A 461,373-nucleotide genomic window follows, 5' to 3' on the forward strand; every position below is an offset into this window, starting at 1 on the left:
GCAGGCTTCCCCACTGGCGTGAAGTGGGGGCTGATGCCCAAAGACGAATCCATGAACATCCGCTACCTGCTGTGCAACGCGGACGAAATGGAGCCGAACACCTGGAAGGACCGCATGCTGATGGAGCAACAGCCCCATCTGCTGGTCGAGGGCATGCTGATCAGCGCCCGCGCCCTGAAGGCCTACCGTGGCTACATCTTCCTGCGTGGCGAATACACCACCGCAGCGAAAAACCTCAACCGCGCCATCGAGGAAGCCAAGGCCGCCGGCCTGCTGGGCAAGAACATCCTCGGCAGCGGTTTCGATTTCGAGCTGTTCGTGCACACCGGTGCCGGCCGCTACATCTGTGGTGAAGAAACCGCACTGATCAACTCGCTGGAAGGCCGCCGCGCCAACCCGCGCTCCAAGCCGCCCTTCCCTGCCGCCGTTGGCGTGTGGGGCAAGCCGACTTGCGTGAACAACGTCGAAACCCTGTGCAACGTCCCGGCCATCGTCGCCAACGGCAACGACTGGTACAAGTCGCTGGCCCGCGAAGGCAGCGAAGACCACGGCACCAAGCTGATGGGCTTCTCCGGCAAGGTGAAGAACCCGGGCCTGTGGGAACTGCCGTTCGGCGTCACCGCCCGCGAACTGTTCGAAGACTATGCCGGCGGCATGCGCGACGGCTTCAAGCTCAAGTGCTGGCAGCCAGGCGGCGCCGGTACCGGCTTCCTGCTGCCCGAGCACCTCGACGCGCAGATGTACGCCGGCGGCATCGCCAAGGTCGGCACCCGCATGGGTACCGGTCTGGCCATGGCGGTGGACGACAGCATCAACATGGTTTCGCTGCTGCGCAACATGGAAGAGTTCTTCGCCCGCGAGTCGTGCGGCTGGTGCACTCCATGCCGTGACGGCCTGCCGTGGAGCGTGAAGATGCTGCGCGCACTGGAAAAAGGCCAGGGCCGCGCCGAAGACATCGAGACGCTGCTGGGCCTGGTCAACTTCCTCGGCCCTGGCCGTACCTTCTGTGCTCACGCACCAGGTGCCGTCGAGCCGCTGGGCAGTGCCATCAAATACTTCCGGTCCGAGTTCGAGGCCGGTGTCGCTCCAGCTGCGGCTGGCGATGCCCTGCGCCCCAACCTGGCCAAGCCGATCGTGGTCGGCGCATAACAAGATGATTAAGGCGGGTGGTCCGTGCCACTCGCCAGCTTGCCGGCAGGCCCGAGAAATCGTGGCGTGTCGCAAGCTCACCGATTTCCATTAGCCACGCCCGCTCACGCGGGCCAACGAAGAACTTTGAACAATGGCCACTATCCACGTAGACGGCAAAGCGCTCGAAGTCAACGGTGCAGACAACCTGTTACAGGCCTGTCTGTCGCTCGGCCTCGACATCCCTTATTTCTGCTGGCACCCGGCGCTTGGTAGCGTTGGCGCCTGCCGGCAGTGCGCGGTCAAGCAGTACACCGACGAGAACGACACCCGCGGTCGTATCGTCATGTCCTGCATGACCCCTGCCTCCGACGGCACCTGGATCTCCATCGACGATGAAGAGTCCAAGGCGTTCCGCGCCAGCGTCGTCGAATGGCTGATGACCAACCACCCGCACGACTGCCCGGTGTGCGAGGAAGGCGGTCACTGCCACCTGCAGGACATGACGGTAATGACCGGCCACAACGAGCGCCGCTACCGTTTCACCAAGCGTACCCACCAGAACCAGGACCTCGGCCCGTTCATCGCCCATGAGATGAACCGCTGCATCGCCTGCTACCGCTGCGTGCGCTACTACAAGGACTATGCCGGTGGTACCGACCTGGGCGTTTACGGCGCCCACGACAACGTGTACTTCGGCCGCGTCGAAGACGGCGTGCTGGAAAGCGAATTCTCCGGCAACCTGACCGAGGTCTGCCCGACCGGCGTGTTCACCGACAAGACCCACTCCGAGCGCTACAACCGCAAGTGGGACATGCAGTTTGCCCCGAGCATCTGCCACGGCTGCTCCAGCGGCTGCAACATCAGCCCGGGCGAGCGCTACGGCGAACTGCGCCGGGTGGAAAACCGCTTCAACGGTTCGGTCAACCAGTACTTCCTGTGCGACCGTGGCCGCTTCGGCTATGGCTACGTCAACCGCAAGGATCGCCCACGCCAGCCACACCTGGCCGACGGCACCAAGCTGGGCCTGGACGCCGCCCTGGACAAGGCCGCCGACCTGCTGCGCGGCCGTACCATCGTCGGTATCGGCTCGCCACGCGCCAGCCTGGAAAGCAACTACGGCCTGCGTGAGCTGGTCGGTGCCGAGTACTTCTACTCGGGCATGGAAGCCGGTGAACTGGCCCGCGTACGCCTGGCCCTGAACGTGCTGAACAACAGCCCGCTGCCGGTGCCGACCCTGCGCGACATCGAAGACCACGACGCCGTGTTCGTGCTCGGTGAAGACCTGACCCAGACCGCTGCCCGCGTCGCCCTGGCCGTGCGCCAGGCCACCAAGGGCAAGGCCGAGGCCATGGCCGAAGCGATGAAGGTGCAGCCGTGGCTCGACGCCGCCGTGAAGAACATCGGCCAGCACGCGCTGTACCCGCTGTTCATCGCTTCGCTGGCTGAAACCAAGCTGGACGACGTCGCCGAAGAATGCGTGCACGCCGCCCCGGCCGACCTGGCCCGCATCGGTTTCGCCGTGGCCCACGCCATCGACCCGAGCGCCCCTGCCGTAGAAGGCCTGGACGCCGAAGCGAAAGCCCTGGCCCAGCGCATCGCCGACGCCCTGGTCGCGGCCAAGCGCCCACTGGTCGTGGCCGGTACCTCGCTGGCCGACCCGGCGCTGATCGAAGCCGCCGCCAACATCGCCAAGGCGCTGAAGCTGCGCGAGAAGAACGGCTCGCTGAGCCTGGTGGTGCCTGAAGCCAACAGCCTCGGCCTGGCCATGCTCGGTGGCGAGTCGGTCGATGCCGCGCTGGACGCGGTCATCAGCGGCAAGGCCGACGCCATCGTCGTGCTGGAAAACGACCTGTACGCCCGCGTACCGGCCGCCAAGGTCGATGCAGCCCTGGCCGCGGCCAAGGTAGTGATCGTTGCCGACCACTCGAAAACCCCGACTGTCGACCGCGCCCACCTGGTGCTGCCGGCCGCCTCGTTCGCCGAAGGCGACGGTACCCTGGTCAGCCAGGAAGGCCGTGCCCAGCGCTTCTTCCAGGTATTCGACCCGCAATACCTGGACAGCAGCATCCAGATCCACGAAGGCTGGCGCTGGATGCACGCCCTGCGTGCCACCCTGCTGAACAAGCCGGTCGACTGGACCCAGCTGGACCACGTTACCAGCGCCTGCGCCGAAGCCGCCCCGCAACTGGCCGGCATCGTCAACGCCGCGCCAAGCGCCGCGTTCCGCATCAAGGGCATGAAACTGGCCCGTGAGCCGCTGCGCTACTCCGGCCGTACCGCCATGCGCGCCAACATCAGCGTGCACGAGCCTCGTACCCCGCAAGACAAGGACACCGCGTTCGCCTTCTCCATGGAAGGCTATTCGGGTTCGGCCGAACCGCGCCAGCAGGTGCCGTTCGCCTGGTCGCCGGGCTGGAACTCGCCGCAAGCCTGGAACAAGTTCCAGGACGAGGTCGGTGGCCACCTGCGTGCCGGTGACCCGGGCGTTCGCCTGATCGAATCGCAAGGCGACCGCCTGCACTGGTTCAACGCCATTCCGGGCGCCTTCAACCCGGCCCGTGGCACCTGGACTGCCGTACCGTTCTTCCATCTGTTCGGCAGCGAAGAAAGCTCCTCGCGCGCCGCACCGGTACAAGAGCGCATCCCGGCAGCCTACGTGGCCCTGGCCAAGTCCGAAGCCGACCGCCTGGGCGTCAACGACGGTGCCCTGCTGAGCCTGAACGTTGCCGGTGTGGCCCTGCGCCTGCCGCTGCGTATCAATGAAGAGCTGGGCGCTGGCCTGGTCGCGTTGCCGAAAGGCCTGGCCGGCATTCCGCCTGCCATCTTCGGTGCATCCGTCGAAGGTCTGCAGGAGGCAGCACAATGAGCTGGTTCACCCCCGAAGTGATCGATGTGATCCTGACCGTGCTGCGGGCCATCGTGGTCCTGCTGGCGGTGGTGGTCTGCGGCGCGCTGCTCAGCTTCGTCGAGCGCCGCCTGCTGGGCTGGTGGCAGGACCGTTACGGTCCGAACCGCGTCGGCCCGTTCGGCATGTTCCAGATCGCTGCCGACATGCTGAAGATGTTCTTCAAGGAAGACTGGAACCCGCCCTTCGTCGACCGCGTGATCTTCACCCTGGCACCGGTAGTGGCCATGAGCGCCCTGCTGATCGCCTTTGTGGTCATCCCGATCACCCCGACCTGGGGCGTCGCCGACCTGAACATCGGCCTGCTGTTCTTCTTCGCCATGGCCGGCCTGTCTGTCTACGCAGTGCTGTTCGCCGGCTGGTCGTCGAACAACAAGTACGCCCTGCTGGGCAGCTTGCGTGCCTCGGCACAGACCGTGTCGTACGAAGTGTTCCTGGGCCTGGCGCTGATGGGCGTGGTGGTGCAGGTGGGTTCGTTCAACATGCGCGACATCGTTGAATACCAGGCCCAGAACCTGTGGTTCATCATTCCGCAGTTCTTCGGCTTCTGCACCTTCTTCATCGCTGGCGTCGCCGTGACTCACCGTCACCCGTTCGACCAGCCAGAAGCGGAACAGGAACTGGCCGACGGCTACCACATCGAGTATGCCGGCATGAAATGGGGCATGTTCTTCGTCGGTGAGTACATCGGCATCATCCTCATCTCGGCGCTGCTGGTAACCCTGTTCTTCGGCGGCTGGCACGGCCCGTTCGGCATCCTGCCGCAACTGTCGTTCCTGTGGTTCGCGCTGAAGACCGCGTTCTTCATCATGCTGTTCATCCTGCTGCGCGCCTCGATCCCGCGCCCACGCTATGACCAGGTGATGGACTTCAGCTGGAAGTTCTGCCTGCCGCTGACCCTGATCAATTTGCTGGTGACCGCTGCGATCGTGCTCTACAACACGCCAGCCGTCGCGGCCCAGTGAGGATTTGACCCATGTTCAAGTATATCGGCGACATCGTTAAGGGCACCGGCACCCAGCTGCGCAGCCTGGCAATGGTGTTCTCCCACGGGTTCCGCAAGCGCGACACCCTGCAGTACCCCGAAGAACCCGTGTACCTGCCGCCGCGCTACCGCGGCCGCATCGTCCTCACCCGCGACCCCGATGGCGAGGAGCGCTGCGTAGCGTGCAACCTCTGCGCGGTGGCCTGCCCGGTCGGCTGCATCTCGCTGCAGAAGGCCGAGACCGAGGACGGCCGCTGGTACCCGGAGTTCTTCCGCATCAACTTCTCGCGCTGCATCTTCTGCGGCCTGTGTGAAGAAGCGTGCCCGACCACCGCGATCCAGCTGACTCCGGATTTCGAAATGGCCGAGTTCAAGCGTCAGGACCTGGTGTACGAGAAAGAAGATCTGCTGATCTCCGGCCCCGGCAAGAACCCTGACTACAACTTCTACCGTGTTGCCGGCATGGCAATCGCTGGCAAGCCGAAGGGCTCTGCACAGAACGAAGCCGAGCCGATCAACGTGAAGAGCTTGCTCCCATAAGGACAGAAAGATGGAATTCGCTTTCTACTTCGCATCCGGGATCGCCGTGGTCTCCACCCTTCGGGTGGTGACCGGCACCAACCCCGTGCACGCCTTGCTTTACCTGATCATTTCGCTGATTTCCGTGGCCATGATCTTCTTCGCCCTGGGTGCGCCGTTCGCCGGCGCCCTGGAAGTGATCGCCTACGCCGGCGCCATCATGGTGCTGTTCGTGTTCGTGGTGATGATGCTCAACCTCGGGCCGGCTTCGGTCGCCCAGGAACGGGGCTGGCTCAAGCCCGGTATCTGGGCCGGGCCGGTGATCCTCGCCGCCCTGCTCCTGCTGGAGCTGCTGTACGTGCTGTTCGTCACCCCGAGCGGCGCCGGCATCAGCGGTACCACCGTGGGCCCGAAAGAAGTCGGCATCAGCCTGTTCGGCCCCTACCTGCTGGTGGTCGAACTGGCTTCGATGCTGCTGCTGGCCGCGGCCGTCACCGCCTTCCACCTGGGCCGCAACGAGGCGAAGGAGTAAATCATGGGTGCTATCCCTCTCGAGCATGGTCTGGCAGTCGCCGGCATCCTGTTCTGCTTAGGTCTGGTTGGCCTGATGGTCCGCCGCAACATCCTCTTCGTGCTCATGAGCCTGGAAGTCATGATGAACGCCTCTGCCCTGGCGTTCGTCGTCGCCGGTGCCCGTTGGGTCCAGCCCGACGGCCAGGTGATGTTCATTCTGGTGATCAGCCTGGCAGCCGCCGAGGCCAGTATTGGCCTGGCCATCCTGCTGCAGCTGTATCGCCGCTTCCACACTCTCGACATCGATGCTGCCAGTGAGATGCGCGGATGAACCTTCTCTTCCTGACTTTCGTCTTCCCCCTCGTCGGCTTCCTGCTGCTGTCGTTCTCGCGCGGGCGGTTCTCGGAGAACCTGTCCGCCCTGATCGGCGTCGGCTCGGTAGGCCTTTCGGCCGCCACCGCCGCCTACGTCATCTGGCAATTCAACGTCGCCCCGCCTGAAGGCGGCGCGTACAGCCAGCTGCTGTGGCAGTGGATGTCGGTGGACGGCTTCGCGCCGAACTTCACCCTGTACCTGGACGGCCTGTCGGTCACCATGCTCGGCGTGGTCACCGGTGTCGGCTTCCTGATCCACCTGTTCGCCTCCTGGTACATGCGTGGCGAAGCCGGCTACTCGCGCTTCTTCGCGTACACCAACCTGTTCATCGCCAGCATGCTGTTCCTGGTGCTGGGCGACAACCTGCTGTTCATCTACTTCGGCTGGGAAGGCGTGGGCCTGTGCTCGTACCTGTTGATCGGTTTCTACTACAGCAACCGCAACAACGGTAACGCGGCACTCAAGGCATTCATCGTCACCCGTATCGGCGACGTGTTCATGGCCATCGGCCTGTTCATCCTGTTCGTCCAGCTGGGTACCCTGAACGTGCAGGAACTGCTGGTGCTGGCCCCGCAGAAGTTCCAGGCTGGCGACACCTGGATGGTGCTGGCAACCCTGATGCTGCTGGGTGGTGCAGTCGGTAAATCGGCCCAGCTGCCACTGCAGACCTGGCTGGCCGACGCGATGGCCGGCCCTACTCCGGTCTCCGCGCTGATCCACGCGGCAACCATGGTGACCGCGGGCGTGTACCTGATCGCCCGTACCAACGGCCTGTTCCTGCTGGCGCCGGACATCCTGCACCTGGTAGGCGTGGTCGGTGGCGTGACCCTGGTACTGGCCGGCTTCGCCGCGCTGGTACAGACCGACATCAAGCGTATCCTCGCCTACTCGACCATGAGCCAGATCGGCTACATGTTCCTGGCCCTGGGCGTTGGCGCCTGGGACGCGGCTATCTTCCACCTGATGACCCACGCCTTCTTCAAGGCGCTGCTGTTCCTTGCCTCCGGTGCGGTGATCGTTGCCTGCCACCACGAGCAGGACATCTTCAAGATGGGCGGCCTGTGGAAGAAACTGCCGCTGGCCTACGCCAGCTTCGTGGTCGGTGGCGCTGCCCTGGCTGCACTGCCGATCGTGACCGTGGGCTTCTACTCCAAGGACGAGATCCTCTGGGAAGCCTTCGCCAGCGGCAACACCGGCCTGCTGTACGCCGGCCTGGTCGGTGCGTTCATGACCTCGCTGTACACCTTCCGCCTGATCTTCATCGCCTTCCACGGCGAAGCCAAGACCGAAGCCCATGCTGGCCACGGCATCAGCCACTGGCTGCCGCTGGGCGTGCTGATCGTGCTGTCGACCTTCGTCGGCGCCTGGATCACCCCGCCGCTGGCAGGCGTGCTGCCTGAAAGCGCCGGCCACGCCGGTGGCGAAGCCAAGCATGCGCTGGAGCTCACTTCGGGCGCCATCGCCATCGCCGGTATCCTGCTGTCGGCCCTGCTGTTCCTGGGCAAGCGCCGCTTCGTCAGCGCAGTCGCCAACAGCGGTATCGGTCGTGTCCTGTCGGCCTGGTGGTTCGCCGCCTGGGGCTTCGACTGGATCTACGACAAGCTGTTCGTCAAACCTTACCTGCTGATCAGCCACATCCTGCGCAAGGACCCGGTTGACCGCAGCATCGGCCTGATCCCTCGCCTGGCTCGCGGCGGCCATGTCGCCATGAGCAAGACCGAGACCGGCCAGCTGCGCTGGTACACCGCTTCGATCGCCGTTGGCGCAGTGCTGGTACTCGGCGCTGTGGTAGTGGCCGCGGTATGACCATGAACCTTGTGAACCTTGCGACCCTGCAAAAGGAAACGAACCCGTCATGATTTTGCCTTGGCTGATCCTGATCCCCTTCATCGGCGGCTTCCTGTGCTGGCTGGGTGAGCGCTTCGGCGCCACCCTGCCGCGCTGGATCGCGCTGCTGACCATGTCCCTGCTGCTCGGCATCGGCCTGTGGCTGTGGGGTAACGGCGACTACACCCTGGCCCCCGCTCCGGGCGCCGAGCCTGCCTGGGCCCTGGAATACAAAGTCCAGTGGATCCAGCGCTTCGGCATCAGCATCCACCTGGCCCTCGACGGCCTGTCGCTGCTGATGATCCTGCTCACCGGCCTGCTCGGTGTGCTGTCGGTACTGTGCTCCTGGAAAGAGATCCAGCGTCACGTCGGCTTCTTCCACCTCAACCTGATGTGGATCCTCGGCGGCGTGGTCGGTGTGTTCCTGGCCCTGGACCTGTTCCTGTTCTTCTTCTTCTGGGAAATGATGCTGGTGCCGATGTACTTCCTCATCGCGCTCTGGGGTCACAGCTCGTCGGACGGCAAGAAGACCCGGATCTACGCGGCGACCAAGTTCTTCATCTTCACCCAGGCCAGCGGCCTGATCATGCTGGTGGCGATCCTCGGCCTGGTGCTGGTCAACTACACCAACACCGGCGTGATCACCTTCAACTACAGCGACCTGCTCAAGGCCGAACTGCCAGCCGGTACCGAGTACCTGCTGATGCTGGGCTTCTTCATCGCCTTCGCGGTGAAGCTGCCGGTGGTGCCGTTCCACTCCTGGCTGCCTGACGCTCACGCCCAGGCACCGACCGCAGGCTCCGTGGACCTGGCCGGTATCTTGCTGAAGACTGCGGCCTACGGCCTGCTGCGCTTCGCCCTGCCGCTGTTCCCGAACGCCTCGGCAGAGTTCGCGCCAATCGCCATGACCCTGGGCCTGATCGGTATCTTCTACGGTGCCTTCCTGGCCTTCGCGCAAACCGACATCAAGCGCCTGGTCGCCTTCTCCAGCGTCTCGCACATGGGCTTCGTACTGATCGGTATCTACTCCGGCAGCCAGCAGGCCCTGCAAGGCGCGGTGATCCAGATGCTGGCCCACGGCCTGTCCGCTGCCGCGCTGTTCATCCTGGCCGGCCAGCTGTACGAGCGCCTGCACACCCGTGACATGCGCCAGATGGGTGGCCTGTGGCACCGCATCGCCTACCTGCCAGCCATCAGCCTGTTCTTCGCCGCCGCCTCCCTGGGCCTGCCCGGTACCGGCAACTTCGTCGGCGAGTTCCTGATCCTGATCGGCAGCTTCGCCAGCGTGCCGTGGATCACCGTGATCGCCACCACTGGCCTGGTGTTCGGTTCGGTGTACTCGCTGATCATGATCCACCGCGCCTACTTCGGCCCGGCCAAGACCGACACCGTGCTGGCCGGCATGGACGGTCGCGAGCTGATCATGGTCCTGGGTCTGGCGGTACTGCTGATCCTGCTGGGCGTGTATCCGCAGCCGTTCCTCGACACCTCTGCCGCCACCATGAGTGGTGTGCAGCAGTGGCTCGGTTCCGCTTTCACTCAACTCGCTTCGGCCCGGTAAGAGCGCTATGGAATTCACCACTCAACACTTCATCGCATTGGCGCCGATGCTGATCACCACCATCACCACGGTGGTGGTGATGCTGGCGATCGCCTGGAAGCGCAACCACTCGCAGACCTTCCTGCTGTCCACCGTGGGCCTCAACCTGGCCCTGCTGTCGATCCTGCCGGCACTGAAGGTTGCGCCGCTGGCGGTCACCCCGCTGATCACCATCGACAAGTTCGCCTGCCTGTACATGGCGATCATCCTGGTGGCGACGCTGGCCTGCGTCACCCTCGCCCACGCCTACCTCGGCGAAGGCTCCAAGGGCTTCCCGGGCAACCGTGAAGAACTGTACCTGCTGCTGCTGATGTCGGCCCTCGGTGGCCTGGTGCTGGTCAGCGCCAACCACCTGGCCGGCCTGTTCATCGGCCTGGAGCTGCTGTCGGTACCGGTCTACGGCCTGGTGGCGTATGCCTTCTTCAACAAGCGCTCGCTGGAAGCCGGCATCAAGTACATGGTGCTGTCGGCCGCTGGCTCGGCCTTCCTGCTGTTCGGCATGGCCCTGCTTTACGCCGACGCCGGCAGCCTGAGCTTCGACCAGATCGGCAAGGCCCTGGCCGCCACCAGCATGCCAAGCCTGGTGGCCCAGCTGGGCCTGGGCATGATGCTGGTCGGCCTGGCCTTCAAGCTGTCGCTGGTACCGTTCCACCTGTGGACCCCGGACGTGTACGAAGGCGCCCCGGTACCGGTCGCCGCCTTCCTGGCCACCGCCAGCAAGGTTGCGGTGTTCGCCGTGGTCGTGCGCCTGTTCATGCTCTCCCCTGCTGCCAGCAGCGGCGTGCTGAGCACCGTGCTGGCGGTGATTGCCGTGGCCTCGATCCTGATCGGTAACCTGCTGGCACTGACCCAGAGCAACCTCAAGCGCCTGCTCGGTTACTCGTCCATCGCCCACTTCGGTTACCTGGTCATCGCCCTGGTCGCCAGCAAGGGCCTGGCACTGGAAGCAATGGGCGTGTACCTGGTCACCTACGTGATCACCAGCCTGGGCGCCTTCGGCGTCATCACCCTGATGTCCTCGCCTTACGGCGGCCGTGACGCCGATGCACTGTACGAGTACCGCGGCCTGTTCTGGCGTCGTCCGTACCTGACTGCGGTACTGACCGTGATGATGCTGTCGCTGGCGGGCATCCCGCTCACCGCCGGCTTCATCGGCAAGTTCTACATCATTGCCACTGGCGTCGAGTCGCACCTGTGGTGGCTGGTCGGTGCGTTGGTGATCGGTAGCGCCATCGGTGTCTACTACTACCTGCGCGTCATGGTCACCCTGTACCTGGTCGAGCCGAACCTGCGTCGCCACGACGCCCCGCTGAAGTGGGAACAGCGCACCGGCGGCGTCATGCTGCTGGCCATCGCCATTCTCGCCTTCGTGCTGGGTGTGTACCCGCAACCGCTGCTGGAAATGGTCCAGCAAGCCGGCCTGCAACTGATCGGCTAATCGCGCCCCGGTAAAACAAGACACCCCGCTCATGCGGGGTGTTTTTTTATCTGCGCGCTTTTTATCCGTGAGCATGAAGGCTCATTTACCGGGATTGTCCTGCGCGGACCCCGGCAGCGCTGCCTTGCGTAAATCACCATTGGCCGAAGGCAGGTACACTTCCGGGTTGGGCATGCCGCTGGGCGAGAGTTCATGGGTCATTTCGAACTCGGCGCGCACCGACCAGCCACATGCCTCGTTGGTGCATTGCAAATAGGCGATCCGCAGGAAAATATGACGCCCTTCACTGGTGCGTATGCGCATCCGGCTGTGGCAATGCGGGCAAACCAGCTTGTATGTACTCACGGCAAATACCTGCAAACATTGTTCAGGCTTACCTTCTGTGAGAATAATCGTCCGGTTTTGTCAGTATTGGCTGCATATATAGGTGTATTCTTCAGTTTGATGCTTCTCATTGCAGGAACGCTCCTTAAAACGCAGGGCTGTATTCATAACGAGTAGTTTAAGCCCATGGAATATCATTAAACCAGTCATGGATATTTGTTATGAGTACCCACGTACTTGCTTCGGTGCTGGCCAGGCTGAAGCTTCTGACCGCTACGGAATCCGATGCCGAGCTGTCCAGAGCGCTTTCGATCAGCCCGCAGACATTGAGCAGCTGGAAGGTGCGCGACAGCATTCCTTATTCACTATGCATAGACATCGCCAGGCAATACGCATGCTCATTGGACTGGCTTCTGCTGGGTGAACCCGAACGACATCGCGCAGGCCTGGACGAAGACGGCTGGGAACACGACATGCTCGCGCGCCTGCGCACCTTGTCGCTTGCCGATCGCCAGGCCGTTCTCCTGCTGGTCCAGGACAAGCAACGCATCCAGCAGCTGGAACGGCAATTGAGCGCGCTGACCAGTCGCCCGCCCAATGCCGCCAGCGGCTAACCCCGGCGGCGCCAGCGCTGGATGAGTTCGCGCGGGTCCAGGGTATCCAGCCAGACCATCACCTTGAGGCTGATGGGGATCACCACCACGGCAGCCACGAACGCCGCCATGCCACGGCTCAGCAGGGGCACCAGTGACGAGACCAGCGGCTCGAACAGGTGGCCCACCCCCACGGTCACGAATACCAGCAACAGTTTCTTGCCCAGCGTCAGGCGCCTGGCCTTGTTGGTGATCAACCGGTCGCGCGCCGCGCTCACCAGCAAAGCCCCCAGCAGCGCGGCAAACAGGACATTGCCATCCACGCCCAGCAACTCCACCAACGCCGGGGCCAGGCTGTCGAAAACAGATTCTTCAGTCATGGGCAGCCCCTCTGTGTGCGGCGGGCAGGTAGGCGGTCGAGCCCAGGCTATGCATGACCGCGGCTTCGACAAAGCGGATGTAGCACACCCGCAATGCACGCCCCTGGTCATGCCCGGCCACATCCTCGAGGCGCTTGTAGCCCCGTTCTCGCAACACCGCGCGCCAGCGCGCGAATTCGCGTGCCGCGTCGATGGCCGCGCAGCGTGCGGCCACCTCCAGCGCAGCCTCACTGACAGGCCGCTGCAGGTTCAGGCGCTCACGCAGCCTGCCCAGGTCCACCCGTGGCCAGAACGGGTCATGGCAGTCGGCAAAACGCGGTAACCGAGGATCGTTGCCCATGCTTCACCCCCTCACTGCTCGGCCAGCATGCCGTAGCGAATGGCTTTGATCACCGCAGCCACCCGCGTGGGCACATCGAACTTGCGCAGGATGTTCGACACATGGAAGTTCACCGTCGATTCCTTGCATTCCAGGATCCGGCCAATCTCCCACGAGCTCTTGCCGTAGGCACACCACAACAGCACTTGCCGTTCACGTGGCGTCAGGCGAACCGGGGCGTCCGCCAGGGGGTGCTGCGAGTGTCGTGCGTTGTCAGTCATGTTTGAACTCCACGGGTGATTGAGCGAGGCATCGCTGCCGGTCTGCAATCACCTTACGAAGCGCGGGTCGCCCTGCTCCATCGCTACGGCTTGTAAAGAACTTTCGTACAAAACCGTCTGACGAAGGTTGCGCGATATTTGTCGACTTTCCTCGTGCTCCAAGCGGCATTTCGCTCGTCTCAACGCCGTTGTCCATTCGCCTTTCGCCTGGAGTCGTACAATGCGTTGCGTTTTGCCCCCACCATCCTGCCTCGGCCTGCTGGCTGCTTTCGCTGCCTCCCAGCCCGCCCTGGCGGCACCTTCGGTCGAGTTGGGCCAGGTGCTGATCACCGATGAGGAGCAGAACGACCTGACCGCCGCCAGCGAACGCCTGCACGAAGTGCCGGGCGCCAGCAACCTGGTGGACATGCAGCGTGTAGGGCAAGGCCGGGTTGCCAGCAACCAGGATGTACTTGCCTACCAGCCCGGGGTATTCGCGCAATCGGCGGGCAACGATGGCATCAAGCTGTCGATCCGCGGTTCGGGCATCAACCGCGCACCGGGGGCCCACGGTTCCGGGGTGTACACGATGTTCGACGGCCTGCCCCTGACCGGCCCGGGCGGTACGCCCTACGAACTGTTCGAACCGCTGTGGCTGAGCCGTGCCGAAGTGCTGCGCGGCGCCAACGGCTTCGACCACGGGTCCCTCGCCCTTGGCGGTGCGATCAACTACGTCACCCACACCGGCTACGACGCCGCGCCGCTGCAGGTGCGCTACGAAGTCGGCAGCCGCGGCTACCAGCACCGGCACATCAGCTCGGGGCAGGTGCTGGGCAACCTCGACTACTACGTGGCCCTGACCGATTCGGAATATGACGGCTACCAGGCGCACAGCAGCGGCAGCGCCAAGGGGGTTGCCGCCAACGTCGGCTACCGCTTCAACCCGAACCTGGAAACCCGCTTCTACCTGCGCTATCGGGAAACCGAGAACGAGTTGGCCGGGCGCCTGACCAAGGAGCAGATCAAGCACCACCCCCGCGCCGCGAACCCGGCCTACCTGGCCCGCGACGACAGCCGCCCGCAACCGGGCAGTACCTGGGTGGGCAACAAGACCACCTTCTACCTCGACGACGATGCGCGCCTGGAAGCTGGCCTGGTCTACCACGACTACCCGATGGACCTGCGCGAAGGCCCGATGCGCCTGAAGGTGGCCTATACCGATGTGAGCGGCACCTTGAACTACTTCCGCCGCGACACCCTGTTCGGCCACGAGAGCAAGACCACTGTCGGCTGGCGCACCACCAAGCACCTGCCCAACAGTGGTGCTTCACAGTTCGAACGCACGGGCGACGTGTTCGGCAAGCGTACCCGTGACTTCACCTACCAGGGCTCGGACACCGTGCTGCATGTGGGCAATGACCTGGAGCTGGTACCGAACCTGTGGCTGACCACAGGCCTGGCGATGATCTATACCCGTCGTGAAAGTGATGTCACTTACCCTGCCGAGGGTGGCAAGGTGAGCATGCACAACTGGGACTATGCGCCACGCGTGGGGCTGCGCTATGACATCAGCCCGGACCTGCAGGTGTATGGCAACTTGAGCCGCTCGGTAGAGCCACCTCACCCGTGGTCGCTGATCTGGAGCTCGCCCAAAGTAGGCGGCAAGCAGATCCAGCCGATCGAGATGCAGAACCAGACCGCCACGACCCTGGAGCTGGGCGCGCGTGGCGATTCGGCGCTTGGCCGCTGGGACCTGGCCTGGTACTACTCGCAAGTGCGCCACGAGCTGCTGGCCGTGGAAGTGGTGCCGAACTTCACCTCGGAATTCAACGCCAGCGCCACCGTGCACCAAGGCGTGGAAGCCGGCCTCGACAGTACCCTGTGGGAACGTGCCGGCACTGGCAAGCTGAGCTTGCGCCAGGCCTACACCTTCAGTGACTTCCACTACCGCGATGACGACAAGTTCGGCGACAACCGCCTGCCGGGCATCCCGATGCACTACTACCAGGCCGAGCTGCGCTATGACTGGCCGAGCGGTTTCTACGCGGGGGTGAACACGCAGATGGCGTCGAAGGTGCAGGTGGACTACGCCAACAGTTACCACGCCGATGAATATGCCCTGCTCGGCGCACGCCTGGGCTGGGATTCACCGAAGCAGGACTGGCAGACCTGGCTGGACCTGCGCAACCTGACCAACAAGCGTTATGCGGCGACGGTGACACCTGGCTACAACGATGCTGGAAAGGATGAGGCCCGTTCGACGCCAGGCGAAGGCTTTGGCGTGTATGCCGGGGTTTCCTACAGCTTCCGCTAGGCCGCCGGGGCCGCTGTGCGGCCCATCGCCGGCAAGCCAGCTCCCACACCGACCGCATCGCTCTCAATCCATGTGAATTTCCTGAAGAAGCAAATCTCCAAAGCCAACGCGGTCGGTGTGGGAGCTGGCTTGCCGGCGATGGGCTGCGGAGCAGCCCCTTTGAAAGCTGACACCGAATGAACAGGCCTCAAACCGCCCTGTTCAACTTCACCCAGGAAGCGAACTTGTCGATAAACGCCTGCAAGAACGGTCGGGTCTTGTCACTGAGCTTGCCCGCATCGTCGAACAGGCTAGCCGCGCCGCCAATGTAGGCCTCGGGCATCTGCATGCACGGCATGTCCAGAAACACCAGCGACTGGCGCACGGCATGGTTGGCACCAAAGCCACCAATGGCCCCCGGCGACACACTGACCACCGCCGCCGGCTTGCCACTCCAGGCGCTTTGCCCGTAAGGCCGCGAGCCCACATCGATGGCATTCTTCAGGCCGCCAGGTACCGAGCGGTTGTACTCCGGGGTAACGAACAGCACCGCATCACTGCGGCGGATCTCGTCGCGAAAACGCTTCCACGCTTCCGGCGGCGCTTCGGCCTCGACATCCTCGTTGTACAACGGCAAATCGCCAATCTCGACGATCTTCAGGGCAAGGCTGGACGGCGCCAGCTCCGAGAGTGCGCGGGCGATCTTGCGGTTGTAGGAGTCCTTGCGCAAGCTACCGACGACCACTGCTACCGAATACACCTGGCTCATGGCAATTTCCAACCTCTGCTGGGTAAAGGGACGTTGTAGTTATAGATGACCGTTCCTCGGCGCTTTGGTTTTTTTTCCGCGGGGCGAAAACTTCCGACGCTGTTCCACGGTCTATGCCTGCAGACATTTCCCACGTAATTCAGAGGTTTCCACCCAAATGGCAGCAGTAATGGTCGGCCAATTCCACGCCCGTGACGCCGAAGGCCGCATCTACCCCGTGCACGAGTTCCAGGAGTCGACCCTGCAAACCGACGGCAGCACGCTGGGCGCCCCCATCACCACCTATCGCCTGGCCATCGGCGACAAGGTCAACCACCTGGGTGAAAACCGCTTCGAACTGGCGCGCAGCGGCGTCGAGATCATTCGCATTCCCTGATGCAATCCACCGTGTAGCGGCCGCTTTCGTTCTGCAGGCCGTGCACGTCGGCGACGAAACCTGGGAAGCCCTGGTTGAACGCCCGGGCGAACGCCAGGTAATCGACTATCGAGCGGGTCGCCTCGGTGAACCGCTCCCCCGGCATGATCAACGGAATACCAGGCGGGTACGGCACCAGCATCACCGCCGCCACCCGCCCCAGCAGCGCCTCGATCGGCACCGCCTCCACCTCACCGCGTACCATCTGGTCATAGGCCCGGGCCGGGCTCACGGCCACCTCCGGCAAGCGCGTGAACAGCCGCTTCAATTGCTTGGCCGTGGCATTGGCGCGGTAGCAGCCATGCAACTGGTCGCACAGGTCGCGCAGGCCCATGCCCTGGTAGCGTGAAGCATCGGCAGCCACCACGCTCGGCAGGCAGTCGCTCAGGTCGGTATTGCCGTCATAGTGGCGCTTGAACTCCAGCAACTCGGTGAGCAAGGTGCTCCACTTGCCCTTGGTGATACCCATGGAGAACAGCACCAGGAAGCTGTACAGGCCGGTTTTCTCCACCACCAGCCCCCGCTCCCAGAGAAACTTGCTGACCACCGCCGCCGGGATGCCATGCTCGCCCAGCGCACCGCCCGCGCTCAGGCCTGGCATTACCAGGGTCACCTTCAGCGGGTCGAGCAGCACATAGTCGTCCGCCACTTCGCCAAAGCCATGCCACTCCGCCCCCGGCTGCAGCAGCCAGTCCTGCGCGGCCAGGCGGTGGATGCCTTCGGCGCTCGGCGGCTGCCAGATGCTGAACCACCAGTCGTCGGCGGCGATGTGCTCGCGCAGGTTGGCCAGGGCACGGCGAAAGCTCAGCGCCTCGTCGAACATTTCTTGCAGCAGCGAACGCCCGGCCGGCCCTTCCATCATGGTCGAGGCCACGTCCAGCGAAGCGAGAATGCTGTACTGCGGCGAGGTCGAGATGTGCATCATGAACGCTTCGTTGAAGCGGTCACGGTCCAGCTGGCGCCTGGCCCCGTCCTGCACATGAATCATCGAGGCCTGGCTGAACGCGGCCAACAGCTTGTGGGTGGAATGGGTGCTGAACACCAGCGGGCTGTCTGCCGCGCAGGCCGTGCCCATGGCATAGCGCCCGGTGAAGAACTCGTGGAACGCCGCATAGGCGAACCAGGCCTCGTCGAAGTGCAGCACCTCGACACTGGCGCCCAGGGTCTGCTTGATCAAGCCGGCGTGGTAGCACAGGCCGTCGTAGGTGGAGTTGGTCACCACCGCCAGCTTGATGCGCTGCCCGCGATCACGGGCGAGAGGGTTGGCCTGGATCTTCGCCTGGATCGCCTCGGGGCTGAACTCGCTGAGCGGGATCGGGCCGATGATCCCGAGTTCGTTGCGCTCGGGGCACAGATAGAGGGGGATGGCACCGGTCATGATGATCGCGTGCACCACCGACTTGTGGCAGTTGCGGTCCACCAGCACCAGGTCGTCGCGGCCGACCATGGCGTGCCAGACGATCTTGTTGGCCGTGGAGGTGCCATTGATGACGAAGAAGGTGTGATCGGCGCCAAAGTTGCGCGCGGCCCTGGCTTCGGCTTCGGCCAAGGGGCCGGTGTGATCGAGCAGCGAGCCCAGCTCCGGCACGGAAACGGACAGGTCCGAGCGCAGGGTGTTTTCCCCGAAGAACTGGTGAAAGGCCTGGCCCACCGGGCTTTTGCGATAGGCCACGCCGCCACCGTGGCCCGGGGTGTGCCAGGAATAGTTGGACTGCGCGGTGTGCTGCACCAGGGCCTTGAAGAACGGCGGCAGCAGGCCGTCGAGGTAGATATGTGCGGCACGCGCCACCTGGCGCGCAAGAAACGGTACGGTGTCTTCGAACAGGTAGAGGATGCCGCGCAGCTGGTTGAGCTCGCTCATGGCTTCGGCGGGGGCGTTTTCCAGGGTCACCTGTTCGCCCAGGGCGAAAATCGGCAGGTTGGGGGCGCGCAGGCGGGCCAGGCGGATCAGCTCGGCCATGTTCTGCAGCAGGTGGGTATTCTCGCCGACGCCCTCGGCGGCAATCAGCATGCAGGCCAGGCCATGGTGGGTGGCGGCGACCAGGCAGGCCTCGGCATGGTCGGCGGCGGCGAGGATGGCAAAGCCGTCCTGGCGCAGTTCCTCGGCGATGCCCCGCACACGCTCGCCAGCTACGCTGTCGGCCTTGATGGCGCGGTGCACGATGAGGATGGGGAACTTGAGGTCCTTGTACATCAGGTGGCTACCTCCGAAGGACATGACGTCCATTTCAGGGTAGTTGAGCCTTGTATTGCCTGTGCAGGCCTCTTCGCGGGTGAACCCGCTCCCACAGGGACCGCATTGCATTCAAGGCCAGTCGATTTCCTGTGGGAGCGGGTTCACCCGCGAAAGGGCCGGAGCAGGCGAAAAATCAGCCAGCAGGTGTCTCGGTCAGAGCCTGCCACATGGATGGCCCACCCGCCGACTTGGCAATGGCCGCCAGGCGCTCGGCATGCGCCTCCAGCTCCTCGGCACTGGCCATGATCACCCGCCCGGGCGCCCGCCCGGTAATACGGCGAATCTCGCTGCCACCAGCACCCGCCCCTTCATCCCCGGCCTCTGCACCATGCCCGGCCAGCGACAGGCTGGTCTGGCCACCGGTCATTGCCAGGTAGACGTCAGCCAGCAGTTCCGAGTCGAGCAATGCGCCGTGCAGCTCACGGCCCGAGTTGTCGATGTCGTAGCGTTTGCACAGTGCATCCAGGCTGTTGCGCTGCCCCGGGTGGCGCGAACGCGCCAGCAGCAGGGTGTCGAGGATGGTGCAATGCTGCGAAATGTCCGCGCGGTCCTGCTGGCCCAGCAAGGCAAATTCGTTGTTGATGAAGCCAACGTCGAACGCCGCGTTGTGGATGACCAGCGTGGCGCCCTGGATGAACTCGAAGAACTCCTCGGCAACATCGCCAAAGCGTGGCTTGCCGACCAGGAAGGCATCGGTGATGCCGTGGACGTTGATGGCGCCCTCGTCGCTCTCGCGGTCCGGCTGCAGGTAGACGTGGAAGTGCCGCCCGGTCAGGCGCCGGCCGATGACCTCGACACAGCCGATCTCGATGATCCGGTGGCCTTCGCTGACCGGCATACCCGTGGTTTCGGTATCGAGAATTACCAGACGTACCTGAGCAGTTGTGTCAACCATGATGCATTTCTCTCTACCAAAACCTTATAAATAATGATACCACGGGAGATTTTTCGTTTCCAAGGGGCAAAAAAATGTAAACAGAACTTGCCCTACCTTGACATACCGATCAAAATGTAAAAATGACCTTTTCAATAAAGTCCTACATTTCAAAATCGGGCGAGCGCTTCTCCCTCCTGTTTAGCGCCGACGCACCCGGCATCCCACTGTTCTATCCCTCTGCCTTCCTTTCGAGGCACCTGCGGGAGAACAACACCCACCAGACGCAGGTAGCAGCGCTGGACGCGATCCGTCGTTTGTGCGAATGGGAGCGGGATCGAGGGTTGAGCTTGGAAGACAACCTAGTTATTGGTGAATTGCTGTCTATTCATCAAATCGATGACCTGGCAAGCCATGTCAAGGTGAGCAGAAGAAGTAGGAACGGACAGTTGATAAGCGGCGCAAAGTTTAATGGTTACTGGTTCTACATTACCGCCTACTTATGCTGGCTAACCGACCAGTTGTTGCCTAAGCGGAACAACAAGGAAGTCCGCCAACTGGTGAATGACCAAGTCGAAAGCTTAAAAGCCAAAACCCTTAAGCGGATCGGTTCAAAGGCGAGAAAAAATCAGCACACATTGGAGGACAAGCTGTCCGAAAATGTCCGTGCAAAACTGCTCCACATCTTTAACGATCCATATCAAGATGTTATGCATACTGCCAATCGCGCAACACGACTGCGCAACGTTGTAATGCTACGAATCCTGTATGAAACTGGAATGAGGCGCGGTGAATTGCTCTCACTTAAAATCAAGCATTTTGTGGAAGCAAGCGGCGGAGATAGTGCATACCTTTCCATCGAAACCAATCATTCAGATGAATACGACCGCCGTGTCAATCAGCCGGTCGCCAAAACGCTCGGTCGGGATCTACCAATATCTGAGGGATTAGAAAGCCAGATCATTGAGTATCAAACCCTGTACCGTTCTGAGTTGCCCAACGTGGGACACAGCGACAATGATTTTCTTTTTTGCGTGCATCGCCGAGGAAGAACTCAAGGAAACCCGCTGAGTATTAATGGTTTTAACTCAGCATTCCAATACTTCCGTGGTTTGTTCCCTGACCTAGGAAGCGAAATCCACCCACATGCATTTCGCCATGACTGGAACTATCGATTCTCGCTTCTCGCCGACGCGGAAGGCTACACAGAGTCCGAAGAGGCCGAAGCCCGCGAAACACTAATGGGCTGGAATCCTGGCTCAGACATGGCCAAGGTATACAACTTGCGACACCGCAAAGCCAAGGCTATGGAAGTTGGCCAACAAATTGCCCGCGACACAGAGCGACCAAGCAAATGAAAAAAGCATCTACACAATTAGAACAAAAAATAGCTGATGCTGAGTCCTTGACCTACTCCTCAAAAGTAAACCCTGAGGATGTTGCCTTAGATCTTGCAGCAACTGCTCGCACAGCTTTTGATGGGCGAATTTTCTGGGAAAACGACAAGCTTGTCTATCTCGGACAGGCAGGCGTTGACTTTCATGCTGCACTCTCACTTATGACGACTGAAGCAAGATCCGAGTTCAAAAATCTCGCACTTCAGTATGCAGAAAGCAAAACCGTTTCGAACGTCACTTTTTTCGGGATGATGCATAGCCTAAGAACCTCACTTGCGCGGCACCCTAGCAGGACATTCACTTTAAAATGGGCAAGCGTCTCAATCGAGAATGAAAACTTTCGGCATTCAATAGCACAGATCCTAAAATTTCTTGAGCACATTCAAAAAAGATTCTCGCGATTAGTTGACAGCGAAGCTCTAAACTTACTTGCGCAAACCGGAAGCAGGAGATATTCGTCAAATAATGTCCAGTCAGATGACCCTGAAAAAAGCTGGCTTACTCCAGACGAGTATGATGCAGTTCTGAGAACCACTTGGGACTTTTTCGACAAAACTGGATGCACTCAATCTACGCTTATACGCTTGCTTTCTTTGCAATATGCGCGCCGCCCTACTCAGCTTCGAAGCCTAAAATTTTGCGACCTTAAATGTGGCGCCAACAAAAAACTAAAAAAACTCCAAGAGAATGAAATTCATTTCCCTGCGGCAAAAGAAAAGGATTCGGAAAGTGAATTCAGAGGAGGCAAAGCCGAGATCCACCCCATTGCGAATCACTTGTGGCACTTGCTTCAAATTCAAAAAAAATCCATTAAACAAATTTTCCAGCAAGCGCTGAATGTCAAGCTAAGCGAATCTGATTTAGATAAGCTCCCCGTTTTCACTACTGCATCACGAGTAAGAAAATCAATAGAATGGCTAACTAACAGTCTTGCATTAAATCCGATTGAGCACCTCCATCACGAGCTATTCCATGTTCGTGCAAACCCAGTACTTCGCACGATCGCCTTCACTCAAAATCTTCAACTTGATATATATAGCAAGGCAACAAAAGATCGAGTATCCGCTCCACCGCTTCCCCTGAGCGAGCGCACCCAAAAACCTATCCTCGTCTCCGCTAACCGTCTGCGACACACGCGTGCTCGTCAGTTAGCGAGACAAGGCGTACCCAAACCCATCCTGTCCTACTGGCTCGGACATAACGATCCTACAGCGATCGACTCCTATTACAGCGATCCAGCCGAAGAGGCTCGTCACCTAGATGAAAAAATGTCCAAAGGTCTCACCCCCCTGGCCATGGCATTCCAAGGCCGAATCATCGCAACCGACGCCGAGGCAACACATGCCAATGACCCGAGCAAGCGCTTGGAGTTTCCCAGTGGATACGACCTACGCTATGTAGGCCACTGTGGAAAGCTCAGCTTTTGCTCAACCACATCTATTCCGATTCCGTGCTATCGCTGCAACAAGTTCGAGCCCTTGGTGGATGCTCCCCACCAAGAGGTACTTGAAGCGCTGATTTACAGGCAGTCTCAAGAACGAGACTTGCTCAAGGTAGGCGGTATGCGCAAGCTGCTTATACCAATCGACCTCTCTGCTGACATTCGCGCTGTGGAACGCTGCATCGAGTTGTGCAAGATAAAGCGCGAACAAAAGCCTCGACAAGACCAGCAAGAACAAACATATAAAAAAGAAGATGACCAATGAGCACTCATCTCAAACTTGTTAGCTTCAACCCTAACCCCGAGCTTAGCCCCTCATCCAACCTTAAAAATTTCATCGCTTATTGTCGCAACAACCTTACCGTATTTACGCACGCGCCGGACTATAGCTGGGATGCATACTACTGGCGGGACGTGAACAAAGACAACTCTCGACTGAGGTTTACCAAGCAAGAGCACGCAAATGTTCATCCGGCGGCGGTACCGACAACTGAACAGCTCATGGATACGGAAATGCAGGATATCTGCAAAGCCTATCTTAGTTATAGACACACTATAAGCCCTCACAAAAATGCTGCACGTGAGCTACAAGCCTTTCGCGCGCTGGATAAGGCGCTTAGAAGCGATGTGAATGGCAAGGCATCGATTGCTGAGCTTACAGAAAGCCATTTCTTGGAAGCTACAAAGTCACTACAGGACATCGCTGCTCGACAGAACATCGTTCTAGCACTGCTACAGATCTTGAAATTGCTGTCGGAAAAGTTAATTGTGCCCGCAGAGGTGGTACGGTGGACAAATCCTTTTGTAAAACAGGCGTCGTATCACGCGCTACGGGGCGCTAATGCGCCGGCGGAAGTGAAAGCGGAAAAGTTGGCTGACCAGGATGCCCTACTCAGCATCGCAGACGTGTTCAGCCAATCGCTTAGCCAGCTGGATGACAGTGACATAATGGTCACCTCGCTTACTGCACTGTTGCTGTCGGCCCCCATGAGGATCGGCGAGACATTACGCTGGCGGACAGATTGCTTACGATCGGACACCGACAGCCAGGGTACCCTACAGCGGTATCTAGCCTACTACGTGCCCAAGACTCGCAGCTACACGCGCAAGGCCGTGCCAACTACGATGGCAGAGGTTGCCCAGGAGGCAGTGGATCGGCTTACAAGCATCACGGATGAGGGCCGGAGGCTGGCCCGTTACCTGGAGACGAACCCTGCCAAATTCTACCGGCATGACAACTGCCCTGATGTGCCCGACGATCAGGTGTTGACGCCTAATCAAGTCGCTCAAGCCCTTGGCTACATGCACGCAGGGGCATGCGAAGACTTCCTTCGCAAATATACAGGCACTTACACGCTTACTGGGTTTACCCTCAACTCACTCTGGCAAATCGTGCTTGCCGAACACAGCAAGCTCAACCCCCACTTCCCGTATCAAGAGAAACCCGACGGTGAACTCAAACCGCTCAAAATGAGCGAATCTCTGATGTGCTTCAGGAAGCTGCAGCTTGGAGTCCGCGTAAGTACCAGCCCCGTGCTACTTGCCCCGTTCAAAGCTGACCACTATCGCAAGCGGTTGGACGGCACTATCAAAGCCGACCGAAAGAACCAGCGACCACTGTGCTTTTTCACCAAGCACGGCTACGACCCTATCGCACTGAACCCCCACAGCCTTAGGCACTTCGTGAATGAGCTGGCAAGACAACACGGGGTCACTGTTGATGTGATTACAGAGTGGAGCTCACGCGCGTCGCAGACTCAAACCAGAACGTATTTGCACGAGACTGCAGAGCAAAAGCGAGAGCGCACGTCCTCGCTCATGGGTACCAAGCAAGAGCACGAAACACTGACTCCAGTAACCCAAGTCGAGGCTCATGCTTACGGACATGGCCCATTCCACCGCAGCCGTTACGGGATCTGCCGACGAAGCTGGGGCGCCGGGCCTTGCATCAAGTTCGCGGACTGTACCAACTGCTCTGAGCTCTTGGCGTGCAAGGGTGATAAGATTGCACTCGCTGCAGTCAAAAACGACCGTGACCACATGGTTAAGACGTGGGAAGCAGCGAAGCGCGCAGTCGATGCAGGAGAGCGTTCAGCATCGCTTTGGATGCAAAAGGCGACACCACAAATTCAGCGCCTTGCAGAGCTAATCAGCATCATGGAGAACCCTGCCATCCCAGATGGCTCGCCCATCCAGATGATCGGTACGGACTTCAGCCACGAAGCCCTTATTGTGGAAGAGAAAGCTAAGGAAGCGGGTGTTCAGCTCCTCGATAAAGAGCAACTGGCTCTGGAATACGGGGATGACCTGGTCGAACTGTTAGAGATGCTTGTGTGACATGACAGAGATTTATCGCAATGCCTAAAGTCATCACTGATCAGCAGACTCGCGACATCTGTAGGATGATCAACACGTGGGACACCCAACACAAACTGGATTGGAATACGATTTGCTTGGGCGCCCAGGAAATTCTAGGTTGGGCGACGCCGCCAACCCGACAAGCGCTCAACAAGAAGACCACTATCAAGCTGGCTTACCAGGCCAAAAAGGACGCCCTCCGAAAGGAAATCGAGAGAGTTCAGAACCTGCCGCGACCTAAGACTATCCAGGACGGCGCAGAGCGAATAGCTCGCCTAGAAAAGGAGATTGAGCGCTTGAACATGGTGAATAGCCAGTTCGCAGAACTCTTTCGAACTATCGTTCACAACGCGACGCTAGCCGGCCTGAAAAAGCACGATTTGATGAAACCGATCCAAACCATTAAGAAGTAACTAGACGCCACCAAACGAGGTTTGACGAGGCTGAAAATACTGAAAAGTGGGCCTCAGCAAAGGTCACTATCAGCTTCCAAAGCTGTGCTCCAGACAGTGGATGGTTTCAAGGACTTGCTGATACCCAGCCCGATCCCGAGCAAGCTCAAGCGCGGATCGGTCACCGAACGCCGTGCGTCGTTGAGTAAGCCAAACGGCTGCTCTCGCTTTATCTTCAAAGACCCTCTCGGCCTCCCTGCGAATTGCGTCGACGTAGTCCATGATTTCCCCTCCCTTAGGTGAGTATCTACTCCATCTGAGCAACTGCAGGTAATGCTCACGGCACCATGTTAGACCACTTGCTGTGGGTGCATGACCTCAGGGACGAAAGGGGGCAGTGGCTAAAACATCAGTCTCTCCGACGGTAGGATTGGAGCCCTGCGGGCGCCTGACAACCCAGATCTGATGGTGTCCTCGTATTTTCAAGCGGACGCGATCACCCTTAGCCTACGTTCCTTCCTTGAGGCTGTATGCTGAAAGTAACAGTCAGAGGCGTTTGCAGGAGTCAGCTATGAAAATCACCGGAAGAGTCGAAGTCGAGACCGTAACTGATGTCGTATGCGATTTATGCCGTTGTTCAACCCGCTTGGATATTGGCGGGCATCAGTTCGGCACCCTACAAGCACACTGGGGCTATGGCGCTGCCCATGACGGGGAGCGCTATGAACTGCACCTGTGTGAGGATTGCTTTTTCCAAACATTGGCTTACCTCAAGCAGGAGCGGCGCTCTCAACATCTGTTCAGCGAGGATGGCCAAGATCTCACCGGCAATCTCGGTCTGGTCGCAAAGGATGATATATCGGTGTAAGCGTCCGCCCAATTCACCTTGCGTGAGCTGGGCCGGAATCCAGTGACGGGGTAGCAGCCCGTCTTTAGTAGCCTCTTTGTCAGCATCGGCACCCTAGCGAGACTGCGCTGCTTGTTGACTGGAAGACGTTACAGCACACTAAACGGGCACCATCTCTTCTTAGCGTCGCCGCCTAGATGACACTGCCAGACGCTTACGATAGAGGTCTTTGCTTCCCGGCTGCAAAGGGTTTGCGATGCGATAGAGCTTGAGATGAAACCCTGGAGCCTCATATTTACTTCGTTGCGGCGCCACCTCCACTCGCCAGCCAAATATATCCTTCAGATCGGCATTGAGTACCTCTAGGTCTCGAACGGCCACTTCCTTCACCTCTTCATGCATAGATCCATTATCTAAATGGGGTAAAGCAATGCACAAGCGGTTTAAGTTAAAAAAATCGCACGCAACTCGCTGAAAGCGACGCAATATATCTCAATAAGCTAAAGCGTTGCCCACATCTCTTTCGTCACTCTTTCAGGGCGACCGTCATCCCATTCGAGCCTAACCAAGTGCTTCGGCTTTTTTCCAATATACACCGACGCAATTAACTCGACATTCTGATGCACGTCCAGAAACTGGAGCGGGAACTTACTTTTGATGTCGCCCTCAGAGACAACCTCGTTACCCTCGGGAAATTCTATTGTCACATGATGCGCAGGCGCCTTGCCCTTATTGAACACTTTCAACCGATATTTACTATTGCCAAGCTTCAGAAACGCCGCCCCCAGATCGGCCTGCTTTTCCAGCTCCACCCCAGCCGTCTCCTTATCCAGGAGCAGCTCATTGAGCTTTGCCTGGCTCTTAATGACCTCCTGCTGCCGGTTGTTGAACTGTACGGTTTTAAAGGTTGCGTACACGGAGAAAAGCAAGGCCAGGGTGGCGATGATGTCGCCGGAGTCGACGGTGATGTTGATCATTTCAGTTTGAAGCCCTTGCTGCCTTTGAACGCGTTTTGCAGGCGCTTACGAAGATCATCAGCTACCGCCTTGGAGACCTCCTTTTTGATCTCACCCAGGTGCGCCTGGATATTCTCCTCGTTCTCCCGGCGCAGCTCATCCCTACTGATCACGCGGTCGCATCCGACGCAAGTGACGCTGTGGCTCTCAGGAGAGTCGCTCTCGAAGGCAGTACCTGCGCAGGTTGGGCAATGGAGCGTAATTGTTCGGGAATGCTTATCCAGATTCATGCCAACACCTCTGCAAGTTTATACCGCTCAGCCTAGCCCATCCTGAGACCTTTACATTGCCCGTTACGGCCATCTTGCATCTAGTCTGCCCCCCACCTATCTGGCCGTATCTGGAAATCGGTGCACGCCGCATCAGCCCCTTCCAAAGCTTGTGTGGCGGCGACACCCTCTAGCGAGCAATTGGCAGGGCAAGTAAGCTCCCCGGATAGCTAAATGCCATATTTCACTAGGGAAGACGGGATGCTAGATACACGCCGCTCCATGCCTGCCGTGCTGGATCGCCACATCGAAAAGGAAGAGGATGATGCCTTTGGGCACCGACACTACGCGCAGGCTCTACGCAGCCTGATCGAGGATGAAGGTCATCGACCGCCATTCAGCATTGGCCTGCTAGGCGGCTGGGGTACCGGCAAGAGCTCCATCAAGGAGATGTACACCCACACCCTGGCTGATGACACTTCGATCGTGGGTGGGCGCCGCCCGCGCAGTCAGCGATTTAAGAGCATCACCTTTAACGCCTGGCGGTTCGGTGGAAAGGAACAGGACATCAAACGCGCCCTGCTGCGTCATGTGTTCCTGGAGCTAGGCGGCGACGAGAACAAACTTCATGATGACCTTTACCGCAATGTCACACACACAGAACTAGTCCCCAAGAGCGTAGGAGAGCTAACCAAGCAGCATCTACTGAGCTGGGTAGCACCGGTGCCGGCATTCCTGATCGCCATCATCAGCTACCTGCTGTTCATCGCCGCAGGACTGAAGTGGCTGCCACTCGACAACAGTGTTGTCCAAGCGCTTTTCGTTGCAGCGGTCACGGGCATTTACGCCTATCTGATCAAGGTCATGAAACCATCGGCGGTCAGTCCTACCAACACCATCACGCGCGTGCATCTCCCTAGCGCCAGTGCTGAACAGTACGAAGATATGCTGTTAAAGCAACTGCGAAAGTTCAAAGCCACAAAGAGCAATGCCGTGCCGTATGAGCGTCTGGTCATATTTGTGGACGACCTGGATCGGCTCTCGGCGGAAGAAATGGTGCTGGGCCTGGATGCAGTGCGTACGTTCATGGAAATTCCGGTCAACAAGCTGCCCGACAATCTCGGACTGGTGTTCGTGATTTCGTGCGATGAGGGCAAGGTTGCAGATGCGCTCTCACGCCGACGTGGCAACCCCGAACAACCTGGCTCCGTCTTCAACCCGACCGATGCGCGACGTTACCTCGATCGCATCTTCCAATTCAGGTTGGAAATCCCTCCTCCACCGCGAAGTGACATGCGCCAGTTTGCGCTAACCAAGCTCAAAGGCTTTCCAGAGCTGGTTAAAGAGATTGCCGAGAAAGGTGCCTCGGTTGAACAGGTGGTGGATCGGATGATTCACGTCAATGTCACCGATCCTCGAAACGCCCTGCAGATCGTGAACGCATTTACCCAGACCTGGTGGCTGGCAAGAAAACGAGAGCGGGATGCCGTTGGAAGTGAGCGGCCAGGCGGCCTGCATGAAGGAGCCGTCACTAACTACCCCGTAGCACTTGGGGCGCTGAGCGCGGCGCGCGTGAGCTTTCCCGGGTTCTACCAAGACCTTCAGGGCGACCCACAGCTGCTGCAACGGCTTACGAATTTGATGTTGAAACAAACGCCGCTGAAGAACGAGCCCCTGGAAACGCTACACGTGCTTAAACGGTACGTGACACAGCTGGAGGGAGAGCAAGAAGGGGAAGAACAAACTGTCCTCGTTGAAGGGCAACGCGACCTACGTCAGTTCCTTGCCAGCTTGGTCGGCATCCAGTGGCCAGCGTCCTTGCAAAGCTTACTGCTGCTATCAGAGGACTTTGCCACACGGCAGTATGGCCCTCATGCCTCGCGCATTTATGGCTACCTTGTTTCTGGTGATTCACACGGTTTCTTGGAAGCGCTTTCACCACGCGCTAATGAGTCGTTGAGCGATCAAGAGACTCAGCTGCTTCACGGTATGTTGAGCGAACTGCATCGCACCGAAGACACGCTAAAGTTCAACGCCATGCGTGTAGTAGCCGACATCATTGATCGCTTGCCAATTCGCACCCGTGACTTGGTGCTCGGTATGTTGAGCAACGATATCGTGACGTCCAACGAGCTGCGTGCACTGCTGGGTGTGGAGAAGATTGGGCGCATTGCCGCTGTTTCCAACCCAACGGATCAAAAGCAAATCGCCTCGGTGCTTATCGACGAGCTACTGACGTTGGACAAGATCTGCTCCATGCGCCTGGGGTCTGGCCAGATGCCCAACGTGGAAGAAACCATCACTATGGTCGAGAGCGCAGCTCAGATTGCACTCACCGTGTTTGCCACCCATGGTCTTTCTCCCATCGCGAAAGATCGGCTGATGGCGTGGTTATCCAAGCGTACGGTGAAAACCGGATCGGGCTCCATCACACTCCCATTTGCCCGCCTTCAAGCCTGGGTTGATGATTTCGAGCCATCCCTTCTGCCTGAGATTGGAACGGCGTACGTGAATCAGCTGACCACCGCGCTGCACGGCCACGAAGACCCGCATGATGATGACGATGTGATTGACGGGCTAGATATGCAGAAGACTGTCTCTCGAATCAGCGCCGTTTGGGATCGCCTGTCGAACGAAGGTGACGAAAGCCGTGAGGTATTATGGGAGCAGATCACCAATCTGACGACGATGGGAGATCCGCTGATCATTGAGTGCGTGACCCAAGCACTGGAACGGTACGTACCGTACTCAAGCGAAGAGCAACTGTTGAAGTGCCTGACCCGACTCAGTATCCGTGTCGCAGACTTCCAGAACCAGCCGATCGATTTCCAACGCGCATTCCGCTTGATTGTTGATCTTGGCGCTGAACGCAAGTCGTACCTTAACGATGAGGGCCTGGAGAGCTATGCTGATCTTGCCATCAGCCTGAGCACCTCCGAAGGTCACTCCCAGGACGCTGCAGAGGTGCTTCAGAAATTCGTTCTGGATAACCCAAGCGGGCTCGGTAGAGTTGTGAATCATTGGATCAGCGGATCCCTCAGAAGCGTACCGAGCGAGTGCCGCACTCTCGTGTTCAAGGTATTCGGAACGCTCAATGAGAATGACCAAGCCGCCTTGGTCAATCAACTGGGTACACTCGTAGCACAGATTCAGATTGATGCCCAAGACGGGAATCTCTACACCGATGCGGCCATTCATATCCCTCTGGAGGAATGGGGCGGCAAGCTGCTTCGCCCACACCTCGATGCTCTTATATCAGCAGCCCCTGGAAAAATTCCAAACTGGAACAGCTATCTGCGTCAGCTCATGCCGGGTATCGCCCATGTCCTCTTGCAAGCAACGCCGGCACTCGCGGGGCCATCGCTGCAAAAATTGTTCAGCGGTGCCAGATCGAATAAAGATGCCTTCGACAACCTGCACAAACACTTCATTGGACGTTGGCCTACAGCAGCTCAGCTCCCGAATGGCTACTCACCCCAGTCGCTGTTCAATGAGGCCAGACAGCACGCAGGTACAGCTCCAGAGGTAGTGGGGAAACACACCTTGGCTTCGATGGCCAGCATGATCGAAAGCGGCATTGTGCCTGACACACAGCGCACGCAACTGATCGAAACGGCTTGCCTCGTCTGGCAGAAGCGCCCTGGTGAGGCGGTTGATTACCTTACTTCTGGAGGACTACGCCTGGCCATCAGCCAAATGGCAGCCCTAGCCGACGCGGTTGATTTCAGCAATGAAGCGCAGGTTGGGATGCTGGAACGAGCGTGGACAGCCATTATTCCCGAGCTCCCAGTGAATGAGTATGTGGATGCGGGTAAGGCGGTACTGCTCAAAGGCCCGATGGGGAATTTGAACGATCCTGACCTAGCCTTCACGGTCTGGTGTCGTGCACTGCAGATCGAAGCATTCGACGATCTTAAGTCGTTACTGCAGAGCAATGAGATCAACGATGAACACCGTAAGCGTGTCTACGGCCACATCCTTCAGGCTGACAAGAACGAGAAGGAGACCAAAGAGTTGCCGTTGATCGCCATCCAGCTTTTCAAAATACCAGACAGTCCCCTTACCTGGGGCGCCGTCAACGATCTGCGTCACGAGATCAAAAATCGACTGCGTTCTCATGAAGAGCGCATGGCATACGCAAGGCTTTTGCTGCGCGAGCTACCCAACGCCGCGTCGGATACCGCAAAGGGATTCATGGCAGCCTGGGCCAAAACCCTTGGCACCGAAGCCCTGCTCAAGGAGCTCAAGCCTGCTCAGCTGTCGGAGGGCGATCTCAAGATCATCAACACTGCATTTGGGACGAGTCGCCCCATGGCTGGATTGGTAAAACGTTGGATCAACATGAATTGATCCTGACCTGATGGGGCTTCCGGATGTCGCGTTGGCGTGCTCGGCTGAGTCGTCAGTGTCCAGGATGCAGAATTTTTTCTGCATCGCCACCAGGAAGCGTGCTGGTAAAAATGGCACACAGCACAGGGACGTCCAACCCAGTCGAAAAACCGACCGCGCATGGATTTTGCGCGGGCTTCACAACCCTCCAAACGAGGACAAGCTCACAGTCTAGTGCTTACTTTCTCACTGACGGGGGTTGCGAAGAGGTGCCATCCTTATGCCATACTGACATCAACATTGAGCCACACGCCTTACACTAATCAGTAAAAGTGTCGCACTGATCCTCATCGCAGCGTGAGCACCCTCACTCCGCCCACATCAGATCGGCAACGTGCGGATTGAGCATCGAAACGGTGAACGGGTGTCGTTCGTCGGGGTCTCAGCAGATGAATGGACAAATGTGAGAGAAGCTGATTGACTCGTGTTGCGGTGCCTCTATAATCCGCGGAATTTTTTCAAGGCGTCCCAGTGGCGCCTTAAGCATGCCTGAATCACGCACCAAGACGTGTCCTAGGCGAAGCGCTCAGTAAGGAAGAAAGGGAGTTAGACGGAATGACGACAGATCGTCTCTTTGACAAGATCCGCAACCGTGTTGGTGAAACGCGTGATCAGCGAGAGAGTGCAGCACGTGACCGCATGAATGCGCTGAACGAGAAGCTAGAGCGTCAGCTCGCTTCTCAAGCGATGACGCCGGATGTGCTCGCGAAAGCCTGCAGCCTTTAATCCCTTTCCGTTCCACAAAAAGCAGCCCGCGCGGCTGCTTTTTTTTGCGCGATCCATAATGACTTCATACCTCGTTTCCAGCTTTCAAAAAGCTACGCTCAGCGCATTGATCCGTGAATGCACCGGTTACGACTTTGCCGACATTTTCACCAAGGATCAGATCACCTACCTGTTCAACTACCTCACTGAGCGCGGTTGCGTATCGATCCTCCTGGAGCCCGAGTACATTGATCGGGAGTTCTTAGAGGACTACTCCCGCTACTACGTGAAGCGTTTCGGCAATGACGGCTATGAGTGCGGGCGAATCCACTTCTTTAGCCACAGCATAGACCACAAGCATCTTGACCTTCTTTTGCAGGGACGTCCCGCCGACGATCTCACGCCCGAGAAGCTCCAGAAGCATTATCTGGGCTTCATGGTTGTGAAGCCCCTAAGTCGCACCTTTGTTGGTAAAACCTGCTTGCAGCTCACGGGCGACAAAGGCATCGGTGACGGCACCAAGAAGAAGATCGCCAAGAAATACGATGTGAATCTCTTTGGCATCAAGTTGCACGTTGATTCAATTGCGTTCCAGGAGCAGGACAAGGTCGTGGCTGCCTGCGCCACCACTGCAATCTGGACGGCCCTCCATGCGCTGCCGGGCAGCGATGTAAAGCACGTTCCGTCGTGCAGCGAGATCACGATGAACGCGCTCAACTTCGTGGAGGGGTCAAACAACGGCTTTCCTAACAAAGAGCTGACGAACAAACAGATTCAACGCTCTCTGGATGTCGAAGGGCTGCGCTACCATTCGAGCAACCTGCTGGAAGAATCCAGAGAATGGTTTCGTGCTTGCGTCACCTCCTACATCGACAGCGACTTACCCTTGGTGCTGGTAGGTGACGTGCACAGCCTGAAACGGTCTGAACAAGGGCGCTGGTGGAGAAAGCGCGAGGTCATAAGCCTTAACAAGGAAGGTGGACACGCGATCACTGTACTCGGCTATGACTTCCGGGTCGGTTCTAACCTGATCTATGTTCACGATGATCGGCTCGGGCCTTACGCACGTGTCGAGCTAGTCGAGCTCAAAGACTTACTTGGCAAGGACACACCTTTAGCGCACCGCGATCGCTGGGCTCTTGCCTTCCGCAAAACCGAGGACAACGGCAAAACCTGGCTTCCCGCCAACGAAATCCTCATTCCCGACGCCTGCATCGTACCGGCAGATAAAAAGGCACGACTACCATTCCAGTACGCCTACGGTACGGCTGAAGTCATTGCCGATCGAATCCGCTTCTGGCTCGATCCTTGGTTGAGGTCGTCGGCAAACCTTCTCCAATCGAACACGCTGAAATTCAACATCAAGCTATCAACGATTTCCGAGGTGAGGGAGCACGTTCGCCAACACGAAATGAAGTACCAAGGCAACGAACGGCTGATGATCGATGCGGATGAGGAAATAATTTTTACAGAAACTGATCTGGAGAGATGGCGCGAGGAGCGTATCCGCTTCCTGACCAGCCCCATGGCCAGGCTCCAGTGGGAAATCGATTTTGTGTGGGGCAATACAGAGGTCTTCAAGGTTCTCTTAGATGCAACGGACATCCCCTTGGGCAACGCCATATCCGGGGTCTATGTCAGCGATCCTCTGTACGCAGAGCTCTTCTTCGGACTGCTTCGCATGCCTGATGGCTTCGACCCTGAAGCTGACAAAGCTCATTTCTATGGATCGTTCGTCAAAGTGCTGGAGCAGCGCGACGTCGACTATGCAAGCCACCTCAATAAGACCTACGGCGCCCTCAGAGCGCCAATAAAAATTGAGGACAGCGAGGTTGATGAATCGGGCAAGGGGCGCCACAAAGGAGTTAAACACCGCTTCGATCCAAAGGGCGAAAAACTCACAGACTTGTTCCCGGAAATTGTTGCTGATCCTGTTATGCGCAATCTTATTTGGGCAATTGGTCGCGACGGCAGTCTGTTTGTGGCTGAGGACATTACAGTACCCAAGCTCGGCCACCCGAGCATGACGGGCTTGCAGGCAGCCCGAATCGCTGGAGAAATCTGGTGGACTGAAGATGAAGGCAAAGCCGTCTGGCATGTGAATCACTCGTCGGGCCGATACAGCCGTGATTACGTGACCCCAAACATCTACCTGGACAATGCCGTCAAGAAAATCGCGTCCTTCTTTGAGGATGACATTAAGTTTGTAGCCAAAGGCAACGCTCGACCACCCTTGGTAGAAGCGCGCTTTGAGGCGGAGAAGGCCAAAAAAGCACAAGGGGAGCTCGCCTAATCATCCCGTCAGGGGGGACAACCTGCCCGCCCTGACGCGCTCCTGAACCTGATCGCTAAACGATCAAGGGTGATACTCGACCAACTCATCATCGGTATCAAAATCCACCCACTTTACCTGATGGACTCGAATCGCCTCTCGATCCAGCTCCAATGCTGGCTCGTATCGCGCAGCGACCGGTTGATCCATCCACCAGCTCGCCTTCTCTTCTTGTTTTAACCCTGCAAAGATCTGTGGATGGTAGTACTCGGTATCATCAGCAGGTACCCACAGGCTGGCGTACTCGGCTTTAAATTGTGACTCGGTACGATGCACACCAGATGCCTTGTTGAAGAGAATAACGTTGTGCCCAGGCGCCTCATCGTCACGCTTGCCCAGCTGGATAGACGGGAAATAGATCCCGTCCAGATTGAGCGTCGGATGCATTGATAAGAAGTCTGCTATGGCCTGAGTGATCAGGTATCCCTGGTCTACCAGCTCAGGCATCACCGGCTTTAGCAACTGCTTCTGCAGGCTTGCGAGAAAAGCGCAGCGTTTCGCCTGCTCAACTCGCCTGGGATCAAAGTAACTGAGAGCATGATCCGGTCGTATCTCGTTCAGTGCGGCCAGATTCAGCAAGCGCAAGGGGCGAGTTACCTGGAAAGCAGCGGTTACCACATAACTTCCAACGGGTGGTCGAACCTCGGCGATGGCTGTTCTATCGTTCGTGGCGCCATAAAACACGGAAACCCCTTTGGCATTCATCCGTCCTGCAGCCCCCAACCCCGGCGGAGGTGGCCCTAGAGAACGCTCGGGATGGAGCAACGCTTCCTCGACACTGCCCTCGGAAGAAAACACTCTGGCTCGAATGAACGTGTGAAGTGGCTGACCAGGCCCGATGACGAATATCGCTGACTTGGAGTCACGTAGATGGAGCTGATCGACCGCTCCAAATACTTGCTCAAGCACGCGCGTAACAGTGGGGTTCACAAATCGGGCTTCATCTCGGAGGCTACGCTCCATCTCCCTCCACCCATAAGTCATGTCAGCGTTAGCTGACCCCCCCTCTTTGAAATAGGGATCGTCATCATCCGAGTCGGCCCAAAGTGCTTCGCCGATGTTTCCCACCAGCTCATCCGAGCAACCCAGCATTCGATGAAGCACATCCGTCCAGTGCTCTCCGATTGGATTGCGGTTGTGGATATAGACAGAAGGCGGCTGCTCGACCAGTTCGAACGAAGATCGAACGGACTCCCGACAAGCCTCGACGAGTTCCTCAAGCCTCACAGCGCCGCGCTCCTCCTGGCAATAACTGCATTCCTCGATCTCATCGAAGTCCCAGCAATCCTGGAGATAGCGTTCAGCAACACATTCTGAGCACACAAACTTCGACACAAAGCCTCCTATGGCTATAACCCTCCACAGGGCCCAGGCCTCATGATACTGGATCACGAAGGAGAAGAATGTTGTTGCGCTTTCGTCAGTCGCAGCGCCTGGACTAGGGAATGGCATATTGCTAGCCTCCAAAGGCGTCCGGCAGTCAGCTGTCGCCGGGCTTTCAGATGCTGCAGATTGTTGGTCAAACCAATCCACCACTTGACAAGGAAAGCTCTCGTGCAGAACGTCCCTTCCACTATAGTTGCCGGGCTATACCTCACCCAGCTGATGCTTCAGATTCAGCTGAACGAAGCCTCCAGTGAAATGAGCAGCGCTGAATGGGAGGAGTTCACCCGGACAATGTCAACGGGCGAGCTTAGCGAGTCTGGCCAAAAGGCATTTGACAAGGCGCTTTCAAAATCGAATCAGCTTCTGATCGAGCAATTTGGTGTGCTTCAGGCAACCCAACTCACGCGCGGCCTGTTCCAGCCAGCCATTCTTAGAGTCATCATTGAACACCTCATGCTTCATGCTGAAAGCGTAGATTGGGGCGAGGTCAGCCAAGAAATTCCTCATGCAGCTGAACGCTTCAAGGTGGAGCACCTTATCAACAAGGGCCTGAGTCGACCGTTAGGCCCGCGCCCTACACAGCACATTCGAGAACAGTTCGAACAATTCATACGGATGCTCAATTTCGCATGGCCCGATGCATTCTTCCCCAGCGATTCCGATTACCGTTACATGCAGCTCTGGTCGAAGTTTCTTCCCGATGCGCGATCTCTCTGCGAGAGCCTTTATCAAATAGGGTTGAGGCCTGTTGATGAGGAAGGCTCCCCTACAGCCGTAGCCAATTTACTCGGCACCGAGAGCGGAGAGTTCGAGGCCTTCTGCATACTTTACAGCCTAGGCCCTGAGCTCGCGGCAGAATGGGAGAAGGATCAGGTCAGCTACGGATTCGACGCTTATGACGGGGCCGTAGCGAGAGCGAAGCAATACGCTAACTCGAACGAGCGTGACTCCATTTTCGCTGGTGCACTTGCTGCAGGGTATCCCGTTCGAGACCTGACAATCGAAACTGACGAGTTTTCAGACCTGATCATTCAAATCCCAGGATTTGTGCATGACAGCGAACAGTGGCTGGTGAACAATCTGATCCAATCAATTGCTCCGCTTCTCTACCAATCACTCGCAGATGACCGATACCACAAATCGCAAAAGTGGCGCGGTTTACGGTTGAGCCCTGATTTTACGCAGACGCAGTACATGATAGAGGACTCCATCGGCGCATCTGGATGGATGCCTGCGGTTCGACTTCGTGTGCAGGCTTTCGTTAATCAAAGCAACAGGACAAGCAAGGCTACAGAGGAGCCGGATGACTACACACCCCTTGCTCGAAAGCACAGGACACCGCGCGCATCGTCTCTTCGTGTGACCTACTTGATCGACCAGCTCTGCGACATTATCGAGCATGACTTCTATGGTCACGATTTTCTGAAATGACTCCCAAGGCCGGGGTGAGCATCTGCCCATCCTGGCTCCCCAATCCCGTTCTGATTTGGAAGCGACCATGAGCACCCGAATCGCACCGTTCAGTGCACAGCATCTTGAAGCCGTCTGCCGCGTGTTGGCTGACACCGAACGCGGACTTACCGGCACACAGATCGGCTGCACCCTGCAAGACATCAACGTGCTCGATACCCACCCCACTGATACCAAGTGGAGGCGCCTGTTTAACGCACTGGCAAATAAGCAGAACCAGGTTAAGGCCGGGAATCACCTCATCCAGTTCATCAATAAAACGATGAATCCCGTGAACTACTTACGCGAGCACCAGACCTTCGACAGCAGACGTGATGAGCTCAATGTGGTGCTCGCCCTGTGCGGATTCTATGTGCGTGACGACGGGAGGGTAGCCCACGCGAATAAGGCGACCACGCTCAGCGAAGCTCGCGCTCGGGTTGGACGTCTCAAGGCCGCATTGGAAGCACGCTCAGTCCACCTGGAAGTCCTGAATTACTGTCGAGCCGAGCTACTTGATGAAAATTACTTTCATGCAGTGTTCGAGGCGACCAAAGGTGTGGCTGAGCGGATTCGCAGGCTATCAGGATTACAGGGTGACGGCGCAGATTTGGTAACCAAAGCATTTCTTGGACAGCAGCCGATACTGGTGCTCGGCCCCTTGATTACCGAGTCAGAAAAAAGTGAGCAAAAAGGGTTTGCTAATCTGCTGATTGGGCTCTTCGGCGCCGTCCGCAACCCGCTAGCGCACGCGACAAAGGTGAATTGGCCCATGACTGAGCAAGACGCCCTGGACATCTTCAGCATGGTGTCTCTAGTGCACCGAAAACTGGACGACGCGCAACGTGTCGACTATCCCGCCTGACTAGAATAATGCCTATAGGTCGATCAACCCAGCAAGCCATGAGTCAGAATATTATTTAGCTTCATCCTCCGCCCACTCACATACGACGTAGGAGCTACTTAATGTATGCACAATCAAATAGCCCTGTACTTCCTGCGACCCCAGAATTATTGACGTGAAAATTGCCGTACCATCATCAAACCGTTTTCGCTCATCTCCAAAAATTAACCCCGTAAGATAAGCTTCTCCCTCGCCGTACTGCGCAGATGCTAGATAGGCAGTCACGGCCACTTCAAACTGAACTCCCATAGCTTTGAGCACCCCACATGGAGTTGGCACTGGATTGCTTTCCTGTGGCTTATGACTCAATGATGGATCTACAAGATCGTCCACCTAATAACCCCTTTCAGTTCCGGCTCTGACGCTAAAGCACGACAACCGAGGCGTACGCACATTGACTGCGGAGCGATTGCATACGATGTTTCGCACTATCTGGCTTGGTTTAACGAGCAGACATCGCGGCCTCTTGGTGTACTGGTAGTCCAAGGCCGCCGCCGTCCGACTGATCAACGCTGGGCAAACGAAAAATCTCAGGCGCATGCGTATGCACGAAGCGCGTCGATAGCCTGAGCGCTAACAAATTTTCTCGCTCCCCGACCGGCCATGATGAAAATCTTCTGCTCGGTCTCGAAGAAACAACCGTCAGCCCGGCCGTAATGGGTGAGATAACTCTGGCCGGTGTCGTGCTTGCAAGTATCAAAGACCGTGTCCAGGACGAACAGCATTGACGAATGACTTGCTGCAGGGCCGTCCCGTCCCTGTCCTGGCTCTCCATGCATTACGTCTAAGATTATCCATCCGCGCACAATGCAAAATTTGCGGTCACCGAATTCCTCTTGGGCCGTCCGAACCAGAGCATCGTCATCGAGACCAGAGCCCAATAGCGGCTTGGCAGGGCCAAAAAGCACCTCAGCAACCAAGCCCTCATCGATTGCTGTGTTCACCACACTCACACCACTACCCACCTTCAGCCTATGTTCGAGACGTTGTCCGTCCTGTATCCGCAGCATGCTACTGCGTCACAGTGACCAACGCGGAGGTCGAACGACTCAGCTCGCCCGCGTTTCCGATTTATCCCAGTATTGAACCCAGCACTTGCAGATCCAGTGCAATGGGCCAACCTTTTGTCACTCAATTATGAGTATATGCATTTACTGGTGACAACACAAATTCGCCGTACCATTGAGTTCACGGGAATCGAGATCATGCCTCTACGCACAGCCTTTGCTGTGGCGTTGAAAATCCTGAGGGGGCGTATGCGGCTCTCCCAGTTGGATTAGGCCACCCGGTAGCGGCTGAAGCTCAAGCATTGAAGGAGCAAATCCTGGTACACATGGCGCAAGGGCTGTCACAGGCAGAAACTGCAAGGCGCCTTGAGGTGTCGCGGAAAACGGTGAGCTGACATCTGCGTACAGGTAGAAATAAAATAGCGGGGCAGTAAGGCCTGGCGTCACGTACAGACGTACGCTATAAGCCACTTCACTGGGTGACCCCTTGTAAAGACGCTATCACTAACCATGTCATAGCTCTTTACCGATTCGTTCTGTGTGCAAGCCGCGCTAAAGAGCTGGCTCTACCCTTATAAGCAGATAGAGAACCGGCCTACATCTCACTGGCAGAGCCCATGCTCCAATCGACGCAGAGCAGCCAGTACTTGCTCAACCCCTTCTGGATCAAGGGCCGTATCCAGAGCTGAACGCCCCTGAAAAACGCTCCGCTTCTGGCTCAGCCAAGCTGCCGCTTTGGCTTTGTCACCAAAGACTCTTCCTGCTTCGCTCAGTATCAATTGCAGATAGTCCACCACAAGCCCCCTGAACCACTTTTTAGCACCACCGCTCCGCCAACATGAGGGCGCAACTACGCGCCAAAGGTTTGCGGCTCAGATTAGCAAACTCGCCAACCTCTACGAGCCCGCATAACGCAGCCTGAGCCATGTCCATTCAGCACGGCGCGTAGCTTTTCTGCCACGCGCAGCTGGATCACAGTCCCTTATCGGCTGAATTCGTACTGATCCAGATGTCGACGAAGGAATTGTTCGCTCAGAACCTTCGGGAACGAGTAGGTTAATTTGATAATGAGGTAAATGAAGCCGATAGGCACAATCACACCCAGAAATCCGCCCATCAACAACGCCACAAAGCTCAAGGGCAGGAATAGCAAAGCCAGCACAAATGCCGACCAACGCATCTTCCGGATCCAGGTCGCGAATCCATTCTGCTCGTAGATCGTTTCACCGGCAGCAGTTTTGATCGCAAACAGGATCCATCCCATCCGCCCCAGCTTCACAAAGAAAAAGCTGCCATCGACGCCTGGGCGCATATGAGATTCAACGAGTTGCCCTACCCCGACCTTCTTCACCAGCTTCGTGGTACCGTCCCTTTCGGCTAAGCGCAAATAGGTGTATTCCGATCCATCCGGTTTGTCCGTCGATGGGCCGACGACCTCCAACATCCCTTTGACGACCATCACATCTGACACGCTTCCCTCCTTCAAAATCGTCGAACGTAGCCAGCGAACGCTGGGTACAAGCTGACCGGATCCGTCTCATGTCCGGCCATACCTTTTTATCCCGTGCACGAGATTCCTTTTGCCGCAGACAACCACCGCAGCTGGCCGACATACGCCGAGTCAAAATGCCAGCACCCGGTGATACGGTATTTATGAATATATTGTATGTTTCCGCGATTCGCAATGTGGCTTTATCCTCAGTTTTGAGGGCCAACCATGCGCATCGCGCCACCGCTGGCAGCCGTGCTGAGAGCACTTCGTGCGGCTCGGGGCCTGTCACAGGAGAAGCTCGCAGGCCCAGGCGATGCGAGTCACATCCACCTATTGGAAAACGACCGAGCCAGCGCCACATTGGGGATGCTAGAGGGGATCGCTGAGCGCTTGGACGTCGATCTAGTAGCGCTGTTGGCTTACGCTGCAAAGATTGGTCAGGGGATGGAACAGGAGCAGTATGTGGAACACCTTCGCTCAGAGATGGCGCAGATTGCCGCTTTGGGCATCGATGCCGAGCTCGGGGAACACTTTAAGAATGGGCAGCTCGTAACCCACAAACCTGGCCGGCCAGCGCGCCAGGCCAAGATTGATGCGGTGCTCAACGCCAAAGCGGCTGGCAAATCCAAGCGCGAAGTATCCGATGAGCTTGGTATTCCATGGTCGACGGTGAACGACATATGGAAGAAAGGCTGACTTTTATACTTCACCGACTTTAGGACACAAAAAAACGGCCAGATTGGCCGTTTTGCGTGCAGTATCAGTAAATCAGGAAACCCAAGATTCCACCTCGCCTGCTCCGTACTGGGCTTTCCATTCCTTGAGCAGTTTGTGGTTCCCCCCCTTGGTCTCAATGACCTCTCCGTTGTGGGGGTTCTTGTACTGTTTTACCTGACGGGCACGACGCGGGGCCTTCTCTACGGCTACAGGAGCAGCGGCTCGACGATTTGCCTGTGGATCCAGGATGTTGATAATGTCGCGTAGGCTGTAGCCATAGGTGCCCAGCAGGTCGCGCAGTTTGGCCTCAAACTCGATTTCTTTCTGAAGCTCACTGGAACCTTTCAAGGCCTCCAGTTCGGCCAGTTGGGCGGCCAATTTTTGCTCAAGTTGTCTAAACTCTGCCAAGCGCGACATGTGAATGCTCCTAAATGGGATGAATAACCTTTAGAGAATCCTAACGCAGTTTAAGTTAAAACCCAAATGAAAATCAGGGCCACCATTCTTCAACTTTCTTGCTACTGCTCCAGTAGCCATACTCTGTGCTAGGTAGATCCACTGTCAACTCGGTAACATTTGGGATATTCACTTTTAGTGGATCAAGCAGCTCCACTTGTTGTGCAGCCCAGCTAACCCACATCGCCAATGCCATTTGAGATGCTTCGTCAGGGGGTGATGCTTCAACCGTCGCCTGAATGAATGCACGCAGCCGCTGAGCGCGCTCCCAACCTCTCAAGTTTTTCGTCAAATTCTCACGCAGCTTGTCTAGACGTCGCTGCTGATCAATCTTTTCTCTCCTAATGCGCTCCTCTTCTGCCCATCGGCGGCGATTAGCTTCGTCAGATGACCTTTGCGCTTTCACAGAGGCAGCAATGCGAACAAAACCTGTCAGGATTTGGCCCAGCTTCGCCTCAAGCTTCCCTGTCTTGCTGTCAGTCCAAGTTTTTTGAATTAGAACCTCGGATCGTGCATCGACGATGAGGGAAAATACGCCTGTGGGTTGCCACCCAAAGCGATGAGCTCTAAAAACCGCAAAATCAGGCTCCCATCGCTGACCAGGCTTAAAGGGTTTGGGAGGTGGCGGTGGGATATCGTAGCGCTTAATCTTTTCCTGGATCGTGATCAATAGATCCTCGTCCTCCAAGCGAACAAAGGTTCCTTTATCGCTAATTCCCCATGCGTACCCCGCGGCCTCGCCCGCTTTGATCAAGCTGTCATACAGAATCGCGCAGCGGTCAGTTTCCGCCGAAGAAATGTGCGAGCTCAAGACCTGCGACTTGTCTAGTGCCATCGCACCGTTGAGCTCCTTGGCTTTCTTCGCTGCCGCCAGCCATTTTTTTACCAGCGGATGCGGATTTATTAGCTCCGTTGGCACGATAAGCGTACCGGGGTCTTTGACTGGGTTTTCAGTCTTGGGCTTGTCTGGCTTTTGGATATCCACAACGTGGAACGTAATGGGTGTAGTCGAGGCTGGCGGCTTTGGGCGCCTGGGTCTTTTGGACTCTGGCTTAGCCCAATGACCACGGGTAGGCAACGTTATCCCAGCTTTGCGGCAAGCCTTCGACAAGCCGACATCTGAAACACCAATTTCCTTGGCGACTATCAAAACTGGTCGTTCCCAGACCATCTCGAATAGCTGCAGAGGAGTGAAGCTCTTTTCGACGTACATTACTGATCCTTTGTGGCTCCAAAGAGTGGTACCACTCAGCGTAAGGCGTAAGTTCTACTCGATGTCGATTGTAGCCAGGACTGCCGTCATCCCACTAGAAACCGCCCCCCACTCTCCCAGCGCGACCTTGTCGGCATCCGCCCGTGAGCGGACAGATTTAAGCATGCTCGAACCACCAGAGCGCTTGGCCCCTTCAACCTCGCACCGGCATCCATCAGATCATGCACAAGGCGCTGCCGCTCGCACTCACTGAGCGGGGGCTTCGTGCAGCACCAGAGCTTTCCTTTGACTACAAAGTAACGACCATCTGCCATTTTTTGCCGCGTGATAGGCTAACTCGCTAGTGTCTCAGTCAAGGCGATACCGACACCCACCAAGATACCCCTGAGCGTCATCTTGAGATGTCTCAAATGCGGTTGGCAACACCTGGTGAGACCAGCAAAGGTTGAATAGGAAGGCCATCCCAATCTGCCGACCATGTACTGCCATCGCCCTCAATGGAGATCTGCTGGAAGCAGAAGGGAGGCGTCTCAGGGCAGACATCAGGGAGCGCCCCTCTTGGCAGCGGGATAACCACACCAGCTCGACAACTTCTACCCATGCGACTCAAGCTGGCAATCTGGTCTCTCTTCTACCTTGTTGTGGAAATCATGCAAACGCAGAGCGGCGGATCTATCGAAAGAGAAACGAGCCGTTTGCAGTGGGGCTGACGTGGTAATTGTCCATCGTCCTGCTCCTTCTGTTTCATGCCGATTCTATGCTTCATCTCAGAAGTGATGAGCTGCCTGATGCTTGCCATGTCTGTCCAGGGATCATCGCCGCCAAACTCATACAGACGCTTCAGGAGCTTGCTGATGTTCCACCTTGTAGCCGACTTGAGCTCTACGAGCTCATCTCGGTAAATCCGGAAAGATGCAATTGGCCGTTCACGGGGCCCTGTTGCTTTTCCGATAAATCGACATGGCAGCCAAACCATGCCAGCGTTGGTTTCCGGAAATGAGCTTGGAGCGTCACTTCTTCCTTAGAAAAACTTATGAGACCTCAATACAAGCCGCTGACGCTGGATTTATGCGCACCCCACCAACAATTGTCTAAAAAAACGCGCCAACATGCCGCACAACGCAGGATTATGACAAGACTTATCTCATAGACTGGCACCACCAAGGAGCCAAAGCATACTTAGGGAAGCAAAAAACTAAAAACAAAAAAACAATCTCATCAAAAATACTGCCTTTCAAAAATTATAAGCGGGAGTTATAGAGATGAAAAAAGCAGCATCCACATTGGGCATGATTGCCCTTTCCCTACTCGTTAGCACTACCTCAGCGCATGCAAAAAGCCTGGATGAAATTCAAAAATCTGGAAAAATTGTAATTGGCACTGACGGCACTTTTCCTCCATTCCAGTTCTTCGCTGACGGTAAGCTTTCCGGATTTGAAATTGATATTGGCAATGAAATCGCCAAGCGCTTGGGAGTAAAGGCCGATTGGAAACCCATGGCCTTCGATTCCCTGCTAGCGGGTCTAACGCAAGACCGTTGGGACATTGTAATTGCTTCCTTCACAATCACCGACGAACGTGCAAAAGCAGTACAGTTCACAACCCCGCTTTACTGCACAGGCGGCGTAGTAGTCAGCAACAAACCAAATATCAAATCCGCGCAAGATCTTGAAGGGAAAGTCGTTTCGGCGCAGACCGGATCTACTTATTTCCAAAAAGCGACTTCGCTCCCAGGCATCAAGCAAGTTAGAAACTTCGCCTCAGACAGCGATGCTCGCAATTCGATGGTAGCGGGCAGATCTGACGCGTGGATCACCGACAAATTCGTAGCAAAACTATCCATAGAAAAACAACCTGATCGCGGGATGGCTGTGGGTGATCTTCTTTTCACAGAAAAGGTTGCTTCTGCGGTTAAAAATAATAATGAATCTCTTGCCAGCGCTTACGATAAGGCGCTTGATGAAATGAAAGCTGATGGAACCTACGAAAAAATTTCCCAAAAGTGGTTCAATGAAGATATTCGCTGCCTGTAGCAAAACACGCTTAAATTAAATGTTCCTCGAAAGTTTTAGAGGTAGCGGTATGTCTTCAGAAGCAAAAGCATGTAGCACTCCTCCACGTGCTTACAAAATCAACAAGGCGCTCTTGAAAGGACTTGTAGCGATAGCTTTAACAATATTGGTGCTAATTGGCATGGAGACCATTTTAGCATTCTTCCCACACCCCATTGGCGCGAATTCCAAGGATCTAGCCAATGCCGTTTGGACAACTGTTAATCTTACAGTGGCCGCAGGAATATTTGGCACTATAGTGGGAACAGTGGCTGCACTTGGTAAAGCTTCGGCCATCACACCTGTAAGATGGGTGTTCTCCTTCTACATCTGGGTTGCCCGGGGAACACCGTTACTGCTCCAAATTCTGTTCGTGTTTTTCGCGCTTCCGGTTTTGATCCCAGGATTGGAATTCGGCGACTTCACCTCAGCCGTAGTAGCACTCGCATTCAATATCGGCGCCTATAATGCTGAAGCCATCCGTTCAGGTTTGCTCTCAGTGCCAAAGGGTCAAATTGAAGCAGCACATGCACTTGGCCTTTCAAAGCTTACTATTTTCAATAGTGTTGTGATGCCCCAAGCGTTGCGCATCTGTTTGCCACCTTTGGTGAACAATGGCGTATCGCTCCTGAAAGATTCGTCACTGGCATACGCTATTGGTGTGGTCGAGCTTTCAAACGCGGCGAGTCGTATTCAATCAGCAACGTTCGAACCAGTACCAGTACTTATTACCTCCGCAATTATCTATCTGACCTTGACCACTGGCCTCACTCAAGTGACTAACGCACTTGAGCGCTACCTCAGCGTTGATAAAAGGTAACTGACATGACGACTAATGATCTCTCCCTTATCAAAGTGTCAGATGTCAAAAAAAGCTATGGCAGCACCTGCATCCTGAAAAAAGTTAGTCTTGAGATTAAAGCGGGCGAAGTAGTTGCCATTTTGGGCGCATCCGGCTCGGGTAAATCAACCTTTTTACGTTTACTGAACCGACTGGAAAAGCACGAGGAAGGGTCAATTATCATCGATGGGGTGGAGGTCTCTGATAAATCCTCAAGCCTTGCGCAACTTCGAAGAGAGGTTGGCATGGTGTTTCAATCCTTCAATCTGTTCCCGCACATGACCGTCCTGGAAAACCTGTGCCTAGCGCCAATTAAGGTACGCGGCGTCAGCCGCAGCACAGCGGAAAAGGTAGCGCATGAATTGTTGAAAAAAGTCGGCATGGGAGACCACAGCCACAAGTACCCGCATGCCCTTTCTGGCGGCCAGCAACAGCGTGTCGCTATCGCACGAGCTCTAGCGATGGAGCCAAGGGTACTGCTGTTCGATGAACCGACATCAGCTCTCGATCCTGAAATGGTCAACGAGGTGCTGGATGTAATGAAAAGCCTTGCAGCAACGGGCATCACCATGCTCATCGTCACGCATGAGATGGGATTCGCCAGCCAGGTTGCAGATCGTGTCGTCTTCTTTGACAAGGGTGAGATAGCGGAGGATCTCCCGCCGAAAAGCTTCTTTGGAGAGAGCAGCAATCCCAGGGTGAAGGCATTTCTGGGAAGGGTACTTCAACACCAGATTTGATGAATTGGCAGTGTATCAGAACAGGCCCCACGTGGCCTGCACACATGGACTTGAGGATCATCACCTATGAATGTACTTACTCGCACTTTGCTCTCGGTAGCAGTATCCCTTGCTTTCAACCAGGCCCTTCAAGCTGCTCCTTTGCTGACCGCTGATAGCACCGGCCCAATCACGATTAAATCCATTAGCGCAAGCAATGCATGGATTGAAGTTAATAAAACCGCCTTTGAAAGCAATCTGCAAACGCTACAAAAGAAACTAGATGGCAAAAGTCAAATCTGCGCGGTAATGAAAGCTGATGCCTATGGGCATGGAATTGCGCTGCTTGTCCCTTCCGTCATCGCAATGAAAGTTCCGTGTATCGCTGTCGCCAGCAATGAGGAAGCGAAAGTAGTAAGGGAAAAAGGCTTCGACGGCAGATTGATTCGGGTACGCACTGCTACCCTACCAGAAATTGAGAATGCTCTTCAGTATGACATGGAAGAGCTTGTGAGCGGCGCAGACTTTGCACAAAAGTCCGGCGAAATTGCACTTAAGCATGGGAAAATCTTAAAAGTACATGTGGCCTTGAACTCATCTGGGATGAGCCGTAATGGGCTTGAAATGAAAACAGAGAATGGGAAGGCGCAAGCTCTAAAGCTGGTCAAGCAAGATGGGCTGCAAGTCGTCGGCATCATGACTCACTTCGCGGTTGAAGATAGGGAGGACGTACTGAAAGGGCTAGCATCTTTTAAAGATGAATCGCAATGGCTGATTGACAATGCGAAGCTGGATCGATCAAAACTGACTCTCCACGCAGCGGCGTCGTTCGCGACCCAGAACGTCCCGGAAGCTTGGCTCGACATGGTACGCCCTGGCAACTTGATTTACGGTGACCCAGTTGCGAACAGTGAAGAATTTAAACGGGTTATGTCATTCAAGTCATCGGTGGCGTCCATCAATAAATACCCTGCAGGTAACACCGTGGGCTATGATCGAACAATAACCCTCAAGCGTGATTCGATTCTAGCTAACATTCCAGTAGGGTACTCGGATGGATATCGACGTGCCTTTACAAACAAGGCTTACGTACTCATAAATGGACAACGAGTGCCCACCGTCGGCAAGGTTTCGATGAATACTCTGATGGTAGATGTTACTGACCTACAAGGCTCTGCCAAGCCAGGTGATGAGGTTGTATTGTTCGGCAAGCAAGGCTCCGCAGAAATCACTCAGGCTGAACTGGAAGACTTCAACGGCGCGTTGCTAGCAGATCTATATACGGTCTGGGGCAACTCAAATCCAAAAATCTTAACCGAAGATTGACTGTGATAAAGGGCGAGCGATCTCGCCCTTTTTAGTAGCCTTTCCCTAAATCTACCGGATGTTCAAGTTCCCCCCCCTGTTCAAGCACCTCGATATTGCGAATGATTTGTGAAACGACGACAGTCGGTTCAGAGTCAGCAGCAACATGTGGGGTGAGGAGTACATTAGGCAAGTTCCAGATTTCCGACGCCTCAGCCAACGGTTCCACCTCAAACACGTCTAGCACAGCCGCACCGATAGCGCCTTGCTTTAACGCCTGCACCATGTCCCCCTGGTTTACCGTCTCCCCTCTACCAGCATTGACGAAGCCCGGGAACCCAGCACCCCGAGCATGAGATAAGCCTTCAAAACAGCGAGCGTCGATTACCCCCACAGTCGAAGGGGTATTCGGCAGAAGGTTCACCAAGATGTCAGTGTTGCCAAGGAATTCGCTAAAGCCGGCAGCACCAACATGTACAGGATATGGAAAATCGGTTCGAGGAGTTCGTGCCCATGCAGAGACCTGAAAGCCTAGGTGCTTCAGCATCTCACCGCAAGCTCGCCCCAAAACGCCCGCCCCCAAGATTCCGACACGAACGGAACTGGCTGCCGGCTGAATGATTGGCGCCCACTGGCGTGAAGCCTGCGCCCGTAGATAGTGCGGTATCTGACGATGCAAGTGCAGCACAGCGTAGGAAACGTACTCAACCATCCGCATGGTCAAATCTGAATCAATGATTCTCGCGACCGGTACTGATGGCCGCAGGGCCAAACAAGCCAAATGATCAACACCCGCTCCCAAAGAGAAAACGGCGGCTGGAGGTATCTGTTGCGAAAAGACATCCTCTGAAGCTTTCCAGGAGCAGATCACATAGGGCTCACTTCCAACATCAACGCCATCCTGAGGCCACATGTGAACCTTGCGCCCTGAAGCCACAGTGACGAAAGCATCACGCCACGTTTCAAAATCCCAAGGCCCCACAGCAATGACGATTTTTAGCTTCATGATATTCCCTCACCACAGATAAAGTCCTATATAAAACTGCACCAGCCATCTTAAGCATTGGCGACACTTCTCACTATGCTGACAACAGATGTCCTTGCCGAGAAATCTCTTTACCGGCAATATAGGCAAGATCCATCCCTGGCATTGCATACCGACGGTTCTGACGGGCGAAAAACACACCCTTGACGCTGGCATAGTATCTTTGCGTTGTACCAGTGACAGGATCAATAACATCAACGACGGGATCACCTGGGTTTAACAGACGTCCACACTCCGCGAGGTATACGATCACGCCTGCCGCATCGGCATATAACACCTCAGTGCCGGCCAGCGGGGTAGCCTCCTGAAGAAGCTCTGGAACATGAACCTTACCCTGATTTGCAACGATGCCTTGCAATCGCAGGTAATCCATGATGTGGGCCGCATCCTGTCGGGCTTGAGTATGACTCACTTCTAACTGGCCGCGAAGTTCGATGCAAATGCTGACCGTCGGGAGAGGTAGATGAATATGGGGTAGTTGCTCCTGGAGTTTGACCCAGAAAGAAGAACAGACCTCATCGAATGGACTGTTGCCTTGCTCTACAGCATAAAGGGTAGCATGCGCCCCCATGAGCGCAGCAAGCGGCATCGCTTCATCAAGGGATAGAGGATGAACGTAGAGATGCAGAACGGACTCGCAATCGCAGTGCAAATCCAAAACGATATCTGCATCACATGCCAGCGTCAGCAGCAAGGTGCGCAAAGATTCGGTTTGCTTGCTCGATCTCATCGCTGCCAAATGGTGATGGAGTGCAGCTCTGACAAGAGCAATGTCAGTCGTGGACTTACCAGTAAATTGACCTTCCAGCTCCTTCGCAATGGTCAAGGCCAGATCGGGAAAGCGCCGATTGAAGTTTTCTCCACTCGCCAAGTCGAATCGCCCCATTTGATAAGACAGCACTGTCTGATCTAAACCAATCGGGTTAGAAACCGGCACTACAACAACTTCGCCGAGCAATTTACCGAGACTCTCTTCCGCTTCAAGCATTTGACGCAAGTAGTGGCATACCAACATCCCCGGCAGTTCGCTTGCATGTAGTCCGGCCTGGATGTAGACCTTACGCCCTTTAGCGACGCCGTAATGAAAACTATGAACGGAGCGCGAGGTGCCGATAGATCCGGCACTCAGTGCGTGTTGTTTTTCTATCATATTAAGACTCCGACAAGCGACATCCACGGATGCCGCTTGTCATTGGCAGTTAAGAAAATTGAAGCTTTTTAATCCGGCGATTATTTGCCGCCATGTAAATTATGCCGAGCCCCAACCATACTGCCCCCATCTTCAGGGAGTGAACATTAAGGCTCATCCACACATAACCGATAACTGTCAGTCCAGCGAGGGGCACAAGCCCGTCCTTGATCCGACACCCAGACGGGGTCTTGATCATGAACTGGTTCAAAACACAAAGGTGCAATACGAAGAAGGCAGACAAAGCGCCGAAATTCACGAGCGAAGTCAGTGAGTCGACATGGGACATAAACAGCACGCTGACGATCAATGACACGGCTGCCACAAACAGGGTGCTGACGTACGGTGTTTGATAAGACGGGTGCAGTTTGGACAGTGCCTTCGGCAATTGACCATCCCGGGCCATGCTTAGCAAAATTCGCGAAATAGCTGTTTGAGCAACCAAAGCGCAGGAGAAGCCCCACGATACGGCTGTAGCGACTGCACATGCCACCTTCAGCGGAGTCCCCCCTACTGCATAGGCAATCGTGTAGAACGCATTATCCTTATCTTGAGCAAGCGCACCAAAGTCAGGCCAGGCCATACCCGCGACCCAGGTTTGAAGGATGAAAAGCCCGCCCATGATGAACAGCACGATAATCGTCGCCTTACCAACATCACTTGCCTGACCGGAATTTTCTTCCGCAAGCGTACTGATGGCATCAAACCCCAAGAAGCTTAAAGCGGCGATCGAAACCGCGCTCATGATCAGACCAGGGCTGAACGTTTCCGGATTGTAAAGCGGTGCAATGCTAGGTTCTCCGAGGTAACCGCCAAACACCATGTAAAGCCCGAGCGTCACAAACCACACCAGAACTGCCATCAGACAGATCGCAAAGACATCATTCGTCTTGGCAGTGATATGAATACCGCGAACATTGACAGCCGTGTTGAAAACGATGAACGCGACCAGCCATATCCACTTCGATAGACCCGTTACAGCCTCTAGGGCTAAAGCCGAAACTATGTAGCATAGAGCTGGCAGAAGTATGTAATCCAGCAACACCAGCCAGCCGACTAGAAAGCCAACCCTCTGACCTAACGAGTGGCTAGCGTAGGCATAGATCGAGCCGGCTTTAGGGCAGGCTGAAGACATCCTCGCATAGCTGAGTGCCGTGAAAATCATGGCAATCATCCCAACTAGGTATGCCATCGTGGCCATACCTTTTGACTCACTCACGATATATCCATAAATACCCATTGGGGCAATGGGTATCATAAATATCATTCCATAGATCACCATATGGCGTACGGTCAATGTACGCTTAAGCCCAACTTCAGTCACGGATTGCATGTCTTTTCTCCTATGTTCAGAGGAACGACTTTGTGCCCTCTGAAATGGCTTTTAATTAGTAGACAGCAGAATAAGAATCTCGAATTTCGTTATCTTTTTTATTTTGCATCAGTGCAATCTCGCTACGCTTAATTGCTCGGTAACAGTCGACCAACATTTCGCCCATGCTGGACTTGATCACTTCATCACTGTCTAGCGCATCAAGGGCTTGACCAAGAGAAGATGGCAACGGATGCATCCCAAATTTCTTGTGTTGATCTTCGGGAATGGACGAAGGGTTAACTGTAACCAAATCAGGCATCTTCAATTTCTTGGTAATGCCATCGATCCCAGCTGCCAAGATCGCGCCGAGCGTAAGGTGAGGAGATGCCAGGGCATCTGCGGCACGGTACTCAATATTGGCTTGCTTCGCGGCGTCGCAACCATCCAGGTGCGTAATTGGTGCGATCCGAATCGACGCTTCCCTGTTCTGTTGACCAATACAAGCAAAGGCAGCGCTCCAACTGTCGGGCCGCAGGCGCTGATAGGACACAACGCTGGGTGCAGTCAAAGCGGTTAGAGCCGCCATGTGCTCCAAGATCCCAGCGGTGAACTGGCTTGCGATTTCAGACAACTGACCTGGGCGGTTCGGATCATAGGTCAACGGCTTGTCGTCAAGACTCCACAACGAGACGTGGACATGAACCCCATTGGTGCCTGGGTTCAGAGAAATGATTGGAGAGAACGAGACGGAGCGTCCTTGCCGGCGGCAAACCTCGCGCACGATCTCCCTTACATTTACTGCGCGATCGGCTGCCTGCAAGGCCTCCGCTGGGCTGCAGGTCACTTCAAATTGCCGAGCCGCATATTCGGGAATGCACATCTCCGGATCCACCCCACCTTCGATCAGAGCTGCAGTAATGGCACTGCACAGCACCTCCTCCGATCGAGCGGCCTCAAGGGAAAAACAAGGCGCTGGCTTTTCAACGTCCGTCAGCATGAATTCATGCTCGAATGAAGCGATCACCTTCATGCCGAGCAGCTCCAGTTTTGCCAGTTGCCGCTTCAGATACTGTCTAGGACAAGCTTCCCAAGGAGTGCCGTCCATATTAAGAAAATCGGCGTGGAAATAACGCAAAGGACTGATTGAATCGGTACCCGCCACATGAACTTCAGAGGACGAATCAGGCAGCATGATCAGGTCGCCCAAAGCCCCCCATTCGTTTTCAACAATCTGGCCAAACGGATTCAAGGCGAGGTTTGCCGGTGTCCAGCAGAGGCCCTTCTTGAGGTTTGAGTCCAAACGGTGCTCAGGGAACGTCCTAGCGCGGGTGATGCCGCAATAGTCGTGACTGATGAAATGGGCAAGATTTCTGCTTATCTTCTTGTTTTGCATCGTCTTTTCGCTCTTGAAATCGTGTTTGGTAACGGCTTTAGCTGCTTGTCCAAACACCTGAAAATGCCACTTGGTTTTGACGGTTTCCTTGCTAGCCCAAAGGGTTCGACCGCATCAGAATCGTAACGGTAATTTCACGATTTCGACACTGTAGATTCTCTGAAACTGGTGTTACATTAGCAGTGGTTTTTGGTCTTCGCAACAGGCAGAGCTCCCAGCTGCCGGATGGCTCTGGATGCATACAGGTAGGGCCGTCGTAGCATCTGCAGACTGTGACTGCTTGCCCAAAGCCGTCTCGGATTCAAAGCCCCATTTGCTCAGAAAACCGCATAGGCAAGGCGAAATCACAACAAGAGGAAGAATGATGAAACGCACTGATTCAGCTGGTTTGACTCGTAACTCACTGGTAGATCCAAAGCGTACTGCTCTGCTGATCGTCGACGTCCAGAATGCAGAGGTATCGCCGTACATCCAGGAAAATCATCCGGGCTACTACCGTCAAGTGACGGAGCAGGTGGTACCGCAAATTCGCCGGCTGATTGATGTTGCCCGCGCAGCGGGAAGCGAAGTGATCTACACCGTGATCGAAAGCCTCACCAGCGATGGGCGTGATAGATCGCTTGATCACAAGCTCTCTGGGCTGTTCGTGCCTAAGGGATCGTGGGAGGGCAAGGTTGTGGAAGCTATCGCTCCGGAAGAGGACGATATCCTGCTCCCTAAAACGTCCTCTGGGGTTTTCAACTCCACGAATCTCGATTACATATTGCGCAATCTAGGTGTCGAAGCTGTGGTGGTGGCGGGTGTTCTGACAGACCAATGCATTGACATGGCAGTGAGAGACGGCGCCGATAAGGGGTACTTTATGATCTGTGTTTCAGACGCCTGTGCCAGCTACACCAGCACACGCCATGAGCAGGCCCTTTCCGCATTTGGCGGGTATTGCCGGGTCTCGACTACAGAAGACATCATCGCGGAACTGGGTCGGTAACCTGGAGCTTTTCGCAACTGCAGCACGCCCTATCCGCTCGATGCGATAGGGCAACTCTGTGACCGCGACTAGACACATAGGCAGGCTGTCCACGTCTCTCTGCATTTGTCCCTCCCACCGCAAAGTATGCTAGCTTGCCTATGACCTTAATAACTCGCCTCAGTCCGGATACTGGTTTCAGCCTCCCCCATAGAGCAAATGATGACCTCGCCCAAGACGATCAGACAGTTAATACAAGCTAATAAATCAAGCTTCACTCCAAGTGAACGTAAGCTCGTCAAACTCTTGACCGGAGCCAAACCCATATTGGCTCTCGGCACAATCCACGAGCTGGCTAATCACGCAGAGGTTAGCGCACCTACCGTTCTTCGTTTTGCGGTCAAACTGGGATATTCGGGTTTCCCAGACTTTCAAAAAGCCTGGCTTAATGAGCTTCAACTGAAGCTCAGCTCGCCTCTTACGATGATCGACCAACCCCATGAGGATGAGGCTAACAAGTTTTCCAAAGGCTTGGGCTCAATGGTGGAGGATGCAGTTGCAGAACTGGCTGCTGGATTTGATTTGGTGAAGCTTCTTTCGGACAGCCGTCAACGCGTATATATCCGTGGAGGCCGTTTTAGCCAAACGCTGGCCGAATATCTATACGCACACTTGAAAGAAATGCGTGGAAATACCGAAATCTTGGGACGCATACCTGCACATGATTTGGACACAATAGTAGATATAGGCAAAAAAGACATCTTTATTGCATTTGATTATCGGCGCTATCAAGATGACACTGTGCGGTTAGCTCGGTTAGCAGCGGAACAAGGTGCTCAGGTGGTGTTGTTCACTGACAAATGGCTTTCGCCAATATCAGAGCTCACAAAAAACGTAGTGATCTCTGACATTTCCTCAGGATCGGCGTATGACAGCCTGGTGCCTGCGATGGCGCAACTAGAATATCTCTCAATGCTTCTATTGAAAGAGCTTGGTGAAACGGCATCAACCAGACTAAAAAGACTCGAAGCTCTTCGTTCGGCTGGTAGAGACTGAAACACAATATCAATAAGCCCAAGTCCTCCGGGAGTTGGGCTTCTTTCCATCAAATTTTAAAACCGCCGACCAGCTTCTGCAGTTCTGACACCTGTTTATCCATTTTATTACATGCAGCCAACGTCAACTGTAGGTTCTTAGCCGCATCCTCATTGAGCTGGCTCATTTCGACAATATCTGCATTAATGGTCTCTATAACCGCTGTCTGCTCTTCCGTCGCGGCAGCCACTGAATGATTCATTGCATCCATCAACTCAATTTTTGACGAAACATTAATGAGGCCCGCCCCTGCATCATGAGCAATTTCCATGCTTCTCACACTGAGATCGCGGCTTTCAGACATAACGCTCACGGCCTCTTCTGCACCATATTGCAGCTCCTCAATCATGCCTTGAATCTCTTGGGCAGACTGTTGCGTGCGATGCGCGAGACTGCGTACTTCGTCAGCAACGACGGCGAACCCCCGCCCTGCATCACCCGCCCTGGCGGCTTCAATGGCAGCATTGAGAGCCAACAAATTTGTTTGCTGTGAGATGGATTTAATAACTTCAAGGATTCCGCCGATATTTGTAGACTTTGCACTCAACGCTTGAATCGCCTCGCCAGCTGTGCGGATTCGATCTGTCAACGACCGCATCGAGTGAATTGTTTGATCAACTATCGCGCGCCCTTCTGAAGCATCCTCGGTCACTCCGGAGGCTTCTCTTGAGGCATTAGCGGCATTGCTAGCAATCTCCTGGGCTGCGGCACCTAGTTGATGCACTGCCGCTACAACACTCTTGGTTCTCGAATCTTGGGTATCTGAATTAGCGATTGACGAGTTTGAGTGCTCTACAAGCTCCCTTGACACGCTATTTAAATGAGATGCAGACTCATACACTCTACAGATTGAGTTATGAATCCTTTCCACGAACACATTGAATGCCCTCCCTAATCTTGCAATCTCATCATGACCTGTAAACACAAGCCTTCTAGTCAAGTCCCCTTCGCCATCTGAAATGTCCACCATCGCTTGTGCCATCGTACGCAAGGGGCGAATAAGGACACTGATAATACCGCCCAATACAAGTGTGACCACTATGACCATCATTAAAGCGCTGAGTAATGCCGAATGACGAAAGCTATCTAATGAAGAGTAAACGGCGTCTCTATCAACCGACAACCCTACATACCAATCCACTGAATTAAGCCCTGAAATCCTTGTGAAGCTAAGCATGCGCGAATTATCGCCATTCTTTATCTCTTTCAGATACCCATCAGTAAAACTTTGAACATCAGGATATACCTCCGTTATTTTCTTTAGAACTTTACCCGAGTCAGGATGCGCCAGAATCTCTCCCTCCCCACTCACCAAAAATGCGTAGCCCATCCCTTTCAAATCAAGAGAATTAATGATTTTGGCAACATGTTCAATATCTAGATCACCCCCAACTACACCGAGCAGTTCACCATCTTGTCGAACTGCCTTTGCAATGGTGATGGTCAGTTTCTGGGTATTGGAATCGATGTATGGCGCTGTCAGTGCGGTGGAAGCATTTGCTGTGGCCAAAGTGTACCAAGGACGCTGCCTAGGATCATAACCATCCGGCATTTGCTCATCAGGCACCTGAGTAAACCGTCCCAGTGAGGTTCCATAATAGATGTATCCAAAGTTCGACGTTAATACGTTACTTTTCAGCAAGCTGAGGACATCACCAGGCTGGGAGACGACCAACTGCGAGAGGTGATCCACCAGAAGCATACGTCCGGTCATCCAACTGTCGATATTACTAGCAGCGAGTTCTCCCACATCCTCCATGTACTTTTGTACATCTGAATATATTCGACCCTTCTGCTGATGATAGACCACGAAACCAAACGCGGCGAACGACACGATTATCACAATGCAGGCAGCAGCCAAAATCTTACTCATGAAACTTAGTCTTAGCGTCATTCTAGCCCCTAGTCGCAGTTTAAACAGACCCTTAGTTTTCCTGAGTCAATACGTTATACGCTGCAAAACAAGGGCAAAAATGAAGAAAAACATCAATATTGAACTGACTTGCGCAGATAAACTGCGAACAGCACCAAGAGTAAGCAACGAAAGCCTTCGAATGATAACGCAAGTCAAAACACGTTACAGACCATGCAATTCGTAGCTATTAAAAAGACTTACCCAATCTAGCCGACACGATATTTTCACCCAATTTCCCCAACAAAATCAGACAAAATCGCTGACGGAATAAACCTATAATTATGCTCGAACATGATGAACTCAAGTCGATAGCTAAATCAAGCTTGAACGCCAGCATGATAACTAGCACCACTTTTGAACCGATGCTCTCTTTTCACCTAAAAACCAAGGAACGATTCGAATGGCTATTACCCGATTGAATGCAAATAAGCGCCTAAGCAATACCGTAGTTCACAACGGTGTGGTGTACCTTGCTGGCCAACTCGCCAATCAACATAGCGCAGACATCAAAACTCAAACGCGAGAAACATTAGAGAATATCGATAAACTGCTGAAGGAGGTAGGAAGTGACAAAACTCGTATTATTTCGGCTACTATCTACCTGACAGATATCGACGCGCACTTTGATCCGATGAACGAGGTGTGGGAAGAGTGGGTCGCTGCCGGCCACGAGCCAGCACGGGCATGCGTCCAGGCGGCGATGTTCAAGCCTAGCCTGCTGGTTGAGATGTCGATTATTGCTGCAGTTGAGTGAATTGAGCTAAGCAGCTGAGCAATTGATATGGGGCGGTATGAACAGACTCGTACCGCCCTAGTGGTGCTTCACTGACTTTCCTCAATAGGAATAGTGAATCCAGCCTTAACCCTATCCATAACCACCATAGTTTTAAAACTTTTGATATCGCAATTCTCATAGAAAAAACGACGCGTGAAGTTTTCGTAATCCTCCATATTCTTACAGGTTACGACAATTACGAAATCGGCATCCCCGGTTACGTAAAATCCGCTCATGACTTCTGGCGTATTTCGTATGGCTTGCTTGAACTTGTCGATGATATCTGTTCGCTCTCGCTCAAGTGTAACCAATACTAACATCGTCACATGACGCCCAACAGCTTTTGGGGAGACGATAGAAACGTCTCCCTCAATCACTCCCTCAGCTCTCAGCCTCTTCAATCTACGTTGACAAGCGGTCGGCGATAGACCAGCTAGCTCGCCAATCTCATCCGATGTTAGTCGATTGTTAACTTGAACAGCACTTAAAATTCTTACGTCAATCCTGTCAAGTTCAATCACGAAATACACTCCTAGCCGGTTGATCAGATACAGCGCTTTAGACGCACCATATCCATTGACAACCTATATAAACCCACTAAAAGTAGCTGTCAACCATGAATTTTGGCGCATTGAGGCGCACGCTACTACACGGCTGATTTTTTAGATCGCGCGTTGAAAAATGAAGTATTGAAAAAGGAAGCACGATATGAACACCAGTCGTGCGAAAAACCGGTGCGCGAGGCACCGTCGAGGAAGGGGATACCAGAAGTTCATCAACAAAAAACGCGCATTGAGGAGGGTGACCAGACCTAACTCAATGCGCAAACACCCAACGAATAGAATTGGAACTCAAATAGGATTACTAGTTTGTACCCGCATCAAGTCCATAGTCTGCGTCATGGAACTTTGGTTTAGCATCAGAAGCCTTCCGATACTTGACGAAGTATGCAATGGACAGCCATCCAAACCAAAGCGGCATGAAATAAAGTGCCGAAAGAGTATCGGGCTCCAATGCCAACAAGGCCATCACGAACACAAAAAATAGCAATGAGACATAGCTGAGCGGAATGCCGAATGGCATTTTGAATGTAGAGATCCTATGCAGATCTGGTCTTTGCTTTCGGTAGACCAGATAAGCAATTAGCACCAATGACCAGATGAAGATGAGCAAGACAGAAGCGATTGTGCTTACTATAGTGAATACCGTCATCACGCTTGGAATGAAGATCAACATCGCGGTGCCGCCAGAGATACAGAGGCACGAGAACAGCAAGCTTGAGCCAGGCACTCGCCTGCGTGTTACTGCTTTGAAAGCGCTTGGTGCCTGGTCTGCATCAGCCAAACCGTAGAGCGTCCTGCTGGTACAGAATATACCGCTATTAGCCGCAGAAATAGCTGAAGTGGTTACTACAAGGTTGATCAGTCCCGCAGCGACAGGCAAACCAGTCAGCAGGAAAAGTTGGACGAATGGGCTCTTATCCGCACTAACAGCATACCATGACGATACGCTTATGATGCAGATCAAAGAAAGCACGTAGAAAATCATTACCCGAATTGGCACTGCATTGATTGCCTTGGGCAGTGTTTTATGTGGATCTTTAGCTTCGGCCGCTGTTGCCCCAATCATTTCAATACCTGCAAATGAAAAAATTGCGATCTGGAAGCCTGCAAAGAAGCCACTCACACCAAACGGCAAGAATGCATTTCGATCCACTAAATGATTGAATGATGCAGTCACTCCGGTCGGCGACACGAACGATATCGATATCAAGACCAAACCAACAATGATCAAACTTATAACTGCAATCACCTTCACCAGGGAGAACCAAAATTCTAGCTCTCCAAACATCCTCACCGTTAGGAAGTTCAGGGTAAGCAACAGCCCTAGGATTATCAGTGCAGGGCCCCAGGCCGGTAAGTCTGGGAACCAGTACTGAAAATACCCACCAATGACAACTGAATCAGCAGTCGCGGCGACAACCCAAGTCAACCAATATGACCACCCTATGAAAAACCCTGCCCAGGGCCCTAAATAGTCTGAACAAAAATCTGCAAACGTTTTATATTCGAGGTTTGAGAGAAGCAACTCCCCCATAGCCCTCATCACAAAAAAAAGTACGATCCCGATCAGCATGTAGGTAAAAATGATAGAGGTACCGGAGACGCTAATCGTCTTACCAGCCCCCATGAACAGCCCAGATCCGATTGCGCCGCCTAACGCAATGAATTGAATGTGACGATTCGAGAGGCCTCGATTCAGTCCTTTCTCTTCTACTGAGGCAGACTCCTTCTGCACTCCGTTTTTGGCAACATCAACCATTGTTACACCTATCAACAATTTTAAGTCTTATAAATTTTGTGCTAAAACAGTTGAATCTTCAGCATTTGAAGTACGACCTACTGCACCAAGCAAGCCCGAATTAGCAGCCGCTAGAAAAAAAGGCCGGTGAGGAACCGGCCCTATTTTTTTCCTGCTCAAATCATCAACGCAGAGCACCTTCTGCGGTAAGCTCGTTGATAACTTTGTTAACTGCTTGTTGAGCAATATCAACAATCTTGTCGATATCGTTGTTGGTAGCGACCAGAGGAGGAGCAAAGCCCAGAATCTCACCGTGAGGCATTGCCCGGGCAATCAGATTGAGATCGCGTGCAGCCTTGGAAACACGTGCGCCAACCTTCAAAGCAGGGTCAAGACGGGTTTTGGTGGCGGGATCGGCCACGAATTCCAGGGCGGCCATCAGACCTACGCCACGCACTTCACCAACGATAGGCAAACCTTCGAATACTTCTTTCAAGCTCTTCTGGAAGTAAGCGCCCACACGTGCCGCGTTGCCAGGAATATCCTCACCTTCGACGATGTCCAGAACGGCGTTTGCGGCAGCGACACCAATTGGGTGGCCGGAGTAGGTGTAGCCGTGGGAGAAGGCACCTACCTTATCAGCCCCCTCTTCCATCACCTTGTAGACCTTCTCACCAACGATAGAGGCAGATAGCGGTGCGTAAGCCGAAGTCAGACCTTTGGCAACAGTGATCAAGTCTGGCTCGATCCCATATTTTTCGCAGCCGAACATGGCGCCGGTACGGCCAAAGCCGGTGATTACTTCATCTGCAATCAGCAGGATGTCGTACTTTTTGAGGATCGGCTGAATCGCAGCCCAGTAGCCAGCTGGAGGAGGTGTGATACCACCGGTACCTAGTACAGGTTCGGCGATAAAGGCGCCAATGGTGTCCGGGCCTTCGCGCAGAATTAGCTCTTCGAGTTCCGCTGCACGACGCGCAGAGAATTGTTCTTCGCTCTCACCTGGCTCAGCGCCCCAGTAGTAATGCGGCGCGCCAGTGCGCAGGATGCCGCTCACCGGGAGATCCATGTAATCGTGGTAGAAGCTCATGCCGGTCATCGAGCCCGATACAACCGAGCAGCCATGATAACCGCGCTCGCGGGTGATTATCTTTTTCTTCTTCGGCAAACCACGCAGGTTATTGTAGTACCAGACCAGCTTGGCTTGAGTTTCGTTAGCATCCGAACCCGAGAGACCGTAGAACACTTTGCTCATCTTGCCTGGAGCCATTTTTACCAGGCGGTCGGACAGACGTGCCAACTCGTCAGTGGTGTGCGCTGCATAGCTGTGGTAGTAAGCGAGCTTGTGAGCTTGACGGGAAATGGCATCAGCCACTTCGGTGCGACCGTAACCCACGTTCATGCAGTACAGGCCTGCGAAACCGTCGACGTACTCACGGCCAGTGGAGTCAGTGATGCACAGGCCTTTGCCAGTCTCGACGATCGTAGGGTCACCCAATTTTCCTGAAGCAAAGTCTTTCAGGTTGGTGAAAGGGTGAAGTACAGAATTGCGATCCTGAGCAGAGATCAGATCATGTTCTTGTTTGTTCATTTTAGACTCCTATGAGTTACAGGCCGCCGAAGCAGACATATTTAATTTCCATGTACTCCGACAGCCCGTGCTTGGAACCTTCACGCCCCAGGCCGGACTGCTTCCAACCACCAAATGGAATAGGAGCACCGGTAAACTTTGGCGTGTTCAGTGCCACCATGCCGTATTCCAGTTTGTCGGAAAGACGCAGCGCTTTACGCAGATCATTGGTGTAGACATAGGCTGCGAGGCCGTATTCAGTCTTGTTGGCACGCTGGATGACTTCTTCTTCCGTATCGAATGGAAGGATCGCTGCGACTGGGCCAAAAGTTTCTTCGTACGCGATGGCCATTTCATCAGTGACATCCGCGAGCACAGTCGGAACAACATAGTTACCTTGGATCACATTGCTGCCAACTATTAGGCGAGCACCTTTTTCCAGGGCATTGGTAATGTGGTCATGGCATTTTTTGGCAACCGAAGGACGCGTCATAGGGCCAATATCTACGCCGGCTTCAAAGCCATGACCCATGCGCAGTTGAGCTGTTGCCGCGCCGAACGCCTTAACAAATTCTTCGTACTTAGCGCGCTGCACGTAAATGCGGTTGGCACCCAAGCAATCTTGACCAGAAGTGGCAAATTTCGCGCCAATGCATCCTTTGACAGCTTCTTCGATAGCAGCATCTTCGAATACGATGAAGGGCGCATGGCCGCCGAGCTCCAACGACACCTTCTTAACAGTGTCCCCGGATTGCTTAAGCAAGATTTTCCCAACTTCAGTCGAACCCGTGAAGCTGAAAGCACGCACCGCAGGATTCTGCAGCAGGCGCGCCGAGTGTGTAATTGGGTCTCCAAGAACGACCTGGAAAACACCCGCCGGCATGCCGGCTTCCTCAGCGAGCTTGGCCAAAGCCAGCGCAGACAGCGGCGTCTCAGGTGCGGGTTTAACAATCATCGTGCAACCCGCAGCCAAAGCCGCCGCTGCCTTACGAGTGATCATTGCACTTGGAAAGTTCCAAGGCGTGATAGCACACGTTACGCCAATAGGCTGAAGCTTGGTCAGCAGTTGGCTATTAGGTAGGTGGCTAGGAATGGTTTCGCCGTAGCATCGCTCGCCTTCAGCTGCAAACCAGTCGATGAAGTTAGCGCCATATGCAATTTCACCGACCGACTCAGCAAGAGGCTTGCCCTGTTCAGCAGTCATAATCACTGCGAGATCTTGAGCGTGCTCGCGAGTCAGTGCTGCCCATTTTCGTAGGATTGCTCCCCGCTGAACTGGTAGCAGATCGCGCCATGCAGGGAATGCGGTACTGGCAGCTTCAACGGCACGATCAACCCAGATGACATCGCAGTGGCTAACCTCTGCAATTTTTTCATCAGAACCCGGGTCAGTGACATCCAATCGATTGGCATCATCGATCCACTCCCCATTGATATAGGCACGTGTTTCCAGGAGGTCTGGTCGTTTGAGCTGGCTCAAAGCATTCTTGGCAAGGTTTTTCATAGCTACCACTTCAGAGGTGTTGTTCTGTGTAGATAGCTTAAGCACGTGCCGCGCTCGAAATAGTACTTATTCACGCAGTTGGCGCAGTAAACATGCTTTTTTTGGGTGAAGTGCGCATTATTCCTGCGCAAACATTGAAAACCGCGTTCTAGAGCGGTTGAGCAACGCATCGTTCGATAGAACCCGGGGTGAGCAAGGCAGCCCCTCCATCACATCTAAGCTGCCCGCCTGGTTATTCCCCCTATCAGCTGGTCAGCGAGTCGACGGTGAGTTCGTTCGCTGGAGGCTGACCTTTTCTTGGGGTCATGATGCAAATAGAAAAGCCCGCTGTAAAAGCGGGCTTGGCAATGCGCAGAGGTCTTTGAAAATGATTACTGGGTGTCCTGTCTTCTCGGCCAGTCCAGTGGGATAAGGGCATCGCCCGAAATCTTGTTCCAGCGCTTACGAGTGGCTGCCACATACCTTGAATCATCACCGAAGTACGCATGCTCAATCAGCAACACCTGCAGTCCCTCTTGCGCAGCTGTTGTATTAAACAAGAAATCCAGGTGTTTACGCATGGCCGAGACTTCCTCGTTTTCACCGATGTCCGACTCGTCATCGCCACGTTGGGGATAGTAGGGTCTGCTGATCTGGTCGAAAGCCAGGAACCCTGGAACGGGCGCGTTCACCTTCGCCAGATACTTCTGAAGCGCGAATGACAAGGCGATGTGGATGGCCAGGTAGTTTTCATCCGAGCCCGCATCTGGGAGCCTCAAAACCGCACCGGAATTCTGCTCGATGATCGCGATATCTGGAGGCTTGGCGGAAAACTCCAGCTCGGCACCGATACAAGGTTGGACAGTGGGCAAATCCGCGAACGCTTCAGAGAGATACTGGGAAATCTTGCGCTCCGCGCGCGAAAGCAGGATCTGCTTGGCGTCACTGTCGACAAGGGCTTCCAAGCCCTGGATCTGCTCACGCAGCACGTCCAGGTCGGGGCCCGGCAGCGGCGTCGTAGGGTTCATTTCCAGGAACTGATGAACCTTGCCCAACAGCAACGTGCGGTGTTGAGCGGCGGTCTCGAACTGCTTGGCTTCCTCACTTTGCCGAACCCACGTCTTGATACGCTCATCGACACCGTTGAGCGTCAGATTCAGACGAGAAAGCACCAGCTGCAGGGAGTCCTCATGCTCGACGAAACGTGGTCGCACATTCTCAACGGCCACGGTTTCTGAACGAATGATGTTCATGGAGCGGTGGATGGCCTCGGCGATCTCGATGCCACGTTCGCTAGGCGTATCACACAGCGGGCAGGCAGTTGCCGCAGGCTGAAGGTGCTCGGCGATCTTCAGCTTCTCGTACTGCCGACGCACGGAACCTTCGAACGCAGTAATGTCCTGCAAGGTCTTGCGGGTCGCGCGAGACTTTCGGCGCACATTCTCGATGTCGGTGAGAAGGCTGCGGCGCTGCGCATAAAGATTTGCAAGCTCACTTTCTTCAGGGTTCTTACCGGCGCCTGGTTTGGTTTGCTTAACGACAGTCAAGATCTCCTGGAGATCAGCATCAGATGCAGCGTCTGATGGCATATCGCACAAGCCAATACGGTGAGCGTCCATCAACAGACGCATGGCGAACTTCTTGTATTCGCTGCCCGCCGCCTGACGGGTTTTGAGCTTGCGCTCTTCTCCCTCAAGCTTCTTGCGAAGGTCACGCAGACGCCGCTCTTGCAACACAGTGTCTTCATTCACCACGCCCAAGAAGTACGGCATGGTTTCGATGATGGCCGGCGCTTCATCAGCCTGGTCAAGCCCATGAAGCAGCGCTGTTTCGTTGTAGATCACGTCCTTGGGAACAAACATGTAAGCCGTGGCGTGACGCAGAGTCGGGCGCCATTTGCGCGCCGTGGTGTCTTCCGGAGTTTCTTGTACTGCGCTGATGCCGAATGCGCGCTCAATATAGGCTTTACCCGCAAGCAAGGTAGTGGCGCCTTGAAACTCCTCCACAGACCTCGGGATCGGAAGATCGCGCCCGTTGCTCACGAACATACGGGTACTTGTACCTTGACCCACAGGTGGAACGACGCGCCCCGTGATCATCTGCGCCTCACCCATCACCCATTTAACCCCCACCGCCAGGCTGTGCCTTCTGACATGTGCGGCCAGCTCACACTGGCGCGACCCGAGGCAATAATCGATGGCCTTGATCAGGGTTGACTTACCGGTACCGGACGCACCGGTTATGATGTTCACCTCTCCTAGCTTCAGGTCGAGGATGCGAACCCTTCCGCCTTCGCCGATAAAGAAGATGTCAGAAATATTCCAGCGGCTCATAGCTCCAGGCCCATCATGTCGAATGCCGTCCTTGTGGATCCTGCCAACGCTAGCCAGCAGCCCAAGCGATCAATGTTCTTAAAAATTATCTGAGTCTCTTCGCTGAACTGCTTCGCGAACTGCTTTGGCAAAGGAGATCCGCCGGCAACCAAACGACCTTCTGTGTTGATCGTCAGCAGTCGGCTGAAGCAGGCAAAGCGGATTGCCTCGGTGACAATGTCCAACGAGCCATTCACACGATCGGCCAAGCGGATCTGAATGGCGGGGCTTCGCCGTAGCCATTCCAGCAGGCCGGTTCGCCGGTCTGTGCGATCGAACGACGATGCGAGGTCTCCCGACAGCGCCAGTGGCAGAGCGGCGTAGCAGAGCGAGATGTCCGGATTGACATCGTTACGGCTTCGGTAGGCCTCAACGAAGGTGGCCAGAAGCGCAGCGCAGTAGCCAGGATTCGTTTCGGCATAGATATCATGTGCGATCACCATGCCTTATTTCCCCAAACGCTTGCGGTAATCAGCGTGCCAACCTACCAGCAGATCGATCGCAAGCACCTGGTAGGTGCCACGGACGTAGTAGTGCCCATTCCAGCTTCGAGAAATCGGCTCGACTTGAATCGGGGCTTCCTTGTGCGACCAGCGCAACAGTTCCAGGCCCTTCGCTTCGATCTCACCTTCATCGAGCCCCTCGCAATCTTCAGCCATTTCCGAATGTCGATCTGACCATTGTTCGGTCAGTTTGGAGTCGTAGCCCGCGATCTTCGAACGCATGCTGGGGTTATCTACGATCCATTTCGCGCGTTGCATCTTTGCCCGCCACTCCTCCCGCACAGCTTTCTGCACATCAGAAGGCTTACCGCCAACCAGCTCAATCTGGCGATACAGCATGCCGTCCGCTTGATAATCCTCCGGATGGGCCACCGAGTCGAAATCGGCAATCAGTTCCTCGTCCTCCAGTTGCGCGATGATCGAGGAAATGCAGTGCTCCATCTCACTGCGTTGAATGACACGCTCACGTTTGCCGCACAGGGTATAAACGACTTGCTGATCCCACCATGCCAGCAGGTGCTCGGCGACCTGGGCACGTTGCGCCTTGGGAATGATGTGAAGTCGCTTTGCAACCTCAATCGGGATTTGCCCGATGGTGACGCTTTCCTGTTGAATGCGGACGCGCTTTAGCAGGCTCAGGCGGGCAGTAGCAGTCATCTTGAGGAATGCTTCGCAACCCGCAGCGCGGGCTGCATGCGGCAGTTTATCGCCAGCCGCTTTTGCAGCGGCGCGTTCCTCGACCACTCGGGTCGCTTCTTCACTCATCGCCTTGAGTAGCGCTTGTCGACTTTTGTCTGGATCGCACAGCGCAATCAAAGGCGAGTCGCTCGGCACTTTTCCCACCGCTACGAGATGGAAGGTGGTGTCGGCAAGCGATACCAACGGTAAGGCGTCGATCCAAACGCGCACCGTTTTCCAAAGCGCTACACAGGCAAGCGTGACAGGCGGCGGGCTGGCCTGAACAGAGTGCTTCAGCTGATAAAGCAGCTTGCCGCCATTCGCAGTGATCTCAACATCGTCGAGTCGTTCAATGGCCACAGCGGCATCATCAGCGAACTGAGAAATCAGCGTGAGCAAGGCAAACTGGCTCTGGTAATAAAATCCCAACGCGGAAGCCGTCGCTTCATGAACCGCGTTCGAGTCCGTGCTTTCCATCCCTTACAGCGCCTCCCACTACACCATGTGATCCATTTCGGCGCGCAAAATGATACCAGAATGCCACTACTGAATGTGAGGCTAAGCAAGCACGCAGCAGACGCTCGATAGAAATAGAGCGCCGCGACAGCTCAGAGGTTGCCCAGAGAATGGTCGGGGGTCGTCCAAATACCGCTGCAGCGGCCGATCAAGAGGCCTGCACTCACCACGATGCAGCTGATAGGCTTGGCAATTCTGTAGCCGGAGATAGCCATGCTGGTTGAGCTAGACCTGAATCAAAACGACCGCGATGCCTTGCTCCGACACTGCCAAACCTTCATCCCCGCTAGCGGTGACCCAAGAGAAGACCGTCGGCTTCGGGATGCACTGGAAACACTGGCAGCAGCGCTGGAGGAAGCCGACACCCGAGAAAGCACGATCTAGTGGAAGGTGTGCAGCATCTGGTTCAAGGCCGTCAGCTGATAGTCGCTAGTCCGCTTGAATTTGACCTCAGCATCCAGCCGCAGGCGCTCGATCTCATCAGCAGGCCGACCGTCGCTTTGTGCCGTGTGATAAGCCCGTAGCGCTTCGATGGCACACTGCATCAGCGGCTCACCTTCCTCCATGATCTGCTGCATCGTTTTCTTCATGTTCATCTCCAGACGCAGTTTCTGGCCACCTCGGCCCCTTCAGATGCCAATTTCAAATGCCAAATGCGCCTCCATCAGTGCCTCAGAGGCAAGTGAGGATTCCACCAGGTGTCGCAACAGATATCGCCCCAAATGCCCCCTGAACGCCATCCTGACTTCGACGTAGCCAGGCGCAACAGCAGCTACCTGTGGACGCTGTCCGCCGTGTCTATCGCGTGACAGAAAACGCAAAACCTTCGGGCCAATCAAGTTTTCATGCAGCCGCGTCGAAGGAGAATAGCCGGGGCTTCGACGGTACGCGCCGACCGCCTTCTCAAGCAATTCTTCGAGCGTCTGCTGCCCTAGCGCTGCCTGCGCTGAACGCCAGATTTCCTGCTCCAAAAGCAGATCCAAAAATGCCCTCCCAAGGCTTGATCGAAGTATCTATTTTGCATGGCTAGGCCGGTCATTTTTTTTGAATGGGGGCATAGTTATTTGAAGCCAAAAGAAAAGCAGCGACCTAAAGGTCGAAAGGCACGACGCTCCCAAGCCACCCTGCCGGGCGGCTGAGCTATTTTTACCTACCCGAGAAGAGCAAAGCAGGATCAAAAAGACCCCATAAAATTGGGAAAAATGCGCTGGATCGGTCAACGCTGCTTTTTCTTGGTCTCAAATATCTAACTCCATTTTTTTTGAAAAAATGACAGAGCAAGGGGCAACACGTTGTCGCATTTATAAAATAATTGTCTCATTTTGATAATTGGCGCACGACATAAACGCCAGCAAACGGCAGTTTTGACCCCGTACTTTCTCACGTTGCCATTTTGGCCGTGTTTCCAGTTGGCCGTCGTCATCCAAGAATTTCTAGCATTACCCCAGCAGTCTCTGGAGGGGTTCGTGACAGCTCAAAAATCACTCTCGTCGGTTCTAAGACCTCAAGCTAACCATGCTGCCCGATCTCGTGCGATCGCACTTACCGCATTCACCTCGGTCATCGGCACGGTCTCGGTGCATGAGCGGGGGCTTCCTTGGCTTTGGTTTTTTTGGGCTTGTACTTGCAGCGGGGGAAACCCGAGCACGATGTGAAATCCCCAAACTTGCCCGTTCGCTGAATCAGAACACCATGCTTGCAGACCGGGCATCGCTCCTCTCGAATCGGTTCTCCCTCAATGTCAGTGATGGCGACGACACCGTCAGTGACGAGCTCCGTAAGGAAGGGTGAATTGCGGGCGGTCACGGTGTACATGATCACCGAGCGTCTTGCGCGAGTGAGCGCAACGTAGAACAACCGCCGCTCCTCGGCATGCAGGTATCCATCACCCTCGGGCATCACCAATCCAAAGACCGGATCGTCACCCTTCAGGCTTGGGAAACCCCGAACCATCATGCCCGGCAGAATCACGTAATCAGCCTGGTCACCCTTCGAGGTGTGGATGGTTTTGAAACGAATCTCCAGGCGGTCGCCGTAGCGCTGCCGCCACCCTGCTGGCACGAAGAACTCATCGATCTTGTAACGCCCGAGGATGAATACTGATACTAGGCGTCCATCTGGAGAGGGAATGGAGTCGTTTGAGAGTCCTTGGTAGAGGTTATCCAGGTACTGACGAATAGCGTCCTTGATCTCGTCTTTGCCTGCCACTTGGAACGCTTGGAACGCAGAGCCAATCGGCGGGGTGACAGAAATAACAGTTTTGCGGAGCTGGACAGGATTCTTGGTCACGAACCGGCTGGAAGCGTCGCAGATAGCTTGTGGGCAGCGATAAGTGTTCTCAAGGTGAAATACCTGGCCATGACCGTACCAATCGATGAAACCTGTCATCACGGACACATCGGCACCGGCAAAACGGTTGATCGATTGCCAATCATCACCAACCGCAAACAGATGGCAGTGTGGTTTCTGTACCAGGGCCCTGCATAGACGCGCTCGTGCGCGAGAAGCATCTTGGTATTCGTCGGCCATCACTAGCTTGTACGGGGACGGATAGCCGCGCTCCAGATGCTCGGCAGCCAAGTTGATCATGTCCTCGAAATCGATTCCTCGATCAGCCTCTAAGGCTTTGTCCCAACCATCGATGACGGGCACGGCTAGCTCCAAGAACATCTTGTAGCGGTACTTGAAGACACGCATGGGCAGCGCGTCGTAGCGCTCATAGAGCTTTTCAGCGGTGAGGCTGTTGCTCTTGTAGTGCGAAATGAACGAGCGAAGCACCTTGAGCATATCAAGGTGTTCCAGGGGAACGAGACCCGACTTGGGTACCGGACGATCGGGATTTGGGTCAAACTTCACCCCCCGCGATGTCAGCTCGTGGGTCAGGTGCGCGAAGATTTCCCCGGTATTGACCTGGTGCGAGGTGGACTCAATGAGCGCAGTTCCATAGGCGGCATGGGTATCGCGCTTCCACTGCGCATCCTCCGCGTAATTCTGAAAATGCTCAGGGGCCTGACCGTCGGCATCAAAGGCGAAATGCTCGTGGTAGAGGTTGATCGCGGGGTAGTAAAAATCAGGCGAATACTGGCGGCGCTGAGCAGTGGCGGTGTCGTGCTCGTAGGGGCGCTCGTACACGTACTCAACGCCGTTGTAGAAAAGCCAGTTAGCAATCAGCCGCTCCTGCTGACTCGCAACGTGATCACCGTTCAAGGTGATCAGTTTTGCGTCGCCCTCCCGGTCGAATGCCTCGGCGATGTCTCGGAGCACTGCATGGGAGTGATCTCGACCGAACACCAGCCGGAACATGTCCCACTTGGTGCGATATTCCTCGGATCCATCCTTCAAACCATCGACGATTTCGCCGAGCTTTTCCAAGCCGAGATCTGTCTTTGTGGCCCATTTCGGCACGCTGGGCTTCTTGCCAGTCGCGCCGCCAATGATGTCCAGACCCAATGAGTGAAACGTCATTGCCTGGATGGTGATGCCTGGCATCTGCAGGCGCTCCAGGGACTGCGCTGCTCTGACCTGCAGCTCCTCTGCTGCGTCCTTGTTGAAGGCAAGCATGATGATTTCAGGAGGGGCAACTATCCCCCGGTGAACGGCATAAATCGCCTTAGCCACCATCGTTGACGTCTTGCCCGAACCTGCCGAGGCGATGAGCTGAACTCGATTATCGAAGCAGACCGCCGCCTGGGCTTGCTCATGATTCAGCGGGCGGGTCTCAACGTTGCTCAGCAGGTCTTCGCAGACCTCCAGTTCGCGCGCGAGGTGCGCTTCGTTGCGGGCCTTCCACTGCTCTAGCCAGTCTTGTGACCACTGGCTCAGCCGGGCCTGCACGCGTGGCTTGTTGTCACCCATGGCGGTCTGGATGACTGACGAATCGAACAGCGCTTTGAGTTTCGCGGGATCTATACCCAGTGCAGCTCTCTTCGTAAGGAGCTCACGCTGCATGTCGTGCGTGAACCACCGATGCTGCGCATCTGCGGCTGCTCCCACCTGATCGACCTCTTTCAGCCAGTTGATGATCTGCGCGTAGAGTTCCCGGAACTGGTGCCTGCTGGAGGCAGCGTGTAGCTGCTCATCCAGCGCGGTGCGCGCGGCATGCGAGAGACCAACCAACTTCAATTCATAGCCTACCCACAGTTTCACGTTCGTCCAGAGCAGACGGCGATCAAATTTGAGCGTGGAGAAGACTTCTGGAAGGACGGTATGGGCTTGGCCATCGACTGAGACAACCAACTGGTCTTTGTCGAACTTCAGTTGCCAGGGTCGGGCTTTCCCGAAGAGCCGGGCCCATAGGGAGGGATGCCATTCCATTATCGTTTTCCAGCCGAGGTGCAAAAGGCAGGGAGTCTAGCAAAGTCTCCCGAGCTGAAGCCGATCCCCCGCATCTTCCCTCAATGCGCTCAATCCCCCTCGGCGCCCCATCCTTAGCGCCGCCACCCCAGAAGGAAGGCAACGTTGCCTCCGAGCCGAATTTTCTACCATCGCCCGCGCCTACCGACATTCGAGGAACTTGAGCTTGGTTCGCAGTTCGGATTGTGTCGACTCACTACCCAGCCCACGCTGGGAGTCACATCTCACTAGCCTTTCATCGTTGGCCGGCCAACTAAACTCCGGATCATCGTCGATTGCGACCCAACGCGTGACCCCTGAGCGAGTTACAGCCCCGCAAATCTGCTCGTAGCGACTAAACAGGTCATACCCTTCTCTGGCGGTTTCCCGCATCCGCGAATGCCAGGTCGCTGATACTGTTCGAACCTGCAATTCTGCCGGCAACGCGGCCCGCGCCCTCCGATACCCAAGCATACGAACCCACGAAGTGGACAAGCAGATCTTAACCTCTGGAATGTTTCGCAAAATATCGTGGAGAATTCCCGCATGCATCATCAGCTCTCCAGGGGCCCTCAGTTCAATTCCTTGCTTGGTTCGAAAGGTCGCGTCAGGATGCAAAACACCATCGAAATCAAGAAATAAAACGACATCATCTGGCCTAATCACATGCGGTCTCACTGAGAGGGTCATGACGCACTCCAATCGTCCTTGGCCATCGACCAGCCGCAGTACAGGAAGCTGGAGTCAGGAATTTGAACACTGCTGCCTCAGAAGAAAGAGACGCTGCCTCTAGACTGGACTCACTCTCATCACCTGCGCCCACCAACACATACGTGGTATTCCGCGTTTCAAAAAAAACTCCCTCCGTGAAGCTACGACACATGCTGCTACGCACCCAGTGGCCCGGCTGAGAATGTCCTCGACTGTCTTCGACGACACTGAAAGCAAACAAGACAAGCGGAAGGCAACCTGCTGCTTCAACTCTTGCCTGTTGTTCGTCATTCAGCTTCAGACGCAACACCATCCAATCTTTGACCAAGCAGTATGGTTTTAATGGAAATCGTGCCTTCGCCAGGCCTCTTGCCTCGTCGCTGCTGAATGTCAGCCCACGCCCCAAGTCGTGGATCAGCCGAGCCGCTGCTGCTCGCGCTTCCCGGTAACCAGGACGATCGATGACCTCCAGCGGATCCACAGACACGCGTCCATGCTCACACCTCAGTGTTTTTAGCGCTCTCAACGACTCTGTAATGGGGTCACGCTCGCTCGGCTTGCTTGGAATACGCCACATCCTGATCGACCTCAGGCTCATAGCTCGATAGTGAAGTCGTGGACGAAGCCGGTGTGTTCAGACGGATAGCCCCTCGGATTGGAGATCACTCGACAGTCGCCAATATGCGTATCAACGAACTGATGCGTGTGACCAAGAACCCACGCGTCTGCCCGATCAACCAGGTAATGCCATTGGTTGGTATATGCAGCCAACAGATGCCCATCATGCTTGTCTCCAGCCACCTCCGGCACTGGGCAATGGTGCGTGATCACCACTGTATTACCCTCATAGAGCACAGCGAGCTCGCGCGCGAGGAAGTCGCGTGCCTTGTGGTTACGATTCACAACGTCGCTCGGGCGCAGTCGGCGATACTCTTCACCCGTGCGAATGGCCTGGTAGTCCGTCATCCATTCGCTGCAGATGCGCATCGCCGCAGGCCTATCTCCCGTAGACGTGAAGTCTGTCCAACCCGTGGTTAACAAAAATCGTACTCCGTCTAGAACGTAGCAAGCGTTATTCAAAACATGCACATGAGGAGATGCGGCTTCCTGCATTTGCTTGAACGTCGCATCCATGTGGCCTTGGTAATACTCATGGTTGCCAGCGACATATAAAACAGGACACTCGAAGGCATAGCAGGCCCAGATCACCCCCCGAGCACGAGTGGAGATGTCGCCGGCCAGGATCACCAAATCAGGCCTCACATCAGGCGGCTCGAAATCCGCAAACTCCAAGTGCAGATCCGAGTAAATCAATAACTTCACGTTTTGACTCCAAATGGGTGGAGGCAGCTTTGCCTGGGATTGCTAGCGGCAAAATCGCCCTTTGTCCGAGCCCGGCCAGACAGCTTCGATTTATGCCTAAATTGATTGAGGGCTTCGATACCCATGGCCTAGCCGGCTTGGGCCAAACCGGCCTGAACGCCAATACTTAATGACTATATGCATTTGCCTCTGACATGGCAAATTCGACATATCGTTCCGTTTACTGGAACGTCTCTATGTCCCTACGTACAGCCTTCGCGTCAGCACTGAAATTTCTTCGTATGCGCCGGCAGCTTTCGCAACGCGAGCTCGCAGGGCAACGCGATCAGGCGTACGTGAGCAAATTGGAAGCCGCTGCTAACGCGGTGACCTTGGAAGTCAGCGATGAGCTGGCCCGCGAGCTGAAGCTTCATCCTCTATCCCTTCTGGCGCTGACCTATGCCTCCCAAGAGGGCAAAAGCGCGCGGGAAATCCTGAACTTCCTGCATGAGGATCTAGCAGCTGCCGACCTACTGGACGAGCAGGTTCCTCAGGAACCCATGGCCGTTCCGCATCCGGTCAAAGCGAAAGCGGCAGCGCTCAAGGAAGATATTGTGCGGCTGATGGGAGAAGGCCTTTCACAAGCGGAGGCGGCCAGGCGGCTTGGGGTATCGCGCGAGACGGTGAGTAAGCACCTAAGGAAATAGGTGCCGAAACCACCGTCCAAGGTGTACCTCGCTTCACCCCTGATGCAGCGCTGGAATGAGATGAGCGCGGGGTCGCAGATTGACGACTAGCAATCGTGCGAAGCCATTTTGGGAGCTTTGCTAGCGCTTGACTGCGGGAGCTAGAGCTTCGCCTTGCCGGTCATGCCGTCGACGTAGATCAGACCTCGCGTTTGAGCAGCCTTGATTTTGCAGTCCAGCATCTGCGTGAACGTCAGCCACTCCTCCAAGACCAGTATGAGATCAGCTCCGTCGATGAACACAGTCTTGATTGCCTTTCCAGCAATCAGTGAGTTCACAACGTGCTCGCTAAAGCCGTGGATTGAGATGAACAGGCCTCGACCGTACATCTTCCCCTCAACCTTGCCCGCAAACTGGTAGACTGATTCATTGGCGGCTGCCTTATCCTGCCACTTCGCCTCGATGAGGTAGTGCTCCCCGTCGTATTTGACCGCTCCGTCGATCTGCTCACCCCTTTCTCGAAATGCTTCCGTCACTTCCAGCGATGAGACGCGAGCGAGCTCATGAAGAATGCGTTCCAACGCGTACCCTCGCTTGCTTCCTGTCTCCTCGCCTTGGAGCAGCGAAAGGAACTGTTTTTTGAGGTCAGGCAGAGTTGATTTAGCTGTCCGGATTTCTGACTCACGCCGCTCCCGCTCCCTCCGGAGCTCCTGAAGTTTATGGTCGCGGATCTCCTGCAACTGCTTGAGGTGTGTGATCGCATTCTTAGCCTGCGTGCGATCAAGCTTCTGCAAGCGATCAAAGTAGTAATCGTCGAAATGCGTCCATGTGACCAGCGTTTGCAGCATGGCCCTGAACTGACCAAGCCCTTCATCTGGCTTTTGGCTCAGGTGGCCAAACATCGCGTCAATGATCGCCGAGCGGGAAAGCGCTTTGTAGTCACCGAGCGCCTTGATGTCAGCCTTCGTGCAGCTGTTGCTTTCAAAAAAACTGACGATGTCGTCTTTTGGCCAGAGCAGGTTAAGGATGCATTGCCGCATGGCAAGCTTGATGTCGGATGGAAAACTCATGGAGCAGCCCACACACGTCCTAGGGATGTTCAGTGTAGAGGCAGACGCTGCTCCTAACTACACCTCTTTACTACCCACACGCTAGGTGCTGCTCGTCCCGAGCCAGTGTGGAATCTATCCGAAGCATTGAACCAGCTTGAGACCAAAGCACTGGCATTCTCATGAATTGTTAGGTAAAGAAGAAGCTGAAGATCCTCCGCTCATGGCTAAGCAACGCCTCATAAACGCTGTTGCTAATCTACTCGACAAAAAGTTTACTGATTGAAAAATCCTGGCCAGGTTTAAATTGAATCTTTCCGCTGTACTCAGAGGCACTTACTCTGCGACCACCTTTAAATGCCAAAAATGCACAATCGATCTTGATTTTCTGCTTCGGCAAACGGCACGGCACGCCAAACAGCAACAGCACCTTTCCTGTCCGCTCAACGAACATGAAGTCGGTGGCTTTGTCGCTGGGGAAGTTCTTCATCGTCCGAAAGCTTTCGGGGTCAGTTGTAGTGAATCCTAGACTGCCTGGCATCGCCGAAACATCCAGAGCGGCAACGCCATTTAGGATGGCCTGAGCCTCTAGGATCTCTCCTACCGGACTCATGTCATCGATCTTGTCAAAGCTCCAGCGGATCGATGGCATGAAAGCCATGGAAAGCTGACGGATTGCAGAAGCGATTTTAAGGAAACGGTAGGTCTCTCGAATGTGCTCTACGTGACTCTGCGATCCACAACTGGCCTCCCAGCACTCCTGGCCATTCACCTCTACCACCAAGCGCAGCTCAGGCGAACGCATAAGCCTCTGATAGATCTTTAGCAATTTTGGAAGATATGGCAGAGCACTCACTGGCAGCCCCTCCCAGCTGCTTACATCAATTCCTAAGGTTATGGCGCTTGATCGATCTGCGCCTGTGAGACTGATGGGCACGGACAGCTTCAGGCAGCCACCCATCCCTGCGCCATCGAACGTAGCGCTCTTTGTTCCATGAACGAGCTGGCCTTGCACCTCAACCAAGACCTCAGTGATGTCCAAATCCGAATGTTTCACGACTAGCTGAACACTCGCGGGAATACTGCCGGGAGTGACCACTACTTTACCGCCTTCAGTCGCCAATAACCTTTCAAGCAGCGGTGAGCCTTCAACCCTGGCATGCTTCACATCAAATTCGAATGGTCGCCCGTGCTCGATGAGTGAAAGCAGGCCAGCCCTGTAGCCGGGGTGTCTGTCGGTTTCGAACTGCCAACGGGTATTTACCGTCTCACGTGGCATGAGCTCAAAGCTCGTTACACCATGCTGCCAGGAAGGAATGACCTCGAACCTTGAGTCTAGGGCTTCAAGAGAGCGCTTTTGAGCGTAAATAGCCTCCGACACCGAGGTCGCCAAAGATTTCTGATTCTGAGCGGCGAGAGCCTGCTGGAGCATCTCCTTCACATCATCGATGGCTGGCCGTCGCCCCTGTTCCTTTCTCGCTTTCGCCTCCGCGATGGTTTTCCACTCGCGGAGCAACTCTTTCGGAAAACTCAAAGGGTCGCCGTCGATCTTAGGGCTGCACCCACTGCATACCCAGATGCCATTATCAAAGCTGCGCCGCTCCTCTGAGGTCATATGCTCGTCGTAGCGCGGGCCTCCTGGCGCCGCTGCGCAGATGTGTGCAGCGTGGCCAATATGAAATGACTTGTCAGCACCCTTCGGCCCGTAGGTGGGAGTGCGGCAGTCCGGGTTGGAACACACTCCTGCCACACGCTCTCTGAGCACTCGCTTTACGCGCTCCGGAAAGTCGTCACGACGACTCAGTTTCTGAGATTGCAGTGGTTTATCAATGGTCAAGGAATCAACTCGGTAGGCTAGGTTGAGCGGATTCTATGGCACTAAAGCCCATAGATAAAAGATTTGGCCGGTCTGGCCTGCACCTCCTTGAGACGTTGAATCAGCGCCGCTGAAAAATCTGGGCTCACTCTTGGATGAGTCCCAAGCAGGAATAGATATCGTTGACCTTCATTCCTCCCGCAATGAACAGAATGAATACCACCGCAAACAGAAATACCTTCAGATGCCATACGACAGCGAGCCAACGCCACATCGACACGCCTTTGGGCAGATAGTACTTAACAATCGCTCTATAAGGGCCTCCCACTGAAAACAACCAGAGCACACTGATGATTAGTGCCCCTATTGCGAAAGGCTCCGGATGCTCAAACTGCAAAGATGTATAGCCTAGAGACAAAAGCAAAATCGCTGCTGTGCCATTCGCTTGAGAAAAATACTCAGCGGCAATTGCATCTTCTGGACTTGAGTGAATCACTGAACCTCCTTGAATTGTTTAATACCTATTTGACCTTTCAAAATTGACTACAGCCCTCAACAAACCGATAAGCGAGAGTTTACAGGTGCTTCAGCGCAAGCAAGCGTAGGCGTTCCCGCCGCATGTAGGTATTGAAGAAGTAAGCACTATCAAATTCCATGCGCCTTTGAACAATAACTTTCGAACCGCTTGAGGCCCTGTCAATCTCGACAATTACTAAATCAATTGAGTCCTTACCAGATGCGCCCTCACCAAGCCGATGGTTGTTGAAGTAAAAGCGCAGGTCGCTGCCTGAAACACCTTTTTTGCGATACACCGTTTGATAACCCTTAACCTCAAACCCCACTGACTTCTTATTGATTTGCTCCGCAAGGGGGCTATCCACCTTACAGCCGTACATATCTTGAGCCTCCGTCATGTAGGCAAATCCGAACGGCAGGTTGTAAAGCGTGATCGCCTTGTACTGGTAGCCCTGATTACCGCCGAAGTCTTCAAGCATCGATTCGATGATGCTGTCAATCAACGTAATGCCAGTCGCTCGCTCAATCTCCTTAACCACCAGGTGAATGTGATTGAGCAAAGCGTCACGGATTTCGTCATTGCGTTCTCTACTGGTTCGTCGCGCGTTGCTATCAAAGCGTTCCGGGTTGTGGAACGGGCACTCTTCATAAGCTGCCTGGTTGTAGTTAGCCAGGCCCGCGACCGAGTAGCCTGTATGCTTTGCATACAAAACCTCGGCGTTGGTTGTAGATACAAGGCGGTTGACCAACAGCGTAGGGTTGCGGCACGCAGGGCACAGCGCGAACGATTTCACCTCATCCCCGTTGCGAATGACGTAGGGTGCTTCTCTGCTGGTCTTTTTGTTGTAGCTCACCTGGGTCAAAGGAATTGGGAGCCCTGGATTTTCGAGTGTGCTGAATACGTTCAATGCTTTTTCCTTTCGTCTATCGTTGCCGTTGGAATGCCAATGGGCTTCATTGAGGGATGCACAATGCATCGACTAGCCGGATGTCTATGCATCTCCCCTAGCAACGCCGCTTCACAATGCTCAGCAGTCATGAAAAAACCTTCAAAATCCCTTTCTAGAGCCTTCAATCCACACAGGCCTGGCGGGAATAATGGCAATCTGCCCAGTTGGAATGCAAGAATTATTGGCGCCTGATTTTTGACTTCACTTTTTTGCTACGGGCAGCTAGGAGGCCGGAAAATCATGAGCGACACGGGGTATCGGTACTCGATCGATGACTGCAAATTCGATGAGAAGACCAAGAAGCGAATCAGCGAGTACCGCAAGTTTCGAGATGCCTGCCTGGAGCGAATCTACGGCGACAGCGGCACGTCGATCGCTAATCAGGTGCATGACTTGGCATGGCACACCGCTGTGTTCAGAACGCTCAACGAAGCGCGCCGGCTTGAGCCCGATCGCGGAGTAAACGGGCCGATGTGGGAGCTCATCGTCGCGGGCTACGCGAACATCATGACGCTCGGCATCCGCAAGCTGGTAGATCGCGATCCCCAGACAGACTCGGTCTGGAATCTCATCAAACGCGTAGAGAAACGTCCTGAGCTACTCACTCGCGAGCTGTTCATCTGCTACGACGCGCTACCATACGATTTTGAGGCCGTTCGGGATCGGTTGAAGGCTCAGGAAGAGGTGCCTTCGGGAACGATTCGGTGGTTGAGCAATTTCGGCCCAGACGCCTGGTCAACCTCCAAACGGATGCACGAGGTCTTCGACACACTATGCGGAAACCCACAGAAGCAAAAGCGTGGCGACACAATCGAGCTAGCACTCTTCGAGGCGCTAAGAGAGGCTCTGAAAAGCCCTTGCATTACGCGTGTCCAAACGCTGGCTAGCAAGTCCATAGCCCACGCTGAGCGGCTCAGCGAAAGCTCAGGTGCCATCCCCAACGTCACGTATGAAGATGTCGATGAAGCGCTGAAGATCATCATCTCCGTGACCAACTGGATCGCCACAAACGTGTTCTACGACAACGCCTTCGGCACGATCGTGGCAACCACAACCTTCGACCCCCTGGAGCACCTCGACTCGCCTTGGGTAACATCCAAGCACCTACCGAATCTCCGACAACACTGGCGGGAGATTTCGAAAACCATGGACAGCTGGGCAGATGCTGATCCGTTTGTTTCGCGCACCTGAAACCTCAGCGCAGTTTGCGCTGCGCTGAGGTGAGTCGAGGGCCTAGAACGGTATGTCTAGGTCATCTTCAGGTGTGCCAGGGGGCAGCAGGCCTGGTTGGGCAGGCGGCTGCGTGACTGGCCGGGGCTTGGTGTGTTTCGGGGGAGTTGTTGGTGGCAGTAAATTCAGATTAACGGGATTGACCGAACTCACGGCGAGAGGAAGCGGTACCACGAATCCGGGCTCCGGCATGGGTTCATTCTCACTGTCCCCCTCGGGCTCGGAGACTATCGCTGCAGGAGCTATCTGGTCGTCAGCCGCTATGGCGCTCCCCTCGTGGGCCACCACTTCTGCCTCAACTGCCTCGTCTACTGCGCCGGCAGCATCCGCCTTAAGTGGTGCAAGGTCTTCAAAATCGTCGCCCATCATCATCTTGTAGTGGGCCAAGTGATCGGATTCCCTGAAAATTTTGAAGAATATCTTCATGTAGCTGGCTGCCGTCCTTTCGCCGATAGCAAGATACAGATCGTCTGGAGAATAATGGGAACCGTCGTTGACCCAACTAATCAGGGACTGGCATTGAAGCCTTTCCTGGCCCTCAAATTTATTAAGCAAATCATAATAATCAATGCCACCCAGAATCTTGAAGTAGTTCTCTAAAATACGACGCATTGTGTTTTGCAACGTCAATGTAGGTAGTGGATCTTTTCTGAGCTCGCTCCAAAGGAGCTGGTAGGAGGTTTTGATTGGATTTTCGTCATGACGCTCCACCTTCGAGAAACGATTTGGCTTGCGAACGACCCAAAAGCTCTCGTAGGGCATGGCTTTTTCTTTTTTGCGCTGCTGATTGAAAGTGATTTCCTTATGGAAATGAACATTATGCGTAAGGACGAACACTTGCTTGATCGCGCCATTTTTCTGTACATCATTGAACAGTTGCTTGATCAAGCTACCGACAATAAACAACACATCACTATCTAAGCTGGAAACCGGGTCGTCAATCACCACGATTCGCTGAGCCGTAATACCAGTGGTGGTAATGCTCCCACGAAGAAGATGGAAGAAATAGAGGAAGGTAACAAAAGTCTTCTCACCCTCACTCAAGGTTTTATAAGCGCTCGTACCATCTGGCCTGAGCAGCTTGTAAGAGTTTTCCCCAGGTGCAACCGCCAATGAGAAACTATGAAATCCAAAATCAGTGAGCAGTTTGTTAATCTCTATAACCGTGGGCTGCACGCTGGTCAACTGGGATTCGATTGAGTCAATTTCCACATTTGCTTGCGAAATATCGCTCTTCGCCTTTTCCAGCGTTCCGGTCAAGCCTTCAATCGCTTTGTCGAGCCTACTGGAATCAGCCGCATATTCTGAAAGCGTCTTTTTAAGCTCCACCTCCAGCAGGTACTTCCAGACTTCTGATGTCAGCTTGGTCTGTTCCGAAGTGAAACTTGTGACAAGCCGATTATGCTCAACGACTTTCGCGTTGGCTGCTGAGATAAGGTCATCAATTTTCTGATGAAGCTCTGCAACGGACTCAAGGACTATCTCAGTGCTGGGCGAGGCTACCTTTGCGGCTATCCGCTCTTTATTTACCTGCAGAAGAGCGCCAAGCGCTTTAAACTCAAGACCAAGCATTTCTTTGTCTACATGTTGATATTCAACATCAAAAAATCTTTCAGCACGCAGAGAAACTTCATCAGCCCTTGAAAAATAAGCATCACGATATGCACTCAGGGCGCGTATATCCGCTTCAAAGGTTTCGTCAAAGTATTCGGTCAATTCCTTTTCGAAATCATGGGAGATGCCTTGCTGGCAAAATGGACAATGATCACCACTATGCTCAAGGTACTTGATACCTTGACGCACCCAATCGCTATTACCTAGCCGATCTATAAGCGCCGCAACGTCAACATCCCCCTTACCAATTATTTTCTTTGTGAGTACTTGATTTGTTTCAAGAGAGATGAGGAGCGACAAATCAAAAGTCGGCACAATGACAAGCGCGCTTGGAGCTTGACCATAAAGCACACTAGCTCTTGCTTTTAGATCATCCAATTCAGCAAGAGCAGACTTGTTACTAGCACTTTCTTGAAGCACTCTCGCTTTAAAGCCATCCTTGCTATTCCGGACGCCTTTAAAAGCCCCGCCGAATAACTCGTCGTGCTTCGTCTTTTGTTCCCAGCAACGCGTAACCAGTCTTGCCTCCAAAGCTCTGCGCTCTGCGTTTTTACCGCCTTCACCGTCCTCCCCATTTAGATTAACTAAAGTCCTGTCGCGGAGCTGCTCAAATCGCTTACGGTCGGCCTGAAGCTCCTCTAGCCGATCCAGGTGTTCTTTTTCAGCTTTGCCCAGCGTGAAGACACCTTTTAAATTCTTAGCTTCGCTGTAGTTATCCGCGATGAAGTCGCTGTTATAAACCATCGCCTGGATAGGAGTGGCATTCTTCCAATTCACCCTAGAGTCGGATGATATAGTCGGATCTGCAATGAGACGGCTTATGGTTGTTTTACCCGCACCGTTGGCTCCGTAAATGACGTTAACCGCTTTAAGGTCAGTGAGATGCTCAAAGGTATCAGGGCTGTAACTTGCTATTTTTTTGAGGCTTATAGACTCGATCATCTGTCTCGCGTCCATGAGAAGCAGCGATGCGTGTGCCGCTGCTTGGCTTGTGGAAAGGGTTGGCCCAATCGCGTGCGCCACATCTGGCTTCTGGCGGCCAGGTAGGGGTCGGATGCTGGCGATTGGCCTCAACAAGCGTAGGTGGTTTGGTAGGGCTTGCTGGGCGAACGGATGAGTGGGTCGGCTGGATAGCTCACCTTGGCTTGATTTGCCTTTGGGCTGGGGTGCTCGGGGAGCCAGAGAAAAATGTAAACCATGGGCCCAGGAAGGGCCCTTTGGTTTACACATTTCGCGCTGCACAGGTGGCAACGCTAGGAAGGGAACGATGGAGCGCAGATATGACGGGCGACTGGGAAGCTAGCAGCGTGGTTTACACACCTCCCTTAAAAAGGGAAGAACGTGACGAACCGTTTATCTTGCTGCTGCTCCACGCGGGGCGCTCCAACTTGCATCAGTTACAAAGGCCGGAATTGTACCCCAGCTCAGCGCTTGGCGCGCACCTCATCGACCCCACGGTTGGCCAGCTGGTCGGCGCGTTCGTTGCCGGGGTGGCCGATATGCCCGCGTACCCACTTCCAGGTCACCTTGTGACGGTTGACCTGCTCATCCAGCTGCTGCCACAGGTCGGCGTTCTTCACCGGCTCCTTGGCCGCGGTTTTCCAGCCGCGCTTCTTCCAGTTGGTCATCCATTCGTTGATGCCCTTCATCACGTACTGCGAGTCGGTGGTCAGCACCACTTCGCATTCGCGCTTCAGCGCCATCAAGCCCTGGATCGCGGCCATCAGCTCCATGCGGTTGTTGGTGGTTTCGCGTTCGCCGCCCCACAGTTCCTTCTCGACGCCCTTGTAGATCATAAGGACGCCCCAGCCGCCAGGGCCAGGGTTGCCCTTGCAGGCACCATCGGTAAACATCTCGACGCTTTCGCTCATGTACCACTCATGTTCAGTGCTTTTCAGTATCCGGGTTGGCCGCCGCGCGGTTGACCTTGGCCAGTGGCAGCGGCAGCAGCTTGCCCATCGGCTCGCGACGCTCCTGGCGCAACGGCCGCAGGCCCACCACCATCTTGCGCGCTACCAGCAGGTACACCCCGCCACCGGAGCTCTGCCAGCCGCCGGCCACCCGTTCCCAGCCCGCCAGGCGCTGCTGCCAGGCCGGTGAGGCAAGCGGCGGACGATAGCACCCGAAGCGGCGTTTCTCCAGCGCGAAGCCCAGCAGGTTGAGCCAGTCGCCCACCCGTGACGGCGAGATGCAACGGGCCTTGCGCAAGGCGCCGTGGCTGAAGAAATGGCGCATGCCCCAGCTGCTCCAGGGGTTGATCCCGACGATCAGCAGGTGCCCGCCAGGGCGCACCGCGCTGGCCGCCTCGCGCAGCAGGCCGTGGGGCGAAAGGCAGAAATCCAGGCCATGCTGCAGCACCACAACGTCGGCGGCGTGCTCGCTCAGCGGCCAGGCCTGCTCTTCGCAGACAATCTCCACCCCCGGCAGCGGGGCACCGAGGCGCACGTTGCGCTGCACCTGGGGCGCGCTGGGCGGTGGCTCGGCGCAGGGCCCGTAGTGCACGAGGTAACCCCCGAAGAAGCGCCCGAGCTCTTCTTCCAGCAGTTTTTCCTCCTCCTTGAGCATCAGTTGGCCGAGTGGGCCGTTGAACCACTCACGGGCCAGGCTGATCAGCTTGACCCAGTCCGGGTCGGCCTGGGCAAAGGCTTGGTCGGTCATTGCGCTCTCCCTCGAAGGTTCTCGCACCGCGCCATCGCGGATAAGATGCCCTCATGTGCCACGCTAGGCGAATCGGATCCGCACCATGATACAGATCGATGCTCTCCCCGCTTTCTCCGACAACTACATCTGGTTGTTACAGGATACTGCCAAACGCCGCTGCGCGGTGGTCGATCCGGGTGACGCCGGCCCAGTGGAACGCTGGCTGTCGGCCAACCCCGGCTGGGTACTGAGCGACATCCTGGTCACCCACCACCACAACGACCATGTCGGCGGCGTGGAACGGCTCAAGCAACTGACCGGCGCGCGGGTCTGCGGCCCGGCCCACGAGCGCATTCCTTGCCGTGACCTGGCGCTGGACGAAGGTGACCAGGTGACCGTGCTTGGCGTGACCTTCCAGGTGCTGGCCGTGCCCGGCCATACCCTGGGGCATATCGCCCTGTTCAGCGACCAGCCGGCAACGCCGGTGCTGTTCAGTGGCGACACGCTGTTCGCCGCCGGTTGCGGGCGCATGTTCGAAGGCACCCCCGAACAGATGCAGCCAGCCCTCGCCCGCCTGGCAGCCCTGCCAGAGCAGACCGAGGTGTACTGTGCCCACGAATACACCCTGAGTAACCTGCGTTTCGCCAAGGCGGTGGAACCCGACAACCCGCACGTTCAGCAGCGGTTCGAGGACGTTACCCGTTTGCGCGCCGAAAATCGCATCACATTGCCATCAACGATCGGTCTGGAGCGCCTGACCAACCCCTTCCTGCGCACCTCTGAAACATTAGTTAAACAAAAAGCAGACGAATGGAAGGGACATTCAAACCCCTCGCATGTCGCTGTTTTTGCTGCCTTGAGGTCTTGGAAGGACACCTTCTGATAACCTCAAGATATATCGCAAGCGATGGTCAAAGGTTGACCAGGCCCGGAGCGGTTTCTAGAATCGCCGAAATTTTTCGCCCGGAAACCTGTGTCAGCCGATGTCTTCCCGTAGCCGCAGAACCTCTCATTCCGTCGCCCTGACGCGCCTGGCCCAAATCAGTGCGCTGGCCCTGGCCGCCACTTTGGTGGGCTGCCAGAGCACCCGTCAGCTCGACGAATCCGATAGCGTTCGCGCGCACAACTACCAGGCGCGGATCAAGCACAAGCCTTCACCACTGCTGGTCAAGCCGGCCGAGCAGGCACCACAGGACGTGTGGGAACGCATGCGCCAGGGCTTTGCCCTGCAGGACAACATCGACGTCAACCCGCGCATCGAGCAGCAGCGCCTGTGGTTCGCCAGCAACCCAAGCTTCATCGAAAGCGCCGGCGAGCGTGGCAGCCTCTACCTGCACTACATCGTCGAGCGCCTCGAAGAACGTGACATGCCACTGGAACTGGCCCTGCTGCCAGCCATCGAAAGCGCCTACAACCCGATGGCCTACTCGCGCGCCCATGCCGCGGGCATGTGGCAGTTCATTCCGTCCACCGGCCGCCACTTCAACCTGCGCCAGACCAACTTCTACGATGGCCGTCGCGACGTGACCGCCTCGACCAACGCCGCGCTCGACTACCTCAGCCGCCTGCACGACATGTTCAACGGCGACTGGCTGCTGGCCCTGGCTGCCTACAACGCCGGCGAAGGCACGGTCAGCCGCGCCATCGAGCGCAACGAACGGCTCGGCCTGCCCACCGACTACTGGAACCTGCCGCTGCCGCAGGAAACCCGCGACTACGTGCCCAAGCTGCTGGCCCTGTCGCAGGTGGTACTCACGCCGGAAGCCTATGGCGTGAACCTGAACCCGATCGCCAACGAACCCTACTTCGAGGCGGTGGCCATCAACGACCGCCTCGACCTGTCGCGGGTAGCGGCCTTCGCCAACATCGACGAAGACGAGCTGATCCAGCTCAACCCGGCATTCAAGAAGCGCATGACCGTGGATGGCCCGCAGCAGCTGCTGGTACCCACCGCCAAGGCGCAGCTGCTGAGCGACAGCCTGTCCAACCTCAAGCCCGAGCAACTGGTCAGCCTGCAGCCGAACAAGGCGGTGTTCGCCCGCGCCGTGGCCGAAGCCAAGGCCCCGGTGGCGGCGCGCAGCTACCGGGTCAAGCGCGGCGACAACCTGGGCGCCATCGCCAAGGCCAACCGCGTTTCGGTCAAGGACATCAAGCGCTGGAACCGCCTCTCCGGCAACAGCGTGCGCGCTGGCCAGGTTCTGGCCCTGCGCGGTGGCAGCGCACCGAGCGCTGCTGGCAATCGGGTAGCCGCCTCCGGGCAGCGCTCCACGCAGTACAAGGTACGCAAGGGCGATTCGCTGTACCTGGTGGCCAAGCGCTTCAACGTGGAAATGAAGCACCTCAAACGCTGGAACCCGCGCAGCGGCCATGCCCTGAAGCCAGGCCAGACCCTCACCGTTTACCTCTCGCATTGATACGAAGCCCGGGGCCTTTGCGCGGCCCTGTGGGAGCGGCCTTGTGTCGCGAAAGGGGCGCGAAGCGGCCCCAGGATTTCAGCTTCGCCGCGTAAACTGCCGGGGCTGCCATGCAGCCCTTTCGCGACGCAAGGCCGCTCCCACAGGTACCGCGTCACCCGCAGCGACCGGCAACTGGCTGAACCACTCGCCCCACCTTCAAAACCTCTCTTTTTCCAACCCCACCAAGCTGTTACTGTACCCCGATCAAAGCCCAACGCCTCTGGATCGGATGCCGACTTGATACGTCCCCTCCTGCTGTCACTCAGCCTGGCCTTGAGCTTTCCCGCAGCCGCGATGGTGAGCGAAAGCCACGGATACGCGCAGTTCGGCACGCTCAAGTACCCAGCCACATTCACCCATTTCGACTGGGTCAACCCGCAAGCGCCCAAGGGCGGCACCTTGCGGGCCATGGCTTTCGGTACCTTCGACACCCTCAACCCCTACACCTTCAAGGGGTCGAGCCCGATTACCACGCCCAATTTCCAGCAATACGGCATCAGCGAGCTGAACGAGCCGCTGATGGTCGGCACCGGCCAGTACGACCCGTCCGGCGACGAGCCGACCTCCAGCTACGGCCTGATCGCCCGCTCGGTGGAGTACAGCGAGGACCGTAGCTGGGTGGTGTTCAACCTGCGCCCGGAAGCCCACTGGCATGACGGCAAGCCGATCACCTCGGCAGACGTGGCTTTCTCCTACCGCACGCTGCTCAAGGATGGCCACCCGATCTACCGCACCAACCTGCAGGAAGTGCAGCGGGTGGACATCCTCGGCCCGCTGCGCATCCGCTTCGTGTTCAAGCGCGCCGGCAACCCGCTGCTGATCCTGCGCCTGGGCGAAATGCCGGTGCTGCCCAAGCACTACTGGCAAAAGCGCGACTTCAAGGCCACCACCTTCGAGCCCCCGCTGGGCAGCGGCCCCTACCGCATCACCCAGGTCCAGCCTGGGCGCAGGCTGGTGTTCGAACGGGTGAAGAACTACTGGGGCAAGGACCTGGCGGTAAACCGTGGCAAATACAACTTCAACCGCGTGGAATACGAGTTCTACCGCGACGCCACGGTCGCCTTCGAAGCGTTCAAGGCCGGCGAGTTCGACATCTATATCGAGCACCAGGCGAAGAACTGGGCCAACGGCTACAACTTCCCGGCCGTGCGCCGGGGCGAGGTGATCAAGGCGCAGATCCCGCACCGCATCCCCACGCAAACCCAGGGCCTGTTCATGAACAGCCGCCGGGCCACCTTCAGCGACCCACGGGTACGCCAGGCGCTGGGGCTGATGCTCGACTTCGAGTGGACCAACCGCGCGCTGTTCAGCGGCGCCTACCGCCGCTCGACCAGCTACTACCCCAACAGCGAGTTCGCCGCCACCGGCCTGCCTACCGGCAAGGAATGGCTGCTGCTGGCGCCGTTCCGTGACCAGTTGCCGGCCGCCTTGTTCAGCGAACCCTACAAGGTCAGCCAGACCGATGGCCGTGGCATCAGCCGCCAGACCTTGCGCCAGGCCCTCGGCCTGCTCGCCGAGGCCGGCTGGAAGCTGAACGGCCAGCGCCTGGTCGACAGCAAGGGCCAGCAACTGCGCATGGAGCTGCTGCTGGTAAACCCCAACCTTGAACGCATCCTGCAACCGTATGTCGAAAACCTGGCCAGCATCGGCATCGATGCGCGCTTGCGTACCGTGGACCGCGCCCAGTACAAACAACGCCTGGACCAGTTCGATTTCGACATGATCCTGATGACCCTGAACCAGACGCTGAGCCCCGGCCTCGAACAGTGGCTGTACTTCCACTCCAGCCAGGCCACGACCAAGGGCAGCAAGAACTATGCTGGGGTCAAGGACCCGGTGGTCGACCATCTGCTCGACACCCTGCTCGCCGCCCGTACCCGCGATGACCAGGTCGCCGCCGCCCGCGCCCTGGACCGCGTGCTCTCATGGCAGTACTACATGATCCCCAACTGGTACCTCGACAATCATCGCCTGGCCTACCGCAACCGGTTCGCCTTCGTCACCACGCCGCCCTACACCCTTGGGCTGAACAGCTGGTGGATCAAGACTTCGGAGAAAGCCCAATGACGCCAACGCACCGACTGCGCCGGCTGGCCGGCAGCCTGTTGCTTGCCTGCCTGAGCCTTCCCGCCCTGGCCGCACCGCAACATGCGCTCACCCTGTACGACGAGCCACCCAAGTACCCCGCCGACTTCAAGCACTTCGCCTACGTCAACCCTGACGCACCCAAGGGTGGCACCTTCCGCCAGTCCAGCTTCGGCGGCTTCGACAGCCTCAACCCGTTCATCAACAAGGGCGTGCCGGCCGAGAACATCGGCAGCATCTACGACACCCTGATGCGCCAGAGCCAGGACGAGCCGTTCACCGAGTACGGCCTGGTGGCCGGCAAGATCGAAAAGGCCCCGGACAACAGCTGGGTGCGCTTCTACCTGCGCCCCGAGGCACGCTTCCACGACGGCCACCCGATGCGCGCCGACGACGTGGTGTTCACCTTCAATGCCCTGATCAAGGACGGCGCGCCGCTGTACCGCCAGTACTACGCCGACGTCGCCGAAGTGGTCGCCGAAGACCCGCTGACGGTGCTGTTCACCTTCAAGCACAAGAACAACCGCGAGCTGCCGCTGATTCTCGGCCAACTGCCGGTACTGCCCAAGCACTGGTACGAAAGCCGCGATTTCAACCGCGGCAACCTGGAAATCCCGCTGGGCAGCGGCCCGTACAAGGTCGCCGAGGTCAAGGCCGGGCGCTCGGTGCGCTACGAGCGAGTCAAGGACTACTGGGCCAAGGACCTGCCGATCAACCGTGGCTTCTACAACTTCGACGTCATGACCTTCGACTCCTACCGCGACACCACCGTCGCCCTGGAAGCACTCAAGGCCGGGGCGTTCGACTATGCGCTGGAAGTCAGCGCGAAGAACTGGGCCACCGCCTACAACGTACCCGCCGTGCGCGATGGCCGCCTGATCAAGGAAGAGTTGCCCAACGGCAACCCCACGGGCATGCAGGGCTTCATCTTCAACATCCGCCGCCCGGTGTTCCAGGACGTGCGCGTGCGCCAGGCGCTGAGCCTGCTGCTGGACTACGAGTGGACCAACAAGCAGCTGTTCAACGGCGCCTACACCCGTACCGGCAGCTACTTCGACAATTCGGAAATGGCCGCCCGCGGCCTGCCCGGCCCCAGCGAGCTGAAAATCCTCGAACCGCTGCGCGGCAAGGTCCCCGAGCAGGTATTCAGCGAAGCCTTCCGCAACCCGGTCAGTGACGGCAGCGGCATGATCCGCGAACAGCAGCGCCAGGCCTACAAGCTGCTGCAGGAAGCCGGCTGGAAAATCGTCGACGACAAGATGGTCGACGCCCAGGGCAAGCCGGTGAGCATCGAGTTCCTGCTGGCACAGACCGAGTTCGAACGCATCCTGCTGCCGTTCAAGCGCAACCTCGCCGACCTTGGCATCGACCTGAATATCCGCCGGGTCGACGTGTCCCAGTACATCACCCGCCTGCGCTCGCGCGACTACGACATGATCGTCGGTGGCTACCCGCAGTCCAACTCGCCGGGCAACGAGCAGCGCGAGTTCTGGTCCAGTGCCGCCGCCGACAACCCCGGCAGCCGCAACTTCATCGGCCTGCGCGACCCGGCCATCGACCAGCTGGTGGAACAGCTGATCAATGCCGATTCGCGGCAGAGCCTGATCGACCACTGCCGGGCCCTCGACCGCGTACTGCTGTGGGGCTACTACGTGATCCCAAACTGGCACATCAAGACCTGGCGCGTGGCCTACTGGAACCACATCGGCCACCCGGACGTCTCGCCCAAGTACGACATCGGCATCGACACCTGGTGGATCAAGCCCGGCGTAACCCCGGCCGTCAGCGAAACCACTGCGGACGAGGCCGAATAACATGCTGGCCTACATCCTGCGCCGCCTGCTGCTGATCATCCCGACCCTGTTCGGCATCCTGATCATCAACTTCATCATCGTCCAGGCCGCCCCCGGCGGCCCGGTCGAGCAGATGATCGCCAAGCTCGAAGGTTTCGAAGGCGCCACCAGCCGCATTGCCGGTGGCGGTGCCGAAGTGTCCGTGGCCGGCTCCAACTACCGTGGCGCCCAAGGCCTGGACCCGGCACTGATCGCCGAGATCGAACGCATGTACGGCTTCGACAAGTCGCCGCCCGAGCGCCTGTGGATCATGATCAAGAACTACGCCCGGCTGGACTTCGGCGACAGCTTCTTCCGCGATGCCAAGGTCATCGACCTGATCATCGAGAAGATGCCTGTGTCGATTTCGCTGGGGCTGTGGAGCACGCTGATCATGTACCTGGTGTCGATCCCGCTGGGCATTGCCAAGGCCGTGCGCCACGGCAGCCATTTCGACGTGTGGACCAGTTCGGCGATCATCGTCGGCTACGCCATCCCGGCGTTCCTGTTCGCCATCCTGCTGATCGTGCTGTTCGCCGGCGGCAGCTACTTCGACTGGTTCCCGCTGCGCGGCCTCACCTCCAACAACTTCGACGAGCTGAGCACCACCGGCAAGGTGCTGGACTACTTCTGGCACCTGGTGCTGCCGATCACCGCGCTGGTCATCGGCAACTTCGCCACCATGACTTTGCTGACCAAGAACAGCTTCCTCGACGAGATCAACAAGCAATACGTGGTCACCGCCAAGGCCAAGGGCCTGAGCCGGCCACGGGTGCTGTACAGCCATGTGTTCCGCAATGCCATGCTGCTGGTGATTGCCGGTTTCCCTTCGGCGTTCATCGGCATCTTCTTCACCGGTTCCTTGCTGATCGAGGTGATCTTCAGCCTCGACGGCCTCGGCCTGATGAGTTTCGAGGCAGCCATCAACCGCGACTACCCGGTGGTCTTCGGCACCCTGTTCATCTTCACCCTGCTGGGGTTGGTGGTGAAACTGATCGGCGACCTGACCTACACCCTGGTCGATCCACGCATCGACTTCGCCAGCCGGGAGCACTGACATGGCCTTGTCCCCCCTCAACCGCCGGCGCTTCGAGCGCTTCAAGGCCAACCGCCGTGGCTGGTGGTCGCTGTGGCTGTTCCTGATCCTGTTCGGCCTGAGCCTGGGCGCCGAGCTGATCGCCAACGACAAGCCGATTGCCGTGCGCTACGACGGCGAATGGTACTTCCCGGCGTTCAAGCGCTACCCAGAAACCACCTTTGGCGGCGAATTCCCGCTGGAAGCCAACTACAAGAGCCCGTACATCCGCGAACTGCTGGAGAAGAAAGACAGCTTCGTGCTGTGGGCACCGATCCCGTTCAGCTACCAGAGCATCAACTACGACTTGCGCGTACCCGCCCCGGCCCCACCGTCGGCGGACAACTGGCTGGGCACCGACGACCAGGGCCGCGACGTGCTGGCGCGGGTGATCTACGGCTTCCGCATTTCGGTGCTGTTCGCCCTGACGCTGACCCTGCTCAGTTCCATCGTCGGTGTGATCGCCGGCGCCTTGCAGGGCTTCTATGGCGGCTGGGTCGACCTGGCCGGGCAACGCTTCCTGGAAGTCTGGTCGGGCCTACCGGTGCTGTACCTGCTGATCATCCTCGCCAGCTTCGTGCAGCCCAACTTCTGGTGGTTGCTGGGCATCATGCTGCTGTTCTCGTGGATGAGCCTGGTGGACGTGGTGCGCGCCGAGTTCCTGCGCGGGCGCAACCTGGAATACGTGCGCGCAGCCCGCGCGTTGGGGATGCGCAACGGCGCGATCATGTACCGGCACATCCTGCCGAACGCCATGATCTCGACCATGACCTTCATGCCGTTCATTCTCACCGGCGCCATCGGCACCCTCACCGCCCTGGACTTCCTCGGCTTCGGCCTGCCGCCGGGCGCACCGTCGCTGGGCGAACTGGTGGCCCAGGGCAAGTCCAACCTGCAGGCCCCATGGCTGGGCATCAGCGCCTTCGCCGTGCTGGCGCTGATGCTGAGCCTGCTGGTGTTCATCGGCGAATCCGCCCGCGATGCCTTCGACCCGAGGAAGTGACATGAGTGAACAGAACCTGATCGAAGTGCGCGACCTGGCGGTGGAGTTCGTCACCGGTGACCAGGCCCACCGCGTTGTGAACGGCATCAGCTTCGACATCCGCAAGGGTGAGACGCTGGCACTGGTGGGCGAGAGTGGCTCGGGCAAATCGGTCACCGCGCACTCGCTTCTGCGCCTGCTGCCCTACCCCCTGGCCCGCCACCCCAGCGGCAGCATCCGCTACGAGGGCAAGGACCTGCTGCAGCAGAACGAGAAGACCATGCAGCGCATTCGCGGCAACCGCATTGCAATGATCTTCCAGGAGCCGATGACCTCGCTGAACCCGTTGCACTGCATCGAGAAGCAGATCAACGAAATCCTCCTGCTGCACAAGGGCCTGACCGGCAAGGAGGCCACGGCGCGCACCCTGGAGCTGTTGGAGATGGTCGGCATTCCCGAGCCACGCAAGCGCCTGAAGGCCCTGCCCCATGAGCTGTCGGGCGGGCAGCGCCAGCGGGTGATGATCGCCATGGCCCTGGCCAACGAGCCGGAACTGCTGATTGCGGATGAGCCGACCACGGCGCTGGACGTGACCGTGCAGTTGAAGATTCTCGAACTGCTCAAGGAACTGCAGGCGCGTCTGGGCATGGCCCTGCTGCTGATCAGCCATGACCTGAACCTGGTGCGGCGCATCGCCCACCGTGTGTGCGTGATGCAGCACGGGCAGATTGTCGAGCAGGCCGAATGCGCCAGGCTGTTCAGCGCACCGCAGCACCACTACACGCAGATGCTGATCAATGCCGAGCCCAGCGGGCTGCCGGCGCACAACCCGGTGGGCGCGCCATTGCTGGAGGTGGATGACCTCAAGGTGTGGTTCCCGATCAAGAAGGGCCTGCTGCGGCGCACGGTCGACCATGTGAAGGCGGTGGACGGGATCAACTTCAGCTTGCCGCAAGGGCAGACGCTGGGGATTGTCGGCGAGTCCGGGTCGGGCAAGTCGACTTTGGGTTTGGCGATCTTGCGGCTGATCTCCAGCCAGGGCGGCATTCGCTTTCATGGGCAGGATCTGGAAGGGCTGAACCAGAAGGCCGTGCGCCCGTTGCGCCGGGAAATGCAGGTGGTGTTCCAGGACCCGTTCGGCAGCCTGAGCCCGCGCATGTGCGTGGAGGACATTGTCGGCGAAGGGTTGCGCATCCACCGCATCGGCACGGCGCAGGAACAGGAAGCGGCGATTATTGCGGCCCTGGAGGAAGTGGGGCTGGACCCACGCACGCGGCATCGCTATCCGCATGAGTTTTCCGGTGGGCAGCGCCAGCGCATTGCCATTGCCCGGGCGTTGGTATTGAAGCCGGCGCTGATCCTGCTGGATGAACCTACGTCGGCGCTGGACCGCACGGTGCAGCGGCAGGTGGTGGAGTTGCTGCGCAATCTGCAGCAGAAATACAACCTGACCTACCTGTTCATCAGCCATGACCTGGCGGTGGTCAAGGCGTTGAGCCACCAGTTGATGGTGATCAAGCATGGGCATGTGGTGGAACAAGGGGATGCGCAGGCGATCTTCCATGCGCCGCAGCATCCGTATACCCGGCAGTTGCTGGAGGCGGCGTTCTTGGAAGTGGATGCGGCTAGTTAGCTTTTGGGGGCTGCTGCGCAGCCCATCGCCGGCAAGCCAGCTCCCACACCGACCGCGCCGGCTTCAAGCCATGCGCTATCCCTGTGGGAGCTGGCTTGCCGGCGATGGGCCGCAAAGCGGCCCGAACCCATTCCCTCGAAGACACCCTAATCCAGGCCACCGACTACGCGCTATGCGCGGCCACCGTGGTGCATCAGGCCTTGCTACTGCAGCCCAAATCGCCGGCTTCGATCCTGATGATGACCTCGATGCACGAGCTGGAGGTGCTTCGGACTTTGCTTGAGTCGGCACTGGTTCAGGTGCAGATGCCCGCTGAGCCTCGGACTTTGCACTGAGGCTTTAGTGTTGCGTTGCCTGGGCTGGCCTCTTCGCGGGTAAACCCGCTCCCACAGGATCTCCACAGGCCTTGAGGTAGATGCAGTACCTGTGGGAGCGGGTTCACCCGCGAAAGGGCCCGTCCGGGCAGTCGATAATTTTGAGGGCAAAACCTCTTTTTTAAGAACGACTTGGTCCCTGTCCTGTAAACAGGCTTTTGCCGGTGCCACAAGCGTGCCGGACAGGGACTATGTCGAATTCTTGCTCAAGCGGCTCGCAAAAGATGGCCCGGGCAACTTGCCGTCGCTGGATGTCGCGGCACAGGCATTCAAAACGCTGGGCAGCAGGCCCGAGTAGTTCATTCGTGCACTTCGGCAGTTGGTTCACTCACCTGCGTCTGGGATGGGGCCGGATGAGGTGCTGCCGGTAATCGCATCAACGCTGCGTTCGGCGGCTGCTGGTCCTGCGCAGCCCGTAAAAAAAAGCCCTGATTTCAGGCCGATATCCAGGGCGGACGGTTTCAACAGCTGCCTGGCCATGTCGGCAGCCAATCCACGGCGCGGGAAGATGTTGATCATGGCTTTATTGGAAATTATTGAATACCAATAATTATTGGCAGCGAATAATTTAATGTAACGGTGTACAGGCAGGTCGGCTCGAAAGCCATCATCAAATTTTCTGACAACAATCGTCTTCCATCATCAGCCAGATCGGGCATAAATTCTCCACCGTCAACCCCAGCAGCAACGGTAGAGCCCCATGTCCAGCCCACAACACCAGCCCGCCTCCCCTGCCCTGACCACGCTGATCCAGCGCTCCGGCCTGCCCAGCCCTGCGCTCGGCGAAGCCCAGGCACATGCCGTGCTGCAAACGCACTACGGCATTGCCGGCAACCTGACGGCACTGGGCAGCCAACAGGACCTGAACTTCCGTGTAGACGCACCACAAGGCCGTTTCGTGCTCAAGGCCTGCCACGGCAGCTACGCCCAGCTGGAACTCGAGGCCCAGCACGCGGCCCTGGCCTACCTGCGCGAACAGGGCTTGCCAGTGCCCGCCGTGCGCCCGGCCAGCGATGGCCAGATGCTGCTGGCGTTGGAAATAGACGGGCAACCGCTGCGCATGCGCCTGCTCGACTACATCGACGGCCAGCCACTGACCCGCCTCAAGCACATGGAACCACGCCTGATGGCCGAACTCGGCGGGCTCTGCGCGCGGCTGGACAAGGCCTTGGCCACTTTCGACCACCCGGGCCTGACGCGCACCCTGCAATGGGACCCGCAACATGCCCAGGCACTGATCCAGCACCTGCTGCCCGTGCTGGGCAACGCCGAGCATCGCGCCCGCATCGAGCAGGCCACCCAGCTGGCCGCCGAGCACCTGGCGCCGCTGGTCGACCAGCTGCCAAGCCAGGCCGTGCACCTGGACATCACCGACGACAACGCCGTCTGGGCCCGCGACAGCGAGCGCCAGTGGCAGTTGCAAGGGGTGATCGATTTCGGCGACCTGTTACGCACTTGGCGCATCGCCGACCTGTCGGTGACCTGCGCGGCGCTGCTGCATCACGCCGAGGGCGACCCGCTGCGCATCCTGCCGGCCGTGCGTGCCTACCAGGCGCTCAACCCTCTGAGCGAAGCCGAACTGCGGGCGCTGTGGCCACTGGTGCTCAACCGCGCCGCCGTGCTGGTGCTGAGCAGCGAGCAACAGCTCGCCGTCGACCCTGGCAACCAGTACACCCGCGACAACATCGCCCATGAATGGGAAATCTTCGACACTGCCACCGCCGTACCCTTCGCATTGATGGAAGCGGCCATCCTGCAGGCTGCGGGCCTGCAGCCTGCCACGCCGGACCTGAGCGGCTGCGCCCCCCTGCTCCCGGAACTGGATGGGCACGCAGTGACGCGCGTCGACCTGGGCGTGCTCAGCGAGCATTGCGAGGCGGGCAACTGGGAGCAACCGGGCTTCGACCAGCACCTGCTGACCACGCAACCGGCCCCGGCCTGCAGCCTGCACGGGCAGTATCGCCTGTCGCAAACCCATATCGACCGCCCCGAAGAGCCCGCCACCTGTGCCCTGGGCGTCGAGCTGCATGTACCCAACGGCAGCCTGGTGCAAGCGCCAGATGCCGGCACCTGGCAGCGCCATGGCGACGGACGTGGCTGCCTGCGCAGCGCGCATTGGGCGTTGTGGCTGCAAGGCCTGGAAGACGCGCCTGCAGATGGCCAGGCCGTGGAAAAAGGCCAGTCGCTGGGCAGCAGTTGTGGCTTCCTCAGCGTGCAGCTGTGCCTGGATAGCGGCATTCAGCCGCCGTTCTTCGCCACCCCATCCCAGGCGGCCGCCTGGCTGGCCCTGTGCCCGTCACCAGCTGCGTTGCTGGGCTTCGACTGCAATGCCGAGCCGCTGCCCGACCCACAGGCCCTGCTGGCCCGCCGCGATGCCAGCTTTGCCCGCTCGCAGAAGCACTACTACGCGCAACCGCCTCACATCGAACGCGGCTGGCGCAACTACCTGATCGACATGCAGGGCCGCTCGTACTTGGACATGCTCAACAACGTCGCGGTGCTGGGCCACGGCCACCCGCGCATGGTCGCCGAGTCGGCACGGCAGTGGTCGCTGCTGAACACCAACTCGCGCTTCCACTACGCGGCCATCACCGAGTTCTCCGAACGCCTGCTGGAGTTGGCCCCCGAAGGCTTCGACCGGGTGTTCATGGTCAACAGCGGCACCGAAGCCAACGACCTGGCGATTCGCCTGGCCTGGGCCTACAGCGGCGGGCGTGACCTGCTCAGCGTGTTGGAGGCCTACCACGGCTGGTCGGTGGCCACCGATGCCATTTCCACTTCCATCGCCGACAACCCGCAGGCCCTGGAAACCCGCCCGGACTGGGTGCACCCGGTCGAGGCGCCGAACACCTTCCGCGGCCGCTTCCGTGGCGCCGACAGCGCCACCGACTACCTGCGCGACGTCGACGCCAAGCTGGCCGATCTCGACGCCCGTGGTCGCCAGTTGGCGGGCATCATCTGCGAGCCGGTGTACGGCAATGCCGGTGGTATTTCGTTGCCGGCCGGTTACCTGCGCGAAGCCTATGCCAAGGTCCGCGCCCGCGGCGGCGTGTGCATCGCCGACGAGGTGCAGGTCGGTTATGGCCGCCTGGGCGAGTACTTCTGGGGTTTCGAGGAACAGGGCGTGGTGCCCGACATCATCACCATGGCCAAGGGCATGGGCAACGGCCAGCCACTGGGCGTAGTCATCACCCGCCGCGAGATCGCCGAAGCGCTGGAGGCCGAGGGCTACTTCTTCTCCTCGGCCGGCGGCAGCCCGGTCAGCTGCCGCATCGGCATGGCGGTGCTGGATGTGATGCAGGAAGAAGGCCTGTGGGACAACGCCCGCGACACCGGGCGCTATTTCAAGGCGCGCCTGCAGGCACTTGTGGACAAGCATCCGCTGGCCGGCGCGGCACATGGTTCGGGCTTCTACCTGGGGCTGGAACTGGTGCGCGACCGCGCAACGCTGGAACCGGCAACCGAGGAAACCATGGCCCTGTGCAACCGCCTGCGTGACCTGGGCATCTTCATGCAGCCGACCGGTGATTACCTGAACATCCTCAAGATCAAGCCGCCGATGTGCACCACCCGGGCGAGCGTGGACTACTTTGTCGACAGCATTGATCGGGTGCTCTCCGAGGACCTGTAAAGAATTGCGAAGCTGGCCGAGGAGTGTTCATACTTTTCGGCCACAACGCTTCCTCGTCATCAGGTTTACTGACAATGGCCTTTACCAGCGACTCCCTGGCAATCTTCCTCGCGGTGCTCGAGGCAGGCTCGTTCTCTGCCGCCGCGCGCAAGCTGGGGCGTGTGCCTTCGGCCGTGAGCATGGCCATCGCCCAACTGGAGGCGGAGCTGGACCTGGTGCTGTTCGACCGGGCCACGCGCAAAGCCTTGCCCACCAGCGCCGCCCTGGCCCTGGAGCCCCAGGCCAGGCAGGTCATCTGCCAGCTCAACCTGCTCGACGCCCAAGCCCTGCAACTGCACAAGGGCCTGGAAAAGCGCCTGACTATCGCCATGGCCCCCGAGCTGCAGACCGGCCGCTGGAGCCAGCCGCTGGAAACCCTCGCCCAGGAATTTCCCAGCCTGGAAATCGAAGTGCGCTCAGCCACCCAGGCCGAAGCCATCCGCCTGCTGCATGACGGCAGCGTGCAACTGGCACTGGTCTTCGAACGGCCTGGCATAGACGAGCGCGAGTCATTCCTGGAGGCCGGCAGCCAATTGCTGGTGGCCGTCGCCTCCCCCCGCCATCCAGCCGGGCAGAACAACGGCATGCCATTGCCGGAAGAGGCTTTCGCCGAACAGCGGCAAATCATCGTGGCTTCGGGCAAGGCTACCGGGTCGGACCCGCGCATGGTGCTGTCGCGGCGCATCTGGCTGACCGACAGCTACCTGGCCACGCTGGACCTGGTGCAATCGGGGCTCGGTTGGGCCTACCTGCCGCAGCCGTTGGTCGAGCCATTGATTGCTTCGGGCGCGCTGGCGGAGGTGCGCTTCGACAACATGGCCAGCCGATTGCGCTTGTGGGTGGACATCATCTGGGTCAAGTCGCGCCCGTTGGGCCTGGGCGCCCGGCGTTACCTTGACGTGATGCGCCAATGCTTTGAAACAGAATCCCCGAGGTCCTGAGCGATACGACTGCCTCGTCCGAAAGCGAAAAATCCTACAACTGGTTAGGAAGCCAATAACTACCTGCGGCATTGATTCCCCGTTAGGTTTCTGCTCGCCATCAAGAAGAAAAGGAACTTCTCATGTCGAGCCAGTCCGCGCAGGGCTACGTGCAGTCGGTCGATCACTTCGCCAACCAGCAGCGCCAACCAGAAGAGACCCTCTACCTTTTACTGGACCCATTCGCCGGCTGCCCGCCTGAGCACCCGCTGGCCATCGCTGCCCTCAGCGAAGCGCTGGGTAGTGATGCCGTAACGCGCGTCGACTGCAGCGGGCTGGTGCAGGATCCTGAGTGCTGGCCAGCTCTGGTGCGGCTCGCCAAACCCGGCGATGCGCCCACAGCCCTTGTCCCATTAAGCGCGACCTGCGCCGCTCGTGAATCAGCAGCTACCTGGCACTACGTGTGTGGCTGGCTGATCAGCGATCAACCCGCCGACCTCATCGCCCAGCACATCAGCCAGCAGTGTCAGGTGCTGCACCAACCAGAACCGCACGGTATCACCGCCTGGTTCGAACCCGTGCGGCTGGCGCTGCTGCGCGCAACCCTGAAAAACGCAGGCGAAGTCCTCGGGCCTGTTCGCAGCTGGCTACATCCCGATGGTTGTGGCAGTTGCGAGGTATTCGAGCGAGAACCCATGGCTGGCGAACTGGCCGTCCCCGAGGCCGTAAGGGCGACCCAGCACGTCGCACCACAGATCATTCAACTGCTCGGCGCCTGGCATCGCCTGAGTGCCGTGCAGCATCCCCATGCACCCTGGCACTTCGCAGGTTCCTCAGGCTTGCCGGAAAACGCCCCCACCCATGCCATGAACCTGATTCTCAAGGCGTTCAAGCAGGGCCTGCGCGACCGTGCCGATATCCAGTGCATGTGCCTGCACATGCTCATGATCCACCCACTGCTCCTTCAGCACCCGACCATCCAGCACGAAGTGGAAAAGGCAGCAGCCGGCGAGCAGCGCCTGGCGGACCGCTTCGCCAGCTACGACGACTGCACCTGGTCGCACATCGTCGCCGGCCTGCCGAACGCAAGGAGTTACTCATGAGCATCAGCAAAGCCATCCACATCGCCATGCAGGAAGAGATCCCCAACACCTACGGCACCTGTAACGCCTGCGAACGCTCCGGCCTGCCGATTCTGCTGCTGCGCGAGGCCTACGCCCCGCGCCCGGATACGGGGCGCCCCTATCGCCTGGCAGACGATAGCGAAATCATCTTCCACCCGATGCACACCGACCAGTTGCGCCTCCTGCGCCAGGGTTATGTCTACGTACTGCTCGACCAGGAAATCTGGCAGGCCTACGAGGTAGCGGCGGAAGGTACCTTGCAGCGCTTTCCGGTATCGCAGATGCCCTTCGGGCCACCCAGGTCGTTACCCAAGGTATGCGCCACCGAAGGCCACGATGTGATCGCCTCGTTCATCAACATCGATACCCTGCTCTACCGCAAGGCCTGGATCGCCTTCGCCAACGACCCTTGGCCCCGAGCGGTACTCGACCGCTATCGGCAAGGCATCGCCGACAGCGACCCGGGCACCCTCGCCCGCTTCGTCGAAGTGGACCTGCACACCGCACGCAACGACCCTGCCAGCCTCGGCATCGCCATGACCGACAGCTTCCGCTTCGGCCTGGAACAGGTGCTGGAGTTCTCTACCTTTTCTTCTGCCAGGTTTACCAGCGCTCATGGCTTTTACAGCCGCCTGGGCCGCTGGCATGAAACCCGCACGCATGTGCGCAATGTCATCCAGCAGGAACAACTGCCCAATGGCCTGCTGGCGCTGACGCTGCCCGACCCGGTCGGCATGGTCATGGAGCTCAACGCGCAACGCACTGGCTGGGTGCAAGCCCTGCAGGAATGGCGGGCGCAGCCGCAGCGGCACTTCGAGTATTTCACCTCGCAAGCACTACTGGGCATCCGCGAATTGCACGCTGCCATGGCTGCCGTGCAGGGTGCCGAGGACGCGCAGCGGGAAGCCCGGCAGGTCAAGCAATGGAACGACAGCCCGATCGCGGCCAAGGCTTATCTGCCGCCGGTGGACATCGACGCGCAGACCGAACGCAACATCGCGCGCAAGCAGCAGGACGCCCGCGAGCGGCTGGAAGAGCGTTACGACGAAAGCGCCCGCGCCGCGTTCCAGGCCGATTACGACCGCGAACTGAAAAACTGGCAGTCGATGATCGACCAGGTTGGCGATCTGTATGCGCGGCACTATGCCAAGCGGGCGTTTCAGCAGATCGGCTACTACGACTATGACGCGACCTCCCCCGTTTCGGTGGAGTACTTCATCCAGATGATGGCCGCCTGCCTGGCCGGCGGGCCTACCGAAACCCTGCCGCAGGAGGGTCAGCCACTCGGGATCACCCAGCATATCTGGCAGCAGCTGCTGGAAGACGACCGCAGCCTGCTTTACCAGGCACTGCTGGCCAAGAACCAGAAGCTGATGCAGCAGGTGGCCAGCGCGCTGTCCGGGGACGACTTCGGCAAGGTGTACGACATCATCAAGGGCATCGCCGGTACCGCCGACGGCCAGCTGTTGATGATCAAGCCGATACAGGATGCCGTTGGCCAGTTGCTGGCCGCGACCAACAGCGCCGGGAATGCACTCAGCCAGCACCTGAGTGAACGGACCAAGACCCTGATCGGCCATGTGCATCGCTCGGCGTTTGCCCTGTTTGCGGGGCAGCAGGTAACGCCGCTGCGGGTGTCGCTGACAGTGGGCGAATACATCAGCCTGCTCAATGAAGCCCTGGAGGCGCGGACCGATGCGTTTCTGCAGCAGGTAGACAAGCAGTTCCGTGACCCACTGGGCCGCAAGGTGCGGGCCATGGTGCTGAGTGGCGCGATCAATATTGCGGCAGCGGGTAACCGTAGCCAGATGATCGAGGTGATGCTCTGGACGTTGGAAAGCACAGAGAGTTTGCAGGCGCGGTTGGTGCAGTTGCGCGAGGGTGCAGCCGGTGGCGTCGGGGCGCTGGTACGCGATGTTGCGATTGGTGCGGGTAGGCTGCGTGCGCAGGTTACGGGTGGTTTGAAGATCAGTTCTACGGCCGCGCAAAACCTGGCAAGCGATGCGATGCGCAGCCTGCGGGATGCTGCAGCGAGTAGCGGAAGTGCCGGGCTGTTATTTGCCTTGGGCAGCATGTGGTTCCATCAGGACAGCCTGGGCAAGAACTATCGAGCGTTGCAAGAGACGCATCAGGACAACCCGGAGGCGCTTGCGGCGATCTGGTCTTCCTCCCTGGGTTTGTTGGGGGCGAGTGTGGAGGCAGCAGGACTGGCTGTTGCAGTCATACGCCCGAAGATACCGTGGCCCGGAACAGTGACGACAACGTCTTTGGGAACCGGTATTGCTCGATACGGCGCCGGCATTGCGGGAATAGCTGGAATGATGGATGGGGCACAGTACCTGTTCGCCAGCCTGCGTACTCATAAGCGCGGAGATTTAACGTCCGCAGATGGATACAGGACTGCGGGCATAATGGCTGGCGCTTCCGCCATTGCAGGTGTACTTGGAGCTTTCGGACCCGCCACATTATTTGGCCCAATCGGTATAGCTATCATTCTAGGACTGGCCGCCTATGCAATAGCTTCCGAGGCAAAGCAAAACGAATCCTCTTCAACAGAGCTTTGGGCTCGTCAAAGCAGATGGGGATTATCTGAAGACAACCGTCTCTGGACCGAAGCGAAGCATCTTGACACTGCAATTGGTGCTTTGAATGCGGCAGCAATTGGCGTTCAAGCCGAGATTTCCATAAGGACTCAACTCACCAATCATACGAACATGCAGACTTCCGAACCAAAAGGGATGATCATCGGCAACGAGCCTGCAATACCCGCAGAATACACACTCAATTATTACTTCCTCTTGCCTAAATACGCCGAGGGTACATCTCGCCATGAGTGGCATTTAAGCATTCATCGTACTGGCGCTCAAAGAGAAATCATTACCGTATCGGGTGATAGTACTCCGACTAACCAATTGCAGATCAGCCTACCAAAGGGGAAGGGAGTCTTTGGCCATATTGACAACCCACACCCTTTGGTGCGTTTCAACAACAAGAACAATACGTTGACCATACAGGGAGCTCTGCCTTTACTGATAGATCATCACATCAACGCCATTGAACTTAGCCTGCGTTACTGGCCAGACAAGCAGGACGAACTTGGGCATGCCCATGTAACAATAACAGAAAACTATATGCACAGCTTGGAGCCCCTGACAAAATGGCCCGACCCTTATTAAATCCTGCCTGCCCGGGCTGGAAGGAAGACCTCCCCGACCCTTACACAGTCGACTCAATAGAAAAATATATGGGCAATCAAATACCTAACCATCAGTGCATGACTTACTTAGAGATTCCGCGACAAAGCGTATCCTCACGAGGGGTGATTTCAACCTTCGCCTTCCTCTTGTGCATATTTTTCGCCTTTAGCCTTTACATGATGACACTTACGCTCGATCCCCGAAATTTTAAGTCGCTGCTGCTCTCAATATCTGAAGTCTTCCTGGTTAGCTGGCTGGTTACTATAGGCCTTCGCATGGATATTTCTCCACCTCGCGACGAACCCATCAGGTTCAACCGTGCGCGCCAGAGAATCTACGCCTACAACTTCAAACGCCAATGGTGGAACCCCTTCGACAAAGGCAAGGTCGTGCCGGTCAGTTACGACTGGTCCCAAGTCCGCGCCGAGCGCTGGTCACAAACCGGCGCCCTGCCAAACGGTGGGGTCATTTTCAAATGGGGTGTCATGTTGTCCATCGTCGCGCCGGGCACGAACAACGTCATCGACCGTTTTCACCTGAGTACGATGGGTGCCGACCAGCATGCCTGGGCCTACATCTGCACCTACATGCAGGAAGGCCCCTCAGCCCTGCCACCACCCGGGGAACCCAAGGATCACAACGACGTGCTCTGGTGTGAGTTCGCCCTGCGCCTGGCACCCCGAGTAGAGTGGCCAGCGGAAATGGATCTGGAGTCGAGAACCGCCCCATGAGATTACTGTCTTGCACTGCTTGCTCTGGCCCCATCGCCGGCATGCCAGCTCTCATAGAACTGCACATGACTCATTGAATTAGCGGGGACTCTGTGGGAGCGGCTTCAGCCGCGAACACCGGCGCAGCCGGTGCCATGCACCGCGTTGGATTCTTCGCGGCTAAAGCCGCTCCCACAGGGTACGCGGGCCGCTTGCGAATTCAGTTTTCTACGCGACAACGCAGCCCAAAGGGCTGGGCAATCTCTCTTGGACTGCACATGACTCATTGAATTAGCAGGGACCCTGTGGGAGCGGGCATGCCCGCGAACACCGGCGCAGCCGGTGCCATGCATCGCGCTGGATTCTTCGCGGGCACGCCCGCTCCCACAGGGGTTACATGGTCGGCGCCACCAACCTGTACCCCACCCCTGGCTCGGTGATGATGAACCGCGGCGCCGTGGGGTCATCGCCCAGCTTCTGCCGCAGATGCCCGACCACGATCCGCAGGTAATGGGTGTCATCCACGTGGGTAGGCCCCCAGATATCCTTGAGCAGTTGCTGCTGGGTAATCACCCGCCCCGGGTGCCCGGCCAGTTGCGCCAGCAGCGCATACTCCTTGCGGGTCAGCGCCACTTCCACGCCATCCAGGGTCACCCGGCGAAAGGCAAAGTCCACCATCAGCGGCCCAAAACTGGCCGCCACTTCCGAGCCACCGGCCTGCGGCACCTGCCGCAGCAAGGCGCGCACCCGCGCCAGAAACTCCTGGATGCCGAACGGCTTGGTCACATAGTCGTTGGCGCCACCATCCAGCGCATCGACCTTCTGCACTTCACTGGCGCGCACCGACAACACCAGCACCGGCACCGTGCTCCATTCGCGCAGGTCACGCAGTACCTGCTGGCCGTCCATGTCCGGAAGGCCCAGGTCAAGCACCACCAGGTCCGGCTTGCCCAAGGCCGCCTGGGCCAGCCCTTCCGTGCCGGTGGCGGCCTCGAGCACCTTGTAGCCTTGCGAGGCCAGGCTGATACGCAGGAACTTGCGGATCTGCGGTTCATCGTCGATGACCAGAAGGGTGGCGGACTGACTCATGGGGTTTCGCTTTCGGTTTCAGGTTGAGGAGGCAGCGGCAAGCATAAAGTGATGCTGGTGCCCTGGCCATCGATGCCTTCACCCACCAGGATCTGCCCGCCATGGGCGCCGATCATGCCCTGGCAGATCGCCAGGCCCAGGCCGGTGCCCTGCCCGCCGCGGTCGCCGCGAGCGGCGGTGTAGAACATGTCGAAGATCTTCTCGCGATCATCCACGGGAATACCGGGGCCCTGGTCGCTGACGGCAAAGCACAACAGAGCATCCTGCACTGACAACTGCAGCTCCAGCCGGCCATTGGCTGGCGAGAAGCGCGCGGCATTTTCCAGCACGTTGACCAGGGCCTGCTCAATCAACGCCGCATGCACGAACAGCAACGGCAGCTCGGCCGGCACGTCGGTGTGTACCCGCAGCGGCGCCAGCACCGCGCGCAGGCGGTTGAGCGCGCTGCCGACGATGTCGGCCGGGGCCACCCAGTCACGGGCCAGCTTGAGGCCGCCGTGGCCCAGGCGGGTCATGTCGAGCAGGTTCTGGATGTAGCGGTCGAGGCGTTCGGCCTCGTTGCGGGTACCCTCCAGCAGTTCGCGGCGGTCGGCGGTGGGGATCGCCTCGCCCAGCGCCAGCAGACTGTCGATGCTGCCGCGCATGGCGGTCAGCGGGGTGCGCAAGTCATGGGAAACGGACGCGAGCAAGGCGCTGCGCAGCTGCTCGGTTTCACCATGCAGGCGCGCGGCCTCCAGCTGTTCGGCCAGGCGCGCCCGGGCCAGGGCCTGGGCCAGTGGCTGACCAAGGGCAGTGAGCAGGCGCCGGCGCGGGTCGCTGAGCGGCTGGCCGGAACGTGGGCGCACCCCGAGCAATGCCAGGGGCTGTTCATCCACCGCCAGCGGCCACCACCACCAGCGGCCATTGGGCAGGGTGTCGCTGCCATGACCGGCGGCCTGGCCGTGCTGCCAGGCCCATTCTGCGGCGGCGCGTTCGTTATCGCTGAAGGCATGAGCTTCGCCGCTGGCCACCTGCAACTGGCCTTCGACATTGCGCTCCAGCAGGCACACCTGCATGTCCTGCCAACCGTCCAGGTGCTGGCCGGCGGCGTTGAACACCGCCTGGCGGTCGGTGGCCACGGTCAACCGGCGCGACAGGTCGAGCAACTGGCTGGTCTGCGCCTGGGTCTCGCGCAGCGCCTGCAACTGGCGGCGCTGGCGCGCAGCCAGGTTACCGGTGAGCGCGGCCATCAACAGGAAGAACACCAGGGTCAGCACGTCTTCTTCGCGCTGGATCCTGAACGACAGGTTGGGCGGGATGAACAGGAAGTCGTAGGTCAGGAACGACAGCACCGCGCAGGCCAGCGCAGGCCCCAGGCTGCTGCGCACCGCCACCAGCAACACCGCGGCCAGGAACACCAGCGAGATGTTGGGCAAGGCCAGCACACTCGACACCGCCCAGGCCAGGCCCGCGGCCATGACCGTGGCCAGCAGCGCCAGCAGGTAATGGCGCCAGACCCACACCCGCCGCACCGCCGAACGTGGCGCTTGCGGCTGCGCGTCGCGGTCCAGCACGTTGATTTCCAGGCCGTGGCTTTCGCGCAGCAGCCGCGCGGCCAAACCGGCACCGAACAGGCGCCGGCGCAGGCGGTCGCGGGACTGCCCGACCAGCACCAGGCTGGCCCTCCGTTCGGCGGCATGCTGGATCAGCGTGCGCACCACTTCACCGGCACGCAGCAGTACCACCTCCCCGCCCAGGCGTTCGGCCAGTTGCTGGGCAGCTTGCAGGCGCTGGCGCGCGGTTTCGTCGCGCAGGCGGCCGTTGTCCACGTGCACCAGGCTCCAGGGCAGGTGGCGGCGTTGCGCCACGCGGCTGGCATGGCGCACCAAACGTTCCGCCTGGTCGTCGCCATCCACGCCCACCAGCAAGCGCCCACGCAGGGCCGGGGCTTCCTGGCCGCGTTGGCGATAACCGTGGGCCAGGTCGGCATCCACCTGGGCAGCGGCGGTCTGCATGGCCAGTTCGCGCAGGGCGGTAAGGTTGGTTTGCGAGAAGAACGCATCGATGGCGGCCCGCGCCTGCTCGGGCACGTACACCTTGCCTTCGCGCAGGCGTTCGAGCAGCTCCCGGGGTGGCAGGTCGATCAGCACCAGCTCGAAGGCTTCCTGCAGTACCCAGTCCGGCAGGGTTTCGCGCACTTGCACGCCGGTAATGTCGCGGACCTTGTCGATGAGGCTTTCCAGGTGCTGGACGTTGACCGTGGTGTACACATCGATGCCGGCGGCCAACAGTTCCTGTACGTCCTGCCAGCGTTTGGCGTGGCGGCTGCCGGGCGCATTGGTGTGGGCCAGTTCGTCGACCAGCACCAGGGCCGGCGCGGCCTTGAGCAGGCCGTCGAGGTCCATTTCCTCGAGGGTGACGCCGCGGTACTGGCTGCGCAGCAGGGGCTGCTGCTGAAGGCCAGCGAGCAATACCTCGGTTTCGGCACGGCCATGGGTTTCGACCACCCCGGCCAGCACTTGCACGCCCTGGCGTTGCTGGGCGTGGGCGGCCTGGAGCATGGCGAAGGTCTTGCCGACGCCGGGGGCGGCGCCAAGGAACACCTTCAACCGCCCCCGGCCGCTTCGCGGGAGGGTAGCCAACAGCGCGTCTGCGCGGGCGGAGTCACTCATCTTTCATCCTTTGCTATTTCCAGCAAACCGCAAATCCAGGGACAAACACCGTACCTGTGGGAGCGGGTTCACCCGCGAATGCAGTAGTAGCGCCACCGACGCATTCGCGGGTAAACCCGCTCCCACAGGGTCCCTGCTAGCCCCTCAAGTCATCTATCAATGACTGAGGTTTTCCAAGGCCTGGTTCAAGGCCAGCACATTGACCACCGGCGGGCCGATCAATGGGTGGAGGGTGGCCTCTTCCAGCAAGCCTTGCAAGCGCTCCACCGGCAACTGCCGTGCCGCCGCCACCCGCGGGATCTGGTAGGCCACGGCCTCCGGCGGCAGGTGCGGGTCGAGGCCGCTGCCCGAGGTGGTGAGCAGCGCCTGGGGCACCGGCCCCTGCTGCGCCTGGTACAACGCAGCCGCATCGCCCTTGACCCGCTCGGCCAGCGCCGGGTTGCTCGGCGACAGGTTGCTGGCGCCGCTGGCTACAGTGGCGTAGGCGCCTGCCGATGGCCGCGCGTGGAACCAGCCATCGCCCTGGAAATCCTGGGCGATCAGCGCCGAACCGCGCACCTGGCCCTGGTCATCGCGCACCAGGCTGCCATTGGCCTGGCTGGGGAAAACCACCTGGGCAATACCGGTCACCGCCAGCGGATACAGCGCGCCGGTCACCAGGGTCATCAACAGGGCCAGGCTCAATGCCGGGCGTACATAAGCATTCATGGTGGCCTCCTCAGACCAGGTGCAGGGCATTGAGCAGCAGGTCGATCAGCTTGATCCCGGCAAACGGCACGACAATGCCGCCCAACCCGTAGATCAGCAGGTTGCGCCGCAGCAGGTGCGCCGCACTGGAGGCCTGCACCCGCACGCCGCGCAGCGCCAGCGGGATCAGCACGATGATGATCAGCGCGTTGAACACGATGGCCGACAGAATCGCACTCTGCGGGCTGGCCAGGTGCATCAGGTTGAGCACGCCCAGTTGCGGGTAGATGGCGGCGAACAGCGCCGGCAGGATGGCGAAGTATTTGGCCACATCGTTGGCGATGGAGAAGGTGGTCAACGCGCCGCGGGTCACCAGCAGCTCCTTGCCGACCTGCACCACATCCAGCAACTTGGTCGGGTCGCTGTCCAGGTCGACCATGTTGGCCGCCTCGCGCGCGGCCTGGGTGCCGTCGTTCATGGCCATGCCCACGTCTGCCTGGGCCAGGGCCGGGGCGTCGTTGGCGCCGTCGCCGCACATCGCCACCAGGCGGCCGTCGTTCTGCTCCTGGCGGATGCGCGCCAGCTTCTTCTCTGGCGTGGCCTCGGCCAGCACGTCATCCACGCCGGCCTCGGCAGCGATGGCAGCAGCGGTCAGCGGGTTGTCGCCGGTCACCATCACCGTGCGGATGCCCAGCTTGCGCAGTTCGGCAAAGCGCTCGCGGATGCCGGGCTTGACCACATCCTTGAGGTGGATCACGCCGAGCAGGCGCTTGTCGATGCACACCAGCAGCGGTGTACCGCCGCTCTGGGCAATGCGCTCCACTTCACGGGCCAGTGCCAGGGGCATTTCCAGGCGTTGCATGCCGACGAACGCCAGCACGGCATCGACGGCGCCCTTGCGGTAGCGGTGCTGCTGCAGGTCGATGCCCGACAGGCGCGTCTCGGCGCTGAACGCCACCGCCTCGAATTGCCCGGCGGCCGGTTCGACGAAGTCATGCAACTGGCGCAGGTACTCGACGATCGACTTGCCCTCGGCGGTGTCGTCTGCCAGCGAGGCCAGCAAGGCACCCTCCCCCAGCTCGCGGGCGGTGATGCCCGGTGCGGCATGCAGGGCGCTGCAGCGGCGGTTGCCGAAGGTGATGGTGCCGGTCTTGTCGAGCATCAGCGTATGCACATCACCGGCCGCCTCCACCGCGCGGCCGGAACGGGCGATGACGTTCAGCCGCACCAGCCGGTCCATGCCGGCGATGCCGATGGCCGACAGCAGGCCGCCGATGGTGGTGGGGATCAGCGTCACCAGCAATGCGGCGAGAAAGATCAGCGGCAGGCTGCCACCGACGAAGCGGGCGAACGGCTGCAGGGTCACCACCACGATCAGGAAGATCAGGGTCAGGCCGATCAGCAGGATGTCGAGAGCGATCTCGTTCGGGGTCTTCTGCCGCTTGGCGCCTTCGACCAGGGCAATCATGCGGTCGAGGGTCGATTCGCCCGGGTTGCTGGTGATGCGGATCAACAACCAGTCTGAGACCAGCCGGGTATTGCCGGTCACCGCCGAGCGGTCGCCGCCGGACTCGCGGATCACCGGCGCGGACTCGCCGGTAATGGCGGCCTCGTTGACCGCAGCGATACCTTCGAGCACCTCGCCGTCACCGGGGATCATTTCGCCGGCCACCACGCGCACCACATCGTCCTTGCGCAGCGCACTGGCCGCGACGGTCTCGTAGCTGCCATCGCGCTTGCGACGCTGGGCGGTCAGGCCCTGGCTGCCGGCCTTGAGGCTGTCGGCGCGGGCCTTGCCACGGCCTTCGGCAAGGGCCTCGGCGAAGTTGGCGAACAGCACGGTGAACCACAGCCACAGGGCGATCTGCACGGCAACGCCGGTGCTCACGCCGCTGCCGGGGGCAAAGCACAGGACGGTGGTCAGCACAGCAGTCAGGGCGACTACCAGCATCACCGGCGAGCGTTTGAGCTGGCGCGGGTCGAGCTTGACGAATGCTTGCACCAGCGCCGGGCGCCACAACGCGGCGAAGCGGGTCTGGTCCTTGGCACTATGCCGAGCTTGTACTTCAGGAATGGGCATGTTCATGGTCGGTCCTCAAAAACCCAGGCTCAAGTGTTCGGCGATCGGCCCAAGGGCCAGGGTCGGCAGGAAGGTCAGGCCACCGACCAGCAGGATGGTGACCAGCAGCAGGCCGGTGAACAGCGGGCCATGGGTGGGGAAGCTGTTCAGCCCTTGGGGCGCGCTTTTCTTCGCCGCCAGGCAGCCGGCCAACGCCAACACCGGCAGGATGTAGCCGAAGCGGCCGACAAGCATGGCCAGGCCAATCATCAGGTTGTGGAACACCGTATTGGCACCGAAGCCGGCAAAGGCCGAGCCGTTGTTGGCCGTGCCCGAGGTGTAGGCGTACAGCAGCTGGCTGAAGCCATGCGCGCCCGGGTTGCTGACCGCACCCGCCGGGCCCGGCAGGCTGGCGGCGATGGCGCCGAGCACCAGCACGCCGACCGGCATCACCAGCAGGGTCGCCACCAGTAACTGCACCTCGCGGGCCTGCAATTTCTTGCCCAGGTATTCCGGGGTGCGGCCGATCATCAGCCCGGCCAGGAACACCGCGATCAGCACGAACAGCAGCATGCCGTACAGCCCTGCACCAACGCCGCCAAAGATCACCTCACCGACCATCATGTTGACCATCGCCACCATGCCGGTCAGCGGGTTGAGGCTGTCGTGCATGGCATTGACCGAACCGTTGGAGGCAGAGGTGGTAGTCACTGTCCACAGCACCGAACCGGTGGTGCCGAAGCGGCTTTCCTTGCCCTCCATGGGGGCGCTTTGCTGTACCTGCCCGCTCTCGAGGGCCGGGTTGGGCTGGTACTCGGACCACAACGCCGTGCTGCCGCCGATCAGGAACAGGGCGAGCATGCAGGCGAGGATGGCGCGGCTCTGGCGCAGGTCCTTCACGTAGTGACCAAAGGTGAACACCAGCGCCACCGGAATGAGGATGATCGAAGCCACCTCGAACAGGTTGCTCCAGGCCGTAGGGTTTTCGAACGGGTGCGCCGAGTTGACCCCGAAGAAGCCACCGCCATTGGTACCCAGCTGCTTGATGGCGATCTGGCTGGCGGCCGGGCCCAGCGGGATGGTCTGCTCGGTGCCTTGCAGGGTGACCGCGTGGGCGTAGTCGGCCAAGGTTTGCGGTACGCCCTGCCATACCAGCAGCAACGCCAGCAGCAGGCACAGCGGCAGCAGGCCGTAGAGGGTGGCGCGGGTCATGTCGACCCAGAAGTTGCCCAGCGTCGTGGCGCTGCGCCGGGCGATGCCGCGGCACAGGGCGACCAGCACGGCCAGGCCGGTGGCGGCACTGACGAAGTTCTGCACGGTCAGGCCGAGCATCTGGCTCAGATAGCTGACCGACGCCTCACCACTGTAGGCCTGCCAGTTGGTGTTGGTGACGAAGCTGACCGCGGTGTTGAACGCCAGCGACCATTCCTGGCCGGGCAGATGCTGCGGGTTGAATGGCAGGTAGCCCTGCAACAGCAGCACGGCGAACAGCAGCAGGAACCCGGCCAGGTTGAAGGCCAGCAGGGCCAGGGTGTACTGCTGCCAGTTCTGTTCCTGGTCGGCGCGCACGCCCGCCAGCCGGTAGCAGGTTTGCTCGACCGGGCCCAGCAGGGGCGACAGCCAGGTGCGCTGGCCTTCCATGACCTTGAAGTAGAACCGCCCGAGCCAGGGTGCCGGCAGCAGCACGATGGCGAAAAATGCCAACAGCAAGGCGAAGTCGTAACTGTGCATGGCCGCTCCCTAGCTGCGATCGGCGCGCAGCAGCGCCACCAGCAGATAAAACGCCAATGCCACTGCCAGCAGCAGTGACAGCCCGTCGAGCATGTTCATGTGTGGTTCTCCCCGTGGTGCGGCTTGGGCCGCTTTGGGGAAATTGTCCGGCGAGGGGCGTAAAGGGGCGAGATTGGGGGGTGGGGATGGGAATAAAGAAGGTGTAAAGATCGGGGGTTGAGGTTGCCTGAACCGGCCTCTTCGCGGGTAAACCCGCTCCCACAGGGACCACACCACTCTCCCGGGCTGCGGAGATCCTTGTGGGAGCGGGTTCACCCGCGAAGAGGCCAGTACAGGTTTACTGCTGAGGCGCCTGCGGGACGGCGTTGCGGCTCCAGTCCAGCAGCAAGCTGTAGCCGACCGCCAGCAAGGTCGGCCCGATGAACAGGCCAATGAAGCCAAAGGCGATCAAACCGCCGAATACCCCCAGCAGCACAATCACCAGCGGCAGGTTGCCGCCACGGCTGATCAGGTACGGTTTGAGCACGTTGTCCACGCCACTGATGATGAAGGTGCCCCAAACCCCCAGGAACACCGCCATGCCGTATTCGCCCTTCCATACCAGCCAGCCCGTGGCCGGGATCCAGGCCAGTGGCGGGCCCATGGGGATCAGGCTGAGCATGAAGGTCACCAGCCCCAGCACGATGGCCCCGGGCACACCGGCAATCAGGAAGCCGATCAACGCCAGCACGCCCTGCGCGGCGGCCGTACCGATCACCCCGTTGACCACCCGCTGCACCGTACCGGCCACCAGCTCCAGGTAGTACTCGGCACGGTCGCCCATCAAGCGGTGCAGCAAGCGCAGGACGAACGCCGCCAAGCGCGGGCCGTCACGGTAGAAGAAGAACACGAATACCAGGCTGAGGGTCAGCTCCAGCACGCCGCTGCCGATCTGCGCGCTGCGCGCCAGCAACCAGTTGCCCACCTGCCCCAGGTGCGGCTTGACCGAGGCCAGCAAGGCCGCGCCCTGCTGGTCCAGCGATTGCCACCAGCTGACCAGGCGCTCGCCAACCAACGGGATGCCACCCAGCCACGCCGGAGCATCGGGCAGGCCGTCCACCTGCACGTCACGCACGAACGCCGTCGCATCGCGAATGTGGTCGGCCAGGTTGAACCCCAGCCACACCAGCGGCAGCGCCACGATCAGGATCCAGGCAGTGGTCAGCAGGCTGGCCGCCAGGGTTTCGCGCCCGCCCAGCGCACGCGTCAGCAAGCGCATCAACGGCCAGCTGGCAAAGGCCAGGATGGCCCCCCACAACAGCGCTGAAATGAAAGGTGCCATTACCCACAGGCCGGCACCCAGCAGCGCCAGCAGCAGAATCTGGACCAGCAAGCGGTCATTGTTAGCCATGGTGGTGCCCGTTCAACGGATCAGTTCAAGGTGCAGGCCGTCGGTAGGCGCGCTACCGACTTCGAGGCGGCCATTGCGCACCCCCGCCTTGACCAAGGCCTCGCGCCAGGCTTCAGCCTGGGCGCCACTGAGGCTGGCACGCAGGGTGCTGTCGAGGTTCAGGCTGCGGGCCAACAGGTTCGCCCAGGCGTCTTGCGGTGCGGCCAGGTCAGGGTAGTCGAGCTTGCCGGTGTCGCGCATTTCGCGCAGCACCGTGGCGGCGGTCGGCAGCAGTTCGCCCAGCGGGCTGCCGGCGACGAACTCTTCCACGTGCAGGTAGGCGCGGCGGTTGCCGCGGGTGACGCTGTACAGCGCGACCAGGGTATCGGCCTGCTCCGCCGAGCGGCGCAGCAGGATGAACGCCTGCTGCTCGTCGCCGCCGTTGAGGCGGGCATTGGCGAACACATCATTGGCCCACAGGCTGGCCTCGCCGCAATCGCGGCCCTGGCACCAGAACAGCGGGTAGCCGCCGTCGCGCTGCAGTGCTTCGCGAGCGCTGGTGAAGGCTTCGCGGGCGGTACGCTCGACCGGCAGTTCGTAGGTTACCGAGCTGACCTGGCCACGGCTTTCGACCTTGTCCTCGACCCGCAGGCGGCCGCTGATCTTGCGCAGCGGGCCCATGGGGTAGACACGCTCCTGCTCCACGGCCGGGCGCTGGTCGACCACCTTGGCGTCCACCGGTACCGGCAGGCTGCCGGCCCACAAAACGGGGCTGGCGAACACCAGGCAGGCAGCGATGGCATTACGGATGGCAACAGGCGCGCTCATTGGCGAGCCAGGCGGCGCTCAGCGCCGAGGTGAAGCTCCAGGATGTCTGGCAGTTGCATGGTTGTCTCCCTGTTCAACCCGCCAAGCCTCGACACTTGTCCGGTGCAAGTCAAGCAAAGCCAAAGAAGCGATTGAAACAGTCTGCGACAAGGGCCGCGCCCTGCTCATCGTTCAGGTGCAGGTGATGGCCACCGGGCAGCGTCACCTGCTCGAAGGATAGCTGCTCCAGCAACCCTGTGTGGCGCGCCAGCATGCCGTCGGCAGCCACCACAAGGCGCGCCGGGCAACTCACCCGGTGCACGTAGGCCATGGCCTGGGCCTCGCTCAGGCGCACTGGCGAAGGCAGGGTCAGGCGGCTGTCGCTGCGCCAGCTGTAACCGCCGGGCACCGGCATCAGGCCACGCTGGGCCAGCAGCTCGGCTGCCTCGCGGCTGACCGCGACCATGCCTTTCATGCGCGCCTGCACGCCCTGCTCCAGTGTGGTGTACACCGACTTGCGCTTGCCATCCAGGCGCAACTGGGCCTGCAGTGCCATGCCCAACCGCTCGCCGGCGTCCTGCTCGGCGCCGGTCGGCGGGATGACGCCGTCAATCAGGGCCAGATGGCTGACCCGCTCCGGCAGCGCGCCAGCCAGTTGCACGGAAATGATTGCCCCCAGCGAATGGCCCAGCAGGGCGAAACGTTGCCAACCCAGCTGCTCGGCCACCCGCAGCACGTCATGGGCGTAGTCGGCCAGGGCATAGCCGGCGCCGAGCGGCCGGTGCTCGGAGTAACCATGCCCGGCCAGGTCCAGGGCGACGATGCGCAGGCCTTTCAGCTGCGGCGCCAGGCGGGCGAAGCTGTTGGCGTTGTCCAGCCAGCCATGCAGGGCGATTACCGGCAGCCCGTCCTCGGGGCCGAACAGGTGCGCCGCCAGTTCGATATGGCCCAGGCTCAGGCGGATTTCCTCGACCTGCGCGCTCATGCCTGGCTCCAGCGGTCGAACAGGCCCTTGATCAGGCTGGCGGTGTCGGTTGGTCGCTCCAGCGGGAACATGTGCCCACCCGGCACGCTGTGGTATTCGCCCCTGGGCATGCCGCGCACAGCCAGTGTGTGGTGGCGGCGAATGACGTTGCTGCGCTCGCCGCGGACCATGGCCAGCGGCACCTGCAATTGCCGCGCGGGCGCAGGGCTGGTATGCGGGATGCTGCGGTAGATGCTGATTTCCGTGGCCGGGTCGAAGCGCAACTGCAGCCCCTGCTCCATCGCCTGCAGGCCGTGCTCTATGTAGGCATCGAGGCATTCGGGATCGAAATGGCGGAACAGTGACTTGCCGGCGAAATAGTCCCGGGCACTGTCGCGGTCATTGAAGGTTTCGCGGCGCCCCAGGGTGCGGCCAGCCGGGGTGATACGGTCAATGAAGCCGAAGCGCTTGGCGGTGCGCAGCAGCCACTGGTCGGCGCGGGTGAGCACCGGCGAGTCGAGCATCACCACGCCGCGGTAGTACTCGGGGCAGCGCAAGGCTGCGTGCAGGTGCAACACCCCGCCCAGCGAATGGCCGACGCCCCATACCGGCTGGTCCTGCCGGGCCAGGTGATGCAGCAGTTCATCGACCAGGCTCTGCCAGTTGTCGTCCACCGGAAAGCGCGGATCGTGCCCGTGCTGGGCCAGGTGCTGCACCTGGTAGTCCGGTGCCAGGGCGGCGAACAGCTTGCCGTAGGTGGCCGAGGGGAAACCGTTGGCATGGGCGAAGAAGATCTGCTGCGACATGGCGCCGGGTCCGGATGGGGGATGATGGCCCATTGTCGGTATCGCGGGGCAGTTCGGCAACGTCCGGAAAGGTCATCGGCGAGGGCTATCAGGTCAGGCTTGCGGGAGATCGCCCAGCCCTTTGGGCTGCGCTGTCGCGTAGATAACTGAGTTCGCAAGCAATCCGCAAACACTGTGGGAGCGGCTTTAGCCGCGAAGAATCCAACACGGTGCATGGCACCGGCTGCGCCGGTGTTCGCGGCTAAAGCCGCTCCCACAGATCAAGGCGGGGGCGGTACCTGTCCGCGCAGCGCCCCCCTGGGTTTCAGGCCGGCGAGTTGATCGCCCGAAGGGTCATCAACCCAGCCAGCGGCCAGTCCCCTTCCAGCTCTGCCAGGCTTGCTGTGCTCATGCTTGCCGGTTGCTGCTGGTGGCCATGCTCCAACGCCCCTACCAGGGTACCCACCAGCGGCTGGTGGCTGACCAGCAGCACATGCTCCAGGCCCAGGCGCTCGATTTTGCCGATTACCTGCTGCACATCACTGTCAGGCGTCAGCCAGGGCACGGTGCGCACCGGCTCGGCGAAGCCCAGGGTGTCATGCACCAGGGCGGCCGTTTGCTGGGCGCGTACGTAAGGGCTGGCGATGATCGCCTGCAGCGGCTGGCCCAGCAGGCGGGCGGCGCTGTGCAGCACCTGCTCGCGACCATGGGCGGTCAGCCGGCGCTCGGCATCGCTGCTGGCCCGCGGCTCCGCTTCACCGTGGCGCAGCACCCACAGCTTCACAGCTTGGGCTCCTCGTCACGCACCGGGTGCGGGGCCGGGGCCACCGCGTGCGGCGCCTCGCCTTCCGGGGCACGCGGTGCCGGCCAGTCGGCGAACGGCCAGGGCTTCTGGTCGCTGTGGAAGCTGCCGAAGCGGCCGATCTGCGCCAGGTACTGGCTCAGGCTGTCGCCGAAGTTCATCAGGCTGGCGCTGGGGGCGCCGTACACCAGGCGGTAGATCAGTTGTACCAGCACCAGGCCACCGAGCAGCAGCTCGGCCAGCTGCCAGACCACCAGGAACACCACCATCCACAGGACCCGCAGGATGATCGACTCGCGCTGGGCGCGTTCGGGCGTATCGTTCATGTGTTGCTCCTTGCTGTTGTCAGAGCCGCTGACGGCTCAGTTGAAACCGCTGATGGAAATGAAATCGACATCGGTCTTCGGCTCGGCACGCATCAGGTGCTCGATCACCTGATTCAGCGTGCGGCCTTCGAACAGGATGGCATGCAGGCCAGCCACCAGCGGCATGTACACCTGCACTTCCTGCGCCTTGGCCTTGAGCACCTTGAGGGTGTTGACGCCTTCGGCCACTTCGCCCAGACGGTTGACCGCCTGCTCCAGGCTCAGGCCCTGGCCCAGCGCGTGGCCGACCTGGTAGTTGCGGCTCTTGGGCGAGGAACAGGTGACGATCAGGTCACCGACACCGGCCAGGCCGAGGAAGGTCATGGGGTTGGCACCCTGGCTGACGGCGAAGCGGGTCATCTCGGCCAGGGCGCGGGTAATCAGCATGCTCTTGGTGTTCTCGCCCATGCCCAGGGCCACCGCCATGCCGGCGATGATGGCGTAGACGTTCTTCAGCGCCCCGCCCAGCTCGACGCCAAAGCGGTCGGCACTGGCATAGACGCGGAAGGTACGCCCATGCAGCACGGCCTGCACCTGCTGGCACAGTTTTTCGTCCTCGCTGGCAACCACCGTGGCGGTCAGCGCATGCTCGGCGATTTCACGGGCCAGGTTGGGGCCGGACAGCACGCCGATGCGCGCCTCGGGGGCGATTTCCTCGAGGATCTGGCTCATCAGCTTGAAGCTTTGCGCTTCGATGCCCTTGGTCAGGCTGACCAGGCCCTTGCCGCGCAGCAGCTCGGCATGCGGGGCCAGCACGCTGCGCAAGGCGCTCGATGGCAGGGCGACGAAAATCAGCTCGCTGGCCTGCAGGGTGGCCAGCAGGTCGCTGACCGGCTCGACGCCGTCGTGCAGGCGGATGCCCTTGAGGTAGCGCGGATTCTCGCGATTGACGCGCATGGCCTCGGCCTGTTCCGGGTCGCGCATCCATTGGCGCACCGGCACACCGTTTTCTGCCAGCAGGTTCGCCACGGCGGTGCCGAAGCTGCCGCCTCCCAGAACTGCAACAGGTTGCTGTTCAGTCATATCCAATCCGTTAAAGCCAAAAGTTAAGTGGCGACCCGGCCATTATACGGCTCGCCTGCTACAGAACCAGTGTCAGTACTGGCCTCTTCGCGGGTAAACCCGCTCCCACAGGTACAACGAAGCCTTCAGTAGCGGTGCGGTCCTTGTGGGAGCGGGTTTACCCGCGAAAGGGCCATCACGGGTAATGCAGATCACTGGCAAATACGCCACGGTCAGTTACCATGCCTGTTTCAATCCTGATACAAGGCCGCTTTGTGTTCCCTGGCACGCCCCCGTACCCGCGCCTGCTCATACTGACTGCCCTGCTCGGTGGCCCGGCCGTGGCCGATGACCTGTTCATCGACAACACGGACCTGCCGCAGGTTCTGACCGCCACGCGCCTGAAACAATCCCCCGCCGCAGTCCCGGGCAGCATGACCGTGCTCGACAGCGAGCTGATCCGCGCCAGCGGTGCCCGCGACATCCCCGAACTGCTGCGCCTGGTGCCGGGCATGATGGTGGGCTACAACGCTGGCAACCAACCCACGGTCAACTACCACGGCAGCAACGTCAACGATGCCCGGCGCATGCAGGTGCTGATCGATGGCCGTTCGGTGTACCGCGCCGGCCTGGCCACGGTGGACTGGAGCGACATCCCCCTGGCCATGGAGGATATCGAGCGCATCGAGGTGTTCCGCGGCCCCAACACGGTCAGCTACGGCGCCAATGCGCTGATGGCGGTGGTCAACATCCTTACCCGCAACCCTGCCGACAGCCATGGCACGCGGCTGAAGATGACCCGCGGCCAGGACGGCATCAACGATTTCTACGCCAGCCACGGCTTCGGCTGGGATGGCGGCGACATGCGCCTGTCGCTGTCCGGCCAGCAGGACGATGGCTTCGACGAGAACCAGTTCGGCCAGGACTACCGCGACAGCCGCCGGCTGACCCGCTTCAATATCAACGCCAGCCACAGCCTGGCACACGACCAGACCCTGGAATGGCAACTGGCGGCGAAGGAAGGCAGCAACCAACGGCCATATACCTATCAGCCGGTGTTCAAAAAATATGAGGCGGGAAACAACGCTGACGTCAATGCCAAGGACTACGCCGGCTCAGTACGCTGGACCAAGGATTTTAGCTCCGAGCACAGCCTCTATATCCAGGGTTCGGCCCAGCATTTTGACCGCCAGCAGGTCTGGCGCGCTTGCGATGCCTTGCAATCATTCAGCCCCGAACTGACTCAGATCTGGCAAATCAATCCCGATTTTGCCGAGAAAGTAGCGCGCGGAATCGCTGGAGGAACGCCACTTTCGACCAGCGACCCTGTCCTGAGTGAGCTCCTGGAAAAGGTGAAACAGCAATGGAAGGAGGGTGGAGATCAGCAGGTCTGCGGCGACGTCGACCAGAGCACCCGCGAAACCCGCTACGACCTGGAAATCCAGGACACACTGAGCCTGACCGACAGCCTGCGTCTGCTCAGCGGCATGAACTACCGCTATGATCGTGCCGACTCGCAGACCTACTTCAACGGCAGCATCGACGACCAGACCTGGCGCCTGTTCGGCCAGCTGGAGTGGCGCGCCGACGAGCACTGGATCCTGCAGGGCGGTGCCATGTTCGAGGACTCGCGCCTGTCCGGCAGCTCGCTGACCCCACGCGTGGCGGTCAACTACCTGATCACCCCGCGCCATGGCCTGCGTGCGGTGTATTCCGAGGCAGTGCGCTCGCCAGACATGTTCGAGAACAACGTCAACTGGAGCTACACGGTCAAGAACCTGACCCCAACCCCTAATGCATTCAAGCTGCAAAACGGCGAGTACTTCGTCAAGACCCGTGGCCCGGGCGACCTCGACCAGGAACGCATGCGCTCGCGCGAGCTGGGCTACAACGGCTACTTCAGCGACATCGACCTGAACATGGATGTGAAGCTGTTCTACGACGAGATCACCGGAATGATCAGCGAGCCCCTGAAGAACAACCAGTACATCGCCAGCAACGCCAACAAGGCCCGTTTCAGCGGCAGCGAGGCGCAACTGGACTGGCGCCCGACCCTGCGCGACCGCCTGCGCCTTACCTACGCCTACGTGGATGCCTGGGCCAGCAACCCCGCCGACCGCCGCCTCAGCGCGCGCAACAGCGGCTCGGCCGGGTGGATGCGCGAATGGGGCGACGGCTGGTCCAGTGCGCTGTTCTATTACGGCGACGATGCGCTCAACCAGTACCGCTACGAGCGCCTGGACCTGCGCCTTGCCAAGCGCTTCCGGGTGCATGGCAGCAACCTGGAGCTGGCGGCGCTGTGGCAACAGCGCCTGGACGATGAGCCGACCACGGCAATCCAGAACCGCTACGACAGCCGCCACCGCCTGAGCGTCAGCGCGGAGCTGGAGTTCTGATGGCCCTGCTGCTGCGCCTGTTGCTGTTGTGCCTGTGGCCGATGGGGCCGCTGTCCGCCAGCGAAATCGTGTTGGTAGGCGCGGAAGACCAGCCCGGCATTCGCAGTTTCGTCGCTGCGCTGGAAAGCCGCCGGCCGCACGATCACGTGCATTTCCAGACCACCGCCGACCTGCCACCCCCGGGCAAGCTCAAGGCTGACCAGCGCCTGATCTTGCTGGACAACGCCGCACTGGAATGGCGCCTTGGGGAAACCGCCGGCCCGCCGGCCCTGGCCATGAGGGTCAGCCGGGTACAGGCTGAACAGCGCCTGGGAAAGTCGCGGCCCGCGTTCCTCACGCTGCTGTGGAGCGACCCGCCGCTGGGCCGGCAGCTGCGCCTGGCGCGCTACCTGCTGCCGCAGGCCCAGCGCATTGGTGTGCTGTACGGCGAGCACAGCAGCTTTCTGCTCGAAGAGCTGCGCCATGCCGCCCGCGCGCTGGGCCTGGAGATCATTGCCCAGGACTGGCCCGACCCGCGCGACAGCCGCCCTCTGCAACATTTGTTGGCCAACAGTGACGTGCTGCTGGGCCTGGACGATGCCGACCTGTTCAACTCCAAGACTGCGAAGAACCTGCTGTTGAGCAGCTATGGCCGGCAGATGGCGCTGATCGGCCCGAACGCCGGGTTCGTCCGCGCCGGCGCCCTGGCCAGCACCTTCAGCGACCAGGACGATTGGCTGGCGGTACTCGACCAGTTGCTCGACCAGCCACCGGCGCGCTGGCCGCGCAGCCTGTACCCGGTACGCTTCGGCGTCAGCGGCAACCAGCAGGTGGCGCGCGCCCTGGGCCTTGAGCCGATTGATCCGAACGCCGCCGCCAAGGCCCTGGCCGAAGGAGAACCCACCCCATGAGCAAGCGCCTGAGCTGGGACATCCACACCCGCACCCAGATCATCAGCCTCGGCCCTGCCCTGCTGCTGACCTTGCTGCTGATCAGCTTCTTCACCTTCGTACGGATCCAGGACCTGCGCCAGGAACTGAACCACACCGGGCAACTGATCGCCAACCAGCTGGCGCCAGCCTCGGAATACGGGGTGATCTCGGGCAACAACGAAGTGCTCGAGGGCCTGATGCGCGCCACGCTCAGCATCCCCCACGTGCGCTTCCTCGAGGTGCAGGACAGCCGCAACCACATCCTGGTATATGTGGAGCAGTCCGACGAAAGCGCCAACCGCGCGCAGCGCGTCGAAGTGTTCCAGGCACCCATCCGCCTGCAGCAGATCCGCCTGGACAGCGACTTCCTGCAACAGGGCAAGGCCACCACCCCGGCCATCGGCGACGATTACCTGGGCCGGGTCATCGTCGGCATGTCCGATGATGCCTTCAGCCAGCGCCAGCAGGAAATCGTGATCAAGGCCGGTATCCTCGCGCTGTTCGCCCTGCTGTTCACCTTCCTGCTGGCGCGCCGCCTGGCCCTGAGCCTGGCCAAGCCGATCAGCGACATGGGGCATGCGGTCAAGGCCATCCAGCAAGGCGAGTACCACACCCTGTTGCCGGTGGTCGATGACAGCGAACTGGGCCACCTGGCGCGCCACATCAACAACCTGGCCCACGCCCTGGAGCAGGCCAGCAATGAACAGAAGCAGGCCATTGCCGAGCTGATCCAGGCCCGCGAGGAGGCCGAACAGGCCAACCGCGCCAAATCGGACTTCCTGGCGATGATGAGCCACGAGCTGCGCACGCCGATGAATGGCGTGCTGGGCATGCTGCAGTTGCTGGAAACCACCCAGCTGAACAGCGAACAGGCCGAGTACACCGCGGTGGCCAGCGAATCCACCGGGCACCTGCTCAAGGTCATCAACGACATCCTCGACTTCTCGCGCATCGAACGCGCCGCGCTGCAACTGGAACACATCGACTTCAACCTGGGCGAGCTGATCACCAGCAGCGTCCAGTCGTTCCAGCACAGCGCCCAGCAGCGCGGCCTTGCCCTGCACCTGCAACTGCCGGCGGGTATCGAGCAGCTGCAGGTGAACGGCGACCCCACGCGCATCCGCCAGATCCTGCTGAACCTGGTCGGCAATGCGCTGAAATTCACCGAACGCGGCCAGGTACAGGTCGAGGCGCGCTGGCAGGTGCTCGACCGCCAGCTGATCTGGCTGACCTGCAGCGTGCGCGACACCGGTATCGGCATCGACAACGAGCGCCTGGAAATGATGTTCGTCGCCTTCCAGCAGGCCGACAGCTCGATTTCCCGCCGCTATGGCGGCACCGGGCTGGGGCTGTCGATCGCCCGCACCCTGGCCGAACGAATGGGCGGCAAGCTGCGCGGCGAAAGCCGTGAAGGCCTGGGCTCGACCTTTACCCTGGAGATGCCGCTGGCCCTGGCCAGCCCTGCCCCGGTCTCGCTGACGCTGCCAAGCGCTGCACCGCCGGCGGTGGCCGACAATGATCAGGTGCTGCTGGTAGAGGACAATCCGGTCAACCAAAGTGTCATCGAGGCCATGCTGCGTAGCCTGGGGCTGGCGGTATGCACGGCCGAAGACGGCCTGGAGGCGGTCGAACGGGTCAGCCGGCAGCGTTTTGCCGCCGTGCTGATGGACTGCCGCCTGCCGCACCTGGACGGCTATGAAGCCACCCGGCGTATCCGCCAGCTGCCCAACGGCGCCAGGCTACCGATCATCGCCCTGACCGCCAACGCCTTGCAGGGCGACCGCGAGCGTTGCATGGCAGCCGGCATGGACGACTACCTGAGCAAACCCTTGCGCCGCACCGAACTGCAGCGTGTGCTGCAGCGCTGGCTACCCGGTCAGACAACCGCGACTGGCGATAAATGCTAAAGTGCGGCAGTCTTAAACACTGGACAGGACCTTCATCGGACCTGAAAATAGACGTTTCAGTGCACACCTGTACTTCTTTCACCGGGTGCACTGTGACTTTCACCACAACGCAATAGTCTACCTGTAGGCTGCCGTCTCGGACGCGATGCGTATCGGGCCGGCCGGGAAGATTCATCCCCTGCCGCAGGGGGTTATTGAGGAGCTCGCATGACCAAACAACACGCCTTTACTCGGGAAGACCTGCTGCGCTGCAGTCGCGGTGAGCTGTTCGGCCCAGGTAATGCGCAACTGCCCGCGCCGAACATGCTGATGGTCGATCGCATCACCCATATCAGCGAAGAAGGCGGCAAGTACGGCAAAGGTGAATTGGTCGCCGAGCTGGATATCAATCCGGACCTGTGGTTCTTCGCCTGCCACTTCGAAGGCGACCCGGTAATGCCGGGCTGCCTGGGCCTCGACGCCATGTGGCAGCTGGTAGGTTTCTTCCTCGGCTGGCAGGGCCTGCCGGGCCGCGGTCGCGCCCTGGGTTCGGGCGAGGTGAAGTTCTTTGGCCAGGTACTGCCGGAAGCCAAGAAAGTCACTTACAACATTCACATCAAGCGCGTCCTGAAGGGCAAGCTGAACATGGCCATCGCCGATGGCTCGGTCAGCGTCGACGGCCGCGAGATCTACACTGCCGAAGGCCTGCGGGTCGGCGTGTTCACCTCCACTGACAATTTCTAAGGGTTATTCGCATGCGCCGCGTCGTTATCACTGGTCTGGGCATCGTATCGTGCCTGGGCAATGACAAAGCTACCGTCACCGAAAACCTGCGCAACAGCCGTCCGGGTATCCGTTACAACCCGGAATACAAGGAAATGGGGCTGCGTAGCCAGGTTTCCGGGTCCATCGACCTCAACCTCGAAGAACTGATCGACCGCAAGGTCTACCGCTTCGTCGGCCACGCTGCTGCCTACGCCTACCTGGCGATGCAGGACGCGATCAAGGACGCCGGCCTGACCGAAGAGCAGGTTTCCAACCCGCGTACCGGCCTGGTGGCTGGCTCCGGCGGCGCCTCGACCCTGAACCAGATGGAAGCGCTGGACACCCTGCGCGAGAAAGGCGTCAAGCGCGTCGGCCCGTACCGCGTTACCCGCACCATGGGCAGCACCGTTTCGGCGTGCCTGGCCACCCCGTTCAAGATCAAGGGCATCAACTACTCGATCTCGTCGGCCTGCGCCACTTCGGCACACTGCATCGGCACCGCCCTGGAGCAGATCCAGTGGGGCAAGCAGGACATCGTCTTCGCCGGTGGCGGTGAAGAAGAGCACTGGAGCCAGTCGTTCCTGTTCGATGCCATGGGCGCCCTGTCGACCAAGCGCAACGAAACCCCGGACCAGGCCTCGCGCGCCTACGACGCCGACCGTGATGGCTTTGTCATCGCTGGCGGTGGCGGCATGGTGGTGGTCGAGGAGCTGGAACACGCCCTGGCCCGTGGCGCCAAGATCTACGCGGAAATCGTCGGCTACGGCGCCACTTCCGACGGCTACGACATGGTTGCCCCGAGCGGCGAAGGTGCCATCCGCTGCATGCAGCAGGCGCTGTCGACCGTCGACACCCCGATCGACTACCTGAACACCCACGGCACCTCGACCCCGGTCGGTGACGTTGCCGAGATCAAGGGCGTTCGCGCCGTGTTCGGCGACAAGGCACCGAAGATTAGCTCGACCAAGAGCCTGTCGGGCCACTCGCTGGGCGCTGCCGGCGTACACGAGGCGATCTACTGCCTGCTGATGATGGAAAACAACTTCATCGCCGGCTCCGCCAATATCGACGAGCTGGACCCGGAGGTCGCCGACCTGCCGATCCTGCGCAAGACCGAAGAAAACGCCAAGATCGACACGGTCATGAGCAACAGCTTCGGCTTCGGCGGCACCAACGCCACCCTGGTGCTCAAGCGCTGGGAAGGCAAGTAAGACGCTGCTGCGGTAAACGAAAACGCCCCGACTGGTTCGGGGCGTTTTCATTTGTGTTGCCTGTACCGGCCCTATCGCCGGCAAGCCAGCTCCCACAGGTACTGCATAGGCTTCGGAACCTGCGCAGTACCTGTGGGAGCTGGCTTGCCGGCGATAGGGCCAGCACAGGAAAACCCTTATTTCTGCCTGGGCAGTACAGCCAGAAAATTCTCCCTGGCCACCTTGTTGGCAACTTGTTCCGGCAATGCATCCAGAAACGGCCTGAACCCATGCATCTGCTCCCCAAGGCTGCCAAACCGCCCCACCACATCCGAACCCAGCATGAACCGCTCCGGATATTTCTCGACCAGTACCAGCCACGCCTTGCGCGGCACACCCCGGTCATCCAGCAGATAAGGCTCCAGCACGCTCCACGACAAATCGACATACAGATTCGGGTAATCCTCCAGTAACCGCGTCAGCACCGGCAGCAGAAAGTCCATCTGCGTCTGGTGCCGGTGAATCTCCATGCTGCTGCCGGCGTGCGCCCAGATAAACCGCGTGTGCGGGTGATTGCGCAGCGGCTCTTCGATCTCCGCCAGGTACAGCGGGTTGCGCTCGCGCTTGGAGGTGATGTTGGAATGCAGCAGCACCGGCAGGTCGCGCTCGGCCGCCAGGTGGTAGATACGCGTCATGGCTTCGTTGTTGGCGCGCGGCGTGTCACCGCTGGTCAGTGCCGTCAGGTCATCGTGGCGGGTGAACACCTCGCCAATGCCCTGCCACAGCCCCGGATGCAGATCGAGCATGCGCTCGATATGGCTGGCGGCGTTCTTGTCCACCGGATTAAAGCCGGCCAGGAACGGATGAAAGCGCTTGCGCTGCTCGTCGGGCAGTTGCTGCAGCGCCGCGGCCACGTAGGTGTCGGTGGCGCTGTACCAGTAGGCTTCGGCGTCATCCCCCGCGTAATAGCGCGGGCGCTTGGGCTCGTCTTCGTGCCACTTCTTGGCCACCGGGACGCCGGAAATCATCGACTGCTCGATACCGGCGGCATCCATGGCCTTGATCAGCGCGGGCATGCCTTCGCTTTCCTGGAAGAAGTCGACGTAGTGCAAGTGGGCATCACTGTAGCGGTAGTCGCGCGCCTGCGCCGCTTGGCACAGCCAGGTGGATAACAGCACGCAGGCCAGCGCTCTGACGATCATGATGAAGCTTCCTTTTCCGGGTACCACACCTCTAGACCGGCCAGCCAACGAGACGGTTCAGCCGCGGCGGGCAAACCGCTATGCTTGGGGCATTTCCACCTTGCCTGGAGCCTTCCCATGAGCAGCCCCCTGGTCATCCGCCCACGCGCCGAATCGGTCGAGGGCCAGCCGATCCTGCGCCCGCTGCCGGCGGCCCAGTGCCGCAGCGTCGGCCCGTTCGTGTTTTTCGACCACATGCTCGAAACCGACTATGCCCCGGGGCATGGCATGGATATCCGCCAGCACCCGCATATCGGCCTGTCGACCCTTACCTACCTGTTCGAAGGGGCAATCCTGCACAAGGACAGCCTCGGCTCGGCGCAGCGGGTGCTGCCGGGCGATGTCAGCTGGATGACCGCAGGCAGCGGCGTGGCCCATGTCGAGCGCACGCCTGAAGATGCCCTGGCCCATGGTTCACGCCTGCACGGGTTGCAGGTATGGCTGGCGTCGCCACGCGAGCATGAACAAGGCCCGGCAAGCTACAGCCACCACCCGGCGGCAAGCCTGCCGGTCAGCGACAACCTGGGGGTGCGCATCTGCATGATTGCCGGCAGCGGGTTTTGCCTGGAATCGCCGGTGCCGGTGCTCTCCCCTACCCTTTACGCGCATGTGCGGATGCAGCCGGCGACTACCTTGCAGGTGCCGAATGAGCATGCGCAACGGGCGCTGTACGTACTGGATGGCGAATTGCTGATGAACGATGAGGAGGTGGAGCCGTGCAGCCTGGTGGTGCTGCCGGAGGGCGAAGCGGTGACTCTGTATGCGGAAGGTGAGTGCCAGCTGGTGCTGATTGGTGGCGCGCCGCTGGATGGGCCGCGGCGGATGAACTGGAACTTTGTCGCCAGTGATGTGGAACTGATCGAACAGGCCCGGGCCAAGTGGGCTGCGGGGGATTGGCCGGTGGTGCCGGGGGAAACTTCGAGGATCGAGCTGCCCAGGTAATTTTGGGGCTGCTTTGCAGCCCATCGCCGGCAAGCCAGCTCCCACAGGTACGGCGCTGTCTTCACTGTGGGAGCTGGCTTGCCGGCGATGGGCCGCACAGCGGCCCCCTGCATTGTCAGCGCTGGAACACTTCGGTCAGCAGGTTATGCATCGAGCGGAACGCCCGCTCCGAGGTACGCCGGTCATACTGCATCTTGCCCGGCACATTGGCACTCGGGTCGGTAAACGAGTGCACCGCGCCGCCATAGCTGAGCAATTGCCAGTCAACCTTGGCCGCGTTCATCTCCTCCTCGAACGCCGGCAACTGCTCCTTCGGCACCAGTGGGTCGGAAGCGCCGTGCAGCACCAGCACCGAGCCCTTGATGCGCTTGGCATCTTCCGGATTCGGCGTGTCCAGCGTGCCATGGAACGACACCGCCGCGCGCAGGTCGGCACCGGTACGGGCCAGCTCCAGTGCACAGCAGCCACCAAAGCAGAAACCAAACGTGCCGACCTTGCCCGGCTCCAGCAGCGCCTTCGACTGCCCCAACAGTTGCGCCAGGGCTTCCTGCATACGCTTGCGCAGCTCGCCACGGTCGTTCTTCAACGGCATCATCGCCGCGCCGGCCTCGTCGGCGTTGGACGGACGCACCGATTGCCCGTACAGGTCGGCAATCAGCACCACATAGCCCTTCTCGGCCACTTCCTTGGCGATGCGCTCAGCACCTTCGCCGATACCCATCCAGTTCGGCGCCATCACCAGGCCTGGCCGCCCCAGCGCGCCCGGCTCGTAGACCAGGCGGCTTTCATACGCCTTGCCGGACAGGTGATAGACCAGCGATTCGACGATTACTTTGCTCATCAAGCACTCCTTTGGCACTCGTCATCAATATGCTCGCCATGAAAAAAGCCCGCCGAAGCGGGCTTTCCTATGCATCAACTCAAGCAGACAGCTCGACCAGCAGCTTGTTCAGGCGACGAACGTAAGCCGCCGGGTCCTTCAAGCTGTCACCGGCCGCCAGGGCCGCCTGATCGAACAGGATGTGCGACAGCTCGGCGAAGCGGTCTTCGCTCTGCTCGTTGTCCAGCTTCTCGATCAGCGGGTGGGTCGGGTTGAACTCGAAGATCGGCTTGGACTCCGGCACCTTCTGCCCGCTGGCTTCGAGGATCTGGCGCATCTGCAGGCCCAAGTCCTGTTCACCGATGGCCAGGATCGCCGGCGAGTCGGTCAGGCGGTGCGACACGCGCACTTCGGCCACGCTGTCACCCAGCGCGCCCTTCAGGCGCTCGACCAGGCCTTCCTTGTCCTTGGCGACTTCTTCCTGGGCCTTCTTGTCTTCTTCCGAATCCAGCTTGCCCAGGTCCAGGTCGCCACGGGCGACGTCGACGAAAGCCTTGCCGTCGAACTCGTTGAGGTAGCTCATCAGCCACTCGTCGATACGGTCGGTCAGCAGCAGCACTTCGATGCCTTTCTTGCGGAAGACTTCCAGGTGCGGGCTGTTCTTGACCTGCGCGTACGACTCGCCGGTGAGGTAGTAGATCTTGTCCTGGCCTTCCTTGGCGCGTGCCAGGTAGTCGGCCAGGGCGACGCTCTGCTCGCCGCTGTCGTCCTGGGTGGAAGCGAAGCGCAGCAGGCCGGCGATCTTTTCCTTGTTGGCGAAGTCTTCGGCCGGGCCTTCCTTCAGCACCTGGCCGAAGTTCTTCCAGAAGCCCTTGTACTGCTCGGGCTCGTTCTTCGCCAGCTTCTCCAGCATGTCCAGCACGCGCTTGGTCAGCGCGGTCTTCATCGAGTCGATGATCGGGTCTTTCTGCAGGATTTCACGCGATACGTTCAGCGACAGGTCGTTGGAATCGACCACACCCTTGATGAAGCGCAGGTACAGCGGCAGGAACGACTCGGCCTGGTCCATGATGAACACGCGCTGCACGTACAGCTTCAGGCCGCGTGGCGCTTCGCGCTGGTACAGGTCGAACGGCGCGCGGGCCGGCACGTACAACAGCGAGTTGTATTCCAGCTTGCCTTCGACCTTGTTGTGGCTCCAGGCCAGCGGGTTTTCGAAGTCATGGCCGATGTGCTTGTAGAACTCCTGGTACTCCTCGTCCTTGATCTCGGTACGCGGACGGGTCCACAGGGCGCTGGCACGGTTGACGGTTTCCCACTCTTCGGCCGGCTGTTCTTCACCTTCGGCGGCAGCTTGCTCTTTCGGCAGCTGGATCGGCATGGCGATGTGGTCGGAGTACTTCTTGACCACGTTGCGCAGGCGCCAGCCATCAGCGAACTCCTGCTCGTCCTTCTTCAGGTGCAGGACGATGCGGGTGCCGCGCTGTGGCTTGTCGATGGTGGCGACTTCGAACTCGCCCTCGCCTTTCGACGACCAGTGCACGCCTTCGGCGGCCGGCTGGCCGGCACGGCGGCTGTACACATCGACCTTGTCGGCAACGATGAACGCGGAGTAGAAGCCCACACCGAACTGACCGATCAGGTGCGAGTCCTTCTTCTGGTCACCGGTGAGGTTCTTCATGAAGTCGGCGGTGCCGGACTTGGCGATGGTACCCAGGTGGGCGATGACGTCTTCGCGGCTCATGCCGATGCCGTTGTCCTCGAGGGTCACGGTACCGGCGTCCTTGTCGAAGCTCAGGCGAATCTTCAGGTCGGCGTCGCCTTCGAACAGCTCTGGCTTGGCCAGGGCCTCGAAACGCAGCTTGTCGGCGGCGTCGGAGGCGTTGGAGATCAATTCACGCAGGAAGATCTCCTTGTTCGAATACAAGGAATGGATCATGAGGTGCAGCAGCTGCTTTACCTCGGTCTGGAAGCCCAGCGTTTCTTTTTGAGTCTCCACACTCATGGTCTTCAAAACTCCGATCTGATGGCAGTTGACGCCTGGCGGCCAGGTTGGCCTGCGTTAGCGGCGGATGTCATGCAGATGGGGGCTGCCCGGATGATTTCAAGGGCTTTTCCGGTTCGATCTTGAAATGAGCGCGAGCCGTGGCGATCGGCGATAGCCTGTCACCCTGCCAGGCGGTGATGGCCACATTGGTCACCCGCCGGCCCTGGCGCCACAGCTGGCACTGGGCATAGGTATCGCGAAAGTGCCCGGCGCGCAGGTAATCGATGGAAAAGTCGATGATCTTCGGAATGCTCGCGCTCTCGCTGAAGATCAGCAGGTACAGCGCTGCCGACAGCTCCATGAAGCCCGCGATCACCCCGCCGTGGATGGCCGGCAGCAGCGGGTTGCCGATGTTGTCCTGGCTGGCCGGCAGGCGGAATAGCAGGTCATCGCCCTCGCGCTCGCATTCGATGCCGATCAGGCCGGCATAGGGGATCAGTGCCAGCAAAGGCCGATAGTCTCCCACTGCGTGGGCGGCGTTGAGCTGTTGGCGAACCTCGTGCGGAATCATGCCCCGCCCTCCTTCAGGCTGTTGCCGAAACGGATGCCACCCTTGATCTCCTGGCCCAGGCGCATGAACGTGCCCACCACCTGGCAGATCGGCTGAGCGGGGTCGTCCTGGTAGGCCGTGCCACGGGTGAAGATCACATCGCGGGTGACCCGGTAGCACTGGGCATGGCCGTAGATGTCCTTGCCGGCCTCTGCCGGGTGCATGTAGTCGATGCGCAGGTCCAGTGTCGGGCACACCTCGAAGCGCGGCAGCACGCACAATGTGGCCATGCCGCAGGTGGTGTCCATCAGCGTGGTCAGCGCGCCGCCATGCACGGCGCCGGTCTGCGGGTTGCCGACGATGGCCGGAGACCAGGGCAGCACCAAGGTCATACCATCGGCATTGGTTTGCGCCACACGCATTTGCAACAACTGACAATGTTTCAACGCCGAGAGAAAACGCTCGGCCATGGCCATCAAGGTTGAATCGCTCATTGGCTGTTTCCCTGCGCATTGCCGCAGCGGCATAAAATCGTTAAAAAGTCTATATAGAACGAGGCGTTATATATGTGTAATCTTCGCGGAACTTATTCCGCGTAGTTGCACTCGAAGGAACAAGTCACTTATTCCACCAAGGAGAAACACCCCCATGCGTAAACCTTTTGCTTTTGCTCTGATGCTGGCCGCTGCCATGGGCCTGGCCGCTTGCGATAAAGCGAGCGAAGACAAAGCCCAGGACGCACAGCAACACGCCGAGCAAGCCCAGGAAAAAGCGGGCGAAGCTCAGGATAAAATGAACGAGGCCGCCAAGGAAAACGCCGAAGCCGCCAAAGATCAGGCCGAAGCCGAGCAGAAGGCCGCCGAAGAAGCCGCTCCGGCTACTCCGGCTCCGGAAGCCGCGCCAGCTGCCCCAGCTGCTCCAGCCGAACCTGCCAAGCAGTAATCGGCTAAAACAAGAAAACCCGACATTGTCGGGTTTTTTTGTGCCTGAAACTTATGGATTAAACGTTTCAGGTACCAGGAGCGGTGTTTTCCTTGGCGGGTTCGATCGAAACACTTTCGGTAGGTGTGAACACCATCACATCCAACACATCCGAATGGAACTCGCGGCGGTACAGAATCAGCACTACCCCGACACTCATGACCATGAACAACCATGGGCTGATGAACCAGCTCAACATGGCCATGCCGAAGTAATAGGAACGCAGGCCCAGGTTGAACTGGTTGGCGGCAAGCGACAGCACCCGCGCCGCCCGCGAGGCGAATGCCTTGCGTTCAAGTTCATTGACCAGCCGTTCACCGATCATCGGCGCCGAACCCACCAGCACTGCAGCAAAGTTGTATTGGCGCATGCACCAGCTGAAGGTGAAAAAGGCGTAGACGAAGACCATGGCCAGGCACAGCAGCTTGATCTCCGACATGCCCTGGGACGTCTGCTGCACCAGCGGCAGGTCGGCCAGCAGCGACAGCGCCCGGTCGGAGGCCCCAAGCACGGTGAGGATACCGGCAAGGATGATCAGGGTGCTCGAGGCGAAGAACGAGGCGTTGCGCTCGAGGTTGCCGATCACGCTGGCATCGGCAATGCGGTTGTCGCGCAGCAGCATGCGGCGCATCCAGTCTTCGCGGTACAGGTGCAGCACGCTGGCCAGGCACGCGGTGTCGCGGCCCTTCCAGATGGCATAACGGGTGTAACCGCCCCAGCACAGGGCGAACCAGGCGATGGCCAACAGGTTGTTGAAGTTGCTTTGGATGAAGTTCATGCAGGGTTCCCGGGAGGGCCAGATACCTGAAGGATAGGGACCGGATTTCGACGCTGGCAAGCGGCAAAAGGCACACATCCATCCTGATATTTGCACTGCTCATCCCGGCCTCTTCGCGGGCACGCCCGCTCCCACAGGTACAGCGCCAACTTTGAGGTTTGCGTGCCCGCGAAGAGGCCGGTACAGGCAAAGAAAAAGCCCCGCATCCTCTCGGATACGGGGCTCTTGAGTTTCCACCCTTGGCGAGCACCCTTCGGCTTGTGGCCGGTGCCGCCCTCAGGCTTCGACTATCAGGCCAGCGCTTCGCGCGGCTTGCCGAGCATGCGGTCGCAGGCCACGGCGCCAACCAGGGTCACCACCGAAGGCACCAGCCAGGCCAGGCCCTGGTCGCTCAGCGGCAGGTGGGCCATGAAGTCCGGCAGCACGTGGGCAATGCCGCTGCCCTTGATCGCATCGACCATGCCGAACAGCAGCGACACCAGCATCACTGGCGCCAGGATGCGGGTTGGCGAGTTCCACAGGTCCTTCACGAAGCTGAGCCCGACCACCACGATGCACGGCGGGTAGATCGCGGTGAGCACCGGGATCGAGAACATGATCAGCTTGGTCAGCCCGAGGTTGGAGATCAGCAGCGAGAAGCCCGCCAGGATCACCACCAGTGCGCGGTACGACAGCGGCAGCATCTGGCTGAAGTACTCAGCGCAGGCACAGGTCAGGCCAACCGCGGTCACCAGGCAAGCCAGCGCGATCAGCACGGCGAGGAAGCCGCTGCCCAGCGAACCGAAGGTGTGCTGCACGTAGGCATGCAGTACCGCCGCGCCGTTGGTGGCGTCAGCCGCGATATCGTGGCTGGTTGCACCCAGGCGGAACAGGCTGATGTACACCAGGGCCAGGCCGACACCGGCGATCAGGCCGGCGATGATGGCATAGCGGGTGATCAGCTTCGGCGACTCGACACCGCGCGAGCGGATGGCGTTGACGATGACGATACCGAACACCAGGGCACCCAGGGTGTCCATGGTCAGGTAACCATCGGAGAAACCCTTGGAGAACGCTGCGGCGGCATAGGCCGGCTGCGCGTCACCAATGGTGCCGGCAGGCAGCGCGAAGGCGGCGATGCCCAGCACCGCCAGGGCGATGATCTTCAACGGCGCCAGGAAGCGGCCCACGGTGTCGAGCAGCTTGCCTGGGTACATGGACACGGCCAGTACCACGAGGAAGTACACCAGGCTGTAGATGAACAGCGCCAGCGGGCTTTCACCGGTCAGCGGCGCAACGCCCACTTCGAACGATACGGTCGCGGTGCGCGGGGTGGCGAACAACGGGCCGACCGACAGGTAGCACACGGCCGCCAGCAGGCCGCCGAAGAACTTGCCGATCGGGCTGCTCAGGGCATCCATGCCGCCGCCGACCTTGGCCAGGGCGACCACGGTGATGACCGGCAGGCCCACGGCGGTAACCAGGAAGCCCAGGGCCGCCATCCATACGTGTGGGCCAGACTGCAGACCGACGATAGGCGGGAAGATGATGTTGCCAGCGCCCACGAAAAGCGCAAACGTCATAAAGCCAAGCGCCAGGATATCCTGGCCTTTGAGAACTTTCATTTAAGGTAGTACCACACTGCTGAAATCGGGATTCGAGAGGGGATTTCCCTTTGGATGAGGGGAAATGCTGCCCGGCTTGATAGGCCAGACCCGTTTAGCGTGTCGTTCCCTTTTGGGGTACGGGCACAGAGTGAACGCGTAATGTAACTGTTTTGTCAGTCAAACGCACTGGCACAGTGCTGCTTGTCCGATGTGCGTACATGTTTGTCGTCTGTGCGACCGAGGACAGCGAGAATTATCCTCGGATTGAAACATTCGTCTGCGTGAAAATTCCTATCAAACCCATAGAAAGTTCTTCGCAGTTTGCACTGGCCCTATCGCCGGCAAGCCAGCTCCCACAGGAGACCTTCACAATCAGGGCCTGTGGTGATCTCCTGTGGGAGCTGGCTTGCCGGCGATAGGGCCAGTGCAGGAATACCCAACCCCCAGAAACGACAAAGGCCACCCGAAGGTGGCCTCTGTGCGCGTGGGGGGTGTAGCAGTATTACTTCTTGACTTCCCAGCCAGTCAGCTCGGCCAGGGCCTTGCCGATGTCAGCCAGGGAACGCACGGTCTTCACACCAGCGTCCTGCAGGGCGGCGAACTTCTCGTCCGCAGTGCCCTTGCCGCCAGAGATGATGGCGCCAGCGTGGCCCATGCGCTTGCCCGCAGGTGCGGTAACACCAGCGATGTAGGAAACGACAGGCTTGGTGACGTTGGCCTTGATGTAGGCCGCAGCTTCTTCTTCAGCCGAACCGCCGATCTCGCCGATCATGACGATCGCTTCGGTCTTCGGGTCTTCCTGGAACAGCTTCAGGATGTCGATGAAGTTGGAGCCCGGGATCGGGTCACCGCCGATGCCGACGCAGGTCGACTGGCCGAAGCCGGCGTCGGTGGTCTGCTTCACAGCTTCGTAGGTCAGGGTGCCGGAACGCGAAACGATACCGACCTTGCCTGGCAGGTGGATGTGGCCTGGCATGATGCCGATCTTGCACTCGCCCGGGGTGATGACACCTGGGCAGTTAGGGCCGATCAGGGTCACGCCCAGCTCGTCGCACTTGACCTTGGCATCCAGCATGTCCAGGGTAGGAATGCCTTCGGTGATGCACACGATCAGCTTGATGCCGCCGAAGGCAGCTTCCAGGATCGAGTCCTTGCAGAAAGGAGCCGGAACGTAGATGACCGAAGCGTCAGCGCCGGTAGCTTCCACAGCTTCTTTCACAGTGTTGAACACTGGCAGGCCCAGGTGGGTGGTGCCACCCTTGCCTGGGGTTACGCCGCCTACCATCTTGGTGCCGTAGGCGATGGCCTGTTCGGAGTGGAAAGTACCCTGCGAGCCGGTGAAGCCCTGGCAGATGACTTTGGTGTCTTTATTGATCAGGACGCTCATTACTTGCCCTCCGCAGCTTTGACAACTTGTTGAGCAGCGTCGGTCAGGCTGGTTGCCGCAATGATGTTCAAACCGCTTTCTGCCAGTACTTTAGCGCCCAGTTCGGCGTTGTTGCCTTCAAGGCGAACGACGACCGGAACTTTCACGCCGACTTCTTTCACTGCACCGATGATGCCTTCGGCAATCATGTCGCAGCGAACGATGCCGCCGAAGATGTTGACCAGAACGGCCGCGACATTGCTGTCGGACAGAATGATCTTGAACGCTTCGGTAACGCGCTCTTTGGTAGCACCACCGCCAACGTCGAGGAAGTTGGCCGGCTTGCCGCCGTGCAGGTTGACGATGTCCATGGTACCCATGGCCAGGCCGGCACCGTTGACCATGCAGCCGATGTTGCCTTCGAGGGCAACGTAGTTCAGTTCGAACTTGGCAGCGTGGGCTTCACGGGCGTCGTCCTGCGACGGGTCGTGGAAGGTTTTCAGCTTCGGCTGACGGTACATGGCGTTGGCGTCGATGTTGATCTTGGCATCGAGGCAGTGCAGGTCGCCGTCGGCCTTGATCACCAGCGGGTTCACTTCCAGCAGGGCCAGGTCGTGATCCTTGAACAGCTTGGCCAGACCAACGAAGATCTTGGCGAACTGTTGAACTTGCTTGCCTTCCAGGCCCAGCTGGAATGCCAGCTCGCGACCCTGGAACGGCTGAGCGCCGACCAGCGGGTCGATGGTGGCCTTGAGGATCTTCTCAGGCGTTTCGTGAGCGACTTTCTCGATGTCCACGCCACCTTCGGTGGAAGCCATGAACACGATACGGCGGCTCGAACGATCGACTACAGCGCCCAGATACAGCTCTTTGGCGATGTCAGTGCAGGATTCGACCAGAATCTTGGAGACGGGTTGACCGTTGGCATCGGTCTGGTAGGTAACCAGATTCTTGCCCAACCACTGTGCAGCGAACGCCTTGGCGTCTTCTTTGCTGCGAACCAGCTTGACGCCGCCCGCTTTACCGCGACCACCCGCGTGAACCTGGGCTTTTACCACCCACTCGTTCCCGCCGATCTTGTCGCAGGCTTCTGCAGCTTGCTCAGGGGTATCGACAGCGAAACCCTTGGAAACTGGCAGGCCGTATTCAGCGAACAGCTGCTTACCCTGATACTCGTGAAGATTCATGCTTTTTACCGTCTTCGTTAGGTACTGCGCTTCGGCGCTGCGCCATCACTGGCGCCGCACCACCTGTGACCGTTGACCCCGGGTTTTCCCGTGTGATCCGGTCCGGCGGACTTTCCGCGGTGAGTCATGCACGCAAGACTCACGACGGGCAGCCCGCCGTGGTTTCTTATAATTAACGCTTCTTACGGTTGGCCACGTGAATGGCGCCGCCATTCACTGCCAGCGCTGCTTCATGCAACGCTTCGGACAGGGTCGGATGGCTGAAGACCATCATGCCCAGATCCTCGGCACTGGTGCCGAATTCCATTGCGATTGCGCCCTGCTGCACCAGTTCGGCAGCCGATGGGCCAATCACGTGTACACCCAGGACGCGGTCGGTCTTGGCATCGGCGATGACCTTGACGAAACCACCGGTGTCGTTGGCAGCCATCGCACGGCCGCTGGCCGCGAACGGGAAGGTGCCCACGTTAACCTCAACGCCCTCGGCCTTCAAGGCCTGTTCGGTCTTGCCGACCCACGCGATTTCCGGGTGGGTGTAGATGACCGACGGGATCAGGTCGTAGTTCATCTGGGCCTTGTGGCCCTTGATGCGCTCGACCACCATGATGCCCTCTTCCGAGGCCTTGTGGGCCAGCATCATGCCGCGCACCACGTCACCGATGGCGTACACGCCCGGCACGCTGGTAGCGCAGTAGTCGTCGACGAAGATGTAGCCACGCTCGTCGATGGTCACGCCGCTGTCGGCAGCCAGCAGGTCGGTGGTCACCGGGCGACGGCCGACCGCGACGATCAGCTTGTCGAAGGTGATCTTCTGCTCGCCGTTGGCGTCGGTGTAGGTCACTTCGACTTCGTTGCCGTTGACTTTCGAGCCGGTGACGCGCGCGCCCAGCTTGATGTCCAGGCCTTGCTTGGTCAGGGTCTTCTGGGCTTCTTTCGACACGGCGGTGTCGGCAGCCATCAGGAAGGTGTCCAGGGCTTCCAGGACGGTGACTTCAGCACCCAGGCGAGCCCATACCGAGCCCAGCTCCAGGCCGATCACGCCAGCACCGATAACGCCCAGGCGCTTCGGCACCGCCTGGAATTCCAGGGCGCCGGTGGAGTCGACGATGACGTTCTGGTCGACCGGAGCCGGCGGAATGTCGATCGGGCGCGAGCCGGAAGCCAGGATCACGTTCTCGGCTTCGATGACTTCGGTGGTGCCGTCAGCCTTGGTGACTTCGACTTTCTTGCCGGCCAGCAGCTTGCCGTGGCCCTGGATCGAAGTAACGCCGTTGGCCTTGAACAGGGTGGCAACGCCACCGGTCAGGTTCTTGACGATGCCAGCCTTGCGGCCAACCATCGCGGCGACGTCCATCTTCACTTCACCAGTGGAGATACCGTGGACGTTGAAGCTCTCTTTGGCTTCCTTGTACTTCCAGGAGCTGTCCAGCAGCGCCTTGGAAGGAATGCAACCTACGTTCAGGCAGGTGCCGCCCAGGGCCAGCTTGCCCTCGGCGTCGGTGTACTTCTCGATACAGGCAGTCTTCAGACCAAGTTGTGCGGCCTTGATGGCAGCCACATAGCCGCCAGGACCTGCACCAATCACCACTACGTCGAATTTCTGGGTCATAAAAGATTCCTTATCAGCTACAAGCTACAAGCCGCGGACCGCGCGGCATGGCTTCCTGCGAAGCCAGGGCCGGCACGGTACGCAGCCAGAGGGTTAGATGTCCAGCAGCAGGCGAGACGGATCTTCCAGCAGGTTCTTGATGGTGACCAGGAAGGTTACCGCTTCCTTGCCGTCGATCAGGCGGTGATCGTACGACAGCGCCAGGTACATCATCGGGCGAATCACCACCTGGCCATTGATGGCCATCGGGCGCTGGATGATGTTGTGCATGCCGAGAATGGCGGCCTGCGGCGGGTTGACGATCGGGGTCGACATCATCGAACCGAAGGTACCACCGTTGGTGATGGTGAAGGTGCCGCCGGTCATCTCTTCGATGGCCAGCTTGCCGTCACGGGCCTTCTTGCCGAAGGTGGCGATGCCGTTCTCGATTTCCGCCAGGCTCATCGACTCGGCGTTACGCAGTACCGGTACCACCAGGCCACGGTCGCTGGACACGGCAACGCCGACGTCGGCGTAGCCGTGGTAGACGATGTCGTTGCCGTCGATCGAGGCGTTGACAGCCGGGAAGCGCTTCAGGGCTTCGGTGGCGGCCTTGACGAAGAACGACATGAAGCCCAGGCGTACGCCGTTGTGGGTCTTCTCGAACAGGTCCTTGTACTTCGAACGCAGGGCCATGACTTCGGTCATGTCGACTTCGTTGAAGGTGGTCAGCATGGCCATGCTCGACTGGGCTTCGACCAGACGCTCGGCGATCTTGGCGCGCAGGCGGGTCATCGGCACACGCTTCTCGGTGCGGTCGCCAGCGGCAACGACAACCGGGGCAGCAGCGGCAGCGGCGGCAGGCTTGGCAGCTGCAGCAGGCGCCGACTTCTTGTTGGCGACGGCAGCGACGACGTCTTCCTTGGTGATGCGACCACCTTTGCCGGTGCCGGCAACGGTAGCCAGGTCGATGCCGTTCTCTTCAGCCAGCTTGCGCGCGGCCGGGGCGGCAACCGGGTCTTCTTCGCCAGCGTCGGCAGCAGCGGCAGCCGGGGCAGCAGCGGCCGGGGCGGCAGCTGGTGCAGCAGCGGCAGCACCGCCCTCAACGATCGAACCCAGTACTTCGTCGGACAGGACGGTGTCGCCCTCGCCCTTGACGATGGCGCCCAGCACGCCGTCAGCGGTGGCCAGTACTTCCAGGACGACCTTGTCAGTCTCGATGTCGACGATCAGCTCGTCACGCTTGACGGCATCGCCCGGCTGCTTGTGCCAGGTGGCAACGGTGCCATCGGCAACCGATTCCGGGAAGGTTGGGGCTTTGATCTCGATAGCCATTATCTGTGTTTCCTTAAATTCGGTTTCAGGTGCGCGAAGGCATTAAACAGTGAAGGCGTCTTGCAGCAGTTTTTCCTGCTGTTCGGCGTGCTTCGATGCGTAACCACAGGCTGGCGCGGCGGAAGCGTCGCGGCCGGCGTATTCCAGGACCAGTGCCTTGTTGTGGCGGCCCAGGATACGGCGCATGTGGTGCTGGCTGCTGTACCAGGCGCCCTGGTTCATCGGCTCTTCCTGACACCAGACCGCATGCTTGAGGTTGGTGTAAGGCGCCAGGATTTCGACCAGGTCGTCCTCAGGGAACGGATACAGCTGCTCGATACGCACGATGGCGATGTCTTCGCGGCCTTCGGCACGGCGTTTTTCCAGCAGGTCGTAGTAAACCTTGCCGCCGCACAGGACCAGGCGTTCGACCTTGGCCGGATCGAGGCTGTCGATTTCCGGGATCACGGTCTGGAACGAGCCTTCTGCCAGGTCTTCCAGGGTCGAGATGGCCAGCTTGTGGCGCAGCAGCGACTTCGGCGTCAGCACGATCAGCGGCTTGCGCAGCGGACGAATGACCTGGCGACGCAGCAGGTGGTAGATCTGGGCCGGGGTGGTCGGTACGCAGACCTGGATGTTGTGCTCGGCGCACAGCTGCAGGTAACGCTCCAGGCGCGCGGAGGAGTGCTCCGGGCCCTGCCCTTCATAACCGTGTGGCAGCAGCATGGTCAGACCGCACAGACGGCCCCACTTGTGCTCGCCGCTGGTGATGAACTGGTCGATCACCACTTGCGCACCGTTGGCGAAGTCACCGAACTGGGCTTCCCAGATCACCAGCGCGTTCGGCGTGGTGGTCGAGTAGCCGTATTCGAAGGCCAGTACCGCTTCTTCCGACAGGAAGGAGTCGTACAGTTCGAACTGAGGCTGGCCCGGGAACAGGTTCTTCAGCGGTACGTAGGTGCTGGCGTCCTTCTGGTTGTGCAGCACCGCGTGACGGTGCGAGAAGGTGCCACGGCCGATGTCCTGGCCGGTCATGCGGATCGGGTGACCTTCGAACTGCAGGGTGGCGTAGGCCATGGTCTCTGCATAACCCCAGTTGATCGGCAAGCCACCGGCCTGCATCTTCTGACGGTCTTCGTAGATCTTGGCGACCTGGCGCTGGACGACGAAACCTTCCGGGATCTCCAGCAGCTTGGCCGACAGTTCCTGCAGGGTCTTGAGGTCGAAGCGGGTGTCGTGACGCGCGGTCCAGGCATGGCCCAGGTACGGACGCCAGTCGACGAACAGCTCGCGGTTCGGCTCCTTGACCAGGCTCTTCACCACGTGCAGGCCGTTGTCCAGCGCGTTGCGGTACTCGTCGATCTTGGCCTGGGCGCGCTCGGAATCGATGCGGCCGGCCTGGATCAGTGCCTCAGCGTACAGTTCACGCGTGGTGCGCTGCTTGCTGATCTGCTGGTACATCAAAGGCTGGGTGCCGTTCGGCTCGTCGGCCTCGTTGTGGCCGCGGCGGCGGTAGCAGACCAGGTCGATGACCACGTCACGCTTGAACTGCATGCGGTAGTCGATGGCCAGCTGGGTCACGAACAGCACGGCTTCCGGGTCGTCCCCGTTCACGTGCAGGATCGGCGCCTGGATCATCTTGGCAACGTCGGTGGCGTACTCGGTGGAGCGCGCGTCCAGCGGGTTGCTGATGGTGAAACCAACCTGGTTGTTGATCACGATGTGCACGGTACCGCCGGTCTTGAAACCGCGGGTCTGCGACATCTGGAAGGTTTCCATGACCACGCCCTGGCCGGCGAATGCTGCGTCGCCGTGGATCGAGATCGGCAGTACCTTGTCGCCAACGGTGTCGTTGCGGCGGTCCTGACGGGCGCGCACCGAACCCTCGACCACTGGCGAGACGATTTCCAGGTGGGACGGGTTGAACGCCATGGCCAGGTGCACTTCGCCACCCGGGGTCATCACGTTCGAGGAGAAGCCCTGGTGATACTTCACGTCACCGGAGCCCAGCTCGTTCATCTTCTTGCCTTCGAACTCGTCGAACAGCTCGCGCGGGTTCTTGCCGAAGGTGTTGACCAGAACGTTCAGGCGGCCACGGTGGGCCATGCCGATCACGACTTCCTTGGTGCCGTAGGAACCGGAACGCTGGATCATCTCGTCCAGCATCGGGATCAGGCTTTCGCCGCCCTCGAGGCCGAAACGCTTGGTGCCCGGGTACTTGGTGCCCAGGTATTTCTCAAGGCCTTCACCGGCGGTCACGCGCTCGAGCAGGTGGGCCTGCACGTCAGCGGAAAACTCCGGACGGCCGCGCACGCTTTCCAGGCGCTGCTGGAACCAGCTGCGCTGCTCGGAATCGACGATGTGGGTGAACTCGGCGCCAATGGTGCGACAATATGTCTTCTGGAGCGCCTCGAAGATCTCGCGTAGGCTCGCCTCCTCTTTGCCGATGAACAGGTCGCCGGCACGGAAGGTCGTATCAAGATCGGCATTGGTCAAGCCGTAGTGATTGATCGACAGGTCTACGGGCGCAGGACGCTGCCACAACCCCAACGGGTCGAGCTTGGCAGCCTGATGGCCGCGCATACGATAGGCCTGGATCAGTCGCAGAACTTCAACCTGCTTCTTCTCGTGTTCACTGCTCACGCTCCCGGCGGATACCGGTTGGGCGCGGCGCTGGTTCTTTGCCAGCAGTACGAAATGGTCGCGGATTGTCGAGTGCGATACATCGGTAGCGGTGCTGCCGTCGGCGGGCAACTTCTGGAAGTAGGTGCGCCACTCTTCTGGCACAGCGTTAGGGTCGTGCAGGTAGAGCTCATAAAGCTCTTCCACATATGCAGCGTTACCACCTGAAAGGTGGGCGCTTTCCCACATGCGCTGCATCACGCTTTCTTGCATGCTTGGTCACCCTCGGTTAGGGGACTGATCGGCGAGAGCCACAGCAAACCTGGAAAAGTCCGAATACAGCGACTGAACCACGCCACTTGGATCCTGCTGATTTTCCGGGTACCAGCCCGGAAAGCCCCTGCTGGTCTCATATCTTCATAGGTAATGAACGCGGGCTTTGTGAGCCCTTGTTCGGGTTTTACCTCAGTGCGGGCTCACCACCCGCACCTCGGCTTACTGCAGGTACAACACTTTGTATCAGGTGCCGCTTTGCAGCAGCATGTTACGTACGTGGCCGATTGCCTTGGTCGGGTTCAGACCTTTCGGGCAAACGTTGACGCAGTTCATGATCCCGCGGCAGCGGAATACGCTGAACGGGTCATCCAGGGACGCCAGGCGCTCCTGGGTCTTGGTGTCACGGCTGTCGGCCAGGAAGCGATAGGCTTGCAGCAGTGCGGCCGGGCCCAGGAACTTGTCCGGGTTCCACCAGAACGACGGGCAGGAAGTCGAGCAGCAAGCGCACAGGATGCACTCGTACAGGCCGTCCAGCTTGTCGCGGTCTTCCGGCGACTGCAGGCGCTCGATGGCCGGCGCAGGAGTGTCGTTCTGCAGGAACGGCTTCACCTTCTCGTACTGCTTGTAGAAGATGCTCATGTCGACGACCAGGTCGCGAATGACCGGCAGGCCCGGCAGCGGGCGCAGAACCAGCTTGTTGCCCTTCACCACCGCCGACAGCGGGGTGATGCAGGCCAGGCCGTTCTTGCCGTTCATGTTCATGCCGTCGGAACCGCAAACGCCTTCACGGCAGGAGCGACGGTACGAGAAACCTTCGTCCTTTTCCTTGATCAGCGCCAATACATCGAGAACCATCAGGTCCTTGCCGCCGGTATCGACGTCGAACGACTCCATTTTGGGCGCCGAGTCGGTGTCCGGGTTGTAACGATAAACTTCGACTTTCAACATAGCAGCCACCCTTAGTAAGTCCGGACTTTTGGTTCGAAGGCTGGAACAGTCTTCGGCGCAAAGTTGACGCCGCGCTTGGCAACGCGTTTCTCACCCGGGTAGTACAGGGTGTGGCACAGCCAGTTTTCGTCGTCACGGTCTTCGAAGTCTTCACGGGCGTGGGCGCCGCGGGACTCTTTACGGGCTTCGGCCGCGATGGCGGTAGCTTCGGCGACTTCCAGCAGGTTCTGCAGCTCCAGCGCTTCGATACGCGCGGTGTTGAAGGCCTGGGACTTGTCGTTGATCTTGACGTTGGCGATACGGTCACGCAGACCGGCCAGCTGCTCGATACCCTTCTGCATATATTCGCCAGTACGGAATACACCGAAGTAGTTCTGCATGCAGCTCTGCAGCTCGCGCTTGAGGCTGGCAACGTCTTCGCCAGCGGTACGCTCGTTGAGCTTGTTCAGGCGGTTCAGGGCAACATCGATATCGGTGTCGCTGGCGTCGCGGTATTCCACGCCGTCGGACAGCGATTTTTCCAGGTGCAGGCCAGCGGCACGACCGAATACCACCAGGTCGAGCAGCGAGTTGCCGCCCAGGCGGTTGGCACCGTGGACCGATACGCACGCCACTTCACCCACTGCGAACAGACCCGGGATGATTTGGTCCTTGCCTTCGGCGTCCATGGTGATGGCCTGGCCATGAATATTGGTGGCAACGCCGCCCATCATGTAGTGGCAGGTCGGTACGACCGGGACCGGCGCGACGACTGGGTCGACGTGAGCGAAGGTCTTGGACAGCTCGCAGATACCTGGCAGGCGGCTGTGCAGCACTTCCTCGCCCAGGTGGTCCAGCTTCAGCAGCACGTGGTCCTTGTTCGGGCCCACGCCGTTGCCGGCGATGATTTCCTTGACCATGGAACGGGCAACCACGTCGCGGCCGGCCAGGTCTTTCGCGTTCGGCGCGTAACGCTCCATGAAGCGCTCGCCGTGGGCGTTGATCAGGTAGCCACCTTCACCGCGGCAGCCTTCGGTAACCAGTACACCGGCGCCGGCGATGCCGGTCGGGTGGAACTGCCACATCTCGATGTCCTGCACCGGCACGCCTGCACGCAGCGCCATGCCGATACCGTCACCGGTGTTGATCAGGGCGTTGGTGGTGGAGGCGTAGATACGACCGGCACCGCCAGTGGCCAGAACGGTGGCCTTGGACTTGATGTACATGGTTTCGCCGGTTTCGATGCAGATTGCGATCACGCCGACGAACGCGCCGTCCTGGTTCTTCACCAGGTCAACAGCGTAGTACTCGTTGAGGAAGGTAGTGCCTGCCTTCAGGTTGCCCTGGTACAGGGTGTGCAGCAGCGCGTGACCGGTACGGTCGGAAGCAGCACAGGTACGGGCGGCCTGACCACCTTTACCGAAGTCCTTGGACTGGCCACCGAACGGACGCTGGTAGATGCGGCCGGTTTCGGTACGCGAGAACGGCAGGCCCATGTGGTCCAGCTCGAAGACCGCAGCCGGGCCTTCCTGACACATGTATTCGATAGCGTCCTGGTCACCGATGTAGTCGGAGCCTTTGACGGTATCGTACATGTGCCAGCGCCAGTCGTCGTTCGGGTCGGCCGAAGCGATGGCGCAGGTGATGCCGCCCTGGGCGGATACAGTGTGCGAACGGGTCGGGAAGACCTTGGTGACCACGGCAGTCTTGTGGCCGCCTTGAGCCAGCTGCAGCGCTGCGCGCATGCCGGCGCCGCCGCCACCGATGATGATGGCGTCGAAGGAAATGGTTGGAATGCTAGCCATGGATCAGATACCCCAGAGAATCTGCACACCCCAGACGAAGTAAGCGAACATCGCAACGCCGCATACCGCCTGGAACAGGAAACGAATCGCAGTTGCCGACTTGCCGAACGACATTGGCGTCAGGTAGTCGGTCGCAATGGTCCACATGCCGACCCAGGCGTGAGCGCCCAGGGCAACGAGGGCCAGCAGACTGAAGATCCGCATCGCGTTGTTGGAGAACAGACCATGCCACTGGGTGTAGTCGATGCCTGGGTGGGCGACCACGTAGCCGATCAGGAAGAGGAAGTAAGCCGCGAGAACGACCGCAGAAACGCGCTGCGCCATCCAGTCATAGAGGCCCGAACGCGACAGGTTCGTGACATTGGTTACCATACCCAAACTCCCACCAGAACGATCAGCACCACGGAGATGACGATCACGATTTTCGAGCCCAGCTTGCCGCCTTCCAGCGTCTCACCGATGCCCATGTCCATGATCAGGTGACGTACACCTGCCACGAGGTGATAAAGCAGGGCGGATAGCAGGCCCCAGGTCACGAATTTGGCCAGCGGGCTGGTCAGACACGCCTTCACCTCACCAAAGCCTTCCTCGGAACCCAGCGACTTGCCCAGTGCATAAAGCATGATGGCAAGGCCAAGGAACAGGATGACGCCGGAGATACGATGCAGGATGGACGTGTACGCAGTGACGGGGAGCTTGATGGTCCTTAGGTCTAGGTTTACAGGTCGTTGGCTTTTCACGGCTTTTTTCACACTGAAGAGCCCCTAGCGAATCAGGGCAAAGTTGTTGGTAAGTGTACTGGTCAGGTACCCACCACCCAGGGAACGGCGACCCCCAGCAGTTCGGGCTTGCAAGCCCCTGGCGGTCGGGTTGCGAGTATAGACAGTTAGGCTGCTTATGACAACGTGACGGGGTAGCCCAAATAGCGCATTGCCTTTAACGCACAAAAGGCGTAAATGGGCGAGAATTTCGCGAAAAATCAGGCCTCAATGCCTGTTTCAACAAGCCTTTAGGCAAATTGACATCTGAATTTATCCCTCTATAGTGGTGCGGGCCCTGCGTGGGGGGTCTGTCTGATGATTTCAAGCATTAATAGGAGGCCACATGGCTGACAAAAAAGCGCAGTTGGTCATCGAGGGCGCTGCCCCCGTCGAGCTGCCCATTTTAACCGGCACCGTTGGTCCTGATGTAATCGACGTCCGCGGGTTGGGGGCCACTGGTCACTTCACCTTCGACCCTGGTTTCATGGCGACTGCCTCGTGCGAGTCGAAGATCACCTACATTGACGGCGACAAAGGTATCCTGCTGCACCGCGGCTACCCGATCGAGCAGCTCGCCGAAAAGTCCGACTACCTCGAAACCTGCTACCTGCTGCTCAACGGTGAACTGCCGAATGCCGAGCAGAAGGCCCAGTTCGTCAGCACCGTGAAGAACCACACCATGGTTCACGAGCAGCTGAAGTCCTTCTTCAACGGCTTCCGCCGCGACGCCCACCCGATGGCGGTGATGTGCGGCGTGGTCGGCGCCCTGTCGGCGTTCTATCACGACTCCCTGGACATCAATAACCCGCAACACCGCGAAATTTCCGCGGTGCGCCTGGTCGCCAAGATGCCGACCCTGGCCGCGATGGTTTACAAGTACTCCATGGGCCAGCCGATGATGTACCCGCGCAACGACCTGTCGTACGCGGAAAACTTCCTGCACATGATGTTCAACACCCCGTGCGAGATCAAACCGATCAGCCCGGTGCTGGCCAAGGCGATGGACCGGATCTTCATCCTCCACGCCGACCACGAGCAGAACGCCTCCACCTCTACCGTTCGTCTGGCCGGTTCGTCGGGTGCCAACCCGTTCGCCTGTATCGCCGCCGGTATCGCCGCACTCTGGGGCCCGGCCCACGGCGGTGCGAACGAAGCGGTACTGACCATGCTCGATGAAATCGGCGATGTCTCGAACATCGACAAGTTCATCGCCAAGGCCAAGGACAAGAACGACCCGTTCAAGCTCATGGGCTTCGGTCACCGCGTGTACAAGAACCGCGACCCGCGCGCCACCGTGATGAAGCAGACCTGCGACGAAGTCCTGCGCGAGCTGGGCATCAAGAACGACCCGCAGCTGGAACTGGCCATGCGCCTGGAAGAGATCGCCCTGACCGATCCGTACTTCATCGAGCGCTCGCTGTACCCGAACGTCGACTTCTACTCGGGGATCATCCTCAAGGCGATCGGCATTCCGACCAGCATGTTCACCGTGATCTTTGCCCTGGCACGTACCGTGGGCTGGATCTCGCACTGGAAAGAAATGCTCTCCAGCCCGTACAAGATCGGCCGCCCGCGCCAGCTGTACACCGGCGAGCAGAAGCGCGACATCGTTGCGCTGCAGGACCGCAAGTAAGCTTCCATAGCCGAACGCAAAAAGGCTGCCCTCGGGCAGCCTTTTTTATTCATCCTGTGCCGGCCTCTTCGCGGGTAAACCCGCTCCCACAGGGACCCCACAGGCCCGAAAGTTTGCGGGATACCTGTGGGAGCGGGTTTACCCGCGAAGAGGCCGGCACAAGTGACACAATGCCTCAGTTTTTCTCAGCCCGCTCCCGCAACCCTTTCAGGGTATTGAACGGTGCATCCACCACGAACTTGTTGGCCACCATCGCCGGCACGCTACCACCCGGCTCGGTGTGCACCTGATAGGTCACTTCCGTGCTGTCACCCTTGGGCACCAGCTTCCAGAAGCCTTCCACCTTCGCCACCCGCACAAAGCCCTTCTCTTCCGGGACGTAGGTCGGCTCTTCCTTCAGGTTGCGCACCAGGCTGCCATCAGCCCCCTTGACCGTGGTCACATGCAATACCGAGTCCCGCGGCGTGACCGGCCATGGCGTATTGAACTGGGTGTAGGTCCAGCTCTGATCACCTTCGTGCTTGAGCAGCTTCTGCGACTTGCATTCGTGAATCCACGCACAAGCCCCGACCACGTCCTCCTGCAACGCCTGCACCTTGGCCAGCGGCGCCTTGATCACGGTGACGCCTTGATAGGCCTTGTACTTGGAACCAGCCACTTCACTGAGGGAGACCTTGATCCCCTCCTCGTCCTTGGCCACCTGCCAGTTTTCGGCCCAGGCCGCGGGCGACAGCAGAACACCCATGCCACACAGCAGAGCAATACGCTTGAACGATCTCATCATGTTTATCCTTGTTGTCGAAGATCCAGCCTGTCACGCCGCCGTCATCTGCTCCCACCAGCCAAGAATCCTGATGGCCTCGTCACGGTCACTGCCGCATACCTCCACATCCGCCTTGAAACCGCCACACACTGCCGGCCGCTCGGGCTTGCCGAACAGGTCGCAGAGGTTGTCGACGGTCAGGTGCAGGCAGCGCTCGCCAGCCGGCTTGCCATTGGGCATGCGCGGCATCGCAGAGGTGATGGACGGGGCAATGCAGCAGGCACCACAGCCCTCACGGCAGTTCATGGCTATTCACCAAAATCAGGACTCCCTGGAACAAAACGGGACGAACGTCCCTGGATAGTAACCGCTCAAACAGGCGTTTGAAATTGCTGGCATGATGAAATCTGCCGTGACCCGGCAGTCAGTTCGCCAGCTACTGGCGGTACTCGAAATCGATGGCCGCCCCTTCCACGTCGCGACGGCTGTCATTGCGCAGTTGCAGCTGCATTTCGTTGCTGATCAACCGGCCATTGAGCTGGAACGGGCTGTCGCTGGCCTCCGGCTTTTCAGTGAACATGGGTGGCAGCAAAGGCTTGCGTCGCTGTATCGGCGAAGGGCTGCCCACATTCGGCTCAAGGTCATCGACCATATCGGCCGGCAGGCTGAGGTCCAGCTTCGCCTTGGGTAGCGGCTTGGCAACCTCCTTGCTCACCTGCTTGCGCGCCGGCCTGGCCTTGCTGTTACCGGCTTTTTTTGCAGGCTGCTTGTGCGCTGGCCTGGCTGCGGCTTTCTGCACCGGCTTGGCTTTCTGCACGGGCGCCGCCTGCGCCTGGCCTGCCGGCTGCGCAGCCTGGGCAACACCAGCCAGGCTGCCGAGCGGTACAAGGCACAAGATCAGGGCAAAACGGCGCAAAGCATTCATGGCAAATAGACAGACTGGCAGGAAAAGTGCGTATGCTCCCTGTTCCACGGGCGCGTGGCAAGCCTACAAAAGTGCCGCTGCTGGCTCCCGGCACAATTGCTGGGCCAGCAAACCGAGCGTGATCACCGCGCGCTCGGCTTCCTTGTTCCAGGGTATACCGCAATTAAGCCGGATACAGTGGTTGAACTGCTCGGTGTTGCTGAAGATCAGCCCCGGCGCAATACTGATGCCCTGCTCCAGCGCGCGCACATGCAGCTCCTGGGTATTGACCCGCCCCGGCAGGCTCACCCACAGGATGAAACCGCCCGTCGGCCGGGTCATCTGGGTACCCTCGGGGAAGTGCTGCTGCACCGCCAGCTGGTAGGCACTGAGGTTCTTGCGGTACTCCTGGCGGATGTAACGCAGGTGCCGGTCGTAGCCGCCATTTTCCAGGTAGGCCGCCACACCCATCTGCGTCACGCTGCAGGCCGAGTGGGTGGTGAAGGTTTGCAGGCGCTGGATTTCGTCCTGATAGCGCCCGGCGATCATCCAGCCAACGCGAACGCCGGGGGACAGGGTCTTGGAAAAACTCGAGCAATAGATCACCCGGTCCAGCCGGTCGAATGCCTTTAGCGCCTTGGTCTTGCCCTGCTCGAACATCAGCTCGCCATAGATGTCATCCTCGACGATCTGGATATCGAAGTCCGACGCCAGGCGCAGCAACTGCTTCTGCCGCTCTTCCGGGACAGTGCCACCCAGCGGGTTGCTGAGGCGCGCAGTCAGAACCAGGGCCTTGATCGACCACTGGTTGGCCGCCAGCTGCAGCGCTTCGAGGCTGATACCGGTGGACGGGTCGCTGGGGATCTCGATCACCTTCAGGCCCAGCAGGTCGGCCAGTTGCAGCAGCCCGTAATAGGTGGGCGATTCGGCGGCGATCAGGTCGCCGGGACGGGTCAGCACGCGCAGAGACATCTGCAGCGCATCGACACAGCCATGGGTCACGATCACTTCACGCGGGTCGACCAGCACACCGGCATCACGCATGCGAATGGCGATCTGCCGGCGTAGTGGCTCGAAACCGGGGCTGAACATGTAGCTGAAGGCACGCGGGCTGTGGAAGCGCGTGACCTTGGCAATCTGCTGGTGCAAGGCACGGACCGGCAGGTAGTCGACGTGCGGCACCGCGGCGCCGAACGGGAACACGCCATCACGACGAGCCTCGGTCAGTACCTGCTGGATGATACTGGCGCGGGTGACCAGGCCGGGGCGCTCGACCCGGGCGATGTCCGGGGTCTGCGCGGTCAGGGCCGGGGTCTGGTGTACATAGTAGCCGGACTGCGGCCGCGCACGGATCAGCCCCTGGTCCTCGAGATTGGCATAGGCCTGCAGCACCGTGGCATGGCTGACATTGAGCTGGGCGCTCATCTTGCGCACGGAGGGTACCCGCTCGCCTGGCTGGTAGACACCACGACGGATGTCATCGGCCAGTTGCTGGGCGATACGCTGGTACAACAGCAGGTTGGTCATGGCGGCAGACTCGTTATTCTTGTACGGCTCAGTGACGGTAGAGGATACCGTAACAGTTGCAAAGTGTACTGGGACAGAATGCAACATAGTCGACAATACAATAGTGTGACAGCTATCGAAACGATTAAGCCGACAAACTGCCGGGGGTGCGCCGCCCCTGTGGGAGCGGGTTCACCCGCGAAGCAGGCGACGCGGTGGATGGCACCGGCTTTGCCGGTGTTCGCGGCTAAAGCCGCTCCCACAAGAGCAGTGCCAAACTCAAGGCATGCACAACGCCTGTAGGAGCGGCCTTGTGTCGCGAAAGGACCGCAGAGCGGTCCCCGGCATTTCAAAGACTCAGCGCGCCGGCGCCAGCTTGCCCTTGTCATCGGAGAACACGATCTCCACCCGACGGTTCTGCGCCCTGCCCCGCTCCGAGGCATTGGCCTCGATCGGGTACTGGTCGCCATAGCCCTCGACCTGCAGGCGCTTCTCGTCGATACCCAGGTCTACCAGCATGTCGGCCACGGCCTGCGCCCGATCACGGGACAGCTTCAGGTTGTCCTCCGCCGGGCCGGTGCTGTCGGTATAGCCCTCGATCCGCACCACCCGGCGCGGGTTGAGCTGGAGGAACTGCACCAGCTTGAGCACGGTACGGCTGGCCGAATTCTTCAGGTCGGCCCGGCCGGTGTCGAACAGCACGTCCCCCAGGGTCATCACCAGACCTCGGTCGGCCTGCTCCGAGGCCAGCGCGGCGATCTGCGACTCGACCCACTTGCCCTGCTGCTGAACACTGGCCAGCTTGGCCTCGCGCAGGGCCAGCTGCAGGCGCTGGCGCTCCAGGTCGAGCTTGGCCTGGCGTTCCTGGTTCAGCGCCAGCTTGGCATGCTCGCTGGCAATTTCGCTGTAGCGCTGGCTCAGGAAGGCGTAATGGCGCACGTCGGCACCGGTGCCGATGTAGCTGGACAGGCGCTCGGCACGGGCCAGCGACTCGCCTGCGCGAATCACGTCACGCGGCGCGCTGCGCAACACATTGGAATCATCCTTGACCTTCTGGAAAGCTGCAGTGGCATCATCCAGCGCTGCGCTGCTGCGCTGGCTGGCGCAACCTTGCAAACCTGCCGCCAGCGCCAGCACTGCCAGCGCGGCCAATGGCACACGACGGATCATGGCTGCACCTCCAACTGCTTGCGCAGGCGCTGGACCCGCGACTGCAGCAGTTGCAGCTGCTCTTCGCTCTTCTGGTTCAGTACCTGAGCCTCGGCCAGGCGCGCATCCAGTTCGGCCTGTTCGGCACGCATGCGCGCATCGCGGTAGTCTTCGGTGAGCATGTTGGCCTTGGCCCGGGCCAGCTTGTCTTCAGCCAGCTTGAGCGCATCGACCTGCTCGGTGGCACCGACGGCCCTGGCCTGCTCCAGTGCCTGTTCGGAAATGCGCATCTGCTCGTTAGGGGCCGGATCGTTGGCGCAGCCAGCCAGGCCGAGCACGGCCAGGGCAAGGATTAGTGGTTGGGTTCTCACGCAATCTTCCTAGTGTTTGGGGGCGTCCGACGGCACCTGCAGCTGCGCTTTCCAGCGCTCGACATTACGTTGCAGCACGGCCTCGGATGCTCCGGAGATCGGCAATTCTGTCAGTTTTTTCGCCAATTGCCCACGTAACCAGCTGTCATTGCAGGCCGAATTGTGCGACAGGGCCAGGTACAGGCCCGGCCGATCCACCGGCAGGCCGCGGGCGATCAGGTCATTGCTCATGCCCAGGCTCTGGGCCATGGCCATGCCCGAATAGCGGCCAGCGAGCACATAATCCACCTGGCCGAGCACCAGCTTCTGGAAGGCCTGGGTCAGGTTCTGTGCCGGCACCAGTTTCAGCTGCGCCTTGGCGAAAGCGGTAAAGGCCGGGGTCAGCCGCGCACGCTCGGACAAACTGCCCTGGTACTGGGCCAGGTCCGCCGGGCCCTCGAAGGCCAGTGTGGCGTCGTGGCGCGTCCACACCAGGTATTCGTTGAGCTGCAGGGGTGGATGGATGTAGTCCAGCGCAGTCAGTTGCTCCACCTGCATGGGGGTGTCGAGCAGCAGGTCCATGCGCCCGCTACGTACTTCTTCCAGCGCCTGGTCACGACGACCGGCGCTCAGCACCTCCACCTTCACGCCCAGTTCGCCAGCCACCTGGCGCAGCAGATCGACGTTGGCGCCGATCAGGTGTTTCGGGTCGTTCGGGTCCTGCCACGAATAGGGCGGCGCATCAGGGCTGCCGGTTGCCACCAGGCGTTCGCACTTGCCTGCCGCCATGGCCAGCGGCGAAACCAGCACCGCCATGCATGCCAGCACCCTGCCTGCTTTACGCAGCACCATTGCTCACTCCTTGTATTGCTCTGCCCGGCCCAATCGCCGGCAAGCCAGCTCCCACAGATACAGCACCGCCCTTGAGAACTGCGCTGTACCTGTGGGAGCCGGCTTGCCAGCGATCGGGCCGGAACTGACCACAAAAAAACCCGGCCCCCTGTACGAGGGCCGGGTTCTTTATAAGTGAAGCAGGCGGATCAGACCAGCTTTTCCAGCTCCGGAACCGCTTCGAACAGGTCAGCGACCAGGCCGTAGTCGGCTACCTGGAAGATCGGCGCTTCTTCGTCCTTGTTGATCGCCACGATCACCTTGGAGTCCTTCATGCCGGCCAGGTGCTGGATCGCGCCGGAGATACCGACGGCGATGTACAGCTGTGGCGCAACGATCTTGCCGGTCTGGCCGACCTGCATGTCGTTCGGCACGAAGCCTGCGTCGACTGCGGCGCGCGAAGCACCGACGGCAGCGCCGAGCTTGTCGGCCAGGCTGTACAGGTGCTTGAAGTTGTCACCGTTGCCCATGCCACGGCCGCCGGAAACGACGATCTTGGCAGCGGTCAGCTCTGGGCGGTCGGACTTGGCCAGCTCTTCGCCAACGAAGGCCGAGATGCCGGCGTTGTGCGCAGCGCCAACGGCTTCGATGGCAGCCGAACCACCTTCGGCGGCCACGGCGTCGAAGCCGGTGGTACGCACGGTGATGACCTTGATGGCAGCGCTCGATTGCACGGTGGCAATGGCGTTACCGGCATAGATCGGGCGCTTGAAGGTGTCGGCGGACTCGACCGAGATGATCTCGGAGATCTGGTCCACGTCCAGCAGCGCAGCAACGCGCGGCAGGATGTTCTTGCCGTTGGTGGTGGCCGGGGCCAGCACGTGGCTGTAGCCCTGGGCCAGTTCGACGATCAGCGGCGCAACGTTTTCTGGCAGGGCGTGGGCGTAGGCAGCGTTATCGGCAACCAGCACCTTGGCAACGCCAGCGATCTTGGCTGCGGACTCGGCAACGCCGCCCACGTTCTGGCCAGCGACCAGCACGTGCACATCACCACCGATCTTGGCGGCAGCGGCAACAGTGTTCAGGGTGGCCGGGGCTACGGCACCGTTTTCGTATTCAGCGACAACCAGGATAGTCATTTAGATTACCTTCGCTTCGTTCTTCAGCTTCTCGACCAGTTCGGCCACCGATTTGACCTTGATGCCAGCGCTGCGGGCAGCCGGGGCTTCAACCTTCAGGGTCTTGTTGGTGGAGGCGAGGGAAACGCCCAGCGCGTCTGGAGTAACGGTCTCCAGCGGCTTCTTCTTGGCCTTCATGATGTTCGGCAGCGACGCGTAGCGTGGCTCGTTCAGGCGCAGGTCGGTGGTGACGATGGCCGGCAGGTTCAGTGCAACGGTCTGCAGGCCGCCGTCGATTTCACGGGTGACGTTCAGCTTGTCGCCAGCCACTTCCACCTTGGAGGCGAAGGTGCCCTGGGCGAAGCCGGTCAGCGCAGCCAGCATCTGGCCGGTCTGGTTGTTGTCGCTGTCGATGGCCTGCTTGCCGAGGATGACCAGCTGAGGCTGCTCTTTGTCGACAACGGCTTTCAGCGCCTTGGCCACAGCCAGGGAATTCAGTTCGTCAGCGGCTTCGACCAGGATGGCACGGTCGGCACCCAGGGCCAGGGCGGTACGCAGTTGCTCCTGGGCAGTGGTCGGGCCGACGGAAACGACGACGATCTCGGACGCGACGCCCTTTTCCTTCAGGCGTACGGCTTCTTCCACGGCGATTTCGCAGAAGGGGTTCATGGACATCTTGACGTTAGCAAGGTCGACGCCGGAGTTGTCCGCCTTGACGCGAACCTTGACGTTGTAGTCGACCACTCGTTTGACAGCTACAAGAACCTTCATGGATTCCTCGTTACTCTCCGGTGAATAGATAGTCGCCAGGGGCAGAGCCCTGCGATGCGCGTGGGTACAAGGGCACCTCTAAAAACGTACCGGGAGGCGGTAACTTCACAGTGACCGAACAGTCTTGTCCGGACTCTTGCGACAAATACTCACGGGTCATTTTCTGTCGTGGCGTGTAAACTCCACTACAAACCGGCCCAAGGCCGCAAAACCCTGCTCCACACCTGGTCTTTAGAGGTGTACCTGCGCCCGGCTGCAAGCCTACGGCGAACGTAAAACCGCTCGTATCTTGACCGTAACACCCAATCCGGTCAATACGGCAAATCGGTCACCCTCCAGCCGCGTTCCTGTGATTTTACTGGCCTGCGGCAAATTCAAACAAACGTTTGTATTGGACCCGCCAAGTGGTGTAGATATAATGCGCGGCCAAGACAAAACGGTGTAGTCCGTCATTTGCCCAGCTACAGTTCCGCCGTTGCGTAGAACCGCTGCGAATGCCCCGCGCACCCATAAGACAAAGCAACAGCACGAGCCTTGATGAGTAGGAGAGAACCAGTGGAACGCGAATACATGGAATTCGACGTGGTCATCGTCGGCGCCGGCCCGGCGGGCCTGTCCGCCGCCTGCCGCCTGAAGCAGAAGGCCGCCGAAGCCGGTAGCGAAATCAGCGTCTGCGTGGTGGAAAAAGGCTCTGAGGTCGGCGCTCACATCCTCTCCGGCGCGGTGTTCGAACCCCGCGCCCTGAACGAGTTGTTCCCCGACTGGAAAGAGCTCGGCGCGCCGCTGAACACCGAAGTGAAGCGTGACGACATCTACGTGCTCAAGGATGCCGGCAGCTCGACCAAGGTGCCTGACCTGTTCGTGCCCAAGACCATGCACAACCAGGGCAACTACATCATCTCGCTGGGCAACCTGTGCCGCTGGCTGGCCCAGCAGGCCGAGAACCTGGGCGTGGAAGTCTACCCGGGCTTCGCCGCCCAGGAAGCGCTGTTCGATGAAAACGGCGTGGTGCGCGGCATTGTCACCGGCGACATGGGCGTCGACCGCGAAGGCAACCCGAAAGATGGCATGTACACCCCTGGCATGGAGCTGCGTGGCAAGTACACCCTGTTCGCCGAAGGCTGCCGTGGCCATATCGGCAAGCAGCTGATCAAGCGCTTCAACCTGGATAGCGAAGCCGACGTCCAGCACTACGGTATCGGCCTGAAGGAAATCTGGGAAATCGACCCGGCCAAGCACGAGCAGGGCCTGGTGGTGCACACCGCCGGCTGGCCGCTGGACGTGATGGCCAAGGACAACACCGGTGGTTCGTTCCTCTATCACCTGGAAAACAACCAGGTGGTGGTCGGCCTGATCGTCGACCTGTCCTATGCCAACCCGTACCTGTCGCCGTTCGACGAGTTCCAGCGCCTCAAGCACCACCCGGTGATGGCGCAATACCTCGAAGGCGGCAAGCGCATCAGCTACGGTGCCCGTGCCATCTGCAAGGGCGGCTTCAACTCGCTGCCGAAGATGGTCTTCAACGGCGGCGCGCTGATCGGCTGCGACCTGGGCACCCTGAACTTCGCCAAGATCAAGGGCAGCCACACCGCGATGAAGTCCGGCATGCTGGCCGCCGAAGCGGTGGCTGACGCACTGATCGCCGGCAGCGAAGGCGGTGACCAATTGAACGGTTACGTCAGCGCCTTCAAGGCCAGCTGGCTGTACGAGGAGCTGTTCGCCAGCCGCAACTTCGGCCCGGCCATGCACAAGTTCGGCCCGCTGCTGGGCGCGGCGTTCAACTATGTGGACCAGAACTGGTTCGGCGGCAAGCTGCCGTTCACCCTGCACGACACCAAGCCGGACTACGCCTGCCTGAAGCTGGCGGCCGAGTCGCAGAAGATCGACTACCCGAAACCGGACGGCAAGCTCAGCTTCGACAAGCTCAGCTCGGTATTCCTCTCCAGCACCAACCACGAAGAGGAACAACCCTGCCACCTGAAGCTGACCGACCCGAACGTGCCGATCGCCAGCAACCTGCCGCTGTACGACGAGCCGGCCCAGCGCTACTGCCCGGCGGGCGTGTACGAAGTGGTCACTCAGGAAGACGGCAGCAAGCGCTTCCAGATCAACGCGCAGAACTGCGTGCACTGCAAGACCTGCGACATCAAGGACCCGGCCCAGAACATCACCTGGGTCACCCCTGAAGGCGCTGGCGGGCCGAACTACCCGAACATGTAAGGCCCCTGCCCTGCGCTAACAAAAAGCCCCCGGTTCTCACGAGCCGGGGGCTTTTTGTTTTACCTGTACCGGCCTCATCGCCGGCAAGCCAGCTCCCACCTCGACCGCATCGACCTCGAGCCATGCGCTATCCCTGTGGGAGCGACTGCCTTGCTCAAATTCTAAAAGTTGACGCGATCCCCTGTGGGAGCTGGCTTGCCGGCGATGAGGCCAGAACAGACAACAGAAAACTATTTTTCACCACACATTACCGGCATCGGCTCCGCGGCAAACGCCAATGGCTCCCGACGCCCGAAATACAAGGCCGTCAGCAAACCCACCGTACCCATGACCAGACAAAAGCCGACACACACCCACGGGCTCCACGGCATCAGCGCAATCAGCGCCAGCGGTGTGGTGCTGGCCCAAAGCGCGTAGGCCACGTTATAGGTAAAGGAGATGCCCGACACGCGGATCTCGGCCGGGAACAACCCGACCATCACTGACGGCACCACGCCCACCACGCCGCAGGACAGGCCCGCCAGCGCATAGGCCAGCCAGGTCATGCCCCACTGCCCCACCAGGCTGGCATACAACGCGCCGATGCCCACCGGCAGCAACAGGCTGTAGAACATCAGTGCGCGCCAGGCACCTGCACGGTCGACCAGCAGCCCGGCCAGCACGCAGCCGATGTTGAGGAAGACGATGCCCACGCTGCTAAGGGCAAAGGTGTGCCCGGCACTCATGCCGAAGCGCTGCTGCATCACTGTCGGGGTAATCACCACCAGCACCACCACGGCGGAAGTCAGCACGCAGGTCAGCAGCGCCGCCGGGATCAACGCCCGGCGGTGTTCGCCCAGCACCCGCCGCAGCGGGAAGCTCACCGGCTGCTCCTGGCGCGCGCGCAGGGCAAGGAACACCGGTGTTTCGCTGAGCCAACGACGCAGCCACACGCCGATCACGCCGAATACCCCGCCGAGCAGGAACGGGTAGCGCCAGGCGTAGTCGAGGATTTCCTGCGGGGTGAACACTTGTGCCAGCAAGGTCGCGGTCAGTGCCCCCAGCAGATAGCCAAAGGTCAGGCCGGCCTGCAGGAAGCCCAGGGCATAACCGCGCCGCCCGGCTGGCGCGTGCTCGGCGACGAAAGTCCAGGCGCTCGGCACCTCGCCGCCCACCGCCGCGCCCTGCAGGATACGCAGTGCCAGCAGGATCAGCGGCGCGGCATAGCCGATATCGGCGTAGGTCGGCATCACCCCGATCAACAGGCACGGCAGAGCCATCATCAGGATGCTCAGGCTGAAGACCCGCTTGCGCCCCAGGTGGTCGGCGAAGTGCGCCATCAGGATGCCGCCCAGCGGCCGCGCCAGGTAGCCGGTGACGAAGATTCCGAAGCTTTGCAGCAGGCGCAGCCATTCGGGCATCTCGGGCGGGAAGAACAGCTGGCTGAGGGTCAGCGCAAAGAATACGAAGATGATGAAGTCGTAGATTTCCAGCGCGCCGCCCAACGCCGCCAGGCCCAGGGTCCGGTGGTCGCCGCGGCTGAACCGGGGCGGGCGAGCGGTATCGATGGCAGTCATGGCAGGGTCCGCAAATCGGCAAAGGGCAAGAGGATAGCAAATAGCTGCCCCCTTGCCCTGCCCGCTGCGGCTTTAGCGGTTGAACATGGTGTTGACGAAATTGGCCTTCGGCCGTGGCCGCACCGTGGCAGCCGGCATGGCGCCCGGCAGCGGCAGCTTGCCGACCAGCAGCGGCGTATCGATGATCGCCATGAACGCCTCCAGTGCCTCGTTGTCCGGCACCTGGGGCAGGCTCAGGCTGACGGCCTGGCGCTCGGTCTGCGGCACCAAGGGCACTTGCAACTGGGTAGAGTGATAAAGAAGGGCGTGCTGGATCTGCGTGCTGACGCGGCAGAAGCGCGCCAGGTCGACCCCGACATGGCTGGCCAGTTCGATATTGCCCAACAGCAGGTGGAAAGGCTGCAAGGCACTCAGCACCAGGCGCTGCAACTCCTCGAAGCTGTCCACTGGCGCTATCCGGTAGTAGCCCAGGCCGTTGAGCAGCCGCTCCAGTTGCAGGCGCTGGCAGGGGTGTGCGTCGGCGATGAGGATGCGCAGGGTCTTGTTGGCCATGGCGGGACCTGGGCAGTTGGGTAATGGGTAGGCTCCATGACCATACTGCGCCAGTAACGGCTGCTGCCAAGGCTACGCCTGGCAGGGGTCTTCTTTGATAGAAGTCGGGAAAACCGTGGAAATCAAGTGATCGACTGACGGAATTTTCATCTGCATTCAACCCGGCGATCAGGATTCCCACTCGCGCATGCGCACCCGGCAGTGCTTCATGGCATTGACGATGTGCTTCTCCACCAGACTGCGGGAAATACCCAGGTGCTCGGCAATCTGCTGGTGTGACAGGCCTTCGAGCTTGCGCAGCAGGAAGCAGTCGCGGCAGACCTTGCTCAGCTCATCCAGCGCGCGCTGCATCAGTGCCAGGCGCTGGTCGAGCTGCATGTCGTGGGTCGGCGCCGGGGTATGCCAGCGCTCGTCGCTGTCCAGCACCTCCAGCGGCTCGGCCTGGCGTACCTGATGCCGCCGGTGGCGGTCGACCACCAGGTTGAGCGCGGTGCGGTAAAGGAAGGCGCGCGGGTGCTCGATGCGCTCGGCGTCGGTGCGCTCCAGCACCCGCAGGTAGGCATCGTGCGCCACGTCTTCGGCGGCCTGACGATTGCCCAGGCGCGCGGAAAGGAAGCCCACCAGTTCGCGATAGTAATGTTCCACGACGTTACCTGAGATCGTCCTGCCAGCCTATGCCAGAAAGCCCTTTCAGGCAGCAACGCGGGACCGAGTGATGTCAGCGTGCGATCTTACAAATTATAATTATTCTCAGCAACAAGGGTATGTCTTGGGAGGTTTCACAGGCGCCACAACCCTGTCGCCATGCACCTGTCAGCCCCTGCCCAACATTCGCTAAATCCCCTTCTGCCGCTTTCGTCTATCTGGCACCCCCTCGGCTGGATGTCTGCATGAGACCTTTAACCAACACCCGTCGCCGGCTCCTGCTCAGCGGCCTGGGCCTGCTCGGCCTGGGCTGCCTGCTGGCCTGGAAGGCCCTGCCCTACGGCGCACAGCCGCTCAGCACGGTTGCCGTGACCCGCGCCGACATCGAAAGCAGCGTCACCGCACTGGGCACCCTGCAACCAAGGCGCTACGTGGACGTCGGTGCCCAGGCGTCGGGGCAGATCCACACCCTGCATGTGGAGGTTGGCGACACGGTACGCAAAGGCCAGCTGCTGGTCGAGATCGACCCTTCGACCCAGCAGGCCCGGCTGGATGCCGGCCGCTACTCGATCGACAACCTCAAGGCCCAGCTGGCAGAACAACGCGCACAGTTCCAACTGGCCCGACAGCAGCTCAAACGCCAACGGGACCTGGCCGCCGCCGGAGCCACCCGCGACGAGGACGTGCAAACGGCCGCCGCACAGCTGAAGGTCACCCAGGCGCGCATCGACATGTTCCAGGCGCAGATCCGCCAGGCCCAGGCCAGCCTGCGCAGCGACGAGGCCGAGCTGGGCTACACGCGCATCTACGCGCCGATGGACGGCACGGTAGTGGCGGTGGATGCCCGTGAGGGGCAAACCCTCAATGCCCAACAGCAAACCCCGTTGATCCTGCGTATCGCCAAACTCTCGCCGATGACCGTGTGGGCCCAGGTATCGGAGGCCGACATCGGTAAGGTCACCCCCGGCATGACCGCCTACTTCACCACCCTGGCCGGCGGCAAGCGCCGCTGGACCAGCACCGTGCGGCAAGTGCTGCCGATCCCGCCCAAGCCCCTGGAGCAGGCCAGCCAGGGTGGCGGCAGCCCGGCCAGCGTCAGCAATGGCAGTGCCGGCAGCCAGGTGGTGCAGTACAGCGTGCTGCTGGATGTCGACAACCCGGACGGCGCGCTGATGGCCGAGATGACCACGCAGGTGTTCTTTGTCGCAGGCAGAGCCAGCCAGGTGCTGACCGTACCTCTGGCCGCGCTGGACGACGGCGATGGCCTGCGCCTGGCGCATGTGCTGACCCGCGACGGCAAGGTGGAACAGCGCCAGGTGCGCACCGGCCTCAGCGACCGCCTGCGCGTGCAGGTGCTGGACGGCCTCAACGAAGGCGAACGCCTGGTGATCGGCGCCCCTGGCGTCAGCGGAGGTTGAATGAGCACACCCCTGATCGAGCTGGTCGACATCCGTAAATCCTACGGCGGCGTCGAAACGCCCAAGGTCGATATCCTCCATGGCATCAGCCTGCGCATCCATCCCGGCGAGTTCGTCGCCATCGTCGGCGCCTCCGGCTCCGGCAAGTCGACCTTGATGAATATCCTCGGCTGCCTCGACCGCCCCACTTCCGGCAGCTACCGCTTCGCCGGCAAGGATGTGGCCGAACTGGGCAGCGACGAACTGGCCTGGCTGCGCCGCGAGGCGTTCGGCTTCGTGTTCCAGGGCTACCACCTGATCCCCTCGGGCTCGGCCCAGGAAAACGTCGAAATGCCGGCCATCTATGCCGGCCTCGCCGCCAACGAACGCCACGCCCGTGCCAGCGCCCTGCTCGGCCGCCTGGGCCTGGCCAGCCGCACCGGCAACCGCCCGCACCAGTTGTCTGGCGGCCAGCAACAACGGGTGTCGATTGCCCGGGCGTTGATGAATGGCGGCCATATCATCCTCGCCGACGAACCCACCGGCGCCCTCGACAGCCACAGCGGCACCGAAGTGATGGCGTTGCTCGACGAGCTGGCCAGCCAGGGCCACGTGATCATCCTGATCACCCATGACCGCAACGTCGCGGCGCGGGCGCAGCGCGTGATCGAAATTCGCGACGGCCTGATCATCAGCGATTCGGCCGCCGAAAAGCCCACGGTCGACAACGGCCGCGGGCTGCAGGCCGACCAGCTGCGCCAGCGCCTGGACCGTGGCGCGACCTTGCACGGGGCGTGGAAAGGCGAATTGCTCGAAGCCCTGCAGGCGGCTTGGCGGGTGATGTGGGTCAACCGCTTCCGCACCGCCCTGACCCTGCTGGGCATCGTCATCGGCGTGGCCTCGGTGGTGGTGATGCTGGCAGTGGGCGAAGGCAGCAAGCGCCAGGTCATGGCGCAGATGGCAGCCTTCGGCTCGAACATCCTCTACCTGAACGGCAAGCCGGCGAGCCTGGGCGAGCAGGCCGGCACCATCACCCTCGACGATGTCGCTGCCATCGGCCAACTGCCGCAGGTCAAGCACGTGATGCCGGTGATCGGCGAAAAGATGATGGTGCGCCACGGCAACAACAGCCAGCGGTTCTATGTGGGTGGCAACAACACCGGGTTCCCCGAGATTTTCAACTGGCCGGCGGTGCAAGGCAGCTTCTACACCGAGGCCGATGAAGCCAACGCTGCCGCGGTGGCGGTGATCGGCCAGAAAGTGCGGGAAAAGATGCTCGACCCTGGGCGCGACCCGCTGGGGCAGTACCTGCTGATCGGCAATGTGCCGTTCCAGGTGGTCGGCATCCTGGCCGGCAAGGGCGCCAGCTCTGGCGACCAGGACAGCGACGGGCGCATCGTGGTGCCCTACTCCGCCGCAGCCATCCGCCTGTTCGGCCAGCGCGACCCGGACTACATCGCCGTTGCCGCCCTGGACTCCACGCGGGTCAACGAGGCCGAAGCGGCCATCGACAAGCTGCTGCGCCAGCGCCACAACGGCCGCCAGGACTTCGAGCTGACCAATGACGCGGCGCTGATCCAGGCCGAGGCGCGCACGCAGAACAGCCTGTCGCTGATGCTGGGGGCGATCGCCGCGATCTCGCTGCTGGTGGGCGGCATCGGCGTGATGAACATCATGTTGATGACGGTGCGCGAGCGCACCCGTGAAATCGGCATCCGCATGGCCACTGGTGCGCGCCAGCGCGACATCCTGCGGCAATTCCTCAGCGAGGCGGTGATGCTGTCGATGGTCGGCGGCCTGGCCGGCATCGTCCTGGCCCTGGCCATCGGTGGCGGCCTGATGCTGGCCGAAGTGGCGGTGGCCTTTGCCCTGCCCGCCATGCTCGGCGCCTTCGCCTGCGCCGTCGTCACCGGCATCGTGTTCGGCTTCATGCCAGCGCGCAAGGCCGCCCGCCTCGACCCGGTCAAAGCCCTTACCAGCGAATAACCCATGACTCTGCCCAGCCGCATCAGCCTGTTGACCTTATGCGTATGCCTCGCCGCCTGCAGCACGCCGCCAACACCCGCCAGCGGCATCGCCGCGCCATCCGCCTGGCAAGGCGAGGCCGCATCACCCTCGGCCCAACTGCCAACGACACAGTGGTGGCAAGCCTTCGCCAGCAGCGAGCTCGACCGCCTGGTACAGCACGCCCTGCACAATGCCCATGACCTGGCTGCCGCCACGGCGCGGGTACGCCAGGCCCAGGCCCGCGCGGTCATTGCCGGCGCGCCGCTGTTGCCGGAGTTGAAGCTGGGCCTGGACGGCAGCCGCCAACGCCTGCTGCACGGTGACGGCTATGACCAGCTGGATGTCAGCCGCAGCGAACCCACCAGCACCTCGTTCGACATGCAGCTCAGCGCCAGCTACGAAATCGACTTCTGGGGCGGCCTGCGGGCGACCCGTGACAGCGCCCTGCGCAGCCTGGATGCCAGCCGCTTCGACCGCCAGACCGTGGCGCTGACCCTGGTCAGCGCAGTAGCCGACAGTTACCTGCAGGGCCTGGCTTTGCAGGAACAGTTGCGCATTGCCCGCCTCAACCTGCGCAATGCCCAGGACGTGCTGGGCCTGGTCGAGGCACGCCAGCGCAGCGGGTCCGCCACGCGCCTGGAACTGGCCCAGCAGCGCAGCCTGGTGGCCGCGCAGCAACGCCAGCTGCCGTTACTGGAACAGAAGTGGCAAGACAGCCGGGTCACCCTGGCGACCCTGCTCGGCGACCCGGTGCAGGCGCTACCCACCAGCCAGGACGCGATCAACACCCTGCAATGGCCCGCCATTGGCAGCGGTGTGCCCAGCGAGCTGCTCACCCGCCGCCCGGACATTGCCGCGGCAGAAGCACGGCTGGCCGCTGCCAGCGCCAACGTGCAGGTCGCCCGCGCCGCCATGCTGCCCAAGCTCACCCTCGGGGCCAACCTGGGAGCTGGCGCCAATACCTTTGCCCATTTGTTCGACAGCTCCTACTACACCCTCACCAGCGGCCTGGTCGCGCCGATCTTCAACAACGGCCGGCTGCGTGCCGCGCGTGAACTGGCCGAGGCTGAACAGATGGAGTTGCTGGAGACCTACCGCAGCAGCATCCTGGCCGCTTTTGCCGATGTCGAGAAAGCGCTCAATGCGATCCAGGGCGTGGACCGCCAGCGGCAGTGGCAGGATGAAGAGGTGGTGCAGGCGCGGTTGGCGTTCGATCTAGCGCAGCAGCGTTATGGCGCGGGAGCGGAGACGCTGTTGAGCGTGCTGGAGACGCAGCGCACCTTGTATGTGGCGCAGGACCAGCAGGCACAACTGCGCCTGGCCCGGTTGCAGGGTAGCGTGGCGTTGTACAAGGCATTGGGGGGTGGCTGGGTGGTCAGCCAGTAAGGTCCGCCTGTACCGGCCCTATCGCCGGCAAGCCAGCTCCCACAGGTACAGCGCATGTCTTGAACCCGGCGCAGACCCTGTGGGAGCCGGCTTGCCGGCGATAGGGCCGGTACAGGCAGCGACTAGTTCCGCACCTTCAGGTTGCGCGCATACCACGGCCGCTGCGGTACCTTGGGCCGCAGTTTGTCGAGCAGGTCTTCATCGCTGTAGATGATGCGCAAGGCCAGTTTCATGGTCTCCGGGTCCATTTCTACACTGCGCCCGGGCCGCAAACCCGGCACCGTCGAGCAGCCATGGGTATCCGGCCCCAGCCACGGGTCGGCCACCTCCACCCAGCGCCCTGGCGCAAACCATGGCACGCCATTGACTTCCAGGCGCCGTACCTCACCCGGGTGCAGCCGCTCATGAGCGTGGAACCAGTCCTCGATGCGGTCGTCGATCCAGCCATGAAAGTGCCAGAACACCGGGTTCACATGGGATGAAAACGGGTCACCGAGAAAATCGTTCTGTTCAGCGAACCAGCGTTCGGCAAAATCATCCGGCGTGCGCGCCGTCGGCACCGGCATGCCGTTGGAGGGGTCGCGCGGCACCGATGCCCAGCGCATGTGCAGCCAGTCGTGCAGGCCCAGCTCCACTTCCGAACCGAACTGGCCCAGGGTCAAGGTGCTCAGGTACTCCGGGTCAGTGTAGCGTGACTCCCAGACCAGGAAGTTGCCATGGAAGGTATCCGGCGTCTTGATGTCGCGCACCCACTGGGTGTAATCCGCATCACCGCTGGCCAGCCAGGTGGGCGGCAGGGCATTGCCGTCATGGTTGTCGAAGTAGCGGGCGAATCCGGCCCGGTCGCGCTCCAGTTCCGGCTGCGGCAGCGGGAAGCGCGTCCATGACGGCAGGTCCTGCAAGGCACGCGCCCTGCCAAGCATGTGCCGGTGCATGAAGAAAAAGTCTTCGCCCGAGCCGTTGCGGTCCTTGTGCCGGCCCCGCGCGTCACGCTCGCGATCACGGGGCCCGGGCTGCCAGCCCAGGCCACGCAGGGCGCCCTGCTTGTCCTTGCCCAGTTTGTGCCATTTGTCCCGCGACGAGTGCCACAGCTGGTGGAACAGGCGATGCTCCGGGGCGGTCAGCCAGGCCAGCAGTTGCGGGTTCAGCGGGATACGCTCGCGCGCCTCGGGGAAGGTGCGCTTCAAGGCCAGGAACTGGTTGTCCTCCACGGGCAATGTCAGCGCGCGGTCCAGGCGTGCAATGCGCCCGTTGAGGGTCGCCGGCCCGGCGTTGCCGAACCGGCCCCAGACCTCGTCGAGCACGATATGGCATTCATAGCGGGCCTGGGCCGAAAACAGGCGCCAGCGCAGGGTACCCGGCTTGTCCGCCAACAGGTCGCCTACCACGCGGTAGCGCGGTTCCTCCTGCCCTCGCAGGCGCTCGGGGGTATCCAGGTAGCCGCGCAGGGCGCGCCCGCTGGTTGCCACATCCAGGAACAGCTCCAGTTCACCCGTGGGCAGGCCGTCCAGGCCCGCATCCTTGCCCTGCAGGGTCCAGCGCCAGATGCCGCGCAGGGTATCGCCTAACTGCTGCAGGCGGGTATCGGCCAACTCGACGACGGCCTCGCCAGGGGTTTCCGGGAACTCCTCGGCGGCACGCTGGCGCTGCACATACAGCGCCCCCAGCGCACCGGGCACCACCACACCCGTCAATGCCACACCGGCGATGAAACCGCGTCGGGAAATCGTCATTGCATACCTGTGCATTCATTGCGGCCATGGAGCACGGCCCGTCCAAGGCTAGAACGTTGCACGGCAGGCGAAATTTAGCGGCGCTCCGGCTGCATCCGGGGCTGCTGCGCAGCCCAATCGCCGGCAAGCCGGCTCCCACAGGGATTGCACATGGCTTGAGGCCAATGCGCTCGAGGTGGGAGCTGGCTTGCCGGCGATTGGGCCGCATGGCGGCCCCCGACAGGCGCTAAATTTCCCGGGTGCGAGCTCGTTCACTGCAGGTAGCGGCGGCCTCTGTGCCCATCCCTCGACGGTGAACCTACTGAGACCAAGATGACGACTCCACGCTGGAAGAAAGCCCTGTTTATCAGCCTGGCCGCGGCGGTTGCCGCTGGCGCCGGGTTTGCCGCCTGGCATTACTTCGCCACACCCGCCGGCTATTCCAGGGAGGTGACCCGCCAGGCCAACGACCTGCAGGAACGCATCATCTCGTTCGACAGCCATGTCACCCTGCCGCTGACCTTCGGCACCGAAGGCAGCGAGGCCGACAAGGATGGCAATGGCCGCTTCGACCTGGCCAAGGCCGCACGCGGGCGTTTGTCTGGCGCGGCCCTGACCATCTTCGCCTGGCCAGAGTCCTGGACCGGTGACGGTAGCCCGCACCGCCCTACCCCAGGCTTCGTCGAAGCCGCCCGCCACACCCAGGAGGTGCGCTACAACGCCATCACCGCCATGGTCCGCGATTTCCCGCAGCAGGTGGGTATTGCCTATACCCCGCAAGACATGCGGCGCCTGCACGGCGAAGGCAAGTTCGCGGTGTTCCTCAGCATGCTCAACGCCTATGCGCTGGGCGATGACATCGACCAGCTCGACCGCTGGGCCGCGCGCGGCGTGCGCATGTTCGGCTTCAGCTATGTGGGCAACAACAGTTGGGCCGACTCTTCGCGCCCGCTGCCGTTCTTCAATGACACCGCCGATGCCCTGGACGGCCTGTCGCCGCTCGGCAAGCGCGCCGTGCAGCGGCTGAACGACCTGGGCGTGATCATCGATGTGTCGCAAATGTCCAGCAAGGCGCTGGCCCAGGCCGTTGCCCTCAGCCGCGCGCCGGTGGTGGCCTCGCACTCGGCGCCACGGGCGATGGTCGACATCAGGCGCAACCTCTCCGACAAGGAGCTGCAGCTGATCAAGGACAGCGGCGGCGTGGTCCAGCTGGTGGCCTTCTCCACCTACCTCAAGCCCTTGAGCAGCAAGACCCAGGACAAACTCAACGCCCTGCGCGCCCGCTACGACCTGCCGCCACTGGCCAACCTCGACTACGCACTGATGCCAGGTGACCCGGTGATCGCCGGCTGGCCCGAGCAGAAGGTCGGCCAGTACGCCAACGCGCTGTACGGCATTCTCGAGGAGGAACCGCCGGCCACGCTCAAGGACTATGGCGACGCCATCGACTACACAGTGCGCAAGGTCGGCATCGACCATGTCGGCCTGAGTTCGGACTTCAACGAAGGCGGCGGCATCGACGGTTGGCAGAACGCCAGTGAAGCACGCAACGTCACCGCCGAACTGATCAGCCGCGGCTACTCCGAAGCGGATATCGCCAAGCTCTGGGGCGGCAACTTCCTGCGGGTGTGGGAGCAGGTGCAGCGCGCCGCGCAACCTGTCGCCACCTCATCCCCCTGACCCTTGCGAGCCAATTGATGAACGATCGTCGCACCTTTCTCAAACAGGCCGGCCTGCTTGCGGCCGCCCTGCCCCTCACAAGCCCACTGCTGCCTGACGCCCGAGCGGCGGCTGCGCAGCCTGCCACCGCCAGCGACTGGGCCGGGTTTCGCAACCTGTTCGAGCTGGACCCGGCGTACGCGCACTTTGCCAACTTCCTGATCACCTCGCACCCACGGCCCGTGCGCGAAGCCATCGAGGCGCTGCGTGCCCGCTTCGACCGCCACCCGGCCCGCATGGTCGACTGGGACAGCCAGTCGGAATGGAAGCACGAAGCCGCCGTGCGTGAATGGGCGGCCCGCTACCTCGAAGTGACGCCCCGGCAAATCGCCCTGACCGGCAGCACCACCGAAGGCCTGGGGCTGATCTATGGCGGGCTGAAGATTGCCCCGGGGCAGGAAATTCTCACCACCGTGCACGAGCATTCGGCCGCCCGCCATACCATGGGCTTTCGCAACAAGCGCGATGGCACACCGGTGCACCGGTTGCGCCTGTTCGACGACCCCGCCAAGGTCAACAGCGACCAGGTACTGGCCACCATCGCGTCGGCCATCGGGCCGAAAACACGGGTACTGGGCATGACCTGGGTGCACTCGGGCAGTGGCGTGAAACTGCCCGTGGGCGAGATCGGCGCGCTGGTGCGCGAGGTCAATCGCCAGCGTGACGAGCAGGACCAGATCATCTACGTGATCGACGGTGTGCATGGCTTCGGCGTCGAAGACATGCGCTTTGCCGATCTCAACTGCGACTACTTCATCGCCGGCACGCACAAGTGGATGTTCGGGCCGCGGGGTACCGGGATCATCTGCGCGGCGTCCACCGAACTGAAGCAGCTGAACCCGACCATTGCCACGTTTTCCGAGAACGAGGATTTTGCCACGGTGATGACGCCCGGGGGTTACCACGCGTTCGAGCACCGCTGGGCATTGGGCAAGGCGTTCGAGCTGCACCTGCAGTTGGGCAAGGCGGCGGTGCAGGCGCGGATTCATGGGCTTAATGGCTATCTCAGACAGCGGCTTGAGGCGCTGCCGGGGGTCGAGTTGGTGACACCGCGCAGCACGCAGTATTCGGCGGGGTTCACCTTCTTCCGGGTCACGGGGCAGGATGCTGACGAGGTGGCCCGGTATCTCAACAGCCAGCGCATCGTGGTCGATGCGGTTTCGCGGGATGTCGGGCCGGTGGTGCGGACGGCGCCTGGGCTGTTGAATACCGAGGCGGAGATCGAGCGATTGACGGATATTCTGAAGCGCTACCTGCGCGCTTGAGGGTTGCCTGTACCGGCCCTATCGCCGGCAAGCCGGCTCCCACAGGTACTGCACATGGCTTGAAGTCGGTGCGGTCAGGGTGGGAGCTGGCTTGCCGGCGAAAGGGGCGCAACGCGCCCCCAGCGAGCTCAAGTCAGGACTGGCCGCCGACCCACTTCAACCACTCCCCGACATCCCGGTAAATCCCCTCCACCTGCCCCACGATCCCCGACATGCGCAAGAAGTCATGGGTCAACCCCTCCACCCGGGCAAAAGTCACCGCCGTCCCACCCGCCACCAGCCAGTCACGATAGGCCATGCCCTCATCATGCAACGGGTCATACTCGGCCACGAACAGGCAAGCCGGCGCCAATGGCTCGCGCAGCGTCGACAGCAACGGCGACACCCGCCAGTCCAGGCGCTGCTCGCACTGCGGCACATAATGTTGGTAGAACCACTCCAGCGTGGGCGTCTCCAGCAGGTACCCCTCGGCATGCTCGCGATGGGACTCACGCCAGCAGGAGATATCGGTCACCGGGTAGAACAGCAACTGTGCCAGCGGCTTGAACGCCAGCGCCTCGGGCTGCTCCACCGCCGTAATGGCCAGCACCGCCGCCAGGCTGGCGCCCACGCTGTCCCCTGCCAGCACCACCCGGCGGTTGTCCAGGCCCAGCGAGGCCGCCTGCTCAGCCAGCCAGTTGGCGGCGTCCAGCACATCGTGCAGGGCTTTCGGGAACTGCTGCTCCGGCGCCAGCCGGTAGTCCGCCGCCAGCACCGCGAACTCGCCCAGGGCCGCCAGGCGACGGCACACCGAGTCATGCGAATCAAGGCTGCCGACCACATAGCCGCCGCCATGCAGGTACAGGATCACTGGCTGCAAGGCAGCACCAGCATCGCCCTGGCGGTACAGACGAGCAGCCAGGCGGGCACCGTCGCGCGCGGTAATCTGCAACTCGCTGGCCGTGACGTTGCCGGGCGGGCTCGGGTCGAGTACCTGCGAGCTGCCTTCGAACTCGGCACGGGCCTGGGCCACGTCCATCGCGTGCATGGGCAGGCTCCTGCCCGTCAGCCGGCCAAATTCGACCAGTTCCAGAAATGCCGCCAGATCAGGGTGCAGTGCCATGTGGGTTCCTTGGGTGAACAATGTGACTCGAGCCTCCCTACCGGACGTAGCAGCACGCCGAAAAATTACCCGCCCACACGGCTAAATCGTTGGTGCAGGCACTCGTTATCCCAGCACAACGAAAGACCGCCAGAGGCATACCGTGGACCTTCAGAGCATCCTCAGCAAACTGTTCGCCAACGCCCATGCCGTCGGCATCGAAGGCGTTTTCCAGTTCGTCTTCGGCCAGGACCGGGCCTTCTGGTCGGAGGTGCGCGACAGCAGCCGCACCGGTGCCGGCCGGCACAGAGCCCCGGACGTCACCATCGAGGTGGCCGAGCGTGACTTCCTCGGCATCATGGGCGGCACCGCCAACGTCGAAGAACTGTTCGCCAGCGCCCGCCTGAAGATCAGCGGCAACATGGGCCTGGCCACCCTGCTGCCGCAGATCATCAGCAACGCCCGGCGCGGCGCGCCGGCGACCAAGGTGTCGATGAACCAACGCTACCCGACACCGGCACGCCTCAGCGAACGGGTGTCGGCCGCGCAATCGGTGCAGCGCGAGGTGGCACGCATTGCCCGCGCCGACATGCCGCTGGCGCGCTTCCAGGGCGAATACCTGGCGCACGGGACGCCGGTGGTCATCAGCGATGCCCTGCAGGACTGGCCGCTGTTCACCATGGGCCGCGAAGCTTCGCTGGAGCATTTCGCCGAACTGCAGGGCATCACCCGGCACGGCGACTACGTGAAGAAGACCTTCTCCACCGACCGCGACTTCCGTTCCACTTCCATGGCCGACTTCATCGCCTCGCTGGACACCCCTGCCAAACCCGGCGAAACCCCGGCCTACATGGGCAACAACATAGTGCCGGAAAAGCTGCTGACGCTGATTCGCTACCCGCAGTACTTCGCCCGCGAGAAGTTCATTGCGCCGCGCATCTGGATCGGCCCCAAGGGCACACTGACGCCACTGCACCGCGACGACACCGACAACCTGTTCGCACAGGTATGGGGGCAGAAGTCGTTCATCCTTGCCGCGCCGCACCATCGCCCCGCCCTGGGTACTTGGTCGACCAGCCCCAAGGGCGGCCTGGACGGCTGCGACTTCAACCCCGACGCCCCGGACTACCAGCGTTTCCCGGCGGCGCGCGAGGTGCCGTTCCTGCGCGTGGTACTGCAGGCCGGTGACCTGTTGTTCCTGCCCGAAGGGTGGTTCCACCAGGTGGAGTCTGTGACCACCTCGCTGTCTGTGAACTTCTGGGTGAATTCCGGGCGCGGTTGGTAGCCGGGATTACCAGGGGGGGCGCTTTGCGCCCCTATCGCCGGCAAGCCAGCTCCCACAGGGACTGCGCCGACCGGAAGACTTGCGCTGTACCTGTGGGAGCCGGCTTGCCGGCGATAGGGACTGCGCCGACCGGAAGGCTTGCGCTGTACCTGTGGGAGCCGGCTTGCCGGCGATAGGGACTGCGCCGACCGGAAGGCTTGCGCTGTACCTGTGGGAGCTGGCTTGCCGGCGATAGGGCCGCGCAGCGGCCCCGGCAATCGATCAGACCGCCGCGATCAACGCCTCGGCAAAGCGCTGCGCGACCTCATCGATCTGCTCGCCACTGATGATCAACGGCGGCAGGAAGCGCACCACCGCCCCATGCCGCCCACCGAGTTCCAGGATCAGCCCGCGCTTGAGGCACTCGCGCTGCACCTTCGCCGCCAATTCACGGTTGGCCGCCGGATGCCCAAGCGCATCTCGCTGGCCTTGCGGGTCCACCAGCTCCACCCCAAGCATCAGGCCACGCCCGCGAATATCACCCAACTGCGGATAATCCCGCTGCAACTGCTGCAGGTGCTGGCGCAGGCGCTGGCCCATGGCCTCGGCATGCTCTGCCAGGCGATGCTCGACCAGGTAATCGATCACCGCCGAACCCGCCGCCATTGCCATCTGGTTACCACGGAAAGTGCCGGCGTGGGCGCCCGGTTTCCAGGTGTCCAGCCAGTCGCGGTACACCACCACCGCCAGCGGCAGGCTGCCGCCAATGGCCTTGGACAAGGTGACCGCGTCCGGGATGATGCCGGCATGCTCGAAGGCGAACATGCGCCCGGTGCGGGCGAAACCGCTCTGGATCTCATCGACGATCAACGCCACGCCGGCCTGCTCGGTGATACGGCGTACCCCCTTGAGCCACTCGATATCGGCCGGAATCACCCCGCCCTCGCCCTGCACCACCTCGAGGATCACCGCCGCCGGCAGCGGCACGCCGCTTTCCGGGTCGAGCAGCAGGGTTTCCAGGTAATGCAGGTTGGCCCTGACCCCGGCTTCGCCGCCCAAACCGAACGGGCAACGGTAGTCGTAGGGGTACGGCATGAACTGCACACCGTTGCCGAGCAAGGCACCCAGCGGCTGCTTCGGCCCATGGCTGCCCATCAGGCTCAGCGCACCCTGGCTCATGCCATGGTAGGCACCATGGAAAGCCAGTACGGTGCTGCGGCCGGTGGCGCTGCGCACCAGTTTCAGCGCTGCTTCCACCGCATCGGTACCGGTCGGGCCGCAGAACTGGACCTTGGCCTCACGGCGCAACGCCTCGGGCAGCACACCGAACAGGTCCTGGACGAAGCGGTCCTTGACCGGCGTGGTCAGGTCCAGGGTGTGCAACGGCAGCTCATCGGCCAGTACCCGCTGGATCGCCTCGACCACCACCGGGTGGTTGTGGCCCAGCGCCAGGGTGCCGGCGCCGGCCAGGCAGTCGATGAACTGGCGGCCTTCGACATCCTCCACATGGATGCCACGGGCGCGCTTGAGTGCCAGCGGGATGCGCCGCGGGTAGCTGCGGGCGTTGGACTCCTGTTGCTGCTGGCGTTGCAGCAAGGGTGAATCGGTGAACTCGTACAAGGCACGCGGCGCGCTGGCCGGCGGGACCTGGGCAAGGCAGGAAGCGGTGGACATGGGTGAATCCTCGCAAGCAAGCGAAAGTGCGGGTGTTCGTCGCTTGGGAAACGCTTGAGTGCGGGGAGGATTTAGCGGTTGCTGTGGGATTTTTGAAAGCAGGCCCGGCCTCTTCGCGGGTAAACCCGCTCCCACAGGATTGGCACAGATCTCAGGGTTGATGCAGTACCTGTGGGAGCGGGTTTACCCGCGAAGAGGCCGGCACAGGCAATAAAAATCAATGCCCCGAGCGCGCCGGCACTTGCAACAACACCCGCAACCCATCACTGCGGCTGTCGAACTTCAGGCTACCGGCACAACGCTGCACGATCGCCTGCACGATCGCCAGCCCCAGCCCGCATCCACCACTCTGCCCGTTACGCCAGAAGCGCTCGGTCAGGTGTTCCAGGTCCGCCTCGGCAATCCCCGGCCCATGGTCCCGCACCATGAAGCCCACCTGGCCGTCAGCCATCTGCACCTCAAGCTCCACCGCCTCGTCGCCGCCATGGCGCAAGGCGTTGTCCAGCAGGTTGCGCAGCGCCGCCACCGCCAACGGCGCAGGCATGCCCAGGTAGATCTGCGTAGCGGCTTCAGGCAAGCGCAGCACGATGCGCCGGTTGTCACCGCCGCCGGCATCCTGCACCGCCTGCCGGGCCACCTGCTCGGCGCTGCACTGCACGCCATCCTCGAACGACAGGCTGCCCTCCACCCGCGCCAGCATCAACAACTGCTCCAGCGTGCGGTGCATGCGGTCGGCGCCCTGCTCGGCATGTTCCAGCGCCTGCTCGCGCACGGCGCCATCGGTCATCCGCGCCACCTGCAGGTGGGTCTTGATCGCCGTCAGCGGGCTGCGCAGTTCATGCGCGGCATCGTCGGTCAGGCGCCGCTCACGCTCGATGGTTTGGGCAATACGCAGGAACAGCTGGTTCTGGGTTTCCAGCAACGGTAGCAGTTCGCTGGGCATACCCGCCACCTGCAGCGGCTCGACGCTGTCCGCGCGCCGGCGGCGCAGGGCATCGCGCATGCGGTTGAGCGGCTCCAGGCCCTTGCCCAGGCCGATCCACAACAACCCCAGGCTGCCAAGCAGGGCCATCAGCACCGGCGCCGAGGCTGCCAGCAGGATCGACTGGTTCAGCGCCTCGCGCTCCATGTGCCGGTCGGCGGTGGTGATACGCACATCGCCATGGTTGTAGGTGAAGGTGCGCCACAGCGCGTCGTCGATGGTCTGGTCACGGAAACCGCTGCGTTCATCGTCCATGACGCCATCGTGCTTGTGGTTGCTGGCGAGAATCTCGCCACGCAGCGAGCTGACCTGGCAGGCCATGCCGTCCGGCACGCTGAACTGGTCGGCGGAAAAGTGCGCCTCCCCGCCCTTGGCGGTCAGCGGCTGCGGCAGCTGGTCGATCAGCCCGGCGACCATGCGCGCCGAAGCCACCAGGCGCTGGTCGAGGGAGAACATCATCTGCTGGCGCAGGTCGCGCAGCATCCACGCGGCGGCCAGCGCCCAGATGATCACGAAGGCGCTGCCCAGGATCAGGCTCAGGCGTACCCGCAGGCTCATGATGCGGCCTCCTCCGGCGCCTGCGCCGGGCCCAGCCGGTAGCCCAGGCCGCGCACGGTCTCGACGATGCCGTTGCCCAGCTTGCGCCGCAGATGGTGGATATGCACGTTCAGGGCATTGCTCTCGACTTCGTCGCTGAAGCCGTACACGCAGTCTTTGAGCTGCTCGCCGGACAGCACCCGCCCGGGGTTCTGCAGCAGCGCCTGGAGCAATGCCTGTTCACGCCGGGACAGGTCGACCGGCTGGCCGGCCAAGGTTGCCTCGCAGCTGCTCGGGTCGTAGCGCAGCGGGCCGTGTTCGATCACATTCACCGCCCGCCCGGCCACCCGCCGCAGCAGGGTGTGCAGGCGAGCAGCCAGCTCGCGCAGGTCGAACGGCTTGAGCAGGTAATCGTCGGCACCGGCCTGCAGGCCATCGACCCGGTCGGTGACCGCATCACGGGCAGTGAGCACCAGCACTGGCAGCGTCTCGCCTTTCTCGCGCAGGCGGCGCAACAGCTTCAGGCCGTCTTCGTCGGGCAGGCCAAGGTCGAGGATCATCACGTCGAACTGCGCGGCCTGCAGCATCGCCCGTGCATCGGCGGCGTTGCCCACACGGTCCACGGTCAGGCCCTGGGCGGTAAGGCCGGCGCAGATGCCGGCGGCGATCAGGTCGTCGTCCTCACAGAGCAGAACGTGCATGGCGGGGCTCCCGGAATGGTGTGGCTGGCATTGCACCTTGGGCAGATTAAGGGGGGATTATGGACCTTTTGTGGGGTGGATTGGGGTGTTCGTCTTGGGTGCGATGGCCAACATCTGGGCCTAAATCAACCCCTGCGGCGTATCTACATCCAGCAACACCCCAGCATCCTCCACTTCAACCACCACGCAACAATCCCGATGCGCTTGCACCACCGACCGGGCCCCTTCATCCCCGGCAAGCTGCCCCAGCGCCGGCCAGAAGTCGCGACCGAAGACCACCGGGTGCCCCTGCTGCCCCGCATGGCGCGGCAACACGATAGTCGAGGCGGTGGCCGCCTCGGCCAACCGACGCAAGGTTACCGATTCGATCCAAGGCATATCACCCAGCAAGATCGCCACCGCCTGCGCCTGGCTGTCACCCAACGACCTGGCGCCGGCAGCCAGGCTATGCCCCATCCCTGACGCCGCATCCGGGCTGGCGATAACCCGGCAATCGGCAGGCAGGGCAAAATCCTCGCTCCACTCGCCCGCGCGCAAAACCACGCGCACATCATCGAACACCGCTTGGGCCCGCTCCACACTATGCGCCAGCAGGCTGCGACCATCAGCCAAGGTCGCCCGGCGCTTGTCTGAACCGAAACGCGTGCCGCGGCCTGCCGCCAGCACCAGCGCAACCACGCTCACAGCGCGCCCCGCTCGATGCCGTTGCGCACCCGCAGAATGTCGGCCAGCACCGCCAAAGCGATCTCGGCCGGGGTCTTGCTGCCCAGGTTGAGGCCGATCGGGGCGTGGATGCGGCCCAGTTCGACCTCGCCCAGGCCACCGACCCGCCGCAGGCGTTCGCGGCGCTTGTCGGAGGTCACCCGGGAGCCCATCACACCGATATAGAACGCCTCGGTGCGCACCGCTTCGAGCATCGCCAGGTCATCGATCTTCGGGTCGTGGGTCAGCGCCACCACGGCGGTGTCGGCATGGCAACCGCCATGGGCGATGAACTCTGACGGCAGCTCGCGACGCACTTCGATGCCATCCAGCCGCACGCCGTCGAGCACTTCGTCACGGGGCTCGCAGAGGATGACCTCGAAGCCCATGCCCTTGCCGAACTCAGCACAGAAATGCGCGACGCTGGAATACCCGGCCAACAGCAGACGCTGGGCGGCCCCCACACGCAAGCGTACACAGGCACTTTCACGCTGCACACGCGGCCCCTGGCTGTGGTCATCGGCAAGCAGGCGCCTGCCCTCGGGCAGGCTCACTTCACGCAGCACGCGGCGCTGGCCCTGCAATGCGCTTTCCAGCTCACGCAGGTGCGCTTGCACGTCACAGTCGGCCGGCAGGTTCTCCACCAGCACTTCCAGCACGCCGCCACAGGGCAGGCGGATGCTCGAACGCGAGTCGCTGCCATCGCCATAACGCACGATGGCCACTGGCTCGGGAAACTCCCCCCGGCCCACGCGCTCGAGAAAGTCGTCTTCGACGCAGCCACCGGACAGCGAACCCAGCCACTGCCCGCTGGCGTTCACCGCCAGCAGCGAGCCCGGCGCACGGGGCGCCGAGCCATAGGTGGCGAGCACCGTGCACAACCACACCCGCTGACCGCCGCACGACCACTGCAACGCCTGGCGGACCACCTGTAGATCGAGATGCTGCACCCTTTACTCCGCCTTCAGCTCGGCGAGCTGCTGTACGCTCAGGTCACCGGGCAATCCACCCCAAGCCTGGCGCAGGTAGTTGACCATATCCGCCACCTGCTGGTCATCGAGCTTGTCGGCAAAGCCCGGCATCGGCTGCATGCGCTCGAAGCCGGTGAACTGCTGCTCACGGATGCCTTCGAGGATCACCTTGACCAGGTTGCGCGAGTCGGCCTGGCGCAGCACCGTGTTGCCGCGCATGGCCACGGCGATGTGCGGCTTGCCCTCGCCGTCCACCCCATGGCAGCCCGCGCAGACATTCAGGTATTGCTGGCGGCCGCGCTTGGCGCTGTCGCTCATCTGCTCCAGCGCCACCGCCTGGATGGTCTTGGCCGGCGGTGGCTGGTCGCCCAGCAGGTAGGTGGCCATGGCCGCCAGGTCGGCATCCTCCAGGTGCTGGGTGCTGTGGTGCACCACCGGGAACATTTCGTTGAACACGCTGCCCTGGGCGCTGATGCCATGCTTGAGGAAGGTGGTCAGGTCCGGCTGGGTCCAGCCGCGCTCGGCGAGGTCCTGGGCCAGCAGGCTCGGGGCCAGGTAGCCACCCAGCAGGCCGCCGCTCAGGCGCTGGTCTTGCTGCAACGCACCGATCGGGTTGCGCGGGGTATGGCACTCGCCGCAATGGCCCATGACTTCGACCATGTACTGCCCACGCTGCCAGGCCGGGCTTTTGCCCTCGGTCGGCTGCAGTTGAACGCTTTTACCGTACAGCATGTTCCAGCCGCTCAGCCCCTGGCGCACGTTGAACGGAAAGCGCAACGCAGTCTGCGGTGCCGGGCGGTTGATTGGCGGCACGGTCATCAGGTAGGCGAGGATCGCGTCCGAATCTTCGCGCTTGATCAGGTGGTACGAGGTGTACGGCATCGCCGGGTAGAGGTTGGCGCCGTCCTTGCGCTTGCCCTCGGTTACCGCGGCGAAGAATTCGTCAGCGCTGTAGTTGCCGATGCCGTACTGCTTGTCCGGGGTGATGTTGCTGCCGTAAATGGTGCCGAACGGCGAATGGATCGGCAGGCCGCCAGCATACGGCGCGCCGCCTTCGGCGGTGTGGCAGGCCATGCAGTCGGCCGCGCGGGCCAGGTATTCACCGCGCTTGACCTGCGCCTGGTCGGCTGCCTGGGCAAGCGAGGTAAAGGCAAGGCCGAGAGCCAGCGCCAGTGCGCTACGAACAAGACCCATGCTCAACCCTCCTTGACCAGGCCGAGGTCGTTGAGCACCGTGCGGGTGGCGTCGTAGTAACGCACGTAGCCGGTGCAACGGCAGATGTGGTGGCCCAGGCTCGCCTCGATGCGGTCTTCCACCTCGCTCTTCTTCAACGGCTGGCGCTGGGCGGTTTCCACCAGCACCGTGGCGGCATTGACGAAGCCCGGCGCGCAGTAGCTGCACTGGAAGGCGAACAGGTCGACGAACTTCTGCTGGATCGGGTTCAGCGTGAGGTTGCCGGCCTCGTCCTGGCTGGCATGGCCCTCGATGGTGCGGACCTTCTTGCCCTCGAAGTAATGCGCGCCGGTAATGCAGGTGCGCACCTCCTCGCTGGTGCCGTCGGGGTTGTCGACGATCACCACGCAGGCGTGGCAGATACCCTGGCCGCAGCCCAGGCGCGAGCCGGTGAGGTTCTGGTGTTCGTGCAGGTAGTCGATCATCGCCAGGTCGTCGGGGACCTCGACCGGGCCGACCGGTTGACCGTTGAGGGTCAGTTGCAGTGGACGGTTAGCCATTGAGGGCCTCCTTGATACGGGCTGGGGTGATGGGGAGATCGCGAACGCGCTTGCCGATGGCATGCGCGACGGCATTGCCGATGGCACCGACGACCGGGATCATCACCACTTCGGCGATGCCCTTGGACGGGTCGGTCGGTGACAGCGGCGGGAGGATTTCGCTGGTCTGCTGCCACACCGCCACATCGCGCGCATGCGGCAGGCGGTAGCGGTTGAAGTTCCAGTCGCCCTCCCCGGGCCCGCCCTCGTACAACGGCATTTCTTCGGTCAAGGCATGGCCGATGCCCATGGCGATACCGCCCTCGAGCTGGCCCTTGACCAGTTCCGGCACCAGCACCCGGCCGCACTCGACCCAGCTGTGGTGGTTGAGCACCTGCACTTCGTGAGTGCCCTTGTTCACCTTGACTTCGACAATGGTCGCCACCGGGCTGTAGTAGGTGACCATGGCGTTGTTCAGCTGGGTGTCGGGGTAGGCGGCGTTCTGCCGGTCGAGCAGGTGGTAGCCGTGGCTGCTCATCTGCGCCTTCTTGGCGTTCACCGCGCCATCGCCGTACTTCACCGCCACCGCGTCGAGCGGGAAGCGTTCGCGCACGCCGTCGATGACGAAGTCGGCCTCGGCCCAGCTCCAGCGGTTGAAACCGTGCACGCTGACGCCAGTGACCAGGCCCATGTCATGGGCCTTTTGTGCCAGCTGGGCGAACGGGATCGGTGACAGGCCGTTGCCGGTCAGCTCGCCGTTGACCCATACCGCATTCTCGCGGCGCACCACCAGCGGGTTGGCCTGGCCGCCGTACGGGCCCTGGCGCCAGATGGCCATGGCCGCCGGCCACAGACCGTGGTTGAACAGCACGCGTGCCGCTTCGCGGGTGGCATGGCTGAAGTAGAAGGCCGAGTTGGTCGCCGACGACGGCGAAGCAAGCTTGCCGACCCAGCGCGGGTTGCGCAGCGCGGCGTCCTGCTCGGGCTGGCTGATCAGGTACGGGTTGCCGCTGGTGGTCAGCTGCAGCTCCGGCCATTCGGTGACCGCGGTCTTCACCTCGTCGGCCGAGCGGCCAAGGAAATCGCTGACCACCAGGGCCTGGGAGGTGGACATGCCGGTACCCAGCTCGGTGCCGATGTGGCGCAGGCTGATGCGCCCATCGCGGCTGAATTCGATGCTGGCCATGGGGGCTTCGGAGCCGGTGCCGAAGTCTTTCTGGCAGATGGCAAAGCCCACGCCATACCAGTGGTCCGGGTCCTTGGCGTCCATCTGCTGCTTGCGCGCGTCGCGGTTGCGCCACCAGTCGTGCACGGCGGCCTTGTCGAGAATCTCGTACAGGCGCAGGGCGCCGGCCGGGACCGCGCCCTGGGTGTTCTTCATGCCCGACTTCAGCGCGTTGGCGCGGCGCAGGTCGATGGCATCGACGCCCAGGCGCCCTGCGATCTCATCCACCATCATTTCGGTGGCGGCCATGGTCTGCAGGGTGCCGTAGCCGCGCATGGAGCCGGCCTCGACGCCACGGGAATGATAGGCAGTGACCGACAGGTCGTTCTGCGGCATGTAGTAGATCGACTGCGCCGCCGTGGCCCCCACCGCTGCCACCGACGGGCTGTAGTTGATACGCCCGCCGCCGTCGCAGCTCATGTCGGCGCGGAAGATCTTGAAGCTGTTGTCCTTCTTGTCCACCGCCAACTGGTAGCGGATATCGAAGGCATGGCGCTTGATGCCGCTCTGGAACTGCTCGTAGCGGTCGTTGGCCAGGCGGATCGGCACACCGGCGCCATACAGCGCGGCCACGGCGGCGTAGAAGACGAAGATGTTGTTGTCTTTCGAGCCGTAGCCCACGGTATAGCCCGGGTGCATGTTCAGCGTGTTCAGGGCGAAGCGCGACGGCTTGATCATGTGCACGCATTCCTGCGCCACTTCGAACGGGCACTGGGTTGCGACCACGAAGTGCAGCGTGCCGCTGGCCGGGTCGTACCAGCCGTTGCCGTTGTCCGGCTCCAGGGCGGCCGGCTCGATGGACGGCGTCTTGTAGCGCTCGTCGAACACCAGCCAGTCCTCGGGTGGGTTATCCAGCTGCTCGGCCATGCGCTTGGCGTAGAACAGGCCCTGCTCGGTCAGGTCGCCATGCTGGTTGGGCTGCTTCGACCACACCGGCTTGCGGTTGAGGATGGTGGGGAACAGCATGGAATTCTTCAGGCTGGAAAATTCATCGTCGTCGAACGGCGTGGCACCGCCCACGCGCACGAAGCGGAAGCTGCCGTAGGGGTCGCGCTGGTACAGCGGCGCCTGGGCGCCATAGCGGATCGCCTGGTCGTTGAACTGCAGCTTGCGCTTGGCCTGGCGGAAGCGCTCGAAGTCGTGCCAGATCAGGATCGCCACCGGGTGGCCGATGAACATCGGTACCTTGCCGGGCGGCAGCAGCGGGTCGGGCGAGTGGGCCTCGGGCCAGGCGATGCCATCCTTTTCCAGGTCGGCAGCGGTGACGATGCGGTCCGGCTGCAGGTCAGCGCCAAGCAGGCTGAGGTCATGGCCGGCATAGATACGGTCGGCCTTGGTCGCCTTGAGCAGCAGCGCATGCCCCTGCTGCGCGGGCCAGCCGGGCATGTCCTTGGCACGGATGTCGCGGGCGAACACCTTGTCGCCGCACACCTTGGACAAGGCGTCATTACGGAAACGCGCCTTGCCGTCATGGTTCATCCACTTCTGCGGCGAGGTGGTGACGCGTTCCTCCATCAGCGCGGCGAATGCCTGGCTGCCGAGCGGCGCCATGGTCACGCCGACACCAGCGATCAGGCCGCCTTGCAGGAAGGCGCGCCGGGAAATATCACGGTTGGACATGCTTGATCCTCTGGGCAGCAGGGGGACTGCCCTTTTTTTGATTCTGGTACTAGCCTGAAAAGCTGACCTGTACGTCAACTTTACAGCAATTGTGTTGGCGCAGGCAAAGTCAAGTCGACAATATGTCGCGACATGCCTGGGATCTTGGGCGGAATTTGCTCTGGGGCTGGTAGGTGGTTGTCTTAGGATCTCCCAGGCGCAGACCATCCCACGGCAAACACCTGCAAGCCCTGATGCGCCCCCCTGACCAAAAACCAGAGTTAACCTTGGGTTAATCGACCCAAGCCAGCATGACCCCTTTCAACGTACTGCCAAGGCGAAGACATGCGCGTCCTCCTGCTCTTCCTGACACTGCTGCTGGCCGGCCCGTTGCAGGCCAACCCGTTCGATGTCAAACCGGACTTCCTGCCGGTCAACCAGGCCTTCGTGCTTACCCACGACCGCCAGGCCGACGGCCAGATGCGCCTGTTCTTCCAGATCCAGCCTGGCTACTACCTGTATCAGAAACGCCTGAAGTTCGACGGCCTGCCTGCCGAACAGCACCCGCAACTGCCGGCCGCGCTCAACCATCACGATGAGTTCTTCGGCGACAGTGCGGTGTACCGCGACCAGCTCGAACTGCTGCTACCAGCCGATGCCCGGGGCCAGCTGCGCCTGGGCTGGCAGGGCTGTGCCGACGCCGGCCTGTGCTACCCGCCGCAAACCACGTTGGTCGACCTGGGTGGCAGTGTGGCGCCGGCGGCCGAACAAGCCAGTGACCAGGCCCTGGCCAGCGACCTGCAACAAGGCCACCTGGCCTGGAGCCTGCTGGCGTTCTTCGGCCTGGGCCTGTTGCTGGCCTTTACCCCCTGCTCGCTGCCGATGCTGCCGATCCTCGCCGGGCTGGTAATGGGCAATGGCGCCAGTGCCCGGCGCGGCTGGATACTGGCCGGGGTCTATGTACTGAGCATGGCCCTGGTGTATGCCGCCCTGGGCGTGGTCGCCGCGCTGCTGGGTGCCAGCCTGCAGGCCTGGCTGCAGCAACCCTGGCTGCTGGGCAGCCTGGCGGGGCTGTTCGTGCTGCTGGCCCTGCCGATGTTCGGCGCCTTCGAACTGCAACTGCCCGCCGCCGTGCGTGACCGTCTCGACCGCGCCGGGCAAGGCACCCGTGGCGGCAACCTGTATGGCGCGGCGCTGCTGGGCGCGCTGTCCGGCCTGCTGATGGGCCCGTGCATGACCGCGCCGTTGGCCGGCGCGCTGCTGTACATCGCCCAGAGCGGCGACGTGCTGCAGGGGGCGCTGGTGCTGTTCAGCCTCGGCCTGGGCATGGGCGTGCCGCTGCTGTTGCTGGTAACCCTCGGCAACCGCTTCCTGCCCCGCCCGGGCGCCTGGATGAACCGGGTCAAGGGCGTGTTTGGCTTCGTGTTCCTGGGCATGGCGCTATACACCTTGCGCAGCCTGCTGCCCGCAGCATTGCTGCTGGCCCTGAGCGGCGCCTTGCTGATCGCCCTGGCCTGGGCTGCCTGGCCGGCCCTGCAGCGGTTGCCGGCGTTGCGCGCGTTGCCGCTGCTGGGTGCCCTGTGGGGCGGCCTGCTGCTGGTGGGTGCGGCGGCCGGTGGCGACGACCTCTGGCAGCCGCTGCGCCCGTTCGCCGGTGGCGGCGCTGCGCCGGCTACCGGCCAGCACACCGAGGACGCCTTCGTCACCGTCAGCCGCCCCGAAGACCTGCAACGCGAACTGGATGCAGCCAAGGCCCGTGGCCAGTGGGTGATGCTCGACTACTATGCCGACTGGTGCGTGTCGTGCAAGGTCATGGAAAAACAGGTGTTCGCCCGCAGCGACGTGCGGGCCGGCCTGGCCGGTGTGCACCTGCTGCGCCTGGACGTGACCGCCGACACCCCGGCCAGCCAGGCCCTGCAGCAGCGCTACCAGGTACCTGGCCCGCCCAGCATCATCTGGGTCGGCCCGGAAGGCGACGAACGCCGCGCGCGGCGCATCACTGGTGAGGTGGATGCAGCCGCCTTCCTGCAACACTGGACCCAGACCAGGAGCCAAGGCTGATGCTGACCGTAACCCTCGGGCCACTGACCATGGCCCTCAACCACCTGCTGATGCTCACCGCCCTGGTGATCGCCAGCATGGTCGGCTGGTGGGTCGCCCGGCGTGGCGGCGAGAGCCCGGAATCGGCACTGTTCAACCTGTTCCTGATCGGCCTGCTGTGCGCACGCGCCGGCTTCGTGCTGGCCTATTGGCCGATGTACCAGGACGACCCCCTGCAGATCATCGATATCCGTGATGGCGGCTTCCTGTTCTGGTCTGGCCTTGCCGGCATCGTGCTCGGCGCCTTGTGGCAGGGCTGGCGCCATCCGGGCCTGCGCCGTCCGCTGGGCTGGGCGCTGTTCAGCGGCGCGCTGTTCTGGGGCCTGGCCAGCCTCGGTGGCCACCTGTACAGCAAGGGCACCGAACTGCCCGAGCTGAGCCTGCGCAAGGCCAACGGCCAATCCGTAGCGTTGCACAGCTACCGCGGCAAACCGCTGGTCATCAACATCTGGGCCACCTGGTGCCCACCCTGCCGACGCGAAATGCCGGTGCTGCAACAGGCGCAAAGCGCTTACCCGCACGTGACCTTCCTGTTCGTCAACCAGGGCGAGACCCCGGAAAACGTCAGCACCTTCCTCGCCACCACCGGCCTGAGCCTGACCCACGTGCTGTTCGACGGCACCGGTCTGCTGGCCCAGCGCGTCGGCTCCATGGCCCTGCCCACCACCCTGTTCTACGACGCCGACGGGCGCCTGGTCGGCAGCCATCTGGGCGAGCTGTCCCGGGCCAGCCTGCGCCACGCCCTGGAGCCTTTCGACCGGGCCACCGCGCCCGCCCCTGCCGCACAAGGAAACTGACATGCGACTGACTGCACTGCTGCCCCTGTCCCTGGCCCTGCTGGCTGCTCCCACCCTGCAGGCCGAAGAGTTGCCCAAGGCGATTGCGCAACTGCAAGCCAAGGGTGCCGTGATCAAAGGCAGCTTCGACGCCCCCAACGGCCTGCGCGGGTATGCCGCCGAGTACCAGAATAATGGCCTGGCGCTGTACCTCACCCCTGACGGCAAGCATGTACTGGTCGGCAGCCTGTTCGACGAACAGGGCAACGACCTCAGTGCCGAGCCACTGAAAAAGCTGGTGTATGCGCCGATGAGCAAGGAAATCTGGGCGAAGATGGAGAAAACCTCCTGGATCGCCGACGGCAAGGACGATGCACCGCGCAAGGTGTACCTGTTCAGCGACCCCAACTGCCCGTACTGCAACATGTTCTGGGAACAGGCACGACCGTGGGTGGAGTCGGGCAAGGTGCAGTTGCGCCATATCATGGTCGGCATCATCCGCGAGGACAGCCCGGGCAAGTCGGCGGCGCTGCTGGCGGCGAAAGACCCGGCCAAGGCACTGCACGAGCATGAAAAAGCGGGCAAGGCCAGCAAGTTGAAGGCACTGGAGCAGGTGCCGGAGGCGGTACAGCAAAAGCTGGCGGCGAACATGGCGCTGATGGAAGAAATGGGCTTGCAGGCGACCCCGGCGATCTTCTATCAGGATGATCAGGGCAACCTGCAGAGCCAGCAAGGCGCGCCGCGGCCGGAGTTGCTTGGGAAGATTCTCGGCAAGCGCTGATGTGAAATCGCCGGGGCTGCCTTGCAGCCCATTCGCAGCACAAGGCTGTGGCGGCCCTGTGGGAGCGGGCAAGCCCGCGAAGAACTCAACGCGGTGTTATGGCACCGGCTGCGCCGGTGTTCGCGGGCATGCCCGCTCCCACAGGTACAGCGCCAAACCTCGAGAACAACGCCGTAGCTGTAGGAGCGGTGCAGACCTCACTTGCTCTGGTCACAACCCCTCCAGCTCGTCCTTGAGCACATCGGCCCAGATACCAGCCAATGGCCAACTTTACATTTGGCAACACTAAGTTATACCACCCAAGGCGAAAAACACTTTTCCTAACCGATCATCGGGAAACAACGCCCGGCAATAAAACATATAACAATCCCACAACAACTTCAGATCCGCCCTACAAAAAACAGAAGTCTTTTTCACTCCCATGATCAGTGAACAGATCGCGATCAGACATACCCCTCAGATAGATCCCACAATACCAACTGCAATTCAAACAACTAGATTACACCCCAGCCAACACATCGCCTCCATCAAACTTGACGCACATGCAGCGTGAATATAAAACCTTACCCCCTGCATTCGCGAACACACTAAAGGCGAGAAAAATGAACAAAAAGCCATACCCCATAACGCGAACAAAACAGATCCTCATGATCACCAAGGTGTTGATCCTGGAACACCTGCGAGAACCCACTGCGTTGCTGTGGACAGCGGCGGCGCCTTGCTTGATGTTCATACTACTGAGGCAAAGCCGTTCCCTTGCAGCGCCACCAGACTCTCTCTATATATCCTCTGCTGCGTGGTTCTACGCCTACATCGCTGCAAACGTTGCCTTCTTCGGCCTCGGATTTTATCTAATCGGGCGACGAGAAAGTGGCTTTGTCCGGTCATTCATTTACCAACGCGAGGCAATTGCACTTTTCCTCACATCGCACGCCGTCAGCTACACATTGGTCAGTGTCGTATACTCCAGCTTTTTCTACTTCGCCTCCAAGCCTCTATACGGTTCCTACTCGCTATCAGAACTCCTGTACCTTACAGCCGCGTTCTATACGAGTTACCTGATATTCTCCTGCATCGGCTTGGCAATCGCAGCGATGCCCATCAAATTCAGTACAGCCGGGACGCTATTTTCGCTACTTTCATTCCTGATGTTACTTTCCGGTTATTTGGGCGCCACACAAGACGAACTGACCCACTGGTCAACGTTGATCAACCCCTTGCACCTGAGCACAAGAATAATTACCGGAGAGTTGCCACTTGCCATTAGTTTTCTGACAGCTTTTGCCATTTCAACAGCGGGGCTCTATGCAACAGGAAAGCTATTCAGAATCCATCCCGTATGGAGCCGCTATTAAAATGCACCTGCTCACCATCAAAAACCTGGACTTTTCATACAGCAGCAGCCCTCTACTACAGAACATCACGCTACAATTGAAAAAAGGAGAAGCCGTTGGCGTACTGGGCAGTAACGGAGCAGGAAAGACCACGCTTTTCGACCTGATCTGCAACATCAGAAAACCAAGCAACGGCACAATCATAAATTCATCCAGACAGCAGGCTTATCTGACTCAAGTACTGACACCACCGCCCTTGCTCAGGATGAGCGAAGTCTACCAACTGATTACACATTTAAACTCCAGATCTGCACCGGATCACTGCGAGGTGCTTTCACGCCTCTCTGAATGGTCACCTTCGCTGTCGAAACGGTATGCTGAAATCTACAAGAAGAAGGCATCTACTTGCAGCTATGGCGAAGTCCGGAGCTTTGTCACACTGACGCTACTGCTAATGGGCAGCGACCTGATCATCCTCGACGAGCCTACTGCGGGGGTAGACCCAGAGTTCAGACACCACATATGGCTAGGTATAAAAAACGCGTGCAAAAACGGGGCTAGTGTTTTGATTTCATCTCACTATACCGAGGAAATTGCCACAAACTGCCATCGTTTCTACATGCTCGCTCATCAACACCTCGAACCATTTGAGAATGCTCATGAGTTTCTCGCTCGCTACCATGCGAACTCTTATGATGAAGCATTCATCAATGCGTCGATGTCGCAGGAAAAAATCGGGGCCGCATCATGATGGCGAAGAACCATGGGAAAGATGGGCTTGCAGGTATGGCACCGGCTGCGCCGGTGTTCGCGGGCATGCCCGCTCCCACAGGTACAGCGCCAAACCTCGAGAACAACGCCGTATCTGTAGGAGCGGCCTTGTGTCGCGAAAGGGCCGCATAGCGGCCCCAGCAATTTCAACTTTTGTGCACCAATCCAGGGGCGGTGCAGGCCTCATCTGCTCAGGTCACAACCCCTCCAGCTCGGCCATCAGGTCACTGAGCCGGTCGACCTTGTCGTCATCCAGCACACTGCCCTGCAGCCCCTGCACATACACCGCCAGTTCCTCCACCGTGCTGCACTCGAACATCGCCCGCAACGGCACGTTCAACTTCAACTGCTTCTGCACCCGCGAGGCGATCTGCGTGGCCAGCAGCGAATGCCCGCCCAGCTCGAAGAAGTTGTCGTGCATCCCGACCCGCTCGGCCTTGAGCACATCGGCCCAGATACCGGCCAGTACCTCTTCCAGCTCGTTGCGCGGCGCCTGGTAGGCCTGGCTGTGCTGGCCACCGATGTCGATGGCCGGCAGGGCCTTGCGGTCGAGCTTGCCGTTGGCGTTGTGCGGCAGGCTGTCGAACCAGCCCCAGTGCAGTGGGACCATGTACTCCGGCAACTCGGCACGCAGGCGCTGCTTGAGCTGTTCCAGCAACGCAGCGTCGGCTGCAACGCCCTGATGCGCCACCAGGTAACCCACCAGGTGCTTGCCATTGACGCCCTCCTGCACGCCAACGGCAGCGTCGCGGAGCTCCGGCTGTTCGTGCAGGCGGGCTTCGATTTCACCCAGTTCGATGCGGTAGCCGCGAATCTTCACCTGATGGTCGATGCGCCCGACATACTCCAGCACCCCGTCCGGGCGCTGCCGCGCCAGGTCGCCGGTGCGGTACAGGCGTTCGCCCGGCGCACCATATGGATGGGGAATGAACGCCAGCGCCGTGCGCACCGGGTCGCCGACATAGCCACGGCCCACGCCGGTGCCGGCCACGCACAGCTCACCTGTCGCCCCCAGTGGCACCAGCGCCTGGTCCTCGCCGAACAGGTACAGGCGGTTGTTGTCGGTCGGCGTGCCGATCGGCAGGTAGCTGCCACGGGTCGAGGCGGCATCGACGCGGAAGAACGCCACGTCATCGGAGCACTCCGCCGGGCCGTAGGCGTTGACCAGGCCGATCTGCGGGTAGCGCTGCAGCCACTGCGCCGCCAGCTCCGGTGGCATGGCTTCGCCGGTCGGCAGCATCCAGCGCAGGCCATCGAGGGCCTGGTGGTCGTTGGCCAGCATGCCCTGGATCAGCGACGGCACGCTCTCCAGCACGCTGATGCCGGTGGCCTGCACATGCGCCAGCAGGCCCTGCGGGTCATGGGCGATGGCGTTCGGCACGATCTCCACCCTGGCGCCGAACAGCGGCGCGGCAAGGAACTGCCACACCGAAATGTCGAAGCTCTGCGAGGCCGTCTGGGCGATCACGTCGTGCTCGCCGAGCGCCAGGTACGGCACCTTGCTCAGCTGGTTGTTGAGCATGCCGCGCTGCTCGACCATCACCCCCTTCGGCAAGCCGGTGGAGCCTGAGGTATAGATCACATAGGCGAGGTTATCCGGCCCGCTGTGAATGCCGGGGTTGTGGCTGGCCACCGGGCTGGCCTGGATGTCTTCCCAGACCAGTAGCTGCGGCCGTGCCGCCACTGCAAGCTGGTCCAGCAACTGCCGCCCTTGCCCGGCACAGGCCGCGCTGCACACTAGCACGGGTGTACGGCTGAGCTCGATGATGCTTTGCAGGCGCGCCGCCGGCAGGCCCGGGTCCAGTGGCAGGTAGCCGGCGCCGGCCTTGAAGCTGCCGACGATCATGCCCAGCAGCGGTAGCCCACGCTCGGCCAGCAGTGCCACCGGCTGGTCCATGTTCACACCCGCCGCGATCAAGGCATGGCCCAGGCGGTTGGCCGCCAAGTTCAAGCCGGCGTAGTCGTAGGACGCGTCCAGGCAGCGGGCCACGGTACGTTGCGGATGCGCGGCCACCTGCGCCTCGAACTGCGCGATGTAGCTCTGTTCCAGCGGATAGGCACGCGCGGTACGGTTGCAGTCCTCCAGCAGGAAGCGCTGCTCTTCGGCACCCAGCAACGGCAGTGCGCTCATCTCCCCTTCAAAGCCTTGCACCAGCGCCAGCAGCAGGCGCTTGAACTCGGCCAGCAGGCGCTCGACGGTCGGGTAGTCGAAGTAGCGCTGGTCGAACGACAGATGCAGGCCAAGGTCATCGCCTGGGTAGCACACCGCTGTCAGCGGGAAGTTGGTGTGGGTACGGCCCGAGTCGGAGCTGGCATTCAGGTGCTGGGCGTGGTCGAGCACGGCAGTTTCCACCGGCGCGTTCTCGAACACGAACAGGCTGTCGAACAGCGGCTGGCCCTTGGGCAGTTCGCTGCATTCCTGGATCGCCACCAGCGGCAGGTATTCATATTCGCGCAGCTCCATGTTGCGCTCCAGCAGGCCTTGCAACCACTGGCGCACACTGCAGCGCTCACCCGCCACCGGCAATTGCACGCGCAGGGCGACGCTGTTGATGAACAGGCCGACGGTACGCTGCATCTGCGGCATGCTCACCGGGCGCCCGGCCACGGTCACGCCAAAGGCCACGTCGCGGTCGCCACTGTAGCGCGCCAGTACCAGGGCCCAGGCCGCCTGGGCGAAGGTGTTGACGGTGAGCTGGTGAGCCTGGGCCAACTCGCGCAGGCGCACGCCGTCGCTCACCGCCAGGCGCGTATAGCAGTCGCCGACGATCATGCCGCTACCGGCATGGTCGTGGCGCAGCGGGCGGTCGCTGGGGATGGGGGTGGCACGTTCGAAGCCGGCCAGGTTGGCCTGCCACCAGGCTCGCGCGTCGTCCAGGCCCTGGCGTTGCAGCCAGCCGATGTAGTCGCGGTAGCGCGGTGGCACCGGCAAGCGGGCCTGGCGCCCCTCGCCGAGGGCCTGGTAGATCTCGAAGAAATCGTTCATCAACAGCGAACGGCACCAGGCATCGATGAGGATGTGGTGGTTGCTCATCATGAACCAGTAGCGCTCGTCGGCCACACGCACCAGGCGCAGGTGGAACGGCGCCTCGCTGAGCAGGGCGAAACCGGCCTCGCGTTCCTGCTTGTGCAGAGCCTGCAGGCGCTGCTCCTGGGCGTCGTCGTCGAGGCCACGCCAGTCCTGGTAGTCCACCGGCGTGTTGCCCGGCTTGTGGATGATCTGCAGCATCGCCTCGCCGGTGTTCCAGCTGAACGATGCGCGTAGCGCTTCGTGGCGCGCCACCACCGCCTGCCACGCCTGGGCGAAGCGTTCGGGGTCGAGCGCGCTGTTGATGCGGTAGCGGTCCTGCATGTAGTAGAGGCCGGTGCCCGGCTCCAGCAGGGTGTGCAGCAGCATGCCCTCCTGCATCGGCGTCAGCGGGTAGACGTCCTCGATCTGCGCGGCCGATACCGGTAGCGCGTCGATCTGCGCCTGAGTCAGGTGCGCCAGCGGGAAGTCCGATGGCGTGAAACTGCCGTTGCCATCAGCCAGGCAATGTTCGACCAGCGCTAGCAGCTCCTGGCGATAGGCTTCGGCCAGGCTGGCGATGGTCCGCTCGTCGTAGCGTTCGGCACTGAAGGTCCAGCGCAGTTGCAGGGCGCCGCCATACACCTGGCCATCGACACTCAGCCAGTTGGGCAGCGGCGCATCAAGGTCGTGGGCCAGGCCGGCCGGGGCGTCCAGCGGCTGGAACAGGGCTGTGCTGTCGAACTGCTGGTCGAACTGGCCCAGGTAGTTGAAGGTGATGCGTGCCTGCGGCAGGGCCGCCATCTGCTCGCGCCCTGCCGTATCGGCCAGGTAGCGCAGCACGCCGTAGCCCAGCCCTTTGTGCGGCACCTGGCGCAGCTGCTCCTTGATGCGCTTGATCGAGTCTGCCCGCGCCGCATCGTCCTCGCCTGGCAGCGGGCGCAGGCTCAGCGGGTAGGCGTTGGTGAACCAGCCGACGCTGCGGGTCAGGTCCATGTCTTCAAACAGCCCGTCACGACCATGGCCCTCAAGCTGTACCAGCACTTCTTCATCGCCGCTCCAGCGGCACAGGGCACGCGCCAGCGCGGTCAGCAGCAGGTCGTTGACCTGGGTGTGATAGGCCGCCGGGGCCTGCTGCAGCAACTGCCGGGTCTGCGCCACATCCAGGCCGATGGCCAGGGTACGGGCGTGGCGGTGCAGGTTGCCGCCCTGCGGGTGATCGCATGGCAGTTCACGGCGCACACCACCCAACTGGCCTTGCCACCAGCCCAGCTCGTCGCGCAGCGAATCGCTGCCGGCATAGCTGGCCAGGCGTGCGGCCCAGTCGCCCATGGCGTGGGTCTTGGCCGGCAGCGGTTGGCCACGGTACAGCGCTTGCAGGTCCTCCAGCAGCACGCGCCACGACACGCCATCGACCACCAGGTGATGGATCGCCAGCAACAGGCGCTGGCCACCCTGCCCGTCATTAACCAGCAAGGCGCGCAACAGTGGGCCCTGTGCCAGGTCGAGGCTGCGTTGCAGGTCGGTATACAGCGGCTGGCAATCGGCGAAGTCGGCGACCGTGGCTGTCCACAGCAATTGCCCGGTGGCAGGCGAAGCATATTCAGCCTGCCAGCGGCCCTGGGCCCGGCCGAAGCGCAGGCGCAGGCTGTCGTGGTGCTGCACCAGGCCGGCCAAGGCTCGCTCCAGTACCCCCTCATCCAGCGGCTTGCGCGCCTCCAGCAGAACAGCCTGGTTCCAGTGCTGCGGCTGTGGCACTTCACTGTCGAAGAACCAGTGCTGGATCGGCGTGAGGCCGGCCTGGCCTTGGCGCTGGCCCTGTTCGATGCTGCTGGCGGCTTCGCTGCGCTGAACGATGGCGGCCAGGGTCTGGATGGTCTGATGCTGGAACAGGTCGCGCGGGGTGAACTGCAAGCCGGCCTGACGAGCCCGGCTGACTACCTGGATCGACAGGATCGAGTCGCCGCCCAGCTCGAAGAAGTTGTCCTGCACGCCGACCCGGGCAACGTTGAGCACGTCGCGCCAGATCTGCGCCAGTTGCGCTTCCACCTCGTTGCCAGGCGCCTGGTACTGCTGGCGTGCCTGTTCCAGGTCCGGCAACGGCAGCGCACGGCGGTCGAGCTTGCCGTTGCCCATCAGCGGCAGGCTGTCGAGCAGCACCAGGTGCGCCGGCACCATGTAGTCCGGCAGGTGCTGGCGGGCATCGGCTTTCACCGCGTCGCGCAGCAGGCCCTGGGCCTCGCTGTCGGCAGCGGCCTGCCCGCACACCAGGTAACCCACCAGTTGCTTGCCGCCCGGCAGGTCGAGGGCCAGCACCACAGCCTCGTCGACATCGGCATGCGCCTGCAGGCGGCTTTCGATTTCGCCCAGCTCGATACGGAAACCGCGAATCTTCACCTGCTGGTCGGCGCGGCCGACGTACTCGACCAGGCCATCGCTGCCCAGGCGCACCAGGTCACCGGTGCGATACAGGCGCCCGCCTTCGCTGCCGAACGGGTCGGCGACGAAGCGCTCGGCGCTAAGGCCCGGGCGGTCGTGGTAACCCTGGGCCAGGCCGGCACCGCCGACATACAGCTCGCCAATGCCGCCTTGCGGCAACAGGGCAAGGTCTTCGTCGAGGATGTAGGCCGTGCGGCTACCGATGACGCGGCCGATCGGTACGCTGCCCAGTTCTGCCGGCAGCGTCTGTGGTGCCAGGCAGGCCAGCGGCATGACCACGGTTTCGGTCGGCCCGTAGGCGTTGAAGAACTGCTGCGGCGCGAAGGCCTGGCGGATGCGCTGCAGGTGTTCGCCGGTCAGCGCTTCACCACCGGTAATGACCAGGCGCACTGGCAACTGTTCGCCCTGCCCGGCCAGGTACTGCGCCAACTGGCTACCGTAGCTGGGCGTGAAGCCGAGGATGCTCACCTGCTGCTCGCGCACCAGCTGGCAGATGTCTTCGGCGCCCCACTGCCCCTGGGCGCGCAGCACCACGCGGGCGCCACACAGCAGCGGCACCCACAGGCGTTCGCTGGCGGCGTCGAAATTGATCGAATAGAAGTGCAGCTCGCAGTCATCGCTGCGCATGCCGAACGCGTCGATCACCGCCTGGCAATGCATGGCGAACTCGCCGTGGCTGACTACCACGCCCTTGGGCTTGCCGGTGGAACCGGAGGTGTAGATCAGGTAGGCCTGGTGCTGCGGCAGGTTGAGGTTGTCCAGCGGCGCATCGCTGTAGGCCGACAGGCTGGCGCTGTCGTCCTCCAGGCTCCAGCGCGCCACACCCTCGGGCAGCTCACCCAGGGTTTGCAGCAACGCGCGCTGGCTGAGCAGCACGCCGATGCGGCTGTCTTCGATCATGTAGCGCAGGCGGTCGAGCGGGTATTCGGGGTCGAGCGGCACATAGGCGCCACCGGCCTTGAGGATGGCCAGCAGGCCGACGACCATTTCCAGCGAACGCTCCAGCGCCAGGCCCACACGCACCTGCGGGCCGACGCCACGCTCGCGCAGGGCGCGGGCCAGGCGGTTGGCCTGCTGGTCGAGTTCGGCATAGGTCATGTGCCGGCCGGCGAAGGTCAACGCGCCAGCGTGTGGCGTGCGCGCAGCCTGGGCGGCGAACAGGCCGTGCACGGTCTGGTCGAGAGCCAGATCCTGCTCGCCCTGCAACTGGCCCGCCAGCACATGCTGCTCGGCGCTGCTCAGCATCGGCAGCTCGCACAGGCGCTGTTGCGGGTTGTCGAGCAGGCCGGCCAGCAATTGCTGCCAGTGCTCGGCCATGCGTGCGATGCGTGGTTCGTCGAACAGATCACGGCTGTAGGTCAGGCAGCAACCCAGGCGGCCGTCGAGGTCGGTCACCTCCAGGTACAGGTCGAACTTGGTGGCGCTGGCGTCGTTGACCAGGTAGTCCACCTGCATGCCGGCAAGCTGGCGGCTTTGCTGGAAGGCCCAGCGCTGCACGTTGCACATCACCTGGAACAGCGGGTTGTAGGCGCTGCTGCGCGGTGGCTGCAGGGCTTCCACCAGCTGGTCGAACGGCAGGTCCTGGTGCGACTGGCCTTCGATGGCAACCTGGCGTACCTGCTCCAGCAACTGTGCGGCGCTCATCTGGCCGTCCAGCTCGCAACGCAGCACCTGGGTGTTGAGGAACGCGCCGATCAGCCCTTCGCTTTCCGGGCGGATGCGGTTGGCCACCGGCGCGCCAATGCGCAGGTCACGCTGGCCGCTGTAGCGGTGCAGCAAGGCGGCCAGGGTGGCAGTCATGGTCATGAACAGGGTCAGGCCACGCTGGCTGTTGAAGGCATGCACGCGGGCGACCAGCGCCGGGTCGAGCTCGAAGCGGTACAGCTCGCCACGGTGGCTCTGCACTGCCGGGCGCGGGCGGTCGGCAGGCAGCGCCAGTACCGGGTGTTCATCGCCCAGGCGGGCCTGCCAGTAGGCCAGCTGGCGGGCGCCCTCGCCGCTTTCCAGCCATTGCCGTTGCCACACGCTGTAGTCCAGGTACTGCACCGGCGGCGGCGCCAGCGGCGATTCGCGGTCATCGACGAAGGCCTCGTACAGCTCGCCCAGTTCGCGGGCGAAGATGTCCATCGCCCAGCCCTCGGTGACGATATGGTGCAGGGTCAGCACGAAGAAGTGCTCGCGCTCTTGGGCTTTGACCAGACAGGCACGCAGCAACGGACCGCGCTCCAGGTCGAACGGCTGGTGTGCCTGGTCGTCGGCCAGTTGTTGCAGGCGTTGTTGGCGGGCATCGGCGGGCAAAGCGCTGAAATCCTGCCAGTCGAGGTGCAGGCTGCTGTCTTCGGCCACGCACTGATACGGCACGCCATCGATGCTGGGGAAGGTGGTGCGCAGGGTTTCGTGGCGCACCACCAGCGCCTGCAGCGCACGCTCGAAGGCATCCACATGCAGGGTGCCACGCAAGCGCGCCATGCCGCCAACGTTGTACGCCGGGCTGCCCGGCTCCATTTGCCAGAGGAACCACATGCGCTGCTGCGAGTACGACAGCGGCACCGCCTGACGGCGGTCGACTCGGGTGATTGCGCCTTGCAGGTTGCGCTCACCGGCAGCGCGGATACGCGTGATCTCGGCACAGAAGGCGCCCAGTTCGCTGGCGTCGAACAGGGCCTTGAGCGGCAGCTCGACATCACAGGCCTGACGCGTGCGCGAGACAATTTGAGTGGCCAGCAGCGAATGGCCGCCGAGGGCGAAGAAGTCATCCTGCAGGCCAACGCGCGGCAGGTTCAGCACTTCACGCCAGATGGCAGCGACCTGCTGCTGCAACTCGGTTTGCGGCTCGATGTGCTCCCGCTGCTGCCACACCGGGGCCGGCAACGCCTTGCGGTCGACCTTGCCGCTGGGGCCCAGCGGCATCTGCGCCAGCGGGATGAGTTGTGCCGGCACCATGTAGGCCGGTAGTTGTTCAGCCAGCACCGTCAGCAATGCATCAGGCTGGGCGCTGCCACTGTAGTAGCCGACCAGTTGCGCGCCTACGGCATCCTTGTGAATCAGCACCAGCGCCTGTTCGACCCCCGCTTGCGCCAGCAGGCAGGCCTGGACTTCCTCGGGTTCGACACGGAAGCCACGCACCTTGACCTGCTGGTCGAGGCGGCCAAGGTATTCCAGCGCCTCGGTCTGCACCTGCCAGCAGGCGCGGTCGCCACTGCGGTACAGGCGCTCGCCATTGCCGTCAGCCTGGGGCACGAAGCGCTCGGCGGTGAGGCCCGGGCGGCCCAGGTAGCCACGGGCCAGGCCTGCACCGCCAAGGTACAGCTCGCCCGGCACACCGGGGGCGGTCAGTTCCAGCTCGTCGTCCAGCACACGGCACAGCACATTGCCCAGCGGGCGGCCGATCGGCGAGCGTTCGCCATCGGTGGCCTGGCAGTGCCAGTGGGTGACGTTGATGGCGGTTTCGGTCGGGCCATAGCGGTTGTGCAACTGCACCTGCGGCAGCACCTGCAGCACGCGGTCACGCAGTGCCGCGGACAGCGCTTCGCCACCGGAGAACAGCCGGCGCAGGCTGCTGCAGGCACCCGCCTGCGGCTCCTGGACGAACACCTGCAACAGCGGCGGCACGAAGTGCAGCGTGGTCACGCCATGGGCCTGCACCAGCGCGGCGATGCGCTGCGGGTCGCGGTGCTCGCCAGGGCCGGCGAGCACCAGCTTGCAACCGGTCACCAGTGGCCAGAAGCATTCCCACACCGAAACGTCGAAGCTGATCGGCGCCTTCTGCATCAGCACGTCGCTGTCGTCCAGCACATAGCTGGCCTGCATCCATTGCAGGCGCTCGGCCAGTGCCGCGTGGGTATTGCCCACGCCCTTGGGCTGGCCGGTGGAGCCGGAGGTGTAGATCACATAGGCCAGGTTGTCGCCATGCAGGTGCAGGCCGGGGGCATGGCTTGGCCAGCTGTCCAGGTGCAGCTGGTCGAGGGCGATGGCGCTGACGCCGTCCACCTGTGGCAGCTTGCCCAGCAGGTTGCTGTGGCTCAGCAACAGGCCAGCGTTGCAGTCGGCGAGCATGTAGGCCAGGCGCTCGGCCGGGTAATCGACGTCCAGCGGCACATAGGCACCACCGGCCTTGAGAATGGCCAGCAGGCCCACCAGCAGCTGCGGCGAACGCTCGACGGCGATGGCCACGCAGGTGTCGGGGCCTACACCTTTGTCACGCAGGTAGTGGGCCAGACGGTTGGCTTGCTGGTGCAACTCGGCGTAATCCAGGCTGCCACCGTCCCACACCAGGGCGGTGCGCTGCGGGGTCAGGCGTGCCTGCTCATTGAGCTGTTCGACCAGCAGGCGCTGCGGCGCCGCAGCGGGTGCCTCGCCCCAGCTCAGCAGTTGCGCGCGGCCAGGCTCGTCGAGCAGTTGCACCTCGCCCAGCGCCCGCTGCGGCTCGGCACACACCTGCTCGAGCAGGGCCAGCAGGTGCTGGGCCAGGCGCTTGACGGTGCTGGCATCGAACAATTCGGCGGCATAGTCGAAGGCCAGGCTCAGGCGGCCCTGGTGGTCTTCTTCACTGTGCAGCTGCAAGTCGAACTTGGCTTCGCGACTGTGCCACGGCAGCTCTTCGGCCAGCAGGCCCGGCAGGCGGCGCAGGGCAGACAGGTCACGTTGCTGGTGGTTGAACATGACCTGGAACAGGCCTTGCTCGCGAGCCTCGGGCAAGGCTTCGAGCAGTTGCTCGAACGGCAGGTCCTGGTTGGCCTGGGCATCCAGGGTGGCCTGGCGCACCTGGGCCAGCAACTGGTCGAACGGCAGGCGGCCATCGAGTTGCGCACGCAGCACCTGGGTGTTGATGAAGAAGCCGACCATGCCTTGGGTTTCCAGGCGCGGGCGGTTGGCGTTGGGCACGCCGACACGGATATCGGCCTGGCCACTGTAGCGGTACAACAGCGCCTGCCAGCCGGCCAGCAGTACCATGAACAGGCTGGCCTGCTGTTCGCGGGCCAGGCCCTTGAGCACTTCGGTGAGCCTGGCCGGTACCTTGAGGTTGAAACGGGCGGCGCGGTGGTCGCGCTGGCTGGTGCGCGGGTGGTCGGTGCACAGGTCGAGCACCGGCAGTTCATCCCCCAGGCGCGCCTGCCAGTACTGCAGCTGACGCTCGGCCTCGCCTGCGGCCAGCCACTGTCGCTGCCAGGTGCCGTAGTCGGCATAACCCAGGGTCAGCGGTGCCAGGTTGGCCTCGAGGCCCTGGCAATGGGCGGCGTACAGTTTGGCGAATTCGTCGAGCAGGATGTTCAGCGACCAGCCGTCGGCGACGATATGGTGCAGGGTCACCCACAGTTGATGGTGTTCATCGTCCAGGCGCGCCAGGGTCACCCGCAGCAACGGCCCCCGGGTCAGGTCGAACGGCTGGCGAGCTTCGGCTTCACGCTGGGCGACGACCTGTTCGGCGGCCTGGCCTTCGAGGTCCAGGCGGCGAAGGTCGAACGGCTGCTGCGCCTGGATGCGCTGCAGGGCCTGGCCGTTCTCTTCGGCAAACAGGGTACGCAGCGATTCATGGCGCGCCACCAGCGCCTGGAAGGCCGCTTCCAGTGCGTTTTCGTCCAGCTCACCGCGCAACTGCAGGCCGGCCGGAATGTTGTAGGCCGCCGACTGCGGGTCCAACTGCCACAGCAGCCACAGGCGGTTTTGCGCCAGCGACTGGGGCAGCGCCTGGGTGCGTTCCAGGGCAGCGATGGCGCCGACCCGGCCACCGCCTTCGGCGATGATCGCGGCCACGGCCTTGGCGTAGTCAGCCAGTATCGGCGCCTCGAACAGGGTGCGCAGGCCCAGCTCGATGCCCAATTCATCGGCCAGGCGTGCGGTGGCGTGGGTAGCGGCGATGGAGTTGCCACCCAGCAGCAGGAAGTGGTCGTCTGCCGCCACCGCCTCGACCTTGAGGATGTCGCGCCACACACCGGCGATGCGCGCCTGCAGCTCATCGCCAGCGGCATCCGTGGCAACGGGCTCGCTCACCTCAGGGAAGCGGGCGTAGCAGTCCAGGCTGCCATCGTCCATGCGCAGGCGGCAAGCCGAACGCTGCAGCTTGCCGCTGGAGGTCTTGGGCAGCGCGCCCGGGTTCAGCAGCAGGACCACGGCCGGGGCCTGGCGGCAGGCGTCGGCGATCACCTGACGCAGGGTCTTGATCAACGCCTGGGGCTTGATTGCCTTCTGCACGTTGCGGCTGATTTCCACCGCCACGCCAATGCCCTCCTCGCCTTGCTGCTCGACGGCGAACACTGCCACCCGGCCTTTGCGCAGCACATCCACTTCGCGCTCGAGGGTTTTTTCCAGGTCCTGCGGGTACAGGTTCTGCCCGCGCACGATGAGCATGTCCTTCAGTCGGCCGGTGACGAACACTTCCCCTTCGCGCATGAAGCCCAGGTCACCGGTACGCAGCCAGGTCTGGCCGTCCATCTCGACGAAGGTGCGGGCGCTGGCCTCGGGGTTGCGCCAGTAGCCCAGGGCGATGCTCGGGCCGCCGGCCCAGATCTCGCCCACCTGGTTGTCGCCCAGCACCTGCAGGCGTTGTGGTTCGACAATGCGCACGGCATGCCCGGGCTGCGGGTAGCCACAGCTCATCAGCACACTGCCCTTGCCAGGTTCCGCACGGTTGTCGGCAAAGGCTTCGGCGTCCAGCTCCAGCGCGGCGATGCCCTGGCCACGGCGGCTGCCGCTGACGAACAGGGTCGCCTCGGCCAGGCCGTAGCTGGCGAAGAAGCTCTGCGGGTCGAAGCCGCAGGCCTGGAACTTGTCGGCAAAGGCCGCCAGGCTGTCCTGGCGGATTGGCTCGGAACCGGAGTAGGCCACCCGCCAGCGGCTTAGGTCGAGCCCGGCCAGGGAGGCCTCGCTGACCCGCTCGCTGCACAGCCGGTAGGCGAAGTCGGGGCCGCCGCTGATGGTGCCGCCGTACTCGCTGATGGCCTGTAACCAGCGCAGCGGCCGGGCCAGGAAGTAGCCCGGCGACATCAGCACACAGGGCACGCCGCTGAAGATCGGCTGCAGCAGGCCGCCGATCAGGCCCATGTCGTGGTACAGCGGCAGCCAGCTGACGATCACGTCGTCGGGGTTGAGGTCGATGCCAAAGCCTTGGCGGATCAGCTGTTCGTTGGCCACCAGGTTGCCATGGCTGACCTGCACGCCCTTGGGCAGTGCGGTGGAGCCGGAGGTGTACTGCAGGAAGGCGATGTCATCACCCTTGAGCGCGGGCTCGCGCCAGTTCGCAGCCAGTGCCGGGGCCAGGCCATCCACCGCCAGCAGTTCGGGGGCGTTGGCCGCCGCCAGGGCCTCCAGGCCCCGCAGGCTGTCGTGCAGGGCCGCGACGGTGAGCAGCAGGCGCGGCTCGGCGTCGTCGATGATCGACAGCAAGCGCTGCTGGTGGTGCTGGCGCGCGGACTCCGGCGGGTAGGCCGGCACCGCAATCACGCCGGCATACAGGCAGCCGAAAAACGCCGCTACATAGTCTGGCCCGCTGGGGAACAACAGCACCGCGCGGTCGCCGAAGCTGGCCCGGGTTTGCAAGGCAGCGGCGATGGTGCGCCCACGCTGATCGAGGTCCCGGTAGCTGAGCACGGCCTGCTCGCCGGGAGCGTCGGCCAGAAAGCGCAAGGCGACTTTGTCCGGGGTCTGTGCGGCGCGTTGCGCCAGGGCCTGGACCAGCGAGAGCGGGAGTTCGAAGGCGTCCGTCATGGGGTGTTCCTGCCAGTGTCTGTTTGGGGCGGGCCGGCTGCTGCGCGAACGTGGGCGCAGCGGCATGTGGCGGCCTGAGGTGTACACAGGGGAACGGATGGGCGGGGGGAGAAATTAGCGTGTCATGGCACCGGCAAGGGCACCACGCAGGCCCTTTCGCGGGCGAGCCCGGTGCCGCAGGCTTAGAACCGAAATGCACGGTTACCAATTACATTTCGCATTTGACAATCATTATCATTCTGAATAGCTTGTCGCCCGTCGTAGGAAGCTTCCCAAATTTGGGTGCGTCCTTTCCCCTCTGTGACAAGGTGATTTCCATGGCGGAACAACTATCCACAAGTAAGTGCGATTCACCATTACTGCAGGCCTTCGTCGACAACCGCAGCATCCTGGTCAAGATCGCTGCCCGCATCACCGGCTGCCGATCGCGCGCCGAAGATGTGGTGCAGGACGCCTTTTTCCGGCTCAGCGCCGCCCCGCAGATCACATCGTCGTTCAAGGCGCAGCTGAGCTACCTGTTCCAGATCGTGCGCAACCTGGCCATCGACCACTATCGCAAGCAGGCGATGGAGTTGAAGTACTCCGGCAGCGAGGAGGAAGGCCTGAACGTAGTCGTGCAGAACGCCTCCCCCGAAGCCACCCACATCAACCTTGCCGCGCTGGATGACATTGCCGAGGCGCTGAACGAACTGCCCCAGCGCACCCGCTATGCCTTCGAGATGTACCGCCTGCATGGCGTGCCGCAGAAGGACATTGCCAAGGAGCTGGGAGTGTCGCCGACACTGGTCAACTTCATGATCCGCGATGCGCTGGTACATTGCCGCAAGACGGCCAGTCGGCAGGCCTGAACCTTCAAGGTTGCTGAGGGCACGTGTGGGAGCGGGTTTACCCGCGAACACCGGCATAGCCGGTGCCATGCACCATGTCGCATTCTTCGCGGGTAAACCCGCTCCCACAGGGCCGCACAGCGGCCCCCTGGCACTCAAGCCAATTTACACTTATCGAAGAACCGCTCCCGCCCCAGAATCATCAACGCCGCGCGCTTGTGCGGGAAGTCGAACTCCTTGTCGCAATGGAAGCACTGGTCGTGCATGTAGCCGATCATCTTGCCGTTGTCTGCACGCGGCTCGGCCACCACCCGCTGGGTGCGCGGGTCATCCAGGAACAGGTAGTGCACCAGCGCCGATAGCCAGCTGGCCACCTTGTGCGGCCCGCGGTGGCTCTCCTCCCCCACCAGCATGTGGATGCCACGGTCGTAGTCATCGGCCGGGTAGAACGGCGCAATGCGGTCTTCCTTGGCCCAATACGCCTCGAAGTAGGCAAACGGCTGGTCATCGAAGCAGCCGATCAGCGTCAGGGCATGCGGGTCGGCCTCGAGCTTGCCCAGGTATTCGCGATGCTGCGCAAGGGTGCCACCCTCCTGCCAGAACGCCTCCACCCGCGGGTTGTTCTGCCAGCGGTTGAAGCGCTCCAGGTCATGTTCGATTTCCAAGGTACGCAGCGACACCCAGCTGCCCAGGCGCGTATCGAAGCGCCGGTACACCTCGCCACGAGGCTTGGGCGCGCGGCGCGGGTGGCGCTTGCCGTTGCTGATCTGCATTTGCTGCGGGTATGCCACGCTGACCGACTCGCCCAGCCACGGCTGTGGCAGCTGCCAGAACAGCGCTCGCTCGCACAGGTATTGGCCAGGCTGCTCACCGGCCAGCAGCAGGCCACTGGTCAACGCCTGGGGCAACGCCTCGGGCAGGTACCAGGCCAGGCGCTGGCAGGCGGTGTCGCGGGCCAGCAGCCAATAACAGGCGGCCCACAAGGCCTGATAGGGGCGCTCGGGGCACAGCCGCTCCAGGTGAACATGCAGGGTGGCGCCCACCTCCAGGCGCAACTGGATCAGCGGGCGGCCTTCGAGGGACAGGCTCAGCCAGCTGTCGCCCTCCTCGGCACTGAGGCTGCGCCAGCGTGGCGCTGACAGGGGCTGCGAAGCGGCATCGAACGGCATGGGCTTGACTCACGGCAATGAAGAAAAGGCTCACTGCTGAGAACGTTGCCGCACCACGGGAATTTAGTCGTGTGGGGCCGACACCGTGATGCGGTAGGGCTCGAAGATGCGCGCCAGCTCGCCACTGTCGCGCAGGGCCCGCAGCAGCGCCGCGAACGACTGCTCGCCGATCGGCGCCCCCGGGCGCAGCAAGGCGTAGTGGTGGTAGACCTGGTCGATGCGCTGCGAGGACACCAACTGTTCCCGGCTGGCCGGGTTGCGCTCCAGGAAATCGCTGAGATAGGAACGCGTGACCAGGGCGATGTCGGCGCGGTCCGCCTGCACCATCAGCAGGTTGCTGTCGTGGGAATAGGTCAGGGTCGCTTTGTAGGCGGTGCGCAGGTAGTCCGGGTCGGAGTTGAAGCCGGCGAACGCATAGTGGTAGCCGTTGATCAGCGCCAGGCGCTTGCCGCGCAGGTCGTCGAAGTAGTGCGGGTCAAGGCCATTGGCCTTGCGGGCGACGAACACCTCGGCATCTTCCAGGCCCAGGTCCACGCTCTGGTGGGCAATCTGCTGCCAGCCCCACTCCGGGTTCTCGAAAATGGCCATGTCGGTGCGGCCTTGCTGGAGGTCACCAAAACGCCGCTGGATGGAGGTGGGCACCACGACGAAGTGGTAGCGCTGCTGCGTGCGGTTTAGCGCGTCGACCAGCTGCGGCAGCAGGCCGCTGTCGGCACCCTGCTCGGGGCGTACCGTGTACGGCGGGAAATGCGCCGCGCCAATCCTCACTTCGACGGCATCGGCAGCCCATACCGGCGCCGCCAGCCAGAACACGGCCAGCAGCATCAGGGAAGACAGGGCCTTTAGGCCGGGCGCTGGAGTCAAGACGGATGCTCATCACGGTTCATGCCTGGGTCCACCTAAGCTAGGCGTTTTCCGGGCCGGACACAACTGCCGGATAGTGGCCCTTTGTGCCAAAGCCGCAGGCAAATTGCCAGGGGATGCCGGATGCCCTGAGTTTGGCTACGCTCTAGCAGGATCTGCAAGGGAGCCTGGTATGGGCCATTGGTTGGTGATCGACCTGGAAGCCACCACCGACGATGGTGGGTGGCCGGTCACAGAGATGGAAGTCATTGAAATCGGCGCAAGCCTGGTTACCCGCGAAGGCCGCGAGGTCGACCACTTCCAGCGCTTCGTGAAGCCCCGGCGGCGGCCGCAGCTGACCCCGTTCTGCCGTGAGCTGACCCACATCAGCCAGGCCAGCGTGGACAGTGCCGCACCGTTCCGCGAGGTATGGGCAAGCTTCGAGCGCTGGCTCGGGCACCACCGCGGGCAGCTTCAGGCCTGGGTCAGCTGGGGCGACTACGACCGCCAGCAGTTGCACCAGGAGTGGCAGCAGCATGGGCTGGACAGCCTGCTGCGGACCCTGCCGCACATCAACCTCAAGCAACGCTTCGCCAAGGCCCGCCACCTGCAGCGCCCCGCGGGGCTGAACGGTGCACTGCAGCTGGCCGGCATGCACTTTTGCGGGCAGCAGCACCGGGCCCTGGAAGATGCGCGCAATACCGCGCGGCTGCTGCCGTTGAGCCTGCCGGTGGACGCTACCTGAAAGCAGATGACGGGGCCCGTGGGCTTGGGCATACTGGCCAGCCCTTTTTCATCCCCCCCTTTCAGGAGTCGCCCCATGTTCAAGGTCAACGAATACTTCGATGGTACTGTCAAGTCGATCGCCTTCGAAGGCACTGAAGGCCCGGCCACCGTCGGCGTCATGGCCCCGGGCGAGTACGAGTTCGGCACTGCCAAGCGCGAGATCATGCACGTGGTTTCCGGCGCCCTGACCGTGAAGCTGCCAGGTAGCGACAACTGGGAAACCTTCAACGCCGGTGACAAGTTCAATGTGGCCGCCGACAGCAAGTTCCAGCTGAAGGTGGCGGTGGATACTGCCTACCTGTGCGAGTACCGTGACTAAGCGGTAGCCTGTACCGGCCTCTTCGCGGGTAAACCCGCTCCCACAGGTACTGCACAAGTTTCAGACCTGTAGTGAACCTGTGGGAGCGGGTTCACCCGCGAAGAATCCAGCACTATTGCGACAGGAATGCCGCAACCTTCTCAGCCGCCGCCTGCAAGTGCTGCTCATGGCTGAACCCCGAGGCCTTCAGCGGCTTCAGGTCATGGTCCCCCGCCACCAGCCAGCTCACCTCGATCGCCGGCGATAACGCATACCCTGCCACCGCCTCGCGGTTACCCAGCGCATCCCGCTCGCCCTGCACGATCAACGTCGGCGTCTTCAATTCGGCCAGGTGCTCGACCCGTGGCTTCTCCGGCTTGCCCACCGCATAGAACGGATAGCCCAGGCACACCAGTGCATCCGCTTCCAGTTCATCGGCCAGCAGGCTGGCCATGCGCCCGCCCATGGACTTGCCACCCACCGCCAGCTTGCCCGCGACCAAAGGTCGCACCTGCCGGTAAACCTCGCGCCAGCATTCCAGCAACACCTTCTGCGGGTTCGGCGGCCGCTTGCCGCCGGCAACCCTGCGCTCGGCCATGTACGGGAACTCGAAGCGCACTACCGCTACCCCAAGCGCCGCAAGCCTTTGCGCCATTTCGTCCATGAACCCGCTGTCCATCGGCGCACCTGCGCCATGGGCCAGGATCAGGCAGCCCTTGTAGCCGTCCTTGCCCCGAACGTGCGGGGGATCGCAGCGCAAGCCTGGGACATTTCCGACCTTCGCCCATTGATCCCCGTCAATACCGGCACTTTGCCCATTAATCATGCTTGCCTCGCTGTAAAGCCTGCCAAATAACCGTGGATGGGAACCCATACATGAACACAACCAGCAGTACCGCCTATAACTACAAGGTGGTCCGCCAATTCGCCATCATGACGGTGGTGTGGGGAATCGTCGGGATGGGGCTCGGCGTCTTCATCGCCGCCCAGCTCGCCTGGCCTTCCCTCAACTTCGACCTCCCCTGGACCAGCTTCGGCCGCCTGCGCCCCCTGCATACCAATGCGGTGATCTTCGCCTTCGGCGGCTGTGCGCTGTTCGCCACCTCCTATTATTCGGTGCAACGCACCTGCCAGACCACCCTGTTCGCACCAGGCCTGGCCGCGTTCACCTTCTGGGGCTGGCAACTGGTGATCCTGCTGGCGGCCATCAGCCTGCCGCTGGGCTACACCAGTTCCAAGGAATACGCCGAACTGGAATGGCCGATCGACATCCTGATCACCATCGTCTGGGTGAGCTACGCCATCGTGTTCTTCGGCACGCTGATGAAGCGCAACACCAAGCACATCTACGTCGGTAACTGGTTCTTCGGCGGCTTCATCCTCACCGTGGCGATGCTGCACGTCGTCAACAACCTGGAACTGCCGGTCAGCCTGACCAAGTCCTACTCGGTCTATGCCGGCGCCACCGATGCCATGGTGCAGTGGTGGTACGGCCACAACGCCGTGGGCTTCTTCCTGACCGCGGGCTTCCTGGGGATGATGTACTACTACGTGCCCAAGCAGGCCGAACGCCCGGTGTATTCCTATCGCCTGTCGATCGTGCACTTCTGGGCGCTGATCACCCTGTACATCTGGGCCGGCCCGCACCACCTGCACTACACCGCCCTGCCCGACTGGGCACAGTCGCTGGGCATGGTGATGTCGCTGATCCTGCTGGCACCAAGCTGGGGCGGCATGATCAACGGCATGATGACCCTGTCCGGCGCCTGGCACAAACTGCGCAGCGACCCGATCCTGCGCTTCCTGGTGGTGTCGCTGGCGTTCTACGGCATGTCCACCTTCGAAGGCCCGATGATGGCCATCAAGACGGTCAACGCCCTGTCCCACTACACCGACTGGACCATCGGCCACGTCCACGCCGGCGCCCTTGGCTGGGTGGCGATGATCTCGATCGGCGCGCTGTACCACACCATCCCGAAAGTGTTCGGCAAGGAGCGCATGTACAGCATCGGCCTGATCAACGCGCACTTCTGGCTGGCCACCATCGGCACCGTGCTGTACATCGCCTCAATGTGGGTCAACGGCATCGCCCAGGGCCTGATGTGGCGCGCGGTCAACAGCGACGGCACGCTCACCTACTCGTTCGTGGAAACCCTGGTGGCCAGCCACCCAGGCTTCATCGTGCGCTTCGTCGGCGGTGCGATCTTCCTCAGCGGCATGTTCCTGATGGCCTGGAACACCTGGCGCACCGTGCGTTCGCCGGCGCTCGATGTCGCCCCTGCGAACGCCCAGCTGGCTTGAGGAGACCTGCCTGATGAAACATGAAGTCATCGAGAAAAACGTCGGCCTGCTGGCCCTGCTGATGGTGTTTGCCGTCAGCATCGGCGGCCTGACCCAGATCGTCCCGTTGTTCTTCCAGGACGTCACCAACAAGCCGGTGGAAGGCATGAAGCCCTACACCGCGCTGCAGCTGGAAGGCCGCGATATCTACATCCGCGAAGGCTGCGTGGGCTGCCACTCGCAGATGATCCGCCCGTTCCGCGCCGAAACCGAGCGCTATGGCCACTACTCGGTGGCTGGTGAAAGCGTGTGGGACCACCCGTTCCTGTGGGGTTCCAAGCGCACCGGGCCGGACCTGGCCCGGGTCGGTGGCCGCTACTCGGACGACTGGCACCGTGCGCACCTGTACAACCCGCGCAACGTGGTACCGGAGTCGAAGATGCCGTCGTACCCATGGCTGGTCGCCCAGCAGGTCGACAACAGCCATACCGACACCAAGATGCGCACCCTGCGCACCCTGGGCGTGCCGTACACCGACGATGACATCGCCGGGGCCCGCGACGCGGTCAAGGGCAAGACCGAGATGGACGCCCTGGTCGCCTACCTGCAGGTGCTCGGCACCGCGATCAAGAACAAGAGGTGAATGCGATGGGAATGGACATCGGCATGATCCGCGGCCTGGGCACCCTGGTGGTGATGATCGCCTTCATCGGCCTCACCCTGTGGGTATTCAACCGCCGCCGCGACCGTGATTTCGCCGAAGCGCGCCTGCTGCCCTTCGTCGACGACCGCCTGCCCTCTGCAGGACAGGCACCTGCTGCAAAAAGGAGTAACGGGCAATGACCACCTTCTGGAGTACGTACATCTGCGTACTGACCATCGGTAGCCTGATTGGCCTGACCTGGCTGCTGCTCGCCACCCGCAAGGGCCAGAGCAACAACACCACCGACCAGACCATGGGCCACAGCTTCGACGGCATCGAGGAATACGACAACCCGCTGCCCAAGTGGTGGTTCTGGCTGTTCGTCGGCACCCTGGTGTTCTCGGTGGGTTACCTGATCCTCTACCCGGGCCTGGGCAACTGGAAGGGCATCCTGCCGGGCTATGAAAATGGCTGGACCGGCGCCAACGAATGGCAGAAGGAAATGGACAAGGCCGACGCAAAATTCGGCCCGATCTTCGCCAAGTATGCTGCCATGCCCGTGGAAGAAGTGGCCAAGGACCCGCAGGCGCTGAAAATGGGCAGCCGCCTGTTCGCCTCGAACTGCTCGGTGTGCCATGGCTCGGACGCCAAGGGTGCCTATGGCTTCCCCAACCTCACCGACAAGGACTGGCGCTGGGGCGGCGAAGCGGAAACCATCAAGGCGTCGATCATGAACGGTCGCCACGGCGTGATGCCGGCCTGGGCCGAAGTGATCGGCGAGCAGGGCGTGGCGGATGTGGCCGCGTTCGTGCTCACCAACCTCGATGGCCGCAGCCTGCCGGAAGGGGTCAAGGCCGACGCCGCCAAGGGCAAGGAAATCTTCGCCGGCAACTGCGTGGCCTGCCACGGGCCTGAAGGCAAGGGCACCCCGGCCATGGGCGCGCCAGACCTGACCCACCCGCAGGCGTTCATCTACGGTTCGAGCTTTGCCCAGCTGCAGCAGACCATTCGCTATGGTCGCCAGGGTCAGATGCCGGCGCAGGCGGAGATCCAGGGCAACGACAAGGTGCACCTGCTGGCGGCATACGTGTATAGCCTGTCGCAGGATCAAGCTTCGCCAGACCTGACTGCCAAGTAACACCCATTCGCGGGCTCGCCCGCTCCCACAGGTTAACCACAGATTTCAAGCATTGTGGTGAACCTGTGGGAGCGGGCAAGCCCGCGAAGGGCTGCAAAGCAGCCCCCCTCCCCGCTCTACCCCTCCTTGCACCCCCTCCGAACAGAACTAAGCTTGTTGCCTCAGTGGGCCTCGCTCCGAAAGGAGCGAAGCAGACGCGGCGCGTAGCCTGTCGCCGTCCCGATAAAAAGCTTGACCGATCGATCAGAAAAAGGCGAAAAACGGTACACATTACAAATATTTATTTGTGTACAATCGTCCAGACCCGATCGCTGCGGGACATCAGTGAACGGGCTCGGGCACGGGTCGGCGTACCAAAGTTGCGTTGCGGTAACCCCGGTGGTTATCAATACTGGCGCCGATTTTTTCGACCAACAAGAACATCAAAACCGTGGAACCTTAGCAATGAGCACAGCAATCAGTCCGACTGCTTATAACTATAAGGTCGTCCGCCAGTTCGCCATCATGACGGTGGTCTGGGGGATCCTTGGCATGGGCCTCGGCGTCTTCATCGCCTCGCAGCTGGTATGGCCGCAACTGAACCTGGACCTGCCCTGGACCAGCTTCGGCCGCCTGCGCCCGCTGCACACCAACCTGGTGATCTTCGCCTTCGGGGGCTGTGCGCTGTTCGGCACCAGCTACTACGTGGTGCAGCGCACCTGCCAGACCCGGCTGATCTCCGACAGCATGGCCGCCTTCACCTTCTGGGGTTGGCAGGCGGTGATCGTCGGGGCGCTGATCACCCTGCCGATGGGCTACACCACCACCAAGGAATACGCCGAGCTCGAGTGGCCGCTGGCGATCCTGCTGGCCATTGTGTGGGTCACCTACGGGCTGGTGTTCTTCGGCACCATCGTCAAGCGCAAGACCAAGCACATCTATGTCGGCAACTGGTTCTACGGCGCCTTCATCGTGGTTACCGCGATGCTGCACATCGTCAACCACATCTCGCTGCCGGTAAGCCTGTTCAAATCGTACTCGGCCTACTCCGGCGCCACCGACGCGATGATCCAGTGGTGGTACGGGCACAACGCCGTGGGCTTCTTCCTCACCACCGGCTTCCTGGGGATGATGTACTACTTCGTACCCAAGCAGGCCGAACGCCCGATCTACTCGTATCGCCTGTCGATCGTGCACTTCTGGGCACTGATCACCCTGTACATCTGGGCTGGCCCGCACCACCTGCACTACACCGCCCTGCCTGACTGGGCACAGTCGCTGGGCATGGTGATGTCGATCATCCTGCTGGCGCCAAGCTGGGGCGGCATGATCAACGGCATGATGACCCTGTCCGGTGCCTGGCACAAACTGCGCACCGACCCGATCCTGCGCTTCCTGGTGGTGTCGCTGGCGTTCTACGGCATGTCCACCTTCGAAGGCCCGATGATGGCCATCAAGACCGTGAACTCGCTGTCGCACTACACCGACTGGACCATCGGCCACGTACACGCCGGCGCCCTCGGCTGGGTGGCGATGATCTCGATCGGCGCCGTGTACCACATGATCCCGCGCCTGTATGGCCGCGAGCAGATGCACAGCGTCGGCCTGATCAACGCGCACTTCTGGCTGGCTACCATCGGTACCGTGCTGTACATCGCCTCGATGTGGGTAAACGGCATCACCCAGGGCCTGATGTGGCGCGCCATCAACGATGACGGCACCCTCACCTACTCCTTCGTCGAAGCCCTGCAGGCCAGCCACCCTGGCTATATCGTCCGCGCCCTGGGCGGTGCGTTCTTCGCCACCGGCATGCTGCTGATGGCCTACAACGTGTTCCGTACCGTACGTGCCGCCAACCCGGCACAGGCTGAGGAAGCCGCCAAGATCGTCGTCGTGGGAGCGCACTGATGAAGCATGAAGCCGTCGAGAAGAACATAGGCCTGCTGGCCTTCTTCATGGTCATCGCCGTGAGCGTCGGTGGCCTGACCCAGATCGTCCCGCTGTTTTTCCAGGACGTCACCAACAAGCCCGTGGAAGGCATGAAGCCGCGCACCGCACTGGAACTTGAAGGCCGCGATATCTACATCCGCGAAGGCTGCGTGGGCTGCCACTCGCAGATGATCCGCCCGTTCCGTGCCGAAACCGAGCGCTACGGCCACTACTCGGTGGCCGGCGAGAGCGTGTGGGACCACCCGTTCCTGTGGGGCTCCAAGCGTACTGGGCCGGACCTGGCGCGGGTCGGTGGCCGCTACTCCGATGACTGGCACCGTGCGCACCTGTACAACCCGCGCAACGTGGTACCGGAATCGAAGATGCCGTCGTACCCGTGGCTGGTCGAGCACAAGCTCGACGGCAAGGACACCGCGAAGAAGATGGAAGTGCTGCGCACCCTCGGCGTGCCGTACACCGACGCCGACATCGCCGGGGCCCGCGACGCGGTCAAGGGCAAGACCGAAATGGACGCCATCGTCGCGTACCTGCAGGGTCTTGGCACCATCATCAAGAGCAAACGGTGACGCTGATGGATATCGGGATGATTCGCGGCCTGGGCACCGTCGTGGTGATGGTGGCCTTCGTGGGCCTGGCGCTGTGGGTGTTCAACCCACGGCGCAAGAAAGACTTCGACGAAGCGACCCAACTGCCCTTCGCGGATGACCCCGAAGCCAGCCGGCACGTCGAGCAAGCAAAAGCTTCTGGGAGCAAAAAACAATGACAACCTTCTGGAGTCTGTACGTTACCGTCCTGACCCTGGGCACCATCTTCTCGTTGACCTGGCTGCTGCTGTCGACCCGCAAGGGCCAGCGCGAAGAGGTCACCGACGAAACCGTCGGGCATGCCTTCGATGGCATCGAGGAGTACGACAACCCGCTGCCGAAATGGTGGTTCTGGCTGTTCGTCGGCACCATCGTCTTCGCCCTCGGCTACCTGGTGCTGTACCCGGGCCTGGGCAACTGGAAAGGCGTCCTGCCGGGCTACTCGTACCTGGATAACGACAAGCAGACCGAGTTTTCCAACGGCCAGCCGGGCTGGACCGGTGTGCACGAGTGGGAAAAGGAAATGGCCAAGGCCGATGCCCGCTTCGGGCCGATCTTCGCCAAGTTCGCCGCCATGCCCATCACCGAGGTGGCCAAGGACCCACAGGCCCTGAAGATGGGCGCGCGGCTGTTCGCTTCCAACTGCTCGGTGTGCCACGGCTCCGACGCCAAGGGTGCCTTCGGCTTCCCTAACCTCACCGACAACGACTGGCGCTGGGGCGGCGAGCCAGACACCATCAAGACCACCATCATGGGCGGTCGCCACGGCGTGATGCCGGCCTGGGCCGAGGTGATCGGTGACCAGGGCGTGGCCGATGTGGCCGCGTTCGTGGTCAGCAAGCTCGATGGCCGCACCCTGCCAGAGGGCGTGAAGGCCGATGCCGAGAACGGGCAGAAGATCTTCGCCGCCAACTGCGTGGCCTGCCACGGGCCGGAGGGCAAGGGTACGCCAGCCATGGGCGCGCCGAACCTGACCCACCCGCAGGCGTTCATCTACGGTTCGAGCTTTGCCCAGTTGCAACAGACCATCCGCTACGGTCGCCAGGGGCAGATGCCGGCCCAGGAGCAGATGCAAGGGAATGACAAGGTGCACTTGCTGGCGGCTTATGTGTACAGCCTGTCGCAGCAGGCCGAACCGGCCAAGGCCGAGTAAGGCAGGCCTGGCCTCTTCGCGGGTAAACCCGCTCCCACAGGTACTGCGCTCGCGTCAGGATCTGTGCGATCCCTGTGGGAGCGGGTTCACCCGCGAAGAGGCCGGTACTGAAAACACATTTGTTGCAGGCTCCATGATCTGGATCAATTGACACCTGCCATAACACGATTCATACCACGAACCCAACGCGACTAAAGGTCGCAGTGCAGCCCCATACTGCCATCAGCGGCGTATCATGGGCCGCAGAGCGCTAGCAGATTGCGCGAGACTGCGGCCGGCACGCACTGGCTGCGGCGTTTCTCCACTGCCGTGGGACTTGATGATGAGCAAGCAAATTCCGGTACATGACGTCACCCCGCCTGCCAACAAAGGGAAGGATTCCGTCGACCTCTACGCCTCCCGGGAAAAGATCTACACCCGTGCCTTCACCGGCCTGTTCCGGCGCCTGCGCATGGTCGGCGGGGCTGTGCTGTTCCTGCTGTACTTCGGCACCGTATGGCTGAACTGGGGTGGCCACCAGGCCGTGTGGTGGAACCTGCCCGAGCGCAAGTTCTACATCTTCGGCGCCACCATCTGGCCGCAAGACTTCATCCTGCTTTCGGGCATCCTCATCGTGGCCGCCTTCGGCCTGTTCTTCATCACCGTGTTCGCCGGCCGGGTGTGGTGCGGCTACACCTGCCCGCAAAGCGTGTGGACCTGGATTTTCATGTGGTGCGAAAAGGTCACCGAGGGCGACCGCAACCAGCGCATGAAGCTCGACAGAGCCCCCATGAGCGGCAACAAGTTCCTGCGCAAGTTCGCCAAGCACAGCCTGTGGCTGCTGATCGGCTTCGTCACCGGCATGACCTTCGTCGGCTATTTCTCGCCGATCCGTGAACTGGCCACCGAATTCTTTACCGGCCAGGCCGACGGCTGGGCCTACTTCTGGGTCGGCTTCTTCACCCTCGCCACCTACGGCAACGCCGGCTGGCTGCGCGAGCAGGTGTGCGTGTACATGTGCCCCTACGCGCGCTTCCAGAGTGTGATGTTCGACAAGGACACGCTGATCGTTTCCTACGACCCGCGCCGTGGCGAAACCCGCGGCCCGCGCAAAAAAGACCTGGACTACAAGGCCGCGGGCCTGGGCGACTGCATCGACTGCACCATGTGCGTGCAGGTCTGCCCCACCGGCATCGACATCCGTGACGGCTTGCAGATCGAGTGCATCGGCTGCGCCGCGTGCATCGACGCCTGCGACAACATCATGGACAAGATGAACTACCCCAAAGGGCTGATCAGCTACACCACCGAGCACAACCTGTCCGGGCAGAAGACCCACATGCTGCGCCCGCGCCTGATCGGCTATGCCGTGGTCCTGCTGGTGATGATGGTCGGCCTGGCCACCGCCTTCGCCACCCGTTCGCTGGTCGGTTTCGATGTGAGCAAGGACCGCGTGCTGTACCGCGAGAACGCCCAGGGCCGGATCGAGAACGTGTACAGCCTGAAAGTGATGAACAAGGACCAGCGTGACCACGTCTACGTGCTGGACGCCACCGGCCTGCCGGACCTGAAGCTTGAAGGCCAGCGCGAGATCCGCGTGGACGCTGGTGACATCGTCAGCCTGCCGGTGCAGCTGTCGATCGCACCCGAGAAACTGCCATCGACCACCAACGAAATCACCTTCATCCTCAAGAGCGCCGATGACAGCGACGCCCAGGTTGAAGCCAAGAGCCGCTTCATCGGCCCACAGATCCGCTGAGAGAGATAACCCACAATGCCTGCCACCGCCGCCAGCCCCTGGTACAAGCACCTCTGGCCCTGGATCATCATCGGCATCCTCGCCACCTCGGTGTGCCTGAGCCTGACCATGGTCAGCATCGCCGTGCACAACCCGGACAACCTGGTGAACGACAACTACTACGAGGCTGGCAAGGGCATCAACCGCTCGCTGGACCGAGAACTGCTGGCGCAGACGCTGGGCCTGAAGGCCGGCGTGCACCTGGACGAGCTGACCGGCGAAGTGGATGTGCGCCTGGCCGGCAACAGCGACCCGCAGAGCCTGGAGCTGAACCTGATTTCGCCAACCCAGCCGGAGAAAGACCGCAAGGTGCTGCTGAGCCGGGTCGAGGCTGGGCGCTATGTGGGGCAGCTGGAGGACAAGGTTGACGGGCGGCGCTTCGTTGAGCTGCTGGGTAGCGAAGGTGGCCAGGTTTGGCGCTTGTTCGAGGAAGAAAAGGTGGAGCATGGTGTGACCTTGCAGCTGGGTGATGAAGCGCTGCAAGGGGCCGAGCACCAATAAACGCACCTCCGCCGTTCCTTGTGGGAGCGGGTTTACCCGCGAATGCGTCAGACCTGAAAACATCATCGCCTGATCTGACGCATTCGCGGGTGAACCCGCTCCCACAGGTGCCGTGCCCAACCAGCCGATTTGTGTAAGGCAATGATGTGATGACCCAGCCCACCCCCTGCTACCACTGCGCCCTGCCCGTCCCCGCCGGAAGCCGCTTCAACGCCGTGGTCCTCGGCCAGCCCCGGCAGTTCTGCTGCCCCGGCTGCCAGGCGGTGGCCGAGTCGATCGTCGCCGGTGGCCTGGAGCACTACTACCAGCACCGCAGCGACAACAGCGCCAACCCCGAGGCCCTGCCCAAGCAGCTACAGGACGAACTGGCCCTCTACGACCGCAGCGACGTACAGCAAACCTTCGTTCGCCATGCTGGCGACCTGGCCGAAACCACCCTGCTGGTCGAAGGCATCAGCTGCGCCGCCTGCGGCTGGCTGATCGAAAAGCACCTGCGCAACCTGCCCGGCGTCGCCGAGGCGCGCCTGAACCTGTCCAACCACCGCCTGCTGCTGAACTGGCATGACCAGCAACTGCCGCTCTCGCGCCTGCTCGCCGAGCTGCGCCAGATCGGCTACGCCGCCCACCCCTATCAGCCCGACCAGGCCGCCGAGCAACTGGCCCGCGAGAACCGCAGCGCCCTGCGCCGCCTGGGCGTGGCCGGGCTGCTGTGGTTCCAGGCGATGATGGCAACCATGGCCACCTGGCCGGAATTCAACATCGACCTGTCGCCCGAACTGCACACCATCCTGCGCTGGGTGGCGCTGTTCCTCACCATCCCCATCGTGTTCTACAGCTGCGCACCGTTCTTCAAGGGCGCGGCACGCGACCTGCGTACCCGCCACCTGACCATGGACGTTTCGGTGTCGCTGGCCATTGGCCTGGCCTTCGGCGCCGGCATCTGGACCGCCATCACCGGCAGCGGCGAGCTGTATTTCGACACCGTGGGCATGTTCGCGCTGTTCCTGCTCACCGGCCGCTACCTGGAGCGCCGCGCCCGCGAACGCACCGCCGCGGCCACTGCGCAGCTGGTCAACCTGCTGCCGGCCTCGTGCCTGCGCCTGGACGCCGCCGGCCGCAGCGAGCGCATCCTGCTCAGCGAACTGCAGTGCGGTGACACGGTGCAGGTGCTGCCAGGCTCAGTAATCCCCGCCGACGGGCGCATCGTCGAAGGCCGCTCCACCGTCGATGAATCGTTGCTGACCGGTGAATACCTGCCGCAACCACGGCGGGTCGGCGAGCGGGTCACCGGCGGCACCCTGAACGTCGAAAGCACCCTGAACGTAGAAGTCGAAGCCCTCGGCCATGACTCGCGGTTGTCGGCCATCGTCCGCCTGCTGGAGCGCGCCCAGACCGAAAAACCACGCCTGGCCGAAATCGCCGACCGGGCCTCGCAGTGGTTCCTGCTGTTCTCGCTGCTGGCCGCTGCGGCTATCGGCCTGTGGTGGTGGCACCTGGACCCGGCCCGGGCGTTCTGGATCGTGCTGGCCATGCTGGTAGCGACCTGCCCTTGCGCGCTGTCCCTGGCCACGCCAACGGCGCTTACTGCGGCCACCGGCACCTTGCACAAGCTCGGCCTGCTGGTCACCCGCGGCCATGTGCTGGAAGGCCTGAACCAGATCGACACGGTGATTTTCGACAAGACCGGCACGCTGACCGAAGGCCGCCTGACCTTGCGCAGCATTCGCCCGCTCGGCAGCCTGCCCGCCGACCGCTGCCTGGCCCTGGCCGCAGCGCTGGAGAACCGCTCCGAACACCCCATCGCCCGTGCCTTCGGCCGCACCGCCACGCCTGCTGACGACGTGCAGACCGTGCCGGGCCTGGGCCTGGAGGGGCTGGTCGAAGGCCAGCGTCTGCGCATTGGCCAGGCCACCTTCGTCTGCGCCCTGAGCGGCGCGGAAATCCCCGGCGTGCCAGAGCCGCGCGGCCAGTGGCTGCTGCTGGGCGACCGTCAGGGCCCGCTGGCCTGGTTCGGCCTGGACGACCGCCTGCGCGACGATGCCTCTGCCCTGCTGGCGGCCTGCAAGGCCCGTGGCTGGCGCACGCTGCTGCTGTCGGGCGACAGCTCGCCGATGGTTGCCGAAGTGGCCGCACAGCTGGGCATCGACCAGGCCATCGGCGGCCTGCGCCCGGACGATAAACTGGACCGGCTGAAGGCACTGCAGGCGGCCGGGCGCAAGGTGCTGATGCTGGGTGACGGGGTCAACGACGTGCCGGTACTGGCCGCCGCCGACATCAGCATTGCCATGGGCAGCGCCACCGACCTGGCCAAGACCAGCGCCGACGCCGTGCTGCTGTCCAACCGCCTGCAGGCGCTGGTACAGGCCTTCGAGTTGGCCCGCCGCACCCGCCGCAACATCCTCGAGAACCTGCTGTGGGCGACCTTGTATAATGGCCTGATGTTACCGTTCGCCGCGCTTGGCTGGATCACCCCGGTTTGGGCAGCCATCGGCATGTCGGTCAGTTCACTGATCGTGGTACTCAACGCCCTGCGCCTGACCCGCCTGCCCCTGGCATCGGGCCTGCCAGCGAACGAAGCGCCCCTGCCCGGGAGGAAGTCGTCATGCCCGCACTCTATGTCATGATCCCCGCAGCCCTGCTGCTGGTCGGCGTGGCCGTGTACATCTTCTTCTGGGCGGTGGACAGCGGCCAGTACGACGACCTGGAAAGCCCTGCCCACAGCATCCTGTTCGACGACCAGGACCCGCGCCATCAGGCGGCGGTGAAACCTGACGACAGCAAGACCGACACCGACAAGGAAAACCCGCCCCGTGCCTGACCTGCTGCCTCTGCTGGGCTCGGCGTTGGTCCTCGGCCTGCTCGGCGGCGGCCACTGCCTGGGCATGTGCGGCGGCCTGATGGGCGCGCTGACCCTTGCCATACCACCCGAACAACGTGGCCGGCGCTTGCGCCTGCTGCTGGCGTACAACCTTGGGCGCATTCTCAGTTATGCCTGTGCCGGCCTGCTGCTGGGCCTGGCCGGCTGGGCCGTGGCCAGCAGCCCGGCGGCGCTGGCACTGCGGGTGGTGGCGGCGCTGCTGCTGATCGCCATGGGGTTGTACCTGGCCGGCTGGTGGAGCGGGCTGACCCGCATCGAGGCGCTGGGCCGGGGGCTGTGGCGGCATATCCAGCCAGTGGCGTCGCGCTTGCTGCCGGTGTCCAGCGTGCCTCGGGCGTTGTTGCTGGGGGCCTTGTGGGGGTGGTTGCCGTGCGGGTTGGTGTACAGCACCTTGCTGTGGGCGGCCAGCCAAGGCAATGCCGGGTACAGCGCGGCGCTGATGCTGGCGTTCGGCGTGGGGACCTGGCCGGTATTGCTGGCTACCGGATTAGCCGCGGAGCGGGTAAACATTTTGTTGAAAAGACGCAGTGTGCGGGTGGCTGGCGGGGTGCTGGTGATGCTGTTTGGTATCTGGACCATGCCGGGGCCGCATCAGCACTGGTTGATGGGGCATTGAGGGGGCTGCTGTGCAGCCCAATCGCCGGCAAGCCAGCTCCCACAGGTACTGCACAAGGCTTGAGGCTTGCACGGCCCCTGTGGGAGCTGGCTTGCCGGCGATTGGGCCGCACGGCGGCCCCCGCTTGCACCGCCGATTCCCCTTGATACAAATCAACACAGATTCCTACAGACGGCCATAGACTCCGGGGCACTGCTGCTCTTTCCGGGGACCGCCCTCATGCTCGACGACCTTCGTTGGGATACCGACCTGATCCGCCGTTACGACCTGGCCGGACCACGCTACACCTCTTACCCGACCGCCGTGCAACTGCACAGCGAAGTGGGCTCGTTCGACCTGCTCCACGCCCTGCGCGAAAGCCGTCGGGCCGCGCGCCCGCTGTCGCTGTACGTGCATGTGCCGTTCTGCGCCAACATCTGCTACTACTGCGCCTGCAACAAGGTCATCACCAAGGACCGCGGCCGCGCCGCGCCCTACCTGCAGCGCCTGGAGCAGGAAATCCAGCTGATCGCCTGCCACCTCGACCCTAAACAGCGTGTCGAGCAACTGCATTTCGGCGGCGGCACGCCAACTTTCCTCAGCCATGTGGAACTGCGCCAGCTGATGGCCACCCTGCGCCAGCACTTCCACCTGCTGGACGACGACTCCGGCGACTACGGCATCGAGATCGACCCGCGCGAAGCCGACTGGTCGACCATGGGCCTGCTCCGCGAACTGGGCTTCAACCGCGTCAGCCTGGGCGTGCAGGACCTCGACCCGGCCGTGCAGCGCGCGGTAAACCGCCTGCAGAGCCTGGAGCAGACCCGCACCCTGATCGAAGCCGCGCGCACCTTGCAGTTCCGCTCGATCAACCTCGACCTGATCTACGGCCTGCCCAAGCAAACCCCGGAAGGCTTTGCCCGCACCGTCGAAGAAGTGATCCGCCTGCAACCCGACCGCCTGTCGGTGTTCAACTACGCCCACCTGCCCGAGCGCTTCATGCCGCAACGGCGCATCGACAGCAATGACCTGCCCAGCGCGGCCGCCAAGCTGGAGATGCTGCACGCCACCATCGACCAGCTGACCGCAGCCGGCTACCGCTACATCGGCATGGACCACTTCGCCCTGCCCGACGACGAGCTGGCCATCGCCCAGGAAGAAGGCACCCTGCAGCGCAACTTCCAGGGTTACACCACCCATGGGCACTGTGACCTGATCGGCCTGGGCGTTTCGGCCATCAGCCAGATCGGCGACCTGTACTGCCAGAACAGCAGCGACCTCAACACCTACCAGGACAGCCTGTCCAACGCCCAGCTGGCTACCCAGCGCGGCCTGGTGTGCAACCACGACGACCGCATCCGCCGGGCAGTGATCCAGCAACTGATCTGCCATTTCGAGCTGGATTTCGAGCCGATCGAACAGGCCTTCACCATCGATTTTCGCGGCTACTTCAACGACCTCTGGCCAGAACTGCTGACCTTGCAGCGCGACGGCCTGATCCGCCTGGACGACAAAGGCATCCGCATCCTGCCGGCCGGCCGCCTGCTGGCGCGTTCGGTATGCATGGTGTTCGACGCCTACCTGGCGATGCACAACCGCCAGCGCTTCTCGCGGGTGATCTGAACCGAGTCGTTCAACCGCATGGACAAAGTTCCTTGCCAGGCACACCATGGGCACAGCGAAGGCCCCGGCGCACACCCGCCGGGGCCCGGCCAGTTCGCACCACAACAGCGCACGCTGGCCTACAACCTACGCCGTGAGTTACCCTTACGTCTTATGTGTGCTTTCCCACAAGGATCGAATGAAAATGTCCGAGCCAGTCAAACTGCGCCCACACAACCAGGCCCATTGCAAGGACTGCAGCCTGGCCCCCCTGTGCCTGCCTCTGTCGCTCAACCTGGAAGACATGGATGCACTGGATGAAATCGTCAAGCGTGGGCGGCCGTTGAAAAAAGGCGAGTTCCTGTTCCGCCAGGGCGACAATTTCGGCTCGGTCTACGCGGTACGTTCCGGCGCGCTGAAAACCTTCAGCCTCAGCGACAGCGGCGAAGAGCAGATCACCGGCTTCCATCTGCCCAGCGAGCTGGTCGGCCTGTCGGGCATGGACACCGAAGCCTACCCGGTGTCGGCACAGGCCCAGGAAACCACCTCGGTGTGCGAAATCCCGTTCGAGCGCCTCGACGAGCTGTCGGTGCAGCTGCCGCAGCTACGCCGCCAGCTGATGCGGGTAATGAGCCGGGAAATCCGCGACGACCAGCAGATGATGCTGCTGCTGTCGAAAAAGACCGCTGACGAGCGTATTGCCACCTTCCTGGTCAACCTCTCGGCGCGCTTCCGCGCCCGCGGCTATTCGGCCAACCAGTTCCGCCTGAGCATGTCGCGCAACGAAATCGGCAACTACCTGGGCCTGGCGGTGGAAACCGTGTCGCGGGTGTTCACCCGCTTCCAGCAGAATGGCCTGATCCGTGCCGAAGGCAAGGAAGTGCACATTCTCGACCCGATCCAGCTGTGCGCGCTGGCCGGTGGCGCAATGGAGGCCTGAGGCCGGCGTTTAGCGGGTATACTTGGGCATTCGTTTTCCCAGGATACCCGCAACAATGCACAGCGACGCCTTCGACCTCAAAGCCCTGATCCGCCCGGTAGTGGACTTCCCCAAACCGGGCGTGATCTTCCGCGATATCACCCCGCTGTTCCAGTCGCCGCGCGGGCTGCGCTATGTGGCCGACCAGTTCATCGAACGCTATGTCGAAGCCGAGTTCAGCCACATCGGCGCCATGGACGCGCGGGGCTTCCTGATCGGCTCGATCATCGCCCACCAACTGAACAAGCCACTGATCCTGTTCCGCAAGCAGGGCAAGCTGCCGGCTGACGTGCTGAGCGAGGGTTACCAGACCGAGTACGGCGAAGCCTTCCTGGAAGTGCATGCCGACAGCCTGTGCGAAGGGGATTCGGTGTTGATCTTCGATGACTTGATTGCTACTGGCGGTACGCTGCTGGCAGCGGCCAACCTGGTGCGCCGGACCGGTGCGCAGGTGTTCGAGGCGGCGGCGATCATCGATCTGCCGGAGCTGGACGGGTCGCGCCGGCTGCAGGCGGCCGGGGTACCGACTTTCTGCCTGACCGAGTTTTCGCTCAGCGAATACTGAGTATTCGAGGGCGCTTTGCGCCCTATCGCCGGCAAGCCAGCTCCCACAAGTACGGCGCTGCCATCAGCCCTGCGGCAACCCTGTGGGAGCTGGCTTGCCGGCGATGGGCCGCAAAGCGGCCCCAACAATTCTCGATCAGAGCGAAATCGGCCGACGCCCCGCAAACGCATGGGCCAAGGTCCCACCATCCACCAGCTCCAGCTCGCCGCCCAGCGGCACGCCATGGGCAATCCGCGACGCCACCAGGCCCTTCTCGCTCAGCAACTGGGCAATGTAATGCGCCGTCGCCTCCCCTTCCACCGTCGGGTTGGTCGCCAGGATCACCTCGGTGAAGGTGCCCTGCTCCTCGATCCGCGCCATCAGCTGCGGAATCCCGATCGCCTCAGGCCCCAGCCCGTCCAGCGGCGACAAGTGGCCCTTGAGCACGAAGTAGCGGCCACGGTAGCCGGTCTGCTCCACTGCATACACATCGGTCGGCCCTTCGACCACACACAACTGGGTATCGTCACGGCGCGTGTCGGCGCATTGCGGGCACAGCTCCTGCTCGGTCAGGGTGCGGCACTGACGGCAATGCCCAACCCCCTCCATGGCCTGGGTCAAGGCCTGGGCCAGGCGCAGGCCGCCGCTGCGGTCACGTTCGAGCAGTTGCAGGGCCATGCGCTGGGCGGTTTTCTGGCCGACACCCGGGAGAATTCGCAGGGCATCGATCAGTTGGCGGATGAGAGGGCTGAAGCTCATGGGAAAGGCCTGACAAATCAATAAGAGGCGGTTTATACCCAGCGGGGGCAGTGGCGTCAAATCAGCCATGCGACCTACGCGGTCCGCTTTTTTGTGGGAGCGGCCTTGTGTCGCGAAAGGGGCGCGAAGCGGCCCCGGGATTTCAGCCTCGCAGCGTGAATTGCCGGGGCTGCTGCGCAGCCCTTTCGCGACACAAGGCCGCTCCCACAAAAAACAGACCGCGCCTGGGTTGAAATCTCTGTAAAAAAAAACGCCGCTGTCATCAGCGGCGGTTTTCGATAACGCAAATGCCCTTAGAACGGCATCTTGAAGCCCGGCGGCAGCTGCATGCCGGCGGTCATGCTGCCCATCTTGTCCTGGCTGTTCTGCTCGACCTTGCGCACGGCGTCGTTCAGCGCGGCGGCGATCAGGTCTTCCAGCACTTCCTTGTCGTCTTCATCAGTCGACATCAGGCTTTGGTCGATGCTGACACGCTTGACGTCGTGACGACCGGTCATCACAACGCTCACCAGGCCACCACCGGACTGGCCGGTGACTTCGGCGTTGGCCAGCTCTTCCTGCATCTTCTGCATCTTTTCCTGCATCTGCTGGGCCTGCTTCATCAGGCCGGCCATGCCACCTTTCATCATGGGGGTATACCTCGATTGGGTCATGTGATGCGGCCCGGCACCGGGCCGGCCGCATGGTTATCCGTTACTGGCCCTGATTAACCAGGGCTTCTACAGGCTCAATAGTATCCTGCCGCACCTTGGCGCCGAACAACTTGATCATCTGCTGGATCAACGGATCCTGCTCGATCGAGGTGACTGCGTCCTGCTGGCGCTCGGCGCGTTTGCGCGCCGCTGCCTGGGCCGGGGTTTCCTGCTCGGGCAGGATCAGCTCGATGCGCAGGTTCAGCGTGCGCCCCAGGTGCTGGTTGAGCGCTTCGTTGAGGCGCCGCTGCTGGGTGGCGTTGAACAGCGCACCCTGGCCAGGGTCCAAGTGCAGCAGCCAGTCGTCGCCATCGGCGGCAATCAACGTACAGTTTGCCGCGATGTTGCCTGTCATCCCGGATACAGGCAACTGTGGGAATAATTCCAGCCATTGCAGGGCCAGGCCGGTGGCCGGCTTGGCGGCGGGCAGCGGTTCGGCTGCCGGCTTGGGTGCTTCTTCCTGGACGTGTTCGGCCAGTTCGTCCAGGTAGCTGAAGCCGACCGGGTCGCTTTCGCCGCCGTAATAGTCTTCGTCCAGGGGCGGTTCATCGTCGCGGTCCATGCCTACTGCGGCATAAGCGGACGGGTCGAAAGGTGGCTCGTCGTCGTGTGCCGGGGCGGCAGGAGCCGGCGTGGGTGCAGGGGGCGGAGCAGGAGCCGGCGCAGGCTCGGCCACTACCGGTGCGGGCGCTGGCGCGGGCTCTTCCCATGGCAGGTCAACCACCTCTGCCACAGGTTCTGGTGCTGGCTCAGGTTCACTGACCGGGGCAGGTTCAGCCGCCACCACAGGCTCGACAACCGGCTGTGGCGCTGGCTCGACAGGTGCGGGCGCCTGCACTTGTTGCGCGGCAACCGGTGCAACAGGCTCCACGACAGCAGCGGCCGGCGGCGCCACGGCAACCGCCGGCGCTGCCACCGGTGTTGCAGGATCAGCTGTGGCCTGGCTGATCCCCACTGGCTTTAGTACCGGCTTCGGCGCGTCGTCGGTGTCGGCCGGGCGGAACGCCAGCATGCGCAGCAGGACCATTTCGAAACCACCGCGCGGATCCGGCGCCAAGGGCAGGTCACGGCGGCCGATCAGGCCCATCTGGTAATAGAACTGCACATCCTCGGCTGGCAATGCCGAGGCCAGCGCCAGCACCCGCTCACGGTCGCCCTGGCCGTTGTCCACCGCTTCCGGCAGCGCCTGGGCAATGGCCACGCGGTGCAGCACATTGAGCATCTCGGCCAGCACGCCAGCCCAGTCCGGCCCCTGCTCGGCCAGGTTGCGCACGGCCTCGAGCAAGGCCCGGGCATCGCCTTCGAGCAGCGCCTGCAGCACCCCGTAAACCTGACCATGATCGAGGCTGCCGAGCATGGCCCGCACATCGGCGGCCAATACCTTGCCTTCGCCAAAGGCGATGGCCTGGTCGGTCAGGCTCATGGCGTCGCGCATCGAACCATCGGCCGCGCGACCCAGCAGCCACAGGGCATCCGGCTCGAACGGCACGTTCTCGGCAGCCAGAACATGGCTGAGGTGCTCGACCACCCGCTCCGGGCTCATGTTCTTCAGCGAGAACTGCAGGCAGCGCGACAGGATGGTGGCCGGCAGTTTCTGCGGGTCGGTAGTGGCGAGGATGAACTTGACGTAGGGCGGCGGCTCTTCCAGCGTCTTGAGCAAGGCGTTGAACGAGTGGGTCGAGAGCATGTGCACTTCGTCGATCAGGTAGACCTTGAAGCGCCCACGGCTCGGGGCGTACTGCACGTTATCGAGCAGTTCGCGGGTGTCCTCGACCTTGGTGCGGCTGGCGGCGTCGATCTCGATCAGGTCGACGAAACGGCCTTCGTCGATCTCCCGGCACACCGAGCAGGTGCCGCAGGGCGTGGAGGTGATGCCGGTTTCGCAGTTCAGGCACTTGGCGATGATACGGGCGATGGTGGTCTTGCCCACACCCCGGGTACCGGTGAACAGGTAGGCATGGTGCAGGCGCTGGTTGTCCAAGGCATTGATCAAGGCCTTGAGCACATGGGTCTGGCCGACCATTTCGCGGAACGAGCGCGGACGCCATTTACGTGCAAGAACCTGATAACTCATCGAAAAACCATCGTAGCCTGATCGAGCGGAAGATCGCTAATGCTAGCGGAGCGGGGGCAAAATTGCACCCTGCGCAAGTCGTCTAAGCTTTGAAACTGGCGCGCCATCCAGGGAGGATTGCCTTTGCGAAGACTGCTGGCCCTGTTGCTGCTGTGGAGCACCTACAGCCAGGCTGAACAGCCCGTGTTGCGTTTTTCTGTCGCCGAGAGCTGGAGCATGCCGCTGGTGCGCATCGAAAGCGACCAGCCGGTAGAAGGTTTGCTGTACGACCTGATGCAGGCCTTGGCCAAGGAGGTGGGCGTACGCCCCGAATACCACGTCATGGCCCGCCTGCGCCTGCAGGAGGCGATGAACAGCGGTGATATAGATGTGCGCTGCTATGTCAGCACCCAGTGGTTCAATGATCGGCCGGGGGATTTTGTCTGGAGCATCCCGCTGCTGCACCAGCGAGACCTGCTGGTAGGCCGCGCTGGCGACAGTACTCCGCTGCCCCCGGAGCAACTGCCTGCCCAGGCGATCGGCACAGTGCTTGGCTACACCTATTCGACCTTGCAACCGCTGCTCGACCAGGGCCGCCTGCACCGCGAGGACAGCCGCAGCCAGTTGCTGGTGCTGCAGAAGCTGCAAGCCGGGCGCTATCGGCATGCGGTAAGCAACCAGCTGTCGTTGCAGTGGTTCAACCAGGGTCTGCCCGCCGAGCAGCAATTGCAGGCGCTGGCGGTGCTAGAGGACCAGGACCTGGGGTGCATGGTACGCAATGACCCGGCGATACCGACCCAAGGGCTGCTGCGGGCACTGGTGCGGATGAAGCAGTCGGGGGAGATCGAGCAGATTGTGCAGCGGTATGGGGGGATGGGCAACCAAGAACCCATGTCTGTGGCTCGCCCCTGAGCCACGCATACCTGATGAAAGACAAACCCGCCCGAAGCTTGCACGCCCGCTGTGGGAGCGGGTTCACCCGCGAACACCGGCAAAGCCGGTGCCATCCATCGCGTCGCGTTCTTCGCGGGTAAACCCGCTCCCACAGGGTTAATTGATATCCCTGCTATCTCTACTTACTCCAAGGCCGACTTCACTGGCTTCTACGCTCAACTGCCAGTGCCACAGCATCCGCCTGCCCCCAGGCAATCTGCATGGCCCGCAACCCGTGCTCCAGCAACTGCCGCGTCTCCTCGTCCTGGATACGCTCCAGCGCCCGCCGGCTGTCGCTATAGGCAAACATCAGATAGTGGGTGACATTCATCAACGCGAACTCCATCGGCACGATGCCTTCGCTGATGGCGCGGGAAAGGGATTTACCTTGGGGAAGCTCGAAGACGTGGGGTGGATCGGGGACTAGTTTTTTCATGGGTTCACCATACCGGGCTGAGAACACCCTTTCGCTTCCACACGTAGGGCGACAGTTGTACGCGGGGTGGAAGACCAGGGGTATGGTGAGCCCGGCAGGCCGGAGGCCTCCCACGTACAACTGTCATGACGACAGCCACCACACCCCAGGCTTCCACACCCGATCGCTGAACCGACAGCGACCGCAAAAGCCTAGTGGGTGGTGATTCCCGGGACAATCAGACGGGAGTCGACGCAGTGCGTAGGATATTTCGACACCTCCTACAGAAAAAGCGGGAAATTGCCCTGACCGTTGTAGGAAGCATCCTGAAAGCAGATCGCATTACTGCTACCGATTGCTCGTCTTGAGGAATGTCGCTCTCACACAGCCGCAACCAAACCCGCACTCAAGAACATCCCCACGCCAAACACAGAATGCGTGGCCAGGCTCTTCAGGCAGTTGCGCGCAGGCGTCGGCGTCCTCGACGCAAAGAACCCCGCACCCATCGCCGGTTGCATGAAGCACAAAGGCGCCACGACCGTCACCACACCAACAACCAGCGCAGGCAACAATGTAGGTGCCAGCAACCAGCCCTCCCCCACGATCATGACCAGCAGCATCGCGAACAGCACGCCGATGGCGTAATGAATCCCCCATCCCAACGCCAGCTCATGCCGCACCGGTTCCGCCTTGGCAATCGCCTGGTGCCGCACACGCCCGTGCAGTAAATGCCCCGCCCAACGCCCGACCATGGCGAAGTTCAGCGTGGCGACACCCATCCGCCTCAGCAGCAGCCCCCACAAGTCCATCACCATCGTGGCACCGATACCAATTGGCAAAGCAGCGGAAAACATCGCAGTAAACGTCATTGAACAAGCCCTCGAAGATTGACGGTCATCACCATGCCGCGCAGCATAGAAGTTGAAGTCAACTTCAAGTCAAGGGCCCGAAATGGACATTGCCGACGTCGCCAAACGCACAGGCGTACCCGCCTCGACGCTGCGCTACTACGAGAAGAAAGGCCTGCTCAAGTCACTCGCCGGGCCTGGCCAGCGGCGGCAGTTCGCAGCCGATGTTGCAGACCGGCTGGCGTTGATCGCCCTGGGCCAGGCTGCGGGGTTTTCGCTGGATGAAGTGGGAGCAATGCTGGTGGACCTGCAGGTCGACCGGCAGATGCTGATCGCCAAGGCCAACGAACTGGATGCACGGATCAGGCGCTTGCAGGCGATGAGCAAGGGCTTGCGGCATGCGGCGCAGTGCCCTGAGGAAGATCATCTGGAATGCCCGAAATTCCAGCGGCTGATGAAGCTGTCGGCGGCGGGGCATGGAAAAAAACAGGGCAGTTCAACAGTTGCCTTTAAGCGGCCAGGATAAAACCACCATCTGGATGCATCAACATCTGAATAGATGTAATGGCAATACGATATCAATGCGCCACTACTCAGTGTAGAGTTACGCGCCTCCGCGCCAAGCCGTGCGCCGAGAACAGTACTTACACTCAGGAAATGTTGCATGTCCACAATTCGAAATCTGACCGCTGCCGCACTGATAGCGCTGACCACTGGTTGTGCTACCGGCCTCAATTCGGCCCAAGAGTCGGAACTTGCCAGCTATCGCGCCAGAAACCTCGCGGTTGAAGAAAAAAGCCCAGGGCTTGCTGCCGGCCTTGGCCTGCTTCCAGGTGGTGGTTCGTTCTACGGTCGCGCATATGGCTTTGGTGTGGTGAACCTGCTGTTCTGGCCGCTTTCCATTCTGTGGGACCCGGTGAGTGGGCATGACGCTGCAGAGATGATCAACTACCAAGCCAGCAAAGCCCATGTTGCAACGCTGAAAAAGCACGACATGGACGAACTCGATGCCAAGCTGGAATCCGACTCGATCGACCTCAAACGCTACACGCTCGACAAACGCAGGATCGATGAGAAGTACAACCTGTAAAGGCATCTGCCGCACAGCGCAACGCTCGGCCTGAGGTCTGTACATTCCTGACGATGCCGCGACGCGGCCTTTTCCATAGTTGAAGCCATACATGATGTATGGCTTCCGTTGACCTTGAATTCGCTGTGCTCGCCTGCGAGGCGCCCGTCACTCATCAAGATCGATGATAGGTAATATCGATATTTGCCCGTTTTCTATCAGCCAAATGAAATGGAAAATAGCGCCTGAACTCAAATCTGGAACCGTCTGATGCGCTTTCTGCCTCTTGCTGCTGCCTCCTTCACTCTCACGCTGCTGGCGGGGTGCGCATCCGCGCCTAACCAGCCGACAAAGGAGTTGCTGACCGCGAAATCTCCAGAAGCTTTTTCCGCCTGCGTCATGCAGAAGTTGCAAGAGAATCAGCAATCGCCGAACGTTACCCATACGAGCCGAAGCTATCGCGTGATCCTGAGCAGCCCTGTTGCGGCGGACAATGTGATCGAGACGTTCAAAGGGGACACGGGCGGGAAAGTCTACGTTTATCAGCGAGGGCTCTTTTCTGAAAACCTCGTTCGCGTAGCTTCTCAATGCGCTTGAGGAGAAGTCGAGTAGGGTAATGCGAGGAATCCTTGAAAATTCAAGGACCTGAAATGGAGGCGGCCCCACCAGCCACACCCCGGCACTCGATGTTCCCGCTATGGCTGCTCCCTTCCGGGCCTGACCAGGTTAACGGGTAATCAATGCGGGGGGACCGATGGGGCCACCACTACAAGGCTCGCTGAACAGCGAGTGGCGCCATTGTACCGGTCTTGGGGGCAGATACAACCTCTGGAGGAGAAAAAGTCATCATTTCTCAATGACTTGTCCGGGCCGGGGTGGCCTGGAGCTGCCAATTCGCGGGTGAACCCGCTCCTACAGGGTTAGCGCTGACAGCAAGACCAGCGCAGGACCTGTGGGAGCGGGCGTGTCGAGGCGTCGAACCGCCGCGAAGCAGGCGCCGCGGTGGATGGCACGGGCTTCGCCCGTGTTCGCGGGCATGCCCGCTCCCACAAGGACCGCGCAAGCCACAGGGGATTGCGCAGGGCGTTAGACAGCGATGCCCTGCTCGCCCAGGAAGGTGACGAAGGCATCTTCATCAAGTACCTTCACGCCCAACTCGCTGGCCTTGGCCAGCTTGGACCCTGCCCCCGGCCCCGCCACCACGCAGTGGGTCTTGCCGGAAACCGAACCCGCCACCTTGGCCCCCAGGCTTTCCAGCTTTTCCTTGGCGATATCACGGCTCATGCGTTCCAGGGTGCCGGTCAGCACCCAGGTCTGGCCGGCCAGCGGCAAGCCTTCGGCGACTTTCTTCTCGCTGCTCCAGTGCATGCCGAACGCCAGCAACTGTGCCTCGATGTCCCGGGCCAGCTTCTGGTTGGCTTCATCCTTGAAGAACTCGCGCACGGCTTCGGCCTGCTTGGCCGCCAGGGCCTGGCGCAGGTCGATGCCGTCGGCGGCGATGATCTTGTCCAGGCTGTCGAGCTTGGCCACCAGCTTCTCGGCACCGGTCGGTCCAACCGAGGCGATGTCGAGCTTGGCGATCATGCCGGCCAGGGTGGTGCTGGCGGCAAACTCGGCAGCCAGCTCGCCTTCGTCCTGCAGTTGCATGCCGCTGTCGAGCAACTGCTTGATGACCTTGCGGTTGTGCTCGTCCTCGAAGAAGTTGTGGATCTCGTACGCCACCTCCAGGCCGATGTCCGGCAGGTAAGTGAGCACTTGCGGCAGCGCTTGCTGCACGCGCGCCAGGCTGCCCAGCGAGCGGGCCAGCACCTTGGCAGTCTCCTCGCCTACGTCCGGGATGCCCAGGGCGTAGATGAAGCGCGCCAGGCCAGGGCGCTTGCTGGCTTCGATGGCATCCAGCAGCTTCTTGCTGGACACTTCGGCAAAACCTTCCAGGCCGACGATCTGGTCGAATTCCAGCTTGTACAGGTCGGCCGGCGAGCCGATCAGGCCTTCGTCCACCAGCTGCTCGACGCTCTTCTCGCCCAGGCCGTCGATGTCCATGGCGCGGCGTGACACGTAGTGGATGATCGCCTGCTTGAGCTGGGCGCCACAGGCCAGGCGACCGACGCAGCGGTACACCGCGCCCTCGCTGGTGGTTTCCTTGCCCTTGCTACGCTTGACCAGCTGGGTACGCTCGACCTGCGAGCCGCATACCGGGCATTCGCTCGGCACCTGCACCGGGCGCGCATCTTCCGGGCGGCGCTCCAGCACTACCTGCATCACCTGCGGAATCACATCACCGGCGCGGCGGATGATCACCGTGTCGCCAATGCGCAGGCCCAGGCGGGCGATTTCGTCCATGTTGTGCAGGGTGGCGTTGGACACGGTCACACCGGCGACCTTGACCGGCTTCAGGCGTGCCACGGGCGTTACCGCGCCGGTGCGGCCGACCTGGAACTCGACATCCAGCACCTCGGTCAGTTCTTCCATGGCCGGGAACTTGTGGGCGATCGCCCAGCGCGGCTCACGGGCGCGGAAGCCCAGTTCACGCTGGGCGGCCAGGCTGTTGACCTTGAACACCACGCCGTCGATTTCGTAGGGCAGGCTGTTGCGTCGCTCGCCGATGTCGCGGTAGTAGGCCAGGCATTCTTCGATGCCAGCGGCATGCTTGAGTTCGCGACTGATCGGCAGGCCCCAGGCCTTGAGCTGCTCGAGGATGCCGATGTGGCTGTCGCCGATGCTCGCGGACACCTGGCCGACGCCATAGCAGCAGAATTCCAGCGGGCGGCTGGCGGTGATTTTCGAGTCCAGCTGACGCAGGCTGCCGGCGGCGGCGTTGCGCGGGTTGGCGAAGGTCTTGCCACCGGCTTCGGCCTGGGCGGTGTTGAGCCGATCGAAACCAGCCTTGCTCATGTACACCTCGCCGCGCACCTCCAGCACCGCCGGCCACCCCTCGCCTTGCAGCTTGAGCGGGATGTTGCGCACGGTACGCACGTTGGCACTGATGTCTTCGCCAGTGGTGCCGTCGCCACGGGTGGCGCCCTGCACCAACTGGCCGTCGCGGTACAACAAGCTTACGGCCAGGCCGTCGAGCTTGGGCTCGCAGCTGTAGTCGACCGCACCGGGCTGGTCGAGGCCGTCTACCACGCGGCGGCCGAACTCACGCAAGTCTGCTTCTTCGAAGGCGTTGCCCAGGCTGAGCATGGGCACTTCGTGGCGTACCTGGCTGAACGCAGCCAGGGCTTCGCCACCCACGCGCTGGGTGGGCGAGTCGGGAGTTACCAGGTGCGGGTGTTCGGCTTCAAGCGCCTTGAGCTCGTTGAACAGGCGGTCGTATTCGGCATCGGGCACGCTTGGCTCATCGAGCACGTAGTAGCGGTAGTTGTGCTGGTCGAGCTCGGCACGCAGTTCGTGGATACGGGTTTCGGCGGTCATGGGATTTGTCTTCTCTTGCAAAGCAAAAGAGCAGCCTGGGGGTGGGTGCCGGGGGCTTAAGGTATTTATTGCCTGTGCCGGCCTCTTCGCGGGTAAACCCGCTCCCACAGGGACATCACAGCCCTTGAGGTTTGTGGTGTCCCTGTGGGAGCGGGTTTACCCGCGAAGAGGCCGGCACAGGCGATAACAACACCTGAACCGACCAGCACGCCCTCAGGCTGCTCTTTCGTCTGGATCTGTCAGCGCTTCTGGGTCAGCGCACGGCGCTCGAACTCGACGATGCGCTGGCGGTAGTGCTCGATGGTCTGGGCGGTCAGCACACTGCGCTGGTCGTCCTTGAGCTCACCGTTCAGTTCGTGCGCCAGCTTGCGCGCCGCAGCCACCATCACGTCGAAGGCCTGCTTCGGATGACGTGGGCCCGGCAGGCCGAGGAAGAAGCTCACCGCGCGGGTGCTGAAGTGGTCGATGTCGTCCAGGTCGAACACGCCGGGCTTGACGGCGTTGGCCATGGAGAACAGCACCTCGCCGTGACCGGCCATGCTCTCGTGACGGTGGAAGATGTCCATTTCGCCGAAGCGCAGGCCGCTTTCCAGAATGTTCTGCAGCAGCGCCGGCCCCTTGAAGCCACCCTCGTCGCGGGAGATGACGCTGATCACCAGCACTTCCTCGGCCGGCGGCAGCTCCTTGACGCTGCTGCTGGCAGGCGCCGCACCGTTGCTGCGGGTGTTTTCCGCGGCAAAGTCGTCATCGCTGTCGGCAAACAGGTCGGGCTCGCGTGGCTCGGCGCTCAGGTTCAGGTCGCCCTGCTGTGCATCCGCAGCAGCGGTGGCGCGCTTGCCACGCTTGGCAGCCTTGGCCGGCTTGGGCTCGCGCTCGCGATCACGCGCAGAAGCACTGAGCGACGGCAGGTCGCTTTCGTCCAGCTCAGGCTCCTTGTGGGTATCCAGCACCCGCGAAGGGCCAAGCACTTCGGCATTGCCCTCTTCGTCCGGCAGGTTGGAATAACTGCGATCCAGACGGAATTTCAACTTGCCTTTCCCGCCGCGCATGCGGCGCCAGCCGTCGAAAAGAATCCCGGCAATGACAATGATGCCGATGACGATCAGCCACTCGCGCAGACCGATTTCCATGTAATCCCGTGCCTCTATAAAAATATGCTTGAAAACAAAGGGTTCAAAGCCCTTTAACACGTGGCGCCAACTCTATGTTCTGACAGGCGTTTTACCCACGCAAAAAACGAGTGACATTAAGCTAGCACGACCAAAGACAACTTTACACCGTCTGTCGCACATGGCGGGGGCATTTCGCTACGGAATATGCCCTTATCGTCGAGCATCAGGCATCGACCATGGCCATGGCCTCCTCCACATCGACGGCAACCAGACGTGAACAGCCCGGTTCATGCATGGTCACCCCCATCAATTGATCCGCCATCTCCATGGCAATCTTGTTATGGGTGATGTAGATGAACTGCACGCTTTCACTCATTTCCTTGACCAGACGGGCGTAGCGCCCGACGTTGGCATCGTCCAGCGGCGCGTCGACTTCGTCGAGCATGCAGAACGGTGCGGGGTTCAACTTGAAGATGGCAAACACCAGCGCCAATGCGGTCAGTGCCTTCTCGCCGCCGGACAGCAGATGGATGGTGCTGTTCTTCTTGCCCGGTGGCCGCGCCATGATCGTTACCCCTGTATCGAGTAGATCTTCGCCCGTCAGTTCCAGATAAGCGCTGCCACCACCGAAAACTTTTGGGAAAAGTGCCTGTAATCCGGCATTTATCTGATCAAAGGTATCCTTGAAGCGGTTGCGGGTTTCCTTGTCGATCTTGCGAATGACGTTTTCCAGGGTCTCCAGGGCTTCGACCAGGTCGGCGTCCTGGGCGTCCAGGTAGCGCTTGCGCTCGGACTGCTGCTCGTACTCTTCGATGGCCGCCAGGTTGATCGCCCCCAGGCGCTGGATACGCGCCTCGAGCTGCTCCAGCTCCTGTTCGGTGCCCTGCTCGCTGGCCTCGGCCTCCAGGGTGGCGAGCACGCCTTGCAGGTCGTAGCCATCGGCCAGCAACTGCTCCTGCAGGGTCTTGCGCCGCACATCCAGGCCCTGGCACTCCAGGCGCAGCTGTTCCAGCTGGCCACGCAGCAACTGGGCCTGCTGCTCGGCCTGGGTACGGCGCTTTTCGGCGTCGCGCAGTTCGCGGTCGGCTTCGTCCATGTGCAGGCGGGCCTGGCGCATTTCCTCGTCGACGCTCATGCGCCGCTCCAGCAGTTCTTCCAGCTTCAGGCGCAGTTCTTCCTGCGGGGCCTCGCCCTCCTCCAGGTTCAGGCTTAGTTGCTCCTGGCGCTCGGTCAGGCGCGCGGCCTGCTGCTCAAGACGCTCCAGGGCCTGGCGGGTGGAATCATGCTGCGCGCGCAGCGAGCCCAGGCGCACAGCCAGCTGGTGAGCGTGATCCTTGTGCTGGCGGGCCTCCTGGCGCACGCGATCGAGGCTTTCGCGCAGGGTGTCGCGGCGAGCCATCAACTGCTCGCGCTGCTCGGTGTCCTGGGCCATCAGCTCCAGGGCCTCCTGCAGCAGCAGGCGGGCTTCGCCCAGCTGCTCATGTTCCAGGGCGCGCTGTTCTTCCAGTTCGGTCAGCTCTTCCTGCAGGCGCCGGCGGCGCAGCTCGACCTGCTCGGCACGTGCGCGGCCAGCCGACAGGTTGGCCTTCAGCTCGCCATGCACGCGGTTTTCTTCCTGGGTGCGACGGCGCAGTTGTTCACGCTGTTCTTCAAGGTCCAGCTGCTGCTCGCGCAGGGCCTGCAGTTGCTGTTCCAACTGTTCCAGCGCCGCTTCCTGCTCCAGTTGCTCCTGGCCCAGGCGCTCGATCTCCTGGCCGCGTGCCAGCACGCCGCCTTCGGCTTCGCCGCCACGGCGCACCCGCAGGAAGTGTCGGCCAACCCAGTAGCCATCGCGGCTGACCAGGCTCTGGCCTTCGCCGAGCGACGCGCGCTGCGCCAGCGCCTGGGCAAGGTCTGCCACGGGCTTGACCTGGCCCAGCCAGGGCGCCAGGTCGACACGGCCTTCGACCTTTTCCAGCAGGCTGCCGGGCAGCGACGAACCGGTACCGCTCGCCAGCAGCAAGCGCAACTCGCCCCGCTCCAGGCCGGCAAAATCGAGGTTACTGAAGTCGTCCACCAGCACAGCCTGCAGGTCGGCGCCGAGCACGGTTTCTACCGCAAGCTCCCAGCCTGGCTCAACCCGCAACCCTTCAGCCAGCCGCGGCTGTTGCTCCAGGCCTTGGCCCTGCAGCCAGTCCGCAGCACCTGCACCCGGCTCCAGGGCAGCCTGCTGCAAGGCTTCGAGCGAGGCCAGGCGGCCGCCCAGGCGTTGCAGGTCGCCCTGCGCCTGCTGTTGGGCCTGGGTGGCCTGCTGCAGTTGCTCACGCGCGCCTTCCAGGCGCTCGACCACCTGCTCTTCCGACAACTGCAACTCTTCCAGCACCATTTCGCTGCTGGCCAGCTGCTCGGCCAGTTCGAGCATGGCCGCATCCTGCGGGTCGCTGCCCAGCAGCTCACGCTCCTCGCCCAGCTTGCGCTGGCGCTCGGCCTGGCGTTCCAGGCTGGCCTCCAGCTGTTGCAGGCGCGCCTGCTGCACTTCGGCCTGGCGGCGCGGCTCGGCGGAACGGCTGTTGAAGCTGTCCCACTGTTCCTGCCAGCCGTGCATGCCCAGCTCGGCCTCTTCAAGGGCGGCAGTGGCTTCTTCGGCAGCGGCCAGGGTCATTTCCTGTTCGGGTTCGAGCATGGCCAGCTCTTCGCCCAAGGTAGCCAGCAGGGTACGGTCGTGGCCCAGGTGCGACTCGGTTTCCAGGCGCGTGCGCTCGGCTTCCTTGAAGTCATCCTGCAACTGGCGCAGGCGCTGCTGGCCGTGCTGGATGCTCTGCTCGACCCGGGCGATGTCACCGGCCACCGAGTAGAAGCGGCCCTGCACCTGGTTGAAGCGCTCGGACAATTCGTGATGGCCATCGCGCAGGCGCTCGATGCTGGCATCGGCATTGCGCTGCTCGGCCACCAGCGCCTCATGGGACACATCCTGGTCGCCGATCACCGCCTCGCGCTGGCGCACCCGTTCGTCCAGATCACGCCAGCGCAAGGCCGACAGGCGCGCCTTCAACTGGCGTTCCTGGGCTTTGTATTCCCGGTACTTCTCGGCTGCCTGGGCCTGGCGGTGCAGGCGCTCCAGCTGGCGTTCCAGCTCTTCGCGCAGGTCGGTCAGGCGCGCAAGGTTTTCCTGGGTGCGGCGGATGCGGCTCTCGGTTTCACGGCGGCGTTCCTTGTACTTGGAAATGCCGGCGGCTTCCTCGATGAAGTTGCGCAGCTCCTCGGGCTTGGCCTCGATCAGCTTGGAGATCATGCCCTGTTCGATGATCGAGTAGCTGCGCGGCCCCAGGCCGGTACCGAGGAAGATGTCGGTGATATCGCGCCGGCGGCACTTGGTGCCGTTGAGGTAGTAGCTGTTCTGCCCGTCGCGGGTGACCTTGCGGCGGATCGAGATCTCGGCGTAGGCGGCATATTCGCCGACCAGGGTGGTTTCGCTGTTGTCGAACACCAGCTCGATGCTGGCCTGGCTGACCGGCTTGCGGCCACTGGAGCCGTTGAAGATGACATCGGTCATCGACTCGCCGCGCAGGTTCTTCGCCGAACTCTCGCCCATCACCCAGCGCACGGCATCGATGATGTTGGACTTGCCACAACCGTTGGGGCCGACCACGGCCGCCATGTTGCTGGGGAAGTTGACCGTGGTCGGGTCGACGAACGACTTGAACCCGGCCAGGCGAATGCACTTCAGGCGCATCGGTCAGCCTCGGGCCAACGCCGCCAGCACCAGTTCGCAACTGCGCTGGCCATAGGCGGTGAGCACCTCGCGAATGCGCGGCAGGTCACGGGCGATCACGGCGTCGAGCAGGCGGGCGAACAGGTCCAGATAATCGATCATGTTGGCCTGGCGCTGGTCCAGCGACAGGTAGTAGGCACGGCTCATCGCCGGCTGCAGGTTTTCCACGGTTTCCTGCAGGAACGGGTTGTCGGCGAACGGATAGGCCGCCCGCATGACCGCGAAGCTGTCGGCGACAAAGGCCTTGATGTCCAGCTGGTCATGGGCCCGCTGCAGGCGCTGCTGGATCTCCAGGAACGGGCGCAGGTCGGCATCGGTGCGCCAATTTTGCGCAACCGCGTTACCCAGCAGGATGTAGAACTCGCCCATCAGTGCGCACAGGCTGCGCACACTGCGCTCGTCGAGCTCGGTCACATGGGCACCCCGGCGCGGCAGGATCGCCACCAGGTGACGGCGTTCGAGGATCAGCAGCGCTTCGCGCACCGAGCCGCGGCTGACGTTGAGTGCCTGGGTGACCTTCTGCTCCTGGATACGCTCGCCTGGCGCCAGCTCGCCGCGGATGATGCGTTCGGCCAGGTAATCGGCAATCTGCTCGGAGAGGCTGTCCGGGGCCTTGAACGTCATGGTTTTCCTTCAAAATCATTGAACTGGGCACAAGGAGCGGATTGTAGCGTACTTGGCCGGTAATCGCGCAGAGGGGACTGGCGGTTTATTTGACCTGCAAGGCATCCAGGCACCCGGCGCGATCTATGCTTGGGATATGGGCACTGTGTGCGGCCGGGCTTGGACATGAGCAATTTCTTGACCTTTGAGTCAGAAAAATATTGACCAGCTGGACAGCTCTTGCTTAGAGTCCGCCCAACAACAATAAAACCATTGCGAGGCCATCCCCGTGATCCAGTTTCTCGTCAACCAGGAGCTGCGTAGTGAGCATGCCCTGGACCCAAACATGACGGTGCTGCAGTACCTGCGCGAGCACCTGGGCAAACCTGGCACCAAGGAGGGCTGCGCCAGTGGTGACTGCGGCGCCTGCACCGTGGTGGTCGGCGAACTGACCCAGGACGACCAGGGCAACGACAGCCTGCGCTACCGCAGCCTCAACTCGTGCCTGACCTTCGTTTCGTCGCTGCACGGCAAGCAACTGATCAGCGTCGAAGACCTCAAGCACCAGGGCCAGCTGCACAGCGTGCAACAGGCCATGGCCGATTGCCATGGCTCGCAGTGCGGCTTCTGCACCCCCGGCTTCGTCATGTCGCTGTTCGCCCTGCAGAAGAACAGCAGCGGCCCCGACCTGCACCAGGCCCAGGAAGCCCTGGCCGGCAACCTGTGCCGCTGCACCGGCTACCGGCCGATCCTCGACGCCGCCGAGCAGAGCTGCCGCCAGCCTTGCCGCGACCAGTTCGATGCCCAGCAGGCACAGACTATCAGCCGCCTCAAGGCCATTGCGCCAACCCAGACCGGCGAGCTGAACAGCGGCGACAAGCGCTGCCTGGTACCACTGACCGTGGCCGACCTGGCCGACCTGTACAGCTCGCACCCCGAGGCGCGGCTGCTGGCCGGCGGCACCGACCTGGCCCTGGAGGTCACCCAGTTCCACAAGACCTTGCCGGTGATGATCTACGTCGGCCATGTGGCCGAGCTCAAGCGCATCGAGAAAACCGCCAGCCACCTGGAAATCGGCGCCGCCACCCCGCTCACCGACTGCTACGGCGCACTGAACGAGGAATACCCGGACTTCGGCGCCCTGCTGCACCGCTTCGCTTCGCTGCAGATCCGCAACCAGGGCACCCTGGGCGGCAATATCGGCAACGCTTCGCCAATCGGCGACTCGCCACCCCTGCTGATTGCCCTGGATGCGCAGATCGTCCTGCGCCAGGGCGAGCGCCAGCGGGTCATGCCGCTGGAAGACTACTTCATCGACTACCGCATCACTGCCCGCCAGGACAGCGAGTTCATCGAGAAGATCATCGTGCCGCGCGCCACCAGTGATTGGGCGTTCCGCGCCTATAAAGTGTCCAAGCGCCTGGACGATGACATTTCCGCCGTGTGCGGCGCCTTCAACCTGAGCATCGAGGACGGCGTGGTCAGCGGTGTGCGCATCGCCTTCGGCGGCATGGCGGCGATCCCCAAACGGGCCCGTGCCTGCGAAGCGGCGTTGCGCGGCAAGCCGTGGAACCAGGCCGCCATCGAGCGCGCCTGCCAGGCCCTGGCGGAAGACTTCACCCCGCTCAGCGACTTCCGCGCCAGCAAGGAATACCGCCTGCTGACCGCGCAGAACCTGCTGCGCAAGTACTTCATCGAACAGCAAACGCCGTACATCGAAACCCGGGTGACCGCTTATGTCTAACCATCACGTAGCCAAGAGCCAGGCCGAGATGGCCGAACTGTTCAGCCAGGACCTGACCACCGGGGTCGGCCGCAGCGTCAAGCACGACAGCGCCGACAAGCATGTGTCCGGCGAGGCGGTGTACATCGACGACCGCCTGGAATTTCCCAACCAGCTGCACGTCTATGCACGCACCGCCGACCGCGCCCACGCGCGCATCCTGCGCATCGACACCACGCCGTGCTATGCCTTCGAGGGCGTGCGCATCGCCATCACCCACGAAGACATCCCCGGCCTCAAGGACATCGGCCCGGTGGTAGCCGGCGACCCGCTGCTGGCCATCGACAAGGTCGAGTTCTTCGGCCAGCCGGTGCTCGCCGTGGCCGCCCGCGACCTCGACACCGCACGCCGTGCGGCCATGGCCGCCATCGTCGAGTATGAAGACCTGGAGCCGGTGCTGGATGTGGTCGAAGCATTGCGCAAGAAGCACTTCGTGCTCGACAGCCACACCCACCAGCGTGGCGACTCCGCTGCTGCCCTGGCCAGTGCCCCGCACCGCATCCAGGGCACCCTGCACATCGGTGGCCAGGAGCACTTCTACCTGGAAACGCAGGTTTCCTCGGTGATGCCCACCGAAGACGGCGGCATGATCGTCTACTGCTCCACGCAAAACCCCACCGAAGTGCAAAAGCTGGTCGCCGAAGTACTCGACGTGCCAATGAACAAGGTGGTGCTGGACATGCGCCGCATGGGTGGCGGTTTTGGTGGCAAGGAAACCCAGGCCGCCAGCCCGGCGTGCCTGTGCGCCGTGGTCGCGCGCCTGACCGGCCAGCCGACCAAGATGCGCCTGCCACGGGTCGAAGACATGACCATGACCGGCAAACGCCACCCGTTCTACGTCGAGTACGACGTGGGCTTCGACGACGACGGGCGCCTGCACGGCATCAACTTCGACCTGGCCGGCAACTGCGGCTACTCGCCCGACCTGTCCGGTTCGATCGTCGACCGCGCCATGTTCCACTCCGACAACGCCTACTACCTGGGCGATGCCACCGTGCACGGCCACCGCTGCAAGACCAACACCGCCTCCAACACCGCCTACCGCGGCTTCGGCGGCCCGCAGGGGATGGTCGCCATCGAGCAGGTGATGGACCACATCGCCCGCCACCTGGGCCGCGACCCGCTGGCGGTGCGCAAGGCCAACTACTACGGCAAGACCGAGCGCAACGTCACCCACTACTACCAGACCGTCGAGCACAACATGCTCGAAGAGATGACCGCCGAACTGGAAGCCAGCAGTGACTATGCCGAGCGTCGCGAGTCGATCCGCCGCTTCAACGCCAACAGCCCGATCCTGAAGAAGGGCCTGGCGCTGACCCCGGTCAAGTTCGGTATCTCGTTCACTGCCACCTTCCTCAACCAGGCCGGTGCGCTGATCCATATCTACACCGACGGCAGCATCCACCTGAACCATGGCGGCACCGAGATGGGCCAGGGCCTGAACACCAAGGTGGCACAGGTGGTGGCACAGATCTTCCAGGTCGACTTCAGCCGCATCCAGATCACCGCCACCAACACCGACAAGGTGCCCAACACCTCGCCGACCGCGGCCTCCAGTGGTGCCGACCTGAACGGCAAGGCGGCGCAGAACGCTGCCGAAATCCTCAAGAAGCGCCTGACCGAGTTCGCCGCGCGGCACTACCAGGTGACCGAGGAAGACGTCGAGTTCCGCAACGGCCATGTGCGCGTGCGCGACCAGATCGTCAGCTTCGAACAGCTGGTGCAGCAGGCCTACTTCGCCCAGGTGTCGCTGTCCAGCACCGGCTTCTACCGTACGCCGAAGATCTACTACGACCGCAGCCAGGCACGTGGCCGGCCGTTCTACTACTTCGCCTTCGGCGCCGCCTGCGTGGAGGTGGTGGTCGACACCCTGACCGGCGAATACAAGATGCTGCGCGCCGACATCCTGCACGATGTGGGTGATTCGCTGAACCCGGCCATCGACATCGGCCAGGTGGAAGGCGGCTTCATCCAGGGCATGGGCTGGCTGACCACCGAAGAACTGGTGTGGAACGCCAAGGGCAAGCTGATGACCAACGGCCCGGCCAGCTACAAGATCCCGGCAGTGGCCGACATGCCGCTGGATTTGCGGGTAAAGCTGGTGGAGAACCGCAAGAACCCGGAAGACACCGTGTTCCACTCCAAGGCCGTGGGCGAGCCGCCGTTCATGCTCGGCATCGCTGCCTGGTGCGCGATCAAGGACGCCGTGGCCAGCATCGCCGACTACCGTGTGCAGCCACAGGTGGATGCGCCGGCGACGCCGGAGCGGGTGTTGTGGGGTTGCGAGCAGATGCGCAAGGCCGTGGCTGCAGCGCAACCTGCCGAGCCGGAGCTGGAAACCGTGTCTCACTGACAATGCAGGGCCCTGTGGGAGCGGGTTTACCCGCGAATGCGATAGTGGTTTTGCCGCCGCATTCGCGGGTGAACCCGCTCCCACAGGGATCGCGACGCGACTATAGAGAGGTTGCATCATGCACCAATGGATCAACGCCCTCGCCGACCACCAGTCCCGTGGCGAAGCCTGCGTGCTGGTTACCATCATCGAGGAACGCGGCTCGACCCCGCGCAATGCCGGCTCGAAAATGGTCGTCAGCGCCAGCGGCCTGTTCGACACCATCGGCGGCGGCCACCTGGAATACAAGGCACTGCACATCGCCCGGCAGATGCTCGAAGAGCACCGCAGCACGCCGCACCTGGAGCGCTTCAGCCTCGGTGCCAGCCTTGGCCAGTGCTGCGGCGGCGTCACTGTGCTGCTGTTCGAACCCATGGCCGCGGTGCAGGCGCAGATCGCGGTGTTCGGCGCGGGCCATGTCGGCCGGGCTCTGGTACCCTTGCTCGCCGCGCTGCCCTGCCGGGTGCGCTGGATCGATTCGCGCGAGCAGGAATTCCCTGCCCTGATCCCCGACGGGGTGACCAAGGTGGTCAGCGAGGAGCCGGTCGACGAAGTGGCAGACCTGCCGCCAGGCTGCTACTGCATCGTCATGACCCACAACCACCAGCTCGACCTGGAACTGACCGCCGCCATTCTCAAGCGCAACGACTTCACCTGGTTCGGCCTGATCGGCTCGAAGACCAAACGGGTCAAGTTCGAGCACCGCCTGCGCGAGCGCGGCTACGACGATGCCGTGATGGCGCGCATGCGCTGCCCGATGGGCCTGGCCGAGGTCAAGGGCAAGCTGCCCATCGAGATCGCCGTGTCCATCGCCGGTGAAATCATCGCCACCTACAACGCCTGCTTCGGCCAGCACGACGCTGCCGCCAATGCCGGCCCCATTGCCCAGTTGCTGCCGCCTTCCCGGCGCAGCCAAGCCATTTGACGAGTGTGTTATGACCGTTACCCGCAAAGCCTACCGTGCCGCCATCCTGCACAGCATCGCCGACCCGGCCGAGGTGGGCCTGGAGGCTTCCCATGAATACTTCGAGGACGGCCTGCTGGTAGTCGACGACGGCCGCATCCGCGCCGTTGGCCACGCCGCCGAACTGTTGCCGACCCTGGACGCCGATATCCCGGTCGAGCATTACCAGGACGCGCTGATCACCCCGGGCTTTATCGACACCCACATCCACTTCCCGCAGACCGGCATGATCGGCTCCTACGGCGAACAGCTGCTCGACTGGCTGAACACCTACACCTTCCCCTGCGAAAAGCAGTTCGCCGACAAGGGCCACGCCGACCAGGTGGCGAAGATCTTCCTCAAGGAACTGCTGCGCAACGGCACCACCACCGCCCTGGTGTTCGGCAGCGTGCACCCGGAATCGGTCAATGCCCTGTTCGAGGAAGCCGAGCGCCTGGACCTGCGCCTGATCGCCGGCAAGGTGATGATGGACCGCAACGCCCCGGACTACCTGACCGACACCGCAGAGTCCGGCTATGCCGAAAGCAAGGCACTGATCGAGCGCTGGCACGGCAAGGGCCGCCTGCATTACGCAGTCACCCCGCGCTTCGCCCCGACCAGTACGCCTGAGCAGCTGACGCTGGCAGGCCAACTGCTCAAGGAGCACCCAGGCGTTTACATGCACACGCACCTGTCGGAAAACCTCAAGGAAATCGATTGGGTCAAGTCGCTGTTCCCCGAGCAGAAGGGTTACCTGGACGTATACGACCACTTCGAGCTGCTGGGCGAACGCTCGGTATTCGCCCATGGCGTGCACCTGTGCGATGACGAATGCCAGCGCCTGGCCGAAACCGGCTCGGCCGTGGCCTTCTGCCCCACCTCCAACCTGTTCCTCGGCAGCGGCCTGTTCAACCTGCCCCAGGCCGAGCGCTTCAAGGTCAATGTGGGCCTGGGCACCGACGTTGGCGCCGGCACCAGCTTCTCGCTGCTCAACACCCTCAACGAAGCGTACAAGGTGATGCAGCTGCAGGGCGCGCGCCTGCACCCGTACAAGTCGCTGTACCTGGCCACCCTCGGCGGCGCCCGCGCGCTGCGCCTGGACGACCGCATCGGCAGCCTGCGCCCGGGCAACGATGCCGACTTCGTGGTACTGGACTACAAGGCCACGCCACTGCTGGACTACCGCATCCAGCAGTCCAACAGCATCGAGGAAACCCTGTTCGTGCTCACCACCCTCGGCGACGACCGCACCGTGCGTGAAACCTACGCCGCAGGGCGTTGCGTGCACCAGCGCTAAGGTTCTGTTGCCAGGCCCCGGTACAGTGCGCCGCCGATCGCAGCACCAATCAGCGGCGCTACCCAGAACAGCCACAGCTGTTGCAGGGCCCAGCCACCGACGAACAAGGCCGGCCCCGTGCTACGCGCGGGGTTGACCGAGGTATTGGTCACCGGGATCGAGATCAGGTGGATCAGGGTCAGGGCCAGGCCGATGGCGATCGGTGCAAAACCCGCTGGCGCCCGGGCGTCGGTGGCGCCCATGATCACCACCAGGAACATCGCCGTCATCACCACTTCACTGACAAAGCCCGCCCCGAGCGTGTAGCCGCCGGGCGAGTGGTCGGCGTAGCCGTTCGAAGCCAATCCCGCAGACAGCTCGAAACCTGCCTTGCCGCTGGCAATGAGGTAGATCACACCTGCCGCCAGGATGGCGCCGATCACCTGGGCGATCACGTAGGGCAACAGCTCTTTGGCCGGGAAGCGCCCGCCCACCACCAGCCCGAACGACACGGCGGGGTTGAGGTGGCAGCCGGAGATATGGCCGATGGCGAAGGCCATGGTCAGCACGGTGAGGCCGAAAGCGAAGGCGACGCCGAGTACACCGATGCCGATGGGGGAACTGGCGGCGAGTACCGCACTGCCACAGCCGCCAAGCACCAGCCAGAAGGTGCCGAGCAGCTCGGCGCCCATGCGTTTACCGAGGGACATGCTCATGAGTCCATTCCTCAAGAAGTTGAACGCAACGAATGCGCAAGCCCAACTGCTTGATGAAGGTTTGCTCACAAGAATTTAGCAGACCTTTGATCAATGACCAGAAATGGCCGTGCTTCTTGTGGGAGCGGGTTTACCCGCGAAGAAGGCGACACGGTGAATGGCACCGGCTGCGCCGGTGTTCGCGGGTGAACCCGCTCCCACAACGGCGCACTACGTTCACTTGAGCAAACGATCAACCCTTGACCGATACCTTGGGCTTTTTCAGCAGATGCGAGAACACCGCATGCAGATCGTCCGAGGCACTCTCCTCGTCCAGGTTCAGCTTGCTGTCGATGTGGTCCATGTGGTGCATCATCAGGCTCACCGCCTGCTCGGCATCGCGCGCCTCGATGGCATCGATCAGTTGCATGTGTTCGTCATACGAGCAATGCGAGCGGTTGCCGCTTTCGTACTGGGCAATGATCAGCGAGGTCTGCGACACCAGGCTGCGCTGGAAGCTGACCAGCGGCGCATTACCCGCGGCCTCGGCCAGCTTGAGGTGGAACTCGCCGGAAAGACGAATGCCGGCACCGCGGTCACCACGGGAGAAGCTGTCGCGCTCCTCACGCACCATCTGCCGCAGCTCGTTGAGCTGCTCGAGGGTAGCGTGCTGCACGGCCAGTTCGGTGATGGCCCGTTCGACCATGCGCCGGGAGAAGAACACCTGGCGGGCCTCTTCCACCGTCGGGCTGGCCACCACCGCGCCGCGGTTCGGCCGCAACAGCACCACGCTTTCGTGGGCCAGGCGCGACAAGGCGCGGCGGATGATGGTGCGGCTGACGCCGAAGATCTCGCCCAGCGCTTCCTCGCTCAACTTGGTGCCCGGTGCCAGACGCTGCTCGAGGATCGCCTCGAAAATATGCGCGTAGACGATGTCGTCCTGGGTACCACTGCGGCCAGCCTTGCCGGTACGCGCAGGTTTCTTCAGAGGTTGCAGCTGTTCGTTCATGGGCTCTCGAGGCACGAAGGAAAGTATGGCGCCATTGTACACAGGCTGAGCCGTTTCTGCAGGTGGCCTTTTACCTATATAGCCGTTGTACGACGCATTGCGCACACAAAACATAAAACATTATTTGCATTATTTGTACACAAAAGCATAATCCACCGAGCAACTTCTTGACCCATAAGTCAACAAACCGGTCAGACGTCTGCCTTCCCTCGCGGAGCCGCCAAGTGCATTGCTCAGGCCCCTGGCTCCATAACAACAAGAAAGACTTGAGGAGTACTCGCTGTGGAAAGCCGCAAATCCGAAGCCCCTACGCTGGATCTTGCCCCACCGCTCGAAACGAGCTGGCTGGAGCGGATTTTCAAACTCAAGCAACACGGCAGCACCGTCAGAACCGAAATGATCGCCGGGGTGACCACCTTCATCACCATGGCCTACATCATCTTCGTCAACCCCAACATCATGGCCGACGCCGGTATCGACCACGGTGCCGCCTTTGTCGCCACCTGCATCGCCGCCGCGCTGGGTTGCCTGCTGATGGGCCTGTACGCCAACTGGCCGGTGGGCCTGGCGCCGGGCATGGGGCTTAACGCCTTCTTCACCTACACCGTGGTCGGCACCATGGGCTACAACTGGGAAACGGCACTGGGCGCAGTATTCGTCTCGGGTGTGCTGTTCATGTTCCTGACCTTGTCGAAAGTGCGCGAATGGTTGCTCAACAGCATCCCGGTCAGCCTGCGCCATGCCATGGGGGCCGGCGTCGGATTGTTTCTCGGGCTGATCGGCCTGAAGACGGCAGGCATCATCGTCGACAGCCCGGCCACGCTGATCAAGCTGGGCTCGCTGCATGAACCGGGGCCGCTGCTGGCTGCGGTGTGCTTCCTGCTGATCGCCATCCTCAGCTACAAGCGGGTGTTCGGTGCGATCCTGATCAGCATCATCGGTGTCACCCTGGCCGGCTGGGGCCTGGGCCTGGTGAAATTCGGCGGGGTGATGTCGATGCCGCCAAGCCTGGCACCGACCTGGATGGCCATGGATGTGGCTGGCGTGTTCAACGTCAGCATGATCAGCGTGGTGCTGGCGTTCCTGTTCGTGCACATGTTCGACACCGCCGGCACCCTGATGGGCGTGGCGCAGCGGGCCAACCTGGTGGCGCCGGACGGGCGTATCGAGAACCTGTCGAAGGCGCTGAAGGCTGACAGTGCTTCAAGTGTGTTCGGCGCCGTGGTCGGCGTGCCGCCGGTGACCAGTTATGTGGAAAGTGCTGCCGGTGTAGCCGCAGGTGGTCGTACCGGCCTGACGGCGGTGGTGGTCGGCCTGCTGTTCATCGCGGCGATGTTCTTCGCCCCGCTGGCCGGGATGATTCCAGCCTATGCCACCGCCGGTGCGCTGATCTACGTGGCAATGCTGATGATGGGCAGCATGGCGCATATCCACTGGGACGAGGCCACCGACAGCATTCCGGCGATCGTCACGGTGATCATGATGCCGCTGACTTTCTCGGTCGCCGACGGTATTGCCCTGGGCTTCATCAGCTATGTGGCGCTGAAGGCAGGTACTGGCAAATACAAGGAAATCTCCGCCAGCCTGTGGGTGCTGTGCGCGATCTTCATTGCCAAGTTCGTGTTCCTCTGAACCCTGCTGCACCAACCAAGGGCGCCTCGGCGCCCTTTCTTTATTTCTACAGCCTGTACCGGCCTCTTCGCGGGCTTGCCCGCTCCCACAGGATCACCACAGCCTTCAAACCCGGCGCCGTACCTGTGGGAGCGGGCAAGCCCGCGAAGAGGCCGGTGCAGGCGATACAAAAACAGCAGACGAAAAAAAGCCCGCCAGTGTGAGAGCGGGCCAAAGGACCTACGAAGATTCTTCTAGCGACCAACTAGCTTCCACGATAGGTCGAATAGCTGTACGGCGAGATCAGCAACGGCACGTGGTAGTGCTCCTGCTGCTCGTCGATGCCAAAGCGCAGCACGACAACATCCAGGAACGCCTGGGCCGGCAGCTGTACACCGCGAGCGCGGTAGTAGTCGCCAGCGCTGAACTGCAGCTGGTAGACGCCGGTACGGTAGTCGTCACCCTGCAGCAGCGGCGCGTCGACACGGCCATCGCTGTTGGTCAGGGCAGTGTTCACCAGCTCCAGCTGCTGGCCTTCGACACGGTACAGCTCGACCTTGATCGAGCTGCCCGGGCAGCCATGCGCGGCATCCAGTACGTGTGTGGTCAAACGTCCCATTGCTTGTCGCCTCTTGTTCAATCTGTGGGCAAAAAATACACGGCCATCATCACGCCAAAGGGCCTGAGATGTGCGGGAATGACGCCATTAAGACATTCCACCGCAAAATTGTACACAATTTTTTGAGCCCTTCTGTCGCACCCGCCGTTTCTTGCCCATAAACGACCCATCGGTCGCAAATACAGACGCCGTAAAGACGCCAACGTCATTAGCTGACCAATCAGGCAGGTTTCTTGCACTGTTTTTCCAGGTCGCTGCGAGGCGACAAAAGGGAAGAAATGCGGAAAAACAGGCTTACAAAAGATTTCAGAAGTTGTATACAATCAGCCCATCCGGTGGTGCGACATACCGACGCGGTCCGCCCACCCCCCGCACTAACGCACAAGAAGGAAGACTGCAGTGAGCGCTGACTACCCTCGCGACCTGATCGGTTACGGCAACAACCCTCCTCACCCGCAATGGCCGGGCAACGCTCGCATCGCGCTGTCTTTCGTCCTCAACTACGAGGAAGGTGGCGAACGCAACATCCTGCACGGCGACAAGGAGTCTGAAGCATTCCTCTCGGAAATGGTCGCCGCCCAGCCACTGCAGGGCGTGCGCAACATGAGCATGGAATCGCTGTACGAATACGGCAGCCGCGCCGGCGTATGGCGCCTGCTGAAGCTGTTCAAGGACAGCGGCGTGCCACTGACCATCTTCGCCGTGGCCATGGCCGCCCAGCGCCACCCCGACGTGATCCGCGCCATGGCCGAGGCCGGCCATGAAATCTGCAGCCACGGCTACCGCTGGATCGACTACCAGTACATGGACGAGGCCCAGGAGCGCGAGCACATGCTCGAAGCCATCCGCATCCTCACCGAAATCACCGGCGAGCGCCCGCTGGGCTGGTACACCGGCCGCACCGGCCCGAACACCCGTCGCCTGGTGATGGAGGAAGGTGGCTTCCTGTACGACAGCGACACCTATGACGACGACCTGCCCTACTGGGAGCCGAACAACTCTACCGGCAAGCCGCACCTGGTGATCCCCTACACCCTCGATACCAACGACATGCGCTTCACCCAGGTACAGGGCTTCAACTGCGGCGAGCAGTTCTTCCAGTACCTGAAGGACGCCTTCGATGTGCTGTACGCCGAAGGCGCCGAAGCACCGAAAATGCTGTCCATCGGCCTGCACTGCCGCCTGGTCGGCCGCCCGGCACGCCTGGCTGCACTGAAGCGCTTCGTCGATTACGCAAAAAGCCATGACCAGGTCTGGTTCGCCCGTCGCGTGGACATCGCCCGCCACTGGCACGCCACCCACCCGTACAAGAAAGAGAACGCCTGATGACCGCCTTCAACACCCTCAAGCCATCCGCCCTGGGCCGTGACGCCTTCGTCAAGGCATTCTCCGACATCTACGAGCACTCGCCGTGGGTAGCCGAAAAAGCCTATGACCTGGGCCAACTGGGCGAGCTGGACGAGATCGAGGCGCTGCACCAGCGCATGAGCGACATCCTGCTCAGCGCCAACCACGCCGACCAGCTGGCGCTGATCAACGCTCACCCGGACCTGGCCGGCAAGGCCGCCATCCAGGGCGAGCTGACCGAATCGAGCACCAACGAGCAGGCCGGCGCCGGTATTCACCAGTGCACCGCCGAAGAGTTCGCCCGTTTCACCGAGCTGAACGACGCCTACAAGGCGAAGTTCCAGTTCCCGTTCATCATGGCGGTTAAAGGCAGCAACCGGCACCAGATCCTCGCCTCCTTCGAAAAACGCATCCACAACGATGCCGATGCCGAATTCAAGGAAGCCCTGGCGCAGATCAACCTGATCGCCCTGTTCCGCCTGCTGCAGCTGTAAAGCCGCCGCAACGCTTGAGCCTTATCCAGAACAACGAACATAGAAGAGATATCCGCATGCGCACCCTGATGATCGAGCCCCTGACCAAAGAAGCCTTCGCCCCTTTCGGAGACGTGATCGAAACCGACGGCAGCGACCACTTCATGATCAACAACGGCTCGACCATGCGCTTCCACAAGCTCGCCACGGTCGAAACCGCCGAGCCTGAAGACAAGGCGATCATCAGCATCTTCCGCGCCGACGCGCTGGACATGCCGCTGACCGTGCGCATGCTGGAACGCCATCCGCTGGGCAGCCAGGCTTTCATCCCGCTGCTCGGCAACCCCTTTCTGATCGTGGTCGCGCCAGTTGGCGATGCACCTGTATCAGGTTTGGTCCGAGCCTTCCGCAGTAATGGCAGGCAGGGCGTCAATTACCATCGCGGCGTCTGGCACCACCCGGTGCTGACGATCGAAAAGCGGGATGACTTCCTGGTGGTTGATCGCAGTGGTTCCGGCAACAACTGCGACGAGCATTACTTCACCGAGGAACAGATGCTGGTCCTCAATCCCCACCAATAAGAAAAGGTCGGTCATTCAAGGGCATTGCCCGAGCGGGTGACCGGCAAGAGGTACATACTGTGGAAGCACACCTTCACGAATGGCTGAACCTGAGCATTCGCTGGGTTCACATGATCACCGGTGTCGCCTGGATCGGTGCATCGTTCTACTTCGTCTGGCTGGAGAACCACCTGAATCGAAGCAACCCGCGCGATGGGTTGTCGGGTGATCTCTGGGCAATTCACGGCGGTGGTATCTACCACCTGGAGAAATACAAGCTCGCACCCCCGAAAATGCCCGAGAACCTGCACTGGTTCAAATGGGAAGCCTACTTCACCTGGATGTCCGGTATCGCCCTGCTGTGCGTGGTGTTCTACTGGAACCCGACCCTGTACCTGCTGGCCCCTGGCAGCACCCTTAGCGGTGCCGAAGGCGTGGCCATCGGTATCGGCTCGCTGATCGCCGGCTGGTTCATCTACGACTTCCTGTGCGACTCGCCCCTGGGCAAGAAGCCAGCGCTGCTCGGTGCTGTACTGTTCGTGCTGATCATCGCCGCATGCTGGGGCTTCAGCCTGGTGTTCAGCGGCCGTGGTGCGTACCTGCACACCGGCGCGATCATCGGCACCATCATGGTCGGCAACGTGTTCCGCATCATCATGCCGGCCCAGCGCCAGCTGGTGGCTGCGATCGAGAACAACCAGACCCCAGACCCGGTACTGCCGGCCAAGGGCCTGCTGCGCTCGCGCCACAACAACTACTTCACCCTGCCGGTGCTGTTCATCATGATCAGCAACCACTTCCCGAGCACCTACGGTAGCCAGTACAACTGGCTGATCCTGGCCGGTATCGCAGTAGCCGCGGTCCTGATCCGCCACTACTTCAACACCCGCCACGACAGCAACAAGTACGCCTGGACCCTGCCGGTCGGCGCCCTGGCGATGATCTGCCTGGCCTACGTCACCGGTCCGAAACCGATGGCCGTCAGCCCTGAGCAAGCCGCGGCGAAGGTCGAGTACCAGCCACTGCCTGCGACCGCTGTAGGTGGCAAGACCGCTGCCGAGCAACGCGCCGAGGACGCCGCCAAGGCTGCCGCAGTGCCTGCCGCGCCGGCCGAAGCCCCTGCCCAGGCCACGGCCCAGGCTGGCGGCGAGAGCTTCGACAAGATCCACAATGTCATCCAGGAACGCTGCACCGTGTGCCACTCGTCCAAGCCGACCAGCCCACTGTTCAGCGCCGCCCCTGCCGGCGTGATGTTCGACACCCCGCAGCAGATCCAGGCCCAGGCCGCGCGCATCCAGGCGCAAGCGGTCGCCAGCCAGATCATGCCGCTGGGCAACATCACCCAGATGACCACCGAAGAGCGCAAGCTGGTCGGTGACTGGATCGCCAAAGGCGCCCCGGTCAACTGAAACACAATTGTCGGGATAACACCGCCCCCTGTGGGAGCGGGTTCACCCGCGAAGAGGCCGGCACTCCCGGCCTCTGTTTCAAGACATACGCAACAAGCAAGCATCGAGCGTTCAGCCTCAAGCGGGAACCTCAGGCTCTCTTAACCGGAAGCCTGCCGCCTGAGGCCGGCGCTTGGATCCGAGAATAAAAACAAAACTCGAGGTGCTGCATGTCCGAGTCACGCAAGGCGTACATCCCTGTTGCGCCGCCGCGCGAGCCCTTGCCCCTGTTCCAACTGATCCTGGTTGGCCTGCAACACGTTCTGCTGATGTACGGTGGCGCCATCGCCGTGCCATTGATCATCGGCCAGGCCGCCGGGTTGTCCCGTGAAGAAGTCGCTTTCCTGATCAACGCCGACCTGCTGGTCGCTGGCGTCGCTACCATCATCCAGTCCTTCGGTATCGGCCCGGTGGGCATCCGCATGCCGGTGATGATGGGTGCCAGTTTCGCTGCCGTCGGCAGCATGGTGGCCATGGCCGGCATGCCTGGCGTGGGCCTGCAGGGGATCTTCGGCGCGACCATCGCCGCCGGGTTCTTCGGCATGCTGATCGCGCCGTTCATGTCCAAGGTCGTACGCTTCTTCCCGCCACTGGTCACCGGCACGGTGATCACCTCGATTGGCCTGTCGCTGTTCCCGGTGGCAGTCAACTGGGCCGGTGGCGGCCAACAGGCAGATACCTTCGGCTCGCCGATCTACCTGCTGGTGGCCGGCCTGGTGCTGGCGGTAATCCTGCTGATCAACCGTTTCATGCGCGGTTTCTGGGTCAACGTGTCGGTGCTGGTGGGCATGGGCCTGGGCTACATCCTGGCCGGCTCCATCGGCATGGTCGACCTGTCGGGCCTGAACGACGCACCGTGGCTGCAAGTGGTGACCCCACTGCACTTCGGCATGCCGACCTTCAGCCTGGCACCGATCCTGTCCATGTGCCTGGTGGTGGTGATCATCTTCGTCGAGTCCACCGGCATGTTCCTGGCCCTGGGCAAGGTGACCGATCGTGAAGTTACCCCAGGGATGCTGCGCCGCGGCCTGCTGTGCGATGCCGGCGCGTCGTTCATCGCCGGCTTCTTCAACACCTTCACCCACTCCTCATTCGCCCAGAACATCGGCCTGGTGCAGATGACCGGGGTGCGCTGCCGCTATGTCACCATCGTGGCCGGTGCACTGCTGATCCTGCTCAGCCTGCTGCCCAAGGCGGCCTTCCTGATTGCCTCGATCCCGCCTGCGGTACTGGGCGGCGCGTCCATCGCCATGTTCGGCATGGTCACCGCCACCGGGATCAAGATTCTCCAGGAGGCGGACATCGGCGACCGTCGCAACCAGCTGCTGGTTGCGGTGAGCGTCGGCTTCGGGTTGATCCCCGTGGTGCGTCCGGAGTTCTTCGCCCAGATGCCCCAGTGGATGGAACCCATCACCCACAGTGGCATCGCCATGGCCACGGTCAGTGCCCTGGTGTTGAACGTGCTGTTCAACATCCTTGGTGGTGCCGACCGCGCGGTGCACAACGAAGCCTGTCACCAACATTGAGCAAGGGGGGCGGCGCACTGCCGCCCCGCCTCGAATTCGCCGTAAACGCTACACCGTCGGCCCGCCGGAATGGGCCGTCCGGGGCGCCTGTGCGCCAAAAAAACCCAACAAAAACAATAAGTCCGGGAACCACAACATGAAACGCATCACCTCGTCCCTCTTGCTGGGTAGCAGCCTGCTGGCCACCCTCCCCGCCCACGCTGGCGAATGGCTGCAGTGGCATGGCGAAAGCCTGACCTACCTGTACGGCAAGGATTTCAAGGTCAACCCACGCATCCAGCAGACAGTGACCTTCGAGCACGCCAACAAATGGAAGTACGGCGATACCTTCATGTTCGTCGACAAGGTCTTCTACAACGGCAAGCCCGACCCGGGCAAAGGCGTGACCAGCTACTACGGTGAGTTCAGCCCGCGCCTGTCGTTCGGCAAGATCTTCGACCAGAAGCTGGCGTTCGGCCCGATCAAGGATGTGCTGCTGGCCATGACCTACGAGCGTGGCGAGGGCGACAACGAGGCCTACCTGATCGGCCCCGGCTTCGACCTGGACATCCCCGGCTTCAACTACTTCACCCTCAACTTCTACCTGCGCAACACCGAAGGCAGCCGCCCCGGTGACAACGTCTGGCAGATCACCCCGGCCTTCTCGTACACCGTTCCGGTGGGCAAATCCGACATTCTGATCGACGGTTACATGGACTGGGTGGTCGACAACGACCAGACCCGCCGTGGTACCTACCACGCCAACCTGCAGTTCAACCCACAGGTCAAGTACGACCTGGGCAAAGCCCTGAACCTGGGCGCCAAGCAGCTGTACGTGGGCATCGAGTACAGCTACTGGAAGGACAAGTACGGCATCGACAGCCAAGGCAATATCGACAGTAACCAGAGCGTCACCAGTGCCCTGATCAAGGTGCACTTCTAGAAAACTGACCAAACGCACAAGTTTGTACCACACTGCTCCAGGACGGAGCACTTGAGGCAAGGCGCGCAAGCCAGTAATCTGCGCGCCCCCTCGATCAGGGCAGAAGGGATTCTGCCTGCGTTTACTGACCGCTCAGTCAATGAATTCGGGCGGTTGGCCAACGTGTTGCCAGCCTGAAAGACCCTTTTCATCCGTTCAGAACGAAGTCGAGCAGGAAGGTTTTGCCAGCCCAGGAAAGTTGGCTCAACCCTTGCCAAACAGCTGTGGCCTATCGAAAAAAGCTGACTCAAAAGACAAAAAAGCGCCAACAACGAGCGCTGACAATAGATCAATCAAGGGAGCGACACTCGCAATGCGTACCATCAACAGCCTGATCCTCGCCGGCGGCCTGCTGGCCTGTGGCACCACCTTCGGCGGCGACCTGCTGCAATGGCAGAACAACAGCCTGACCTACCTGTGGGGCAAGAACTTCAAGGTCAACCCGTCGATCCAGCAAACCGTGACCTTCGAGCACGCTGATGGCTGGAAGTACGGCGATAACTTCATCTTTGTCGACAAGATCTTCTACCAGGGCCAGAAAGATGAGGGCAACGGCCCGAACACCTACTACGGCGAAATCAGCCCGCGCCTGTCGTTCGGCAAGATCTTCGACCAGAAGCTGGCCTTCGGCCCGGTCAAGGACGTGCTGCTGGCGATGACCTACGAGTTCGGCGAAGGTGATACCGAGTCGTACCTGATCGGCCCTGGTTTCGACCTGGACATCCCTGGCTTCGACTACTTCCAGCTGAACTTCTACAACCGCACCACCGACGGCAGCCGCGCCGGCGACAACGTGTGGCAGATCACCCCGGTGTGGTCGTACACCATTCCGGTCGGTTCGTCCGATGTGCTGATCGACGGTTTCATGGACTGGGTGGTGGACAACGACGAGAACCGCCGCGGCACCTACCAGGCCAACCTGCACTTCAACCCGCAGATCAAGTATGACCTGGGCAAGGCCTTGCACCTGGGCGAGAAGCAGCTGTATGTGGGTGTGGAGTACGACTACTGGAAGAACAAGTACGGCATCAAGGATTCCGATGCCTTCACCACCGACCAGAACACCATGAGCTTCCTGCTCAAGGTTCACTTCTGATCTGAGTACAGGGGCCGCCTTGCGGCCCATTCGCGGGTAAACCCGCTCCCACAGGGTCCGCACCGGATTCATGGCAGACGCTATACATGTGGGAGCGGGTTCACCCGCGAACCGGGGCAAAGCCCCGGCCATGCAACTCAGTTGGCCGGCCGAACCGCCCGCCACAGTTTCCCCGCAATGCCCACCACCGCCAGCACCACGGCACCGGCCACAACCCCGACACCGCCGTTCAGCAGCGCCACGGTCAACGCCCCGCCACGCCCTTCACTGAACGCCTCGATGGCGTGATGCAGCGGCCCGATGCCATGCACCAGGATCCCGCCACCGACCAGGAACATGGCCGCCGTGCCGATCACCGACAGGCTCTTCATCATGTATGGCGCGGCACGCAGAATGCCGTTACCCACCGCCCTGGCCAGGCGTGAAGCCTTCTGGGTCATCCACAGCCCCAGGTCATCGAGCTTGACGATACCGCCCACCAGCCCGTACACGCCGATGGTCATGACCACCGCGATACCCGACAGCACGACGATCTGCTGGGTCAACGGCGAGTCGGCAACGATGCCCAGGGTGATGGCGATGATTTCCGCCGAAAGGATGAAGTCGGTACGTACCGCGCCCTTGATCTTGGCTTTCTCGAACGCCACCAGGTCGACATTGGCATCGGCCACCGCCTCCTTGAGCGCTTCATGCTCGGCGTCAGTCTCGGCCTTGCTGTGCAGGAACTTGTGCGCCAGCTTCTCGAAACCCTCGAAGCACAGGTAGGCGCCGCCCAGCATCAGCAACGGCGTCACCGCCCAGGGGATGAACGCACTGATCAGCAGCGCCGCCGGCACCAGGATGGCCTTGTTCACCATCGAGCCCTTGGCCACAGCCCACACCACCGGGATCTCGCGCTCGGCACGCACCCCGGTGACCTGCTGGGCATTCAGTGCCAGGTCATCGCCCAGCACGCCTGCGGTCTTTTTCGCCGCCACCTTGGTCATCACCGAGACGTCATCAAGCACCGTGGCGATGTCGTCGATCAGTACCAGTAGACTGCTTCCTGCCATGTTTGCCTGTATCCAGAAGAGTGAGTGCCCAGGATTCTAGCCCAAAGCCGCTGCCTTGAGCGCCCGTCGAGCCCGGTGCTACCATGCCCGATCCCTCTTAGAGGTGGCCAGACACGAGGAAGATCCCTGACCATGAGCACCATTCGCGAGCGCAACAAGGAACTGATCCTGCGCGCGGCCAGCGAGGAATTCGCCGACAAGGGCTTCGCCGCCACCAAGACCAGCGATATCGCGGCCAAGGCCGGCCTGCCCAAGCCGAACGTGTATTACTACTTCAAATCCAAGGACAACCTCTACCGCGAGGTCCTGGAAAGCATCATTGCGCCGATCATGCAGGCGTCGACCCCGTTCAATGCCGACGGTGACCCGAAGGAAGTGCTGAGTGCGTACATCCGCTCGAAGATCCGCATTTCCCGCGACCTGCCGCATGCGTCCAAGGTGTTCGCCAGCGAGATCATGCACGGTGCCCCGCACCTGTCGCCGAACCAGGTAGCGCAGCTGAACGAGCAGGCGCGGCATAACATCGAGTGCATCCAGCGCTGGATCGACCGCGGGCAGATCGCCCATGTGGATGCGCATCACCTGATGTTCAGCATCTGGGCAGCGACCCAGACCTATGCCGATTTCGACTGGCAGATCTCTGCGGTGACCGGCAAGGCCAAGCTGGCCGACAGCGATTATGATGCGGCGGCAGAGACCATCATCCGCATGGTGCTCAAGGGGTGTGAGCCCGAGGTGGCCTGACCCCCGGCGTTGGCTTCTTCGCGGGTGAACCCGCTCCCACAGGGCCACCACGAGCTTCAAGCCTGTGATGATCCTGTGGGAGCGGGTTCACCCGCGAATAGGCCGGAACAGAAGATAGAGAATTAGGCTGCTACACCGGCATCCGCCTTCAACCCCACCTCCTCGATCGCACTGATCGCGCACTGCTCGTCGATATCCGACGTATCCCCGCTGATCCCTACCGCGCCCAGCACCTTGCCGTCCTGATCACGCACCAGCACGCCACCCGGCGCTGGCACCACCGGTCGCTCGCCCAACCCGTTCAGCGCGGCAAAAAATGCCGGCCGCTGCTGCGCGTCCAGCGCCAGCAGGCGCGAGCCCTTGCCCAGGGCAATCGCGCCCCAGGCCTTGCCGGTGGCCACCTCCGGCCGGATCAGGCTGGCGCCATCCTCGCGTTGCAGCGCCAGCAAGTGGCCGCCGGCATCCAGCACCGCCACGGTCAGTGGCGCGGCATTGATCTTGCGGCCCGCCGCCAGCGCGGCATTCACCAGGCTGACCGCGACTTTCAGGTTCAAAGCGTTCATGGAAAGGTCCTCTTCTTGTTGTGAGAAGCCCTGAGGGCAGTTGAAAACCGATAGAACAAATAGAACACAACGGAAGATATTTTTGTATACAATATTTTGAAACGATCGTATGCGATGGCGCAAACCTCCGTTTTCACGGGCGCTCGAACGAAAGCGACGTCCGCCGACGAAAACCCGTTGACCTAAGCGGCCAGCCGTGAATACACTCTGGCACAAAGCAAGTTGTATACAATTACAAAATCGATGAGGCACAAACCATGAGCAAAATGAGAGCAATCGATGCAGCCGTTCTGGTCATGCGCCGTGAAGGTGTAGATACCGCGTTCGGCATCCCGGGGGCTGCCATCAACCCGTTGTACTCGGCCCTGAAGAAAGTCGGTGGCATCGATCACGTCCTCGCTCGTCACGTCGAAGGCGCCTCGCACATGGCCGAGGGTTACACCCGTGCCAACCCGGGCAACATCGGCGTGTGCATCGGCACCTCCGGCCCAGCCGGCACCGACATGGTCACCGGCCTGTACAGTGCCTCCGCCGACTCCATCCCGATCCTCTGCATCACCGGCCAGGCCCCACGTGCCCGCCTGCACAAGGAAGACTTCCAGGCTGTCGACATCACCAACATCGTCAAGCCGGTCACCAAGTGGGCCACCACCGTTCTGGAGCCAGGCCAGGTGCCTTATGCCTTCCAAAAGGCCTTCTATGAAATGCGCACCGGCCGCCCAGGCCCGGTACTGATCGACCTGCCGTTCGATGTGCAGATGGCCGAAATCGAATTCGACATCGACGCCTACGAACCGCTGCCAGTGCACAAGCCGTCCGCCACCCGCGTACAGGCCGAAAAAGCCCTGGCCCTGCTCAATGACGCCGAGCGCCCGCTGCTGGTAGCCGGTGGCGGCATCATCAACGCCGACGCCAGCGACAAGCTGGTCGAGTTCGCCGAACTGACCGGTGTACCGGTAATCCCGACCCTGATGGGCTGGGGCACCATCCCGGACGACCACGCACAGATGGTCGGCATGGTCGGCCTGCAGACTTCGCACCGTTATGGCAACGCCACCCTGCTGAAATCCGACCTGGTGTTCGGTATCGGTAACCGCTGGGCCAATCGCCACACCGGTTCCGTTGACGTCTACACCGAAGGCCGCAAGTTCGTGCACGTGGACATCGAGCCGACCCAGATCGGCCGCGTGTTCACCCCGGACCTGGGTATCGTTTCCGACGCTGGCAAGGCACTGGACGTGTTCCTCGAAGTGGCCCGCGAGTGGAAAGCCGCTGGCAAGCTGAAGTGCCGCAAGGCCTGGCTGGAAGACTGCCAGGAGCGCAAGGCCACCCTGCAGCGCAAGACCCACTTCGACAACGTGCCGGTCAAGCCGCAGCGCGTCTACGAAGAAATGAACCAGGTATTCGGCAAGGACACCTGCTACGTCAGCACCATCGGCCTGTCGCAGATCGCCGGCGCGCAGTTCCTGCACGTGTACAAGCCACGCCACTGGATCAACTGCGGCCAGGCCGGCCCGCTGGGCTGGACCATCCCTGCCGCCCTCGGTGTGGTCAAGGCCGATCCGAAGCGCAAGGTGGTCGCGCTGTCGGGTGACTACGACTTCCAGTTCATGATCGAAGAGCTGGCGGTGGGCGCACAGTTCAACCTGCCGTACGTGCACGTACTGGTGAACAACGCCTACCTGGGCCTGATCCGTCAGGCGCAACGTGGCTTCGACATGGATTACTGTGTACAACTGGCGTTCGAGAACATCAACTCGACCGACGCCGCCACCTACGGTGTCGACCATGTCGCCGTGGTCGAAGGCCTGGGCTGCAAGGCCATCCGTGTATTCGAGCCGGCCGAGATCGCCCCTGCCCTGCTCAAGGCACAGAAGATGGCCGAAGAGTTCCGCGTGCCGGTGGTGGTCGAAGTGATTCTCGAACGTGTGACCAACATTTCCATGGGCACCGAGATCAACGCGGTCAACGAGTTCGAAGACCTGGCCCTGGTCGGCAACGACGCGCCAACCGCCATCTCGCTGCTGGACTGATCGCCTGACGCCCCCGTGCCGGCCCCTACCTGAGGGCGCCGGGGGCCTTCATTGCAAGGAGACACAACATGCCTCGCTTCGCTGCCAACCTGTCCATGCTGTTCACCGAACAGGACTTCCTGGCCCGCTTCAAGGCTGCCGCCGATGCTGGTTTCAGCGGCGTCGAATACCTCTTCCCGTACGACTTCAGCGCTGCCGAGATCAAGCAGCAGCTGGACGCCAACGGCCTGACCCAGGTGCTGTTCAACCTGCCGGCGGGCGATTGGGCCGAGGGTGAGCGCGGTATCACCTGCCACCCTGACCGCGTCGAGGAATTCCGCGCCGGTGTCGACAAGGCCATCGAATACGCCAAGGTGCTGGGCAACACCCAGGTCAACGCCCTGGCCGGCATTCGCCCACAAGGCCCGGACTGCGCCACCGTGCGCAAGACCTTCGTGGAAAACCTGCGCTACGCCGCCGACAAGCTGAAAGCCGCCGGGATCCGCCTGGTCATGGAAATGATCAACACCCGCGACATCCCCGGCTTCTACCTGAACACCACCAAGCAGGCCCTGGAAATCCAGGCCGAGGTTGGCAGCGACAACCTGTTCCTGCAGTACGACATCTACCACATGCAGATCATGGAAGGTGACCTGGCTCGTACCATGGAAGCCAACCTGAAACTGATCAACCACATCCAGCTGGCCGACAACCCCGGCCGCAACGAGCCAGGCACCGGCGAGATCAACTACCGCTTCCTGTTCGAGCACCTGGACCGCATCGGCTACCAGGGCTGGGTGGGCGCGGAGTACAAGCCGCTAACCACCACCGAAGCGGGCCTGGGCTGGCTGAAGACCCATAACGCAATCTAAGGCTGATCGGGGTCCCGTGACACATGCCTGACCCTGTGGGAGCGGGTTCACCCGCGAATGCGATGCTGGCTTCACTGCCGCTTTCGCGGGTAAACCCGCTCCCACAGAGTTTTGTGTCCAACAAGGGGGCCTGTGCAGCCTGCTCCATCGAGATTCAACAAATACAACGAGGTAATCTCTCATGGCTAAAATCGGTTTCATCGGCACCGGCATCATGGGCAAGCCCATGGCTCAGAACCTGCAGAAAGCAGGTCACAGCATCTTCGTCTCCACCCACCACGACGCTGCCCCGGCCGACCTGATCGCCGCCGGTGCCGTGGCCCTGGCCAACCCGAAGGAAGTTGCCCAGGAAGCCGAGTTCATCATCGTCATGGTCCCCGACACCCCGCAGGTCGAGAGCGTCCTGTTCGGTGACAACGGCGTGGCCGAAGGCGTGGGCCCGAACAAGGTCGTGATCGACATGAGCTCGATCTCCCCTACCGCTACCAAAGCCTTCGCCGAGAAGATCAAGGCCACCGGCGCTGCCTACCTGGACGCACCTGTGTCCGGTGGCGAAGTCGGTGCCAAGGCCGCGACCCTGAGCATCATGGTCGGTGGCTGCCCGAAAGCCTTCGAGCGCACCCTGCCGCTGTTCGAAGCCATGGGCAAGAACATCACCCGCGTCGGTGGCAATGGCGACGGCCAGACCGCCAAGGTGGCCAACCAGATCATCGTTGCCCTGAACATCCAGGCCGTTGCCGAAGCCCTGCTGTTCGCCGCCAAGAACGGCGCCGACCCGGCCAAGGTACGTGAAGCACTGATGGGCGGCTTCGCCTCGTCGAAGATCCTCGAAGTGCACGCCGAGCGCATGATCAAGGGCACCTTCGACCCAGGCTTCCGCATCAACCTGCACCAGAAGGACCTGAACCTCGCCCTGCAGGGTGCAAAGGAACTGGGCATCAACCTGCCCAACACCTCCAATGCCCAGCAAGTGTTCAACACCTGCCAGGCCCTGGGCGGCGGCAACTGGGACCACTCGGCGCTGATCAAAGGCCTGGAGCACATGGCCAACTTCTCGATCCGCGACGACAAGTAAGTAATTGTTAGCCTTCACCGGCCTCTTCGCGGGTGAACCCGCTCCCACAGGATTTACGCCGTCTTCAGCCTCTGTGAAGTCCCTGTGGGAGCGGGTTTACCCGCGAAGAAGCCAACACCGTTGAACCTGCGACCACAGCTTCAAAGGTGGCACCGAGCAACACCCGCCCCTGGTTCGGCCTGCACGGAGGCAGTTCCAGGGGCGTTTTTGATTCTGCAGAACAACAATAATTGGGAGCCTGCCATGTCGGTCGATCCGCAAAAACTTCTCCGCGAGCTGTTCGACACAGCCATCGCCGCCGCCCACCCCCGTCAAGTCCTCGAACCTTACCTGCCCGCCGACCGCAGCGGCCGGGTCATCGTCATCGGTGCCGGCAAGGCCGCAGCCGCCATGGCCGAAGTGGTCGAGAAAAGCTGGCAGGGCGAAGTCTCCGGGCTTGTTGTCACACGGTACGGTCACGGCGCCAACTGCCAGAAGATCGAGGTGGTAGAAGCTGCTCACCCGGTCCCCGATGCCGCCGGCCTGGCCGTGGCAAAACGCGTGCTGGAACTGGTCAGCAACCTCAGTGAAGACGACCGCGTCATCTTCCTGCTGTCCGGCGGTGGCTCGGCGCTGCTGGCCCTGCCCGCCGAAGGCCTGACCCTGGCCGACAAGCAGCAGATCAACAAGGCGCTGCTGAAATCCGGCGCCACCATCGGCGAGATGAACTGCGTGCGCAAGCACCTCTCGGCGATCAAGGGCGGCCGCCTGGCCAAGGCCTGCTGGCCGGCCACGGTGTACACCTATGCCATTTCCGATGTACCGGGCGACCTCGCCACGGTGATCGCCTCCGGCCCTACCGTGGCCGACCCGAGCACCTCGGCCGATGCCCTGGCCATCCTCAAGCGCTACAACATCGAAGCGCCCAAGGCCGTTATCGACTGGCTCAACAACCCAGCCTCGGAAACCGTCAAGGCCGATGACCCGGCCCTGGCCCGCAGCCACTTCCAGCTGATCGCCAAGCCCCAGCAGTCGCTCGAAGCCGCCGCGGTCAAAGCCCGCCAGGCCGGGTTCAGCCCGCTGATCCTCGGCGACCTGGAAGGCGAATCACGCGAAGTGGCCAAGGTGCACGCCGGTATCGCCCGGCAGATCGTCCAGCACGGCCAGCCGCTGAAGGCACCCTGCGTGATCCTGTCCGGCGGCGAAACCACCGTGACCGTGCGCGGCAATGGCCGTGGCGGGCGCAACGCCGAGTTCCTTCTCAGCCTCACCGAAAGCCTGAAAGGCCTGCCGGGCGTGTACGCCCTGGCCGGTGACACCGACGGTATCGATGGCTCGGAAGAAAACGCCGGCGCCTTCATGACCCCGGCCAGCTACGCCCGTGCCGAAGCCCTGGGCCTGTCGGCCAGCGACGAGCTGGACAACAACAACGGCTACGGCTATTTCGCCGCCCTGGATGCGCTGATCGTCACCGAGCCGACCCGCACCAACGTCAACGACTTCCGCGCCATCCTGATCCTCGAGACTGCCCAATCATGACGCCTGATAAAAAAGTCAAAATCCTCGCCACCCTTGGCCCTGCGATCAAAGACATCGACGACATCCGCCAACTGGTAGAAGCCGGGGTGAACATCTTCCGCCTCAACTTCAGCCACGGCGAGCACGCCGACCACGCCCTGCGCTACCAGTGGATCCGCGAAGTCGAGCAGCAACTGAACTACCCGCTGGGTATCCTCATGGACCTGCAAGGGCCGAAGCTGCGCGTCGGCCGCTTTGCCGACGGCAAGGTGCAGTTGCAACGCGGCCAGGCCCTGCGCCTGGACCTGGACAACACCCCGGGCGACAGCCGCCGGGTCAACCTGCCGCACCCCGAGATCATCGCCGCCCTCGAGCCGGGCATGGACCTGCTGCTGGACGACGGCAAGCTGCGCCTGCGCGTCACCGCCAAGCACAGCGACGCCATCGACACCGAAGTGCTGGCCGGTGGCGAGCTGTCCGATCGCAAGGGAGTCAACGTGCCGCAAGCGGTGCTCGACCTCTCCCCGCTCACCGAAAAAGACCGCCGCGACCTGGCCTTCGGCCTGGAACTGGGCGTGGACTGGGTGGCCCTGTCGTTCGTGCAGCGCCCCGAAGACATCACCGAAGCACGCCAGCTGATCGGTGACCGTGCCTACCTGATGGCGAAGATCGAAAAGCCATCGGCAGTCGAACAGCTGCAAGCCATCGCGGAGCTTGCGGATGCGATCATGGTGGCCCGTGGCGACCTGGGCGTGGAAGTGCCGGCCGAAAGCGTGCCGCAGATCCAGAAACGCATCATCGGCACCTGCCGCCAACTGGGCAAACCGGTGGTGGTGGCCACGCAGATGCTCGAATCCATGCGTTTCTCGCCAGCGCCGACCCGCGCCGAAGTCACCGATGTGGCCAACGCCGTGGCCGAAGGTGCCGATGCGGTGATGCTGTCGGCCGAGACTGCCTCGGGTGAGTACCCGCTGGAAGCCGTGCAGATGATGAGCAAGATCATCCGCCAGGTGGAGAACGGCCCGGACTACCAGGCCCAGCTCGACGTTGGCCGGCCGAAGGCCGAAGCCACCGTGTCGGACGCCATCAGCTGCGCCATCCGCCGTATCAGCGGCATCCTGCCGGTGGCAGTGCTGGTCAACTACAGCGAGTCGGGCGCCTCGACCCTGCGCGCGGCCCGCGAGCGGCCACGGGCCCCGATCCTCAACCTGACCCCGAACCTGACCACTGCGCGCCGCCTGAGCGTAGCGTGGGGCGTGCACTCGGTGGTCAACGACCGCCTGCGCCAGGTGGACGAGGTCGTTTCCACTGCGCTGGAGATTGCCCAGGCACAAGGCATGGCCAGCCGTGGCGACACGCTGCTGATCACTGCCGGTGTGCCTTTTGGCAAGCCAGGGTCGACTAACACGCTGCGGATCGAGACCTTGATCTGACCGCATCGCCGGCAAGCCGGCTCCCACAGGGATCGCACCACTTCAAAGGCCTGTGCAATCCCTGTGGGAGCTGGCTTGCCGGCGATTGGAGGGCAAAGCCCTCCTTGTACACAGAAACACCAGACCTGCGGAAAACCCGAGGCCCAAAGAGGCCCACCGCTCCCCATCAACCTCACTGACTGCCCCGATGTACACCAAAAATTTCGTCAACCCGTGCCCCGACTGGGCCACGGCGTTACTCAACGGCTTCAGCCAGGTGCTGCTGCTGCGCACCCCCCTGTGCGGCCTGTGCTGCCTGCTGGCCATCCTGCTGACCGCCCCCGGCCTGGTCGGTGGTGCCCTGCTCGGTGCCCTGGCCGGCCTGCTCACCGCCCAGGCACGCGGCTACGACCGTGCCGACCGCCAGGCCGGGCTGTACTGCTACAACGGCGTGCTGATCGGCATCCTGATCAGCGCCGTGCTGCCCTGGTCGGTCATCCTGCCGCCACTGATCATCGCCGCTGGCGGCCTGTCCAGCATCATCACCCACCAGTGGCGCAAGCGCGGCGGCAAGCTGCTGATCGCCTACACCGCACCCTTCGTGCTGCTGGGCTGGGCCGTATTGCTGATAGCCAGCCCCTCGCCCAGCGGCTTCGTCGAAGCCGACCCGCTGTACGCGTTGGCGCGCGGCGTGGGCCAGATCTTCCTGCTCGACCAGCCGCTGGCCGGTCTGCTGATCATCATCGGCATGTTCATCGCCAACCCTTATGCCGCAATGTGGGCGGTGATCGGCTCGGCCATCGGCGGCGGCGTGGCACTGTTCGCCGACCAGGCGCAAGCCGCCTGGCTGGGCCTGTACGGCTTCAACGCCGCGCTGGCGGCACTGGCGTTCAGCAGGCAAGGTGAAAAGCCGTGGGTGACACTGCTGGCCATTGCCCTGGCCCTGCTACTGCAACCGCTGTTCAAGCTGCTACCGGTGCCCGGCCTGACCGCGCCCTTCGTCGCCGCCTGCTGGCTGATGCACCTGGGCAACCACCTGGCCCAGCCCAGGCAGCGTGACGCCAGCCGCTTGCACAGCTGAAATGCAGCCCCTAGGCTCAGCCCATCACTTTTGTGGAACGAGCCAATGAACAACCCTGCGAGCCTGCGCGAGCAGCTCTACATCATCGTCTTCCAGACCGATACCGTGGCTGGAAGACGCTTCGACAAGATCCTCCTGCTGATCATCCTGGCCAGCCTGGTTACCGTCATCCTCGACAGCATCGACGAAGTGCACCAGGGCTACGCCGGTCTGCTGGCCGGCATCGAGTGGGGCTTTACCGCGATCTTCCTGGCCGAGTACCTCACCCGCCTGTACTGCTCGCCCAAGCCGCTGCGCTATGCCTTCAGCTTTTATGGCCTGGTCGATCTGCTGGCGATCGTGCCGGGGATCATCGCGCTGTACTACAGCGACGCCCAGTACCTGCTGATCATTCGCGTGATACGGATGCTGCGGATCTTCCGTGTGCTCAAGCTCAGCCCGTACCTCAAGCAGGCCCATTACCTGATGGAGGCGCTGCGCGGCAGCAAGCAGAAGATCATCGTGTTCCTGGTGACGGTATCGACCCTGGTGACGGTGTTCGGCACCTTGATGTATGTGATCGAAGGGCCTGAGCACGGCTTTACCAGCATTCCCAAGGGCATCTACTGGGCCATCGTTACCCTGACCACGGTAGGCTTTGGCGACATCGTGCCGAAGACCCCGCTGGGGCAGGTGCTGTCGTCGCTGGTGATGATTACCGGTTATTCGATCATCGCCGTACCGACCGGGATCTTTACCGCCGAGCTGGCCAATGCCATGCGCGGGGAGCAGCTGCAGCATGATTGCCCGACCTGCAGCAAGAAGAGCCATGAGCATGGCGCAGCGTTCTGTTCGCGGTGCGGGAATGTGCTGTTTCCCAAGCAATGATGTCGCCTTTACTGGCCCTATCGCCGGCAAGCCAGCTCCCACAGTGACTGCACAATGCCCAAGACCTGTGCAGTACCTGTGGGAGCTGGCTTGCCGGCGATAGGGCCAGTACAGGCGGCAGCATAACCAAAGTAGTTTTAGTTCTTTAACCGTTACAAACCCACCCGCTATAGTCGCAGGCAAACTGCCAACACCTTCTCGATAACAAGGAAGCAACGTGAAAAAACTCTTCACCGCCTCGCTGCTCGCCGCAGGCCTTGCCCTGGGCAATTTCGCCCAGGCCGCCCCCACCCTGCTCAACGTTTCCTACGACGTGATGCGCGACTTCTACAAGGACTACAACCCGGCCTTCCAGAAGCACTGGGAAGCCGAGCACAACGAGAAGGTCAACGTGCAGATGTCCTTCGGCGGCTCGAGCAAGCAGGCGCGAGCGGTGATCGATGGCCTGCCGGCCGATGTCATCACCATGAACATGGCCACCGACATCAACGCCCTGGCCGACAACGGCAAGCTGGTGCCGGACAACTGGGTAACCCGCCTGCCGAACAACAGCGCGCCGTTCACCTCGGCCACTGTGTTCATCGTGCGCAAGGGTAACCCCAAGGCGTTGAAAGACTGGCCCGACCTGCTCAAGGATGGCGTTCAGGTGATCGTGCCAAACCCCAAGACCTCGGGTAACGGCCGCTACACCTACCTGTCGGCCTGGGGCTATGTGCTCAAGCAAGGCGGTGATGAAAACAAAGCCAAGGACTTTGTCGGCAAGCTGTTCAAGCAGGCGCCGGTATTGGACACCGGTGGCCGCGCCGCCACCACCACCTTCATGACCAACCAGATCGGCGACGTGCTGGTGACCTTCGAGAACGAAGCCGAAATGATCGCCCGCGAGTTCGGCCGCGACCAGTTCGAAGTGGTCTACCCGAGCGTGTCGGCCGAAGCCGAGCCGCCGGTCAGCGTGGTCGACAAGGTGGTGGCGAAGAAAGGCACCCAAGCCGCGGCCGAGGAATACCTGAAGTACCTGTGGTCGCCAGCCGCCCAGGAAATCGCCGCACAGAACTACCTGCGCCCGCGTGATGCGACGGTACTGGCCAAGTACACCGACCGCTTCCCGAAAGTGGACTTCCTGTCGGTGGAGAAGACCTTTGGTGACTGGCGCACCGTGCAGAAGACCCACTTCAATGATGGTGGGGTGTTTGACCAGATCTACACCAACAATCAGTAATTGATGTAAGCCTTACCGGCCTCTTCGCGGCTAAAGCCGCTCCCACAGGAACCCCACAGCCCTCAGGTTTTGCACTGTACTTGTGGGAGCGGGTTTACCCGCGAAGAGGCCAGCAAGGGCAACATCAGACCTGACGGAATACCAGGGCCTTCAAGCCCCCCGCCGGGTCCACGTCAGGAAACTCCGGCGGGTTCTCCAGCCGCTCGACGAATGCCAGCGACGGCGCCTGCTCCGCCATCCCATCGATCAGAAACTCCGGCCCGATGCCCGGGTCGTTCACGCACGCCAGCACCGTCCCGCCCTCGCTCAACAACTCCGGCAAGCGCCGCAGGATCTTCGCGTAATCCTGGGTCAGCACAAAGCTGCCGCGCTGGAAGGTCGGCGGGTCGATGATGATCAGGTCATAAGGCCCGTACTTGCGCACCTTGCCCCAGGACTTGAACAGCTCGTGCCCCAGGTACGCCACCCGCGACGCATCGTGGCCATTGAGGCGATGGTTATCGCGGCCCCGGGACAACGCCGACTTGGCCATGTCCAGGTTCACCACCTGCTCGGCGCCACCGGCAATCGCCGCCACCGAGAAACCGCAGGTGTAGGCGAACAAGTTCAGCACGCGCTTGCCCGCCGCCTGCTCGCGCACCCAGCGCCGACCATAGCGCATGTCGAGGAACAGGCCATTGTTCTGCCGCACGCCCAGGTCCAGCAGGTAGGTCAGCCCATCCTCGACCACCTCGCGCTGCTGGCACGGCTCGCCCAGCAGCCACTGGCCCGGGCTGTCGGGCAGGTACCGATGCTGGAGAAGGATGGCTTGACCAGTCCACTGCGGGCGCTCGGCGAGAGTACGCAGCATGGCCTCCAGTTCGGCCAGCTGGCCTTGCGCCGGCTCGCGGAACAGGGCGACCGACAGCACGCCTTGCAGCCAGTCGACGGTGACCTGCTCCAGGCCCGCCCAGCAGCGGCCGCGGCCGTGGAACAGGCGACGGGTTTCCTGCGGGGCAGGGTCGAGGGCGGCGAGCAGGTGTTGCTCCAGAGTCTGGATCGGCGAAGTCATCATGGGTCGCAAGCTGGTAAAAGCGGCATTCTACCTTGCGGGCCCTTTCGCGGGTAAACCCGCTCCCACAGGATCACCACAGGCCCGAACCGTGTGCAGCACCTGTGGGAGCGGGTTTACCCGCGAAAGGGCCCGCAAGACCACCTCATTCCTCTGCCACAACCCGCGCTGGCCTGAACCACCACCCCTGCTGCATCCCTGCCGCCGCCAGCAGGATCAACGCCACCCCCAGCCACTGCAACGGTGCCAGCCGGTGCCCGAACGCCACCCAGTCCACCAGAATCGCCGCAATCGGGTAGATGAACGACAGTGCCCCGGTCAGCGCCGTGGGCAGGCGCTGGATGGCGCTGTACAGCAACACATACATCAAGCCGGTGTGCACCATGCCCAAGGTCACCAGGCTGGCCAGCGCCGGCACTTCACCCGGCAACCCGCCAAGCTTGACCCACGGCGCCAGCAACAGCACACCCGTGGCCACCTGGATCAGCGCGATCAGGTGCGGTGGCGTGCCACTCAGGCGCTTGATGATCAACGCCGCGATGGCATACAGGAAGGCCGCCCCCAGCGCCAGCGCAATGCCCAGCAAATAGTCCTCACCGCCACCCTGCCCCGCGCCATGGGCACTGACGATGGCCAGCATGCCGAGGAACGCCACGCTCAGCCAGGTGACCTTGGCCAGGGTGATCTTCTCGCCCAGGAATACCGCCGCCAGCCCCACCAGCATGAACGGCTGCACGTTGTACACCGCCGTGCCGATGGCAATCGACGCCCGCGAGTAGGAGGCGAACAGCAGCACCCAGTTGCCAACGATGGCCACACCGCTGGCAATCGCCAGCAGGAACGCCGTGCGGCTGATCACGCCCGGCCGCAGGAAGCCGAACCCCGCGCAGATCGCCAGCAAGGTCACGGCACCGAACACGCAGCGCCAGAACACCACCTCGAGCACCGGCTGGCCGGACACCAGCACGAACCAACCGATGGTCCCGGAAATCAGCATGGCAGCGACCATTTCCAGCGAGCCACGACGCAATGAACTGTCCATCTCACACCTCCTGTTGAAGACGGCAACAGTATGCAAAGGTTGCTGGCCGGCCTTCCAGCGGATAACGAAGGAAGATTGGCATGTTTGCCTTTACTATCAAGGCAAATCACACGAACTACCTGCTTGAGGTGACCATGACCGATGCCATCGACCAACTGCTGATCAACGCGCTCATGGAAGACTCGCGCCGCTCGCTCAAGGCCCTGGCGCAAATCAGCGGGCTGTCGGCACCCAGCGTCAGCGAACGCCTGCGCCGCCTGGAGGAACGCGGCGTGTTGCGCGGTTACACCGTAGAGGTCGACCCGCGCGCCTTCGGCTACCAGCTGCAGGCCATCGTGCGCATCCGCCCGCTACCCGGGCAGCTGCAGGAGGTGGAACGGCAGATCGTCGCCATTCCCGAGTTTACCGAGTGCGACAAGGTTACTGGCGAGGACTGCTTCATCGCTCGGCTGCATGTGCGCTCGATGGAGCAGCTGGATACCCTGCTCGACCGCATCAATGTGCTGGCCGAGACCAACACCGCCATCATCAAGAAAAGCCCGGTGAAGCGGCGGTTGCCGCCGATGGATTGAGTTTAGCCTGTACGGGCCTCTTCGCGGGTAAACCCGCTCCCACAGGATCTCGACGGGCCTGAATGCTGTGGAGTACTTGTGGGAGCGGGTTCACCCGCGAAGAGGCCGGCACAGGAAAAAGCTGACTAATTTTTGTACACAAGAATGTCACCTTAAGTGCCGTTTTTGTGTGCACTTTCCAAAATCACGCCCCAATACGTTACACACTTCCCACAACTTATTTTGACCAAATGATCAACTAAATCATCCTCGAAAAATTTAAACCTGTTCATTTGGTCAACTTATATCCCCTTCATTTCATCAACTTATATTTCAACAAGATAGATTCGAAATGATGGCCAGCTGAAGTTTGCTTTTTCCTTGGCATGGAACTCGCTTTTGTGTGTTCGTGTTTTGTATACAAACCAAGCAAAACATAAATACACAAGAACCCGCGACGCCGACCCAACATCGGCCGCCGCGCCCCAAACCCTGAGATGCCAACGCTGCACCGACGAGATGGCGAGCCCGTGCGCATGCCCGCTCATCGCAGTCCACGTGCATCAGGAGCCCGCCGGAATGAGTACCAGCCTCGACCTTGCCCCTGAACTATCCGTCGCCAGCACCCACCCCGCTTCCCCTCTCGCCGGCAGCCAGCCGGAACTTGCCCTGAGCCCGCGCCTGCATAACCGCGACCTCGCCCCGACGCGCATCGAAGGCCGCCGCTGGGGCGGCTACAGCATCTTCGCGCTGTGGACCAACGATGTGCACAACATCGCCAACTACTCGTTCGCCATGGGCTTGTTCGCCCTCGGCCTGGGTGGCTGGCAGATCCTGCTGTCGCTGGCCATCGGCGCGGCGCTGGTGTACTTCTTCATGAACCTGTCCGGCTACATGGGGCAGAAGACCGGCGTGCCGTTCCCGGTCATCAGCCGCATCGCCTTCGGCATCCACGGCGCGCAGATCCCGGCGCTGATCCGCGCGGTCATCGCCATCGCCTGGTTCGGCATCCAGACCTACCTGGCTTCGGTGGTGCTGCGCGTGCTGCTCACCGCCGTATGGCCGCAAATGGCGGCCTATGACCATGACAGCATCCTCGGCCTGTCGAGCCTGGGCTGGGCATGCTTCGTGTCGATCTGGCTGGTGCAGCTGGTGATCCTGGCCTACGGCATGGAGATGGTGCGCCGCTACGAGGCCTTTGCCGGCCCGGTGATCCTGCTGACCGTCGCCGCCCTGGCGGTGTTCATGTACTTCAAGGCCGACGCCCGCATCGCCTGGTCGGTGGCCGAACCGCTGACCGGCTACGAGATGTGGCGCAACATCTTTGCCGGCGGCGCGCTGTGGCTGGCGATCTACGGCACCCTGGTGCTGAACTTCTGTGACTTCGCCCGCTCCTCGCCATGCCGCAAGACCATCCGCGTCGGCAACTTCTGGGGCCTGCCGGTGAACATCCTGGTGTTCGCCGTGATCACCGTGGTGCTGTGCGGCGCGCAGTTCCAGATCAACGGCCAGATCATCGACAGCCCTACCCAGATCGTCGCCGCCATCCCCAGCACAGCGTTCCTGGTACTGGGCTGCCTGGCCTTCCTGATCGTCACCGTGGCGGTGAACATCATGGCCAACTTCGTCGCCCCGGCCTTCGTCCTCAGCAACCTGGCACCGCGTCACCTGAACTTCCGCCGCGCCGGGCTGATCAGCGCCACCCTGGCAGTGCTGATCCTGCCGTGGAACCTCTACAACAGCCCGCTGGTGATCGTGTATTTCCTGTCCGGCCTGGGTGCCCTGCTCGGCCCGCTGTACGGGGTGATCATGTCCGACTACTGGTTGCTGCGCAAAGGCTGCATCAACGTGCCGCAGCTGTACAGCGAAGACCCGGCTGGCGCCTACCACTACACCAAGGGCATCAACCTGCGCGCGGTGGCCGCCTTCGTGCCGGCCGCACTGCTGGCCATCGTCCTGGCCCTGGTGCCCAACTTCCATGGCGTGGCGCCGTTCTCCTGGCTGATCGGTGCCGGCATCGCCGCCGCCCTGTACCTGCTTATCGCCCCACGCAAACGCCAATACCACGACGTCAGCGGCGAATGCATCGCCGTTGACCACAGCAGCCATTGACCAGGGAGGACTACCCATGCGCATTCTGATCGCCAACGTCAACACCACCGAAGCCATCACCGAAGCCATTGCTGAACAGGCCCGTACGGTGGCCGCACCCGGCACCGAAATCATCGGCCTCACCCCATGGTTCGGTGCCGAGTCGGTGGAAGGCAACTTCGAAAGTTACCTGGCCGCCATCGCGGTGATGGACCGGGTGCTGGCCTACGAAGGCCCTTACGACGCCGTGATCCAGGCGGGTTACGGCGAACATGGCCGCGAAGGCCTGCAGGAACTGTTGAACGTGCCGGTGGTGGACATCACCGATGCCGCCGCCAGCACGGCGATGTACCTGGGCCATGCCTACTCGGTGGTGACCACCCTGGACCGCACCGTGCCGCTGATCGAGGACCGCCTGAAGCTCTCCGGCCTGTATGACCGCTGCGCATCGGTACGCGCCAGCGGGCTGGCGGTGCTGGAGCTGGAAGCCGACCCGCAGCGCGCCGTGGAGGCGATTGTCGAGCAGGCAGAACGCGCCGTGCGCGACGACAAGGCCGAGGTGATCTGCCTGGGGTGCGGCGGCATGGCCGGGCTGGACGAGCAGATCCGCCAGCGCACCGGCGTGCCGGTGGTGGATGGTGTGAGTGCGGCGGTGACCATAGCCGAATCGCTGGTGCGCATGGGCTTGAGTACCTCCAAGGTACGTACCTATGCCACGCCACGGGCGAAGAAAGTGGTGGGTTGGCCGGTGCGGTTCGGGCGTTAGGCATCTTTCGCCTGACCTGGCCTCTTCGCGGGTAAACCCGCTCCCACAGGGACCGCATTGCTCTCAGGGCCTGTGCAGTACTTGTGGGAGCGGGTTTACCCGCGAAGAGGCCGGTCCTGCCGAAGCATCATTCTGGCCAACCGCTGTGTACTCAACTTCATCGTCACTCTGTTCAGGGCTTCCTGGCAGAGCAGTACCAGCGGATCAGGTCGGGCAGCTATGCGCACCATCATTCAGGCCCTGACGCACGTTGCGGCTGAGCAGGCTGGCCTTGCCGTCGTGCCAGGTAAGGGTCAGGACGTAGAGGGTGTCGAAGTCGTCGCCGCTCCAGTCCTCGGTGATTACCCGCTCCTCACCGAGGGCCTTGCCAGCCACGGTATTGATCAGGTCAGGGAGGTAGCCATGCGACCAGGCGGTGTACACGGTCGCGTTACGGTACTTGTCGCGCAGCAGCTCTTCGGCCAGCGCGTCGGTGTCGTTGGCGCCATAGTCGATGTTTACAGGCAGGCCCAGGCGAATGGCGCTGGGGCTGATGGTCATCAGCGGGCGAATGTAGCTGTAGCTTTCGTCCTTGCTGCCTTCCTCGACATGCCGCGAGGGGTTGGCAGCGAATACGTAGTCGGCCTTGCCAAAGCGCTCGGGCAGCACGGTAGCCAGGTCCAGCGCACGGTTGAGGCCCTGGCAGTTCAACTGGCCCAGCCCCTCGCCCGGCTTCTCGGCGTGGCGCAGAAACACAAGGGTCTGGGTGCCATCCACCGGTTGCGCCCGGCTTTCGACAGCTTCCAGCGCCAGCGGTACGGCTATGGCTGTAAGCGTCAGGCTCAGCAACCAGTGACGACGACGGCGGAAGAATGTTGGCAACTTCATCAAGACAGGCCCATGTGGCAGAAAGAATCGGGTAGACCCGCCACATCACCCCGCCAACAGCACCGCGGGGCATCCTTGTAGTGAATGCCGTCCATGGCAACGAGTGAGGGTGAGAGTGCCCTGAACCCGTTTGGTTCCTCCCTGGAGGTGGATGCCGTTCCCTAGGCAAGGCTTAGATTAGAGGATGGGTGTTGCTGAAATGTGTCCGTTCGTTACTCGTTGCTCTCGCTGATTACCGTTACGGTGGCCCGGCTGCTTCTTCCATAGAGACTGAATCGAGAATGGTTACATCAAATACCTGCTCGATAACCTGCTTCGGGCCTTGATTCAGACTCCAGGTAAAGAACACCAGAAAGCCCAGCAAGAACACGAAGAGAACCGAGCCCACGAGACTTTGTGCCACACCCGACCAAAATCCTGGTTTGGCTTGCCTGACTTCGCTGCTCGCTTTATCGGAATAGTACTGTTCAAGCTCCACAGCTTGCGCCGCGATCGAGGCATCAAGAAAGCCTTGAGCGAGTTGGCTGGCCTGATTGCGGTAGCTCTCGATCTGCGAGGGGCTGTTGCTGACATCATGGAAAGGGGCCAAGTCTTCATCCTTCGGCTCCCGGTCATGCTTTATCTTGAAAGCCTGGATAAACTCGATTTTCTGCCTCTTGTACAACGAATAGGCAATGATACCGAGTGTATCTTGCTCATTCTCTACAAGCACCGAGTATATGTGGTTGTAACAGCCATCGGCCATATGGCTCTTACCCTTTGCGCAGGCGGGAATACGCAGCCGCGAATGCTGCCTTCAGTTCCGAACGGGTTTTTCGGGAGTTGGTAACCACACTCGCCAGTTCGCGTGGTAACGAGATTTCCATTCGCGCGCCTGATGCCACCAGCAGCGCGTTCGCTTCGCGTACCACCCGAGAGGAAAAATGCGATTTCATGGATAGGCTACCCTCTTCACTCAATGAGTCTGCAAGGTTAGCCGTACCTGGGAGACGCCTCAATCAGACACTGGCCGACAGCGCGTGTAGTCCTTTTCCTCAATCATCCCGCGTCAGCACTTCCAGCAATTCGATCTCGAAGGTCAAATCCGAATTCGGCGGAATCGCCCCCACGCTGCGTTCGCCATAGCCCAGGTGCGCCGGTACCAGCAGCTTGCGCTTGCCGCCAACGCGCATGCCCATCAGGCCTTGATCCCACCCCTTGATTACCCGACCCGTGCCGATCACGCACTGGAACGGCTTGCCGCGCGACCAGGACGAATCGAACTCGCTGCCGTCGGCCAGCCAGCCGGTGTACTGGGTGGTGATCAGGGCGCCTTTGACGGCGGCTTTGCCATCCCCTTCCACAAGGTCGATGATCTGCAGTTCTTGGCTCACGAGGCACACTCCAACGCTGGAAACAAAGCCGCCCTTTTCTCAGGAATGCACCGGTTTGGCAAGTTCGCGTGGCGTCTCATGCTGGCGCATCGACCACAGCACGCCGCCAATCACCAGCACGATCGCCGCTGCTTCCAGCAGGCTCGGCCCGGTCTGCCGCCAGAGGAAGGCACCAGGCACACGAAGTACACGAGGTTGCCAATCACCGCCAGGCGCAGCAGCATCCATGCATCAGCCGCGGTCAGCTGACGCAGCTGGCGAGCCATGGGCAAGGCCAGCAGCAACGAGATCACCCCCACCATCAGGTAGCGCACGCAGCTCAACAGCATCGGGTTGAGCGCAGGCTACCTGTGCGCGGGGCGGCGGGCAAAAGATCTATATGCATGCTGGCATTCCCTGGAGGAATGGCTTACAGCTGATTAAGATACAGGCAGTAACGGCCCTATCGCCGGCAAGCCGGCTCCCACAGGTAACCCACAGGCCTGAGCATTGTGCGTTCCCTGTGGGAGCTGGCTTGCCGGCGATAGGGCCGGCTCAGCCACACCATTGCACGGAATTGCCCATGAGCCGCTACAGCCGCCACCTGGTGCACGACCGCCAGACCCTGCCCTCGCCCGCCGCCCAGGTGTTTGCCAAGTGGCTGCTGGCACAGGCCTGAATCAGCTGAGCTGCTTGAAGGCCTCTTGGCCGGTCAGCTCCTTGGTCTGATTGGCGAAGCAATACCAGGCGGGTTTCTCTTCGACGAAGATCTGCAGGTCGAAGTCCCATTCCTGGTCGCCGTCGAGCAGGCCGACCGGCACGGCATGGAAGTCATTGGCCTTCAGCCGGTAGTACAGGTGCGTGCCGCACTGGCCGCAGAAGCCGCGCTGGGCCCAATCGGAAGACTCATAGACGCTGGGCGCGCGCCCTTCGATCACCGGTGGCTTGCTGCAATGCACCACCAGCAATGGGCCGCCGGTCCATTTGCGGCACATGCTGCAGTGGCAGGCGCTGATATGGGTGTTGTCGACGGTGACCTTGAGCTTGGTGGCGCCGCACAGGCAGGTGCCGTGTTTTTCCAGGGTCATGGCTGGCTCCTTCAGCGGAAGATGGGCCAGCAAGTATAGATGCCTGTACCGGACTCATCGCCGGCAAGCCGGCTCCCACCCCGACCGCGCCGCTCTCAGGCCAGTGCAGTACCTGTGGGAGCTGGCTTGCCGGCGATGAGGCCGGCACAGGCAGCACAAGAGAGTTGCCCGAGGTCAGATGTACACCGTACCGCGCAGGTACAACGCCGCCCGCCCGCTGATGATCACCCGGCCGTTACCCGGCACTTCGCACTGCAGCTGTCCTTTGCGCGCCCCACCCTGCTCGCAGCTCAGCACGTTCCTACCCAGACGCTCTGCCCATATCGGCGCCAGCGAGGTGTGCGCCGAGCCAGTCACCGGGTCTTCGTTCACGCCGACCCGCGGGCCGAACCAGCGGGTGACGAAATCAAAGCCACGGCCTGCTGCGGTAACGGCGATACCGCGCACATCGAAAGCCGACAGGGCAACGAAATCCGGCTTCAGGGTGTCGAGCAACAGGGCGTCATCGATCACCACCACATAGTCGTCACTGCGGTACAGCGCCTGTGCCTGGCCAAGGCCCAGCGCCTGCAACAGGCCCGGCAGCATGTCCACGGCGACCGGCTGCTTGGCCGGGAAGTCCATGGCCAGCAGCCCGTCGGCGTTACGGCTGACCCGCAGCTCGCCACTGCGGGTGTTGAAACGCAGCACCTGCACCTGCTCGCCCAGCTGTTCGAACAGCACATAGGCAGAGGCCAGGGTGGCATGGCCGCACAGGTCGACTTCCACGGTCGGGGTGAACCAGCGCAGGTCGAAGGTTTCGCCGTTGCGCACGAAGTAGGCGGTTTCCGACAGGTTGTTCTCTTCGGCAATGCGCTGCAGCACGTCGTCCGGCAGCCAGCTTTGCAGCGGGATCACTGCCGCCGGGTTGCCCCCGAACGGTTCGGCGGAAAACGCATCGACCTGGAAGATTTCAAGTTGCATGCACACACTCCTTGTTGCCCGATCGCTGCCAGGCAGATGTATGAAAAGGGTTACTGGCGTACCGGGGTCAACACGGCTTCGCCGGCAAAGAACGCCTGCAGGTTGCGCAGCACCAGGGTCACCGTGTCGCGCGCCGCCTCCGGCGACTGGCCGGCCACGTGGGGGGTGAGCACGGTGTTGCCAAGGGCCTTGAGGGCATCGGGTACAGCCGGCTCGTCGTCGAACACATCCAGTGCCGCACCAGCCAGTTGGCCATGCTGCAGCGCGGCGACCAGGGCCTGGGTGTCGACCACGCTGGCACGCGCGATGTTCACCAGGTAGCCCTCGGCCCCCAGGGCCTCGAGCACGTGTGCATCGACCAGATGGCGAGTATTGGCACCGCCGGGGGTGGCCACAACCAGGATGTCGACGGCATCGGCCAGGTGCTGCGGGCTGTCGTACCAGGTGTACGGCACATCCTGGCGCGGCGTGCGGCTGTGGTAGCTGACGGGCATGGCGAAGCCCAGATGGGCGCGCCTGGCGATGGCCAGGCCCACCGCACCAAGGCCGAGAATGCCCAGGCGCTTGCCACTCACCGAGGGGCTGATCACCCGGTTCCATTCGCCCCGGCGGGTACTGGCATCGGCGCGGGGAATGTCGCGCAACAGCGCCAGCAGCAGGGCGAGGGTGTGGTCGGCGACTGCCTCGGCATTGGCCCCGGCGCCGTTGGTAACAGTGATGCCGCGCGCAGCGGCGGCGGCCAGGTCAACCTGCTCGTAGCCGGCACCGATCACGCAGATGATCTGCAGTTTGGACAGCGTGTCGATTTCGCTGGCAGTCAGGCCCAGCGGGCCGCGGGTGAGCACGGCATCGATTTCATCGGCATGGCGCTGGATGGCCTCGGCCCGCAGTTGCGGCGAAGGGGCGCGGATCAAACGGTAGCCGGCCTGCTCCAGCATGGGCAGGTAATCATCGACGGTTTCCACCAGCACCAGGACTGTCTTGTGCATGCCACCTCCTTATTCTTGAAGGGGCATTATGCGGAATCACAGCACAGTACAGTCAATCGGTAATTGCGGAAAAGCTGTACTGTATTGGTTGCCTGTCCCGACCCCTTCGCGGGTAAACCCGCTCCCACAGGGATATCACAGCACTTGAGATTTGTGACGTACCTGTGGGAGCGGGTTTACCCGCGAAGGGGCCGGGACAGGCAAACAACCCACTACTGGGCGAACGCACGCCCCAGACCACCCGGTACACCGCTGCTGTCAGTCTCCTGCCACGGCCCATCCGGGCTCAGCGACCAGCTCCAGCCGTTGTCGAAGCGGTAGTAGGTCCGCTGGCGGTAGAAGGTATTGGGCTTCTTCTCCAGCACATACACACCCAGCTTCGGGTCCCAATGGCTCGCCCCGCCAGGTGGCGGCGCGAAGCTGGCCGAGGTGCGTGGCATCGGCTTGGGCGTGGCCGCAGGCTTGCTCGGCGCGGGGGCCGGTTGCCTGTCCGGCAAGGGCTTGACCGCCGGCCCCGGCGGCGGCAGGCGCTCGATCGGTGGTTCGGGCTGCTCGTACGGCTCATGCACCGTACACGCAGACAAACCCAGGGCCAGGGTGATCAGGGTCAGGCGGACGATGCTGTGCATGGCATTGCTCTCTTACGGGTCGGGGCTGTCGATGGTCAGGTGCTGGATGGCCTGGGTGGCGCTGGGCAGTGGCGTGCCCTGGCCAATCCACTCGCCATGGGTTGGCTGGCCAGCGCGTGATACACGTGCAACGAGTTGGACTTCGGCAAAGTCCGACAGTTTCATCTGCGGCATCATGGCGTCAGCATCGGACAACTCCACCTCGATCGGCAACTGCGCCACAGTCACCCGCTTGGCCGCCAGCGGCATGGGTGGGCCATTGCTGGCGCGGGCGAAGATGAACACCGTGTCGTCCGGCTTGACCTTGTCCTTCAACGCCGCCGCCAGTTCCACGCGCACCTTCAAGCGAGCCGCCACGGGCGCCGCAGCCTGCCCCGGCGAACCACCCAGGCGCTCGGCGGCGCGGTCGATACCGCCCTGCAGCGCCGCACGCGAGGCATCACCTTCCGGCAGCTGCGCCAGCAGGCGCTTCCAGTAATCGATGGCTTCCTGGTAACGCTCGCCCTCGAAGGCAGCGATACCACGCAGGCCCAGGCTGGTCACTTCGTTGGGGTCGGCTTTCAGCGCCTCGTCAGTCAGCGCCTGCAGCTGCGGGCTCCATTTCTTGTCGGCGGCGAAGTACAGCGCCTGTGCCCACTGCCCGAGCAATTCGGGCTGGCGATCGGCCAAGGCCACGGCGCGCTCGAAGGTACGCGCGGCATCGGCAGGGCGCTGCTCGGCCATGTAGGCTCGGCCCAGGAAGTACACGGCCTCGGCCGAATCCGGCTGGGCCTGCACCACCCGTTCCAGGCGGGCAGTCATTTCTTCCATCGACTTGGGCGCCTCGGCAAACTCCTGGGTCAACTCCACCTTGTCGGCCGCGCCGAAATGCAGGTACAGCCCCAATGCCAGCAGCGGCACCAGCAGCGCCGCCAGCAACGGCAGGGCCTTGCCCAGGTGCCCCTGGCGCGGGGCCTCGGCACCTTCGGTATCCGCCAGCAGCTCACGGGCGGCCTCGTCACGGCCCTTGGCCATCTGCGCCTCGTCGAGCACGCCAGCGGCTTGCTGGGCAGCCAGTTCGGCGACGCGCTCCTGGTACAGGGCCACGTTCAGGGCGGTGCGGTCTTCTTCCTGCTGGCGGCCACGGCCACGCAGGATCGGGATCAGCAGGAAGCTGAGGGCAGCGAGCAGCAGCAGGCCCGCGCTAAGCCAGAATTCAATCATGGGTCTGTTCTTTTTCCAGCAATTTGGCGAGACGCTCGCGTTCTTCGGCGGACAACTCATTGGCGCCCTGCACGGCCGCACCGCGGCGCCGGCGCACGATCAGCGCCAGCACCACGAAACCACCGGCCAGCAAAATCCCCGGGCCGAACCACAGCAGCCAGGTACGCCCGCTGAGCGCCGGCTTGTAGCGCACGAAATCGCCATAGCGGTCGACCATGAAGTCGACGATCTGCTGGTTGCTCTTGCCCTCGCCGAGCATGCGGAAGATTTCCCGACGCAGGTCGGCGGCAATCGGCGCGTTGGAGTCGGCGATGTCCTGGTTCTGGCACTTGGGGCAGCGCAGCTCCTTGGTCAGCTGCTGGTAGCGCTCACGCTCGGCATCGTCGCGGAACTGGTAGGTGTCGATGGCCGCCTTGGCCACGCCTGCCAGGGTCAACCCCATGAAGAGCCCCAGCACGGCAGCTGCCAGCCCCCGCTTCATGGCTTGGCCTCGTCGACCAGGCCCTGGTACAGCGGCGCCAGCTGCTCACGCCAGACCGTGGCATCGACCACGCCCACGTGCTTGTAGCGGATGATGCCCTTGGCATCGATCAGGAAGGTTTCCGGCGCGCCATACACGCCCAGGTCCAGGCCCAGGCTGCCCTGCTCGTCACGAATATCCAGCTGGTACGGGTTGTGGAACTCGGCCAGCCACTTCAGGGCCGCCGCGTTGTCGTCCTTGTAGTTGACGCCGTGGATCACCACGCCCTGCTGGGCCAGCTGGTTCAGGTAGGGGTGCTCGACCTTGCACGACGGGCACCAGGTGGCCCACACGTTGACCAGTGCCGGGCGGCCCCGCAAGTCGGCCTCGGTCAGGGTACGGTCGCCCTGGGTCGAGGCCAGGGAAAACGCCGGAAACGGCTTGCCGATCATTGCCGAGGGCAGCTCGTCGGGCTTGAGGAACAGCCCTTTGTAGAGGAACACCGCCACCAGCAGGAATACCGCCAGGGGGACTACCATGATCCAACGCTTCATGCAGCTGCTCCAGACACGCCCAGGGCATCACGCACCCGGGTCTTGACCTTGACGCGATAGCGCCGGTCGAGGGCCGCCAGCAACCCGCCCAGGCCGGTCAGCAGACCGCCCAGCCAGATCCAGCGGACGTAAGGCTTGATATGCACGCGTACCGCCCAGGCACCGTTCTCCAGCGGCTCGCCGAGGGCGACGTACAGGTCGCGGGTAAAACCGGCGTCGATGCCGGCTTCGGTCATCATCGACTGCTGCACGGTGTACAGGCGTTTCTCCGGGTGCAGGGTGGTCACTTCACGGCCGTCGCGGCTGACCACCACGGTGCCCTTGTCGGAAATGAAATTCGGCCCTTCGAAGTGCCGGGCACCCTGGAACAGGAAGTGGTAACCGCCCAGTTCCACGCTCTCGCCCGGCGCCATGCGCAGGTCGCGTTCGGCGCTGTTATTGCTCGACAGCACCACGCCCAGCGCGCACACCGCCAGGCCCAGGTGCGCCAGCTGCATGCCCCAGTAGCTGCGACCCAGCCCGGGCAGGCCCTTGAGCAGGCCTTTGTGGCGGGTCTTGTCGAGGATGTCGCGCAGCCCGCCAAGCACCACCCAGGCGGCCAGGGCGAAGGCGGTCAGGGTCGGCCAGTCGAAGTCGTCGACGATAAAGCCCGCCACCGGCGCGAGGATGGCGCTGCCGAGCAGCACCGGGGTCATCATGCTGGCCAGCCATTTGCCGGGGGTGTCTTTCCAGCGCACCACCACGCCCACGCCCAGCACCACCATCAGCAGTGCCATCAGCGGCAGGAACAAGGCGTCGAAATACGGTGGGCCAACCGACAGCTTGGCCCCGGTCAGCGCATCGAGCACCAGCGGGTACAGAGTACCGAGCAGAATCATCGAGGCCGCCACTACCAGCACCAGGTTGTTGGCCAACAGCAACGTCTCGCGCGACCACAGGGCAAAGCCGACCTGGCTCTTGACCACCGGTGCGCGCAGGGCGAACAGGGTGAGCGATCCGCCGACCACGAACAGCAGGAAGATCAGGATGAAAATGCCCCGCGACGGGTCGGCGGCAAACGCGTGCACCGAGGTCAGCACACCGGAGCGCACCAGGAAGGTACCCAGCAGGCTCAGCGAGAACGCGGCAATCGCCAGCAGCACGGTCCAGCTCTTGAACACCCCGCGCTTCTCGGTCACCGCCAGCGAGTGGATCAGCGCCGTACCCACCAGCCAAGGCATGAACGAGGCGTTTTCCACCGGGTCCCAGAACCACCAGCCACCCCAGCCAAGCTCATAGTAGGCCCACCACGAGCCCAGGGTAATGCCAACCCCGAGGAAGGCCCAGGCAACGATGGTCCAGGGCCGTGACCAGCGCGCCCAGGCGGCGTCCAGGCGGCCACCGAGCAAGGCGGCGATGGCGAAGGCGAAGGCCACTGAGAACCCGACGTAGCCCATGTACAGCATCGGCGGGTGGACGATCAGGCCAAAGTCCTGCAACAGCGGGTTGAGGTCGCGGCCATCGGTCGGCACCTGCGGCAGCAGGCGCTGGAACGGGTTGGAGGTGATGATCAGGAAGCTCAGGAAGCCCACGCTGATCATGCCCATTACCGCCAGCACGCGGGCCAGCATCACCTGTGGCAACTGCCGCGAGAACACCGATACGGCAAAGGTCCAGCCGCCGAGGATCAGCGCCCACAGCAGCAGCGAACCTTCGTGGGCGCCCCACACGGCACTGAACTTGTAGTACCAGGGCAAGGCGCTGTTGGAGTTGCTGGCCACATAGGCGACCGAGAAATTGTCGGTCATGAAGGCATGGGTCAGGCAGGCGAAGGCAAAGGCCAGGAAGGCGAACTGGCCCCAGGCCGCCGGCCGCGCCAGGCTCATCCACAGGCTGTCGCCACGCCAGGCGCCCAGCAGCGGCACGCTGGCCTGCACGGCGGCAAAGCAGATGGCCAGGATCATCGCCAGCTGGCCGAGTTCGGGGATCACCAGCGCCGCGTTCATGGCTTGGCCTCCCCGCCGGTGGCGGCCTGGCCGCTTTCCTTCAGGGCCTTGGTGACCTCGGGCGGCATGTACTTCTCGTCGTGCTTGGCCAGTACTTCATCGGCCACCACCACGCCATCGGCGTTGAGCTTGCCGAGGGCGACGATGCCCTGCCCTTCGCGGAACAGGTCGGGGAGGATGCCACGGTAGGTGATCGGCACCGACTTGTTGAAGTCGGTGACCACGAAGCGCACGTCCAGCGAATCGGACGAGCGCTGTACCGAACCTTTCTCGACCATGCCGCCGGCGCGGATGCGGGTGTCCAGCGGCGCTTCGCCATTGGCGATCTGGGTCGGGGTATAGAACAGGTTGATGTTCTGCTGCAATGCGCTCAAGGCAAAGCCGACGGCAACCCCGACGCCGACCAGCAGGCCGACGATGAGCAACAGGCGTTTCTTGCGCTGCGGATTCACTGGTTGTTCTCCCGGCGCAAACGGCGCGCCTCATCTTGCAGGTAGCGACGGCGGGCCAGCACGGGCGCGGCGACATTCAGCGCCAGCACCGCCAGGCAGATGCCATAGGCCGTCCACACGTACAGGCCATGGTGGCCCATGGCGAGAAAGTCACCGAAGGTGGCGAAACTCATTGTGCGGCCCTCCGCCCCAGGCTGTTCAATACTTCATCCTTGACCCAACTGGCGCGCGCTTCGCGCTTGAGCACTTCAAGGCGCATGCGCAGCAACAGCACCGCGCCAAAGAAGCAGTAGAAACCCAGCGCCGTGCACAGCAGCGGCAACCACATTTCTGCGGGCATCGCCGGTTTTTCGGTGAGGGTGAAGGTGGCGCCCTGGTGCAGGGTGTTCCACCACTCCACCGAGTACTTGATGATCGGGATGTTCACCACGCCGACGATCGCCAGTACCGCACAGGCCTTGGCTGCACTGTCACGATTACTGATTGCCTGGCCCAGCGCAATAATGCCGAAGTACAGGAACAACAGGATGAGCATGGACGTCAGCCGGGCATCCCAGACCCACCAGCTTCCCCAGGTGGGCTTGCCCCAGATGGCCCCGGTGACCAGCGCCACGGCGGTCATCCAGGCACCGATGGGGGCGGCGCACTGCAAGGCGACGTCGGCCAGTTTCATCTTCCATACCAGCCCCACCACCCCGGCCACTGCCAACAGCACGTAGCAGGACTGCGCCAGCATCGCCGCCGGCACGTGGATGTAGATGATGCGGAAGCTGTTGCCTTGCTGGTAGTCCTGGGGGGCGAAAGCCAGGCCCCAGGTGATGCCGACCAGCAGCAGGAGCACGGCAGCGCCGGCAAGCCACGGCAGCATGCGGCCGCTGATGGCATAGAACCATTTGGGGGAGCCCAGCTTGTGGAACCACGTCCAGCTTATTTTCATCAGGGTACATCCAGGGTATTGGCCGGGCTTGAAAGCCCGGGACTCGTTATTCGCCGACGCTGATCTTCAGGCCGGCCGCTATCGCAAAGGGTGCCAGGGTCACGGCGAGGGCCGTCAGGCTGGCGAGCCAGAGCAGGTGGCCGGTTGCCGGCATATTCTGCAACGCCGCTTGCAACGCACCACTGCCCAGGATCAATACAGGGATATACAACGGCAGAATCAGCAATGCCAGCAGCAAACCGCCGCGTTTCAGACCGACTGTCAGCGCCGCGCCCACCGCGCCCAGCAGGCTCAGCACCGGCGTGCCCAGCAGCAGGGAACCGAGCAGCACCGGCAGGCAATGGCTCGGCAGCCCCAGCATCAGTGCCAGCAGCGGCGCCAACAATACCAGCGCCAGCCCGGAAAAGATCCAGTGCGCCAGCACCTTGGCCAGCACCAGCAGCGCCAATGGGTGCGGCGACAGCACCCACTGTTCCAGCGAGCCGTCCTCGAAATCGCTGCGGAACAGGCCGTCCAGCGACAACAGCACCGCCAGCAGTGCCGCCACCCAGACCAGGCCTGGCGACAAGGTTTGCAACAATTGGCTTTCCGGGCCGACTGCCAGCGGGAACAGCGCAACCACGATGGCGAAGAATACCAACGGGTTGGCCAGCTCGGCCGGGCGGCGGAACAGCAGGCGCGCTTCGCGGCGCAACAACAGGATGAATACGCTCATGCCGCCCATTGCCCCAGGTTCAGTTCACGGTAACCGGAGGGCTTGCGTTCCAGCGTGTGGTGGGTGGTCAGCACTACCGTGCCGCCCTGCTCGCAGTGGGCCGCCAGGTGCGCCTCGAGCTGCGCCACGCCCTGCTTGTCGAGGGCGGTGAAGGGTTCGTCGAGGATCCACAGCGGCGGGCTGGCCAGGTACAGCCGGGCCAGGGCCACGCGGCGCTGCTGGCCGGCAGACAGGGTGTGGCAGGGCACGTCTTCGAAACCACGCAGGCCGACGGCCGCCAGTGCTGCCCAGATCGCTTCGCGGCTGGCAGGCTGGTGCAGGGCGCACAACCAGGTGAGGTTCTCCTCGGCGGTGAGCAGGTCCTTGATGCCGGCGGCATGGCCGATCCACAACAGGATGCTGGCCAGGGCATGGCGCTGCTCGGCCAGTGGCTTGCCGCCCAACAGGATCTGCCCGGCCGTCGGCTGCATCAGGCCGGCCAGCAGGCGCAGCAGGCTGGTCTTGCCGCTGCCGTTGGGGCCGCTGATCTGCAGCATGTCGCCGGGCCGCAGCTCGAAAGCGAGGTGCTCGAACAGCAGGCGCCAGTCGCGCTCGCAGGCCAGGCCCGCGGCTTGGAGGTGAAGGGTCACGGTTTCGCCTTATCTTTGTAGGGTTCCGGAGCGGTGTCGCCTGCTTCGCGGGCACGCCCGCTCCCACAAGGTTTCACGCAAGGCTTGAAAGCTGCGCAAGACCCTGTGGGAGCGGGCATGCCCGCGAAGCAGGCGACACGGCCCTGGAGCCCTGTATCTCAAGTCGCCCCCCTCGCTGCCGTTATACTGGCAACGACGGACGGCCGGCATTATTACACGCGCCGCCGCGCTGCCAAGAGGGCGGGTTCGACAGGTTGTATACAATCATGACTGAAATCAATAGTCTCGGCGCACAAACCCTCGCGGCGAGCATGCCCGGTGTACTGTCTCCCGGCCAATAAATACATACCTCCAGATCTGTCGCCCCGGGCTCGACCATGCCAACTCCTTCACATGGCAGGTCCAAGACATGACAACTCATTTGCACCCATCAGCGGCCCAACACACGCGCAAATACCTCACCCTGATTCCTCGCCCAGATCGAGTCGCCGCCGAAAAAATAAGGCAGTGGTACAAGACTCAGGAAACCGATCTCGATCCCGACACCACATTGGCAGTTACCTTGCACTACAAGCCCAACCCCGAGGGGGGCTGGCTAGCCCAAGTGGTTGAGCAAATTCCGCTCAGTCAGGCCCTGTTGTCCAAATGGCAAGATCAATCCAATAGCGTGGAGAACATTTCACTTGCCCCCCTTCTCCGCCCCACGGCCCTAGTCGCCCTCGACCTCATAGGCCTTTTCAAGGAATGGAGCCTTACGCAGGAAAGCTGGTCTCAGGCCTTTTCCGATGGTCACGTGCATATCGTCGATCGACTCCCCCAAGGCGGCCTCTTTGGCGAAATCGAAGACCATTTGGTGTATCAAGGGCTCTTCCGGAAGACCGAGCCCATGCAATACAACCGCCAGACGCAGATCATCACCGACACGCAAGCGTTTCAAGAATTCATCTGGAATTTGAACTTTCATGACGAGTTCATCACCCAATTGAACGACTATTGGCTGCACCAATTTGACGATTTCGCCATGCTGGCACGCGTAAACTTCATCGCCGCCTGCAACAAGCAGGTCGAGGAAGGTAGCCTGAGCCAAGCGGGGTGTCAGCTGGCCTGGCGCTCGGCCGGTATCGCCAACGACGATGACTCGCAAACCGCGCATGACTACCAGGTTGAGGCACGCATGCTCAACTTCTATGGCTATGTCGCTACGGATATTCCTTGCCTCACTGATCGGGCCTCAGGCCTGACCCTGCTCTATATACCTGGCAACTCTTCGCCAGTGCATGAGTTTGCCAACCAGGGCGCAATGAAAATCTGGTTGGTAGAGCAGTGCAAGGATGCCGAAAAGTGCAAGGCGTTGATGGCGCATTTCCGTCTCGAAGACCTGCAAAGCGGGCTTAGCTACTCGGGGTTGCAAGCCACGCTCGAAGGGTTGGGCAATTACCAGGGCACGCGCTACCTGTACATTGACAATCTGATCGTGCCAGCGCGCGGCTGGTCCCCCCAATACATCAACTACAAGGTCGAGACCTACAGCCCGGTGATAGCGGGCAGCCTGTTCGACCATATCGCCTTGCGGCACAAACAGCGCAGCTACGAAGATGCACAGTTTTTGATCACCAGCAACAGCGACCTCATCAAGGCCAAATGGCGAGGTTATCTCAACCTTACGCTGACTCTGCTCGCGCCCCTGTCGCTTCTGGTGCCCGGGCTGGGATGGCTGGTTGCTGTTGGTGGCATCGCGCAGTTCGGCGTTGGGCTTGATGAAGTGATCAATGGCAGGAACCTGCAAGAGAAACTGGATGGCGTCACCAACATTGCATTCGGTGCACTGTGTGCCGCGCCGCTGCTCGGAGAGCTGAGAGCCGGCAGCCAACAACTGTTCCGGGCACAATACGACGGTTTTGTTGCCCCTCGCAGGATAAATGGCCAGATCGGCTACCCGCTCAGCCCAACCCGGCCGCCAAGACCCCACTGGGGTGGTAGAAACTTTCAGGCGTACTTCGAGCAGCCGGTGCCGGTCGAACCGCTCCCCCCTCATGCAGGCGAAACAGTAATCCGCCGGCAAACCACCCATGCGGGCATGGACACGCTGATAGATGTGCATAATCCGGAAACGGACTTTGTCTACGACCTGAATGCCGACGCGTTTGTCAAGTCAAGCGATGTGGGTGAAGCTGCACCCACCCGCTTCATCGCCGAGAACGCTAGGTTGCGCACATACCAACCGGCATTCAACGGCCCTCGCAACGTTAGCAACGCCATGCGCGAAAGCACGCTGCGCAGTCTCGGTATAGAACTCCCGCTCCCCGTCGAAGTGCCGAGGGTCACCCACGTAAATCAGCTGCCTATCCCCAAGAGAGTGATCCATCTATGGCCCAGCGGTGATCCCATCTCGCCGGCGTCGCTCGCGCATATCAGCCGCAATTCCAGGCTGCTCAACGAGAGCGGCTTTGCTCATGTTCTTTACCTGTCCAACGCAAACTATGACGCCTTCGTCATGAATAGCCGCGCCTTGGCCCGCGTCGCTCCCGACCTGCAGGTATTGCCCCTCGAACACCAAGGTTTCTACCGCGAAATGGGGTACTCCAAGCGCTATTACGATGCCGCCATGGAGGGACCGGAGCGCGGGTCCTCACACATAACCGCAGCCAATGACATATTGAAATACCATGCGCTCTATCACGAAGGCGGCTTGTACATGGATATCAACAATGACCTGCTGGCACCGTCTGATCATCCTGCGGCCGCAGGTATCGTCAATGCCCACGCACCCAGCGACTGGATCGGCAATGTGCCGTTGGAGGCATCGCCCGAGGGCCTATTGCTCGAGCAGCCGAGCTCCAACCCATTCAGAGGCGCGCATCAGCAATACAATACCAGCGTAATTGGCAGCCATCCCCGCAACCCGTCCTTGCGCAGGGTCATAGACGAAATGGAACGTCGGCTGGACACCCGCCCAGGATTCTTCAGCCAGAAACAGAACTGGCCGGCCCAAGGAGCCCGGGGCGCCAAGTACGCCACCTATGCCAAGGCGCTGAGTAACTTGACCGGTATTGAAATGTTCAATCACGTCGTTGACCGGGCCTTGCCTGCTTATCGGCAAATGAAACAGATATACAAGCTGCTCAGCTGCCCGCTGCTGGAGACACCTACGCTGCTGGGCGCGGACCTGAGGCCAGTGTCTGATGAAGAGCTGCAAGCCAGCCTCCAGTCCCTGTTCCGCGTGAATCGAGTTGTGCGAGTGAACAACGGGTTCGCCTGGAGGAACCTGAATCACTGAGACAACGCTGGACGTGTGCCGGCCTGGGGCTCATAGCTCCAGGCCAGCACGCTTTCCGGGCTCCCGCCTCAAGTCGCTGTCAGCGCTGCCGTTATACTGGCAACAACGGGCGGACTGCATGACGACACGCAGCGCCACGCTGCGAACCAGGCGAGCTCGAAAGGTTGTAGACCCTACATGAGTGAAATCAACAGTCTCGGCGCACAAACCGCGATCAGCCCCCAGGCCATCAAGGCGGGCATGACCGGCGAACTGCTGCGCCTGACGCAACCGCAGCCCGGCTTGATGGCCCCCGGCGAGACCGCGCAGGCCGAGGTCATGTCTTTGCGCCAGGTGGGCCAGGACTTCCAGCTGGTGCTGCGGCTGATGCTGGCCAACGGCACCCAGACCCAGCTGCAAGCCAGCGCCAGCCAGCCCCTGCCCCAGGGTAGCCAGGTCACGGTCAGCCAGACCGAAAGCAACCGCCTGGCGATCATGCTGCAGCAGGCCAGCGCCAGCCAGGTCGCCACCCTCACCCAGCTGGACACCAGCAAGGTGCCGGTCGGCACCCTGCTGCAGGGCAAGGTCCTGACCAACCAGGCGCTGGCCCAGGCCCCCGGCCAGCCCGCCGTCTACCGGGCGCTGGTCAGCCTGCTGAACAGTGCCCAGGCCGGCGCAACCCTGAGCGTGGACAGCCCTCGACCGCTGGCCGTCGGTAGCCTGCTCAGCGCGCTGGTGCAGGGCGACCAGTCGCTGCGTTTCGTACCGCTCAGCGGCCGCCAGGACCAGCTCAGCATTGCCCAACAGCTGCTGACCCAGCAAAACCGCCAGGCTTCGCTGCCCGGCCTGCTCAATGCCCTGCAACAGGTGACCCGCGACCCGGGCGCCGATGGCGAACTGCGAGCCAGCGCCGAACGCCTGCTGGCGGGCCTGCCGGAAGCCCGGCAACTGGGTGATGCCAAGGCAGTGGCCCAAGCCCTGAACAACAGCGGTACCTTTCTCGAAGCCAAACTGCTGGGCGGCCTCCCGGCCAGCGTCGCCACCGACCTCAAGGCGCACTTGCTGCGGCTGATCACCGTCGCGCCGGCCAGCACACCCGGGGCGCCCAACCTGGCGCCCGCCAGCCTGGCCGTAACCATGCCGGCCCTGGCCCGCAGCGCGCTGGGCATGCTCGAACGGGTCAGCCCCAAGCCGCAGCCGGGCGCATTCCCGCTGCCGTCGCGCCTGCTCAAGGCCATGGAAGACGAAGGCGACCTGCAACAACTTCTGCGCCTGGCCGCCGCTGCCGTGTCGCGCCTGCAAAGCCACGCCATGAGCAGCCTGCAACAAACCGGTACCCTGGAAAACGGCAACCTGCAGACCACCTGGCAAACCGAAGTGCCGATCCGTCACGGCCAGGAGTTCATCCCGTTGCAGGTCAAGCTGCAACGCGAGGAAACGCCACAACAGCAAGCCGACCGCCAGCAGGAATCAGCCGACCCGCTGCAAGCCCTGTGGCGTATCGAGCTGGCTTTCGACCTCTCGCCCCTTGGCCCGGTGCAGGTCCAGGCACAACTGAGCCAAGGCCGCCTGGGTGGCCAGCTTTGGGCGGAACGCGAGGCTACAGCCCGGCTGATCGACAGCCAGCTCGGCAGCTTGCGCGAACGCCTGTTGGCGCGGGGCCTGGATGTAGGTGATCTGGAATGCCATCCTGGTATCCCGCCACAAGGCCCGCGTACGCGGGTTGAACAACGCTGGGTGGATGAGAACGCATGACGCACCAACCTGCACGGCAGGCGATTGCCCTGTTCTACGACGGGCAGCAAGCCCCTACCCTCACCGCCAAGGGCGACGATGCGCTGGCCGAGGCCATCCTGGCATTGGCCCGCGAGCACGAAGTGCCGATCTACGAAAATGCCGAGCTGGTGCGCCTGCTGGCGCGCCTGGAGCTGGGGGACCAGATACCGGAGGCGCTGTACCTGACCATTGCCGAAATCATTGCCTTTGCCTGGCACCTGCGGGGCAAAGTGCCTGCGGGCTTCGATGACGAACCTGCCGCCCCAGGGCCTACCCCACCGCTGCTCGGAAGGCTGCCCGGAGGCGAAGGCGCCTGACCGCCATGGTATCCATGCAAATTGCCTTTTTGCGCCATATTGGTAACGTGCCGTTCAAGGTCAGGCGCTTGGCGATGTAAGGAATACTGTAATGCGTACCATCTGGTTCTTGCTGCTCCCGGGCACCCACATCCTTGATCTAGGCGGCCCGCTACAAATCATGGCGAGCCTCGAAGAACTCCAGCTGGCACCGGTCAACGTACGTTGCATAGCCGCCAGACAACAGGTCAGCAGTTTTCAGGGCGTGACACTGAGTGGCCTGCACCAGCTGCCTGAGCGGCTCGCACCGCAGGACTTGCTGTTCGTGGTGGGCAACAAGCTCTCTGCGACACCCGCCGAAACAGCGATATTGACCGCCACCGCCCTGTGGCTGGCGAAGGTGGTCAGGCAAACGCCGGATATAAAGCTGTGCTCCATATGCACCGGTGCGTTCCTGCTGGGCGAAGCTGGCTTGCTGGATGGCCGACAGTGCACCACGCACCATCGTTACGTCGATTTGCTTCGAATGCGCTACCCAGCAGCCAAGGTGCTGGAGAACCGCCTGTTCGTCGAGGACGATGGCGTGTTCACCTCGGCAGGCGTGTCCAGCGGAACTGACCTGGCACTGCACATCGTCAGCCTGGAATTTGGCAAGGTCGTGGCCAACCAGGTGGCGCAGGAGCTGGTCATCTACCGGCGCCGCGCTGGCGAAGATGTGCAGCTGCGCGCGGCAGACCTGGCGCGCAATCACATCCACCCGTTGGTGCATGCGGCCCAAGACTACATCGATGCACACCTGGGTACCCACTTCAGCTTCGAACAACTGGCCAGCCAGTTCAATGTCAGCTACCGGCACCTGGCGCGACTGTTCCGCGACAATACCGGTCAAACGCTGCAGAGCTACCTGCGCACCCAACGCATCGACCTGGCCCGTGAGCTTTTGCGCAGCAGCCACCTCAACGTGGAACAGATTGCCGAGCGTTGCGGCTACGGCAGCAGCCATGCCTTTCGCTTGGCATGGCGCCAGGAAATGCCGCAACCGCCCCTGCAGTTTCGCCATGCTCTCGCCCACGAGCGCGCCTAGATTTTCGACTGCTACCGCTCGCTTATCGCAGTCGGGGCGAAGCTTTCGGTGAAAAACTCCACCACGGCCTGGCGCGAAGCGTCGCGCGCCGCCGGGTCAGGTGCCGAACGCCCCACGCCGCCCTGACCACGGTGCAAGAACGGGTCCTGATACTCCTGGGCGGCCTCCAGCCCGTTGAAACCGTGCTCTGCGCCGGGGTAAACCAGCACCTGCGCACGCGCCTGGTCTTCGCTGGGCAGGTTTGAAATCAGCGACGGGCAGGCACGCGGGTCATCGTCGTACTGGTCGTTTTCGCCTACCAGCACCAGCAAGCGAGCCGGGGCCAGATGCTTGAAGGTATAACCTGGCACATGGTTGTAACCCCAGCACACGGGGTAAAACGCTGCCATCGAGATGGGGCGAATACCTGAGGCTTGCTCCAGCTCGTCGTTGATGGGCGCAGAGGCGGCGAGCATGGCCTGTACACCCCCCCAGGAAAACCCGAGCACTCCCACGCGCTGGCCGTCGACGCCAGGCTGCTTGGCCAGGTAAGCCAGGGCGCCTGCCAGGTCCGGCAGGGTATCGTGCACGCGTGGCGGCCGCCCTTGTGCACCGCCAGTGAGCCTGCGCGCGCCCCACATGTCCAACTCCAGCGTTGCGATGCCGCGGGCATTGAGGTCACCGCCATGCAAGGGACCACGCGAATCCATACCCGCCGAGCCATGCAGGATGATCACAGCCGGTACCGGGCCCGCGGCCTTGGCCGGCAACGACAACACCGCCGGAACCCGAATCGGTATCGCCTTGCCGGCGGATGGCAGTGGCTGACTATAGAAAGAGACGAGCCGTTTGCTGACTGTGGCAACGGTGCCGCTATTGGTGGCAGCGACCTCAGCCCGAGCCGTTGCGACCTGAAGGGCACAGCCCAGCACCAAGCTGATGGCCATTACTTTGAACATCTGGTTACCCCTGAACGTCATGAGCGGGTGTTGAACCGGCACCCGTTATCGAAAATTGACGGCGCCCGGCATCATCCGCACATCGCCATTACTGCCAGGCCGTCGACATGCCATTGGGTGAATGCCAATGGGTCGAGCATCGCCATGCCTGCCATCACGCAACTCGCCAATGCGAAAGCCACGGCATAGAAACGCACTTCCTTCGCGCAGGCCGTGCCATACACCGCGATCAATGCAAGGATCTGCACGCCCACGGCGAACACGCCAATGCCGAATCCTGAAGCGAGCAGTTCAGCCATTGAACACCGCGTTCCGGTTATGGCCGACCGGCGCTGCCATGGATGTTTGCAAGGACACGGCCTGGAAAGCCTGTTGCAGGTCGGCCTTGATATCGTCCACACGCTCCAGGCCGACGCACAACCTGATCAAACCATCCGAGATACCCGCCTGATGCCGCGCCTGTGCGTCCAGCCGCCCGTGTGTGGTTGTAGCTGGATGCGTGACCATGCTGCGGGTGTCGCCAATGTTGGTACAGCGCGCCACGCAACGCAGTTGGTCAATCCATTGCCAGGCTGCGGCCTGGCCCCCGACGATCTCGAAAGCCAACAGTCCGCCATGGCCGTCCTGCTGGCGGCATGCCAATGCATGCTGGGGGTGGTGCTCCAGGCCGGTGTAATGCACCGCGGTCACCAGCTCCTGATGGCTAAGCCAGCGGGCCAGCTCGAAGGCGCTCTGCTGTGCCCGCATCATCCTGACTTCGAGGGTTTCCAGGCTTTTGAGCAGCAGCCAGGCGTTGAACGGGCTGCAAGAAATGCCCAAGGTACGCAGAACACCCCGCAACACCTGCATCAGGCTTTGCGACCCCGTCACGACGCCCGCCAATGCACGCCCTTGGCCATCCATGTACTTGCCAGCGGAGTGGATGACCAAATCCGCTCCCAGTGTGTGTGGCCGCTGAAAAACCGGGGTCAGCAAGGTGTTGTCCACCACCAGCAACGCCCCTTTTTCATGTGCCAGCGAGCTTACGGCGCGGATATCACCGATTTTCAGCAGCGGATTGGAGGGCGACTCCAACACCACCAGGCGGGTCCTGCCGTCGATTGCTGACTTCCACTGCGCCAGGTCTGTCAAATCGACGAACCGGGCCTCGATCCCGAAGCGGGCCATGTAGTAGCTGAAGGCATTGACGGTAGTGCCGAACACGTCACGGCTGCAGACGATGTTGTCGCCTTGCTGGAGAAAGGCGTGACAAAGCGCGGTGAAAGCGCCCATGCCGGAAGCGAACGCCACTGCACTTTCAGCGTGTTCGAGCGCTGCCACACGGCTTTCAAACGCTTGAACGGTCGGGTTGGTGAAGCGGCTGTATACATTGCCCTGCTGTTGCCCGTTGAAGCGCTCGCAAGCCTCTTTCGCTGAAGCGAAGGTATAGGCGGACGTCATGGCCAACGGCTCGCAGAACACATCGGACAGGTCGCTGACCCGGTTAGCATGCAGTGCCCCAGTTGCATTGAAATCAGTTGCGTTGAAATCATCCAGGCCAATCACGGTCGATTGCATGGTTTTGCGCCTCCTTGTTTGCATTGAACAATGCGCAATTGATTGGTGGACTATTCAGGTTCAGCGAGTTGAGCAGCCAGGGTTTCGCTTGATGGGCGAACCGCTATCAGCCACAACGATGCCAGGGCAGCCACCGCCGTGGCCGTGGCCAGGCCGGCCAAGGTCAGCTGATAGCTTTGATGCCGGTCGAAATCCAGTGCGCCCAGCTGCGTGGCCACCAACGCGCCAAGTTGATGTACCAGGAACAGCATCCCGAACACCTTGCCTTTGATTTCGGCGCCATACAGCGCGAAGCAGAAGGCAGATGTGAGCACCACCGTTCCGAGGTAACTGGCGCCAAACAGCACAGCGAACACGTACGTTCCGAGGGGCCCGGGCGTGGTCAGCAGCACGATGACCGCAGCGGTTCGCAGCAGGTAGAACATCATCAGCAGCAGGCCCTTGTTGTAGCGGGTAGCCAACCAACCCGCGAGCAGGCCGCTGACCAGCTCCAGCACACCTAACAGGCTCAGGCCGCTGGCCTGCACCGAACTGGGCAGCGCCTCACCCTGCCAGAACGACACCAGATGAACATCGATGAACGCCATGGTGGCACCACAACTGGCGAAACTGAGGGCCAGCACGAAGAAGCGCGGGTCACGCAGCAGAAACATTACCGGATGCCTGACCTTTGCCGCCTGCGGGTCGGGCTTCAACGGCACGGTGCGGGATACCCAATACAGCGCCAGGCTCAAAGGCACCAGAAAGATCAGGCCAACCCAGGAGAACACCGACTGCCAGGGCACGCTCTGCTGCAGCATGATCCACAACGGCGACAGCACGATGAAGCCAATGGAGGTGCCGTTGGTGACGAATGCGAAAGCGAAGGCCTTGAACCGTTCAGCGACCAGGCGATCGACCAGAATACCCATGGGTACATAGGTCATCGCAGCGAGGGCAAAGGCGCCGAGCAGGCCATACAACAGGGTGAACACCAGCAGGTGCGTGCCTGCGAATGTCACGCCCAGCAGCACCACCCCGCCGCTGACACTGCCCAGGGCCACCGTGCTCAAGGGCCCAACCCTGTCGCTCAGCCACCCCACCACGGGCGATACCAGGCCAATGGTCAGGACGAACAGCGATCCTGCGGTAGCCAAGGCTGCGCGCCCCTCGCCAAAGTGGGAGGCCAGGTCGACGAAGTAGACTTGGTACAACCCCTTCAAGGCGCTGGACAGAAACATCACCACGAAGCCGACGACCAGCACCGAGACGATCAAGGTAGAGCTGAATTTCTGTTTCATGGCCAATCCTTATCGTGTGGGCATTACACCGCCTCGGCCTGCGGAGCTCGGCAATACGCCTGGTACATGTTTTCGTACATTGCGTAGAACAGCTGGCAGGTGTGGTCTACAGCCTGCAACGCCTCTTCTTGCATCTGCGCCGTGCTGCACAACTGCGAGACAAGGTCCAAGCCTTCATTGACGTGGCCCACGTCTTCCTTCTGGTGCACCGAGAAGAACAGCAAGTCTTGTTCGGCCAGGCCATAGGCACGCCCCAGCAACACATGCCGTGCATCTCCAGCGACGGTCTCGAGGTTTTGCCCTTCGCTGGCGATCATCACTGCTGCCGCACCAATGTGATAACGCGCCGGGTCACGTACCGCCTGCAGGCGGAAATCGATCAGTTCCCAGGTGGCTGGCAGCGGCTGCTCGGCATCACGCTCGGCATCGCTGATGCCGAGCGCCCTCAGGAAATTCTGCATGAGCACGACATGGTTGTCGGTGCGGGAAAGCCGGCCGGTTTCTTCTTCGAAACAATTGGTGATCAGTGCCCGCTTGTGGGCAGGCAACGGGCAATGAAAGAACAAATGCTCGACATAGGTCAGGAAGTACTTGGTGAGCTGATAGCCTTGCAACGCGACCTTGCGCAGCAGCGGCCTGTTGCCCTCAGGCGCAAGCAGTTCCTTGAATATCGGGTGGGACAGGGTCAGATGGTGGTGCAGTTTCTGCTCCAGCTGATCGCGAAAGGCTGCAGTAGATAAGGCCATTCAGGGTGTTCCTTGGGTGAGAGAGGCAGGTGCCGTTGACCGCGATGGCCACAGGCAGAGTCGACGAAGGGCAACTCAGTCCAGGTTGAGTCGCAGCGCAAGGCTTTCCACGGGCTGGGCCATGTAATGGCCGCGATGCTTCACGCCATCGACACGTGCGTAGTCGTCCAGCACGCCGTAGGTCTGGAAGCCGAAGGTTTGCCATAACCGGTGTGCACGGGTGCCTTCGCGTACATCCAGGGTCAACAGCTCGATACCTTGGGCCTGGCACAGGCGCACGACTTCGCTGAAAGCCCGTGCCACCAGGCCGGTCCCGCGATAGGCCGGGTGCACCACGCCTTTGCTCAGGTCGGCAATATGCCGGCAGTTCGGCATGCTGCTGCGCGAAACAATGACCAGGCAGGCCGGCCCCGCCATTGCCTGGCCGAGCAGGACATGGGTATTGCCGCCATGGATGCGCTCTTGCAACGAGGCCGTGAATTCGACGCTCTGCCCGGCAGACATCTCGTGCTCGTAACCCAGAACACCGCCATCGCCAACCGTGCTGTTGATCAGTTGCATGATGGCCGGCGCGGTATCGCTGTCGGCCTGACGCAACCACTGCAACTGTGGCTCGCCAGGGGCCACCTGCTTTGAAGAGAGGGTGTTCATTGCGTAAATCCCTTGTGCGTACAAGCTGGGATTTAAACGTTTAAGTGCGATGCCGGGTAAGAAGGGAACCGGACAGGAAGCGGAAGGATAGTGACATCCACGACCAAAATGCCATCAGCACCCGAGGGCCAGGGGGTGACGAGATCGGCCAGGCGCCGTACCGACATATCTACCACCGTCTTTTCGTGCCCCTGCTTCAACCTTGCCGGCTTCATCTCAGCGCAAGGTACCCCCATGCATTCGACTCGCATCAACGTGATGGGCACGCATTACGTTATAGACCACCTCGGCCATGTGCCCCGCCCCGATCGTGAAGCCAACCGCGCCATCCGCCAATGGCTCGCGCAGCAAGGCCATGACCTGGACCCAGACCAGCTCGACGTCGTTACCCTCCACTACTGCCCGGACGGTGCAGGTGGCCATCTGGCCGCGATCAGCCAGCGCACCAGCCTGCCCCAGGCACTGCTGGGCAACTGGCAGGGCGAGTCGGCCAGTGACATGTTCGGCAAGCTGCTGCAAGCACCCTGGGCCGGTGCATTACCCGCAGGCCCGCTACGGTTGGTGGAAACCCTCCCGGCACCCGGCTTCAATCACTACGGGGCCCCCTTCGAGGTATTCAACGGCCTGTTCCGGCGCACTGCCCCGCAACGCTACGACGCTTCCACCCATCTGCCGGTAAGCGCCGAAGCCTTCCAGCAGTTCATCAGCAACCTGGACTTCCAGCAGCCTTTCAAGGCGGCGCTGGATGTGTACTGGCGTGACCATCTGCACAGTCACAGGCTGGCGCTGAAGCTCAACTTCATCGCAGCCTGCAACAGACAGGTCAGCGAGGGCAGCCTCAGCGAGCCTGCACGGCAACTGGTCTGGCAAGCGGCCGGGCTGATGCCTCGGCGCAACAGGCTGCGACGCAGCACCTTGAGCATCTACGGCTATGCCGCAACCGACCTGCTGTACCTGAACGACCCCGCTACCGACCTGACAGTGCTGTATGTTCCTGGCAACAGCTCACCGTTGTTGACGTTCAGCAGCGAACGAGAATTGAAGGCCTGGGTCGGCGAACAATGCAAAGACCCGACCAAACGCCAGGCCCTGAAACAGCACTTTCGCTTGACCGATTGCCCGCAAGGCCTCGACTTCAGCGGCCTGGACACTGCCATGGAGGGGCTGGGCGCCTACCCTGAACGTCATCTGCTGCCACCCGAACACGGCTATTTCAACGACGACGGCACCTGGCCGCCGCAGACCTATGTCAATTATCGACCTACCAAGTACAACCCAAGGATCAAGGGCGACCTGTTCCAGGCGTTGGCCGAGCGCCAGCGTCAGCGCAGCTACGACGATGCCGCGTTTCTGATCACGGCTGACAGCGAAGTCATCAAGGCCAGGTGGCGTGGCTACCTGGCCACTACGCTCAACCTGCTGGCGCCACTGTGCCTGGTGGTACCCGGCCTGGGGCCGCTGCTGGCCATCGGCGGCATCGCCCAGCTTGGCCTGGGGCTCGACCAGGCAATCAACGGCAAGTCACTGCAGCAGCAGCAGGAAGGCATCGGCAACATCACCTGGGGCCTGTTCAACGCCTTGCCCCTGGCGGCAGGCGCTGCCGCAAGGGCCGAGGCATTGTTCGAATTCAAGGTCGAGGGTTTCGCACCACCGACGCGGCTGAATGAGCAGATCGGCTACCCCCTGAGCCCGCTCTCGCCACCGCGCTTCCCCGAGCCCGAGGGCGCACGCTACTTCCACATCACCGACCCGATAGAGCCACTGCCTGACTGTGACCAGGCGGTTGCCGACGCAGTCATTCGTACGCCCCAGTACGATGGTGAACCAGACACCCTGGCAGCGAACATCGATGGCTACAACGCCAGGATGATCTACGACATGGAGCGGGACGTATTCATTCGGGCCGAAGACCTGAACCAGGTCGACCCTGTCGGCTTCGTGGCGGTACCCGGCAGCCGGAACCTGCGCCCCGCGCCACAAGGGCGCGTGGTGACCCATGCGATGCGCAGTCGTACCTTGCGGGCGCTGGGCGTGGACCTGCCATTGCCGCTACAGGTGCCGGCCAGAGCGCCGGGCAGTTGGCCAATACCCAGACACATCTCCTGCCTGTGGGTCGGTGACCAGATCATCGGCCCGGAGCTGCTGGCCAACCTGGGCCAGAACGCAGCGCGGTTGCAAGGCAGCGAATACAGCATACGGTTGTTCCTTTCCAGCACTGCCCGGCAGGCCTACGCCGAAAACCTGGGCCTCCTGGCCACTCACGCCCCGGGCTTGCAGGTGCTACCGCTGGAAGAGCAGGCCTTCTTCAGGGCTTTCCGCCAAAGCAGGTACTACGCGCAGTACGACGCGGCCCTGGATGGCAACGGCGGTGTTGCCCGCAACTATGCATCGGCATGCGATGTGCTGCGCTACCCGATGTTGCACCACGAAGGTGGCTTGTACATGGATGTCGATGACACCTTGCTCGCGCCAGGCGAATACTCATTGATCATCGAGGGCCAACCGGTAGGCCCCGCCGGTGAACCCATCGATCAGGTCGACTTGAGCACGGACGCCAATGGGCTGCTGCTGGTACCGCCCATGTCCAATGAAAAGATGAGCATGAACAGCCTCTACAACTCCAGCCTTATCGGCAGCCACCCCGGCAACCCCACCCTGGAGGCCATTTCCGAAGAGATGTACGCACGCTACCAGCTCAATCGCGACTTCTACGACAGCAAGCCCAGCCTGGCTGAAGACCCGGGGAGCTTCTATGAGTATGCCAGCCGCCTGAGCTACCTCACCGGCCCTGCCCTGCTCAGCGACGTGGTCGATCGGCAACTGCCGAGCCTGCGCATCCTGCGCCAGCTCACCAATCTCTATGGGATGCCGCGCATCAATGCCTACCGGTTCGTCGATCTGCCACGCATGCGCGATTCGGTGCGTACGCTCCTGCCCCTGAACCGGTTCGCCACTGTCGGCGGCAACCATTCCTGGAGCCGAACATGACCCAGCGCCAACCTGTGGTCGGCGCAGCCGGCCAAGACTACGTCAAGGCAATGCTGGGTTCGGTGCCTCGTCCTGACCGCAGTGCCAGTGCAGCCATCCGCGAATGGGCCAGCCAGCAGCGGCTGGATGTGGAACCCGACAACACGCTTGCGGTGACCTTGCATTGCAAATTCGTTCCCAAGCGGGGCTGGCTGGCCAAGGTCGTCCAACAAATGAGCCTGACCGAAGCGCTGCTTGGCAACTGGCAGCAAAGCGGCTACTCCAAGGTTGCCGAGCAGACCGCGCAGCTACTGCTAAGAGGCGGGACGGCAACCGTCGACCTGCTAGGTGTACTGCCGGAGCTGTCCCTGCCACACGGTCGAGCGCCCTGGGCCCAGGCCTTCAGCCATGGTCAGGTGACGATCGTCGATGAATTGCCAGGAAGCGGCCTGGACCACGACATCGATGTGCACACCGAATTCCACGGCCTTTTTCGCCGAACCGCACCCATGCGCTACGACGCCAGCACTTATGTCCAGTTCGACGCCACGACTTTCCAGTCCTTCATCTGGCAACTCGACTTCCAGGGCGTATTCAAACGCCAGCTCGATGACTTCTGGGCTCATGCCGCCAGCCAGTACAGCGTCAGCGCGTGCATCGCATTCCTCGCTGCCTGCAACCGGCAGGCATTGCGGGGCAACCTCAGTGAACAGGGGCGCAGCCTGGCGTGGCGGGCGGCAGGCGTGGAACGCTGGCACCACGGCGCCAGCCTCAGTGCCAACGGGGTAGACGCCAGGCTGCTGAATATCAATGGCTACCCATCAAGCGACATCCTCTGCCTGAGCGATATGCGCAGCCACCTGACCTTGCTGTACATACCGGGCAATGCGGCGCCGTTGCATGAGTTCGCCAACCCGGGCGCCATGCGTGCGTGGCTTGCCAGGCAGTGCCGCGACGCCGACAAACGGGCGGCCCTGCTTGCCCACTTCAGGGCCTGCGATATTCCGGACAGGATCGGCCGGTCGGGGTTGCGTCGGGTACTTCAGGGCATGGGCGATTTCCCGCCCCGCCAGATCATCCTGCCTGCAACCAGCGTGTATCGCCTGGCCAGGGTTTGGAACCCGCATACCCTGATCAACTACAAGGCAGACACCTCCAGCCCACGCATCGAATACAACCTGTTCGAGGCATTGACGGTGGCACAACGTCAACGCAGCCAATCCGACGCCGACTTCCTGATCACGGGCGACAGTGAAGTGACCAAGGCCGCATGGCGCAGCTATTTCTACCTGACCATGAACCTGGCCGCACCGTTTCTGCTGGTGGTTCCCGGACTGCTACCCCTGGCTGCCGTGGCCGGGGTGGCCCAATTTACAGTGGGCCTGGACCAGGCGCTGCACGGCAAGGACTTGAACCAACAGCTCGAAGGCGCGGAGCAGGCCGTGTTCGGCCTGCTGAACGCAGCCCCGGGGCTGGCGCGTGGAGTCAAGGCAAGCAAGGCGCTGTTCGGCCAACGCCCAATTGGCTTCATCAAACCGGTGAGGCTCAATGGCCGCATAGGCTACCCGCTGAGCCCGGTCTCGCCGCCACGCTGGCCCGGGCCTGCGATGACACCCTATTTCCAGGAACTGGCAGTAGCGGGCGACGAGGTAGCCGCCAGCTGGTCCGGCGCCGATTCACACATTGCCCGCTGCGTAACGCGGCGCAGGGCATTCGGCACGGGTGACGAACTGATCGGCGATGTGGGCAATGGCCCGCACCCGCTCTACTACGACGCCCGACAGGACAGCTTCGTGCTCAAGTACCCCAACGGCACACGCGGCGCCCAGCACTATGTGGCCAGCGCCGATCCGCTGCAGCCCTCGATCAGCCGGCTGCTGCCCGATACGGACCCGTTGCGGGAAATCAGCCCGGCATCGCGCTCGCGCACGCTGCGGGCACTGGGTATCGATCTGCAGCTGCCCGTCGACCTCGATGCCTTGGGGACTGCACCAGGCATACCCGTCCCCAGGCAGGTATTTCACATCTGGCTGGGTGACAGGACGATCGCCGGTGATTACCTGGCTGCGCTCGACAACAACGTGCAGGCACTGCGCAACAGCGATTTCACGCTCAAGCTCTACCTCTCCAACGCAAACCCTCAGGCATTCGAACGCAACATGACCCTGCTGCAGCCCCGCATCGACGAGGGGTTGAAGGTTGCAGTGCTGGAGCAGCAGACCTTCTATCATCAATTCGCGGCAAGTGAATACTTCGGCCAGTACCAGGCTGCGCTGGAAGGGAATGGCGGTGTGGCGAGCAACTTCTCCTCGGCCTCCGACATCTTGCGCTACCGCGTCCTGCACAGCGAAGGGGGCATCTACCTGGATATCGACGACCATCTGCTGGTCGAGCCGGACGCAACCGGGCAGCTGCGGGCAAAGATCGACAGCGTACCGCTCACCACACCCCTCGACGGGCTGCTGTTGAGGAGCCCGGTGTGCAATGCGCAATTGGGCATGTATACCAGCTACAACACCAGCATGATTGGTAGCCGCGCTGGCAATCCGGTGCTGAACGCCATTTCCGACGAGATCCTGGCCCGCTACCTCACCCCGGAGGGCCAGGCGTTCTACGAGGCCCCCAAACCGCCGCGACAGCATGCGGCGGCATTCCAGGCCTATACCGAAAGGCTCAACACGCTGACCGGGCCTGCGGTGCTCAACCATGTGATCGACCAACGTCTACCTGAGCTGTACACCTTCAGGCAGGTGGCGGACCTGGCCAACATGCACACCCTGAACTACGACGCGCTGCTGGATGAAGCAGCACAACGGCGTGCAGAGCTGCGGCTGCTACCACTGGAAGAGGTCGCAATGGCGGGAAACGCACAGGGCTACTGACTGCCGGGCGAGCTTGCGCGGCCACTGTATAAGGGGCCGCGCAATGCTCATGGCAATCAGTTGCTGCGATGCAACTTGCTCATCAGCTCTGCCTCGGCCTGGGTCAGGCCGCAGCTTTCGGTCAGCTCGGCCACGCTGGCGCCCATCCCCACCAGCTTGGCCGCCTGGGTGAAGGTGACGTTGTGCGGGTCGCGCTGCTCCAGCTGCTGGATCTTGTCGGGCAGCGGGGCAACCGCCACGCGCAGGTCGTGCAGCGCCTCGCCCATGCGCACGGTACCGTTCTGGTAGTCGTCCAGGCGCTTGGCGAGGTCCTTGATGCGCTGGTCACGCAGGGCATCACCCTCGGCCTGTTGCGCGGCCAGCTCGCGCTGGCGCTTGCTGTAGTTGAGGAAGAACCACAGGCTCAGCGCCCAGACCAGCGCCAGGAAGATGACAGCAACCTGTAGGATCAACTCAAATGTTCTCCAGCTCGGACCACTCTTCCTCGGTCATCATCTTGTCCAGCTCGACCAGGATCAGCAGTTCGCCATTCTTGTTGCACACGCCCTGGATGAACTTGGCCGATTCTTCGTTACCCACGTTCGGCGCGGTCTCGATCTCGGACTGGCGCAGGTACACCACCTCGGCCACGCTGTCGACCAGGATACCGACCACTTGCTTGTCGGCCTCGATGATGACGATACGGGTGTTGTCGGTGACTTCGGTCGGCATCAGGCCAAAGCGCTGGCGGGTGTCGATCACGGTCACCACGTTGCCGCGCAGGTTGATGATGCCCAGCACGTAGCTTGGCGCACCCGGCACCGGGGCGATCTCGGTGTAACGCAACACTTCCTGCACCTGCATCACGTTGATGCCGTAGGACTCATTGTCCAGACGGAAGGTAACCCACTGCAGGATCGGATCTTCGGAACCTTGTGCAGACGACTTTTTCATTCCCCTACCCTCAAAATCCGCCATCGGCGGTGTATTCGGTGTCATTTCTGTTTGGCGTGCATCTGCTTGACCGCACCGCTGGCGATCAGCTCGGCCAGTGCGGCGACGTCGAGCAGTGCACACATGTGTTCAATCACCGTGCCGGCCAGCCACGGGCGCTGGCCACGCTGGCTGCGCCACTTGATCTCGGACGGGTCCAGGCGCAGCGAGCGGCTGACCTGGTGCACGGCCAGCCCCCATTCGTAGCCCTGCACGGAAATCACGTATTGCAGGCCCTGGCGAAAATCATCGCGGTAGCGGTCGGGCATCACCCAACGCGCGGTATCCAGCACCTTCAGGTTGCCGGCCTGGCATGTCAGGATGCCGAGGAACCAGTCGGGCTGGCCGAACAGCGGTGTCAGTTCCTGGCCGGCCAGGGTGTAGATCGAGCCCAGGCACACCAGCGGCACCGCCAGGGTCAGGCCGGCCACGTCGAACAGCAGGCATTCGAACGGCTCGGCGGCCCAGGCCGGGCGGCCATCGACCGTGGCCGGGGGCACGGGCACCTGCGGCGCCGGCAGGTGCACATCCACCAGCGGCACTGCCGGTTCCACGGTTTGCTCTTCGACCAGCACCGGGATGCTGGCTTCGGCCACCACTTCGCGCTCGACCACCGTCACCACCGGTGCTTCCACCGGCATCACGCGAGGCAGCACCGCCAGCCTGGGCTCGGCGAACGGCCGTGGTGCGGGGCTGACGGTCGCTTCGGCTGACGCCGGCCTGGCTTGCTGCAAGGCATCACGCGCCTGCTCTTCGCGCACCGCTTCGGCGAACTCGTCCGCCGCCGCTGGCGCCTCGAACAGGTCTTCGGCTTCGGTGGCCTCCTGCAACAGGCCGTCGAGGTATGACTGCAGGGCCATCTGTGGCCGGGTATTGGTTTGCCGGGTCTGCGTCATCAGGCCACCTGTGCTGCAGTCTTGTAGGTCAGCAGGTGCTTGAGCAGCGCCCGATAGGCAATCAGCCCGCGGCTCTTGCTGTCGAATTGCGAGGGCGTGACGCCCTTGCGGCTGGCATCGCGCAGGCGCGTATCCACCGGGATGTAGCCCTGCCATACATGCTGGTCGTAGGTGTCACGCAGCAGCTTGAGCGTGGCCAGCGAGGCCTGGGTGCGGCGGTCGAACAAGGTCGGCACGATCTGGTACGGCAGCGCCTGCTTGCGCGAGCGGTTGACCATGGCCAGGGTACCGACCATGCGCTCCAGGCCCTTGACCGCGAGGAATTCGGTCTGCACCGGGATCACCAGCTGCTGGCTGGCTGCCAGGGCATTGACCATCAGCACACCGAGCAAGGGTGGGCTGTCGATCAGGGCAAAGTCGAAATCCTGCCACAGCTGCGCCAGACTCTTGGCGATCACCAGGCCCAGGCCGTTCTGCCCCGGTGACTGGCGCTCCAGCACCGCCAGCGCGGTACTCGACGGCAACAGCGAGATGCGTTCGTCACTGGTGGGCAGCAGCAGTTGCCCGGGCAGGCCCTCGGGCACCGCGCCCTTGTGCAGGAACAGGTCGTAGCAGCTGTGCTCCAGGGCATCCGGGTTGTGCCCGAAATAGCTGGTCATCGAGCCGTGCGGGTCGAGGTCGACAACGACCACGCGCTTGCCGGCCTCGGCCAGCAGGCCGGCCAGGGCGATGGTAGTGGTGGTCTTGCCGACGCCACCTTTTTGATTGGCTACTGCCCAGACTCTCATCAAGCAAACTCTATCTATTGATTTGGCAGGGACACTGCTGGGGCAACTGTCTTGCTCAACATCGGAAAGCTGGCGCGATCAGTGTGGGAGCGGGTTTACCCGCGAACACCGGCGCAGCCGGTGCCATGCACCGTGTCACCTTCTTCGCGGGTGAACCCGCTCCCACACAGGACCGCGCTACATTCAACTACTTGGCAGCGTCGGGGAATTGACGGATCACTGCCCCGCCACCGTTGCTGGCGAAGCCGGTGCACTTTGTGTGCCAGCCCGGCGCAATGCGGCATCCGGCGTGGCATTGGCACTGCCCGAGCCCGTCAGGCTGCGGCGCACTTCGAGGTTGCGCGAAATCACCAGCACCACGCGGCGGTTGCGCGCACGGCCTTCGGCAGTGTCGTTGCTGGCCACCGGCTGGTACTCGCCATAGCCGACCGAGGCCATGCGTGCCGGGTTTACCCCTTCCATGGCCAGCAGGCGCACGATGCTCGCCGCCCGCGCCGATGACAGCTCCCAGTTGGTCGGGTACTGCGCGGTGCGGATCGGCAGGTTGTCGGTAAAGCCTTCGACGTGCACCGGGTTGGCGAACGGCTTGAGAATGCCGGCCACCTTCTCGATGATGGCAAATGCCTTGTCGCTGGGCATGGCATCGCCACTGCCGAACAGCAACGAGGAATTGAGCTCGATCTCGATCCACAGCTCATTGCCGCGCACCGTCATCTGGTCGCTATTGATCAGGTCGCCAAAGGCATCGCGCACATCATCGCTGATGGTTTTCAGCGGGTCGACACTGGTCGCCCCAAGGCCTGCATCGGTCTGCTCGCTGTCCTTCACCAACGGCTCGGCCGGGCGCACGCTCAGCGGCCGCTCTTCACCGATGGGGATCGGCTTCATGCTGCGCTCGGGGTCGTTGAACACCCCGAGCAAGGCCTGGGAAATGACCTTGTACTTGCCCTCGTTGATCGAGGAAATCGAGTACATCACCACGAAAAAGGCGAACAGCAAGGTGATGAAGTCGGCGTACGACACCAGCCAGCGTTCGTGGTTTTCGTGTTCCTCGGTATGACGACGGCGACGCATGGGTTACTCCATGAAGCCTTGCAGCTTCAGCTCGATCGAGCGCGGGTTCTCACCCTCGGCAATCGACAGCAGGCCCTCGAGCAGCATCTCGCGGTAGCGCGACTGGCGCATGACGATGGCCTTGAGCTTGTTGGCGATCGGCAGCAGCACCAGGTTGGCGCTGGCCACGCCATAGATGGTCGCGACGAAGGCCACGGCAATGCCGTTGCCCAGCTGCGACGGGTCGGCCAGGTTGCCCATCACGTGGATCAGGCCCATCACCGCACCGATGATGCCGATGGTCGGCGCGTAGCCACCCATGCTTTCGAACACCTTGGCGGCCTGGATATCACGGCTTTCCTGGGTCAGGAAGTCGACTTCGAGGATGCTGCGGATGGCCTCTGGCTCGGCTCCATCCACCAGCAGCTGCAGGCCCTTGCGCGCATACGGGTCAGGCTCGCCGTCGGCCACCCCTTCCAGGCCCAGCAGGCCTTCCTTGCGCGCGGTCAGGCTCCAGTTGACGACGCGGTCGATCCCGCCCGCCAGGTCGACCCGTGGCGGAAACAGGATCCAGCGCAGAATCTGCAAGGCACGCTTGAACGACGACAGTGGCGACTGCAGCAAGGCCGCCGCCAGGGTGCCGCCCAGCACGATCAGTGCCGCCGGGCCATTGATCAGGGCGCCGACATGGCCGCCTTCGAGGAAGTTGCCACCGACGATGGCGACAAAGGCGAGGATCAGGCCGATCAGGCTGAGCACGTCCATCAGACGCACGCCTCCACCAGGTGCTTGCCGATTTCGTCCAGGCTGTACACCGCGTCGGCCAGGTTGGCCTTGACGATGGCCATGGGCATGCCATAGATCACGCAGCTGGCTTCATCCTGGGCCCACACCGTACTGCCGCCCTGCTTGAGCAGGCGCGCACCTTCACGGCCATCGGCGCCCATGCCGGTAAGCACCACCGACAGCACCTTGTCGCCATACGACTTGGCCGCCGAGCCGAAGGTGATGTCCACGCACGGCTTGTAGTTCAGGCGCTCGTCACCGGGCAGGATCTTCACCGTGCCACGGCCGTCGATCATCATCTGCTTGCCACCCGGGGCCAGCAGGGCCAGGCCCGGGCGCAGCATGTCGCCGTCCTCGGCTTCCTTGACGCTGATGCGGCACAGCTTGTCCAGGCGCTCGGCAAAGGCCTTGGTGAACGCCGCCGGCATGTGCTGGATCAGCACGATCGGCGCCGGGAAGTTGGCTGGCAACTGGGTCAGCACCCGCTGCAGGGCGACCGGGCCGCCCGTGGAGGTGCCGATGGCCACCAGCTTGTAAGGCTTGCGCTTGGGTGCCGGTGAGTGTGCTGGCGCCGCAGCCGGGGCCGCCGCACGGGCAGGCGCAGGCGTGCGCGCCGCTGCCGGGCTGGCGAAACTGCTGGTGGGTGCATGGCTGCTGCCTGCCGGCGCAGGTGCGGCAACCGGCGCATGGCTGGCGTAGCTGCCAAAACGGCGGTTGCTGCGGGAAATGGTATGCACCTTCTCGCACAGCAGTTGCTTGACCTTGTCTGGGTTGCGCGAGATGTCCTCGAAGTTCTTCGGCAGGTAATCCACCGCACCGGCATCCAGCGCATCGAGGGTGACACGGGCGCCTTCATGGGTCAGCGACGAGAACATCAACACCGGCGTCGGGCAGCGCTGCATGATGTGCCGCACCGCGGTGATGCCGTCCATCATGGGCATTTCGTAGTCCATGGTGATGACATCGGGCTTCAGCGCCAGCGCCTGGTCGATTGCTTCCTTGCCATTGGTCGCGGTACCCACTACCTGGATCGTCGGATCCGCCGAGAGGATTTCCGAGACGCGGCGGCGGAAGAAACCGGAATCATCCACCACCAGGACCTTGACTGCCATAAACACTCCATTAGGCGGCGCAACCCGCCAGGGTGCGCCACCGAAATCAAATACGCCGCGCGGCGTAACGCTTGAGCATGCTCGGGACGTCGAGAATCAACGCGATGCGACCGTCGCCGGTGATGGTGGCCCCGGACATGCCCGGGGTGCCCTGCAGCATCTTGCCCAGCGGCTTGATTACCACTTCTTCCTGGCCAACCAGTTGATCGACGACAAAGCCGATGCGCTGGGTGCCGACCGACAGGATCACCACGTGGCCCTCGTGCTGCTCTTCGTGCACCTGGCCCTGCACCAGCCAGCGCTTGAGGTAGAACAGCGGCAGCGCCTTGTCGCGCACGATCACCACTTCCTGGCCGTCGACCACGTTGGTGCGCGACAGGTCGAGGTGGAAGATCTCGTTGACGTTGACCAGCGGGAAAGCGAACGCCTGGTTGCCCAGCATCACCATCAGGGTTGGCATGATCGCCAGGGTCAGCGGCACCTTGATGACGATCTTCGAGCCCTGGCCCTTGGCCGAGAAGATGTTGATCGAGCCGTTGAGCTGGGAGATCTTGGTCTTCACCACGTCCATGCCCACACCGCGGCCGGACACGTCGGATATCTCGGTCTTGGTCGAGAAGCCCGGGGCGAAGATCAGGTTGTAGCAGTCCGACTCGCTCAGGCGATCGGCGGCATCCTTGTCCATCAGGCCCTTTTCCACGGCCTTGGCGCGCAGGATGTTGGGGTCCATGCCCTTGCCGTCGTCAGAGATCGACAGCAGGATGTGGTCGCCTTCCTGCTCGGCGGACAGCACCACGCGGCCGGTGCGCGCCTTGCCGGAGGCTTCACGCTCTTCGGGCATTTCCACGCCATGGTCGACGGCGTTGCGCACCAGGTGCACCAACGGGTCGGCCAGGGCCTCGACCAGGTTCTTGTCGAGGTCGGTCTCTTCGCCGACCAGCTCCAGGTTGATCTCTTTCTTGAGCTGGCGGGCCAGGTCGCGCACCAGGCGCGGGAAGCGGCCGAAGACTTTCTTGATCGGCTGCATGCGGGTTTTCATCACCGCGGTCTGCAGGTCGGCGGTGACCACGTCGAGGTTGGACACAGCCTTGGACATGGCCTCGTCGCCGCTGTTCAGGCCCAGGCGCACCAGGCGGTTACGCACCAGCACCAGTTCGCCGACCATGTTCATGATCTCGTCCAGGCGCGCGGTATCGACCCGCACGGTGGTTTCCGCTTCGCTGGCGCCATGCTTCTCGGCAGCCGGCGCCGGGGCGCGGGGTGCTGCGGCAGGTTTGCTGGCAGGTTTGCTGGCAGGTGCCGGTGCCGGCGCAGCAACTGCGGCTGGCTTGGCCACGGGCTGGCTGTCGGCCTTGGCCGCGACCGGCGCTTGCACCTTGGCCGCAGCTGGGGCTTCGACGGCGGCAACGTCGCCACCGAACTTGCCCTTGCCGTGCAACTGGTCCAGCAGCGCCTCGAACTCGTGCTCGCTGATTTCGTCGCTGGCTGCGCTGGTATCGGTTGCGGCAGGCGTCTGCGCCTTGGCAGCGGGCAAGGCATCGGCCTGGAAGGTGCCCTTGCCATGCAACTGGTCCAGCAGCGATTCGAACTCGGCGTCGGTAATTTCGTCGCTGGCCGCTTCCGGCGCGCTGGCAACCGGCTGCGCGGCAACCTCGGCGCTGAATTGGCCTTTGCCGTGCAACTGGTCGAGCAGCGACTCGAACTCGGCGTCGCTGATTTCGTCACCTTCACCGCTGACGGTCTCGCCCTGCATCTGCTCGTCGGCCGCAGCTTGTGCCTTGACCGCATCGAGCGAATCGAGCAGCTGCTCGAACTCGCTGTCGGTGATGTCCTGCTCCTCGGCAGGCGCTTCGGCAACCGGTGCCGCAGCGGCAGGCACTTCAACGGCTTCGGCGCCACCCGGCTCGGCCAGGCGCGACAACGCCGCCAGCAGCTCGGGGGTGGCCGCGGTCACTTCGGTGCGCTCGCGCACCTGGCCAAACATGCTGTTGACCGTGTCCAGTGCCTCGAGCACCACATCCATCAGTTCCGCGTCGACCCGGCGCTCACCTTTGCGCAGGACGTCGAACACGTTCTCGGCGATATGGCAGCACTCCACCAGCTCGTTCAGCTGAAGGAAGCCGGCGCCCCCTTTTACAGTGTGGAAACCGCGAAAGATCGCATTGAGCAGGTCGGCATCGTCGGGCCGGCTTTCCAGCTCGACCAGTTGCTCGGACAGTTGCTCAAGAATTTCGCCGGCTTCTACCAGGAAATCCTGGAGGATTTCTTCATCGGCGCCGAAGCTCATCAAACGTGCTCCTTAAAAACCCAGGCTGGACAGCAAATCATCGACATCGTCCTGACCGGACACGACGTCTTCACGCTTATCGGCATGAATCTGCGGACCTTCACCCCGAGTCGGATGTTTTTCTCGATCTTTTTCTGCGCGCAGTTGATCGTGGTCATGCTGGATGCCCGCAAAGCGGTCGACCTGGCTGGCCATCAACACCAGTTTGAGCAGGTTGCTTTCCACCTCGGTGACCAACGTGGTGACGCGCTTGATCACCTGGCCGGTCAGGTCCTGATAGTCCTGGGCCAGCAGAATGTCGTTGAGGTGGCCGGCGACCTTGCGGTTACCTTCGGCGCTGTGCGTCAGGAAACTGTCGACGCGCTTGACCAGGTCACGGAACTCCGGCGCAGCCACTTCGCGGCGCATGAAACGCTGCCAGTCGGTGCTCAGGGCCTGGGCCTCGCTGGCCAGATCGTTGAGCACCGGGGTGCTTTCCTCGACCAGGTCCATGGTGCGGTTGGCCGCGCCCTCGGTGAGCCTGACCACGTACGACAGGCGCTCGGTGGCGTCGGTTATCTGCGACACCTCCTCGGCCTGCGGCATGGTCGGGTCGATCTGGAAACTGACGATGGCACTGTGCAGTTCGCGGGTCAGCTTGCCGACTTCCTGGTACAGGCCGCGGTCGCGGGTCTGGTTCAGCTCGTGAATCAGCTGCACCGCCTCGCCGAAACGGCCCCGCTCCAGGCTTTCGACCAGCTCCTGGGCATGCTTCTTCAGGGTCGATTCGAACTCGCCCAAAGACGTTTGTGATGAATCCATGGCGCGCCCCCCTGACGTGACTCAGCCGTTGACGCGTTCGAAGATCTTCTCGATCTTTTCTTTGAGCACCTGGGCGGTGAACGGCTTGACCACGTAGCCATTGACGCCGGCCTGGGCCGCTTCGATGATCTGGTCGCGCTTGGCTTCGGCGGTCACCATCAGCACCGGCATGGATTTCAGGCGATCGTGGGCACGCACCTTGCGCAGCAGGTCGATGCCGGACATGCCAGGCATGTTCCAGTCGGTCACCAGGAAGTCGTAGTGGCCGTTCTCCAGCATCGGCAGCGCCGTGGTGCCGTCGTCGGCTTCTTCGGTGTTGGTGAAGCCCAGGTCACGCAACAGGTTCTTGATGATCCGCCGCATCGTCGAAAAGTCGTCAACGATGAGGATTTTCATGTCTTTGTTCAAGTAGACCTCCAAGCAGTCTCAAACGCGCTCGGCCCCGAGCGCGCATTCACAATTCGGTACAACGTAGAAAACGACTGCAACGACAGCGGGCTCAACGCGCCCGCCATTCCCCCAGGCGGCTGCGCAGGCGCGCGGCACACTGGCTGTGCAACTGGCTGACCCGCGACTCGCTGACCCCCAGCACCTCACCGATTTCCTTGAGGTTCAGCTCTTCGTCGTAGTACAGCGCCAGCACCAGGCGCTCACGCTCCGGCAGGTTGGCGATGGCCTCGGTCAGGGCGGCCTGGAAGCGCTCGTCCTCCAGGCCACGCGCAGGTTCTACCTGGCCACTGGCGCCATCCTCATGCAGCCCTTCGTGCTCGCCGTCCTGCAACAGGTCGTCGAAGCTGAACAGGCGGCTGCCCAGGGTATCGTTCAAGATCCCGTAGTAATCATCGAGACTCAATTGGAGTTCGGCAGCAACTTCATGATCTTTAGCGTCACGGCCGGTTCTGGCTTCAACCGCACGCATCGCGTCGCTGACCATGCGGGTGTTGCGGTGCACCGAACGCGGTGCCCAGTCGCCCTTGCGCACTTCGTCCAGCATGGCCCCGCGAATGCGGATGCCGGCGTAGGTTTCGAAGCTGGCGCCCTTGCTGGCGTCGTACTTGTTGGCCACTTCCAGCAGGCCGATCATGCCGGCCTGGATCAGGTCCTCGACCTGCACGTTGGCCGGCAGCCGCGCCAGCAGGTGGTAGGCTATGCGCTTGACCAGCGGGGCGTAGCGCTCGATCAGCTCGTACTGCGCGTCTTTCGACGCCCGGCTGTACATCTTGAAACCGCTGGCGTTCATAGCACAGGTCCCGCGCTGGTGGGCTGCACCAGACGCTCGACAAAGAACTCCAGATGGCCGCGCGGGTTGGCCGGCAGCGGCCAGCTATCGACCTTCTGGGCAATCGCCTTGAAGGCCAGCGCGCATTTGGAGCGTGGGAAGGCTTCGTACACGGCACGCTGCTTTTGCACCGCCTTGCGCACGCACTCGTCATACGGCACGGCGCCCACGTACTGCAGGGCAACGTCGAGGAAGCGGTCGGTGACCTTGGTCAGCTTGGCGAACAGGTTGCGGCCTTCCTGCGGGCTCTGCGCCATGTTGGCCAGCACCCGGAAACGGTTCATGCCGTAGTCGCGGTTGAGCAGCTTGATCAGGGCGTAGGCATCGGTGATCGAGGTGGGTTCGTCGCATACCACCAGCAGCACTTCCTGGGCGGCACGTACGAAGCTGACCACCGAATCACCGATACCGGCCGCAGTGTCGATCACCAGCACGTCGAGGTTGTCGCCGATTTCGCTGAACGCCTGAATCAGCCCGGCATGCTGGGCCGGGGCCAGGTGCACCATGCTCTGCGTGCCCGAGGCAGCCGGCACGATGCGCACACCACCGGGGCCCTGCAACATCACGTCGCGCAGCTCGCAGCGCCCTTCGATGACATCGGCCAGGGTCCGCTTGGGGGTAAGGCCCAGCAGCACATCGACATTGGCCAGGCCCAGGTCGGCGTCGAGCAGCATGACCCTGCGGCCAAGCTCGGCCAGCGCCAGGGACAGGTTCACTGAAACGTTAGTCTTGCCGACGCCACCTTTGCCACCGGTCACGGCGATCACCTGTACGGGATGCATGCTACCCATGTCTGTTCTTTACCTTGTCTCGCTGGGACTCAGGCCACACGTAGGGCAATTCTGCGTACCCCTTGGCATAGCTACCTTGCACACATTTCATCATCAACCCGCTCGCCGTGGGTTGTGATAGAGATCAGCGAACATGTCGGCCATGGCCTCTTCGCTGGGCTCGTCCTGCTGCTGCACATTGACCGCGCGGGAGACCAACTGGTGCCCCCGTGGCAGGTGCAGGTCGTCAGGAATGCGCGGCCCGTCGGTCAGGTAGGCCACTGGCAAATCATGACTGATGGCAAGGCTCAGCACGTCGCCAAGGCTCGCCGTTTCATCGAGTTTGGTCAGGATGCAACCGGCCAGGCCGCAGCGCTTGTAGCTGTGATAGGCGGCGGTCAGCACCTGCTTCTGGCTGGTGGTGGCCAGCACCAGGTAGTTCTTCGCGGCAATGCCACGCCCGGCCAGGGTGTCCAGTTGCATGCGCAGGGCCGGGTCGCTGGCCTGCAGGCCGGCGGTATCGATCAGCACCACGCGCTTGCGCAGCAGCGGCTCCAGCGCCGCGGCCAGCGACTGACCCGGGTCGACGTAGGTCACCGGCACGTTGAGGATGCGGCCCAGGGTCTTGAGCTGCTCCTGGGCGCCGATGCGGAAGCTGTCCATGCTCACCAGCGCCAGGTTCTGCGCGCCGTACTTGAGCACGTAGCGGGCGGCCAGCTTGGCCAGGGTAGTGGTCTTGCCCATGCCGGCCGGGCCGACCATGGCGATCACCCCGCCCTCTTCGATCGGCTCGACCTCGGGGATTTCAATCATCCGCGCCAGGTGCGCCAGCAACATGCGCCAGGCCTGGCGTGGCTCGTCGATCTCGGCAGTCAGGTCCAGCAGCTCACGGGCGATCGGCCCGGACAGGCCGATGCGTTGCAGCCGGCGCCAGACGGTGGCCTGCTGCGGCTTGCTGCCCTGCAGCTGGTTCCAGGCCAGCGAGCCGAGCTGCACTTCCAGCAGCTCGCGCAGGCCCGACAGCTCGGAGCGCATGGCATCGAACAGGCGCGGGTCGACCGGCGCCGACGCAGGCGCTGCAGCAGCCTCGGGCGCATCGACGTGCGGTTCGATCAACGGCTCGGCAGCGGTCAGCGACTGCCCGGCGAACAATTGGCGGTTGTTGTCGCTGCTGTCCTGGCGGTGGCCCAGCTCGGCCTGGGCAGTGGCGATGCGCGTATGGGTCTTGCGCAGCTCTTCTTCCAGTTCGGCGTTGGGCACACGCGGGGCCAGGGCGGACAGCTTGTAGTCCAGCGCGGCCGTCAGCTCGACACCGCCGGCGATGCGACGGTTGCCGATGATGGCGGCATCGGCGCCCAGCTCATCACGGACCAGCTTCATGGCCTGACGCATATCGGCGGCGAAAAATCGCTTAACTTGCATTATCCCCTACCTCAGCCGTTAGGGCCCACGGTGGCAACGATGGTGACTTGCTTGTTGTCCGGTATTTCCTGATACGCCAGAACATGCAAATTCGGTACAGCCAGGCGACCGAAACGCGACAGCATGGCGCGGATCGGGCCGGCAACCAGGAGGATGGCCGGCTGGCCCTGCATTTCCTGGCGCTGGGCCGCCTCGATCAGCGAACGCTGCAGCTTCTCGGCCATGCTCGGCTCCAGAAGAACACCGTCTTCCTGACCTTGCCCGGCCCTTTGCAGACTATTGAGCAAAATCTGTTCCAACCTTGGCTCCAGGGTAATCACTGGCAGCTCCGACTCAACGCCGACAATGCTTTGCACGATGGCGCGACACAATCCGACGCGCACCGCCGCCACCAGCGCGGCGGTATCTTGACTCTTGCCGGCGTTGTTCGCGATCGCCTCGGCGATACTGCGAATATCGCGCACTGGCACCTGTTCCGACAACAGCGCTTGCAGCACCTTGAGCAGGCCCGACAAGGAAATGACACCCGGCACCAACTCTTCTGCAAGTTTAGGCGATGCCTTGGCCAACACCTGCAGCAATTGCTGGACCTCTTCATGGCCGATCAGCTCGTGGCAGTGCTTCTGCAGGATCTGGTTCAGGTGGGTGGCCACCACGGTGCTGGCGTCGACCACGGTGTAGCCCAGCGACTGCGCCTGGGAGCGCTGGCCGACATCGATCCACACGGCTTCAAGGCCAAACGCCGGGTCGCGCGCAGCAATGCCGTTGAGGGTGCCGAACACCTGCCCCGGGTTGATTGCCAGTTCGCGGTCCGGGTAGATCTCGGCCTCGGCCAGGATCACCCCCATCAGGGTCAGGCGATACGCGCTGGGCTGCAGGTCGAGGTTGTCGCGGATGTGCACGGTGGGCATGAGGAAGCCCAGGTCTTGCGACAGCTTCTTGCGCACGCCCTTGATCCGCGCGAGCAATTGGCCACCCTGGTTACGATCGACCAGCGGGATCAACCGGTAGCCGACCTCCAGGCCAATCATGTCGATCGGCGTGACGTCGTCCCAGCCCAGCTCCTTGGTTTCCAGCGCACGCTGTGGCGAGGGCAGCAGGTCCTGCTGGCGCTGCGCCTCCTGCAGCGCCTGCGCCTTGGCCTTCTGCTGCTTCTTCCACACCAGGTAGGCGCCACCACCGGCCAGCAGGCCGAGGCTGAGGAAGGCCACGTGCGGCATGCCCGGCACCAGGCCCATGACGATCATCAGCGCGCCGGACACCGCCAGGGCCTTGGGCGAATCGAACATCTGCCGGTTGATCAGCTTGCCCATGTCCTCGGAGCCCGAAGCACGGGTAACCATGATCGCGGCAGCGGTGGACAGCAACAGTGATGGCAATTGCGCCACCAAACCGTCACCGATGGTCAGCAAGGCGTACACCTTGCCGGCATCGCCAAAGCTCATGCCGTGCTGCAGCATGCCGATCAGCATGCCGCCGATCAGGTTGATGAACAGGATCAGCAGGCCGGCGATGGCGTCACCGCGGACGAACTTGCTGGCACCGTCCATCGAACCGTAGAACTCGGCTTCCTGCGCCACTTCGGCACGACGGTGCTTGGCCTGGGCCTGGTCGATCAGGCCGGCGTTGAGGTCGGCGTCGATGGCCATCTGCTTGCCGGGCATGGCGTCGAGGGTGAAACGCGCGCTCACTTCCGAGATACGCCCGGCGCCCTTGGTCACCACCACGAAGTTGATGATCATGAGGATGGCGAACACCACGGCACCGACCACGTAGTTACCGCCGATCACCACCTCGCCGAAGGCCTGGATAACCTTGCCGGCGGCGCCGTGGCCCTCCTGGCCATGCAGCATCACCACCCGGGTGGAAGCCACGTTCAGGGCCAGACGCAACAGCGTGGCCACCAGCAGGATCGTGGGGAATGCGGCGAAGTCGAGCGGGCGCAGGGCGTAGACGCAGACCAGCAGGACCACGATCGACAGGGCGATGTTGAAAGTGAAGAACACGTCGAGCAGGAACGGCGGTATCGGCAACATCATCATTGCCAACATCACCAGCAGCAACAGCGGCACACCCAGGTTGCCCCGGCCGAGCCCGGCCAGGTTGTTACGGGCGTTGCTGATTAACTGAGTGCGATCCACCGCGAGTCCTCTTGATGCAAAACTTTGACGCACAGGGCGCGCCTGGCGCTGGCTTTGCAAGAAGCCTTCCAACTTTGCTCGACGGGGGATTTATGTTGCCTGTTCCGGCCTCTTCGCGGGTGAACCCGCTCCCACAGGTGCGGCGTCGCCCTCGAGGAGCATGAGGTCCCTGTGGGAGCGGGCGTGCCCGCGAAAGGGCCAGACGCCCTGACACAAGGTCAACTGTCGCGGCGCAGGCGACTGGCGCTAGCTTGACAAGAAACCTTCCAACTTTGCTCGACGGGGGATTTATGTTGCCTGTTCCGGCCTCTTCGCGGGTGAACCCGCTCCCACAGGTGCGGCGTCGCTCTCGAGGAGCATGAGGTCCCTGTGGGAGCGGGCGTGCCCGCGAAAGGGCCAGACGCCCTGACACAAGGTCAACTGTCGCGGCGCAGGCGGCTGGCGCTAGCTTGACAAGAAGCCTTCCAACTTTGCTCGACGGGGGATTTATGTTGCCTGTTCCGGCCTCTTCGCGGGCACGCCCGCTCCCACAGGGACCGCACAGCCTTCAAGGCCCGCAGAGGACCTGTGGGAGCGGGTTCACCCGCGAAAGGGCCAGACGCCCTGACACAAGGTCAACTGTCGCGGCGCAGGTCCGGTGGAATCGGCAGGTCGTCCTTCAGCGGCTCTGGCCGCTTGCCTTTGCCTGCCCGGTACTGGCGGATCTGGAACACATAGGCCAGCACCTGCGCCACCGCCAGGTAAAGCCCGGCAGGGATTTCCTGCTCAAGTTCGGTGGAGTAGTAGATCGCCCGCGCCAACGCCGGCGATTCGAGGATCTGGACCTTGTGCTCCACACCGATCTCGCGAATCTTCAGGGCAATGAAATCCGTCCCCTTGGCCAGCAGCAACGGCGCCGCCCCGCCTTTCTCCGGGTCGTATTGCAAGGCCACCGCATAATGCGTCGGGTTGGTGATGATCACGTCGGCTTCGGGCACAGCCGCCATCATGCGCCGCTGCGAAGCCTCACGCTGCAGCTGGCGAATACGCTGCTTGACCTCGGGCTTGCCTTCGCTGTCCTTGTACTCGTCCTTGATTTCCTGCTTGGTCATCTTCAGCTTGTTGTGCGTCTGCCACAGCTGGAACGGCACGTCCGCCGCCGCAATCAACAGCAGCCCGGCCGACATCCACAACGCACTCCAGCCCACCACCTGCAGGCTATGTATAATCGCCTGCTCCAACGGCTCATTGGCGATGGCGAGCAGCGCCTGGCGGTCGTTGACCAGCACCACTACTGCCACGACCAGAATCACGAAAAACTTGGCGAGTGCTTTCAATAGCTCGGTCAGGGCGTTCATCGAGAACATGCGCTTGATCCCCGACAAGGGATTCATGCGGCTGAATTTCGGCTGCAACAGGCTGCCGGAAAACAGGAAACCGCCCAGGACAATCGGCGCGACGAAGGAAATCACGAACAACAGGATCAAGATCGGCTGCACCGCCCAGATGGCCATCTTGCCCGAGGCCAACAGGAAGGCACCCATGGCCCGCTCATCGACGATGAAGTCGCGGGTCAGGCTGAAGTTCATGCGCATGATCGCCAGCAGTGTCTCGGCCAGGTGGCCGCCGAACGCCAGCAGGCCACCGGCGCCGGCCAAGGTCACCGCCACCGTGTTCAGCTCCTTGGAACGCGCGATCTCGCCTTTCTCGCGGGCATCGCGCTTGCGCTTGTCGGTGGGTTCTTCTGTCTTGTCCTGACCGCTTTCGCTTTCCGCCATGCTCAGCGCGCCCTTGCCAGATCACGCAGCCATTGCAGCGCTTCGCTGGCCAATGCCTGGTAATGGGAAAGTATGTCGGCCAGGCCGACCCAGAAAATGAGCATGCCCATGACCAGGGTCAGCGGAAAACCGATGGAGAAAATGTTCAGCTGCGGCGCGGCACGCGTCATTACGCCAAAGGCAATGTTCACCACCAGCAACGCGGCGATAGCCGGCAGGATCAGCAGCAGGCCGGCACCGAACACCCAGCCCAGGCGCCCCGCCATCTCCCAGAACTGATTGACCACCAGCGCATTGCCCACCGGCAAGGTGGTGAAGCTTTCGGTCAGCACCTCGAACGCCACCAGATGGCCGTTCATCAGCAGGAACAGCACGCTCACCAGCATGGTCATGAACTGGCTGATCACCGCAACGTTGACGCCGTTGGCCGGGTCGACCATCGATGCGAAGGCCATGCCCATCTGCACCGCGACGATCTGGCCAGCGATGACGAAAGCCTGGAACAACAACTGCAGCGACAACCCGAACAACGCCCCGACGATGACCTGCTCGGCACACAGCAGCAGGCCGCGCAGGCTCAGCGGATCGAACTCGGGCAAGGGCGGCAGGGCCGGGACGATCACCACGGTGATAGCCACCGCCACGTACAGGCGCACCCGCGCCGGCAGCATGCGGGTGCCGAAGATCGGCATGGTCATCAATACTGCCGTCACCCGGAACAACGGCAGGATGAAGGTGGCGACCCAGGTGCCGATCTGCGTGTCGGTCAGCTCCAGCATCGGCGCGTCAACCGATCAGCTGCGGGATGTTGGTGTACAGACTGGTGATGTACTCCATGAACTTCTGCACCAGCCACGGCCCGGCGACGATCAGCGTGACCAGCATCACCAGCAGGCGTGGCAGGAAGCTCAGGGTCTGTTCGTTGATCTGCGTGGCGGCCTGGAACATGGCCACCACCAGGCCCACCAGCAGACTGGGCACCACCAGTATGGCGACCATCAGGGTGGTCAGCCACAAGGCATCACGGAACAGGTCGACAGCGACTTCAGGTGTCATCGGCGGCTCTCCTTGACGGCGTCAGACGCCGCCGAAACTGCTGGCCAAGGTGCCCATGATCAGCGCCCAGCCATCGACCAGCACGAACAGCATGATCTTGAACGGCAGCGAGATGATCAGCGGCGACAGCATCATCATACCCATGGCCATCAGCACGCTGGCTACCACCATGTCGATGATCAGGAACGGGATGAAGATCATGAAACCGATCTGGAACGCGGTCTTCAGCTCGGAGGTGACGAACGCCGGCACCAGGATCGTCAGCGGCACCTGGTCCGGGCCGGCGATGTCAGTACGCTTGGACAGGCGCATGAACAGGTCGAGATCGCTTTGCCGGGTTTGTGCCAGCATGAAGTCCTTGAGCGGCCCCTGGGCCTTGTCGATGGCCTGCTGGGCAGTCATCTGCTCCTTCAGGTACGGCTGCAGTGCGTCCTGGTTCACCCGGTCGAACACCGGCGCCATGATGAACATGGTCAGGAACAGCGCCATGCCGGTCAGCAGCTGGTTCGACGGCGTCTGCTGCAGGCCCAGGGCCTGACGCAGGATCGAGAACACGATGATGATGCGGGTGAAGCTGGTCATCAGAATGACGAACGCCGGGATGAAGCTGAGCGCCGTCATGATCAGCAGAATCTGCAGGCTGACCGAATACTCCTGCTGCCCGTCCGCGGTATTGGACAGGGTAATGGCCGGGATCGACAGCGGGTCGGCCCCCAGGGCCAGCGGCGCGGCCAGCAGCAGCGCCAGAGTCAACAACACACGCAGCGCGCCACTCATCACTTCTTGTCCTTAGGGTCCTTGCCCATCAGCTCCATCAGCCGCTGGGCAAACTCCGGCGTCGCCTGGCGGGCGCTTTCCGGCACTTCCACGGGTTCGGCCAGCACATGCAGGGCCTCGATGCTGCCAGGTGTATGGCCGATCAGGATCTGCTCCTTGCCCACCTGCACCAGCAGCAGGCGGTCGCGCGGGCCGATGGCCCGGCTGCCGACGATCTCGATCACCTGCCCGCCCTTCACCGCCGTGCTTTGCATGCGCCGCAGCAACCAGGCCAGGAAGAAGATCAGGCCGACCACCAGCAGCAGGCCGAAGACCATCTGCGCCAGCTGCCCACCGAGGCTGCCAGGCGCGGTTGCCGGGGTTGCCGCCGGTGTGGCCGCGGCCAGGCAAGCCTGGCTGGCGAGCAGCGCGGCGAGCGCCGCGATGGCGCGCATCATGCCCTTCACTCAGCGCAGCTTCTTGATACGTTCGCTGGGGCTGATCACGTCGGTCAGGCGGATGCCGAACTTCTCGTTGACCACCACCACCTCGCCATGGGCAATCAGCGTGCCGTTGACCAGCACGTCGAGCGGCTCGCCGGCCAGGCGGTCGAGCTCGATCACCGAGCCCTGGTTTAGCTGCAGCAGGTTGCGGATGTTGATCTCGGTACTGCCCACTTCCATGGAAATGTTCACCGGGATATCCAGGATCACGTCCAGGTTAGGGCCTTCGAGGCTGACGTTTTCGTTCGGCTTCGGCGAGCTGGCGAACTCCTCCATCGGCAGGCGGCCTGCGCCGCCGGTGCTGCTACCGGTGTCACCACCCAGCAGTGCATCGATATCGGCCTGGCCGGCTGCACCGGTTTCTTCCAGTGCCGCAGCCCATTCATCGGCCAGTGCCTGGTCCTCTGCGGAGGTGATCTCGTTTTCGTTAGCCATGGTTTCCTCGACAGGCATTCAATTCGTTATGAGCGACCGGCACGCGTCAGCGGCGTTCGATCGGGTCGATGATCTGCAGCGCCAGGTTGCCCTTGTGCGAACCCAGGCGCGCCTTGAACGACGGCACGCCGTTGGCGCGCAGCACCAGGTGCTCGGGCAGCTCCACCGGGATCACGTCACCAGGCTGCATGTGCAGGATGTCGCGCAGCTTCAGCTGGCGCCGGGCTACGGTGGCGGTCACCGGCACAGCCACGTCCAGCACGTCCTCGCGCAGGGCCTTGACCCAGCGCTCGTCCTGGTCGTCCAGGTCCGACTGGAAACCGGCGTCGAGCATTTCCCGCACCGGCTCGATCATCGAGTACGGCATGGTCACGTGCAGGTCGCCGCCACCGCCGTCCAGCTCGATGTGGAAGGTGGACACCACCACCGCCTCGCTGGGGCCGACAATGTTGGCCATGGCCGGGTTTACCTCGGAGTTCATGTACTCGAAGGTGACCGGCATGATTGCCTGCCAGGCTTCCTTGAGGTCGACGAAGCACTGGTCCAGCACCATGCGCACCACGCGCAACTCGGTGGGGGTGAACTCGCGGCCTTCGATCTTGGCGTGGCGGCCGTCGCCGCCGAAGAAGTTGTCCACCAGCTTGAACACCAGCTTGGCGTCGAGGATGAACAGCGAGGTACCGCGCAGCGGCTTGATCTTGACCAGGTTGAGGCTGGTCGGCACGTACAGCGAGTGCACGTATTCGCCGAACTTCATCACCTGCACGCCGCCCACTGCCACGTCGGCGGAGCGGCGCAGCAGGTTGAACATGCTGATACGGGTGTAACGGGCGAAACGCTCGTTGATCATTTCCAGGGTCGGCATGCGACCCCGCACGATACGGTCCTGACTGGTCAGGTCGTAGCTTTTGATGCTGCCAGGCTCGGATGCACTCTCGGTCTGCACCAGCCCGTCGTCGACGCCATGCAACAGGGCATCGATTTCATCCTGGGACAGCAGGTCCTGTACGGCCATTGCGGACTCCTACTGCAATACGAAATTGGTGAACAGCAACTGGTCGACGACCGGCTTGCCGACTTCCTTCTGCGCCACTTCCTGAACCACTGCGGTGGCCTTCTGGCGCAGCATTTCCTGCCCCACCGGGCTGCCGGCCAGGGTGTCGAAGCCTTGCCCGGAGAACATCATCACCAGGTTGTTGCGGATCACCGGCATGTGCACCTTGAGGGCGTCCAGGTCAGCCTGGCTGCGCGCTTGCAGGGTGATGCTCACCTGCATGTAGCGCTGGCGGCCGTTCTGGTTGAAGTTGACCACGAAGGCCGGGGCCAGCGCTTCGTAGATAGCCGCTGGCTTGACGTTGCTGGCTGCAGGATCGGCGGCCGGGGCCGGCTCGCTCTTGTGCATGATGAACCAGGTAGCGCCCACCGAAAGGCCGATCGCCAGCAACAGGCCCACTACCGCCAGCAGGATCAGCTTGAGTTTGCCTTTAGTGGCGGGGTCTTTGACTGCTTCGCTCTTCGCCATGCCAATAATCCGTCGTCCATCGGGGGTTCAAGGGAGGATGGCTTGGCTTGAGCAAGTGTTATGCCAGATTTCGCAGAAGGGAGATTTCAGCAGGAACGACTGTGCTGGCTTCTTCGCGGGTGAACCCGCTCCCACAGGACCTCCACAGGCTTCGAAGCCTGCACTGTACTTGTGGGAGCGGGTTTACCCGCGAAGAGGCCAGTACAGGCAATCGGGATCTACGCGTAGTAATCGACCGCACTGTCGCCAACAACCACCTGCTGCTCCACAGGCCGGGCGCTATCGACTGCCTCTGCCCCGCCCTGCTCGGCCCGGCGCGCCGCCACCCCGGACAGGTTGCTGCCCTGCGCCTGCCCCTGCTGCTGTTGTTGCTGCCCACGCGACTGGTCGGCCACGTTGACATCCGGCTGTGCCAGCCCCTGCTGGGCAAACAGCTCGCGCAGGCGGTGCACCTGGCTGTCGAGGGCGTCCCGCACGCCGGCGTGGCCGCTGATGAAGGTGACCTGGGTCGACTGGTCCGTCGCAACATTGACGCGAATGTCCAGGCGGCCCAGTTCCGCCGGTTCCAGCTGGATATCCGCTGACTTGAGGTTCTGGCTGGACAGGTACATGACCCGATTGACCAGGCCCTCGGCCCAGGCGTTCTGGTTCATCGGCAGCGGTTGGTGCAAGGGGCTGGCATTGGCCGGCACGGCATTGGCGGTCTTGGCCGTGGCGGCCTGGGTCAGGTTGGCCAGGCGGTTGGCGAAATCGTCTACGCGTGTATCGCTGCCAGCGCTCTTGGTGTCTTTCAGGCCATCTTCGAGCAAGCCAGCAAAGGCCTTGTCGCCAGGCTCGCCCGTCTCACCCTCGGCATTCTCGACCAGATTCGCCAAGGTATTGACGGCCATCTGCCCCTCTTCGCCCTGAGCCTGCGAAGGGTCCAGGGCATGCGCCGAGGTCGCTCCCTTGGCCTGGGCGCTTTGTTCCAGCGCCAGGCGCAGGGTCGGCAGGTTGGCCAAAGGGTCGGCGTCAGGGTCGAAGGCTTCCTCGGCGGCCGGCTCCTCGGGCAGCTCGGCGGTGACCTGCGCCTGCGCCGCGGCGGCCTGCAACACCGGCGCCACCGCCTCGGCCTGGGCCTGGATCAGTTGTGCGCCAGGCTGGGCGTCGGTGACCTGGCCAGCAACCAGGCTGGCATCGCGCAAGCCGGTGTCGGCTTGGGCCTGGTCGTCGGCTGGCAATTGTTTGCCGTCATCGGCAACCGCGAGTTTGTCGGCAGCGGCTTTCTTGCCGCCCTGCGCCGCCTCGGGCTTGTCCTTGGGCTTGGCCTGAGCGACCTTGTCGTCCTGCCCGGCGGCCTTGTCGCGGCCCTGCCGGGCCATCACCTGGTCGAAGCCGTCGCCCTTGTCGCCCGGCGCCTGCAGCGGCTTGTCGGCCTGTGCGGCGGCCGAACGCGAGGTGTTGGCAATGGCGTTGCCTTGCAACAATGGGTTGGGTGCGACAGGCATCGAGCGGTCTCCGCGCCAGAAACAAAAAAATCATACTGCCAGAGACAGGCAAGACTCGCGCCAAGTCGTGCTTCAACCCGCCGAAATGCGCTGCTGCTCACCTCGGTAGAAGCCCTGCACCTCGAGGAACTCTTGGTCGATGCGGTTGATCAGGTCTTCGATCCCATACAGCGGGGGCCGCCGTGCGCGCTCCTCCAGCTGCTGACACAGGTTGGCCAATGCAACCGCGCCCATGTTGCTGCTGCTGCCCTTGAAACTGTGAGCCGCGGAGCCGAGCTCTTCGGCACTTTTAGCCGCGTGCAGCTGACCCAGGCGCCGTTCGGAGTCGTCGAGAAAGGTTTGCACCAACTGCAGGTAGCCATCTTCCATGACCTCACGCAGGTCGCTGAGTACCTTGTGGTCAATATGCATGTCAGTCACTTGTTCACTCCTTGATCAAGCCAGATTATGCCCGAGCCAACCCGTGGCTCACCAGACGAACTCCACATGCGCGCAGCGCCCGCCCTCACTCCAGTGCGCGCTGCTGGCCAGCCGCCTCACCAGGTTCAGGCCTCGCCCGCTCAGCCCCTGCTCCAGCGAGGGCCGCGACAGCACCCGTTGCACATCGAACCCAGCACCACTGTCACGGACCTCGATCATCAGACGCCCGCCGTCGGCTTGCGGTTCAACCTTGAAATCGATGCGCACGTAACCGTCGGTCAGAACCCCAAGGCGCCGGGCGCGTTCCTGATAATAGTCGGCAAAGCCCTGTACATCGCGCTTGAGCTGCGAGTCCAGGCCCAGCACGCCATGCTCCAGGGCATTTGAATACAGCTCGCTGAGCACACTGTGCAGGTTGCCGGTACGCGCGCGCAGGCCATGAATCTCCTGCAACAACTGCACCAGGTACGGCACCGGGTTGAAGCGCTTCAGGCTCTGGCCACGCACCTCGAACCCCAGCGACCAGTCCAGCGGGCTGGAGCGGCCGCTATCAGAGTAGATCATCGGCGCCGGCACCCGCTCCTCGGCGCTGAACATACGAATGTCGCACAGGCTGATGTCATCGCGCGGGCGCCCGCCAAAGCGCTCCAGGGCCTGCATCACTTCGTCGAACAACCGCACCGGGTCCCGGTTGTCGGCCAGCACCCTGCGCAGGCGCTGCACACCAAACAGGCGTTCCTGGTCGTCGGCGGTGTCCAGCACGCCGTCCGACAGCAGCAGCAGGCGCTCGCCCGGCGCCAGCGGCAACACTTCGGTACTGTCATCGAAACGCTCGGCGTCCAGGATGCCCAGCGGCAGGTGTCGCGAAGTCAGCGCCGACAGCACCTGGCCATCCACTGCCAGGCGATAGCCGTCAGGCATGCCACCGTTCCACACTTCCACCGAACCGCGCTGCATGCTGAGGTTGAGCAGCAGCGCACAACAGAACATGTCCACCGGCAGGATACGTTTGAGCTTGGCATTCATCTCGCGCAGGATCTGCGCCATGCCGTAGCCCTTGGCAGTCATGCCGTAGAACACTTCGGCCAGCGGCATGGCGCCTACCGCCGCCGGCAGGCCGTGGCCGGTGAAATCGCCGAGCAGCACGCGCATGTCGCCGGACGGGGTGAACGCGGCCAGCATCAGGTCGCCATTGAACAGCGCATAGGGCGATTGCAGGTAGCGGATGTTGGGCGCGGCCAGGCAGCCGGAGTGCGCAACCTTGTCGAACACCGCCTTGGCCACCCGCTGCTCGTTGAGCAGGTGGTGGTGGTGCCGGGCAATCTGGTCGCGCTGCTCCAGCACGGTGGCCTGCAGCCGGCGCAGGCGGTCCATGGCGCGGATCTTGGCGCCGAGGATCACCGCACTGTAGGGCTTGGCCATGAAGTCGTCGCCCCCGGCCTCCAGGCAGCGCACCAGGCCTTCCTCCTCGTTCAATGACGTCAGGAAAATGATCGGCACCAGCGCTTCGCCGGCCAGCGCCTTGATCTGCCGCGCCGCCTCGAAGCCATCCATCACCGGCATCAGCGCATCCAGCAGCACCAGTTGCGGGCGCCGCTCGACGAACAGCGCCACCGCCTGCTCGCCGTTTTCCGCGGTGAATACCTGATGGCCCTGACGGCGCACGATCTGCGCCAGCAGCAGGCGGTCGGCGGCACCGTCTTCGGCGACCAGCACGGTCAACGCCTGTTCGGCCGGCATGTCGGCGCTCAACTGATATCGAAGAGTTTTTCGAAATTGGAGATGGCGAGGATCTTGCGCACATCGGAGCTGGCATGCACCACACGCACATCCGACTCATCGCCGCCCGCATGGTCACGCAGCAACAGCAGCATGCCGAGCGCGGAACTGTCGAGGTAGGTGGTGTCCTTCAGGTCGACGACCACCGAATCTGGCCGGCTGGGCTGGCGTTCGTAGGCGTCACGAAATTCCTGGTGCTTGCCGAAATCGAAGCGCCCCTTGATCTTTATCGTCAGCTTTTTCCCGTCCTGCGAAAAATCAGTCTCGACTGCCATGCTAGCGATTCCTTCGATGATGGCGGATGCAACTCCTTAAAGGTTTAGCAGGCGATGACGGGGGTGGCAAGCATGTGGGCTGCCTGTCCCGGCCTCTTCGCGGGTAAACCCGCTCCCACAGGATCTCCACGAATTCGAATCCTGCGCCGTACCTGTGGGAGCGGGTTCACCCGCGAAGAGGTCAGTACAGGCTATAGGTGATTCTGCCGCGGCAGGCGTTGTGACAGCTCGTCGAGCAAGCGCTGCTCGCGCTTGTCTTCGGCCCGCCGGGCTTCGTCCAGGTAGCGCTGCACAAGCTTGCGCAAGCCTTCCACCCGGGCATAGGCCTGCTGCCAGGTGCCGCGGGCGTTGTTGAGGTTGTTCTGGTGCCAGACCAGGCTCTGGCGCTGCTGGGTCATGGCCGTTTCCAGTTGCCCGAGGAAGCGCTGGTAATTGACCAGCCAGCTACCGTTTACCCCCTGCCCGCCACGGTTGATCCACTGCAGTTGGTAGTCCTCGCGAAACCGCTCGAGCTCGGCCAGCTTGGCCTGTGCCATGGCCACCTGCTGCTGGAACTGCCCAAGGCGCTGAGCGGCCTGGCGCTCGGCCTCTTCGGCCATGTCCACCACCGGCGCCAGGCGCGCGGCACGTCCGGGCAGTGCCATGGCCTATCAACCGCCCGCCGGGGGCGCAAAGATCGCCCCCAACTGTTCGCGGCTTTGCGCCATGCCCACGCTCTCGCGCAGACCCTGGCGCAGAAACTCCACCAGCTTCGATTGCAGGGCGATGGCCAGGTCGGTTTCCGGGTCGCCACCCGCCACGTAGGCGCCCACGCTGATCAGGTCGCGGCTCTGCGACAGGCGCGACCACAACTGCTTGAACTTTTGCGCCTGGCGCAAATGGTCGGCATCGACCACCTGGGGCATGACCCGGCTGATCGAGGCTTCGATGTCGATGGCCGGGTAATGACCTTCCTCGGCCAGCCGCCGCGACAGCACGAAGTGGCCATCGAGCACACCGCGCGCCGCGTCGGCAATCGGGTCCTGCTGGTCGTCACCCTCGGACAACACGGTATAGAACGCGGTGATCGAACCACCGCCTGGCTCGCCGTTGCCGGCCCGCTCCACCAGCTTGGGCAGCTTGGCGAACACCGATGGCGGGTAACCCCGGGTGGCCGGCGGCTCGCCGATGGCCAGGGCGATTTCACGCTGGGCCTGGGCGAAACGGGTCAGCGAATCCATCAACAACAGCACGTTCTTGCCCTTGTCGCGGAAGTACTCGGCAATACGCGTGCAGTACATGGCGGCCCGCAGGCGCATCAGCGGCGCATCGTCGGCGGGCGAAGCGACCACCACCGAGCGCTTGAGGCCTTCCTCACCAAGGATATGCTCGATGAATTCCTTGACCTCGCGGCCCCGCTCGCCGATCAGGCCGACGACAATGATCTCGGCTTCGGTGAAGCGAGTCATCATGCCCAGCAACACCGACTTGCCCACACCGGTACCGGCGAACAGGCCCAGGCGCTGGCCGCGACCGACGGTGAGCAGGCCATTGATGCTGCGAATGCCAACGTCCAGCGGCTTGCTGATGGGGTCGCGGTTCAACGGGTTGATCACCGGGCCGTCCATCGGCACCCAGTCCTCGGCCTTCATCCCGCCCTTGCCATCCAGCGCGCGGCCGGCGCCGTCGAGCACCCGGCCGAGCATGCTCATGCCCATGGGCAGGCGGCCGCTGTCATCCAGCGGCACCACCCGGGCGCCGGGGGCGATGCCGACAATGCTGCCGACCGGCATGAGGAATACCTTGGACCCGGCAAAGCCCATGACTTCGGCCTCCACCTGCACCGGGTGGTAGCTGTCGTCGTTGATTACCAGGCAGCGGCTGCCGACTGCAGCGCGCAGGCCTTCGGCTTCCAGGGTGAGGCCGACCATGCGCAGCAGGCGGCCTTCGACGATGGGTTGGGCCGGCAACTCGATGGCCTCGGCGTAACTGCCCAGGCGCTTGCCGAAACTGGTGCGCTCAAGTTGCATCCGGGCTACCCACGGCGCGCTCTGGCAGGCTGTCCAGGTCTACCGACATGTCCGGCGCTGCCGGGTGCAGCGAATGATCGTGCAACTGGTCGAACAGTTGTGCCACGGCTTTCTCGATGCGGGTTTCCATGGTCGCGTCGATGCGACTATGCGCGGTCTCGATACGGCAGCCGCCTGGCAGCAGTGCGCTGTCCTCGAGCAGCCGCCAGCTTTCCTCATGGCGCTCGCGCAGGGCCTTGGCCAGCTCGAAATCCTGCGGGTTGAGGTGGATGCGGATATTGTCCGCGCCCATGGGCAGCAGCTTGAGCGCTTCGCGCAGTACCTGGGTGATCTGGCTGGAATCGCCCCGCAGTTCGCGACCGATCACCTGGCGGGTCATGTGAGCCACCAGGTGGACCAGGGTTTTCTCGATCTGCGTGTCCTGCTCGGCGATCGGCTCCATCAGGTTGGTCATCAGCCGGTCGAGGCTCTCCAACTTGGTCTTCAGGGCCTCTTCGGCTTCCTGGCGGACCTTGAGCTGGGTGCTATGGAAGCCCTCGCGCTCACCGGTGGCGAAGCCTTCGTTGTAGGCCTCCTGGCGGATGGCCTCGAGTTCTTCCAGGGTCAGTGGCTGGACTTCTTCCAGCGGCACCTCCTCGACTTCTTCCTCGATTACCTCGGGTTCCGGCGCCGGTTCGGGCTCAGGCTCCGGTTCCGGGTCGAAGCTGGGCAGCGCCCATACATCCACGCCCTCTAGGTCGCGGGCGCGGATCAGGTCGCTGGGGTGATGTTCTTTGGTGGGCATGCTGTCATGTTCTCAAACCATGTTCAGCCGACACGGTCCCTGTGGGAGCGGGTTTACCCGCGAATGCGTCGGCAGCGACAACCTCTATCGCCAGGTCCGACGCCTTCGCGGGTAAACCCGCTCCCACAAGGGGTGGCGTCGGCCTTCAGATCGCAAATACCTTAGATCATTTCCTCGGCACCCTTGCCGCCGAGCACGATCTCGCCGGCCTCGGCCATGCGGCGGGCGATGGTGAGGATTTCCTTCTGCGCCGTTTCCACGTCGCTGACCCGCACCGGCCCCTTGGCCTCCAGATCGTCGCGCAACAGCTCCGAGGCACGCTTGGACATGTTCTTGAAGATCTTGTCCTTGACTCGCTCGTCGGCGCCCTTGAGCGACACCACCAGCACGTCGGACGAGACTTCGCGCAGCAGCGCCTGGATGCCTCGGTCGTCGACGTCGGCCAGGTTGTTGAAGACGAACATCAGGTCTTCGATCTGCTCCGACAGGTCGCTGTCGATCTCGCGGATCGCGTCCATCAGTGCACCTTCCACCGAGCTGTCGAGGAAGTTCATGATGTCGGCGGCGCGCTTGATGCCGCCCAGGGTGGTACGCGCCGCGTTGGAGTTGCCCGAGAACTGCTTCTCGAGGATCTGGTTCAGCTCCTTCAGCGCCGCCGGCTGCACGGTGTTCAGCGACGACACGCGCAGGACGATGTCCAGGCGCACCTTGTGGTCGAAGTTGCTCAGCACTTCGCCGGCCTGGTCGGGGTCGAGGTAGGCAACCACGATGGCCTGGATCTGCGGGTGCTCGTAGCGGATCACGTCGGCAACGGCGCGCGGCTCCATCCACTTCAGGCTGTCCAGGCCGCTGGTGTTGCCACCGAGCAGGATGCGGTCGACCAGGCCGTTGGCCTTGTCCTCGCCCAGGGCCTGGTTGAGCATCTTGCGGATATAGGCATCGGAGCCCACGCCCAGGCTGGTCTGGTCGCCGACGATTTCGACGAACTCGCTCATCACCTGCTCGACCTGTTCACGGTGCACATTGCCCATCTGCGCCATGGCCACACCCACCCGCTGCACTTCCTTGGGCCCCATGTGCCGCAGCACCTGGGCAGCATCGGTCTCGCCCAGCGAAAGCAGGAGGATCGCCGCCTTGTCGACGCGGCTCAGCTTGGCGGTAACGGCTCGGTTATCACTCATCGGCGTTGATCCACTCTTTCACGACCTGGGCAACGCGGCCCGGGTCTTCGGCCACCAGGCCTTTGATTGCGTTGAGCTGTGCCTCGTAACCCTCGTTCGGGCTAGGCAGCAGAATGCTTGTCGGGCCACCCAGACTGACGCGGTCGTTGGCCAGTTCGCCATCCAGACCCATCATGCCGCCCAGCTCCATGTCGCTATCCGGGGCAGCCTGCTTGCCGCCCCCTGTAATGTTGTTCAGCACCGGGCGCAGCACACCGAACACCAGCACCAGGATGAACACCACGCCCAGCACTTGCTTGACGATGTCCCAGAACCACGGCTGCTGGTAGAAGGCGATGTCGGTGATCTCTTCGCCGCGGTCGGCGGCGAACGGCACGTTGATCACCGTCACACTGTCGCCACGGCTGGCATCGAAGCCGACCGCGTCCTGCACCAGGCGAGTGAAGCGTGCCAGGTCCTCGGCGCCCCATGGCGCACGGGTGGCGTCGCCGGTGGCCGGGTCGATCTTGACCTGGTCGTCCACCACCACCGCCACCGACAGGCGGGTCATGCGCCCCTGCTGCTGGCGGGTGTGGCTGATGGAACGGTCCAGCTCGAAGTTCTTGGTGCTTTGCTGACGCTTGTCCGACGGGTACGGCGCGAGCATCGGCTGGCCGGTGGCCGGATCCATGATCTGCTGGCCGTTGGCATCCACCAGCGGCTGGCCAGGCTGGATGGCCGCGGCCGGGGTAGCGGCACCACCGGTGGTCTGCGGTGCCGAGGCCGGGCCTGGCGGCTGGTTGCTCAGCGCACCGGGCACACCTTGCGGGCCCTGGCTGCTGGCACGTTGTTCATCGACCGATTGCTCGCTGCGCAGCGCCGGCTGGTCTGGGTTGAACTGCTCGGAGGTGGACTCGACCGCACTGAAGTCCAGGTCGGCGGACACTTCGGCCTTGTAGCGGTCATTGCCCAGCACCGGCTGCAGGATGTTGTGCACCCGCTGGGTGAGCATGCTTTCCACCCGGCGGCTGTAGTCGAACTGTTTGCCTGCCTGGGTCAGGGCGGTGTCCTGGATCTGCTCGGACAGCAGGTTGCCCTTCTGGTCGACCACGGTGACCTGGGACTTGTCCAGTTCCGGCACGCTGGTAGCAACCAGGTTGACGATGGCCATCACCTGCCCGGCTTCCAGGGCACGGCCCGGGTACAGCTCGACCAGTACCGAGGCGCTGGGCTTGCGTTCGTCACGCACGAACACCGAGCTTTTCGGGATGGCCAGGTGCACGCGCGCGCCCTTGACGTTGTTCAGGCTGGACACGGTACGCGCCAGCTCGCCTTCCAGGCTGCGACGGTAACGGGTGGCTTCCATGAACTGGCTGGTGCCCAGGCCCTGCTCCTTGTCGAGCAACTCGAAGCCGACGTTGCCATCGCTTGGTGCCACGCCGGCGGCCGCCAGTTTCAGGCGCGCACGGGAGAGGTCGTCGGCCTTGACCAGCAGAGCACCGGAATTGGGCTCGACGTTGTAGGGGATGTCGGCGGCGGCCAGGGTATCCATGACCTGCTTGGTGTCCATGCCCGCCAGGCTGCCGTACAGCGGACGGTAATCGGGTTGTTGCGACCACAGCACCACGGCAAAGCCGATCGCCACGCTGGCGGCCAGGCCGACCAGAAGGCCGATCTGACGCAGCATGGGCATCTGCGCGATGTTTTCCAGAAACGCCATGCCGAACAGCGGCGGCTTGGCCGCGGGCGGGCCGCTTTTGGCAGGGGGTTGTCGACGACTGCTTCAGCCATGGTTTACGTCCGTCCTCAAACCGGCATCTGCATGATGTCCTGGTACGCCTGGACCAGCTTGTTGCGTACCTGGGTCAGGGCCTGCATCGACACGCTGGCCTTTTGCGAAGCGATCATCACGTCGGTCAGGTCGACGCCACTCTTGCCGATCTCGAAAGCGTTGGCCAGCTGGGTCGAAGCCTGCTGCGTCTCATGCACCTTGCCGATGGCCTGGCCGAGCATGTCGGCAAAGGTACTTTGCCCGGGTGCCAACTCGGGGGCAGCGGCCACCTTTGGCAGCGACATGGCGTCGGCCTGCATGGCCCGCATGTCCAGCATCAGACGATTGAATTCAACACCTTGGCTCATGACCCTTCTCTCTCCTGCGGCCGCATTTTTTTGACAGTGATGCGGCGGATAGCCAACCTAAAGCAACAAAGGTGCCAGCCTATGTATGCCAGACAATCTGGGGCCGCTTCGCGCCCCATCGCCGGCAAGCCAGCTCCCACAGGTACAGCGCGGGCCTCTGTGGGAGCTGGCTTGCCGGCGATGGGCTGCGCAGCAGCCCCTTTCGATCTTCAGCCGAACAGGCTGGCCTCGACGTCAAACCCGGCATCGCGCATCTGCGCCAGCTTGTAGCGCAGGGTACGCGGGCTTATCCCCAGGCGTTCGGCCGCCTCTTTCCGGCGGCCACGCTCGGCGCGCAGGGTGTCGATGATCATCTGGTACTCATGACGACGCATGTCATCGCCCAGCCCGCCGGGCTCGGCCACCACCTCGGATGATGGCTCTATGCCAGCCGACAATGGAATGGCGCCCGCCAGACAAAAATCCGCCGCCTCGATCACCCCGCCCTGCTGCAGGATCAGCGCCCGCTGCAGGGCGTTGTCCAGTTCGCGTACGTTGCCCGGCCAGGCATACGCCTGCAGGCAGGCTCGGGCCTGGGGCGACAGCTGCACCGGGGCGTGCTTCATCTTCGCCACGTGGCGTGCCAACAGGCGCTCGGCCAGTTGCAGGATGTCACCCGGGCGTTCGCGCAGTGGGCGCCAAGCCAGGGGGAACACCGACAGGCGGTAGTACAAGTCTTCACGGAAACGCCCGGCCGCCACTTCGCCAGCCAGGTCACGGTTGGTGGTGGCCAGCACGCGAATATCCAGGCTGATCGGCTTGCGCCCACCCACCCGCTCCACCTCGCGCTCCTGCAGCACGCGCAGCAGCTTGGCCTGCAAGGCCATTGGCATTTCCGAGATTTCGTCGAGCAGCAAGGTGCCACCTTCGGCCTGCTCGAATTTGCCGGCCTGGGCAGCGATGGCGCCGGTGAAGGCACCCTTCTCGTGGCCGAACAGGGTGGCCTCGAGCATGTTGTCGGGGATGGCAGCACAATTGATCGCCACGAAAGGCTGCGCCGCCCGCGGCGACTGCTGGTGAATGAAGCGCGCCAGCACTTCCTTGCCGGTACCGGATTCGCCGGAAATCAGCACGGTCGAGTCACTGCGCGCCACCCGCGTGGCCAGCTCCAGCAACTGTCGACTGGCCGGCTCGCAGGCCACCGGGCCTTCCTCTTCAGCCACGCGCCCGGCGGCATGCCGCTCGACCAGCCTGAGCAAGGCCTTGGGTTCGAATGGCTTGACCAGATAGTCGGCAGCCCCTTGGCGCATCGCCTCGACGGCACGCTCCACCGCGGCATGCGCGGTCATCAGCAACACGGGCAGTTGCGGTTGCTGACGGCGCAGCTGGGCCAGCAGTTGGTGCCCATCCATGCCAGGCATGTTCACATCGCTGACTACCAGGCTGAAGGCCTCCTCCAGTACCGCTTCCAGCGCTTCTTCGGCACTGCCCACCGCCTGGTAGGCGAAGCCGCCGATTTCCAGGGTATCGCCCAGCGCCTGGCGCAATACGCGGTCGTCCTCGACCAGCAGCACCTTGATCGCCATTACATGCCCTCCGCCAGTTGCCCGTCGATCAACGGCAGCTCCACCTGCACACAGGTACCACGGCCAACCTTCGAGCGCAGGCGCAGCGTACCCTGGTGCGCGCGCACCACGGCCTTGACCACGGCCAGGCCCAAGCCGGTGCCGGTAGCCTTGGTGGTCAGGAACGGTTCGCCCAGGCGGCCGAGCAGGTCGGCATCGATGCCACTGCCGGCGTCGCTTACACACAGATGCAGGCTGCGCTCGCGGCGGAACAGGTGCACCTTCAGTCGCGCCGGGCCGTCGCTGGCTTGCAGCGCATTTTCGATCAGGTTGAGCAATGCACCAACCAGGGTGTCGCGGTTGCACAGCAGCTCACCCAGGTGGCTGTCGCACTGCCAGCGCACGGCGTGCCCTTGCACATGCGCCTGGGCAGCCTGCTGCAGTGCCTGGAACAAGGCTTTTGGCGTGACTCGATCATTCAGCGGCAGCTCGCCACGGGCGAATACCAGCATGTCGCGCACCTGGTGTTCCAGCTCGTGCAGGCGCTCCTTCAGGGTGCCGGCAAAGCGCTGGCGGGTTTCCGCGCCCAGCTCTTGTTCGGGATCAGCCAGGTGGCTGGCGTAGAGCATCGCCGCCGACAGTGGCGTGCGGATCTGATGCGCCAGCGAGGCGACCATGCGCCCCAGCGAAGACAGGCGCTCGTGGCGAGCCAGCTGGTCTTGCAGGCGACGGGTTTCGGTCAGGTCGTTGAGCAACACCAACTGGCCAGGCTCGGCATCCAGCGAGCGAGTGGCAATGGACAGACGGCGGCCGTCGCGCAGCGAGACTTCGTGACCGTCATCCTTGCGCGGGGCAAAGCTGCGGGCGATCACCTGGCGCCACAGCTGGCCGACCAGCGGCTCGCCGAGCAGTTCGCAGGCGGCCGGGTTGGCTTCGCGTACCAGGCCCTGGCCATCGATCACGATCACCCCGCCGGGCAGCAGGTCCAGCAGGTTCTGCAGGCGGTTGGCCAGGCGTTCCTTTTCGCTCAGTTCATCGATGCGCTGGGCGCTGACCACCGCCAGCTCGCCCTTGAGTTCGCTGACCCGGGCTTCGAGCAGGCTGTAGGACTGGCTCAGTTGGCTGGACACCTGATTGAACAGGGCGAAGGCCTGCTCGACACCCTGGCGGCTGTCCTGCTCGATCGGGGTTTGCCCCTGCGGATCGGGGGCTAGGGATACGTGGGCGGCCTGGGGCATCTTGCTCTCTCGCGTGGCTGACCGTCATAAAAACGGTGTGTTGCCAGCGGTGTAGCAATAGCCGTGCCGGAGATAGGGATTTGGGTTGGCTGTGCCGGCCTCTTCGCGGGTGAACCCGCTCCCACAGGGATATCACCGAATTCAAGCTGTGCATCGATCCTGTGGGAGCGGGCGTGCCCGCGAAGAGGCCGGTACAGGCAACCGCCAGGCGTCAATCCTCCGCCTGTTCCTCGCCGCCCTGGCGGCTCATGCCGTACTTGCGCATCTTCTCGACCAGGGTGGTACGACGAATGCGCAAACGTTCAGCCGCGCGCGCAACGATACCGTTGGCATCGTCCAGCGCCTGCTGGATCAGGCCCTGCTCCAGGCTACCCAGGTAGTCCTTCAGGTCCAGGCCTTCAGGTGGCAGCATGGCGTGGTTGCTGAAGTTCGGCGTATGGCCGTTGATCGCCACGCGCTCTTCCAGGTCGCTGCGCAGGCTGTCGACCATCTGCTCGTCTTCGTCATCGACGTAACGGAATTTCTTCGGCAGCTCGGACACGCCAATCACCCCGTACGGGTGCATGATCGCCATGCGCTCGACCAGGTTGGCCAGCTCGCGCACGTTGCCCGGCCAGCCGTGGCGACACAGCGACATGATCGACGCGGAGTTGAAGCGGATGGACCCGCGCTTCTCGTGCTCCATGCGCGAGATCAGCTCATTCATCAGCAGCGGGATGTCTTCCACCCGCTCACGCAGCGGCGCCATCTCGATGGGGAACACGTTCAGGCGGTAGTACAAGTCTTCGCGGAACGTACCCTCCTCGATCATGGTCTCGAGGTTCTTGTGGGTCGCGGCAATGATGCGCACATCGATGCTCTGGGTCTTGTTGCTGCCCACGCGCTCGAAGGTACGCTCCTGCAGCACGCGCAACAGCTTGACCTGCATCGGCAACGGCATGTCGCCGATTTCGTCGAGGAACAGGGTACCGCCATTGGCCAGCTCGAAACGCCCGGCACGGCTGGTGATCGCCCCGGTGAAGGCGCCCTTCTCGTGGCCGAACAGTTCGCTTTCCAGCAGCTCGGCCGGGATCGCGCCGCAGTTGACCGGCACGAACGGCGCTTCGCGGCGCTTGGAATGGTAGTGCAGGTTGCGCGCGACCACTTCCTTGCCGGTGCCGGACTCACCCAGGATCAGCACGCTGGCATCGGTATCAGCCACCTGCTGCATCATCTGCCGCACGTGCTGGATGGCACGGCTGGTACCGACCAGGCTGCGGAACAGGTTGGGTTCGCGCTGGCGGCCACGCTCGCGCGCCTGGTCGTACATCTCGCGATAGACCTGGGCACGGTGCAGCGAATCCAGCAGCTGGCTGTAGCTTGGCGGCATTTCCAGGTTGGAAAGCACCCGGCGGCGAAGGTCTTCCGGGAACTCCGCAGAAGAAATTTCACCTAAAAGCAGAACCGGAAGGAACTCATCCCACCCAGCCACTGTCTTAACGAGCCCAAGCACACTGCCCGGGGCGTTTACAGTGCCGATAAGCACGCACAGCACTTCGCGACTCGAAGACAATGGCTCGACCACTTGCTGCCAGTCCTGGCTGGAGCAAGCGAGGTTTTCTTCGCCGAGGAAGTTAAGCACCACCGCCAGGTCGCGGCGGCGTGCGCTGTCGTCGTCGATCAGCAGAATCTTGGTTTCACGCCACATGCAATAGCAACTTCCCTAGTCATATCGGCGCCCGAGGGCGTGCTCGACATCATTCCGACTGAATGGTCAGTGTTCGGACGTCTGAAATTCGAAAACAGCCACTAGTAAAGTCAAAAAAAACCAGCCAGTCAAATTAATGGCGCATGGCTTTTGGCAACATTTGTGGTCAGGTGAATAGATGGTATACCTTTGCCGCGTTCTTCGCCTGACGGATTTTCGTCATTTCATCCACCAAGGATTGACGTTCGCCACTTGCAACATCGATTAGTTGACGGTATACGGCCAGCAACTGCTCAAGGCTGGCACTGACATCGGCCTCGTTGCCTTTCGCCTCGCTCACCATGTCACCGATGCGCAAGCGGCATTCCAGGTCCAGCTCACCCACCGCTTCCCAGTTGCGCTCGGCCAGCGCCGCCAGCAGCATTTCCCGAGTCTGCTCGATCCGGGCGATTACTTCGTTCATGTCATCCTCCTTTATCAGGAAGCCGACGACTGATCGCCGATTGCGTCCCAACCTTCCTTCACAGTGATCAGCAGGCGCGCGACCTCGTCGATGATGGCCGGGTCACCCTTGACGTTGGCCTCGATCAGGCGGCGGCTCATGTACATGTACAAGCTGTCCAGCTCAGCCAGGCTGTCGGCATGGTTTTCCAGGTCCAGGCCTTCACGCAGGCCGCCGATGATGTCGATGGCCTTGCCGATGAGGATGCCCCTTTGCGCGATGTCGTTGCGGGCAATGGCGCCCTTGGCCTGCGCCATGCGATCAAGGCCGCCCTGCATGAGCATCTGCACCAGGCGGTGCGGGCTGGCTTCGGACGTCTGCGCTGCGCCGTTGACTTTCTGGTACTGCCGAAGGGCCAACATCGGGTTCATGGATCTGCCTCGTTGCTGCGGTAAAAAGTTGCTTGTACCTGCTGTATCGCCTGTACGTCAAAAAACTTTAGGGGAAAAGCAAAAAGCCCGGGGCGTCTCGCGGACGCCGCCGGGCTTTTGGCATATTCAGCCGATCAGGATTTCTTGGCCTGGGCGTTGATCGCTTCGAAGATCGAGGTGATCTGGTCGGCCTGGGCTTTCATCTTGCCCAGGGCGGTGTCCAGGGCCACGTACTTCTTGGTCAGCGATTCGGTCAGCGACTCGGTGCGCCGATCAAGCGCGGCCTGCTGGTTGGCCAGTTCCGAGACCGCCTTGTCGAGGTTCGACTTGCGCGTTGCAAGGCTGCCATCGGTCTTGTTGTAAGGATCGATGGCCTTGTTCATGCGCTCGAAGATGCCGTCGGTACCGGTGAACAGCTCCTGCACTTCCGGGCCGAGCTTCTTGTCGTTCATCGCCGCGGTGAACTTGCTGCTGTTGAATTCGAGCGTGCCATCCTTCTGGGTGTTGATACCCAACTGGCTCAGCGTGGTCAGCTGGTCGCCGGCCCCCACCTCACTCAGCACCTTGCGCACATCACCCAACAGAGAGCGGGTGGTCGGGTCGTTGGTGAGCGGGCCGAGCACCAGCTTGTCATCGTCATCACGGCTGGTCGACGTCAGCGACGTGATCGCCTTCTGCAGCGTATTGTAGGCATCGACGAAGCTCTGGACCGACTTCTTCAGGCCATCGTTGTCCGCCGCAATGGTGACCGCGGTCGGCGTACCAGTGGGGACGCCGCTGGCCTTCGGGCTGACCCCGGTCAACTCCAGGGTCATGCCGCTGATGGCGCTATCGAGCGTGTTGGAGGCACTCTTGACCTTCAAGCCGTCGATGGTCAGTTCAGCGTCCTGGGCCTTGGCAGTGATGTAGCCCGCACCGGTCCCGGACATCTGCGTGGTGCCATCGATTGCCAGCTCGGCGATACCGCTCAGGGAAATGTCAGTCCCCGCACCTGTGGTGGTCGAGCTGAGTACCAGGCGCGAGCCGCCTTCCTCGTTGACGATGTTGGCGGAAATGCCGTTGGCGCTCATTTCCTTGTTGATCTGGTCGCGCACACTTTGCAGCGTCGCGCCACTGGTCACGTCCAGATTGTAGGTCTTGCCGTTCTGGCTGATGGTAAGCTGGCCAGCACTGATCGGGCTGGTGGCACCACCGCTGAACTGCTGGCTGGCCACTTTCGAGCTGGTGGCCAGCTTGTCCACCACGATGTCGTAGCTACCCGCTACCGCCGAGTTGCTCGACTTGACCTTGACCACCGACTCGTTGGCCGAGGTCGCTGCATAGGCGTTGAACGACGGGGCATCCTTGTTGTTGAGCGCCTTCATGGCGTCCTGGAATGCCGTGAGGGCACTGCGCAGCGAGCCAATACCCGAAATCATCGCAGTGTTGTTGCTGGTTTGCCGAGTGATCTGCGCCTGTTTGGCGGATGTATCGGCCTTGACCAACGCGGTCACGATCTCGGTAATGTTGAGACCAGAACCCAGGCCTGTACTGGAAGTAATCGGGCTTGCCATGCTGTAGTCCCTCTCATCAACGCGTCAACCCGCTCCTGCGGGACAGACATGCTTCACTTCATTGGTGTTCGCCGCCAACTATACCTTGGCGTCGAACAGAACACTTTTGACATCGCTCAGGCTGTGAGCGATCCGCAGGGCCTCTTCCGAGGGCAACTGGCGAATCAGTTCACCACTGTCGGTAGCGATGACTTTGACCACGATCTTGCCGGATTCTTCATCCGTGGAAAATTCCAGGTTGCGCTGCGACGCCTTCAGGAACTTTTCGATCTCCGAAACGGCATGTTTGACCTTGTCGGCATCCTGCACCGCCTTGGCGTCTTTCTTGTCGTCTTCGGGTTTTACGTTTTCCGTCGACCGGGCAACCGGTTTTTCGGCAACCTGCTCGGCCGGACGTGCGGCCGGATAAGACAGGTTCAGCTTGACGCTCATGTCCATGCCCACCACCTCGCAATGAAAAGGCGGGGAAGTGCCTTACCAGCACTTCCCCGCCAGCAACCAGGCAGATTAGCCCAGCAGCTTCAGTACTGCCGACGGCAGCTGGTTGGCCTGGGCCAGAACCGAGGTGGAAGCTTGCTGCAGGGTCTGCTGCTTGGTCAGCTGGGCAGTTTCAGCAGCGAAGTCGGTGTCCTGTACACGGCCACGAGCAGCTTCGGCGTTTTCGTTGATGTTTTGCAGGTTGTTGATGGTGCTGGTCAGACGGTTCTGCGCGGCACCCAGGTCAGCACGGTTGCTGTTGATGGTTTGCAGAGCGGCGTCGATGGCCGAAACAGCAGCGCTGAAGTTGGCTTCGGCGGTGGTGGTGTCGGAACCCTGAATGTTGATCGAGGAAGTAACGCCCAGGTCCGAAGCGGTGAACTTGGCGCTCAGGTCGATGGTGATCTGGTTGGCGGAACCGGTGTTGGAACCAACCTGGAAGGTCATGACCGAAGCCGAACCGTCCAGCAGGTTCTTGCCGTTCAGCTGGGTGCTGTTGGCGATACGGGTCAGTTCCGAAGCCATCGACTGGAATTCTTTGTCCAGAGCGACACGGTCGTTGGTGCTGTTCGAGTCGTTTCGGGACTGAACGGCCAGTTCACGCATACGCTGCAGGATGTTGGTCTGCTCTTGCATCGCGCCTTCAGCGGTCTGGGCGATGGAGATACCGTCGTTGGCGTTTTTGATAGCCATGGTCTGACCACGGATCTGCGAGGTCATGCGGGTAGCGATCTGCAGGCCGGCGGCGTCGTCTTTGGCGCTGTTGATTTTCAGGCCGGAGGACAGACGGGTCATCGAGGTGCTCAGCGCATCGGAAGCACGGTTCAGGTTTTTCTGAACGCCCAGAGAGGTGGTGTTGGTGTTAACAGTCAAAGCCATGACGAATTCCTCGTTGGATTGGGTACTACGGCTTCCGGCCTTGGCAATTCGCCGGGTGTGGCACAGAGAACCTTCGTAATGTTTATCGTCGTCAGGGCAGTTTGCTTTAGGGCGATTTCTCACTTTTTTTGCTGGCATCCGGCCATCCCAATGAAATCAAGGGTTTGACGCCAGATTACAGGCGCACTCGCTGCGCAGCAGAGAAAAGAAAACGCCGCCCTGAAGCGGCGGCGTCTTGTAACCGATGAGGGCCGGTCAATCGCATCGCTCGATGATTGCCGAACCCCAGGAAAGGCCTACGCCGAAACCGCTCAGGGCAACCCGCTGGTGCTGCGAACCCAGCACATGCTTTTCCAGCAACAACGGAATGCTCGAAGAGACGGTATTGCCGGTCTCGACCATGTCCTTGACGAACCGCTGCCTGTACTCGCCCTCTACAAAGCGCGCCGACACCGCGTCGACGATTGCCGCGCTACCTTGGTGGAGGCAATAAAGGTCGATGTCGCCGGCCTTGAGGCCGCTGGCATCGAGCAACTGCTGAAGGTGAGCAGGCACCTTGACCAGGGCAAAGTTATAGACCTGACGACCATTCATGAAGAACTTGCCGTCGGTAGTACGCAAGTGCTCGGCACCTGCACCATCACTGCCGAACAGCGATTTGCCGAGCTGCCAGGCAGCATCCTCGCCCATCCAGGTTGCAGTGGCGGCATCACCAAACAGCATGGTGGTATTGCGATCTTCGGGGTCGACAATCTTCGAGTACGGGTCTGCGGTGATCAACAGGCCGTTTTTCAGCCCTGCCGCTTCCATGAAGCCCTTCATGGCATACAGGCCGTAGACATAGCCCGAGCAGCCCAGGGAGATATCGAAAGCTGCGACCTGGGTGGTCAGCCCCAGCTTGTGCTGCACGATGGCAGCGGTATGCGGCAAGCCTTCGGCGTCGCCGTTCTGGGTCACGACGATCACGACATCGATGGACGCAGGATCAAGACCAGGATTGGCAGCAAACAGGTTTTTTGCTGCCTCCACGCAAAGATCAGAGGTTTCCTGGGAGGCTTCCTTGCGCGGCAGGAAGGTCGAACCGATCTTGCCGAAGATGAAATCCTGGTCCTTGCCGAATTTCGCGCCCTGCGCGTAATTGTCGACGCCCTCGACAGGTACGTAACTGGCGATGCTTTTGATGCCAATCATTGTGGCTTCCCGATAGATATGGCGAAAATTCGCGGGCTTTCGCGCCGGGTTCAGATACCTCGGGTGAAAAGACGACGAGACTGCCCGCAGACTCGATAGCTTAGAGATGCACGTTTCGACTGCCAAGTCACGGTTGTTCATACGATCGGCCAATCGCCCGACAAGATCAATGCCCCTCGTGCGCAACCATGACCCGGCGTGCGCTGCCAGGCACCCGCATCGCGCGGGCACCCGGCATACGACAGTGACTCAGGCCAGCCAGGCCCGGCGCCATGCCTCCAGGCGCTCCCCCTGAAGCAGCCAGTTCGCCCGGACGGCATTCTGCAAGGCATCACCCAACGCTGCCGACGCGTCGCGGTCGTCCAGATGCAGACGAATGACCCGTAGCCAGTCAGCCGTCTGGTTTTCCACCCTCGACAACGGCAAGGTATCTGCACCAGCGAAGCCGGCGACCCGGCTACAGATCACAGGATGTGCGCAAGCAGCGTGCTGGAGCACCCGCAGATCGCCTGAGCAGGCGTTGCCCAAGGTCTCGGCCATCGGCACCAGCGCCAGGTCGAGATTCAGGGCAGCGAGGCTATTGCCCAGCATTTCGCCAGTGACCTGCGGGTGGTGCTCTCGGACGAACGGCCGCAGCGCTTGCGGGCAGTCGCCCAGGACGATCCAATCGACCTCATGCGCCATCGCCGGAACCACCTCGGCCAGCAAGGCAGCATCCTTGTTGCCGATCCAGCCCAGACGCGGCCTTTGCGCCATGCGCCGCAAACCTTGCAACTGGCCCCAGGCGGCAGGTAGCGCGCTTTCAAGCAAGCGCACGTCATCGTGCTGTCCTTGCAACAGCTCCGCCAACGCCGGGGCAGCAACGACCACTCTGTCTGCCTGCATCAGCCCATGGCTCATGCGCTGCAGTAATTCATCCGCACTCAGGCCGGCGTCGAACCCCAATTCCGGGATATAACCGTCCAGCTCATACACCTTGAATGCCTGGGAGAATGCGCGCAGACGACGCAAGGTCTGCAACCCCGCATCCGCCAGCGGGCGCTGCAAGACAATACTCGAGGGCGCATAGCGCTGGATATCCACCAGGGTCAGAACCCCCATGGTTACCGAACCATCAATCAAGCCGGCGTTGCGCATCGCCATGAGGGGCTGTATTACGCGGGCCTGCCCGGCCGCCTGCTGGTCGGCAGCGAAGGCCAGCACCGTCGGAGCAATGCCTTGCAATGGCCGCCAGCACAGACCGTTGTCCTGCCGCGCATGGCTGTGGCCGGCAAGCAATGACTGGTTGGCGTTGTAGGAGGGATCGCTGACCAGTTGCGGCAACCAGCGAGCGTAAAGCGCATCCTCCTGTTCAGCACTGATCGCAGCAGCGGGAGCTGCTTCCAGCAGCAGCCTGGCGCGTGGCGTCCAGACATTCAGATAGCCGGCCTGCTGCAGGCGCAGGCACAGGTCGGCTTCAGCCCAGGGCGCCAATAACGGGTCGACGGAGAAACCACCCGATTGAAGGAAGGTTTCACGCCGCACCATCAGACAACGATCCCCCACGGCTACACCGTTACGCTCAGTCACCAGCGCCGACAGAGCCCCCTCATCGCCGAGTACATGCCCGGCGAATGCAGGACCGACGCTGCCACCCAGCCCAAGTACCAGACCTGCCTGCTGAATCACCCCATCGGCGCTCGCCAGCATGCACCCCACAGCCCCGGCCTCAGGGCGCTGTGCATGGTTTAGCAAGGCTGGCAGCCAATCACAATCACTGACCATGGCGGTAGCATCCAGCCATAGCAGAAACTCGCCCTGCGCCTCCTGCGCCGCGGCGTTGCGCATGGCCTCACGAGGCTGCCCCGGCATGAAACGCAATACCTGGACTCGTCCTGGCTCAACCTGGCTCAGCATGTCCAGCCACTGCAGCAGCACCGGATCGTCATTGCCTGGTTCTACCAACAGCACTTCATGCGGGACAACTGCCGTGTTCTGCAACAACTGTTCAAGGCAGCGCTGCAACCGTGACAGGTCGCCTTCGATGTAGATGATCACACTCACCGAGGCTGGCCGCGAATGCCCATAGTCGATCTGGTAGCAATTCGCCCCTTGCTCGATCGAACGAACCTGCGCATCAGGATAACCACGCTCCAACAGATGCTTCTGGATGACCGTGCGCTCATCGTCGCATACAGTGAGGTCCGGCAGACTGGAGATCAACAGCGGCTCGCTGATATGACCCACAACCCCCAGGCCATGGTCGACAATCAATCGCAGCTGGTAGGCCAATTCGAAGCCCCCCCCTGCAGCCGGGTCGAACCCACCCTGCTGCACGAGCGTGCGCATGTGGTACAACCAGTGCCGCGACAATGCGGCCGGGTGCGCCAGCAACATGTCCAGATTGAGGTCGGGTCGCAGACGGGCTTCAACGCTGTCATCGGCGCCTCGCACGGCCTCGTCGGCAAACACCGCACCAAACGTCACCGGGGCCTGTGCCAGGTCGAGAGCCGCCACCAGCAGGCCACTGGCGGTAAATTCCACGCCCGCATCTACCAACATGCACCAATCACAGGGGCTGCTCTCCAGCAGGCCATTGATGGCGGCCAACGGCGCTCGATCATCAGCTGGCAACCACTGCACGTTCGGGCGACGCGGCTCCACCGCACCCAGCACACAGACCTGGATGCGTTGGTACAGTACGTCGTCCAGGCTACCCAGGGTACGCGCCAGGGCTCCCGGGTCGCCGTGATCCCGCACCAACACGGCGATCGAGGGCGCATCGGGCGCCACCAGCCGGTCCTGCATCAACTGTAACTGCTGCGGCAGCGGGTAACGCTGACGCAGCCATGCCAGCATACCGCTCTGATTGCCGGCCGCCTCGCGACGGGCTGCAAACTGGGTCTTGGCGATGAACACCTCGAGGTGTTGCCAGAAGGGTGCCGTTCTTTCCACATAACGCTGCAGGGCACCTTCCAGCCCTGCGCTGGCACGCTCGAATGCGCCGGGCCGATCGAGCATGGCGAAACCCTGGCTGCCGATGAAGCTGGCCTCAAGAAACTGCTCGTCGATGCCGTGCCCTGGAATGAAGATCACCGGGCAGCCACAAAGGACCGCGATCACGCAGGTCATCGACCATTCGTGGGTATAGAGCACTTCGGCCCTACGCAGCAGCACTGCCAGCTCGGGCAATGTCAGGGCATTGGCCATGCTCAGCAGCTGGATATCGTCAGGCAACTGCGAATAGTCGATCTGCTCCAGCGGGTGGCGATTCTGGTAAAGGTACTTACCTTCCCGCAGCGTGCCCGGTGCCGGCGCGCTGAACAGTTCGACATCGATCGTCGGCAGGCACAGCAAGTCGCCATCCGGATAGCCATGCCGTGCGGCGATCAGGGCGCCGGAATAGAACAACAGGTCTCTGCCAGCGGCCTGCATGCTCTGGCCGGTAAGAAAACCCTCGAAGTTCAGCAGGAAACGCGCCACCACATCGCAGCCAAGCGGGTTGCCCACCACCACTTCCGGATAGACAGCTATCGGCACCTTGCCTTCGGCCTGATGCCGCTTCTGCGTCAGCGGGTCCAGCAATGGCGTTTTCAGGTCCGGATTGACCACCTGACCGCCACAGATATAAGCCTCGCGCCCGTTCAGGTTGAGCACGTGGCAAAGATAGTGCAGCGACGCGACGCCCGAGGAGGTTTCCCGGTAGTCGGGTGCCAGGATGTAGTACGGATGCTCCGGCTTGGCATACATCAACCTCAGGCGCGTCAGTGCCTGGTCGAGCGAATGGGCGTCAACCCCGGCAGAATTGGGCATCGCTTGGAAACTCCAGAATCAGGAAAATACAGGCAAGCCGGCCTCAGACAGCGCGAGGCTCGGCAAAGAACTGGGCGATTGCTGCGCACACTCGGGCAACCTGGCGAGCAGTCATGTCCGAGTAAAGTGGCAAGCGCACCAGACGCTGGGCAACATCACAGGTTACCGGCAGCTCTCCGATGCTGCGGGAATACCGCAGTCCGGCAGGTGAATCGTGCAGCGGTACGTAGTGGAACACTGCATGGATATCCCTTTCACGCAAGAACTGGATCAGCTCGCTGCGTTCCTGGTTGTTGCGCATCAACAGGTAGAAAATGTGCGCATTGGCTGGCCGCCCCCCTGGCGTACGGGGAAGCTGGAAAAAGCCATCGGCTTCCAGCGCCTGCAACTGATTGTAATAAGCCTCGTACAAACCACGCCGATGAGAGTTGATGCTTTCGCCCTGCTCCAGCTGTGCATAGAGGAAGGCGGCCGTCAATTCGCTGGGAAGGAACGAAGAGCCGACATCGACCCAGGTATATTTGCTGACTTCACCCCGGGCGAACGCCTTGCGGTTGGTCCCCTTCTGCCAGATGATTTCTGCACGCTCGATCAGTTTCGGGTCGTTGATCAGCAACGCCCCTCCCTCACCACTGATGACGTTCTTGGTTTCATGGAAACTCAGGCAACCGAGGTGCCCGATGGTACCAAGTGCACGGGTCTTTTCCCTGGCGAGAATCGCCTGAGCAGCGTCTTCGATAAGCATCAGGCCATGGTTGTTGCAGATACGCAGCAGCGCGTCCATGTCACAAGGCTGCCCTGCATAATGCACCGCCACGATCGCCTTGGTTTTCTCGGTGATCGCGGCTTCGACCAGACGCTCGTCAAGGTTGAGGCTGTCCGGGCGTATGTCCACGAATACCGGAACCGCACCGCGCAGCACGAAAGCATTGGCGGTAGATACGAACGTGAACGACGGCATGATGACCTCATCCCCCGGCCCGACATCGGCCAGGATCGCCGCCATCTCCAGCGCCGCGGTACAGGAATGGGTCAGCAGCGCCTTGGGGCATCCCAGGTTGTCTTCCAGCCATTGCTGACACGATTGAGTGAACTGTCCGTCGCCAGCGATGCCGCCGTTCATCACTGCCTGGGCGATATAGAACAATTCCTTGCCAACGACGAAAGGCTTGTTGAAAGGTATGACCTGTTTGCTCACGTTCGTATTCTCCAGCACGTGGTCAGGTGAAATCGCTCAGCGGCAGGTAGCCGCCAATGAGCGCATCGAGAAACTCGACCTGTATTGCCTTCTCAAGGCCGTTACGGGCAAAGAAATCCCTCGCGCGCTGGTAGTAGTGGCCCTCGAGCGCCTGGTCGGCATCGGTATGCCCCGCGTCATAGCCATGCTGGGAAAGCGCCGAACATTTGACTGCCGCGTATTTGCGGCAGCACGCTTCGACTGAATCATCAAGCATTGCGCGCCGATGTGGCCGGGTGTATTCGAAGTACGCACGCGCCTGGGGCGAGAGCTGCACCCCCAGCAACAGCGCCGCCAGGTTGTCAGCCAGCCAAGGCGCAAAGTGATAGCCATCCCGCCGCGTACCGGTCGCAATGAATGTGTTGTCATTGAGCTGGCCGATTACCGGATAGCCATCCAGGCTCACCGGTCGATAGCCGAAGTTGTATCGCACGAAGCCGCTGGCACGGTGCATCTGGTTGACCTGATTGATCGCACCATTTATCAGGGCCGCCACGGACTCGGCACGTGGGACCTGTTCATCGGCAGTGGTGATTAGGTTTGTCGCCCCTACCACGAACAGATCGTCCTGATAGGGCGCATGGTAGATACCACAGGCGCCGCCACGATTTGGCGTGCGAAGCACGTAACGACCCTGGATCCCCGGGTTCTTCAGAACAACAGTAGCGCCGACGCCGTTGATGACCCGAATGCAGTCGTCTTCGGCCCACAGCCGGGTCGCCTTGCTGCCATTGGCGAGGACCACACGCTCCGCAGCCAGCACCCGACCATCGGCCAGGCGAGCCCCGCAGGTTCGGCCACCGATCTTGTCGAGAGACTCCACCACACCCTCGACAAAGCGTACACCGCGCCTTGCCAGCGTCTGTTGCAGGGCCTGGATGACACCATCTGGGTTGACCACGCCTTCGCGGGGCAGGAAGAGGGCATTGCGACTGCGATAGGCCGAAGCTGGTGAATAGGCCGGTTCCAGGGTCGGCTCGATCCGCTCATACGGCTCGGCAAACTCTTCGAGATAATCGGCGATGGCGTCGAACGCCTGGTCCTCGAACCTGTTGGAGGCATTGTTGTTGACCAGCACGGTACCCAAACGGTAATGCTCGGCGGGTATCTCGAACTCTTCGACAAACGCCCCCCACAACCGCGCGGAAGCCTGGCTCAACTCGAACTTGAGGCGGTCTCGCGGTTTGTCCAACGCACCCGGCTCCAGCTCCGCAAACGAGTTGAGCATGGCTGCAGCAGCCATCGAGGCGCTGTAGGGCCGCGACATCGGGCCTACCACTGTAATGCGCTCGGCGGGTACCGAACGGGAAAGGCCGGCGGCGATCGCCAGGCCAACCATGCCGTTACCAATGATCAGGAACATGGCATGCCCTCTTACAGCACTTTGACGATGCACAGGGACGGGTAGGTCTGTGAGCGCTTGATCTCGTGACGAACCTTGCCCAGCACTTCAGCTACGTAGGCGTAACCCTCGCCTGGTAGGAAATCACGCTGCAACTGGAAGAACACCAGCTGCGAACCCGGCACACAGCGCGGCAGGATCTGTTCCAAGGCAAACCGGGTCGGCCCTTCCAGGTTCATGTCGAAAAAGGCCAACGCCACCAGCAGATTGCGATTCTCCTCGATGAAACGTGGCAAGGTATCCTTGATATCGCCCTCCACCACCTGATGGCCGCTGGAAACCTGTGGCAAGGCATTGATGCTCTCGTGCAATGCCAGCAGATGGCGCAGGTAATCGGCATAACCGCTGCCGGTATCGTAGCAACCGTCCTGGAAATTTTCGTTGGTCACTTTGCTGTCGCTGGCGTGCGATTTGTAGCCAGCGAAGGTATCGAATGCCGCAATGCGTCGCTGTTTGTTGAACGGCTCGAAAATGGCCCTCAGATTCTCGCAGAGCACGGCGTTCTGGCCGCGCCAGGTGCCGAAGTCGAGCACCGAGCCGGGCAGCGAGACGATCTCGCGGTACAGGTCGGAAATCGCCAGCATCCGCGCAAGGGAGGCCGAGCGGATGAACAAGCCGAGGTTGCGCTCCTTTTCGGCGTCATCGAGCGGTGCATTGGCAAAGGACTGCCAGAGTCGTTCCCGCGCCTCTAGCTGACTGTCGCTGGACTGGGTAACGGAAGTAGAGCCTTTCTTGAGCATGGATATCTCCAGGAAACAGGGAAGTCGAATGGCAGGTCACGGGGCCTTGCGCACGAGGAGGGTGAATTCGTACAAGCCATAGTCGTGCAAGAGTGCCACCTGCCTGGAGTAGGTTCTTTTGCACAGATCAAAGTAGAAGCACGGGTCACCGTAATACAGGTAGTCGCGCATGAATGGCGCGTCGGAGTAGCTGGTAAGGCAGTTGAAGGCAAAGCCTTTGGTCGAGCACGCATCCATGGTGCGAAGCACCTCGGCAATATATTCTTCCCAGACTTCCCGTGGCGTCTGCTGGGACACGTTGAAAATGCCGCTGGCTACCGCGTAATCGGCCGTCCGGGTGGGCCGGTCGGCGACCTCGAAACAGGTGAACTGGTCCTCACCATGCGTGGCGCGGGCCGACGCAATCATTTCGGGTGACAGGTCATAGCCGTGATAGTCCACTACGCCGCCGCGTTCGCGCAGCCAGTCGAGCAATGCCCCATAACCACAACCCACGTCGACCAGGCTGAAACCCCGCTGCCATTCTTCCTGCGACACCAGTTTGAGCAGCTGTTCGAAGCGCAGATGCTGGGAAGCAGTACCGTTCCAGTCAACCCCTTCCGGAGTGGCGCCATGCTCGCGAATACGCGAGGAATAGTACTGCTCCACTTCTCGCAAAATGGTCGTGCTCATGGTCGCCGCTCCAGGAAGGCAGGCGCGTCGGCGCCGGTGTTGAACAGCAGGTCGATGACACTCAGCGCGTGCTGAAATTCGCCGTACAGTTGCGGGTATTCGAGATAGCCGTCATAACTCATGTACGAAAGGCCAAGCCCGGCAGTAGCGAACGCGGCCTCGTCCAGGTAACAGCTGGCTGCCGGTCCCGACAGGTAATGCGTACCACCTACTGCTTGGCATAACTGGATCAGACGCTCATTCTTGCCGGTTGCATGGCCCAGGTTTTCGGAACGATAAAGCGGCGTTCGTATACCCAGCAGGGGGCACAGGCCGGCGATGAACAGGTGATTGATACGCGAAAGATGAGTGAGCTCGGCGGCCTGCTCAAAGAGCGCCCTGACAGGCCCTTCCATCTGCTGGAAGCACGCCGCGCGACGGTAGCTCATTTCGATGGTCTTCCAGTGGGCAGCCGCCCAGCCAGGCTCACTGATCTCAACTTCGTTGATCAATTGGTCGTAGCGCCCCTTGTTTTTCACCGGGATGCTCAGCCAATGCTCTCCGTGGGCAGTCTTGATCTTGTTGCGGTTGCGCCAGTCGCGGCGCGTGTACTGGACATCATCGAAGAGGATGAACGCATCGACGCTGCCGATGAGGTCGAAATACCCTTTCCAGGGAATGTAGTTGGACTGCAGCACAGCCACTTTCTTTTGCATTCACAACCTCGTCCACACCACGTGAAACCAGGCGCCACGCCTGTCAATTATTTGCCGCCAGGCGCAAAAAAGCCGGGCTCCTGCCCGGCTTTTGCAATTCCCGCGCCAGCTACTTGAACGGGGTCAACCAGCCCGCCTCGGCACCAGCCCACCGGCCATCGACTGCCACTTCACGGGTAAACGCGCTCGGCCACTTCGCCAGCAACCCCTGTACCGCCTCGGGGGCTGGAGAAACTGCACCATCAATCATCAGTTGCGCTTGTGGAGTCCATACCACCAGGCTGCCAGCAGCGGTGGCGGCAAGGCAAAGGTCGACATCGGCCGCCATTCCGCCTTGCAACCCGTCGCAGTGCTCGAACACGCCGGTACGTACCATCAAGCAATCCCCCGACACAGCTGGGCAACCGCGCACAACGCAAGACCAGTGATCCTGGCTAACGTGCTCCCCGGGCAGGCCGGTCCAGGGCGCATGCAACCGCGGCCCTGCAAGCAAATCGTAACCGGCATGCGCGAGACTGCCATCGGCGCCAACCAGGCGCGCGCCGACCACCCCAACCTCCGGCCGTTGTGCCTGGTTGAGCATCGCCTCGATCCAGGCCGGGGAGATCACCTGGCAACGTTCGCTCAGCAACACCAGGTATTCACCGCGCGCATGTCGTGCAGCCTGATTGAACAGGTTCTCTCCCACCTCGGTCACGATCAGACGCAGACGGCCGGCGAACGATCGAAGCGCGTCGGACAGCAGGCCATGTTGATCCTGGGTACAGGCCAGCACGATCTCGTAGCGAGGGTAGCGAGTACGCTGGAACAGACTGCTCAGGCTGCGCTCAAGCGCAGACCGGTCGCCCTCATGAACCATCAGGATGCTGACCAGCGGCGTCGAGTTGTGCCGGAAATCGATGGTCAACCCGGCAGCACCCTGATCGCTGACCTGCCCCCGATAGCCCAGTCGCTTCAGGTGGCGGTCGAGAATGTCCAGCGCTTCGGAACGCATCGGCTCCGGCGCCTGTCCTCCGATCACCAGATACTCATCCATGTGCGCCATGCCGCCGACCCCGCGCTCTTCCACAAGACGCAGCAACAGATCGTATTCGAGCGCGTGGCCAAAACGGCTATCGAAGCCACCCAGGTCAAGCACAGCCTGGCGGCGAAGCAACCAGTGACGCGACATCAGGGCCGGCTGGCTACGCAACAGGTCGAGATCGCTACCGGGGCGCATGATCCCCAGCAAACGCCCCTCTTCATCGCGTTGTATCTCGTCGGCACAAATGGCATCGCAGGCCGGAGACTCACCCAGCTCCAGCTGCAGACGCAGCAGGCCACCACCGGCAAGGATGTCTCCTGCCTGCAGCAACATCATCCATTCACTCGGCAACTGGCGCAGCGCCTGATTCAGGTGTGAAACCCAGTTACCCGGTTCCACCTGGACAAAATGCAAGGTGTCCCGCGCCGTCGTGATAGCCGGTGGTTTCCCGGCCTTGAGCACTACCAGCTTGAAATTGCGCAGACCGGTAGCCAGCAGGCTGTCGAAGGTCGCCTGCAGGGCAAGGTCATCGTCCTTCAAGTCCGCGACCACGAAACCGATTTGCGGGCCGGGCCGCTTGGCTAGTTGCGCAAGCACGCGTTGACGCACCTCAGACGCTGGCGCTGCATCCGCCAACACCTGCAACAGCCGGCCCGAGCCGGTAGTTGCCAGCCACCCGGGCACATCCTGACCCGGAATGCTGTCGAGGCGCTCAAGCCAGGCACTCAATTCGCGGACTTTTTCTGCGTGCACCTCGACCTCCAGGGTTGCCAGCAGACGCTGGCAGACATCGCGGCTGAACAAGCCCAATGCCAAGGCCTGCCAATAACGCTGCTGCAGGCTCTCTTTGGTGTCGTTGGGGTGCACCTCGAGCAGTTCACGCTGACGCACCCAGGTGCCTTCCAGTGCATGACGATGCTCCCGTCCGGTTGGCCAGCCATGGCAGAGAAATTCAAACTGCGCCAGGCGCTGGAACAGGCCCTTTTGGTAGTAAGGCATTTCCATGTACTGCCGGGGTTCGAACTGGCGGTCCGGGTCGCCGATCACACTGGTCCAGCGCGAGGTGAACAGCAACGTCGGCTCGCCTGCATCGTAGCTGCCACGCACCAAGCGGTTGAGCACGACAAAGCCCGCGTCGCCGGCGCATACACCATGGCGTTCGGCGTCCCACGCGCGCAACAGACGCACAGTCCGCACCAGTTGCTCTTCCCGGGCTGTCAGCGACAAAGTACGCGGCGCCAATTCACAGAGGACGTCGGTCTGGTCGAGCTGGATAATCGCCCCGTCGGCCAGCAACGCCAACGACAGCGCAACCCGCCAACTGGCGAAATCCAGATCCTCCGGCAAGTCGGCCAGCACCGAACGCAGCCTCTCGACCCTCACCACGGAGCGCCAGGCCGGCTGGTTCGCCAACGCATGCGACCGAATGCGCGCCGAGGCCCCCTCCCCCTCCAGCGCCGGAAAAGAGTGGCCCATCTTGTAGTAGGCCACTTGACCATTACCCGGAACGTACCCCAAGGCATAGCCTTGGGCACCGAGCGCCAGCGGATTTGCGCTCAGGCATTCAGCAGCGCTGTCCAGTGCCGGTGCCTGCACGAAGTCAGCATCCAGGGCCATATTGACCAGCGGCGTGGCAACCTGCTGCAGCGCCTGACTCAGGCGTGCGCTGCACAGAGCGCCCGGACTATGGGTCTCAAGGGCCTCCAGAGCCAGGCAGGCAATGCCCGCCTGACGGTAGTAGTGCAACGCTCGCTCACGATGAGCGGCCTGATCATGCCCCAGCAACACCACCGTAACGTCACTGCGCGATCCGCTTGCGATATCGACCATAAAGCACCTTCGAAGGTAGAGTTGGGCGCCCGCTCGCAACGAACGCGAAAAAAATTAAACCGCCAGCCAGGCATTCGCCCATTGCTGCAAATGTTGCGGCATCAATACGTAGTCCCGCAGCACCGCCTCACGCAGGGCATCACCCTGGCGGTAGCTGGCCTGGGGGTCGGCCAGGTGCATGCGGATCGCATCCAGCCATTGTTCCGAGGTGTTGTTGCGCACCCGCGTGCAAGGCAGGTAGCCGTCATAGGCCTTGGTGTCGGTGCAGATCACCGGGAAGCCGCACGCACCATACTCAAGCAGGCGCAAGTTGCTCTTGCAGTCGTTGAACAGGTTCTGTTCGAGCGGTGCCAGTGCCAGGTCAAGGTTGAGGCTGGCCAGCTTCTGCGGGTACGACGCCAAGGGCACGCCTTTGTGGAACTCCTTCACATAAGGCCGCAGGGCATCCGGGCACATACCGAAGAATACCCAGTCGACCTCGTCGGCCAGGGCCTTGATCACGTCCAGCAACAGCTCCAGATCGCCCCGGTGGCTGGTGCCCCCCGCCCAGCCCACGCGCGGCCGCGCGCTAGTCTGGCGCTCGCTGGCCAGCCCGGCCCACAGCGGGGCGGCGAGCATGTTGGGGACTACCCGGATATCGTGGTGCATGCTCGACAGTGCATCGGCCAGCGGCTGGGTCGACACCACCACCCGGTCGCACAAGGCAATACCCTGGGTGACCAGCTCGCGCATGTTGGCCGGTATGTTCCGCGCATGGGCGTTCTTTTCCGGCACCTCGATGATGTAGTCGTCGATCTCGTAGATGCGTCGGGCGTTCGACAGGCGCTTGAAGCGCGTCATTTCATCGATCGAATTGACCGTGTAGCGACACTGCAAGATCATCACGTCGGGCTTCTCGCGCTCGATCTCGATCATCTCCGGGGTACTGTAATCAAGCCGCCCCTGGATCCAGCCAGCGCGCTCCAGCTCGGTGAACGGCTGTGCCACCCGGTAGTGACCGACCGCCGAAGTGTTGATCGGCAACGCCAACACCGACGGCAGCACACGGCTGATGAACGGGTCCCAGCCACGACGCTGTCCGGCATCGAGGTGGAAGCTGGCCATCTTCAGGCTCAAGTTGCGGTTATAGGCAGGGTCGCGGGCAACCTTGGCCAACCAGCGTTCATGGAAGATGTCCTTGTCCAGCACCTTGCGCTGGCTGTCGGTCCGCACGTCGCGGGTCGAAGCGAAGCGAACGAGCACTGCATGGGGCGTCCACACCGCCAGATAGCCCTGTTCGCGGATGCGCAGGCAAAGGTCGGCGTCCTGCAGGCCGCCTTTGAGGCCCTGCACATCGAAACCGCCCAGCGCGGCGAACAGCTCGCGGCGCACCAGCAGGCAGTCCAGGCTCAGCGCGCTCCAGTTCTGCACGGCATTGAGCCGGAGCATGTAGCCGCCGCTGTCAGCCGGCATGCCAACGAACGGGCTGCTGACGCCGCCATGCAGCCCCAGGACCAGCCCGGCGCCAAAGATCTCGCCGCTTTGGGTACATAGCTTGGGCGCCACCACGCCAACCTCCGGGCGCTGGGCCTGGGCCATCAACTGCTCCAGCCAGGACCGGGCGAAGGCGGCGCAGGCGCTGTCGAGCATCAGCAGGTAGTCGCCACGGGCAGCCTCGCTGGCCTGGTTCAACTGCGCCAGCTGGCTGCCGCTGGCCACCTCGATCACCCGCAATTGGTTGCTGCCCAGCCCCCGCATGGCCTGCAGCCATTGACGCAGGTCGGCAGGCGTATCCGGCGAGGCGATCAGCAGCACCTCGAAATGGCCATACCGGGTGTGTTCGAACACGGACTCGACACAACGCATCGCCGCGCTCAGGTCGTCCCCGAGCGTAACCAGGATCGAGACCAGGGCTTGCTCCGGGTGCCGGTACGCCACCTGGCACAACGACATGCCTTCGGCACCGACAACCTCGGCATCGACGCCCAGCCGCTGCAGATGGGCCCGCACCACGCGTGGCGCCTGCTGTGCGCAGCGCGGGTCGTGCAGCCACTGGCCAAAGTCGTGCTGGCAATGCACCAGGAGTTCGTCGATGTGCTCGATGACCTGCAAGCCCTGGTGTTCCGCCAGGCGCCACAGCAGGTCGTGGGGTGCAAGGGTATCGAAGTCCGGGTCGAAGCCGCCGACCTCGCGCAGCGCCGTACAGTTGAATGCCAGTACGCGCCCTACATATGGCAGGCTGCGCATCAGGTCGAGGTTGAAGTCCGGCTTGAAGATGGGTGTTGTCGGGCGCAGCCCGTCATGGCTACCTTCGTCGACATAGATGCAGGCCCGCTCGCGAAGTGCCATGCGCTCGCCCATGATCGCCAGAGCATGGGGCACCAGGCGGTCGCCAGCGCGCAACAGCAGTATCCAGTCGGCATCGTCGGCACGCGCCAGGCGCGCCTGCAGCTGGGCCAGGCCATTACCCTGAACGAGCATGCGTTCAACCGCGACCGGGTGGCCTGCCAATTCCAGCGTCGCCGGTGCCAGCAGCCAGGTGCCGGCTGCCGAACAGGACTGCGCGGCAAGGCTGTCCAGGGTCGCGCGCAGGGCCAGTTCCTCACCCGCCTCGGCCCAGATCACCGGGACGATACGCGGCTGCCGGGGCCACTGTTCGAAGCGCTTGGGCAACGCCTTGAGCTGTGCAGCCGACAGGTCACGGCACTCCAGCCACTGGGCATACACCTCTTCAAACGACAGGCAGTCAGTGCCAACCTGCTGCGCCTGGCGGGCCTGCTGTGCCCCGTACAGGCGGTTGAGTTCGTACTCGTCCCACTGCGCACCCTGCTCGCCCTGGTACCGCTCCAGCGACAAGTAGCGCACCCAGCCACTGGCCGGTGCGGCCTCGCTTGCCCGCGCGGCCAGCATTGCCTTTATCCAGTCGGTCTCGATGGGGAAGGCCAGGGTCATGCCTGCCTGGTGGCTCAGGCGCGCAGGGTGCAGACGCTCCATGCTGAGGAAGCGTGACAGATGCCCCAGGTTGCCTCGGCGCATGAGGCAAATGTACAGCGCCATGTCCAGGCGCGCGGCAAACCCGCTGCCCTCCTGCACCAACGCCGGCAGGAACTCGGCCACCAGGTCACGGCGCATCAGTGCATGGCTGAGGCCGCCGAACAGGTTGGGGGCGTTCGTCTCCAACGCTTCGAGCAAGTCGCTACCCTTGACTACCGCATCCTCCGGGCACATCACCGCATTGAGCATGCGCGGCGGTAGCAAGGCATCGTCGGCCGCGCACAGCATGCGCTGGCAGATGGTCATGCTGACATCGGCATGCTGTTCCATGACCGCGGCCTGCAGGCCGACACATTCGGGGAACAGTCGGTCGTCGTCGCAGAGGAACTTGATCAGCGGCCCTTCAGCATGCTCCAGGCACGCCAGCAGGTTGCGGGCGAACCCAAGGGTCTGCGGATTGCGCACGTAGCGCACCGGCTTGCCGGTCTCGCCCACCACCTCGTCGACGATACGCTGGATCTCCAGGCCCCGGCTGTCATCGCAGACCAGCACCTCCAGCGCCGAGTAATCCTGGTTGAGCGCGCTGAGCAACGTGGCGCGGAAGAACTCGGGGTTGAAGGCTGGGATGGCGATGCTGACGAGGGTCTGTTGATTCACGGCGAAGACCTTGAAGAGGTGGCGTGGCCAGCACCGAATGGGCTGGCACACGCCGGATGACGCGAGAGAGGTGAAATCAGATGTAGTTGACCAACGACAAGCTGGCGACCTTGGCATAGGCCTGCAGCGACGCTTGCAGCATGTTGGTCTGCATCTGCAGGCGCAGCATCACTTCAGCCGGGTCGCTTTCGCGGATCGAGCTCTGGGTCTTGGTGTTCTCGGTGCTCAGCGCCTCGTTGGTTTCGGACTGCACATCCAGCGCCTGGCCACGGCCACCGATCGCACTGACCGACGACGACACCTGGTTGGTGGCGCTGGCGATGTTGCCAACGGCCGAATCCAGCGCGGCGAGGAAGTTCTGCCGGGCCACCGGGTCGTTGTCCACCGGGCTGGTCAGCGCGGTACGCAGCTTGCCGATGGTGTCGAGGATGTTCTGGGTCTGGTGGGTATCGACCTTGACCGCGAACGAGTCCCCGGCATTCGGTGCGCCGGACAGCTCGAAGCTGACCCCGGCCGCGGTAGCGGTGGTGCCGTTCGGCCCGCCCAGCGCACCCGATGCCACCGGGCGGCTGTCAGCAGTGACCGGCGCGGCGTACAGCTCGAAGGTGCTGCTGCCGGTGAACTTGAGCACCGCGCCACCGCCCGGGAAAGCGGCCTTGTAGGCAGCCTGATCGGTGATGGTCGCGCCCGTCACCTGCTCGGAGGAGGTATTGCCAGGGCTGCGGGTGCCGGAAACCTCATCGGCCTTGGAACTCAGGCTGAACGTATGCCCTGCGATAGCGGCATCTTCATTACCCTTGTCGCCGTCCTTGAAGGTGATGTCCAGGCGCAGATCGACACCGCGGAAGCTGATGCTGGTGTTGTCGCCATTGGGGTCGAACTTGCCGCCCTGGCTGGCCTCGAGCGTGACGTCATTGCCGTCGACGTCGGTGATCTTGTATTCGGTGCTGCTGAGGAATTCGATGCTGTACGGCTCGCCACTGCGGAAGCGATCGTTGTACAGGCTGTTGCCGGAGACCTGGCCGTTGGACAGGCTGACGCGGCCATCGTCGGTGGCCGGCGCGGTCAGGCTGGTCTGGCTACGGCTGGTGTTGAGCGCCTGTTCGAAGGCGTCGTAGCCGGTTTCATTGGCCGCCAGGCTGAGCATGTCACCCACCTGCAGGTTGAGCTTGCCCTGGTCGCCCTGGTAGCTGTAGGTGCCATCGGCATTGCGCGCGTAAGGCGGGGTATCGCCCTTGGAGCCGGAGAAGATGTACTTGCCGTTCTCGTCCTTGCTGTTCATCAACGAGAACAGCTGGTCTTCCAGCGACGCCAGTTCATCGGCGTTGGCCTTGCGGTCGGCATCGGTGAACGTACCGTTGCCAGAGCTCACCGCCAGCTCGTTGACCCGCTGCAGGATGGTGCCGATGGAGTTCAGGGTGCTTTCGGCAGTGCCCAGGGCGTTACGTACGTTGACGATGTTGCCGCTGTACTGCTTCAGCATGTTCTGCTGCTGCTCCAGTTGCAGCAGACGCGCCGCCCCCACCGGGTCATCCTTGGCCGAACGCACGCGAATGCCATCGCTTGCCTCCTGCTGGCTCTTCACCGTCTTGGCGAAGTTGCTCTGGTAGTTGGCCTGGTTGGTGTTGTAGAACTGCGAAGTAGAGATGCGTACGCTCACGATCTACGGCTCCTTAAAGACTGTTGATCAGGGTGGCGAAGGTTTCCTGGGCCGCCTTGATGATCTGCGACGACGCGGTGTAGTACTGCTGGAACTTGACCAGGTTGCCGGTCTCTTCATCGATCGACACACCCGAAAGGCCGTTACGGCTTTCCACTGCCGAGGCATGCAAGGCAGTGGTGGCATCGCTGTCCATCTGCGCTTGGCCGGCCTTGCCGCCAACGTTGGATACCAGCTTGGCGTAGGCATCGGTGAAGCTGATGCCCTTGCCGTTGGCGCCAACCTCGACCGTGGACTTGGTCTGCAGGTCGATCACCGACAAGGCGTTGCGGTTGTCTGCCGAACCTGCGCCGGTCAGCCCCACGGTATAGCTGTCGCCGTTCTTCGGCGCGCCGGAAACGCTCATCTCGAAGGTGAAATTGCCGCCCAGCGAATTGCCGCTGCCATCGACCATCGGCACCGACAGCTGCAACTTGTTCTCCTGGCCCGGCACGATGGTGCCGCTGCCGATCTCGGTACCCTTGGCGTCGTACATCTTGTAGGCCTGGGGCGAACTGGTGTCATCGCCGAACACCAGCTTGACCGGGGTCGAATACTTCAAGCCAGCCTGCAATTGCGAACGCTGGGCGGCATCGTAGATGTCCATCTCCGAGGTCAGCGTCGGCTGGGTGATGACGCCGGTACCTTTGTTGCCCGATCCGCTGGTGGCGGTCAGTGGCGAAGCCAAGGCCAAACGCTTCGGGTCGGTCAGGACAGTGTCGATGCCGGCGGCCGCATTGCGGGTCGGGGTGATCTTGAAGCTGTCGCCAGCACTCAGGCCGCCACCATTGAGTGACAGGGTGAACCCGTCGATCACCGGAGGCGGCGTGTCGGTGAGGTCGAAACTGCCCATGTCGGTGCCTTCCGGCAACTTGCGCACGCTGTAGCCAGTGGCGCTGGTGAAGGTCACCTGGTAATCGCTGGTGCTGAGCTTGCCGGTGTCCTTGATGGTCACATCGAGGTTACCGGAGCCGGCGCTGTTGCCGGTCTTGGCGACACTGCGCTGGCTGATGGCCGCGGCGCTGTTGATATCGCCGAACAGGGTGGCACCGAAGTCACCGTTCTTGTCGATGCCCTGGGCCAGCTGGCTGTTGATCGCATCGGCTACTACCAAGGCCACGCGACCGAGCTCGTTGAGCGCCGGGTCGAGGGTATCCTTGCGGTAGCGGATCAGGCCGCCGAGCTCACCACCGGTCGTGGTGCTGGTGATGTCCATCTTGGTCGAGCCGCGATTGAGGATCAGGCTCATGCGGGTCGGGTCGGTGGCGCTCGGCTGCACGCCGATGGTCTGGGTGGTGTTGCCCAGCACCAGGGCCTGGCCGTTCTTCAGGTAGATGTCGTAGTTGCCGTTCTTCTGCTCTACAACGTCGGCACCGATCAGCGCCGACAACTCGCGCACCGCGCCGTCGCGCTGGTCGAGCAGGTCGTTGGGCTGGCCATTGACGGCCGTCATCTTGGAGATCTGGCCGTTGAGGTCGGCAATCGACTTGGTCAGCGCGTTGACCTTGTCAGCGATCGACGCCATGTTGGCATTGATATCGCTGTTCTGCTGGTTCAACTGCGCCGACAGGGTGTTGAAGCGCTTGGCCAGGGACTGCGCGCTGGTCAGCAGCAGTTGGCGCGAGGCGTCCTCGGTCGGCTTGGCCGCGGCATCCTGCATGGCGCTGAAGAAGCTTTTCAGTGCAGCGGTGATACCGGTGTCGCTGCTCGACAGGGCGGTATCCAGCGGCGTGATCTGGTTCAGGTACGAGGTGGCATCGCTGCTCAGCGAGGTGGTGCTGCGCAGCTGGTTCTCGAGGAACGCGTTATAGACCCGGCGCACATCCGCCAGGGTAGTACCGCTGCCGATGAACACCTGGCCGACTTGCTGCCCGCCCTTGGTCTTCTGCACGTTCTGCTGGCGCGAGTAGCTTTCGACATCGGCGTTGGCGATGTTGTTACCGAGGGTGTACATCCCCGATTGCGCGGCGCCAAGCCCCGACATACCAATGTTGATCAGACTCGCCATGGTTCCATGCCCTTAAAGTTTCGTTGCGGTACCGAGCATTGCGTAGTGCTCGTACGACTTCATCTGTCTTGCGATCTGCGAGATCTTGCTGGCGTAATTCGGGTCGGTGGCGTACCCGGCCTTTTGCAACTCTTGCACGAACTGTTCTGGTTTATCGGCGGCCTTCACCGCATCTTGATAGCGCGAATTGTTCTGCAGCAGGCTGACCAGGTCGTGGAAGCTGTCCTGGTAGGAATCGTAGGAACGGAACGCCGCCGTCTCCTTGACGAACTGGCCATCGCGGAACTCGCTGGTGATCGCCCGCGCCTCGCCGCCTTCCCAGTTGCCGGTTGCCTTGATGCCGAACAGGTTGTGGCTGCTGCTGCCATCGGTGTTGCGCATGACCGACTTGCCCCAGCCGGTTTCCAGTGCGGCCTGCGCCACCAGATAGCGCGGGTCGATACCGATGCGCTTGGCTGCCTGCTCGGCCATCGGCAGCATGGTGGCGACGAACTCGTCGCTGTCGGCAAAGGCTTTTTTCGGTGCCAGCGGTGGCTGGGCCACGGCGCGCCCGAGGATGCGCAGGCCGTTGTCCGGCACGGCGAAGGCCTTGGCCACTTGCTGGCCGTCACGGGCCGGCACGGCTGCGGTATTGGTGCTGGCCGCCGACGGCAAGATGCCGGCCACCAGGCGGTCGGTGAGCTTGCTCGGCAGCGCCAGGCGTCGCGAATTGAGCGCGGCGACGTCGTTGCGGGTGGCGGTCGACTGCGCGGCATGCACGGGCTCGGCCACCTTGTTGCCCCACAGCGTCGGGGCATTGCCCTCGATACGCGGAAACGGGCTGGTGTTGGCCGGTGTGCCCTTGTTCTTCGACAGCTGGCGCACCAGTACGTCCTGCAGCCCGATACCGCCGCCTTCGCGGGACATGCTCACGGCCAGCTGCTGGTCGTACATGTCGCGGTACTGCTTCACCGTTTCGGTGTTCATCGGGTTGTCATCGGCCAGCACGTCGCTAGCCTTGCGCGAGGCCTTGAGCATTTCGCTGATGAACAGCGACTCGAATTCCTGGGCCACCTTGCGCACGTTGGCGTCGCTGTCGCGGTCGCCATGCTTGAGCGAGCTCAGGCGGTTGAGGTCGGTGTAGGCGCCGCTGTCGGCGCTGCCGGAAACCAGGCTTTTGCTGTTCATCCGTGCCGTCCTCAGATCACGATCAGGTCGGCCTGCAGGGCGCCGGCCTGTTTCAGGGCTTCGAGGATAGCCATCAGGTCGCTGGGCGCTGCGCCCACCTGGTTCACCGCACGGACGATTTCATCCAGCGTGGTGCCCGGGCCGAACTTGAACATCGGCTTGGCTTCCTGCTCGGCGTTCACCCGCGAGCGCGGCACCACGGCGGTCTGGCCATTGGAGAACGGCCCCGGCTGGCTGACGATCGGGTCTTCGGTAATGGTCACGGTCAGGCTGCCGTGGGTCACTGCGGCCGGCGACACCTTGACGTTCTGGCCAATGACGATGGTGCCGGTGCGCGAGTTGATGATGACCTTGGCGACTGCCTGGCCCGGGTCGATCTCGAGGTTCTCGAGGATCGACAGGTAGTCCACGCGCTGGCTCGGGTCCATCGGCGCAGTGACCCGTACCGAACCGCCGTCCACGGCCTGGGCCACGCCCGGGCCGAGCAGGTCGTTGACCTTGTCGACGATGCGCTTGGCAGTGGTGAAGTCGGGGCGGTTGAGGTTCAGGGTCAGGCTGTTGCCCTGGTTGAAGCCGCTCGGCACTGCACGCTCGACGGTAGCGCCGCCTGGGATACGACCGGCCGACGGAACGTTGACGGTGATCTTCGAACCGTCACGGCCCTCGGCATCGAAGCCGCCCACCACCAGGTTACCCTGGGCCACGGCATAGACGTTGCCATCGATACCCTTGAGCGGGGTCATCAGCAGGCTGCCGCCGCGCAGGCTCTTGGAGTTACCGATCGAGGACACGGTAATGTCCACCACCTGGCCTGGCTTGGCGAACGCCGGCAGGTCGGCATGCACCGACACTGCCGCAACGTTTTTCAACTGCACGTTGCCGGAGCCGGCCGGCACCTTGATGCCGAACTGCGACAGCATGTTGTTGAAGGTCTGCAGGGTGAACGGCGTCTGGGTGGTCTGGTCACCCGTGCCATTGAGCCCCACCACCAGGCCGTAACCGATCAGCTGGTTGGAGCGCACGCCAGAAATGCTGGCGATGTCCTTCAGGCGCTCGGCCTGGGCGCCGAAGGCACAGGACAGGAGCAGGGTTGCGGCAATCAGCTGCCTCACGTTGAACATGGTCATCCGTACTCAGAAAGGCCAAAGCGGGCTGATGAAGAAGCGGTCCAGCCACCCGGGCTGGCTGGCATCGGCGAACGAGCCGGTACCGGAATAGGTGATGCGCGCGTCGGCCACGCGAGTGGACGGCACGGTGTTGTCGGTGGCGATGTCGTCGGCGCGGATCATGCCGGCAATGCGCACCAGCTCTTCGCCGGTGTTCAGGGTCAGCCACTTCTCGCCGCGCACGGCGATGATGCCGTTGGGCAACACTTCGGCCACGGTCACGGTGATGGAACCGGTCAGGGTGTTGCCCTGAGTGGCCTTGCTGTCGCCCTTGGTGGCGCGCTCGCCGCTGTAGCCGGCCTCCAGCGACAGGTCACCGCTGCCGAACGGGTTGTTGGTGTTCGGCGTAGTGCCGAACAACGATGTCAGGCCGATGTTGGCGTTGCTGTTTTTCTGGATCTGCGAGCCGGCGTTCTTGCTGGCCGATGTGCGCTCGTTGAGGGTGATGGTGATGATGTCACCCACCCGGAACGCCTTGCGGTCGCTGTACAGGTTCTGCTCGAAGCCGGCCTGGTAGATCGAACCGTTGTTGGCCGCTGCCGGCAACGGGGTGCGCGGCAGTACCGGCGCGTAGTACGGGTCGTTGGGCTTGGGCGTCGGCGCGACGCAACCTGCCAGCAACACCGCCCCCCCCAGGGCGAAAACGGACAACAGACGATTCATGACGCTTACCTCACGGGTGCAACGGAGTGACGGGGTTAGAGCTGCCTGCTTCAGAGCTGTTGAGTAACGAACGACAGCATCTGGTCAGCGGTGGAAATGACCTTGGAGTTCATCTCGTAGGCACGCTGGGTGGTGATCATGTTCACCAGCTCTTCCACGGTGCTGACGTTGGAGTTTTCCAGGGTCTGCTGCAGGGTGGTGCCGAAACCGTTCAGGCCCGGGGTGCCGACTTGCGGCGCGCCACTGGCGGCGGTTTCGAGGAACAGGTTGTCGCCAATCGCCTGCAGGCCGGCCGGGTTGATGAAGTCGGCGGTCTGGATGTTGCCGATCACCTGCGCAGCCGGGTTGCCGGCGGTGGTGATCGACACGGTGCCGTCCTGGCCGACGGTGAAGGTCTGCGCGTCGTTCGGCACGACGATGGCAGGCTCCAGCGCGAAGCCGTTGGCGGTGACGATCTGGCCGTCGGAGTTCAGGTGGAAGGTACCGTCACGGGTGTACGAAACGGTGCCGTCCGGCTGCAATACCTGGAAGAAACCACGGCCGTTGACCGCCATGTCCAGCGGGTTTTCCGTGGTCTGCAGGCTGCCGGTCTGGAAGTTCTTCTGGGTGCCGACAATGCGCACACCAGTACCGACCTGCAGGCCGGAAGGCAGCTCGCTGTCCTGGGTGGACTGCGCGCCTGGCTGGCGTTTGATCTGGTACAGCAGGTCCTGGAACTCGGCGCGATCACGCTTGAAGCCGGTGGTCGAGACGTTGGCCAGGTTGTTGGAGATGACCGTCAGGTTGGTGTCCTGGGCGGACAGGCCGGTTTTAGCGACCCAAAGAGCCGGAAGCATGTAAGTTCTCCTCGTGCGCCTGTTTTACGGCACCCGTTCAAAAGTGATTAGCCGATTTGCAAAACACGCGCCATGGCTTCGTCGCCTTCCTTGGCCGCGTTCATCATCTTGACGTGCAGTTCGAATTGACGGGACAGCGCCAGCACCGAGGTCATTTCTTCCACGGCGTTGACATTGCTGCCTTCCAGGAAGCCCGACACCACCCGCACGTTGACGTCGGCGTCCGCCGGTTGGCCGTCGCGGGTATGGATCAGGCCATCCAGGCCCTTGGTCAGGCCTTTGGTATCCGGGTTGACCAGCTTGATGCGGTCGACTTCGGCCATCACGCGCGGGTCTTCCCCCATGGAGCGGATGCTGATGGTGCCATCGGCGCCGACTTCGACCTTTTGCTCTGGCGGAATCGCAATCGGGCCGCCGTTGCCGATCACCGGCATGCCGTTGCCGGCACGCAGCACACCGAGGGCATCGATGTTCAGGCTGCCGGTGCGTACGTAGGCTTCACTGCCATCGGGCGCCTGCACGGCGATGAAGCCCTTGCCGGTCACCGTCACATCCAGATCGCGGCCGGTTTCAACCATCGGACCTTCGCTGAAGTCGGTGGCCGGGCGCTCGGTCATGGCAAAGGCGCGCGACGGAAAGCTGTCGCCGAACACCGGCATCGAGCGGGCCTGCTCCAGGTCTCGCTGAAAACCGTTGGTGGAAATGTTCGCCAGGTTGTTGGCGTGCGCCTTCTGCGCCAGCGCATTCTGGCTGGCACCGGTCATGGCCACGTAAAGCATCTTGTCCACAGTCATCCTCCATTGCACTGGCGGTCGTTTGCCGCTCGCCGTTGCTATGCGAGCTAGAAAGCAAGTTCCGAACCAACTTTGCGAAATCATGAAAAAGCCCGTGGATACGGGCTTTCGAGGGGGCAGTCGGCATGTTGGACGCCGGTTATCCGGCGCTTGGTTGCCGATGGCGGCAAACCTGTACCGGCCTCTTCGCGGGTGAACCCGCTCCCACAGGTACAGCGCGGCACCTGGACTGCCCCCAAGAAGTTGGACACCAATCCAACCCTTGGGGGATCTATGGGTAAATACACAGAGCAGTTCAAGCTCACGGCTATCACCGCTTACCTAGAGGGCAGCCGGGGCTTTCGCAAGGTGGCACAACACTTTGGCATCGATTTCAGCCTGCTTCGGCGCTGGGTTGCTGGCTACCAAGCCGATGCCAGCCTCAGCCCTCGCTCGCATGGTCGCCGCTACACCGAGGAATTCAAGCGGCGGGTGCTCAAGTACATGCTTGAGCATCGCCTGTCCCTGCGCCAAACAGCGGCGCACTTTGACCTTGGACAGTCCTCACAGATAGGCATTTGGCTGCGGCAGCACTACAGTGGCAGTCCTGTAGCCACTCTCGCCAAACAAAGAAAATCAGCCGTGCCGAAGAAAATTAAGCCCATCAAGCCGACAGACACCAATGACGCAGAGAAATCTCGTGAGCAGTTGTTGAGCGAGCTCGAGTATCTGCGCATGGAGAATGATGTCCTAAAGGAGTTAAAGGCTCTGCGAGAGGAGAAGGAGCGAACACGGACGAAAAAGCCCTGATCGTCTGCAAATTCAGACATAAATATCCGCTGCCTGACCTCTTGCAGATGGTGGGGTTGGCACGCAGTACCTTTTATTACCAGGTCAAGTGCCAGCAAAAGCCGGACAGGCACGCCTCGCTCAAGGAATTGGTGCAGCGTGTCTATCACGAGGAGAAAGGGCTGTATGGCTACCGCCGCATTGCCCTTGCCATCAGGAATCAGGGGACCTTGGTCAACAAGAAGGTCATTGAACGGTTGATGGCTGAGCTTGGTTTGCAGTCCGTTGTACGCCCGAAGAAGTATCGATCCTATCGCGGCATTGTCGGCAAGGTGGCCATGAATTTGCTTGAGCGTAATTTCGTCGCGCAACGCCCCAACCAGAAGTGGGTGACCGATGTCACTGAGTTCAAAGTGGCCCAACAAAAGCTCTACCTGTCGCCCGTGATGGACTTGTACAACGGTGAGATCATCGCCTATGAAACAGCTTGCCGGCCTACCTATGGCTTGGTTGGGAACATGCTGGAAAAGGCGCTCGATGGGTTGGGTGAAAAGCCCAAGCTAGTGATCCACTCAGATCAGGGATGGCATTACCAGCAGCCCCAATACCGCCATAAGCTCGCAGCGCGCGGTGTGAAGCAGAGCATGTCTCGCAAGGGCAATTGTCTGGATAATGCAGCGATGGAAAGCTTCTTCGGCACACTGAAGTCAGAGTTCTTCTACCTGAAGCGCTTTGAAAGCGTCGAACAGCTGAAGGCGGGCCTGGAGGAGTACATCCATTACTACAACCATGACCGCATCAGGCTGAAACTCAATGGTCTGAGCCCTGTCAGCTACAGGACTCAGGCCACTGGCTAAAACTGTCCAACTTTTCGGGGGCAGTCCAACCTGTGGGAGCGGGTTCACCCGCGAAAAGGCCAGTACAGGTTTATTCAAGGCTCGCGGCAACCACCATTGCTGTAGGGGCCGGCGAACTTCTTCCAGCCATCCCCCGGCGGCCATTGCGAGCAGACCAGGCGCCCATCCACCTGGCTTTCCCAGCGCCACCAGGGCGCGGTACCGGCCTGGGCCTGGTACAGGCAGAAAGCAGCGACCAATGTGACAACCAGCCTTTTCATGACCCCTCCGGCAAAGACGACGAACCCCTTCATGACAAAGGGGTTCGCCCACATACACTCAGCCAGCGACCATCAGGCCATCTGGATGACGGTCTGCATGATGGTGCTTTCAGTGGAGATAGTCTTGGCGTTCGCCTGGTAGTTGCTCTGCGCCTTGATCAGCTCTACCAGCTCCTGCGTCAGGTTCACGTTCGAGCCTTCCAGCGCGTTGGACTCGACGCTGCCCAGGGTACCTGTCTTCGGCGCATCGATGCCCGGGATGCCGGACGTGTAGGTTTCGGTCCAGCGGGTACCACCAATCTGCTGCAGGCCCTGCTCGTTGGCGAAGCTGGCCAGGGCCACCTGGCCAATGGCACGGGATTGCTGGTTGCTGAAGCTGGCGAACAGCACACCGGTCGAGTCGATGCTCAGGCTCGACAGGATACCGGTCGCGTAGCCGTCCTGAGACTGCGACATCCGCGCGGTCTCGGTGTTGTAGGAGGTAGTGCTGTTCATCGCCAGGCGCATGCCATCGGCATTGCCCACCGCGCCATTGGAAATCCAGTTACCCGCAGAATCTTCCACCGCCGGCACCCAGCCAGTCATGGTGAAGGTGTTGTTGGTCACGGTGAACGACGAACCCGCCGGGTGGCCGGTATTGTCCGCAGTCATGCTCTTGACCGAGCCATCGCTGTTGAAGCTGATGGTGCCAGTCAGCGGCACGGTGGAGGATGGGGAAAACGGGTTGCGCCCATCGACCAGGGTGTACATGGTCCACTCATTGGTGCCAGTCTTGCGATAGAACTGCTCCATGGTGTGCTCGTTACCCTGGCTGTCGTACACCTTGGTCGGGAAAGACTTGGTGTAAGTCGTCTGATCGGAAGGATCGAACGGCAGGTTCGGCACCATCACGCCAGTGCCATCATCCACTTCCAACGGGATGTCGGCGGCCGAGGAATTCAGGTTGATACCCTGGTCGATCAGCGATGTTGCCTTTGGCTGCAGCGACGACGTATCGATCTGCAGATCGGTGAGCACGCCCTTCTGGATCTTGCCAGTCGAGTCGGCGGCATAGCCCTGCAGGCGCAAGCCGTCCGAGGTAACCACGAAGTTGTCCTTGCTGGCCTGGAAAGCACCCGCACGGGTGTACACGCGCGAGCCGTTATCGGACAGCACGAAGAAGCCCTGCCCCTGAATCCCCATGTCCAGCACGTTGCCGGTGGTGTTGACGTCACCCTGGGTGAACTGCTGGGAAACCGCTGCCAGGCGCACGCCGTTACCCACCTGGTTCTTGCCAACACCCAGGCGGTTGGAACCTGCATAGACATCGGCGAACTCGGCACGCGACGACTTGAAACCGTTGGTGTTGACGTTGGCGATGTTGTTGCCGGTGACATCCAGCTGCTTGTTTGCTGCGTACAGACCGCTAAGGCCGATATTGAAAGACATGAATTCGCTCCTTTTGCCGCTCTAGCGGGCCTTAGATACCGATGGTTTGCACGTCGGAGAGGGACACTTTGCCAACACCGGCGAGGTTGAGCACCATTTCGCCGGCGGCACTGAAACTGACGCTGGTCACCTTGGCTGGCAACAGCGTGTTCATCTGCACCGACTTGCCATCCACCGTGGTGGTGGCAGTGAAGGTGTAAGTACCAGGGTCGACTTTCTGGCCACTGCTGTTGGTACCGTCCCAGATGAAATCGGCGTAACCGGCTTTCTGCTCGCCCAGCTCGATGGTCTTGACGGTATTGCCGTCCTTGTCCTTGATGGTGATCTTCGCTTCGCCGATGGCCTGCGGCACGACGAACTGCGCATTGAAGCTTTCTGCGGTGTCGACCACGGCCTTGTCGTTCTGCACCACCACCGAACGCCCGACCAGCGACGACGCCTGCAGGGCCTGGGACGAGGCCATGGCGCTGGTGATGGAGTTGACCGATTCGTTCAGCGAGGTAATGCCTTCCAGGCTGCTGAACTGCGCCAACTGGGCAACGAACTCACCGTTGTCCTGTGGGTCCAGCGGGTTCTGGTGTTGCATCTGGGTGACCAGCAATTGCAGGAACGCGTCCTTGCCGAGCGAGTCGTTGCCGGTCTTGGAGGCGGTGTCCGTGGTCTTCTTGGTGCTGGTGCCTACACCCGACGCCGCGAGCACGTCGTTGAGGTTCACACCGTTGGTATCGATTGCCATGGTCTGGTTTCCTTATCACTGACCGAGGGTCAGGACCTTCTGCATCATGGCCTTGGCCGTATTCATCAACTCGGCGTTGGTCTGGAACGCGCGGCTGGCGGAGATCATGTCAGCCATCTCCTCGACCACGTTGACGTTCGGGTAGTAGACGTAGCCGTCCTTGTTCGCCGCCGGGTGGTTGGGCTCGTAACGGGCCTCCAGGTTGCTCTGGTCCTCGACGATGCCTTTTACCTGCACACCCTGCCCTGCCTCGCCCTGGTCTTCGAACAGCGACTGGCTGCCGCCGGCCTGCGCGTCCTGGAAGGTGGTGGCGAACACCGGGTGGCGGGCGCGGTAGGTCTGGTCGATGCTCGAGGACACGGTCTCGGCGTTGGCGATGTTGGAAGCAACGGTGTTCAGGCGCGTGTTCTGCGCACTCATGCCGCTACCGGCAATGTTGAAGACACTGGAAAGGGACATGGTCATTCTCCCCGCAGGGCCGAAACCAGCCCTTTGAATTTACTGTTGAGCAAGGTGAAGCTGGCCTGGAAGCCGACGGCGTTTTCGGTGTAGTTCGATTGCTCGATCTGCGCGTCCACGGTGTTCTGGTCGATCGACGGCTGCGTTGGCGTGCGGTACTTGAGGGTATCGTCGGCCATGGCCAGGCCCTCGGCCTCGATATGGCGGCTGTTGGTACGATCGAGGCTGAAACGGCCGCCACTTTGCTGCTTGTCGCTTTCGGCAGCGAGCACCGAGGCGAAGTCCATGTCGCGCGCCTTGTAGTTGGGCGTGTCGGCGTTGGCGATGTTGTTGGCCAGCACTTCGGCGCGCTGGGCGCGGAAGCCCAGGGCCTTTTCGTGAATACCAAGCGCCTTGTCGAAGCTGATGCTCATGTCGGGGAAACCTTCGGAGGTTGACCGGAATATCGTTGGGCAAGGTATAGCAAGGGCTGTGCCAACCAACAGAAAGCCCGGAAATACGGGCTTGCAGGGCAAGGTGCTGTCAGAGTGATGCCAGAAAAGCGGCAAAGGCCTTCCGCCTTGAGCGGCGAAAGCGGCAATTGCCGGGCGGCAAAAGCGGCAAAACAAAAAATTGACGTCAGCATTTCTCCTGCGCCGGCCTCTTCGCGGGTAAACCCGCTCCCACAGGGTTCTGCACAGCTTTAAAAGTCGGTGCGGTACCTGTGGGAGCGGGTTTACCCGCGAAGAGGCCGGCACAGGCAAACAAAAAGGCCGGCAACTTTCGCTGCCGGCCCTCTTGGTTACTTCGCCTGGTAGATGATCCCCGGGCTGCACTGCACCATTTGGTAATGGTCCGGCAGCCCGTTCAGCGCCTCGGAAGCCCCGAGGAACAGATACCCACCCGGCTTCAAGGTACTGTGGATACGCAACAGGATGTCCTTCTTCACCTGCGCCGAGAAATAGATCAGCACGTTACGGCAGAACACCACATCGAACTTGCCCAGGCTGGCATAGCTGTCGAGCAGGTTGAACGAGCGGAACTCGACGCGGCTGCGAATCGCCGGCTTGACCGCCCAACGCCCCGGCCCCTTGGTGTCGAAGTAGCGCTGCAGGCGCTCCTGGGACAAGCCACGGGCAATTGCCAGGCTGTCGTACTCGCCGGTCTTGCAGTTGGTCAGCATGGTGCCAGACAGGTCGGTGGCAACGATCTGCGCGCCCATCTTCAACTGGCCGAGGTTGCTGCGCTCGAATTCGTCGATGGCCATCGAGATGGAATACGGCTCCTGCCCCGACGAACAGGCCGCCGACCACATGCGCAGGCGCTGGCCGGGGTTGTTGCGGATGAACTCGGGGATGACCTTGTTCTTCAGCACCTCGAACGGGTAGGTATCGCGAAACCACAGGGTCTCGTTGGTGGTCATGGCATCGACCACCTGCTCGCGCAAGCCGCCACGCGGCTGGGCCTGGATGCGCTGCACCAGCTCGCCCAGGCTCTTGATGCCCTGTTGCTCCATCAGCTTGTTGAGACGGCTGGAGACCAGGTACTGCTTATTCTCGCCCAGCAGGATGCCACAGGCTTTCTCCAGGAAGACCCGGAACTGTTCGAAATCCAAATTACCCGTAGACACTACTGCCGCCTCTTTTAAATCACTGGTGCCGGGGGCCTGCCCCCGGCGGCTTCAATGCGTTGCCTTGATCCGGTCGACCACCCGCTGGGCCAGGTCGTCCGGCTTGAACTTGGCCAGGAAGTCATCGGCACCGACCTTCTTGACCATCGCCTGGTTGAACACCCCGGAAAGCGAAGTATGCAGGCAGATGTGCAATTTTTGCATGCGCGGATCGCTGCGGATCTCCGCCGTTAGCGTATAGCCGTCCATTTCCGGCATTTCAATGTCCGAGATCATCATCAGGAACTCTTCTTCCGGCTTCTTGCCCTCGTCCACCAACTGGCGCAGGTAGTTTAGGGCCTGACGGCCGTCATTGAGCGCCACCACCTCGACCCCCACGGTCTGCAGGCAACGGCTGACCTGCTTGCGCGCCACCGACGAATCGTCGACGGTGAGCACCCGCAGCAGCACGGCCTTGTCCTGCACCTCGGCATCGATCACCCCGGCCGACACCGACTCGGACGACGGCGCCACTTCGGCCAGCACCTTCTCCACATCGATGATCTCGACCATGCGGTTGTCCACCCGGGTAACCGCGGTCAGGTAGTGGTCGCGGCCGGTGCCCTTGGGTGGCGGATGGATTTCTTCCCAGTTCATGTTGACGATGCGCTCCACCGAGTGCACCAGGAAGCCTTGGGTCTTGGTGTTGTACTCGGTGATGATCACGAAACTGTTGCGCGTGTCTTCCTGCAGCGGCCGCAACCCGGTGGCCATCGACAGGTCGAGGATCGGGATGGTCGCCCCGCGAATATTGGCAACACCGCGCACCACCGGGTGCGCCTTGGGCAGCAGGGTCAGCGCAGGGCATTGCAGCACTTCCCTGACCTTGAATACGTTGATGCCGTAAAGCTGCTCGCCATTGAGGCGGAACAGCAGCAATTCCAGGCGATTCTGCCCCACCAGCTGCGTGCGCTGGTTGACCGAATCCATAACACCTGCCATGCCAGACTCCTTTATGTTTCAGCCTTTCGTTGCAACTCAGGTAGCGAGTCGGCACGGGCTTTGCTTTTTTGAGCGCCATGTACACGAAAACGACATTTTTCCGACGATTGACGCGCCTGCTGACTGGCTCGCTGGCCATGCTGTGCCTTCTGGTGCCCGGCGTTCGCACGGTAGCGGACGCGTTTACCTTGCCTGAACAGCTTATCGGTGTCACTCAAGGGTTTCTTGAATTCAGCGTCGAAGATTATCTGGCAACCACCCAGACCGCCGGCCGTTACGAGATCCAGGTCAACCCGCTGGACCCGCGCCTGCGCATGCCACTGTGCAGCCAGCAGCTGGACGCCTCGCTGGAAAGCCCGGCCCAGCCGCTGGGCCGCGTCACGGTAAAGGTACGCTGCGAAGGCACCGCGCCTTGGACCGTGTTCGTGCCGGCCACCGTGCGGCTGTTCCGCGAAGTGGTGGTGGTGACCCGGCCGCTCAAGCGCGACAACGTGGTGGGCGAAGGCGACGTGGCCCTGCGCGAGCGCGATGTCGGCACCCTGGGCCAAGGTTTTTTGACCGAACTGGAGCAGGCGGTGGGCATGAAGATGCTGCGCCCCACGGTGATCGACCAGGTACTCACCCCGCAACACCTGGAACAGGCCGAGGTGGTGCGCAAGGGCGACCACGTGGTGATCATCGCCCGCAGTGGCAGCCTGAGTGTGCGCATGCCCGGAGAAGCCCTGAGCAAGGGTGGCCTGAGCGAACAGATCCGGGTGCGCAACCTCAATTCCAAACGAGTGATCAAGGCCAGGGTGACCGGCCCCGGCCAGGTCGAGGTAAGTATGTAGCCAGCCCATTGATTTGCGCTGGCGGTGAGGAACCGCTTTTCCTAAACTGTGTCAGAAAACGGGTTCGCGAGCTTGCTGACAGGCGGCTATGCATTTGTGCCTAAAGTTTCTTTCGGGTTGGCCGAAAACAAGGCAAGCGTCCAAATACCCAGAGGTTTCTGATCATGGTCATCGACTTCAGTCGTTTGAATAACTCTCCGTCCGTCACGGGCGGCGTGCGCGGCAACACCGCGAACGGCAGCGCCGAAAAACCGGCAGCCAGCCAGGAAGCGGCAACCGCCACCAGCGCCAGCGGAGAAGCGGTACACCTCAGCCAAGAGGCCCAGCAGTTGCAGAAGATCAGCGACAAGCTGCGCGACGAGCCAGTGGTCAACAGTGCCCGTGTGGCCCAGTTGAAACAGGCGATCGCCGACGGCAGCTACCAGGTCGATGCCGGCCGGGTCGCCAGCAAACTGCTCGATTTCGAAGCCCAGCGCTGACCGTTCGGCGCGCTGACTTCACGGACGCTAGAAAAGCCAAGAGTTAGCCATGCACGACACCACCTTGCTGCAACTGATCGAAGATGACATCGCCCCCATGCAGGAGCTGCTGGACCTTCTGCAAAAGGAAGCGATCGCCCTGCATGGCCGCGACATGGCGCCACTGGAGAATATCCTGGCCCGCAAGCAGTCTTTGATCGTGCTGCTGGAGCAGCAAGGCCTGCGGCGCAACAACCTGCTTGCCAGCCTTGGCCTGACCCCCGATCGCGCCGGAGTGGAGGCCGTGGCGGCACAATCGCCGAACGGTGAACTGCTGCTGCAGCAACTCGATGTGATCAGCCAGTTGATGCAAGCCTGCCAGCAGCTCAACGAGACCAATGGCCGGATCATCCAGGTGCAGCAACACGTCACCAACAACCAGATCCGGATCCTCATGGGCGGCGATTCTCCGTCGCTCTACGACAGCCGCGGCAGCACCTCGCCACTGGCCAAGCCACGGGCGCTCAGCCAAGTGTGATTTTTTCTATCAAGGCACGGAACATACTGGCAAAATGCCGTTAATTGCGTGTGTCGCTTTTGCCTGGAGAACGATAAGCCGTGTTCAATGAATCCGATGCCCCGCAGCCGCCAAAGGTGCTGAACACCCCTTTGGAGATTGCGGCCAACTTGCGGCAGCTGCAGGAAAGCCACGACCCCCTGATCATCACCTTCCACGACCGCAGCCAGCGCTTCCAGAGCTACGTGGTGCACGTGGACCGTGAAAGCAACACCCTGGCGCTGGACGAGATGATCCCGCGTGACGGTGAAAAGTTCATCGAGAACGGCGAACACTTCCGCGTCGAAGGCTTCCACGATGGCGTGCGCATCGCCTGGGACTGCAACCACGAGCTGAAGATCAGCGAAGTCGACGGCCACCGCTGCTACCGCGGCGCCATGCCTCTGGAGATGACCTACCACCAGCGCCGCAATGCCTTCCGCGCCGCGCTGAAGCTGTCGCAGCTGGTCGATGTCATCCTCGATGGCGCCCACCTCAAGGGCAACGGCGCCCTGCGTGGCAAGCTGCTGGACATCTCCGCCACCGGCTGCAAGCTGCGCTTCGAAGGCAATGTCGAGGATCGCCTGCAACTGGGCCAGGTGTACGAGCGTTTCAAGGCGGGCAACCCGCTGGGCCTGGTCGACACCATGGTCGAGCTGCGCCACCTGCACTATGAAGAGCGGATCAACACCACCTTTGCCGGCGTACGCTTCCATAACCTTACCGGGCAGGCGCAGCGCAAGGTCGAGAGCTTTGTGTACCAACTGCAACGTGAAGCGCGGCGGTTCGACAAGGACGACTATTGATCGTCGGCCGAGTACAAAAACGCCACCTATCAAGGTGGCGTTTTCATTTGTGCTTCTCCTGTGCCGGCCTCTTCGCGGGCATGCCCGCTCCCACAGAACTGCAAATAACTCATTGAATTAGCAGGGACTCTGTGGGAGCGGCTTTAGCCGCGAACACCGGCGCAGCCGGTGCCATGCACCGCGTTGGATTCTTCGCGGCTAAAGCCGCTCCCACAGGGTACGCGTACTGCTTGCGGATTCAGTTCTCTACGCGACAGATCTCCCACAGGTACAACGCATGCCTTGAACGCTGCGCGGTCGCTGTGGGAGCGGGCGTGCCCGCGAAGAGGCCGGCACAGGCCTACACCGACTTGCTGACCTCACCTTCCGGCTCAGGCTCCTTGTCAGCCCCCTTCTCTTCCGCCTCGGTATCCTCCGCCGCCACCGGTGCCTGCATCACCTCCTGTACCGTCTGCTCATCCACCCGTGGGTCCAGCGCCGCCGACAGTGGCGAACCGGCAGCCGGCATGGCAACGTGGCCCAAAGGCGCATCCTGCACCTGGTGCAGCCCGGTGACCGCTTTCGGTCGAATGCGCCACACCAGCACCAGGGCAAAGAACACGAAGAAGGCATACAGCATCTGCGGGCCCAGCACCTTCATCAGCACGCCTGCCGCCAGCGGCCCGATACAGGCACCCACGCCGTAGGTCACCAGCAGCATTGCGGTCAGCGACACCCGCCGTTCGCTTTCCACATGGTCGTTGGAAAACGCCACCGCCAGCGGGTACAGGCAGAACTGCAACAGCGAAATCACGAAGCCTATGCCGAACAGCAACTCCAGCGGCACGCTGGGCAGCATCGCCAGCGGCGCCGAGGCCAGCGCCAACCCCACCGCCACGCTGCGGATCAGCACGGCCCGATCGTAGCGGTCAGACAACCAGCCCAGCGGCCACTGCACCAGCAGGCCGGCAAAGATGCAGCTACCCATGAACAGACCGACCTGCTCGGTAGTCATGCCCTGGCTGGAGGCATACAAGGGCGCCAGGCCATAGAACGAGCCGACGATCAGCCCCGAGCCCAGCACCGTGCTGAGCGACTGCGGCACGCGCTTGATGAAGAACTTCGGCTCCATCGGTGCCGGGCGCAACGGCGCCGGGTGAATGCGCCGGGTCATGGCGACCGGTACCAGGCACAGGGTGAAACACATGGCCACCAGCATCAGCAGCTCCAGGCCAAGCTGTGGGTGCACCACCAGGATCAGCTGGCCGAGCACCAGGCCCAGGTACGAGGCGATCATGTAGCCGCTGAACACCGCGCCGCGATGCTTCACGTCGGCCTGCTCGTTCAGCCAGCTCTCGATGACCATGTACTGGCACATCATCCCCAGGCCGACAATCATCCGCAGCCCGACCCAGGCCGGCAGCCAACTGGTCAGGCCATGGCCGAGCACCGCCGCACCGACGATGCCGGCGCAAGTGGCATAGGCGCGAATGTGCCCTACCCGGCCAATCAACCGGTGGCCGACCTTGCCGCCTACCGCCAGGCCAAAGTAGTTGGCCGCCATCAAGGCACCCACCCACAGGCTGTCGACATGATCAGCTGCCAGGCGCAGGGCCAGGTAGGTACTGAGCAGGCCCGAGCCGATCAACATCATCAGCGCGGCGAAATACAACGACTGAAACGGCTTCCATATATTTCGCATAGGTCCCTTGCGGCTCCCGGGTCAGGTGGCGATGGGTTGCAGCCAAGCATAAAAGCAAAATTGCTGCGGCGCAGTCCCCTGCCTGACAAATCGTGAATCAAGGGCGCGTCCAGTGTCGGTCATGTCGTGATCATGCACTGGCATCATGGGACCAAGCTGCGCTCCAAGCGTTTCCATCTCATTGTTCACCAGCCGAAGGGTTAGCTTGCCTCGTCCCATCCCGGGAGCAACTGAGACTGGAGGTTACATGATCAAAGCTGATTTCACCGCTGAACTGCATACCCATGCAGGCCGAGTGGTAGTTGCAGAATCATCCGTCGGGCAACACCCATTCACATGGCTGGATGAGGACGGCTGGTTGTGCGTCGATAATCACCGAAAGGCGCATGCGCGGGACGAGATCGTACGTATCGCGTTCGATTTCAAGTACATCACATCGGAGAAGGGACGGGACCTCTACTACATCTCGTGCAACAACCACTGGAAATTCGCAGGCGCGAGGCTTGAGCAAAATTCCAGAGGCTGGCTCGGCCTGTATGGGACAGGCGTGATAGGCAGAGTCACGGATGCCGTGGCGAACTTCAAGCCACAACTGGCAGGCCTTGGCGACTACTGGAAAATCGATACACAGGATGATTGGAACGGCGACCTGAACAGCGCCGAAAGAGTTCCGTTCTACCTGCGCGACAAACACGGCCATCGTGTGGCATCGACAAGGCCTGAAGATGCATCCACAGACCTGTCCCTCACCTTTGACAGATTTCTGAATGCAAGCGCAACGCCGGGACAGATACTCATGTTCTACCTGGAGAACATCCGGCTAGCCTGACACCCGGCATCACACCTGCGAAAGCCCCTGCCAGAAGGTGCCCTGCCTCTCGGAATCAATGAGGCGTTGCCAAGGCCAATCATCAGTCAGGCCACACCTATTCCCGCAAGGTCATGCCATTGGCCGGCAGCGGCAAGGCCGTCTTGTAGCGCACCTGCTTCAAGGCGAAACTGGAACGGATATTGGCCACCCCTGGCAACCGCGTCAGGTAATCCAGGAACCGTTCCAGCGCCTGGATGCTGGGCAGCAGTACCCGCAACAGGTAGTCCGGATCGCCCGTCATCAGGTAACACTCCATCACTTCAGGCCGTTCGGCAATTTCTTCCTCGAAACGGTGCAACGACTGCTCGACCTGTTTTTCCAGGCTCACATGGATGAACACGTTCACGTCCAGCCCCAACGCCTCGGGCGACAGCAAGGTCACCTGCTGGCGGATCACCCCCAGTTCTTCCATGGCCCGCACCCGGTTGAAGCAGGGTGTAGGGGACAGGTTCACCGAGCGGGCCAGCTCGGCGTTGGTGATGCGGGCATTTTCCTGCAGGCTGTTGAGAATGCCGATATCGGTACGATCGAGTTTGCGCATGAGACAAAATCACCGGTTTTTTGTGTTTATACGGAATGTTTATCTGCCCTGCTCGGCAAAGGCAATCAACTTGAGAGAAAAATTCTCCTGCCGGCCCACTAAGATGTAGGGGACGCTGACCTACCAGTCACAAGCCGGTACTCAGCGGCGGCCGCTTCAGAGCTCACAAAAACAAATACCCGAGCGAGCGTAAAAAGCATGAACGAGTACGCCCCCCTGCGTTTGCATGTGCCCGAGCCTACCGGCCGGCCAGGCTGCCAGACCGATTTCTCCTACCTGCGCCTGAACGATGCAGGTCAAGCCCGTAAACCCCCAGTCGATGTCGACGCTGCCGACACCGCGGACCTGTCCTACAGCCTGATCCGCGTGCTCGACGAGCAAGGCGACGCGCAAGGCCCGTGGGCCGAAGACATCGCCCCGCAAGTTCTCCGTCAGGGCATGCGCGCCATGCTCAAGACACGGATTTTCGACAGCCGCATGGTGGTCGCCCAGCGCCAGAAGAAGATGTCCTTCTACATGCAGAGCCTGGGTGAAGAAGCCATCGGCAGCGGCCAGGCCCTGGCGCTGAACCGCACCGACATGTGCTTCCCCACCTACCGCCAGCAAAGCATCCTGATGGCCCGCGACGTGTCGCTGGTCGAGATGATCTGCCAGCTGCTGTCCAACGAGCGTGACCCGCTCAAGGGCCGCCAGCTGCCGATCATGTATTCGGTACGCGACGCCGGTTTCTTCACCATCAGCGGCAACCTGGCGACCCAGTTCGTGCAGGCGGTCGGCTGGGCCATGGCCTCGGCGATCAAGGGCGATACCAAGATCGCCTCGGCGTGGATCGGCGACGGCGCAACCGCCGAGTCGGACTTCCACACCGCCCTCACCTTCGCCCACGTGTACCGGGCCCCGGTGATCCTCAACGTGGTCAACAACCAGTGGGCGATTTCCACCTTCCAGGCCATCGCCGGTGGCGAGTCGACCACCTTCGCCGGCCGTGGCGTGGGTTGCGGCATTGCCTCGCTGCGGGTTGACGGCAACGACTTCGTCGCCGTGTACGCCGCCTCGCGCTGGGCCGCCGAACGCGCCCGTCGCGGCCTGGGCCCATGCCTGATCGAGTGGGTCACCTACCGTGCCGGCCCGCACTCGACTTCGGACGACCCGTCCAAGTACCGCCCGGCCGATGACTGGAGCCACTTCCCGCTCGGCGACCCGATCGCCCGCCTGAAGCAGCACCTGATCAAGATCGGCCACTGGTCCGAGGAAGAACACCAGGCCACCACTGCCGAGCTGGAAGCCGCGGTGATCGCCGCGCAGAAGGAAGCCGAGCAGTACGGCACCCTGGCCAACGGTCACATCCCGAGTGCCGCCTCGATGTTCGAGGATGTGTACAAGGAAATGCCCGACCACCTGCGCCGTCAACGCCAGGAACTGGGGGTTTGACATGAACGACCACAACAACAGCATCAACCCGGAAACCGCCATGGCCACCACTACCATGACCATGATCCAGGCCCTGCGCTCGGCCATGGATGTCATGCTCGAGCGCGACGACAATGTGGTGATCTACGGCCAGGACGTCGGTTACTTCGGCGGCGTGTTCCGCTGCACCGAAGGCCTGCAGAACAAGTACGGCAAGTCCCGCGTGTTCGACGCGCCGATCTCCGAAAGCGGCATCGTCGGCACCGCCGTGGGCATGGGTGCCTACGGCCTGCGCCCGGTGGTGGAAATCCAGTTCGCCGACTACTTCTACCCGGCCTCCGACCAGATCGTTTCCGAGATGGCGCGCCTGCGTTATCGTTCGGCCGGCGAGTTCATCGCACCGCTGACCCTGCGCATGCCCTGCGGCGGCGGGATCTATGGCGGCCAGACCCACAGCCAGAGCCCGGAAGCGATGTTCACCCAGGTGTGCGGCCTGCGCACTGTCATGCCGTCCAACCCGTATGACGCCAAGGGCCTGCTGATCGCCTCGATCGAATGCGATGACCCGGTGATCTTCCTGGAACCCAAGCGCCTGTACAACGGCCCGTTCGACGGCCACCACGACCGCCCTGTCACGCCGTGGTCGAAGCACCCGCAAAGCGCCGTGCCCGATGGCTACTACAACGTGCCGCTGGACAAGGCGGCCATTACCCGCCCCGGCAATGACGTGACCGTGCTGACCTACGGCACCACGGTGTACGTGGCCCAGGTGGCCGCCGAAGAAACCGGCGTCGACGCCGAGGTAATCGACCTGCGCAGCCTGTGGCCGCTGGACCTGGAGACCATCGTCGAGTCGGTGAAAAAGACCGGCCGCTGCGTGGTGGTACACGAGGCCACCCGCACCTGCGGCTTCGGCGCCGAACTGGTGTCGCTGGTGCAGGAACACTGCTTCCACCACCTGGAGGCGCCGATCGAGCGCGTCACCGGCTGGGACACCCCCTACCCCCACGCACAGGAATGGGCTTACTTCCCAGGGCCTTCGCGGGTAGGTGCGGCATTGAAAAAGGTCATGGAGGTCTGAATGGGCACGCACGTCATCAAGATGCCGGACATTGGCGAAGGCATCGCGCAGGTCGAGTTGGTCGAGTGGTTCGTCAAGGTCGGCGACATGATCGCCGAAGACCAGGTAGTGGCCGACGTCATGACCGACAAGGCCACCGTGGAAATCCCTTCGCCGGTCAGCGGCAAGGTGCTGGCCCTGGGTGGGCAGCCAGGTGAAGTGATGGCGGTCGGCAGCGAGCTGATCCGCATCGAAGTGGAAGGCAGCGGCAACCATGTGGATGTGCCCACCAAGGATGCGCCAAAGCCCGAACAGGTCGAAGCCCCCGCTGCCCCGGTAGCCGCCAAGCCAGAGCCCCAGAAGGAAGCAAGACCGGCCGCGTGCCAGGCGCCCGTCAACCACGAGGCAGCCCCGATCGTGCCGCGCCAGCCAGGCGACAAGCCGCTGGCCTCGCCGGCGGTGCGCAAGCGTGCCCTGGATGCCGGTATCGAACTGCGTTACGTGCATGGCAGCGGCCCGGCCGGGCGCATCCTGCACGAAGACCTCGACGCTTTCATGAGCAAGCCGCACAGCACTGGCGGACAAGCGCCGAGCGGCTATGCCAAGCGCACCGACAGCGAGCAGGTGCCGGTGATCGGACTGCGCCGCAAGATCGCCCAGCGCATGCAGGACGCCAAGCGCCGGGTCGCGCACTTCAGCTATGTGGAAGAAATCGACGTCACCGCCCTGGAAGCCCTGCGCCAGCAACTCAACAGCAAGCACGGCGACAGCCGCGGCAAGCTGACCCTGCTGCCGTTCCTGGTGCGTGCGCTGGTCGTGGCACTGCGCGACTTCCCGCAGATCAACGCCACCTATGACGACGAGGCTCAGGTCATCACCCGCCATGGCGCGGTGCATGTGGGCATCGCCACCCAAGGTGACAACGGCCTGATGGTGCCGGTGCTGCGCCATGCCGAAGCTGGCAGCCTGTGGAGCAATGCCGGCGAGATCTCGCGCCTGGCCAACGCTGCCCGCAACAACAAGGCCAGCCGCGACGAGCTGTCCGGTTCGACCATCACCCTGACCAGCCTGGGCGCCCTGGGCGGCATCGTCAGCACGCCGGTGGTCAACACCCCGGAAGTGGCGATCGTCGGCGTCAACCGCATGGTCGAGCGGCCTGTGGTGATCGACGGCCAGATCGTCGTGCGCAAGATGATGAACCTGTCCAGCTCGTTCGACCACCGCGTGGTCGATGGCATGGACGCCGCGCTGTTCATCCAGGCCGTGCGCGGCCTGCTCGAACAACCCGCCTGCCTGTTCGTGGAGTGAGCATGCAACAGACTATCCAGACTACCCTGTTGATCATCGGCGGCGGCCCTGGCGGCTACGTGGCTGCCATCCGCGCCGGGCAACTGGGCATCCCCACCGTGCTGGTGGAAGGCCAGGCACTGGGCGGTACCTGCCTGAACATCGGCTGCATCCCGTCCAAGGCACTGATCCACGTTGCCGAGCAGTTCCACCAGACTTCGCGCTTTGCCGGCCCGTCGGAGCTGGGCATCAGCGTCGCCTCGCCACGCCTGGACATCGGCCAGAGCGTGGCCTGGAAGGACGGCATCGTCGACCGCCTGACCACCGGCGTCGCCGCCCTGCTGAAAAAGCACGGGGTCAAGGTGATCCATGGCTGGGCGAAGGTGCTCGACGGCAAGCAGGTCGAGGTCGATGGCCAGCGTATCCAGTGCGAGCACCTGTTGCTGGCCACTGGCTCCAGCAGTGTCGAACTGCCGATGCTGCCGCTGGGCGGGCCGATCATTTCCTCGACCGAAGCCCTGGCGCCGAAAACCCTGCCGCAGCACCTGGTGGTGGTGGGCGGCGGCTATATCGGCCTGGAACTGGGCATCGCCTACCGCAAGCTGGGCGCACGGGTCAGCGTGGTGGAAGCGCGCGAGCGCATCCTGCCGACCTACGACAGCGAGCTGACCGCACCGGTGGCCGAATCGCTGAAGAAGCTGGGCATCACCCTGCACCTGGGCCACAGCGTCGAGGGTTACGAAGGCGGCTGCCTGCTGGCCCGTGATGGCCAGGGTGGGCAACTGCGCCTGGAAGCTGACCAGGTGCTGGTGGCCGTGGGCCGTCGGCCGCGCACGCAAGGTTTCAACCTGGAGTGCCTGGACCTGAAGATGAACGGCGCCGCCGTCGCCATCGACGAGCGCTGCCAGACCAGCATGCGCAACGTCTGGGCCATCGGCGACGTGGCCGGTGAACCGATGCTGGCGCACCGGGCCATGGCCCAGGGCGAGATGGTCGCCGAGATCATCGCCGGCAAGGCACGCCGTTTCGAACCCAGCGCGATTGCCGCGGTGTGTTTCACCGACCCGGAAGTGGTGGTGGTCGGCAAGACCCCGGAGCAAGCCAGCCAGCAAGGACTGGACTGCATCGTCGCGCAGTTCCCGTTTGCTGCCAATGGCCGGGCCATGAGCCTGGAATCGAAAAGCGGTTTCGTGCGGGTGGTGGCGCGCCGTGACAACCACCTGATCCTGGGTTGGCAGGCGGTTGGCGTGGCGGTTTCCGAGTTGTCGACGGCGTTTGCCCAGTCGCTGGAGATGGGCGCGTGCCTGGAGGATGTGGCCGGCACCATCCATGCCCACCCGACACTGGGTGAGGCGGTACAGGAAGCGGCACTGCGCGCCTTGGGCCACGCCCTGCATATCTGACACTGAAGCGGCCGAGGCCGATTTGGCCCGCAGCGCCCCAGGCGTTGCGGGTCTTTTTTCATTGGCGAGCCTGTGCCGGCCTCTTCGCGGGTAAACCCGCTCCCACAGGGACATCACTGCCCGTGAGAGCAGTGACGCACCTGTGGGAGCGGGTTTACCCGCGAAGAGGCCGGCACAGGCTACTCGGCAATAGCGTTCTTGCCGTTCCCCTTGGCCCGGTACAGCGCCGTGTCGGCACGCGCCAGCAGTGCATGCTGGTCCTCCCCTTCCTGCCATTGCACCACGCCGTAACTCATGGTCAGCTGGCAATCGCCCACCGGCTCCACCTGCACCATCGCCTGGCGCAAGCGTGCTGCCACTTCCAGCGCCTCGCCCAGCGAGGCCTGCGGCAATACGATGACGAACTCGTCCCCGCCCCAGCGCGCCAGCAGGTCCTGCTGCCGCAGGCAGGTACGCAGGACGTCGACCACCCGCACCAGCGCCGCATCGCCACGGGCATGGCCATAGCGGTCATTGATCGGCTTGAAGTCGTCCAGGTCCATGGCTATCAGCGACAACGGCTGGCGAAAGCGCTTGGCACGCTCGCACTCCAGTTGCAGCGCCTTCTCCAGCCGATAGCGGTTAGCAATGCGGGTCAACGCGTCGCGCTCGGCCAGCTCGCGGTTTTCATCCAGCTGCCGCTGCAACTGCTGGTTCACCCAGGACAGCTCGCGGGTGCGTTCGGCCACCTGGCTTTCCAGCGACTGGTTCCTCTGCTCCAGTTGCGCCACCAGGCGCTTGTTGGCGTCGATGTTGCGGTGGGCACCGAGCATGCGCGCCACCGAGCCGTCCTCGTTATGGGCGATGATGTAGCCGCTGTCTTCGATCCACAGGTAGCTGCCATCGTGGCAACGGCAGCGGTATTCGACCAGGTAGTGCTCGTTGCGCTGGTTGATGTACGCCTCGAAATGCGCCATCACCCGCGAGTAGTCCTCCGGGTGAATCACGCTTTCCCAGGTGAGCACCGAGTTGGCCATGGAGTGACTGGGGTAGCCGAGCATGGCGTACCAGCCCGGGTTGCGATAGACGTAGCCGGTATTGGCATTCCAGTCCCAGATACCATCGCTGATCAGATGGAACAACGTATGCAACTGCTGTTCACTGAAGCCGGCGGGTACCGGCCGGGTTTCCTGACTCATGGACGCTCTCCCTGATGCCCAGCCACAAGTGGCATGCCTCTGACGGGCAAGCATATGCCTAGCGTGGCACCATCGGAATAGCCCCAACGCCCTATTTTCGCTGTGCTGACGACGGGCATGGCATTTGCCCCGCTCCCACAGACACCGTGCATGGCTTGGGGGCGCTCAAGCCAACTGCAACAGCGCCTCCTCCACTGCGGCAACCACCTGGTTGCCCTTGGCACCCGGCAGCCGCCATGCGGCAATGGTCATGCCCAGTGGCACCGCGCGGTCGATGGGGGCGACCAGTTCGCCGCTGTCGAGGTAGCGTTGCACCAGGCTTCTGCGCCCTATCAGCACCCCGGCGGCCAGCAAGGCTTGCTGCAGGGCGATCGAGTACAGGGAAAAACCCGGCCCACGGGCAACGAACCTGTGTCCGGGCATCACCGCCCCCGTCCACACCGCCCAGTCGTTCCAGCCCACGTCGGCGATGCAACGGGCGTCGGCAAGGTCCTCGGGCTTGGCGATGCTGGCGGCCAGGGCCGGCACGCACACGGGCAGGACTTCTTCCGTGGCTATCCTGCGTTGCCAGCGCTCGGGCTTTTCGGTGTAGAACAGGCACAGGTCGAACGGGCTGCGTTTCAGGTTGGGCGGCTCATCCACCGCCGTCACCGAGATCTCGATGGGTGCCAGCAACCGGGTCAGTTCCGGCAGGCGTGGCCCTATCCACAACTGCGCCAGGGCAGGCGATGTGACGATATGCACCCGCTGCGGTGCGGCCAGGCGGCGCAGTGTGCGCGCGGCGGCTTCCACCGCGTCGAACGCCTCGGTGAACTGGCCTTTCACGCTTTCGCCCAAGGGCGTCAGGCGCACGCCTTTGGCATGGCGCTCGAACAAGGCTGCGCCATATTCGCTTTCCAGGGTCTTGACCAGGGCGGCGATGGCCCCCGGGGTCACCTTCAGCTCGAGTGCGGCACGGGCAAAACCGCCCAGGCGGGCTGACGCTTCGAAGGCACGCAGGGCATTGAGCTGCAGCGAGTGCCGGGTAGGAGTATCGAGGTACACGATTAAGGCCTATTTTTTTTAGGCCTACTATTCCAGAAATCTGACGTTGAGGCCAACTGTCGCGCGCATTAACGTGGACGTACCGCCCTTGCACCGTCTGCACTCTTTCAAGGATTTCAAATGCCGTATCCAAGCGGGACCCAAGCGTTCAAGCAAGGTGCCCACAGCGCCCTGCCATTGACCTCCGGCATCGTGCCCTTCGGCCTGATCACCGGGGTCACGGCGATCGGCATGGGCCTGTCGCCAACCGATGCCATCGGCATGACCTTGCTGTTCTACTCCGGCTCGGCGCAAATGGTGGTGATGCAGTTGATGCAAAGCGCCGCCCTGCCGGTGACCATGGTAGTCACCGCGCTGGTGATCAACCTGCGCTTCCTGATGTACAGCGCCAGCCTGGCCCCGCACCTGGGCCAGCTGCCGCGCCGCCAAAAGTGGCCGATGGCGTACATGCTGTCAGATCAGTCCTTCGCCCTGTGCACGCTGAAGATGGGCTCGGGCGGGCTCGGGCAGTATGCCTACCCCTACTATGCCGGTACGGCAATCACCATGTTCTTCGGCTGGAACCTCTCGGTGCTGGCGGGCATGTACCTGGGCGCGAGCATTCCTGAAGACTGGTCGCTGGGCTTTGCCATTCCATTGTCATTCCTGGCCCTGTTGATACCCGGCATTCGCAATGCGGCCACGCTTGGCGCAGCGCTGACCGGCGGCGTGCTCGCCGTGCTGGCCGCCAACCTGCCCTACAACCTCGGCCTGCTGGCTGGCGCGCTGGGCGGCATCATCGCCGGGCTGGCCATCGAGAGCTGGCAAAAACAGCAAACCGTGGCAGACGCCAATACCGAGCAGGAAGCATCATGAGCGAAACGACCCAGTGGATAACCTTCATTCTGATCGGCCTGGGCACCTTCGCCATCCGCCTGTCGTTCATCGAGTTGCACACGGTGTTGCGCATCCCCCCACTGTTTCGCCGCGCCTTGGCGTATGTGCCGGCCAGTGTGCTGGCGGCATTGGTATTGCCGGCTGTGGTATTCCCTGACCGGCAGGCGGGGTTCGACTGGATGAACCCGCAGATACCAGCGGCGATACTGGCCGCGCTGGTGGCGTGGCGTACGCGCAGCACGATGCTGACGCTGATTGTGGGAATGGGAATGCTGTGGGCCTTGAAGCATCTGGGTATGTAGGAATACGCAGGTTCAAGGCTTCCCGATTTCGCGTCAACAACACCGGGTGAACGCGGTAAGGGAACGAAAGGAAATGGCGTCCCAGGCAGGAATTGAACCTGCAACCTTCCCCTTAGGAGGGGGATGCTCTATCCAATTGAGCTACTGAGACGCAAGTACCGGCAGCGGACGCTGCACAGCAGGACGGCCAGCATGTTAACCAGCATGCTGGCGTTTGTCATGCCTCATGCGGGCTTTTTCGCGTAATCCTTTTCTGCCAATGCTACACCTGCGGCAGCACGCCTTCATCACGCAACAGCGCGAACAATGCCGCGACCGCGGTTTCCAGGGTGGTGGAGTTGTCCAGCACATGCAGCGACGGATCGGCCAGCGCCTGCAAGCGTGCATTACGTGCCAGGCGCTGCTCGACTTCCTCTGCGCTTTCCCGGCCGCGGGCCACCAGGCGCTCGCGCAGCACCTCGTGCCGGACCTCGACCAGCACTGCCAACAGGTTCGGGTAGCGCCGGCGCGCCTCGGCCAGATAAGCCCGCGAACCATTCACCAGCACCGCCCTGCCCTCCGCCAGCCACTGGTCCACCTGTAGTGGAATGCCGTAATCCAGGCCATTGGCCCGCCAATGCATGGCGAACGCGCCTTGCGCGCGCAGTGCTTCGAACTGTTCGGCCGAGACTCCATGGGCGGCTTCGCCCTTGGCTTCGGCCGACCGGGTAATGACGCGACGGGCGATTTCCACCCCCGCGGCTGCCAATCGCTCACGAGAAGCATCGATCAGGGAATCTTTCCCGGAACCCGACGGTCCTACCAGATATATCAACCGACCTGTCCCTGATTGGCGGTCGCTTGCGTCATGTTGCATAGCCACTATGCTCTATGGAGGGAAACCGGCACATTCTAGGGGCTTTCCCAGCCTTTTGCTGCGTTTTACCAGTTTTTGACGGCAAAAGTCTGACGATTGGGTAAGCTGGAGCATGTAAAACTTTTCAAACCAGTACTCATTTCTGATAATTGGTACTGGCACAAAGCCTTTATCCGGCTCACTATTTGTCACAGAATTGACGCCAAGGAAACGGCGACCATGAGGCAAGATGAGCATCCATTTTTCACAGACGGTTGAACATTTCGTCGTCGCCACGGTCGTACTACCACCCCGTGCGGCCAATTTGAGAACCGCTTCCCCTGAACCAAAATCCGGTCAATTTATATGCGCCCAATGAAACAGGCTATTTATTCGAGCCGCACTGCTGACAAGTTCGTCGTCCGCCTGCCAGACGGGATGCGTGAGCGCATTGCCGAGGTAGCGCGCAACCATCACCGCAGCATGAACTCCGAAATCATCGCGCGCCTGGAACAGAGCCTTATCCAGGAAGGTGCGCTGGGTGACGAGTTGAGCATGCGCCTGGACAGCCCTGAACTGTCCCTGCATGAACGCGAGTTGCTGCAACGCTTCCGCCAACTGTCGCACCGCCAGCAGAACGCGCTGGTCGCCCTCATCGCTCACGATGTGGAAATGGCTACCGACGCCTCCTGAGGTTTGCAGCCGAACATGAAAAAGCCAGCGTAAGCTGGCTTTTTTGTGGGCTTACCGCCGCTGTAGGATCACTGCCTTTGTGGGAGCGGCCTTGTGTCGCGAAAGGGCCGCAGAGCGGCCCCGCGATGTCAGCGGCACTGCGCATACTTCCGGGGCTGCTTTGCAGCCCTTTCGCGACGCAAGGCCGCTCCCACAAGAACCTCATCAGCTTGTGGAAGTTAAACGGCTACAGCAGGAACAGCGTGGCCAGCCCGAGGAAGATGAAGAACCCGCCGCTGTCGGTCACCGCGGTAATCATCACGCTGGAGCCCATCGCCGGGTCGCGCCCCAGGCGCGTCAGGGTCATCGGGATCAACACTCCCATCAAGGCCGCCAACAGCAGGTTCAAGGTCATCGCCGCAGTCATCACCAGGCCCAACGACCAACTGCCATACAGCCAGAACGCCACCGCACCGATCACCCCGCCCCAGATCAGGCCGTTGAGCAGCGATACCGCCAGCTCCTTGCGCATCAGGCGGCTGGTGTTGCCCGGCGACACCTGGTCCAGCGCCATGGCGCGCACGATCATGGTGATGGTCTGGTTACCGGAGTTGCCACCAATACCCGCCACGATCGGCATCAGCGCAGCCAGCGCCACCAGCTTCTCGATCGAACCTTCGAACAGGCCGATCACACGCGACGCAACGAAAGCGGTAATCAGGTTGATGGCCAACCAGGCCCAGCGGTTGCGCAGCGAACGCCAGACCGAGGCGAAGATGTCTTCTTCCTCGCGCAAACCGGCCATGTTCAGCACTTCGCTTTCGCTTTCTTCACGAATCAGGTCGACCATTTCGTCGATGGTCAAGCGGCCGATCAGGCGTTCGTTCTTGTCCACGACCGGCGCAGATACCAGGTCATAACGCTCGAAGGCCTGCGCCGCATCATAGGCATCTTCCTCGGGGTGGAAGGAGACCGGGTCGGTCGCCATGACCTCCGCCACCTTCTTCTCCGGGTCATTGACCAGCAGGCGCTTGATCGGCAATACACCCTTGAGAATGCCGTCATAGTCGACCACGAACAGTTTGTCGGTGTGGTTCGGCAGTTCTTTCAGGCGGCGCAGATAGCGCAACACCACTTCCAGGCTGACGTCTTCGCGGATGGTGACCATCTCGAAGTCCATCAGCGCACCAACCTGCTCCTCGTCGTAGCTCAGCGCCGAACGCACGCGCTCGCGTTGCTGGGCATCGAGGGTTTCCATCAGCTCGTGAACAACGTCACGCGGCAGCTCAGGAGCCAGGTCGGCCAGCTCGTCGGCGTCCATTTCCTTGGCGGCGGCGAGCAGTTCGTGATCGTCCATGTCGGCGATCAGCGATTGCCGCACGGCGTCGGACACTTCCAGCAGGATGTCGCCATCGCGATCCGAGCGCACCAGCTGCCAGACCGTCAGGCGGTCTTCCAGGGGCAAGGCTTCGAGGATGTAGGCGATGTCGGCGGGGTGCAGGTCATCGAGCTTGCGCTGCAGCTCGACGAGGTTCTGGCGGTGGACCAGGTTTTCCACCAGGTCGTTGTGGGCGCCTTCCTGACGGTGGGTCAGGTCTTCGACCACGCGCTGGCGTTGCAGCAGTTCGACCACCTGGGCCAGGCGGTCCTGCAGGCTTTCCTGCGCTTTTTTTACTTCTACTTCAGTCATAGGCGAACTCCACTCCCAGCAGCGGAGCACGCCGGGAGAATCAATCGGTCAGATCTTTCTGTATGAATCTTGTTAGCGAGTAACTACTGGGTAAGTCCATGGTGGTTTTCCACAAGCCCCGGCGGGGCTGACGGGCGCAATCATACACTGCTAAAGCTGTCAGATCGCTTAAAATTTTGGCCAGAACAATCGTTTGCGTGATAAAGCTGGGACAACGCTCGAAGCTATCAGTGCGACGGTGGGTCTGGCGGTTAAAGCACATTTGTTGTGTGCCTGGATGTGTATGCGATACCTGATCGAATTCGGGGCTGCTTTGCAGCCCTTTCGCCGGCAAGCCAGCTCCCACAGGGACAACACAGTCCAGAGAGCAGCGCGATACCTGTGGGAGCTGGCTTGCCGGCGATGGGCCGCATGGCGGCCCCAAGCTACACCACAATCATTACAGAAGAGCGTAGATCGACATCACCAACAATTCATTGGCGCAGAAAAACAAAAAGCCCGCTCATTTGAGCGGGCTTCTTGATTTGGTGTGGCGGACTCAGGAGGATTCGAACCTCCGACCGCTCGGTTCGTAGCCGAGTACTCTATCCAGCTGAGCTATGAGTCCGTGGTGGTATTTTTTAGACCAGGTTACCACTGGTTGGTTGAAGTGCCTTTGCAAGCAGAGCCACTTCAAAAAGTGGCGGACTCAGCAGGATTCGAACCTGCGACCGCTCGGTTCGTAGCCGAGTACTCTATCCAGCTGAGCTATGAGTCCGCGATGGTAGTTTTAGACCAGATTACCACTGGTTGTTTGAAGCAGCCTTGCAAACAAAGCCACTTCAAAAGTGGCGGACTCAGGAGGATTCGAACCTCCGACCGCTCGGTTCGTAGCCGAGTACTCTATCCAGCTGAGCTATGAGTCCGTGTCTTGCCGCGCATTATAGGTCGCTGAAACATTTTTGCAAGAACTTTTTCGTTTAAAATCAACTACTTAGCGTTCTTACTGTTTACAGCGCCCTAAGCGAATAATGGCGGTGAAGGGGGGATTCGAACCCCCGATACCCTTATGAGGTATACTCCCTTAGCAGGGGAGCGCCTTCGGCCACTCGGCCACCTCACCGCAACACGAGGCGAATATTAAACAGGCTCTTCCTCGTTTGCAACCCTTTTTTTGAAAAAAACTTCAAAAAAATTAAAGGCTTGGCTCCTCGTCCTTCTCTTTCTTGATCCGCAGGTAGATTTCCTCGCGGTGCACAGCCACTTCTTTCGGGGCGCTGACGCCAATACGCACCTGGTTGCCTTTGACGCCGAGCACCGTCACGGTGATCTCGCCGTCTCCAATGATCAGGCTCTCGGCGCACCGACGAGTCAGAATCAACATAGCTTTCTCCTTACGCAAAACATTCAGGGGTAACAGTCTTGGGTGTCGCGGCCTGGTCGTGGACGACGACCAGGGCCCGGTTACTCGCCACACAGGGCAGGACAGGCCTGTGTGGCGAGCAGAAACGCGAAGGGCGCGGCAAGCCGCGCCCTTCCAGGCAGCGTATTACTCGCTCTGTCGTGCCGGAGCGTCGAGCTCGAACGCGGTGTGCAGCGCGCGTACGGCCAGCTCCAGGTACTTCTCTTCGATCACGACCGAAACCTTGATCTCGGAGGTGGAGATCATCTGGATATTGATGCTCTCCTTGGCCAGGGCTTCGAACATGCGGCTGGCAACACCGGCGTGCGAACGCATGCCGACGCCAACGATCGAGACCTTGGCGATCTTGGTGTCGCCGATCACTTCACGGGCACCGATTTCGCGGGCAGTGTTTTCCAGCACGCTCTGCGCCTTCTCGTACTCGTTGCGGTGTACGGTGAAGGTGAAGTCGGTGGTGTTATCGTGGGCAACGTTCTGCACGATCATGTCGACCTCGATGTTCGAGGCGCTGATCGGGCCGAGGATCTTGAAGGCCACGCCCGGGGTGTCCGGCACGCCGCGAATGGTCAGCTTGGCTTCATCACGGTTGAAGGCGATACCGGAAATGATCGGCTGTTCCATGGATTCCTCTTCATCAATGGTAATGAGGGTACCCGGACCCTCCTTGAAGCTGTGCAGCACGCGCAGCGGAACGTTGTACTTGCCGGCGAACTCCACCGAACGGATCTGCAGCACCTTGGAACCAAGGCTGGCCATTTCCAGCATCTCTTCGAAGGTGATCTTCTCCAGGCGCTGGGCCTGTGGCACAACGCGCGGGTCGGTGGTGTAGACGCCATCGACGTCGGTGTAGATCTGGCACTCGTCAGCCTTCAGCGCAGCCGCCAGGGCCACGCCCGTGGTGTCGGAGCCACCACGGCCCAGGGTGGTGATGCTGCCGTGCTCGTCGACGCCCTGGAAGCCCGCTACCACGACGACGCGGCCTTCCTTGAGGTCGGCACGAATCTTCTGGTCGTCGATCTGCAGGATGCGCGCCTTGTTGTGCGCGCTGTCGGTGAGAATGCGCACCTGGTTGCCGGTGTAGGACACCGCTGGCACACCACGCTTGATCAAGGCCATGGTCAGCAAGGCAATGGTGACCTGCTCACCGGTCGACACGATCACATCCAGTTCACGCGGAACCGGTTGATCGGTGATCTGCTTGGCCAGGTCGATCAGGCGATTGGTTTCACCGCTCATGGCCGACAACACAACCACCAGGTCGTCGCCCGCCTCACGGTGTTTCTTGACCTTATCGGCTACCTGCTCGATCCGCTCGATGGAACCGACAGAGGTGCCGCCAAATTTCTGTACGATCAACGCCATTTCAATGGTGCCTCAGCCCATACAGGGCCCCAAAAAACAATCCAACATGAAGAGGCCGGATGGGAGTGGCCTGTGTGGCTAATTCTTGCACCCAAATTCGGCACCAGGATTCGCCTCGCTGCGTTGCCACTCCTCGCCGTAGCCCGGCTACGACTCGTCGCGGCGCCTTGCGCGGCAAACCCTGGCACTCGAATTTGAGCGCAAGAATTAGCCGTACAGGCCACTAGACCGCCGACCCCCTCATCTCAAAGTCCCTGCTCTGCGAATGGCACGGCCAGCGCCAGGGCCTGATCCAGTGCAGCGACGTCGACGCCACCACCCTGGGCCATGTCCGGACGGCCACCGCCCTTGCCACCCACCGCCGCAGCGGCTTGTTTCATCAGATCGCCAGCCTTGAGTTGGCTGGAGAGGTCCTTGGTCACGCCGGCCACCAGCACGACCTTGCCCTCATGCTCGCTGCCCAGCAGGATCACTGCGTGGCCGAGCTTGTTCTTCAGCTGATCGACCAGCGCCAGCAGGGCCTTGCCGTCCTGCCCATCCAGGCGGGCGGCGAGCACCTTGGCGCCCTTGACCTCAACGGCCGCGTTGGAGAGATCATCCCCGGCGGCGCTGGCGGCCTTGGCCTGCAGCTGTTCCAGCTGCTTCTCCAGCTGGCGGTTGCGCTCGAGCACAGCCGACAGCTTGTCGATCAGGTTGTCGCGGTTACCCTTCACCAGCTGCGCGGCTTCCTTGACCTGCTCTTCGGCAGCGTTCAGGTAGGCCAGCGCAGCAGCGCCGGTGACCGCTTCGATACGGCGCACGCCAGAGGCCACGCCGCCTTCGCTGATGATCTTGAACAGGCTGATGTCACCGGTGCGCTTGGCGTGGATACCGCCGCACAGCTCCACCGAGAAATCGCCGCCCATGCTCAGCACACGCACGGTGTCGCCGTACTTCTCACCGAACAGCGCCATGGCACCCTTGGCCTTGGCGGTTTCGATGTCGGTCAGTTCGGTTTCCACCGCAGTGTTCTTGCGCACTTCGCGGTTGACGATGTCTTCCAGGGCCTTGATCTGCTCCGGTTTCACCGCCTCGAAGTGGCTGAAGTCGAAACGCAGGCGCTGGCTGTCGACCAGCGAGCCTTTCTGCTGCACGTGCTCGCCCAGTACCTGGCGCAGCGCTTCGTGCAGCAGGTGGGTGGCGGAGTGGTTCAGCGAGGTGGCGTGCTGCACGTCGGCATCGACCTTGGCCTGGACCGGCGAACCGATCACCAGCGCACCGCTGGCAACCACGCCGTGGTGCAGGAAGGCACCACCGGTCTTGGTGGTGTCGCGCACGTCGAAGCGCGCAGCACCAGCCTGCAGGTAGCCGGTGTCGCCCACCTGGCCACCGGATTCGGCGTAGAACGGCGTGCGGTCGAGCACGACCACGCCCTGCTCGCCTTCACCCAGCTGGTCAACGGCCTGGCCGTCCTTGTACAGGGCGATGATCTTGCCCTGGCCTTCGGTGGCCTCGTAGCCGAGGAACTCGGTGGCGCTGTCGACCTTGACCAGGCTGTTGTAGTCCATGCCGAAGGCGCTGGCGGAACGGGCGCGCTCACGCTGGGCGTCCATCTCGCGCTCGAAGCCGGCTTCGTCGATGGTCAGCTCGCGCTCGCGGGCGATGTCGGCGGTCAGGTCCATCGGGAAGCCGTAAGTGTCGTACAGCTTGAACACCACGTCGCCCGGCACCACCTCGCCCTTCAGCTGGGCCAAGTCCTGCTCGAGGATGCGCAGGCCCTGCTCCAGGGTCTTGGCGAACTGTTCTTCTTCAGCCTTGAGCACGCGTTCGATGTGCGCCTGCTGGTTGTTCAGTTCCGGGAAGGCCTCGCCCATTTCGGCGACCAGCGCGGCGACGATCTGGTAGAAGAAGCTGCCTTTGGCGCCCAGCTTGTTACCGTGGCGGCAGGCACGACGAATGATGCGGCGCAGCACGTAGCCACGGCCTTCGTTGGACGGCAGCACGCCGTCGGCGATCAGGAAGCCGCACGAACGGATGTGGTCGGCGACCACTTTCAGCGAGGCCTGGCCCTCATTGCCGCAACCGATGGCCTTGGCCGCGGCCGATAGCAGGTTCTGGAACAGGTCGATCTCGTAGTTCGAGTGCACGTGCTGCAGCACGGCGCTGACGCGCTCCAGGCCCATGCCGGTGTCCACCGACGGCGCTGGCAGCGGGTGCAGCACGCCGTCGGCGGTGCGGTTGAACTGCATGAAGACGTTGTTCCAGATCTCGATGTAGCGGTCACCGTCTTCTTCCGGCGAGCCGGGTGGGCCGCCCCAGATGTCCGGGCCGTGGTCGTAGAAGATCTCGGTGCACGGGCCGCACGGGCCAGTGTCGCCCATGGTCCAGAAGTTGTCCGAGGCGTACGGGGCGCCCTTGTTGTCGCCGATGCGCACCATGCGCTCGGCCGGCACGCCGACTTCCTTGGTCCAGATATCGTAGGCTTCGTCGTCAGTGGCGTAGACGGTGACCCAGAGCTTTTCCTTGGGCAGGTTCAGCCATTTTTCCGAAGTCAGGAAGGTCCAGGCGAAGGTGATCGCATCGCGCTTGAAATAGTCACCGAAGCTGAAGTTGCCCAGCATTTCGAAGAAGGTGTGGTGACGCGCGGTGTAACCGACGTTTTCCAGGTCGTTGTGCTTGCCGCCGGCGCGCACGCACTTCTGGCTGCTGACGGCACGCGTGTAGGCACGCTTCTCCGCACCGAGGAAGCAGTCCTTGAACTGGTTCATGCCGGCATTGGTGAACAGCAGGGTCGGGTCGTTGTTCGGGATCAGCGAACTGGAGGCGACTCGGGTATGTCCCTGCTCTTCGAAGAAGCGAAGGAAGGCTTCACGGATTTCTGCGCTTTTCATAGGTTCTTCCACGGAAACGGCGGCCGTTTGGGCTAATACGTCGAATCGACGAAACGACGGCAAAGGGCGCCATTATAGCCAGCCTGAACGGGAGATACAGTGTGTTTGTACACCAGAACAGCAATCGGCGGATGAAAAGCCGTTCATGAGCACGGCCAGGGCGGAAAAGCAGACCTGCAGGCCTGCCCGTGCGGTACATAAGCAACACCTGACCCGCGGTGTGGAACGGGATCCTGCTGGCCCACCCTCGCTGCCGGAGCACTCCATGCCTGAGCTGAACATATCCAAACTCCATTCGGACCCGCATCCGCTACCCCACGGCATCATGCAGGCCAACCCGAGACCGATCTACTACATCGATGCACGGGAACCAGTCCATGCAGAAACCGCCTTCGACAATAACGAAGACAATCCTCGGCAACAGACCGAGGTCAAGTACATCCAGGCCGACGAAAATGTGCGAATCACCCTCGAGCGCGCCTATCCATTGGGGCGGCGCTATCACCGCAGCACCCCGAACAGCGAGCTGCTGGTCTTCAACGTGGCCCCGCGTACGCTACGCGCGGATGAGCAGCAAAAGCGCGTACGTATCGCCCCTCGCGAATGCCTGCTGGAAGTGACCATCAACGATGCGGTATTCATGGTCGCCGCGCATACCGCCCAAGCCATCGCCATTCGCCTCACCGATGGCAATCACCACGTCGTCATCGCCCCGGAGGTGAAGAAGACGGTGCTGATCGACATGATAGGGAGCGGCAACAGGATCGACACCGGCGCAGGTATCGTCCACATCGACGCCCATACCGGCACGCACCAGATTGTGGTCGGTAGCGGCCCGGTACTCATCGACAAGGGCGACGCGGTTGTCAACGTCACGGGGCACCGCCTGCTTGGCCGCGAGTCCTCCAGGGTCGAGCTCTACCGCGATACCGAAAACGATGCACGACTGGCCCGGCCCGTGACGGTCGAACATCAGGCCCTGGGCAATATCGGCGTGCGAGTGACGGGTAGCGACCCGTTCAGGCAAGCGGCACAGGATGCGCTGGAGCTGCTGCGCAAACTACCCTGCGGCCAGGCGCTGCTGGCGGCCCTGGATAAAAAGGCCGGGCAGTCCGGGACGCCGATCAGCCTGATCGAAGCATCCAGACACCAATTCACGACCTATACACCCAGCGACCACGAAGAAGATGAAGACGAAGGCCACTTCATCATCGACGAAAACCAGAGTAGCTGGGGCTACAGCGGCGGCACCCTGGCATACAACCCAGGCTGGTCGACCGCTGCGCAACTGCCACTACTCGACCTTTACCGCTGCCTTTGCCAAGGCTGGAACTCGATGTCAGGCACCGTCTTTCCGGGCCAGACCGAGGTTCAAGGCAAAAGCGGCGCTTATCCGGTGGACAACCTGCTGCTGCAGAGCATCGGCTTACCCACCGATTGCAGGTTCACATTCGGCGGCAGCACCGCCCTGAACACCAACCCACCCGCCTTCACTGAAAACGGGCTACGCCAGGCGCTGCAACTGGAGCTGCGCACACAGCCGTAAGCCCAGTGTATCGGGGCCAGCTCAGCCTAGTCGCTGGCCGGAGTCAGGAACGATCAGAATCCCCGCCCTGAGGCCATTCTTGACCTTGGGGTTGGGGAAGATGATGCGCGCGCCCTCCTCCTCGACCACCCAACGCGTCTCGGCCAGGTCTTCGGCCAGCAGGTAACCCTTGCTCAGCTCGGAGAAATTCTCGATGTCCGCCGGCAGGTGCAGGTGGAAGCTGTCGCTGTGCTTGATGATCTCGCGGGACACGCTGAACAGCTGCAGGCCATCCAGAGAGCCTTCGCCCTGTGGCTCGGTGTCTTCGATGATGTGGATCAGCCTCGCTTCCAGCTTGTCCAGGTTGACCAGCTCGTTCTGACCGAACGGGCGGGCCTTGCCCAGTTCCAGGGTAAAGGCCTCGGCCTCCAGCTGCTCGTAGGTGAAGGCGCTGAAGGTGATGGAAGACTTGCTCTGCAGCAACACCGCCTCCATGCCCGCCGCCGCCAGGCGCGCCAGCTCGCGACGGGAATGCTTGCGCCCCTCTTTATAAGGGTACAAGGCGAACTGCTCGATCTTCGAGCCGCGGATGGCGGTATGCAGGTCGTAGTGCAGGCGGTTGCGCCCCGGTTTGCTGAAGAACACCCGGGCGAACTGTTCCAGCTCGGCGGCACGCAATGCCTCGAAGCCACTGGACAGCTCGTGGCGGCCGTTGAACAGGCGGTTGATGTCCTGCTCGATGAAGCGCTCGCCCTTGCGGATCGCTGCCGGGTTGCCGAACAGGAACAGCACCCGGGCCTTGGGTTTGATCTTGCCGTTGGCCACGCCATGCAGCAGCCGCTCGAGCAACTCGATCGGTGCCGTTTCGTTGCCGTGGATGCCGGCGGACAACAGCAAGTCCAGCCCGCAATCCTCGTTTTCGGCCGGGCGCACTTCGAGCGCGCCCTCCCCCAGCCAACGCAAACGCGCGCCCTTGGGTGTCACTTGGGTCTTCTCGGCCGGTTCGTGATCGGTGAGGGTCAGCTCAAGCAATTTGCCAAGGGCGAGCATAGGTACTTCCTTAGTGGTGGTGGCCGCAGTCGGGGCCATGGACGTGATCGTCGTCTTCGCCGACCTCCGCCGGTTCCATTTCCAGCTGCAGGCTGACCAGGTTGGTGGCCATCGGGCGCAGCAGCAGGTTGGCGTATTCGGTGTCGTCTTCCTCGACATCCACGCCGATCAGCAGCTGGCCACGACCATCCTGCTGAATCCACACTTCCTTGCCTTGCCAGACCACGGCAAAGCGGGTGCAGGAAGTTTCCAGCTGGGTGCCGTCTTCATCTTCCAGGATAAGGCGCAGGGCGTCGGTCATTGCAAAGTCTCTCTTCAAGGTTGGCGTTGGAACGGATACACCGAGCCCAACTTCAGGATCTGGGTCAATTCGTCCAGTGCCGTACGGCATTCCACCAGCAACTGCGGGTCGGCCAGGTCCGCCTCGCCAAGGCGATCGCGGTAATGCTTGTCGACCCACTGCAACAGGGTGTCGTACAGCGAGGCGGTCATGATAACGCCTTGGTTGACCGCTGCCAGTTCCGTTTCCTTCAACGCCACGCGCAAACGCAGGCAAGCCGGCCCACCGCCGTTCTGCATGCTCTGCTTGAGGTCGAATACCTTGACCTCTTTCACCGCGCCGCCCTGGCTGGTCAACTGGCCCAGGTAGGCCCAGACCCGCTCGTTGTTGCGGCACTCTTCCGGCACTACCAACAGCATGGAGCCGTCGTCGCGGCTGAGCAGCTGGCTGTTGAACAGGTAGGAACGCACCGCGTCCTCCACCGTCACCGCTGCCCGCGGCACGCAGATGGCCTGGAAGTTGCCACCCTTGCTGGCCAGTTTAGCTCGCAGCTGGCCAAGTACCGCGTCGGTGTCGAGGAAAGCGTCCTCGTGATAGAACAGCACCTCACCGTTGCCCACCGCAATCACATCGTTGTGGAACACGCCCTGGTCGATCACGGCCGGGTTCTGTTGAGCGTAGACCACGCCGTCATCGCTCAGGCCATGCAGCCGGGCCACAGCCTGGGAGGCTTCCAGGGTTTGCCGGGCCGGGTACTTCTGCGGCGCCGGGTAGCGGCTGTCGAAGGCGCTGCGGCCGTAGACGAAGAACTCCACGCCGGCCTCGCCATATGCACGGCAGAAGCGCGTGTGGTTGGCCGCCCCCTCGTCACCGAACTGCGCCACGGCAGGCAGTGCCTCGTGGTGGGCAAAGTGCTTGTCGTTGTTGAACATGGCACCCAGCACTCGGCTGGTGGTCGGGTGCTCGATACTGCGGTGGTACTTGCAGTTGAGGTTGGCAGCGGTGAAGTGCACGCGGCCATCGGCAGTGTCGGCACTGGGGCTGACCGTGGCGGCGTTGGCCACCCACATGCTCGAGGCCGAGCAGCTGGCCACCAGCAATGGCATGGCCTCCTTGGCGGCGCGCTGGATCACTTCGGCATCGCTGCCGCTGAAGCCCAGGCGGCGCAGTGCGGCCACGTCCGGGCGCTCCTGCGGCGCCAGCACACCCTGCTTGAAGCCCATGTCGGCCAGCGCTTTCATCTTCGCCAGGCCCTGGCGCGCGGCTTCGCGCGGGTTGGAACCCTGCTGGCTGTTGCTCTGCGAAGCCACGTTGCCGTAGGACAGGCCGCCATAGTTGTGGGTAGGCCCCACCAGGCCATCAAAATTCACTTCATAGGATTTCATCGGCTAGGCTCCGTGACCTGTTGTTATAGGGTGACGCCCGGCGTCAGGGTTGCCGGCAAGGCAAGGCTGGCGGTCTCCAGCGAAGCCACGGGGTAAGCGCAGTAGTCCGCCGCGTAATAGGCGCTGGCGCGATGGTTGCCACTGGCGCCCACGCCGCCAAACGGTGCACTGCTGGCGGCACCGGTCAGTTGCTTGTTCCAGTTGACGATGCCAGCGCGGCTGCGCAGCCAGAAGTACTGGTAACGGGCGCGGGAGTCGGACAGCAAACCGGCAGCCAGGCCGTACTGGGTGTTGTTGGCCTCATCGATGGCGGCATCGAAGTCGGCATAGCGGATCACCTGCAGCAGCGGGCCGAAGAACTCTTCGTCCGGGCGTTCGGCCACCGCGGTGACATCGACAATGCCCGGGGTCAGCAGTGCGGCATCGGCCTGTGGCTGGGTCATTTCCAGCAGCTTCACGGCGCCCTTGGCGACCAGTTCGGCCTGGGCTGCAATCAGCGCCCGCGCTGCCTGCAGCGAAATCACCGAACCCATGAACGGCGCCGGCTGCTGGTCGAACGCACCGACCGTGATGGATTTGCTCACCTCGACCAGGCGCGCGATCAGCGCATCGCCCCAGGCGCCTTGCGGCACCAGCAGACGGCGGGCGCAGGTGCAGCGCTGGCCGGCGGAAATGAACGCCGACTGGATAATGGTGTACACCGCCGCATCGAGGTCCTTGACCTCATCCACCACCAGCGGGTTGTTGCCGCCCATTTCCAGGGCCAGGATCTTGTCCGGGCGGCCGGCGAACTGCTGGTGCAACAGGTTGCCGGTGCGGCTGGAGCCGGTGAAGAACAGGCCATCGATACCCGGGTTGGCAGCCAGCGCCACACCGGTTTCGCGCGCGCCCTGCACCAGGTTGAGCACACCCGCCGGCAACCCGGCGGCAATCCAGCAATTGACGGTCAGCTCGGCGACCTTGGGCGTCAGCTCACTGGGCTTGAACACCACGCAGTTGCCCGCCAGCAGCGCCGGCACGATATGGCCGTTGGGCAGGTGGCCGGGGAAGTTGTATGGGCCGAACACCGCCACCACACCATGGGGCTTGTGCCGCAGCACGGCGGTGGCATCGGCCAGCGGGCCGCTCTTTTCGCCGGTGCGCTCGCGGTAGCTCTGCACCGAGATCGCTACCTTGTTGATCATGCTGGTGACTTCGGTCGCCGACTCCCACAGGGGCTTGCCGGTTTCCTCACCGATGCACTGGGCCATGGCTTCGGCATGCGCTTTCAGTTGCGTGGCGAACTTCTCCAGCAAATCGATACGCGCTTCCAGGCTCAATTGCGCCCAGGCCGGGAAGGCCTGACGGGCTGCCTGCACGGCGGCATCCACCTGGCTGGCGTCAGCGCCCTGCCCCTCCCAGACGACGGCTTGCGTCACCGGGTTGAGCGACTGCAGGGTTTCGCCCTGGCCAACCTGCCAATTGCCTGCGATGTAATGCGTGGTCATTTACTGGGCCTCCCGGCTTGCCGACAGCGGCACAGCACGCACGTTGTCGCCGGCGCCCATGCGCAGGCGCTTGGCGGTCAGGGGGTCGACCACCAGGGTACCGGCAGCCAGCCGCGCAGGTGCGGCCGTGATGCGGCAGTCGTCGCGCTTGCGGTTGTGGATGATGTAAGGCGTCGCGTCATCGCCCGGCGTGCCCACCGCCAGCACCAGGGTCTGGCTCTCGCGCACGGCGCGGATCTTGGAGGTGTCGCACTCGATGGCGGGGCCGGCGTCGAAGATGTCGACGTAGCCCTGATAGTTGAAGCCTTCCTGCTTGAGCATCGCCAGCGCCGGCTCGGTGTCCTTGTGCACGCGGCCGATCACGTTGCGCGCCGCTTCGGACAGGAAGCAGGTGTACAGCGGGAACTTCGGCATCAGTTCGGCAATGAACGACTTGTTGCCCACGCCGGTGAGGTAGTCGGCCTGGCTGAACTCCATCTTGAAGAAGTGCCGGCCCAGGCTTTCCCAGAACGGCGAGCGGCCCTGCTCGTCGGACATGCCGCGCATTTCGGCGATGATCTTCTTGCCGAACAGCTCGGGGAACTCGGCGATGAACAGCATGCGCGCCCGCGACAGCAAGCGGCCGTTGAGGCCGGAGCGGTAGTCGCTGCGCAGGAACAGCGAGCACAGCTCGGAGTTGCCGGTCAGGTCGTTGGCCAGGAACAGGGTGGGGATTTCGCGGTAGATCTTCAGCTCCTGCGAGGCGCTGACGGTCAGGCCGACCCGGTAGTTGTACCAGGGTTCGCGCAGGCCGACGGCACCAGCGATGGCACTGATGCCCACCACCATGCCTTCGTCGTTTTCCAGCACGAACAGGTAGTCGGTGTCGCCACGCTCGGCTTCGCCGCGGAAGCTCTTCTCCGCCCAGCCAACGCGATGCCCCAGGCGCTCTTCGTTGGCCGGCAGCGTGGTCAGCCCGGTGGTACCGGTGCTGCGTGCCAATTCGATCAACGCAGGCAAATCGCTGCTGCGTACAGGACGAACGATCATGCTATCTCCTTTTGCGGCGGCGGCGGCCGGCGCGAAACTCTTCTAACGCATCAATCCCGAAACGTCTGTTGCCAGACCTCAGACCGCAACCAGACGCACGCTGGCACCCTCGCCCACCCCCAGCGCCTCGGCGGCGGCCGGGCTCAGGCTGACCGGTTTGCCCGGCACCCAGTCCAGGTCCAGCAGTACCGCGCGGTAGTCCTGCAACTGGCCGTTGCACACCAGGTACGGGCGCCCGCCCTTGACCGGGGCGTCCTCGAGCTTCACCGGCACCACCCGGCTCTGGGCGATCGAGCGGATACCCGAGGTACGCGCATGCAGGGTCGGGCCGCCATCGAAGATGTCGATGTAGTGCTCGGTCTCGAAGCCTTCGCGCATGAGGATGTCGAAGGTAATCTGCGCCCGCGGGTGCACCTGGCCCATGGCTTCCTGCGCCAGGTCAGGCAGCAGCGGCACGTAGATCGGGTAGTGCGGCATCAGTTCGGCGAGGAAGGTGCGGCTCTTCAGGCCGCACAGGCGCTCGGCGTGGGCATAGTTGAGGTCGAAGAAGTTGCGGCCGATGGCATCCCAGAACGGCGATTCACCCTGCTCGTCGCTGTAGCCGACGATCTCGGTCACCACCGAGTCGGCGAAACGCTCCGGGTGAGCGGCCATGAACAGCAGGCGGCCACGCGAATTGAGCTCGGCCCAGCCACTGTTCACCAGTTCCGGCAGCACATAGAAGCTGGTCAGCAGGCTGTTGCCGGTCAGGTCATGGCACAGCGACAACACGTGGATCTTGTTATGGATCTTCAGCTCGCGCGAGGCGTGCACGAAGGTCTCGTTACGAAAACTGTAGAACGGCTCGGAGTAGCCGGCCGAAGCGACGATGGCCGAGCAACCGGCCAGCTTGCCGGTTTCGCTGTCCTCGAGCACGAAGAAGTAGCTTTCTTCACCGTTGAAGCTGACCTCTGCGGCGAAGGAAGTCTCGGATGCGGCGATCTTGTCGCCCAGGCGAGCGGTGTCGTCCGGCAGCGAGGTGACACCAATGGGGCTGTCTGCAGCCATGCGCTGCACTTCGTTCAGATCAGCCATTTGCGCGGGGCGCATCACCAGCATGGTGTCACTCCTTTGGAATACGGGCCGCTCACGGCGGCACGGAAAACGGCAGGTGCACTGGCACCTGCACTGGAATCGGGTATCACCGGCCCGGTGCAGACTCGGGCTGAGCCTGCACCGGGGGCCGGCGAAGGAACCGCAGGCGGATCAGCCCTTGGTCAGGGTGGCCACGGCGCGCTCGAAGCGGTCCAGGCCTTCGTCGATGTCGGCGTCTTCAACCACCAGGCTTGGCGCGAAGCGGACCACGTCCGGACCGGCCTGCAACACCATCACGCCTTCTTTCTCGGCGGCGTTGAGCACGTCCTTGGCCTTGCCTTTCCAGGCTTCGGTCAGCACGCAGCCCAGCAGCAGGCCAACGCCACGCACCTGGCTGAACAGGTTGTACTTCTGGCCGATCTGCTCCAGGCGGACCTTGAAGCGCTCATGCTTGGCCTTGATGCCGGCCAGGGTTTCCGGGGTGTTGACCACGTCCAGCACCGCGCAGGCGACGGCGCAGCCCAGCGGGTTGCCGCCGTAGGTGGTGCCGTGGGTGCCGACAGCCAGGTGCTTGGCCAGCTCGGTGGTGGTCAGCATGGCACCGATCGGGAAACCGCCGCCCAGGCTCTTGGCGCTGGTCAGGATGTCCGGGGTAACGCCGTAGTGCTGGTAGGCATACAGCGAACCGGTACGGCCAACGCCGGTCTGCACTTCGTCGAAGATCAGCAGGGCGTTGTGTTCGTCACACAGTTTGCGCGCACCTTCCAGGTAGGCCTTGTCGGCCGGCACCACGCCGCTCTCGCCCTGGATCGGCTCGATCACCACGGCGCAGGTCTTGTCGGAAATCTGTGCCTTCAGCGCTTCCAGGTCGTTGTACGGCACATGGCTGATGCCGGTGATCTTCGGGCCGAAGCCATCGGAGTACTTCGGCTGGCCACCGACGCTGACGGTGAACAGGGTACGGCCGTGGAAGCTGTTCACGGTGGCGATGATTTCGTGCTTTTCCGGGCCGAAGCGGTCGTGGGCAACGCGACGGGCCAGCTTGAAGGCGGCCTCGTTGGACTCGGCGCCGGAGTTGCAGAAGAACGCACGGTCGGCAAAGGTGGCGTCCACCAGCTTGTGGGCCAGGCGCAGGGCCGGCTCGTTGGTGAACACGTTGGATACGTGCCAGAGGGTGTTGGCTTGCTCGGTCAGGGCCTTGACCAGTGCCGGGTGGCAGTGGCCCAGGGCGTTGACCGCGATGCCACCGGCAAAGTCGATCAATTCGCGACCCGACTGGTCCCAGACGCGGGAACCCTCGCCTCGCACAGGAATGAAGGCCGCCGGAGAATAGTTGGGGACCATGACCTGGTCGAAATCGGCACGTTGCACCGGGGCTTGCTCAACGGACATCTGAGTCTCCTGAAGAGGAACGCTGGCCTGGAAGTGGCGAGCGATGGGGGGATTGTAAGGACTGATCCGCGCCTGTCCTTGCGGCCAAGCGACAACTTGTTACAGCGCAAAACCCAGTTTTGACAAGGCTTTCGGCAATGCGACAAACACTGTCGCAATCGCGCAGTGTACGGGAGAGAGGGGGCTGGGTGAACGGGTGTACACATATAGAAGCGTGGTTGCCTGTACCGGCCGATTCGCGGGCACGCCCGCTCCCACCTGGACCGCACAGGCTTCAAACATCGCACAGACCTGCGGGAGAAAGGGCGCTGCCCGCACCGGCCTCTTCGCGGGTGAACCCGCTCCCACAGAACCTGTGCAAGATTCGAACGTTGTGCGACCCCTGTGGGAGCGGCTTCAGCCGCGAAAGGGCCGGCACAGGGTAAGGAAATGTCAGCCTTTTTCGGCAGGCGCCGAGCTCAGTTCGAACGGGCTGCTGCTACGCCGCTGGTTGCGGTCTTCCCGCGGCGTTGCGCCAAAGAAGTTGCGGTAGGCACTGGAAAAATGCGGCCCCGACGAGAAGCCGCAGGACAGCCCGATCTGGATGATCGACTTGCTGGTTTGCATCAGCATCTGCCGCGCCTTGTTCAGCCGCAGCTCCAGGTAGTACTGGCTCGGCACGCGGTTCAGGTACTGCTTGAAGATGCGCTCCAGCTGCCGGCGCGAAACGCACACGTGCTGGGCAATTTCGTCGGTGGTCAGCGGCTCTTCGATGTTGGCCTCCATCAGCAGCACCGCCTGGGTCAGCTTGGGGTGGCTGGAGCCCAGGCGGTTCTGCAGCGGAATGCGCTGGCGCTCGCCACCCTCGCGGATGCGCTCGACCACCAGTTCCTCCGACACTGCCCCGGCCAGCTCCGCACCGTGGTCACGGGCCAGCACCGCCAGCAGCAGGTCGGTAACGGCCATGCCGCCACAAGCGGTCAGGCGATCGCGGTCCCAGTCGAACAGGTGGCTGGTGGCGATCACCTTGGGGAAGCGCTCGGCAAAATCATCCTGCCAGCGCCAGTGCACCGCAGCCCGGTAACCGTCGAGCAGGCCCAGCATCGCCAAGGGGTAGACCCCAGCCGACAGGCCACCGATCATGCAGCCACTGCGCGCCAGCTGCTTGAGCGCCGCCGACAACGCAGCCCCCACCGCCGGTGGCTGCTCGTCAGCCAACAGGAACAGCTTTTGGCAGCCCTCAAGGCGGCCGTTCCACGGCTCGCCCGGCAGGCGCCAGCTGCCCTCTTGCGCCGGCTCCGCCTGCAGGAAGACCAGCTCGTAGGCCACCTCCGGGTGCACCCGCTGCGCCACCTGCAACACTTCCTCGGCCAGCGCCAGGGTCAAGGGCCGGGTGCTGGGCCAGATGAGAAAACCGATTCGCTGGGTGGTCATAGGGTGCGGTCCGAAACCTGAGGTCGTTCGAGTCTGTGCGCCGGGTCAGGCTGCGCTCGCCGCGCAGCATGCCCTATTCTGGTGCAAAATTGCAGTTTTTACTTCAGGCTGCCGGAGAGGAACTGCTTCAGGCGCTCCGACTGCGGGTTGGCCAGCACTTCACGCGGGCAGCCGGTTTCTTCCACCAGGCCCTTGTGCAGGAACACCAGCTGGTTGGACACCTCACGGGCGAAGCCCATTTCGTGGGTCACCACCACCATGGTGCGGCCTTCCTGGGCCAGCGCCTGCATCACCTTGAGCACATCGCCCACCAGTTCCGGGTCCAGCGCCGAGGTCGGCTCGTCGAACAGCATGACCTCCGGCTCCATGGCCAGCGCCCGGGCAATTGCCACACGCTGCTGCTCGCCGCCGGACATGTGCCCCGGGAAAGCGTCCTTGCGATGAGCGACACCCACCTTGGCCAGGTAGTGCTCGGCCTTTTCCAGGGCTTCCTTGCGGTTCACGCCCAGCACGTGCACCGGCGCTTCGATGATGTTTTCCAGCGCGGTCATGTGCGACCACAGGTTGAAGTGCTGGAAAACCATCGACAGGCGCGAGCGCATGCGCTGCAGCTGACGCGGGTCGGCGGCCTTGAGCGCGCCGTCCTTGCCCGGCACCAGCTTCAACTCTTCGTTGTTGAGCAGGATCTTGCCGGCGTGCGGCTGCTCCAGCAGGTTGATGCAGCGCAGGAAGGTCGACTTGCCCGAACCGCTGGAGCCGATGATGCTGATGACATCGCCTGCCTTGGCCGACAGGGACACGCCCTTGAGCACTTCATGGCTGCCGTAGCGCTTGTGCAGGTCTTGGACTTCGAGTTTGTACATGCTGTCGATTCTCACAAAGCGGTCAGTGCTTGCGCGGCGCCAGGTAGCCGAGCCAGCGGCGTTCGGCCATCTTGAACAGGCGCACCAGGATGAAGGTCAGGCACAGATAGAACACGCCCGCCGTGATATAGGCCTCGAAAGGCAGGTAGTACTGGGCATTGACCGTGCGCGCAGCGCCAGTGATGTCGATCAGGGTGACGATCGACGCCAGGCTGGTGGTCTGCAGCATCATGATCACTTCGTTGCTGTACTGCGGCAGCGCCCGGCGCAGGGCCGACGGCAGCAGGATGCGCCGGTACATCTTCATGCGCGACATGCCCATGGCCTTGGCCGCCTCGATTTCGCCATGGGGCGTGGCCTTGAGGCTGCCGGCGATGATTTCGGCGGTGTAGGCACTGGTGTTGATGCCGAACGCCAGGCAGGCGCAGAAGGTAGCGCTGGACAGCAGCGGCCACAGGAAGCTTTCGCGCACCGCCTCGAACTGCGCCAGGCCGTAGTAGATCAGGAACAGCTGCACCAGCATCGGCGTGCCGCGGATCACGTAGGTGTACAGCCACGCCACGAGATTGACCGCTGGCTGCTTGGACACCCGCATCAGGCCCAGCGGAATGGCCGCCAGCAGCCCGAAGAACAGCGAAATCGCCAGCAGCTTGAGGGTGGTCAGCAGGCCGCCGAAGTACATCGGCAGTGCCTCCCAGACGACGTTGTAGTCGAAGATCATAGTTCAGCCACCTTGACGCCAACCGAGTAGCGGCGCTCGAGATACTTCAGGGCCAGCAGCGAGATGCTGGTCAGCACCAGGTACAGGGCCGCCACCGCCAGGAAGAAGGTGAAAGGCTCGCGGGTGGCGTCGGCCGCCTGCTTGGCCTTGAACATCATGTCCTGCAGGCCCACTACCGAAATCAGCGCGGTGGCCTTGGTCAGCACCAGCCAGTTGTTGGTGAAGCCCGGGATCGCCAGGCGAATCATTTGCGGCACCTGGATGCGGAAGAACACCTGGCGGTTGCTCATGCCATACGCCACGCCCGCTTCGGCCTGGCCTTTCGGAATACCGAGGAACGCACCGCGGAAGGTTTCCGACAGGTAGGCACCAAAGATGAAGCCCAGGGTACCGATACCCGCGATCAGCGGATTCAGGTCAATGTAGTCTTCATAACCGAGCAGCGGCGCAACGCGGTTGATGATGTCCTGCCCGCCGTAGAAGATCAGCAGGATCAGGACCAGGTCCGGAATACCACGAATCACCGTGGAATACAGATCGCCCAGCCAGGCCAGCCAGCGCACCGGCGACAAGCGCAGCGCCACACCGATCAGGCCGAGCACGATGGCCAGGGCCATCGACGACAGGGCGAGCTGAAGCGTCAGCCACGCCCCGTCGAGGATGACTGCCCCGTAGCCTTTCAACATGATGAGGTCCTCGACCTAGAGAATGAAAAATGGTGCAAACCTCAGAGCCTCTGCTGTTTGCACCATTGCACAGGTGAAACCCGACGTCTTAGTTCGAGTCTGGACCGTAGATGTCGAAGTTGAAGTACTTCTTCTCGATTTCTTTGTACTTGCCGTTGGCACGGATGGCATCGATGGCAGCGTTGATGCGGTCGACGTTGGCCTTGTCACCCTTGCGCACGGCAATACCGATGCCGTCACCGAAGTACTTGGCGTCGGTGAAGGAAGGGCCTACGAAGGCGAAGCCCTTGCCGGCGTCGGTCTTGAGGAAGCCGTCTTCCAGCAGGGTGGCGTCAGCCACGGTGCCATCGAGGCGGCCAGCTGCCACGTCCAGGTAGATTTCGTTCTGGGTGCCGTAAGGAACCACGGTGGCACCTTTGGCGCCCAGTACTTCCTTGGCGAAGCGGTCGTGGATGGAACCGCGCTGCACACCAATCTTCTTGCCCTTGAGCTCATCCAGGCTGTCGCTGACGGCGGTACCCTCCTTCATCACCAGGCGCGCCGGGGTCAGGTAGTAGCGCTTGGTGAAGTCGACCGATTTCTTGCGGTCTTCGGTGATCGACATGGACGACAGGATGGCGTCGATCTTGCGCACTTTCAACGCCGGGATCAGGCCGTCGAACTCCTGCTCGACCCAGGTGCACTTGGCTTTCATCTCTTCGCACAGGGCGTTGCCGATGTCGTAGTCAAAACCGGCAATGCTGCCGTCTGGCTGCTTGAAGGCGAAGGGTGGGTAGGCGGCTTCGATGCCGATTTTCAGCGGTTTTTCATCGGCCTGCGACACCAGGGAAAACACGGACAGCGCCAGGGCGCCAAGCAGTGCGAGCTTCTTCATCAGGTAACTCCATCGGTACGGAGCAATACAAGGCAGGTAACGGCTGCCCGATATGCGAATGGGTACAACGCGAGCCGCGCAGGGTTCGACCAAGGTCGCAGACCACGAGCGAGTGATTGGCATTTTAACGACAGCCCGGTAGTCGATATTTCTTCAAAGCGACAACTACTTACAGAAGCGCTTGAAACGGCAGCGGGCGATGTTGACAGCCATTGCAAAATATGCAAGAGCGCAAGAAATAGAACCTATAGTACTAGCAATTCCCGGGCCTATTATTGGCAAAGCCTTGTATTACGGCAAGTGCAGCGTGCCGTGTCGCAAAAAAGGCTGCGAAAACGCACTGAAACAGGCCGGATTTGTTTCCTGGCGCCCCGATATTGTGCGGCACCGGTGACAGAACAGTTACCGATGAATGTCGGGTAACAGTAAAGCAAAAAACCCCGCCGGTTGCCCGGACGGGGTTTTTATTGGCTGATCTCACAGGTACAGCACACGCCTTACCCTGTGGGAGCGGCTTCAGCCGCGAACACCGGCAACGCCGGTGCCATCCACCGCGCTGGGTTCTTCGCGGCTAAAGCCGCTCCCACAGGGATCGCATAAAGCCGTCAGCATGCGCCCTGCTTCGCTATCAGGCCGAAGCCAGGCTCATGGCCTTGTGGGTATCGATCAGGTGCTGCACCACGCCCGGGTCGGCCAGGGTCGAGATATCGCCCAGGGCATCGTACTCACCCGTGGCAATCTTGCGCAGGATGCGGCGCATGATCTTGCCCGACCGGGTCTTCGGCAGCCCCGGCGCCCACTGGATCACATCCGGCGAGGCGATCGGGCCGATTTCCTTGCGCACCCAGTTCTTCAGCTCCAGGCGCAGCTGCTCGCTGGCCTCGATACCGGCGTTGAGGGTGACATACACATAGATGCCCTGCCCCTTGATGTCGTGCGGCACACCCACCACCGCGGCCTCGGCCACTTTCGCATGCGCCACCATGGCACTTTCGATCTCGGCAGTACCCATGCGGTGACCGGACACGTTCAGCACGTCATCCACGCGGCCGGTGATCCAGTAGTAGCCATCCTCGTCGCGGCGCGCACCGTCACCGGTGAAGTACATGCCACGGAAGGTCTTGAAGTAGGTATCGACGAAACGGTCGTGGTCGCCGTACAGCGAACGCGACTGGCCCGGCCAGGAATCGAGGATCACCAGGTTGCCTTCGGCAGCGCCCTCGATCAGGTTGCCCAGGTTGTCCACCAGCGCCGGCACCACGCCGAAGAACGGGCGGGTTGCCGAGCCCGGCTTGAGGCCGGTAGCGCCCGGCAGCGGGCTGATCAGGATGCCGCCGGTCTCGGTCTGCCACCAGGTGTCGACGATCGGGCACCGCTCCTTGCCCACGGTCTTGTAGTACCAGTTCCAGGCTTCGGGGTTGATCGGCTCACCCACCGAGCCCAGCAGGCGCAGGCTGGAGCCATCGGCACCTTCAACAGCAGCCTGCCCTTCGGCCATCATCGCGCGGATTGCGGTTGGCGCGGTGTACAGGATGTTGACCTTGTGCTTGTCGACGATCTTCGACACGCGGGTGATGTCGGGGTAGTTCGGCACGCCCTCGAACAGCAGGGTGGTGGCGCCGTTGGCCAGCGGGCCGTAGACGATGTAGCTGTGGCCGGTGACCCAACCCACGTCGGCGGTGCACCAGTACACCTCGCCCGGGCGATAGTCGAACACGCGCTCATGGGTCAGCGCGGCGTATACCAGGTAGCCGCCGGTGGTGTGCAGCACGCCCTTCGGCTTGCCGGTGGAGCCGGAGGTATAAAGGATGAACAGCGCTTCCTCGGCACCCATCTCTTTTGGCGCGCAGTGGCTGGAGGCGACTTTCATCAGGTCTTCGTACCAGATGTCGCGGTGCTGGTGCCAGGCAATGTCGCCACCGGTGCGCTTGCACACGATGATCTTCTGCACGCTGTTGGTTTCAGGGTTGGTCAGCGCCAGGTCGACGTTGGCCTTGAGCGGGGTACGTCGGCCACCGCGCACGCCTTCGTCGGCGGTAATCACGACCTTGGACTTGCAGTCGATGATACGGCCGGCCAGCGCCTCGGGCGAGAAGCCGCCGAACACCACCGAATGGATCGCACCGATACGGGCACAGGCCAGCATGGCGACCACGGCCTCGGGGATCATCGGCATATAGATGGTGACCACGTCACCCCGGTGCACATCCTGGCCACGCAGGGCGTTGGCGAACTTGCAGACCTGCTCGTGCAGTTCGCGGTAGGTGATGTTGCGGTGCTCGGAAGGGTCGTCGCCTTCCCAGATGATGGCCAGCTGGTCGCCGCGCTCTTCAAGGTGGCGGTCCAGGCAGTTGGAGGAAACGTTCAGAGTGCCGTCGGCGAACCATTTGATATCGACGTGGTGGTCGTCGAAGGAGGTCTGCTTGACCTTGGTGAACGGCTTGATCCAGTCGATGCGCTGGGCCTGCTCGCGCCAGAAGCCGTCCGGGTTGATCACCGATTGCTGATACATGGCCTTGTAGGTGGCCTCGTCGGTCAGGGTGGTGGCCGCAACCTCGGGACGAACGGGATACAGTGGAGCCGCACTCATCTGTGTTACCTCGGTGTAATAGTTGTTTTTGTATGGAACCGTTTGTAACTGTACCAGAGCGACAAAAGCCATTCGACGTTGGTAGTAATTTGGCACGCCCGTCCCGATAAAGCGCTCTGGCACGCACCTTACAGCCATGGCGAGGAAAAAATGGGGCCCTTTACCAGAGGATTGTTACAGATTCTGTCAAAACACTTTATCAAAAGACCCACTGTTTCGGCCTTGGCCCCAGCCATAAAATTCACCTCGCCAGCAACGGCAAGGCGATTAACAACTGGTAACAGCCCCCACGAAGGCAAACGTTAATCCCCATCCAAACCCGATAGTTAAAACTAGCAATACTCGCGGCGCCATAAGCGCCGCGTGCCCCCTCACGACCTTAGACAGGTAAATTGAAAATGAAAGCTTTACTGGTATTGGTACTTGGCAGTCTTTGCGGCGCGGCGATGGCCGGCGAAGCCAAAGATGCCGAGCAGATTCCGGTTGAACAGTACAGTTACTCGCAGCACCTGGACATTGCCCGCGTCATTTCCATGAGCGAAGTGCCCAATGTGTGCGAAGTCGTGCCAGCCCGCATGACCTACGAGGACTCCAAGGGCCAGAAGCACATTCTCGAATACCGCGTGATGGGGAACGGCTGCTCGAACGGCTGATACCTTGTGAATTGGGGGCCCTGCGGGCCCCTTTCGCGGGCTTGCCCGCTCCCACAGCCTTGAATTTGGCGCGGTACCTGTGGGAGCGGGCAAGCCCGCGAAGAATATTGCACCTGATTAACAGGTTATTGACCAACCGCTTATTAATCTACCGACTTGCCCAACGAATAATCCCTCAACTTGTTGGCAATGGTCGTATGCGAAACACCCAGTCTTTTACCTAAAGCCCGACTACTCGGGAATTCCCCCATCAAACTTTCCAGCACCGCTTTTTCAAAGCGCCCGACAATCTGCGAAAGATCCCCGTCCAGCGAAAACTCACCCAGCGGTTGGCGCACACCGTAATCCGGCAAGCGTATATGTTCACTTTTGACCACGCCGCCTTCGCATAACGAAACCGCCTGGAACAACACGTTTTCCAACTGCCTTACATTACCCGGCCAATGATACTGGCCAAGTTTGTCCATCGCCGCCGGCGCCAGGCGCGGCATGGCGCAGCCAATCTGTCGGCTGGCCTGGTCGAGAAAGTGCTGCACCAGCCCTTCCAGGCCATCCATGCATTCGCGCAATGGCGGAATGTGCAGCGACAACACATTGAGCCGGTGATACAGGTCCTGACGAAACTCGCCACGGGCACACAATTCGGACAAATCCACCTGGGTCGCGCAGATCACCCGCACATCCAGGTACACCTCTTCATCGCTGCCGACACGACGGAAGCAGCCATCCTGCAGAAAACGCAGCAGCTTCACCTGCAGGCGCGGGCTCATCTCCCCTACCCCGTCAAGGAACAGCGTGCCACCGGCGGTCAGCTCCAGCAGCCCCAGCTTGCCCTCGGCCCGCGCCCCTTCGAATGCCCCGGGGCCGTAACCGAACAGCTCGGTCTCGGCCATCGACTCGGGCAACCCGGCGCAGTTGAGCGCCATCAGCGGTGACTGGCCGCGCGGGCTGGCCAAGTGGCAGGCACGCGCCAGCAACTCCTTGCCGGTGCCGGTCTCGCCCTCGATCAGCAATGGTGCGTCCAGCGGCGCCATGCGCCGCGCCTCGCGTACCACCGCAGCCATCACCCGCGAACTCTGGAAGATGCTGTCGAAACCGCGCAGCTCCTGCTTGCGCACGTTGTAGATGCGCTCACCGATACGGTCGGCACGGTGCAGGGTCAGCACCGCGCCAGCCAGCGCCTCGCTGTCGTCGTGCTCGGACTGCAGCGGCGCGATATCGGCCAGGAACACATCGCCCTTGACCTTGATGCGCAGGCCGTTGATACGCGACTTGTTGGCGCGCACCAGCTCTGGCAGGTCGAAGTCCTCCACATAGCGCGCCAGCGGCATGCCCGGCACCTCGTCCACCCGCACGCCCAGCAGCTGCGCAGCGGCCCGGTTGGCGGCGACGATGCTGCCACCCATGTCGATCGACAGCACCGGGAAGTCCAGCGCCCCCAGCAGCGCATTCAGCTCCATGTGCCGGCGCTCGCTGGGCATAAGCCCCACGCGCTTGACACCGAATACTCCGGCAATCGCCTCGAACTTCGGCCGCAGCGCCTGGAACTGCAGATTGATCAGGTTCGGGCAATGCAGGTAGATGGCGTTGCCATGGTCACCGCCCACCTCGCCGCGCAGCACGTTGATGCCGTACTCCACCAGCAGGTTGAGGATGTCGCGCAGGATGCCAATACGGTTCTGGCAATGCACTTTGATACGCATGAGGGCTCTCGAAGCGCCAATGTTTTTCAACACCGCGCGGAAAAGTCGTAAAGATAAGCTGACAAAAACAGCCGAAGCTTCAGCCAGATGCCTCGGATTTTCCGACACCTGCGCCTTTTTGTAAAATTATCGTTACGAAAACCTCGCCCAAAGCCAGCCCCGCCCACTGGCCTACCCCGTGCAAAGTGGCCAGTGAAGGGATATTCCTTAGGCATGTCCTGCACATAACAAGAAAAGCCCTCACCAGGAGAGCCACATGAAACAGACGCAATACGTGGCACGCGAGCCCGATGCGCATGGTTTTATCGATTACCCGCAGCAAGAGCATGCGGTATGGAACACCCTGATCACCCGTCAGCTGAAAGTGATCGAAGGCCGCGCGTGCCAGGAATACCTGGACGGCATCGACCAGCTCAAGCTGCCTCATGACCGTATTCCGCAACTGGGCGAGATCAACAAGGTGCTGGGCGCCACCACCGGTTGGCAGGTTGCCCGGGTCCCGGCGCTAATCCCCTTCCAGACCTTCTTCGAACTGCTGGCCAGCAAGCGCTTCCCGGTGGCCACCTTCATCCGCACCCCGGAAGAGCTGGACTACCTGCAAGAGCCCGATATCTTCCACGAGATCTTCGGCCACTGCCCGCTGCTGACCAACCCCTGGTTCGCCGAATTCACCCACACCTACGGCAAGCTCGGCCTGGCCGCGACCAAGGAACAACGCGTGTACCTGGCGCGCCTGTACTGGATGACCATCGAGTTCGGCCTGATGGAAACCGCGCAGGGCCGCAAGATCTATGGCGGCGGCATCCTCTCGTCGCCAAAGGAGACCGTCTACAGTCTGTCTGGCGAGCCCGAGCACCAGGCCTTCGACCCGATCGAGGCCATGCGCACACCGTATCGCATCGACATCCTGCAGCCGCTGTATTTCGTGCTGCCGAACATGAAGTGCCTGTTCGACCTGGCCCACGAAGACATCATGGGCATGGTTCACAAAGCCATGCAGCTGGGCCTGCACGCACCGAAGTTTCCACCCAAGGTCGCTGCCTGAGCGACCTTGCCGATAACAACTCGAACCGGAAAACACCACATGAATGCCTTGAACCAAGCCCATTGCGAAGCCTGCCGCGCCGACGCACCAAAGGTCACCGACGAAGAGCTGGCCGAGCTGATTCGCGAAATCCCGGACTGGAACATCGAAGTACGTGACGGCCACATGGAGCTGGAACGCGTGTTCCTGTTCAAGAACTTCAAGCACGCCCTGGCGTTCACCAATGCCGTGGGCGAGATCGCCGAGGCCGAAGGCCACCACCCGGGCCTGCTGACCGAGTGGGGCAAGGTCACCGTGACTTGGTGGAGCCACTCGATCAAAGGCCTGCACCGCAATGACTTCATCATGTGCGCACGCACCGACAAGGTGGCGGAGACGGCTGAAGGCCGCAAGTAAGCACTGAGAACTGGGGCCTGTGGGAGCGGGTTCACCCGCGAAGCAGACAACGCGGTGCATGGCACCGGCTTCGCCGGTGTTCGCGGGTAAACCCGCTCCCACAGGGGCCCCAGTTTTTTGCAGGAAACATGTCCGCTGTTCGCCCGCAAAACCGACAAGCGACCGCTAAAAAATCCAAACTGTCATCCAGACTTGTGTATCCTGCCCCAGCTTTGCGAAGCTTCAAACGCGCCTGGCGCAGACTTTTCACTCACACTTGCGAGGAACGACGAGATGCATGAAATCCCGAATCTTCCCTTCCCAAGCCTGAACCCAGAAGAGCCAACCGTGACCGTTCACGCCGAACCGGCAGCTGCCGTCGAGCAGGATGGTGACGATCAATCCAGCGCTGACCAGGAATAACCGCGCATCCCCCGACTGTGTGAAAACGGCTGACCTGCGGGCTACCCCCGTCATCACGTTTTCACACCGTCCAGAACCCACGTAGGCCCTCATGCCCCACTCACCGCGCCCCCTTGCGGTCACCCTGCAAGTCGTCTCCATCGTCCTCTTCACCTTCATCGGCTACCTGAACATCGGCATCCCGCTGGCCGTATTGCCCGGCTATGTGCACAACGATCTGGGCTTCAGTGCCGTGGTCGCGGGGCTGGTGATCAGCGTGCAGTACCTGGCCACCCTGCTCAGCCGCCCTACCGCCAGCCGCATCATCGACAACCACGGCAGCAAGAAGGCAGTCATGTATGGCCTGGTCGGCTGCGGGCTCAGCGGGGTGTTCATGCTGGCCTGCGCCTTCCTCACCCACCTGCCCTGGCTGAGCCTGGCCTGCCTGCTGGTCGGCCGCCTGGTACTTGGCAGTGCGGAAAGCCTGGTGGGCTCCGGTGCCATTGGCTGGGGCATCGGCCGCGTAGGTGCCGAAAACACGGCCAAGGTCATTTCCTGGAACGGCATCGCCAGCTATGGCGCGCTGGCCATCGGCGCTCCGTTGGGCGTGCTGATGGTCAAGAGCCTGGGCCTGTGGAGCATGGGCGTGAGCATCATCCTGCTGTGTGCGCTCGGGTTGCTGCTGGCCTGGCCCAAACAGGCCGCACCGATCGTCAGTGGCGTGCGCCTGCCGTTCCTGCGGGTGCTGGGCAAGGTGTTCCCGCACGGCTCGGGGCTTGCCCTGGGCTCGATCGGCTTTGGCACCATCGCCACCTTCATCACCTTGTATTACGCCAGCCGTGGCTGGGCCAATGCGGCACTGACGCTGAGCCTGTTCGGCGCCAGCTTCATCAGTGCGCGACTGCTGTTCGGCAACCTGATCAACCGGCTTGGCGGGTTCCGGGTGGCGATTGCCTGCCTGTCGGTGGAAACGCTCGGGCTGCTGATGCTGTGGCTGGCGCCCAGCGCCGAACTGGCGTTGGCGGGGGCCGCGCTGAGCGGGTTCGGCTTCTCGCTGGTGTTCCCGGCACTGGGGGTGGAGGCGGTGAACCAGGTGTCGGCGGCCAACCGCGGGGCGGCGGTGGGGGCTTATTCGCTGTTCATCGATTTGTCGCTGGGGGTGACCGGGCCGCTGGTGGGCGCGGTGGCGGCGGGGTTCGGGTTTGCTTCGATGTTTCTGTTTGCGGCAGCGGCGGCGGCTTGCGGGCTGGTGTTGAGTTTGTATCTGTATCGGCAGGCGCAGCGAAGGCGGGATCGCGCACAGGAAACCTGATTTATGTACTGCCTGCACTGGCCCATCGCCGGCAAGCCAGCTCCCACAGGGTCCGCATGAACCAGGGCTGACGCTACACCTGTGGGAGCTGGCTTGCCGGCGATGGGCTGCAAGGCAGCCCCCGGGGCCCTGAAGGTCAGCGCTGGGCGTACTGCAGCACCACTTCCAGCGGGTGGCGCATCTGCCGCTCGGTCATGCGCTTGACCTGACTGCGGCACGAGTAACCGGTCGCCAGCGGCTCGCCTTCCTTGTCCAGCTTGGTCGCCCACGACTGCTCGAAGATGGTCCGCGAAGTGTCCTGGTTACGCGCCTCGTGCCCATAGGTACCCGACATACCGCAGCAGCCAGTCGCCTCGGTCACCAGCTTCAGGCCAAGGCGGGCGAACACCTGCTCCCACTGCCTGGTGCTGGCCGGCACGTTGGTCTTCTCGGTGCAGTGCGCCATCAGGCGGAAATTGCCCGGCGCGGTCGGTGCCTGCTCCGGCAGCACATCCATCAACCACTCCTGCGGCAACAGCACCTGCGGGCAGCCATCCAGGCCCGGCACTTTCTGGTACTCCTGGCGATACACCAGGGTCATCGCCGGGTCCAGGCCCACCAGCGGCACGCCGCACTCGGCCAGGGCCTTGAGCTGGGTGGCATTGCGGATCGCCGCCTTGGCGAACGCACCGAGGAAGCCCTGAACGTGCAGTGGCTTGCCGTTGGCACTGTACGGCGCCAGGAACACCCGGTGGCCCAGGCGGTGCGCCAGGTCGATGAAGGCCGACAGCAGCGGTGTCTCGAAGTAACGGGTAAAGGCATCCTGCACCAGCACGATGCTGCGCTCGCGCTGGGCCGGGGTCAGTTCACGCAGGGCCGGCACGCTGGCCACGCCGACGCGGCAGCGAGTCAGGGTGGCCTGGAAGTTGAAGCGGCTGATCAGCGGGCTGTCGACCATGCCGACCTTGTCGGCCAGCAGCTTGCTGACCCACTTCGAACCCATCACCGCGTTGTACAGCCCTGGCGCGTGGGCCAGGTACGGGATGGTGAACTCCAGCGAACCGATCAGGTAGTCACGCAGCGGGCGCTGGTAGCGGCCGTGGTACAGCTCGAGGAAGCGCGAGCGGAAGTCCGGCACGTTGACCTTGATCGGGCACTGCCCGGCGCACGACTTGCACGCCAGGCAGCCGGCCATGGCGTCATACACCTCATGGGAGAAGTCTTCCTGGCCCTGGCTGCGCGCACGGTTGTTGCGCAGGCGTGCCGGCAGGCCCTTGAGCCACGACACCTTGTTGCGCGCCGCCGCCAGCACGTCGATGTTGGCCTCGCCCTGCAGGCGCAGCCATTCGCGCATCAGCGAAGCACGGCCCTTGGGTGAATGCTGGCGTTCACGGGTGGCCTTCCACGACGGGCACATGGCGTCGTTGGGGTCGTAGTTGTAGCAGGCGCCGTTGCCGTTGCAGTGCACGGCGCTAGGGAAGTCCTGCCACACGCGTTCGTCGATGGTGCGGTCGAGGTCGCCGCGCAGGGTCACGCCATCGACCTTGGTCAGGCCCTCGGCGCTGCCTGGCGGGGTGCAGATCTTGCCCGGGTTTAGCTGGTTGTGCGGGTCGAAAGCGCCCTTCAGGCGCTGCAGCGCCGGGTACAGCTCGCCGAAGTACTCCGGCACGTATTCCGAACGCAGGCCCTTGCCGTGCTCGCCCCACAGCAAGCCGCCATAGCTTTTGGTCAGCGCCGCCACGGCGTCGGAAATCGGCTTGACCAGTGCGGCCTGGGCCGGGTCCTTCATGTCCAGTGCCGGGCGCACGTGCAGCACGCCGGCATCGACGTGGCCGAACATGCCGTAGGCCAGGCCGTAGCCATCGAGCAGTGCACGGAAGTCGGCGATGTAGTCGGCCAGTTGCTCCGGCGGTACCGCGGTGTCTTCCACAAACGGTTGCGGGCGTACTTCGCCCTCGATGTTGCCCAGCAGGCCCACCGAACGTTTACGCATGGTGTAGACGCGGGTCACCGCCTCGGCACCCTCGGCCAGGGTATGGCCCAGGCGCTCGACGCTGGTGTCGCTCTGCAGGTGCTGGATGAACGCTTGCACCTTGGCATTGACCACGGCCGGCTCGTCGCCGCAGAACTCCACCAGGTTGATGCCCAGGGTCGGGCGTTCGGGGTCGGCCGGGAAGTACTCGGCGACGCTGTGCCAGACGATGTCCTTCATCGCCAGCATCAGCACCTTGGAGTCGACGGTCTCGATCGACAGCGGCTTGTGCGCCATCAGCGCGTTGGCGTCACGCAGGGCATCCATGAAGCTGGTGTAACGCACGTTGACCAGCACGGCGTACTTGGGGATCGGCAGCACATTGAGCTTGGCTTCGACCACATAGCCCAGCGAGCCCTCGGCACCGCACAGCACGCTGTTTAGGTTGAAGCGGCCCTGCTCGTCGCGCAGGTGCGCCAGGTCGTAGCCGGTCAGGCAACGGTTGAGCTTGGGGAAGGTGGTTTCGATGAGGTCGGCCTGGGTTTCCTGGATTTCCCGCGCCATGCGGTACACCTCGCCGACCCGCCCAGGCGCGGCACAGGCCTGTTCCAGCGCGGCATCGTCGATCGGCAGGCTGTGCAGGCGCTCGCCCCCGAGCAGCACGCTGTGCAGCTCCAGTACGTGGTCGCGGGTCTTGCCATAGGTGCAGCTGCCCTGGCCGCTGGCATCGGTGTTGATCATGCCGCCGACAGTGGCACGGTTGGAGGTGGACAGCTCGGGGGCGAAGAACAGCCCGTGCGGCTTGAGCGCGGCGTTGAGCTGGTCCTTGACGGTACCGGCCTGCACCCGCACCCAGCGTTCCTCGACGTTGATTTCGAGGATCTTGTTCATGTGCCGCGACAGGTCGACGACGATCCCGTCGGTCAGCGACTGCCCATTGGTGCCGGTACCACCGCCGCGCGGGGTCAGCTTGACCTGCTGAAAGCGCTCCTCGGCCATCAGCGTGGCGACCCGCGCCACATCGTCGGCGTCCAGCGGGAACACCGCCGCCTGTGGCAAGCGCTGGTAGATCGAGTTGTCGGTGGCCAGCACCGTGCGGGTACCGTAGTCGGCACTGATCTGGCCACGGAAGCCGCTGTTGCGCAGGGCTTCGAGGAATTCGGGGTAGTTGGCGCTCGGGGCAACGGTCGGCAGCTGGGCGATCATCGAAGGATGGCCTCTTGATATTGGCTAATTCACGGGATTCCTGTCGTTCCGGCATGGGTGATGGCATGCGGAGGTGACGTGCAGGCCAATGTTCCTGTAGTTTCGCTTCAGGGGCAAACGGATAATCCTGCCGCTATTAATGACTTTCATGAATGAATTACCGCCATCTGACCCCGTCCATGTCGCTGCTACTGGCTTTCGAGGCTGCCGCCCGGCATGAAAGCTACACCCGCGCCGCCGCCGAGCTGTCGCTGACCCAGAGCGCAGTCAGCCGCCAGGTGCAGGCTCTGGAGCAGCAACTGGGCCTGACCCTGTTCCGCCGCGAGGGGCGCCAGGTGCAGCTGACCGATGTCGGCCGCCTGTACCAGCGCGAGCTCAGCGAGGCACTGGGGCGCATCCGCAGCGCCACCTTGCAGGCATTGGCCTACCAGTCGGGGGTGGGCACCTTGCGCCTGGCCACCTTGCCCACCTTCGGCTCGAAATGGCTGCTGCCAAGGCTGCACGCCTTCTACAGCGCCCACCCGGGCATGCTGGTGCACATACATTCACGCATCGAAGCCATCAACTTCGACACCAGCGAGATCGATGCCGCCATCGGCGTGGCCAGCCACGACCTGCCGGGGTTGATCTGCCATCGCCTGCATGCCGAGGAACTGGTGGTGATATTGCCGCCGGAGGCTGGCGCGGACAGCCAGGGCTGGAGCCCTGCACGCATCAGTGAAGAGGTGCTGCTGAATGTGGCCAACAACCCGCATGCCTGGGGCGAGTGGTTCTCGCACCATGGCCTGGCGCACCGGGCGATGCGCCTGGGGCCGAGCTTCGAGCTGACCTCGCACCTGATCCAGGCGGTACGCGCCGGGATCGGCATCGGCCTGGTGCCGCGCATACTGGTGGAGGAAGAACTGGCCAAGGGTGAGCTGTACAGCCCTGGGGTGGCATTTGCCAGCCAGCGCAGTTATTACCTGATCTACCCGCCGCGCAATGAGGCGTTGCCGTCGCTGCGGGCGTTTCGCAGTTGGTTGCTGGAGCAGATCTGATTTTTGCCTGTGCCGGCCTCTTCGCGGGTAAACCCGCTCCCACAGGTATAGCGCTGCTTTCAGATCAGGTGATGCCCCTGTGGGAGCGGGTTTACCCGCGAAGGGGCCGGTACAGGCAATAAAAAACCCGAAGCCAGTTCCTGACTTCGGGTTATCTGTACGCTACCTGCAGCGCCTTACTTGGCCACGCTACCAGCAGCCCCAAGCGCCTGCGCCCTGCGACGCGGCTTGACCATGTAGACCACGAACATGGCGAACAGCCACACCGGGATCGCATACACGGAAACCTGGATACCCGGGATCATCGCCATGATGCCCAGAATCAGCACCACGAACGCCAGGCAGATGTAGTTGCCATAGGGGTACCACAGCGCCTTGAACAGCGGCTTCTGGCCAGTGCGGTCCAGGTGCTGGCGGAACTTCAGGTGCGAGTAGCTGATCATCGCCCAGTTGATCACCAGGGTGGCCACCACCAGCGACATCAGCAGCTCCAGCGCGTTTTGCGGCATCAGGTAGTTGAGCAGCACCGCGATCAGCGTCACGCCTGCCGACACCAGGATCGAGCGCACCGGTACACCGCGGCTGTCGACCTTGGCCAGCGACGCCGGGGCGTCACCTTGTTCGGCCATGCCCAGCAGCATGCGGGCGTTGCAGTAGGTGCCGCTGTTGTACACCGACAGCGCTGCAGTCAGGACCACGAAGTTCAGCAGGTGCGCAGCCACGTCACTGCCCAGCAGCGAGAACACCTGCACGAACGGGCTGCTGCCATAGCTGCCGCCGGACGCATCAATGCTGGCGACCAGGTTGTCCCATGGGGTCAGCGACAGCAGCACCACCAGGGCACCGACATAGAAGATCAGGATACGGTAGATGACCTGGTTGATCGCCTTGGGGATCACGGTCTTCGGCTTGTCGGCCTCGGCGGCGGTGAAGCCGAGCATTTCCAGGCCACCGAAGGAGAACATGATGAAGGCCAGGGCCATCACCAGCCCGCTGACACCGTTCGGGAAGAAGCCGCCGTGCGACCACAGGTTGGCCACGGTGGCTTCAGGGCCGCCGCTGCCGCTGGTCAGCAGGTAGGCACCCAGGCCGATCATGCTGACGATGGCCACCACCTTGATGATGGCAAACCAGAATTCGGCCTCACCGAAGAACTTCACGTTCATCAGGTTGATGGCGTTGATCAGCACGAAGAACGCTGCCGCCGTGACCCAGGTGGGGATCTCCGGCCACCAGTAGTGGACATACTTGCCGACCGCCGAAAGCTCCGACATGCCCACCAGGATGTACAGCACCCAGCAGTTCCAGCCCGACAGGAAGCCGGCGAAACCACCCCAGTAGGTGTGGGCGAAATGGCTGAACGAGCCGGCCACCGGCTCTTCGACGATCATTTCGCCGAGCTGGCGCATGATCATGAAGGCGATGAAGCCGCAGATGGCGTAGCCAAGGATCATCGACGGGCCAGCGGATTTCATCACGCCTGCCGAGCCGAGGAACAGGCCTGTACCAATCGCACCGCCGAGGGCGATCAACTGGATATGGCGGTTCTTCAGGCCCCGCTTGAGCTCGCCTGAATGCATGTTTTGTCCACTCATGAACGAAGTCACCTGCATTGTTTTTATCTGTGACGGAATCGGACCCACCGCGCTCGTGGCGCAGCGGAATGGGCAAGGTGGTTACCTTGGGTTTCCTGACCTCAGGTGCCGCCGGGGCGGGTCAACCAGGCGTGGTCAAGAGTGCGCGGTACGCAAGGGAGTCACAGGTAAAACGCGGCGCACTGTATACCCCTGCAAACGCGCAGGCGTCAACGCGTTGCATCGTTTCCTCGGGAAAAAACGCAGCGATCCTGTGGTGTGGGCCTTGAAAGGCGAAGTGATCGGCGTACATGGCGCCTCCATTTGTTGTTTTGTCAGCCTGGCTCTGTGGACAGGCTTTTGCACACGGCAATGGCGGCTATAACACCGTGGGGCGGGGCTTTGGGCAAGGGTGGGCGGGGCTTGGCTGGCTGTTTTGACGGGGAGTCGGCGGCAAGGTTTGTTTACACGATTCGACCTAATCTGAAATCCGGGCTGAAACCGACCACATTCGTACAATTTTCTTTACAGGGTGGTTCGGGAACTTGCCAGTCGTCCGAAAATTCTTTTTGTTCAATATCTTGGGGCCGCTTTGCGACCCTTCGCGGGCTTGCCCGCTCCCACAGGTGTGTCGCTAAGCCCATGGTTCACGCGATCCCTGTGGGAGCGGGCAAGCCCGCGAAGGGCTGCGCAGCAGCCCCAAATTCTCACAGGCATAAAAAAACCAGCCCGAAGGCTGGTTCTCTTTCAACGCAAAGGCCAATCAACCACGCGGTTTGCCGCGGCCACGCCCTGCCGGCTTGTCACCTTCAGGCTTGGCCGGACGCTTGCGCATCTCGCTCGGGCGTTCGGCCACGGTGCTGCCACGGCCGGTCTTGCGCGGGGCCTCTTCACGCGGCTGGCGCGCCGGGCGTTCGCCAGCAGCAGCACCTTCGTGAGCCGGGCGCAGGTTGCGCACGCGCTCGCCACGGCCCAGCGGGCGGGTCGACTTGCGCTGCAGGCGCTCCATCTTGTCCTTGGCCTTGAGCTTCATGGCTGGCAGCGCCACCGGCTGCAGGCCCACTTCAGCAGCGAGGATGTCGATTTCGCCCTGGCTCATTTCACGCCAGCGGCCCATCGGCAGGTCGGAGTTGAGGAACACCGGGCCGAAACGCACGCGCTTCAGGCGGCTGACCACCATGCCCTGAGACTCCCACAGGCGACGCACTTCACGGTTGCGGCCTTCCATCACCACGCAGTGGTACCAGTGGTTGAAGCCTTCGCCACCTGGTGCCTTCTGGATGTCGGTGAACTTGGCCGGGCCATCTTCCAGCATCACGCCGGCCTTCAGGCGCTCGATCATCTCGTCGTCGACCTCACCACGCACACGTACCGCGTACTCACGGTCCATCTCGTAGGACGGGTGCATCAGGCGGTTGGCCAGTTCACCGTCGGTGGTGAACAGCAGCAGGCCGGTGGTGTTGATGTCGAGGCGGCCAATGTTGATCCAGCGGCCTTCTTTCGGCCGTGGCAGGCGGTCGAACACGGTCGGGCGACCTTCCGGGTCGTCACGGGTGCAGATTTCGCCATCGGGCTTGTTGTACATGATCACCCGGCGGGTGGCCTCGGCGGCCTCTTCGCGCTTGATCAGCTTGCCATCCACGGCAATGGCGTCGTGCAGGTCGACGCGCTGGCCGAGGGTGGCCTCGACACCGTTGACCTTGATGCGGCCCTGGCTGATCCAGGCCTCGACGTCACGGCGCGAGCCAACGCCAATGCGCGCCAGCACTTTCTGCAGCTTTTCGCCGGATGGAGGGGTGATTTCGGTATCTTGCAGGTCTTGCTCACTCATCTGGGCACCTCCCGGTGTAGGAATGAAATAAGGGTTCTGGCGACGAACGCGCCAAAAGGCCGCGCATCATACGCGGTTCGGCGGGGGAACGCACTGGAGGGTAGAGGGTTTTGTGGGCTTTGCGAGGGGTTTCTGCCTAATGGTTATGTATTGGCAGTACCGGCCTCTTCGCGGGTAAACCCGCTCCCACAGGTACCGCATCACTCTCAGGACCTGTGATATCGCTGTGGGAGCGGGTTTACCCGCGAAAGGGCCAGCACAGACAACACAAGACTCAAGGCTGCACCTTGCCCTCTTCTTCCACAGCAGCCTCAGCCTCTTCCTCGCGCAAATCATCGAAATCGGTCTTCAGCCCCTCTTCCATGGCATCCAGCTCCACCAGCAGGCTACGGAAGCTGGTCTCCTCCTTCGGCTCGGCAACCTCTTCCTCTTCCCCAAGGCTGGCATCCGCCAATGCCTGCAGGTGCGCCGGCACTGGCGCATCGTCCGGGTCGAGCAGCGGCTCGGGCTCCATCTCCCGCAGCTCGGCCAAGGCTGGCAGCTCGTCCAGGCTCTTGAGGTTGAAATGGTCGAGAAACGCCTTGGTAGTGGCAAACATCGCCGGCCGCCCGGGCACTTCGCGGTAACCGACCACGCGGATCCACTCGCGCTCCATCAGGGTCTTGATGATGTTGCTGTTCACCGCCACGCCACGCACATCCTCGATTTCGCCACGGGTGATGGGCTGGCGGTAGGCGATCAGGGCCAGGGTTTCCAGCAGCGCGCGCGAGTAGCGCTGCGGGCGTTCTTCCCACAGGCGCCCGACCCACGGCGCAAAGTCCTCGCGAATCTGCAGGCGGTAACCGCTGGCCACCTCCTTGAGCTCGAAGGCACGGCCATTGCACGACTTGCCCAGCAGCTCGAGAGCCTGCCTGAAGACCTTGGGCTCCGGTCGCTCGGCTTCCTCGAACAGTTCGTACAGGCGCTCCAGGGATTGCGGCTTGCCCGAAGCCAGCAGGAAGGCTTCGATCAGCGACGCCAGGTCGCGGGGTTCATTCAGGTTCATCAGGTTCTTCAACAAGCGCGGGGCGAAGCCGCACGTGGATGGCGGCGAAGGGTTCATTCTGCACCAGTTCGATCAGCGATTCCTTCACCAGCTCGAGAATCGCCATGAAGGTCACCACCACGCCCAGCTTGCCCTCCTCGGCGGCGAACAGCTCGACGAACGGCACGAAACCGCCGCCCTTCAGGCGTTCCAGCACCTGGCTCATGCGTTCGCGGGTGGACAAGGTCTCGCGGGTGATCTGATGGCTTTCGAACAGGTCGTTGCGGCGCATCACCTCGGCCATCGATACCAGCAGCTCTTCCAGGCTGACCTGGGGCAACAGCTTGCGCACCTTGGCCTGCGGCGCCTCCAGGCGCGGCACCACCACCTCGCGGCCAACCCGTGGCAATTCATCGATACCTTCGGCGGCGGCCTTGAAGCGCTCGTACTCCTGCAGCCGGCGGATCAGTTCGGCGCGCGGGTCGCCCTCCTCCTCCTCGACGTCGGCCGAGCGCGGCAGCAACATGCGCGACTTGATCTCGGCGAGCATGGCAGCCATCACCAGGTATTCGGCGGCCAGCTCCAGGCGCACGCTCTTCATCAGCTCCACGTAGCCCATGTACTGGCGGGTGATTTCCGCCACCGGGATGTCGAGGATGTCGATGTTCTGCTTGCGGATCAGGTACAGCAACAGGTCCAGCGGGCCTTCGAAGGCTTCGAGGATGACTTCCAGGGCGTCCGGCGGGATGTACAGGTCCAGCGGCAGCTCGGTCAGGGCTTCGCCATAGACCAGGGCCAATTGCAGTTGGCGAGGCACCTCGGCCTGTTCGGCCGGCGCCTCGGGCGCTTCCACCTGGCTCACGCGTTGACCAGGAACGGCGTGGGGTCGCCGCAGCCTTCACGGACCAGTTCCGGTTCATCACCGGAGAGGTCAATGATGGTCGATGCCTTGAGGTCACCGAAACCGCCGTCGATCACCAGGTCGACATGGTGCTCCAGGCGCTCACGGATCTCGTAAGGGTCGGTCATTGGCTCGGTATCGCCCGGCAGGATCAGGCTCACACTCATCAACGGCTCGCCCAGTTCAGCCAGCAAGGCCAGGGTGATGGCATGGGCCGGCACCCGTAGCCCGATGGTGCGGCGTTTATCGTGCAACAGCAGGCGCGGCACTTCGCGCGTGCCATTGAGGATGAACGTGTAAGGCCCCGGCACATGTGCCTTGAGCAGGCGGAAGGTGCCGGTATCGACCTTGGCGTACAACCCCAGCTGCGACATGTCGCAGCACATCAGGGTGAAGTTGTGGGTCTTGTCCAGCCCGCGCAGGCGCCGCACCCGTTCGATGGCCGCCTTGTCCCCCATCTGGCAACCCAGCGCGTAGGCCGAATCCGTCGGGTACACCACCACGCCGCCCTTGCGGATAATCTCGACGGCCTGCTTGATCAAGCGCTGCTGCGGGTTCTCCGGATGAATCTGGAAAAATTGGCTCACGTAGTCGTCCTGTTCATACCGCCAAAGGCTGTTCATGGTTGAATCGGCGCCACAGAGGTGGCAGGTCCTCGGGCAAAGGCCGGTAGGCACCGATCTCGCCCCAGGTGCCGGGGCCGTGGAAGTCACTGCCAGCGCTTGCCAGCAGGCCGAACTCACGGGTGAGGATGGACATCGTGCCCACCTGCTCGGCAGGCATCATCCCGTTGACCACTTCAAGCGCCTGCCCGCCTGCCTGAATATAGTCGGCAATCAGCCTTCTGCGCTTGCTGCGGGTCAGATCGTAGTGCATGGGATGCGCCAGGCTCACCCAAGCGTTGGACTGGCGCAGGGTGGCGACGGTTTCATCGAGCGTAGGCCAGTGCTGCTTGACGTCCCCCAGCTTGCCGGCGCCCAGCCATTTGCGAAACGCCTCGCCGCGGTCCTTGACGTGCCCGGCACGCACCAGGTACTCGGCAAAATGCGGGCGCGCCGGGGCGTTGCCGCTATCGCCCAGTTCGTGCTGCACGGCGCGGGCGCCGTCGAGGGTACCGGACATGCCCTTGGCCGCCAGCCGTTTGTCGATTTCTTCGGCGCGCAGCCAGCGGCCACGGTGCAGCGCTTCGATCGCCGCCAGCAGGGGCGGTGCGTCGAGCGGGAAGTCATAGCCCAGCACATGGATGGTCGCGCCACCCCAGGTGCACGACAGCTCCACCCCGCTGACCCAGTGCATGCCCTTGTCGCGGCATGCCTGGCGCGCCTCGGGCAGGCCTTCGATGGTGTCATGGTCGGTCAGTGCCAGCGTTTGCACCCCATGCTCATGGGCCCGGGCGACCAGTATCGAGGGCGACAGGGCGCCGTCGGAGGCCGTGCTGTGACAGTGCAGATCAACATTCATGGAGGAGCGCTTTCGCTGGAATCGATGTTTGTTATTATGCCGTCACATCCTGATTCTGGCTGCCATTGTGAAACAATTCATCGATTTCATCCCGCTGCTGCTGTTCTTCATCGTCTACAAGCTCGACCCGCGCCCCATGGAAGTCGCCGGCCACAGCTTCGAATTCGGCGGCATCTACAGCGCCACGGCCATGCTGATCATCAGCTCGCTGGTGGTCTACGGCGCGCTGTTCCTGCGCCAGCGCAAGCTGGAAAAGGGCCAGTGGCTGACCCTGGTGGCCTGCCTGGTGTTCGGCGGCCTGACCCTGACCTTCCACAGCGAAACCTTCCTGAAGTGGAAGGCGCCGGTGGTGAACTGGCTGTTCGCCCTGGGCTTCGCCGGCAGCCACTTCATCGGCGACCGGGTGCTGATCAAGCGCATCATGGGCCACGCCCTGAGCCTGCCCGATGCCATCTGGACCCGCCTGAACCTGGCCTGGATCGGCTTCTTCCTGTTCTGCGGCGCGGCCAACCTGTTCGTCGCCTTCACCTTCCAGGACTTCTGGGTCGACTTCAAGGTGTTCGGCAGCCTGGGCATGACCGTGATGTTCCTGGTAGCGCAGGGCGTGTACCTGTCGCGCCACCTGCACGACGACCCTTCTACCTCCAAACCCAAGGATTGACATGCTCTACGCCATCATCGCCAGCGACGTCGCAAACTCCCTGGAAAAGCGCCTGGCCGCCCGCCCGGCGCACATCGAACGCCTGCAGCAGCTGAAGGCCGAAGGCCGCGTGGTACTGGCCGGCCCGCACCCGGCCATCGACAGCAACGACCCGGGCGAAGCGGGTTTCAGCGGTAGCCTGATCGTTGCCGAGTTCGACTCCCTGGCCGCGGCGCAGGCCTGGGCCGATGCCGACCCTTACATTGCCGCGGGCGTGTACGACAAGGTGGTGGTCAAGCCGTTCAAGCAAGTGCTGCCTTGATCTGAGACCGCGTGGGCTTCTTCGCGGGCTTGCCCGCTCCCACAGGGACACCACAGGTCCTGAGGTTTGTGGGTTACCTGTGGGAGCGGGCAAGCCCGCGAAGAAGCCCACGCGGTACCGGCAGTTATACTGTTGCCATCAGTCTGCGGTATCTTTGCCACTGGCGGGCCGAATAGCCGCCGTCAATGGTTGAATTGAGTGAGTCATGAGCGAGCTGTTACTGATAGATGATGACCAGGAGCTGTGCGAGCTGCTCGGCAGCTGGCTGACCCAGGAAGGGTTTACCGTGCGCGCCTGCCACGATGGCCAGAGCGCACGCCAGGCCCTGGCCACGTATGCCCCGGCGGCCGTGGTGCTGGACGTGATGCTGCCCGACGGCAGTGGCCTGGAACTGCTCAAGCAGTTGCGCAGCGAGCATGCCGAACTGCCGGTGCTGATGCTCTCGGCCCGCGGCGAGCCGCTGGACCGCATCCTCGGCCTGGAACTGGGCGCCGACGACTACCTGGCCAAACCCTGCGACCCGCGTGAACTCACCGCTCGCCTGCGTGCCGTGCTGCGCCGCAGCCACCCCACCGCCACCACCAGCCAGGTGGAACTGGGCGACCTGGTCTACAGCCCTGCCCGTGGCGTGGCCAGCATCGATGGCCGCGAAATGACCCTGACCCTGTCCGAAAGCCGCATTCTCGAAGCCCTGCTGCGCCAACCCGGCGAGCCGCTGGACAAGCAGGAACTGGCGCAGATCGGCCTGGGCCGCAAGCTGACCCTGTACGACCGCAGCCTGGACATGCACGTCAGCAACCTGCGCAAGAAGATCGGCCCCCACGCCGATGGCCGGCCGCGCATCGTCGCCCTGCGCAGCCGTGGTTATTACTACTGCCTCTGAACTTCTTTACCGAGCCTTTACCATCCACTGACCGCGCTTGACGGTGATCTCCCTAGACTGTGCTCATCCGGTAACCACCGGCCCATGAAAGGAGAGACACCATGCGCAAGACCCTTATCGCCCTGATGTTCGCCGCCGCCCTGCCGACCGTGGCCATGGCCATGCCTGAAGGCGGCCCGCGCCACGACGGCCCACATCATCGCGGTGATGCGCCTTTCCACCAACTGGACCTGAGCCGTGACCAGCGCCAGCAGATCGGCAAACTGATGGGCGAGCAGATGAAACAGCGCCGCGACATCACCGAGCGCTACCTGTCCAAACTGCCGGCGGCCGACCAGAAGGCGCTGAAGGACGAACTGCAGGCCAACCGCGACAAGACCGACAGCGCGGTCCGTGCCCTGCTCAAGCCTGAGCAGCAGAAGAAGTTCGACGAACTGCAGAAGGAACGCGCCGCACAGAAAGCCGAGTGGCAGGAGTTCCAGGCCTGGAAAGCTGAAAAAGGCAACAAGGCCCAGTAAGCTGTCCGCCCGATGCCCGGCCCGCCTCAGTGCGAGCCGGGCTTTTCTTGTTTGCAGGAGGTGCACTTGCGTTCACTGTTCTGGCGCATCCTGGCCAGTTTCTGGCTGGCCATCACCCTGGTTGCGGGCCTGTCGATCCTGCTGGGCCATATGCTCAACCAGGACGCCTGGATCCTCAGCCGCCACCCGGGCCTGAATACCCTGGCCAGCAAGTGGGCCAAGCATTACGAACAGGAAGGCCTGGCTTCGGCACAGCACTTCCTGGAACGGCGCAAGGACCGCTACAAGATCGACGTGCAGGTGCTCGACGACAGTGGCGAAGCCGTGGTGCCCGGCACCTTCCCGCGCCGTGCGGCGGCCTTCGAGGCACGCCAGCACAATGACCAGCGTCGCCTGCCGTGGCGCCGGTTGACCGAGGAATACACCAGCCCCGACACCGGCGAGACATACCTGCTGATCTACCGCATCCCCCACCCGGCGCTGGATGCCTGGCACCGCGAAAGCCTGTTGTGGCCGCTCAGTGCGCTGGGCATTGCCCTGGTGGTGCTGACCCTGTTCAGCCTGCTGGTGACCCTGTCCATCACCCGCCCGCTCAGCCGCCTGCGCAGCGCCGTGCATGACCTGGGCCAGACCACCTACCAGCAGAACAGCCTGGCGCAGCTGGCGGCGCGGCGTGACGAGTTCGGCGTGCTGGCCAAGGACTTCAACAAGATGGGCGCGCGCCTGCAAAGCACCATCGGCAGCCAGCGCCAGTTGCTGCGCGATGTGTCCCATGAACTGCGCTCACCGCTGGCCAGGCTGCGTATCGCCCTGGCCTTGGCCGAGCGCGCCGAGCCTGAGCAGCGTGAGGCGCTGTGGCCACGCCTGACCCGCGAATGCGATCGCCTGGAAGACCTGATCAGCGAAATTCTCGCCCTGGCGCGGGTCGATGCCGAACAGGCCCATGCCGAGCCGGTCGACCTCAACGCCCTGCTCGGCAGCGTGCGCAAGGACGCCCAGCTCAGCGCACCAGAGCAGGATGTGCGCCTGGAGGCACAGCCGGGGTTGACCTTGCAGGGTTGGCCAACGCTGATCGAGCGTGCCGTGGACAACCTGCTGCGCAACGCCCTGCGCTTCAACCCGCAGGGCCAGCCAATCGAAGTCAGCGCCATGCGCGAGCAAGACCGTATCGTGATCAGCGTGCGTGACCATGGGCCGGGGGCGGCGGCGGAACACCTGGCGCAGCTGGGAGAACCGTTCTTCCGTGCGCCGGGGCAGGATGCGCCGGGGCATGGGCTGGGGCTGGCGATTGCACGCAAGGCGGCGGAGCGGCATGGTGGCAGCCTGGTGCTGGAGAACCATCCACAGGGAGGCTTTGTGGCGCGGCTGGAGTTGCCTGTGACTGAAGAGACAGGCAGTTGATTTGATGTAAATGCTCCCGGCCTCTTCGCGGGTAAACCCGCTCCCACAGGTACCTGTGCAAGGCCTGAAGTTTGCGCCATACATGTGGGAGCGGCGGGCGGTTGATGTGCTGTAAAGGCACCCGCCCTCTTCCACAGGTACTGTGCAAGGCTTGAAATTTGCGCAACACCTGTGGGAGCGGGTTTACCCGCGAAAGGGCCGGATGCCTTGATACTGCAATCAGCCCAAGGCCGCGTTACTCGCCCCAGGCACTGACGAAATCAGCAGTTTCCAGAATCGGCGCGGTGCGCGGCTCGGTCAGCGGCGTACCCACATACAGATACCCGATCAGCTCCTCGTTCGCGGCCAGCCCCAGGCCCTTGTGCACATGGGCATCGAAAGCCATGTCCCCGGTGCGCCACACCGCACCGATACCTTGCGCATGCGCCGCAATCAGGATGCCGTGCGCAGCACAGCCTGCCGCCAGCCGCTGCTCGGACTTGGGCACCTTGAAGTGGTCCTGCAGCTTGGCAACCACCACGATCAGCAACGGCGCCCGCAGGGGCATGGCGCGGGCCTTGTCCAGGGCAGCCTGGCTGGCATCCCCCTTGTGCTGCAGCGCTTCGGCGAACAGCTCACCCAGCTTCTCGCGGCCCTGGCCTTCGATGGTGAGAAAGCGCCACGGCCGCAGCTGGCCGTGGTCCGGAGCGCGCAGGGCGGCCTGGAACAGCGCCTCGCGCTGGGCGGCATTGGGCGCCGGGTCGGTCAGGCGTGGCACGGAAACACGGTTGAGCAATGCGTCGAGAGCCTCCATCGGCTACCCTCCTGGCAGGTAAATGTGCCGCCATTCTAGCGTTTACATCACCAGACCCATAGGTAGAATGGCGCCCTTCCGTTTCGAGTCAGAGCAGATCACATGGCGTTGCCGACCTTAAGGATCATTGGTTTCATCATCGGCATCTTCCTGATTACCCTCGCCGTCAGCATGGCCGTGCCAATGGCGACCCTGGTGATCTTCGAACGCACCCGTGACATGCCGTCGTTCCTCTGGTCGAGCCTGATCACCTTCATCGCCGGCCTGGCCCTGGTGCTCCAGGGCCGCCCCGAACATGTGCACCTGCGCCCGCGCGACATGTACCTGCTGACCGTCAGCAGCTGGCTGGTGGTGTGCGTGTTCGCCGCCCTGCCGTTCCTGCTGACCCAGCACATCAGCTACACCGACGCCTTCTTCGAAAGCATGTCGGGCATCACCGCCACCGGCGCCACGGTGCTCAGCGGGCTGGACAACATGTCACCGGGCATCCTGATGTGGCGCTCGATGCTGCACTGGCTCGGCGGTATCGGCTTCATCGGCATGGCGGTAGCGATCCTGCCGCTGCTGCGCATCGGTGGCATGCGCCTGTTCCAGACCGAATCGTCCGACCGCTCGGAGAAGGTCATGCCGCGCTCGCACATGGTCGCCAAGTCGATCGTGGGGGTATACGTCGGCTTCTCGATCCTGGGCGCGCTGGGCTTCTGGTGGGCCGGCATGAGCCCGTTCGATGCGATCAACCACGCCATGTCGGCGATTTCCACTGGCGGGTTTTCCACCTCCGACCAGTCGCTGGCCAAGTGGGATATCCCGGCCGTGCACTGGGTCGCGGTGGTGGTGATGATCCTCGGCAGCCTGCCCTTCACCCTTTACGTGGCGACCCTGCGCGGCAACCGCAAGGCACTGATCCGCGACCAGCAGGTGCAGGGTTTGCTGGGCATGCTGGTGGTCACCTGGCTGGTGCTTGGCACCTGGTACTGGGCCACCACCAACCTGCACTGGCTCGACGCCCTGCGCCACGTTGCGCTGAACGTGACTTCGGTGGTCACCACCACCGGCTTCGCCCTGGGTGACTACAGCCTGTGGGGCAACTTCTCGCTGATGCTGTTCTTCTACCTGGGCTTCGTCGGTGGCTGCTCCGGCTCGACGGCAGGTGGCATCAAGATCTTCCGCTTCCAGGTCGCCTACATCCTGCTCAAGGCCAGCCTCAACCAGCTGATCCACCCACGCGCAGTGATCAAGCAGAAGTACAACGGCCACCGCCTCGACGAAGAAATCGTGCGTTCGATCCTGACTTTCTCGTTCTTCTTCGCCATCACCATCTGCGTCATGGCGCTGCTGCTGTCGTTGCTTGGCGTGGACTGGATGACCGCCCTGACCGGCGCTGCCGGCACGGTCTCGGGTGTGGGCCCGGGCCTGGGTGAAGTGATCGGCCCGTCGGGCAACTACGCCACGCTGCCGGACGCTGCCAAGTGGATTCTTGCCAGCGGCATGCTGCTCGGCCGATTGGAAATCATCACCGTGCTAGTGTTGTGCATGCCGGCGTTCTGGCGTCACTGACCACCTCGGGCTCGGCACCCAGGCGGGCGCGGTACTCACTGGGCGTGGCATGGAACCAGCGGCGGAACGCCCGGTAGAAGTTGCTGGGGTCGGCAAAACCCAGCAGGTAGGCGGTTTCCAGCAGGGTCATGCCTGGCTGCGCCAGGTACTGTTCGGCCAATTCGCGGCGGGTATCGTCGAGCAGGGTCTGGAAGCTGGTGCCTTCTTCCTGCAGCCGCCGCTGCAAGGTGCGCTGCGACAGGTGCAGGGCCTGGGCCAGGGTTTCGCGCTTGGGCTCGCCCTGCGGCAGGATGCGGCACAGTACCTGGCGCACGCGGTGGGTGACCCGGCTTTCCGAGAAACGCGCCAGGTATTCGCCGGCAAAGCGGTCATGCAGGATGGCCATGGCTTCGTTGGCGGTGGGCAGCGGCGCCTCCATGTCGGCGCGCTCGAACACCAGCGCATCGTGCGGCGCACCGAACACCAGCGGCGAATGGAACGCCACCTTGTACGGCTCGATATTCTTTGGCTGCGGCCCCTGCACCAGCACCCGGCGCGGTTGCACCGGCCGACCGCTGAGCCAGCTGCACAGCGCCAGCGCGCAGGCCAGCGATGCCTCGGCACTGTGCCGGGTCGGTGGCAGATGGTCGCCGTGTACGGTCAGGATCAGCGAATAACCCTCGGGGCCGAGGACGAAGCTGAGGTCGGAGCTTTCGGCGATGATGCGCTGGTAACGCACCAGGCGCTCGAAGCCTTCGGCCAGGGTGCGGCTGGACATCAACGCATAGCCCACCACATGGAACGACGCCGGGCGCACCACCCGCGCCATGTTCAGGCCTATGGCCTCGTTGCCCGACAGTTCCACTGCCAGTTGCCACAGCCGGGTCATGGAGTCCTGGGGAAAGCGCGCGTCGGGGTCGTCGAGGGCAGCGAAATCCAGCCCCAGCTGCTTGAACATGGCCCGGCAGTCCAGCCCTTCCAGCTCGAGTGCCTTCACGATCCCTGATGCCCAGCTGGCTGACGTGGTTCTTTCGCTCATGACAGGCATTTATGCTGACCGCTCCTGCGGTGAACCCCAAGGATATTCAATTGGCGCCTATTGTCACTGATAGGCCTCGCCAGTCACTCTAGACTCGATTCAGGCTCCACGCCGTGCATCTTGTCCAGAAGTATTAATCCCGGAGCACTGTCATGAACCGCACAGCGCAGTTTCGCAGTTTTGCCGAGTTCTACCCTTACTACCTGGGGGAGCACAGCAACCCCACCTGCCGCCGCCTGCACTTCGTCGGCACCAGCCTGGTGATAGCCCTGCTGGCCTTTATCATCGGCAGTGGCAAATGGTTGTTGCTGCTGGCCTTGCCCGTGTTCGGCTACGGCTTTGCCTGGGTCGGGCATTTCTTTTTCGAAAAGAACCGACCTGCGACCTTTACCCATCCGCTGTATAGCCTGATCGGGGATTTCGTGATGTTCAGGGATATCCTGCTGGGCAAGATCAGCCTGTAGATTTTTTGGGGCCGCTTTGCGGCCTGTGGGAGCGGCCTTGTGTCGCGAAAGGGCTGCAAGGCAGCCCCCTTGGCCCTCAACCCCTACGCCGGTTCGCGCACCGCCGCCGCTGCCTGCGCTCCACGCGCCTGCGCCTCCGCCAGCCGATAAAGCTCGATCGTGCCATCCCAATGCTCGATCAGCGCCGTGCACGACTCCACCCAATCCCCGCAATTGAGGTACTCCACCTCCCCCACCTGGCGAATCTCGGCATGGTGGATATGCCCACACACCACCCCATGAAAACCGCGGCGGGTGCACTCGTGGGCAATGGCATCCTCGAAGTCGCTGATGAAGTTCACCGCGCCTTTGACCTTGTGCTTCAGGTACGCCGAGAGTGACCAATAGCCGTATCCATAGCGGGCACGCCAGTGGTTGAGCCAGCGGTTGAGCACCAGGGTGAACTCGTAGGCACGGTCACCGAGGAACGCCAGCCAGCGGTGGTAACGGGTAATCACGTCGAACTGGTCGCCATGGATCACCAGCAGGCGGCGGCCATCGGCGGTCAGGTGCTCGGCCTCGTCCACCAGCTGGATGTTGCCGAGCATCAGCTTGGAGTAACGGCGCAGGAATTCGTCATGGTTGCCGGTGACGTAGATCACCTCGGTGCCGCGCTTGCTCATGGTCAGCAGGCGGCGGATCACGTTGGTATGGGCTTGAGGCCAATAGATTCCGCCGCGCAGCTTCCAGCCATCGATGATATCGCCCACCAGGTAGATGCGGTCGGCCTGGTAGCCCTTGAGGAACTGCGACAGGTGTTCGGCCTGGCAGTCGCGGGTACCCAGATGCACATCGGAAATCCACAGGGTACGCACGCGTTGCTTGCGCGAGGGACGGGACAGTTCGGCATGGGTCATGGGCGGGCTCCGGCGCAGTTTGCTGGAGACTGACAGGCGCGGATGACAGCGCAGTGGCAAAACCGTTACGAGTGATGGACTGCAGGGAATGAGGCACAATGCGGTTCTGCCCTGCGAGGACGACTCTCCCCATGACCGCCGGCCCGATCCTCTCGCTGCGCCATTACCGCGACAGCCTGATCGCCCACAGCCACGAACACCCGCAACTGGTGTTCGGCCTGCGCGGGCGCCTGGAGTTCGAGGTGCAGGGGCATGGCGCCGGGATCGATCGACAGGGGCTGATCGTGGTACCGGCGGGCGCCCATCACACCTGCGCCAGCGATGGCGGCAGCGATTGCCTGGTGCTGGATGTACCAGGGGACCACTGGTTGCGCGAGCAACTGGGCGAACATGCCGACGCCAGCCGCCGCCTGCTCGACCGCCCCGCCGCCTTGGGCCTGGACGAGCGCCAGCAGCAATTGGTGGACTGGCTGGCGACCAGCCCCATGCACGACCCGCTGATTGCCCGGCAAGGGGCAGCGCTGCTGCTGGCCAGCCTCAACCCCACGGCAGCAGCCAGCGTCGCAGCCAGCCAGCGCCTGCCCTATGCCGCCTTCGATGCGCATATCGAGCGACATGCCGCCTACCCGCTGCAAGTGGCTGACCTGGCGCGCATCGCCGGGTTGTCCAGTGCCCGCCTGCATGCGCGCTTTACCGCGGAATGCGGGATGACGCCGATGGACTACATTCGCCAGCGGCGCTTGCTCAAGGCGCGGCGGCTGGTGATGCAGACCTTGCTACCGATGGGGGAGATTGCGGCGCAGGTGGGGTACAGCTCGCAGAGTGCGTTTTCGGCGGCGATGTTGCGGGCGTTCGGGTGTACGCCGTTGGCTTTGCGGCGAGAGTCTGGCGACAATTGACGCCAGTCTTGCGACAGACCGCCTTTGCCTGTGCCTATACACTTTGCCTGTGCCGGCCCTTTCGCGGGTAAACCCGCTCCCACAGGTACTGCGCAAGCTTCAAAAGCGGTGCAGTAACTGTGGGAGCGGGTTTACCCGCGAAGAGGCCGGCACAGCCAGTAGAGATCTTGAGCAAGGACCACCCATGAACCACCGCACCGCCCTCGGCGCCCTGCACATCGGCGCGCTGTTCTTCGGCCTCACCGGCGTCTTCGGCAAACTGGCCGCCAGCGCCAGCCCGGCGATCATCGTCTTCGGCCGCGCCGCCTTCGCCGTGCTCGCCCTGGCCCTGTTCGCCAGCCTGGCCGGGCCGGGCTGGCAACGCCTGAGCGGCCAGGACGCCCGCCGCCTGCTGCTCGGCGGCGTGCTGCTGGCCGGGCACTGGGTCAGTTTCTTCATCGCGGTAAAGGTCGCCGGCGTGGCCATCGCCACCCTCGGCTTCGCCAGCTTCCCGGCCTTTACCGTGATCCTCGAAGGCCTGCTGTTCCGCGAACGCATCCGCCGCAACGAGGCTTTGCTGGTGTTGCTGGTCAGCATCGGCCTGGTACTGGTCACACCGGCATTCGACCTGGCCAGTGAAGCCACCGGCGGCCTGCTCTGGTCATTGCTGTCGGGGCTGCTGTTCTCCCTGCTGTCACTCACCAACCGCGCCGGCTCCGGCCGTCTGCCTGCAGTGCAGGCGGCGCTGTGGCAGAACCTGGTGGTGAGCTTGTGCCTGCTGCCGTTCGCGGCACCGGACCTGGCCGGCGTAGCCACCATGGACTGGCTGTGGATCGCCCTGCTCGGCATCTTCTGCACCGGCGTGGCGCACAGCCTGTTCGTCGCCAGCCTGTCGGTGATCAAGGCGCGCACCGCCGCCGTGGTGTTCGGCATGGAACCGGTCTACGGCATTGCCGTGGCCTGGGTGGTGTTCGCCGAAACCCCGACCCTGCGCATGCTGCTGGGCGGCGCGCTGATCATCTTCGCCATCGTGCTGTCCAGCCGCCTGGCCGCCGAGCAACCGCCCAGGCAGCGGCCGCTGGCCGAGGGCGCCTGATTCAGCGGTCGTTGTGGCCCAGGTCACGCTGCGGGTCGATCTGGTCGCGCACCCGCTGCTTCAGCACCTTGGCCTCGGGGAAACCACCGTCGGCCTTGCGCTCCCAGATCTGCACGCCATTGCAGGTGATGCGGAAGATACCGCCGGTGCCAGGCTCCAGGGCCACCCGGCCAAGGTCGTCGGTGAAGGTGCTGAGCAGTTCCTGGGCCAGCCAGGCGGCACGCAGCAGCCATTGGCACTGGGTGCAATACGTGATGACGATTTCCGGTTTGCTGTCGGCCATGGTGAGGCATCTCCAGGTGAGGGGCCGCTTATACTAGCGGTCTTTAGCCCACGGTTTGAGACTCACGATGCGCCGTTTGCTGTTCTGTTTCCTGCTCACCCTCACCTCCCTCACGGTATTCGCCGCCGAACCGGCCAGGCCCAAGGTTGGCCTGGTGCTGTCGGGGGGCGCGGCCCGTGGCCTGGCCCACATCGGTGTGCTCAAGGCCCTGGAGGAACAGGGCGTGCGCATCGACGCCATCGCCGGCACCAGCATGGGCGCGGTGGTCGGCGGCCTGTATGCCTCGGGCTACAGTGTCGAAGAGCTGGAAAAACTCGCCACCACCCTCGACTGGCAACAGGCGCTGTCCGACGCCCCGCCGCGCAAGGACGTGCCGTTCCGGCGCAAGCAGGATGACCGCGACTTCCTGGTCAAGCAGAAGCTCAGCTTTCGCGACGACGGCAGCCTGGGCCTGCCGCTGGGGGTGATCCAGGGCCAGAACCTGGCGCTGCTGCTGGAAAGCAAGCTGGCGCACACCGCCGACACCCGTGACTTCGACAAGCTGCCCATTCCCTTCCGCGCAGTGGCCACCGACATCGCCAGTGGCGAAAAGGTGGTGTTCCGCCGTGGCCACCTGCCCCAGGTGATCCGCGCCAGCATGTCGATCCCGGCGGTGTTCGCCCCGGTCGAACTGGATGGCCGGCTGCTGGTGGATGGCGGCATGGTCGACAACATCCCGGTGGACGTCGCCCGCGAAATGGGTGTGGACCTGGCCATCGTGGTCGACATCGGCACCCCGCTGCGTGACCGCAAGCAGCTGGCCACGGTGGTCGATGTGCTCAACCAGTCGATCACCCTGATGACCCGGCGCAACTCGGAAGAACAACTGGCCAGCCTGCACCGCGACGACATCCTCATCCAGCCACCACTGACCGCCTTTGGCGTCACCGACTTTGGCCGCGCCCGGGAAATGATCGAGGCCGGCTACCGCGCCACCCGCCTGCTTGACCCGCGCCTTGCCGCCCTGCGCCAGCCCGAAGGTGACAGCAGCCTGGCCGTGGCCCGCTCGCCGCGCCAACGCACGCCGACGATCACCGCGATCAGGATCGAAAACGACTCCAAGGTCAGCGACGAGGTCATCCGCTCGTACATCCGCCAACCGATCGATGCGCCGCTGGAGCTAGGCCGCCTGCAGACCGACATGGGCACGCTGTACGGCCTGGACTACTTCGACCGGGTGCAGTACCGCGTGGTGCACAAGGGCGACGACAACACCCTGGTGATCAACGCCCGCGGCCGACGCGGTGGCACCGACTACCTGCGCCTGGGCCTGAACCTGTCGGACGACCTGCGCGGCGACAGCGCCTTCAACCTGGGCGCCAGCTACCGGGTCAACGGCATCAACAGCCTCGGCGCCGAATGGCTGACCCGTGGCCAGATCGGCGACCAGCAGGAGTTGTACAGCGAGTTCTACCAGCCGCTGGACGTGGGCTCGCGCTACTTCATCGCGCCGTACCTGGACTTCAGCTCGCAGAACATCGAAGCCACCCTGGACAACGACCCGGTGGCCGAGTACCGCCTGGAGCGTTACGGCTTTGGCCTTAACGTGGGGCGGCAGATCGGCACCAACGGCGAAGTGCGCCTGGGCGTGGGCAAGGCCTGGGGCGAGGCCGAGGTACGCATCGGCGACCAGGACCTGCCCAAGGTCAGTTTCAACGAAGGTTTCTACGAGCTGAAGTACTCGTTCGACACCCTCGACAACGTGTACTTCCCGCACAGCGGCGAGGATATCGGCCTGACCTTGCGCAAGTATGACCAGTCGCTGGATTCCGACCAGGATTACCGGCAGTGGATGTTCAACCTGGACAAGGCCCTCAGCAGCGGGCCGAACACCTTCGTGCTGGGCGGGCGCTACGGGCGCACGCTGGATGATACCGAAGTGGTGACCTCGAGCTTCGTGCTGGGTGGCGCGCGGGAGCTGTCAGGCTTCCGCCAGGACTCGGTGTCGGGGCAGAACGTGAGCCTGATGCGCATGGTCTACTACCGCCGCCTGACACCACGGGCCTACGTGCCGCTGGACTTCCCGCTGTACATCGGCGGGTCGCTGGAGCGAGGGCGGGCGTGGAACAACGACAACGATTTCGACAGTGGCTACATCAATGCGGCGAGCATCTTCCTGGGGCTGGAGACGCCGTTGGGGCCGTTGAACCTGAGCTACGGGGCCAACAGTGCGCATGAGCAGGCGGTGTACCTGAACCTTGGGCATACCTTCTAGGGCTTCATCACTTTCAGGGCCGGTGAGATCCCTGTGGGAGCGGGTTCACCCGCGAAGCAGGCGACGCGGTGCATGGCACCGGCTGCGCCGGTGTTCGCGGCTAAAGCCGCTCCCACAGGGACAGCGGCAACTTGAAGGCCGCAAAGCGCCCCCAGCCCCCTCAGGATTTCTCCAGGTTGGCCAGGATCTTGGCATGCACCCGCATGCACACCTGCAGCTCCGCCTCGTCCACCCCGGTGAACAGCTCTACCCGCAATTGATTGGCAATGGTCTCGATCTGGTCGATCAGTGGCTTGGCCGGCGGGCACAGCACAATCTTCTTCGCCCGCCGGTCTTCCAGCACCGCCTGCCGGCGTACCAGCCCCTGCGCCTCCAGGCTGTCGAGCAGGCGCGCCAAGGTCGGGCCTTCGACGCCCACGCTCTGGGCCAGCTCACGCTGGGTCGGGGCCTCTTCGAAACGGGCCAGGTGCAGCAACACCAGCCAGCGCGCCTGGGACAGGTTGAGCCCGGCCAGGCGGCGGTCCAGCTCGGCACGCCAACCCCGGGACATCTGGGCCAGCTGCATGCCGAAGCGGTGTTGGTTGTCGGTCAGGGGCATAAGCAACTCATTGAACAGATCTAATTATTAGGCAGCTAACCATGGCCCGTCCCACGAGGCAAGGCTCGGGCACCCTGGAATGTTCGATAATCGTCAAAAAACATGACAAAGGTCAGCAGATGGCAGTTCTGCCTTCGATGCTGTCGTCACTTACAGCTCGAACTCGGCCGCCAGCGCAGCCCGCACGCAGTACAGCACGCCCTCCGGTACCCGCGCCCCGAACAGCGGCGCAATCGCCGATACCGGTGGCAGCTCGCCCTCGCCATCGAGGAAGGCATCCTGCACTTCCATCAACAGGTCTTCCGGCAGGTCCAGGGCCTGTTCCAGGCTCAGTTCCTGGCGGCCCAACGCCTCGGCCAACAGGCTGTAGACGTTCTTCTCGCTGCAGTTGAGCTGCCCGGCGATCTGCGCCGGGGTCATGCCGGCACGGGCCAGGCTGACCAGTTCGTGGCGCAGGTCGAGTACCACTTTCGGCGCTTCGTCGGTGCCGCCGCTGTTGTTCAGCACCTCGAGGAAGGCCTGGCCATAACGCTCCAGCTTGCGCGCGCCCACGCCGCTGACCTGGGCCATGTCGCTGAGGCTGACCGGCTGGCTGCGCAGCATCTCCAGCAGCGTCGAGTCGGGGAAGATGACGTAGGGCGGCACGCTGTGCTCCTCGGCCAGCTTGCGCCGCAGGGTACGCAGTGCTTCCCACAGTTCGCGCTCTTCGGCACGCACCAGCTGGCTGGCCGGGCTGCCGCCACTGGACGACGAAGTCCTGGCGGTGGTCTGCGGCTTGAGGTCACGGCGCAGCTGCAAGGTCACCTCACCACGCAGCAGCGGCCGGCAGCTGTCGGACAGGCGCAGGCCGCCGTAGCCTTCCAGGTCGATGTCGACCAGGCCGCGCGCCACCAGCTGACGGAACAGCGAACGCCACTCGACTTCGGCCAGCCCCTTGCCGACGCCAAACACCGAGAGCTTCTCGTGGCCGAAATTGCGCACCTTCTCGGTGTCCTTGCCCAGCAGCACATCGACCAGGTGACCGACGCCATAGCGCTGGCCGGTGCGGAACACCGCCGACAGCGCCTGACGGGCCGGCTCGGTGGCGTCCCAGGTCTGCACCTGGTCGACACAGTTGTCACAGTGCCCGCACGGTTGCTCGAGGGTTTCGTCGAAATAGGCCAGCAGCGACTGGCGGCGGCAGCGGGTTTCTTCGCACAGGGCCAGCATGGCGTCGAGCTTGTGCTGCTCGATGCGCTTGTGGCGCTCGTCACCTTCGGAGTTCTGCAGCATCTGCTTGAGCATCACCATGTCCTGCAGCCCGTAGGCCATCCAGGCATCGGACGGCAGCCCGTCACGGCCGGCACGGCCGGTCTCCTGGTAGTACGCCTCGAGCGACTTGGGCAGGTCAAGGTGGGCGACAAAGCGCACGTTGGGCTTGTCGATACCCATGCCGAAGGCGATGGTGGCGACCATGATAAGGCCTTCCTCGTTGAGGAAGCGGTGCTGGTTGGCTGCACGCGTCTCGGCAGCCAGGCCGGCGTGATACGGCAGCGCGGGGAAGCCCTGGTCACAGAGGAAGGCGGCGGTTTCGTCGACTTTCTTGCGCGACAGGCAATAGACGATACCGGCGTTGCCGCGGCGCTCGCCGAGGAACGCCATCAGCTGCTTGCGCGGCGCCTCCTTGGGCACGATGCGGTAGAAGATGTTGGGCCGGTCGAAACTCGACAGGAAGCGCTCGGCGCCTTGCAGGTGCAGGCGCTGGACGATCTCCTCGCGGGTGCGCATGTCGGCGGTGGCGGTCAGCGCGATGCGCGGCACATGCGGGAACAGCTCGGCCAGCTGGCCCAGTTGCAGGTATTCGGGGCGGAAATCGTGGCCCCATTGCGACACGCAGTGGGCCTCGTCGATGGCGAACAGCGAGATATCCAGGTCGCGCAGGAAGTCGAGCATGCGCGGCTGCACCAGGCGCTCGGGCGCCAGGTACAGCATCTTCACTTCGCCACGGCGCAGGCGCCCGGCCAGGTCACGCTGCTGCTCCGGGGTCAGCGTGGAGTTCAGCGCAGCAGCCGGCACACCCAGTTCGTCGAGCGTGGCGACCTGGTCGTCCATCAGTGCGATCAATGGCGAAACCACCACCGTCAGGCCCGGGCGCAGCAGCCCCGGCACCTGGAAACACAACGACTTGCCGCCGCCGGTGGGCATCAGCACCAGGGCATCGCCGCCATTGGCCACGCAGTCGATGATCGCTGCCTGGCGCCCGCGGAAACTGTCGTAGCCGAAGACGTCCTTGAGAACGCGCTGAGCCTGTTCGAGCATGTGCAACTCCACAAATCGCCGTACCATCCCGGATACAGGCTGGACGAAAAACCCGCCCCGCACACGCCAAATGCGTAAGCGGTTTTTGCCAGGTAGCCGGCAAACCCTGCCCCTGGATGAAAAATCGCGGAGTATACCGCAGCACCGCCCCGCGCAGGACACCACGGCGATAGACGTTCCCTTTACCCCGCCGCCGTCGCAAGGTGCTAGAATTCGTTATCGTTTATTCCCCAAGGTAGCCCTGTAATGTCCTTCGCCGAGCAACTGACCCGCCTGCAAGCCTTCCTCGACGCCGACGAGCTGCACGAGGAAGCGCTGGACTATGTCGCCGCCCACGGCTACCTCACCGCCCTCTCGATCAATGCCGAGGAAGTGCCCGAGCGCGAGTGGATCGACGCCCTGTTCGCTGAAGAGCCGCACTACGCCAGCGATGCTCAGCGCACCGAGATCGAGGCTACCCTGGTGGCACTGAAAGCGCACATCGCCCGCCAGCTGGCCAGCGACGACGAGTTCGAGCTGCCATGCGACCTCGACCTGACCGACGAGCCGGACGATTCCGACCTGCGCGGCTGGTGCATCGGCTTCATGGAAGGCGTATTCCTGCGTGAAGAGGCCTGGTTCGAGAACGCCGAGGAAGAAGTCAGCGAGATGCTGCTGCCGATCATGGTCGGCTCGGGCCTGTTCGACGAGCAGCCGGAGTTCGCCGACATCGCCAGCAACGCCAACCTGCAGGACGACATGATCGTACAGATCCCCGAAGCGCTGACGGCGTTGTTCCTGCTGCTGCATGCCCCAGACGAAAAACCGGCGCTGCTCAAGCCACGCCACCACTAAGTCGCCTGTGCGCTACCTGCTGCTGGCCACCGGCTGGCTCAGCGTCGCGTTGGGGGTGTTGGGGATATTCCTGCCGGTATTGCCCACCACCCCGTTCCTGCTATTGGCGGCCGCCTGCTTTGCCCGCAGCTCGCCGCGCTTTCACCACTGGCTGGTCCATCACCCCAAGCTCGGGCCATGGATCCGTGACTACCTCAGTGGTGAAGGCATCCCCCTCAAGGGCAAGGTCTACGCCATCGGCCTGATGTGGGCCAGCATCGGCCTGTCGTGCTATCTGGTGCCCCTGTTCTGGGCGCGCACCTTCATGTTGACCAGCGCCGTACTGGTAAGCCTGTACATCCTCAGCCAGAAAACCCTGCACAAGCCAAAGTGACAATATTCTGTCGCCAAATATCAATTTCGCCTAACGATTATTCTCCTTATCCGAAATGATTCTGGAACTCTGTTAAACCCCCGTATTAATTGGCTTTCATGGACTTTTCCGCTGCCATTCCCTGGGTCCTTCCGCGAGCCTATTAGACAATTTATATATTATGTGGCAATTTGATATGAAGAAATCTTCTTATCTATCGCGTTGAATGTACTTAGCTGTGTTATTAAAAACCTGCAACACTATATGTAATAACTTTATCGTCATTTTTTTGGCGAGCAGCAGGATCAATTCCAGGATCAGGGAGATGTACCATGCGCGTTTTGAACCCCATCACCAGTGCATTACTGTTGGCCCTGGCGAGTGCCAACGTACAGGCGATGTCGATCACAGAGGCTGTCCAGAGCGCCGTGGACTACCACCCGCAGGTCAGCTCCAACCGCAACAGCAAGCTGTCGGCCGATGAAGATGTGAAGTTCGCGCGTGGTGGCTACTACCCTTCCGTGGATCTGGTCGCCGGCTATGGCCGCCAGCGTTCGGACAACACCACGACGCGTGCCGAGGGCAACCACAACAAGGAAACCCTCAACTACACCCAGTCCGAGCTGCGCCTGCGGCAAATGATCTTCGACGGCTTCAACACTTCGAATGAAGTGGGCCGCACCGAGGCAGTCTCCACCTCCCGCGCCTACTACACCCAGGCCGTTGCCCAGGATGTCGCCCTGCGTGCAGTCGAGGTGTACCTGGAAGTGCTCAAGCGCCGTGAACTGGTGACCCTGGCCAGGAACAACCTGCAAGCCCACCTGCGAGTCAACGACCAGATCGGCCTGCGCAACGAGCGCGGCGTCGGCAGCACCGCCGACCTTGACCAGTCCCGCGCACGTCGCGCCCTGGCGGAAAACAACCTGGATACCGCCGAAGTCGACCTGGCCGATGCCGAGGCCAACTTCTTCAGCGTCGTCGGCCGCATGCCGGACGAGCTGGAAAGCCCGCAGACCATCAAGGGCGAGGTGCCTGGCACCCTCGACGAAGCCCGCGACGGCATGCGCCAGAACAACCCGTACATCAAGTCTGCCCAGGCTGACGTGAATGCTGCCGAGCAGCAATACGAAGTGGCCAAGTCGACCTTCTACCCTCGCTTCGACGCCATTCTGGCTACCGGTGCCAACAACAACACCGGCGGCGAGAAAGGCCACAACAACAACGACTGGCAAGCTGGCGTGGAGATGAACTACAACCTGTTCCGCGGTGGCAGCGACAAGGCTCGCCTGCAGTCCGACGCGCACAAGATCAACCAGGCCCTGGACATCCGCAACAACGCCCTGCGTGAGCTGACCGAAAACCTGAGCCTGGCGTGGAACGCCATGAACAACGCCAGCAAGCAGCTGCCGACTGCGCGTGAATACGCCGAGACCACCAAGCGCGTGCGTGCTGCCTACCAGGACCAGTTCGGCCTGGGCCAACGTACCCTGCTCGACGTGCTCGACAGTGAAAACGAGCTGTACAACGCCGACCGCCGATACACCGAGGTGCGTTATACCGAGGAGTTCTCGCGCTACCGCGTGCTGGCGACCATGGGCGAGCTGTTGACCAAGCAGCGTATTTCGCTGCCGCCAGAAGCGCTGGCTACCACCGAAGTACGCACCGAGGCACGTTTGCCTGATATGCGTTGATCGGGTTCGAGAGAGCCGGGGCCGCTTTGCGGCCCATCGCCGGCAAGCCAGCTCCCACAGGTACAGCACAAGCTTCACCCTTTGTGTTCCAGCTGTAGAAACCCAAACTTGAGCCCTGCCGCTGCGCCTGTGGGAGCTGGCTTGCCGGCGATAGGGCCCTCACTGCCACCTCACCCCGCACCATGGTTACGCTGGAACGTCTCCAAACCCATGGCCCTGATCTGCCCCTCGATCAACGCCTCGAACGGCGCCAGCAGCGCATCGAAACAGGCAGGCTGCTCCAACGCGTTCAGCGCTCCCACCACCGCCTCGATAGTCGATAACGCCCCCGCCTCCGGCGCCTTGCGCAAGCGGTAGCGTGAAGGCGCGACAGCGCCCAGCGTCACCCGCGGCAACGCTTCCAGCAACGGGTTCAGGTACAACAGCTTGCGCGCCTTGCGCCAGGTGCCGTCGGGCACGATCAACAGCAAGGGTTGGTCGTCCGTCTCGCCATAGGCCACCAATTCCTGGGCGTCGTCACCCGGGAACAGCAGGGCTGGCCGGTAACCGGGGGTCGCCAGCAATTCATTCAGGTCATCGAATACCTCGCCTACCCGCAACTCGGCATTGTTCAGGCCAAGGGCGGCCAGGCGGGCCGTATTCAGGGCATGGGTAGTTTCACTGGGGTGCTGCAGCAGGATTACGCGGGTGCGGCTGTCGAGTGCGGGGATCAGTGGGCAGAGGCAATGGTCGAGCGGGCGCTGGCAGCGCTCGCAGCGGGGTCTGGGCATGGGGTTCTCCTTGGCGGGAACAGTTTGCCACAGAACCGGGGCCCGCTTTGCGGGCCATTCGCCGGCAAGCCAGCTCCCACAGGTATTGCACAAGGCCCAGGCCTGTGGTGATCCTGTGGGAGCTGGCTTGCCGGCGATAGGGCCGCAAGGCGGCCCCGGCAATCTCAACGATTGAACCGCTCCGCCAGGCTATGCAGGTACTCCGCCATGCGCTCCAGGTCCTGGCTGATTTCCGCGCCTTGCCTGGCCTGCCCGGCACTCTGATCGCACAGGTGGGCTATGCGCACGATCTGCTGGTTGATGTCCTCGGCCACATGGCTCTGCTGCTCCGACGCCGTCGCCATCTGCTGGCTCATGCCGGTGATGCGGCTGACCGCCTGGGCAATCCCGCTCAACGCTGCCTGCACCGCCTCGACACTGTGCACGCTGTCCCGAGAGATCTGCTCGCCACGGCTGGCGGTGCTCACCGCGCGCTCTGCCCCGGCGCGCAACGAGGCGATGATCTGGTGGATCTCCTCGGTCGAGGCACGGGTGCGCTGGGCCAGCGATCGCACTTCATCCGCCACCACGGCAAACCCGCGCCCCTGTTCGCCGGCACGCGCCGCCTCGATCGCCGCGTTGAGCGCCAGCAGGTTGGTCTGCTCGGCGATTGAGGTAATCACATCGACCACGCTGCCGATCGACTGGGTCTGCTCGGCCAGGGCATTGACGGCCTGGCCGATGTCGTTGACCGCATTGCTCATGCTGCCCATGGCTTGCAGGCTCTGCATGGCCAGCTCGCTGCCCTGCTGCGCCAGCTGGTCGGCATCGCCCGCTGCGTGCGCCGTGCTCTGCACGTTATGGGTAACCTGCTGAATGGTCGCCGCCATCTGCGCGATGGCGGCGGCGGACTGGTCGGTCTCGTTGCGCTGGCGGTCGAGCATCTGTGCCTGGGCATCGGACAAGTCGGACGACTGCGCCGCCCGCGACTTCACCCCGACCCCGGCATCCACCAGGCGGGTCAAGGCCGTTTGCAGGCGTGCTTCCTCGCTGATGATGGCAAGATCCAGCTGGCCTTGCAGGCCTGGGTTGTCGCTGTAGGTCAGTGCCACCAGCGGGCTGGTGAAGGCCTTGGGGTGCTCGGCCAGCGTGCGGCGGATGGCCTGGTTCTGCCGGTGCTCGACCAGATACCAGGCCAGCAGCAGGCTGGCCATCAGCACCCCGAGCGCCGCGTAGGGCGGTAGCCACAGGTAGCCCGCCGCCGACAGCAGGCCCGCACCGATCAATGGCCAACCGTGACCCAGGCCATGCCCCAGACGGGCCGCCCACGGCACCGGCGCGCGGCCAGCCCGCAAGCGCGCGTACAACGCCTCGGCGCGGCGGATCTGCTCACGGGTGGGCACCGAGCGCACCGACTCGTAGCCACTGATGCGGCCCTGCTCGTAGACGGCCGTGACATAGGCGCTGACCCAGTAGTAATCACCGTTCTTCGCCCGGTTCTTGACTACGCCCATCCACGGTTTGCCTTGTTTGATGGTTTCCCACATGTGGCCGAACACGGCCGGAGGCATGTCCGGATGGCGCACCAGGTTGTGGGGTTGGCCGACCAGCTCGTCGTAGGTGAACCCGCTGATCGCCACGAAAGCGTCGTTGCAGTAGGTGATGCGGCTGTTGAGGTCGGTGGTGGAAATCAGGCGCTGATCGTTGGGAAAGGTTCTTTCGTGCTCAGTGACGGGCAAATTCATGCGCATCTTGGGCAATCCTTGCAGGATGAAAGGGAGGTAGACAGCAGCACACACTGATTTGATATATAGCAGGGCGCCATTATGTTGTCGGTCAGCGGCACCAACAATTTAACGGGGGCCGACGAAATACAGCATGTGCCGGACTTCAACCCACGTTGAGCTGGCTTTTCAGCAGGTCGCGGAAAGTCTGGATCAACGGTTCGCGGCTGCGCCCGCGGCGAATGATCAGCGAGAATGGTGCCTGGTAGCCAAAGGTGGACGGCGACAGCACGCGCAAGTCGCCCTTGTCGACCCAGGCCTGGGCATAGTGCTCGGGCAGGTAGCCGATGTAGGCCCCGGAGAGAATCAGGATCAACTGCGCCTCCATGCTCTCCACCGTCGCCGCGCTGTGCTTGAAGCCATGCCGGGCCAGTTCGGCCTGGCTCCAGTAGCCACGCCCGACCATGCGCTGCTGGGTCACCACCTGCTCGGGGATACGCCGTTCGGCATACAACGGGTGGCGGCTACTGCAGTACAGCCAGTGCTGCTCACGGTACAGCGGCTGATAGAGCAGCCCGCTCATGCGCGAGGAAAACGCCCCGATCGCCAGGTCCAGGCGGTTGTCCTGCACGCCCAGTTGCAGCTCGTAAGGGCTGGACACCGACAGGTGCAGGTGCACCGCCGGGTGTTCCTGGCTGTAGGCGCCGATGGCCTCGGCCAGCGGCAAGGCCTGGTCACCGACCGTGGAGTCGATCACCCCCAGGTTGAGGGTGCCGCGCAACTCGCCCTTGAGGGCGGCGGCGTACTGTTCGAAACCGTCCAGCTCGGCCAGCAGGCGCAGGGTTTCCTGGTGGAACAGCTCGCCCTTGCTGGTCAGGCTGAAGCCGCCACGGCCGCGGTGGCACAGTACGATGCCCAGGGCACCTTCCAGCTGGCTCATGTAGGTGCTGATGGCCGAAGTCGACAGGTTCAGCTCGCGCTGGGCATTGGCAAAGCCCTGGTGGCGCACCACGCTGACGAAGATGCGCAGCAGTTTCAGGTCGGGCAAGGTCGAGGCCATGGTGCAACGGTTCCGCAAGGGTGTTTGCGCGCAGTCTAACCGCTCTGCCGGCCTTTAGTTCAGAAATTCCTGAACTAAGTATTTGCCGGTAGCGATTTTTCCCCGGCACTACCTTCAGCAGACTTGGCCGAAATGTCCCTGCCCGCCGGCAAGACCACACCTGGAAGGCGCGCGGCGGCACAGGTTCGAACAAACAGAACAATCGACCGACTGATGAGGCCCACCGTGGACAAGATCCTCCACCAACCACTGGGCGGCAACGAAATGCCGCGTTTCGGCGGCATCGCCACCATGCTCCGTCTCCCCCACCTGCAAAGTGCCCAAGGCCTGGACGCCGCCTTCATCGGCGTGCCACTGGACATCGGTACCTCGCTGCGCTCCGGCACCCGCTTCGGCCCGCGTCAGATCCGTGCCGAATCGGTGATGATCCGCCCGTACAACATGGCCACCGGGGCTGCACCGTTCGACTCGCTGTCGGTGGCCGACATCGGTGACGTGGCGATCAACACCTTCAACCTGCTGGACGCCGTGCGCATCATCGAAGAAGCGTATGACGAGGTCCTTGAGCACAACATCATCCCGCTGACCCTGGGTGGCGACCACACCATCACCCTGCCGATCCTGCGCGCGCTGCACAAGAAACACGGCAAGATCGGCCTGGTGCACATCGATGCCCACGCCGACGTCAACGACCACATGTTCGGCGAGAAGATCGCCCACGGCACCACCTTCCGCCGCGCCGTGGAAGAAGGCCTGCTCGATTGCGAGCGCGTGGTGCAGATCGGCCTGCGCGCCCAGGGCTACACCGCCGATGACTTCAACTGGAGCCGCCGCCAGGGCTTCCGTGTGGTCCAGGCCGAAGAGTGCTGGCACAAGTCGCTGGAACCGCTGATGGCCGAAGTGCGCGAAAAGGTCGGCGGTGGCCCGGTGTACCTGTCGTTCGACATCGACGGCATCGACCCGGCCTGGGCGCCTGGTACTGGCACCCCGGAAATCGGCGGCTTGACCACCATCCAGGCGATGGAGATCATTCGCGGCTGCCACGGCCTGGACCTGATCGGCTGTGACCTTGTCGAAGTCTCCCCGCCTTACGACACCACCGGCAACACCTCGCTGCTCGGCGCCAACCTGCTGTTCGAGATGCTCTGCGTGCTACCAGGCGTAGTGCGCCGCTAAACGAGAGCAACACCGTTCCCTGTGGGAGCGGGCAAGCCCGCGAAGGGGCCAGCACTGACAACCCCCGTGCATGGCAAGGGCTGCGCCCTTTCGCGGGCACGCCCGCTCCCACAGGGGACTAGTGCAAGCCTCTAGAAAGTACCCCGGCAGGAGCCATATGGGAGGGCCATTGAGGCCCGCCAACAACACGACAAGACCGCCGGGCGCCGTGAACCCGCCCGCGTGGTCGATCTCGCCATAATAAAGATAATCGGGAGACCCCCAATGGCCTTGGACATCATTGTTGTAATGATCTATACCGCCGGCATGCTCGGGCTTGGCTGGTATGGCATGCGGCGCGCGAAAACCCACGAGGACTACCTGGTGGCCGGGCGCAACCTCGGCCCGGTCCTGTACATGGGTACCATGGCCACCACCGTGCTCGGTGGCGCGTCCACCGTCGGCACCGTGCGCCTGGGCTACGTCCACGGCATCTCCGGCTTCTGGCTGTGCGCAGCCCTGGGCCTGGGCATCATCGCCCTCAACCTGTTCCTCGCCAAGCCCTTGCTGCGCCTGCGCATCTTCACCGTGACCCAGGTGCTGGAGCAGCGCTACAACCCAGCCGCACGCCAGGCCAGCGCCGTGATCATGCTGGCCTACGCACTGATGATCGGCGTCACCTCGACCCTGGCCATGGCCACCGTATTGCAGGTGCTGCTCGACCTGCCGTTCTGGGCCTCGCTGCTGCTGGGCGGTGGTGTGGTGGTGCTGTACTCGACCATTGGCGGCATGTGGTCGCTCACCCTGACCGACATCGTCCAGTTCGTGATCAAGACCGTCGGCCTGATGTTCATCCTGCTGCCAGTGTGCCTGTACAAGGCCGGTGGCTGGGACACCCTGGTGGCCAAGCTGCCGGCGGCCAGCTTCCAGCTGACCACCATTGGCTGGGACACCATCATCACCTACTTCCTGATCTACTTCTTCGGCATCCTCATCGGCCAGGACATCTGGCAGCGGGTGTTCACTGCCCGTGACGAGAAGGTCTGCCAGCGCGCCGGCACCACCGCCGGTGTGTACTGCGTACTGTACGGCCTGGCCTGCGCCGCGATCGGCATGGCCGCGCATGTGCTGATGCCCGACCTGGCCAACCCGAACAATGCCTTTGCCGAGATGATCAAGACCACCCTGCCCGATGGCATCCGTGGCCTGCTGATGGCAGCGGCGCTGGCCGCCATGATGTCCACCGCCAGCGCCGGCCTGCTGGCTGCGTCGACCACCCTGACCGAAGACCTGCTGCCCAAGCTGCGTGGCGGCAAGGCGTCGAGCCTGGGCGTCAGCCGCCTGTTCACCCTGCTCACCGGCCTGGTGGTGCTGGGCATCGCCCTGGTGGTGAACGATGTGATCAATGCCCTGACCCTGGCCTACAACCTGCTGGTCGGCGGCATGCTGATCCCGCTGATCGGCGCGATCTTCTGGAAGCGCGCTACCACCGCCGGGGCTATCGCCAGCATGTCGCTGGGCTTTGCCACCGCGCTGCTGTTCATGTTCAAGGATGGGCTGGAGGCCAATACGCCGATCTACTACAGCCTGGCGGTTGGTCTGGTGAGCTTTGTGGTGGTCAGCCTGATGTCGCGTAAATCGGTGGCGGCGGTGAAGCTGGCCTGATAGATCGCGGCTGCCTGTACAGGCCCTTTCGCGGGTAAACCCGCTCCCACAGGAATATCACAGGCCTCGAGTGCTGTGGGGTACCTGTGGGAGCGGGTTTACCCGCGAAGAGGCCGGTACAGGCAACACACAACTGGCAGACACAAAAAGGCCGCTGCACCCACCCAGGTGCAGCGGCCTTTGTCTGTATCAGCGACGACGCGGTTGGCGTTTGCGCTGCTCTTCATCAGTCGGGATCGGCACCGGCTGCAAGGGTGGTGGAATCAGCCCCAAGGCGACAGCCAGGTCGTGGAGCCAGTTGGACAGTGGTTTATTCATAATGCCCCCTTGACGGGTCAGCCTCACGGCAATTCAATCCTGCGATGTTTCATACAGATCATAGCCCTATGTCCTGTATTACGCATGCCTCTAAACCTACAGATACGGGCCATTTTGATACGGATCAAGCCGTAACGGCGCATTCCGACGACTGGTTAATCGTTTCGCTTTGTTGCAGGTCGATCCAGGCCTGCAAATTTGCCCCACGCATGCCCTGGCGCCACATCAACCAGGTGACCGCCTGATCGAACGGCGCCTGCAACTGGTGCACCCGCACCCGGTCGCGCCCGGGCAGGCTGTCGAGCATCGACCTGGCCATCATCGCCACACCCGCGCCGGCGATCACGCAGGCCAGCATGCTCTGGTACGACTCGATTTCCATCACCCGGCCCATGGGCGTATGGGCATGGGCATACCAGGCCTCCAGGCGCATGCGGTACGAGCAGCCCTGGCGGAAGGTGAACACCGCCTTGCCCGCCACGTCCTTGGCAGTCAGCACCGCCGGGTGCTCGGGGCTGGTGATCAGCACCAGTTGCTCATCGCACAGCGGCACGCCATCCAGCCCGGCCAGGCTCGGTGGCCCGTCCACCAGGGCCGCGTCCAAGGTGTGGTTGAGCAGGCCTTCCAGCAGCTCGCCACTGGGCGCCGCACGCACCTGCAGGTTAACCGCCGGGTAGGCCTGGTGATAACGCGCCAGCAACCCCGGCAAATGGGTGGCCGCCGTGCTGTACATGGTCCCCAGCACAAAGTCCCCGGCCGGTTGGCCGCCCCGCACGGCGGCCAGCGCCTCGTCGCGCAAGGCTGACATGCGGTTGGCGTAATCCAGCAGCACCTTGCCCGCCGGCGACAGCTGCAGGCGCTGGCGTTCGCGCAGGAACAGCTCGACACCCAGTTGCTCCTCGAGCTGGCGCAAGCGCGTCGACAGGTTCGACGGCACCCGATGCAGGCGCTCTGCGGCACGGGTGACCGAACCTTCCTCGGCCACGGCCTGGAAGATACGCAGTTGGCTGAATTCCATGGCATTCTCCAAAACAGAACAACTTGATCATCATTATTCAATTTTATTGAAAAAGAAACCGCCCTAACCTGCCAGCCATCGCTTACATCCGTGCAGGAGACTCGTCATGTCGCCACTCATTCAACTGCTGGCCAGCGCCGTGGCGCTGATGATGGCCATGGGCATCGGCCGTTTCGCCCTGACCCCGCAGCTGCCGCAACTGATCGCCGAAGGCCAGTTCGACCTGACGGTCGCCGGGCTGGTGGCAGCGGCCAACTACCTGGGTTACTTCATCGGCGCGGTCGATGCCATGTTCGCCCGCTCGCCGGGCCAGGTGCGCCTGCGCCTGCACGGTGGGCTGTGGCTGTGCGTGCTGCTGACCCTGGCCTCATGGGCCGCAGACGGGTTCTGGAGCCACCTGCTGCTGCGCTTCGGCACCGGCGTGGCCAGCGCCTGGGTGTTGGTGATGATCACCAGCCTCAGCCAACAGGTGGCCAATGCAAACAACCGCCAGCGCCTGGGTGCCCTGGTGTTCGCGGGGCCCGGCCTGGGCATCGCGCTGACGGGTTTGCTGGCGCTGGTGGCGCATTTGTGGGGGCTGGGCTCGGCAGCACTGTGGCTGATCTATGCCGTGGCCGCGCTGGTGATGCTGCTGGCGGTCCGGCCTTGGCTGCCAAGGGCGCTGCAAGCGGCGCCGGTGCCGTCGGCTGCACGCCAGGGCCCGGCGCGCAGTGTCGGCATCGGCCGCCTGGGGCTGGTGTATGCGCTGTATGGCGTGGGTTACATCCTGCCGGCCACCTTCCTGTCGCAAATCGCCAACCAGCAGTTCCACGGGCAGTGGCTGGCCGACCTGTTCTGGCCGGCGTTCGGCCTGGCGGCGGCGCTGGGGGTGCTGCTGGTGAGCCTGCGGCGTGGCGGCCGCACCTCGGCCTGGCTCACTGCCACCCTGTGGCTGCAGGGGCTGGGTGTACTGGCCTGCCTGATGGGCGGGGGTGTCGGGCTGGCGTTGGGCGTGGTGCTGTGTGGTGGGCCGTTCCTGGCCTGCATGCAGCTGGTGATGCAACGTTCGCGGGAGTTGGCGCCGCATGCCACGCAGCGCAATGCCGGGCTGCTGACGGCCTGCTTTGCCCTGGGGCAGTTGAGTGGGCCATTGCTGGCGGCGGTCAGCAGCCATTACAGCGGCGGGCTGCAGCCGGCGCTGATGGTGGCTGCGGGTGGGTTGGTGGTGGCTGGGGGGCTGGTGCTGCTTGGCAGCTCTGCACAGCAGGGCAGCGCCTGTCAGGCCAAGGCAGCATCCTGAATCGTAGCTGCCTGTGCCGGCCTCTTCGCGGGCTCGCCCGCTCCCACAGGTACTGCACAGGCCTTGAAGATTGTGCGGCCCCTGTGGGAGCGGGTTTACCCGCGAAGAGGCCGTAACAGGCTAAAACTCACCCCACAAACTTACGCAACTGCTGCTTCACCCAAGGCTCGGCACTCACCAGGACCACCCCCAGCAGCACCATCAACGCGCCAACCACAAAGTTCAGGCTCAGCGGCTCATCCAGCAACAACACGCCGAAGGTCACCCCGAACAGCGGGGTGATGAACGAGAACACTGCCAGGTTCGACGCCAGGTATTTGCGCAGCAACCAGAACCAGGTCAGGTAGCTGATGAACGACACCACAATCCCCTGGAACAGCACGCTGCCCATCGCCAGCGGCGTCAGCGTGACCGCGCCGATCTGGCCGCTGAGCAAGGCAATCAGCAGCAACCCGGCAAAGCCCACCGCCAGCTGATAGAACAGGGTCAGGGTCGCCGGTGCTTCCGACAGCCGCGAGCAACGCACCACCACCGTGGTCGCTCCCCAGGCCAGCCCGGCGATCACGCCAAAGGCATCCCCCAGCAGGGTGCGGCCATCCATGTGCTCGAACGACATGCCGCCGGCAAACGCCATGGCAATGCCGCCGAAGGCCAGCAGGATCCCCAGCCATTGCAGCAGCCGCAGGCGTTCGCTGGGCAACCTGAAATGCAGGCCCAATGCGGTAAACACCGGCGCGGTATAGAGGAACACCGACATGTGCGCCGCCGAGGTCAGCTTCAGCCCCTCGGCAATGAACAGGAACTCCAGGCCGAACAGCCCGCCCGCCACCACCCCGGCACGCCAGGTGCTGCCGACCTGCTCCCAGCCCCCGCGCCAGCACAGCATCAGGCCCACCAGCACGGCGGCGATGCCGTTGCGCAGGGCCGCCTGCATCACCGGCGCGATATCGATGGCGGCAGTCTTGATCAATACCTGCTGGCAACCCCAGATCAGGCACAGCCCCAGCATCACCTGGAAGGCAAAGGCGTCGGGGTTCTTGCGGACCGCGCTCATAGGCGGGCCTCTGTGGTGGTCATTGGCATGGGCAAGGGCTCGGCAGTGTTCAGGAACTACCGATTATCGGGTTTCCATGGCCGCCCTTGCCAGCCTCAAAACGACCTCAGGCGATCTGTGCCTTCGCCGACACCTGCTCGAAGGTGGTTTCGTCCAGCGCATCCTCCTGCTCGTCCAGCACCTGGCGCGGGTGCTCGAAGCCGGGAATGCTGCTGTCGATCAGGCTCATCAGCCGCGAACCGCGCTCGGTCAGCACGAAGTTCTCGCCATTGCCGCCATCCTCTTCGGGCCGGGTTTCGATGAAACCACGCTCGAACAACAGCCTTTCGTACTCGCAGGCACGGGTTTTCAGGTGGTCCAGGTCGCCCACCGGCTCCCCCTTGGCAGCCAGTGCCGCAGCGTGCTGCTCGGCATAGGGGCGTGGCGTGAAGCTGTGACCGGCGCCGTTCTGCACCTCGTGCAGCAAACGCTCGATCAGGTCCCAGTCGTAGGCGATGCTCATGGCTACGGGCTCCTGCTGTGGACGGAAGGGGTACACAGGTTGGGACCTGTCGAGGTTGCCCGGCGTTCCGAAATATCTCAGCGCTGGCGTTGTTGCGCTTGCATGTACTGGCGCAGCAACTGGTTGATCCGGGTCTGGTAGCCGCTACCCTGCTCTTTGAACCAGGCGAGGACATCGGAATCGAGGCTAGGTCAGATGCCCAACTGGGACAGGCTGACCATGAAGTGCCACCGGTCGAAGGCGCTGAACTAACGGCCAGGCACATGCCTCCACCGGGCATCACCACCGCCGGAGGTAGGAAGGATGAAACTGTTGCTGCCCATTGCCTGCGCCACTGCCCTGTTCTGCGCCGTGCCCGCCTGGGCCTGCACACCGGAAGAAGCAACGCAGAAACGCGAAGAGCTGGCCGGGTTGGTCACCCAGTTGACCGAGCAGAACCCGCAGAAGGCCAAGGAGATCAATGACGAGCTTCAAGGGATGGAGCTTGGGACGGCGAGCAAGGATTTGCCCGACAAGTGTCAGCTGATCGACAAGCGGATCAAGGAGTTGAAAGAGGCGGAGAAAAAGGCTGAATAGTAGTCGCCTGTGCTGGCCTCTTCGCGGGTAAACCCGCTCCCACAGGGATTGCACAGACCTGGAAGCCTGTGGGGTCGCTGTGGGAGCGGGTTCACCCGCGAAGAAGCTAACACCGTTACCGAGCGTTACTCAGCCGCAGGCTTGCGCTTCTTCAGCGGCGCCAGGCCGTCGGCGCTGGCCAGCGGTGCATTGGCCTTCGGCTTGGCGGTTGGCTTGCGCTTGGCGGCCGCCTTCTTGTCACCGGTCTTCTTCTCGACCTTTTTCTTCTTGCTGCCAGCCGCCTTGCCCGAGGCCTTGACCTTCTTCGGCCCGTTGTAGGTGCCCTTCACTTCCTTGATCACCCGGCGCTCGAACTGCTGCTTGAGGTAGCGCTCGATGCTCGACATCAGGTTCCAGTCGTTGTGGGTGATCAGCGAGATCGCCAGGCCTTCGCCACCGGCACGGCCGGTACGGCCCACGCGGTGCACGTACTCGTCACCGCTGCGCGGCATGTCGAAGTTGATCACCAGGTCCAGGCCGTCGATGTCCAGGCCGCGGGCCGCAACGTCGGTAGCCACCAGCACCTTGGAGCTGCCCTGCTTGAAGCGGTCCAGGGCCAGCTTGCGGTCCTTCTGGTCCTTCTCGCCGTGCAGCACGAAGGCCTTCACGTCCTTGGCCACCAGGTGGCCGTAGATGCGGTCGGCCAGGGCGCGGGTGTTGGTGAAGATGATCGCCTTGTCGAAGGTTTCGTTGGCCAGCAGCCACTGCACGATCTGCTCTTTGTGCTGGTCGTGGTCAGCGGTGATGATCTGCTGGCGGGTGCCTTCGGCCAGCTGCGAGACGCTGTTGAGCATCAGGTGCTCTGGGTCTTTCAGCACCTTGCCGATGATGTCGCGCAGGGCCGCACCACCGGTGGTGGCGGAGAACAGCAGGGTCTGCTGGCGGTTCTCGCACTCCTTGCACAGGCGCTCCATGTCTTCGGCAAAGCCCATGTCGAGCATGCGGTCGGCTTCGTCGAGGATCAGCACCTGCACGTGGGACAGGTCGAGGTTGCCGGCATTGAGCTGCTCGAGCAGGCGGCCCGGGGTGCCGATCAGCACATCCGGTACCTTGCGCAGCATGGCGGCCTGTTCCTTGAAGTCTTCACCGCCGGTAACCAGGCCCGACTTGATGTAGGTGAACTGCGAGAACAGCTGTACCTGCTTGAGGGTCTGCTGGGCCAGTTCACGGGTCGGCAGCAGGATCAGCGCACGGATCTCGACGCGGCGTTCGCGCAGGTCGACCAGGCGGTTGAGCAGCGGCAGCACGAAGGCCGCGGTCTTGCCGCTGCCGGTCTGCGCGGTCACGCGCAGGTCACGCCCTTGCAGGGCCAGGGGGATGGCCGCGGCCTGCACCGGGGTTGGCTCGACAAAGTTAAGCTCGGCCACGGCTTTAAGCAGGCGTTCGTGCAGGGCGAATTGGGAGAACACGGAGGTAACCTCAGGCAAGTGCGGAAAATTCAGTTGCATAGGGTAACGTTTTCTGCCGCCTTAGCCGAATTTCTTTTGGCAACTTTGTCGCCATCCGCGCTCTAATGGCGCTTCGTTTGGCAACAAGACTGTACGCAAGCCCATGGATATCCAACGAATCTGGCGTGACTCCCTCGACCTGTGGGGCACCCTTGACCAACATCCGATGCTGCACGCGGCCATTGGCCTGGCGGTGCTGCTGCTCATTTCCCTGGTCATCGGCCGCCTGGCACGCTTCCTGGT

The 461,373-nt window shown here is 62.1% G+C and carries 399 protein-coding genes, 5 tRNA genes, 1 other RNA gene and 2 pseudogenes (2 of these 407 cut by a window edge); 156 read left to right on the plus strand and 251 right to left on the minus strand.

All coding sequences use genetic code 11. From position 1 onward, the window contains the following. The 9 genes from nuoF to nuoN all read left to right on the plus strand — a co-directional run. A protein-coding gene (gene nuoF / locus ABX298_RS01270) for an NADH-quinone oxidoreductase subunit NuoF (protein WP_085602199.1) crosses the window boundary here: on the plus strand, positions 1-1,149 show its 3' portion. The gene continues 216 nt to the left of window position 1, outside the view; 1,149 of the gene's 1,365 nt are visible here — the last part of the coding sequence; its start codon lies beyond the left edge, outside the window; its stop codon occupies positions 1,147-1,149. A gap of 133 nt (positions 1,150-1,282) precedes the next feature. Then, the gene (gene nuoG, locus ABX298_RS01275; RefSeq protein ID WP_075045810.1) at positions 1,283-3,997 is read left to right on the plus strand and encodes an NADH-quinone oxidoreductase subunit NuoG; all 2,715 of its coding nucleotides are present in this window, start codon (positions 1,283-1,285) and stop codon (positions 3,995-3,997) included. Continuing rightward, positions 3,994-5,001, plus strand: coding sequence for an NADH-quinone oxidoreductase subunit NuoH (nuoH, locus tag ABX298_RS01280; RefSeq protein WP_003251440.1), 1,008 nt, complete (start codon positions 3,994-3,996; stop codon positions 4,999-5,001). Before nuoG ends, nuoH begins: the two co-directional genes overlap by 4 nt. Positions 5,002-5,012: 11 nt before the next feature. Continuing rightward, entirely contained in the window at positions 5,013-5,561 is a 549-nt protein-coding gene (gene nuoI / locus ABX298_RS01285) for an NADH-quinone oxidoreductase subunit NuoI (protein WP_003251442.1), read from the plus strand. A gap of 10 nt (positions 5,562-5,571) precedes the next feature. Continuing rightward, positions 5,572-6,072 (plus strand): NADH-quinone oxidoreductase subunit J, encoded by a 501-nt coding sequence (nuoJ, locus tag ABX298_RS01290; protein WP_003261007.1) that lies wholly within the window; start codon positions 5,572-5,574, stop codon positions 6,070-6,072. Between the two features lie 3 nt (positions 6,073-6,075). Beyond that, on the plus strand, positions 6,076-6,384 hold the full coding sequence (gene nuoK / locus ABX298_RS01295; protein WP_003251446.1) for an NADH-quinone oxidoreductase subunit NuoK: 309 nt from the start codon (positions 6,076-6,078) through the stop codon (positions 6,382-6,384). After that, entirely contained in the window at positions 6,381-8,234 is a 1,854-nt protein-coding gene (gene nuoL, locus ABX298_RS01300) for an NADH-quinone oxidoreductase subunit L (protein WP_025339925.1), read from the plus strand. Before nuoK ends, nuoL begins: the two co-directional genes overlap by 4 nt. A 49-nt stretch (positions 8,235-8,283) precedes the next feature. After that, entirely contained in the window at positions 8,284-9,816 is a 1,533-nt protein-coding gene (gene nuoM, locus ABX298_RS01305) for an NADH-quinone oxidoreductase subunit M (protein WP_015271056.1), read from the plus strand. A 7-nt stretch (positions 9,817-9,823) separates the two neighbouring features. Further along, positions 9,824-11,293, plus strand: a complete 1,470-nt coding sequence (gene nuoN, locus ABX298_RS01310; RefSeq protein ID WP_367393965.1) for an NADH-quinone oxidoreductase subunit NuoN — start codon at positions 9,824-9,826, stop codon at positions 11,291-11,293. Between the two features lie 81 nt (positions 11,294-11,374). Here nuoN and ABX298_RS01315 read toward each other — a convergent pair whose 3' ends face one another. Beyond that, positions 11,375-11,638: an ogr/Delta-like zinc finger family protein gene (locus tag ABX298_RS01315; protein ID WP_075047021.1), complete on the minus strand. Its 264-nt coding sequence runs from the start codon at positions 11,636-11,638 to the stop codon at positions 11,375-11,377. 200 nt (positions 11,639-11,838) lie between these two features. Here ABX298_RS01315 and ABX298_RS01320 point away from each other — a divergent pair, with 200 nt between their 5' ends. After that, positions 11,839-12,231 (plus strand): helix-turn-helix domain-containing protein, encoded by a 393-nt coding sequence (locus ABX298_RS01320; RefSeq protein ID WP_075045811.1) that lies wholly within the window; start codon positions 11,839-11,841, stop codon positions 12,229-12,231. Here the strand turns inward: ABX298_RS01320 and ABX298_RS01325 are convergent. From ABX298_RS01325 to ABX298_RS01335, 3 genes are read right to left on the minus strand one after another with little or no spacing between them, the layout of a single operon-like run. Beyond that, a complete protein-coding gene (locus ABX298_RS01325; RefSeq protein ID WP_075045812.1) occupies positions 12,228-12,590 on the minus strand; it encodes a hypothetical protein in 363 nt (120 codons plus the stop codon). The genes ABX298_RS01320 and ABX298_RS01325 overlap by 4 nt on opposite strands. Next, positions 12,583-12,930: a head completion/stabilization protein gene (locus tag ABX298_RS01330; RefSeq protein ID WP_075045813.1), complete on the minus strand. Its 348-nt coding sequence runs from the start codon at positions 12,928-12,930 to the stop codon at positions 12,583-12,585. The genes ABX298_RS01325 and ABX298_RS01330 overlap by 8 nt, the downstream gene beginning before the upstream one ends. Before the next feature lie 11 nt (positions 12,931-12,941). Further along, positions 12,942-13,190, minus strand: a complete 249-nt coding sequence (locus ABX298_RS01335; RefSeq protein WP_367393966.1) for a LuxR C-terminal-related transcriptional regulator — start codon at positions 13,188-13,190, stop codon at positions 12,942-12,944. 220 nt (positions 13,191-13,410) lie between these two features. Here ABX298_RS01335 and ABX298_RS01340 point away from each other — a divergent pair, with 220 nt between their 5' ends. Further along, positions 13,411-15,483 (plus strand): TonB-dependent receptor, encoded by a 2,073-nt coding sequence (locus ABX298_RS01340; RefSeq protein ID WP_317409944.1) that lies wholly within the window; start codon positions 13,411-13,413, stop codon positions 15,481-15,483. A gap of 187 nt (positions 15,484-15,670) precedes the next feature. Here ABX298_RS01340 and ABX298_RS01345 read toward each other — a convergent pair whose 3' ends face one another. Beyond that, entirely contained in the window at positions 15,671-16,231 is a 561-nt protein-coding gene (locus ABX298_RS01345) for an NADPH-dependent FMN reductase (RefSeq protein WP_075045816.1), read from the minus strand. Between the two features lie 157 nt (positions 16,232-16,388). Between ABX298_RS01345 and ABX298_RS01350 the strand changes: the two genes are divergently transcribed. Beyond that, positions 16,389-16,607, plus strand: coding sequence for a hypothetical protein (locus ABX298_RS01350; RefSeq protein ID WP_003261019.1), 219 nt, complete (start codon positions 16,389-16,391; stop codon positions 16,605-16,607). Here the strand turns inward: ABX298_RS01350 and ABX298_RS01355 are convergent. Together ABX298_RS01355 and dnaQ are read right to left on the minus strand one after the other, a co-directional pair. Beyond that, positions 16,591-18,840: an Orn/Lys/Arg decarboxylase N-terminal domain-containing protein gene (locus ABX298_RS01355; protein WP_367394495.1), complete on the minus strand. Its 2,250-nt coding sequence runs from the start codon at positions 18,838-18,840 to the stop codon at positions 16,591-16,593. The two genes, ABX298_RS01350 and ABX298_RS01355, sit on opposite strands and share 17 nt — an antisense overlap. Before the next feature lie 175 nt (positions 18,841-19,015). Next, entirely contained in the window at positions 19,016-19,777 is a 762-nt protein-coding gene (gene dnaQ, locus ABX298_RS01360) for a DNA polymerase III subunit epsilon (protein ID WP_367393967.1), read from the minus strand. Between the two features lie 122 nt (positions 19,778-19,899). Here dnaQ and ABX298_RS01365 point away from each other — a divergent pair, with 122 nt between their 5' ends. Genes ABX298_RS01365 through ABX298_RS01380 form a run of 4 tightly spaced genes read left to right on the plus strand, consistent with a single transcriptional unit; the run spans position 19,900 to position 25,365 of the window. Continuing rightward, on the plus strand, positions 19,900-21,114 hold the full coding sequence (locus ABX298_RS01365; protein ID WP_367393968.1) for a site-specific integrase: 1,215 nt from the start codon (positions 19,900-19,902) through the stop codon (positions 21,112-21,114). Further along, a complete protein-coding gene (locus ABX298_RS01370) occupies positions 21,111-22,859 on the plus strand; it encodes a site-specific integrase (RefSeq protein ID WP_367393969.1) in 1,749 nt (582 codons plus the stop codon). Before ABX298_RS01365 ends, ABX298_RS01370 begins: the two co-directional genes overlap by 4 nt. Beyond that, entirely contained in the window at positions 22,856-24,931 is a 2,076-nt protein-coding gene (locus tag ABX298_RS01375; RefSeq protein WP_367393970.1) for an integrase, read from the plus strand. The genes ABX298_RS01370 and ABX298_RS01375 overlap by 4 nt, the downstream gene beginning before the upstream one ends. A 20-nt stretch (positions 24,932-24,951) precedes the next feature. Further along, on the plus strand, positions 24,952-25,365 hold the full coding sequence (locus ABX298_RS01380; RefSeq protein ID WP_367393971.1) for a hypothetical protein: 414 nt from the start codon (positions 24,952-24,954) through the stop codon (positions 25,363-25,365). Positions 25,366-25,434: 69 nt separating this feature from the next. Here the strand turns inward: ABX298_RS01380 and ABX298_RS01385 are convergent, their stop codons facing one another. Continuing rightward, a complete protein-coding gene (locus ABX298_RS01385) occupies positions 25,435-25,626 on the minus strand; it encodes an antitoxin Xre/MbcA/ParS toxin-binding domain-containing protein (protein ID WP_367393972.1) in 192 nt (63 codons plus the stop codon). A gap of 289 nt (positions 25,627-25,915) precedes the next feature. On the opposite strand from ABX298_RS01385, the gene ABX298_RS01390 reads away from it, so the two are divergent. Beyond that, entirely contained in the window at positions 25,916-26,212 is a 297-nt protein-coding gene (locus ABX298_RS01390; RefSeq protein WP_367393973.1) for a hypothetical protein, read from the plus strand. A 479-nt stretch (positions 26,213-26,691) separates the two neighbouring features. On the opposite strand, the gene ABX298_RS01395 is transcribed toward ABX298_RS01390, so the two are convergent. Both ABX298_RS01395 and ABX298_RS01400 read right to left on the minus strand, forming a co-directional pair. Continuing rightward, positions 26,692-27,168: a hypothetical protein gene (locus ABX298_RS01395; RefSeq protein WP_367393974.1), complete on the minus strand. Its 477-nt coding sequence runs from the start codon at positions 27,166-27,168 to the stop codon at positions 26,692-26,694. Beyond that, complete coding sequence (locus ABX298_RS01400; protein ID WP_367393975.1) at positions 27,165-27,437, minus strand: hypothetical protein; 273 nt, start codon at positions 27,435-27,437, stop codon at positions 27,165-27,167. The genes ABX298_RS01395 and ABX298_RS01400 overlap by 4 nt, the downstream gene beginning before the upstream one ends. A 240-nt stretch (positions 27,438-27,677) precedes the next feature. Here ABX298_RS01400 and ABX298_RS01405 point away from each other — a divergent pair, with 240 nt between their 5' ends. From ABX298_RS01405 to ABX298_RS01415, 3 genes are all read left to right on the plus strand, one after another. Next, complete coding sequence (locus ABX298_RS01405) at positions 27,678-31,766, plus strand: P-loop NTPase fold protein (protein ID WP_367393976.1); 4,089 nt, start codon at positions 27,678-27,680, stop codon at positions 31,764-31,766. Between the two features lie 594 nt (positions 31,767-32,360). Beyond that, complete coding sequence (locus tag ABX298_RS01410) at positions 32,361-32,531, plus strand: hypothetical protein (protein ID WP_314969892.1); 171 nt, start codon at positions 32,361-32,363, stop codon at positions 32,529-32,531. Positions 32,532-32,589: 58 nt separating this feature from the next. Then, positions 32,590-34,803, plus strand: coding sequence for a hypothetical protein (locus tag ABX298_RS01415; RefSeq protein ID WP_367393977.1), 2,214 nt, complete (start codon positions 32,590-32,592; stop codon positions 34,801-34,803). Between the two features lie 63 nt (positions 34,804-34,866). Here ABX298_RS01415 and ABX298_RS01420 read toward each other — a convergent pair whose 3' ends face one another. Beyond that, entirely contained in the window at positions 34,867-36,177 is a 1,311-nt protein-coding gene (locus ABX298_RS01420; RefSeq protein ID WP_367393978.1) for an RES family NAD+ phosphorylase, read from the minus strand. A 219-nt stretch (positions 36,178-36,396) separates the two neighbouring features. Between ABX298_RS01420 and ABX298_RS01425 the strand changes: the two genes are divergently transcribed. Together ABX298_RS01425 and ABX298_RS01430 are read left to right on the plus strand one after the other, a co-directional pair. Next, the gene (locus ABX298_RS01425; protein ID WP_367393979.1) at positions 36,397-37,659 is read left to right on the plus strand and encodes a hypothetical protein; all 1,263 of its coding nucleotides are present in this window, start codon (positions 36,397-36,399) and stop codon (positions 37,657-37,659) included. 67 nt (positions 37,660-37,726) lie between these two features. Further along, complete coding sequence (locus ABX298_RS01430) at positions 37,727-38,542, plus strand: TIGR02391 family protein (protein ID WP_367393980.1); 816 nt, start codon at positions 37,727-37,729, stop codon at positions 38,540-38,542. A gap of 51 nt (positions 38,543-38,593) precedes the next feature. Here ABX298_RS01430 and ABX298_RS01435 read toward each other — a convergent pair whose 3' ends face one another. The 4 genes from ABX298_RS01435 to ABX298_RS01450 all read right to left on the minus strand — a co-directional run bounded on the left by ABX298_RS01435 (position 38,594) and on the right by ABX298_RS01450 (position 41,059). Beyond that, positions 38,594-38,914, minus strand: coding sequence for a hypothetical protein (locus tag ABX298_RS01435; protein ID WP_367393981.1), 321 nt, complete (start codon positions 38,912-38,914; stop codon positions 38,594-38,596). 197 nt (positions 38,915-39,111) lie between these two features. Next, entirely contained in the window at positions 39,112-39,534 is a 423-nt protein-coding gene (locus tag ABX298_RS01440; protein ID WP_367393982.1) for a hypothetical protein, read from the minus strand. Between the two features lie 656 nt (positions 39,535-40,190). Continuing rightward, entirely contained in the window at positions 40,191-40,382 is a 192-nt protein-coding gene (locus ABX298_RS01445; RefSeq protein ID WP_367393983.1) for an MbcA/ParS/Xre antitoxin family protein, read from the minus strand. A gap of 188 nt (positions 40,383-40,570) precedes the next feature. Further along, positions 40,571-41,059: a hypothetical protein gene (locus tag ABX298_RS01450; RefSeq protein WP_367393984.1), complete on the minus strand. Its 489-nt coding sequence runs from the start codon at positions 41,057-41,059 to the stop codon at positions 40,571-40,573. A 246-nt stretch (positions 41,060-41,305) separates the two neighbouring features. Here ABX298_RS01450 and ABX298_RS01455 point away from each other — a divergent pair, with 246 nt between their 5' ends. Next, positions 41,306-41,776 (plus strand): helix-turn-helix domain-containing protein, encoded by a 471-nt coding sequence (locus tag ABX298_RS01455; RefSeq protein WP_100414125.1) that lies wholly within the window; start codon positions 41,306-41,308, stop codon positions 41,774-41,776. A 72-nt stretch (positions 41,777-41,848) separates the two neighbouring features. Here the strand turns inward: ABX298_RS01455 and ABX298_RS01460 are convergent, their stop codons facing one another. Both ABX298_RS01460 and ABX298_RS01465 read right to left on the minus strand, forming a co-directional pair. Beyond that, on the minus strand, positions 41,849-42,214 hold the full coding sequence (locus ABX298_RS01460) for a histone-like nucleoid-structuring protein, MvaT/MvaU family (RefSeq protein ID WP_367393985.1): 366 nt from the start codon (positions 42,212-42,214) through the stop codon (positions 41,849-41,851). 73 nt (positions 42,215-42,287) lie between these two features. Further along, positions 42,288-43,466, minus strand: a complete 1,179-nt coding sequence (locus ABX298_RS01465) for a hypothetical protein (protein WP_367393986.1) — start codon at positions 43,464-43,466, stop codon at positions 42,288-42,290. Positions 43,467-44,728: 1,262 nt separating this feature from the next. Here ABX298_RS01465 and ABX298_RS01470 point away from each other — a divergent pair. The 4 genes from ABX298_RS01470 (at position 44,729) to alr (ending at position 48,403) form a co-directional block, all read left to right on the plus strand. Beyond that, positions 44,729-45,499, plus strand: a complete 771-nt coding sequence (locus ABX298_RS01470) for an ABC transporter substrate-binding protein (protein ID WP_367393987.1) — start codon at positions 44,729-44,731, stop codon at positions 45,497-45,499. Positions 45,500-45,548: 49 nt separating this feature from the next. Continuing rightward, on the plus strand, positions 45,549-46,337 hold the full coding sequence (locus tag ABX298_RS01475) for an ABC transporter permease subunit (RefSeq protein WP_367393988.1): 789 nt from the start codon (positions 45,549-45,551) through the stop codon (positions 46,335-46,337). A gap of 5 nt (positions 46,338-46,342) precedes the next feature. Further along, positions 46,343-47,098, plus strand: coding sequence for an amino acid ABC transporter ATP-binding protein (locus tag ABX298_RS01480; RefSeq protein ID WP_367393989.1), 756 nt, complete (start codon positions 46,343-46,345; stop codon positions 47,096-47,098). 66 nt (positions 47,099-47,164) lie between these two features. Next, the gene (alr, locus tag ABX298_RS01485) at positions 47,165-48,403 is read left to right on the plus strand and encodes an alanine racemase (RefSeq protein ID WP_367393990.1); all 1,239 of its coding nucleotides are present in this window, start codon (positions 47,165-47,167) and stop codon (positions 48,401-48,403) included. Between the two features lie 31 nt (positions 48,404-48,434). Here the strand turns inward: alr and ABX298_RS01490 are convergent, their stop codons facing one another. The 4 genes from ABX298_RS01490 to ABX298_RS01505 form a co-directional block, all read right to left on the minus strand. Beyond that, positions 48,435-49,388, minus strand: a complete 954-nt coding sequence (locus ABX298_RS01490; RefSeq protein ID WP_367393991.1) for a 2-hydroxyacid dehydrogenase — start codon at positions 49,386-49,388, stop codon at positions 48,435-48,437. 73 nt (positions 49,389-49,461) lie between these two features. Then, a complete protein-coding gene (locus ABX298_RS01495) occupies positions 49,462-50,577 on the minus strand; it encodes a succinylglutamate desuccinylase/aspartoacylase family protein (protein ID WP_367393992.1) in 1,116 nt (371 codons plus the stop codon). 49 nt (positions 50,578-50,626) lie between these two features. Next, entirely contained in the window at positions 50,627-51,949 is a 1,323-nt protein-coding gene (locus ABX298_RS01500) for an APC family permease (RefSeq protein ID WP_367393993.1), read from the minus strand. 55 nt (positions 51,950-52,004) lie between these two features. Then, positions 52,005-53,324 carry a glutamine synthetase family protein gene (locus ABX298_RS01505; RefSeq protein ID WP_367393994.1) on the minus strand — a complete coding sequence of 440 codons (1,320 nt, stop codon included), beginning with the start codon at positions 53,322-53,324 and terminating at the stop codon, positions 52,005-52,007. Positions 53,325-53,685: 361 nt separating this feature from the next. Here ABX298_RS01505 and ABX298_RS01510 point away from each other — a divergent pair, with 361 nt between their 5' ends. Together ABX298_RS01510 and ABX298_RS01515 are read left to right on the plus strand one after the other, a co-directional pair. Then, positions 53,686-54,312 (plus strand): cysteine hydrolase family protein, encoded by a 627-nt coding sequence (locus tag ABX298_RS01510; protein ID WP_367393995.1) that lies wholly within the window; start codon positions 53,686-53,688, stop codon positions 54,310-54,312. Between the two features lie 201 nt (positions 54,313-54,513). Further along, a complete protein-coding gene (locus tag ABX298_RS01515) occupies positions 54,514-55,347 on the plus strand; it encodes a MurR/RpiR family transcriptional regulator (RefSeq protein ID WP_367393996.1) in 834 nt (277 codons plus the stop codon). 49 nt (positions 55,348-55,396) lie between these two features. Here ABX298_RS01515 and ABX298_RS01520 read toward each other — a convergent pair whose 3' ends face one another. Then, on the minus strand, positions 55,397-57,259 hold the full coding sequence (locus ABX298_RS01520) for a methyl-accepting chemotaxis protein (RefSeq protein WP_367393997.1): 1,863 nt from the start codon (positions 57,257-57,259) through the stop codon (positions 55,397-55,399). A gap of 442 nt (positions 57,260-57,701) precedes the next feature. Here ABX298_RS01520 and ABX298_RS01525 point away from each other — a divergent pair, with 442 nt between their 5' ends. Next, a complete protein-coding gene (locus tag ABX298_RS01525) occupies positions 57,702-58,055 on the plus strand; it encodes a RidA family protein (protein WP_367393998.1) in 354 nt (117 codons plus the stop codon). A 68-nt stretch (positions 58,056-58,123) separates the two neighbouring features. Here the strand turns inward: ABX298_RS01525 and ABX298_RS01530 are convergent, their stop codons facing one another. From ABX298_RS01530 to ABX298_RS01585, 12 genes are all read right to left on the minus strand, one after another. Continuing rightward, positions 58,124-58,597, minus strand: coding sequence for an Lrp/AsnC family transcriptional regulator (locus ABX298_RS01530; RefSeq protein WP_367393999.1), 474 nt, complete (start codon positions 58,595-58,597; stop codon positions 58,124-58,126). Between the two features lie 343 nt (positions 58,598-58,940). Further along, positions 58,941-60,398 (minus strand): amino acid permease, encoded by a 1,458-nt coding sequence (locus tag ABX298_RS01535; RefSeq protein ID WP_367394000.1) that lies wholly within the window; start codon positions 60,396-60,398, stop codon positions 58,941-58,943. A 163-nt stretch (positions 60,399-60,561) separates the two neighbouring features. Beyond that, positions 60,562-61,968, minus strand: coding sequence for an aspartate aminotransferase family protein (locus ABX298_RS01540; RefSeq protein ID WP_367394001.1), 1,407 nt, complete (start codon positions 61,966-61,968; stop codon positions 60,562-60,564). 16 nt (positions 61,969-61,984) lie between these two features. Then, entirely contained in the window at positions 61,985-63,451 is a 1,467-nt protein-coding gene (locus tag ABX298_RS01545) for an NAD-dependent succinate-semialdehyde dehydrogenase (RefSeq protein ID WP_367394002.1), read from the minus strand. A 371-nt stretch (positions 63,452-63,822) separates the two neighbouring features. Further along, the gene (locus ABX298_RS01550; protein ID WP_367394003.1) at positions 63,823-65,763 is read right to left on the minus strand and encodes a DUF3732 domain-containing protein; all 1,941 of its coding nucleotides are present in this window, start codon (positions 65,761-65,763) and stop codon (positions 63,823-63,825) included. Next, positions 65,760-66,245 carry a three component ABC system middle component gene (locus tag ABX298_RS01555; RefSeq protein WP_367394004.1) on the minus strand — a complete coding sequence of 162 codons (486 nt, stop codon included), beginning with the start codon at positions 66,243-66,245 and terminating at the stop codon, positions 65,760-65,762. Before ABX298_RS01555 ends, ABX298_RS01550 begins: the two co-directional genes overlap by 4 nt. Positions 66,246-66,248: 3 nt before the next feature. Continuing rightward, positions 66,249-67,460 (minus strand): ABC-three component system protein, encoded by a 1,212-nt coding sequence (locus ABX298_RS01560; RefSeq protein WP_100414162.1) that lies wholly within the window; start codon positions 67,458-67,460, stop codon positions 66,249-66,251. A 419-nt stretch (positions 67,461-67,879) separates the two neighbouring features. After that, positions 67,880-68,089: a hypothetical protein gene (locus ABX298_RS01565; RefSeq protein WP_100414163.1), complete on the minus strand. Its 210-nt coding sequence runs from the start codon at positions 68,087-68,089 to the stop codon at positions 67,880-67,882. A gap of 39 nt (positions 68,090-68,128) precedes the next feature. Next, positions 68,129-68,482 carry a hypothetical protein gene (locus ABX298_RS01570; RefSeq protein WP_367394005.1) on the minus strand — a complete coding sequence of 118 codons (354 nt, stop codon included), beginning with the start codon at positions 68,480-68,482 and terminating at the stop codon, positions 68,129-68,131. Positions 68,483-69,059: 577 nt separating this feature from the next. Further along, positions 69,060-71,813, minus strand: coding sequence for a UvrD-helicase domain-containing protein (locus ABX298_RS01575; RefSeq protein ID WP_367394006.1), 2,754 nt, complete (start codon positions 71,811-71,813; stop codon positions 69,060-69,062). A 180-nt stretch (positions 71,814-71,993) separates the two neighbouring features. Further along, entirely contained in the window at positions 71,994-72,521 is a 528-nt protein-coding gene (locus tag ABX298_RS01580; protein ID WP_100414166.1) for an HAD domain-containing protein, read from the minus strand. 615 nt (positions 72,522-73,136) lie between these two features. Continuing rightward, positions 73,137-73,865, minus strand: coding sequence for a metallophosphoesterase (locus tag ABX298_RS01585; RefSeq protein WP_367394007.1), 729 nt, complete (start codon positions 73,863-73,865; stop codon positions 73,137-73,139). A 236-nt stretch (positions 73,866-74,101) separates the two neighbouring features. On the opposite strand from ABX298_RS01585, the gene ABX298_RS01590 reads away from it, so the two are divergent. Further along, a complete protein-coding gene (locus tag ABX298_RS01590) occupies positions 74,102-74,551 on the plus strand; it encodes a helix-turn-helix domain-containing protein (RefSeq protein WP_367394008.1) in 450 nt (149 codons plus the stop codon). 140 nt (positions 74,552-74,691) lie between these two features. Here the strand turns inward: ABX298_RS01590 and ABX298_RS01595 are convergent, their stop codons facing one another. From ABX298_RS01595 to ABX298_RS01610, 4 genes are all read right to left on the minus strand, one after another. Further along, entirely contained in the window at positions 74,692-75,600 is a 909-nt protein-coding gene (locus tag ABX298_RS01595; protein ID WP_367394009.1) for a restriction endonuclease, read from the minus strand. 238 nt (positions 75,601-75,838) lie between these two features. Further along, on the minus strand, positions 75,839-77,416 hold the full coding sequence (locus ABX298_RS01600) for a hypothetical protein (protein ID WP_367394010.1): 1,578 nt from the start codon (positions 77,414-77,416) through the stop codon (positions 75,839-75,841). A gap of 124 nt (positions 77,417-77,540) precedes the next feature. Further along, positions 77,541-77,891, minus strand: coding sequence for a hypothetical protein (locus ABX298_RS01605; RefSeq protein ID WP_367394011.1), 351 nt, complete (start codon positions 77,889-77,891; stop codon positions 77,541-77,543). Between the two features lie 79 nt (positions 77,892-77,970). Beyond that, positions 77,971-78,819: a hypothetical protein gene (locus ABX298_RS01610; protein ID WP_367394012.1), complete on the minus strand. Its 849-nt coding sequence runs from the start codon at positions 78,817-78,819 to the stop codon at positions 77,971-77,973. Positions 78,820-79,101: 282 nt separating this feature from the next. Between ABX298_RS01610 and ABX298_RS01615 the strand changes: the two genes are divergently transcribed. Next, the gene (locus ABX298_RS01615) at positions 79,102-80,052 is read left to right on the plus strand and encodes a hypothetical protein (protein WP_367394013.1); all 951 of its coding nucleotides are present in this window, start codon (positions 79,102-79,104) and stop codon (positions 80,050-80,052) included. Positions 80,053-80,094: 42 nt separating this feature from the next. On the opposite strand, the gene ABX298_RS01620 is transcribed toward ABX298_RS01615, so the two are convergent. From ABX298_RS01620 to ABX298_RS01630, 3 genes are all read right to left on the minus strand, one after another. Continuing rightward, on the minus strand, positions 80,095-82,647 hold the full coding sequence (locus tag ABX298_RS01620) for an AAA family ATPase (protein WP_367394014.1): 2,553 nt from the start codon (positions 82,645-82,647) through the stop codon (positions 80,095-80,097). A gap of 482 nt (positions 82,648-83,129) precedes the next feature. Next, the gene (gene rnhA / locus ABX298_RS01625; protein WP_003261021.1) at positions 83,130-83,576 is read right to left on the minus strand and encodes a ribonuclease HI; all 447 of its coding nucleotides are present in this window, start codon (positions 83,574-83,576) and stop codon (positions 83,130-83,132) included. Between the two features lie 13 nt (positions 83,577-83,589). Then, positions 83,590-84,363: a class I SAM-dependent methyltransferase gene (locus ABX298_RS01630; RefSeq protein WP_085590406.1), complete on the minus strand. Its 774-nt coding sequence runs from the start codon at positions 84,361-84,363 to the stop codon at positions 83,590-83,592. Between the two features lie 85 nt (positions 84,364-84,448). On the opposite strand from ABX298_RS01630, the gene gloB reads away from it, so the two are divergent. The 8 genes from gloB to ABX298_RS01670 all read left to right on the plus strand — a co-directional run bounded on the left by gloB (position 84,449) and on the right by ABX298_RS01670 (position 94,743). Further along, positions 84,449-85,228 (plus strand): hydroxyacylglutathione hydrolase, encoded by a 780-nt coding sequence (gloB, locus tag ABX298_RS01635; RefSeq protein WP_061551101.1) that lies wholly within the window; start codon positions 84,449-84,451, stop codon positions 85,226-85,228. 100 nt (positions 85,229-85,328) lie between these two features. Further along, the gene (locus tag ABX298_RS01640) at positions 85,329-86,759 is read left to right on the plus strand and encodes a lytic transglycosylase domain-containing protein (RefSeq protein ID WP_046615577.1); all 1,431 of its coding nucleotides are present in this window, start codon (positions 85,329-85,331) and stop codon (positions 86,757-86,759) included. Positions 86,760-87,038: 279 nt separating this feature from the next. Further along, positions 87,039-88,868: an extracellular solute-binding protein gene (locus ABX298_RS01645; protein ID WP_212734927.1), complete on the plus strand. Its 1,830-nt coding sequence runs from the start codon at positions 87,039-87,041 to the stop codon at positions 88,866-88,868. Then, complete coding sequence (locus ABX298_RS01650) at positions 88,865-90,700, plus strand: extracellular solute-binding protein (protein WP_317409941.1); 1,836 nt, start codon at positions 88,865-88,867, stop codon at positions 90,698-90,700. The genes ABX298_RS01645 and ABX298_RS01650 overlap by 4 nt, the downstream gene beginning before the upstream one ends. Before the next feature lies 1 nt (position 90,701). Next, on the plus strand, positions 90,702-91,775 hold the full coding sequence (locus ABX298_RS01655) for a microcin C ABC transporter permease YejB (RefSeq protein WP_367394015.1): 1,074 nt from the start codon (positions 90,702-90,704) through the stop codon (positions 91,773-91,775). 1 nt (position 91,776) lies between these two features. Beyond that, the gene (locus ABX298_RS01660; RefSeq protein ID WP_013973404.1) at positions 91,777-92,796 is read left to right on the plus strand and encodes an ABC transporter permease; all 1,020 of its coding nucleotides are present in this window, start codon (positions 91,777-91,779) and stop codon (positions 92,794-92,796) included. Between the two features lies 1 nt (position 92,797). After that, positions 92,798-94,408, plus strand: coding sequence for an ABC transporter ATP-binding protein (locus ABX298_RS01665; RefSeq protein WP_038409989.1), 1,611 nt, complete (start codon positions 92,798-92,800; stop codon positions 94,406-94,408). 104 nt (positions 94,409-94,512) lie between these two features. After that, a complete protein-coding gene (locus ABX298_RS01670) occupies positions 94,513-94,743 on the plus strand; it encodes a hypothetical protein (protein ID WP_075045822.1) in 231 nt (76 codons plus the stop codon). A 363-nt stretch (positions 94,744-95,106) separates the two neighbouring features. Here ABX298_RS01670 and ABX298_RS01675 read toward each other — a convergent pair whose 3' ends face one another. After that, positions 95,107-95,301: a hypothetical protein gene (locus ABX298_RS01675; RefSeq protein ID WP_237140949.1), complete on the minus strand. Its 195-nt coding sequence runs from the start codon at positions 95,299-95,301 to the stop codon at positions 95,107-95,109. A gap of 181 nt (positions 95,302-95,482) precedes the next feature. Between ABX298_RS01675 and ABX298_RS01680 the strand changes: the two genes are divergently transcribed. From ABX298_RS01680 to ABX298_RS01700, 5 genes are all read left to right on the plus strand, one after another. Beyond that, positions 95,483-98,413, plus strand: a complete 2,931-nt coding sequence (locus tag ABX298_RS01680) for an aminotransferase (RefSeq protein WP_367394016.1) — start codon at positions 95,483-95,485, stop codon at positions 98,411-98,413. A 74-nt stretch (positions 98,414-98,487) separates the two neighbouring features. Further along, on the plus strand, positions 98,488-99,393 hold the full coding sequence (locus tag ABX298_RS01685; RefSeq protein ID WP_025339945.1) for a LysR family transcriptional regulator: 906 nt from the start codon (positions 98,488-98,490) through the stop codon (positions 99,391-99,393). Between the two features lie 122 nt (positions 99,394-99,515). Further along, positions 99,516-100,475, plus strand: a complete 960-nt coding sequence (locus tag ABX298_RS01690) for a hypothetical protein (protein ID WP_367394017.1) — start codon at positions 99,516-99,518, stop codon at positions 100,473-100,475. Continuing rightward, the gene (locus tag ABX298_RS01695; RefSeq protein ID WP_367394018.1) at positions 100,472-103,672 is read left to right on the plus strand and encodes a T6SS effector BTH_I2691 family protein; all 3,201 of its coding nucleotides are present in this window, start codon (positions 100,472-100,474) and stop codon (positions 103,670-103,672) included. Before ABX298_RS01690 ends, ABX298_RS01695 begins: the two co-directional genes overlap by 4 nt. After that, positions 103,654-104,424, plus strand: coding sequence for a DUF6708 domain-containing protein (locus tag ABX298_RS01700; protein WP_237140950.1), 771 nt, complete (start codon positions 103,654-103,656; stop codon positions 104,422-104,424). Before ABX298_RS01695 ends, ABX298_RS01700 begins: the two co-directional genes overlap by 19 nt. Before the next feature lie 372 nt (positions 104,425-104,796). On the opposite strand, the gene ABX298_RS01705 is transcribed toward ABX298_RS01700, so the two are convergent. From ABX298_RS01705 to ABX298_RS01765, 13 genes are all read right to left on the minus strand, one after another. After that, positions 104,797-105,492: a response regulator gene (locus ABX298_RS01705; protein ID WP_367394019.1), complete on the minus strand. Its 696-nt coding sequence runs from the start codon at positions 105,490-105,492 to the stop codon at positions 104,797-104,799. After that, a complete protein-coding gene (locus ABX298_RS01710; protein WP_367394020.1) occupies positions 105,489-108,143 on the minus strand; it encodes a DUF4118 domain-containing protein in 2,655 nt (884 codons plus the stop codon). The genes ABX298_RS01705 and ABX298_RS01710 overlap by 4 nt, the downstream gene beginning before the upstream one ends. Before the next feature lie 156 nt (positions 108,144-108,299). Continuing rightward, entirely contained in the window at positions 108,300-108,851 is a 552-nt protein-coding gene (gene kdpC / locus ABX298_RS01715) for a potassium-transporting ATPase subunit KdpC (protein WP_286100230.1), read from the minus strand. Between the two features lie 10 nt (positions 108,852-108,861). Continuing rightward, complete coding sequence (gene kdpB, locus ABX298_RS01720; protein WP_317410042.1) at positions 108,862-110,916, minus strand: potassium-transporting ATPase subunit KdpB; 2,055 nt, start codon at positions 110,914-110,916, stop codon at positions 108,862-108,864. A gap of 9 nt (positions 110,917-110,925) precedes the next feature. Further along, the gene (gene kdpA, locus ABX298_RS01725; RefSeq protein ID WP_075045830.1) at positions 110,926-112,620 is read right to left on the minus strand and encodes a potassium-transporting ATPase subunit KdpA; all 1,695 of its coding nucleotides are present in this window, start codon (positions 112,618-112,620) and stop codon (positions 110,926-110,928) included. A gap of 9 nt (positions 112,621-112,629) precedes the next feature. Further along, complete coding sequence (gene kdpF, locus ABX298_RS01730; RefSeq protein ID WP_003251485.1) at positions 112,630-112,719, minus strand: K(+)-transporting ATPase subunit F; 90 nt, start codon at positions 112,717-112,719, stop codon at positions 112,630-112,632. A 238-nt stretch (positions 112,720-112,957) separates the two neighbouring features. Further along, a complete protein-coding gene (locus tag ABX298_RS01735) occupies positions 112,958-114,010 on the minus strand; it encodes an AI-2E family transporter (RefSeq protein WP_317410043.1) in 1,053 nt (350 codons plus the stop codon). Between the two features lie 12 nt (positions 114,011-114,022). Further along, complete coding sequence (locus ABX298_RS01740; protein ID WP_137164454.1) at positions 114,023-114,817, minus strand: DUF4892 domain-containing protein; 795 nt, start codon at positions 114,815-114,817, stop codon at positions 114,023-114,025. 109 nt (positions 114,818-114,926) lie between these two features. Next, positions 114,927-115,781, minus strand: a complete 855-nt coding sequence (locus ABX298_RS01745; RefSeq protein WP_367394021.1) for an alpha/beta hydrolase — start codon at positions 115,779-115,781, stop codon at positions 114,927-114,929. Next, entirely contained in the window at positions 115,778-116,566 is a 789-nt protein-coding gene (locus ABX298_RS01750) for an alpha/beta fold hydrolase (protein WP_367394022.1), read from the minus strand. Before ABX298_RS01750 ends, ABX298_RS01745 begins: the two co-directional genes overlap by 4 nt. Before the next feature lie 304 nt (positions 116,567-116,870). Beyond that, positions 116,871-117,329 carry a phosphohistidine phosphatase SixA gene (sixA, locus tag ABX298_RS01755; protein WP_317410046.1) on the minus strand — a complete coding sequence of 153 codons (459 nt, stop codon included), beginning with the start codon at positions 117,327-117,329 and terminating at the stop codon, positions 116,871-116,873. Further along, on the minus strand, positions 117,326-117,673 hold the full coding sequence (locus tag ABX298_RS01760; RefSeq protein ID WP_025339957.1) for a DUF4389 domain-containing protein: 348 nt from the start codon (positions 117,671-117,673) through the stop codon (positions 117,326-117,328). The genes sixA and ABX298_RS01760 overlap by 4 nt, the downstream gene beginning before the upstream one ends. Positions 117,674-117,709: 36 nt before the next feature. Continuing rightward, positions 117,710-118,735, minus strand: coding sequence for an NAD(P)H-dependent glycerol-3-phosphate dehydrogenase (locus ABX298_RS01765; RefSeq protein WP_025339958.1), 1,026 nt, complete (start codon positions 118,733-118,735; stop codon positions 117,710-117,712). Positions 118,736-118,956: 221 nt separating this feature from the next. Between ABX298_RS01765 and ABX298_RS01770 the strand changes: the two genes are divergently transcribed. The 5 genes from ABX298_RS01770 (at position 118,957) to fabB (ending at position 125,883) form a co-directional block, all read left to right on the plus strand. Then, on the plus strand, positions 118,957-121,110 hold the full coding sequence (locus ABX298_RS01770; RefSeq protein ID WP_367394023.1) for a TonB-dependent receptor plug domain-containing protein: 2,154 nt from the start codon (positions 118,957-118,959) through the stop codon (positions 121,108-121,110). Beyond that, a complete protein-coding gene (locus ABX298_RS01775; RefSeq protein WP_025339960.1) occupies positions 121,110-122,000 on the plus strand; it encodes an ABC transporter substrate-binding protein in 891 nt (296 codons plus the stop codon). The genes ABX298_RS01770 and ABX298_RS01775 overlap by 1 nt, the downstream gene beginning before the upstream one ends. Next, a complete protein-coding gene (locus tag ABX298_RS01780) occupies positions 121,997-123,928 on the plus strand; it encodes an ATP-binding protein (RefSeq protein ID WP_025339961.1) in 1,932 nt (643 codons plus the stop codon). Before ABX298_RS01775 ends, ABX298_RS01780 begins: the two co-directional genes overlap by 4 nt. A gap of 207 nt (positions 123,929-124,135) precedes the next feature. Next, entirely contained in the window at positions 124,136-124,651 is a 516-nt protein-coding gene (gene fabA, locus ABX298_RS01785; protein ID WP_003251509.1) for a 3-hydroxyacyl-[acyl-carrier-protein] dehydratase FabA, read from the plus strand. Positions 124,652-124,662: 11 nt separating this feature from the next. After that, entirely contained in the window at positions 124,663-125,883 is a 1,221-nt protein-coding gene (gene fabB / locus ABX298_RS01790) for a beta-ketoacyl-ACP synthase I (protein WP_075045838.1), read from the plus strand. A gap of 176 nt (positions 125,884-126,059) precedes the next feature. On the opposite strand, the gene ABX298_RS01795 is transcribed toward fabB, so the two are convergent. Continuing rightward, positions 126,060-127,064, minus strand: coding sequence for an amidohydrolase family protein (locus ABX298_RS01795; RefSeq protein WP_367394024.1), 1,005 nt, complete (start codon positions 127,062-127,064; stop codon positions 126,060-126,062). Between the two features lie 117 nt (positions 127,065-127,181). On the opposite strand from ABX298_RS01795, the gene ABX298_RS01800 reads away from it, so the two are divergent. Next, positions 127,182-128,045 carry a pirin family protein gene (locus ABX298_RS01800; protein WP_367394025.1) on the plus strand — a complete coding sequence of 288 codons (864 nt, stop codon included), beginning with the start codon at positions 127,182-127,184 and terminating at the stop codon, positions 128,043-128,045. A 115-nt stretch (positions 128,046-128,160) separates the two neighbouring features. Here ABX298_RS01800 and ABX298_RS01805 read toward each other — a convergent pair whose 3' ends face one another. The 4 genes from ABX298_RS01805 to ABX298_RS01820 form a co-directional block, all read right to left on the minus strand. After that, complete coding sequence (locus ABX298_RS01805) at positions 128,161-128,886, minus strand: dienelactone hydrolase family protein (protein ID WP_015271090.1); 726 nt, start codon at positions 128,884-128,886, stop codon at positions 128,161-128,163. 79 nt (positions 128,887-128,965) lie between these two features. After that, positions 128,966-130,870 carry a molecular chaperone HtpG gene (gene htpG, locus ABX298_RS01810; RefSeq protein ID WP_025339964.1) on the minus strand — a complete coding sequence of 635 codons (1,905 nt, stop codon included), beginning with the start codon at positions 130,868-130,870 and terminating at the stop codon, positions 128,966-128,968. Positions 130,871-130,940: 70 nt separating this feature from the next. Further along, on the minus strand, positions 130,941-131,423 hold the full coding sequence (locus ABX298_RS01815; protein WP_075045841.1) for a PaaI family thioesterase: 483 nt from the start codon (positions 131,421-131,423) through the stop codon (positions 130,941-130,943). Continuing rightward, complete coding sequence (locus ABX298_RS01820; protein ID WP_075045842.1) at positions 131,420-131,896, minus strand: PaaI family thioesterase; 477 nt, start codon at positions 131,894-131,896, stop codon at positions 131,420-131,422. The genes ABX298_RS01815 and ABX298_RS01820 overlap by 4 nt, the downstream gene beginning before the upstream one ends. Before the next feature lie 154 nt (positions 131,897-132,050). Here ABX298_RS01820 and ABX298_RS01825 point away from each other — a divergent pair, with 154 nt between their 5' ends. Then, positions 132,051-132,344 (plus strand): hypothetical protein, encoded by a 294-nt coding sequence (locus ABX298_RS01825; RefSeq protein WP_075045843.1) that lies wholly within the window; start codon positions 132,051-132,053, stop codon positions 132,342-132,344. 67 nt (positions 132,345-132,411) lie between these two features. Here ABX298_RS01825 and ABX298_RS01830 read toward each other — a convergent pair whose 3' ends face one another. The 11 genes from ABX298_RS01830 to sdhC all read right to left on the minus strand — a co-directional run bounded on the left by ABX298_RS01830 (position 132,412) and on the right by sdhC (position 146,584). Then, positions 132,412-133,161: a DUF599 domain-containing protein gene (locus tag ABX298_RS01830; RefSeq protein ID WP_286100241.1), complete on the minus strand. Its 750-nt coding sequence runs from the start codon at positions 133,159-133,161 to the stop codon at positions 132,412-132,414. A gap of 290 nt (positions 133,162-133,451) precedes the next feature. Then, positions 133,452-134,765 (minus strand): branched-chain amino acid transport system II carrier protein, encoded by a 1,314-nt coding sequence (gene brnQ, locus ABX298_RS01835; RefSeq protein WP_075045845.1) that lies wholly within the window; start codon positions 134,763-134,765, stop codon positions 133,452-133,454. A 484-nt stretch (positions 134,766-135,249) separates the two neighbouring features. Beyond that, the gene (gene sucD / locus ABX298_RS01840; protein ID WP_004376004.1) at positions 135,250-136,134 is read right to left on the minus strand and encodes a succinate--CoA ligase subunit alpha; all 885 of its coding nucleotides are present in this window, start codon (positions 136,132-136,134) and stop codon (positions 135,250-135,252) included. Beyond that, the gene (sucC, locus tag ABX298_RS01845) at positions 136,134-137,300 is read right to left on the minus strand and encodes an ADP-forming succinate--CoA ligase subunit beta (protein ID WP_003254205.1); all 1,167 of its coding nucleotides are present in this window, start codon (positions 137,298-137,300) and stop codon (positions 136,134-136,136) included. The genes sucD and sucC overlap by 1 nt, the downstream gene beginning before the upstream one ends. A gap of 172 nt (positions 137,301-137,472) precedes the next feature. Then, positions 137,473-138,909 (minus strand): dihydrolipoyl dehydrogenase, encoded by a 1,437-nt coding sequence (gene lpdA, locus ABX298_RS01850; RefSeq protein ID WP_013973439.1) that lies wholly within the window; start codon positions 138,907-138,909, stop codon positions 137,473-137,475. 93 nt (positions 138,910-139,002) lie between these two features. Then, positions 139,003-140,223, minus strand: a complete 1,221-nt coding sequence (gene odhB, locus ABX298_RS01855; RefSeq protein WP_025339969.1) for a 2-oxoglutarate dehydrogenase complex dihydrolipoyllysine-residue succinyltransferase — start codon at positions 140,221-140,223, stop codon at positions 139,003-139,005. Positions 140,224-140,265: 42 nt separating this feature from the next. After that, positions 140,266-143,097 carry a 2-oxoglutarate dehydrogenase E1 component gene (locus ABX298_RS01860; protein WP_025339970.1) on the minus strand — a complete coding sequence of 944 codons (2,832 nt, stop codon included), beginning with the start codon at positions 143,095-143,097 and terminating at the stop codon, positions 140,266-140,268. Positions 143,098-143,343: 246 nt separating this feature from the next. Further along, on the minus strand, positions 143,344-144,048 hold the full coding sequence (locus tag ABX298_RS01865) for a succinate dehydrogenase iron-sulfur subunit (RefSeq protein WP_016711649.1): 705 nt from the start codon (positions 144,046-144,048) through the stop codon (positions 143,344-143,346). 11 nt (positions 144,049-144,059) lie between these two features. Next, positions 144,060-145,832 carry a succinate dehydrogenase flavoprotein subunit gene (gene sdhA / locus ABX298_RS01870; RefSeq protein ID WP_025339971.1) on the minus strand — a complete coding sequence of 591 codons (1,773 nt, stop codon included), beginning with the start codon at positions 145,830-145,832 and terminating at the stop codon, positions 144,060-144,062. 3 nt (positions 145,833-145,835) lie between these two features. Then, the gene (sdhD, locus tag ABX298_RS01875; RefSeq protein WP_003254214.1) at positions 145,836-146,204 is read right to left on the minus strand and encodes a succinate dehydrogenase, hydrophobic membrane anchor protein; all 369 of its coding nucleotides are present in this window, start codon (positions 146,202-146,204) and stop codon (positions 145,836-145,838) included. Beyond that, entirely contained in the window at positions 146,198-146,584 is a 387-nt protein-coding gene (sdhC, locus tag ABX298_RS01880) for a succinate dehydrogenase, cytochrome b556 subunit (protein WP_012315350.1), read from the minus strand. Before sdhC ends, sdhD begins: the two co-directional genes overlap by 7 nt. Positions 146,585-146,936: 352 nt before the next feature. Between sdhC and gltA the strand changes: the two genes are divergently transcribed. Further along, positions 146,937-148,226, plus strand: coding sequence for a citrate synthase (gene gltA / locus ABX298_RS01885; protein ID WP_013973445.1), 1,290 nt, complete (start codon positions 146,937-146,939; stop codon positions 148,224-148,226). Positions 148,227-148,401: 175 nt separating this feature from the next. On the opposite strand, the gene ABX298_RS01890 is transcribed toward gltA, so the two are convergent. The 9 genes from ABX298_RS01890 to ABX298_RS01930 all read right to left on the minus strand — a co-directional run bounded on the left by ABX298_RS01890 (position 148,402) and on the right by ABX298_RS01930 (position 155,618). Further along, the gene (locus ABX298_RS01890) at positions 148,402-149,007 is read right to left on the minus strand and encodes an START domain-containing protein (RefSeq protein ID WP_075045846.1); all 606 of its coding nucleotides are present in this window, start codon (positions 149,005-149,007) and stop codon (positions 148,402-148,404) included. A gap of 33 nt (positions 149,008-149,040) precedes the next feature. Continuing rightward, entirely contained in the window at positions 149,041-149,295 is a 255-nt protein-coding gene (locus tag ABX298_RS01895) for a YkgJ family cysteine cluster protein (RefSeq protein ID WP_025339973.1), read from the minus strand. 130 nt (positions 149,296-149,425) lie between these two features. After that, complete coding sequence (locus ABX298_RS01900; RefSeq protein WP_075045847.1) at positions 149,426-149,914, minus strand: hypothetical protein; 489 nt, start codon at positions 149,912-149,914, stop codon at positions 149,426-149,428. 63 nt (positions 149,915-149,977) lie between these two features. Beyond that, on the minus strand, positions 149,978-151,420 hold the full coding sequence (locus ABX298_RS01905) for a PLP-dependent aminotransferase family protein (RefSeq protein WP_025339975.1): 1,443 nt from the start codon (positions 151,418-151,420) through the stop codon (positions 149,978-149,980). A 336-nt stretch (positions 151,421-151,756) separates the two neighbouring features. Beyond that, complete coding sequence (locus tag ABX298_RS01910; RefSeq protein WP_023661850.1) at positions 151,757-152,569, minus strand: OmpA family protein; 813 nt, start codon at positions 152,567-152,569, stop codon at positions 151,757-151,759. Beyond that, positions 152,566-152,919, minus strand: coding sequence for a DUF4398 domain-containing protein (locus ABX298_RS01915; protein WP_023661849.1), 354 nt, complete (start codon positions 152,917-152,919; stop codon positions 152,566-152,568). The genes ABX298_RS01910 and ABX298_RS01915 overlap by 4 nt, the downstream gene beginning before the upstream one ends. 9 nt (positions 152,920-152,928) lie before the next feature. Beyond that, complete coding sequence (locus tag ABX298_RS01920) at positions 152,929-153,750, minus strand: ABC transporter substrate-binding protein (protein ID WP_075045848.1); 822 nt, start codon at positions 153,748-153,750, stop codon at positions 152,929-152,931. Positions 153,751-153,938: 188 nt separating this feature from the next. After that, positions 153,939-154,868 (minus strand): electron transfer flavoprotein subunit alpha/FixB family protein, encoded by a 930-nt coding sequence (locus ABX298_RS01925; RefSeq protein WP_025339978.1) that lies wholly within the window; start codon positions 154,866-154,868, stop codon positions 153,939-153,941. Continuing rightward, a complete protein-coding gene (locus ABX298_RS01930) occupies positions 154,869-155,618 on the minus strand; it encodes an electron transfer flavoprotein subunit beta/FixA family protein (protein ID WP_025339979.1) in 750 nt (249 codons plus the stop codon). It lies immediately after the preceding gene. 555 nt (positions 155,619-156,173) lie between these two features. Here ABX298_RS01930 and ABX298_RS01935 point away from each other — a divergent pair. Then, positions 156,174-157,838, plus strand: coding sequence for an electron transfer flavoprotein-ubiquinone oxidoreductase (locus ABX298_RS01935; protein WP_015271102.1), 1,665 nt, complete (start codon positions 156,174-156,176; stop codon positions 157,836-157,838). Between the two features lie 230 nt (positions 157,839-158,068). Here ABX298_RS01935 and ABX298_RS01940 read toward each other — a convergent pair whose 3' ends face one another. From ABX298_RS01940 to ABX298_RS01950, 3 genes are all read right to left on the minus strand, one after another. Then, positions 158,069-159,394, minus strand: coding sequence for an MFS transporter (locus ABX298_RS01940; protein WP_367394026.1), 1,326 nt, complete (start codon positions 159,392-159,394; stop codon positions 158,069-158,071). Positions 159,395-159,466: 72 nt separating this feature from the next. Further along, positions 159,467-159,946 (minus strand): histidine kinase, encoded by a 480-nt coding sequence (locus ABX298_RS01945; protein WP_075045851.1) that lies wholly within the window; start codon positions 159,944-159,946, stop codon positions 159,467-159,469. A 168-nt stretch (positions 159,947-160,114) separates the two neighbouring features. Continuing rightward, complete coding sequence (locus ABX298_RS01950; RefSeq protein ID WP_025339983.1) at positions 160,115-160,591, minus strand: sigma-70 family RNA polymerase sigma factor; 477 nt, start codon at positions 160,589-160,591, stop codon at positions 160,115-160,117. Between the two features lie 245 nt (positions 160,592-160,836). On the opposite strand from ABX298_RS01950, the gene ABX298_RS01955 reads away from it, so the two are divergent. Genes ABX298_RS01955 through ABX298_RS01965 form a run of 3 tightly spaced genes read left to right on the plus strand, consistent with a single transcriptional unit; the run spans position 160,837 to position 165,381 of the window. Continuing rightward, a complete protein-coding gene (locus tag ABX298_RS01955) occupies positions 160,837-162,009 on the plus strand; it encodes an efflux RND transporter periplasmic adaptor subunit (protein WP_367394027.1) in 1,173 nt (390 codons plus the stop codon). Further along, positions 162,010-163,974 carry a MacB family efflux pump subunit gene (locus ABX298_RS01960; RefSeq protein ID WP_367394028.1) on the plus strand — a complete coding sequence of 655 codons (1,965 nt, stop codon included), beginning with the start codon at positions 162,010-162,012 and terminating at the stop codon, positions 163,972-163,974. A gap of 3 nt (positions 163,975-163,977) precedes the next feature. Next, complete coding sequence (locus ABX298_RS01965; protein ID WP_367394029.1) at positions 163,978-165,381, plus strand: efflux transporter outer membrane subunit; 1,404 nt, start codon at positions 163,978-163,980, stop codon at positions 165,379-165,381. 122 nt (positions 165,382-165,503) lie between these two features. Here ABX298_RS01965 and ABX298_RS01970 read toward each other — a convergent pair whose 3' ends face one another. Further along, a complete protein-coding gene (locus ABX298_RS01970; RefSeq protein ID WP_286100251.1) occupies positions 165,504-167,114 on the minus strand; it encodes a PvdJ/PvdD/PvdP-like protein in 1,611 nt (536 codons plus the stop codon). A 312-nt stretch (positions 167,115-167,426) separates the two neighbouring features. Here ABX298_RS01970 and pvdM point away from each other — a divergent pair, with 312 nt between their 5' ends. Next, positions 167,427-168,773 carry a pyoverdine-tailoring dipeptidase-like protein PvdM gene (gene pvdM / locus ABX298_RS01975; protein WP_367394030.1) on the plus strand — a complete coding sequence of 449 codons (1,347 nt, stop codon included), beginning with the start codon at positions 167,427-167,429 and terminating at the stop codon, positions 168,771-168,773. 17 nt (positions 168,774-168,790) lie between these two features. Next, the gene (locus tag ABX298_RS01980) at positions 168,791-170,077 is read left to right on the plus strand and encodes an aminotransferase class V-fold PLP-dependent enzyme (RefSeq protein ID WP_367394031.1); all 1,287 of its coding nucleotides are present in this window, start codon (positions 168,791-168,793) and stop codon (positions 170,075-170,077) included. 133 nt (positions 170,078-170,210) lie between these two features. Here ABX298_RS01980 and ABX298_RS01985 read toward each other — a convergent pair whose 3' ends face one another. Beyond that, a complete protein-coding gene (locus tag ABX298_RS01985) occupies positions 170,211-171,179 on the minus strand; it encodes an alpha/beta hydrolase (RefSeq protein ID WP_367394032.1) in 969 nt (322 codons plus the stop codon). A gap of 142 nt (positions 171,180-171,321) precedes the next feature. Between ABX298_RS01985 and ABX298_RS01990 the strand changes: the two genes are divergently transcribed. Continuing rightward, the gene (locus ABX298_RS01990) at positions 171,322-172,443 is read left to right on the plus strand and encodes a cupin-like domain-containing protein (RefSeq protein WP_286100255.1); all 1,122 of its coding nucleotides are present in this window, start codon (positions 171,322-171,324) and stop codon (positions 172,441-172,443) included. A gap of 261 nt (positions 172,444-172,704) precedes the next feature. Here ABX298_RS01990 and ABX298_RS01995 read toward each other — a convergent pair whose 3' ends face one another. The 8 genes from ABX298_RS01995 to ABX298_RS02030 all read right to left on the minus strand — a co-directional run bounded on the left by ABX298_RS01995 (position 172,705) and on the right by ABX298_RS02030 (position 182,546). Continuing rightward, positions 172,705-174,096 carry an aspartate aminotransferase family protein gene (locus tag ABX298_RS01995; RefSeq protein WP_367394033.1) on the minus strand — a complete coding sequence of 464 codons (1,392 nt, stop codon included), beginning with the start codon at positions 174,094-174,096 and terminating at the stop codon, positions 172,705-172,707. Between the two features lie 217 nt (positions 174,097-174,313). Further along, positions 174,314-175,636, minus strand: coding sequence for an ATP-binding protein (locus tag ABX298_RS02000; protein ID WP_367394034.1), 1,323 nt, complete (start codon positions 175,634-175,636; stop codon positions 174,314-174,316). Next, positions 175,633-176,316, minus strand: coding sequence for a response regulator transcription factor (locus tag ABX298_RS02005; protein ID WP_025339994.1), 684 nt, complete (start codon positions 176,314-176,316; stop codon positions 175,633-175,635). Before ABX298_RS02005 ends, ABX298_RS02000 begins: the two co-directional genes overlap by 4 nt. A 120-nt stretch (positions 176,317-176,436) precedes the next feature. Beyond that, positions 176,437-177,000: an NTP transferase domain-containing protein gene (locus tag ABX298_RS02010; RefSeq protein WP_367394035.1), complete on the minus strand. Its 564-nt coding sequence runs from the start codon at positions 176,998-177,000 to the stop codon at positions 176,437-176,439. Further along, positions 176,997-177,968, minus strand: coding sequence for an XdhC family protein (locus tag ABX298_RS02015; protein WP_367394036.1), 972 nt, complete (start codon positions 177,966-177,968; stop codon positions 176,997-176,999). The genes ABX298_RS02010 and ABX298_RS02015 overlap by 4 nt, the downstream gene beginning before the upstream one ends. Before the next feature lie 3 nt (positions 177,969-177,971). Next, complete coding sequence (locus ABX298_RS02020; RefSeq protein ID WP_367394037.1) at positions 177,972-179,183, minus strand: cytochrome c; 1,212 nt, start codon at positions 179,181-179,183, stop codon at positions 177,972-177,974. Between the two features lie 2 nt (positions 179,184-179,185). Beyond that, complete coding sequence (locus tag ABX298_RS02025) at positions 179,186-179,722, minus strand: (2Fe-2S)-binding protein (RefSeq protein WP_238066661.1); 537 nt, start codon at positions 179,720-179,722, stop codon at positions 179,186-179,188. Further along, positions 179,715-182,546, minus strand: coding sequence for a xanthine dehydrogenase family protein molybdopterin-binding subunit (locus tag ABX298_RS02030; protein WP_075045864.1), 2,832 nt, complete (start codon positions 182,544-182,546; stop codon positions 179,715-179,717). Before ABX298_RS02030 ends, ABX298_RS02025 begins: the two co-directional genes overlap by 8 nt. A 324-nt stretch (positions 182,547-182,870) precedes the next feature. On the opposite strand from ABX298_RS02030, the gene dsbD reads away from it, so the two are divergent. The 5 genes from dsbD (at position 182,871) to ABX298_RS02055 (ending at position 188,267) form a co-directional block, all read left to right on the plus strand. Beyond that, entirely contained in the window at positions 182,871-184,586 is a 1,716-nt protein-coding gene (gene dsbD / locus ABX298_RS02035; RefSeq protein WP_367394038.1) for a protein-disulfide reductase DsbD, read from the plus strand. Beyond that, a complete protein-coding gene (locus ABX298_RS02040; protein WP_025340001.1) occupies positions 184,586-185,422 on the plus strand; it encodes a TlpA disulfide reductase family protein in 837 nt (278 codons plus the stop codon). Before dsbD ends, ABX298_RS02040 begins: the two co-directional genes overlap by 1 nt. A gap of 1 nt (position 185,423) precedes the next feature. Then, the gene (gene dsbG / locus ABX298_RS02045) at positions 185,424-186,182 is read left to right on the plus strand and encodes a thiol:disulfide interchange protein DsbG (RefSeq protein WP_046615068.1); all 759 of its coding nucleotides are present in this window, start codon (positions 185,424-185,426) and stop codon (positions 186,180-186,182) included. A gap of 602 nt (positions 186,183-186,784) precedes the next feature. After that, positions 186,785-187,537, plus strand: coding sequence for a hypothetical protein (locus tag ABX298_RS02050; RefSeq protein ID WP_286100259.1), 753 nt, complete (start codon positions 186,785-186,787; stop codon positions 187,535-187,537). A 1-nt stretch (position 187,538) separates the two neighbouring features. Then, a complete protein-coding gene (locus ABX298_RS02055; protein WP_286100260.1) occupies positions 187,539-188,267 on the plus strand; it encodes an ATP-binding cassette domain-containing protein in 729 nt (242 codons plus the stop codon). 216 nt (positions 188,268-188,483) lie between these two features. Here the strand turns inward: ABX298_RS02055 and ABX298_RS02060 are convergent, their stop codons facing one another. Then, complete coding sequence (locus ABX298_RS02060) at positions 188,484-201,437, minus strand: non-ribosomal peptide synthetase (protein WP_367394039.1); 12,954 nt, start codon at positions 201,435-201,437, stop codon at positions 188,484-188,486. 317 nt (positions 201,438-201,754) lie between these two features. Between ABX298_RS02060 and ABX298_RS02065 the strand changes: the two genes are divergently transcribed. Then, positions 201,755-202,285, plus strand: a complete 531-nt coding sequence (locus ABX298_RS02065; RefSeq protein WP_015271130.1) for an RNA polymerase factor sigma-70 — start codon at positions 201,755-201,757, stop codon at positions 202,283-202,285. A 134-nt stretch (positions 202,286-202,419) separates the two neighbouring features. On the opposite strand, the gene ABX298_RS02070 is transcribed toward ABX298_RS02065, so the two are convergent. Together ABX298_RS02070 and ABX298_RS02075 are read right to left on the minus strand one after the other, a co-directional pair. Then, a complete protein-coding gene (locus ABX298_RS02070) occupies positions 202,420-203,433 on the minus strand; it encodes a GNAT family N-acetyltransferase (RefSeq protein ID WP_367394040.1) in 1,014 nt (337 codons plus the stop codon). Positions 203,434-203,496: 63 nt separating this feature from the next. Then, positions 203,497-204,297 (minus strand): substrate-binding periplasmic protein, encoded by an 801-nt coding sequence (locus tag ABX298_RS02075; protein WP_367394041.1) that lies wholly within the window; start codon positions 204,295-204,297, stop codon positions 203,497-203,499. A 172-nt stretch (positions 204,298-204,469) separates the two neighbouring features. Here ABX298_RS02075 and ABX298_RS02080 point away from each other — a divergent pair, with 172 nt between their 5' ends. Together ABX298_RS02080 and ABX298_RS02085 are read left to right on the plus strand one after the other, a co-directional pair. Then, positions 204,470-205,021: an exonuclease domain-containing protein gene (locus tag ABX298_RS02080; RefSeq protein WP_075045871.1), complete on the plus strand. Its 552-nt coding sequence runs from the start codon at positions 204,470-204,472 to the stop codon at positions 205,019-205,021. 75 nt (positions 205,022-205,096) lie between these two features. Further along, the gene (locus ABX298_RS02085; protein ID WP_012315400.1) at positions 205,097-205,381 is read left to right on the plus strand and encodes a pyrimidine/purine nucleoside phosphorylase; all 285 of its coding nucleotides are present in this window, start codon (positions 205,097-205,099) and stop codon (positions 205,379-205,381) included. A 112-nt stretch (positions 205,382-205,493) separates the two neighbouring features. Here the strand turns inward: ABX298_RS02085 and ABX298_RS02090 are convergent, their stop codons facing one another. Continuing rightward, positions 205,494-206,186, minus strand: coding sequence for an alpha/beta family hydrolase (locus ABX298_RS02090; RefSeq protein ID WP_031324423.1), 693 nt, complete (start codon positions 206,184-206,186; stop codon positions 205,494-205,496). A gap of 50 nt (positions 206,187-206,236) precedes the next feature. Between ABX298_RS02090 and ccoN (ABX298_RS02095) the strand changes: the two genes are divergently transcribed. The 16 genes from ccoN (ABX298_RS02095) (at position 206,237) to ABX298_RS02170 (ending at position 221,984) form a co-directional block, all read left to right on the plus strand. After that, entirely contained in the window at positions 206,237-207,661 is a 1,425-nt protein-coding gene (gene ccoN, locus ABX298_RS02095; RefSeq protein ID WP_013973491.1) for a cytochrome-c oxidase, cbb3-type subunit I, read from the plus strand. Positions 207,662-207,674: 13 nt separating this feature from the next. Then, complete coding sequence (gene ccoO, locus ABX298_RS02100; protein WP_013973492.1) at positions 207,675-208,283, plus strand: cytochrome-c oxidase, cbb3-type subunit II; 609 nt, start codon at positions 207,675-207,677, stop codon at positions 208,281-208,283. 5 nt (positions 208,284-208,288) lie between these two features. Continuing rightward, a complete protein-coding gene (locus ABX298_RS02105) occupies positions 208,289-208,483 on the plus strand; it encodes a cbb3-type cytochrome c oxidase subunit 3 (protein WP_025340008.1) in 195 nt (64 codons plus the stop codon). Next, the gene (ccoP, locus tag ABX298_RS02110; protein ID WP_075045873.1) at positions 208,480-209,421 is read left to right on the plus strand and encodes a cytochrome-c oxidase, cbb3-type subunit III; all 942 of its coding nucleotides are present in this window, start codon (positions 208,480-208,482) and stop codon (positions 209,419-209,421) included. Before ABX298_RS02105 ends, ccoP (ABX298_RS02110) begins: the two co-directional genes overlap by 4 nt. Before the next feature lie 444 nt (positions 209,422-209,865). Continuing rightward, a complete protein-coding gene (gene ccoN / locus ABX298_RS02115) occupies positions 209,866-211,308 on the plus strand; it encodes a cytochrome-c oxidase, cbb3-type subunit I (RefSeq protein ID WP_015271137.1) in 1,443 nt (480 codons plus the stop codon). Continuing rightward, positions 211,308-211,916, plus strand: coding sequence for a cytochrome-c oxidase, cbb3-type subunit II (gene ccoO, locus ABX298_RS02120; protein ID WP_013973496.1), 609 nt, complete (start codon positions 211,308-211,310; stop codon positions 211,914-211,916). The genes ccoN (ABX298_RS02115) and ccoO (ABX298_RS02120) overlap by 1 nt, the downstream gene beginning before the upstream one ends. 5 nt (positions 211,917-211,921) lie before the next feature. Continuing rightward, a complete protein-coding gene (locus ABX298_RS02125; protein ID WP_003259925.1) occupies positions 211,922-212,113 on the plus strand; it encodes a CcoQ/FixQ family Cbb3-type cytochrome c oxidase assembly chaperone in 192 nt (63 codons plus the stop codon). Beyond that, positions 212,110-213,087, plus strand: coding sequence for a cytochrome-c oxidase, cbb3-type subunit III (gene ccoP, locus ABX298_RS02130; protein WP_025340010.1), 978 nt, complete (start codon positions 212,110-212,112; stop codon positions 213,085-213,087). Before ABX298_RS02125 ends, ccoP (ABX298_RS02130) begins: the two co-directional genes overlap by 4 nt. A 322-nt stretch (positions 213,088-213,409) precedes the next feature. Next, entirely contained in the window at positions 213,410-214,825 is a 1,416-nt protein-coding gene (ccoG, locus tag ABX298_RS02135; RefSeq protein ID WP_085664018.1) for a cytochrome c oxidase accessory protein CcoG, read from the plus strand. 15 nt (positions 214,826-214,840) lie between these two features. Next, on the plus strand, positions 214,841-215,365 hold the full coding sequence (locus ABX298_RS02140) for a FixH family protein (RefSeq protein ID WP_075045875.1): 525 nt from the start codon (positions 214,841-214,843) through the stop codon (positions 215,363-215,365). A 149-nt stretch (positions 215,366-215,514) separates the two neighbouring features. After that, positions 215,515-217,989, plus strand: a complete 2,475-nt coding sequence (locus ABX298_RS02145; protein WP_367394042.1) for a heavy metal translocating P-type ATPase — start codon at positions 215,515-215,517, stop codon at positions 217,987-217,989. After that, positions 217,968-218,183 (plus strand): cbb3-type cytochrome oxidase assembly protein CcoS, encoded by a 216-nt coding sequence (gene ccoS / locus ABX298_RS02150; protein ID WP_367394043.1) that lies wholly within the window; start codon positions 217,968-217,970, stop codon positions 218,181-218,183. Before ABX298_RS02145 ends, ccoS begins: the two co-directional genes overlap by 22 nt. Next, positions 218,176-218,859, plus strand: coding sequence for a sulfite exporter TauE/SafE family protein (locus ABX298_RS02155; protein WP_025340015.1), 684 nt, complete (start codon positions 218,176-218,178; stop codon positions 218,857-218,859). Before ccoS ends, ABX298_RS02155 begins: the two co-directional genes overlap by 8 nt. A 219-nt stretch (positions 218,860-219,078) precedes the next feature. Continuing rightward, positions 219,079-220,461, plus strand: a complete 1,383-nt coding sequence (hemN, locus tag ABX298_RS02160; protein ID WP_075045877.1) for an oxygen-independent coproporphyrinogen III oxidase — start codon at positions 219,079-219,081, stop codon at positions 220,459-220,461. Between the two features lie 184 nt (positions 220,462-220,645). Beyond that, complete coding sequence (fnrA, locus tag ABX298_RS02165; protein ID WP_015271145.1) at positions 220,646-221,380, plus strand: Crp/Fnr family transcriptional regulator FnrA; 735 nt, start codon at positions 220,646-220,648, stop codon at positions 221,378-221,380. A gap of 55 nt (positions 221,381-221,435) precedes the next feature. Beyond that, positions 221,436-221,984 (plus strand): adenine phosphoribosyltransferase, encoded by a 549-nt coding sequence (locus ABX298_RS02170; RefSeq protein WP_009683910.1) that lies wholly within the window; start codon positions 221,436-221,438, stop codon positions 221,982-221,984. A 135-nt stretch (positions 221,985-222,119) separates the two neighbouring features. On the opposite strand, the gene recR is transcribed toward ABX298_RS02170, so the two are convergent. The 3 genes from recR to dnaX form a co-directional block, all read right to left on the minus strand. Continuing rightward, a complete protein-coding gene (gene recR / locus ABX298_RS02175; RefSeq protein WP_003259670.1) occupies positions 222,120-222,722 on the minus strand; it encodes a recombination mediator RecR in 603 nt (200 codons plus the stop codon). Between the two features lie 293 nt (positions 222,723-223,015). Next, complete coding sequence (locus tag ABX298_RS02180; RefSeq protein WP_003259671.1) at positions 223,016-223,351, minus strand: YbaB/EbfC family nucleoid-associated protein; 336 nt, start codon at positions 223,349-223,351, stop codon at positions 223,016-223,018. Between the two features lie 64 nt (positions 223,352-223,415). Then, on the minus strand, positions 223,416-225,488 hold the full coding sequence (dnaX, locus tag ABX298_RS02185) for a DNA polymerase III subunit gamma/tau (RefSeq protein WP_289514639.1): 2,073 nt from the start codon (positions 225,486-225,488) through the stop codon (positions 223,416-223,418). A gap of 123 nt (positions 225,489-225,611) precedes the next feature. On the opposite strand from dnaX, the gene ABX298_RS02190 reads away from it, so the two are divergent. Continuing rightward, positions 225,612-226,379: a transporter substrate-binding domain-containing protein gene (locus ABX298_RS02190; protein WP_317409109.1), complete on the plus strand. Its 768-nt coding sequence runs from the start codon at positions 225,612-225,614 to the stop codon at positions 226,377-226,379. A gap of 181 nt (positions 226,380-226,560) precedes the next feature. Here the strand turns inward: ABX298_RS02190 and ABX298_RS02195 are convergent, their stop codons facing one another. Both ABX298_RS02195 and ABX298_RS02200 read right to left on the minus strand, forming a co-directional pair. Then, positions 226,561-226,836: a hypothetical protein gene (locus ABX298_RS02195; protein WP_013973508.1), complete on the minus strand. Its 276-nt coding sequence runs from the start codon at positions 226,834-226,836 to the stop codon at positions 226,561-226,563. A gap of 359 nt (positions 226,837-227,195) precedes the next feature. Beyond that, complete coding sequence (locus tag ABX298_RS02200) at positions 227,196-227,684, minus strand: DUF2938 domain-containing protein (protein ID WP_085664012.1); 489 nt, start codon at positions 227,682-227,684, stop codon at positions 227,196-227,198. A gap of 82 nt (positions 227,685-227,766) precedes the next feature. Between ABX298_RS02200 and ABX298_RS02205 the strand changes: the two genes are divergently transcribed. The 3 genes from ABX298_RS02205 (at position 227,767) to ABX298_RS02215 (ending at position 229,329) form a co-directional block, all read left to right on the plus strand. Next, positions 227,767-228,189, plus strand: a complete 423-nt coding sequence (locus tag ABX298_RS02205; protein ID WP_286100267.1) for a helix-turn-helix domain-containing protein — start codon at positions 227,767-227,769, stop codon at positions 228,187-228,189. A 138-nt stretch (positions 228,190-228,327) separates the two neighbouring features. Continuing rightward, positions 228,328-228,753, plus strand: a complete 426-nt coding sequence (locus ABX298_RS02210) for a hypothetical protein (protein WP_085592845.1) — start codon at positions 228,328-228,330, stop codon at positions 228,751-228,753. A 249-nt stretch (positions 228,754-229,002) separates the two neighbouring features. Then, positions 229,003-229,329 carry a hypothetical protein gene (locus ABX298_RS02215; RefSeq protein ID WP_075045883.1) on the plus strand — a complete coding sequence of 109 codons (327 nt, stop codon included), beginning with the start codon at positions 229,003-229,005 and terminating at the stop codon, positions 229,327-229,329. 63 nt (positions 229,330-229,392) lie between these two features. Here the strand turns inward: ABX298_RS02215 and ffs are convergent. The 5 genes from ffs to ABX298_RS02240 form a co-directional block, all read right to left on the minus strand. Continuing rightward, an RNA gene (ffs, locus tag ABX298_RS02220) (signal recognition particle sRNA small type) lies at positions 229,393-229,489 on the minus strand. A gap of 329 nt (positions 229,490-229,818) precedes the next feature. Beyond that, positions 229,819-232,149, minus strand: a complete 2,331-nt coding sequence (gene ligA / locus ABX298_RS02225) for an NAD-dependent DNA ligase LigA (RefSeq protein ID WP_367394044.1) — start codon at positions 232,147-232,149, stop codon at positions 229,819-229,821. A gap of 239 nt (positions 232,150-232,388) precedes the next feature. Beyond that, positions 232,389-233,279, minus strand: a complete 891-nt coding sequence (zipA, locus tag ABX298_RS02230) for a cell division protein ZipA (protein ID WP_015271153.1) — start codon at positions 233,277-233,279, stop codon at positions 232,389-232,391. A 205-nt stretch (positions 233,280-233,484) separates the two neighbouring features. Then, positions 233,485-236,973, minus strand: coding sequence for a chromosome segregation protein SMC (gene smc, locus ABX298_RS02235; protein WP_367394045.1), 3,489 nt, complete (start codon positions 236,971-236,973; stop codon positions 233,485-233,487). A gap of 3 nt (positions 236,974-236,976) precedes the next feature. Beyond that, positions 236,977-237,636 (minus strand): GntR family transcriptional regulator, encoded by a 660-nt coding sequence (locus ABX298_RS02240; RefSeq protein ID WP_367394046.1) that lies wholly within the window; start codon positions 237,634-237,636, stop codon positions 236,977-236,979. 268 nt (positions 237,637-237,904) lie between these two features. Here ABX298_RS02240 and xdhA point away from each other — a divergent pair, with 268 nt between their 5' ends. The 4 genes from xdhA to guaD all read left to right on the plus strand — a co-directional run bounded on the left by xdhA (position 237,905) and on the right by guaD (position 244,030). Beyond that, positions 237,905-239,359 carry a xanthine dehydrogenase small subunit gene (gene xdhA, locus ABX298_RS02245; RefSeq protein ID WP_075045886.1) on the plus strand — a complete coding sequence of 485 codons (1,455 nt, stop codon included), beginning with the start codon at positions 237,905-237,907 and terminating at the stop codon, positions 239,357-239,359. Next, positions 239,352-241,751, plus strand: a complete 2,400-nt coding sequence (xdhB, locus tag ABX298_RS02250; RefSeq protein ID WP_354316279.1) for a xanthine dehydrogenase molybdopterin binding subunit — start codon at positions 239,352-239,354, stop codon at positions 241,749-241,751. Before xdhA ends, xdhB begins: the two co-directional genes overlap by 8 nt. A gap of 118 nt (positions 241,752-241,869) precedes the next feature. After that, positions 241,870-242,715 carry a xanthine dehydrogenase accessory protein XdhC gene (gene xdhC, locus ABX298_RS02255; protein WP_085614498.1) on the plus strand — a complete coding sequence of 282 codons (846 nt, stop codon included), beginning with the start codon at positions 241,870-241,872 and terminating at the stop codon, positions 242,713-242,715. A gap of 10 nt (positions 242,716-242,725) precedes the next feature. Next, positions 242,726-244,030, plus strand: a complete 1,305-nt coding sequence (gene guaD / locus ABX298_RS02260) for a guanine deaminase (RefSeq protein WP_075045889.1) — start codon at positions 242,726-242,728, stop codon at positions 244,028-244,030. On the opposite strand, the gene aqpZ is transcribed toward guaD, so the two are convergent. Further along, complete coding sequence (gene aqpZ / locus ABX298_RS02265; protein ID WP_367394047.1) at positions 244,027-244,725, minus strand: aquaporin Z; 699 nt, start codon at positions 244,723-244,725, stop codon at positions 244,027-244,029. The genes guaD and aqpZ overlap by 4 nt on opposite strands. 232 nt (positions 244,726-244,957) lie before the next feature. Further along, a complete protein-coding gene (locus ABX298_RS02270) occupies positions 244,958-245,713 on the minus strand; it encodes a GntR family transcriptional regulator (RefSeq protein ID WP_003259493.1) in 756 nt (251 codons plus the stop codon). Between the two features lie 312 nt (positions 245,714-246,025). Here ABX298_RS02270 and ABX298_RS02275 point away from each other — a divergent pair, with 312 nt between their 5' ends. Then, the gene (locus ABX298_RS02275; RefSeq protein ID WP_153671158.1) at positions 246,026-247,345 is read left to right on the plus strand and encodes an NCS2 family permease; all 1,320 of its coding nucleotides are present in this window, start codon (positions 246,026-246,028) and stop codon (positions 247,343-247,345) included. Positions 247,346-247,589: 244 nt separating this feature from the next. Here the strand turns inward: ABX298_RS02275 and uraH are convergent, their stop codons facing one another. Then, a complete protein-coding gene (gene uraH, locus ABX298_RS02280) occupies positions 247,590-247,943 on the minus strand; it encodes a hydroxyisourate hydrolase (protein WP_003259496.1) in 354 nt (117 codons plus the stop codon). A 399-nt stretch (positions 247,944-248,342) separates the two neighbouring features. Between uraH and puuE the strand changes: the two genes are divergently transcribed. The 7 genes from puuE (at position 248,343) to ABX298_RS02315 (ending at position 255,354) form a co-directional block, all read left to right on the plus strand. Next, positions 248,343-249,269, plus strand: a complete 927-nt coding sequence (puuE, locus tag ABX298_RS02285; RefSeq protein ID WP_025340029.1) for an allantoinase PuuE — start codon at positions 248,343-248,345, stop codon at positions 249,267-249,269. Further along, positions 249,269-249,784, plus strand: coding sequence for a 2-oxo-4-hydroxy-4-carboxy-5-ureidoimidazoline decarboxylase (uraD, locus tag ABX298_RS02290; protein WP_367394048.1), 516 nt, complete (start codon positions 249,269-249,271; stop codon positions 249,782-249,784). The genes puuE and uraD overlap by 1 nt, the downstream gene beginning before the upstream one ends. Before the next feature lie 56 nt (positions 249,785-249,840). Next, complete coding sequence (locus ABX298_RS02295; RefSeq protein WP_003259500.1) at positions 249,841-250,344, plus strand: ureidoglycolate lyase; 504 nt, start codon at positions 249,841-249,843, stop codon at positions 250,342-250,344. A 59-nt stretch (positions 250,345-250,403) separates the two neighbouring features. Then, positions 250,404-251,732, plus strand: coding sequence for a urate hydroxylase PuuD (locus ABX298_RS02300; RefSeq protein ID WP_286100281.1), 1,329 nt, complete (start codon positions 250,404-250,406; stop codon positions 251,730-251,732). Positions 251,733-251,941: 209 nt separating this feature from the next. Further along, the gene (locus ABX298_RS02305) at positions 251,942-253,297 is read left to right on the plus strand and encodes a nucleobase:cation symporter-2 family protein (protein WP_013973535.1); all 1,356 of its coding nucleotides are present in this window, start codon (positions 251,942-251,944) and stop codon (positions 253,295-253,297) included. A gap of 136 nt (positions 253,298-253,433) precedes the next feature. Continuing rightward, complete coding sequence (locus tag ABX298_RS02310) at positions 253,434-254,219, plus strand: outer membrane protein OmpK (protein ID WP_025340032.1); 786 nt, start codon at positions 253,434-253,436, stop codon at positions 254,217-254,219. A 352-nt stretch (positions 254,220-254,571) separates the two neighbouring features. Further along, complete coding sequence (locus ABX298_RS02315; RefSeq protein ID WP_025340033.1) at positions 254,572-255,354, plus strand: outer membrane protein OmpK; 783 nt, start codon at positions 254,572-254,574, stop codon at positions 255,352-255,354. Between the two features lie 137 nt (positions 255,355-255,491). Here ABX298_RS02315 and ABX298_RS02320 read toward each other — a convergent pair whose 3' ends face one another. After that, on the minus strand, positions 255,492-256,406 hold the full coding sequence (locus ABX298_RS02320) for a DUF808 domain-containing protein (protein ID WP_075045892.1): 915 nt from the start codon (positions 256,404-256,406) through the stop codon (positions 255,492-255,494). 132 nt (positions 256,407-256,538) lie between these two features. Here ABX298_RS02320 and ABX298_RS02325 point away from each other — a divergent pair, with 132 nt between their 5' ends. Further along, complete coding sequence (locus ABX298_RS02325; RefSeq protein WP_013973538.1) at positions 256,539-257,150, plus strand: TetR/AcrR family transcriptional regulator; 612 nt, start codon at positions 256,539-256,541, stop codon at positions 257,148-257,150. Positions 257,151-257,272: 122 nt separating this feature from the next. Here the strand turns inward: ABX298_RS02325 and ABX298_RS02330 are convergent, their stop codons facing one another. After that, on the minus strand, positions 257,273-257,713 hold the full coding sequence (locus tag ABX298_RS02330; RefSeq protein ID WP_013973539.1) for a heme-binding protein: 441 nt from the start codon (positions 257,711-257,713) through the stop codon (positions 257,273-257,275). A gap of 257 nt (positions 257,714-257,970) precedes the next feature. On the opposite strand from ABX298_RS02330, the gene gcl reads away from it, so the two are divergent. The 8 genes from gcl (at position 257,971) to ABX298_RS02370 (ending at position 267,748) form a co-directional block, all read left to right on the plus strand. Then, the gene (gene gcl, locus ABX298_RS02335) at positions 257,971-259,746 is read left to right on the plus strand and encodes a glyoxylate carboligase (RefSeq protein ID WP_015271168.1); all 1,776 of its coding nucleotides are present in this window, start codon (positions 257,971-257,973) and stop codon (positions 259,744-259,746) included. 68 nt (positions 259,747-259,814) lie between these two features. Next, positions 259,815-260,597, plus strand: coding sequence for a hydroxypyruvate isomerase (gene hyi / locus ABX298_RS02340; RefSeq protein ID WP_367394049.1), 783 nt, complete (start codon positions 259,815-259,817; stop codon positions 260,595-260,597). 181 nt (positions 260,598-260,778) lie between these two features. Beyond that, on the plus strand, positions 260,779-261,672 hold the full coding sequence (locus ABX298_RS02345) for a 2-hydroxy-3-oxopropionate reductase (protein WP_025340037.1): 894 nt from the start codon (positions 260,779-260,781) through the stop codon (positions 261,670-261,672). A 243-nt stretch (positions 261,673-261,915) separates the two neighbouring features. Then, positions 261,916-263,190 carry a glycerate kinase gene (locus ABX298_RS02350; RefSeq protein ID WP_025340038.1) on the plus strand — a complete coding sequence of 425 codons (1,275 nt, stop codon included), beginning with the start codon at positions 261,916-261,918 and terminating at the stop codon, positions 263,188-263,190. Then, entirely contained in the window at positions 263,187-264,602 is a 1,416-nt protein-coding gene (gene pyk / locus ABX298_RS02355; protein ID WP_367394050.1) for a pyruvate kinase, read from the plus strand. Before ABX298_RS02350 ends, pyk begins: the two co-directional genes overlap by 4 nt. A 187-nt stretch (positions 264,603-264,789) precedes the next feature. Then, positions 264,790-265,662, plus strand: coding sequence for an urea transporter (locus ABX298_RS02360; RefSeq protein WP_075045894.1), 873 nt, complete (start codon positions 264,790-264,792; stop codon positions 265,660-265,662). Between the two features lie 45 nt (positions 265,663-265,707). Next, on the plus strand, positions 265,708-266,529 hold the full coding sequence (locus ABX298_RS02365; RefSeq protein WP_013973544.1) for an ion transporter: 822 nt from the start codon (positions 265,708-265,710) through the stop codon (positions 266,527-266,529). A gap of 217 nt (positions 266,530-266,746) precedes the next feature. Then, on the plus strand, positions 266,747-267,748 hold the full coding sequence (locus ABX298_RS02370) for a sulfate ABC transporter substrate-binding protein (protein WP_015271174.1): 1,002 nt from the start codon (positions 266,747-266,749) through the stop codon (positions 267,746-267,748). A 124-nt stretch (positions 267,749-267,872) separates the two neighbouring features. Here the strand turns inward: ABX298_RS02370 and ABX298_RS02375 are convergent, their stop codons facing one another. Next, positions 267,873-268,799 (minus strand): class I SAM-dependent methyltransferase, encoded by a 927-nt coding sequence (locus ABX298_RS02375; RefSeq protein WP_367394467.1) that lies wholly within the window; start codon positions 268,797-268,799, stop codon positions 267,873-267,875. A 145-nt stretch (positions 268,800-268,944) separates the two neighbouring features. Beyond that, the gene (locus ABX298_RS02380; RefSeq protein WP_024087447.1) at positions 268,945-269,841 is read right to left on the minus strand and encodes a DMT family transporter; all 897 of its coding nucleotides are present in this window, start codon (positions 269,839-269,841) and stop codon (positions 268,945-268,947) included. A 134-nt stretch (positions 269,842-269,975) separates the two neighbouring features. On the opposite strand from ABX298_RS02380, the gene ABX298_RS02385 reads away from it, so the two are divergent. From ABX298_RS02385 to ABX298_RS02395, 3 genes are all read left to right on the plus strand, one after another. After that, the gene (locus ABX298_RS02385) at positions 269,976-270,413 is read left to right on the plus strand and encodes an Lrp/AsnC family transcriptional regulator (RefSeq protein WP_075047026.1); all 438 of its coding nucleotides are present in this window, start codon (positions 269,976-269,978) and stop codon (positions 270,411-270,413) included. 558 nt (positions 270,414-270,971) lie between these two features. Next, on the plus strand, positions 270,972-272,504 hold the full coding sequence (locus ABX298_RS02390; RefSeq protein ID WP_075045895.1) for an NCS1 family nucleobase:cation symporter-1: 1,533 nt from the start codon (positions 270,972-270,974) through the stop codon (positions 272,502-272,504). A gap of 16 nt (positions 272,505-272,520) precedes the next feature. After that, positions 272,521-273,249, plus strand: a complete 729-nt coding sequence (locus ABX298_RS02395) for an aspartate/glutamate racemase family protein (protein ID WP_075045896.1) — start codon at positions 272,521-272,523, stop codon at positions 273,247-273,249. Positions 273,250-273,453: 204 nt separating this feature from the next. On the opposite strand, the gene ABX298_RS02400 is transcribed toward ABX298_RS02395, so the two are convergent. The 18 genes from ABX298_RS02400 to ccmA all read right to left on the minus strand — a co-directional run bounded on the left by ABX298_RS02400 (position 273,454) and on the right by ccmA (position 286,072). Further along, the gene (locus tag ABX298_RS02400; RefSeq protein WP_075045897.1) at positions 273,454-274,116 is read right to left on the minus strand and encodes a histidine phosphatase family protein; all 663 of its coding nucleotides are present in this window, start codon (positions 274,114-274,116) and stop codon (positions 273,454-273,456) included. 238 nt (positions 274,117-274,354) lie between these two features. Further along, positions 274,355-274,861, minus strand: coding sequence for a hypothetical protein (locus ABX298_RS02405; protein ID WP_075045898.1), 507 nt, complete (start codon positions 274,859-274,861; stop codon positions 274,355-274,357). A gap of 7 nt (positions 274,862-274,868) precedes the next feature. Continuing rightward, complete coding sequence (locus tag ABX298_RS02410) at positions 274,869-275,051, minus strand: hypothetical protein (RefSeq protein ID WP_137164507.1); 183 nt, start codon at positions 275,049-275,051, stop codon at positions 274,869-274,871. Positions 275,052-275,150: 99 nt separating this feature from the next. Continuing rightward, the gene (locus tag ABX298_RS02415) at positions 275,151-275,489 is read right to left on the minus strand and encodes an FKBP-type peptidyl-prolyl cis-trans isomerase (protein WP_003254365.1); all 339 of its coding nucleotides are present in this window, start codon (positions 275,487-275,489) and stop codon (positions 275,151-275,153) included. Positions 275,490-275,528: 39 nt separating this feature from the next. Then, positions 275,529-275,669, minus strand: coding sequence for a hypothetical protein (locus tag ABX298_RS02420; protein WP_157896971.1), 141 nt, complete (start codon positions 275,667-275,669; stop codon positions 275,529-275,531). 479 nt (positions 275,670-276,148) lie between these two features. After that, a complete protein-coding gene (locus tag ABX298_RS02425) occupies positions 276,149-276,556 on the minus strand; it encodes a GFA family protein (protein ID WP_075045900.1) in 408 nt (135 codons plus the stop codon). A gap of 174 nt (positions 276,557-276,730) precedes the next feature. Continuing rightward, positions 276,731-277,519, minus strand: a complete 789-nt coding sequence (locus ABX298_RS02430; protein WP_075045901.1) for a PhzF family phenazine biosynthesis protein — start codon at positions 277,517-277,519, stop codon at positions 276,731-276,733. A 50-nt stretch (positions 277,520-277,569) separates the two neighbouring features. Further along, positions 277,570-278,508 (minus strand): 2-hydroxyacid dehydrogenase, encoded by a 939-nt coding sequence (locus tag ABX298_RS02435; RefSeq protein WP_075045902.1) that lies wholly within the window; start codon positions 278,506-278,508, stop codon positions 277,570-277,572. Positions 278,509-278,720: 212 nt separating this feature from the next. Beyond that, entirely contained in the window at positions 278,721-279,137 is a 417-nt protein-coding gene (locus ABX298_RS02440; protein WP_025340051.1) for a hypothetical protein, read from the minus strand. A 12-nt stretch (positions 279,138-279,149) separates the two neighbouring features. Then, a complete protein-coding gene (gene ccmI / locus ABX298_RS02445; RefSeq protein WP_075045903.1) occupies positions 279,150-280,340 on the minus strand; it encodes a c-type cytochrome biogenesis protein CcmI in 1,191 nt (396 codons plus the stop codon). Further along, on the minus strand, positions 280,333-280,821 hold the full coding sequence (locus tag ABX298_RS02450) for a cytochrome c-type biogenesis protein CcmH (protein ID WP_280044367.1): 489 nt from the start codon (positions 280,819-280,821) through the stop codon (positions 280,333-280,335). Before ABX298_RS02450 ends, ccmI begins: the two co-directional genes overlap by 8 nt. Beyond that, a complete protein-coding gene (locus ABX298_RS02455) occupies positions 280,818-281,354 on the minus strand; it encodes a DsbE family thiol:disulfide interchange protein (RefSeq protein ID WP_023663391.1) in 537 nt (178 codons plus the stop codon). Before ABX298_RS02455 ends, ABX298_RS02450 begins: the two co-directional genes overlap by 4 nt. Then, positions 281,351-283,324, minus strand: coding sequence for a heme lyase CcmF/NrfE family subunit (locus ABX298_RS02460; protein ID WP_015271186.1), 1,974 nt, complete (start codon positions 283,322-283,324; stop codon positions 281,351-281,353). The genes ABX298_RS02455 and ABX298_RS02460 overlap by 4 nt, the downstream gene beginning before the upstream one ends. 11 nt (positions 283,325-283,335) lie before the next feature. Beyond that, positions 283,336-283,791 (minus strand): cytochrome c maturation protein CcmE, encoded by a 456-nt coding sequence (gene ccmE / locus ABX298_RS02465; protein WP_019096399.1) that lies wholly within the window; start codon positions 283,789-283,791, stop codon positions 283,336-283,338. Then, on the minus strand, positions 283,788-283,964 hold the full coding sequence (gene ccmD, locus ABX298_RS02470; protein ID WP_013973562.1) for a heme exporter protein CcmD: 177 nt from the start codon (positions 283,962-283,964) through the stop codon (positions 283,788-283,790). The genes ccmE and ccmD overlap by 4 nt, the downstream gene beginning before the upstream one ends. Further along, entirely contained in the window at positions 283,961-284,728 is a 768-nt protein-coding gene (locus tag ABX298_RS02475; RefSeq protein ID WP_012273476.1) for a heme ABC transporter permease, read from the minus strand. Before ABX298_RS02475 ends, ccmD begins: the two co-directional genes overlap by 4 nt. Before the next feature lie 46 nt (positions 284,729-284,774). After that, entirely contained in the window at positions 284,775-285,443 is a 669-nt protein-coding gene (ccmB, locus tag ABX298_RS02480; protein WP_012273477.1) for a heme exporter protein CcmB, read from the minus strand. After that, positions 285,440-286,072: a cytochrome c biogenesis heme-transporting ATPase CcmA gene (gene ccmA, locus ABX298_RS02485; RefSeq protein WP_013973564.1), complete on the minus strand. Its 633-nt coding sequence runs from the start codon at positions 286,070-286,072 to the stop codon at positions 285,440-285,442. The genes ccmB and ccmA overlap by 4 nt, the downstream gene beginning before the upstream one ends. Positions 286,073-286,481: 409 nt before the next feature. On the opposite strand from ccmA, the gene ABX298_RS02490 reads away from it, so the two are divergent. The 4 genes from ABX298_RS02490 to ABX298_RS02505 all read left to right on the plus strand — a co-directional run bounded on the left by ABX298_RS02490 (position 286,482) and on the right by ABX298_RS02505 (position 292,484). Next, positions 286,482-289,349, plus strand: coding sequence for a DUF6543 domain-containing protein (locus tag ABX298_RS02490; RefSeq protein ID WP_367394051.1), 2,868 nt, complete (start codon positions 286,482-286,484; stop codon positions 289,347-289,349). Between the two features lie 177 nt (positions 289,350-289,526). Beyond that, positions 289,527-291,083, plus strand: a complete 1,557-nt coding sequence (locus ABX298_RS02495; RefSeq protein ID WP_367394052.1) for a flagellar hook-length control protein FliK — start codon at positions 289,527-289,529, stop codon at positions 291,081-291,083. Further along, positions 291,080-291,421 (plus strand): EscU/YscU/HrcU family type III secretion system export apparatus switch protein, encoded by a 342-nt coding sequence (locus ABX298_RS02500; protein WP_075045906.1) that lies wholly within the window; start codon positions 291,080-291,082, stop codon positions 291,419-291,421. The genes ABX298_RS02495 and ABX298_RS02500 overlap by 4 nt, the downstream gene beginning before the upstream one ends. Before the next feature lie 91 nt (positions 291,422-291,512). Beyond that, positions 291,513-292,484, plus strand: a complete 972-nt coding sequence (locus ABX298_RS02505) for a GlxA family transcriptional regulator (protein ID WP_023663289.1) — start codon at positions 291,513-291,515, stop codon at positions 292,482-292,484. 11 nt (positions 292,485-292,495) lie between these two features. Here ABX298_RS02505 and ABX298_RS02510 read toward each other — a convergent pair whose 3' ends face one another. From ABX298_RS02510 to ABX298_RS02535, 6 genes are all read right to left on the minus strand, one after another. Then, positions 292,496-293,173 (minus strand): dienelactone hydrolase family protein, encoded by a 678-nt coding sequence (locus ABX298_RS02510; RefSeq protein ID WP_178076911.1) that lies wholly within the window; start codon positions 293,171-293,173, stop codon positions 292,496-292,498. Between the two features lie 320 nt (positions 293,174-293,493). Further along, on the minus strand, positions 293,494-293,721 hold the full coding sequence (locus ABX298_RS02515; RefSeq protein WP_085588993.1) for a hypothetical protein: 228 nt from the start codon (positions 293,719-293,721) through the stop codon (positions 293,494-293,496). Then, the gene (locus tag ABX298_RS02520) at positions 293,714-294,979 is read right to left on the minus strand and encodes an aminotransferase class I/II-fold pyridoxal phosphate-dependent enzyme (protein WP_367394053.1); all 1,266 of its coding nucleotides are present in this window, start codon (positions 294,977-294,979) and stop codon (positions 293,714-293,716) included. Before ABX298_RS02520 ends, ABX298_RS02515 begins: the two co-directional genes overlap by 8 nt. Before the next feature lie 50 nt (positions 294,980-295,029). Continuing rightward, positions 295,030-296,259, minus strand: a complete 1,230-nt coding sequence (locus ABX298_RS02525; protein ID WP_024087451.1) for an MFS transporter — start codon at positions 296,257-296,259, stop codon at positions 295,030-295,032. 23 nt (positions 296,260-296,282) lie between these two features. Then, positions 296,283-297,005 carry a TenA family transcriptional regulator gene (locus ABX298_RS02530; protein ID WP_013973572.1) on the minus strand — a complete coding sequence of 241 codons (723 nt, stop codon included), beginning with the start codon at positions 297,003-297,005 and terminating at the stop codon, positions 296,283-296,285. Between the two features lie 75 nt (positions 297,006-297,080). Then, complete coding sequence (locus ABX298_RS02535) at positions 297,081-297,656, minus strand: N-acetyltransferase (RefSeq protein ID WP_013973573.1); 576 nt, start codon at positions 297,654-297,656, stop codon at positions 297,081-297,083. A 234-nt stretch (positions 297,657-297,890) separates the two neighbouring features. Here ABX298_RS02535 and ABX298_RS02540 point away from each other — a divergent pair, with 234 nt between their 5' ends. Further along, positions 297,891-300,644: a DUF6543 domain-containing protein gene (locus ABX298_RS02540; RefSeq protein ID WP_286100292.1), complete on the plus strand. Its 2,754-nt coding sequence runs from the start codon at positions 297,891-297,893 to the stop codon at positions 300,642-300,644. Beyond that, positions 300,641-303,505, plus strand: a complete 2,865-nt coding sequence (locus tag ABX298_RS02545) for a DUF6543 domain-containing protein (protein ID WP_367394054.1) — start codon at positions 300,641-300,643, stop codon at positions 303,503-303,505. Before ABX298_RS02540 ends, ABX298_RS02545 begins: the two co-directional genes overlap by 4 nt. A gap of 56 nt (positions 303,506-303,561) precedes the next feature. Here ABX298_RS02545 and ABX298_RS02550 read toward each other — a convergent pair whose 3' ends face one another. From ABX298_RS02550 to ABX298_RS02825, 56 genes and pseudogenes are all read right to left on the minus strand, one after another. Continuing rightward, the gene (locus ABX298_RS02550; RefSeq protein ID WP_025340064.1) at positions 303,562-303,957 is read right to left on the minus strand and encodes a DUF2802 domain-containing protein; all 396 of its coding nucleotides are present in this window, start codon (positions 303,955-303,957) and stop codon (positions 303,562-303,564) included. Position 303,958: 1 nt separating this feature from the next. Further along, positions 303,959-304,438 (minus strand): chemotaxis protein CheW, encoded by a 480-nt coding sequence (locus tag ABX298_RS02555; RefSeq protein ID WP_003254393.1) that lies wholly within the window; start codon positions 304,436-304,438, stop codon positions 303,959-303,961. Positions 304,439-304,479: 41 nt separating this feature from the next. Beyond that, the gene (locus ABX298_RS02560; protein ID WP_025340065.1) at positions 304,480-305,373 is read right to left on the minus strand and encodes a CheW domain-containing protein; all 894 of its coding nucleotides are present in this window, start codon (positions 305,371-305,373) and stop codon (positions 304,480-304,482) included. Beyond that, positions 305,373-306,161: a ParA family protein gene (locus ABX298_RS02565; RefSeq protein ID WP_025340066.1), complete on the minus strand. Its 789-nt coding sequence runs from the start codon at positions 306,159-306,161 to the stop codon at positions 305,373-305,375. The genes ABX298_RS02560 and ABX298_RS02565 overlap by 1 nt, the downstream gene beginning before the upstream one ends. Positions 306,162-306,377: 216 nt before the next feature. Then, positions 306,378-307,235 carry a flagellar motor protein MotD gene (gene motD / locus ABX298_RS02570; RefSeq protein ID WP_367394055.1) on the minus strand — a complete coding sequence of 286 codons (858 nt, stop codon included), beginning with the start codon at positions 307,233-307,235 and terminating at the stop codon, positions 306,378-306,380. Between the two features lie 3 nt (positions 307,236-307,238). Continuing rightward, positions 307,239-307,979 (minus strand): flagellar motor protein, encoded by a 741-nt coding sequence (locus ABX298_RS02575; RefSeq protein ID WP_046614572.1) that lies wholly within the window; start codon positions 307,977-307,979, stop codon positions 307,239-307,241. Further along, the gene (locus tag ABX298_RS02580) at positions 307,979-309,112 is read right to left on the minus strand and encodes a chemotaxis response regulator protein-glutamate methylesterase (protein ID WP_075045916.1); all 1,134 of its coding nucleotides are present in this window, start codon (positions 309,110-309,112) and stop codon (positions 307,979-307,981) included. The genes ABX298_RS02575 and ABX298_RS02580 overlap by 1 nt, the downstream gene beginning before the upstream one ends. Positions 309,113-309,158: 46 nt before the next feature. Further along, positions 309,159-311,399 carry a chemotaxis protein CheA gene (locus ABX298_RS02585; protein ID WP_367394056.1) on the minus strand — a complete coding sequence of 747 codons (2,241 nt, stop codon included), beginning with the start codon at positions 311,397-311,399 and terminating at the stop codon, positions 309,159-309,161. 12 nt (positions 311,400-311,411) lie between these two features. Next, the gene (locus tag ABX298_RS02590) at positions 311,412-312,200 is read right to left on the minus strand and encodes a protein phosphatase CheZ (RefSeq protein ID WP_015271204.1); all 789 of its coding nucleotides are present in this window, start codon (positions 312,198-312,200) and stop codon (positions 311,412-311,414) included. 21 nt (positions 312,201-312,221) lie between these two features. Next, the gene (locus tag ABX298_RS02595; RefSeq protein WP_075045918.1) at positions 312,222-312,596 is read right to left on the minus strand and encodes a chemotaxis response regulator CheY; all 375 of its coding nucleotides are present in this window, start codon (positions 312,594-312,596) and stop codon (positions 312,222-312,224) included. A 103-nt stretch (positions 312,597-312,699) separates the two neighbouring features. Continuing rightward, positions 312,700-313,440: an RNA polymerase sigma factor FliA gene (gene fliA / locus ABX298_RS02600; RefSeq protein WP_046614576.1), complete on the minus strand. Its 741-nt coding sequence runs from the start codon at positions 313,438-313,440 to the stop codon at positions 312,700-312,702. Next, entirely contained in the window at positions 313,437-314,270 is an 834-nt protein-coding gene (gene fleN, locus ABX298_RS02605) for a flagellar synthesis regulator FleN (RefSeq protein WP_003254408.1), read from the minus strand. The genes fliA and fleN overlap by 4 nt, the downstream gene beginning before the upstream one ends. A 93-nt stretch (positions 314,271-314,363) precedes the next feature. Next, entirely contained in the window at positions 314,364-315,671 is a 1,308-nt protein-coding gene (flhF, locus tag ABX298_RS02610; protein ID WP_085614525.1) for a flagellar biosynthesis protein FlhF, read from the minus strand. A gap of 11 nt (positions 315,672-315,682) precedes the next feature. Next, on the minus strand, positions 315,683-317,812 hold the full coding sequence (gene flhA / locus ABX298_RS02615; RefSeq protein WP_013973588.1) for a flagellar biosynthesis protein FlhA: 2,130 nt from the start codon (positions 317,810-317,812) through the stop codon (positions 315,683-315,685). Between the two features lie 614 nt (positions 317,813-318,426). Beyond that, on the minus strand, positions 318,427-319,569 hold the full coding sequence (gene flhB / locus ABX298_RS02620) for a flagellar biosynthesis protein FlhB (RefSeq protein WP_015271208.1): 1,143 nt from the start codon (positions 319,567-319,569) through the stop codon (positions 318,427-318,429). A 2-nt stretch (positions 319,570-319,571) separates the two neighbouring features. Next, complete coding sequence (gene fliR / locus ABX298_RS02625; RefSeq protein WP_367394057.1) at positions 319,572-320,348, minus strand: flagellar biosynthetic protein FliR; 777 nt, start codon at positions 320,346-320,348, stop codon at positions 319,572-319,574. 7 nt (positions 320,349-320,355) lie between these two features. Then, positions 320,356-320,625 (minus strand): flagellar biosynthesis protein FliQ, encoded by a 270-nt coding sequence (gene fliQ, locus ABX298_RS02630; RefSeq protein WP_075045922.1) that lies wholly within the window; start codon positions 320,623-320,625, stop codon positions 320,356-320,358. A 21-nt stretch (positions 320,626-320,646) separates the two neighbouring features. After that, positions 320,647-321,402, minus strand: a complete 756-nt coding sequence (fliP, locus tag ABX298_RS02635; protein WP_003257293.1) for a flagellar type III secretion system pore protein FliP — start codon at positions 321,400-321,402, stop codon at positions 320,647-320,649. Continuing rightward, positions 321,402-321,836 (minus strand): flagellar biosynthetic protein FliO, encoded by a 435-nt coding sequence (fliO, locus tag ABX298_RS02640; RefSeq protein WP_075047027.1) that lies wholly within the window; start codon positions 321,834-321,836, stop codon positions 321,402-321,404. The genes fliP and fliO overlap by 1 nt, the downstream gene beginning before the upstream one ends. Before the next feature lie 12 nt (positions 321,837-321,848). Next, positions 321,849-322,319: a flagellar motor switch protein FliN gene (fliN, locus tag ABX298_RS02645; RefSeq protein WP_003257291.1), complete on the minus strand. Its 471-nt coding sequence runs from the start codon at positions 322,317-322,319 to the stop codon at positions 321,849-321,851. A 46-nt stretch (positions 322,320-322,365) separates the two neighbouring features. Continuing rightward, positions 322,366-323,334 (minus strand): flagellar motor switch protein FliM, encoded by a 969-nt coding sequence (gene fliM, locus ABX298_RS02650; RefSeq protein ID WP_085614528.1) that lies wholly within the window; start codon positions 323,332-323,334, stop codon positions 322,366-322,368. A 9-nt stretch (positions 323,335-323,343) separates the two neighbouring features. Further along, positions 323,344-323,841 (minus strand): flagellar basal body-associated protein FliL, encoded by a 498-nt coding sequence (gene fliL, locus ABX298_RS02655; RefSeq protein ID WP_025340078.1) that lies wholly within the window; start codon positions 323,839-323,841, stop codon positions 323,344-323,346. A 218-nt stretch (positions 323,842-324,059) separates the two neighbouring features. Beyond that, positions 324,060-325,328, minus strand: coding sequence for a flagellar hook-length control protein FliK (locus ABX298_RS02660; protein WP_367394058.1), 1,269 nt, complete (start codon positions 325,326-325,328; stop codon positions 324,060-324,062). A 72-nt stretch (positions 325,329-325,400) separates the two neighbouring features. Next, positions 325,401-325,748, minus strand: coding sequence for an Hpt domain-containing protein (locus tag ABX298_RS02665; RefSeq protein WP_286919648.1), 348 nt, complete (start codon positions 325,746-325,748; stop codon positions 325,401-325,403). A gap of 48 nt (positions 325,749-325,796) precedes the next feature. Beyond that, positions 325,797-327,488 (minus strand): fused response regulator/phosphatase, encoded by a 1,692-nt coding sequence (locus ABX298_RS02670; protein WP_137164528.1) that lies wholly within the window; start codon positions 327,486-327,488, stop codon positions 325,797-325,799. Between the two features lie 8 nt (positions 327,489-327,496). After that, positions 327,497-327,802, minus strand: a complete 306-nt coding sequence (locus ABX298_RS02675) for an STAS domain-containing protein (protein WP_013973600.1) — start codon at positions 327,800-327,802, stop codon at positions 327,497-327,499. A gap of 191 nt (positions 327,803-327,993) precedes the next feature. Next, a complete protein-coding gene (gene fliJ, locus ABX298_RS02680; RefSeq protein ID WP_085614531.1) occupies positions 327,994-328,446 on the minus strand; it encodes a flagellar export protein FliJ in 453 nt (150 codons plus the stop codon). Positions 328,447-328,452: 6 nt separating this feature from the next. Then, on the minus strand, positions 328,453-329,811 hold the full coding sequence (gene fliI, locus ABX298_RS02685; protein WP_061551804.1) for a flagellar protein export ATPase FliI: 1,359 nt from the start codon (positions 329,809-329,811) through the stop codon (positions 328,453-328,455). Continuing rightward, positions 329,801-330,595, minus strand: coding sequence for a flagellar assembly protein FliH (gene fliH / locus ABX298_RS02690; protein ID WP_085614533.1), 795 nt, complete (start codon positions 330,593-330,595; stop codon positions 329,801-329,803). The genes fliI and fliH overlap by 11 nt, the downstream gene beginning before the upstream one ends. 161 nt (positions 330,596-330,756) lie before the next feature. Further along, positions 330,757-331,776, minus strand: a complete 1,020-nt coding sequence (gene fliG / locus ABX298_RS02695; RefSeq protein ID WP_003257289.1) for a flagellar motor switch protein FliG — start codon at positions 331,774-331,776, stop codon at positions 330,757-330,759. After that, positions 331,769-333,546, minus strand: a pseudogene (gene fliF, locus ABX298_RS02700) (flagellar basal-body MS-ring/collar protein FliF). The gene fliG and the pseudogene fliF overlap by 8 nt, the downstream one beginning before the upstream one ends. Before the next feature lie 15 nt (positions 333,547-333,561). Beyond that, positions 333,562-333,894: a flagellar hook-basal body complex protein FliE gene (gene fliE / locus ABX298_RS02705; RefSeq protein WP_013973606.1), complete on the minus strand. Its 333-nt coding sequence runs from the start codon at positions 333,892-333,894 to the stop codon at positions 333,562-333,564. A 209-nt stretch (positions 333,895-334,103) separates the two neighbouring features. Next, positions 334,104-335,459, minus strand: coding sequence for a sigma-54-dependent transcriptional regulator (locus tag ABX298_RS02710; protein ID WP_367394059.1), 1,356 nt, complete (start codon positions 335,457-335,459; stop codon positions 334,104-334,106). Continuing rightward, a complete protein-coding gene (locus ABX298_RS02715) occupies positions 335,459-336,676 on the minus strand; it encodes a PAS domain-containing sensor histidine kinase (RefSeq protein ID WP_286919643.1) in 1,218 nt (405 codons plus the stop codon). Before ABX298_RS02715 ends, ABX298_RS02710 begins: the two co-directional genes overlap by 1 nt. Positions 336,677-336,887: 211 nt before the next feature. Continuing rightward, positions 336,888-338,363, minus strand: coding sequence for a transcriptional regulator FleQ (fleQ, locus tag ABX298_RS02720; protein ID WP_046614590.1), 1,476 nt, complete (start codon positions 338,361-338,363; stop codon positions 336,888-336,890). 166 nt (positions 338,364-338,529) lie between these two features. Continuing rightward, a complete protein-coding gene (locus tag ABX298_RS02725; protein ID WP_075045931.1) occupies positions 338,530-338,826 on the minus strand; it encodes a flagellar protein FliT in 297 nt (98 codons plus the stop codon). A 14-nt stretch (positions 338,827-338,840) separates the two neighbouring features. Then, a complete protein-coding gene (fliS, locus tag ABX298_RS02730) occupies positions 338,841-339,236 on the minus strand; it encodes a flagellar export chaperone FliS (protein WP_003257284.1) in 396 nt (131 codons plus the stop codon). Between the two features lie 134 nt (positions 339,237-339,370). After that, a complete protein-coding gene (gene fliD, locus ABX298_RS02735) occupies positions 339,371-340,789 on the minus strand; it encodes a flagellar filament capping protein FliD (RefSeq protein ID WP_317409090.1) in 1,419 nt (472 codons plus the stop codon). 78 nt (positions 340,790-340,867) lie between these two features. Continuing rightward, a complete protein-coding gene (locus ABX298_RS02740) occupies positions 340,868-341,227 on the minus strand; it encodes a flagellar protein FlaG (RefSeq protein ID WP_015271224.1) in 360 nt (119 codons plus the stop codon). Between the two features lie 69 nt (positions 341,228-341,296). Further along, positions 341,297-342,145 carry a flagellin domain-containing protein gene (locus ABX298_RS02745; RefSeq protein ID WP_015271225.1) on the minus strand — a complete coding sequence of 283 codons (849 nt, stop codon included), beginning with the start codon at positions 342,143-342,145 and terminating at the stop codon, positions 341,297-341,299. 255 nt (positions 342,146-342,400) lie between these two features. Then, a complete protein-coding gene (locus ABX298_RS02750; RefSeq protein WP_317409117.1) occupies positions 342,401-343,336 on the minus strand; it encodes a ketoacyl-ACP synthase III in 936 nt (311 codons plus the stop codon). A gap of 249 nt (positions 343,337-343,585) precedes the next feature. Further along, positions 343,586-347,128: a glycosyltransferase gene (locus ABX298_RS02755; protein WP_317409089.1), complete on the minus strand. Its 3,543-nt coding sequence runs from the start codon at positions 347,126-347,128 to the stop codon at positions 343,586-343,588. A gap of 43 nt (positions 347,129-347,171) precedes the next feature. After that, positions 347,172-348,326: a dTDP-4-amino-4,6-dideoxygalactose transaminase gene (rffA, locus tag ABX298_RS02760; protein WP_015271228.1), complete on the minus strand. Its 1,155-nt coding sequence runs from the start codon at positions 348,324-348,326 to the stop codon at positions 347,172-347,174. A 22-nt stretch (positions 348,327-348,348) separates the two neighbouring features. Beyond that, entirely contained in the window at positions 348,349-349,728 is a 1,380-nt protein-coding gene (locus ABX298_RS02765) for an FAD-dependent oxidoreductase (RefSeq protein ID WP_317409088.1), read from the minus strand. An 11-nt stretch (positions 349,729-349,739) separates the two neighbouring features. Then, complete coding sequence (locus ABX298_RS02770) at positions 349,740-350,507, minus strand: hypothetical protein (protein ID WP_003257274.1); 768 nt, start codon at positions 350,505-350,507, stop codon at positions 349,740-349,742. Between the two features lie 36 nt (positions 350,508-350,543). Next, positions 350,544-351,179 carry a class I SAM-dependent methyltransferase gene (locus tag ABX298_RS02775; protein ID WP_317409087.1) on the minus strand — a complete coding sequence of 212 codons (636 nt, stop codon included), beginning with the start codon at positions 351,177-351,179 and terminating at the stop codon, positions 350,544-350,546. Beyond that, positions 351,176-351,874: a WbqC family protein gene (locus tag ABX298_RS02780; protein WP_015271231.1), complete on the minus strand. Its 699-nt coding sequence runs from the start codon at positions 351,872-351,874 to the stop codon at positions 351,176-351,178. The genes ABX298_RS02775 and ABX298_RS02780 overlap by 4 nt, the downstream gene beginning before the upstream one ends. Before the next feature lie 109 nt (positions 351,875-351,983). Further along, on the minus strand, positions 351,984-354,728 hold the full coding sequence (locus ABX298_RS02785) for a glycosyltransferase (RefSeq protein WP_317409086.1): 2,745 nt from the start codon (positions 354,726-354,728) through the stop codon (positions 351,984-351,986). Positions 354,729-354,782: 54 nt separating this feature from the next. Next, complete coding sequence (locus tag ABX298_RS02790) at positions 354,783-358,358, minus strand: glycosyltransferase (protein WP_317409085.1); 3,576 nt, start codon at positions 358,356-358,358, stop codon at positions 354,783-354,785. Positions 358,359-358,434: 76 nt separating this feature from the next. Then, complete coding sequence (locus tag ABX298_RS02795; protein WP_085589047.1) at positions 358,435-360,018, minus strand: flagellar hook-associated protein 3; 1,584 nt, start codon at positions 360,016-360,018, stop codon at positions 358,435-358,437. A gap of 13 nt (positions 360,019-360,031) precedes the next feature. Further along, positions 360,032-362,065, minus strand: coding sequence for a flagellar hook-associated protein FlgK (flgK, locus tag ABX298_RS02800; RefSeq protein ID WP_085589049.1), 2,034 nt, complete (start codon positions 362,063-362,065; stop codon positions 360,032-360,034). A gap of 12 nt (positions 362,066-362,077) precedes the next feature. Then, positions 362,078-363,232 carry a flagellar assembly peptidoglycan hydrolase FlgJ gene (gene flgJ / locus ABX298_RS02805; protein ID WP_367394060.1) on the minus strand — a complete coding sequence of 385 codons (1,155 nt, stop codon included), beginning with the start codon at positions 363,230-363,232 and terminating at the stop codon, positions 362,078-362,080. An 11-nt stretch (positions 363,233-363,243) separates the two neighbouring features. Then, positions 363,244-364,359, minus strand: coding sequence for a flagellar basal body P-ring protein FlgI (locus ABX298_RS02810; protein WP_013973619.1), 1,116 nt, complete (start codon positions 364,357-364,359; stop codon positions 363,244-363,246). 6 nt (positions 364,360-364,365) lie between these two features. Then, complete coding sequence (flgH, locus tag ABX298_RS02815) at positions 364,366-365,061, minus strand: flagellar basal body L-ring protein FlgH (protein WP_015271238.1); 696 nt, start codon at positions 365,059-365,061, stop codon at positions 364,366-364,368. Positions 365,062-365,111: 50 nt separating this feature from the next. Continuing rightward, the gene (flgG, locus tag ABX298_RS02820; protein ID WP_015271239.1) at positions 365,112-365,897 is read right to left on the minus strand and encodes a flagellar basal-body rod protein FlgG; all 786 of its coding nucleotides are present in this window, start codon (positions 365,895-365,897) and stop codon (positions 365,112-365,114) included. 47 nt (positions 365,898-365,944) lie between these two features. After that, positions 365,945-366,685 carry a flagellar basal body rod protein FlgF gene (locus ABX298_RS02825; RefSeq protein ID WP_015271240.1) on the minus strand — a complete coding sequence of 247 codons (741 nt, stop codon included), beginning with the start codon at positions 366,683-366,685 and terminating at the stop codon, positions 365,945-365,947. A gap of 279 nt (positions 366,686-366,964) precedes the next feature. Between ABX298_RS02825 and ABX298_RS02830 the strand changes: the two genes are divergently transcribed. After that, positions 366,965-368,316 (plus strand): IS3 family transposase gene (locus tag ABX298_RS02830; protein WP_237140941.1). Its coding sequence is split into 2 segments (ribosomal slippage): positions 366,965-367,442 and positions 367,442-368,316, totalling 1,353 coding nucleotides; the frame shifts between segments, so codons are not numbered across the junction. Between the two features lie 74 nt (positions 368,317-368,390). Here ABX298_RS02830 and ABX298_RS02835 read toward each other — a convergent pair. From ABX298_RS02835 to ABX298_RS02865, 7 genes are all read right to left on the minus strand, one after another. After that, complete coding sequence (locus ABX298_RS02835) at positions 368,391-368,576, minus strand: hypothetical protein (protein WP_039612679.1); 186 nt, start codon at positions 368,574-368,576, stop codon at positions 368,391-368,393. Between the two features lie 72 nt (positions 368,577-368,648). Beyond that, positions 368,649-370,004: a flagellar hook protein FlgE gene (gene flgE, locus ABX298_RS02840; protein WP_075045942.1), complete on the minus strand. Its 1,356-nt coding sequence runs from the start codon at positions 370,002-370,004 to the stop codon at positions 368,649-368,651. A gap of 31 nt (positions 370,005-370,035) precedes the next feature. After that, on the minus strand, positions 370,036-370,740 hold the full coding sequence (flgD, locus tag ABX298_RS02845; RefSeq protein WP_075045943.1) for a flagellar hook assembly protein FlgD: 705 nt from the start codon (positions 370,738-370,740) through the stop codon (positions 370,036-370,038). Between the two features lie 15 nt (positions 370,741-370,755). Beyond that, positions 370,756-371,199: a flagellar basal body rod protein FlgC gene (flgC, locus tag ABX298_RS02850; protein WP_003257260.1), complete on the minus strand. Its 444-nt coding sequence runs from the start codon at positions 371,197-371,199 to the stop codon at positions 370,756-370,758. 2 nt (positions 371,200-371,201) lie between these two features. Beyond that, positions 371,202-371,612 (minus strand): flagellar basal body rod protein FlgB, encoded by a 411-nt coding sequence (gene flgB / locus ABX298_RS02855; RefSeq protein ID WP_015271243.1) that lies wholly within the window; start codon positions 371,610-371,612, stop codon positions 371,202-371,204. A gap of 368 nt (positions 371,613-371,980) precedes the next feature. Continuing rightward, positions 371,981-372,808, minus strand: a complete 828-nt coding sequence (gene cheR, locus ABX298_RS02860; protein WP_015271244.1) for a protein-glutamate O-methyltransferase CheR — start codon at positions 372,806-372,808, stop codon at positions 371,981-371,983. A gap of 51 nt (positions 372,809-372,859) precedes the next feature. Continuing rightward, the gene (locus ABX298_RS02865) at positions 372,860-373,789 is read right to left on the minus strand and encodes a chemotaxis protein CheV (protein ID WP_039612677.1); all 930 of its coding nucleotides are present in this window, start codon (positions 373,787-373,789) and stop codon (positions 372,860-372,862) included. 77 nt (positions 373,790-373,866) lie between these two features. Between ABX298_RS02865 and flgA the strand changes: the two genes are divergently transcribed. The 4 genes from flgA (at position 373,867) to ABX298_RS02885 (ending at position 376,439) form a co-directional block, all read left to right on the plus strand. Further along, positions 373,867-374,619 (plus strand): flagellar basal body P-ring formation chaperone FlgA, encoded by a 753-nt coding sequence (gene flgA, locus ABX298_RS02870; protein WP_075045946.1) that lies wholly within the window; start codon positions 373,867-373,869, stop codon positions 374,617-374,619. A 164-nt stretch (positions 374,620-374,783) separates the two neighbouring features. After that, a complete protein-coding gene (gene flgM / locus ABX298_RS02875) occupies positions 374,784-375,098 on the plus strand; it encodes a flagellar biosynthesis anti-sigma factor FlgM (protein WP_025340104.1) in 315 nt (104 codons plus the stop codon). Positions 375,099-375,147: 49 nt separating this feature from the next. Next, positions 375,148-375,615, plus strand: coding sequence for a flagella synthesis protein FlgN (locus ABX298_RS02880; RefSeq protein WP_075045947.1), 468 nt, complete (start codon positions 375,148-375,150; stop codon positions 375,613-375,615). A gap of 80 nt (positions 375,616-375,695) precedes the next feature. Further along, a complete protein-coding gene (locus tag ABX298_RS02885; protein ID WP_025340106.1) occupies positions 375,696-376,439 on the plus strand; it encodes a flagellar brake protein in 744 nt (247 codons plus the stop codon). A 340-nt stretch (positions 376,440-376,779) separates the two neighbouring features. Here ABX298_RS02885 and ABX298_RS02890 read toward each other — a convergent pair whose 3' ends face one another. After that, the gene (locus ABX298_RS02890; RefSeq protein ID WP_003257254.1) at positions 376,780-378,120 is read right to left on the minus strand and encodes an MFS transporter; all 1,341 of its coding nucleotides are present in this window, start codon (positions 378,118-378,120) and stop codon (positions 376,780-376,782) included. 247 nt (positions 378,121-378,367) lie between these two features. Here ABX298_RS02890 and ABX298_RS02895 point away from each other — a divergent pair, with 247 nt between their 5' ends. Continuing rightward, on the plus strand, positions 378,368-378,949 hold the full coding sequence (locus tag ABX298_RS02895) for a hypothetical protein (protein WP_367394061.1): 582 nt from the start codon (positions 378,368-378,370) through the stop codon (positions 378,947-378,949). Between the two features lie 97 nt (positions 378,950-379,046). Here ABX298_RS02895 and bkdR read toward each other — a convergent pair whose 3' ends face one another. Next, positions 379,047-379,532, minus strand: a complete 486-nt coding sequence (bkdR, locus tag ABX298_RS02900) for a Bkd operon transcriptional regulator BkdR (protein ID WP_012273540.1) — start codon at positions 379,530-379,532, stop codon at positions 379,047-379,049. Between the two features lie 198 nt (positions 379,533-379,730). Here bkdR and ABX298_RS02905 point away from each other — a divergent pair, with 198 nt between their 5' ends. From ABX298_RS02905 to lpdA (ABX298_RS02920), 4 genes are read left to right on the plus strand one after another with little or no spacing between them, the layout of a single operon-like run. Next, entirely contained in the window at positions 379,731-380,963 is a 1,233-nt protein-coding gene (locus ABX298_RS02905) for a 3-methyl-2-oxobutanoate dehydrogenase (2-methylpropanoyl-transferring) subunit alpha (RefSeq protein ID WP_075045949.1), read from the plus strand. A gap of 1 nt (position 380,964) precedes the next feature. Next, a complete protein-coding gene (locus ABX298_RS02910) occupies positions 380,965-382,023 on the plus strand; it encodes an alpha-ketoacid dehydrogenase subunit beta (RefSeq protein WP_286100318.1) in 1,059 nt (352 codons plus the stop codon). Continuing rightward, positions 382,024-383,310, plus strand: coding sequence for a dihydrolipoamide acetyltransferase family protein (locus ABX298_RS02915; RefSeq protein ID WP_085589061.1), 1,287 nt, complete (start codon positions 382,024-382,026; stop codon positions 383,308-383,310). It abuts the gene before it with no gap. A gap of 2 nt (positions 383,311-383,312) precedes the next feature. Further along, positions 383,313-384,692, plus strand: a complete 1,380-nt coding sequence (gene lpdA / locus ABX298_RS02920) for a dihydrolipoyl dehydrogenase (RefSeq protein ID WP_038410063.1) — start codon at positions 383,313-383,315, stop codon at positions 384,690-384,692. 179 nt (positions 384,693-384,871) lie between these two features. Here the strand turns inward: lpdA (ABX298_RS02920) and ABX298_RS02925 are convergent, their stop codons facing one another. Both ABX298_RS02925 and ABX298_RS02930 read right to left on the minus strand, forming a co-directional pair. Beyond that, entirely contained in the window at positions 384,872-385,870 is a 999-nt protein-coding gene (locus ABX298_RS02925) for a diguanylate cyclase (RefSeq protein WP_367394062.1), read from the minus strand. A gap of 165 nt (positions 385,871-386,035) precedes the next feature. After that, positions 386,036-386,914, minus strand: a complete 879-nt coding sequence (locus tag ABX298_RS02930; protein ID WP_286100319.1) for a LysR family transcriptional regulator — start codon at positions 386,912-386,914, stop codon at positions 386,036-386,038. 120 nt (positions 386,915-387,034) lie between these two features. On the opposite strand from ABX298_RS02930, the gene ABX298_RS02935 reads away from it, so the two are divergent. Further along, positions 387,035-387,769, plus strand: coding sequence for an AzlC family ABC transporter permease (locus tag ABX298_RS02935; protein WP_367394063.1), 735 nt, complete (start codon positions 387,035-387,037; stop codon positions 387,767-387,769). Beyond that, positions 387,766-388,092 carry an AzlD domain-containing protein gene (locus ABX298_RS02940; protein WP_085614556.1) on the plus strand — a complete coding sequence of 109 codons (327 nt, stop codon included), beginning with the start codon at positions 387,766-387,768 and terminating at the stop codon, positions 388,090-388,092. The genes ABX298_RS02935 and ABX298_RS02940 overlap by 4 nt, the downstream gene beginning before the upstream one ends. A gap of 74 nt (positions 388,093-388,166) precedes the next feature. On the opposite strand, the gene ABX298_RS02945 is transcribed toward ABX298_RS02940, so the two are convergent. Both ABX298_RS02945 and phnN read right to left on the minus strand, forming a co-directional pair. Then, positions 388,167-388,243, minus strand: a tRNA-Arg gene (locus ABX298_RS02945). A 111-nt stretch (positions 388,244-388,354) separates the two neighbouring features. Next, positions 388,355-388,948 carry a phosphonate metabolism protein/1,5-bisphosphokinase (PRPP-forming) PhnN gene (phnN, locus tag ABX298_RS02950; RefSeq protein ID WP_085589085.1) on the minus strand — a complete coding sequence of 198 codons (594 nt, stop codon included), beginning with the start codon at positions 388,946-388,948 and terminating at the stop codon, positions 388,355-388,357. Between the two features lie 345 nt (positions 388,949-389,293). Here phnN and ABX298_RS02955 point away from each other — a divergent pair, with 345 nt between their 5' ends. Next, positions 389,294-389,620 (plus strand): Arc family DNA-binding protein, encoded by a 327-nt coding sequence (locus ABX298_RS02955; protein ID WP_012273554.1) that lies wholly within the window; start codon positions 389,294-389,296, stop codon positions 389,618-389,620. A gap of 226 nt (positions 389,621-389,846) precedes the next feature. Here ABX298_RS02955 and mgtE read toward each other — a convergent pair whose 3' ends face one another. From mgtE to alaS, 8 genes are all read right to left on the minus strand, one after another. Continuing rightward, positions 389,847-391,289: a magnesium transporter gene (gene mgtE / locus ABX298_RS02960; RefSeq protein ID WP_025340118.1), complete on the minus strand. Its 1,443-nt coding sequence runs from the start codon at positions 391,287-391,289 to the stop codon at positions 389,847-389,849. A gap of 530 nt (positions 391,290-391,819) precedes the next feature. After that, positions 391,820-391,896, minus strand: a tRNA-Arg gene (locus ABX298_RS02965). A gap of 73 nt (positions 391,897-391,969) precedes the next feature. Next, positions 391,970-392,046: transfer RNA gene (locus ABX298_RS02970), tRNA-Arg, on the minus strand. A 71-nt stretch (positions 392,047-392,117) separates the two neighbouring features. Continuing rightward, positions 392,118-392,194 (minus strand) — tRNA-Arg (locus ABX298_RS02975). 106 nt (positions 392,195-392,300) lie between these two features. Continuing rightward, positions 392,301-392,391, minus strand: a tRNA-Ser gene (locus ABX298_RS02980). 72 nt (positions 392,392-392,463) lie between these two features. After that, positions 392,464-392,652 (minus strand): carbon storage regulator CsrA, encoded by a 189-nt coding sequence (gene csrA / locus ABX298_RS02985; protein ID WP_003254503.1) that lies wholly within the window; start codon positions 392,650-392,652, stop codon positions 392,464-392,466. A 165-nt stretch (positions 392,653-392,817) separates the two neighbouring features. After that, entirely contained in the window at positions 392,818-394,053 is a 1,236-nt protein-coding gene (locus ABX298_RS02990) for an aspartate kinase (RefSeq protein WP_013973645.1), read from the minus strand. Between the two features lie 245 nt (positions 394,054-394,298). Continuing rightward, positions 394,299-396,923, minus strand: a complete 2,625-nt coding sequence (alaS, locus tag ABX298_RS02995; protein ID WP_286100321.1) for an alanine--tRNA ligase — start codon at positions 396,921-396,923, stop codon at positions 394,299-394,301. 265 nt (positions 396,924-397,188) lie between these two features. Between alaS and ABX298_RS03000 the strand changes: the two genes are divergently transcribed. After that, the gene (locus ABX298_RS03000; RefSeq protein ID WP_367394064.1) at positions 397,189-398,469 is read left to right on the plus strand and encodes a M91 family zinc metallopeptidase; all 1,281 of its coding nucleotides are present in this window, start codon (positions 397,189-397,191) and stop codon (positions 398,467-398,469) included. A gap of 21 nt (positions 398,470-398,490) precedes the next feature. Here the strand turns inward: ABX298_RS03000 and astE are convergent, their stop codons facing one another. The 13 genes from astE to acs form a co-directional block, all read right to left on the minus strand. Beyond that, positions 398,491-399,498 (minus strand): succinylglutamate desuccinylase, encoded by a 1,008-nt coding sequence (astE, locus tag ABX298_RS03005; RefSeq protein ID WP_075045959.1) that lies wholly within the window; start codon positions 399,496-399,498, stop codon positions 398,491-398,493. Positions 399,499-399,508: 10 nt separating this feature from the next. Next, on the minus strand, positions 399,509-399,799 hold the full coding sequence (locus ABX298_RS03010; RefSeq protein ID WP_003256592.1) for a topoisomerase II: 291 nt from the start codon (positions 399,797-399,799) through the stop codon (positions 399,509-399,511). A 14-nt stretch (positions 399,800-399,813) separates the two neighbouring features. After that, entirely contained in the window at positions 399,814-401,163 is a 1,350-nt protein-coding gene (gene astB / locus ABX298_RS03015) for an N-succinylarginine dihydrolase (protein ID WP_286100322.1), read from the minus strand. 23 nt (positions 401,164-401,186) lie between these two features. Continuing rightward, the gene (gene astD / locus ABX298_RS03020; RefSeq protein ID WP_075045961.1) at positions 401,187-402,650 is read right to left on the minus strand and encodes a succinylglutamate-semialdehyde dehydrogenase; all 1,464 of its coding nucleotides are present in this window, start codon (positions 402,648-402,650) and stop codon (positions 401,187-401,189) included. Beyond that, positions 402,651-403,679, minus strand: coding sequence for an arginine N-succinyltransferase (gene astA / locus ABX298_RS03025; RefSeq protein WP_085589092.1), 1,029 nt, complete (start codon positions 403,677-403,679; stop codon positions 402,651-402,653). Positions 403,680-403,757: 78 nt separating this feature from the next. Then, positions 403,758-404,777 (minus strand): arginine/ornithine succinyltransferase subunit alpha, encoded by a 1,020-nt coding sequence (aruF, locus tag ABX298_RS03030; RefSeq protein ID WP_025340125.1) that lies wholly within the window; start codon positions 404,775-404,777, stop codon positions 403,758-403,760. A 147-nt stretch (positions 404,778-404,924) separates the two neighbouring features. Continuing rightward, on the minus strand, positions 404,925-406,145 hold the full coding sequence (locus ABX298_RS03035; protein WP_013973653.1) for an aspartate aminotransferase family protein: 1,221 nt from the start codon (positions 406,143-406,145) through the stop codon (positions 404,925-404,927). Between the two features lie 432 nt (positions 406,146-406,577). Further along, positions 406,578-407,558, minus strand: a complete 981-nt coding sequence (gene argR, locus ABX298_RS03040) for a transcriptional regulator ArgR (RefSeq protein WP_075045964.1) — start codon at positions 407,556-407,558, stop codon at positions 406,578-406,580. Between the two features lie 98 nt (positions 407,559-407,656). Beyond that, positions 407,657-408,421: an ABC transporter ATP-binding protein gene (locus tag ABX298_RS03045; protein WP_025340127.1), complete on the minus strand. Its 765-nt coding sequence runs from the start codon at positions 408,419-408,421 to the stop codon at positions 407,657-407,659. A gap of 22 nt (positions 408,422-408,443) precedes the next feature. Next, a complete protein-coding gene (locus ABX298_RS03050) occupies positions 408,444-409,142 on the minus strand; it encodes an ABC transporter permease (RefSeq protein WP_003260115.1) in 699 nt (232 codons plus the stop codon). Next, positions 409,139-409,828 (minus strand): ABC transporter permease, encoded by a 690-nt coding sequence (locus ABX298_RS03055; RefSeq protein ID WP_003260113.1) that lies wholly within the window; start codon positions 409,826-409,828, stop codon positions 409,139-409,141. Before ABX298_RS03055 ends, ABX298_RS03050 begins: the two co-directional genes overlap by 4 nt. Positions 409,829-409,916: 88 nt before the next feature. Further along, entirely contained in the window at positions 409,917-410,702 is a 786-nt protein-coding gene (locus tag ABX298_RS03060) for an ABC transporter substrate-binding protein (RefSeq protein WP_075045965.1), read from the minus strand. A gap of 628 nt (positions 410,703-411,330) precedes the next feature. After that, on the minus strand, positions 411,331-413,292 hold the full coding sequence (gene acs / locus ABX298_RS03065; RefSeq protein WP_015271271.1) for an acetate--CoA ligase: 1,962 nt from the start codon (positions 413,290-413,292) through the stop codon (positions 411,331-411,333). 398 nt (positions 413,293-413,690) lie between these two features. Here acs and ABX298_RS03070 point away from each other — a divergent pair, with 398 nt between their 5' ends. Then, on the plus strand, positions 413,691-413,945 hold the full coding sequence (locus tag ABX298_RS03070; protein WP_003260110.1) for a DUF2790 domain-containing protein: 255 nt from the start codon (positions 413,691-413,693) through the stop codon (positions 413,943-413,945). A 143-nt stretch (positions 413,946-414,088) separates the two neighbouring features. Here the strand turns inward: ABX298_RS03070 and ABX298_RS03075 are convergent, their stop codons facing one another. Continuing rightward, on the minus strand, positions 414,089-415,648 hold the full coding sequence (locus tag ABX298_RS03075; protein ID WP_024087504.1) for a sigma-54-dependent phenylalanine hydroxylase transcriptional regulator PhhR: 1,560 nt from the start codon (positions 415,646-415,648) through the stop codon (positions 414,089-414,091). A 256-nt stretch (positions 415,649-415,904) separates the two neighbouring features. Here ABX298_RS03075 and phhA point away from each other — a divergent pair, with 256 nt between their 5' ends. The 4 genes from phhA (at position 415,905) to ABX298_RS03095 (ending at position 418,782) form a co-directional block, all read left to right on the plus strand. After that, positions 415,905-416,693: a phenylalanine 4-monooxygenase gene (phhA, locus tag ABX298_RS03080; RefSeq protein WP_025340130.1), complete on the plus strand. Its 789-nt coding sequence runs from the start codon at positions 415,905-415,907 to the stop codon at positions 416,691-416,693. A 39-nt stretch (positions 416,694-416,732) separates the two neighbouring features. Further along, positions 416,733-417,089 (plus strand): 4a-hydroxytetrahydrobiopterin dehydratase, encoded by a 357-nt coding sequence (locus ABX298_RS03085; RefSeq protein WP_003254532.1) that lies wholly within the window; start codon positions 416,733-416,735, stop codon positions 417,087-417,089. Positions 417,090-417,362: 273 nt separating this feature from the next. After that, positions 417,363-417,491, plus strand: coding sequence for a hypothetical protein (locus ABX298_RS03090; protein ID WP_015271274.1), 129 nt, complete (start codon positions 417,363-417,365; stop codon positions 417,489-417,491). Between the two features lie 91 nt (positions 417,492-417,582). Continuing rightward, positions 417,583-418,782 carry an MFS transporter gene (locus tag ABX298_RS03095; RefSeq protein ID WP_075045966.1) on the plus strand — a complete coding sequence of 400 codons (1,200 nt, stop codon included), beginning with the start codon at positions 417,583-417,585 and terminating at the stop codon, positions 418,780-418,782. 136 nt (positions 418,783-418,918) lie between these two features. Here ABX298_RS03095 and ABX298_RS03100 read toward each other — a convergent pair whose 3' ends face one another. Continuing rightward, positions 418,919-421,939: an FAD-binding and (Fe-S)-binding domain-containing protein gene (locus ABX298_RS03100; RefSeq protein WP_286100325.1), complete on the minus strand. Its 3,021-nt coding sequence runs from the start codon at positions 421,937-421,939 to the stop codon at positions 418,919-418,921. Positions 421,940-422,091: 152 nt separating this feature from the next. On the opposite strand from ABX298_RS03100, the gene ABX298_RS03105 reads away from it, so the two are divergent. After that, a complete protein-coding gene (locus ABX298_RS03105) occupies positions 422,092-422,976 on the plus strand; it encodes a LysR substrate-binding domain-containing protein (protein WP_013973663.1) in 885 nt (294 codons plus the stop codon). A 176-nt stretch (positions 422,977-423,152) separates the two neighbouring features. Here the strand turns inward: ABX298_RS03105 and ABX298_RS03110 are convergent, their stop codons facing one another. The 6 genes from ABX298_RS03110 to ABX298_RS03135 form a co-directional block, all read right to left on the minus strand. Further along, entirely contained in the window at positions 423,153-424,571 is a 1,419-nt protein-coding gene (locus ABX298_RS03110; protein ID WP_075047028.1) for an amino acid permease, read from the minus strand. 742 nt (positions 424,572-425,313) lie between these two features. Continuing rightward, positions 425,314-426,381 carry a 23S rRNA pseudouridine(2605) synthase RluB gene (rluB, locus tag ABX298_RS03115; protein WP_075045968.1) on the minus strand — a complete coding sequence of 356 codons (1,068 nt, stop codon included), beginning with the start codon at positions 426,379-426,381 and terminating at the stop codon, positions 425,314-425,316. A 274-nt stretch (positions 426,382-426,655) separates the two neighbouring features. Then, positions 426,656-427,426: an SMC-Scp complex subunit ScpB gene (gene scpB, locus ABX298_RS03120; RefSeq protein ID WP_061551279.1), complete on the minus strand. Its 771-nt coding sequence runs from the start codon at positions 427,424-427,426 to the stop codon at positions 426,656-426,658. Further along, positions 427,413-428,138 carry a ScpA family protein gene (locus tag ABX298_RS03125; RefSeq protein ID WP_162276787.1) on the minus strand — a complete coding sequence of 242 codons (726 nt, stop codon included), beginning with the start codon at positions 428,136-428,138 and terminating at the stop codon, positions 427,413-427,415. Before ABX298_RS03125 ends, scpB begins: the two co-directional genes overlap by 14 nt. Positions 428,139-428,263: 125 nt before the next feature. Beyond that, a complete protein-coding gene (locus ABX298_RS03130) occupies positions 428,264-428,893 on the minus strand; it encodes an L-threonylcarbamoyladenylate synthase (protein WP_038408376.1) in 630 nt (209 codons plus the stop codon). Positions 428,894-428,906: 13 nt separating this feature from the next. Further along, entirely contained in the window at positions 428,907-429,767 is an 861-nt protein-coding gene (locus tag ABX298_RS03135) for a PHP domain-containing protein (RefSeq protein ID WP_367394065.1), read from the minus strand. Between the two features lie 67 nt (positions 429,768-429,834). On the opposite strand from ABX298_RS03135, the gene ABX298_RS03140 reads away from it, so the two are divergent. From ABX298_RS03140 to ABX298_RS03160, 5 genes are all read left to right on the plus strand, one after another. Next, entirely contained in the window at positions 429,835-430,428 is a 594-nt protein-coding gene (locus tag ABX298_RS03140) for a septation protein A (RefSeq protein WP_003259096.1), read from the plus strand. Position 430,429: 1 nt separating this feature from the next. After that, the gene (locus tag ABX298_RS03145; RefSeq protein ID WP_015271283.1) at positions 430,430-430,729 is read left to right on the plus strand and encodes a YciI family protein; all 300 of its coding nucleotides are present in this window, start codon (positions 430,430-430,432) and stop codon (positions 430,727-430,729) included. Positions 430,730-430,934: 205 nt separating this feature from the next. Continuing rightward, the gene (locus ABX298_RS03150) at positions 430,935-431,612 is read left to right on the plus strand and encodes a response regulator transcription factor (RefSeq protein ID WP_367394066.1); all 678 of its coding nucleotides are present in this window, start codon (positions 430,935-430,937) and stop codon (positions 431,610-431,612) included. Positions 431,613-431,713: 101 nt separating this feature from the next. After that, the gene (locus ABX298_RS03155; RefSeq protein WP_137164566.1) at positions 431,714-432,130 is read left to right on the plus strand and encodes a Spy/CpxP family protein refolding chaperone; all 417 of its coding nucleotides are present in this window, start codon (positions 431,714-431,716) and stop codon (positions 432,128-432,130) included. Positions 432,131-432,190: 60 nt separating this feature from the next. Next, positions 432,191-433,531 (plus strand): ATP-binding protein, encoded by a 1,341-nt coding sequence (locus tag ABX298_RS03160; RefSeq protein ID WP_367394067.1) that lies wholly within the window; start codon positions 432,191-432,193, stop codon positions 433,529-433,531. Positions 433,532-433,766: 235 nt separating this feature from the next. Here the strand turns inward: ABX298_RS03160 and ABX298_RS03165 are convergent, their stop codons facing one another. Continuing rightward, complete coding sequence (locus ABX298_RS03165; RefSeq protein WP_025340139.1) at positions 433,767-434,324, minus strand: nitroreductase family protein; 558 nt, start codon at positions 434,322-434,324, stop codon at positions 433,767-433,769. Positions 434,325-434,426: 102 nt separating this feature from the next. Here ABX298_RS03165 and ABX298_RS03170 point away from each other — a divergent pair, with 102 nt between their 5' ends. Then, positions 434,427-435,881 (plus strand): TrkH family potassium uptake protein, encoded by a 1,455-nt coding sequence (locus ABX298_RS03170; protein WP_013973677.1) that lies wholly within the window; start codon positions 434,427-434,429, stop codon positions 435,879-435,881. Here ABX298_RS03170 and ABX298_RS03175 read toward each other — a convergent pair. Beyond that, a complete protein-coding gene (locus ABX298_RS03175; RefSeq protein WP_025340140.1) occupies positions 435,838-436,899 on the minus strand; it encodes an AraC family transcriptional regulator in 1,062 nt (353 codons plus the stop codon). The genes ABX298_RS03170 and ABX298_RS03175 overlap by 44 nt on opposite strands. A gap of 152 nt (positions 436,900-437,051) precedes the next feature. Between ABX298_RS03175 and ABX298_RS03180 the strand changes: the two genes are divergently transcribed. Then, positions 437,052-437,363 (plus strand): DUF962 domain-containing protein, encoded by a 312-nt coding sequence (locus tag ABX298_RS03180; RefSeq protein WP_274079294.1) that lies wholly within the window; start codon positions 437,052-437,054, stop codon positions 437,361-437,363. 83 nt (positions 437,364-437,446) lie between these two features. Here ABX298_RS03180 and ABX298_RS03185 read toward each other — a convergent pair whose 3' ends face one another. Next, positions 437,447-438,259: a UDP-2,3-diacylglucosamine diphosphatase gene (locus tag ABX298_RS03185; protein ID WP_317409066.1), complete on the minus strand. Its 813-nt coding sequence runs from the start codon at positions 438,257-438,259 to the stop codon at positions 437,447-437,449. A 131-nt stretch (positions 438,260-438,390) separates the two neighbouring features. Here ABX298_RS03185 and ABX298_RS03190 point away from each other — a divergent pair, with 131 nt between their 5' ends. Further along, positions 438,391-439,158, plus strand: coding sequence for an AraC family transcriptional regulator (locus ABX298_RS03190; RefSeq protein WP_367394068.1), 768 nt, complete (start codon positions 438,391-438,393; stop codon positions 439,156-439,158). A gap of 184 nt (positions 439,159-439,342) precedes the next feature. Further along, on the plus strand, positions 439,343-440,233 hold the full coding sequence (locus tag ABX298_RS03195) for a DMT family transporter (protein ID WP_367394069.1): 891 nt from the start codon (positions 439,343-439,345) through the stop codon (positions 440,231-440,233). 1 nt (position 440,234) lies between these two features. Here the strand turns inward: ABX298_RS03195 and ABX298_RS03200 are convergent, their stop codons facing one another. Then, positions 440,235-440,516: a SelT/SelW/SelH family protein gene (locus ABX298_RS03200; protein ID WP_025340145.1), complete on the minus strand. Its 282-nt coding sequence runs from the start codon at positions 440,514-440,516 to the stop codon at positions 440,235-440,237. A gap of 67 nt (positions 440,517-440,583) precedes the next feature. On the opposite strand from ABX298_RS03200, the gene ABX298_RS03205 reads away from it, so the two are divergent. Beyond that, the gene (locus ABX298_RS03205; RefSeq protein ID WP_238066738.1) at positions 440,584-442,770 is read left to right on the plus strand and encodes a patatin-like phospholipase family protein; all 2,187 of its coding nucleotides are present in this window, start codon (positions 440,584-440,586) and stop codon (positions 442,768-442,770) included. A 160-nt stretch (positions 442,771-442,930) separates the two neighbouring features. Here the strand turns inward: ABX298_RS03205 and ABX298_RS03210 are convergent, their stop codons facing one another. Further along, complete coding sequence (locus ABX298_RS03210; protein ID WP_013973685.1) at positions 442,931-443,368, minus strand: MarR family transcriptional regulator; 438 nt, start codon at positions 443,366-443,368, stop codon at positions 442,931-442,933. Positions 443,369-443,518: 150 nt separating this feature from the next. After that, a complete protein-coding gene (gene recQ / locus ABX298_RS03215) occupies positions 443,519-445,666 on the minus strand; it encodes a DNA helicase RecQ (RefSeq protein WP_085589121.1) in 2,148 nt (715 codons plus the stop codon). Positions 445,667-445,912: 246 nt separating this feature from the next. Between recQ and ABX298_RS03220 the strand changes: the two genes are divergently transcribed. The 3 genes from ABX298_RS03220 to ABX298_RS03230 all read left to right on the plus strand — a co-directional run bounded on the left by ABX298_RS03220 (position 445,913) and on the right by ABX298_RS03230 (position 448,543). Continuing rightward, positions 445,913-446,500 carry a YecA family protein gene (locus ABX298_RS03220; protein ID WP_025340148.1) on the plus strand — a complete coding sequence of 196 codons (588 nt, stop codon included), beginning with the start codon at positions 445,913-445,915 and terminating at the stop codon, positions 446,498-446,500. Further along, on the plus strand, positions 446,454-446,873 hold the full coding sequence (locus ABX298_RS03225; protein WP_162276778.1) for a YbaN family protein: 420 nt from the start codon (positions 446,454-446,456) through the stop codon (positions 446,871-446,873). Before ABX298_RS03220 ends, ABX298_RS03225 begins: the two co-directional genes overlap by 47 nt. A 311-nt stretch (positions 446,874-447,184) precedes the next feature. Continuing rightward, positions 447,185-448,543: a TolC family outer membrane protein gene (locus ABX298_RS03230; protein WP_075045977.1), complete on the plus strand. Its 1,359-nt coding sequence runs from the start codon at positions 447,185-447,187 to the stop codon at positions 448,541-448,543. Between the two features lie 170 nt (positions 448,544-448,713). Here the strand turns inward: ABX298_RS03230 and ABX298_RS03235 are convergent, their stop codons facing one another. The 3 genes from ABX298_RS03235 to ABX298_RS03245 all read right to left on the minus strand — a co-directional run bounded on the left by ABX298_RS03235 (position 448,714) and on the right by ABX298_RS03245 (position 452,076). Further along, on the minus strand, positions 448,714-449,313 hold the full coding sequence (locus tag ABX298_RS03235; RefSeq protein ID WP_085691676.1) for a tRNA-uridine aminocarboxypropyltransferase: 600 nt from the start codon (positions 449,311-449,313) through the stop codon (positions 448,714-448,716). Positions 449,314-449,477: 164 nt separating this feature from the next. Next, positions 449,478-451,043, minus strand: coding sequence for a PAS domain-containing methyl-accepting chemotaxis protein (locus ABX298_RS03240; protein WP_317409062.1), 1,566 nt, complete (start codon positions 451,041-451,043; stop codon positions 449,478-449,480). 139 nt (positions 451,044-451,182) lie between these two features. Next, a complete protein-coding gene (locus ABX298_RS03245; protein ID WP_025340153.1) occupies positions 451,183-452,076 on the minus strand; it encodes a LysR family transcriptional regulator in 894 nt (297 codons plus the stop codon). A gap of 225 nt (positions 452,077-452,301) precedes the next feature. Here ABX298_RS03245 and speB point away from each other — a divergent pair, with 225 nt between their 5' ends. Both speB and ABX298_RS03255 read left to right on the plus strand, forming a co-directional pair. Beyond that, positions 452,302-453,252 carry an agmatinase gene (speB, locus tag ABX298_RS03250; RefSeq protein WP_025340154.1) on the plus strand — a complete coding sequence of 317 codons (951 nt, stop codon included), beginning with the start codon at positions 452,302-452,304 and terminating at the stop codon, positions 453,250-453,252. Positions 453,253-453,516: 264 nt separating this feature from the next. Next, entirely contained in the window at positions 453,517-454,896 is a 1,380-nt protein-coding gene (locus ABX298_RS03255; RefSeq protein ID WP_025340155.1) for a sodium:solute symporter, read from the plus strand. Between the two features lie 189 nt (positions 454,897-455,085). Here the strand turns inward: ABX298_RS03255 and ABX298_RS03260 are convergent, their stop codons facing one another. Both ABX298_RS03260 and ABX298_RS03265 read right to left on the minus strand, forming a co-directional pair. Continuing rightward, entirely contained in the window at positions 455,086-455,214 is a 129-nt protein-coding gene (locus ABX298_RS03260; RefSeq protein WP_009683677.1) for a PA1414 family protein, read from the minus strand. Positions 455,215-455,338: 124 nt separating this feature from the next. Then, positions 455,339-456,232, minus strand: coding sequence for a LysR family transcriptional regulator (locus tag ABX298_RS03265; protein ID WP_075045981.1), 894 nt, complete (start codon positions 456,230-456,232; stop codon positions 455,339-455,341). Between the two features lie 106 nt (positions 456,233-456,338). Between ABX298_RS03265 and ABX298_RS03270 the strand changes: the two genes are divergently transcribed. Next, on the plus strand, positions 456,339-457,511 hold the full coding sequence (locus tag ABX298_RS03270) for an MFS transporter (RefSeq protein WP_367394070.1): 1,173 nt from the start codon (positions 456,339-456,341) through the stop codon (positions 457,509-457,511). 127 nt (positions 457,512-457,638) lie between these two features. Here ABX298_RS03270 and ABX298_RS03275 read toward each other — a convergent pair whose 3' ends face one another. The 3 genes and pseudogenes from ABX298_RS03275 to ABX298_RS03285 all read right to left on the minus strand — a co-directional run. After that, positions 457,639-458,565: a DMT family transporter gene (locus tag ABX298_RS03275; protein ID WP_075045983.1), complete on the minus strand. Its 927-nt coding sequence runs from the start codon at positions 458,563-458,565 to the stop codon at positions 457,639-457,641. A gap of 106 nt (positions 458,566-458,671) precedes the next feature. Beyond that, positions 458,672-459,067 (minus strand): hypothetical protein, encoded by a 396-nt coding sequence (locus tag ABX298_RS03280; RefSeq protein ID WP_013973698.1) that lies wholly within the window; start codon positions 459,065-459,067, stop codon positions 458,672-458,674. 77 nt (positions 459,068-459,144) lie between these two features. Then, positions 459,145-459,252: pseudogene (locus ABX298_RS03285) on the minus strand (BrnA antitoxin family protein); the annotation flags it as partial. A 118-nt stretch (positions 459,253-459,370) separates the two neighbouring features. On the opposite strand from ABX298_RS03285, the gene ABX298_RS03290 reads away from it, so the two are divergent. Continuing rightward, the gene (locus tag ABX298_RS03290) at positions 459,371-459,643 is read left to right on the plus strand and encodes a hypothetical protein (RefSeq protein WP_075045984.1); all 273 of its coding nucleotides are present in this window, start codon (positions 459,371-459,373) and stop codon (positions 459,641-459,643) included. 125 nt (positions 459,644-459,768) lie between these two features. On the opposite strand, the gene ABX298_RS03295 is transcribed toward ABX298_RS03290, so the two are convergent. Beyond that, positions 459,769-461,130, minus strand: coding sequence for a DEAD/DEAH box helicase (locus tag ABX298_RS03295; RefSeq protein WP_039612590.1), 1,362 nt, complete (start codon positions 461,128-461,130; stop codon positions 459,769-459,771). A 103-nt stretch (positions 461,131-461,233) separates the two neighbouring features. Here ABX298_RS03295 and ABX298_RS03300 point away from each other — a divergent pair, with 103 nt between their 5' ends. Then, positions 461,234-461,373 carry the 5' portion of a mechanosensitive ion channel family protein gene (locus ABX298_RS03300; RefSeq protein WP_075045985.1) on the plus strand. It continues 1,162 nt past the right edge of the window, so only the first 140 of its 1,302 coding nucleotides appear in the window; it begins with the start codon at positions 461,234-461,236; its stop codon lies beyond the right edge, outside the window.

The sequence above is a fragment of the Pseudomonas sp. X4 genome, assembly GCF_040784925.1.
GTDB lineage: Bacteria > Pseudomonadota > Gammaproteobacteria > Pseudomonadales > Pseudomonadaceae > Aquipseudomonas > Aquipseudomonas putida_Z.

Excerpts from the sequence above, each read along its gene's own strand:
- nuoG (WP_075045810.1), top strand. The coding sequence starts at position 1,283 with ATGGCCACTATCCACGTAGACGGCAAAGCGCTCGAAGTCAACGGTGCA.
- nuoH (WP_003251440.1), top strand. The coding sequence starts at position 3,994 with ATGAGCTGGTTCACCCCCGAAGTGATCGATGTGATCCTGACCGTGCTG.
- nuoI (WP_003251442.1), top strand. The coding sequence starts at position 5,013 with ATGTTCAAGTATATCGGCGACATCGTTAAGGGCACCGGCACCCAGCTG.
- nuoJ (WP_003261007.1), top strand. The coding sequence starts at position 5,572 with ATGGAATTCGCTTTCTACTTCGCATCCGGGATCGCCGTGGTCTCCACC.
- nuoK (WP_003251446.1), top strand. The coding sequence starts at position 6,076 with ATGGGTGCTATCCCTCTCGAGCATGGTCTGGCAGTCGCCGGCATCCTG.
- nuoL (WP_025339925.1), top strand. The coding sequence starts at position 6,381 with ATGAACCTTCTCTTCCTGACTTTCGTCTTCCCCCTCGTCGGCTTCCTG.
- nuoM (WP_015271056.1), top strand. The coding sequence starts at position 8,284 with ATGATTTTGCCTTGGCTGATCCTGATCCCCTTCATCGGCGGCTTCCTG.
- nuoN (WP_367393965.1), top strand. The coding sequence starts at position 9,824 with ATGGAATTCACCACTCAACACTTCATCGCATTGGCGCCGATGCTGATC.
- ABX298_RS01320 (WP_075045811.1), top strand. The coding sequence starts at position 11,839 with ATGAGTACCCACGTACTTGCTTCGGTGCTGGCCAGGCTGAAGCTTCTG.
- ABX298_RS01325 (WP_075045812.1), bottom strand. The coding sequence starts at position 12,590 with ATGACTGAAGAATCTGTTTTCGACAGCCTGGCCCCGGCGTTGGTGGAG.
- ABX298_RS01330 (WP_075045813.1), bottom strand. The coding sequence starts at position 12,930 with ATGGGCAACGATCCTCGGTTACCGCGTTTTGCCGACTGCCATGACCCG.
- ABX298_RS01335 (WP_367393966.1), bottom strand. The coding sequence starts at position 13,190 with ATGACTGACAACGCACGACACTCGCAGCACCCCCTGGCGGACGCCCCG.
- ABX298_RS01340 (WP_317409944.1), top strand. The coding sequence starts at position 13,411 with ATGCGTTGCGTTTTGCCCCCACCATCCTGCCTCGGCCTGCTGGCTGCT.
- ABX298_RS01345 (WP_075045816.1), bottom strand. The coding sequence starts at position 16,231 with ATGAGCCAGGTGTATTCGGTAGCAGTGGTCGTCGGTAGCTTGCGCAAG.
- ABX298_RS01350 (WP_003261019.1), top strand. The coding sequence starts at position 16,389 with ATGGCAGCAGTAATGGTCGGCCAATTCCACGCCCGTGACGCCGAAGGC.
- ABX298_RS01355 (WP_367394495.1), bottom strand. The coding sequence starts at position 18,840 with ATGTACAAGGACCTCAAGTTCCCCATCCTCATCGTGCACCGCGCCATC.
- dnaQ (WP_367393967.1), bottom strand. The coding sequence starts at position 19,777 with ATGGTTGACACAACTGCTCAGGTACGTCTGGTAATTCTCGATACCGAA.
- ABX298_RS01365 (WP_367393968.1), top strand. The coding sequence starts at position 19,900 with ATGACCTTTTCAATAAAGTCCTACATTTCAAAATCGGGCGAGCGCTTC.
- ABX298_RS01370 (WP_367393969.1), top strand. The coding sequence starts at position 21,111 with ATGAAAAAAGCATCTACACAATTAGAACAAAAAATAGCTGATGCTGAG.
- ABX298_RS01375 (WP_367393970.1), top strand. The coding sequence starts at position 22,856 with ATGAGCACTCATCTCAAACTTGTTAGCTTCAACCCTAACCCCGAGCTT.
- ABX298_RS01380 (WP_367393971.1), top strand. The coding sequence starts at position 24,952 with ATGCCTAAAGTCATCACTGATCAGCAGACTCGCGACATCTGTAGGATG.
- ABX298_RS01385 (WP_367393972.1), bottom strand. The coding sequence starts at position 25,626 with ATGGACTACGTCGACGCAATTCGCAGGGAGGCCGAGAGGGTCTTTGAA.
- ABX298_RS01390 (WP_367393973.1), top strand. The coding sequence starts at position 25,916 with ATGAAAATCACCGGAAGAGTCGAAGTCGAGACCGTAACTGATGTCGTA.
- ABX298_RS01395 (WP_367393974.1), bottom strand. The coding sequence starts at position 27,168 with ATGATCAACATCACCGTCGACTCCGGCGACATCATCGCCACCCTGGCC.
- ABX298_RS01400 (WP_367393975.1), bottom strand. The coding sequence starts at position 27,437 with ATGAATCTGGATAAGCATTCCCGAACAATTACGCTCCATTGCCCAACC.
- ABX298_RS01405 (WP_367393976.1), top strand. The coding sequence starts at position 27,678 with ATGCTAGATACACGCCGCTCCATGCCTGCCGTGCTGGATCGCCACATC.
- ABX298_RS01410 (WP_314969892.1), top strand. The coding sequence starts at position 32,361 with ATGACGACAGATCGTCTCTTTGACAAGATCCGCAACCGTGTTGGTGAA.
- ABX298_RS01415 (WP_367393977.1), top strand. The coding sequence starts at position 32,590 with ATGACTTCATACCTCGTTTCCAGCTTTCAAAAAGCTACGCTCAGCGCA.
- ABX298_RS01430 (WP_367393980.1), top strand. The coding sequence starts at position 37,727 with ATGAGCACCCGAATCGCACCGTTCAGTGCACAGCATCTTGAAGCCGTC.
- ABX298_RS01455 (WP_100414125.1), top strand. The coding sequence starts at position 41,306 with ATGCGCATCGCGCCACCGCTGGCAGCCGTGCTGAGAGCACTTCGTGCG.
- ABX298_RS01460 (WP_367393985.1), bottom strand. The coding sequence starts at position 42,214 with ATGTCGCGCTTGGCAGAGTTTAGACAACTTGAGCAAAAATTGGCCGCC.
- ABX298_RS01465 (WP_367393986.1), bottom strand. The coding sequence starts at position 43,466 with ATGTACGTCGAAAAGAGCTTCACTCCTCTGCAGCTATTCGAGATGGTC.
- ABX298_RS01470 (WP_367393987.1), top strand. The coding sequence starts at position 44,729 with ATGAAAAAAGCAGCATCCACATTGGGCATGATTGCCCTTTCCCTACTC.
- ABX298_RS01475 (WP_367393988.1), top strand. The coding sequence starts at position 45,549 with ATGTCTTCAGAAGCAAAAGCATGTAGCACTCCTCCACGTGCTTACAAA.
- ABX298_RS01480 (WP_367393989.1), top strand. The coding sequence starts at position 46,343 with ATGACGACTAATGATCTCTCCCTTATCAAAGTGTCAGATGTCAAAAAA.
- alr (WP_367393990.1), top strand. The coding sequence starts at position 47,165 with ATGAATGTACTTACTCGCACTTTGCTCTCGGTAGCAGTATCCCTTGCT.
- ABX298_RS01490 (WP_367393991.1), bottom strand. The coding sequence starts at position 49,388 with ATGAAGCTAAAAATCGTCATTGCTGTGGGGCCTTGGGATTTTGAAACG.
- ABX298_RS01495 (WP_367393992.1), bottom strand. The coding sequence starts at position 50,577 with ATGATAGAAAAACAACACGCACTGAGTGCCGGATCTATCGGCACCTCG.
- ABX298_RS01500 (WP_367393993.1), bottom strand. The coding sequence starts at position 51,949 with ATGCAATCCGTGACTGAAGTTGGGCTTAAGCGTACATTGACCGTACGC.
- ABX298_RS01505 (WP_367393994.1), bottom strand. The coding sequence starts at position 53,324 with ATGCAAAACAAGAAGATAAGCAGAAATCTTGCCCATTTCATCAGTCAC.
- ABX298_RS01510 (WP_367393995.1), top strand. The coding sequence starts at position 53,686 with ATGATGAAACGCACTGATTCAGCTGGTTTGACTCGTAACTCACTGGTA.
- ABX298_RS01515 (WP_367393996.1), top strand. The coding sequence starts at position 54,514 with ATGACCTCGCCCAAGACGATCAGACAGTTAATACAAGCTAATAAATCA.
- ABX298_RS01520 (WP_367393997.1), bottom strand. The coding sequence starts at position 57,259 with ATGAGTAAGATTTTGGCTGCTGCCTGCATTGTGATAATCGTGTCGTTC.
- ABX298_RS01525 (WP_367393998.1), top strand. The coding sequence starts at position 57,702 with ATGGCTATTACCCGATTGAATGCAAATAAGCGCCTAAGCAATACCGTA.
- ABX298_RS01535 (WP_367394000.1), bottom strand. The coding sequence starts at position 60,398 with ATGGTTGATGTTGCCAAAAACGGAGTGCAGAAGGAGTCTGCCTCAGTA.
- ABX298_RS01540 (WP_367394001.1), bottom strand. The coding sequence starts at position 61,968 with ATGAACAAACAAGAACATGATCTGATCTCTGCTCAGGATCGCAATTCT.
- ABX298_RS01545 (WP_367394002.1), bottom strand. The coding sequence starts at position 63,451 with ATGAAAAACCTTGCCAAGAATGCTTTGAGCCAGCTCAAACGACCAGAC.
- ABX298_RS01550 (WP_367394003.1), bottom strand. The coding sequence starts at position 65,763 with ATGAGCCGCTGGAATATTTCTGACATCTTCTTTATCGGCGAAGGCGGA.
- ABX298_RS01555 (WP_367394004.1), bottom strand. The coding sequence starts at position 66,245 with ATGGTGATCGCACATGATATCTATGCCGAAACGAATCCTGGCTACTGC.
- ABX298_RS01560 (WP_100414162.1), bottom strand. The coding sequence starts at position 67,460 with ATGGAAAGCACGGACTCGAACGCGGTTCATGAAGCGACGGCTTCCGCG.
- ABX298_RS01565 (WP_100414163.1), bottom strand. The coding sequence starts at position 68,089 with ATGAAGAAAACGATGCAGCAGATCATGGAGGAAGGTGAGCCGCTGATG.
- ABX298_RS01575 (WP_367394006.1), bottom strand. The coding sequence starts at position 71,813 with ATGGAATGGCATCCCTCCCTATGGGCCCGGCTCTTCGGGAAAGCCCGA.
- ABX298_RS01580 (WP_100414166.1), bottom strand. The coding sequence starts at position 72,521 with ATGACCCTCTCAGTGAGACCGCATGTGATTAGGCCAGATGATGTCGTT.
- ABX298_RS01590 (WP_367394008.1), top strand. The coding sequence starts at position 74,102 with ATGTCCCTACGTACAGCCTTCGCGTCAGCACTGAAATTTCTTCGTATG.
- ABX298_RS01595 (WP_367394009.1), bottom strand. The coding sequence starts at position 75,600 with ATGAGTTTTCCATCCGACATCAAGCTTGCCATGCGGCAATGCATCCTT.
- ABX298_RS01615 (WP_367394013.1), top strand. The coding sequence starts at position 79,102 with ATGAGCGACACGGGGTATCGGTACTCGATCGATGACTGCAAATTCGAT.
- ABX298_RS01620 (WP_367394014.1), bottom strand. The coding sequence starts at position 82,647 with ATGATCGAGTCTATAAGCCTCAAAAAAATAGCAAGTTACAGCCCTGAT.
- rnhA (WP_003261021.1), bottom strand. The coding sequence starts at position 83,576 with ATGAGCGAAAGCGTCGAGATGTTTACCGATGGTGCCTGCAAGGGCAAC.
- ABX298_RS01630 (WP_085590406.1), bottom strand. The coding sequence starts at position 84,363 with ATGACCGACCAAGCCTTTGCCCAGGCCGACCCGGACTGGGTCAAGCTG.
- gloB (WP_061551101.1), top strand. The coding sequence starts at position 84,449 with ATGATACAGATCGATGCTCTCCCCGCTTTCTCCGACAACTACATCTGG.
- ABX298_RS01640 (WP_046615577.1), top strand. The coding sequence starts at position 85,329 with ATGTCTTCCCGTAGCCGCAGAACCTCTCATTCCGTCGCCCTGACGCGC.
- ABX298_RS01650 (WP_317409941.1), top strand. The coding sequence starts at position 88,865 with ATGACGCCAACGCACCGACTGCGCCGGCTGGCCGGCAGCCTGTTGCTT.
- ABX298_RS01655 (WP_367394015.1), top strand. The coding sequence starts at position 90,702 with ATGCTGGCCTACATCCTGCGCCGCCTGCTGCTGATCATCCCGACCCTG.
- ABX298_RS01660 (WP_013973404.1), top strand. The coding sequence starts at position 91,777 with ATGGCCTTGTCCCCCCTCAACCGCCGGCGCTTCGAGCGCTTCAAGGCC.
- ABX298_RS01665 (WP_038409989.1), top strand. The coding sequence starts at position 92,798 with ATGAGTGAACAGAACCTGATCGAAGTGCGCGACCTGGCGGTGGAGTTC.
- ABX298_RS01670 (WP_075045822.1), top strand. The coding sequence starts at position 94,513 with ATGGGCCGCAAAGCGGCCCGAACCCATTCCCTCGAAGACACCCTAATC.
- ABX298_RS01675 (WP_237140949.1), bottom strand. The coding sequence starts at position 95,301 with ATGATCAACATCTTCCCGCGCCGTGGATTGGCTGCCGACATGGCCAGG.
- ABX298_RS01680 (WP_367394016.1), top strand. The coding sequence starts at position 95,483 with ATGTCCAGCCCACAACACCAGCCCGCCTCCCCTGCCCTGACCACGCTG.
- ABX298_RS01685 (WP_025339945.1), top strand. The coding sequence starts at position 98,488 with ATGGCCTTTACCAGCGACTCCCTGGCAATCTTCCTCGCGGTGCTCGAG.
- ABX298_RS01690 (WP_367394017.1), top strand. The coding sequence starts at position 99,516 with ATGTCGAGCCAGTCCGCGCAGGGCTACGTGCAGTCGGTCGATCACTTC.
- ABX298_RS01695 (WP_367394018.1), top strand. The coding sequence starts at position 100,472 with ATGAGCATCAGCAAAGCCATCCACATCGCCATGCAGGAAGAGATCCCC.
- ABX298_RS01700 (WP_237140950.1), top strand. The coding sequence starts at position 103,654 with ATGGCCCGACCCTTATTAAATCCTGCCTGCCCGGGCTGGAAGGAAGAC.
- ABX298_RS01705 (WP_367394019.1), bottom strand. The coding sequence starts at position 105,492 with ATGAGTCAGTCCGCCACCCTTCTGGTCATCGACGATGAACCGCAGATC.
- ABX298_RS01710 (WP_367394020.1), bottom strand. The coding sequence starts at position 108,143 with ATGAGTGACTCCGCCCGCGCAGACGCGCTGTTGGCTACCCTCCCGCGA.
- kdpC (WP_286100230.1), bottom strand. The coding sequence starts at position 108,851 with ATGAATGCTTATGTACGCCCGGCATTGAGCCTGGCCCTGTTGATGACC.
- kdpB (WP_317410042.1), bottom strand. The coding sequence starts at position 110,916 with ATGAACATGCCCATTCCTGAAGTACAAGCTCGGCATAGTGCCAAGGAC.
- kdpA (WP_075045830.1), bottom strand. The coding sequence starts at position 112,620 with ATGCACAGTTACGACTTCGCCTTGCTGTTGGCATTTTTCGCCATCGTG.
- kdpF (WP_003251485.1), bottom strand. The coding sequence starts at position 112,719 with ATGAACATGCTCGACGGGCTGTCACTGCTGCTGGCAGTGGCATTGGCG.
- ABX298_RS01735 (WP_317410043.1), bottom strand. The coding sequence starts at position 114,010 with ATGGCTAACAATGACCGCTTGCTGGTCCAGATTCTGCTGCTGGCGCTG.
- ABX298_RS01740 (WP_137164454.1), bottom strand. The coding sequence starts at position 114,817 with ATGAGCGCGCCTGTTGCCATCCGTAATGCCATCGCTGCCTGCCTGGTG.
- ABX298_RS01745 (WP_367394021.1), bottom strand. The coding sequence starts at position 115,781 with ATGAGCGCGCAGGTCGAGGAAATCCGCCTGAGCCTGGGCCATATCGAA.
- ABX298_RS01750 (WP_367394022.1), bottom strand. The coding sequence starts at position 116,566 with ATGTCGCAGCAGATCTTCTTCGCCCATGCCAACGGTTTCCCCTCGGCC.
- ABX298_RS01760 (WP_025339957.1), bottom strand. The coding sequence starts at position 117,673 with ATGAACGATACGCCCGAACGCGCCCAGCGCGAGTCGATCATCCTGCGG.
- ABX298_RS01765 (WP_025339958.1), bottom strand. The coding sequence starts at position 118,735 with ATGACTGAACAGCAACCTGTTGCAGTTCTGGGAGGCGGCAGCTTCGGC.
- ABX298_RS01770 (WP_367394023.1), top strand. The coding sequence starts at position 118,957 with ATGCCTGTTTCAATCCTGATACAAGGCCGCTTTGTGTTCCCTGGCACG.
- ABX298_RS01775 (WP_025339960.1), top strand. The coding sequence starts at position 121,110 with ATGGCCCTGCTGCTGCGCCTGTTGCTGTTGTGCCTGTGGCCGATGGGG.
- ABX298_RS01780 (WP_025339961.1), top strand. The coding sequence starts at position 121,997 with ATGAGCAAGCGCCTGAGCTGGGACATCCACACCCGCACCCAGATCATC.
- fabA (WP_003251509.1), top strand. The coding sequence starts at position 124,136 with ATGACCAAACAACACGCCTTTACTCGGGAAGACCTGCTGCGCTGCAGT.
- fabB (WP_075045838.1), top strand. The coding sequence starts at position 124,663 with ATGCGCCGCGTCGTTATCACTGGTCTGGGCATCGTATCGTGCCTGGGC.
- ABX298_RS01795 (WP_367394024.1), bottom strand. The coding sequence starts at position 127,064 with ATGATCGTCAGAGCGCTGGCCTGCGTGCTGTTATCCACCTGGCTGTGC.
- ABX298_RS01800 (WP_367394025.1), top strand. The coding sequence starts at position 127,182 with ATGAGCAGCCCCCTGGTCATCCGCCCACGCGCCGAATCGGTCGAGGGC.
- ABX298_RS01805 (WP_015271090.1), bottom strand. The coding sequence starts at position 128,886 with ATGAGCAAAGTAATCGTCGAATCGCTGGTCTATCACCTGTCCGGCAAG.
- htpG (WP_025339964.1), bottom strand. The coding sequence starts at position 130,870 with ATGAGTGTGGAGACTCAAAAAGAAACGCTGGGCTTCCAGACCGAGGTA.
- ABX298_RS01815 (WP_075045841.1), bottom strand. The coding sequence starts at position 131,423 with ATGATTCCGCACGAGGTTCGCCAACAGCTCAACGCCGCCCACGCAGTG.
- ABX298_RS01820 (WP_075045842.1), bottom strand. The coding sequence starts at position 131,896 with ATGAGCGATTCAACCTTGATGGCCATGGCCGAGCGTTTTCTCTCGGCG.
- ABX298_RS01825 (WP_075045843.1), top strand. The coding sequence starts at position 132,051 with ATGCGTAAACCTTTTGCTTTTGCTCTGATGCTGGCCGCTGCCATGGGC.
- ABX298_RS01830 (WP_286100241.1), bottom strand. The coding sequence starts at position 133,161 with ATGAACTTCATCCAAAGCAACTTCAACAACCTGTTGGCCATCGCCTGG.
- brnQ (WP_075045845.1), bottom strand. The coding sequence starts at position 134,765 with ATGAAAGTTCTCAAAGGCCAGGATATCCTGGCGCTTGGCTTTATGACG.
- sucD (WP_004376004.1), bottom strand. The coding sequence starts at position 136,134 with ATGAGCGTCCTGATCAATAAAGACACCAAAGTCATCTGCCAGGGCTTC.
- sucC (WP_003254205.1), bottom strand. The coding sequence starts at position 137,300 with ATGAATCTTCACGAGTATCAGGGTAAGCAGCTGTTCGCTGAATACGGC.
- lpdA (WP_013973439.1), bottom strand. The coding sequence starts at position 138,909 with ATGACCCAGAAATTCGACGTAGTGGTGATTGGTGCAGGTCCTGGCGGC.
- odhB (WP_025339969.1), bottom strand. The coding sequence starts at position 140,223 with ATGGCTATCGAGATCAAAGCCCCAACCTTCCCGGAATCGGTTGCCGAT.
- ABX298_RS01860 (WP_025339970.1), bottom strand. The coding sequence starts at position 143,097 with ATGCAAGAAAGCGTGATGCAGCGCATGTGGGAAAGCGCCCACCTTTCA.
- ABX298_RS01865 (WP_016711649.1), bottom strand. The coding sequence starts at position 144,048 with ATGTTGAAAGTCGAAGTTTATCGTTACAACCCGGACACCGACTCGGCG.
- sdhA (WP_025339971.1), bottom strand. The coding sequence starts at position 145,832 with ATGGCTAGCATTCCAACCATTTCCTTCGACGCCATCATCATCGGTGGC.
- sdhD (WP_003254214.1), bottom strand. The coding sequence starts at position 146,204 with ATGGTAACCAATGTCACGAACCTGTCGCGTTCGGGCCTCTATGACTGG.
- gltA (WP_013973445.1), top strand. The coding sequence starts at position 146,937 with ATGGCTGACAAAAAAGCGCAGTTGGTCATCGAGGGCGCTGCCCCCGTC.
- ABX298_RS01890 (WP_075045846.1), bottom strand. The coding sequence starts at position 149,007 with ATGAGATCGTTCAAGCGTATTGCTCTGCTGTGTGGCATGGGTGTTCTG.
- ABX298_RS01895 (WP_025339973.1), bottom strand. The coding sequence starts at position 149,295 with ATGAACTGCCGTGAGGGCTGTGGTGCCTGCTGCATTGCCCCGTCCATC.
- ABX298_RS01900 (WP_075045847.1), bottom strand. The coding sequence starts at position 149,914 with ATGAATGCTTTGCGCCGTTTTGCCCTGATCTTGTGCCTTGTACCGCTC.
- ABX298_RS01905 (WP_025339975.1), bottom strand. The coding sequence starts at position 151,420 with ATGACCAACCTGCTGTTGTACCAGCGTATCGCCCAGCAACTGGCCGAT.
- ABX298_RS01910 (WP_023661850.1), bottom strand. The coding sequence starts at position 152,569 with ATGATCCGTCGTGTGCCATTGGCCGCGCTGGCAGTGCTGGCGCTGGCG.
- ABX298_RS01920 (WP_075045848.1), bottom strand. The coding sequence starts at position 153,750 with ATGGTGCTGCGTAAAGCAGGCAGGGTGCTGGCATGCATGGCGGTGCTG.
- ABX298_RS01925 (WP_025339978.1), bottom strand. The coding sequence starts at position 154,868 with ATGACTATCCTGGTTGTCGCTGAATACGAAAACGGTGCCGTAGCCCCG.
- ABX298_RS01930 (WP_025339979.1), bottom strand. The coding sequence starts at position 155,618 with ATGAAGGTTCTTGTAGCTGTCAAACGAGTGGTCGACTACAACGTCAAG.
- ABX298_RS01940 (WP_367394026.1), bottom strand. The coding sequence starts at position 159,394 with ATGACTGCCATCGATACCGCTCGCCCGCCCCGGTTCAGCCGCGGCGAC.
- ABX298_RS01945 (WP_075045851.1), bottom strand. The coding sequence starts at position 159,946 with ATGGCCAACAAGACCCTGCGCATCCTCATCGCCGACGCACACCCCTGC.
- ABX298_RS01955 (WP_367394027.1), top strand. The coding sequence starts at position 160,837 with ATGAGACCTTTAACCAACACCCGTCGCCGGCTCCTGCTCAGCGGCCTG.
- ABX298_RS01960 (WP_367394028.1), top strand. The coding sequence starts at position 162,010 with ATGAGCACACCCCTGATCGAGCTGGTCGACATCCGTAAATCCTACGGC.
- ABX298_RS01965 (WP_367394029.1), top strand. The coding sequence starts at position 163,978 with ATGACTCTGCCCAGCCGCATCAGCCTGTTGACCTTATGCGTATGCCTC.
- ABX298_RS01970 (WP_286100251.1), bottom strand. The coding sequence starts at position 167,114 with ATGACGATTTCCCGACGCGGTTTCATCGCCGGTGTGGCATTGACGGGT.
- pvdM (WP_367394030.1), top strand. The coding sequence starts at position 167,427 with ATGACGACTCCACGCTGGAAGAAAGCCCTGTTTATCAGCCTGGCCGCG.
- ABX298_RS01980 (WP_367394031.1), top strand. The coding sequence starts at position 168,791 with ATGAACGATCGTCGCACCTTTCTCAAACAGGCCGGCCTGCTTGCGGCC.
- ABX298_RS01985 (WP_367394032.1), bottom strand. The coding sequence starts at position 171,179 with ATGGCACTGCACCCTGATCTGGCGGCATTTCTGGAACTGGTCGAATTT.
- ABX298_RS01995 (WP_367394033.1), bottom strand. The coding sequence starts at position 174,096 with ATGTCCACCGCTTCCTGCCTTGCCCAGGTCCCGCCGGCCAGCGCGCCG.
- ABX298_RS02000 (WP_367394034.1), bottom strand. The coding sequence starts at position 175,636 with ATGAGCCTGCGGGTACGCCTGAGCCTGATCCTGGGCAGCGCCTTCGTG.
- ABX298_RS02005 (WP_025339994.1), bottom strand. The coding sequence starts at position 176,316 with ATGCACGTTCTGCTCTGTGAGGACGACGACCTGATCGCCGCCGGCATC.
- ABX298_RS02020 (WP_367394037.1), bottom strand. The coding sequence starts at position 179,183 with ATGGGTCTTGTTCGTAGCGCACTGGCGCTGGCTCTCGGCCTTGCCTTT.
- ABX298_RS02025 (WP_238066661.1), bottom strand. The coding sequence starts at position 179,722 with ATGGCTAACCGTCCACTGCAACTGACCCTCAACGGTCAACCGGTCGGC.
- ABX298_RS02030 (WP_075045864.1), bottom strand. The coding sequence starts at position 182,546 with ATGTCCAACCGTGATATTTCCCGGCGCGCCTTCCTGCAAGGCGGCCTG.
- dsbD (WP_367394038.1), top strand. The coding sequence starts at position 182,871 with ATGCGCGTCCTCCTGCTCTTCCTGACACTGCTGCTGGCCGGCCCGTTG.
- ABX298_RS02040 (WP_025340001.1), top strand. The coding sequence starts at position 184,586 with ATGCTGACCGTAACCCTCGGGCCACTGACCATGGCCCTCAACCACCTG.
- dsbG (WP_046615068.1), top strand. The coding sequence starts at position 185,424 with ATGCGACTGACTGCACTGCTGCCCCTGTCCCTGGCCCTGCTGGCTGCT.
- ABX298_RS02050 (WP_286100259.1), top strand. The coding sequence starts at position 186,785 with ATGAACAAAAAGCCATACCCCATAACGCGAACAAAACAGATCCTCATG.
- ABX298_RS02055 (WP_286100260.1), top strand. The coding sequence starts at position 187,539 with ATGCACCTGCTCACCATCAAAAACCTGGACTTTTCATACAGCAGCAGC.
- ABX298_RS02060 (WP_367394039.1), bottom strand. The coding sequence starts at position 201,437 with ATGACGGACGCCTTCGAACTCCCGCTCTCGCTGGTCCAGGCCCTGGCG.
- ABX298_RS02065 (WP_015271130.1), top strand. The coding sequence starts at position 201,755 with ATGGCGGAACAACTATCCACAAGTAAGTGCGATTCACCATTACTGCAG.
- ABX298_RS02070 (WP_367394040.1), bottom strand. The coding sequence starts at position 203,433 with ATGCCGTTCGATGCCGCTTCGCAGCCCCTGTCAGCGCCACGCTGGCGC.
- ABX298_RS02080 (WP_075045871.1), top strand. The coding sequence starts at position 204,470 with ATGGGCCATTGGTTGGTGATCGACCTGGAAGCCACCACCGACGATGGT.
- ABX298_RS02085 (WP_012315400.1), top strand. The coding sequence starts at position 205,097 with ATGTTCAAGGTCAACGAATACTTCGATGGTACTGTCAAGTCGATCGCC.
- ABX298_RS02090 (WP_031324423.1), bottom strand. The coding sequence starts at position 206,186 with ATGATTAATGGGCAAAGTGCCGGTATTGACGGGGATCAATGGGCGAAG.
- ccoN (WP_013973491.1), top strand. The coding sequence starts at position 206,237 with ATGAACACAACCAGCAGTACCGCCTATAACTACAAGGTGGTCCGCCAA.
- ccoO (WP_013973492.1), top strand. The coding sequence starts at position 207,675 with ATGAAACATGAAGTCATCGAGAAAAACGTCGGCCTGCTGGCCCTGCTG.
- ABX298_RS02105 (WP_025340008.1), top strand. The coding sequence starts at position 208,289 with ATGGGAATGGACATCGGCATGATCCGCGGCCTGGGCACCCTGGTGGTG.
- ccoP (WP_075045873.1), top strand. The coding sequence starts at position 208,480 with ATGACCACCTTCTGGAGTACGTACATCTGCGTACTGACCATCGGTAGC.
- ccoN (WP_015271137.1), top strand. The coding sequence starts at position 209,866 with ATGAGCACAGCAATCAGTCCGACTGCTTATAACTATAAGGTCGTCCGC.
- ccoO (WP_013973496.1), top strand. The coding sequence starts at position 211,308 with ATGAAGCATGAAGCCGTCGAGAAGAACATAGGCCTGCTGGCCTTCTTC.
- ABX298_RS02125 (WP_003259925.1), top strand. The coding sequence starts at position 211,922 with ATGGATATCGGGATGATTCGCGGCCTGGGCACCGTCGTGGTGATGGTG.
- ccoP (WP_025340010.1), top strand. The coding sequence starts at position 212,110 with ATGACAACCTTCTGGAGTCTGTACGTTACCGTCCTGACCCTGGGCACC.
- ccoG (WP_085664018.1), top strand. The coding sequence starts at position 213,410 with ATGAGCAAGCAAATTCCGGTACATGACGTCACCCCGCCTGCCAACAAA.
- ABX298_RS02140 (WP_075045875.1), top strand. The coding sequence starts at position 214,841 with ATGCCTGCCACCGCCGCCAGCCCCTGGTACAAGCACCTCTGGCCCTGG.
- ABX298_RS02145 (WP_367394042.1), top strand. The coding sequence starts at position 215,515 with ATGACCCAGCCCACCCCCTGCTACCACTGCGCCCTGCCCGTCCCCGCC.
- ccoS (WP_367394043.1), top strand. The coding sequence starts at position 217,968 with ATGCCCGCACTCTATGTCATGATCCCCGCAGCCCTGCTGCTGGTCGGC.
- hemN (WP_075045877.1), top strand. The coding sequence starts at position 219,079 with ATGCTCGACGACCTTCGTTGGGATACCGACCTGATCCGCCGTTACGAC.
- fnrA (WP_015271145.1), top strand. The coding sequence starts at position 220,646 with ATGTCCGAGCCAGTCAAACTGCGCCCACACAACCAGGCCCATTGCAAG.
- ABX298_RS02170 (WP_009683910.1), top strand. The coding sequence starts at position 221,436 with ATGCACAGCGACGCCTTCGACCTCAAAGCCCTGATCCGCCCGGTAGTG.
- recR (WP_003259670.1), bottom strand. The coding sequence starts at position 222,722 with ATGAGCTTCAGCCCTCTCATCCGCCAACTGATCGATGCCCTGCGAATT.
- ABX298_RS02180 (WP_003259671.1), bottom strand. The coding sequence starts at position 223,351 with ATGATGAAAGGTGGCATGGCCGGCCTGATGAAGCAGGCCCAGCAGATG.
- dnaX (WP_289514639.1), bottom strand. The coding sequence starts at position 225,488 with ATGAGTTATCAGGTTCTTGCACGTAAATGGCGTCCGCGCTCGTTCCGC.
- ABX298_RS02195 (WP_013973508.1), bottom strand. The coding sequence starts at position 226,836 with ATGAAAAAACTAGTCCCCGATCCACCCCACGTCTTCGAGCTTCCCCAA.
- ABX298_RS02200 (WP_085664012.1), bottom strand. The coding sequence starts at position 227,684 with ATGACGTTTACTGCGATGTTTTCCGCTGCTTTGCCAATTGGTATCGGT.
- ABX298_RS02205 (WP_286100267.1), top strand. The coding sequence starts at position 227,767 with ATGGACATTGCCGACGTCGCCAAACGCACAGGCGTACCCGCCTCGACG.
- ABX298_RS02210 (WP_085592845.1), top strand. The coding sequence starts at position 228,328 with ATGTCCACAATTCGAAATCTGACCGCTGCCGCACTGATAGCGCTGACC.
- ABX298_RS02215 (WP_075045883.1), top strand. The coding sequence starts at position 229,003 with ATGCGCTTTCTGCCTCTTGCTGCTGCCTCCTTCACTCTCACGCTGCTG.
- ligA (WP_367394044.1), bottom strand. The coding sequence starts at position 232,149 with ATGACCGCCGAAACCCGTATCCACGAACTGCGTGCCGAGCTCGACCAG.
- zipA (WP_015271153.1), bottom strand. The coding sequence starts at position 233,279 with ATGGAAATCGGTCTGCGCGAGTGGCTGATCGTCATCGGCATCATTGTC.
- smc (WP_367394045.1), bottom strand. The coding sequence starts at position 236,973 with ATGCGCCTGAAGTGCATTCGCCTGGCCGGGTTCAAGTCGTTCGTCGAC.
- ABX298_RS02240 (WP_367394046.1), bottom strand. The coding sequence starts at position 237,636 with ATGACGTTCAAGGCCCCGGACAGCCTCTCCGAGCAGATTGCCGATTAC.
- xdhB (WP_354316279.1), top strand. The coding sequence starts at position 239,352 with ATGTCTAACCATCACGTAGCCAAGAGCCAGGCCGAGATGGCCGAACTG.
- xdhC (WP_085614498.1), top strand. The coding sequence starts at position 241,870 with ATGCACCAATGGATCAACGCCCTCGCCGACCACCAGTCCCGTGGCGAA.
- guaD (WP_075045889.1), top strand. The coding sequence starts at position 242,726 with ATGACCGTTACCCGCAAAGCCTACCGTGCCGCCATCCTGCACAGCATC.
- aqpZ (WP_367394047.1), bottom strand. The coding sequence starts at position 244,725 with ATGAGCATGTCCCTCGGTAAACGCATGGGCGCCGAGCTGCTCGGCACC.
- ABX298_RS02270 (WP_003259493.1), bottom strand. The coding sequence starts at position 245,713 with ATGAACGAACAGCTGCAACCTCTGAAGAAACCTGCGCGTACCGGCAAG.
- uraH (WP_003259496.1), bottom strand. The coding sequence starts at position 247,943 with ATGGGACGTTTGACCACACACGTACTGGATGCCGCGCATGGCTGCCCG.
- uraD (WP_367394048.1), top strand. The coding sequence starts at position 249,269 with ATGACCGCCTTCAACACCCTCAAGCCATCCGCCCTGGGCCGTGACGCC.
- ABX298_RS02295 (WP_003259500.1), top strand. The coding sequence starts at position 249,841 with ATGCGCACCCTGATGATCGAGCCCCTGACCAAAGAAGCCTTCGCCCCT.
- ABX298_RS02305 (WP_013973535.1), top strand. The coding sequence starts at position 251,942 with ATGTCCGAGTCACGCAAGGCGTACATCCCTGTTGCGCCGCCGCGCGAG.
- ABX298_RS02310 (WP_025340032.1), top strand. The coding sequence starts at position 253,434 with ATGAAACGCATCACCTCGTCCCTCTTGCTGGGTAGCAGCCTGCTGGCC.
- ABX298_RS02315 (WP_025340033.1), top strand. The coding sequence starts at position 254,572 with ATGCGTACCATCAACAGCCTGATCCTCGCCGGCGGCCTGCTGGCCTGT.
- ABX298_RS02320 (WP_075045892.1), bottom strand. The coding sequence starts at position 256,406 with ATGGCAGGAAGCAGTCTACTGGTACTGATCGACGACATCGCCACGGTG.
- ABX298_RS02325 (WP_013973538.1), top strand. The coding sequence starts at position 256,539 with ATGAGCACCATTCGCGAGCGCAACAAGGAACTGATCCTGCGCGCGGCC.
- ABX298_RS02330 (WP_013973539.1), bottom strand. The coding sequence starts at position 257,713 with ATGAACGCTTTGAACCTGAAAGTCGCGGTCAGCCTGGTGAATGCCGCG.
- gcl (WP_015271168.1), top strand. The coding sequence starts at position 257,971 with ATGAGCAAAATGAGAGCAATCGATGCAGCCGTTCTGGTCATGCGCCGT.
- hyi (WP_367394049.1), top strand. The coding sequence starts at position 259,815 with ATGCCTCGCTTCGCTGCCAACCTGTCCATGCTGTTCACCGAACAGGAC.
- ABX298_RS02345 (WP_025340037.1), top strand. The coding sequence starts at position 260,779 with ATGGCTAAAATCGGTTTCATCGGCACCGGCATCATGGGCAAGCCCATG.
- ABX298_RS02350 (WP_025340038.1), top strand. The coding sequence starts at position 261,916 with ATGTCGGTCGATCCGCAAAAACTTCTCCGCGAGCTGTTCGACACAGCC.
- pyk (WP_367394050.1), top strand. The coding sequence starts at position 263,187 with ATGACGCCTGATAAAAAAGTCAAAATCCTCGCCACCCTTGGCCCTGCG.
- ABX298_RS02360 (WP_075045894.1), top strand. The coding sequence starts at position 264,790 with ATGTACACCAAAAATTTCGTCAACCCGTGCCCCGACTGGGCCACGGCG.
- ABX298_RS02365 (WP_013973544.1), top strand. The coding sequence starts at position 265,708 with ATGAACAACCCTGCGAGCCTGCGCGAGCAGCTCTACATCATCGTCTTC.
- ABX298_RS02375 (WP_367394467.1), bottom strand. The coding sequence starts at position 268,799 with ATGACTTCGCCGATCCAGACTCTGGAGCAACACCTGCTCGCCGCCCTC.
- ABX298_RS02380 (WP_024087447.1), bottom strand. The coding sequence starts at position 269,841 with ATGGACAGTTCATTGCGTCGTGGCTCGCTGGAAATGGTCGCTGCCATG.
- ABX298_RS02385 (WP_075047026.1), top strand. The coding sequence starts at position 269,976 with ATGACCGATGCCATCGACCAACTGCTGATCAACGCGCTCATGGAAGAC.
- ABX298_RS02390 (WP_075045895.1), top strand. The coding sequence starts at position 270,972 with ATGAGTACCAGCCTCGACCTTGCCCCTGAACTATCCGTCGCCAGCACC.
- ABX298_RS02395 (WP_075045896.1), top strand. The coding sequence starts at position 272,521 with ATGCGCATTCTGATCGCCAACGTCAACACCACCGAAGCCATCACCGAA.
- ABX298_RS02400 (WP_075045897.1), bottom strand. The coding sequence starts at position 274,116 with ATGAAGTTGCCAACATTCTTCCGCCGTCGTCGTCACTGGTTGCTGAGC.
- ABX298_RS02405 (WP_075045898.1), bottom strand. The coding sequence starts at position 274,861 with ATGGCCGATGGCTGTTACAACCACATATACTCGGTGCTTGTAGAGAAT.
- ABX298_RS02410 (WP_137164507.1), bottom strand. The coding sequence starts at position 275,051 with ATGAAATCGCATTTTTCCTCTCGGGTGGTACGCGAAGCGAACGCGCTG.
- ABX298_RS02425 (WP_075045900.1), bottom strand. The coding sequence starts at position 276,556 with ATGACCCTGGAAAAACACGGCACCTGCCTGTGCGGCGCCACCAAGCTC.
- ABX298_RS02430 (WP_075045901.1), bottom strand. The coding sequence starts at position 277,519 with ATGCAACTTGAAATCTTCCAGGTCGATGCGTTTTCCGCCGAACCGTTC.
- ABX298_RS02435 (WP_075045902.1), bottom strand. The coding sequence starts at position 278,508 with ATGCACAAGACAGTCCTGGTGCTGGTGGAAACCGTCGATGATTACCTG.
- ABX298_RS02440 (WP_025340051.1), bottom strand. The coding sequence starts at position 279,137 with ATGCACAGCATCGTCCGCCTGACCCTGATCACCCTGGCCCTGGGTTTG.
- ccmI (WP_075045903.1), bottom strand. The coding sequence starts at position 280,340 with ATGATTGAATTCTGGCTTAGCGCGGGCCTGCTGCTGCTCGCTGCCCTC.
- ABX298_RS02450 (WP_280044367.1), bottom strand. The coding sequence starts at position 280,821 with ATGAAGCGGGGGCTGGCAGCTGCCGTGCTGGGGCTCTTCATGGGGTTG.
- ABX298_RS02455 (WP_023663391.1), bottom strand. The coding sequence starts at position 281,354 with ATGAAGCGTTGGATCATGGTAGTCCCCCTGGCGGTATTCCTGCTGGTG.
- ccmD (WP_013973562.1), bottom strand. The coding sequence starts at position 283,964 with ATGAGTTTCGCCACCTTCGGTGACTTTCTCGCCATGGGCCACCATGGC.
- ABX298_RS02475 (WP_012273476.1), bottom strand. The coding sequence starts at position 284,728 with ATGAAAATAAGCTGGACGTGGTTCCACAAGCTGGGCTCCCCCAAATGG.
- ccmB (WP_012273477.1), bottom strand. The coding sequence starts at position 285,443 with ATGAGCGTATTCATCCTGTTGTTGCGCCGCGAAGCGCGCCTGCTGTTC.
- ABX298_RS02490 (WP_367394051.1), top strand. The coding sequence starts at position 286,482 with ATGACAACTCATTTGCACCCATCAGCGGCCCAACACACGCGCAAATAC.
- ABX298_RS02495 (WP_367394052.1), top strand. The coding sequence starts at position 289,527 with ATGAGTGAAATCAACAGTCTCGGCGCACAAACCGCGATCAGCCCCCAG.
- ABX298_RS02500 (WP_075045906.1), top strand. The coding sequence starts at position 291,080 with ATGACGCACCAACCTGCACGGCAGGCGATTGCCCTGTTCTACGACGGG.
- ABX298_RS02505 (WP_023663289.1), top strand. The coding sequence starts at position 291,513 with ATGCGTACCATCTGGTTCTTGCTGCTCCCGGGCACCCACATCCTTGAT.
- ABX298_RS02510 (WP_178076911.1), bottom strand. The coding sequence starts at position 293,173 with ATGGATTCGCGTGGTCCCTTGCATGGCGGTGACCTCAATGCCCGCGGC.
- ABX298_RS02515 (WP_085588993.1), bottom strand. The coding sequence starts at position 293,721 with ATGGCTGAACTGCTCGCTTCAGGATTCGGCATTGGCGTGTTCGCCGTG.
- ABX298_RS02520 (WP_367394053.1), bottom strand. The coding sequence starts at position 294,979 with ATGCAATCGACCGTGATTGGCCTGGATGATTTCAACGCAACTGATTTC.
- ABX298_RS02525 (WP_024087451.1), bottom strand. The coding sequence starts at position 296,259 with ATGAAACAGAAATTCAGCTCTACCTTGATCGTCTCGGTGCTGGTCGTC.
- ABX298_RS02530 (WP_013973572.1), bottom strand. The coding sequence starts at position 297,005 with ATGGCCTTATCTACTGCAGCCTTTCGCGATCAGCTGGAGCAGAAACTG.
- ABX298_RS02535 (WP_013973573.1), bottom strand. The coding sequence starts at position 297,656 with ATGAACACCCTCTCTTCAAAGCAGGTGGCCCCTGGCGAGCCACAGTTG.
- ABX298_RS02540 (WP_286100292.1), top strand. The coding sequence starts at position 297,891 with ATGCATTCGACTCGCATCAACGTGATGGGCACGCATTACGTTATAGAC.
- ABX298_RS02545 (WP_367394054.1), top strand. The coding sequence starts at position 300,641 with ATGACCCAGCGCCAACCTGTGGTCGGCGCAGCCGGCCAAGACTACGTC.
- ABX298_RS02555 (WP_003254393.1), bottom strand. The coding sequence starts at position 304,438 with ATGAAAAAGTCGTCTGCACAAGGTTCCGAAGATCCGATCCTGCAGTGG.
- ABX298_RS02560 (WP_025340065.1), bottom strand. The coding sequence starts at position 305,373 with ATGACGCAGACCCGGCAAACCAATACCCGGCCACAGATGGCCCTGCAG.
- ABX298_RS02565 (WP_025340066.1), bottom strand. The coding sequence starts at position 306,161 with ATGAGAGTCTGGGCAGTAGCCAATCAAAAAGGTGGCGTCGGCAAGACC.
- motD (WP_367394055.1), bottom strand. The coding sequence starts at position 307,235 with ATGCGTCGCCGTCGTCATACCGAGGAACACGAAAACCACGAACGCTGG.
- ABX298_RS02575 (WP_046614572.1), bottom strand. The coding sequence starts at position 307,979 with ATGGACGTGCTCAGCCTGATCGGCCTGATCCTCGCCTTTGTCGCCATC.
- ABX298_RS02580 (WP_075045916.1), bottom strand. The coding sequence starts at position 309,112 with ATGGCAGTCAAGGTCCTGGTGGTGGATGATTCCGGTTTCTTCCGCCGC.
- ABX298_RS02585 (WP_367394056.1), bottom strand. The coding sequence starts at position 311,399 with ATGAGCTTCGGCGCCGATGAAGAAATCCTCCAGGATTTCCTGGTAGAA.
- ABX298_RS02590 (WP_015271204.1), bottom strand. The coding sequence starts at position 312,200 with ATGGATTCATCACAAACGTCTTTGGGCGAGTTCGAATCGACCCTGAAG.
- ABX298_RS02595 (WP_075045918.1), bottom strand. The coding sequence starts at position 312,596 with ATGAAAATCCTCATCGTTGACGACTTTTCGACGATGCGGCGGATCATC.
- fliA (WP_046614576.1), bottom strand. The coding sequence starts at position 313,440 with ATGAACGCCAGCGGTTTCAAGATGTACAGCCGGGCGTCGAAAGACGCG.
- fleN (WP_003254408.1), bottom strand. The coding sequence starts at position 314,270 with ATGGGTAGCATGCATCCCGTACAGGTGATCGCCGTGACCGGTGGCAAA.
- flhF (WP_085614525.1), bottom strand. The coding sequence starts at position 315,671 with ATGCAAGTTAAGCGATTTTTCGCCGCCGATATGCGTCAGGCCATGAAG.
- flhB (WP_015271208.1), bottom strand. The coding sequence starts at position 319,569 with ATGGCGGAAAGCGAAAGCGGTCAGGACAAGACAGAAGAACCCACCGAC.
- fliR (WP_367394057.1), bottom strand. The coding sequence starts at position 320,348 with ATGCTGGAGCTGACCGACACGCAGATCGGCACCTGGGTCGCCACCTTC.
- fliQ (WP_075045922.1), bottom strand. The coding sequence starts at position 320,625 with ATGACACCTGAAGTCGCTGTCGACCTGTTCCGTGATGCCTTGTGGCTG.
- fliP (WP_003257293.1), bottom strand. The coding sequence starts at position 321,402 with ATGAGTGGCGCGCTGCGTGTGTTGTTGACTCTGGCGCTGCTGCTGGCC.
- fliO (WP_075047027.1), bottom strand. The coding sequence starts at position 321,836 with ATGCGCGCCATCGCGGCGCTCGCCGCGCTGCTCGCCAGCCAGGCTTGC.
- fliN (WP_003257291.1), bottom strand. The coding sequence starts at position 322,319 with ATGGCTAACGAAAACGAGATCACCTCCGCAGAGGACCAGGCACTGGCC.
- fliM (WP_085614528.1), bottom strand. The coding sequence starts at position 323,334 with ATGGCCGTACAGGACCTGCTGTCCCAGGATGAAATCGATGCCCTGTTG.
- fliL (WP_025340078.1), bottom strand. The coding sequence starts at position 323,841 with ATGGCGAAGAGCGAAGCAGTCAAAGACCCCGCCACTAAAGGCAAACTC.
- ABX298_RS02660 (WP_367394058.1), bottom strand. The coding sequence starts at position 325,328 with ATGCCTGTCGCACCCAACCCATTGTTGCAAGGCAACGCCATTGCCAAC.
- ABX298_RS02670 (WP_137164528.1), bottom strand. The coding sequence starts at position 327,488 with ATGCCGGCCGAACAGGCGTTGACCGTGCTGGTCGCCGAAGACGGTGCC.
- ABX298_RS02675 (WP_013973600.1), bottom strand. The coding sequence starts at position 327,802 with ATGGCAGTCGAGACTGATTTTTCGCAGGACGGGAAAAAGCTGACGATA.
- fliJ (WP_085614531.1), bottom strand. The coding sequence starts at position 328,446 with ATGGCACTGCCCGGACGTGCCGCGCGCCTGGCGCCGGTGGTGGACATG.
- fliI (WP_061551804.1), bottom strand. The coding sequence starts at position 329,811 with ATGCAACTTGAGCGCACCAGTTTCGGCAAGCGCCTGGGCAGTTACGCC.
- fliH (WP_085614533.1), bottom strand. The coding sequence starts at position 330,595 with ATGCCCACCAAAGAACATCACCCCAGCGACCTGATCCGCGCCCGCGAC.
- fliG (WP_003257289.1), bottom strand. The coding sequence starts at position 331,776 with ATGAGTGATAACCGAGCCGTTACCGCCAAGCTGAGCCGCGTCGACAAG.
- fliE (WP_013973606.1), bottom strand. The coding sequence starts at position 333,894 with ATGAGCCAAGGTGTTGAATTCAATCGTCTGATGCTGGACATGCGGGCC.
- ABX298_RS02710 (WP_367394059.1), bottom strand. The coding sequence starts at position 335,459 with ATGGCGATCAAGGTGCTGCTGGTCGAGGACGACCGCGTATTGCGCCAG.
- ABX298_RS02715 (WP_286919643.1), bottom strand. The coding sequence starts at position 336,676 with ATGCCCCAGGCCGCCCACGTATCCCTAGCCCCCGATCCGCAGGGGCAA.
- fleQ (WP_046614590.1), bottom strand. The coding sequence starts at position 338,363 with ATGTGGCGTGAAACCAAGATTCTGCTGATCGACGACGACAGCGCACGC.
- ABX298_RS02725 (WP_075045931.1), bottom strand. The coding sequence starts at position 338,826 with ATGAACGAAGTAATCGCCCGGATCGAGCAGACTCGGGAAATGCTGCTG.
- fliS (WP_003257284.1), bottom strand. The coding sequence starts at position 339,236 with ATGAACCCGATGTTGGCCCTTCGGCAGTACCAGAAAGTCAACGGCGCA.
- fliD (WP_317409090.1), bottom strand. The coding sequence starts at position 340,789 with ATGGCAAGCCCGATTACTTCCAGTACAGGCCTGGGTTCTGGTCTCAAC.
- ABX298_RS02740 (WP_015271224.1), bottom strand. The coding sequence starts at position 341,227 with ATGGACATGAGCGTCAAGCTGAACCTGTCTTATCCGGCCGCACGTCCG.
- ABX298_RS02745 (WP_015271225.1), bottom strand. The coding sequence starts at position 342,145 with ATGGCTTTGACTGTTAACACCAACACCACCTCTCTGGGCGTTCAGAAA.
- ABX298_RS02750 (WP_317409117.1), bottom strand. The coding sequence starts at position 343,336 with ATGATTGGCATCAAAAGCATCGCCAGTTACGTACCTGTCGAGGGCGTC.
- ABX298_RS02755 (WP_317409089.1), bottom strand. The coding sequence starts at position 347,128 with ATGCCCAATTCTGCCGGGGTTGACGCCCATTCGCTCGACCAGGCACTG.
- ABX298_RS02765 (WP_317409088.1), bottom strand. The coding sequence starts at position 349,728 with ATGTTCCTGATCATTGGTAACGGCATGGTTGGCCTGGCGATCGCCGCC.
- ABX298_RS02770 (WP_003257274.1), bottom strand. The coding sequence starts at position 350,507 with ATGCTCAAGAAAGGCTCTACTTCCGTTACCCAGTCCAGCGACAGTCAG.
- ABX298_RS02775 (WP_317409087.1), bottom strand. The coding sequence starts at position 351,179 with ATGAGCACGACCATTTTGCGAGAAGTGGAGCAGTACTATTCCTCGCGT.
- ABX298_RS02780 (WP_015271231.1), bottom strand. The coding sequence starts at position 351,874 with ATGCAAAAGAAAGTGGCTGTGCTGCAGTCCAACTACATTCCCTGGAAA.
- ABX298_RS02785 (WP_317409086.1), bottom strand. The coding sequence starts at position 354,728 with ATGGTCGATATCGCAAGCGGATCGCGCAGTGACGTTACGGTGGTGTTG.
- flgK (WP_085589049.1), bottom strand. The coding sequence starts at position 362,065 with ATGGCGAGTCTGATCAACATTGGTATGTCGGGGCTTGGCGCCGCGCAA.
- flgJ (WP_367394060.1), bottom strand. The coding sequence starts at position 363,232 with ATGAACAGCAAAAGCCTGGTTTCCGGCAGCGCCGACAGCGGCGCCTAC.
- ABX298_RS02810 (WP_013973619.1), bottom strand. The coding sequence starts at position 364,359 with ATGACCATGTTCAACGTGAGGCAGCTGATTGCCGCAACCCTGCTCCTG.
- flgH (WP_015271238.1), bottom strand. The coding sequence starts at position 365,061 with ATGAATCGTCTGTTGTCCGTTTTCGCCCTGGGGGGGGCGGTGTTGCTG.
- flgG (WP_015271239.1), bottom strand. The coding sequence starts at position 365,897 with ATGCTTCCGGCTCTTTGGGTCGCTAAAACCGGCCTGTCCGCCCAGGAC.
- ABX298_RS02835 (WP_039612679.1), bottom strand. The coding sequence starts at position 368,576 with ATGAAAAGGCTGGTTGTCACATTGGTCGCTGCTTTCTGCCTGTACCAG.
- flgE (WP_075045942.1), bottom strand. The coding sequence starts at position 370,004 with ATGTCTTTCAATATCGGCCTTAGCGGTCTGTACGCAGCAAACAAGCAG.
- flgD (WP_075045943.1), bottom strand. The coding sequence starts at position 370,740 with ATGGCAATCGATACCAACGGTGTGAACCTCAACGACGTGCTCGCGGCG.
- flgC (WP_003257260.1), bottom strand. The coding sequence starts at position 371,199 with ATGTCCCTTTCCAGTGTCTTCAACATTGCCGGTAGCGGCATGAGTGCG.
- flgB (WP_015271243.1), bottom strand. The coding sequence starts at position 371,612 with ATGAGCATCAGCTTCGACAAGGCGCTTGGTATTCACGAAAAGGCCCTG.
- ABX298_RS02865 (WP_039612677.1), bottom strand. The coding sequence starts at position 373,789 with ATGGCAGGTGTTATGGATTCGGTCAACCAGCGCACGCAGCTGGTGGGG.
- flgA (WP_075045946.1), top strand. The coding sequence starts at position 373,867 with ATGTACACGAAAACGACATTTTTCCGACGATTGACGCGCCTGCTGACT.
- flgM (WP_025340104.1), top strand. The coding sequence starts at position 374,784 with ATGGTCATCGACTTCAGTCGTTTGAATAACTCTCCGTCCGTCACGGGC.
- ABX298_RS02880 (WP_075045947.1), top strand. The coding sequence starts at position 375,148 with ATGCACGACACCACCTTGCTGCAACTGATCGAAGATGACATCGCCCCC.
- ABX298_RS02890 (WP_003257254.1), bottom strand. The coding sequence starts at position 378,120 with ATGCGAAATATATGGAAGCCGTTTCAGTCGTTGTATTTCGCCGCGCTG.
- ABX298_RS02895 (WP_367394061.1), top strand. The coding sequence starts at position 378,368 with ATGATCAAAGCTGATTTCACCGCTGAACTGCATACCCATGCAGGCCGA.
- bkdR (WP_012273540.1), bottom strand. The coding sequence starts at position 379,532 with ATGCGCAAACTCGATCGTACCGATATCGGCATTCTCAACAGCCTGCAG.
- ABX298_RS02905 (WP_075045949.1), top strand. The coding sequence starts at position 379,731 with ATGAACGAGTACGCCCCCCTGCGTTTGCATGTGCCCGAGCCTACCGGC.
- ABX298_RS02910 (WP_286100318.1), top strand. The coding sequence starts at position 380,965 with ATGAACGACCACAACAACAGCATCAACCCGGAAACCGCCATGGCCACC.
- ABX298_RS02915 (WP_085589061.1), top strand. The coding sequence starts at position 382,024 with ATGGGCACGCACGTCATCAAGATGCCGGACATTGGCGAAGGCATCGCG.
- lpdA (WP_038410063.1), top strand. The coding sequence starts at position 383,313 with ATGCAACAGACTATCCAGACTACCCTGTTGATCATCGGCGGCGGCCCT.
- ABX298_RS02925 (WP_367394062.1), bottom strand. The coding sequence starts at position 385,870 with ATGAGTCAGGAAACCCGGCCGGTACCCGCCGGCTTCAGTGAACAGCAG.
- ABX298_RS02935 (WP_367394063.1), top strand. The coding sequence starts at position 387,035 with ATGCCGTATCCAAGCGGGACCCAAGCGTTCAAGCAAGGTGCCCACAGC.
- ABX298_RS02940 (WP_085614556.1), top strand. The coding sequence starts at position 387,766 with ATGAGCGAAACGACCCAGTGGATAACCTTCATTCTGATCGGCCTGGGC.
- phnN (WP_085589085.1), bottom strand. The coding sequence starts at position 388,948 with ATGCAACATGACGCAAGCGACCGCCAATCAGGGACAGGTCGGTTGATA.
- ABX298_RS02955 (WP_012273554.1), top strand. The coding sequence starts at position 389,294 with ATGCGCCCAATGAAACAGGCTATTTATTCGAGCCGCACTGCTGACAAG.
- mgtE (WP_025340118.1), bottom strand. The coding sequence starts at position 391,289 with ATGACTGAAGTAGAAGTAAAAAAAGCGCAGGAAAGCCTGCAGGACCGC.
- csrA (WP_003254503.1), bottom strand. The coding sequence starts at position 392,652 with ATGTTGATTCTGACTCGTCGGTGCGCCGAGAGCCTGATCATTGGAGAC.
- ABX298_RS02990 (WP_013973645.1), bottom strand. The coding sequence starts at position 394,053 with ATGGCGTTGATCGTACAGAAATTTGGCGGCACCTCTGTCGGTTCCATC.
- alaS (WP_286100321.1), bottom strand. The coding sequence starts at position 396,923 with ATGAAAAGCGCAGAAATCCGTGAAGCCTTCCTTCGCTTCTTCGAAGAG.
- ABX298_RS03000 (WP_367394064.1), top strand. The coding sequence starts at position 397,189 with ATGCCTGAGCTGAACATATCCAAACTCCATTCGGACCCGCATCCGCTA.
- astE (WP_075045959.1), bottom strand. The coding sequence starts at position 399,498 with ATGCTCGCCCTTGGCAAATTGCTTGAGCTGACCCTCACCGATCACGAA.
- ABX298_RS03010 (WP_003256592.1), bottom strand. The coding sequence starts at position 399,799 with ATGACCGACGCCCTGCGCCTTATCCTGGAAGATGAAGACGGCACCCAG.
- astB (WP_286100322.1), bottom strand. The coding sequence starts at position 401,163 with ATGAAATCCTATGAAGTGAATTTTGATGGCCTGGTGGGGCCTACCCAC.
- astD (WP_075045961.1), bottom strand. The coding sequence starts at position 402,650 with ATGACCACGCATTACATCGCAGGCAATTGGCAGGTTGGCCAGGGCGAA.
- astA (WP_085589092.1), bottom strand. The coding sequence starts at position 403,679 with ATGATCGTTCGTCCTGTACGCAGCAGCGATTTGCCTGCGTTGATCGAA.
- aruF (WP_025340125.1), bottom strand. The coding sequence starts at position 404,777 with ATGCTGGTGATGCGCCCCGCGCAAATGGCTGATCTGAACGAAGTGCAG.
- ABX298_RS03035 (WP_013973653.1), bottom strand. The coding sequence starts at position 406,145 with ATGTCCGTTGAGCAAGCCCCGGTGCAACGTGCCGATTTCGACCAGGTC.
- argR (WP_075045964.1), bottom strand. The coding sequence starts at position 407,558 with ATGACCACCCAGCGAATCGGTTTTCTCATCTGGCCCAGCACCCGGCCC.
- ABX298_RS03045 (WP_025340127.1), bottom strand. The coding sequence starts at position 408,421 with ATGTACAAACTCGAAGTCCAAGACCTGCACAAGCGCTACGGCAGCCAT.
- ABX298_RS03050 (WP_003260115.1), bottom strand. The coding sequence starts at position 409,142 with ATGATCTTCGACTACAACGTCGTCTGGGAGGCACTGCCGATGTACTTC.
- ABX298_RS03055 (WP_003260113.1), bottom strand. The coding sequence starts at position 409,828 with ATGTTGAAAGGCTACGGGGCAGTCATCCTCGACGGGGCGTGGCTGACG.
- ABX298_RS03060 (WP_075045965.1), bottom strand. The coding sequence starts at position 410,702 with ATGAAGAAGCTCGCACTGCTTGGCGCCCTGGCGCTGTCCGTGTTTTCC.
- acs (WP_015271271.1), bottom strand. The coding sequence starts at position 413,292 with ATGAGTGCGGCTCCACTGTATCCCGTTCGTCCCGAGGTTGCGGCCACC.
- ABX298_RS03070 (WP_003260110.1), top strand. The coding sequence starts at position 413,691 with ATGAAAGCTTTACTGGTATTGGTACTTGGCAGTCTTTGCGGCGCGGCG.
- ABX298_RS03075 (WP_024087504.1), bottom strand. The coding sequence starts at position 415,648 with ATGCGTATCAAAGTGCATTGCCAGAACCGTATTGGCATCCTGCGCGAC.
- phhA (WP_025340130.1), top strand. The coding sequence starts at position 415,905 with ATGAAACAGACGCAATACGTGGCACGCGAGCCCGATGCGCATGGTTTT.
- ABX298_RS03085 (WP_003254532.1), top strand. The coding sequence starts at position 416,733 with ATGAATGCCTTGAACCAAGCCCATTGCGAAGCCTGCCGCGCCGACGCA.
- ABX298_RS03090 (WP_015271274.1), top strand. The coding sequence starts at position 417,363 with ATGCATGAAATCCCGAATCTTCCCTTCCCAAGCCTGAACCCAGAAGAG.
- ABX298_RS03095 (WP_075045966.1), top strand. The coding sequence starts at position 417,583 with ATGCCCCACTCACCGCGCCCCCTTGCGGTCACCCTGCAAGTCGTCTCC.
- ABX298_RS03100 (WP_286100325.1), bottom strand. The coding sequence starts at position 421,939 with ATGATCGCCCAGCTGCCGACCGTTGCCCCGAGCGCCAACTACCCCGAA.
- ABX298_RS03105 (WP_013973663.1), top strand. The coding sequence starts at position 422,092 with ATGAATTACCGCCATCTGACCCCGTCCATGTCGCTGCTACTGGCTTTC.
- ABX298_RS03110 (WP_075047028.1), bottom strand. The coding sequence starts at position 424,571 with ATGAGTGGACAAAACATGCATTCAGGCGAGCTCAAGCGGGGCCTGAAG.
- rluB (WP_075045968.1), bottom strand. The coding sequence starts at position 426,381 with ATGAGTGAGCAAGACCTGCAAGATACCGAAATCACCCCTCCATCCGGC.
- scpB (WP_061551279.1), bottom strand. The coding sequence starts at position 427,426 with ATGAACCTGAATGAACCCCGCGACCTGGCGTCGCTGATCGAAGCCTTC.
- ABX298_RS03135 (WP_367394065.1), bottom strand. The coding sequence starts at position 429,767 with ATGAATGTTGATCTGCACTGTCACAGCACGGCCTCCGACGGCGCCCTG.
- ABX298_RS03145 (WP_015271283.1), top strand. The coding sequence starts at position 430,430 with ATGCTCTACGCCATCATCGCCAGCGACGTCGCAAACTCCCTGGAAAAG.
- ABX298_RS03150 (WP_367394066.1), top strand. The coding sequence starts at position 430,935 with ATGAGCGAGCTGTTACTGATAGATGATGACCAGGAGCTGTGCGAGCTG.
- ABX298_RS03155 (WP_137164566.1), top strand. The coding sequence starts at position 431,714 with ATGCGCAAGACCCTTATCGCCCTGATGTTCGCCGCCGCCCTGCCGACC.
- ABX298_RS03165 (WP_025340139.1), bottom strand. The coding sequence starts at position 434,324 with ATGGAGGCTCTCGACGCATTGCTCAACCGTGTTTCCGTGCCACGCCTG.
- ABX298_RS03170 (WP_013973677.1), top strand. The coding sequence starts at position 434,427 with ATGGCGTTGCCGACCTTAAGGATCATTGGTTTCATCATCGGCATCTTC.
- ABX298_RS03175 (WP_025340140.1), bottom strand. The coding sequence starts at position 436,899 with ATGAGCGAAAGAACCACGTCAGCCAGCTGGGCATCAGGGATCGTGAAG.
- ABX298_RS03180 (WP_274079294.1), top strand. The coding sequence starts at position 437,052 with ATGAACCGCACAGCGCAGTTTCGCAGTTTTGCCGAGTTCTACCCTTAC.
- ABX298_RS03185 (WP_317409066.1), bottom strand. The coding sequence starts at position 438,259 with ATGACCCATGCCGAACTGTCCCGTCCCTCGCGCAAGCAACGCGTGCGT.
- ABX298_RS03190 (WP_367394068.1), top strand. The coding sequence starts at position 438,391 with ATGACCGCCGGCCCGATCCTCTCGCTGCGCCATTACCGCGACAGCCTG.
- ABX298_RS03195 (WP_367394069.1), top strand. The coding sequence starts at position 439,343 with ATGAACCACCGCACCGCCCTCGGCGCCCTGCACATCGGCGCGCTGTTC.
- ABX298_RS03200 (WP_025340145.1), bottom strand. The coding sequence starts at position 440,516 with ATGGCCGACAGCAAACCGGAAATCGTCATCACGTATTGCACCCAGTGC.
- ABX298_RS03205 (WP_238066738.1), top strand. The coding sequence starts at position 440,584 with ATGCGCCGTTTGCTGTTCTGTTTCCTGCTCACCCTCACCTCCCTCACG.
- ABX298_RS03210 (WP_013973685.1), bottom strand. The coding sequence starts at position 443,368 with ATGCCCCTGACCGACAACCAACACCGCTTCGGCATGCAGCTGGCCCAG.
- recQ (WP_085589121.1), bottom strand. The coding sequence starts at position 445,666 with ATGCTCGAACAGGCTCAGCGCGTTCTCAAGGACGTCTTCGGCTACGAC.
- ABX298_RS03220 (WP_025340148.1), top strand. The coding sequence starts at position 445,913 with ATGTCCTTCGCCGAGCAACTGACCCGCCTGCAAGCCTTCCTCGACGCC.
- ABX298_RS03225 (WP_162276778.1), top strand. The coding sequence starts at position 446,454 with ATGCCCCAGACGAAAAACCGGCGCTGCTCAAGCCACGCCACCACTAAG.
- ABX298_RS03230 (WP_075045977.1), top strand. The coding sequence starts at position 447,185 with ATGCGCGTTTTGAACCCCATCACCAGTGCATTACTGTTGGCCCTGGCG.
- ABX298_RS03235 (WP_085691676.1), bottom strand. The coding sequence starts at position 449,313 with ATGCCCAGACCCCGCTGCGAGCGCTGCCAGCGCCCGCTCGACCATTGC.
- ABX298_RS03240 (WP_317409062.1), bottom strand. The coding sequence starts at position 451,043 with ATGCGCATGAATTTGCCCGTCACTGAGCACGAAAGAACCTTTCCCAAC.
- ABX298_RS03245 (WP_025340153.1), bottom strand. The coding sequence starts at position 452,076 with ATGGCCTCGACCTTGCCCGACCTGAAACTGCTGCGCATCTTCGTCAGC.
- ABX298_RS03255 (WP_025340155.1), top strand. The coding sequence starts at position 453,517 with ATGGCCTTGGACATCATTGTTGTAATGATCTATACCGCCGGCATGCTC.
- ABX298_RS03260 (WP_009683677.1), bottom strand. The coding sequence starts at position 455,214 with ATGAATAAACCACTGTCCAACTGGCTCCACGACCTGGCTGTCGCCTTG.
- ABX298_RS03265 (WP_075045981.1), bottom strand. The coding sequence starts at position 456,232 with ATGGAATTCAGCCAACTGCGTATCTTCCAGGCCGTGGCCGAGGAAGGT.
- ABX298_RS03270 (WP_367394070.1), top strand. The coding sequence starts at position 456,339 with ATGTCGCCACTCATTCAACTGCTGGCCAGCGCCGTGGCGCTGATGATG.
- ABX298_RS03275 (WP_075045983.1), bottom strand. The coding sequence starts at position 458,565 with ATGAGCGCGGTCCGCAAGAACCCCGACGCCTTTGCCTTCCAGGTGATG.
- ABX298_RS03280 (WP_013973698.1), bottom strand. The coding sequence starts at position 459,067 with ATGAGCATCGCCTACGACTGGGACCTGATCGAGCGTTTGCTGCACGAG.
- ABX298_RS03290 (WP_075045984.1), top strand. The coding sequence starts at position 459,371 with ATGAAACTGTTGCTGCCCATTGCCTGCGCCACTGCCCTGTTCTGCGCC.
- ABX298_RS03295 (WP_039612590.1), bottom strand. The coding sequence starts at position 461,130 with ATGCAACTGAATTTTCCGCACTTGCCTGAGGTTACCTCCGTGTTCTCC.